This is a genomic window from Synechocystis sp. PCC 7339, from assembly GCF_019924095.1.
Classification (GTDB): domain Bacteria; phylum Cyanobacteriota; class Cyanobacteriia; order Cyanobacteriales; family Microcystaceae; genus Synechocystis.
Window position 1 is genome coordinate 2470849 of the sequence record NZ_CP063659.1, and the last position, 461373, is coordinate 2932221.

415 protein-coding genes, 9 tRNA genes, 3 rRNA genes, 5 pseudogenes and 2 riboswitches (2 of these 434 cut by a window edge) are annotated in these 461373 nt (G+C 47.5%); of the genes and pseudogenes, 229 read left to right on the forward strand and 203 right to left on the reverse strand.

The window, feature by feature from the left end; translation table 11 throughout:
• The 8 genes from IQE94_RS11735 to IQE94_RS11770 form a co-directional block, all read left to right on the forward strand.
• Positions 1-484, forward strand: partial view of a hypothetical protein gene (locus IQE94_RS11735; protein WP_223341999.1) — the 3' portion only. The gene continues 32 nt to the left of window position 1, outside the view; the window shows 484 of its 516 coding nt (coding positions 33-516); its start codon lies off the left edge, out of view; the stop codon is at positions 482-484.
• A 392-nt stretch (positions 485-876) separates the two neighbouring features.
• Positions 877-1035 (forward strand): hypothetical protein, encoded by a 159-nt coding sequence (locus IQE94_RS11740; protein ID WP_223342000.1) that lies wholly within the window; start codon positions 877-879, stop codon positions 1033-1035.
• Positions 1036-1040: 5 nt separating this feature from the next.
• Positions 1041-1181, forward strand: coding sequence for a hypothetical protein (locus tag IQE94_RS11745; protein ID WP_223342001.1), 141 nt, complete (start codon positions 1041-1043; stop codon positions 1179-1181).
• A gap of 182 nt (positions 1182-1363) precedes the next feature.
• Positions 1364-1501, forward strand: a complete 138-nt coding sequence (locus tag IQE94_RS11750; RefSeq protein ID WP_223342002.1) for a hypothetical protein — start codon at positions 1364-1366, stop codon at positions 1499-1501.
• A 44-nt stretch (positions 1502-1545) separates the two neighbouring features.
• The gene (locus tag IQE94_RS11755; protein WP_223342003.1) at positions 1546-3624 is read left to right on the forward strand and encodes a hypothetical protein; all 2079 of its coding nucleotides are present in this window, start codon (positions 1546-1548) and stop codon (positions 3622-3624) included.
• Between the two features lie 226 nt (positions 3625-3850).
• A complete protein-coding gene (locus tag IQE94_RS11760; protein WP_223342004.1) occupies positions 3851-4369 on the forward strand; it encodes a hypothetical protein in 519 nt (172 codons plus the stop codon).
• Entirely contained in the window at positions 4366-5355 is a 990-nt protein-coding gene (locus IQE94_RS11765) for a zonular occludens toxin domain-containing protein (protein ID WP_223342005.1), read from the forward strand. Before IQE94_RS11760 ends, IQE94_RS11765 begins: the two co-directional genes overlap by 4 nt.
• Before the next feature lie 464 nt (positions 5356-5819).
• Positions 5820-5999, forward strand: a complete 180-nt coding sequence (locus IQE94_RS11770) for a hypothetical protein (RefSeq protein WP_223342006.1) — start codon at positions 5820-5822, stop codon at positions 5997-5999.
• Between the two features lie 17 nt (positions 6000-6016).
• On the opposite strand, the gene IQE94_RS11775 is transcribed toward IQE94_RS11770, so the two are convergent.
• Positions 6017-6409 carry a hypothetical protein gene (locus tag IQE94_RS11775; RefSeq protein WP_223342007.1) on the reverse strand — a complete coding sequence of 131 codons (393 nt, stop codon included), beginning with the start codon at positions 6407-6409 and terminating at the stop codon, positions 6017-6019.
• A 7-nt stretch (positions 6410-6416) separates the two neighbouring features.
• Positions 6417-6572 (reverse strand): hypothetical protein, encoded by a 156-nt coding sequence (locus tag IQE94_RS11780; RefSeq protein WP_223342008.1) that lies wholly within the window; start codon positions 6570-6572, stop codon positions 6417-6419.
• An 817-nt stretch (positions 6573-7389) separates the two neighbouring features.
• Here IQE94_RS11780 and IQE94_RS11785 point away from each other — a divergent pair.
• Both IQE94_RS11785 and IQE94_RS11790 read left to right on the forward strand, forming a co-directional pair.
• Complete coding sequence (locus tag IQE94_RS11785; protein WP_223342009.1) at positions 7390-7713, forward strand: hypothetical protein; 324 nt, start codon at positions 7390-7392, stop codon at positions 7711-7713.
• 89 nt (positions 7714-7802) lie between these two features.
• Complete coding sequence (locus tag IQE94_RS11790) at positions 7803-8015, forward strand: hypothetical protein (protein ID WP_223342010.1); 213 nt, start codon at positions 7803-7805, stop codon at positions 8013-8015.
• A 520-nt stretch (positions 8016-8535) separates the two neighbouring features.
• On the opposite strand, the gene IQE94_RS11795 is transcribed toward IQE94_RS11790, so the two are convergent.
• Positions 8536-9750 carry a type II secretion system F family protein gene (locus tag IQE94_RS11795; protein WP_212718538.1) on the reverse strand — a complete coding sequence of 405 codons (1215 nt, stop codon included), beginning with the start codon at positions 9748-9750 and terminating at the stop codon, positions 8536-8538.
• Positions 9751-9866: 116 nt separating this feature from the next.
• Positions 9867-10976, reverse strand: coding sequence for a type IV pilus twitching motility protein PilT (locus IQE94_RS11800; protein WP_223342011.1), 1110 nt, complete (start codon positions 10974-10976; stop codon positions 9867-9869).
• Between the two features lie 376 nt (positions 10977-11352).
• Between IQE94_RS11800 and IQE94_RS11805 the strand changes: the two genes are divergently transcribed.
• From IQE94_RS11805 to IQE94_RS11820, 4 genes are all read left to right on the forward strand, one after another.
• The gene (locus tag IQE94_RS11805) at positions 11353-12756 is read left to right on the forward strand and encodes an efflux RND transporter periplasmic adaptor subunit (RefSeq protein ID WP_223342012.1); all 1404 of its coding nucleotides are present in this window, start codon (positions 11353-11355) and stop codon (positions 12754-12756) included.
• 131 nt (positions 12757-12887) lie between these two features.
• Positions 12888-16112, forward strand: coding sequence for an efflux RND transporter permease subunit (locus IQE94_RS11810; RefSeq protein ID WP_212718570.1), 3225 nt, complete (start codon positions 12888-12890; stop codon positions 16110-16112).
• A gap of 220 nt (positions 16113-16332) precedes the next feature.
• Positions 16333-16569, forward strand: a complete 237-nt coding sequence (locus tag IQE94_RS11815) for a hypothetical protein (RefSeq protein WP_212718572.1) — start codon at positions 16333-16335, stop codon at positions 16567-16569.
• Positions 16562-16975, forward strand: coding sequence for a type II toxin-antitoxin system VapC family toxin (locus IQE94_RS11820; protein ID WP_212718574.1), 414 nt, complete (start codon positions 16562-16564; stop codon positions 16973-16975). The genes IQE94_RS11815 and IQE94_RS11820 overlap by 8 nt, the downstream gene beginning before the upstream one ends.
• 197 nt (positions 16976-17172) lie before the next feature.
• Here IQE94_RS11820 and clpB read toward each other — a convergent pair whose 3' ends face one another.
• Positions 17173-19869, reverse strand: a complete 2697-nt coding sequence (clpB, locus tag IQE94_RS11825) for an ATP-dependent chaperone ClpB (protein WP_212718576.1) — start codon at positions 19867-19869, stop codon at positions 17173-17175.
• Between the two features lie 133 nt (positions 19870-20002).
• Between clpB and IQE94_RS11830 the strand changes: the two genes are divergently transcribed.
• The 4 genes from IQE94_RS11830 to IQE94_RS11845 all read left to right on the forward strand — a co-directional run bounded on the left by IQE94_RS11830 (position 20003) and on the right by IQE94_RS11845 (position 23256).
• Positions 20003-20185, forward strand: a complete 183-nt coding sequence (locus tag IQE94_RS11830) for a hypothetical protein (protein WP_212718578.1) — start codon at positions 20003-20005, stop codon at positions 20183-20185.
• Positions 20186-20798: 613 nt separating this feature from the next.
• Entirely contained in the window at positions 20799-21521 is a 723-nt protein-coding gene (gene pyrH / locus IQE94_RS11835; protein ID WP_194016874.1) for a UMP kinase, read from the forward strand.
• Entirely contained in the window at positions 21508-22056 is a 549-nt protein-coding gene (gene frr / locus IQE94_RS11840; protein WP_194016852.1) for a ribosome recycling factor, read from the forward strand. Before pyrH ends, frr begins: the two co-directional genes overlap by 14 nt.
• 81 nt (positions 22057-22137) lie before the next feature.
• Positions 22138-23256, forward strand: coding sequence for a branched-chain amino acid ABC transporter permease (locus IQE94_RS11845; RefSeq protein WP_212718582.1), 1119 nt, complete (start codon positions 22138-22140; stop codon positions 23254-23256).
• A 36-nt stretch (positions 23257-23292) separates the two neighbouring features.
• On the opposite strand, the gene IQE94_RS11850 is transcribed toward IQE94_RS11845, so the two are convergent.
• Positions 23293-24087: a DUF3153 domain-containing protein gene (locus tag IQE94_RS11850; protein ID WP_212718584.1), complete on the reverse strand. Its 795-nt coding sequence runs from the start codon at positions 24085-24087 to the stop codon at positions 23293-23295.
• Positions 24088-24184: 97 nt separating this feature from the next.
• On the opposite strand from IQE94_RS11850, the gene IQE94_RS11855 reads away from it, so the two are divergent.
• Together IQE94_RS11855 and IQE94_RS11860 are read left to right on the forward strand one after the other, a co-directional pair.
• Complete coding sequence (locus IQE94_RS11855) at positions 24185-25195, forward strand: trans-acting enoyl reductase family protein (RefSeq protein WP_223342013.1); 1011 nt, start codon at positions 24185-24187, stop codon at positions 25193-25195.
• A 21-nt stretch (positions 25196-25216) separates the two neighbouring features.
• Positions 25217-25420, forward strand: coding sequence for a hypothetical protein (locus tag IQE94_RS11860; protein ID WP_223342014.1), 204 nt, complete (start codon positions 25217-25219; stop codon positions 25418-25420).
• Positions 25421-25520: 100 nt separating this feature from the next.
• Here the strand turns inward: IQE94_RS11860 and IQE94_RS11865 are convergent, their stop codons facing one another.
• Positions 25521-28772 (reverse strand): glycoside hydrolase family 9 protein, encoded by a 3252-nt coding sequence (locus IQE94_RS11865; RefSeq protein ID WP_223342015.1) that lies wholly within the window; start codon positions 28770-28772, stop codon positions 25521-25523.
• 235 nt (positions 28773-29007) lie between these two features.
• Between IQE94_RS11865 and IQE94_RS11870 the strand changes: the two genes are divergently transcribed.
• Both IQE94_RS11870 and IQE94_RS11875 read left to right on the forward strand, forming a co-directional pair.
• The gene (locus IQE94_RS11870; RefSeq protein ID WP_223343225.1) at positions 29008-29847 is read left to right on the forward strand and encodes a tetratricopeptide repeat protein; all 840 of its coding nucleotides are present in this window, start codon (positions 29008-29010) and stop codon (positions 29845-29847) included.
• Positions 29848-29934: 87 nt separating this feature from the next.
• The gene (locus IQE94_RS11875; protein ID WP_212718591.1) at positions 29935-31275 is read left to right on the forward strand and encodes a TldD/PmbA family protein; all 1341 of its coding nucleotides are present in this window, start codon (positions 29935-29937) and stop codon (positions 31273-31275) included.
• Between the two features lies 1 nt (position 31276).
• Here the strand turns inward: IQE94_RS11875 and IQE94_RS18895 are convergent.
• A pseudogene (locus IQE94_RS18895) lies at positions 31277-31533 on the reverse strand (hypothetical protein); the annotation flags it as partial.
• A gap of 48 nt (positions 31534-31581) precedes the next feature.
• On the opposite strand from IQE94_RS18895, the gene IQE94_RS11885 reads away from it, so the two are divergent.
• The 5 genes from IQE94_RS11885 (at position 31582) to IQE94_RS11905 (ending at position 36532) form a co-directional block, all read left to right on the forward strand.
• Positions 31582-32154, forward strand: coding sequence for a Uma2 family endonuclease (locus IQE94_RS11885; protein WP_212718593.1), 573 nt, complete (start codon positions 31582-31584; stop codon positions 32152-32154).
• A 146-nt stretch (positions 32155-32300) separates the two neighbouring features.
• Positions 32301-32852, forward strand: coding sequence for a hypothetical protein (locus IQE94_RS11890; RefSeq protein WP_223342017.1), 552 nt, complete (start codon positions 32301-32303; stop codon positions 32850-32852).
• Positions 32842-35259, forward strand: a complete 2418-nt coding sequence (locus IQE94_RS11895) for an NACHT domain-containing NTPase (RefSeq protein WP_223342018.1) — start codon at positions 32842-32844, stop codon at positions 35257-35259. The genes IQE94_RS11890 and IQE94_RS11895 overlap by 11 nt, the downstream gene beginning before the upstream one ends.
• On the forward strand, positions 35256-36260 hold the full coding sequence (locus tag IQE94_RS11900) for a hypothetical protein (RefSeq protein ID WP_223342019.1): 1005 nt from the start codon (positions 35256-35258) through the stop codon (positions 36258-36260). The genes IQE94_RS11895 and IQE94_RS11900 overlap by 4 nt, the downstream gene beginning before the upstream one ends.
• 119 nt (positions 36261-36379) lie before the next feature.
• Positions 36380-36532 carry a hypothetical protein gene (locus IQE94_RS11905; RefSeq protein ID WP_223342020.1) on the forward strand — a complete coding sequence of 51 codons (153 nt, stop codon included), beginning with the start codon at positions 36380-36382 and terminating at the stop codon, positions 36530-36532.
• A 342-nt stretch (positions 36533-36874) separates the two neighbouring features.
• Here IQE94_RS11905 and IQE94_RS11910 read toward each other — a convergent pair whose 3' ends face one another.
• Genes IQE94_RS11910 through metH form a run of 3 tightly spaced genes read right to left on the reverse strand, consistent with a single transcriptional unit; the run spans position 36875 to position 40935 of the window.
• The gene (locus tag IQE94_RS11910; RefSeq protein WP_212718595.1) at positions 36875-37111 is read right to left on the reverse strand and encodes a type II toxin-antitoxin system HicB family antitoxin; all 237 of its coding nucleotides are present in this window, start codon (positions 37109-37111) and stop codon (positions 36875-36877) included.
• A complete protein-coding gene (locus IQE94_RS11915; RefSeq protein ID WP_212718597.1) occupies positions 37111-37320 on the reverse strand; it encodes a type II toxin-antitoxin system HicA family toxin in 210 nt (69 codons plus the stop codon). The genes IQE94_RS11910 and IQE94_RS11915 overlap by 1 nt, the downstream gene beginning before the upstream one ends.
• A 27-nt stretch (positions 37321-37347) precedes the next feature.
• Positions 37348-40935, reverse strand: coding sequence for a methionine synthase (metH, locus tag IQE94_RS11920; protein ID WP_212718605.1), 3588 nt, complete (start codon positions 40933-40935; stop codon positions 37348-37350).
• A gap of 208 nt (positions 40936-41143) precedes the next feature.
• Between metH and yidD the strand changes: the two genes are divergently transcribed.
• Positions 41144-41383, forward strand: coding sequence for a membrane protein insertion efficiency factor YidD (yidD, locus tag IQE94_RS11925; protein WP_212718607.1), 240 nt, complete (start codon positions 41144-41146; stop codon positions 41381-41383).
• A 147-nt stretch (positions 41384-41530) separates the two neighbouring features.
• Here yidD and IQE94_RS11930 read toward each other — a convergent pair whose 3' ends face one another.
• From IQE94_RS11930 to IQE94_RS11960, 7 genes are all read right to left on the reverse strand, one after another.
• A complete protein-coding gene (locus IQE94_RS11930) occupies positions 41531-42742 on the reverse strand; it encodes a GNAT family N-acetyltransferase (protein ID WP_212718609.1) in 1212 nt (403 codons plus the stop codon).
• Positions 42743-42813: 71 nt separating this feature from the next.
• On the reverse strand, positions 42814-43026 hold the full coding sequence (locus tag IQE94_RS11935) for a DUF2839 domain-containing protein (protein ID WP_010873662.1): 213 nt from the start codon (positions 43024-43026) through the stop codon (positions 42814-42816).
• A gap of 89 nt (positions 43027-43115) precedes the next feature.
• Positions 43116-44420, reverse strand: a complete 1305-nt coding sequence (locus IQE94_RS11940) for a HAMP domain-containing sensor histidine kinase (protein WP_223342021.1) — start codon at positions 44418-44420, stop codon at positions 43116-43118.
• Between the two features lie 197 nt (positions 44421-44617).
• Positions 44618-45664, reverse strand: a complete 1047-nt coding sequence (locus IQE94_RS11945; protein WP_212718611.1) for a hypothetical protein — start codon at positions 45662-45664, stop codon at positions 44618-44620.
• Positions 45665-45790: 126 nt separating this feature from the next.
• The gene (locus IQE94_RS11950) at positions 45791-46018 is read right to left on the reverse strand and encodes a ferredoxin-thioredoxin reductase variable chain (RefSeq protein WP_212721844.1); all 228 of its coding nucleotides are present in this window, start codon (positions 46016-46018) and stop codon (positions 45791-45793) included.
• Between the two features lie 170 nt (positions 46019-46188).
• A complete protein-coding gene (locus IQE94_RS11955; RefSeq protein ID WP_212718613.1) occupies positions 46189-46968 on the reverse strand; it encodes a peptidylprolyl isomerase in 780 nt (259 codons plus the stop codon).
• A 69-nt stretch (positions 46969-47037) separates the two neighbouring features.
• Entirely contained in the window at positions 47038-48669 is a 1632-nt protein-coding gene (locus IQE94_RS11960; protein ID WP_223342022.1) for an AAA family ATPase, read from the reverse strand.
• Positions 48670-48828: 159 nt separating this feature from the next.
• Here IQE94_RS11960 and gltX point away from each other — a divergent pair, with 159 nt between their 5' ends.
• Positions 48829-50280 carry a glutamate--tRNA ligase gene (gltX, locus tag IQE94_RS11965; RefSeq protein ID WP_212718617.1) on the forward strand — a complete coding sequence of 484 codons (1452 nt, stop codon included), beginning with the start codon at positions 48829-48831 and terminating at the stop codon, positions 50278-50280.
• Positions 50281-50400: 120 nt separating this feature from the next.
• On the opposite strand, the gene IQE94_RS11970 is transcribed toward gltX, so the two are convergent.
• Both IQE94_RS11970 and IQE94_RS11975 read right to left on the reverse strand, forming a co-directional pair.
• A complete protein-coding gene (locus tag IQE94_RS11970; protein WP_212718619.1) occupies positions 50401-50628 on the reverse strand; it encodes a hypothetical protein in 228 nt (75 codons plus the stop codon).
• A 103-nt stretch (positions 50629-50731) separates the two neighbouring features.
• On the reverse strand, positions 50732-51148 hold the full coding sequence (locus IQE94_RS11975; RefSeq protein WP_223342023.1) for a thioesterase family protein: 417 nt from the start codon (positions 51146-51148) through the stop codon (positions 50732-50734).
• 237 nt (positions 51149-51385) lie between these two features.
• On the opposite strand from IQE94_RS11975, the gene IQE94_RS11980 reads away from it, so the two are divergent.
• The 5 genes from IQE94_RS11980 (at position 51386) to IQE94_RS12000 (ending at position 56949) form a co-directional block, all read left to right on the forward strand.
• Positions 51386-52906 (forward strand): efflux RND transporter periplasmic adaptor subunit, encoded by a 1521-nt coding sequence (locus IQE94_RS11980; protein WP_212718623.1) that lies wholly within the window; start codon positions 51386-51388, stop codon positions 52904-52906.
• 378 nt (positions 52907-53284) lie between these two features.
• The gene (locus tag IQE94_RS11985; RefSeq protein WP_223342024.1) at positions 53285-55264 is read left to right on the forward strand and encodes an ABC transporter ATP-binding protein/permease; all 1980 of its coding nucleotides are present in this window, start codon (positions 53285-53287) and stop codon (positions 55262-55264) included.
• Positions 55265-55369: 105 nt separating this feature from the next.
• A complete protein-coding gene (locus tag IQE94_RS11990) occupies positions 55370-55546 on the forward strand; it encodes an NAD(P)H dehydrogenase subunit NdhS (RefSeq protein WP_212718639.1) in 177 nt (58 codons plus the stop codon).
• A 132-nt stretch (positions 55547-55678) separates the two neighbouring features.
• Positions 55679-56458, forward strand: coding sequence for a pentapeptide repeat-containing protein (locus IQE94_RS11995; RefSeq protein WP_212718641.1), 780 nt, complete (start codon positions 55679-55681; stop codon positions 56456-56458).
• Between the two features lie 197 nt (positions 56459-56655).
• Positions 56656-56949: a YggT family protein gene (locus IQE94_RS12000; protein WP_162329697.1), complete on the forward strand. Its 294-nt coding sequence runs from the start codon at positions 56656-56658 to the stop codon at positions 56947-56949.
• Positions 56950-57025: 76 nt separating this feature from the next.
• Here the strand turns inward: IQE94_RS12000 and IQE94_RS12005 are convergent, their stop codons facing one another.
• On the reverse strand, positions 57026-57931 hold the full coding sequence (locus IQE94_RS12005; protein ID WP_212718644.1) for a CoB--CoM heterodisulfide reductase iron-sulfur subunit B family protein: 906 nt from the start codon (positions 57929-57931) through the stop codon (positions 57026-57028).
• 135 nt (positions 57932-58066) lie between these two features.
• Positions 58067-58780: an FHA domain-containing protein gene (locus IQE94_RS12010; protein WP_212718646.1), complete on the reverse strand. Its 714-nt coding sequence runs from the start codon at positions 58778-58780 to the stop codon at positions 58067-58069.
• 170 nt (positions 58781-58950) lie between these two features.
• Here IQE94_RS12010 and sigC point away from each other — a divergent pair, with 170 nt between their 5' ends.
• On the forward strand, positions 58951-60165 hold the full coding sequence (gene sigC / locus IQE94_RS12015; RefSeq protein WP_223342025.1) for an RNA polymerase sigma factor SigC: 1215 nt from the start codon (positions 58951-58953) through the stop codon (positions 60163-60165).
• Between the two features lies 1 nt (position 60166).
• Here sigC and egtC read toward each other — a convergent pair whose 3' ends face one another.
• Complete coding sequence (gene egtC / locus IQE94_RS12020; RefSeq protein ID WP_223342026.1) at positions 60167-60997, reverse strand: ergothioneine biosynthesis protein EgtC; 831 nt, start codon at positions 60995-60997, stop codon at positions 60167-60169.
• 635 nt (positions 60998-61632) lie between these two features.
• Between egtC and IQE94_RS12025 the strand changes: the two genes are divergently transcribed.
• Positions 61633-62892 (forward strand): DUF4912 domain-containing protein, encoded by a 1260-nt coding sequence (locus IQE94_RS12025; protein WP_212718658.1) that lies wholly within the window; start codon positions 61633-61635, stop codon positions 62890-62892.
• 95 nt (positions 62893-62987) lie between these two features.
• Here IQE94_RS12025 and IQE94_RS12030 read toward each other — a convergent pair whose 3' ends face one another.
• The 7 genes from IQE94_RS12030 to IQE94_RS12060 form a co-directional block, all read right to left on the reverse strand.
• Complete coding sequence (locus tag IQE94_RS12030) at positions 62988-64655, reverse strand: phospholipase D-like domain-containing protein (protein ID WP_212718661.1); 1668 nt, start codon at positions 64653-64655, stop codon at positions 62988-62990.
• Positions 64643-65005, reverse strand: coding sequence for a hypothetical protein (locus IQE94_RS12035; protein ID WP_212718662.1), 363 nt, complete (start codon positions 65003-65005; stop codon positions 64643-64645). Before IQE94_RS12035 ends, IQE94_RS12030 begins: the two co-directional genes overlap by 13 nt.
• 57 nt (positions 65006-65062) lie before the next feature.
• Positions 65063-65614, reverse strand: a complete 552-nt coding sequence (locus tag IQE94_RS12040; RefSeq protein ID WP_212718664.1) for a PD40 domain-containing protein — start codon at positions 65612-65614, stop codon at positions 65063-65065.
• 55 nt (positions 65615-65669) lie between these two features.
• A complete protein-coding gene (gene rpiA / locus IQE94_RS12045; protein ID WP_212718666.1) occupies positions 65670-66377 on the reverse strand; it encodes a ribose-5-phosphate isomerase RpiA in 708 nt (235 codons plus the stop codon).
• A gap of 217 nt (positions 66378-66594) precedes the next feature.
• Complete coding sequence (locus IQE94_RS12050; protein WP_212718668.1) at positions 66595-67050, reverse strand: RNA-binding protein; 456 nt, start codon at positions 67048-67050, stop codon at positions 66595-66597.
• A 235-nt stretch (positions 67051-67285) separates the two neighbouring features.
• Positions 67286-67630 carry a rhodanese-like domain-containing protein gene (locus IQE94_RS12055; RefSeq protein WP_212718677.1) on the reverse strand — a complete coding sequence of 115 codons (345 nt, stop codon included), beginning with the start codon at positions 67628-67630 and terminating at the stop codon, positions 67286-67288.
• A 35-nt stretch (positions 67631-67665) separates the two neighbouring features.
• On the reverse strand, positions 67666-69273 hold the full coding sequence (locus tag IQE94_RS12060; protein WP_212718679.1) for a SpoIID/LytB domain-containing protein: 1608 nt from the start codon (positions 69271-69273) through the stop codon (positions 67666-67668).
• Between the two features lie 196 nt (positions 69274-69469).
• Here IQE94_RS12060 and IQE94_RS12065 point away from each other — a divergent pair, with 196 nt between their 5' ends.
• The gene (locus IQE94_RS12065; RefSeq protein ID WP_212718681.1) at positions 69470-71005 is read left to right on the forward strand and encodes a hypothetical protein; all 1536 of its coding nucleotides are present in this window, start codon (positions 69470-69472) and stop codon (positions 71003-71005) included.
• Positions 71006-71056: 51 nt separating this feature from the next.
• Positions 71057-71500, forward strand: a complete 444-nt coding sequence (locus tag IQE94_RS12070) for a YraN family protein (protein ID WP_223343226.1) — start codon at positions 71057-71059, stop codon at positions 71498-71500.
• A gap of 32 nt (positions 71501-71532) precedes the next feature.
• On the opposite strand, the gene IQE94_RS12075 is transcribed toward IQE94_RS12070, so the two are convergent.
• Together IQE94_RS12075 and folE are read right to left on the reverse strand one after the other, a co-directional pair.
• Positions 71533-72774: a competence/damage-inducible protein A gene (locus IQE94_RS12075; protein WP_223342027.1), complete on the reverse strand. Its 1242-nt coding sequence runs from the start codon at positions 72772-72774 to the stop codon at positions 71533-71535.
• 219 nt (positions 72775-72993) lie between these two features.
• Complete coding sequence (gene folE / locus IQE94_RS12080) at positions 72994-73698, reverse strand: GTP cyclohydrolase I FolE (protein WP_212718685.1); 705 nt, start codon at positions 73696-73698, stop codon at positions 72994-72996.
• A gap of 325 nt (positions 73699-74023) precedes the next feature.
• Between folE and pyrR the strand changes: the two genes are divergently transcribed.
• The 11 genes and pseudogenes from pyrR to rfbC all read left to right on the forward strand — a co-directional run bounded on the left by pyrR (position 74024) and on the right by rfbC (position 83290).
• Entirely contained in the window at positions 74024-74560 is a 537-nt protein-coding gene (pyrR, locus tag IQE94_RS12085; protein WP_194017966.1) for a bifunctional pyr operon transcriptional regulator/uracil phosphoribosyltransferase PyrR, read from the forward strand.
• A 12-nt stretch (positions 74561-74572) separates the two neighbouring features.
• A complete protein-coding gene (locus tag IQE94_RS12090) occupies positions 74573-75001 on the forward strand; it encodes a hypothetical protein (protein WP_212718687.1) in 429 nt (142 codons plus the stop codon).
• 118 nt (positions 75002-75119) lie between these two features.
• Positions 75120-78365: a carbamoyl-phosphate synthase large subunit gene (gene carB / locus IQE94_RS12095; RefSeq protein ID WP_223342028.1), complete on the forward strand. Its 3246-nt coding sequence runs from the start codon at positions 75120-75122 to the stop codon at positions 78363-78365.
• Between the two features lie 82 nt (positions 78366-78447).
• Complete coding sequence (locus IQE94_RS12100; protein ID WP_223342029.1) at positions 78448-78918, forward strand: DUF29 domain-containing protein; 471 nt, start codon at positions 78448-78450, stop codon at positions 78916-78918.
• A gap of 182 nt (positions 78919-79100) precedes the next feature.
• Positions 79101-79697 (forward strand): DUF3177 family protein, encoded by a 597-nt coding sequence (locus IQE94_RS12105; RefSeq protein WP_212718700.1) that lies wholly within the window; start codon positions 79101-79103, stop codon positions 79695-79697.
• Positions 79698-79818: 121 nt separating this feature from the next.
• A complete protein-coding gene (proA, locus tag IQE94_RS12110) occupies positions 79819-81120 on the forward strand; it encodes a glutamate-5-semialdehyde dehydrogenase (RefSeq protein WP_212718702.1) in 1302 nt (433 codons plus the stop codon).
• A gap of 126 nt (positions 81121-81246) precedes the next feature.
• Positions 81247-81948 (forward strand): urea ABC transporter ATP-binding subunit UrtE, encoded by a 702-nt coding sequence (urtE, locus tag IQE94_RS12115; protein ID WP_020862100.1) that lies wholly within the window; start codon positions 81247-81249, stop codon positions 81946-81948.
• 78 nt (positions 81949-82026) lie between these two features.
• The gene (locus IQE94_RS12120) at positions 82027-82218 is read left to right on the forward strand and encodes a hypothetical protein (protein WP_194019429.1); all 192 of its coding nucleotides are present in this window, start codon (positions 82027-82029) and stop codon (positions 82216-82218) included.
• Positions 82208-82528, forward strand: a complete 321-nt coding sequence (locus IQE94_RS18900; RefSeq protein WP_212718704.1) for a type II toxin-antitoxin system PemK/MazF family toxin — start codon at positions 82208-82210, stop codon at positions 82526-82528. Before IQE94_RS12120 ends, IQE94_RS18900 begins: the two co-directional genes overlap by 11 nt.
• Before the next feature lie 20 nt (positions 82529-82548).
• Positions 82549-82647: pseudogene (locus tag IQE94_RS12130) on the forward strand (ABC transporter ATP-binding protein); the annotation flags it as partial.
• A 76-nt stretch (positions 82648-82723) separates the two neighbouring features.
• The gene (rfbC, locus tag IQE94_RS12135) at positions 82724-83290 is read left to right on the forward strand and encodes a dTDP-4-dehydrorhamnose 3,5-epimerase (protein ID WP_212718705.1); all 567 of its coding nucleotides are present in this window, start codon (positions 82724-82726) and stop codon (positions 83288-83290) included.
• A gap of 50 nt (positions 83291-83340) precedes the next feature.
• On the opposite strand, the gene IQE94_RS12140 is transcribed toward rfbC, so the two are convergent.
• Positions 83341-85215, reverse strand: a complete 1875-nt coding sequence (locus IQE94_RS12140) for a hypothetical protein (protein WP_223342030.1) — start codon at positions 85213-85215, stop codon at positions 83341-83343.
• Between the two features lie 160 nt (positions 85216-85375).
• On the opposite strand from IQE94_RS12140, the gene pdhA reads away from it, so the two are divergent.
• Together pdhA and IQE94_RS12150 are read left to right on the forward strand one after the other, a co-directional pair.
• Entirely contained in the window at positions 85376-86404 is a 1029-nt protein-coding gene (pdhA, locus tag IQE94_RS12145) for a pyruvate dehydrogenase (acetyl-transferring) E1 component subunit alpha (RefSeq protein ID WP_212718709.1), read from the forward strand.
• Between the two features lie 122 nt (positions 86405-86526).
• A complete protein-coding gene (locus tag IQE94_RS12150; protein WP_223342031.1) occupies positions 86527-87924 on the forward strand; it encodes an MFS transporter in 1398 nt (465 codons plus the stop codon).
• Between the two features lie 5 nt (positions 87925-87929).
• Here IQE94_RS12150 and xth read toward each other — a convergent pair whose 3' ends face one another.
• The 4 genes from xth to IQE94_RS12170 all read right to left on the reverse strand — a co-directional run bounded on the left by xth (position 87930) and on the right by IQE94_RS12170 (position 89902).
• The gene (gene xth, locus IQE94_RS12155) at positions 87930-88727 is read right to left on the reverse strand and encodes an exodeoxyribonuclease III (protein ID WP_223342032.1); all 798 of its coding nucleotides are present in this window, start codon (positions 88725-88727) and stop codon (positions 87930-87932) included.
• On the reverse strand, positions 88702-89166 hold the full coding sequence (locus IQE94_RS12160; protein ID WP_223342033.1) for a DUF3750 domain-containing protein: 465 nt from the start codon (positions 89164-89166) through the stop codon (positions 88702-88704). Before IQE94_RS12160 ends, xth begins: the two co-directional genes overlap by 26 nt.
• Before the next feature lie 30 nt (positions 89167-89196).
• Positions 89197-89646: a nucleoside-diphosphate kinase gene (gene ndk, locus IQE94_RS12165; protein WP_212718730.1), complete on the reverse strand. Its 450-nt coding sequence runs from the start codon at positions 89644-89646 to the stop codon at positions 89197-89199.
• A 79-nt stretch (positions 89647-89725) separates the two neighbouring features.
• The gene (locus IQE94_RS12170; protein WP_212718738.1) at positions 89726-89902 is read right to left on the reverse strand and encodes a hypothetical protein; all 177 of its coding nucleotides are present in this window, start codon (positions 89900-89902) and stop codon (positions 89726-89728) included.
• On the opposite strand from IQE94_RS12170, the gene IQE94_RS12175 reads away from it, so the two are divergent.
• Positions 89870-89942, forward strand: a tRNA-Ala gene (locus IQE94_RS12175). The genes IQE94_RS12170 and IQE94_RS12175 overlap by 33 nt on opposite strands.
• A gap of 273 nt (positions 89943-90215) precedes the next feature.
• Here the strand turns inward: IQE94_RS12175 and IQE94_RS12180 are convergent.
• Positions 90216-91250, reverse strand: a complete 1035-nt coding sequence (locus tag IQE94_RS12180; RefSeq protein ID WP_223342034.1) for an aromatic ring-hydroxylating dioxygenase subunit alpha — start codon at positions 91248-91250, stop codon at positions 90216-90218.
• Positions 91251-91329: 79 nt separating this feature from the next.
• Here IQE94_RS12180 and mtnA point away from each other — a divergent pair, with 79 nt between their 5' ends.
• Positions 91330-92385: an S-methyl-5-thioribose-1-phosphate isomerase gene (mtnA, locus tag IQE94_RS12185; RefSeq protein ID WP_223342035.1), complete on the forward strand. Its 1056-nt coding sequence runs from the start codon at positions 91330-91332 to the stop codon at positions 92383-92385.
• Between the two features lie 87 nt (positions 92386-92472).
• On the opposite strand, the gene IQE94_RS12190 is transcribed toward mtnA, so the two are convergent.
• Positions 92473-93150, reverse strand: coding sequence for a 1-acyl-sn-glycerol-3-phosphate acyltransferase (locus tag IQE94_RS12190; protein ID WP_212718741.1), 678 nt, complete (start codon positions 93148-93150; stop codon positions 92473-92475).
• 292 nt (positions 93151-93442) lie between these two features.
• Here IQE94_RS12190 and IQE94_RS12195 point away from each other — a divergent pair, with 292 nt between their 5' ends.
• The 5 genes from IQE94_RS12195 (at position 93443) to IQE94_RS12215 (ending at position 100288) form a co-directional block, all read left to right on the forward strand.
• Positions 93443-95455, forward strand: coding sequence for a M48 family metallopeptidase (locus IQE94_RS12195; RefSeq protein ID WP_223342036.1), 2013 nt, complete (start codon positions 93443-93445; stop codon positions 95453-95455).
• Between the two features lie 91 nt (positions 95456-95546).
• Positions 95547-96995 carry a collagen-like protein gene (locus IQE94_RS12200; RefSeq protein ID WP_223342037.1) on the forward strand — a complete coding sequence of 483 codons (1449 nt, stop codon included), beginning with the start codon at positions 95547-95549 and terminating at the stop codon, positions 96993-96995.
• A gap of 426 nt (positions 96996-97421) precedes the next feature.
• The gene (locus IQE94_RS12205) at positions 97422-98738 is read left to right on the forward strand and encodes a hypothetical protein (protein ID WP_223342038.1); all 1317 of its coding nucleotides are present in this window, start codon (positions 97422-97424) and stop codon (positions 98736-98738) included.
• Positions 98716-99243 carry a hypothetical protein gene (locus IQE94_RS12210; protein ID WP_223342039.1) on the forward strand — a complete coding sequence of 176 codons (528 nt, stop codon included), beginning with the start codon at positions 98716-98718 and terminating at the stop codon, positions 99241-99243. Before IQE94_RS12205 ends, IQE94_RS12210 begins: the two co-directional genes overlap by 23 nt.
• Before the next feature lie 28 nt (positions 99244-99271).
• Positions 99272-100288: a glycoside hydrolase family 10 protein gene (locus IQE94_RS12215; protein ID WP_212718749.1), complete on the forward strand. Its 1017-nt coding sequence runs from the start codon at positions 99272-99274 to the stop codon at positions 100286-100288.
• 99 nt (positions 100289-100387) lie between these two features.
• Here IQE94_RS12215 and IQE94_RS12220 read toward each other — a convergent pair whose 3' ends face one another.
• On the reverse strand, positions 100388-100867 hold the full coding sequence (locus IQE94_RS12220) for a TspO/MBR family protein (RefSeq protein WP_212718756.1): 480 nt from the start codon (positions 100865-100867) through the stop codon (positions 100388-100390).
• A 121-nt stretch (positions 100868-100988) separates the two neighbouring features.
• Between IQE94_RS12220 and kaiC (IQE94_RS12225) the strand changes: the two genes are divergently transcribed.
• The 7 genes from kaiC (IQE94_RS12225) (at position 100989) to IQE94_RS12255 (ending at position 108374) form a co-directional block, all read left to right on the forward strand.
• Positions 100989-102506 (forward strand): circadian clock protein KaiC, encoded by a 1518-nt coding sequence (kaiC, locus tag IQE94_RS12225; protein ID WP_212718762.1) that lies wholly within the window; start codon positions 100989-100991, stop codon positions 102504-102506.
• Between the two features lie 38 nt (positions 102507-102544).
• Complete coding sequence (locus IQE94_RS12230) at positions 102545-102721, forward strand: PCP reductase family protein (RefSeq protein ID WP_223342040.1); 177 nt, start codon at positions 102545-102547, stop codon at positions 102719-102721.
• A gap of 48 nt (positions 102722-102769) precedes the next feature.
• The gene (locus tag IQE94_RS12235) at positions 102770-103765 is read left to right on the forward strand and encodes a glycosyltransferase family 2 protein (protein ID WP_223342041.1); all 996 of its coding nucleotides are present in this window, start codon (positions 102770-102772) and stop codon (positions 103763-103765) included.
• Between the two features lie 91 nt (positions 103766-103856).
• The gene (locus IQE94_RS12240) at positions 103857-105473 is read left to right on the forward strand and encodes an alpha/beta hydrolase (RefSeq protein WP_212718769.1); all 1617 of its coding nucleotides are present in this window, start codon (positions 103857-103859) and stop codon (positions 105471-105473) included.
• A gap of 93 nt (positions 105474-105566) precedes the next feature.
• Positions 105567-107165 (forward strand): 2,3-bisphosphoglycerate-independent phosphoglycerate mutase, encoded by a 1599-nt coding sequence (gpmI, locus tag IQE94_RS12245; protein ID WP_190596915.1) that lies wholly within the window; start codon positions 105567-105569, stop codon positions 107163-107165.
• 63 nt (positions 107166-107228) lie between these two features.
• Entirely contained in the window at positions 107229-107462 is a 234-nt protein-coding gene (secG, locus tag IQE94_RS12250) for a preprotein translocase subunit SecG (protein WP_010873234.1), read from the forward strand.
• Positions 107463-107588: 126 nt separating this feature from the next.
• Positions 107589-108374 (forward strand): matrixin family metalloprotease, encoded by a 786-nt coding sequence (locus tag IQE94_RS12255; RefSeq protein ID WP_223342042.1) that lies wholly within the window; start codon positions 107589-107591, stop codon positions 108372-108374.
• 160 nt (positions 108375-108534) lie between these two features.
• On the opposite strand, the gene IQE94_RS12260 is transcribed toward IQE94_RS12255, so the two are convergent.
• From IQE94_RS12260 to IQE94_RS12275, 4 genes and pseudogenes are all read right to left on the reverse strand, one after another.
• On the reverse strand, positions 108535-109845 hold the full coding sequence (locus IQE94_RS12260; RefSeq protein ID WP_223342043.1) for a dihydrolipoamide acetyltransferase family protein: 1311 nt from the start codon (positions 109843-109845) through the stop codon (positions 108535-108537).
• 359 nt (positions 109846-110204) lie between these two features.
• Positions 110205-110486: a HigA family addiction module antitoxin gene (locus IQE94_RS12265; protein WP_194019399.1), complete on the reverse strand. Its 282-nt coding sequence runs from the start codon at positions 110484-110486 to the stop codon at positions 110205-110207.
• 5 nt (positions 110487-110491) lie between these two features.
• Positions 110492-110785, reverse strand: a complete 294-nt coding sequence (locus IQE94_RS12270) for a type II toxin-antitoxin system RelE/ParE family toxin (protein ID WP_223342044.1) — start codon at positions 110783-110785, stop codon at positions 110492-110494.
• A gap of 161 nt (positions 110786-110946) precedes the next feature.
• Positions 110947-112608 (reverse strand): annotated as a pseudogene (locus IQE94_RS12275) (SUMF1/EgtB/PvdO family nonheme iron enzyme).
• Between the two features lie 181 nt (positions 112609-112789).
• On the opposite strand from IQE94_RS12275, the gene IQE94_RS12280 reads away from it, so the two are divergent.
• From IQE94_RS12280 to IQE94_RS18905, 7 genes are all read left to right on the forward strand, one after another.
• Positions 112790-113428: a DUF3318 domain-containing protein gene (locus tag IQE94_RS12280; protein ID WP_190596904.1), complete on the forward strand. Its 639-nt coding sequence runs from the start codon at positions 112790-112792 to the stop codon at positions 113426-113428.
• 297 nt (positions 113429-113725) lie between these two features.
• Positions 113726-116053, forward strand: a complete 2328-nt coding sequence (locus IQE94_RS12285) for a cation-translocating P-type ATPase (protein ID WP_212718776.1) — start codon at positions 113726-113728, stop codon at positions 116051-116053.
• Positions 116054-116115: 62 nt separating this feature from the next.
• A complete protein-coding gene (locus IQE94_RS12290) occupies positions 116116-116589 on the forward strand; it encodes an FHA domain-containing protein (RefSeq protein WP_194013812.1) in 474 nt (157 codons plus the stop codon).
• A 32-nt stretch (positions 116590-116621) separates the two neighbouring features.
• Positions 116622-117383, forward strand: coding sequence for a YebC/PmpR family DNA-binding transcriptional regulator (locus IQE94_RS12295; RefSeq protein ID WP_212718777.1), 762 nt, complete (start codon positions 116622-116624; stop codon positions 117381-117383).
• Positions 117384-117490: 107 nt separating this feature from the next.
• Positions 117491-118660: a glutamate--cysteine ligase gene (gshA, locus tag IQE94_RS12300; RefSeq protein ID WP_212718779.1), complete on the forward strand. Its 1170-nt coding sequence runs from the start codon at positions 117491-117493 to the stop codon at positions 118658-118660.
• A gap of 158 nt (positions 118661-118818) precedes the next feature.
• Positions 118819-119331 (forward strand): tRNA (uridine(34)/cytosine(34)/5-carboxymethylaminomethyluridine(34)-2'-O)-methyltransferase TrmL, encoded by a 513-nt coding sequence (trmL, locus tag IQE94_RS12305; RefSeq protein WP_212718780.1) that lies wholly within the window; start codon positions 118819-118821, stop codon positions 119329-119331.
• Positions 119332-119845: 514 nt separating this feature from the next.
• A complete protein-coding gene (locus IQE94_RS18905) occupies positions 119846-121993 on the forward strand; it encodes a peptidoglycan DD-metalloendopeptidase family protein (protein WP_223342045.1) in 2148 nt (715 codons plus the stop codon).
• 204 nt (positions 121994-122197) lie between these two features.
• On the opposite strand, the gene hpf is transcribed toward IQE94_RS18905, so the two are convergent.
• Positions 122198-122773 (reverse strand): ribosome hibernation-promoting factor, HPF/YfiA family, encoded by a 576-nt coding sequence (gene hpf / locus IQE94_RS12315; RefSeq protein ID WP_190596890.1) that lies wholly within the window; start codon positions 122771-122773, stop codon positions 122198-122200.
• 439 nt (positions 122774-123212) lie between these two features.
• On the opposite strand from hpf, the gene lipB reads away from it, so the two are divergent.
• On the forward strand, positions 123213-123896 hold the full coding sequence (gene lipB, locus IQE94_RS12320; RefSeq protein ID WP_223342046.1) for a lipoyl(octanoyl) transferase LipB: 684 nt from the start codon (positions 123213-123215) through the stop codon (positions 123894-123896).
• On the opposite strand, the gene IQE94_RS12325 is transcribed toward lipB, so the two are convergent.
• The 4 genes and pseudogenes from IQE94_RS12325 to IQE94_RS12340 form a co-directional block, all read right to left on the reverse strand.
• Positions 123877-124167 (reverse strand): hypothetical protein, encoded by a 291-nt coding sequence (locus IQE94_RS12325; protein ID WP_223342047.1) that lies wholly within the window; start codon positions 124165-124167, stop codon positions 123877-123879. The genes lipB and IQE94_RS12325 overlap by 20 nt on opposite strands.
• Before the next feature lie 183 nt (positions 124168-124350).
• A tRNA-Lys gene (locus tag IQE94_RS12330) sits at positions 124351-124422 on the reverse strand.
• A gap of 165 nt (positions 124423-124587) precedes the next feature.
• On the reverse strand, positions 124588-126021 hold the full coding sequence (gene glgA / locus IQE94_RS12335; RefSeq protein WP_223342048.1) for a glycogen synthase GlgA: 1434 nt from the start codon (positions 126019-126021) through the stop codon (positions 124588-124590).
• A 137-nt stretch (positions 126022-126158) separates the two neighbouring features.
• A pseudogene (locus tag IQE94_RS12340) lies at positions 126159-126625 on the reverse strand (DUF1830 domain-containing protein).
• Between the two features lie 176 nt (positions 126626-126801).
• Here IQE94_RS12340 and IQE94_RS12345 point away from each other — a divergent pair.
• Entirely contained in the window at positions 126802-128397 is a 1596-nt protein-coding gene (locus tag IQE94_RS12345) for a photosystem II high light acclimation radical SAM protein (RefSeq protein WP_223342049.1), read from the forward strand.
• A gap of 40 nt (positions 128398-128437) precedes the next feature.
• On the opposite strand, the gene IQE94_RS12350 is transcribed toward IQE94_RS12345, so the two are convergent.
• Positions 128438-129475 (reverse strand): RNA polymerase sigma factor, RpoD/SigA family, encoded by a 1038-nt coding sequence (locus IQE94_RS12350; RefSeq protein WP_370630475.1) that lies wholly within the window; start codon positions 129473-129475, stop codon positions 128438-128440.
• Between the two features lie 459 nt (positions 129476-129934).
• Here IQE94_RS12350 and era point away from each other — a divergent pair, with 459 nt between their 5' ends.
• From era to IQE94_RS12375, 5 genes are read left to right on the forward strand one after another with little or no spacing between them, the layout of a single operon-like run.
• Positions 129935-130873 (forward strand): GTPase Era, encoded by a 939-nt coding sequence (era, locus tag IQE94_RS12355; protein ID WP_190596878.1) that lies wholly within the window; start codon positions 129935-129937, stop codon positions 130871-130873.
• Positions 130874-130882: 9 nt separating this feature from the next.
• Positions 130883-134173 carry a hybrid sensor histidine kinase/response regulator gene (locus IQE94_RS12360; protein ID WP_223342050.1) on the forward strand — a complete coding sequence of 1097 codons (3291 nt, stop codon included), beginning with the start codon at positions 130883-130885 and terminating at the stop codon, positions 134171-134173.
• A complete protein-coding gene (locus tag IQE94_RS12365) occupies positions 134173-137286 on the forward strand; it encodes an alpha-mannosidase (RefSeq protein WP_223342051.1) in 3114 nt (1037 codons plus the stop codon). The genes IQE94_RS12360 and IQE94_RS12365 overlap by 1 nt, the downstream gene beginning before the upstream one ends.
• Positions 137279-138181 (forward strand): ABC transporter permease, encoded by a 903-nt coding sequence (locus tag IQE94_RS12370; RefSeq protein WP_223342052.1) that lies wholly within the window; start codon positions 137279-137281, stop codon positions 138179-138181. The genes IQE94_RS12365 and IQE94_RS12370 overlap by 8 nt, the downstream gene beginning before the upstream one ends.
• A 46-nt stretch (positions 138182-138227) precedes the next feature.
• The gene (locus IQE94_RS12375; protein ID WP_223342053.1) at positions 138228-138713 is read left to right on the forward strand and encodes an MEKHLA domain-containing protein; all 486 of its coding nucleotides are present in this window, start codon (positions 138228-138230) and stop codon (positions 138711-138713) included.
• 80 nt (positions 138714-138793) lie between these two features.
• Here the strand turns inward: IQE94_RS12375 and IQE94_RS12380 are convergent, their stop codons facing one another.
• On the reverse strand, positions 138794-139303 hold the full coding sequence (locus IQE94_RS12380; protein WP_223342054.1) for a pentapeptide repeat-containing protein: 510 nt from the start codon (positions 139301-139303) through the stop codon (positions 138794-138796).
• Positions 139304-139650: 347 nt separating this feature from the next.
• On the opposite strand from IQE94_RS12380, the gene IQE94_RS12385 reads away from it, so the two are divergent.
• Entirely contained in the window at positions 139651-140100 is a 450-nt protein-coding gene (locus IQE94_RS12385) for an NUDIX hydrolase (RefSeq protein WP_223342055.1), read from the forward strand.
• A 50-nt stretch (positions 140101-140150) separates the two neighbouring features.
• Here IQE94_RS12385 and panD read toward each other — a convergent pair whose 3' ends face one another.
• From panD to IQE94_RS12400, 3 genes are read right to left on the reverse strand one after another with little or no spacing between them, the layout of a single operon-like run.
• On the reverse strand, positions 140151-140588 hold the full coding sequence (gene panD, locus IQE94_RS12390) for an aspartate 1-decarboxylase (protein ID WP_194013787.1): 438 nt from the start codon (positions 140586-140588) through the stop codon (positions 140151-140153).
• A gap of 51 nt (positions 140589-140639) precedes the next feature.
• Positions 140640-141614: a malate dehydrogenase gene (gene mdh, locus IQE94_RS12395; protein ID WP_223342056.1), complete on the reverse strand. Its 975-nt coding sequence runs from the start codon at positions 141612-141614 to the stop codon at positions 140640-140642.
• 37 nt (positions 141615-141651) lie between these two features.
• On the reverse strand, positions 141652-141870 hold the full coding sequence (locus IQE94_RS12400) for an NAD(P)H-quinone oxidoreductase subunit O (protein WP_010873698.1): 219 nt from the start codon (positions 141868-141870) through the stop codon (positions 141652-141654).
• A 541-nt stretch (positions 141871-142411) separates the two neighbouring features.
• On the opposite strand from IQE94_RS12400, the gene IQE94_RS12405 reads away from it, so the two are divergent.
• The 5 genes from IQE94_RS12405 to IQE94_RS12425 all read left to right on the forward strand — a co-directional run bounded on the left by IQE94_RS12405 (position 142412) and on the right by IQE94_RS12425 (position 146207).
• Positions 142412-142639, forward strand: a complete 228-nt coding sequence (locus IQE94_RS12405) for a DUF2811 domain-containing protein (protein ID WP_223342057.1) — start codon at positions 142412-142414, stop codon at positions 142637-142639.
• Positions 142636-143220, forward strand: a complete 585-nt coding sequence (pth, locus tag IQE94_RS12410; protein WP_223342058.1) for an aminoacyl-tRNA hydrolase — start codon at positions 142636-142638, stop codon at positions 143218-143220. The genes IQE94_RS12405 and pth overlap by 4 nt, the downstream gene beginning before the upstream one ends.
• A gap of 65 nt (positions 143221-143285) precedes the next feature.
• Complete coding sequence (locus IQE94_RS12415) at positions 143286-143624, forward strand: 30S ribosomal protein PSRP-3 (protein ID WP_190599274.1); 339 nt, start codon at positions 143286-143288, stop codon at positions 143622-143624.
• A 275-nt stretch (positions 143625-143899) separates the two neighbouring features.
• The gene (locus IQE94_RS12420) at positions 143900-144682 is read left to right on the forward strand and encodes a Tic22 family protein (RefSeq protein ID WP_223342059.1); all 783 of its coding nucleotides are present in this window, start codon (positions 143900-143902) and stop codon (positions 144680-144682) included.
• A 166-nt stretch (positions 144683-144848) separates the two neighbouring features.
• Positions 144849-146207: an ABC transporter substrate-binding protein gene (locus tag IQE94_RS12425; RefSeq protein WP_223343227.1), complete on the forward strand. Its 1359-nt coding sequence runs from the start codon at positions 144849-144851 to the stop codon at positions 146205-146207.
• A 105-nt stretch (positions 146208-146312) separates the two neighbouring features.
• On the opposite strand, the gene IQE94_RS12430 is transcribed toward IQE94_RS12425, so the two are convergent.
• The 6 genes from IQE94_RS12430 to IQE94_RS12455 all read right to left on the reverse strand — a co-directional run bounded on the left by IQE94_RS12430 (position 146313) and on the right by IQE94_RS12455 (position 151060).
• Positions 146313-148208, reverse strand: coding sequence for a sodium:proton antiporter (locus tag IQE94_RS12430; RefSeq protein ID WP_212718804.1), 1896 nt, complete (start codon positions 148206-148208; stop codon positions 146313-146315).
• A gap of 223 nt (positions 148209-148431) precedes the next feature.
• A tRNA-Cys gene (locus IQE94_RS12435) sits at positions 148432-148502 on the reverse strand.
• A 34-nt stretch (positions 148503-148536) separates the two neighbouring features.
• Entirely contained in the window at positions 148537-149379 is an 843-nt protein-coding gene (gene map, locus IQE94_RS12440) for a type I methionyl aminopeptidase (protein WP_223342060.1), read from the reverse strand.
• Positions 149380-149399: 20 nt separating this feature from the next.
• Positions 149400-149756 (reverse strand): ferredoxin:thioredoxin reductase, encoded by a 357-nt coding sequence (locus IQE94_RS12445; RefSeq protein ID WP_010873706.1) that lies wholly within the window; start codon positions 149754-149756, stop codon positions 149400-149402.
• 69 nt (positions 149757-149825) lie between these two features.
• A complete protein-coding gene (locus tag IQE94_RS12450) occupies positions 149826-150722 on the reverse strand; it encodes an alpha/beta fold hydrolase (RefSeq protein ID WP_223342061.1) in 897 nt (298 codons plus the stop codon).
• Between the two features lie 56 nt (positions 150723-150778).
• Positions 150779-151060: a hypothetical protein gene (locus tag IQE94_RS12455; protein ID WP_223342062.1), complete on the reverse strand. Its 282-nt coding sequence runs from the start codon at positions 151058-151060 to the stop codon at positions 150779-150781.
• Between the two features lie 191 nt (positions 151061-151251).
• Here IQE94_RS12455 and IQE94_RS12460 point away from each other — a divergent pair, with 191 nt between their 5' ends.
• On the forward strand, positions 151252-152229 hold the full coding sequence (locus tag IQE94_RS12460; protein WP_212718810.1) for a vitamin K epoxide reductase family protein: 978 nt from the start codon (positions 151252-151254) through the stop codon (positions 152227-152229).
• 144 nt (positions 152230-152373) lie between these two features.
• Here IQE94_RS12460 and IQE94_RS12465 read toward each other — a convergent pair whose 3' ends face one another.
• Both IQE94_RS12465 and IQE94_RS12470 read right to left on the reverse strand, forming a co-directional pair.
• Positions 152374-154095 carry a diflavin flavoprotein gene (locus IQE94_RS12465; protein WP_212718812.1) on the reverse strand — a complete coding sequence of 574 codons (1722 nt, stop codon included), beginning with the start codon at positions 154093-154095 and terminating at the stop codon, positions 152374-152376.
• A 246-nt stretch (positions 154096-154341) separates the two neighbouring features.
• Positions 154342-155091 (reverse strand): PHP domain-containing protein, encoded by a 750-nt coding sequence (locus IQE94_RS12470; RefSeq protein ID WP_223342063.1) that lies wholly within the window; start codon positions 155089-155091, stop codon positions 154342-154344.
• A 276-nt stretch (positions 155092-155367) separates the two neighbouring features.
• Here IQE94_RS12470 and IQE94_RS12475 point away from each other — a divergent pair, with 276 nt between their 5' ends.
• Positions 155368-156849, forward strand: coding sequence for a DUF2779 domain-containing protein (locus IQE94_RS12475; protein WP_223342064.1), 1482 nt, complete (start codon positions 155368-155370; stop codon positions 156847-156849).
• 25 nt (positions 156850-156874) lie between these two features.
• Here the strand turns inward: IQE94_RS12475 and IQE94_RS12480 are convergent, their stop codons facing one another.
• The 5 genes from IQE94_RS12480 to IQE94_RS12500 form a co-directional block, all read right to left on the reverse strand.
• Positions 156875-157543 (reverse strand): hypothetical protein, encoded by a 669-nt coding sequence (locus tag IQE94_RS12480; RefSeq protein ID WP_223342065.1) that lies wholly within the window; start codon positions 157541-157543, stop codon positions 156875-156877.
• A 94-nt stretch (positions 157544-157637) separates the two neighbouring features.
• A complete protein-coding gene (locus tag IQE94_RS12485; protein WP_212718820.1) occupies positions 157638-157973 on the reverse strand; it encodes a translation initiation factor in 336 nt (111 codons plus the stop codon).
• Positions 157974-158165: 192 nt separating this feature from the next.
• A complete protein-coding gene (locus IQE94_RS12490) occupies positions 158166-158846 on the reverse strand; it encodes a phosphatase PAP2 family protein (protein ID WP_223342066.1) in 681 nt (226 codons plus the stop codon).
• Between the two features lie 60 nt (positions 158847-158906).
• The gene (holA, locus tag IQE94_RS12495; protein WP_212718822.1) at positions 158907-159908 is read right to left on the reverse strand and encodes a DNA polymerase III subunit delta; all 1002 of its coding nucleotides are present in this window, start codon (positions 159906-159908) and stop codon (positions 158907-158909) included.
• Positions 159909-159975: 67 nt separating this feature from the next.
• Positions 159976-160170 (reverse strand): hypothetical protein, encoded by a 195-nt coding sequence (locus IQE94_RS12500; protein WP_010873717.1) that lies wholly within the window; start codon positions 160168-160170, stop codon positions 159976-159978.
• 28 nt (positions 160171-160198) lie between these two features.
• Here IQE94_RS12500 and IQE94_RS12505 point away from each other — a divergent pair, with 28 nt between their 5' ends.
• Together IQE94_RS12505 and IQE94_RS12510 are read left to right on the forward strand one after the other, a co-directional pair.
• Entirely contained in the window at positions 160199-160525 is a 327-nt protein-coding gene (locus IQE94_RS12505; RefSeq protein ID WP_223342067.1) for a DUF6883 domain-containing protein, read from the forward strand.
• Between the two features lie 18 nt (positions 160526-160543).
• Entirely contained in the window at positions 160544-160789 is a 246-nt protein-coding gene (locus IQE94_RS12510) for a DUF4926 domain-containing protein (protein WP_212718828.1), read from the forward strand.
• 93 nt (positions 160790-160882) lie between these two features.
• Here the strand turns inward: IQE94_RS12510 and IQE94_RS12515 are convergent, their stop codons facing one another.
• The 5 genes from IQE94_RS12515 to IQE94_RS12535 form a co-directional block, all read right to left on the reverse strand.
• Entirely contained in the window at positions 160883-161329 is a 447-nt protein-coding gene (locus tag IQE94_RS12515) for a DUF2752 domain-containing protein (RefSeq protein WP_212718830.1), read from the reverse strand.
• A gap of 53 nt (positions 161330-161382) precedes the next feature.
• Positions 161383-161610: a CD225/dispanin family protein gene (locus IQE94_RS12520; protein ID WP_249213978.1), complete on the reverse strand. Its 228-nt coding sequence runs from the start codon at positions 161608-161610 to the stop codon at positions 161383-161385.
• A 149-nt stretch (positions 161611-161759) separates the two neighbouring features.
• Complete coding sequence (locus IQE94_RS12525) at positions 161760-162224, reverse strand: CYTH domain-containing protein (RefSeq protein ID WP_212718834.1); 465 nt, start codon at positions 162222-162224, stop codon at positions 161760-161762.
• Entirely contained in the window at positions 162208-165954 is a 3747-nt protein-coding gene (locus IQE94_RS12530) for a hydantoinase B/oxoprolinase family protein (RefSeq protein ID WP_223342068.1), read from the reverse strand. The genes IQE94_RS12525 and IQE94_RS12530 overlap by 17 nt, the downstream gene beginning before the upstream one ends.
• Positions 165955-166174: 220 nt before the next feature.
• The gene (locus tag IQE94_RS12535; RefSeq protein WP_038530201.1) at positions 166175-166339 is read right to left on the reverse strand and encodes a YqaE/Pmp3 family membrane protein; all 165 of its coding nucleotides are present in this window, start codon (positions 166337-166339) and stop codon (positions 166175-166177) included.
• Positions 166340-166531: 192 nt separating this feature from the next.
• On the opposite strand from IQE94_RS12535, the gene IQE94_RS12540 reads away from it, so the two are divergent.
• Positions 166532-166714 carry a hypothetical protein gene (locus IQE94_RS12540; RefSeq protein ID WP_223343263.1) on the forward strand — a complete coding sequence of 61 codons (183 nt, stop codon included), beginning with the start codon at positions 166532-166534 and terminating at the stop codon, positions 166712-166714.
• Between the two features lie 197 nt (positions 166715-166911).
• On the opposite strand, the gene IQE94_RS12545 is transcribed toward IQE94_RS12540, so the two are convergent.
• A complete protein-coding gene (locus IQE94_RS12545) occupies positions 166912-167562 on the reverse strand; it encodes a TetR/AcrR family transcriptional regulator (RefSeq protein ID WP_223342069.1) in 651 nt (216 codons plus the stop codon).
• 120 nt (positions 167563-167682) lie between these two features.
• On the opposite strand from IQE94_RS12545, the gene IQE94_RS12550 reads away from it, so the two are divergent.
• Genes IQE94_RS12550 through IQE94_RS12560 form a run of 3 tightly spaced genes read left to right on the forward strand, consistent with a single transcriptional unit; the run spans position 167683 to position 171050 of the window.
• Positions 167683-169125, forward strand: a complete 1443-nt coding sequence (locus tag IQE94_RS12550) for an HlyD family efflux transporter periplasmic adaptor subunit (protein ID WP_223342070.1) — start codon at positions 167683-167685, stop codon at positions 169123-169125.
• Positions 169126-169160: 35 nt separating this feature from the next.
• Complete coding sequence (gene devC, locus IQE94_RS12555; protein ID WP_212718858.1) at positions 169161-170348, forward strand: ABC transporter permease DevC; 1188 nt, start codon at positions 169161-169163, stop codon at positions 170346-170348.
• 6 nt (positions 170349-170354) lie between these two features.
• A complete protein-coding gene (locus tag IQE94_RS12560) occupies positions 170355-171050 on the forward strand; it encodes a DevA family ABC transporter ATP-binding protein (protein ID WP_223342071.1) in 696 nt (231 codons plus the stop codon).
• 74 nt (positions 171051-171124) lie between these two features.
• Here the strand turns inward: IQE94_RS12560 and IQE94_RS12565 are convergent, their stop codons facing one another.
• The 6 genes from IQE94_RS12565 to IQE94_RS12590 all read right to left on the reverse strand — a co-directional run bounded on the left by IQE94_RS12565 (position 171125) and on the right by IQE94_RS12590 (position 176797).
• Positions 171125-171466: a ribulose bisphosphate carboxylase small subunit gene (locus IQE94_RS12565; RefSeq protein ID WP_194013751.1), complete on the reverse strand. Its 342-nt coding sequence runs from the start codon at positions 171464-171466 to the stop codon at positions 171125-171127.
• A gap of 32 nt (positions 171467-171498) precedes the next feature.
• A complete protein-coding gene (locus tag IQE94_RS12570) occupies positions 171499-171909 on the reverse strand; it encodes a chaperonin family protein RbcX (RefSeq protein ID WP_223342072.1) in 411 nt (136 codons plus the stop codon).
• A 191-nt stretch (positions 171910-172100) separates the two neighbouring features.
• Positions 172101-173513: a form I ribulose bisphosphate carboxylase large subunit gene (locus IQE94_RS12575; protein WP_010873418.1), complete on the reverse strand. Its 1413-nt coding sequence runs from the start codon at positions 173511-173513 to the stop codon at positions 172101-172103.
• A 277-nt stretch (positions 173514-173790) separates the two neighbouring features.
• Complete coding sequence (gene ctpA, locus IQE94_RS12580; protein WP_212718862.1) at positions 173791-175074, reverse strand: carboxyl-terminal processing protease CtpA; 1284 nt, start codon at positions 175072-175074, stop codon at positions 173791-173793.
• A gap of 112 nt (positions 175075-175186) precedes the next feature.
• Positions 175187-175948: a nucleotidyltransferase family protein gene (locus IQE94_RS12585; RefSeq protein WP_212718865.1), complete on the reverse strand. Its 762-nt coding sequence runs from the start codon at positions 175946-175948 to the stop codon at positions 175187-175189.
• A 195-nt stretch (positions 175949-176143) separates the two neighbouring features.
• Positions 176144-176797 (reverse strand): L-threonylcarbamoyladenylate synthase, encoded by a 654-nt coding sequence (locus tag IQE94_RS12590; RefSeq protein WP_212718868.1) that lies wholly within the window; start codon positions 176795-176797, stop codon positions 176144-176146.
• Between the two features lie 400 nt (positions 176798-177197).
• Here IQE94_RS12590 and IQE94_RS12595 point away from each other — a divergent pair, with 400 nt between their 5' ends.
• The 7 genes from IQE94_RS12595 to sbcD all read left to right on the forward strand — a co-directional run bounded on the left by IQE94_RS12595 (position 177198) and on the right by sbcD (position 186889).
• A complete protein-coding gene (locus IQE94_RS12595; protein ID WP_212718871.1) occupies positions 177198-178349 on the forward strand; it encodes a murein transglycosylase A in 1152 nt (383 codons plus the stop codon).
• A 270-nt stretch (positions 178350-178619) separates the two neighbouring features.
• A complete protein-coding gene (gene hemL / locus IQE94_RS12600) occupies positions 178620-179921 on the forward strand; it encodes a glutamate-1-semialdehyde 2,1-aminomutase (RefSeq protein WP_223342073.1) in 1302 nt (433 codons plus the stop codon).
• 267 nt (positions 179922-180188) lie between these two features.
• A complete protein-coding gene (fba, locus tag IQE94_RS12605) occupies positions 180189-181268 on the forward strand; it encodes a class II fructose-bisphosphate aldolase (RefSeq protein ID WP_212718876.1) in 1080 nt (359 codons plus the stop codon).
• Positions 181269-181548: 280 nt separating this feature from the next.
• The gene (gene dxr / locus IQE94_RS12610; protein ID WP_370630542.1) at positions 181549-182724 is read left to right on the forward strand and encodes a 1-deoxy-D-xylulose-5-phosphate reductoisomerase; all 1176 of its coding nucleotides are present in this window, start codon (positions 181549-181551) and stop codon (positions 182722-182724) included.
• Positions 182725-182733: 9 nt separating this feature from the next.
• Positions 182734-182883, forward strand: a complete 150-nt coding sequence (locus tag IQE94_RS12615; RefSeq protein WP_212718880.1) for a hypothetical protein — start codon at positions 182734-182736, stop codon at positions 182881-182883.
• A 199-nt stretch (positions 182884-183082) separates the two neighbouring features.
• The gene (locus tag IQE94_RS12620; RefSeq protein ID WP_194017474.1) at positions 183083-185548 is read left to right on the forward strand and encodes an ATP-dependent Clp protease ATP-binding subunit; all 2466 of its coding nucleotides are present in this window, start codon (positions 183083-183085) and stop codon (positions 185546-185548) included.
• A gap of 90 nt (positions 185549-185638) precedes the next feature.
• Positions 185639-186889 (forward strand): exonuclease subunit SbcD, encoded by a 1251-nt coding sequence (sbcD, locus tag IQE94_RS12625; protein WP_212718883.1) that lies wholly within the window; start codon positions 185639-185641, stop codon positions 186887-186889.
• 82 nt (positions 186890-186971) lie between these two features.
• Here sbcD and IQE94_RS12630 read toward each other — a convergent pair whose 3' ends face one another.
• Entirely contained in the window at positions 186972-187454 is a 483-nt protein-coding gene (locus tag IQE94_RS12630; RefSeq protein WP_190596443.1) for a flavin reductase family protein, read from the reverse strand.
• Positions 187455-187640: 186 nt separating this feature from the next.
• On the opposite strand from IQE94_RS12630, the gene IQE94_RS12635 reads away from it, so the two are divergent.
• The 4 genes from IQE94_RS12635 to IQE94_RS12650 all read left to right on the forward strand — a co-directional run bounded on the left by IQE94_RS12635 (position 187641) and on the right by IQE94_RS12650 (position 191646).
• On the forward strand, positions 187641-188426 hold the full coding sequence (locus IQE94_RS12635) for a DUF1190 domain-containing protein (RefSeq protein WP_223342074.1): 786 nt from the start codon (positions 187641-187643) through the stop codon (positions 188424-188426).
• Positions 188426-189769: a glutathionylspermidine synthase family protein gene (locus tag IQE94_RS12640; protein WP_212718886.1), complete on the forward strand. Its 1344-nt coding sequence runs from the start codon at positions 188426-188428 to the stop codon at positions 189767-189769. Before IQE94_RS12635 ends, IQE94_RS12640 begins: the two co-directional genes overlap by 1 nt.
• 119 nt (positions 189770-189888) lie before the next feature.
• On the forward strand, positions 189889-190611 hold the full coding sequence (locus IQE94_RS12645) for a hypothetical protein (protein WP_223342075.1): 723 nt from the start codon (positions 189889-189891) through the stop codon (positions 190609-190611).
• Positions 190612-190743: 132 nt separating this feature from the next.
• Positions 190744-191646, forward strand: coding sequence for a GNAT family N-acetyltransferase (locus IQE94_RS12650; RefSeq protein WP_223342076.1), 903 nt, complete (start codon positions 190744-190746; stop codon positions 191644-191646).
• Here IQE94_RS12650 and IQE94_RS12655 read toward each other — a convergent pair.
• The 4 genes from IQE94_RS12655 to IQE94_RS12670 all read right to left on the reverse strand — a co-directional run bounded on the left by IQE94_RS12655 (position 191643) and on the right by IQE94_RS12670 (position 196673).
• Positions 191643-192743, reverse strand: a complete 1101-nt coding sequence (locus tag IQE94_RS12655) for a hypothetical protein (RefSeq protein WP_212718906.1) — start codon at positions 192741-192743, stop codon at positions 191643-191645. The two genes, IQE94_RS12650 and IQE94_RS12655, sit on opposite strands and share 4 nt — an antisense overlap.
• Positions 192744-192777: 34 nt before the next feature.
• Positions 192778-194061 (reverse strand): histidine--tRNA ligase, encoded by a 1284-nt coding sequence (hisS, locus tag IQE94_RS12660; protein WP_212718919.1) that lies wholly within the window; start codon positions 194059-194061, stop codon positions 192778-192780.
• Positions 194062-194148: 87 nt separating this feature from the next.
• Entirely contained in the window at positions 194149-194589 is a 441-nt protein-coding gene (locus IQE94_RS12665; RefSeq protein WP_212718921.1) for a DUF29 domain-containing protein, read from the reverse strand.
• Positions 194562-196673, reverse strand: a complete 2112-nt coding sequence (locus IQE94_RS12670; RefSeq protein ID WP_223342077.1) for a serine/threonine-protein kinase — start codon at positions 196671-196673, stop codon at positions 194562-194564. Before IQE94_RS12670 ends, IQE94_RS12665 begins: the two co-directional genes overlap by 28 nt.
• Positions 196674-196846: 173 nt before the next feature.
• Here IQE94_RS12670 and IQE94_RS12675 point away from each other — a divergent pair, with 173 nt between their 5' ends.
• Positions 196847-197860, forward strand: coding sequence for an ABC transporter permease (locus IQE94_RS12675; RefSeq protein ID WP_212718926.1), 1014 nt, complete (start codon positions 196847-196849; stop codon positions 197858-197860).
• A gap of 37 nt (positions 197861-197897) precedes the next feature.
• On the opposite strand, the gene IQE94_RS12680 is transcribed toward IQE94_RS12675, so the two are convergent.
• Together IQE94_RS12680 and IQE94_RS12685 are read right to left on the reverse strand one after the other, a co-directional pair.
• On the reverse strand, positions 197898-198488 hold the full coding sequence (locus tag IQE94_RS12680) for a DUF2808 domain-containing protein (RefSeq protein ID WP_212718929.1): 591 nt from the start codon (positions 198486-198488) through the stop codon (positions 197898-197900).
• A gap of 87 nt (positions 198489-198575) precedes the next feature.
• Positions 198576-199571: a saccharopine dehydrogenase-like oxidoreductase gene (locus IQE94_RS12685; protein WP_212718931.1), complete on the reverse strand. Its 996-nt coding sequence runs from the start codon at positions 199569-199571 to the stop codon at positions 198576-198578.
• Between the two features lie 424 nt (positions 199572-199995).
• On the opposite strand from IQE94_RS12685, the gene IQE94_RS12690 reads away from it, so the two are divergent.
• The 7 genes from IQE94_RS12690 to IQE94_RS12720 all read left to right on the forward strand — a co-directional run bounded on the left by IQE94_RS12690 (position 199996) and on the right by IQE94_RS12720 (position 207759).
• Positions 199996-201484, forward strand: a 16S ribosomal RNA gene (locus IQE94_RS12690).
• 142 nt (positions 201485-201626) lie between these two features.
• A tRNA-Ile gene (locus IQE94_RS12695) sits at positions 201627-201700 on the forward strand.
• 250 nt (positions 201701-201950) lie between these two features.
• Positions 201951-204832: ribosomal RNA gene (locus IQE94_RS12700) — 23S ribosomal RNA — on the forward strand.
• A gap of 70 nt (positions 204833-204902) precedes the next feature.
• A 5S ribosomal RNA gene (gene rrf, locus IQE94_RS12705) occupies positions 204903-205020 on the forward strand.
• The 16S, 23S and 5S rRNA genes sit together here with 1 tRNA gene alongside, the layout of an rRNA operon.
• Positions 205021-205212: 192 nt before the next feature.
• Positions 205213-205974: a hypothetical protein gene (locus IQE94_RS12710; protein ID WP_212721291.1), complete on the forward strand. Its 762-nt coding sequence runs from the start codon at positions 205213-205215 to the stop codon at positions 205972-205974.
• 69 nt (positions 205975-206043) lie between these two features.
• Positions 206044-206469, forward strand: coding sequence for a DUF427 domain-containing protein (locus IQE94_RS12715; RefSeq protein ID WP_370630543.1), 426 nt, complete (start codon positions 206044-206046; stop codon positions 206467-206469).
• A 93-nt stretch (positions 206470-206562) separates the two neighbouring features.
• On the forward strand, positions 206563-207759 hold the full coding sequence (locus IQE94_RS12720; RefSeq protein ID WP_212721286.1) for a GNAT family N-acetyltransferase: 1197 nt from the start codon (positions 206563-206565) through the stop codon (positions 207757-207759).
• Between the two features lie 190 nt (positions 207760-207949).
• Here IQE94_RS12720 and IQE94_RS12725 read toward each other — a convergent pair.
• Positions 207950-208033: transfer RNA gene (locus IQE94_RS12725), tRNA-Leu, on the reverse strand.
• Positions 208034-208179: 146 nt separating this feature from the next.
• On the opposite strand from IQE94_RS12725, the gene IQE94_RS12730 reads away from it, so the two are divergent.
• Positions 208180-209982, forward strand: coding sequence for an aspartate kinase (locus tag IQE94_RS12730; RefSeq protein ID WP_223342078.1), 1803 nt, complete (start codon positions 208180-208182; stop codon positions 209980-209982).
• An 8-nt stretch (positions 209983-209990) separates the two neighbouring features.
• On the opposite strand, the gene IQE94_RS12735 is transcribed toward IQE94_RS12730, so the two are convergent.
• Positions 209991-211640 carry a DUF262 domain-containing protein gene (locus IQE94_RS12735; protein ID WP_212721282.1) on the reverse strand — a complete coding sequence of 550 codons (1650 nt, stop codon included), beginning with the start codon at positions 211638-211640 and terminating at the stop codon, positions 209991-209993.
• Between the two features lie 286 nt (positions 211641-211926).
• On the opposite strand from IQE94_RS12735, the gene IQE94_RS12740 reads away from it, so the two are divergent.
• Complete coding sequence (locus tag IQE94_RS12740; protein WP_223342079.1) at positions 211927-214011, forward strand: M3 family metallopeptidase; 2085 nt, start codon at positions 211927-211929, stop codon at positions 214009-214011.
• Between the two features lie 131 nt (positions 214012-214142).
• Positions 214143-214946, forward strand: a complete 804-nt coding sequence (gene proC, locus IQE94_RS12745; protein ID WP_223342080.1) for a pyrroline-5-carboxylate reductase — start codon at positions 214143-214145, stop codon at positions 214944-214946.
• A gap of 14 nt (positions 214947-214960) precedes the next feature.
• On the opposite strand, the gene IQE94_RS12750 is transcribed toward proC, so the two are convergent.
• Positions 214961-216430: a glycoside hydrolase 100 family protein gene (locus IQE94_RS12750; protein WP_223342081.1), complete on the reverse strand. Its 1470-nt coding sequence runs from the start codon at positions 216428-216430 to the stop codon at positions 214961-214963.
• Positions 216431-216626: 196 nt separating this feature from the next.
• On the reverse strand, positions 216627-217298 hold the full coding sequence (locus IQE94_RS12755; protein ID WP_223342082.1) for a class I SAM-dependent methyltransferase: 672 nt from the start codon (positions 217296-217298) through the stop codon (positions 216627-216629).
• 135 nt (positions 217299-217433) lie between these two features.
• Here IQE94_RS12755 and speA point away from each other — a divergent pair, with 135 nt between their 5' ends.
• The gene (gene speA / locus IQE94_RS12760; RefSeq protein ID WP_212721272.1) at positions 217434-219503 is read left to right on the forward strand and encodes a biosynthetic arginine decarboxylase; all 2070 of its coding nucleotides are present in this window, start codon (positions 217434-217436) and stop codon (positions 219501-219503) included.
• A gap of 78 nt (positions 219504-219581) precedes the next feature.
• Here speA and IQE94_RS12765 read toward each other — a convergent pair whose 3' ends face one another.
• From IQE94_RS12765 to IQE94_RS12775, 3 genes are all read right to left on the reverse strand, one after another.
• On the reverse strand, positions 219582-220349 hold the full coding sequence (locus IQE94_RS12765; RefSeq protein WP_223342083.1) for a hypothetical protein: 768 nt from the start codon (positions 220347-220349) through the stop codon (positions 219582-219584).
• A gap of 78 nt (positions 220350-220427) precedes the next feature.
• A complete protein-coding gene (gene nadA, locus IQE94_RS12770; protein WP_212721268.1) occupies positions 220428-221384 on the reverse strand; it encodes a quinolinate synthase NadA in 957 nt (318 codons plus the stop codon).
• Between the two features lie 95 nt (positions 221385-221479).
• Complete coding sequence (locus IQE94_RS12775) at positions 221480-222226, reverse strand: cytochrome c biogenesis protein CcdA (protein WP_212721259.1); 747 nt, start codon at positions 222224-222226, stop codon at positions 221480-221482.
• Between the two features lie 280 nt (positions 222227-222506).
• On the opposite strand from IQE94_RS12775, the gene acnB reads away from it, so the two are divergent.
• From acnB to IQE94_RS12790, 3 genes are read left to right on the forward strand one after another with little or no spacing between them, the layout of a single operon-like run.
• Complete coding sequence (acnB, locus tag IQE94_RS12780) at positions 222507-225113, forward strand: bifunctional aconitate hydratase 2/2-methylisocitrate dehydratase (RefSeq protein WP_223342084.1); 2607 nt, start codon at positions 222507-222509, stop codon at positions 225111-225113.
• A gap of 59 nt (positions 225114-225172) precedes the next feature.
• A complete protein-coding gene (locus tag IQE94_RS12785) occupies positions 225173-225391 on the forward strand; it encodes a type II toxin-antitoxin system RelE/ParE family toxin (protein WP_212721255.1) in 219 nt (72 codons plus the stop codon).
• 37 nt (positions 225392-225428) lie between these two features.
• Positions 225429-225635: a hypothetical protein gene (locus IQE94_RS12790; protein ID WP_212721254.1), complete on the forward strand. Its 207-nt coding sequence runs from the start codon at positions 225429-225431 to the stop codon at positions 225633-225635.
• Positions 225636-225880: 245 nt separating this feature from the next.
• Here IQE94_RS12790 and IQE94_RS12795 read toward each other — a convergent pair whose 3' ends face one another.
• The 3 genes from IQE94_RS12795 to IQE94_RS12805 form a co-directional block, all read right to left on the reverse strand.
• The gene (locus IQE94_RS12795; RefSeq protein ID WP_223341980.1) at positions 225881-227191 is read right to left on the reverse strand and encodes an IS701 family transposase; all 1311 of its coding nucleotides are present in this window, start codon (positions 227189-227191) and stop codon (positions 225881-225883) included.
• 84 nt (positions 227192-227275) lie between these two features.
• On the reverse strand, positions 227276-227806 hold the full coding sequence (locus IQE94_RS12800; protein ID WP_223343228.1) for an IS630 family transposase: 531 nt from the start codon (positions 227804-227806) through the stop codon (positions 227276-227278).
• Entirely contained in the window at positions 227766-228146 is a 381-nt protein-coding gene (locus tag IQE94_RS12805) for an IS630 transposase-related protein (RefSeq protein ID WP_223342085.1), read from the reverse strand. The genes IQE94_RS12800 and IQE94_RS12805 overlap by 41 nt, the downstream gene beginning before the upstream one ends.
• Before the next feature lie 122 nt (positions 228147-228268).
• Here IQE94_RS12805 and IQE94_RS12810 point away from each other — a divergent pair, with 122 nt between their 5' ends.
• On the forward strand, positions 228269-229579 hold the full coding sequence (locus IQE94_RS12810) for an IS701 family transposase (RefSeq protein WP_223341782.1): 1311 nt from the start codon (positions 228269-228271) through the stop codon (positions 229577-229579).
• Here IQE94_RS12810 and IQE94_RS12815 read toward each other — a convergent pair.
• The 4 genes and pseudogenes from IQE94_RS12815 to IQE94_RS12830 all read right to left on the reverse strand — a co-directional run.
• Positions 229566-230672, reverse strand: a pseudogene (locus IQE94_RS12815) (IS256 family transposase); the annotation flags it as partial. The gene IQE94_RS12810 and the pseudogene IQE94_RS12815 sit on opposite strands and share 14 nt — an antisense overlap.
• Positions 230673-230997: 325 nt before the next feature.
• The gene (locus tag IQE94_RS12820) at positions 230998-232296 is read right to left on the reverse strand and encodes a cell wall metabolism sensor histidine kinase WalK (protein ID WP_223342086.1); all 1299 of its coding nucleotides are present in this window, start codon (positions 232294-232296) and stop codon (positions 230998-231000) included.
• Positions 232297-232416: 120 nt separating this feature from the next.
• Positions 232417-233397, reverse strand: coding sequence for an acetyl-CoA carboxylase, carboxyltransferase subunit beta (accD, locus tag IQE94_RS12825; protein WP_212721250.1), 981 nt, complete (start codon positions 233395-233397; stop codon positions 232417-232419).
• Positions 233398-233510: 113 nt separating this feature from the next.
• A complete protein-coding gene (locus tag IQE94_RS12830) occupies positions 233511-234956 on the reverse strand; it encodes a circularly permuted type 2 ATP-grasp protein (protein ID WP_212721248.1) in 1446 nt (481 codons plus the stop codon).
• 394 nt (positions 234957-235350) lie between these two features.
• Here IQE94_RS12830 and IQE94_RS12835 point away from each other — a divergent pair, with 394 nt between their 5' ends.
• From IQE94_RS12835 to gloA, 8 genes are all read left to right on the forward strand, one after another.
• The gene (locus IQE94_RS12835; RefSeq protein ID WP_212721246.1) at positions 235351-235731 is read left to right on the forward strand and encodes a hypothetical protein; all 381 of its coding nucleotides are present in this window, start codon (positions 235351-235353) and stop codon (positions 235729-235731) included.
• A gap of 84 nt (positions 235732-235815) precedes the next feature.
• Entirely contained in the window at positions 235816-237321 is a 1506-nt protein-coding gene (locus IQE94_RS12840) for an AAA family ATPase (protein WP_212721244.1), read from the forward strand.
• Between the two features lie 132 nt (positions 237322-237453).
• On the forward strand, positions 237454-237804 hold the full coding sequence (locus tag IQE94_RS12845; RefSeq protein WP_010873324.1) for a DUF1257 domain-containing protein: 351 nt from the start codon (positions 237454-237456) through the stop codon (positions 237802-237804).
• Positions 237805-237996: 192 nt separating this feature from the next.
• Positions 237997-239220: a hypothetical protein gene (locus tag IQE94_RS12850; RefSeq protein ID WP_212721242.1), complete on the forward strand. Its 1224-nt coding sequence runs from the start codon at positions 237997-237999 to the stop codon at positions 239218-239220.
• 42 nt (positions 239221-239262) lie between these two features.
• The gene (locus IQE94_RS12855; protein WP_212721240.1) at positions 239263-241377 is read left to right on the forward strand and encodes an acylase; all 2115 of its coding nucleotides are present in this window, start codon (positions 239263-239265) and stop codon (positions 241375-241377) included.
• Positions 241378-241398: 21 nt separating this feature from the next.
• Positions 241399-242037, forward strand: coding sequence for a dTMP kinase (gene tmk / locus IQE94_RS12860; RefSeq protein ID WP_212721238.1), 639 nt, complete (start codon positions 241399-241401; stop codon positions 242035-242037).
• The gene (locus tag IQE94_RS12865) at positions 242034-243410 is read left to right on the forward strand and encodes a CHAT domain-containing protein (protein WP_223342087.1); all 1377 of its coding nucleotides are present in this window, start codon (positions 242034-242036) and stop codon (positions 243408-243410) included. The genes tmk and IQE94_RS12865 overlap by 4 nt, the downstream gene beginning before the upstream one ends.
• Before the next feature lie 113 nt (positions 243411-243523).
• Entirely contained in the window at positions 243524-243919 is a 396-nt protein-coding gene (gene gloA / locus IQE94_RS12870) for a lactoylglutathione lyase (protein ID WP_212721235.1), read from the forward strand.
• 203 nt (positions 243920-244122) lie between these two features.
• Here gloA and IQE94_RS12875 read toward each other — a convergent pair whose 3' ends face one another.
• Positions 244123-244902, reverse strand: a complete 780-nt coding sequence (locus IQE94_RS12875; protein WP_223342088.1) for an SDR family oxidoreductase — start codon at positions 244900-244902, stop codon at positions 244123-244125.
• A 616-nt stretch (positions 244903-245518) separates the two neighbouring features.
• Between IQE94_RS12875 and rsmD the strand changes: the two genes are divergently transcribed.
• The gene (rsmD, locus tag IQE94_RS12880) at positions 245519-246079 is read left to right on the forward strand and encodes a 16S rRNA (guanine(966)-N(2))-methyltransferase RsmD (protein WP_212721231.1); all 561 of its coding nucleotides are present in this window, start codon (positions 245519-245521) and stop codon (positions 246077-246079) included.
• Positions 246080-246106: 27 nt separating this feature from the next.
• Positions 246107-247348: a glycosyltransferase family 1 protein gene (locus IQE94_RS12885; RefSeq protein ID WP_223342089.1), complete on the forward strand. Its 1242-nt coding sequence runs from the start codon at positions 246107-246109 to the stop codon at positions 247346-247348.
• Positions 247349-247437: 89 nt separating this feature from the next.
• On the opposite strand, the gene gnd is transcribed toward IQE94_RS12885, so the two are convergent.
• The gene (gnd, locus tag IQE94_RS12890) at positions 247438-248865 is read right to left on the reverse strand and encodes a decarboxylating NADP(+)-dependent phosphogluconate dehydrogenase (protein WP_370630476.1); all 1428 of its coding nucleotides are present in this window, start codon (positions 248863-248865) and stop codon (positions 247438-247440) included.
• Positions 248866-249113: 248 nt separating this feature from the next.
• On the opposite strand from gnd, the gene IQE94_RS12895 reads away from it, so the two are divergent.
• From IQE94_RS12895 to IQE94_RS12915, 5 genes are all read left to right on the forward strand, one after another.
• On the forward strand, positions 249114-250319 hold the full coding sequence (locus tag IQE94_RS12895; RefSeq protein WP_212721224.1) for an SGNH/GDSL hydrolase family protein: 1206 nt from the start codon (positions 249114-249116) through the stop codon (positions 250317-250319).
• Positions 250320-250411: 92 nt separating this feature from the next.
• On the forward strand, positions 250412-251548 hold the full coding sequence (locus tag IQE94_RS12900) for a cysteine desulfurase family protein (protein WP_212721218.1): 1137 nt from the start codon (positions 250412-250414) through the stop codon (positions 251546-251548).
• 48 nt (positions 251549-251596) lie between these two features.
• Positions 251597-252274 carry a ComF family protein gene (locus IQE94_RS12905; RefSeq protein WP_212721217.1) on the forward strand — a complete coding sequence of 226 codons (678 nt, stop codon included), beginning with the start codon at positions 251597-251599 and terminating at the stop codon, positions 252272-252274.
• 86 nt (positions 252275-252360) lie between these two features.
• Entirely contained in the window at positions 252361-252975 is a 615-nt protein-coding gene (locus tag IQE94_RS12910) for a L,D-transpeptidase (RefSeq protein WP_212721216.1), read from the forward strand.
• A 131-nt stretch (positions 252976-253106) separates the two neighbouring features.
• The gene (locus IQE94_RS12915; RefSeq protein ID WP_223342090.1) at positions 253107-253262 is read left to right on the forward strand and encodes a DUF433 domain-containing protein; all 156 of its coding nucleotides are present in this window, start codon (positions 253107-253109) and stop codon (positions 253260-253262) included.
• Positions 253263-253277: 15 nt separating this feature from the next.
• Here the strand turns inward: IQE94_RS12915 and IQE94_RS12920 are convergent, their stop codons facing one another.
• Together IQE94_RS12920 and IQE94_RS12925 are read right to left on the reverse strand one after the other, a co-directional pair.
• The gene (locus IQE94_RS12920) at positions 253278-253922 is read right to left on the reverse strand and encodes a Uma2 family endonuclease (RefSeq protein WP_212721215.1); all 645 of its coding nucleotides are present in this window, start codon (positions 253920-253922) and stop codon (positions 253278-253280) included.
• Between the two features lie 88 nt (positions 253923-254010).
• The gene (locus tag IQE94_RS12925) at positions 254011-254151 is read right to left on the reverse strand and encodes a hypothetical protein (RefSeq protein ID WP_223342091.1); all 141 of its coding nucleotides are present in this window, start codon (positions 254149-254151) and stop codon (positions 254011-254013) included.
• A 314-nt stretch (positions 254152-254465) separates the two neighbouring features.
• Here IQE94_RS12925 and bchB point away from each other — a divergent pair, with 314 nt between their 5' ends.
• Both bchB and IQE94_RS12935 read left to right on the forward strand, forming a co-directional pair.
• A complete protein-coding gene (gene bchB, locus IQE94_RS12930; protein ID WP_212721211.1) occupies positions 254466-255992 on the forward strand; it encodes a ferredoxin:protochlorophyllide reductase (ATP-dependent) subunit B in 1527 nt (508 codons plus the stop codon).
• Between the two features lie 198 nt (positions 255993-256190).
• Positions 256191-256871 carry a TrkA family potassium uptake protein gene (locus IQE94_RS12935; RefSeq protein WP_212721209.1) on the forward strand — a complete coding sequence of 227 codons (681 nt, stop codon included), beginning with the start codon at positions 256191-256193 and terminating at the stop codon, positions 256869-256871.
• Positions 256872-256882: 11 nt separating this feature from the next.
• On the opposite strand, the gene IQE94_RS12940 is transcribed toward IQE94_RS12935, so the two are convergent.
• Complete coding sequence (locus IQE94_RS12940) at positions 256883-258523, reverse strand: iron uptake porin (RefSeq protein ID WP_223343229.1); 1641 nt, start codon at positions 258521-258523, stop codon at positions 256883-256885.
• Between the two features lie 164 nt (positions 258524-258687).
• Positions 258688-260094: a sugar porter family MFS transporter gene (locus IQE94_RS12945; RefSeq protein ID WP_223342092.1), complete on the reverse strand. Its 1407-nt coding sequence runs from the start codon at positions 260092-260094 to the stop codon at positions 258688-258690.
• A 298-nt stretch (positions 260095-260392) separates the two neighbouring features.
• Between IQE94_RS12945 and IQE94_RS12950 the strand changes: the two genes are divergently transcribed.
• Complete coding sequence (locus IQE94_RS12950) at positions 260393-261526, forward strand: serine/threonine-protein kinase (RefSeq protein WP_212721205.1); 1134 nt, start codon at positions 260393-260395, stop codon at positions 261524-261526.
• 11 nt (positions 261527-261537) lie between these two features.
• On the forward strand, positions 261538-262281 hold the full coding sequence (locus IQE94_RS12955; protein ID WP_212721203.1) for an FHA domain-containing protein: 744 nt from the start codon (positions 261538-261540) through the stop codon (positions 262279-262281).
• Positions 262282-262397: 116 nt separating this feature from the next.
• Here IQE94_RS12955 and IQE94_RS12960 read toward each other — a convergent pair whose 3' ends face one another.
• Complete coding sequence (locus IQE94_RS12960; protein WP_223342093.1) at positions 262398-265556, reverse strand: DEAD/DEAH box helicase; 3159 nt, start codon at positions 265554-265556, stop codon at positions 262398-262400.
• Positions 265557-265940: 384 nt separating this feature from the next.
• Here IQE94_RS12960 and IQE94_RS12965 point away from each other — a divergent pair, with 384 nt between their 5' ends.
• Positions 265941-266174, forward strand: a complete 234-nt coding sequence (locus tag IQE94_RS12965) for a Uma2 family endonuclease (protein ID WP_212721199.1) — start codon at positions 265941-265943, stop codon at positions 266172-266174.
• 209 nt (positions 266175-266383) lie between these two features.
• On the opposite strand, the gene IQE94_RS12970 is transcribed toward IQE94_RS12965, so the two are convergent.
• Complete coding sequence (locus IQE94_RS12970; protein WP_212721197.1) at positions 266384-266629, reverse strand: UPF0175 family protein; 246 nt, start codon at positions 266627-266629, stop codon at positions 266384-266386.
• Between the two features lie 371 nt (positions 266630-267000).
• Here IQE94_RS12970 and secD point away from each other — a divergent pair, with 371 nt between their 5' ends.
• The 3 genes from secD (at position 267001) to lpxD (ending at position 270590) form a co-directional block, all read left to right on the forward strand.
• On the forward strand, positions 267001-268416 hold the full coding sequence (gene secD, locus IQE94_RS12980; RefSeq protein ID WP_212721195.1) for a protein translocase subunit SecD: 1416 nt from the start codon (positions 267001-267003) through the stop codon (positions 268414-268416).
• Between the two features lie 55 nt (positions 268417-268471).
• Complete coding sequence (gene secF / locus IQE94_RS12985; RefSeq protein ID WP_212721193.1) at positions 268472-269419, forward strand: protein translocase subunit SecF; 948 nt, start codon at positions 268472-268474, stop codon at positions 269417-269419.
• A 136-nt stretch (positions 269420-269555) separates the two neighbouring features.
• Positions 269556-270590: a UDP-3-O-(3-hydroxymyristoyl)glucosamine N-acyltransferase gene (gene lpxD, locus IQE94_RS12990; protein ID WP_212721191.1), complete on the forward strand. Its 1035-nt coding sequence runs from the start codon at positions 269556-269558 to the stop codon at positions 270588-270590.
• Positions 270591-270697: 107 nt separating this feature from the next.
• On the opposite strand, the gene rplT is transcribed toward lpxD, so the two are convergent.
• From rplT to IQE94_RS13010, 4 genes are all read right to left on the reverse strand, one after another.
• Positions 270698-271051, reverse strand: a complete 354-nt coding sequence (gene rplT / locus IQE94_RS12995; protein ID WP_010873349.1) for a 50S ribosomal protein L20 — start codon at positions 271049-271051, stop codon at positions 270698-270700.
• 140 nt (positions 271052-271191) lie between these two features.
• On the reverse strand, positions 271192-271395 hold the full coding sequence (gene rpmI / locus IQE94_RS13000) for a 50S ribosomal protein L35 (protein WP_028947991.1): 204 nt from the start codon (positions 271393-271395) through the stop codon (positions 271192-271194).
• Positions 271396-271465: 70 nt separating this feature from the next.
• Positions 271466-272197 (reverse strand): DNA repair protein RadC, encoded by a 732-nt coding sequence (gene radC / locus IQE94_RS13005; protein WP_212721189.1) that lies wholly within the window; start codon positions 272195-272197, stop codon positions 271466-271468.
• Positions 272187-272999, reverse strand: coding sequence for a rhodanese-related sulfurtransferase (locus tag IQE94_RS13010; protein WP_212721187.1), 813 nt, complete (start codon positions 272997-272999; stop codon positions 272187-272189). The genes radC and IQE94_RS13010 overlap by 11 nt, the downstream gene beginning before the upstream one ends.
• Positions 273000-273090: 91 nt before the next feature.
• Between IQE94_RS13010 and IQE94_RS13015 the strand changes: the two genes are divergently transcribed.
• Together IQE94_RS13015 and IQE94_RS13020 are read left to right on the forward strand one after the other, a co-directional pair.
• Positions 273091-273163, forward strand: a tRNA-Ala gene (locus IQE94_RS13015).
• 200 nt (positions 273164-273363) lie between these two features.
• Positions 273364-273690, forward strand: a complete 327-nt coding sequence (locus tag IQE94_RS13020) for a hypothetical protein (RefSeq protein WP_212721167.1) — start codon at positions 273364-273366, stop codon at positions 273688-273690.
• A 184-nt stretch (positions 273691-273874) separates the two neighbouring features.
• Here the strand turns inward: IQE94_RS13020 and uvrA are convergent, their stop codons facing one another.
• Positions 273875-276787 (reverse strand): excinuclease ABC subunit UvrA, encoded by a 2913-nt coding sequence (gene uvrA, locus IQE94_RS13025; protein WP_212721164.1) that lies wholly within the window; start codon positions 276785-276787, stop codon positions 273875-273877.
• Between the two features lie 333 nt (positions 276788-277120).
• Here uvrA and IQE94_RS13030 point away from each other — a divergent pair, with 333 nt between their 5' ends.
• The gene (locus IQE94_RS13030; protein WP_194016302.1) at positions 277121-277480 is read left to right on the forward strand and encodes a DUF4870 domain-containing protein; all 360 of its coding nucleotides are present in this window, start codon (positions 277121-277123) and stop codon (positions 277478-277480) included.
• Between the two features lie 253 nt (positions 277481-277733).
• On the opposite strand, the gene ureG is transcribed toward IQE94_RS13030, so the two are convergent.
• Positions 277734-278354, reverse strand: a complete 621-nt coding sequence (ureG, locus tag IQE94_RS13035) for an urease accessory protein UreG (RefSeq protein ID WP_212721162.1) — start codon at positions 278352-278354, stop codon at positions 277734-277736.
• Between the two features lie 293 nt (positions 278355-278647).
• Between ureG and rre8 the strand changes: the two genes are divergently transcribed.
• On the forward strand, positions 278648-280126 hold the full coding sequence (gene rre8 / locus IQE94_RS13040) for a high salinity-induced biofilm formation responseregulaton Rre8 (protein ID WP_212721161.1): 1479 nt from the start codon (positions 278648-278650) through the stop codon (positions 280124-280126).
• On the opposite strand, the gene IQE94_RS13045 is transcribed toward rre8, so the two are convergent.
• The gene (locus IQE94_RS13045) at positions 280077-281606 is read right to left on the reverse strand and encodes a hypothetical protein (protein ID WP_223342094.1); all 1530 of its coding nucleotides are present in this window, start codon (positions 281604-281606) and stop codon (positions 280077-280079) included. The genes rre8 and IQE94_RS13045 overlap by 50 nt on opposite strands.
• Before the next feature lie 11 nt (positions 281607-281617).
• Positions 281618-283456 carry an SLC13 family permease gene (locus IQE94_RS13050; protein WP_223342095.1) on the reverse strand — a complete coding sequence of 613 codons (1839 nt, stop codon included), beginning with the start codon at positions 283454-283456 and terminating at the stop codon, positions 281618-281620.
• Positions 283457-283531: 75 nt separating this feature from the next.
• Here IQE94_RS13050 and csaB point away from each other — a divergent pair, with 75 nt between their 5' ends.
• The 3 genes from csaB to IQE94_RS13065 all read left to right on the forward strand — a co-directional run bounded on the left by csaB (position 283532) and on the right by IQE94_RS13065 (position 286418).
• Positions 283532-284563, forward strand: a complete 1032-nt coding sequence (csaB, locus tag IQE94_RS13055; protein WP_212721155.1) for a polysaccharide pyruvyl transferase CsaB — start codon at positions 283532-283534, stop codon at positions 284561-284563.
• A 441-nt stretch (positions 284564-285004) separates the two neighbouring features.
• Positions 285005-285208, forward strand: coding sequence for a DUF2949 domain-containing protein (locus tag IQE94_RS13060; RefSeq protein ID WP_212721153.1), 204 nt, complete (start codon positions 285005-285007; stop codon positions 285206-285208).
• A 13-nt stretch (positions 285209-285221) separates the two neighbouring features.
• Positions 285222-286418, forward strand: coding sequence for a homocysteine biosynthesis protein (locus IQE94_RS13065; RefSeq protein ID WP_212721151.1), 1197 nt, complete (start codon positions 285222-285224; stop codon positions 286416-286418).
• Positions 286419-286475: 57 nt separating this feature from the next.
• Here IQE94_RS13065 and IQE94_RS13070 read toward each other — a convergent pair whose 3' ends face one another.
• Complete coding sequence (locus IQE94_RS13070; RefSeq protein ID WP_223342096.1) at positions 286476-287717, reverse strand: bifunctional oligoribonuclease/PAP phosphatase NrnA; 1242 nt, start codon at positions 287715-287717, stop codon at positions 286476-286478.
• 171 nt (positions 287718-287888) lie between these two features.
• Positions 287889-289265: a CHAT domain-containing protein gene (locus IQE94_RS13075; RefSeq protein ID WP_212721147.1), complete on the reverse strand. Its 1377-nt coding sequence runs from the start codon at positions 289263-289265 to the stop codon at positions 287889-287891.
• 178 nt (positions 289266-289443) lie between these two features.
• Here IQE94_RS13075 and IQE94_RS13080 point away from each other — a divergent pair, with 178 nt between their 5' ends.
• Positions 289444-291213, forward strand: a complete 1770-nt coding sequence (locus tag IQE94_RS13080) for a R3H domain-containing nucleic acid-binding protein (RefSeq protein WP_223342097.1) — start codon at positions 289444-289446, stop codon at positions 291211-291213.
• On the opposite strand, the gene IQE94_RS13085 is transcribed toward IQE94_RS13080, so the two are convergent.
• Together IQE94_RS13085 and btpA are read right to left on the reverse strand one after the other, a co-directional pair.
• Entirely contained in the window at positions 291193-292224 is a 1032-nt protein-coding gene (locus tag IQE94_RS13085; RefSeq protein ID WP_212721142.1) for a thiamine phosphate synthase, read from the reverse strand. The two genes, IQE94_RS13080 and IQE94_RS13085, sit on opposite strands and share 21 nt — an antisense overlap.
• A 116-nt stretch (positions 292225-292340) precedes the next feature.
• Positions 292341-293204, reverse strand: coding sequence for a photosystem I biogenesis protein BtpA (gene btpA, locus IQE94_RS13090; protein ID WP_212721140.1), 864 nt, complete (start codon positions 293202-293204; stop codon positions 292341-292343).
• A gap of 181 nt (positions 293205-293385) precedes the next feature.
• On the opposite strand from btpA, the gene IQE94_RS13095 reads away from it, so the two are divergent.
• From IQE94_RS13095 to IQE94_RS13125, 7 genes are all read left to right on the forward strand, one after another.
• Positions 293386-293459, forward strand: a tRNA-Arg gene (locus IQE94_RS13095).
• A gap of 50 nt (positions 293460-293509) precedes the next feature.
• Complete coding sequence (locus tag IQE94_RS13100; RefSeq protein ID WP_212721138.1) at positions 293510-294031, forward strand: hypothetical protein; 522 nt, start codon at positions 293510-293512, stop codon at positions 294029-294031.
• Positions 294032-294086: 55 nt separating this feature from the next.
• A complete protein-coding gene (locus IQE94_RS13105) occupies positions 294087-294974 on the forward strand; it encodes a hypothetical protein (protein WP_212721135.1) in 888 nt (295 codons plus the stop codon).
• Positions 294975-295013: 39 nt separating this feature from the next.
• On the forward strand, positions 295014-296156 hold the full coding sequence (locus IQE94_RS13110) for an FAD-dependent oxidoreductase (RefSeq protein ID WP_223342098.1): 1143 nt from the start codon (positions 295014-295016) through the stop codon (positions 296154-296156).
• Positions 296157-296321: 165 nt separating this feature from the next.
• On the forward strand, positions 296322-297242 hold the full coding sequence (locus tag IQE94_RS13115) for an RluA family pseudouridine synthase (RefSeq protein ID WP_212721133.1): 921 nt from the start codon (positions 296322-296324) through the stop codon (positions 297240-297242).
• 542 nt (positions 297243-297784) lie between these two features.
• Positions 297785-298693 (forward strand): bifunctional diguanylate cyclase/phosphodiesterase, encoded by a 909-nt coding sequence (locus IQE94_RS13120; protein WP_212721132.1) that lies wholly within the window; start codon positions 297785-297787, stop codon positions 298691-298693.
• 73 nt (positions 298694-298766) lie between these two features.
• Entirely contained in the window at positions 298767-299954 is a 1188-nt protein-coding gene (locus IQE94_RS13125; protein WP_212721131.1) for a response regulator, read from the forward strand.
• A gap of 23 nt (positions 299955-299977) precedes the next feature.
• On the opposite strand, the gene IQE94_RS13130 is transcribed toward IQE94_RS13125, so the two are convergent.
• Positions 299978-302053 (reverse strand): recombinase family protein, encoded by a 2076-nt coding sequence (locus IQE94_RS13130; protein ID WP_223342099.1) that lies wholly within the window; start codon positions 302051-302053, stop codon positions 299978-299980.
• A 181-nt stretch (positions 302054-302234) separates the two neighbouring features.
• On the opposite strand from IQE94_RS13130, the gene IQE94_RS13135 reads away from it, so the two are divergent.
• Positions 302235-303557, forward strand: coding sequence for a proton extrusion protein PcxA (locus IQE94_RS13135; protein WP_212721130.1), 1323 nt, complete (start codon positions 302235-302237; stop codon positions 303555-303557).
• 111 nt (positions 303558-303668) lie between these two features.
• Here the strand turns inward: IQE94_RS13135 and IQE94_RS13140 are convergent, their stop codons facing one another.
• On the reverse strand, positions 303669-304118 hold the full coding sequence (locus IQE94_RS13140; RefSeq protein ID WP_212721128.1) for a DUF4278 domain-containing protein: 450 nt from the start codon (positions 304116-304118) through the stop codon (positions 303669-303671).
• Between the two features lie 33 nt (positions 304119-304151).
• A riboswitch (Glutamine riboswitch) is annotated at positions 304152-304213 on the reverse strand.
• Between the two features lie 322 nt (positions 304214-304535).
• Between IQE94_RS13140 and IQE94_RS13145 the strand changes: the two genes are divergently transcribed.
• Positions 304536-305432 (forward strand): ParA family protein, encoded by an 897-nt coding sequence (locus IQE94_RS13145; RefSeq protein ID WP_212721126.1) that lies wholly within the window; start codon positions 304536-304538, stop codon positions 305430-305432.
• 105 nt (positions 305433-305537) lie between these two features.
• Here IQE94_RS13145 and IQE94_RS13150 read toward each other — a convergent pair whose 3' ends face one another.
• The 5 genes from IQE94_RS13150 to IQE94_RS13165 all read right to left on the reverse strand — a co-directional run bounded on the left by IQE94_RS13150 (position 305538) and on the right by IQE94_RS13165 (position 309824).
• Complete coding sequence (locus IQE94_RS13150; RefSeq protein ID WP_212721125.1) at positions 305538-307193, reverse strand: mechanosensitive ion channel; 1656 nt, start codon at positions 307191-307193, stop codon at positions 305538-305540.
• Positions 307194-307425: 232 nt separating this feature from the next.
• Entirely contained in the window at positions 307426-307854 is a 429-nt protein-coding gene (locus tag IQE94_RS13155) for an Hsp20/alpha crystallin family protein (RefSeq protein ID WP_212721123.1), read from the reverse strand.
• Positions 307855-308119: 265 nt separating this feature from the next.
• Positions 308120-309124 (reverse strand): c-type cytochrome biogenesis protein CcsB, encoded by a 1005-nt coding sequence (gene ccsB / locus IQE94_RS13160; protein ID WP_212721121.1) that lies wholly within the window; start codon positions 309122-309124, stop codon positions 308120-308122.
• Between the two features lie 46 nt (positions 309125-309170).
• Entirely contained in the window at positions 309171-309305 is a 135-nt protein-coding gene (locus IQE94_RS18670) for a hypothetical protein (RefSeq protein ID WP_255611293.1), read from the reverse strand.
• Positions 309306-309416: 111 nt separating this feature from the next.
• Positions 309417-309824 carry a winged helix-turn-helix transcriptional regulator gene (locus tag IQE94_RS13165; RefSeq protein WP_223342100.1) on the reverse strand — a complete coding sequence of 136 codons (408 nt, stop codon included), beginning with the start codon at positions 309822-309824 and terminating at the stop codon, positions 309417-309419.
• 255 nt (positions 309825-310079) lie between these two features.
• On the opposite strand from IQE94_RS13165, the gene lipA reads away from it, so the two are divergent.
• Entirely contained in the window at positions 310080-310949 is an 870-nt protein-coding gene (gene lipA / locus IQE94_RS13170; protein ID WP_212721117.1) for a lipoyl synthase, read from the forward strand.
• An 11-nt stretch (positions 310950-310960) separates the two neighbouring features.
• Here lipA and IQE94_RS13175 read toward each other — a convergent pair whose 3' ends face one another.
• The 3 genes from IQE94_RS13175 to IQE94_RS13185 all read right to left on the reverse strand — a co-directional run bounded on the left by IQE94_RS13175 (position 310961) and on the right by IQE94_RS13185 (position 312934).
• Positions 310961-311578 (reverse strand): acyl transferase, encoded by a 618-nt coding sequence (locus tag IQE94_RS13175; RefSeq protein WP_212721115.1) that lies wholly within the window; start codon positions 311576-311578, stop codon positions 310961-310963.
• Between the two features lie 231 nt (positions 311579-311809).
• Positions 311810-312550, reverse strand: coding sequence for a sterol desaturase family protein (locus tag IQE94_RS13180; RefSeq protein WP_212721114.1), 741 nt, complete (start codon positions 312548-312550; stop codon positions 311810-311812).
• A gap of 54 nt (positions 312551-312604) precedes the next feature.
• The gene (locus tag IQE94_RS13185) at positions 312605-312934 is read right to left on the reverse strand and encodes a DUF565 domain-containing protein (RefSeq protein WP_212721113.1); all 330 of its coding nucleotides are present in this window, start codon (positions 312932-312934) and stop codon (positions 312605-312607) included.
• Positions 312935-313008: 74 nt separating this feature from the next.
• Here IQE94_RS13185 and IQE94_RS13190 point away from each other — a divergent pair, with 74 nt between their 5' ends.
• From IQE94_RS13190 to IQE94_RS13205, 4 genes are all read left to right on the forward strand, one after another.
• Positions 313009-313857, forward strand: coding sequence for an NnrU family protein (locus IQE94_RS13190; protein ID WP_370630477.1), 849 nt, complete (start codon positions 313009-313011; stop codon positions 313855-313857).
• A 92-nt stretch (positions 313858-313949) separates the two neighbouring features.
• On the forward strand, positions 313950-314399 hold the full coding sequence (locus IQE94_RS13195) for a YlqD family protein (RefSeq protein ID WP_194017234.1): 450 nt from the start codon (positions 313950-313952) through the stop codon (positions 314397-314399).
• A gap of 161 nt (positions 314400-314560) precedes the next feature.
• Positions 314561-314656: a photosystem I reaction center subunit XII gene (gene psaM, locus IQE94_RS13200; protein WP_010871633.1), complete on the forward strand. Its 96-nt coding sequence runs from the start codon at positions 314561-314563 to the stop codon at positions 314654-314656.
• 140 nt (positions 314657-314796) lie between these two features.
• Complete coding sequence (locus IQE94_RS13205) at positions 314797-315174, forward strand: hypothetical protein (protein ID WP_212721111.1); 378 nt, start codon at positions 314797-314799, stop codon at positions 315172-315174.
• A gap of 11 nt (positions 315175-315185) precedes the next feature.
• Here IQE94_RS13205 and lpxC read toward each other — a convergent pair whose 3' ends face one another.
• The 4 genes from lpxC to IQE94_RS13225 form a co-directional block, all read right to left on the reverse strand.
• Positions 315186-316016 carry a UDP-3-O-acyl-N-acetylglucosamine deacetylase gene (gene lpxC / locus IQE94_RS13210; RefSeq protein ID WP_212721102.1) on the reverse strand — a complete coding sequence of 277 codons (831 nt, stop codon included), beginning with the start codon at positions 316014-316016 and terminating at the stop codon, positions 315186-315188.
• A gap of 397 nt (positions 316017-316413) precedes the next feature.
• Positions 316414-316647, reverse strand: coding sequence for a type II toxin-antitoxin system BrnA family antitoxin (brnA, locus tag IQE94_RS13215; protein ID WP_212721099.1), 234 nt, complete (start codon positions 316645-316647; stop codon positions 316414-316416).
• A complete protein-coding gene (locus IQE94_RS13220) occupies positions 316637-316906 on the reverse strand; it encodes a BrnT family toxin (protein ID WP_212721097.1) in 270 nt (89 codons plus the stop codon). The genes brnA and IQE94_RS13220 overlap by 11 nt, the downstream gene beginning before the upstream one ends.
• Before the next feature lie 147 nt (positions 316907-317053).
• On the reverse strand, positions 317054-317584 hold the full coding sequence (locus tag IQE94_RS13225; RefSeq protein ID WP_223342101.1) for an alpha/beta hydrolase: 531 nt from the start codon (positions 317582-317584) through the stop codon (positions 317054-317056).
• Between the two features lie 59 nt (positions 317585-317643).
• On the opposite strand from IQE94_RS13225, the gene IQE94_RS13230 reads away from it, so the two are divergent.
• The 4 genes from IQE94_RS13230 to IQE94_RS13245 all read left to right on the forward strand — a co-directional run bounded on the left by IQE94_RS13230 (position 317644) and on the right by IQE94_RS13245 (position 324123).
• On the forward strand, positions 317644-318972 hold the full coding sequence (locus IQE94_RS13230) for a hypothetical protein (RefSeq protein WP_223342102.1): 1329 nt from the start codon (positions 317644-317646) through the stop codon (positions 318970-318972).
• A gap of 154 nt (positions 318973-319126) precedes the next feature.
• Positions 319127-320977, forward strand: coding sequence for an ATP-dependent zinc metalloprotease FtsH3 (gene ftsH3 / locus IQE94_RS13235; protein WP_212721091.1), 1851 nt, complete (start codon positions 319127-319129; stop codon positions 320975-320977).
• A gap of 195 nt (positions 320978-321172) precedes the next feature.
• Positions 321173-321243 (forward strand) — tRNA-Gly (locus tag IQE94_RS13240).
• A 201-nt stretch (positions 321244-321444) separates the two neighbouring features.
• Positions 321445-324123, forward strand: coding sequence for a fimbria/pilus outer membrane usher protein (locus IQE94_RS13245; RefSeq protein WP_223342103.1), 2679 nt, complete (start codon positions 321445-321447; stop codon positions 324121-324123).
• Between the two features lie 60 nt (positions 324124-324183).
• Here the strand turns inward: IQE94_RS13245 and IQE94_RS13250 are convergent, their stop codons facing one another.
• The 6 genes from IQE94_RS13250 to IQE94_RS13275 all read right to left on the reverse strand — a co-directional run bounded on the left by IQE94_RS13250 (position 324184) and on the right by IQE94_RS13275 (position 330078).
• The gene (locus IQE94_RS13250) at positions 324184-324642 is read right to left on the reverse strand and encodes a hypothetical protein (protein WP_223342104.1); all 459 of its coding nucleotides are present in this window, start codon (positions 324640-324642) and stop codon (positions 324184-324186) included.
• 86 nt (positions 324643-324728) lie between these two features.
• The gene (locus IQE94_RS13255; protein WP_223342105.1) at positions 324729-325304 is read right to left on the reverse strand and encodes a Uma2 family endonuclease; all 576 of its coding nucleotides are present in this window, start codon (positions 325302-325304) and stop codon (positions 324729-324731) included.
• 41 nt (positions 325305-325345) lie between these two features.
• Positions 325346-326530 (reverse strand): aspartate aminotransferase, encoded by a 1185-nt coding sequence (locus IQE94_RS13260; RefSeq protein ID WP_223342106.1) that lies wholly within the window; start codon positions 326528-326530, stop codon positions 325346-325348.
• 103 nt (positions 326531-326633) lie between these two features.
• Entirely contained in the window at positions 326634-328679 is a 2046-nt protein-coding gene (locus IQE94_RS13265; RefSeq protein WP_212721077.1) for an AarF/ABC1/UbiB kinase family protein, read from the reverse strand.
• Between the two features lie 335 nt (positions 328680-329014).
• Positions 329015-329695: a hypothetical protein gene (locus tag IQE94_RS13270; RefSeq protein WP_190598244.1), complete on the reverse strand. Its 681-nt coding sequence runs from the start codon at positions 329693-329695 to the stop codon at positions 329015-329017.
• A complete protein-coding gene (locus IQE94_RS13275) occupies positions 329695-330078 on the reverse strand; it encodes a RusA family crossover junction endodeoxyribonuclease (RefSeq protein WP_223342107.1) in 384 nt (127 codons plus the stop codon). Before IQE94_RS13275 ends, IQE94_RS13270 begins: the two co-directional genes overlap by 1 nt.
• 149 nt (positions 330079-330227) lie before the next feature.
• Here IQE94_RS13275 and recG point away from each other — a divergent pair, with 149 nt between their 5' ends.
• On the forward strand, positions 330228-332726 hold the full coding sequence (recG, locus tag IQE94_RS13280; protein WP_223343230.1) for an ATP-dependent DNA helicase RecG: 2499 nt from the start codon (positions 330228-330230) through the stop codon (positions 332724-332726).
• 227 nt (positions 332727-332953) lie between these two features.
• Complete coding sequence (sppA, locus tag IQE94_RS13285) at positions 332954-333787, forward strand: signal peptide peptidase SppA (RefSeq protein WP_223342108.1); 834 nt, start codon at positions 332954-332956, stop codon at positions 333785-333787.
• 55 nt (positions 333788-333842) lie between these two features.
• Here the strand turns inward: sppA and IQE94_RS13290 are convergent, their stop codons facing one another.
• Positions 333843-336470, reverse strand: coding sequence for a transglycosylase domain-containing protein (locus IQE94_RS13290; RefSeq protein ID WP_223342109.1), 2628 nt, complete (start codon positions 336468-336470; stop codon positions 333843-333845).
• Positions 336471-336704: 234 nt separating this feature from the next.
• Positions 336705-336789, reverse strand: a tRNA-Ser gene (locus IQE94_RS13295).
• 225 nt (positions 336790-337014) lie between these two features.
• Here IQE94_RS13295 and guaA point away from each other — a divergent pair.
• Entirely contained in the window at positions 337015-338643 is a 1629-nt protein-coding gene (guaA, locus tag IQE94_RS13300) for a glutamine-hydrolyzing GMP synthase (protein ID WP_194020249.1), read from the forward strand.
• Positions 338644-338727: 84 nt separating this feature from the next.
• Positions 338728-339996 (forward strand): DNA cytosine methyltransferase, encoded by a 1269-nt coding sequence (locus tag IQE94_RS13305; protein WP_212721070.1) that lies wholly within the window; start codon positions 338728-338730, stop codon positions 339994-339996.
• Between the two features lie 126 nt (positions 339997-340122).
• Here the strand turns inward: IQE94_RS13305 and IQE94_RS13310 are convergent, their stop codons facing one another.
• Positions 340123-340872: a hypothetical protein gene (locus tag IQE94_RS13310; RefSeq protein ID WP_223342110.1), complete on the reverse strand. Its 750-nt coding sequence runs from the start codon at positions 340870-340872 to the stop codon at positions 340123-340125.
• A gap of 330 nt (positions 340873-341202) precedes the next feature.
• Here IQE94_RS13310 and IQE94_RS13315 point away from each other — a divergent pair, with 330 nt between their 5' ends.
• From IQE94_RS13315 to IQE94_RS13395, 17 genes are all read left to right on the forward strand, one after another.
• Complete coding sequence (locus tag IQE94_RS13315; RefSeq protein ID WP_223342111.1) at positions 341203-341925, forward strand: hypothetical protein; 723 nt, start codon at positions 341203-341205, stop codon at positions 341923-341925.
• Positions 341926-341927: 2 nt separating this feature from the next.
• The gene (locus tag IQE94_RS13320) at positions 341928-342749 is read left to right on the forward strand and encodes a hypothetical protein (RefSeq protein ID WP_223342112.1); all 822 of its coding nucleotides are present in this window, start codon (positions 341928-341930) and stop codon (positions 342747-342749) included.
• A gap of 5 nt (positions 342750-342754) precedes the next feature.
• Positions 342755-343642, forward strand: coding sequence for a hypothetical protein (locus tag IQE94_RS13325; RefSeq protein ID WP_223342113.1), 888 nt, complete (start codon positions 342755-342757; stop codon positions 343640-343642).
• Between the two features lie 37 nt (positions 343643-343679).
• Positions 343680-345887 carry a hypothetical protein gene (locus tag IQE94_RS13330; protein WP_223342114.1) on the forward strand — a complete coding sequence of 736 codons (2208 nt, stop codon included), beginning with the start codon at positions 343680-343682 and terminating at the stop codon, positions 345885-345887.
• A gap of 23 nt (positions 345888-345910) precedes the next feature.
• Entirely contained in the window at positions 345911-347395 is a 1485-nt protein-coding gene (locus tag IQE94_RS13335; RefSeq protein ID WP_223342115.1) for a hypothetical protein, read from the forward strand.
• Between the two features lie 62 nt (positions 347396-347457).
• Positions 347458-348672: an FHA domain-containing protein gene (locus IQE94_RS13340; protein WP_223342116.1), complete on the forward strand. Its 1215-nt coding sequence runs from the start codon at positions 347458-347460 to the stop codon at positions 348670-348672.
• On the forward strand, positions 348614-349900 hold the full coding sequence (locus IQE94_RS13345) for a vWA domain-containing protein (RefSeq protein WP_223342117.1): 1287 nt from the start codon (positions 348614-348616) through the stop codon (positions 349898-349900). Before IQE94_RS13340 ends, IQE94_RS13345 begins: the two co-directional genes overlap by 59 nt.
• Before the next feature lie 5 nt (positions 349901-349905).
• Complete coding sequence (locus tag IQE94_RS13350) at positions 349906-350613, forward strand: hypothetical protein (RefSeq protein ID WP_223342118.1); 708 nt, start codon at positions 349906-349908, stop codon at positions 350611-350613.
• Between the two features lie 54 nt (positions 350614-350667).
• Positions 350668-351384, forward strand: coding sequence for a hypothetical protein (locus tag IQE94_RS13355; RefSeq protein WP_223342119.1), 717 nt, complete (start codon positions 350668-350670; stop codon positions 351382-351384).
• 9 nt (positions 351385-351393) lie between these two features.
• Positions 351394-352203 (forward strand): ARC6/PARC6 family protein, encoded by an 810-nt coding sequence (locus IQE94_RS13360; RefSeq protein WP_223342120.1) that lies wholly within the window; start codon positions 351394-351396, stop codon positions 352201-352203.
• A gap of 1 nt (position 352204) precedes the next feature.
• Positions 352205-353164: a hypothetical protein gene (locus tag IQE94_RS13365; RefSeq protein ID WP_223342121.1), complete on the forward strand. Its 960-nt coding sequence runs from the start codon at positions 352205-352207 to the stop codon at positions 353162-353164.
• 35 nt (positions 353165-353199) lie between these two features.
• On the forward strand, positions 353200-354687 hold the full coding sequence (locus IQE94_RS13370) for a VWA domain-containing protein (protein WP_223342122.1): 1488 nt from the start codon (positions 353200-353202) through the stop codon (positions 354685-354687).
• A 3-nt stretch (positions 354688-354690) separates the two neighbouring features.
• Positions 354691-355083, forward strand: coding sequence for a hypothetical protein (locus tag IQE94_RS13375; protein ID WP_223342123.1), 393 nt, complete (start codon positions 354691-354693; stop codon positions 355081-355083).
• A 10-nt stretch (positions 355084-355093) separates the two neighbouring features.
• Entirely contained in the window at positions 355094-356473 is a 1380-nt protein-coding gene (locus tag IQE94_RS13380) for a VWA domain-containing protein (protein ID WP_223342124.1), read from the forward strand.
• A gap of 97 nt (positions 356474-356570) precedes the next feature.
• Complete coding sequence (locus IQE94_RS13385) at positions 356571-357209, forward strand: FHA domain-containing protein (protein ID WP_223342125.1); 639 nt, start codon at positions 356571-356573, stop codon at positions 357207-357209.
• A gap of 93 nt (positions 357210-357302) precedes the next feature.
• On the forward strand, positions 357303-359201 hold the full coding sequence (locus IQE94_RS13390; RefSeq protein WP_212721056.1) for a PP2C family serine/threonine-protein phosphatase: 1899 nt from the start codon (positions 357303-357305) through the stop codon (positions 359199-359201).
• An 8-nt stretch (positions 359202-359209) separates the two neighbouring features.
• Positions 359210-361318: a serine/threonine-protein kinase gene (locus tag IQE94_RS13395; RefSeq protein ID WP_223342126.1), complete on the forward strand. Its 2109-nt coding sequence runs from the start codon at positions 359210-359212 to the stop codon at positions 361316-361318.
• Between the two features lie 210 nt (positions 361319-361528).
• Here the strand turns inward: IQE94_RS13395 and IQE94_RS13400 are convergent, their stop codons facing one another.
• A complete protein-coding gene (locus IQE94_RS13400) occupies positions 361529-362503 on the reverse strand; it encodes an undecaprenyl-diphosphate phosphatase (protein WP_212721054.1) in 975 nt (324 codons plus the stop codon).
• A 115-nt stretch (positions 362504-362618) separates the two neighbouring features.
• On the opposite strand from IQE94_RS13400, the gene cobU reads away from it, so the two are divergent.
• From cobU to IQE94_RS13415, 3 genes are all read left to right on the forward strand, one after another.
• A complete protein-coding gene (gene cobU / locus IQE94_RS13405) occupies positions 362619-363176 on the forward strand; it encodes a bifunctional adenosylcobinamide kinase/adenosylcobinamide-phosphate guanylyltransferase (RefSeq protein WP_212721052.1) in 558 nt (185 codons plus the stop codon).
• 127 nt (positions 363177-363303) lie between these two features.
• Positions 363304-363726, forward strand: coding sequence for a hypothetical protein (locus IQE94_RS13410; RefSeq protein WP_212721051.1), 423 nt, complete (start codon positions 363304-363306; stop codon positions 363724-363726).
• Between the two features lie 239 nt (positions 363727-363965).
• Positions 363966-364157 carry a hypothetical protein gene (locus IQE94_RS13415; protein ID WP_010873442.1) on the forward strand — a complete coding sequence of 64 codons (192 nt, stop codon included), beginning with the start codon at positions 363966-363968 and terminating at the stop codon, positions 364155-364157.
• A gap of 269 nt (positions 364158-364426) precedes the next feature.
• On the opposite strand, the gene IQE94_RS13420 is transcribed toward IQE94_RS13415, so the two are convergent.
• From IQE94_RS13420 to IQE94_RS13430, 3 genes are all read right to left on the reverse strand, one after another.
• Positions 364427-365449 carry a long-chain acyl-[acyl-carrier-protein] reductase gene (locus IQE94_RS13420; protein ID WP_212721050.1) on the reverse strand — a complete coding sequence of 341 codons (1023 nt, stop codon included), beginning with the start codon at positions 365447-365449 and terminating at the stop codon, positions 364427-364429.
• A 220-nt stretch (positions 365450-365669) separates the two neighbouring features.
• Entirely contained in the window at positions 365670-366365 is a 696-nt protein-coding gene (locus tag IQE94_RS13425) for an aldehyde oxygenase (deformylating) (protein WP_194016501.1), read from the reverse strand.
• A gap of 262 nt (positions 366366-366627) precedes the next feature.
• The gene (locus IQE94_RS13430) at positions 366628-367725 is read right to left on the reverse strand and encodes a glucose-1-phosphate thymidylyltransferase (protein ID WP_223342127.1); all 1098 of its coding nucleotides are present in this window, start codon (positions 367723-367725) and stop codon (positions 366628-366630) included.
• A gap of 235 nt (positions 367726-367960) precedes the next feature.
• Between IQE94_RS13430 and glyS the strand changes: the two genes are divergently transcribed.
• Positions 367961-370129: a glycine--tRNA ligase subunit beta gene (gene glyS / locus IQE94_RS13435; RefSeq protein WP_223342128.1), complete on the forward strand. Its 2169-nt coding sequence runs from the start codon at positions 367961-367963 to the stop codon at positions 370127-370129.
• 443 nt (positions 370130-370572) lie between these two features.
• On the opposite strand, the gene IQE94_RS13440 is transcribed toward glyS, so the two are convergent.
• Positions 370573-371844: a lipid-A-disaccharide synthase-related protein gene (locus IQE94_RS13440; RefSeq protein WP_212721033.1), complete on the reverse strand. Its 1272-nt coding sequence runs from the start codon at positions 371842-371844 to the stop codon at positions 370573-370575.
• A 65-nt stretch (positions 371845-371909) separates the two neighbouring features.
• Here IQE94_RS13440 and IQE94_RS13445 point away from each other — a divergent pair, with 65 nt between their 5' ends.
• A complete protein-coding gene (locus tag IQE94_RS13445; protein ID WP_223342129.1) occupies positions 371910-372566 on the forward strand; it encodes a DedA family protein in 657 nt (218 codons plus the stop codon).
• A gap of 40 nt (positions 372567-372606) precedes the next feature.
• On the forward strand, positions 372607-372924 hold the full coding sequence (gene trxA, locus IQE94_RS13450; RefSeq protein WP_212721031.1) for a thioredoxin: 318 nt from the start codon (positions 372607-372609) through the stop codon (positions 372922-372924).
• Between the two features lie 56 nt (positions 372925-372980).
• On the opposite strand, the gene IQE94_RS13455 is transcribed toward trxA, so the two are convergent.
• The 4 genes from IQE94_RS13455 to IQE94_RS13470 form a co-directional block, all read right to left on the reverse strand.
• Entirely contained in the window at positions 372981-373892 is a 912-nt protein-coding gene (locus tag IQE94_RS13455; protein ID WP_212721030.1) for a 2OG-Fe(II) oxygenase, read from the reverse strand.
• A 190-nt stretch (positions 373893-374082) separates the two neighbouring features.
• On the reverse strand, positions 374083-375750 hold the full coding sequence (gene groL / locus IQE94_RS13460; RefSeq protein ID WP_212721029.1) for a chaperonin GroEL: 1668 nt from the start codon (positions 375748-375750) through the stop codon (positions 374083-374085).
• 139 nt (positions 375751-375889) lie between these two features.
• Positions 375890-376867 carry an ABC transporter ATP-binding protein gene (locus tag IQE94_RS13465; protein ID WP_212721027.1) on the reverse strand — a complete coding sequence of 326 codons (978 nt, stop codon included), beginning with the start codon at positions 376865-376867 and terminating at the stop codon, positions 375890-375892.
• Positions 376868-376906: 39 nt separating this feature from the next.
• Positions 376907-377788: a pentapeptide repeat-containing protein gene (locus IQE94_RS13470; protein ID WP_223342130.1), complete on the reverse strand. Its 882-nt coding sequence runs from the start codon at positions 377786-377788 to the stop codon at positions 376907-376909.
• 259 nt (positions 377789-378047) lie between these two features.
• Here IQE94_RS13470 and IQE94_RS13475 point away from each other — a divergent pair, with 259 nt between their 5' ends.
• Positions 378048-378770, forward strand: a complete 723-nt coding sequence (locus tag IQE94_RS13475) for an SIMPL domain-containing protein (RefSeq protein ID WP_223342131.1) — start codon at positions 378048-378050, stop codon at positions 378768-378770.
• A complete protein-coding gene (locus IQE94_RS13480; protein ID WP_223342132.1) occupies positions 378760-380502 on the forward strand; it encodes a bifunctional serine/threonine-protein kinase/formylglycine-generating enzyme family protein in 1743 nt (580 codons plus the stop codon). The genes IQE94_RS13475 and IQE94_RS13480 overlap by 11 nt, the downstream gene beginning before the upstream one ends.
• Positions 380503-380581: 79 nt before the next feature.
• Here IQE94_RS13480 and IQE94_RS13485 read toward each other — a convergent pair whose 3' ends face one another.
• The 6 genes from IQE94_RS13485 to IQE94_RS13510 all read right to left on the reverse strand — a co-directional run bounded on the left by IQE94_RS13485 (position 380582) and on the right by IQE94_RS13510 (position 386193).
• A complete protein-coding gene (locus IQE94_RS13485; RefSeq protein WP_212721010.1) occupies positions 380582-381235 on the reverse strand; it encodes a DUF4335 domain-containing protein in 654 nt (217 codons plus the stop codon).
• Positions 381232-381894, reverse strand: a complete 663-nt coding sequence (locus IQE94_RS13490) for a DUF3038 domain-containing protein (protein ID WP_223342133.1) — start codon at positions 381892-381894, stop codon at positions 381232-381234. The genes IQE94_RS13485 and IQE94_RS13490 overlap by 4 nt, the downstream gene beginning before the upstream one ends.
• Before the next feature lie 61 nt (positions 381895-381955).
• Positions 381956-383215 (reverse strand): DUF445 domain-containing protein, encoded by a 1260-nt coding sequence (locus tag IQE94_RS13495; protein ID WP_212722081.1) that lies wholly within the window; start codon positions 383213-383215, stop codon positions 381956-381958.
• Between the two features lie 154 nt (positions 383216-383369).
• Positions 383370-383870 (reverse strand): thioesterase family protein, encoded by a 501-nt coding sequence (locus IQE94_RS13500; RefSeq protein WP_212721009.1) that lies wholly within the window; start codon positions 383868-383870, stop codon positions 383370-383372.
• A gap of 39 nt (positions 383871-383909) precedes the next feature.
• A complete protein-coding gene (locus IQE94_RS13505; protein WP_212721006.1) occupies positions 383910-384881 on the reverse strand; it encodes an o-succinylbenzoate synthase in 972 nt (323 codons plus the stop codon).
• A 103-nt stretch (positions 384882-384984) separates the two neighbouring features.
• A complete protein-coding gene (locus IQE94_RS13510) occupies positions 384985-386193 on the reverse strand; it encodes a peptidylprolyl isomerase (protein ID WP_212721004.1) in 1209 nt (402 codons plus the stop codon).
• Between the two features lie 46 nt (positions 386194-386239).
• On the opposite strand from IQE94_RS13510, the gene efp reads away from it, so the two are divergent.
• From efp to IQE94_RS18675, 4 genes are all read left to right on the forward strand, one after another.
• Positions 386240-386803 (forward strand): elongation factor P, encoded by a 564-nt coding sequence (efp, locus tag IQE94_RS13515; protein ID WP_190598281.1) that lies wholly within the window; start codon positions 386240-386242, stop codon positions 386801-386803.
• A gap of 107 nt (positions 386804-386910) precedes the next feature.
• Complete coding sequence (gene accB / locus IQE94_RS13520) at positions 386911-387375, forward strand: acetyl-CoA carboxylase biotin carboxyl carrier protein (RefSeq protein WP_212721002.1); 465 nt, start codon at positions 386911-386913, stop codon at positions 387373-387375.
• Positions 387376-387481: 106 nt separating this feature from the next.
• A complete protein-coding gene (locus tag IQE94_RS13525; protein ID WP_212721000.1) occupies positions 387482-388375 on the forward strand; it encodes a BMC domain-containing protein in 894 nt (297 codons plus the stop codon).
• A 36-nt stretch (positions 388376-388411) separates the two neighbouring features.
• Entirely contained in the window at positions 388412-388537 is a 126-nt protein-coding gene (locus IQE94_RS18675; RefSeq protein WP_255611296.1) for a hypothetical protein, read from the forward strand.
• A 50-nt stretch (positions 388538-388587) separates the two neighbouring features.
• Here IQE94_RS18675 and IQE94_RS13530 read toward each other — a convergent pair whose 3' ends face one another.
• The 4 genes from IQE94_RS13530 to glcD form a co-directional block, all read right to left on the reverse strand.
• The gene (locus IQE94_RS13530) at positions 388588-389073 is read right to left on the reverse strand and encodes a PIN domain-containing protein (RefSeq protein ID WP_212720998.1); all 486 of its coding nucleotides are present in this window, start codon (positions 389071-389073) and stop codon (positions 388588-388590) included.
• Positions 389074-389082: 9 nt separating this feature from the next.
• Positions 389083-389868, reverse strand: a complete 786-nt coding sequence (locus IQE94_RS13535) for a hypothetical protein (protein WP_212720996.1) — start codon at positions 389866-389868, stop codon at positions 389083-389085.
• 566 nt (positions 389869-390434) lie between these two features.
• Positions 390435-390728, reverse strand: a complete 294-nt coding sequence (locus tag IQE94_RS13540; RefSeq protein WP_212720994.1) for a PQ-loop repeat-containing protein — start codon at positions 390726-390728, stop codon at positions 390435-390437.
• A 150-nt stretch (positions 390729-390878) separates the two neighbouring features.
• Positions 390879-392357, reverse strand: a complete 1479-nt coding sequence (glcD, locus tag IQE94_RS13545; RefSeq protein ID WP_223342135.1) for a glycolate oxidase subunit GlcD — start codon at positions 392355-392357, stop codon at positions 390879-390881.
• A 219-nt stretch (positions 392358-392576) separates the two neighbouring features.
• On the opposite strand from glcD, the gene IQE94_RS13550 reads away from it, so the two are divergent.
• Complete coding sequence (locus tag IQE94_RS13550) at positions 392577-392900, forward strand: DUF3082 domain-containing protein (RefSeq protein ID WP_212720991.1); 324 nt, start codon at positions 392577-392579, stop codon at positions 392898-392900.
• 84 nt (positions 392901-392984) lie between these two features.
• Here IQE94_RS13550 and IQE94_RS13555 read toward each other — a convergent pair whose 3' ends face one another.
• From IQE94_RS13555 to IQE94_RS13565, 3 genes are all read right to left on the reverse strand, one after another.
• Positions 392985-393209, reverse strand: a complete 225-nt coding sequence (locus IQE94_RS13555; RefSeq protein ID WP_194015322.1) for a riboflavin synthase subunit alpha — start codon at positions 393207-393209, stop codon at positions 392985-392987.
• Positions 393210-393751: 542 nt separating this feature from the next.
• Complete coding sequence (locus IQE94_RS13560) at positions 393752-394294, reverse strand: thioredoxin family protein (protein ID WP_212720989.1); 543 nt, start codon at positions 394292-394294, stop codon at positions 393752-393754.
• Between the two features lie 225 nt (positions 394295-394519).
• Positions 394520-394948 (reverse strand): M48 family metallopeptidase, encoded by a 429-nt coding sequence (locus IQE94_RS13565; protein WP_212720987.1) that lies wholly within the window; start codon positions 394946-394948, stop codon positions 394520-394522.
• Between the two features lie 236 nt (positions 394949-395184).
• On the opposite strand from IQE94_RS13565, the gene glpX reads away from it, so the two are divergent.
• Positions 395185-396222, forward strand: a complete 1038-nt coding sequence (glpX, locus tag IQE94_RS13570; protein ID WP_190598480.1) for a class II fructose-bisphosphatase — start codon at positions 395185-395187, stop codon at positions 396220-396222.
• A gap of 276 nt (positions 396223-396498) precedes the next feature.
• Positions 396499-396963: a GNAT family N-acetyltransferase gene (locus IQE94_RS13575; protein ID WP_212722080.1), complete on the forward strand. Its 465-nt coding sequence runs from the start codon at positions 396499-396501 to the stop codon at positions 396961-396963.
• Between the two features lie 116 nt (positions 396964-397079).
• Here IQE94_RS13575 and IQE94_RS13580 read toward each other — a convergent pair whose 3' ends face one another.
• From IQE94_RS13580 to IQE94_RS13605, 6 genes are all read right to left on the reverse strand, one after another.
• Positions 397080-397712, reverse strand: coding sequence for a Uma2 family endonuclease (locus tag IQE94_RS13580; protein ID WP_212720985.1), 633 nt, complete (start codon positions 397710-397712; stop codon positions 397080-397082).
• A 133-nt stretch (positions 397713-397845) separates the two neighbouring features.
• On the reverse strand, positions 397846-398166 hold the full coding sequence (locus IQE94_RS13585; protein WP_223342136.1) for a hypothetical protein: 321 nt from the start codon (positions 398164-398166) through the stop codon (positions 397846-397848).
• A gap of 66 nt (positions 398167-398232) precedes the next feature.
• The gene (locus IQE94_RS13590) at positions 398233-398946 is read right to left on the reverse strand and encodes a fimbria/pilus periplasmic chaperone (RefSeq protein ID WP_223342137.1); all 714 of its coding nucleotides are present in this window, start codon (positions 398944-398946) and stop codon (positions 398233-398235) included.
• Between the two features lie 171 nt (positions 398947-399117).
• Complete coding sequence (locus IQE94_RS13595) at positions 399118-399666, reverse strand: hypothetical protein (protein ID WP_223342138.1); 549 nt, start codon at positions 399664-399666, stop codon at positions 399118-399120.
• Between the two features lie 387 nt (positions 399667-400053).
• Positions 400054-400392, reverse strand: a complete 339-nt coding sequence (locus IQE94_RS13600) for a type II toxin-antitoxin system PemK/MazF family toxin (RefSeq protein WP_223342139.1) — start codon at positions 400390-400392, stop codon at positions 400054-400056.
• Complete coding sequence (locus IQE94_RS13605; protein ID WP_194015332.1) at positions 400392-400628, reverse strand: hypothetical protein; 237 nt, start codon at positions 400626-400628, stop codon at positions 400392-400394. The genes IQE94_RS13600 and IQE94_RS13605 overlap by 1 nt, the downstream gene beginning before the upstream one ends.
• A gap of 130 nt (positions 400629-400758) precedes the next feature.
• On the opposite strand from IQE94_RS13605, the gene IQE94_RS13610 reads away from it, so the two are divergent.
• Positions 400759-401445, forward strand: a complete 687-nt coding sequence (locus IQE94_RS13610) for a response regulator transcription factor (RefSeq protein ID WP_212720980.1) — start codon at positions 400759-400761, stop codon at positions 401443-401445.
• Positions 401446-401472: 27 nt separating this feature from the next.
• Here the strand turns inward: IQE94_RS13610 and IQE94_RS13615 are convergent, their stop codons facing one another.
• The 4 genes from IQE94_RS13615 to IQE94_RS13630 form a co-directional block, all read right to left on the reverse strand.
• Positions 401473-401718, reverse strand: coding sequence for a hypothetical protein (locus IQE94_RS13615; RefSeq protein ID WP_370630479.1), 246 nt, complete (start codon positions 401716-401718; stop codon positions 401473-401475).
• 30 nt (positions 401719-401748) lie between these two features.
• Positions 401749-402906 (reverse strand): DegT/DnrJ/EryC1/StrS aminotransferase family protein, encoded by a 1158-nt coding sequence (locus IQE94_RS13620; protein ID WP_223342140.1) that lies wholly within the window; start codon positions 402904-402906, stop codon positions 401749-401751.
• Between the two features lie 310 nt (positions 402907-403216).
• Positions 403217-404056 (reverse strand): diaminopimelate epimerase, encoded by an 840-nt coding sequence (gene dapF, locus IQE94_RS13625; protein WP_212720976.1) that lies wholly within the window; start codon positions 404054-404056, stop codon positions 403217-403219.
• A 117-nt stretch (positions 404057-404173) separates the two neighbouring features.
• A complete protein-coding gene (locus IQE94_RS13630; RefSeq protein ID WP_212720975.1) occupies positions 404174-406186 on the reverse strand; it encodes an NAD-binding protein in 2013 nt (670 codons plus the stop codon).
• A 177-nt stretch (positions 406187-406363) separates the two neighbouring features.
• Here IQE94_RS13630 and IQE94_RS13635 point away from each other — a divergent pair, with 177 nt between their 5' ends.
• Positions 406364-407173, forward strand: coding sequence for a glutathione S-transferase family protein (locus tag IQE94_RS13635; protein ID WP_212720974.1), 810 nt, complete (start codon positions 406364-406366; stop codon positions 407171-407173).
• A gap of 140 nt (positions 407174-407313) precedes the next feature.
• Here the strand turns inward: IQE94_RS13635 and IQE94_RS13640 are convergent, their stop codons facing one another.
• Positions 407314-409251, reverse strand: coding sequence for a ShlB/FhaC/HecB family hemolysin secretion/activation protein (locus IQE94_RS13640; protein WP_223342141.1), 1938 nt, complete (start codon positions 409249-409251; stop codon positions 407314-407316).
• Positions 409252-409748: 497 nt separating this feature from the next.
• Between IQE94_RS13640 and IQE94_RS13645 the strand changes: the two genes are divergently transcribed.
• The 4 genes from IQE94_RS13645 (at position 409749) to IQE94_RS13660 (ending at position 414370) form a co-directional block, all read left to right on the forward strand.
• Positions 409749-411371: a Ppx/GppA phosphatase family protein gene (locus tag IQE94_RS13645; protein ID WP_212720972.1), complete on the forward strand. Its 1623-nt coding sequence runs from the start codon at positions 409749-409751 to the stop codon at positions 411369-411371.
• Between the two features lie 47 nt (positions 411372-411418).
• Positions 411419-411877, forward strand: coding sequence for a Holliday junction resolvase RuvX (ruvX, locus tag IQE94_RS13650; protein WP_212720971.1), 459 nt, complete (start codon positions 411419-411421; stop codon positions 411875-411877).
• A 95-nt stretch (positions 411878-411972) separates the two neighbouring features.
• Entirely contained in the window at positions 411973-413616 is a 1644-nt protein-coding gene (locus IQE94_RS13655) for a sodium:proton antiporter (protein WP_212720968.1), read from the forward strand.
• A 19-nt stretch (positions 413617-413635) separates the two neighbouring features.
• Positions 413636-414370, forward strand: a complete 735-nt coding sequence (locus IQE94_RS13660) for a DUF190 domain-containing protein (RefSeq protein ID WP_212720965.1) — start codon at positions 413636-413638, stop codon at positions 414368-414370.
• Here IQE94_RS13660 and IQE94_RS13665 read toward each other — a convergent pair.
• From IQE94_RS13665 to IQE94_RS13695, 7 genes are all read right to left on the reverse strand, one after another.
• Positions 414367-414816, reverse strand: coding sequence for a DUF3172 domain-containing protein (locus IQE94_RS13665; protein ID WP_255611299.1), 450 nt, complete (start codon positions 414814-414816; stop codon positions 414367-414369). The two genes, IQE94_RS13660 and IQE94_RS13665, sit on opposite strands and share 4 nt — an antisense overlap.
• Before the next feature lie 311 nt (positions 414817-415127).
• On the reverse strand, positions 415128-415469 hold the full coding sequence (locus IQE94_RS13670) for a hypothetical protein (RefSeq protein ID WP_212720962.1): 342 nt from the start codon (positions 415467-415469) through the stop codon (positions 415128-415130).
• A 62-nt stretch (positions 415470-415531) separates the two neighbouring features.
• Entirely contained in the window at positions 415532-416131 is a 600-nt protein-coding gene (locus IQE94_RS13675; RefSeq protein WP_212720960.1) for a hypothetical protein, read from the reverse strand.
• 41 nt (positions 416132-416172) lie between these two features.
• Positions 416173-417000 (reverse strand): diguanylate cyclase, encoded by an 828-nt coding sequence (locus IQE94_RS13680; RefSeq protein WP_212720958.1) that lies wholly within the window; start codon positions 416998-417000, stop codon positions 416173-416175.
• Positions 417001-417201: 201 nt separating this feature from the next.
• Positions 417202-418269 (reverse strand): undecaprenyldiphospho-muramoylpentapeptide beta-N-acetylglucosaminyltransferase, encoded by a 1068-nt coding sequence (murG, locus tag IQE94_RS13685; RefSeq protein WP_223342142.1) that lies wholly within the window; start codon positions 418267-418269, stop codon positions 417202-417204.
• 184 nt (positions 418270-418453) lie between these two features.
• Positions 418454-418570 carry a photosystem I reaction center subunit VIII gene (locus IQE94_RS13690; RefSeq protein WP_028948017.1) on the reverse strand — a complete coding sequence of 39 codons (117 nt, stop codon included), beginning with the start codon at positions 418568-418570 and terminating at the stop codon, positions 418454-418456.
• A gap of 90 nt (positions 418571-418660) precedes the next feature.
• Positions 418661-419134 carry a photosystem I reaction center protein subunit XI gene (locus IQE94_RS13695; RefSeq protein ID WP_212720954.1) on the reverse strand — a complete coding sequence of 158 codons (474 nt, stop codon included), beginning with the start codon at positions 419132-419134 and terminating at the stop codon, positions 418661-418663.
• A 586-nt stretch (positions 419135-419720) separates the two neighbouring features.
• Here IQE94_RS13695 and IQE94_RS13700 point away from each other — a divergent pair.
• Positions 419721-421337, forward strand: coding sequence for an iron uptake porin (locus tag IQE94_RS13700; protein ID WP_223342143.1), 1617 nt, complete (start codon positions 419721-419723; stop codon positions 421335-421337).
• On the opposite strand, the gene IQE94_RS13705 is transcribed toward IQE94_RS13700, so the two are convergent.
• The 3 genes from IQE94_RS13705 to IQE94_RS13715 all read right to left on the reverse strand — a co-directional run bounded on the left by IQE94_RS13705 (position 421334) and on the right by IQE94_RS13715 (position 424282).
• Complete coding sequence (locus IQE94_RS13705; protein WP_212720950.1) at positions 421334-422548, reverse strand: M20 family metallopeptidase; 1215 nt, start codon at positions 422546-422548, stop codon at positions 421334-421336. The two genes, IQE94_RS13700 and IQE94_RS13705, sit on opposite strands and share 4 nt — an antisense overlap.
• Before the next feature lie 48 nt (positions 422549-422596).
• Positions 422597-423298 (reverse strand): diacylglycerol/polyprenol kinase family protein, encoded by a 702-nt coding sequence (locus IQE94_RS13710; protein WP_212720949.1) that lies wholly within the window; start codon positions 423296-423298, stop codon positions 422597-422599.
• A 321-nt stretch (positions 423299-423619) separates the two neighbouring features.
• A complete protein-coding gene (locus IQE94_RS13715) occupies positions 423620-424282 on the reverse strand; it encodes an ATP-binding cassette domain-containing protein (RefSeq protein ID WP_223342144.1) in 663 nt (220 codons plus the stop codon).
• Positions 424283-424453: 171 nt separating this feature from the next.
• Here IQE94_RS13715 and IQE94_RS13720 point away from each other — a divergent pair, with 171 nt between their 5' ends.
• Together IQE94_RS13720 and IQE94_RS13725 are read left to right on the forward strand one after the other, a co-directional pair.
• Positions 424454-424858: an IS630 transposase-related protein gene (locus IQE94_RS13720; protein WP_223341982.1), complete on the forward strand. Its 405-nt coding sequence runs from the start codon at positions 424454-424456 to the stop codon at positions 424856-424858.
• Positions 424859-424865: 7 nt separating this feature from the next.
• On the forward strand, positions 424866-425348 hold the full coding sequence (locus IQE94_RS13725) for an IS630 family transposase (protein ID WP_249214025.1): 483 nt from the start codon (positions 424866-424868) through the stop codon (positions 425346-425348).
• On the opposite strand, the gene IQE94_RS13730 is transcribed toward IQE94_RS13725, so the two are convergent.
• Positions 425290-426717, reverse strand: coding sequence for a peptidase domain-containing ABC transporter (locus tag IQE94_RS13730; RefSeq protein ID WP_223342145.1), 1428 nt, complete (start codon positions 426715-426717; stop codon positions 425290-425292). The two genes, IQE94_RS13725 and IQE94_RS13730, sit on opposite strands and share 59 nt — an antisense overlap.
• 247 nt (positions 426718-426964) lie before the next feature.
• Here IQE94_RS13730 and IQE94_RS13735 point away from each other — a divergent pair, with 247 nt between their 5' ends.
• The 5 genes from IQE94_RS13735 (at position 426965) to IQE94_RS13755 (ending at position 434977) form a co-directional block, all read left to right on the forward strand.
• Positions 426965-427135: a hypothetical protein gene (locus IQE94_RS13735; RefSeq protein WP_212720945.1), complete on the forward strand. Its 171-nt coding sequence runs from the start codon at positions 426965-426967 to the stop codon at positions 427133-427135.
• A 110-nt stretch (positions 427136-427245) separates the two neighbouring features.
• Positions 427246-427383 (forward strand): hypothetical protein, encoded by a 138-nt coding sequence (locus tag IQE94_RS13740; protein ID WP_194015369.1) that lies wholly within the window; start codon positions 427246-427248, stop codon positions 427381-427383.
• 230 nt (positions 427384-427613) lie between these two features.
• Positions 427614-428519, forward strand: a complete 906-nt coding sequence (locus tag IQE94_RS13745; RefSeq protein ID WP_223342146.1) for a GNAT family N-acetyltransferase — start codon at positions 427614-427616, stop codon at positions 428517-428519.
• An 87-nt stretch (positions 428520-428606) separates the two neighbouring features.
• On the forward strand, positions 428607-429263 hold the full coding sequence (locus IQE94_RS13750; RefSeq protein ID WP_212720944.1) for a hypothetical protein: 657 nt from the start codon (positions 428607-428609) through the stop codon (positions 429261-429263).
• Between the two features lie 389 nt (positions 429264-429652).
• Positions 429653-434977 carry a DUF4114 domain-containing protein gene (locus IQE94_RS13755; protein WP_223342147.1) on the forward strand — a complete coding sequence of 1775 codons (5325 nt, stop codon included), beginning with the start codon at positions 429653-429655 and terminating at the stop codon, positions 434975-434977.
• Positions 434978-435065: 88 nt separating this feature from the next.
• Here IQE94_RS13755 and kaiC (IQE94_RS13760) read toward each other — a convergent pair whose 3' ends face one another.
• From kaiC (IQE94_RS13760) to IQE94_RS13770, 3 genes are all read right to left on the reverse strand, one after another.
• Complete coding sequence (gene kaiC, locus IQE94_RS13760) at positions 435066-436625, reverse strand: circadian clock protein KaiC (RefSeq protein ID WP_194015373.1); 1560 nt, start codon at positions 436623-436625, stop codon at positions 435066-435068.
• Positions 436626-436801: 176 nt separating this feature from the next.
• Positions 436802-437125, reverse strand: coding sequence for a circadian clock protein KaiB (kaiB, locus tag IQE94_RS13765; protein ID WP_212720942.1), 324 nt, complete (start codon positions 437123-437125; stop codon positions 436802-436804).
• Positions 437126-437252: 127 nt separating this feature from the next.
• On the reverse strand, positions 437253-438152 hold the full coding sequence (locus tag IQE94_RS13770; RefSeq protein ID WP_212720941.1) for a circadian clock protein KaiA: 900 nt from the start codon (positions 438150-438152) through the stop codon (positions 437253-437255).
• Positions 438153-438541: 389 nt separating this feature from the next.
• Here IQE94_RS13770 and pgm point away from each other — a divergent pair, with 389 nt between their 5' ends.
• Both pgm and IQE94_RS13780 read left to right on the forward strand, forming a co-directional pair.
• Entirely contained in the window at positions 438542-440197 is a 1656-nt protein-coding gene (pgm, locus tag IQE94_RS13775; protein WP_223342148.1) for a phosphoglucomutase (alpha-D-glucose-1,6-bisphosphate-dependent), read from the forward strand.
• Between the two features lie 114 nt (positions 440198-440311).
• Positions 440312-442054, forward strand: a complete 1743-nt coding sequence (locus IQE94_RS13780) for a hypothetical protein (RefSeq protein WP_212720939.1) — start codon at positions 440312-440314, stop codon at positions 442052-442054.
• A gap of 173 nt (positions 442055-442227) precedes the next feature.
• On the opposite strand, the gene IQE94_RS18910 is transcribed toward IQE94_RS13780, so the two are convergent.
• The 4 genes from IQE94_RS18910 to IQE94_RS13800 all read right to left on the reverse strand — a co-directional run bounded on the left by IQE94_RS18910 (position 442228) and on the right by IQE94_RS13800 (position 443756).
• Positions 442228-442344: a type II toxin-antitoxin system HicA family toxin gene (locus tag IQE94_RS18910; protein WP_223342149.1), complete on the reverse strand. Its 117-nt coding sequence runs from the start codon at positions 442342-442344 to the stop codon at positions 442228-442230.
• Positions 442344-442553 (reverse strand): type II toxin-antitoxin system HicB family antitoxin, encoded by a 210-nt coding sequence (locus IQE94_RS13790; protein ID WP_212720938.1) that lies wholly within the window; start codon positions 442551-442553, stop codon positions 442344-442346. The genes IQE94_RS18910 and IQE94_RS13790 overlap by 1 nt, the downstream gene beginning before the upstream one ends.
• A 19-nt stretch (positions 442554-442572) precedes the next feature.
• The gene (locus tag IQE94_RS13795) at positions 442573-443130 is read right to left on the reverse strand and encodes an NYN domain-containing protein (RefSeq protein ID WP_010874237.1); all 558 of its coding nucleotides are present in this window, start codon (positions 443128-443130) and stop codon (positions 442573-442575) included.
• 362 nt (positions 443131-443492) lie between these two features.
• Positions 443493-443756 carry a DUF4327 family protein gene (locus IQE94_RS13800; RefSeq protein WP_194015381.1) on the reverse strand — a complete coding sequence of 88 codons (264 nt, stop codon included), beginning with the start codon at positions 443754-443756 and terminating at the stop codon, positions 443493-443495.
• A gap of 478 nt (positions 443757-444234) precedes the next feature.
• Here IQE94_RS13800 and accA point away from each other — a divergent pair, with 478 nt between their 5' ends.
• The 3 genes from accA (at position 444235) to IQE94_RS13815 (ending at position 446482) form a co-directional block, all read left to right on the forward strand.
• A complete protein-coding gene (gene accA / locus IQE94_RS13805; protein ID WP_212720936.1) occupies positions 444235-445215 on the forward strand; it encodes an acetyl-CoA carboxylase carboxyl transferase subunit alpha in 981 nt (326 codons plus the stop codon).
• Positions 445216-445228: 13 nt separating this feature from the next.
• Positions 445229-446080 (forward strand): DNA adenine methylase, encoded by an 852-nt coding sequence (locus IQE94_RS13810; RefSeq protein WP_223342150.1) that lies wholly within the window; start codon positions 445229-445231, stop codon positions 446078-446080.
• Between the two features lie 147 nt (positions 446081-446227).
• Positions 446228-446482, forward strand: coding sequence for a DUF6737 family protein (locus IQE94_RS13815; protein ID WP_212720931.1), 255 nt, complete (start codon positions 446228-446230; stop codon positions 446480-446482).
• Between the two features lie 6 nt (positions 446483-446488).
• On the opposite strand, the gene IQE94_RS13820 is transcribed toward IQE94_RS13815, so the two are convergent.
• Positions 446489-447838 carry an ArsB/NhaD family transporter gene (locus tag IQE94_RS13820; RefSeq protein WP_212720929.1) on the reverse strand — a complete coding sequence of 450 codons (1350 nt, stop codon included), beginning with the start codon at positions 447836-447838 and terminating at the stop codon, positions 446489-446491.
• A gap of 124 nt (positions 447839-447962) precedes the next feature.
• Here IQE94_RS13820 and IQE94_RS13825 point away from each other — a divergent pair, with 124 nt between their 5' ends.
• Together IQE94_RS13825 and IQE94_RS13830 are read left to right on the forward strand one after the other, a co-directional pair.
• Entirely contained in the window at positions 447963-448190 is a 228-nt protein-coding gene (locus IQE94_RS13825) for a hypothetical protein (protein WP_223342151.1), read from the forward strand.
• Positions 448162-448313, reverse strand: a riboswitch (cyclic di-AMP (ydaO/yuaA leader). Its footprint overlaps the gene before it by 29 nt.
• 88 nt (positions 448314-448401) lie before the next feature.
• Positions 448402-448977 (forward strand): carbonic anhydrase, encoded by a 576-nt coding sequence (locus IQE94_RS13830; RefSeq protein WP_223342152.1) that lies wholly within the window; start codon positions 448402-448404, stop codon positions 448975-448977.
• A 287-nt stretch (positions 448978-449264) separates the two neighbouring features.
• Here the strand turns inward: IQE94_RS13830 and eno are convergent, their stop codons facing one another.
• Both eno and IQE94_RS13840 read right to left on the reverse strand, forming a co-directional pair.
• Positions 449265-450563: a phosphopyruvate hydratase gene (gene eno, locus IQE94_RS13835; protein WP_212720926.1), complete on the reverse strand. Its 1299-nt coding sequence runs from the start codon at positions 450561-450563 to the stop codon at positions 449265-449267.
• A gap of 124 nt (positions 450564-450687) precedes the next feature.
• Positions 450688-451434 carry a tetratricopeptide repeat protein gene (locus tag IQE94_RS13840; protein WP_212720925.1) on the reverse strand — a complete coding sequence of 249 codons (747 nt, stop codon included), beginning with the start codon at positions 451432-451434 and terminating at the stop codon, positions 450688-450690.
• A 130-nt stretch (positions 451435-451564) separates the two neighbouring features.
• On the opposite strand from IQE94_RS13840, the gene IQE94_RS13845 reads away from it, so the two are divergent.
• Positions 451565-452014: a DUF4278 domain-containing protein gene (locus IQE94_RS13845; RefSeq protein WP_212720924.1), complete on the forward strand. Its 450-nt coding sequence runs from the start codon at positions 451565-451567 to the stop codon at positions 452012-452014.
• A gap of 114 nt (positions 452015-452128) precedes the next feature.
• Here the strand turns inward: IQE94_RS13845 and bchN are convergent, their stop codons facing one another.
• The 4 genes from bchN to IQE94_RS13865 form a co-directional block, all read right to left on the reverse strand.
• The gene (gene bchN / locus IQE94_RS13850; RefSeq protein ID WP_223342153.1) at positions 452129-453538 is read right to left on the reverse strand and encodes a ferredoxin:protochlorophyllide reductase (ATP-dependent) subunit N; all 1410 of its coding nucleotides are present in this window, start codon (positions 453536-453538) and stop codon (positions 452129-452131) included.
• 42 nt (positions 453539-453580) lie between these two features.
• Positions 453581-453850: an endonuclease domain-containing protein gene (locus IQE94_RS13855; RefSeq protein WP_304650932.1), complete on the reverse strand. Its 270-nt coding sequence runs from the start codon at positions 453848-453850 to the stop codon at positions 453581-453583.
• A 252-nt stretch (positions 453851-454102) separates the two neighbouring features.
• Positions 454103-454963: a ferredoxin:protochlorophyllide reductase (ATP-dependent) iron-sulfur ATP-binding protein gene (gene bchL, locus IQE94_RS13860; RefSeq protein WP_212722074.1), complete on the reverse strand. Its 861-nt coding sequence runs from the start codon at positions 454961-454963 to the stop codon at positions 454103-454105.
• Positions 454964-455503: 540 nt separating this feature from the next.
• Positions 455504-456199 (reverse strand): phosphate ABC transporter permease, encoded by a 696-nt coding sequence (locus tag IQE94_RS13865; RefSeq protein WP_194019190.1) that lies wholly within the window; start codon positions 456197-456199, stop codon positions 455504-455506.
• Positions 456200-456365: 166 nt separating this feature from the next.
• Between IQE94_RS13865 and IQE94_RS13870 the strand changes: the two genes are divergently transcribed.
• Positions 456366-457955, forward strand: a complete 1590-nt coding sequence (locus IQE94_RS13870; protein WP_194073021.1) for a glycoside hydrolase family 57 protein — start codon at positions 456366-456368, stop codon at positions 457953-457955.
• Between the two features lie 80 nt (positions 457956-458035).
• Positions 458036-459181 carry a family 10 glycosylhydrolase gene (locus IQE94_RS13875; protein ID WP_223342155.1) on the forward strand — a complete coding sequence of 382 codons (1146 nt, stop codon included), beginning with the start codon at positions 458036-458038 and terminating at the stop codon, positions 459179-459181.
• A 261-nt stretch (positions 459182-459442) separates the two neighbouring features.
• Here IQE94_RS13875 and IQE94_RS13880 read toward each other — a convergent pair whose 3' ends face one another.
• Entirely contained in the window at positions 459443-460534 is a 1092-nt protein-coding gene (locus IQE94_RS13880) for an ABC transporter ATP-binding protein (protein WP_212720911.1), read from the reverse strand.
• Positions 460535-460656: 122 nt separating this feature from the next.
• Positions 460657-461373, reverse strand: partial view of a glucosylglycerol 3-phosphatase gene (gene stpA, locus IQE94_RS13885; protein WP_212720909.1) — the 3' portion only. It continues 552 nt past the right edge of the window; the window shows 717 of its 1269 coding nt (coding positions 553-1269); the start codon falls outside the window, past its right edge; its stop codon occupies positions 460657-460659.

Below are 461373 nucleotides of genomic sequence, written 5' to 3' on the forward strand. Positions count from 1 at the left end.
CAAGGGTTATCAACCCATGAGAATTAATCTCAGAAATTCTGCTCTAAGAATTGAAGATTTTTCGGAAGCACCCGGAATTTATGAAATTGAGCGCCGACGCACTCCAAAGAAAAAGTTAGGCGAAAAAGGCTACAACCTAATCCCCATCAGAGCCAATTTGCTTAAGAAGATCAAGTTTCCCGAACGAGAGGAGATTCTTTTGATTGGAGCAAAGATGGTCAAAATGGAGCAATGGAAAGGGCTTGTTACCTATTTAATTGACCCCATGGGAGAGATGGAAGCTTTAAGCGAAAAGGGGAAAGCTTATGGCTATCTGGCAATTGAGGAAACTTTTGAACATTGGAATTTTAACAACCTCCAATTTATCCCCGGTTGGTATGAAGCAGAGTTTAAATCTGTCCGTGATACCAAGGGGCAAGAAATGGAACGCATTGCTGACATGAATCCCATTGAGCAATTAAACATGGCAGAGCTTGCCGCTTAACACCATGAGGAATCGCACACTATGGACAAGCTTAAGCTTATACACCGGGTCTCTAATCATTACCGGATGTTCCGATGCGTATTATCAGGATTGCACGAACTACATAGAAACAGTTTCAAACCTACAGCTAGCCATTGAAGCTACTTTATCAACTCCCTTTCTTTCAATGTATACCACTGCCTGGTTAGTGATTTTAGTTAGGAAATATGTATGGATATAAGCCAAATTTTTACGGGAATTTTGTTATTAGCTCAAGACCCTCCAATTGAACCAACTACCAGCACAATTGACACTCTATGTGTCGCTGAACATTGGAATCTAGCTACCAGTCTTTTTAAGGCTGTAGTAGTCCATGGGAGTCTAGCTTTTCTCACAGGAATTGTTTACAGATTATGAGCTATCAATTTTATTACGCTACCAATCTAAATTTACCTAGCAATTTTGGACAGGAAACCGCCGCTAAAATTCTCACTGAGGGAGCAAAGTACGCCACCGCCCTAATGGGAGTAATGGTCATTGTTTTCGTTGTTAAGTCTTTTACCAGAGGTTAACTATCATGATTTTAGCTAACTCTAACCTAGAACAAATAAACAGTACTTTACAGTCTGGTTATGAGTGGGGAACCAGCGCCGGTTTAGTTATTTTTGGCACCACCTTAGCCCTCACTGTAGCCGCTTACTTTTTCTATAAAATCTAGCCAATTAATAACAATCTAATATTAGCGGGAAGTTGGGAGGGTAAGTTTAGCCGAAAGCTAAGCTCTATTCTTTACCGGAGATTAAACCAATGCAATCTTTCAAACTTCACTTAACTGACACTGACAAACGCATTCTAATCGGTGCTGCTGCTATTGGCGCTTTAACCTTACCCGGAGCCGCTATGGCTAGCCCTGAAGATGTTGGTAACACTGTAACCGCCATTGGCACTGTTACTGGTGGTGTTGCCGCTATTGTTTTAACTGCTATGGGTTTTCGCATTGCTGTTAAGCAAGTCAACCGCATGACGACCAAAGGTTAATTGTCAATATTAGCTCAAGCAAATTACTACTAGGAGGGTAGCTTATGAAATCTGCTTTTTATAAGTTACCCATTATTTTTAATAAGTTTAAGAAGAATTTATACAAGAACAGACGCAAGCTAACCAACAGAATTGTTTCTTTCTCTATTCTGTTTCTAACGACTATTTCTATCTTTATTGGAGTTAGCAATAAACCTGCAGAAGCTTTTGTTACTTCACTTGACGCTTGTGCAGCTAATGCTGTATGTGCTCCAGGTATTGCTCCAGCTATTGCTCCTAGTGTAACCACGGCAGCAACTTCAAATGCAGGCTCCACTTTAGCTTTAATTGGGATGGGTGCTTCTGGTGGTTTAGTTGCTTATTCTCTACTAAAAAATGATGCCAATACTCTAATTGATTCTGTTCCTACTGGTAGGGTTAATGGCCGTCTTTATAACGTTAATTCTAGAATTACTAGTAGGATATGGCATAATTGGCAATTTTATTACATGTCTGGCCCTTTCGACGATTTCAAGCAACAGCAGTTGGTTGGGCCTATCTCCTATTCCGTTGGTTTTACTTCTGATAATCGCCGTGAAGGTTTATTCTTTACTCCTGGAAATCCTCACTATTGTAGTAATTATTTAAGATCCTCTCAGGATTGTCATTTAATTAGTTATCATGTATCCATTGTTCCTGCTGACGGCAAAAGTGAACTTGAAGACAAATTAGATGCTTATGAATCTGATCCAAATTTAATACCTGTTCTTAATGTAGTTGGAGTTTTACAAGAAGCACCTATTAATTTTGCTCCGGGTACACCATTACCTGTGCCAGGCATTTTTATCGACCCCGAAACTGGAGAGGTACGCATAATACCAGCAGGTGACCCTATGCCTAATCTAAATCCTGACCCACCACAAGAACCAGAGCCAGATCCATCACCAACTACAACCCCGGCTCCCAGTCCTTCTCCTTCAGAATCTCCAGATCCACCCATAGAACCAGAGCCAGATCCATCACCAACTACAACCCCGGCTCCCAGTCCTTCTCCTTCAGAATCTCCAGATCCACCCATAGAACCAAGCCCATCACCGTCACCGACTACAACCCCGGCTCCCAGTCCTTCTCCTTCAGAGTCGCCAGATCCAAATCCTGACCCTGAACCAGACCCATGGCCCTCTCCTGGTAATCCAGATCCTAATCCTTCTCCATCACCTAGTCCTTCTCCATCGGAATCTCCCAGCCCATCACCGTCACCGACTACAACCCCGGCTCCCAGTCCTTCTCCTTCAGAATCTCCAGATCCAAATCCTGACCCTGAACCAGACCCATGGCCCTCTCCTGGTAATCCAGATCCTAATCCTTCTCCATCACCTAGTCCTTCTCCATCGGAATCTCCCAGCCCATCACCGTCACCGACTACAACCCCGGCTCCCAGTCCTTCTCCTTCAGAATCTCCAGATCCACCCATAGAACCAAGCCCATCTCCATCACCGACTACACCCCCGGCTCCTAGTCCCAGCCCAGATCCACCCGACCAACCAGATCCACCCGACCAACCAGATCCACCCGACCAACCAGATCCACCTGACCAACCAGATCCGCCTGACCAACCAGATCCGCCTGACCAACCAGATCCACCTGACCAACCAGATCCGCCTGACCAACCAGATCCACCTGACCAACCAGATCCGCCTGACCAACCAGATCCACCTGACCAACCAGATCCACCTGACCAACCGGAGGAACCGGAAGAACCGGAAGAACCGGAGGAACCGGAAGAACCGGAAGAACCGGAAGAACCGGAGGAACCGGAGGAACCGGAAGAACCGGAGGAACCGGAAGAACCGGAGGAACCCCGAATCTCTTTCATCAGAATCTTTACTTTTCTACAAAAGTTTGACCCACCACCACCACCACAATTCGATGGACAATTTTTTGTTACCAATGCTCAAAACAGATTTAAAGATAAGTTTCCCTTTGATATGCTCGGAGGCCCATTACCCGAAGGTTTACCAGATTGCCCAACTTACACTTTTTTTGAACAAACCACAGAGCTATGTTTCCTAAGAGACGCTATTCTTTCCCTAAAAACTCCCCTCGAAATCGCCGTAGTAATCTACTTTTTCTTCAAGCTCTAGCAGTAGCAGCAACTATTGTTATCACCATCACTCCCCCATCATTAGCTCAGGAGGAAGAGACTTTAGACATACCCCAATTTGATTTCAGTGACCAACCATTTTTTCTAACTAATGCAATTGATGAGTTAAGCACGAAATTTCCCTTTGATATGCTCGGTTCTACCACTGGGGGAAGCTCTGGTGGTGATTGTCCCACCTATGAATTTTTTGGAGAGAATATACAGTTATGCATTCTAAGAGACATTATCATGGCGGTAAAAATTCCGGCACAAATCGCCGTGGCTCTCATGTTTTATCAAAGAATCTAATCATAATTTTTGTGATTATTTTCATCATTTTACTAATCACAGGAGTTGCCAGTGCTCAGGACGCACCACCCACACCAGATGCTAGTGCAGTCATTGAAAATGATGGGCAAGACATCAGTGTTAATGTCACTGTTAAGCCTTGGCCCCAAGCCCTACTAGAACTATTTGCCACTACCTACAGTTTTTTAGTGGCAGTCATCACTAATCCTTTCGGTGCTATCAATGCCGGAATTAATGCTGTAGTAGATGCCATGGCTAATGTTCTACCATCTACCCCTGAAAATCTTAAGTTAAGTAATATTGCTAGTGATTTAGGGGAAGCTGTACCCCTAGTGGGAACGGCAGTTATCAGAGCAATTTTAAACACTTTTATTGAGCTAGGAGGCTTAGCTTTAATAATCAAGATTTACAAGTTGATTCCCTTTAAAGCAACATGACGATCATTGGCATTTTTGGCGCTATTGGCTCTGGTAAGTCCCATAGTCAACTGAAGTATGGGCTAATGTATGCTGACAAGCGAGAAAAGCAAGTCGTTGCTAATTTTGCCTTAAATGTTAAAGAGGTATATCGGTATGCTTGTTTACCTGCTTATCTTGACGGTTTTTTAGGAAGCTTTAGGTATGAGTTACACAAATTAATTTATGTTCTATCAAGCAGTTTTAAGAAAGCAATCGGCAGAAAGCCTAAAAAGTTTACTTTTAAACCTATGCTTCCTTTTTTAAAAGAACAAATTGAAAAGGGTAGGGGAATTAGTTGGATTATCAACCCGGAAAATTTACAAGACTTAATGATTCCTGAAAGTGTTGTGTTATTAGATGAAGCTGGTATTTTTCTTAATGCCAGAGAGTTTGCCAAAACACCGAAGGAGTTATTATCTGACCTGGCCCAATCAAGGAAAGATGGGGTTGATTTAATTTACTGTGCTCAGTTTGACGAGCAAATAGACAAGCAGTTAAGATTATTAACCCAGTTTTTTTGGTATTGCTCTGGAATGACTTTTTGGAACAAGAAGATGAGAAGACCTGAGCTAAAGTTTAAGAATGTTCACATTTTCGATGCCGCTACTTTTAAGGAGTGGTATTACAACCCCAAAGCTAGAACCAATGGTATTAAGACTAGGTTTGCCTATGCCATTGATACTTTTTCAGGAGCTTTAAGCGGTGCTGATAAGCAGATTTTTAATTGTTTTAATTCTTTTAGCAGGTTAGATATTATTGATGGCAAAAATTTAAACATTATCAGCACCCTTGACCAGTGCTTATTGACAGAAAGACCGGACAACTGGCAAGAATTATCAAGGGCTTATTTTGAAACAGAACACCACAAGCAAGAAGAAAAGCTTAAGGAGGAAGCCAGAAAACCCCACCACCGTAATGGCAAAGGGAAAACCAAACCTATTGATTTATCGGAGTTATTAGGCTAATGATTTTTAATTGTCATAATTGCCAGCACCCAATCAACACTAAAACAGTTCAATGTTTTTATGAGGAAAGACTAGGATTTTATTGGAAGATTTTCCTTTGTCCCAACTGTGGCATTGAAAGATACAGAAGAATGCCTACAAGACCCCAATCCCTTACAGGTAAGGAGTCCAATCAGTTAAACATTTTTGAGGATTTTAATTATGAAAACTAAGTCTAGTTTCAGTTTCAAAACTCTTTATCTTTATGTTTTGACTTTCTTTTTAATTGTTTCATTTTTTATTAGTTGGAGGCTATACACTGAGTTAAATAATTTAAAGACGGTAATCAGTTTTACCCAAGATTACCAGGACAAGTACCTGTACGAGACTTTAAAGGCTAACAATTTAAAGGTTTTAACGATGGAGGAGGTTAAGGCTCCCCCCATTAGACCCCTTAACCCTATCAGAATTTTTGGTAAGTAATTATGAGCGTTAAACACAAGATTTTTACCATTGGCATCAGTTTAGTTATTATTTTTCTGTCTCTACGCTTTGGTGGTGGAAGGCTGTGGATCGGCGAACGACTCTGTTTAATGCCTAGGGTCTGTTTTTATCTTGGTACTCCTCTTAATTTTGGCCCAGAACGTCACAATCAGTCCCGATAACGAGAATACATTAAAACTTAGAAAGATGATTTTCGCTCTAGCTTGAACTCTATTAAAGCTTGTTTTAACTTAGTCAAAGGAAAAACGCCAGTGTCGTTATTTGACAAGGTTAATTTAATCAATTGATCAATTCCTTTGATTTTAGGAAAATAAGATTTAAGACAAAATCCAGAGCCAGAAGAATAACAACTAACTTGAATAAACTCACCATATTTTGCTTGTCTAAAAGCAGATAATTGTTCATAAAGATTAGTCAAGTATATCATTACCTCATTTTGAGAATTGATTGATAAAGAAATAAGATGAGGTCGTTGTTTATCAAAAGGAGCATAATTTTTAAGAACTAACTGATGAGTATCATAGATAATAGAACGAGTTGAAAAAACAAAGCGATCTCTTAGTTGAATCATAATGATATTACAAGTCTAAATTTAATTGATTTTCATTGTCAAAAAGAGATTTTCTATAATCTTTGATGATTTTTTCTATTTGTGGTTTTAAGGGCAGTGGAACCCTCATAAGAATTGTTTCATAAGGAGCACGACAACCACGACCACCTTTTGGTTTATACATACGTTGTTTAAATATTGAGTTTATAAAAAGGAATTATAAAGGAAAGAAAATAAAAGTCAAGAAAGATTTAGTTCCCGGCACTTTATAGAGGCGCTCCGCTTCTTTTTTTTCTGCCTCCCCACCCCCCTAACCCCCCGTGTGGGGGAACCGGAAAGCAAGAAGGCAAGACAGCTAAGGACGAGCAAAGCTCGATTTATTTCGATTTTTTTTGCCAGGACAGAATTTTAGCAGATTCGTCGAAAATTGGGGCAAGTTAGACGTTTAATGTTTGGCAAATTTAAACAAGTGAAATTTGCCTTTTTGAGGTTGTCTTTTTTATGTTGGCATTTTTCTTACGCCTAAACCTCATCAATTTTTGGCCCAGATAAGGATCGGAAAAATGCGTTAATTTTCTTTGGAACCCGCTTTTGTTTTTTTCTTGGGGCAAAAAAAATCTAGTGGGGGATTGCAGAGAGAGAAAGGAGAGGAGAGAAAGGGCTGTCTGTATGTACTGGTTTGCTAGCGATAATCTTTGCTGATCTTCTGGTTTACAGCTTGATTTATTGCACTCGAAGGATATCCAAATTGTTTTCTATTGTATCATTTTTAACCCGTATCAAGGGAGTTAATCTAAGGCTCTAACTTTTTCTAATTAAATAGGCTAGCTGAAATTTTTCTAAGTTCGTCCCTCACCAAGAAAAATAACCAGCGACCGTATTTAGTAAGAAAAAATAACTCGCCAAGATTAGCTAGACCCTTGACACTAGGACGCAACGAAGAAAGATATAAATTTTGGAAATGATAGGGAAAACGGGTAATTTGATTGAGGATTTTGATTATGTTAGATTTGTTTTTGTTTTGTTTGATTTTTGTGTTTTTTAGTTGGGGTATTTATGGAAAGAGTAAAAATAAGGTTGAAAGTGTGAATTATAATGTTTTAAGTGGAAATAGTGTTGGTTTTAGTGTAGTTGAAGAAGTTAAGAGCATTAAGTATTTTTTAGATGATGAGGATATGATTAAGATTTATAAGAAGAAATTAAGTAAGTTAGGGATAAGAGAATTATATAAATTAAGTAGTGGAAAAGTTAAGAATTATAAGAAGTTTAAAAAGGTTGAATTAATTAATAAATTGAGTAGTTTTTGGGAGGATTTAGATATTTAAAAATTGGTAAAATAAAAATAGGTAGTTTTTAGAGTTTAAATTCTAGAAACTACCTAAAAATTGTAATTTGATTTAATGGAGATTTTAGCATGGTTTACATGATTTTATCAAATGGTAAAAAGTTAGAGGTTAAATTGATTGGTAATTTAGTTTTTGTTAAAGATAGTTTAAGTAAATGGAAAAGGTTTCCATGGGATAAGGATGGTTATTGTAGGTGTGAGCTTTGGAGTTATAAAGGGAAGTTAAGTGATTTTGATAAAGGTTTGAGTATTAATGGTTATTATGTATTGTTTGATTTTTAGCGGAGGTTAAACTGGTGGGTCTGGTGGGTAGCCAGGCTCACTTATTTTTTTTGGCTACCCCAGAAAAATTGGAACAATCGAAGACAATCCGGATTAACCCCCCTCACCCCCCACCATTGGGGGGAGCCGGAAAAAGGCTATATCATGAGGGATTAGCTTTTCTTATTTGTTTAAAGTTATAGGTTTCCTTTAAGTTTAACCTTCTCTGCAAGTTTACCCAGGGGAAGCCTGCCCCCCAGGGCTTGATTTCGTCGCCCTTCTCTTGCGTCTCATCGCTAGTTCCTAAGTCTCTCCAGTAAGGCGTTTGCGGAAACTCCTCAGACTTCAGCCTTCATCATAGTTAGCAGTAAAGGGAATAAAAACCGCCGATGTCTTAAGGTAATGCTGGCGATCGACGGGGCGTTTCAAGTATCGCTCAAACTGGGTTGTCACCGGCAATCAGCAGAAGGCAGAGCGCTGATATTTTTTGAGTTACGCCCTGCTCTCTTTGCAACCACAGCGGTGACAATTCAATTACTAATTAACCCAACTGATCAAAGATGGCAAACATGGGTAGATACATGGAAAGCAAAATGGTACCGACCATACCGGCAATCAAGACCATCATGGCTGGCTCGATGATACTGGTCAGCGCTTTAACCGTTTGCTCTACCTCATCCTCATAGAAGTCCGCCACTTTCATCATCATGGCATCCAGTTCCCCTGTTTCTTCCCCGATACTAATCATTTGAATGGCCAAAGAGGGAAAGACTTTACTTTGTTGCAGAGCCAAACTCATCATCCCCCCCTGTTGGATTTCACTAATTGCTCCGGAGATCGCATCGGAAATTATTTTATTGGGCACAGTGTTACAAACAATTTCCAAAGATTGAATGATGGGAACCCCCGAACGGGTAAGAGTACCAAACACGCGGCAAAATCTAGCTACGGCGGTTTTTTCATTCAAGGGGCCAAACAGAGGCAGTTTCAACATCACCGCATCCACCTGGCGCCGCCCGGTATAGGTTCCGTAATATTTTTTGAACAGAAAAACAGCAACCACAATGACAATTACAGGAATAATGGCCATGGGACTTCTTAAAAAGTTACTTAGGCCAACCATAAATTCGGTTAAAGCAGGCAGTTCCCCCCCTAGGTCATCAAAAATTCCTGCAAAGACAGGGATGAGAAATATAGTCATACCCAGAAAAGCCACCACTGCCAGGAAGCCCACCGCCACCGGGTAAGCCATGGCGGACTTAATCTGGTTTTGCAAACGGGCCATGTCTTCCAGGAGTTTGGAAAGCCGATTGAGCACTTCATCCAAAACCCCCCCAGTTTCCCCTGCTTCCACCATGCTGACGTAGAGATCGTCAAAACAGTCGGGATACTTGGCCATGGCTTCGGAAAGGTTGGTCCCCTGTTGCACATCGCCACTAATACCAGTTAATGCCCGTTTCAGTTTGGGGTTAGGACATTGCTCCGACAGCACGCCCAAACAACGAACGATCGCCACGCCGGCATTGATCATGACGGAAAATTGACGGGAGAAAACCGCTTTGTCCTTAACGCTAACGTTGTTAAGTAAATTCTCGAGAAACTCGAGGTTGATTTCCCCGCCGGCTGGCTTAATAGTACCGATCGCCGCGTATTGTTGGCGGAGGATGGTGCGAGCCTGTTCCGGGCTCATGGCTTCCACCTTGGCTTTGGTGGTTTTGCCCTTACGATCTTTAACTTGAGCGACAAACGTGGCCATGGTTAATTATCTCCGTCACTGGATTTACTAGGCTTGGGTTGGGTGATTGATCAGATAATCAGTGGTGATCGAATATGAAAACTGATAAGCAGTTGCCAACAGGGTATTTAGGTTATTTAACGACGTTTGCCGGCGGGCTGGGGGGCCATGCCACCGATCAATCGCTGCAGTTCGTCGGGCTTACCACTCTTAGCCAAACCTTCTTCTAGGGAAATTACCCCCGATACCACCAATGTGGCCAGGCCTTGTTCCATGGTCTGCATGCCCAACTTGGCCCCGGTTTGAATGGCGGAATAAATCTGGGCCGCTTTTCCTTCGCGAATCAGGTTGGCGATCGCCGGGGTAATGACCATAATTTCCTGCACCAGGGCCCGGCCAAATTCCCCAGGTTTGGGGGCTTTTTTCTTAACCAAATTCTGGGCAAACACCGCCAATAGGGAGTTGGAGAGCATAGCGCGGATTTGGGCCTGCTGATTAGCAGGAAACACATCCAGCATCCGGTCAATGGTACTAGCGGCAGAATTGGTGTGCAAAGTACCAAACACTAAGTGCCCAGTTTCCGCCGCCGTGATAGCGAGGGCGATGGTTTCTAAATCCCGTAGTTCCCCCACCAGGACAATGTCTGGATCTTCCCGTAGGGCGGCCCGCAGAGCATTGCTAAAACTTTTGGTGTCTTCGCCCCGTTGCCGCTGGTGAAATAAGCTCCGGACATTGGGGAACACATACTCAATCGGGTCTTCGATGGTGAGAATATGTTCGGCCCTGGTGCGGTTAATTAAATCTAAAACTGCCGCTAGGGTGGTGGTTTTACCAGACCCTGTTTGTCCTGTGACCAGAATCAATCCCCTGGGACGTTCTGCCATTTCCCGCACAATGTTGGGGAGTCCCAATTGTTCAAAGTTGGGGATTTTGGAGGAGAGGGCCCGTAAACAGGCGGCATAACAACCCCGTTCTTTATAGACGTTAATGCGGAAACGAGCTAGCCCCTTCACCCCATAGGAACAGTCCAATTCCCAACTTTGTTCTAGTTCTTTCCGTTGGGAATTGTTGAGCATGCTAAAGATCAGCTTCTGGCTTTCTTGGGGAGTTAAAACTTCCTCGTTAATGGGTTCTAATTTGCCGCTTACTCGAAAATAAACTGGTGCCCCTGCTTGAATATGCATATCGGAGCCGCCCATTTCCACCAACTGCTCCATCAGATCTTCGATCATGTATTCCAATGCCATGACTTTAATGCTCCTATAAGTTCTTAACCCACAGCCAAAGCAAGCACAGGGGCTAACAAAAGTTTAATGCCACTTTCCTCTATTTGTCCGGCGATCGCCACAAATGGTCACAATTGCCCAATTTCTTTCGCTAGGATCTCGACTTGGCGCTTGCACAGGCAAAAACAAAGAGAAGTTAACTGGCACAGATGGAATCAGAATCGGCCACCTCCTGGGGGAGTTTTGTAAAGTTGTTTGTTACTTTGTTAAGGTAAAGCAACATTACTGGTTAGTCCTAGGTCCATGGGCCTTATTAAACCGATCTTTTCCCTGGGACCATGGTTCTTCCCTGACTTGGATCACTGGTTCAGTACTAATTTTTCCTCCCACCATTTCTATGAATAAGTACTTCTCCCATCAGTGTCTGCGGCGACAGTTATCCCTCCTAAGTCTATTGAGTTTTTCCCTTATGGGTTGCGGTAATCTCTGGGAGCAGAACGTCAAAGCCCAAACGGATAATAACGAATCAAACCAGCCGATCGCCGTGGATGTGGCCTTGGCTAAGCCCGGGGACCTGGGGGGAGAGTTGGAATATACGGGCACCACTGCCCCAGTGCGGGAGGTTTCCATCAAGTCCCAAATTGAAGGACGCTTGCAAAAGTTATTGGTGGATGTGGGCGATCGGGTGAAGGGCGAGGAAGTGCTAGCAGAAATTGAAGATGATTTACTGCTGGGGGCGGTAGACCAAGCCAAAGCGGAAAAAATGGCCCAACGCTCGGAGGTTTTGACCGCCCAAAGTCAGGTGGGTGACGCCAAAATTCGGGTGGAACAGGCCCGTCTCCAACTGCAACAGGCCCAGGCGGACATTACCAGGTTAGAAACGTCCCTCAATGCCCGCATTGAACAAGCCCGGCTGGAAGTGGATCAAACCCAGGCTGATGCTGCTCGCTTCCGTTTACTGGCCGAAGAGGGAGCTGGCGGTGTCCAACAGGCTGAACAGGCAGAAACCAGAGCCCGCCAAGCCAAGGAAATTTTACGCAACGAACAGGCCAGTGCCAGTCAACAATTGAGCCAAGCTAAAACAGCAGCCAAAACTGCGTCCCAAATACTCAATTCGGCGATCGCCCAGGTAGAGATTGAACAACAGAGGGTGGGGGCGGCCACGGCCCAGATGAATGCCCAACGGGCTTCCATTGACCAGGCGCAAACGAGGCAGGAATACGCCACCGTCAGGGCCCCATTTCCTGGTAGGGTATTGCGGCGATCGAGTGAATCGGGCAATTTAGTGCAACCGGGGACGGAAATTTTGCAACTGGGGGATTTTCGTCAGCTAGAAATTAACGTGCAGGTATCGGAATTGCAATTAGCCCAAATTGCGTTGCAACAACAAGTTAGTGTCAAGCTAGATGCCTTTCCTGGCGAGAGCTTTACCGGGGTGGTAACCCGTATTTCCCCCCAGGCCGATGTTAGTTCCCGCTTAGTGCCGGTGGAAGTAACCATGGATAATCCCGGCGAAAAAATTGGGGCCGGATTGTTAGCTCGGATCAGCTTTGGTGCTAGTAATGCCACCAATGTAGTGGTGCCGGAATCCGCCATTGTCGATGAAGATGCCATCTTTGTGGTGACCAAGGAGGGAGAAAAAGACGTACTGGAACGGCGATCGGTCACCCTCGGAGAAATTGCCAACGGCAAAGTGGAAGTTGTGGCAGGACTAGCTCCCCAGGAACGGTTTGTTGTCCGTAGTAGCAGACCTTTACAACCAGACAGTCCCATTCGTCTCAGCGTGCTATCAGAGAAATAGCCAGTTGCGAGGGGTTGGTCAATGGTTGTTTTATTTCGCCCCATTTATATTCCTTTCCTAAGCTTAACTGCCTAATCTTTCCCTAGCGCCAGCGACTGTTTCTACCCCCACTCCCCATCTTTTCCAAGCCCATGTCCTCCCCCAATTCTGCTTTTAGCCTGAGTGGCCTGGCCATCCGTCGGCACATTGCTACCCTCATGCTCACCCTGGCCATTATTGTGTTGGGGGTGTTTGCAGTTTTTTCCCTACCAGTAGATCTGTTACCTTCCATCACCTATCCCCGCATTGGGGTGCGACTAGATGCCCCAGGGGTTTCTCCGGAAGTGGCGGTGGATGAAATTACCCGACCTCTGGAAGCGGCCCTATCGGCCACGGAGGGAGTGGTTCAGGTTTATTCCCAGACCAGGGAGGGGCAGATCAGTCTCGATCTATTTTTCGAGCCCGGGGGAAATATTGACCAGGCATTGAATGATGCCACGGCGACTTTTAACCGAGCCCGCAATCAACTACCGGATAATTTAGAAACGCCCCGATTATTTAAGTTTGACCCTTCCCAATTGCCGGTGTACGAGTTTGCGGTGACTTCCCCAGAATTGTCGGGGCCGTCGTTGCGGGTATTTGCAGAGGAAGAGTTAGCCCGGGAACTGGGGGTAGTGTCGGGGGTGGCATCGGTGAATGTGTCGGGGGCGGCCCAAGAGGAGGTGCGGGTAAATATCGATTTACAACGGCTACAGCGGTCGGGGATGAGCTTAACCCAGGTTTTGGATGCTTTGCAAAGTCGCAATGTGGATATTTCTGGGGGCAGAATTGTCGGCACGGAGTCGGAACCCCTCACCCGTACGGTGGGAAGGTTTGCTTCAGCCCAGGAAATTGAGGATTTGGTAGTGGGGACGGTGCCGGGGCCGGACGGACAACCCGCCCAAAAAGTCTATTTACGGGATGTGGCTAATATTATTGATGGCACAGAAGAGGAACGAATTTTTGTCACCCTCAACGGTAGCCCCGCAGTGAAAGTGAGTGTGCAGAAACAACCAGAGGCTAACACCATTGAAGTGGTGGATGGAGTCAAAAAACGCTTGGATGAGTTACGCAGGGAGGGGATTATTCCCCAGGAGGCAGAACTTACCACTACCTTGGATGATTCGGTCTTTATTCGTAACTCGGTTAACAATGTCGTAGTGTCCGGGCTCATTGGCACTACCCTGGCGGCGATCGCCGTTTTACTCTTTCTGGGCTCTTTGCGGCAAACGCTAATCATTGTCTTGGCCATTCCCCTGGCCACCATGGCGGCCATTATTGTCATGAAGGCCTTTGGCCTATCTCTGAACGTTTTTAGTTTGGGGGGCTTGGCTCTGGGGGTAGGCATTGTGGTGGATAACTCCATTGTGATGTTGGAAACCATTGCCGAAGGGGCGGGCATGACCCCGGGCAAAGTTAATTCGGTACCCCTGACTAAAGGGGAAATGCGGCATCAGGCGATCGCCAGCAGTCAAACAGTGGAGTCAGCTTTGGTGGCTTCCACTAGCACTAACCTGGTGGCGGTGTTGCCATTTTTAATGATCGGTGGCTTCATTGCCCTGATTTTTAACGAATTAATTTTAACCATTAGTTTTGCGGTGGCGGCTTCCATCCTGGTGGCGGTAACCCTAGTGCCCATGGCCGCTTCCCGTTTACTGGCTATTCGACAACGGAGTGGTTTAGGTAATTGGTTTTTCTTTCGGGAATTTAATCGACGTTTTGCAGGAGCCACAGCGGCCTACGCCCGTTTCCTCTCCATTTTGATCCGCCATCGACTGGTGGCTGTAGCCTGCATTTTCATCGTTTTTGGGGGCAGCAGTATTTGGATGATCCAACAAATTCCCCAGGAAATTTTGCCCCGCATCAACACTGGGCAAGCCAACATGTTTGCCCAGTTTCCCCCCGGCACTCCTTTGGAAGACAACAAACGTCTGATGGCGATCGTGGATGACATTCTGATTAACCAACCGGAAACGGAATATGCCTTTACCACCGTGGGGGGCTTTCTCTTTGGTAGCAATGTCAATGCCAATGCCCTCCGTAGTTCCAGCACCATTACTCTTAAACCCAATACTGATGTGGAAGCTTTTACGGAGCGGGTTACGGCGGAACTAGAAGCATTGAACTTGGTGGATATTCGCCTGCGGGTAGCGCCGGGGCAGTTGCGAGGCTTAATTTTGAGTAATTCGCCCTTGCGTAATGTAGATGTGGATGTAATTCTGCAGGGCAATGATGCTGATGGGTTAGATCAGGCGGGGCGGGCCGTGTTGGCGGAATTGGGGGAAAAAGTGACATTGGCCCGCTTTCGTCCCGATGCAGATCCCCGACAACCGGAAGTACAAATTCTGCCGGATTGGGCTAGGGCAACGGAGCTAGGTTTAACCACCCAAGCCATCGGACAAACCATCCAAACTGCCTTAGATGGGGCGGTACCCACTCAGTTGCAACGGGAAAATCGCCTGGTGGACGTGCGGGTAAAATTGGACAATGACCTCCTCTCTGGCCCTGGAGACCTGGCCCAAATTCCCCTATTTATTGATGGCGATCGCCCAATTCGTTTGGGGGACGTGGCCCGTATTGACCAAGGCCGAGCACCGGGGGAAATTCAGCGCATTAACCAACGGCCGGTATTTTTAATTGCCGGAACCTTAGTGGAAGGGGCCCGCCTCAGTGAAGCCTTGGAACAGGTGGATCAAGTTTTATCTGCCATGGAGTTACCCCCTGGGGTTTCCCGACTCCCCAGTACGGCGGCCGCTAGCAATGAACAATTACAGTCTTCCCTGGTGGTTTTAGGGGGCTTGGCGGCGTTCCTCGTTTTTGTGGTCATGGCGGTGCAATACAATTCCCTCCTCGATCCCCTGGTGATTATGTTCACTCTCCCCTTAGCCTTGGCTGGGGGTATTTTGGGTTTATACGTCACCCAAACGGCGATCGGGGCCACGGTAATTGTGGGCACAGTTCTCCTAGTGGGTATTGTGGTCAACAACGCCATCATTATGGTGGAATTAGCCAATCAAATCTGGGTCCAGGAGGGCATCAGCCGGGAAGCCGCTATCTTGCGGGCAGCTCCCCAACGATTACGCCCCATTTTAATGACTACCATCACCACCGTGTTGGGAATGTTTCCCCTGGCTCTGGGCATTGGTCAAGGCTCGGAATTACTGCAACCCTTGGGCATTGTGGTTTTTTCTGGTCTCTCCCTAGCAACTTTGTTGACTCTATTTCTAATTCCTTGTTTATACGTGTTGCTACACCAATGGGAAGGGGTAGATTTAGAAAAAGTCAAAACAGATTTGGAGTCCCGCTTAACCGAGGAAGATATCCCTACCAAAATTTAATAATCCCTCAGCTTCACAAAGTCTCATGTACCAAAAATACTTTTGTCTAAAACTTGTTTTATTATGGTAGTCAGACTTGGTAGTCCTAAGTATTGTCTTCTAGTAAGTCGAAAATTGACCGAATTTTTTATGCAAGTTCAACAAATTCCTATTTACCAATTTCTTGAGAGCGCAGGCAAGAATTTCATTATTCCTGTGTATCAAAGAGACTATTAACATAATGAACACTATTACCCTAAAACTTTCTTCTGTACTTTATCAAACGTTACAAAATTTAGCAGTTCAAACAGGGCGATCGCCTGAGGAAATTGCCACAGAATTTTTAGAAAAAGACTTAGAAATTATTGATGATCCTGTGGATGAATTCATTGGAGCTTTTCAAAGTAATATTCCTGATTGGGGAGAAAATCACGATTATTATTTAAGCCAAGAATTACAAGAAAATCATCATGACTAAACTATTTGTAGATACATCAGGTTGGGCAAATCTGATTGATATTAGTCAGCCCTATCATAATCTTGCCGTTGAAATATATCATGAGCATCGTTCCCAGAAATATAAAATTATCACCACAAACTATATTATTTGTGAATTAGTTGCACTACTCTCTAGTCCTCTCCGTATTCCCAAAGCTAAAGTAATCGCCTTTATTCAGAGTCTTAAAAAATCACCCTTTATTCAAATTATTCATGTCGATCAAATAATTGACTCTTACGCCTGGGAATTATTAACTCAACGTGAAGATAAGAATTGGAGTTTAGTGGATTGTTCTAGCTTCATCATCATGAAACAAAATAAAATTAACGAAGCACTCACAAGTGATCATCATTTTGAACAAGCTGGGCTGATAAAATTGTTATGAAATCACAATTCTATGTTGGAAATAAACATTTATTATGATCCTATGGGCAATACCTTAACCTTTTGGTTTGGCGATCGCCGTTTAAACACTTAGAAGGAACCCTTTGAGCTATCATTGGACAAGTAAATTTAGATATTGAAAACTTCCTGACTACACTAATAGAAGAGCGATAGAGTAGACGATATAAAGAAGTGGGATTACGGAGAAAGAACCTCGACTTCCGCTACCGGGACAATTTCCTCTGGTTCTTGGCAAACTGCTTCCGGCTCCCTTTCTTTATCAAAAATCAATTGATTATCCACACAATCAATTAAAATTTTATCCCCAGCCACAAACACATTTTCCAAAATCTTGGTAGCAATGGGATTTTCCAACTGCCGTTGAATTGCCCGCTTTAGTGGCCTAGCTCCATAGGTGGGGTCGTAGCCGACATTAACAATATGATCAAGGGCTGCATCAGAGAGGAAAAGGGTGATTTTCTGCTCGTCCAATAGCCTTTCAATGCGTTTAATTTGCAGGACCACAATGCGCCGCAATTGCTCCCGTTTCAGGGTATGGAAAATGATTAGGTCATCGATGCGGTTAAGGAATTCCGGACGGAAATGTTTCCGTAGGGATTGGAGCACCTGTTTCTGCATTTTGTCGTAATCAGCATCGTCGGCGGAAAGGCTGAGAATATGGTCACTGCCGATATTACTGGTCATGACAATGATGGTGTTGCAAAAATCCACCACTCGTCCCTGGGAATCGGTGATGCGGCCATCGTCCAACACCTGCAAAAGAATGTTAAATACGTCTAAATGGGCCTTCTCCACTTCATCTAAAAGAACCACGGAATAGGGCCGTCGGCGCACTGCTTCCGATAACTGTCCCCCTTCCTCGTAGCCCACATAGCCTGGGGGAGCCCCAATGAGACGGGAAACAGCATGTTTTTCCATATATTCCGACATGTCGATGCGCACCATGGCTTCTTCACTGTCGAATAAAAAGCCAGCCAAGGCCCTGGCCAATTCTGTTTTCCCTACCCCGGTGGGCCCCATAAAGAGAAAAGAACCGATGGGACGACTGGGGTCCTTCATGCCGGCCCTCGCCCGTCGAATAGCCGCAGACACCGCTGCCACAGCTTCCGTTTGCCCAATCACCCTTTGATGTAAATGGCCTTCCAGTTGCAATAACTTTTGCCGTTCCGTTTCCATGAGCCGATTCATGGGAATGCCTGTCCAACCGGCAACAATTTCGGCAATGTCCGATTCCGTTACCTGCTCTCGCAAAAGGGTATTACCAGAGCCTTGAATTTCTAGTAATTTACTTTCCTTTTCTTCAATGTCATGTTGGAGGACTTCTAACTCTCCGTACTTAATTTTGGCGGCCTTTTCCCAATCAGTGGCCCGCTCAGCTTTTTCTACCTGGAGTCTTAGCTCTTGCTCCTTTTCTTTGAGGGTGTTAATTTCCTCCAGCATTTGCTTTTCAGAAAGCCATTGTCCTGATAGTTCCTGTTGCTGGCCCTCCAATTCAGTAATTTCCTGCTGAATTTTTTCTAGCCTTTCTTTGGAAGATTTGTCAGCTCCTAAACCAGGACGTTTTTCTTCCCCTTCCAGGGAAACTTTTTCCATTTGCAGTTGCATTAAGCGTCGGTCAATATCCTCCAATTCCACCGGCTTAGAGGTAATTTCCATTTTTAATCGGGCGGCCGCTTCGTCCACCAAATCGATCGCCTTGTCAGGCAAAAATCGGTCTTGGATATAGCGATGGGAAAGGGTGGCGGCGGCTACTAGGGCGGAGTCGGTGATTTTAACCCCATGGTGCACTTCATATTTTTCCTTTAGACCCCGCAGGATGGAAATGGTGTCGTCCACGCTGGGCTGCTTGACATAGACCTGTTGAAATCTTCTTTCTAAAGCAGGATCTTTTTCGATGTTTTTGCGGTATTCGTCCAACGTAGTGGCCCCGATGCACCGTAGTTCCCCCCGAGCCAACATGGGTTTAAGCAAATTCCCCGCATCCATGGAGCCAGAACCTTCCCGACCACCAGCCCCCACTACAGTGTGAACCTCGTCGATAAATAAAATAATTTGCCCATCGGAGTTGGTCACTTCTTTCATCACTGACCGCAGTCTTTCTTCAAACTCCCCCCGATATTTAGCTCCTGCAATTAAACTGCCCATGTCTAGGGAAATCAGTTGACGATTTTTTAGCGATTCCGGTACGTCGCCATTGATAATTCGTTGGGCCAAGCCTTCGGCGATCGCCGTTTTGCCCACCCCCGGTTCTCCAATTAACACGGGATTATTTTTGGAACGCCGGGACAGGACTTGAATTACTCGCCGGATTTCCTCATCCCGACCAATAACAGGATCTAATTTACCTTGGCGAGCCTGCTCCGTCAGATCTCGCCCGTATTTATCCAGCGCTTCATATTTTTCTTCCTGATTGGGCTCCGTCACCTTTTGGGAACCCCGGATCGCTTTGATGGCCAGTTCCAAATCCTGGGGGTCAAGGTTAAATGTACGCAGGGTTTTACGCCCCATCCGGTCATCCTCTGCAAAACCCATCAATAGATGTTCAACAGAAATGAATTTATCTTCCCAACTACTGCGGGCGGCATCGGCCCGGTCTAGCATCACATCTAAGCTACGTCCAAGGTAAAGCTGTTCTACATAAGCCTGTTTGGGTTGTCGATTGGTGAAAATTTCCAACTGTTGCCTCAGACCCTCGCCATCCACCCCGGCGCGCTGGAAAATCCTGGCGGCCAAGCCCTTGTCCTGCTCCAACAGTGCTAGCAGAATATGTTCCACTTCCAAATTTGTGTTTTTATAACGGCGGGCCACTTCTTGGGATTTAACAATGGCGTCCCAGGCTTGCTCAGTAAATTTGGTTGGATCAGTAGGTTGCATTCAGACTAGCTTGATGGATATGGGCAAAACTGCTCATCTATTGTAAGGGGGACTGAATCATTTTCCTAGTTGTCTGAGGTTTGCTTATTCAAGTAAAATTCAAAAAAAGTAGTCGTTTCACAAAAAAAGCACAATGAACTACGAAGTTATTGTCTTAGCTTGTCAGCAACTAAACTATAGAGATAAATTACGTCTTGCACAATTGTTAATACAGGCAGCAAGAAAAGAAGAAGAGAATTTTAATCCTCAAAGTCGAACCGACTCACAACCTATTAAATATAGTTCAAAAACAGAAGAAAAATTCCAAAAGAGATAGACACTATTAAATAGGCTATTGAAAGACTACGAAAATTAAAACCAACAAAAAAAGTTCATTAATTAATTCCATAAAATCTATGTTTCAATTCCAGGGTGGGATTTCTGACAGTGAAATCAATGAAATTATTATTGAGTTACAAAAAAGAAAATATATTAAACTTGAGCAAAATAATGTAATTTATCTATAATTTAACGAAAGTTTAGATAAAATCTATTAGTAGAAATCAGATCAACAAGAAGTTTTAGCGTCTATTATTCTGGAAGAAATTCAAGTAAATCAACAATGACATCAGTTTTTTTTAACACAAGCAATGAGAGATTTAGAAAATGATAACTTACCCGAATATACTGAAGCGGATCTAATTGAACAATAGCAATAGCAGGACAGATAGTATTATTCAAATTTCCTCAAACCGATCTTCCTGTAGAAAAGTCTCCCCGAAGGGATAACCATTGGTAGACACTCAAACCCCTTGCTGAGCGCCGAAGGGATACTGGACATCTGAAAAAATCGTTGCAGGTTCCCCTTGGGTGCTATGGTATGGGGGGAATTTTGCGTTTAAGCCCTCTTCTCTAGTTTTTTATATCAATGTATCAATGGTGATGGCGGCATGAGTTACCAGCGAGTTTTGTTGAAATTGAGCGGTGAAGCCCTTATGGGAGACCTGGGCTACGGCATTGATCCCGCTGTGGTGGGGACGATCGCCCAGGAAATCAAAGATGTTCTCCAGGCTGGGGTGCAGTTGGCCATTGTGGTAGGGGGAGGCAACATTTTCCGGGGAGTGAAGGCCTCTGCTGCCGGTATGGACCGGGCCACCGCCGACTACATCGGTATGATTGCCACGGTGATGAACGCCATGACCCTCCAAGACGCCCTTGAACAAATGGGCATTCCCACCAGGGTGCTAACGGCGATCGCCATGCAGGAGGTGGCGGAACCGTATATTCGCCGTCGGGCAATCCGTCATTTGGAAAAGGGTCGGGTAGTAATTTTTGGGGCTGGTTCCGGTAATCCTTTTTTCACCACCGACACCACCGCCGCTCTCCGGGCCGCTGAAATTGATGCGGAAGTAGTTTTCAAGGCTACTAAGGTGGACGGGGTCTACGACTCTGATCCTAAAACGAATCCCAAAGCTCGCCGTTTTACCACTTTGACCTATAGCCATGTGTTGGCGGAAGATCTCAAAGTCATGGACAGCACGGCGATCGCCTTATGCAAAGATAATAATATTCCCATTATGATCTTCGACCTAGGGGTTCCCGGTAACATTGTACGGGCCATCAAAGGCGAAGCAGTCGGTACGTTAGTTGGAGAAAATTGTGCAGTTAGCTGAACTCAAAGACCACATGCAAAAAAGTGTTGAAGCGACCCAGAGATCCTTCAATACCATCCGCACCGGCCGGGCCAATGCCTCCCTGCTAGACCGGATAAGTGTCGAATATTATGGAGCTGAAACTCCGTTAAAATCCCTGGCCACCATTGGCACCCCCGACGCCAGCACCATCGTGATTCAGCCCTTCGACATGGGCAGTATTGGCACCATCGAAAAGGCCATTTCCCTGTCTGACTTGGGACTAACTCCCAACAACGACGGTAAAGTAATTCGCTTGAATATTCCTCCTCTCACGGCGGAGCGCCGTAAAGAATTGGTCAAAGTGGCTGGTAAATTAGCCGAGGAAGGCAAAGTGGCCATCCGTAACATCCGCAGAGACGCAGTGGATGAAGTGAGAAAACAGGAAAAAAATTCGGACATTTCCGAAGATGAAGCCAGGGATTTGCAAGAAGAAATCCAAAAATTAACCGATCAATCCACCAAGCGCATTGATGAATTGTTGGCTGCCAAGGAAAAGGACATCACCACGGTGTAAACCCTTGCAGAACTAGCTCCCAACGGTGGTCAGAATAAACCCTAGGCACCTTAGCCGAAAATCATTGCTTTCTTCAATCCTATGAACTTTGGCTATCTGATTTTTTTGATCACCTCCGCCGCCACCTATGGCATTTTTGCCCTGGGTTTGAATTTGCAATGGGGCTTCGCTGGGCTAATTAATTTTGGCCATGTGGCTTTTATGACCCTGGGGGCCTATGCCACCACTTTGCTAAGTTTACGGGGTTGGCCCATTCCCCTGGCTGTGTTGGTGGGGATGGGATTAGCCATGGCGTTGGGTTTGCTCATTGGCACTTCTACTCTGCGACTAAGAGAAGATTATCTGGCGATCGTCACTATCGGCGTTTCCGAGTTAATTCGTTTAATAGCCAACAATGAAGAATGGTTAACCCAGGGGACTTTTGGGGTGCAAAGTTTTCCCTGGCCGATGGACTTTAACCCCACCCTATTGAGCCGGATTGTGTTTGTTATTTGGCTCACAATTCTGGCTATTTATGCAGAAAGTATTTTAATCAAAAGCCTCTTAAGACAGTGGAAAGAGGGTAAGAAAATTCAAGGCAAAAGTTATCAGCCCCGCAAGCTTTGGGCTTTGCTGGTTTGGGGAATTATCACCACAGTGCTGATTTTAACTGCCTATGTTCCCGGGGTGGTTTCCTTGTATAACTACTCTGGTAAAGCAGGATTAATGTTATTAGCTTTAACTTTGCTTGCTCTTACCTATGCCGGTTTGGAGTTTTGGGTTCATTCTCCCTGGGGTCGTATTCTCAAAGCGATTCGAGAAGACGAAGAAATTCCCCGGGCCCTGGGCAAAAATGTCTTTTGGTATAAGTTGCAAGCCTTCATGGCCGGCGGGGCGATCGCCGGTTTAGCAGGGGCATTATTTGCTTGGCAATTAACCAGTATTTACCCCGGTAATTTTGACACTTTACTGACTTTTAACGCTTGGATCATTGTGGTGTTGGGGGGAGCGGGCAGTAATGCAGGCACTGTGTTGGGTACGATCATTTTCTGGGCCTATGATTCCTTGACTAGGTTTTTGTTACCCCAAATCCCTTTCCTAGACCAGAGTCAGGCCGGAGCTTTGCGGGTAATGGTTATCGGGTTAATTTTAATGGTGTTAATGGTATGGCGACCCCAAGGTATTTTGGGTAAAAAAGAAGAGTTAACCCTAGGGCGCTAATGGTTAGCTGGCAATTTGTTACTGGAATTTGAGCCTTTACGCCCCCTCAAAGTTGCTATTAATCACTCCGGGCCAGCGGCCATATTTGAGGTAAAAACCCCCTAAACAAAGGACGACTATCAAAATGGTGCCGATCGCCAAATAACTAGGCACGAAAAAGCTCGTTTCAATAACGTTAATTTGTCCGGGTTTTAACTGCCATTGCCCAGGTACTTCTGTGCCCAGTTCTTCCCCCGGAGCATTGGAACTCTGGAGAGTTAGGGGAGTTTGTAAATTAAAATTCAGATCAATTAGGGAGCCGGGACTAAGGATAATGTTGCCTTGGTTGGATAAAACCCCCAGGGCCCGTAGGTCCACAGTCAACTTGAGGTGATTGCGATCCACCAATAGCCAATTGCTTTGTTCTAGTGCTAGTTCCGCTTTCAAATTAAGTAAATCTAACTGGTCTGGCTCTGGCAATCGCCGTCCTTTGGGGGGTTGGGGATTAAAAAAGCGATTGAACTTTTCCACCAACTCCTGGCCGCTACCAAAGGGAATGGTGACCACAAGGGTTTCCTCTGAAGGGCGATCGGTGTGGCCGTTTAAGTCCTTGGCCCGCTGGTCTAAACTTTTCAGCCACCGGTCAGCCTCTGCTTGGCTCAGGGTGGTTAGCTGTTCCCCCAGGGTAATATGTTGGACAATTTCCCCATAATGTTGCTCAGGAAAATGAATGCCCACATCATAATCGACACAGCCGGTCAGCAAACAGCAAATGCCCAAAAGCATGGGTAATAAGCGTTTAAACCATTTCTGGGGGCACATCATCCGGGAAGCCTCATGAGCAAATGACATCAAGGTAAATCTAAGACTCGACCGCCAGTATATCAATCTAGACCATCCCATAGTTAGTTTTTTGTACCATTCAACCTGTCAATCGCCGTTAAACTCTATGACAAAACCATTACCATATGACCTCATAATCTTGGGTGCGACGGGATTTGTCGGTGGGATTGTTTGTCGATATTTGCTATCCCACTGGGAAACTGCGGCAGGGAAAAACTGGGCGATCGCCGGCCGTTCCCAAACCAAACTTGATCGTTTGGTGCAGTTCCTTAGTCCTCAAGCTGCTCATTTGACCACCTTTGTGGTTGATGTTGAAGATGAAGCTGCCGTCACCGCTCTGTGTTCCCAAACCAAAGTTGTGGTTTCCACGGTGGGCCCCTATGCCCTTTATGGGGAAACCTTAGTCCGAGTTTGTGCTACCACCGGCACAGATTACTGCGATCTCACGGGGGAAGTCCAATGGGTGCAACAAATGATCCAAAAATATGAGGCGATCGCCCAGCAATCGGGGGCTCGCATTGTCCATTGTTGCGGTTTTGATTCTATTCCTTCTGACCTAGGGGTGTATTACTTACAACAACAAAGTCAACGGCGTTGGGGGGAACCCTGCATCCGGGTCAAAATGAGAGTTAAAACAGCCCAAGGTGGCATTTCCGGAGGCACGATCGCCAGTGGCATCAACCTAATCCAAGAGGCGATCGCCGATCCTTCCACCCGTCAGGCCCTCAGCAATCCCTATATCCTTTGTTTTAAACCTAATAACGGGTCTGACCATCCCCCTACCCTCATCCCTGTGCAAAATGATCCCCTCTTTCATGGGTGGATTACGCCCTTTGTGATGGCCGGCATTAACACCCCGATTGTCTTACGTTCCAATGCCCTCCAAAACCAGGCCTATGGTGAAGGATTCCATTATGACGAAGGGATCTTGACAGGGCAAGGCATAGCAGGTTGGCTAGCAGCCCAGGGAATGAAATGGACTTTGGACCTCATGGCCCTTGCTTTGGCGATCGCCCCTAGTCGGTGGTTATTAACCCAAGTTTTACCTAAACCAGGAGAAGGCCCCACCGAAGAAGATCAACAACAAGGCTTTTATGATTTACGTTTTTGGGGATAAACTGCCTCTGGCCATTCCCTCATGGTCAAAGTTACAGGTGATCAAGACCCCGGCTATGGTTCCACGGCAAAAATATTAGCCCAAGCTGCATTGTGTTTGGCCAAAGATAAACCCCAATCATCTCTCCAAGGCGGTTTTTGGACTCCTGCAGCTAGCTTTGGTCAGGATTTAATTCAGCGTTTAGTTGACCATGCTGGATTGACTTTTACTGTCACATCGCCGTAGGCTCCACCAGTGTTAAGACTCTCCATTCACTGATTGCCGGCAAAAATTAGGGAATGGTGGGGAGTTGCCGTTCTCCCCTTGGTATTCTGACCTTGTTTTTCTACATCCCCTGGGGTACTGAAATACCTGGCAAAGCATTTAACTGGGCCGCCGTGAGGGGATTACCGCCAAACTGTTCCACAGACCAAGCCAAGGCTCCAGTCAAGCCAGCATTGTAATCGATCGCCACTTCGTTGCTGATGTAGTCATCCCGGGAATCGTTGTAACTAAAATCATTGGCGGCAGTGGGGCCTCCCACAAGGGCACCAAACAAAATGTGTTCATTGGGCAAACCGTTACGAAAACCGTCCCAGCCTACTCCCGAAGCGGCCCGATGGTGGGGCTGTTGGGGGAAATCATTGCCGTAGCCCACCATATAGCTAGCATTACGGGGATTACTGCCCAAAATGTAATCCACTGTGTCCTGGGCCAACTGGGCATACTTCCCGGTGGGATCAGTTAGACCATCCGAGTACACCGCTGCTAACATTGCCGTGTTAGCGGCATAGCGCAAAGAACCCCATTGACTGATGAATCGTAGCCCACCGTCAGTGATTTGTACTCCATCGGTACCATTGACCCAGGCATCTAACCAGCGGGTCACATCTTGCTTGATGGCTTGATTGCCGGTGTCTTGGGCTAGGATTACCGCCGTGCCATAGGAAGCATCGTCCCAATTGTGAGTCCAGCCATTGCTCAGTCCACCGATGGAACTGTTGTAGATATTTAGGGCTTGATTGAGATAGGCAGAACCATCTCCCCCTGCACTACTAACCGCCCGGGATAACCAAGCCGCCCCATAGGCCAACTCATCTTCGTAGCCACTCCAGGAATTGTAATAGTTCCGCACTTCGGGAATGGAGTCAGAATATTTACCCCGATAGGTGTCGGCAAAACGATACAAAGATTGGGCATTGACCAACAATTCATCGGCATAGGCAAAATCCCCCGCTTCTCGGAACAGAATGGAAGCCGCCGCCAGGGCCGCCGCCGATCCCGCTGCTACATCGGAGCCCGGTTTATCGGGAGTGACGGCCATAGCTGGCCGGGCAATGGTTTGACTTTCCGGGGCACTCCACAGAGAATGATCCGCCGACACATTTCCCACCTGAGCCACAAAAAATACGGTTTCCCCATTGGCATTGGTAACGTGGGCTTTGAGCAAATAATCTGTGCCCCACCGTATGGTTGTCAGGAGGTCATCCATTTGACCGCTAGCTTGATAACCGTCGCTAAATTCCACACCGCCCCAGGCCAGGGTGGTCAAAGTAGAAGCGAGGGGTAAGCCAAATTTGCCGTGGTCCCCCGCATCGTGGTAGCCGCCGGTCAAATCCAGGCTCAAACTGGCCTGCAAATTACCGCTGTTTTGCCCACCAAAATAAATGCCATCCCGACCATCCCTCAAGCCAGAATCTCCGCGCCAGTCAATGCGTTTAGTGTTTTCATCCAAATCCCCGGAACGGTTGGCTTCGTAAAATAGGAATGATTTCTGTAGGGCTTCGCCGTAATTATGTTCCCCATTGGCGATCGCCGGAGGATCCACGGGATTAGGGTCAGGGTTAATCGGGTCAGTGGGGGGATTAGGATTAGTGGGGGTTTCCCCTCCATTACTACCGGAACCTGTGCCAGTTTGGCCGACAATACCACCACCGAGGAAAAGTAGATCAGCATTTAAACCGCCATCATTACCGATCACCGTTCCTTGGGTACCATTAAAGCCAACTTTGACCGCACCGCCAGGGGCAATGGAAGCAGCCCATTCACTGCCGGTAACAGTATAGCGAGTGACACCTCCCCCCAGATCTGTACCTTGAACCGTGGCCCCCCAGGGACTACCGGAAATTTTATGGACAGTGTCGAAGCTGAAACTCCAATTATTTAACTGACTCCCCGAAACATTAGTTACAGTTAATTCCGCTGTAAAGCCATTCCACCAACGATTGCCGGCCACCGTGACGGTAAAGGGATTATTGGGAAAAACGGGATCAGGGGGTGGGGGAGTAACTGGACCGGGATCAGTTACCGGAGGCTCGGTAGTGCCTCCCCCCATGCCATCGTCCGGGCCAGAACCGTTGTCCATACCGCCGCCGTAGTTATGATCATGGTGACTGTGGTCATCGCCACTGCCATGGCCTCCAGCCCCACCGCTAAATTCCCCACCACCAATGGGGGTTAAGCCATTACCAGGACGACTTTGATGACCGTCGGTAATTTGCCCCGCTGGCCCCTCGGGCGTAGCTAAACCAGTGCGGCTAACAATGGTAACTTGATCAACCGTGACCCCAAAAGCATCTTCTAGTCGGTCTTCCACCACCTGGTCATGGTGAAATTCCAAATTGGCGGGAATCAATTGACTACGGGTAATTCCCACCAGCAATAAAGTTTGCCCTGTGGGTTGGGTGGCAATTAACAAACCCTCCGCTGCATCGCTGACAGTCAATCTTTCCCTTGTGCCGTAGTAGAGAAAGCTCAGCTTCATGGTGGTAGGGTCAAAATTCTCAATGCGTTCCTGCACTCCATACTCATGGGAACGAACATAAACGGTGTTGCTATTCCTCGCTCCCAAACCCAATTCCCAGGAGATTACCCCGCCAATGTCCTGCCGTAAATGCTCGTTTTGCACAATGCCAAAATTTGCCGCCGTCAGATCGGTAAAACTGACTCCCCGAATAACCTGAAACTCGGGGGTCCAAGCCCAGGGATTGATAATAGCCACTTCCCCAGTACTGGTTTTACCAACGATGAGGTTATGCACCGACACATCGCCAAAATCCAACCTATCCAAAGCGGGATTGAAACCGATAATATCGGCGGCTGCAGGATTGATCGCAAAAACTCTGCCGGTATCAGTGTTGGGATTAGGGTCCACCACAGGATCGGTAGGGGTTACAGGATCAGGATCAACTACGGGATCAGGGATAGGATCTGGGTCGGGATGATGATGTTCCCCCCCATGGCCCCCAGTATTGGCATCAACATTGGTGAATAGCAGACTAGAAGTCAAAGAGCCACTGTTACCGATCGCCTTACCTTGGGCACCGTTAAAGCCAATGGTGACGGAACCACCGGGGGGAATACTCGACGCCCAGCCAGCCCCGGTGAGGGTATAGCGGGTAATGCCATTGCCCAAATCTACGCTAGTGAATGTAGCTCCCCAGGGATTACCGGAAATTTTGTGAACCGTGTCGAAGCTATAGGTCCAGCTATTGAGGGGAGTGCTGGAGGTATTGGTAATGGTGAAATCAGCGGTGAAACCATTCCACCAGAGGGAACCACCCACGGCTACGGTGATGGGGGATAGGGTACTGTTCATGGCGAGGAGCATTAAAGGGAACTTCTACAACCTAATCAAAAATTCCTGAAAACCTAAACCCTTCAGGTGGAGGGTTTTTCGCTACTTCGTACTAGGCTAACCGCCACCGGGGGATCGCCCATAGGTGAATCCCCTCAAGTTAATCCAGCCCTGGGGCGATGGTTTGAATATTTCCACGGAGAAAATCTAGAATAGCTACATCCGATTTCCCCAGAGTCCAAACCCCATTGTTGTGATGATTTCCCTTTTGCGAAAATATTTCCCTTTCCTTGTCTCCTTTTTATGGGCAATTTTACTGGTCGGTTTACTAATTCTCTGCCCTGCCCCGGTGTGGGCAACGGACAATGTCAGTCCCGTCACCGATGAAGAGTTACAGGTCGGGGATAGCCTCGCCGATCAAGCCTTTGCCGCCACGGAAATGGGGGATTTTGTTACCGCTGAAAAATATTGGACGGAATTGATTGAGAAGTTTCCCCAGAATCCGGCTGTGTGGAGTAATCGGGGGAACTCCCGAGTGAGCCAAAACAAATTGGACGAGGCGATCGCCGATTTTAACCGAGCCATTGAGTTAGCACCAGGGCAAGCGGACCCCTACCTCAACCGGGGTACTGCCTTGGAAGCGAAAGGGGAATTCAACGCGGCCATCGCTGACTATAACAGGGTTTTAGCTGTTAATCCGGAAGATGCCTTTGCCTACAACAATCGGGGCAATGCGGAAGGGGGTTTGGGCCATTGGACCGTTGCCCTAGAGGATTTTCAGCGAGCTACGGCGATCGCCCCTAATTTTGCCTTTGCCCAGGCCAATACTGCCCTAGCGTTGTACGAATTGGGACAAAAAACCGAAGCTATTCAAACCATGCGTCGTCTGGTGAAAAAATATCCCATGTTTGCGGATATGCGGGCCGCCCTCACCGCTGTGCTCTGGGTAGATGGCCAACAGGGGGAAGCGGAAAGTAATTGGGTGGCCGCTGTGGGGGTAGATAGTCGTTACCAGGATCTGGACTGGGTGAAACAAATTCGCCGCTGGCCTCCCAGCGTGATAAGTGCGTTGGATAAATTTTTGAGTCTTAGTTAAGGCATCCCCACCCACGAGGTAATTGATAGCTCCCGGCCCCGTCCATTCGTTAAATTGGAATTATTCAGTCCTACTAATCACAAGACTATGCTCGATATTCAGGCGATCGCCGACCATGCCCACCAGGGAGCCGCTGCACTGGGAATTAAACAATATGACATCTACGGTTCTTCCGTGGATGATGCCGGAGTGGAGGTTGATTCTGGAGAACCGAAGCAGGTGGAAGCGTCAAACCGGGCCAGTGTAATTGTACGAGTCTGGAACGAAAAGGGTTTGGTGGGGGTAACCAGCACCACGGATTTGGACCAAGCCGGCATTAGTTTAGCCCTGGAAACCGCCGCCGAAGCCAGTGCTTTTGGCATCACCGATAATATTCCCGACTTTAGTCCCGAAGCCCAAGTACCCATCGGTGGCGCAGAGAATGACGTGGCAGAACCGGCCCCCATGGGGGACTTAATTGCCACATTGGTCAAAGCAGAACAGGACTTGCTGTCCAGCCATCCCGCCATTACTGGAGTGCCCTATAACGGTTTATCGGAACAGACCACGGAGCGGTTTTATCTCAACAGTGCTGGAGCTAAACGCTATGAATGTCGTTCCTATGCTTCCATTTATCTTTACAGTCGGGCAGAACAGGAAGGCAAAAAGCCCCGCAGTGCCGGAGAAATGAAGATCAGCCGGGATTTAGCCAGCCTGGACATTGATGGTTGCTTGCAAACAGTCAAAGAAAAAACCCTCAGCCATCTTGATTACCGCCCTATCTCCACCGGTAAATATACTGTCGTCTTTTCCCCCCGAGCCTTTTTAAGCTTGCTCAGTGCTTTTTCTAATCTTTACAACGCCCAAAGCATCCTCGATAAACAGTCCTTAGCTACTAAGGAAACCCTCGGCACGGCGATCGCCAGTGAACTGCTTTGTGTCAGTGATGATGCTCTGCACCCAGGCAATATTTCGGCGGAACGCTTTGATGGTGAAGGTACCCCCACCCGGAGAGTGGACATTATCAAAAACGGCATTTTAACTGGCTTATTGCACAGTGCCGGCACTGCCAAACGTTTTAGTACCCAGCCCACCGGCCACGCCAACATCGGGGCTAAAATCACCGTCGGGGCCCACTTCTACCATGTGTACAGTGAGGAAGCTTCAGAAAAAAGCTATAGCTTGGACAAAGCAGAAAACGTAGTTTACATAGACAAACTTCAAGCCCTCCACGCCGGGGTCAATTCTCTCCAGGGTTCTTTTTCTCTACCCTTTGACGGCTGGTTAGTAAACAAAGGTGAAAAGCAAAGCATTGATGCGGCCACGGTGGCAGGGGACTTTTTGGAAGTTTTAAAAACTATTGTTTGCCTAGAACCGGAAGCGGAAGTTACCCCAGGGGGAGTCTGTCCTCGGGTTTGGGTGGAAGGATTGGCCATTACCGGAGAGTAGGTTAGGTACTGAAATATTTGGCACTGGGGTGGTAGGTGATGATCGCTGTGGTGGATTGCTCTGGGTAGAGATAATCGGTGTAATTATCGCCAGCAAATATTTCTCTCGCATATCCCGCTACTATTTCCCCTACTGTCACCGCTTGCATAGGAAAAATATCAGTAATGCCTGATTCCTTGGAGGCAAATAAGTCCGCAATACAAAGCCTTCGCCCTGATTTTGCCGAGGAAACTCGAATTTGGCGATCGCCATAAAATCACTAAATCGTTAAAATAAAAGCCTAATTATCTCTGAAAACGGTGGCATATGTTAGCGCTTCAGCCTCGCTTTAAAAGCTTTGCAGAGTATCTTGCTTACGAAGACGATACTGATCAACTCTATGAATTATTCAATGGGGAATTAATTGCTGTGCCAACAGAGTCAGGATTAAATTTTCAAATTGCCAATCGTTTATTTCTTGTTTTTGCCTTAATGTTGGGCACGGATCGGGTGCGGGGCAACGGTTTGGAATTAGAGGTTCACGGTGAGCCCAAAAACCGTTTTCCTGATTTGACGATTATTCGAGAGGAGCATATTGCCCAATTAGCTAAACGCAATACGATTCGGTTATCGATGTTGCCGCCCTTATTGGTGGTGGAAGTTGTCAGTCCGGGGGAATTGCAACGGGAGCGGGACTACATTGCCAAGCGTCAACAATATCAAGCCTGTGGCATTCCTGAATATTGGATTGTTGATCCTCAAACGCAATCAATTTTGGTTTTAGAATTGGCTTCAGAGAATTATCAGGAAGTCGGTAATTTTGAAGGCTCTATGGCAATTCAGTCCCCTACGTTTCCCCAGTTATCGTTAACTGTTAATGAAATTTTTAAGGATCTTTGAGATAACGGCAATACCCCTGTGACTCCCTACATTAACCAAATGGTGTTCTTGCCTTAATCCCTGATGCTAGGGGCACATAGATTATAATTAATAAAGTTTCAGAGAAATTTATCCTTAAGTTAAAAAGTTTTCCCGTTCGGCTGAGCATGTCGCAACAAAACTATAATTGGAAGCGGTTCTGGTGTCCTCGCTCAGGCAACATAAGTCTGAGGGATGGCGGTTACTTAGACGATCCAAATACAGAATGGGGCAAAGCATGTAACCCAGACTTAGTTAGTTTAGAGGAATTTACTGATGTCCCCTGCCTTATTTTATTAGGTGAACCTGGCATTGGAAAAACCAACGAACTGGAAAAGCTGAAAAAATATACCGAAAAAACAATCTGCGAATCTAACAAAGTCCTAATCTTGAATCTTCGATCCTTTACTAATTTAAGAGAGGATTTATTTAAGGATGAAACTTTTATTAATTGGTTAAAGGGCAGCCATCACCTCTATCTGTTTTTAGATAGTCTTGATGAGGGGCTTTTGAGCATCAAAAACCTGGCAATAGGATTGGTAGATGAATTTAAGAAACCTCAGTACCAAAGCCATATTAATCGTCTTCATCTCCGTTTAACTTGTCGAACTTTCGTGTTTCCAGCCATTTTAGAGGATGGTCTAAAGGCTTTTTGGGGAGAAGATAACTTTGCATTATGAACTAGCTCCACTTCGCCGTATAGACGTTATCAACGCTGTGGAAGCTGAAGGTTTTTCTTCCGATGACTTTCTGAAAGCAATTAACCAAAGGGATAGGGATATTGTACCCCTAGCGATTAAACCAATCTCTCTAAGATTTTTATTAAACACCTATCGCCGTCATAAATCTCAATTTCCTCTAGAACAGAAACGTTATGAATTTTATCTTGAGGGATGTAAGTGTCTTTGTGAAGAAGTAAGCAAATGTCGTCATGCCTTAAAGGAGACAGGCAATTTAGATATTGATCAACGTTTGATTATTGCAGCTCGAATTGCTGCTGTGACAATTTTTACCAACCAATTTGCTGTGTGGACTGGCGTTGGACAGGAACAAGTTCCTGCTGAAGATGTTCCTCTTCAAAAGTTGTGTTTCGGTTGTGAAGGATCAAATGGAAAAGAATTTGAGGTTACTCAAGAAGTAATTAAAGAAGTTTTAGATAATGGTTTATTTTCATCTCGTGGATCGGATCGAATGGGATGGGCACACCAAACCTATGCTGAGTTTTTGGCTGCTTGGTATTTGACACAAAAAAATATTGATTTATCAAAGATAAAGGCATTGTTTTACTCTTCTGCCGATTCCAATCCTAAGCTTATTCCACAACTTCATGAAACGGCAGCTTGGTTAGCTTCCATGAGAAATGATGTGTTTGAAGAGATAATTAGAACTGATCCTGACGTCCTTTTGCAAACCGATATACCCACCGATTCAGAGCTTCGAGCGTCAATTGTTGCTAGTTTATTAGCGCAATATGAGGAAGAAAAACTATTTGATCGAGGATTTCACAACGTTCGTAATTACGCAAAATTAAAACATTCTGAGCTAGCTGAGCAGTTGAAAGCTTATATTTGTGATTCCAGCAAGAAAGAGGACACACGAAGGATAGCAATTGATATTGCCATAGAATGTAATCTCTCTGAGCTTCAGGATGAATTAGCGGATCTGGCTCTTGATTTATCACAACCAATAAGTGCAAGAGTTAATGCCGCCCGTGCTATTAGTTCAATAGGTGACTTGTCTACAAAATTAAGGTTAAAGCCACTCGTACTCAATGCTCTACTAGAAGATGAGGAAGATGAACTAAAAGCCTATGCGTTGAAAGCACTCTGGCCAAGGCAACTAACAGCCGAAGAATTATTTCAGGCGCTCACTCCACCGAAAAGGATAAATTTGCTTGGAATGCATCGATATTTTCTTGAGTCTGAGTTAGTTCCACAACTTGATTCCGAAGATTTAGTTATTGCTCTCGACTGGCTGAAAACTCAAGGTGTGCGATGCTTTGGGCATCCATTTGAAGAACTAGGAGATGCAATTCTGTTAAAAGCATGGGAACACTTTGACATTCCTGGAGTACTGGAGGGTTTTACGCAAGTAGCATTATTACAATGGAAAGAGCATCAGAAAATCATTAGCCATTCTCCAAGTTTACAAGCTGAATTTCAAGAATCACTTTTGGGAAACAATCAAAAGCGTTATGCTCTTATTGAAAATTTGGTTGAAAAGATTGCGGAGAAAAATGAAGATAAAGATTTTTATTTTTTAACAAGCTCAATGACAGAGTCAATTGTAAGCTCAAATGATGTTAGTTGGATGTTAGAAAAACTCCAAGATTCTAACGATGAAACAAAACAAAGAATGTGGGCTAAACTAATTAAGATAATATTTGATCGCCGAAATACAGGGCAGATAATTGATGTTATTGAAGCTACTAAAAAGAATTCTATTCTCAGTACTGTTTTTTATTCTGACTTTGCTCCAATTGAGTTGGACTCAGAAGAAGCGACTCAATTACGTGATCATTATTTTAAAATGAGAAATTCCTGGAATAAGCCAAACTTGCTAGATCCTCCACCAAAAGAAAGAGTTATTGACTGTTTAGAGCAGTTAGAATCGGGAGATTTATCCGCATGGTGGCGACTAAATCGAGAAATGACTTTACTGCCACAAAGCAAACGTTATGGTCATAACTTAGAATTAGATCTGACTCAGCTTCCGGGATGGAAAGAAGCAGAGCAAGCAACAAAAAAAAGAATTATTCAGGGGGCAATTCAATATATTCAACAGCAAACAGATATAGATTATAGCTGGATAGGAACAAATACATATAATTTTTCCGAATTGTATGGTTGCAAGGCATTACAGTTAATCTTGACGGAAGCTCCAAGAATTTTAGACAATTTTTCAACGGATATATGGAAAAGATGGACACCCATAATCCTGTCAGTTCCTAATAGTTTCATTGACTCAAATCCAAGAGAAAATTGCCGAAAATTAGTCAGCCTCTCATATCACCATTCTCCAGATGAATTTTTGACAACGCTTTTAAAATTGATTGACAAAAAAATCAAGATAATAATATTTTTGTGATTGATCGCTTAGAGATGTGTTGGGATGAAAAATTAGAAAATAACTTGACAAAAAAAGTAAAAGATTCTCAATTAAAGCCTAACGTATTTAGAAAGCTATTAGAAAAACTTATTGAGCAAGGAGCTGTTCAAGCCAAAGATATCGCTTTATCCACAATACGAAATTATACTAATAGTGAACTTGATAGTGAACGACAAAAAGCATTGTTCGCCATTAAAGCACTTATCACTTATTCAGATCCAGATACCTGGAATGTAATCTGGGAAAAGATTACGGCAGATGAGCAGTTTGGACGCGAGGCATTTGAATTAGCCGCTTCTTATAATTTAAGTGGAATCAAGCTTGACTTAAATGAAAAGCAAATTGCAGACTTATATGTCTGGTTAGTCCATCAATATCCTTATGATGAAGATCTAGATCACCGTAATGAAACAATGGCTCATATAGTTAGCCCTAGAGATAATATCACATGGTTTCGAGATCAAACTCTATCACAATTAAGAGACAAAGAGACTATCGAAGCTTGTGCTGAAATTGAACGTCTTATCAAAGAGTTGCCCCATCTTCCTAGATTAAAAGAAACACTGATTTATGCACAACAAAATATGCGCCGTGAAACCTGGAAACCTTTTACACCAGAAGAATTTCTTCAATTTTTAATTATCCCAGAGCCCTCTAATTTAGATTTATCCAATCAACTTAGTACCATAGACAAGAGGACAGAAAAAATGCAAGATGACCCTAAGATTACTAACAACATTTCCAATTCAAATGTTATTTCAAATTCAACAATTAACGCTCCAGTCGGCACAAATAGTAATGTGACTTATTCTAGCGCAGAGAAACAAAAAAGATTTAATTGGGAGATTATGCTTGCTGTGATTGGAAGTATTGCCGCTTTTATTGCTATACCATTCTCTGGTGTATTTAATGATGAACTAAAGGAATGGTTAAACGGCTCTCCTTCACAAATTGAACAACAATCTGCGCCCAAAAATTAACAAATAGTTAATCTCTGAGGGAAAAGAGAATGCAAATTACGATCAATCTACCGCCAGACCTTGAATAAAATTTACTCCGTCAAGCAAAAACATCAAATGTCCCTTTACAAACCATCATTTTGCAAGCCTTACCCCAAATAATTGAAATACCTAACGTTCCCACTTCCCAATGGCCAGAAGTTATTCTGTCTTACGACGGTTTTCCCGATTTCCCTGAATTTGAGTCTTACCGAGATGAACTTCTCCCTCCCTGGGAACCGGAGTTATTCTAATGCGCTACTTGCTTAATACTTGTGTGATTAGTGACTTTATTAAGGGAGAACCGAGAACAACAATTAAACTAAAACAAATCCCACCCATTGAGATTACCATTTCAACAATATGGCTTAGCCCTAAATCCCCAACGTGCATTGAAAATTGAACAAGCAATTGCCAGCATTTTAACGTCTGTCAATATTTTACCTGTGAGCACAGCAGAGGCAGAACAAGCTGCTCAAAATTATTAAGCTTGAAAAATTAAATAGCATTGCTATATACCTGGGTATGAAAAGTTAATCATGTTTATAAAATTATTTACGTTCTTTAATCTATTTCTTAATTGTACTTGTCTTAACTTAAGTCGTAACTAATGGTTGTTGAAAAGATTGAGGAATAGGCAAAATATTCCCTTCCTCTAGCGTAGTTTTAATTAAAAAATCCAACAACTCCTTCCCTTGTTGGCAAGCCTCCTCATAGGTATCCCCATGGGTGTGACAAAAATCACCCCATTCAGGTAAACTGACTACAAAGCAGTTATCAAGATCTGACCATTGAATAATTAAAGAATAATGGTTTTGAACATTTTCCATCATCAATCTTCTCCTTTTTGTTTAACAATTTGAATAGCTTGTAAAACATCCTTTTCTTGATAAAACTTAGCATCACTGCCGTCTTTACCAGAAAGTGTAACTATTCCATCCAGTAGGGGATGATACCATTTTGTATGACTCCCCTTGCCAGATTTACAAGTAAAACCTGATTGAAAAAGCATCGTTTTTAATTCTCTAATTTTCTTGGGCACAATGTCAAATAAGAGAGTATGGGAATTTTAAGCGCTGAAATATTTAGCCGCAGGATGGTAGGCGATGATCGCCGTGGTCGATTGCTCCGGATAAACCTGTTCACTTTCATCCATATACAAGCCAATTCGTTCTGTTTGTAACAGTTCTAATTGGGTGTACTGATCTTGCATATTGGGGCAAGCGGGATAACCAAAACTGTAGCGAGAGCCTTGGTAACGTTGTTGAAGAATATCGCGGATATTATCAGGATCTAAATGACCAAAGCCCAACTCCTGTCGTACCCGTTGGTGGATCCATTCCGCTAAAGCTTCCGCCATTTGTACCGCCATACCATGGAAGTAGAGGTAGTCGGTGTAATTATCTCCGGCAAATAGTTCCCTCGCATATTCCGTTGCTATTTCCCCCACTGTCACCGCTTGTAAAGGAAATACATCCGTTAGTCCCGATTCCTTGCTGGCAAAAAAGTCCGCAATACAAAGTCGCCGCCCTGATTTTTGGCGGGGAAATTCAAACTCGGCGATCGCCGTTGCATCCGGGGGAATTTGGCCATTATTTTGGCTGACTAGTTCAGGATCGTAAATTAATAAGGTATTGCCCTGAGATTGACAGGGAAAATAACCATAAACCACGGTGGGATGGAGTAAATTTTCCGCCATGACTTTGGCTTTCCATTCCACCAAAATTGGGTGAACTTTCTCTGCTAAAAATTGATCGTACTCTTCCCTGGATTGCTCCCTGGGTTTGCGGAATTGCCACTGGCCGACGAATAAAGCTTGCAAGTCCAAGAGGAGAAATACTTCCTCTAGGGAAATATCACTGGGTTGTAAAATTTTGGTTCCCCAAAAGGGTGGCACTGGCCTTGCAATATTAGAGTCCACCGCCTCGGATCTGACTGTATCAATTACCTCTGGCTCCGTGGATTGTTCACTGGCATCAATTAACTTTTCTTCTTCAATGCCAAAGTTAGTTTTGGCATCATTATCTGCCATGGGGGCGTGGCCATTTTCTTCGGCATATTCGCCCAAAAATCCTTGGAAATCATCCCAGCTAGCAGCACTTTTAGCGGGCATAAGTTTATCCATGAAATGCAAATCAGCAAAGGCATCCTTACCGTAAATTACTTGGCCTTTGTAAGTGTTTTGACAATCTTGATGGACAAATTTAGGAGTTAACGCGGCTCCCCCTAAAATTACTGGCACCGTAATGCCTTCTTGATTGAAAACCTCTAAATTTTCCTTCATAAAGGCAGTGGATTTGACCAATAAACCACTCATGGCAATACAGTCAGGCTTATGTTCTTTGTAGGCTTCGATAATGTTTTCCACTGGCTGTTTAATGCCTAAATTGACCACCCGATAACCATTGTTGGAAAGAATAATGTCCACTAAGTTTTTGCCAATGTCGTGGACATCCCCCTTAACGGTGGCAATTAAAAAAGTACCCTTGGCATTGTCGGCCGAATCATCCTTATCCATATGGGGTTCTAAAAATGCTACCGCCGCTTTCATGGTTTGGGCCGATTGCAACACAAAAGGCAATTGCATTTGTCCGGAACCAAATAATTCCCCGACTATTTTCATCCCATCTAATAAATAGATGTTAATAATATCTAGGGGAGGGTAGAGTTTTAAGGCTTCATTTAAAGCATCTTCCAAGCCCAATCTTTCCCCATCAATAATGTGGCGCTTGAGTCGTTCCTCCACAGGTAAATTAGCATCACCGGACTTATCCCGTTTGGTGGTTTTGCCTTCAAATAAAGTGGTGAGTTTGGTTAACGGATCATAGGTACAGCGCTCCCCATCAAATTTCCGGCGATCATAGATTAAATCTAGGCACACTTGTTGTTGTTCTGGGTCGATTTTTGCCAGAGGTAAAATCTTATTGGCACTGACAATAGCTGCATCCATACCCACCTGCATACATTCGTGTAGAAAAATGGAATTGAGTACCTGGCGGGCGGCGGGATTCAAACCAAAGGAAACGTTAGAAACTCCCAATAAGATATGGCAACCGGGTAATTCTTCTCGAATGCGTTTAATGGCCTCCACCGTTGCTTTGCCGTTTTCTCTATCTTCTTCAATGCCTGTGGAAATGGGTAATGCCAGGGGATCAAAAAATATTTCCGTGGCTGGTAAACCAAAGGCGATCGCCGCTTCGTAGGCCCGTTTGGCAATTTCAAATTTCTTGTCGGCGGTACGACCCATACCATCTTCATCAATGGTACCAATGACAATACCCGCCCCATATTCTTTGGCAATTTCTAGCAGTTTATAAAACCGTTCTTCCCCGTCTTCGTAGTTGGTGGAATTGAGGATACATTTTCCCCCAGCAACCTTCAGCCCTGCTTCCATTTTTTGCCATTCGGTAGAGTCTAGCATCAACGGTAGGGTGACATTATTAACCAGCCGGGAAGCTAATTCTTTCATGTCATGCACCCCATCCCGGCCAACATAGTCCACATTGACATCAAGGATTTGGGCCCCTTCTTTTACCTGGGATTTAGCCAGGGAAACCAGGCTGTCCCAATCTTCCTCGTTGAGCAGATCCCGACATTTTTTGGAGCCACTGGCATTGAGGCGTTCGCCAATAATTAAAAAGGAATTTTCTTGGGCGTAGGTTTGGGTGGAATAGATGGAAGCGGCGCTGGGTTCGTACTGGGGTTGACGCTCTTTGGGATGCAAGTCCTTGGCAATGTCCGCCAAAGCCTTAATGTGATCGGGCCTAGTGCCGCAACACCCGCCGATGACCTGTACCCCCAAATCTTCGATGAAGTGCATCAGGGACATTTGAAGTTCCACCGGGGTGAGGCGATAAAAAGCTTGGCCGCCAACGTTTTCTGGCAAACCAGCATTGGGAATACAGGACACCACAAAGGGAGAATGTTCAGAAAGATATTTGACGTGCTCCTTCATCAAGTCCGGCCCGGTGGCACAGTTCAGCCCCAAAATATCGATGGGATAGGGTTCCAAAATGGCCAAGGCCGCCGCCATCTCTGTACCCACCAGCATGGTTCCCATGGTTTCCATGGTTACTGACACCATCAACGGCAGGCGATCGCCTTTTTCGGTAAAGACCTGTTCAATAGCGTTCAGGGCCGCCTTAATTTGCAACACATCCTGGCAGGTTTCAACTAGCAATAAATCCACCCCGCCGTCGTATAAACCCCGCACCTGAACCACATAGGCATCCTTGAGATTATCATAGTCCACATGCCCTAAGGTAGGCAGCTTAGTGCCTGGTCCCATGGAGCCGGCCACAAATCGAGGCTTTTCTGGGGTAGAAAATTCCGCCGCCACCGACTTGGCCAACTCCGCCGCCGTTTTATTTAAGTAATAACTTTGCTCTGCTAAATCGTACTCCGCCAACACCAAGGGCGTCCCCCCAAAGGTATCTGTTTCCACCACATCGGCCCCCGCTTCATAAAAAGCACGATGCACCGTGGCTACGGCCTCTGGCTTAGTATGGACTAAATATTCATTACAGCCTTCATATTCCGCCCCCCCAAAATCCGCCGCCGTTAGGTTCTGCACCTGCAGGTTTGTACCCATAGCCCCATCAAAGACTAATACCGGGCGATCGGGACTGTGGAGACGGTCTAAAAAAGCACTTTTCATAGGGAGGTCGGAGACCGGAAGCTAGATTGGATCAGGGTTATGGCATATTATATGAGGCTTGGCGCCCATCTAACAACGTGGAAATGTAGCCATGGCATTATGTTTGAGCAATAAATATAGATAAATTAGTTGTTAACAACGAAAATTTAAAGATTAATTCAAGTCCCAATTGAAAAGTTGTTATTCTGTGATCAATAGTTACTAATAAATGATGAAAAAGTTGCTTTTAACTCTGATCAAAATCTATCGAATTTTGATTTCACCATTGTTTCCGCCCAGTTGTCGTTTCCAGCCCACCTGCTCTCAGTATGCCCTAGATGCGATGGAAATCCACGGAGTCTGGCGGGGGAGTTATTTGGCTCTGAAAAGGATTTTACGCTGCCATCCCCTCCATCCGGGGGGTTATGATCCCGTCCCCAATCCAGACCAAGAGAAAGCTTCTTCTTAAGATAATGTTTAAACAATTAAATTGTTGGAATTTAGTCTTCTCAGCCCCCCTCGATTGGGAAAGATATTACACAAAGACTTCCCAATCTTAGTGAATTAAGTGGGCAAATTAGGATGTTACCAACAGGCTTTTAACTTTATCTGAAGTTTAAATGTGATGGCCATTTTCCGGTAAATCTTCATGCCCTAAATTAGCCTGTTTATCTTGATTATCTGGACGGTCCTTTTGGGATTTTAACGGCAGATTTAGTAGGGAAATACGACTGGGAATGGGGGTGCGGGGCAATGGTTGTAATCCCTGTAATACTTCGGAAAGTTGCAATCGCTCTGGCTTAGTTTCTTTGAGTTTGTGCCAGACGGAACGGGACATCAACAAACGATGTTGCTGACGCTGAGCCCCCAACTGTTCCAAATATTCCTCCCGTTCATGTTGATAATCCGCTGATTCTAACATTAGGGCCTGGGGGGGAAGACCTTGCACTAGTTGGGCCATTTTCACTAACAATTTGGGATAGAGCCAAGTGTAGGCAGGATGTACGGTTAATTCTGCTTGGTGGGCCTGTTGACCATCGGTGGACAGAGTAAGTTTGAAATAGGCGATCGCCGCTTTACGCTGGGGTTCAAAGACGTAGCCACTAACTTCTTCCTGGTGGGTGTACCAATTGTGCCAACGGTTTAATAAAGAACTCAGAAAGCGCCGTTTGAAATCCGCCACATGGCGGTCAAATACCTGACGCATCAAAGGAGGCATGGAAACACAATCAAGCTGACAGAGTAGGGCCGCATCAGCATTGCTGACAGGCAGTAAATTGGGTAAATCAGGATCGTTCTGGGCCAGATTGGTCAACAGTTCCGCCGACAAAGACCAATGGGTAATCTGGGCTAGGGGCTGAAAACCATTCTGCCGGTAAAGAGCAAGGATATTTTTATCGTTTACATCCACATCCAACACCCAGGTGCGAGCTTCCCAGACATTTTGAAAACAGTAGCGCAATAGCTGGGATCCCATACCTTTCGGGTCTGTTACCAATTCCGGTTGAATGGCCTGGGTTTGTACCGATAGTTGCTCTATTTTCCAAGTGGAGCGACTGGTGTTGAATGGGGCCACTTGCACAAAGCCACTGATGGTACCCTGGGGTTTCTGTTCCGCCACAAAGCAATGGAAAAGATGTTGCAACGGATTGGGAAAACAACCCAAGGCCCTGAGCATGCCGTACCAGAAAGGATTATGCGGTAATCTACTCGCTAAAGAACGTCCCGACGTTGCCCCCTGTTGGTCGGTCAGTTTATCTAAATTTTCCAGGTCCCGGAACTGAACTCCCCGAACCACCAACAAGTCAGTTTCATTAAGGGTAACCATAGGGCGGCAAAGAACGGCGTCCTCTCCATCTTAACTGCTTTTCCCGACGTTGGGACTCGGCGATCGCCGGTTTATTGGACGGTCCACCAGCCAAAAGTGGGGCCAATAAATCTGACTGTGACCCACAAGCCGGCCATCACACCAATGCCAATCCAGGCTCCTTTGGTAGTCCATTTATAGAAATCCTCGGCTTGTTTTTTGGTTAAAGGCAACCACTCGACAACCCGTTGATCCTGGCCATAGCGATCGCCAAGGGATTGTTTACGACGCTTTGATTCTCCCATGTTTGTTTTTATCCTAAGTTCAGTAAATTGTGATGATTTTAACAACAGAATTTTATCCATAAAACTGCCAATTTTCAATCACTCCATTGTCAAGTTTGGTGATTTTTGGCCGGTGTTTTCAGGGGCAGAATAGCTGAAAAACAGCTACCAACCCCAGGAGTTGAAGTTAATTGAATATCACCGCCATGGAGTTGGGCCAGGCGACGGGAGAGGGCCAGCCCTAGGCCCGTACCTTTTTCAGCAAAACTAAGGGGCCGGGAAATTTGCTTAAAAGGTTGAAACAAATCCCTCTGGTCTTCCGGGTTGATGCCAATGCCAGTGTCAATCACGGAAAAAATTAATGCTTCATCGGTGGCTTTTACCGCCAAGGTCACACTCCCTTGGGGAGTAAATTTTACTCCGTTGGAAAGGAGATTAATTAAGATTTGTTTCCAACGCCTTTGATCGACATAGCAAAAATCTACTCCATCATCAATGGTCAAATTTAGGGCTAATTGCTTTTCCTTAGCTTTAGTTTGCACCATGGAAATTACGGAAAGACATAGGTCTTCCACTGCAACCTGTTCATAAAATAATTCTTCGCAACGGGCATCAATTTTTGATAGATCGAGAAAATCATTCACCAGGGATAGTAAGTGTTCAGCGGAGTTTAAAGTGCCTTGCACATATTGGTGTTGTTTAAGGTTTAATTTGCCATAAAGTTCATCCCTTAGCATTCTAGCAAAACCAATGATGGCTGTGAGGGGAGTCCTAAATTCGTGGTGAATATGGCTCAAGTTAATCGTCATGGGGGTCTCATTGGAACTTCCTTGGGGAGCCAAAGTTTCAGATCTGCCATGGTATTGGTAGGCAAACACCGTACCCACTTCCTGCAGGAACAAATATTGCTCAAGACGCCATTGATCGTGGGGCCCAACTAAACAAATGCCACCAACATATTGATTGTGCTGAAAAATAGGTAAGAGGAAATAAGGCAAATCGTTATGGATGTTTCCCTGCCCTGCCCCAGAAGCAAAACTAGCTGGGTTAATTTCTTGCCAGTGTTGTTTTAAATCGGTTAATAAGCTCTTTCCCCGTTGTAACTCTTCTTGGCGATCGCCAATAAATTTGAAGCATTTTTCCGCCACAAACTGTGGGGCATGCTCAGTCTGGAGAACAATGGAGAGGGTCGGGATAAATTCTGCTTCGGCAGGGGTAGCCCTCAAGTACCAATAATAAATTGCTTGCACCGGAATAATGCTCACAATCAATCTAGCTATGGATTGCTCAAACCCATCTCCGGCCATTGGCAAACTTTTCCTGTTGGGGAAATTGGAACCCATAGTGACACTCAAAGCCGAAGAAATATTGACGCCATAGACAATAGACGGACTGAAAAATAGGATTGTATCCATATTAGCTAATTAACCCAAGTCCATTGTCTAATTTATCGGGGACTACATACCCAGGGTGAGATTGATCAACTTTTAAACCACTCACTATGGAAAAAACTTAGTTTCAGTGTGCCGAATAGAGAACTTGGGCAAGTCAACTAGAAACTTTAAAATTTTGTTCGTTAATTAGGAATAAAAGAGATAAAATTTCCTAAATTTTATAGAGGTACATTTTGTCCCAGGTCATAGTAATAAATTTGTTGAGTTTTATCTGTTAGAATATTCAAGTATTTTCGATAAATTTTTTCTCCCGCAATTAGTTCAGCAAATTCTGGTGGTTGTTTGTAGTCAGCTTCAGGATAAGCTTGTTGAATATTGATAATTGAGTAATAATGCTTTAACCATTGCCGCAGTACTTTAATTAATTGTTCAAATTTTAGGGCCGTATTGCCATGTTGATGGTTAAGAGCAATGAATTGTATCATTAAAGCAAAGGAACGACTATTATTTTTTTCCGCTGGTATCTGAATAATTTGACTAATTTTATCAAAAACGGCAATGTTTTTGTTGACCAGATGAGTTAAAATGGCAAGGTCATGAATATTGCGAATTTCAATATTACGAATTAAGTCTGAAATAGTCACTAACACAGAATAGTCAGACTGTTCAAAAGAATGAAATCTTCTCAGCAAGTTGAGTCCTAGGGGATTATCTGAGATTTGCTTTAGGTTATCAACGTAGTGGCTGAGAGCATCTTTCCCCTCCGGGGTTTTTGTTTGGTCAATAGCTTCAACTACAGTGGCTTCTAGCTGTTGTTTGAAAGTGTCGGCATCCTCAGATTCTTTAAGGATATGGGGCACCTGGTCATAAAATTCCTGTTGCTTATAACCCCGGTATCTAAGCTCAGTTTGATTGATAAACAAGAGTAAATCTTTGACATCAATAGCTAGCTCCAAGTATCGGTAACTTTGTTTAAGTCCCGCATATTCCCCCAGATCATTGTCCAACATATATTGAATTTTGATATAGGTGATGAATTCTTGGTCTAAAAACTGGGGACTGTCGATCGCCTCAGCCGTTTTAGCAAAAATATAGAGATCATTGGCATGTTTTCTGCGCTCAATTAAAGCTTCTTCCGGTACCATTGGTTTGGTCTGGATAATACCTTCGATTAGGCTTCCTTTCCCCAACACAGGACGATTCCACCAGGGCTGTTCCCTACCTGATTCTGGGGATGGATTACCTTCTTTCTCTGATTTAGCCATGGGCAAAGCTTCTGAAGAATCTCCAATGTTACTGAAAAGAGTCAAATCTCACTCAATCAACATTCTAATCAATTTGATTGAGTAAATAATTGAAAAAGCCACAGCACTCCATTGAAGAGAAGTAGATTAACCCTCAATAATGGTGACTTCATCAGGGCGGAAATGGGCTTTGAACCGTTTTTCAAATTTCACCAACACTGGCAAATTGGCACTAATGGGTCTGCCCTGCCATTCGGTCAATACGGCGGCCACTTCTCCTTCCATATCCTGCAAATCAAAGGCTATTTTTTTATGTTCTGGATGGTGGTAAACCACAACGGAGGAGGTGACTCGAACACGATCGCCGACATTCATAGGGCTTTTCTCTAGGGTTGGCTTGGTTGATTGACAGGGTCTACGGGCACAGAAGCCCAAAAAAGGCACTGTGGGCATAGAGTTTCCATTTTTGCATAGGTTAGCCCCCGCTAAGCAAGCATTCCCTTGGGGAAGGGCTGCCTAAGACAAGGGCAAAGGGCTAGGGCTGGTTATTCCTGAGTTACGACCAAATCAGTATCTATCTGCGATGCTTCAGGGGGAGAAGGGACAGCAAACTCGATTTTGGTTTGGATTTGTTGACTCAACCAGGTTTGGAAAAGATCGTTGCGCAACCGTTGCCGGATATTGTCATCCAGTTGACTAGAAATGTATTTTTCTAGCCTGAGCAGAATCCACCACTCTCCCACGGCGATCGGCAGACAGAGTTGTCCGGCGGGGGTACCTTTCAGTAGTTGTACTATTTGGGGATGGGGCACATTTAGCTCAACAGGGCCAATCAAGCCGCCATTTTGGGCCTCTGGCCCCTCGGAATACTGCCGAGCTAAGGAACTAAAATCCCCCTCTCCTTCCTGAATCCGAAAATATAGTTCTTGAATAATGCCGGAATCTCGACTACGGATCAGGGAATAGATGACCTGGTCTAATTTATCTTTGCTGTTGAGGAAATGCCCTTCCAGTTGGTCGTCCCAGGTTTGATGTTTAAATTTTTCCAAACGACCGGTGCGCAGAATTGACTTTTCCAGTTGCTCCAGGGTCATGCCGGATTGCTTTAACCAGGCCTGTCTTTGTTCTTCGTTGGTAATCTGGGTTTGTTGGTAAAAAAGCGCTAAATTCTGCTGTTCTTCTTCCGGGGTCAGTTGGATGTGGGCCACTGCCTGATCAAGTAAGATTTCCCGGGCTAAATGGGGCAATAGTTGATACTCCACCAGTAGGGAATACAATTCGTCCTCCCTTACCTGGCGATCGCCGACCGTCAACACCACCGACATAATTAGCCAACTCCTAACGCACAATATAGCTTCATTGCTCCATAACCGTAGCCCAAGCTGACCTAAACATCAATCAGACGGGGGGAGAAATATTCGTAAAAGTTCTTCGGGTAAATGGTTTTCTTCCACGCTAGAGGTATCGAAGTAAAAAATCCACGGTTCTTCCGATTCGGTGAAATCTTCCCAATCTAGGGCCTGGAGCAGTAACAACGTCTCAGTAGCATCGGAAATATCTCCCCGGCGAGACTGCAGACGTTTGGTTAAAACTTCTATGGGAGCATCGCAATTGATAATGGTTAAAGAAAGCTGTTCCCGTAACGCAAATTCGACAATTGGCGATCGCCATGATACCCGGTCAAATTTGGCATCGAGAATGATATTAAAACCGGAGTTGACCACTAGAGCAGCTAAATCAAGCAATTGGTGATAAACCTTTTCTGTCATAGCCTTGCTGTACAAATTGGCTTTCCCCGGCTTGTTTAAGTTTACTCCTCCCAAATGTTTACGTACCGCATCGGAGCGGATATGAACAGCGGGTAAAAGTTGACCAAGTTGCTGGGCAACGGTGCTTTTTCCTGACCCAGACAACCCAGCCATTAAAACTATTTCTCTCTTTATTTGTTGGCCCTGCTGACTATACTGCCACGCCAAGTGGTAATAATCTTTAGCCGTCCCTAAGGCTTGTTCCTTTTCTACCTTAGTTAAATTGGCATCATCTAATAGAAAAGAAGTTACCTTCGCCCGCACATAGGCCTGGCGGCAGAGATAAAATGGTAACACCTGTAAACCATGCCAATCCCCCGTTTGTTCAAGATAAGTATTGAGAAATAGATAACCCCAATCTGTTCGACCTTTTGCTTGCAAATCCATCACCGTAAAGGCAATGTCATACATCACGTCCACAAAACGAAATGGTTGGTTAAACTCAATACGATCAAATAATTGAATCTTTCCCCGCCACTGACATAAATTTCTCAAATGCAGATCACCATGGCATTCACGGATTCTGCCCATGGCCTGTCTCTCTCGAAAGATTTGCTCCTGGCTTTGGTAAAAATTCTCGCTAAATTGGCGAATTTGTTGATATTTATTGGGCTCCTGGGCAATGCCTAAATATTTTTCCGTCGCCGAGAAATTAGCTGATACAGACTGCCGAATTACCTCCGGATCGCCAAAACCAGTAATTTCAGCATTGGTTACCGTACCCTGGTGAAATTCCGCCACTCTTTTGGCCAGGGCAATAATGTCTTGGCTAGATAGCTTCCCCTGTTCAAACAAAGATAAAAGCAAACAGTCTTGGGGAAATTGAGCCATTTTTAGCAGATAATCCTTCGGCTGAGAGTTATTATTATCTCCAGTGGGCTCTTCTTTCTCCTGCCACTGCCATTGGTTATCTTTTAATTCAACTGCTAAAACTTCCTGGTAAATATCCGGTGCCACGGGGGAATTTAAACGCAACTCTTCTTCTAAAAAATGTTTGCGCTTCGCCGGAGTTGAATAATCTAAAAAGCCTAAATCAACCGGCTTTTTTAACTTGTAGGCATATTTCCCCGTCAAAAACACCACCGAACAATGGGTTTGTAGACACTGAATCGGTTTTTGAACGCGGTGGGGATAAAAATCAGTGCGCTGCAAAGCCTGCAACAAACTAAGAAAGGGGTCTTGGGAGGACGAATCCAGTGGCGCAGAAATGCTATTCATGGGTAACGGTAAGTTAACTCCCTCACCTCATATTACTCCCATCACCAAGGAAAATTGGCCATGGAGTTTAACTCCCGCCACCCTCCCACCATCAATGGGTGCAAAGCTTTGGGGTAGGATGAATAACCGCCCAGAAAATTATTGCAACGAGGAAAACCTGTGACTGTCCGTGTCCGCATTGCCCCCAGTCCCACCGGAAATCTCCACATTGGGACTGCCCGCACCGCCGTTTTTAATTGGTTGTTTGCCCGCCACACCGGAGGCACTTTTATTCTGCGGGTGGAGGACACGGATTTGGAGCGCTCCAAGCCGGAATACACGGAAAATATTCAGTCGGGACTGCAATGGTTGGGCCTGAATTGGGATGAGGGGCCTTTTTTCCAAACCCAACGGCTGGATCATTACCGCCAAGCGATCCAAAAGTTGTTGGACCAGGGCCTAGCCTACCGCTGTTACTGCACCAGTGAAGAATTGGAGCAAATGCGGGAAGCCCAAAAGGCCAATAACCAAGCTCCCCGTTACGATAATCGCCATCGTAATTTAAGCCCGGAACAGGAAGCGGCTTTTCTCGCGGAAGGTCGCCAGCCGGTGATTCGTTTTCGCATTGACGACGATCGCCAGATTATTTGGCAGGATCAAATCCGGGGACAGATGGTTTGGCAGGGCAGTGATCTGGGGGGAGATATGGTCATTGCCCGGACACCGGAAAAAGCTGAGGATGGCTTTGGCCAACCCCTGTATAACCTGGCCGTGGTGGTGGACGACATTGACATGGCCATTACCCACGTGATCCGGGGGGAAGACCACATTGCCAATACTGCTAAGCAAATTTTGCTTTACGAAGCCCTGGGCGCAACGGTGCCTACCTTTGCCCACACGCCGTTAATTTTGAACCAGGAAGGCAAAAAATTATCCAAACGAGATGGGGTAACTTCCATTGATGATTTTCGCTCCATGGGTTTTCTGCCCCAGGCGATCGCCAATTATATGTGCTTGCTGGGCTGGACTCCCCCGGATTCGACCCAGGAAATTTTTACTTTGGCAGAAGCGGCGGAGCAGTTCAGTTTGGAGCGGGTTAACAAGGCTGGGGCTAAGTTTGATTGGCAAAAATTGGATTGGATCAACAGCCAATATCTCCACGCTTTACCGGCGGCGGAATTAATGCCCCTATTGATTCCCTACTTAGAAGCCGGGGGTTATCAAGTTGATCTAGAAAAAGATCAAGCTTGGTTGGAAAGTTTGGCCAGCCTAATTGGCCCTAGTTTAACTAGGCTCACCGATGCGGCCACAGAAAGTCAGTTACTCTTTGGCGATCGCCTAGACCTCAAAGAAGATGGACAAAAACAATTGGCTGTGGAAGGGGCTAAAGCGGTGTTAGAAGCGGCGTTAACCTTTAGTCAGAATATGCCTGAGTTAACCTTGGATGAAGCCAAAGGGGAAATTAATCGTTTGACCAAAGAATTGGGTCTGAAAAAAGGCGTGGTGATGAAATCCCTCCGGGCTGGGCTGATGGGCACAGTGCAGGGGCCGGATCTATTGCAATCCTGGTTATTACTACACCAAAAGGGCTGGGCCACAACCCGTCTTAACCAGGCGATCGCCCAAGGATAAACCAGAGACCGGCTCCACTACGACAAACTAGGGCAGATCTCCCCGACGCGTTTCCCACACTTTAGTTTTGATTAGGGGGATCAAGAGGATAGGGGAAAAAGCGGCTAGTGTCGTGCCAATTCACCGCGAAGCTGGGGGAGGCAAATTAAAATTTGACCAATAGTCCTTCAGCCCCTGTGGTTGAGCATTGTTGCTTTTTTGAACGTCGCCACCGAAGAAATCATCTTTTTGTTCCTTTGTTTCCTCTTGCCTCTCCCGATCCTGGGTAGCAACGCGCCATTGTCCCGTATCAGGGTCCCGGTAGGCCGTGTAAGGGGAAGGTCGCAACGGTTGGGAGGATATTTTCACGGATACTGCTCAAAGCGTAGACGATCGCCAGATCGCCAGGCAAAGTCTCACCAAATTCAAGTCTAATGCTTCCATCTAGTTTGACAATGACCAAAGTCACCCCTCAATGGTGATCTACGTCACCGATCGCCCCTTGCCAAGCGGGAGGTAATGGCGCTTTTTTCCTAGCTGGCAAGGCAATGCAGACGTGGTGGGTTTGGGCCCGGGCCACCACTTGCAAAGATTCTGCCTGGCTGATCTGATAATCACAGCAAAAGCGATGGGCACTGGCCTGGGTAATGGTCAATTTCACCACCAGGCGATCGCCACAGTAGGCAGGGGAGACAAAATCAATGCTTGCACGAACCAGGGGTATGGCCAGATCCCCGGCACTAATCACTTTTTGTAAAGACAAATTTTCTGCCATGAGCCAGCTTTCATAGGCTTCGTGGCACATCTGCAAAAACTGATTGAAATAAACCACCCCGGCCCCATCAGTATTCCCTAGGTAAACCCGTCGTTCATAGGTAAATGTCGCCATAGTTTAGTCGATTTCTGTAGACTCTCACCCAATTCTGGAACTGCCTTCCCGAGTCCGTAGTCTAGTCCACCGGGGAGCTAGCAACAATTGCCAGAAATATTAAGAATTGTGAGCTCATCAATCCCTGAATTAGTGGATAGAATAACCTTAACTGACCGTTCTTACCGGCTTTTCTCGGCTAGTTCGTTTAACTAAGTGACTGTTCCCGTTGCGTTGTTTTTCGGCTTTTAAATTTCCATGGTTAAAAAACGCTCCCAGTTCCCCATGCTCAGCTCAATGGTGGCCCTTGCCCTGCTCAACACAGCCTGTGGAGGGGATAAGCCAGGGGCCAGTGCTCCCAAAGCCATTCCAGTGCAGTTGCAAACCCTAGAAACTAGCTCCGTGACTGACAGTAATGAATTTGTCGGTAACCTGGTGGCAACCAAATTTGTCGAGCTAGCACCCAAAATCGACGGACGTATTTTAAGGATTTATGCCCAGTGGGGGCAGCAGGTGAATGAAGGGGATCCCATTCTACTCCTGGAACCCACCCAGCAACAGGAAAATGTCAATGCTGCCGTGGGTAATCTCAACATCCAGCGGTCCAATTTTCAGGTCAGTGAAGCTAATCTTCGCACCTCCGAATCGGAAAGGGATGCAGCCCAGTCCTTTGTTACTACCCAAGAGGCTAATCTCGCCCGGGCGATCGCCGATTTAGCCAATTCCCAGGAGGTATTAAAAACCAGAGAAGCGGATTTAAAGCGAGCCCAAGCTAATCTGAATTTGGCCCAAATTAACTTTAAACGGTCTCAATTCCTGGTGGAAACGGGAGTACAACCCCAACAGGATTTGGACAATCGCACCACCCAACTGGAAGATGCCAAAGCTAACACCGAAGCGGCTCAAAAAACAGTCCAAGCGGCCAAAGCTACCGTTCAAGCTAACCAGTCCAGCGTCTCTGCCTCCAGATCCGCCGTGCAACAGGCCAAAGATAATTACCAAGCCGCCGTGCAAAGGGTGAACGCTTCCCGAGCTACTGTCAGCTCCCAAAAAGGCGCGATTGAACAGGCCCAGGGCCAACTTGGCGCTACCTCCCAGGAATTAATCTACAACAGAGTTTTGGCCCCGGTTAGTGGTGTTGTCGGTAACTTACCGTTGCAGATTGGCGATTTTGTCCGCACGGGGCAGAGCTTCACCACCATCACCAACAACACAGAATTTGAGCTGGACATCAACGTACCAGTGGAGCGATACAACGATCTACGCATCGGCCTGCCAGTGGAAATTGTCCGTAGTGATGGCCAAGCAGGGGAAGTGGGGCGCATCAGCTTTATTTCCCCCACCGCCAACCGCAGTGACCAGTCCATCCTCGCTAAGGTGATTTTCAAAAATGACGGGAGCCTCCGCAATAACCAGTACGTCCGGGTCAGAATTATTTGGGACCGCCAGCCTGGCTTTTTGATCCCCACCACAGCGGTTACTTCCATCGGTGCCCAGCAGTTTATTTTTGTTGCCCAACCGAAAAATGCCCAGGGTGACAGTAAAGAAGGCACCAGCAGCATGGAATTGGTAGCGAGACAAACCCCGGTGGTTTTAGGCGGTATCCAGGGGCAATCCTACCAAGTCATTTCTGGAGTTAAGGCCGGTGAACGGGTGGCGGTATCAAGAATTTTGGAATTGCGGGATGGCATGGCCATTGAGCCCGCTAGTGCGGCTACCCCTTCCAGTAACAGCGGCAGTGGTGCTGGGGCCGACAACAAACAGAAACAGCAATCCTAATCCTCTTCCTAGTGCTCCGTTGACATTGAATTTAAAGCTAAATTCCATCCTTCTCTGGTGATGATGCCTAGTAATTGACGAAAAATTGCTGGGAAGAGCCCTGTGGGGAACTGTAAGATAGTCAGTGGCCCTGAGTGGTTGCCATAGTTGATTTTTTGGATCTGAGAGCCTGTTTCAAAAGTTGAGTTTTAGCTGTTTAATCCCCAATCCCCCCTAGCCCCCTTTGGGAAGAGGGGAACTGTTACAAAAATCCTACTTTTAAGCCGGAGCTTTAGTGAGGAGATTCAGGGGGATAAATACCTAGCCTTACACTTTTCAAACACTTTCTAAGAAAAGTATCCATCAGCATCAAAATCTTTTGCTATTGACCAAATTTCCATGACCCAAGCCCAAGCCAAGCGTTTTCAGTTTGACCGCCAACTGTGGCACCGCTTTGTTGAAACAGCCCAGCCCTATTTTTATCCCGTCGGGCAAAAGCAAACTCGGATTTTTCTGATTCTGATCCTGGCCCTGATGGTGGTGGTGGTGGCCTTGACCCTATTTTTATCCATGGGGTTGACCCTCTGGGCCACGGCGATTTTTCCCGATTTTTTTGCTAAATCCGGTAAGGGCTTGGTGGATGGGGTGCAAAGTCTGATCAACTCCCCAGCTCCCTGGATTGGTTTAGGGGCCTTAGCCCTAGCGGGGGCAGTTTTTGCCAGCCAGAGACAAAAGCTACAACAACGATGGCTCCAGTGGCTATTGTTAGGCATACTGCTATCGTTACTATTTATTGTCAACGGCTTAAACGTTATTTTAAGTTTCGTTTTTCGCTTTATTGATACAGCTTTAAATGGCAAAGATGGGGAAGTATTTTGGCAATTTCTCTGGATCTATGGCATCGTTATTGTGGTGGCTATTCCCATCATTGTTGCCTATCGTTACCTACGACAAAAGTTGGGAGTACTCTGGCGGGAATGGCTCACAGAACATTTTCTGGGTCGTTACTTTAAGGGGCGCTCTTACTATCACTTAGATTCCAATTCTGCCTATACATTAATTGACAATCCAGACCAAAGGATAACCCAAGATATTCAATCTTTTACTGGGGTTACTCTAGACTTTTTACTGGATATTCTTGATTCCATTCTCACCCTAATTTCCTTCACTGCCATACTCTATAGCATTTCCCAAACCTTGATGTGGGGACTAATTGCCTATGCGACTTTCGGTACGGTGGCGGCGATCGCCATTGGTACCAGGTTAATTCGCATTAACTATGAACAATTGCGATTGGAAGCTAATTTTCGTTACGGTTTGGTTCGGGTGCGGGATAACGCCGAATCCATTGCTTTTTACCGGGGGGAAAGGCTAGAACGGAAACAAGTTACGGAGCGTTTGCTGGGGGCAATTAGAAATTTTAATCTCTTAATTATTTGGCAGGCCCTAATCAGCTTATTTCAACTGGGCTATAACTATTTCACCCGGTTAATTCCCTATATCATTATTGCTCCTCTTTACCTTGCGGGAGACTTGGATTTCGGGGCGATCGCCCAGGCTAGTTTGGCATTTGGCATGGTGCTTTCTGCCCTATCTTTAGTCACTAACCAGATTCAAAATATTACTGAATTTGCCGCCAGCATTAACCGTTTAGGGGAATTTTACGATGCCCTAAACGGCCCCGGCCATGACCGAGAAAGCTCCCCTAGTGCCATGGTTGACCACATTACCACCCACCTTGGCCCCACCGTCAGTCTGGATAACGTCACCCTTTCTCCCCCCCATTCCCCAAGGGTTTTGGTGCGTAATTTATCCCTGGCGGTAGCTCCGGGCAACCATTTGTTAATCATGGGTCCCAGCGGCAGTGGCAAAAGTTCTCTCCTCCGGGCGATCGCCGGTTTATGGGACAGCGGCCAAGGCACCATTGAGCGTCCTGAACTGGAAGACCTATTATTCTTACCCCAACGCCCCTATATGATTTTGGGCACCCTGCGGGAACAATTGATTTACCCTAGTTCCCAATCCATAGCGGATGATGATTTTCTCTTGAATACATTAAAAAGAGTCAATCTACCGGACTTAGCCGAGCGTTTTGGCGGTTTGAATAGCCTAGAAAATTGGTCTAGCGTCCTTTCCCTAGGGGAACAACAGCGCATTGCCCTAGCCCGAGTTTTCATCAACCAACCCCGCTACGCCATCCTCGATGAAGCCACCAGCGCCCTGGACGTGGATAACGAGTCAGATTTGTACCATGCTCTGACGGATTTGGGCACCACCTTCATCAGCGTGGGGCATCGGCCTACCCTGCGAAATTTTCACCGGCAATGTCTGGAAGTCCAGGCAGAAGGACAGTGGCAGTTAAGCTCCATCCAAAATTAAATTAACTAAATTAATGCTCAACTATCAAGTTTAACCATGGGCTTGGGGGCAAAAGAAAACCGCCTCCTTTGCTAGAATTGTCCAATCCAAAATCAGGTAGCCATTATGATTTTTCCCGGTGCAACGGTGCGGGTCACCAATGTTGATGATACTTACTATCGCTTTGAAGGCTTAGTCCAACGGGTCAGTGACGGTAAAGCGGCAGTTCTATTTGAAAATGGTAACTGGGACAAATTAGTGACTTTTCGGCTCTCGGAACTGGAGGCGATCAAACCCATCTAGGCATTTTGCTCCCTGCCCTGCCATAGCCCAACTCATCGGTGACCTAGCTGGGGGGATTGGGGGTGGGGACTATCCATATATTTGGCTAGAATGGAGAGCAATTTTGTAGTGAAGTCCCCTCGGCGTTAACCCATGAAGATTCGTCCCTTTCTTGTGGCCCTGGGCCTAACCACCTTTGCTGGCGCCGCCCACGGAGCTAACTTTGAAGATCTGACCCAATTACTGTCCACTAAAAAATGTCCTCTCTGTGATTTACGGGGAGCCGGCCTGGTGATGGTTAACCTTACCCGAGCGGATTTGACGGGGGCGGATTTGTCGGGGGCAAACCTATCGGGGGCCGATCTGACGGGAGCGAATCTTTCCGGCGCCAATTTAACTTCTGCCTCGTTGAACGGGGCCAACCTGTCTGGGGCCAATTTAAACGGAGCGATCACCGACGGCACAGATTTCCGTGAAGCTTATTTTGACCGGGCGACATTTATCAACACTAACCTGGAAACCGCCTATATGCAGGGAGCCCAAGCCGTTCCCAATACGGCCGGCACTCCTCAACTATTCTATGGCTGGGGCCTGTTGGAAACCAGTAAGGGAAACTATCAATCCGCCCTCAAACACTACGACCGAGCCTTGGCCCTGGATCCGGAATTTGCTCCGGGATATTTAGGGCGGGGTTTGACCCTACTGAAAATTGGCAATGAAGCTTCCGCCAAACAAAATGTGGAATATGCTCAGTTATTGTTTGAGGAAAACCAGGATGAGGTGGGGGTTAAAACTTCAGAGCAATTTTTAGAAGATTTGGCCAGTATGCAGGAAGCCCGGCGCAAGGGAGCGGGAAATCCCCAGTTGGATGCCATTGTGCGGGGGGTAGCTTCCATGGCGTTTAAGTATTTACTGCCCCTGGTGGGCCTCTAAGGAGACCAAACTGCAGTTGGCCACGATCGCCAACCCAGGCAGAAAAAACCAGAGCAGTAGTGGCCAATAGGCAGATTATAACCAAGGCTAGATCGTTGCTGCCCTAGATCACCATTTGAAGATTGATCGCCAATTTGCCTACAATCAGATCAGACCTTTTTGTCAAAATCTCGGCCTAGTTGTGGCACAGAACAAATATGAATTATGCGGCGATCGCCGGCCAGGGCTTAGGAATTCTGCTGGCACTGATGACGGTGTTATTTATTTTTCGGATTATTCTCACTTGGTATCCCCAGGTGGAACTGACTAAATGGCCCTGGAAACTCATCGCCCTACCGACGGAACCATTGCTAATTCCCCTGCGTAAATTAGTTCCCCCCATCGGTGGCGTTGACCTAGCCCCCATCCTTTGGGTCTTCATTTGTACTTTTCTAAGGGAAATTCTCATCGGACAACAGGGACTGATCACCATGGCCAGTCGGTTGCAGTAGAGCTGCAGTAAAACTTGAGTAAGACTGAGTTGCGCTCCATTGGCTCCAGGCAAATTTCTAGACCAATCTAGATCAACTAGGCCAGACCAAGCTTGGCTAACACTGGTGCAGTGGAAACCACATGGTGGTCAAGTCCTAGATCTTTGGGATTAATGCCAAGGGCCAAACCCACCAATTGGGGCAGATGTAACACTGGCAAATTTAATGCCTGCCCCAACACCTTACCAATTTCCGGTTGACGGGAATCCAATTGTAGATGGCATAGGGGACAGGGAGTAACCAAACAATCGGCCCCAGCGGCGATCGCCGTTTGTAAATGTCGACCAGCCAGTTGGAAAGATTGGGCCGTGGCATAACTGGAAATAGGCCAACCACAGCATTGGGTGCGACCTTCGTAGTAAATGGGATTAGCCCCTAGGGTAGCAAAGACTTTTTCCAGGGATTGGGGATCAAAAGGATTGGCTTCCGGTAAATTTTCCTGGGCCCGGAGCAGGTAACAGCCATAGAAAGAAGCACAGTTGAGGCCGGCTAAATTTTTCTTCACCCGCTGGGCCAGGGTTTCTAAGCCAAAATCTTGCACCAAAGCCCAGAGTAAATGGGTCACCCGACCGGAACCTCGATAGGGAGCACAGCTTTCTTTTTTTAAATAACCGTTGATTTGCTCCACATAAGCAGGATCATTTTTTTGAGCTTTTTTAAGCCGTTCGTCCACATGGGCAATTACCCCCTGACAGGTACTGCAATGGGTTAATAAAGGCAACTTCAACTGTTCCGCCAAGGCGATATTGCGAGCATTAACGCTATCTTCCAACAGTTGGGAATCTTCCTTAAAGGTGCCGGAACCACAACAGGAAGCTTTTTTTAGTTCCACTAATTTAATGCCCAAAGCTTTGCTCAGGGCGGTGGTGGCCAGGTGCAGTTCCCCACAGGCCCCCTGGGCAACGCAACCGGGAAAGTAGGCATATTCAAGGGCAGTAGTCATGGCGGCGACGGGAAGTGTTCTCTTCTAGGCAGTATATCGTGGGCTTTTGGTCTAGGAACAAAAACCAGCGGTGCCTATTGCTCCCCAACAATGCCCCTAATTCGCTCAATTTCTGGCCCGGTCGACTATCGTAATTCAGCTTTCCGTATCAATGTGGAGTAGATAACCTGCCCCCACCACCGTTTCTAACCATTGTTCGCCAGTAGAGGTTTGGCCAAAGATTTTACGAATTTCCATGGCCAAGCGATCCAGATCCTGTTCGTGGGAACCAAAATCATTCGGGCCCCAAATTGCTGTAATTATTTCCGCCCGGGGGCAAACGATGGCAGTGCCCTGGTTAGCTAAATTTTTACTGGCAATGTGGTGCAACATTTTTCGGACTTGAGGGCGCACATGAACTCTCTGGCGATCGCCATTTTGCACTTGGAAAAGAGTTTGTTGACTAGTGTTAAAAATCCAGGACTTAGAGGGGGAAACCTGAGAACGGAGCACCGCCACCCGCTTGGTTTGACTTGGATCAATAAACTGCAAACGCCAATGGTGAATCCAGATCACATCTTCCGATACCATGGGCAACATCCTTACCCGCTGATGGATCAACTGCAGCCGCTGGCCCTGTCTTTCCACCGTGGTGCCATTGGTGCTCTGGTCGATAATTTGCCACCCTTCCACTTCCCTGGCCAGGACACAGTGGTGAATGCGGGTAATGATGCCATCTTCCTCGGGCAAAACAATATCATTGCACTGAGGCAAACGACCAATGGTATAGCGGGTTTTGATGAGATTAAGCCGTTCCTCTTTGCCGTCGGGGGCTTGAATTTTCAGGTAGGGAATCAGGCCGTCGATCATAGCTTTTTGGAAAGGTTTACAATGGGGGAAACCCGAGATAGAACCAGATTGTCCAGGGAACCCCCAACTGCCATCGGACTAGTTTACTGTGCCGGTGCGGACGAAAAATTAAACAATTAAAGAATGTTACCCTTGACTTAACATCGAGCCCCAGTCACCCCCGGACCTCCATGACTAAACCGAGCAACGATGAGCCGCCACCGACTAATGTACGAAATTTGGAAGCTATGTCGCCACCGGAGGAGGAGGATTTAACGGCAGATTTGCCGGACTTGGCATACACTGCTGTTGCCCATCGTCAGCAATTTAGCACTGATTTAGTGCGCCTTTACCTCCAGGACATTGGACGCATTCCGCTGTTGAAGCGGGACGAAGAGGTGCAGGTGGCCCAGCAGGTGCAAAGCTATCTCCGTCTGGTGGAAATGCAAAATCAGGCCGCAGGATCTGAGCCGGTCATGGAGCAATATCAAACGGCGATCGCCATCCATGATCAATTGTTAGCCCAATTGGGGCATCGTCCTTCCTATGAGCGTTGGGCCAAAACCCTCGGGCAAACCGTAGCGGTTCTCAAGCAAACCCTCAAAACAGGCAAACAACGATGGGCTGAGTTAGCAGGGTTGACGGTGGAAGAATTGGACAAAGTTGAAAAGCAGGGCATTACGGCCAAAGCTCACATGATCAAAGCCAATCTAAGGCTAGTGGTTTCCGTTGCGAAGAAATATCAAAATCGGGGCTTGGAACTTTTAGACCTGATCCAAGAGGGCACCCTGGGGTTGGAGCGGGCGGTGGAAAAATTTGATCCCACCAAGGGTTACCGTTTTAGCACCTATTCCTACTGGTGGATTCGCCAGGGCATCACCAGGGCGATCGCCACCCAGAGTCGCATGATTCGTTTGCCAGTGCATATCACCGAGAAGTTAAACAAAATTAAACGGGCCCAAAGAAAAATTTCCCAAGAAAAGGGCCACACCCCCAAAATAGATGAAGTGGCGGAAGAATTGGGTATGACCCCGGAGCAGGTGCGGGAAGTACTGACCCAAGTGCCCCGTTCCGTCTCTTTGGAGCTAAAAGTTGGCCAGGATAAGGACACGGAGCTGATGGATTTACTCGAAACCGACACCCAGTCACCGGAGGACGAGTTGATGCGAGAAGCTCTCCAGAGTGACATGCAGGAAATTTTGCTAGATTTGACCCCTAGGGAACAGGAAGTGATTGCCCTACGTTTTGGTTTCCAAGACGGTGTGGCGCACTCCCTCTCGGAAATTGGCCGCATCTTGAATTTATCGAGGGAAAGAGTACGACAGATTGAAGCCAAAGCTCTGCAAAAGTTACGCCATCCCCGCCGGCGAGACCGCGTCCGGGACTATTACGAAAATTTGGGTTAGGTCATTGATCTGCTAAAACTTTAACGGCGATCGCCTCTGGACTGTTAATCGCCAAAATACTTTGGGGCGGACAGGCATGCCATTTGGGGTCAGTAAATAGGGGTTCCGAGGCAACAATTACTCCCCCCGGACAGCACTCACTATCAGCCAGCCAATATAAACTCGGTTCCGGTTGACGACTGGCATAACGACAGGCCACAATGCGCTGACCATCGGCCAGGAGAATATTAGCGGAAAAATAAGTGTTATGTTGTCGGGCCAACTCTGCCAACGTTAACAAACTTGCTTCTAGCGCCTCCCCCAAGCTAGTCTTTGCCTCATCGTTATCACCCAGGGAAGCCTGCCTTGACCGTCGGAGATTGTCCAAAATTAGGGCAAAAATATGTTCCGAGTCGGTGGTGCCATGGATGAACTGATAACTAGCATCGCTCAATAAATTGCGTAGGGGACGGTAGAGAGTAGTCCGGAAATTATTGATAAATCCATTGTGGACAAATAAAAGCCCCTCCTCCGTAAAGGGCTGACAATTAGTCAAATCCACTGCCAAAGGCGGCGTTGCACTGCGGACATAACTTACAAAACAACTGGACTGGATATACCGACTCAGGTGGGGAAGATTAATGTCACTCCAAATGGGCAGGACATTCTTGTAGAGATAGGGGCGGGGCTGATGCCCCTGGTCAAACCAACCCAATCCAAAACCATCGGCATTCAACAGCCCCGCTGTCATTTCCTGGGGTTGATAGCTCTGGACAATCAGGGAATGTTCCGGGCGATAAATCAGTTGCTCTGGTCGCAGTGGTTGACCCAGATACCCTAAAAGACGACACATAAAAAATTTTCGATAATCTTGGCAACCCGCTTCAATTCTCCCAACCGAAGGAAAACAAATCACAGTGGTCGCCCATCCTGGATCTTGATGGGGAGCATAGAACCAGCTCAAAAAGCCCTTGAGGGCAAAAAACGGCAAGAAAAAGCCCCTGGGCGTCTTTCCTTGTTTCGACTCCGGGGGCTTCAACTTACTCCTCACACACCTCTAGATAATAACCCCCTCACCCTCCACCCCCATGGGCACTGTGACAGTTAAAAGATTGTCATAATACCTTGGGTGATTGTCAGGAAAAATTGACTTTTTGTGATTTCGTCCCAGGATTGGTGGGGTCGAATCATACAAAACTTCACAGGATAAGTCAGAGTATGATGACACAGGATTTGTCATAATGCCTGGAAATCGTTAGTGGCAGTCGATTTTAAAGTCTTGATCCCCTTGACGTTCCGCCGCCACCCTATGTTACAAAAGGTGAAGCTTGTGATCCCCGTGGAAATTCCTCCGGCGATCGCCCTGATCAAAAATCAACAATGCTCCCCCGGTGTTCACCATTGGAAGTAACTAACCCTGTCCTCTTTCCACGGGCTGATTGTGGAAACCCATAGTATGGACTGTCCCATAAACCCAAAGTAATTGTTATGGCTAAAGAAGACCGACCCTCCCTCGAAGACATGACGCTGCGACAATTACGCCGAGTTGCCAGTGAATGCAATATTTCCCGGTACAGTCGGATGCGTAAATCCCAGCTCCTAGCAGAGGTGGAAAAGGCTCTCAACAAACCTGCCCCTGCACCATTTTCTGTCAAATCCGTTAACCGTCCCCAGGAGGAACAAGCTGTGGAAGCTTCTAAATTTGAACTTGGTCAAGATGATAAAATTGGTGCCCCCCTCACCGCCGTCGATGAAGTTTTGGGAGATTTGCCCGGTGGTTATGGTGAAAGCCGCATTACCCTCATGCCCAGGGATCCCCAGTGGGCCTACGCCTATTGGGATATTCCCAAAGAACATAAGGATTCTCTCCGTAGTCAAGGGGGACAACAGTTGGCCCTACGACTCTACGACGTGACCGACCTGGATTGGCAGACCGCAAGCCCCCACAGCGTCCAGGAATACCTCTGTGATGAATTGGCCCGAGAATGGTATTTGCCCATCCCTGTAAGTGATCGGGATTATGCCCTAGACATTGGTTACCGCACCTTTGATGGTCGCTGGCTCACCCTGGCCCGTTCCACCCCCATTCGCATTCCCCCCGTTTATCCCTCCGATTGGGTAGAAGATGTGTTTGTCACCGTCAACTGGGACGAAGACCTCCAAGGCAAAACCATTTACCAATTGGTGCCCCCCAGCAAGCGTTCTGTGGGAGTTTTCACCGCCGTCTATGACCAAGTGTTTGACATGGCCCAAGGCGCTGAAGCCCTACGTATGGCTGGCTCTCTCTACGGCTCCATGCAGCACATCCCCGGTTCCGTTACCCATGAACAAACCTTAAGCTCCTATGTGTTTCCCTCCGGAGTGGGACTGTGGGCAGCCCCCAATGTTTCTGGCTTAAATATGTCCGGCATTGGCATGGGTTATGGCCTTTCCAGTAGCGAATTTATGGCCTCGGAAGCCCCAATTCGTCCCCGACAATTCTGGTTAGTGGCCGATGCTGAGCTGATTGTTTACGGTGCCACGGAACCCGATGCTACGGTGACCATTGGTGGCCGTCCAATTAAACTCAATGAAGACGGTACCTTCCGTTTCCAAATGTCTTTCCAAGATAGCTTAATCGACTATCCCATCATGGCAGTGGCGGTGGATGGGGAACAAACCCGTAACGTACATATGAAGTTCACCCGGGAGACTCCTTCCCGTAACACCAACACGAAAGAAGAAGCCGTACCGGAATGGTTTAGCTAGACTTCCTTAATTTCCGTTCGTTTTTCGTTATTTGAATTATAAATTCCCCGGCCAAAGGATCTGAGTTATTGCCGTTTCCTTGGTCGGGAATTTTTTTACCAGGTAACTTTACCCCGCAAACCCTCAATCTTACTGGGCCCAATGCCCTTAACCCGGGCCAAGTCTTCTAGGGAAGTGAAAGCTTTTTGCTCTCTGGTGGCAATAATTTTTTCAGCGATGCTGGGACCAATGCCCGGTAAACTTTCCAATTCCGCTTGACTACCTCGGTTGAGGTTAACTAAGCGGTTAGGGGTGGCGGTAGCTAGGGGTTTGGGGCTTGGTTGGGGGTTGGCACATTCCTGCTCTTGGCGTTCGATGCGAGCTTGCACGGTGGGGGGTAAACCGTACTCTGTGATGGCATAGAGTCGGTCTAATTCCCGTTGGTAATGGGCCCCTATTTGGGCATTCTGTAAAACCAATACCGTTTCATCGTTGCTGTGGTTAGCGGCGGGGGACCAATTATGAGAACCGGTGATCACTGTGTAATCATCCACCAAGGCAAATTTATGGTGCAATTTATCCCCCCTTGGCAGGGCCGGTGTGCCGACAAATTCGGTTGGCAAAGCCCAGGGAAGATTACCAGGTTGTTCTAGGCAGTCTTCTAATAGTTTTACCCCCAATAGATCCAGCCCTTCACTGTAGTAACGAAAGGCAAATCCTCGATCGATTAAAGCTTTAACCTCCGTACCCGCTTGAAATCTTTGGTTGATTACATTGGATAATGCTTGTTCACTAAAAACAAACAATGCTAACTGGATTTTTTGCTGGGCCTGATTCAGGTATTGGGCAATTAAACCGTTACTTGTTTCTGTAAAAGGTATTGCTCGGCGATCGGGGGAAAATTTTACTGTTACCGTGGTCTCCCCTACTTTTAATGCTTTAGCTGGTCTGCTGGGCTTATTAATACCAAATAGACTGTCTTTTTTTGCTCCAGGGCCATCTCCCCAAAGTAGGTTAAATTCCTCTGTAAAAAGATGGGCTACAGCCGGGGATTGTATCACCAATAAGTTATTAGCATTGCCCCGGGTGAAGTGATCATCATAGTCGCCATACTGATCGCTGGGGGTGAAGTTGGCAGAGGTTACAATGACCGTTTTATTATCCAGCACCACAAATTTATGGTGCATCAAACCCGATCCTTTACTGCCATCTTCTGTGTCGTCAATGAGGGGAATTTTCTGGGTGCGGAGAATCTCAATGGCATCCCGTTCTGCACTTTCTGCAGGACTGATGCGACCATCCTGATTTTGGTCCAAATAGGCAAAGGGGGCACGGTAACGGTAAGGATCTTTTTCTGCTTCTACTGCTTCTTTAATGGTTTGGTTATAGATATTTTCTAGCACTAACCGGACTCTAACCCCGGCCCTTTGTTTCTCGACCAATGCCTGGGCAATACGGGGTAGGCGTAATTCTTGTACCGCTAGGTCGATGGTGGACTGGGCTTCATTAATTTGATCTAGGATTATTTGCTCAAAATTGTCCCCCTGCCGTTTAAAGTTGCGGTCAGGATCAATGAAATCTGCTCCTTTGGCATCGTTGAGATTGAAATAAATTTGGATATCTTCCTGCTGGGGCAGAGGATCTGGGCGGGCCAGCGATTGCCCTAACCCCGATGGATCAACTTTGCCAATGCCAATAATGGCGATCGCCACTAGTAGGGCTAGGGCACCCAAAATGACAATGGGGCTGAGGTTTTGTTTCCCGCCTCGGTTTAGTTTTCCCATGGTTCAATTTGGACGATCGCCAACTCGGTCTTACTTTTGCCACAGGGTTCGTTACTATCACAATCGTTAAAGGATGCCACTTGATAGGTTAATTTGACCGTTTTGCCAATTAGGACAGCCTGTTCACAAATTTCAAAGGTGGCGTATAGCCCCTGATACTGATTTCCTTGATTGTCCATCAAATCTACATAACAGGCTAAGTCTCCATTGACCAACTCCGTAATGGTGGCGACCGCGGGCAAATTCGCTTCCATTTGTTCGGCCTGCACTGGGGGCAGTTCTTTTACTGCAGTACAGGCAACAACACCGAAGAGGAGAGTCGGCCAGAAGGGAACGGAAATAGGTTTCATTGTTTTACTGTTTTCTCCATATTTTAATCTCCCCGGCCTGGAAACCCTACAAACTTGTTACGGGGTGGCGATAATTTGGCCCTGGGTATCCATTACCATAATGTCCCACTGGCCGTCCTGGGCCACTTCAAAGGCAATGCGATCGCCGTTGGCATTAATGACGGGATTCCTCGTGTCGGCGGCCAGATCGGCGGTTAAATTACGCTTTTGCTCCGTTTGGCGATCGTAGAGCACAATGTCAGTTTTTCCCTGGCGGCTGAGAGTAAAGACAATGTAGCGTCCGTCTTCGGTAATGCTGGGATGACTGGCCACCTGGTCTAGGGAATTGAGGCGGGGCAGGGTTTCCAGGCGGTTATTTTGGAGATTGTACAGATAAATTCCCTGGGTGCCGTTACGGTCGGAGGTAAAGACCAAAAAGGGATAACTCACCTGGGGAAAAATTTCCTCGGAAGCACTGTTAACGCCCCGGCCACTGCGGTCAAAGGAAAGGCTCAGGTAACGGGGATAGCCACAGCCTGCCAATAAAAACACCAAACCTACCCAAGTTAAAGAGAACCTGAGCAAGTTGGCCAATGTTTGGAGGTAAAGTCCGGGGGCAGGGGTATCCATATCCCTTTTATTTTTCCACCTCGACCCTAGTTAATACGATGCTGTTTAGGGGAAACTAAAATTCCCGCACCGTGGGTTGACCGTCAATAATTTCCCCTACTAAAATCACGTCCGCTACTCCCACAAACAAACCGTTTTCCAACACACCGGGGAGATTGTTAATGGTTTTTTCCAATTCCGCTGGGTCGGCAATGGCATCAAATTTAACGTCAATGACGAGGTTGCCTTGGTCCGTGACAACGGGGCCAGCTTTTTTAATCCCCATGCGTAGTTCTGGTTTACCACCCAATTTAGTCAAAGCCCGTATTACGGGGGTCAGGGCCATGGGAATCACTTCCACCGGCAGTAAAAAGGTGGAACCCAATTTGTCCACCAACTTGCCACTGTCCACCACTACTAGAAAAGTTTCCGCCAAGGCATCGACAATTTTTTCCCTCGTGTGGGCGGCCCCTCCCCCTTTAATTAAATTTTTCTGGGGGTCAACTTCATCCGCTCCATCAATGGCGATGTCAATGCGATCAACCACATCCAAAGTCGTCAGGGGAATGCCATATTTACGGGCCAATACTTCCGCTTGAAAGGAGGTGGGAATGCCCACTACATTTTCCAATTCTCCTTTTTTGAGGCGATCGCCAATGAACTCTAGGGCGTAGGCGGTGGTGGAACCGGTGCCCAAACCGACAATGGTGTTGGACTTAACCCGGTCAGCGGCGGCTTTCCCCACTGCTTGTTTCATCAAGTTGGCCGCATCTAGATCAGCCATAAAAATTTAACCTCCGTTGCTTTATATTTTAAATTTTTTAATTAATGAGTTAGTTAGCGTGAATTAGACAAAATCCTATCACTCCCAATTACCCAAGCTTTATCTAGGCTCTATGTTTTCTATAAAACCCCAATCAGGAAAAAAAGCCCGGCGATCGCCGAAATTTGTACACGGCAAAAATTATCAGAATAGTTCTGGCCAAGAAAAGACCGTGGGCCTACTGGGCCGCTGTCAATTTTTCCTTCAGTTGGGCCAACTGGTCTGCCCAGCGGGGGTCAGGCTGGAAGCCTTCAGAAGCGCTACTGGCATTGGCACTGGTGCCTGCCGCTTTTTTATTACCCCGTTTTTTATCGGTGCGGGGTTGCTTAGTTTTTTCTCCACTGGCCACCGGAATTTCACTGCCTCCTTCATCATCATCCTTGGAGCGGGGGTTAGCTTTTTCGATTTTTAAAGGGCTGTCCATAAAGGATTGGCCATTGTATTTCTCGATGAATTCATCCGCCGCTTCGTCAGTGGAAACCGTTACAAAAGCAAATCCCCGGCATTTACCCGTTTTACGGTCTTTGATAACTTTGGTGGAAACAACAGCATTGGCTTCTGCAAATACTTCCTGTAGTGCTTCCCGCTCAATGGATTCTTTGGGTAGGTTACCGACGTAGAGACGAATGGACATGATCTAAATACCTCCGGGGATATTTTCTGTAGGAGAAATTGCTTGGGCAAAGGGCCCTGTTGGATATTAAAAAAGTTGACTATTGACTAGCGGGCTAACAGTTAACCAAGTTGACGATAATACTAGACACCAGGCCATGGGGACAGTCCCGTCCGTCCCGGTTACTTTTCTTAATAATATCGGCTATTGTCCTCAAAACCAAACAGTTCGGTCCCCTGCAGTTATTCAATGGGAGTTAATAACGGGGAATGGTGGCATCAATCAAACGGGAATAAGCATCAATTCCCCCCACTACGTTTTTAACTTTACTAAAACCTTGATCCACTAACCAGTGGGCCATTTGGTCTGAACGGATGCCATGGTGACAAAGCACCACAGTTTCCCGGTCAGATTCGTATCGTTCTTGAATGTTATCAGACCAGTGGGCAAACTCGCTCAAAGGTAGGGTTTCAAAGCCTGGCAGGGTCGCAATTTCCACCTCATGGGGTTCCCGCACATCAATCAACTGGCGATCGCCATTGGGGTGAGCCAACATCAGGGCTAAATCCTGAACAGAAATTTCGATGGGCATGGAAGTCATAAGTAATGGGGGGAAATTAGTTGGGAAAAGAGGCATCAAGGGCGGGGAGTTTGCCCCAGAATTTGCTCATTGAGTTGTCTGATTTGAGTGCCAGGATAATAAAAAGCTAAGATTTGTTCCGCTGACCACCCCAATTGGGAGAGCTTATAGGAGCCAAATTGACTCATGCCGACCCCATGGCCAAAGCCTCCCCCAACGAAAAAGATGCTTTGGAGTCGCTGGTTGGCATCGTAGGTGGGTTCCAGGTAGAACAGGGTACTGCGGGGAGGCCCAAAAGCGCTACGGGCTTCGTTTTTAGCCAATTCCACCACACCCTTGTCCGTCAGCACCTCCAGCATTAAAATTCTCCCCGATGGCGATCGCCTGGTGACCTTCATATCGTAGATGGTGGTGAAGTCCGCCAAAGGATGGCGCCGGTTGGTCAGATATTTTTTCAGATCCTGATTCAACTCCGCCAATGTAGCTGGATAGCGCCAGCGCAAAAACTTCCGCCCCGTTTCGTTAAATCCTTCCTTGAGGTTGATAAATTTACGAAAAGTTGCTTCATCGGCCAAGCTTTGGCTAGACAAATTCCAAATGGGTTGAGCCGAGTCGATGACCGCTTGCAGATAGGGCCGTTCTTCCCCATTCCAGACATCGCTAAACTTGGCTGTCACCCCCCCAGCCGTAGAGGAGTAGAGGGCATCCACCAATTGATTGTTGTAGGTTAAAACTTGCCCCGCCGTTTCCCTAATCGCCTCATCGGCCCTGGGACTAGTGCCACTTAAGCCGTAGTAAACCTGGCAGTGGGTGGTGGCACACAACTCATAGTCATCGGCGGCAAAACGACGCCGGTTCTGCAGGGCATAGGTGCGGGCAATAATAGTTTGGGCTTTGGCCGCAGTGGGGGGAGCACCGGGGCCAATTTCATGGGGCACTACACCCCGCAGGTAGGTTTCCAGCGGTACATGGTTAACCAAGGTGTAATTTCCGTAGGAGTTGGGTTGGAGCTGCAACCAACCGCCATAGACAAATTTTTTCTCCCCTTCCGTAACTTGAATTTGATTTTTGGTCGCAGTGACGGTCACCCGGTCAGCGGGATAGCTTTGACCATTGATCACCACCATGGCCTGGGGCTTACTGTCCAATAGTACGCTTTCCAGGTAGGGCAATTGGTAACCCTGCTCTTTTAAATCCGCCAGCAACCAACGGCGCACCAGGGGACTGTCATATACGTCCCTTTTAGCCCACACCTGCCAACGCCCTGGCTGGGTAACTTCCACTGCAATACCTTGAGCTTGCCAACGGAGGGCATCGTCCTCCGCGGTTTCAAAGGTGGCATGGTCCCCCAGCACCAATACTTCCGCCAATTTCCTCGGCACGGCCCGGCGGCTAATGGCAATGGTGCCCTGTTTGCTCTGGAGGGTGACCTTTTCCCCCTGATTATTAACTGCAATAAAGGTTAAGTCATCGTTGCCCACCCCGCTTATGCTCAGTTGATCCCGGTCTTCGTCCCCAAAGCGTTGCACCACCCCCACCTGGAGCAGAACATCCTTGGCGAGGCTCGGTAAAGCTCCTCCAGCCACTAAGCCCAGGGCGATGACTAAGCCACCCACACGTTGGACAGCAACCTTCAGTAAGTTACGGGGGGGAGAAATAAACATAAACAATCAACGGCGATCGATATTGGCTAGGGGATCAAAGGCAATCTAGCATCCTAACCTATCATTTTTGCTCCGCTATCTGGGGGGCAGGGGGACAGTGGCTAAGGACTAACACCGATCGCCAAAGGGTTTGTGTTATTTTGAGGGAACTGTGTAAACGGCCTCCAGCACCGGCATTTTTCCTCACTTTGTCCTGATGGAGACTGGGACCGTCAAAGTTTTTCTAGATGGCGATCGATCTATGGCAATGGATTTACCCCTCAGGTTAAGCAATGCTCCCTCATTGGGCCAGGTTTTCACTCCGGTGAATGTGGCTATTTTGAGTTCCCTCGGTATCCATGGCTTCATTTTGGGCTTGGCTTTACCCCATTGGCAGTGGCAAGAATCCACCGGAGATAATCTGGCGGACCGCAATCCTGTGGGGGTAATCGAATTAACTCCGGCGGAACAAAGTCGTTTACCGGAAACAGATATTTTTGCCGGCAGTGCCCTGTTTCCCACTGCTCCCGGTGGTAGTGACCCCGGCACCATTCCTGCCGACCCCAATTTGTCCACTCCCCCCAGTGGCGACTATAACTATTCCTTACCTCCGGGACCGGGCATTATGCCACCGCCGCCGGCCATGCCCAATCTGCCGTCTTACCCTAATTTGCCCCCCCTGACCAGCTATGGCAATTTGAGTCGGTTGCCCATTACCAATCCCCCCATTCCTTCCCTACCCCAGTTACCTTCCACCAGGCAAATTCCCCGCCCCCCCGGCCTATTTGCTCCCACACCAGACCAGGGAATGAACCCCCTCGGCCCCAGCCGACCTGATTTTGGTACTTTGCCCCCCTCCCAGGGCACCGGTTTTATTACCAGGGCTCCCCAAGGCGTCAATCCTTCCCAGGAACCGGGTTTGATGGCGGAGGGAGAAGACACTTCACCGGAAAAACTACGGGAAAATACCTTGGTTTCCATTGCCCAGCAGGGCCAAGCTCTGAAGGCAAAGGACACCATCAACGGAGCTTATCCTCCGATCGCCTGTCGTAATCGCACGGAAGCAACGGTGGTCTATAACGTTTTTCCCGGTGGGCAAAAGGATCTGGTGGGCCGCTCCCGCTACCCCATTTTTAATCAACTGGCTCAACAAGCGATCGCCAACCGTAGTTATGGTGAACCTACCCAGGTGACGGTTTCCTTTAAGTATGACGCCGAGATCTGTGGGGGCATAGACCAATTCATTCCCTCCGGTGGAGAAACAAACAATCCATCTGTTCCTGCTCCGGCTGTCCCACCACCTTCTCAAGCTATGCCGGCCCCCACCGTTAGCCCAGCCCCTGGCATTGCCCCCTCTCCGGAACCACTACGGCCCCGACCAACGACGCCACCGGTTAGTCAGCCCCAAGCTACTCCAACACCGGCAGTGCGACCTTCCCCCATGCCCGATGCCCCAGCCCCCCGGCGACAACCTGCCACCCCAGCCCCCAGTGCGCCTCCGGCTAATGTGGCTCCGTCACCTATTCGTTCTGTTCCTGCCCCAGAACCTGCCCCTGCAGTTAGCCCTGCCCCCAGTTCCAGTCAACCTTCTTTGCCGAAAACGAAGGGAGAAATGTTGCTGCAACAAAATCAGGCTCCATCTATCGTGCCGCCCCAACCCAATGTTGATGCGGGGGAAACAGAAGTAGAAACCCAGAGCCAAGCTCCCAGCTCCAATAATGGTTTGCCGGGCCCCATCCAGTCGAAGAAGTAGATTTAATAAGCAAACCACCGAAGAAAGCAATCAAAATTGGCTAGGGCAGCGATGGTGGACTTAGGACAAGCAGGGGAAAGTTTGGTAGCAGCTTGGCTGGAACAACAGGGGGGAGAAACTCTACAGCAACGCTGGCGATCGCCGTGGGGAGAAATTGATCTGATTGCCCATTTTCCGGCAACGATGATGCTGGCTTTTGTAGAGGTGAAAACCCGTAGCGGTGGCAATTGGGATCAAGGCGGCTTACTGGTAGTTAACGCTCGCAAGCGGGAAAAGATATGGCAGACAGCGAACCATTTCCTTGCTACTCAGCCCCAGTGGTGTGATTTGAACTGTCGGTTTGATGTGGCGATCGTTTTTTGCCAGGGCCGATCAGGGGACGTGGGGTATGGCGACCTCGGTTTACCGGCCAATTTACAATTGGGTCAAAGCCTGCACTGGCAGGGTCACCGCCTTCGATTAGAGCAATATTTAACCAATGCTTTTGGATCTTAGCAAGAGACGAAGAAAATTAAAACTCAGCTACTCTACAAACGCCGTCTGAGATAATCCAAAGCCTGGCAAGCACTCAAGTGCCTGATCCATTCTCGACTCCGGCGATCGCCAAATCGCAATAAAACATGGCTAGTATGACCACTGGGATCCGCTAGGCCAACGTATACGGTGCCAACGGGTTTTTGCTCCGTCCCACCACCCGGGCCAGCAATGCCGGTAATGGCAACGCCCCAGTCCGTACCTAGTCTTTCTTTCACTCCCAGGGCCATGGCCTCCGCTGTAGCTTCACTAACAGCTCCGCAATGTTCGATAATTTCTGAATCTACCCCAAGCAGTTTAATTTTCACCTGGTTATCGTAGGCAATTACTCCGCCCCAAAAATAGTCGGAACTGCCTGGTTGATCGGTCAACAGAGCACCTAAGCTACCACCAGTACAGGATTCTGCCACCGCGACCGTTTCTCCCCGTTGCCGCAATAGAGTCCCCACCACCGACGCAATGGTATCTTCATCCTCACCGAAATAATCTAAACCGGCGATAGCCTTAATTTGATCCACCACCGGCTCGATAATTTCCCGGGCCAGGATTTCGGAGGACGCAGCACAGGAAACCCTTAAACGCACCTCTCCCTTCCCGGCGTAGGGGGCCACGGTGGGGTTAGTCAAATTGAAAAAATCCGTTACTTTCTCCGCCAAAGACGATTCCCCAATGCCCCGAAAGCGCAGCACCCGGCTGTAAATACTAGTTTGTCCCCAGCCTTGACTTCTGAGGTAGGGCACCGCCACCTCCTGCCACATCTGGTGCATTTCCGAGGGAACTCCAGGGAAAGTCAAAATTAACAAGTCCGGCTGGGGATGCCAAATCATGCCGGGGGCCGTTCCCGTTCCGTTGGCCAATACTTCTGCCCCCACCGGCAGCAGGGCCTGCTTGCGATTATTAGCCGCCATGGGTCGCCCCGTTTGGGCAAATTTTGCCTCAATGTCGGCGATGACAGTAGTGTTTTCCTGCAAAGGAGTCTGGAAAAAATCTGCGATGGTTTCTGTGGTCAGATCGTCCGGCGTCGGCCCCAAGCCCCCGGTAAAAATGAGAATTTGGGCCCGCCCCCGGGCAATGGCGATCGCCTGCTTGATGCGTTCTGGGTTATCCCCTACCACCGTTTGGAAATAATGGGCAATGCCAAGGCGGGCCAATTCCTGGGCCAGGTATTGACTGTTGCTATTGAGGATTTCCCCTAGCAATAATTCGGTGCCAACGCAGATAATTTCAGCCGCCATGGAATAAGCCTGTCAACAAGTTAACGTCAATGCCGCCTTGCCATGTCCAAAATATTTCTAGGGGATAGGTCAGATTGGATTAATTGGAGCAAATTTAAGTGTTTTCATTCAGCTAGGGAATGCTTCAGCAGTCTTAAATTTATATTCCAATATTCCATCCCCCCACTAAAAATCCAGCAACATCTAACCAAATTTAGTGGGGCTTGTCCCCTGGAAAAATTAATAGAAATTGGGTTGATGACGAATTAAATTTAAAAACTCTTCCCGGGTTTTTTGTTCATCTTGGAAAGAACCAATCATGGCACTGGTAACTGTCCAGGAACCTGGTTTCTGAACGCCGCGCATCACCATACACATGTGGGTTGCTTCCATCACCACCGCTACCCCCCGGGGATCGAGAATTTCCTGTACCGCTTCGGCGATCTGCCTGGTGAGACGCTCTTGCACCTGCAAACGACGGGAAAACATTTCTACAATACGAGCCAACTTACTGAGGCCTACTACTTTTTGATTGGGAATATAGGCCAGGTGAGCCTTACCCATAAAAGGTAACATGTGGTGTTCACACAAACTGAAAAAGTCAATGTCCCGCACCAAAACCATTTCATTATGGCCTTCGTCAAAAATGGCCCCATTAACTAATTTTTCTAAGGACTGATCATAGCCTTGGGTCAAAAACTGCATTGCTTCCGCCACTCGCTTGGGGGTTTTTAGCAAACCTTCCCGTTCCGGATCTTCCCCCACCGACTCCAACATGACGCGCACGGCATCCATCATTTTCTCTTTATTCAACTCAACATTTTCGGTGTGGTATTTCACCTCTTGCCCATTATGGGTATTACGGTCAGGTAAGGAGGAAACTTGATTCACTAATTTGCCGGTGTTCATGCCGTTATTGATGGAATGGGAAGAAGCGATGGTCACAATAAATTGGAGGTTATGGGTGTATTTGTTTAGCCCTAATGCCCCAAGCGCCTTGATTGTATCGAATGATGCAGTCTCTAAAATTGTATCCGTAAAAGACCTCCGCACCGTCGATGGGTCGTAATCAGAGCCGGACTAAGCAAGTCTCTGGAGACGGATCCCTGGGAGCAGTAGCAAAAAGATTAGGATTTCATTAAGAAATGTAACAATTAGTCTTTCAAATCATACCATGCTCCCACCGTCCGGGGGGTGAACATTGACGACTTTCCCCTGTTACAGTGTCAATGACAGGATGACTTTATTACATTGGTGTAGGTGATGGTCCATGGCGACACAGATCATTGAGATTCTTTCCCCAGAGGAAATCCGGCGGACCCTGACCCGTTTAGCTTCCCAAGTAATTGAGAAAAATAGTGACCTGTCGGAGTTAGTGTTATTGGGTATCTACACCAGGGGCGTTCCCCTCGCCTATCAGTTGGCCCAACAAATTGAAATGTTGGAGCAGGTTAAGGTACCCGTCGGGGCGATCGACGTCACCCTGTACCGGGACGACTTAAAACGTATTAAAACCCGTACTCCTGCCAAAACGAAAATTCCCCTCAGTTTGACGGGCAAAAGGGTGGTTTTGGTGGATGACGTGATTTATAAAGGTCGCACCATCCGAGCGGCCCTCAATGCAGTAACAGAGTACGGCCGTCCCCAGGTGATTCGTTTATTAACTTTGGTAGACCGGGGTCATCGGGAGTTGCCCATCCATCCTGATTTTGTAGGTAAAACTTTGCCTACAGCGGCGGAGGAACAGGTGAAAGTATATTTACAGGATCCCGACGGTCGGGACACAGTGGAATTGATTAAGGGTTAAGCGTGAGCAGTGATGGAAGCTTTTTGGGTGATTGGGCTGCGTTCCTGTTTGCGGCTTTTCGGTGCGTTTTGGATTTTTGGTGGTTTTTTGACCCTACAGGCGGCCAGGGAGTCTTTATCCCTAGATCGCGCCCTGGAGGCGATCGCCTTGGAGAAACAGGATCGGTTACTGAGTTATTTCCTATTTTTGGGCGGTCTGTTCACCCTGACTACGGGAATAGGGTTGGTCTTAGCCAGTCGCCTGGTTTTTATTCCTTTAACCCTATCCGTTATTTCCCAGTTGGTTTACTTTTGGTTGCAAAAACGTCGCTTTAGTCGGGCCAAAACTGAGGAAGAAAGGGAAGATGCCCAGGTACAGCCAACTACCATCAATGCTTTTAAGATTTCTTGTGTGGTGGCAATCGCCTGTGGCCTTGGTTGGGCAGTGGGGTCTCTTAAATAGAGTCAAGGCCGGGATTTTTGGTCAATAAACCTGGATATGCGAACGGGTGGCGATCGCCGATAAAGCCTATACAATGATTGGGATCGAACACCCCATCACGTCTCGGACAGTTTTACCTATGCCACGCCGCAACGACTTAAACAAAATTATGATTTTGGGAGCTGGGCCCATTGTTATTGGTCAAGCTTGCGAATTTGATTATTCGGGCACCCAGGCGTGCAAGGCATTAAAGGAAGAAGGCTACGAAGTGGTACTGGTGAACTCCAATCCCGCTTCGATTATGACCGATCCAGAGTTGGCGGATCGTACCTACATCGAGCCGCTGATCCCAGAAATTGTTGAAAAAATCATTGAAAAGGAACGACCGGATGCGGTTTTACCCACCATGGGGGGACAAACGGCATTAAACCTGGCGGTATCTTTAGCCAAATCCGGCGTATTGGAAAAGTATGGAGTGGAATTAATTGGGGCCAAACTGCCGGCGATCGAAATGGGGGAAGATCGAGAATTGTTTAAACAAGCCATGGCCCGCATTGGGGTTCCCGTTTGTCCGTCGGGCATCGCCAGCAGTCTTGAAGAGGCTCGGCAAGTGGCCCACGAAATTGGTTCCTATCCTCTGATTATTCGCCCGGCATTTACCTTGGCGGGAACTGGAGGGGGCATTGCCTATAACCAAGAAGAATATGAAGAAATGGTGCAGTATGGCTTAGACCAGTCCCCCATGTCCCAAATTTTGGTGGAAAAATCCCTATTGGGCTGGAAGGAATATGAGCTGGAAGTGATGCGGGATTTGGCGGACAACGTGGTTATCATCTGCTCCATTGAAAATTTTGACCCTATGGGGGTGCACACCGGCGACTCGATCACCGTCGCTCCGGCCCAGACCTTAACTGATAAGGAATATCAACGGTTGCGGGACTATTCCATTGCCATCATTCGAGAAATTGGCGTGGAAACGGGGGGATCTAATATTCAGTTTTCCGTTAACCCCGCCAATGGGGATGTGATTGTTATCGAAATGAATCCCCGGGTTTCCCGATCTTCCGCCCTGGCTTCCAAGGCCACGGGGTTTCCCATTGCCAAATTTGCGGCCAAGTTAGCGGTGGGCTACACCCTCAACGAGATTTCCAACGATATCACGAAGAAAACCCCCGCTTCCTTTGAGCCCACCATTGACTATGTAGTGACCAAAATTCCCCGGTTTGCCTTCGAAAAATTCCCCGGGGCAGAGCCGATTTTAAATACCCAAATGAAATCTGTTGGGGAAGCCATGGCGATCGGGCGCACGTTCCAAGAATCCTTTCAAAAAGCTCTCCGGTCTTTGGAAACCGGGCGGTTTGGTTTTGGTTGCGATCGCCACGAAACCTTGCCGACTTTGTCCCATTTGCGTTCCCAATTGCGGACTCCCAACCCGGAACGGGTATTTTCCCTGCACCATGCGTTTAATTTAGGCATGACAGTGGAGGAAATTCACGAGTTAACGGCGATCGATCCTTGGTTTTTGGACAAGTTGGAAGACTTGGTCAAAACCGAAAAATATATGAAACAACGGCATTTGAAGGATCTCACCGCTGAAGATCTGCTCTATATCAAGCAACAGGGTTTTGGCGATCGCCAGATAGCCTTTGCCACTAAAACCACGGAAGACGAGGTGCGAGCTTACCGCAAATCCCTCGGCATTACCCCCGTATATAAAGTGGTGGACACCTGTGCAGCGGAATTTGAAGCTTTCACCCCCTACTACTACTCCACCTACGAACCGGAGGAATGCGAAGTATTACCTTCCGAAAAACCCAAAGTAATGATCCTTGGTGGTGGCCCCAACCGCATTGGCCAAGGGATTGAATTTGACTACTGCTGTTGCCATGCCGCCTTTTCCCTCAGTGATGCGGGCTACGAAACCATCATGGTCAACTCCAACCCCGAAACCGTTTCCACCGACTACGACACGAGTGATCGCCTTTATTTTGAGCCGTTAACTAAAGAAGACGTTTTAAATATCATCGAAGCGGAAAATCCGGTGGGCATCATCATCCAATTCGGCGGTCAAACCCCCCTCAAACTGGCAGTCCCCCTACAGGAATATTTAAACAGTGCTGACTGTCCAGTGCAAACCAAAATCTGGGGCACTTCCCCCGACTCCATCGACACCGCCGAAGACCGGGAGCGGTTTGAAAAAATTCTCCACGAATTGGAAATTAGCCAACCCCCCAATGGCATTGCCAGGGATTACGAAGAGTCCAGGGTTGTCGCCAACCGCATCAGTTATCCCGTTGTGGTGCGCCCTTCCTATGTGCTGGGGGGACGAGCCATGGAAATCGTCTATTCGGATGAAGAGTTGGAACGGTACATGACCTTCGCAGTGCAAATTGAGCCGGACCACCCCATTTTAATTGACAAATTTCTAGAAAATGCCATCGAAGTGGATGTGGATTCCCTCACCGATAGCACCGGCAAAGTGGTCATCGGTAGCATTATGGAGCACATTGAAGAAGCGGGCATTCATTCTGGGGACTCCGCCTGTTCCATTCCCTACACCAGCCTTTCCGATGACGTACTAACCACCATCCGCCAATGGACCGAACAATTGGCCAGGGCTTTAAACGTGGTGGGTTTGATGAATATTCAATATGCTGTCCAAGGGGATCAGGTTTATATCCTCGAAGCTAACCCCCGGGCTTCCCGTACCGTTCCCTATGTGAGCAAGGCCACCGGCCGTCCTTTGGCAAAAATTGCTTCCCTGGTCATGTCTGGCAAAACCCTAGAAGAACTCGGGGTAACGGAGGAATTTATTCCCCAACACGTAGCAGTTAAGGAAGCAGTGCTCCCCTTCAGTAAGTTCCCTGGGGCAGATACCCTACTCGGCCCAGAAATGCGTTCCACCGGAGAAGTGATGGGCATTGACAGTGACTTTGGTAAGGCCTTTGCCAAAGCAGAATTAGGGGCAGGGGTAATTTTGGCCACCAGTGGCACGGTGTTTGTTTCCATGAGCGATCGCACCAAAGAGACCGCCGTACCTGTGGTTAAAGATTTGATCGAACTTGGCTTTAAAGTCGTAGCCACGGCCGGTACCCAAAAAGTTTTGCAACAGCATGGCATTGAAGGGGTGGAAGTGGTGCTCAAGCTCCATGAAGGTCGCCCCCACGTCATTGACTGGATTAAAAACGGCCAAATTCAATTTATTATCAACACCCCCAGCGGTGAGGAGTCCCAGTTGGATGGCCGCACCATTCGCCGGGCCGCTTTGGACTACAAGTTGCCCATCATTACTACCATTGCCGGCGGAAAAGCTACTGTGGCCGCCCTCCGCAGTTTGCAGGATCACCCCTTGGACGTGAAAGCATTGCAGGATTATCTCGGCTGATTTGTTAGGATCAAACGAGATAGAGTAAATCAATTAATCAGTTTGATTAGCTTATCTCTGAATACAGTAAAAAGGTAGAGCAATGTCTTTAACCGCCGTAGCTAAAAGCCTTTATGAAAAAGACTATCTCCTTTGGTTAGAAACGACCTTGGAGCAGCTTAAACTACGCCAAGTTGATCAAATAGACTGGGATAATTTAGTAGAGGAAATCGAAGGTTTGGGCATTCAGCTACGCCATGAAGTTGATAGCTATCTGCGGCAATTGCTGATTCATTTACTCCTCTATCGCTATTGGACAACAGAACGGGAAAACTCCGGTCGGGGCTGGCGTAGTGAAATCGGTAACTTCAGAGATGAATTGGAGACTCTGTTAGAGTCAAAAACTCTTTACAATTTTTTCCTTGCCCGCATTGATTTGATGTATGTCAAAGCGAGAAGACGTGCTATCGATAAAACAGGGTTAGCGGCGCAGACTTTTCCTGAAAATTGCCCGTTTTCAGTGACGGAATTATTGGATCCGGATTTTTATCCCGACGCTGAAAATACCAACTGAATAAACCATATCTAATGTCCTCCTCTGATTCTCCTCGGAATTACCGTCCAATGGGTGGTGAAATTTTTCCCAGATGGATTGATTGGGGATTAACGTCTGAAAATTTGGTAGCCTAGCAAAGCCGGGGGTTCACATTTTGGTGGGCATTGCCCCTTGGTCTTGTTAAATTTTTCGATGGTGTTATGGAAGTAGACGGCATTTGGTTGCGGTTAATCTGGTTGGACTATCGCTTAGCGGTCATTGTTTCTGTGTTTATCCCCTTGCTGCTGATCATTTGGTCGGCCTTTAAACGGGTAGATGCCATCAATCGCTTGCTAATCATCTATTGGCGGGTGGCCAGCCTGTTGGTGGTAACGGTCTATCTCCTGATTCCTGGCTGGTCATTAGCTTTCTTCACTGGTTTTGCCGCCCGTTGTCTAATTCCCATCAGTTTATGGTTTTGGGTGGACCTCAATGATGAAATCAAAGATTTACCCCCTTCCCCTTTGAAATTGGCCACCACCACTTGGCGCTGGGCCATCACTATTTTTTCCTGCTTTGCCATCTTGGTAAATATTCCTTTCCTTTCCTGTGGGCTGAATGGCATTGGCGGCGCAGAAAGTTTCTGCCAGGTTTGGCTCCAGCCTCCCCTACATTACAAGGCTTGGTTCCACGCCAATTCCAACACCGGATTTCTCGGATTTTTGGGTATTGTGGGCCTAGTGGCCTATGTGATGTATTTCCTCTCTTTCCTGATTTTTCGTTTGGGTCGTCAAGGGCGATCGGCTCTCGATCATTAAGGCCATTGCCCTAGTTAAAGTCGTGAATATTTTCCTCTGTGCCTTGCTGTTCGCTCCCCACGGTTGCCCCGTCCTGAAAAATAACTCAAGTAACTGCATCGTTAACGTCAACGTCTAACCCATGGTTGTTTCTCCTAGCGTTTCTGCCCTCCCCACCCTGGCCCACAATGCCCGCCAAGCGGCCCTCCATTTGGGCACCCTCAGCACCGCCGAACGGAATCAGGCGATCGCCGCCATAGCTGATGGTTTAACGGCCGCCATGCCGGAAATTTTAGCTGCCAACCAGGAAGATTGTGCCGCGGCAGAAGCCATGGGCATTGCTAAACCCCTGTATAACCGCTTGCTGTTGGGGGAAAGTAAGCTCAAAAGCACCATTGCCGGGGTTAAAGATGTGGAGCATTTACCCGATCCGTTGGGCCAAGTTACCCTCCATCGACAATTGGACGAGGGTTTGGTGTTAAAACGGGTTGGTTGTCCCCTGGGGGTGTTGGGGGTGATTTTTGAAGCGCGCCCGGAGGCCCTGATCCAAATTAGTAGTTTGGCCATTAAATCCGGCAACGCCGTCATTCTCAAAGGGGGTCGGGAAGCCACCCGTTCCTGCCAAGTTTTAACCGAAGTTATTCAAACCGCTTTGGCTAAGACTGCGGTCAAACCCGAGGCGGTTAATTTACTCACCACCAGGGAAGAAATTCGGGGATTGTTGGCCCTAAACCAGTATGTGGATTTGATTATTCCCCGAGGTTCCAACGAATTTGTCCAATATATTCAACAAAATACCCAGATTCCCGTGTTAGGCCACGCCGATGGCATTTGTCACCTTTATTTAGACGCCCAGGCTGATTTGACTAAGGCCATTGCTGTAACAGTGGATGCCAAAACCCAATACCCCGCCGCCTGCAATGCCATTGAAACCCTTTTGGTCCACCAGGCGATCGCCGCTGAATTCTTACCACCCTTGGCCCGGGCTCTGAGGGAAAAAGGAGTTAGTCTGCGGGGAGATGGTGAAACGAAGCAATTAATTGACTGTGAACCTGCCACCGAAGCAGATTGGAGCACCGAGTACAGTGATTTGATCCTCTCCATCAAAATTGTTGATTCCCTCGAAGCGGCGATCAATCACATTAACCAGTACGGTTCTAAGCACACCGATGGCATTATCAGCGAAGATTTGGCCGTGGCAGAACAGTTTTGTCAGCGGGTGGACTCCGCCGGAGTTTACCACAATTGCAGTACCCGTTTTGCCGATGGTTTCCGCTACGGATTTGGGGCGGAGGTTGGTATCAGTACTCAGAAAATGCCTCCCCGGGGCCCAGTCGGTTTGGAGGGTTTGGTCACCTACAAATATCAACTGTGGGGCCATGGTCAGATTGCCGCCACCTATACCGGCCAGGGGGCCAAAGCGTTTACTCACCTTGACCTTTAGCCGCATTCCATCGCTCCGGTTCCAGCCCATGGGAAGGGTATAATTAATAAAGGTTGACGGGAGGTTTGAACATTCTGGATAGCTATGTTATCCTTTCCCCCATTCTTGGCTAATTGGATCATCCCCATGCTACAAATTTCCGACCTGAATGTGTATTACGGAGAAAGTCATATTTTACGTAATGTGGACATGTCCATTGCGCCGGGGCAGATGGTATGTTTGATCGGACGCAACGGGGTTGGTAAAACTACTCTCCTCAAAACCATTATGGGACTGCTTTCCCCCCGCAGTGGTTATGTGGTTTATGGCGATCGCCAGTTGAATTCCGTGCCGACGGATAAACGGGCCCGTTTAGGCATTGGTTATGTGCCCCAGGGCCGGGAAATTATTCCCCGCTTGACAGTGCAGGAGAATTTGCTGCTGGGATTGGAAGCCTGTGCGGATAAAAGTCAACGACAAAAAGGCATTCCCGACGAAATTTTCGAGCTTTTTCCTGTGCTAAAAACCATGCTTTCCCGCTGGGGTGGGGACTTGAGTGGTGGTCAGCAACAACAATTGGCGATCGCCAGGGCCTTGATGGGTCAACCCAAACTATTGCTGTTGGATGAACCGACGGAGGGCATTCAACCATCCATCATTCTGGAAATTGAAGCGGCGGTGAAAAGGATTATTGCGGCCACAGGCATTTCCGTTCTTTTGGTGGAACAGCATTTACACTTTGTCCGCCAGGCTGATCGTTACTATGCCATGCAAAAGGGAGGCATTGTAGCTTCCGGGGAAACCCAAACCTTGAGTCAGGAGGTTATCCAAAAATTCTTGGCTGTTTGATTGTATTTTCCAACCTATTTTGGGGAGGAAAATGGCAGAGATCACTTTAATCCTGGTGCTAAGCTGATAAAGCAGTGAATGGTGCAGACAATTATGGATTCTCTAACAGAAATATTGGAAATTAAACTACAAAAATGGCAACCAGACATAGCCACCCAAGTTCGAGAGAAAATCAGAGAAATAATTGAACTAGCTGATCAAGATGCCCTAGATATTCTTCGCTCCCGAGCAATCGAACAAGAGGTATTAGATTTACTCGATGAGTCCTAAACCTGGTGACGTTTGGCTTGTTGACTTAGGCATAGCCGCAAAGACTCGTCCTGTTGTTGTGGTATCTCGTTATGACACAAATCCTCCACGAGCTTTAATTATCTATGTTCCACTAACCACCCAATATCGACACAGTCAGTATGAAGTTTCTTTACCAAAACTAAGCTTTCTGAAACAAGACTCCTTTGCGAACATTCAGGGCTTAGGATCTATTCCAAGGACAAGACTAGATCGGAAATTGGGTGAATTATCAAGTGAGACCTTACAAAAGATAAGACAAGCGATAATTTTTGCATTGGGTTTGCAGTAATAATCAAGGGCTTGATCAGCGCAGATCGTTACTATGCCATGCAAAAGGGAGGCATTGTGGCTTCCGGGGAAACCCAAACCCTCAGTCAGGAAGTTATTCAAAAATTCTTGGCAGTTTAATGTTTCCAGATTTTCCTCTACTGGCCGATTAATGGTATTTTTTCGGGTGTCGTAACCCTAAAGAGGAATTTGATCTGTGAACGTGATTCCCACGGCGATCGCCGATGTGTTGGTTTTGGAGCCCAAAGTCTTTGGCGATGAACGGGGTTTTTTCTTTGAGAGTTACAACGACAAAGTTTTTCAGCAGGCAGTGGGCATAGACCCCCATTTCGTCCAGGATAACCATTCCCTTTCCCGCCAGGGGGTATTACGGGGGCTACATTACCAAATCCAGCATCCCCAGGGAAAATTAGTACGGGCCGCCCGGGGAGAAATTTTCGACGTGGCAGTGGATCTGCGCCGTAATTCTCCCAGTTTTGGCCAGTGGGTGGGTTGCGTGCTTAATGACCAGAATAAAAGACAGCTATGGATTCCCGCCGGTTTTGCCCACGGTTTCGCTGTCCTTTCCTCAGAAGCAGAAGTGCTATACAAAGCCACAGATTACTATGCGCCGACCTATGATCGCACCCTACTGTGGAATGACCCGGCCATCGGCATTGACTGGCCCCTCACAACCCCGCCTCTGTTATCTCCCAAGGATCAACGGGGTCTTCCCTTCGCTGAAGCGGAGGTGTTTGATTTTTCAAGACCTCCTTTTTCTTGAGTTGCCCAAAAGTCTGCCGTAGGAGAATGAATGGTTCCTTGGCCGCAAGCTTAGGGAGAAGGGGGCAAAATGTCAGCTTTCCCCGTTCCCTGGCCGAATTTTTGCCGGAGCCATTGCCACACTTTTGCCAGTAATTGTTCCAACCCGTACACCAGACGGTCAAGCCATTCCAAGCACCAAACTAAAACGTGTCTGTCATAACCCAAACTCTGGGCCTGGGTTTCAATCCAATCAAAGGCAGTTTCCACTTCCTGGGGCGATCGCTGTTGTTTGGCCATTGGCCCGGTGGAGTGAAGAAATTGTCCTTTTGGTTTAATTTCCCCTTGGTCAGACAAAACTTTTTCATCTAAACCCCAATCCTCCTCCAGCCAGGGATCTTGCACCACCATTCCAGGGACGCCAGGAGAAACGGAATTTACCAAGGCAGATTTTTTCCGGCCAGGGTGTTTACTACGACGGTGGCTAGGAGCGTCGATCGCCGGGGAATGATTACCGGGCACCGACAAAGCAAAATTGTGGGGGTTTTCAATGCTTTCTTCTGTCCATTGCTCAACAGCATGGGCTCCGGTGGTTGCTCCATTGCCTTGGCCCAATAGGGGCGTAACCATGGCCGGCATGGGTAAATCAGCAAACAATTCTTCCCAAGCCAACCAAGAACTGGAATTTTCCCCCGGCAAAACAGGCTTATTTTCCCCTTCTCCTCCCAATGATTGGGCTGAACTACTGCCCTGGGGAGCAAAAAAGTAGGCGATCGCCGCTTGGAGAATAACCTTTAACTCAAAGGGGTCTGGGGCATTCGTGGGATGGCGATCGGGATTGAATAATTGCTCCAGAGTTTGTTGTACCCGCTGCTGTAAATCTTGCCCTAGATGTTGCACTGTGGGGGGTAACACTTCCACAATTTGCTGGGACAGTTGTTGCGATTTAACTACAGTGGCTTCAATGACTGGTTGTTGTCCTAAATTTTTGAGATGGCGATTTGTTTGCCCCAGCCAATGTTTAATGCCTGCTACATTAGCCTGGACGGTATTAGTTGCCACAATGGCCGTAGATGAAGGTAAAGCGGGGCTGGTTTGCCAACGGTAAATGCCCTGCCAGAGCCAATCCAGGGGGGCAAGTACCTTTCCACTCTGTTCCCCTGGACCATTGCTATCAGCGCCGGTAATTAGAGGAATACCCCGCCATTGTTTGGCCTGCAAAGCCCATTGCCGACGACGTTGATAATGCCATTGGGCCAACTCCCGCCGGATTTGTTGTTGCAATTGTTGTTGTTGCTCCGGGGAAAACACATCCAGAGTTAAATTTTCTTTGGTGGTCAGCACTAAACGGCGATCGCCACAACGGGAAGCTAAACCTTGAACGACAATGGCATTGTTGTCGGTTCGGAAAATGCTTTTTACCTGTTCGCCAAAGTTAGCCAGTGGGGACGGATTATTGCTGGGGGGTAAAGCCGGTTTTTTTTGCTCTCCAGGCAGAGTTAGGTCTTGGTTGTTAACCGAAACACCATCTTCCCCAAGGGATTGATTATTGATTAAAGCTGAAAAATCTTGGGATAAAACTAAACCCTGACTGGTTTGATTAACCCCGGCATGGTCAAACCAAGCTTGTAGGGAAGTAAGCACCGTTTCAATGGGTTGGTCAGCGGCGATCGCCAAATGTCCACCATCTTCCGAATTGACCTTGTCTCCACCTTGTCCGGGGGGTAAAGCCGGTGCGCCCTGGTTACCGTCTCCCCCTAACACGGGCCCTAACCACTTTTCTGGATGTAGTAGCCAGTAAAAGGGATAAATTAAAGCCTGTACACCCCATTCCGCCGCCACCCGCAGATGACGCACCGTTTCCCCCAGGCGATCGCGCAACCGTTGAGATTGGCGATTGAGATTGGTAAAAAGACGACTCTTGTAGGGGCCACGGGAACTAGACATGGGAACTACCGATTACCAATGGAATGCTCACAATGATCAAAGACCAAAGTGATCAGATTGTGTTCTATCCTACCCTGACTAGATGGGGCTGACCGACTTCGCTTAGAATCTACCATGGGGTGTAAACCTGCCCTCCATTCCACCTACTGCAAATTGTACTATGGTCTCAGAACGCATTTTGCCTGAATTGAACACCACAGAAATTTCCCTAGACCGAGAAACGGCCCTAGTCCTCTACGAAGATATGATCCTGGGTCGCTTCTTCGAGGATAAATGCGCTGAGATGTATTACCGGGGCAAAATGTTTGGTTTTGTCCACCTCTACAACGGCCAGGAAGCGGTGTCCTCCGGTGTCATCAAGGCCATGCGCCAGGATGAAGACTATGTTTGCAGTACCTACCGAGACCACGTCCATGCCCTCAGTGCAGGGGTGCCCGCCAAGGAAGTAATGGCGGAACTGTTCGGCAAGGAAACCGGTTGCAGTCGGGGAAGGGGGGGGTCCATGCACCTATTTTCCTCGGCCCATAATCTGTTGGGGGGATTTGCGTTTATTGGGGAAGGGATTCCCGTGGCCCTGGGGGCGGCGTTTCAAACCAAGTACCGCCGGGAAGTTTTAAAAGATGACAGCTACAACCAAGTTACGGCCTGTTTCTTTGGGGATGGCACCAGCAATAACGGTCAATTTTTTGAGTGCCTGAACATGGCCGCCCTGTGGAAATTACCCATTCTGTTTGTGGTGGAAAACAATAAATGGGCGATCGGCATGGCCCATGAGCGGGCTACCTCCCAACCGGAAATTTACAAAAAAGCCAGTGTGTTCAATATGGCTGGGGTGGAAGTGGATGGCATGGATGTGGTGGCAGTCCATAAAGTCGCAACGGAAGCGGTGGCTAGGGCTAGGGCCGGGGAAGGGCCGACGTTAATCGAAGCATTGACCTATCGTTTCCGGGGACACTCCTTAGCGGATCCCGATGAACTACGGTCGGCGGAAGAAAAACAATTTTGGGCCGCCCGGGACCCCATTAAAAAGTTTGCCGCCTTTATGACGGAACATGAGTTGGCCAGCAATGAAGAGTTGAAGGAAATTCAAAAACGAATTCAAGGGGTGATTGATGATGCGTTAACCTTTGCGGAGTCTAGCCCCGAACCCAACCCAGAAGATCTGAGGAAATATATTTTTGCCGATTAGTGTCCTGGGGAAGCGGCGCAATTACGTTCACCGTTTGGGAGAATGGAATGACCAGCCGTTGGAGCTTGCCGATAATCTTGCGGCCAACGAGTTGATTGAGTATTTTTCTCCCACCCCTGTGCATGGAATCCAAGTTGCTAAGTGCAAATCAAGGCTTTGGCCCGGTTTTAAGAAATTCCCGCTTTTTGTTTCTCTGGGTTGGCCAAATTTTTTCCCAGTTGGCCGATAAGTTTTATCTAGTTTTGATGATTGCCCTGATCGCCAACCATTATCAGGCGGAAAATCAGTCCATCAGCGGTTGGGTGTCGGCCATTATGATCGCCAATACCATTCCAGCGGTGCTATTTGGTTCCCTGGCCGGGGTTTACGTTGACCGTTGGCAAAAAAAACAGGTGTTGGTGATTAGCAATTTTTGCCGGGGTCTTTTAATTTTGCTGTTGCCTTTTCTCCTCTGGGTCGGCGATCGCCAGAATATTAACCTGCCGGTGGGATGGCTACCTAGTTTTCTGCGGCGTTGGCAAACGGAGGAACATCAATATTTTGCTCTGCCCTTGGGTTTTGCAATTTTGTTGGCAATTACCTTTGCCGTGTCCACCCTCACCCAGTTTTTTGCCCCAGCGGAGCAATCGGCCACCCCCTTGGTAGTACGACGGCGGAATCTATTGGCGGCTAATTCCCTCACGACCCTGACCATGATGGGGGTGCTGATCATTGGTTTTGCCATTGGGGAACCCCTGCTTACCTTAGCGGATAGTCTTTTTCCCCAGGCTGGAGATGTGGGGCCGGTGCTGGTGGTGGCGGGTTGTTACTTGGTGGCAGGCATTGTGTTGCTAATGCTGAAAACCGGGGAAAAGCAGGCCGATCCAGATTTGGTTCACCCCCATGTACTGAGTGATATTCAAGATGGCATCCGTTATCTCCAGGAAAATCATCGGGTACGCAACGCCCTGATTCAGTTGTTAATTTTATTTTCTATTTTTGCCGCCCTGTCTGTATTGGCTGTAAGTATGGCGGCCCATCTGCCGGGTTTGAAGGCTTCCCAATTCGGCTTTTTGCTGGCCTTTGGCGGTTTAGGCATGGCGATCGGAGCTTTGAGCATTGGCTACATAGGCCAACGGTTTTCTCCCACGGAATTAGCCCTTTGGGGGTCCCTGGGCATGGGGGTCTGTCTAGCAGGATTGGCCTTGTTTGACCATAGTTTAGTGCTGACTTTTGTCACTATCACCATCATGGGTTTTTTCGCTGCCATGGTGGGGGTACCGATGCAAACGTTGATGCAGGTGGAAACGGATCCGGAATTTCACGGCAAAGTATTTGGCTTGGAAAATAATGCCAATAATATCGCCCTATCCTTACCCCTAGCCCTGGCGGGGGTGGCAGAAAGTTTATTTGGTCTGACCCCGGTGTTGTTATTTTTAGCAGCGGCGGCGATCGCCGGGGGAGTTTTAAGTTGGTATATCAATGAAAATAGTCCCCCCGTGGCCTCCCGTAAAGCGAAAGGCTCTTCATCTTCCAGCTAGTTAAGTTAATCCTTGATGGTCACCACCACTGGGGCATGGTCACTGGGCTTTTCCCAGCCCCTGGGTTCCTGGTCAATCCAACACCGTTGGGCTTGGGCGTAAAGTTGTGGGGTTAGGTAATGGTGGTCAATGCGCCAACCCCGGTTGCGAGTAAACCCCCTGGTGCGATAATCCCACCAACTGTAATGGCCCGTTTCCTCGGTAAATTTGCGAAAAGCATCCTGCAAATCGGCGATCGCCAACACATCTTTTAAGGCCTGTCGTTCAACAGGGGTGGACATGATGTGATTTTCTCGTCCTTTAGGATCGTGAATGTCTCGATCCTCTAGGGCAATGTTGAAATCCCCACAGACTAAAAATTCCGGTGTATCGCTCTTGCTCAGGTTATGGAGATAGGTTTTCAGCGCTTCTAACCAACGCAGTTTATACGAATATTTTTCACTGTCCGGGGCAGAACCATTGGGTACATAGAGATTGACAATGGCAATATTGCGGTAAATGCCGCTGATGACCCGTTTTTGTTCATCTAAATCCCCCGTCCCTTCTGACCCCACTAGGGGAGCAAAGCCAATTTTCACATCCTGCAACGGTTCACGGCTGAAAATGGCCACGCCATTATAGGACTTCTGCCCAGAGATGGAGCAATGATAGCCCGCCGCTTCAAACGGTTGCCGGGGAAAATCTTCATCCACCACCTTAGTTTCCTGCAAGCAAAGCACATCAACGGTGTTTGTGCCCAACCAATCAAGGATATGTTGTTGGCGACTGCGAATAGAGTTAACGTTCCAACTGGCGATGTCCATGGGAAAACCGAGAAAAGATAGATTGGCCATAGCCCCGGCCTACCCCCCGCCAGCCTAGATCAAAATTAATTTCCGCTCTTTCTAGCACCCATTGGGCATAGGTGTTGCTATTGGGGCCAGGCCAGTAACGATAGTTGTAACAGTGGGGATAGAGTTGGGGGCTATTAAGAATAATTTCCCCCAGGCGATCGCCAAGGGCACCAGACCAGTGCTGGGTCAAAAAACTGGGGCCGTTACCCACCCCACCATAGGGAGTCAACAAATTTTGGTGGAGATGACCCCAACTTGGGGACTTCAACTCTCGCCGTTGCCACACTTCCCATCTTTGTAAATTTTCCAAACTTTGACCATGGCGATCGCCGACCACATACCAATAATGGACAGCCCAGCGACCAACGAAGGGAATTTTGGCCCACAACAGTTGCACTTCCATCGCCATGGCAGTTAAGCAAAAAGCTACGGGAATAATCTACTCATACAGCCAAGGGTTAAGGGTGGCATGCCATTCATTCACTTCTTCTTCCTTGAACCAGAGGGCAATTTCCCGTTGAGCAGTTTCAATGGCATCGGAACCATGGATAATGTTGCGGCCCACAGAGACTCCGTAATCTCCCCGGATAGTGCCAGGGGCGGCGGCGTGGGGATCCGTAGCGCCAATCATTTGCCGGGAAGTGGAAACCACAGAGTCACCTTCCCACACCATGGCCACCACAGGGGAAGAACAAATAAATTTCACTAAACCAGAAAAGAATGGTTTATCGTTGAGAGCTTCGTAATGTTTTTCTGCTAACTCCTGGGAAACAGTCATCACCTTCATGGCGACTAATTTGAAGCCTTTTTTCTCGAAACGGCCGACAATTTCCCCAATTAATTGCCGTTGTACCCCGTCGGGCTTGATCATGATAAATGTGCGTTCCATGGCAACCTCCTTTTGCTTTTTCTGTTAAAAAAACTTAACAATCACCCTGTATTTTACATGGTTTGGGCATCTGGATTATCTATGGTGACCAGTCCCAATCGGGAGGGCAAAAATGGCTCTGGCGATCGCCGTTGACCCTGACTGGGGAGAGGGGCGCAATAATAATCTTGGCAAAAAGCTTGACAATGGGCACCACTTTCAGCACAATGGAATACTGTGACTCGGGGCTATAGCTCAGTTGGTAGAGCACTTGCATGGCATGCAAGGGGTCAGCGGTTCGAGCCCGCTTAGCTCCATAAGGTTTTATATTCGTTCTTGTTTGTTGGGGTTCAGGGAATTTTCCCTAATTAGGCCAATTCTGCCAATACCCCATAGTTTCGGTTGTCCTCAAGAGACGCCCGTGCAGAAAATTATTAATGCCATCTTCTAGGGGAAATGCAAAAGATGTCAGTGGGAAATGCTGCTCCATGATTTTCTGCCCAACAAATGGTGGGAGCACTTCAATCAAAATTTAAATATTGTTTTAAATATAGTTAAATTAAAAGGGAAAATTTTATTAAAATGGCAAGCTATCCAGTTTTTCTTTGCCTTGACCAAGCTGAAGGCTCTAGATTGTTCACATAACTAATATAGTGGGCTAATGGTTTATCAACACTCAATAAAATATTTGGCTTAAAGTGAATGTTGTCATAAATCAAACCGTCTTCATGGCGCAGAAAATAGTAAGCTAATTTTGTACAGAGTAAGAGAAAGTGACTGACCAAATAACCCATAATGCCGGGACGTTTTGCAGTGACGTAAATGGGTTGAATTTTGATTTTACTCAACTCGGAATTGACACCATCAGCCTGTAAACTGGGCAGAGGCGTGTAAGCATAGATCATGTGTAGAGGAGGAAAAAAACGAACATTTTTCATAATGGTCAACAAACCGATGCAACCATTGTCATAACGCATGGAATATTCATAGTTTTCTCCCAAAAAATAGTGCATTAAGCTCTCCCTTAAGGTGGTATTTGGCACATCACCTTTCATAGTGAAATCAATCTGGGTTCCTGATTCATTTTGCCGCAAGGATAAATCCATTTTGATATCAAGATGATGGACTGTCTTCAGATGTTGGGCATCAATGCCATTCATCATGCAAATATGGTGGTGACACTTTCTTTCAAAGGCTTTATCTGCTTGGGTGATCAATTTTTTGCCCTGGAGTTCGTCAAATTCTGGTAAATCATTGGGGGCAATTTCTTCTGGAAAAACCCAAATAAAACCATATTTTTCGGCGGTGGCATAGGATGCTAACTTTGCTTTGGAGGGAATTGTTGGCTGGCAGGGAATATGACGACATTTGCCCGTTTCATCAAAAGCCCAACGATGAAAGTTACAGCGAATCCAGTTGCCTTCAACCCGTCCTAAACCTAGGTCTGTGCCAAGATGGGGACAGTAAGCGTGTAAAGCCCTTGTCTTTCCGTCTTCGCCCCGAAATACGACAATTTTTTGCCCACAAAGGGTTATGGATTTAGCTTGGCCCCGCCCCAATGTCTGACTAGGACAAATAATATACCAACCCTTGGCAACAATTTGCCAATTATTAAAGATGTCCATGGTTGAGCAAGATGAGAAGCTAAGATTGGCAAGGGAAACAATTTTCTATTTATCGCTCTGCTAAGAAGTTACTTTCAACATGACCCAATCTACTAATTTTGCCGATGTTTATCCAGTACAGTGGCGAGATGATCAAGTAATTTTGATTGACCAGACCTGTTTACCTTTGGAATACAAGGAAGTGGCGATCGCCGATTATGAGGCCATGGGCCATGCCATCAAATCTATGGTAGTGCGGGGGGCACCGGCCATTGGGGTAGCGGCGGCATATGGTATGTATTTGGGCGCTAGGAGAATTCAGACGACGGAATTAAGGGAATTTGTGGCGCAGTTGGAATTTGTGGCGGACCAGTTACGCCAAACCCGGCCCACAGCGGTAAATTTATTCTGGGCCATTGATCAAATGTTGAATGTGGCTTACCACAGTGGCGAAAATGTGGAGCAGGTCAAGGCCGATCTCCTCTCCCGGGCTCAGCAAATTCAACTCGATGACCTCCGTACTTGTCAGGCGATCGGGGCGGCAGGACTCGAGGTGCTACCAAGGGAACCCCAGCAGTTAACCATTCTCACCCATTGCAATGCTGGCGCTTTGGCCACCGCTGGTTACGGTACGGCGATCGGTGTTATCAGGGCCGCCTGGTCTGCGGGTCGATTAGCCAGGGTCTATGCCGATGAAACTAGACCTAGATTGCAGGGAGCGAAGTTAACAGTGTGGGAATGTGTGCAAGCGGGCATCCCCGTCACCCTCATCACCGATAATATGGCCGCCCATTGCATGCAACAACAACGCATTGACGCCGTAGTGGTAGGAGCTGATCGCATTGCCAGAAATGGTGACACGGCTAATAAAATTGGCACCTATGGTTTAGCCGTGTTGGCCAAAATGCATGCCATTCCTTTTTTCGTTGCCGCCCCATTATCCACTGTGGATTTTGCCTTGGATGATGGCAGTCAAATTCCCATCGAAGAACGGGACCCGGTGGAAATTTACCAACCAGGATCGACCCGCATTACCCCAGAGGGAGCGGAATTTTATAACCCCGCTTTTGATGTCACCCCCGCCACTTTAATCACCGCTATCATTACGGAACAGGGCTCCATTGCGCCAGAACAGTTGGCAGATCTACAAGCTTAATTTGGTAGTCTATTTCCCCATAAAAGTAACTTTTTCCACATTTTTGGCAATAGTTTTCCACAGAAAATCCCCCTCTGGATACCGTTACTAATTCCTCCCTAAATCCAGCATTTGGTGAATTTGTGCTTGGCAAGCTTTAGTCACAGCTTCCAATTCCGGTTTCTTATTCTTTACCGGCGGGGCGATCGCCTTCCCGATGCGAATGGTTAAGGGGACAGGATGGGGCCAGGGGGAACCAGACTGGAAAATTTGTTCTACCCCCCCCAAGCTAACTGGAATAATGGGTACTTGGGCCTTGCCCGCAATCATGGCGGCCCCCAATTTCGGTTGGTGAATGCGACCATCCTCTGTTCTGGTTCCCTCCAGAAATACCCCCACTAACCAACCATCCCCCAGGGCTGTCAAGGCGGCCCGCAACGCCCCTCGATCGCCACTGCCCCGTTTCACCGGATAAGCTCCATAGAGGCGAATGGCTGGGCCCAGCAGGGGCACATTAAATAATTCTTCCTTGGCCATAAAAGCCACCGGTCGGGCCATGGCACAGGACAAAAATGGTGGGTCAAAGTAACTAGCATGGTTGCTCACCACTAAAGCTGGGCCCTGGGTTGGCACCAATTCCTGGCCATACACCCGAGCCTGGAACAATCCATGGAGCAATGGCCGCACCACTCCCCACTTTAAACCCCGGTAGAGAGCTAAATTGAGTGAAGTTTCCCTCGGACGGGAGGCACTCAAACCACCACTATGATTAATCTCGGAATCCACTGAGCTTTCCCGGAAAATATTTGCCTCCACACTTTATCAAAACCATGGCCGGGAAATCTCCCCATCAACGGCTAGACTCTCTGTCTGTGCCAATAATGGGACAACCTGGGCAATAAAAACTATCGGCGGGGAACTGGACTAACGGGATATCCCCACCGCAAATCGCACAGATAATGGCAAGGAAAATTAAGCAAAACGCTCTTCCATAGCTCATATTGGGGGTGGGAGAATGGAATTTTTGCCTCCATACTGGTTCCGGCTCCTCTGTTCTCGTTTCCCCGCTTTTGCTTCCATGAATGCCCATGAAATTGCTGTGACCCTGCAAAAGGGACTTAAGGCCCTCCAAAATCAAGAATATCAGTCGGCGATTAAAGCTTTAGAAATGGTCTGTCGCCGGGTACCCAATCAGGAATCCCCCGAATTTCTCAAAGCTCAGATGGCTTTGGTGCGGGCCTACCGAGCATTGGGAAGATTTGATCAGTCTCGGGAACTATGTGAATACTTGACCCGGAATCCCAACCCAGAGGTAGAAAATTGGGCCAAGACAATGATGCTCATGCTCTTGAAACAGGAAAATGCTGATGAGGGAGCAGGGGAACAGGATGATGTGTTGTCCACTGATTTGAAAGCCGGTCGGGCGGAAAATAATCGTGTTAAGGTGGCCCTGCCTAGGGTGGCGGACAGTTTGCCTTTTATTTTTGGTGTGGGCCTGTTGATTCCCCTCTTAACCACTTCTGTACTGTTTACACCGCTGGCATGGTGGTTAGCCCAGGGACAGTGGCAAAAATTGCTGGCCATCAGTCTGGGGCTGGGGATTGTGGTTAATTTCCTCGCTTTGTTTTACAGCGTCCCCATGATTGACCTAATCAACCGGCGCATTTATGGCACTGAATGGGTCAACCTCGGCGCAGTGCAAAAATATAGCCCCGAAGCCGGGGAACTAATGTTGCGGGTGGCCCGAGCCAAGACTTTTCCCATTCCGAAGTTGGGGATTATTCCCGATAATCGTCCGGTTATGTTTGCCTATGGTGTGCGACAACAAAATAGTCGTATTGTGCTCAGTCAGGGGATTTTTCGCTATCTAAGCGCCGAAGAAATTGCCACCCTCCTGGGCCATGAGCTGGCCCACATTGTCCGTCAGGATTGTGTCTTATTGACCTGTATGAGTGGCTGGGGACAAATATTCTATTGGTTATATTGTGAGCTACAAATGCTTCGGAGTTCCTGGTCGGCGATCGCCAAGATATTGATCACCCCGTTGGTCTGGATTTGCTTAGTCCTGTTTCGCATTAACCAGAGCGCTAATCGTTACTTCGCCCGCACAAGGGAATATTACGCTGACCATTTTTCCGTCAACTACACCGGTAATCCCAATGCCTTGATCCGGGCCCTGGTGAAAATGACCAGGGCTTTGGTAAAGCAGGAGAGACAGGCGGAGAAACAAGCTTTGTTTCTAGAGGGAATGCGCAACTTTGCCAACTATGATGTTTACACAGCGGCAGCCTGTGAGCGGGGGGAAAGATTTGATCCGAAGATGGTAGGTAATTTACTCCTCTGGGACTGGGGCAGTCCTTGGCGGGGCATCATTACTTGGTGTAGCTCCCATCCCCTTTTGGGCAAGCGGCTCCAGGTGTTGAGCCATTATGCCGAACAGTTAGACCTGGACACGGAATATAACCTTGTAATCAGCCGTCGGCAAATCTCCCTCGAAGAAGCAAAAAAAAGAACTTTATTCTTTTACCTTGAGGTATTTATTTGGCTGTTGCCCCTCTGGTTTGCCCTGGGCTTAGGCTGGTGGATTCAGCAGGAAGATAGTGTTTTTGACCTATCTTTCCGTCAAGCCATACTGGTGGGACTAGGAGCGGGGATTCTGCTCCGTACCGCTTGGCAAAGTTTGGGGCCTAGAAAAGTAGCGGCCCCCACTGTATTGAGCGTGCTTAGCGACGCTAATTTGAGTCCTATCTGGGGCACTCAGGTTAATTGGCAGGGCAAACTCCGCTTGGTGCAAGCCAGTGTTTGGAGGGCACCCAAATTATATTTTCACGACCGCACCGGGGTAATTCCTGTGCGTTATCCCTTTTGGACCAGACTATTACCCCCCTTTCGTTCTCCTCAGGCCCGATTAGAGGCGATCGCCTTGGGAGCAGTGAAAGTCAGCGGTATGGTGGTGCGGGGTTTATCCCCCCAGTTGCAGTTTGCCACCATCACCAATGAGGAAGACCAAATGTTAATTGGCTATCCCCTTTTCCTCGCTTGGACAGGGGGATTGTTATTGGTCTTATTGGGGGTTTTGGTCCCGGGGTAACCCCAGATTGCCAAACCTCAGATGGTTTAGGGCGGAACCAACTCCCAACTTCCCCCAGTCAAGGGAATTAGTTTGGTTTCCGTTTAAACCTGTGCCACAATTTCCCATGGGTTTTTGCATTGCAAGGAGAATTAATTTGCGTTTTGCCTCCATTTTGGCCCTGGCTATTCCCCTTAATCTAGTTGCCACTAGCCTGACCGCCACCCCTTTAACCAATGGAGAATGCCTACTTCTAGCCCAAGCCAGCCAACGGAGAAATGTCGGTTCCGTCGGTGCACCGGGAGCTAGGGGCGTAGAGGGCCAGGATGGTGCCGACACTGATAACCTCACGGTTTTTAGTGATGGTTCTCCCATGACCCTTAATCTGGCCGGTAGGGATGGGGCCCCAGGTACTCCGGGCGCAGAAGGATCTCCGGCCAATTGTCCTGCTTTAGACACCAGTCAACGGCAAGATGTGCAAATGGCCAATGGCAGTGACGGTGGGGATGGAGGTAATGGGGGGAACGGTGGCAACGGCGGTTCTATCACCATTTACACCCGCAATCTCAACAGCCTCAACCAAATTTTTGTTGGGGCCGCCGGTGGTAAAGGGGGCCCTCCTGGTCTGGGGGGAACTGGGGGGCAGGCCTGTCAATGTAGCCAGCCCTATTGGACTGTGGAAAATTGTTCTGGACGTCCAGGGGACAGTGGTTACCGTTGTTCCACGGAAGAATTTCGTTGTTTTAATGGCCTAAATGGCCGGGATGGGCGATCGGGCATTGCTGGGCAGGACGGTTTAACTGGGCGGTTGACGGTGTTGAATCTAGACCGGCCCTTAGAAGAGGATCGACCCGGAACCACGGTGAGTTTAGACGTGTTAAAAAATCAGGGCTTTAATCTATCTAAAAATATTTGGGAAACCCGAACAGGGGCGGCCCAGTTATTGGCTCCAGGCTCCGTCATTGCCGACGAATATTTAATCCTATTAGACCGCCTAGAAAGGTCTTTTTTGGTGGTGTGGAATGCGCCCCAACCCTTTGAGCGTTTTGCTAACACCAATGTTAGTTTAACCCTAACGGGCGATAATCAAATTGCTCCGGAGTTACCGGGTAATCTCTGGCTAGAAGGGACCACCCAGCAGAGAAATAATGTCACAGAATTTGTGGTTTACAATGCCATGTGGGAAGGGGATGCCACTAGTTTAGGACGTTTAACCTTATCCGGTAGTGGCAGTAATTTACAGCTTTCTCTGGTAGATGAAGCCAATCAATCTAATTTAATGGCTACTAAGTTTAGGCTTAGGTATCGGGTGACCAATGAAGATCCTAGGTTTCGCCCCCCTTCCACCTATACTCTGCGCTATGAAGGTGAAATTGAAGATAGATTGGTCACAGTTAATGGTAATCAATTCACCATTGACATTGGTCAACTGCCAATTCCCCCTAAGGATTTAGAATCCGGCACAGGGGTAGAAATTGAGCTAGTAGCCGAAAGAACTTTTTCTGGTAATACTGCTGAACAGAAGCTGACTATTCGAGATTTAATTAGGAGTAGAAATTAAGAGAGTCTCACTAATTTCATCGACTGAAAATTGACTTAGAGCCTGTTTGTAAAGTCTGATTTCTCCCCCTAAATCTCCTCACTAAAGCTCCGGCAATCCTGGGGGACTCTGCCTGTATTTCCCCGTAAATTTGCGGGGTCGGGGGGGCTTTTCAAACACGTTCTTAGACCCAAGTTTCTTTGGTAAAGGCAATTTTCACCAAAGCGATATAACAAAACAACAAGGCGGTTCATGGTTGAGTTTAAATTTCTAGAGAGCTTTGCCAGGGGGTTTCCCTTTTTTTCCATGTGGACATCGAACTAATTAGGGCAAAAAGGGGACTGACATGGAAAATGTGACAGTTTTATATTTGCTCCATCGTCATTGAAATCACCGCGCCTTTTGAATCCTCCGAGATTTTATTAGTAATCTGCTGCAAGCTGAAATATGACCATCAATAGCAATGCTATCCTGATTTCTGACTTAGACCGTCAACAGGTGCGGGATTTAATCCAATGGCTAAAGACCAACCGTCCAGACCTGTGGGAACAGGCCCAGAAGCCAAATATTTCGACCGTTGCCGCCCCCCAAACCCGTTGGAATGTGGTTAAACATTGGGCCAAAGACCATCTTTTGGTTAATTCTGAGTCACTCCACGGTTCCTACCATGTTACCCATGATTTGGAACGCTCCGCCCGCAACACGGCCAACATGATGAGCATCAGCAATTGGATTGATGCGGTGGGAAATGGGCCCCTATTCTTTTTTGCTTTTAAGTCTTTGACTTTTGTACCGGCTTTGGGAATAACTTTGTTGCTATCGGGTCTGACCCTGTTGGCGGGCAATGCTTTATCCAGTGCGGTGGCCCAGGGGCGTCCTGGTCGCTGGTGGTGGGCCAGTTCCGCTCTGGTGGGCCTAATTGCGATCAACACACTACAAACTGTGGCAACGGGCATCGGAGTGGAAGTGATTAATAACGCTTCTGAGTTGGCCCAAATGGCGGCGGGTCAGGCCCTAGAAAAAGTTGTTCAGGCCAAGGAAGAAAATCTTCAGGTTCTACAAAATAGTACACCGGTAGATATTCAAAAATGTGAGCAGGAACGGCAGGCTCTGGACGCTATGCCCCGCAACACGGCGATCGCCGAAAAGTTATTTCAATCCCGCTATGTGCGGCTCTATGGCACCTTTGCCAGCCAATCTGAAGCGATTAATGTTCCTTTTGAAAAATTGCCCCTTTGTGTGAAGGCTAATCGGTTGGAGGCTGACCATCGGCAAAAACTAGACCAATTACAGGGAAAAGTCCAACAATTTAAGTTAGATCGCCAATTATTGGGCAATGATGTGGCTTTTTTAAAGCAGGTGGCACCAAACCAGTACCAAAAAACTTTTATTGAAAAACATCCCTTTTTCCTCTGGGGTGGTGATCCCATGGTGGAGGTGCGCTCCGGAATGGAATTGGTTACCTTGGCTACGGAAAGTTTCCTTGATAAACTCGCCAGCAGAGAGTGGCAACAACTGGGTTTAAATGGGTTTTTAGTTGGTTTGTCTGCTATTACTAGCTTTGCTTCCATTGTGATGGGGGTTAGCTTTGCTTTGTCCAGTGATACCCAAAAGTCCTACGACGATAGCCATCGGGAAAAGGTAAACCGTTTTTTTCAACAGGCCCGCATGACCCTGTCCACTATCCACGATGAACAACAGCAACAATTATTAAATTCGGAGCAATCCCTGGAGGTGGCCGATGAGCTTGGTCGAGATAACTGATTTTGATGAGGCCTTAGCCCTATTGGGTTTGTACGAGCAGGAGGTAATGAAAACCGGCGTTTTGGACTATCCTGCCCAGTGGCCTGAATTTTTGTCCTCCCCTGCTGACCCTCCCCCTGAAATACCTGAACCAATTGAGGAAAAAGTTGAACCTAGGGAGGAAATTCCCACGGAGGCGATCGCCAAATCTCCCCCGGCAGCCAAATCCTTACCTCCCTTGCCCCCTAGCGTTAGCGTGGACAATGTGGACAATCTGACCGTAATTGTCAATGAAGTCCCCGAAATCCCCCCTCAACCCGATGATGCGCCCGAAATGCTTCCCCCGGCCCCGGAACCGGCGGCAATGCTAGAGATGCCAGAGCTGACCTACGATGCCCGCAGGGAGGCATTGCTAGAGGAACAGGAAAAGGAACGGCGGCTATTTTATTTATTCGTGCAGGAATTGGAAGGTACAGGGGATTTACGCAAGTTACCCACGGTTTTACACTCCCCTTCTCGTTCTTAATTCACCTCCTCCAATGGCGATCGCCTAGATGAAAAAACTACTCAAATTTGCCAAGTGGCCGGCTCTGTTAGTGGGCATTATCCTCCTGTTGGGTGCTTGCCACCGGGCTCCGTCCCGTAATGCGAATTCCCCCAAACACATGCGGGGGGTCTGGCTTACCGATGTAGGCACCATGGCATTAACCTACACCACCCTATTGGATGAAACCCTGCACCATATCAGTAAATCAGGCTATGACCGGGTTTATTTCAGTGTTTATAGTTTGCGGGGCCAACTTTATGCCACCAAACAACGGGGAGAACTAATTCCCAAACTGCCATTGATTAACCCCATAGCGGCCATGGCCAGGGAATCCCGCCGCCAGGGGCTCAAACCCTATGCTTGGTTTGAATACGGCTTAATGTTGCCCCAATCCGATCCCGTTGCTAAAAATAATCCAGATTGGCTATTGACCATGGCCAACGGTGAGCAGGTAATTGAAAATCATGGCATTTCCATGGTCTGGTTAGACCCCGCCCACCCCGGAGTGCAAGCTTACATCCTCGGCCACATGGATGACATTCTCCAAGAGCAATCCCTTGCCGGCATCCAACTAGATGACCATTGGGCTGTGCCCCGGCAATTTGGCGATCGCCAGGGTGATTTAACCGCTCTCACCGCGAAAGTTTACGAACACATCAAAGCGAAAAATCCCGCCCTGCAACTGAGTCTTTCCCCTAATCCCTACCAATTTTCCCGCAACGAGTACAACCAAGATTGGCTCGGTTGGGTTAAACAAGGCATTATTGACGAAGTGGTGGTGCAGGTTTACCGCTCTACTCCAGCGGAAGTACAACAAACCGTTGCCAATTCTGGCATTCATACCGCTTCCCGTTACGTACCTGTGGGCATTGGTCTTTACACCGGGATCAAAGCCCAACCCTTTAATTTGCAACCCATCCAAAACCAAATCCAAGCGGTGGAAGAGCAAAATCTAGGTCATTCTCTTTTTGTCTGGGAATTTTTGGTATTGAGAGCGATTAACGCCCACCTCAATGTTCTATGAAAATTGTGAAAAACTTCCCTGGGGAAAGGGGCCATAGCTGATGTTAGACTCCACCCTTTTTCCCAAGCTTTCTGTCCTCAATTTTTTACCCCTTACTTCCTAAATTTCCCCTGGGTTGAGGGGAATCATGGCCCAGGTAACATAGGTGCCAATGGGACTCCAAAGTAAAAAAGGTACCAAAAAACCAAAAGCAGTGCTGGAAACTTGGCTAACGGCGATCGCCAGAGCCAGACCGACAAAGAAGCCCGTAGCACCGATAATACTGCCCACCCTTAAACTGCGGAGCTTGCACATCATGGGGGTATAGGCCATGACGGTCAATTCCAGCAAAAGATAACCCAACATCAATCCCCAGCGGTGTCTGGGGTCCACCGTTGCATTCCAGGCTAGGGTAGCGGAGATGGCTCCAGCAATGAAAATGGCAATCCAGATGAAGGGGATGGCCCACTCGAAGGTTAACCAAGGGGGGCGACGTAGGCGATTGAACCAGCGCAAATCCCTGGGGGATAAACGGTTACACACAAAGGCTAGGGCAAAAGCGATCAACCCAATCCACAGCCAAGCTGGAATCATAAACACTGTCCATTAACTTGTGCAAATTCTATCATTGCCCCTTGGCTGAGAGCGGTGGTATCGGTGGCATTGTTAACACTGGTATAATTCCCGTTGGTTCCGAATACGAATAGGTGGCGGTGAACGGATGTTAGAGCAAGAGACAGATGGCATTGAGAAGTTGGAAACAGGTATTCCAGGCTTTGATTTTCTGTCCGATGGTGGTCTCCCCCTTGGCCGCGCCACCCTAATTGCCGGGACAGCGGGGAGTTCCAAAACTATTTTTGCTTGCCAATTTTTGGTGGAAGGCATACACCGTGGGGAAAACGGTGTTTTTGTCACCTTCGAGGAACCCCCTAAAGCCCTACGGAAAAATATGCGGGGTTTTGGTTGGGACATTCAGCAATGGGAAAACGAAGGTAAATGGGTTTTTGTCGATGCTTCCCCCCAACCAGGCGATCGCCCCATCGTCAGTGGTGAGTACGACTTGGGGGCCTTGATTGCCCGCATTGAACACGCTGTCCGTAAATATAAAGCCAGCCGCATTTCCCTCGACTCGTTAGGGGCAATTTTTAGCCATCTCAGCGACAGTGCCCAGGTACGGAGTGACCTATTCCGCCTAGCTTCTGCCCTACGGGAGTTGGAAGTCACCGCCATTATGACCGCAGAACGGGTGGAGGAATACGGTGAAATTAGTCGCTATGGGGTGGAAGAGTTTGTGGCCGATAACGTGGTCATTGTTCGTAACGTTCTGGCCGATGAAAAACGCCGTCGCACCATTGAAATTCTCAAATACCGTGGCACCGACCACCAAAAGGGAGAATTTCCCTTCACCATCATCAATAAAAAGGGCATTGTTATCATTCCCCTGTCGGCAATCGAGCTGGAGCAAAAGTCTTCTGATATCCGCATCACCTCCGGCAGTGAAGAATTAGACCGCATGTGTGGCAGTGGTTTCTTCCGGGATTCCATTATTCTCGTTTCCGGCGCCACGGGCACAGGTAAAACCCTGATGGTGACTGAGTTTATGGACGGTGGGGTGGCTAATGGGGAACGTTGCTTAGTCTTTGCCTTTGAAGAAAGTCGCGAACAGTTAATTCGCAACGCCACTGGCTGGGGGGTAGATTTCAAACAAATGGAAAAGGAAGACAAACTAAAAGTGGTTTGTCGTTATCCAGAAACCACCAATTTGGAAAATCATCTGATCATGATGAAGGATATTATTCAAGAATTTAAGCCTAATCGGGTGGCGGTAGACAGTCTTTCCGCCCTGGAACGGGTTTCTACCCTGAAAAGTTTTCGTGAATTTATCATCGGCTTAACTTCCTTTATTAAACAGCAAGAAATTGGTGGTTTATTCACTTCCACTACCCCCAATTTATTAGGGGGAGCTTCCATTACCGATGCCCATATTTCCACCATTACCGATTCGATTATTCTTTTGCGTTACGTGGAAATGTATGGCGAAATGCGTCGAGGAATTACAGTGCTAAAAATGCGGGGTTCTATGCACGATAAAGATATCCGCGAATTTTCCATCGACCATAAGGGCATGCACATTGGCAAACCATTTCGCAATGTCACCGGTATTCTGGCCGGTACCCCCATGTATACTGCCCAGAGTGAGGTGGAAAGATTGAGCGGTTTATTCGATGAGAAAATATAGTTAATTCTCCCCCTTGCAAACCCGGAGGCAATCAATCCATGCAGTGGCAAGAATCCTTACCCTGGACTCCCGAAGCCCGGCAAAAGTTGAAGAATATTCCCTATTTTGCTCGGGTGCAGGCCCGTAAGCGGATCGAGCAGTTGGCCCGGCAGGCCGACCTAGATGAGGTCACCGTGGATTTGGTAGAACAAGCCCGTCTGGAGTTTGGCCAATGATTTGGTCTAACTTTTGGGGCTAAACCCACAGGTAAATCCTCTTTCACCATGGTTACAAATTCATCAGACCGGTCTGACATCAGGGTTGATAATGGCGATCACCAGGGGCCAATGTATTCTTTGATTGTGCCAATTTATAACGAAGAAGATAATATTCCTGTGTTATATGGTCGATTGAAGACCGTCATGGATCAATTGGGCAGTACGGAAATAGTACTGATTGACGATGGCAGTGGCGATCGTTCCCTAGAGATAATCCGGGCTTTGCATGGCCAGGATAAACGGGTCTGCTACCTGAGCTTTGCCCGTAACTTTGGTCATCAAGTGGCGGTGACGGCGGGGTTAAACTTTGCCCGGGGCCAGGCGGTGATTATTCTCGATGCAGATTTGCAAGATCCCCCCGAATTGGTGCCCCAATTGGTGGAACGGTGGCGAGAAGGCTACAGCGTGGTCTATGCCCAACGGGTCAAACGTCGCCAGGAAAGCTGGTTTAAGCGACTAACCGCCTATGGATTCTACCGGCTGTTGCAAAGGTTAGCAGACGTAAAAATTCCGGCCGACACAGGAGACTTTTGCCTAATAGACCGCCAAGTGGTGGATTTGCTCAACGCCATGCCGGAGAGAAATCGTTATATTCGGGGATTGAGGGCCTGGGTTGGCTTTCCCCAAACCGGGGTTAAATTTGAACGGGATCCCCGCCATGCAGGGGAAGTAAAATATACTTTTCGCAAATCCCTTCGTTTAGCTATCAATAGCCTGGTGTCCTTTTCTATTGTGCCCCTGCGTTTGGCCACCTACCTAGGACTTTTAGCCGCTCTTTTGGCCATGGCTATGATGGTATTAGTTTTATACTGGCGGCTGTTCCAAACCAATTCCCCTTTAGATGGATTTGCCACAGTAATCATTGCCAATCTGTTTTTTGGTGCGGTTCAGCTAATTTGCATTGGCATTTTAGGGGAATACATTGGTCGAATTTACGATGAAGTAAAAGGGCGGCCCCTATACACCTTGGCAGAGGTGGCCGGCTTTGAACAACTTCTTTAAAAAACAGTTTTGGATAACCTCAAAAAATATCCTCCCCAACTGATCTATCACTTTATTGCCAGATTAATTAACAATTTATTTTTCTGATGCCATGATTAACTTCAAACGCTTTTTAGGAATTGCCCTTACCTCCAGTTTTTTGATCCTAGCTGCACCAAGGGCAATCAGGGGGGCAGAAACCATTACCTTTTCGATTATGCCCCTGGGACAATTTGATATTTCTGTGCAAAGCCTGACAACTTTTGCCGAAACTGGCACCATCGACCCGGATTTCAAATTTTATACCCAACATCTCAAACCGGAAGAACTAGAAAAATTTCGTGGTTTATTAAACCATTCTTTTAAGCTCAATTCCATAGAAGCTTTTCGGTTTTTTAATACAACTTTTGGCAAGGAAATTGCCCAACAATTGAGCTATATTATTGCCGCCCCAACCAATGAAAGTCAACCCTTTTTAGAAGGGGCAATTATTACGGCGGCCCAAAATCCAGACGGTTTTAAAATTATTGATGTTATTAATGCCTATGGCGGCTCAGACTTGGTTTTAAACCTAGATACCTTTAAAAATACCATTGACCAAGCGGATAATTTGTACCAAGCCACTGATCGCATCTTTACCTGGTTGGGCAAACAGGACAGTCCCTCTCCCCCCGTGCCCCCAAACCTAAAACCCTTAGCCTTGGCTGAGCCTGGAACACAACAGTGGAAAACCAGTAATCTCACCATCTCCCGTCCCGACGGTCAACCAGTCAAAGTTTTTGTTTATCTACCCCAGGGCAACACTAAGCCTGCTCCCTTGGTGGTGATTGCCCCTGGCTTAAATTCTAATTTTCAGGCCTTTACTTACATTGCCGATCATTTGGCTTCCTATGGCTTTGCGATCGCCGGCATTGATTTTCCCGAAAGTGATGCAGCTCGGATGCAGGATTCCCTCCAGGGCTTAGATGCGTTTCCCAATCCCAACGCCTGGCTAGAACAACCCAAGGATGTCACCTTAGTGCTGGATACCCTGGCCCAAAAAGCGGCCACAGACCCCGCTTGGCAAGGCAAATTTGACATTAACAATGTGGGGATTTTGGGCCACTCCCTCGGTGGCTACACGGCGATCGCCAGTGGAGGAGCCAGTTTGGAATGGCCCGCATTGCTCCAAGAATGCGAAAAGTTAAACCAGCCCAACCAAATCAACCTCAACCCCGCCCTACTCTGGCAATGTCAGGGGGTAGATAGTGCCCCACCCCTCTCCGACCTCCAGGATAAACGGATTAAAGCTGTGCTGGCCATTAACCCCGTCACCAACCCCATTTTTGGCCCCGATGGCATGAAAAACCTGGCCGTACCCACCCTGATTGTGGCCGGTAGTGATGATATTTTTGCTCCACCAGTGCCGGAACAAATCATTCCCTTTTCCCTGATTGAGGACACGGATAAATATCTGCTCTTAGTGCAAAATGCAACCCATTTATCCTTCATTGCAGGCACTGACAATCTGCCGGAAAAAATTGTTGGCCCTGGCCAGGATTTAGCCTATACCTACCTAAAAAGTTTAGGATTAGCTTTCTTTGATCTTTATCTCCAGCAAAATAGTGATTCGGCAATGTATTTGACGGATGAAGCAGTGCAAAGAATGAGTCAAGCTCCCCTGCCCTTACAACTAGTACAAAGCCTAACGCCGGCCCAACTTGAGCAGGCCATGGATATTAACAACTAATGCTTGGCCTAGGGCGGTAGTTGCCCCGGATGTTTTTGATGGTATTATCAATGGCATCTTTTGCAGACTTTTAACTGTAGTGAGGCAATAACCATGGCAGAGGCACCGATCGCCCCGGTGGTTCTGGTCATCCTAGATGGCTGGGGCTATCGCCCAGATACCCGCGCAAATGCAATTGCCCAGGCTAACACCCCCATTATGGATAGTCTGATCACGGCTTACCCCAATACCCTGGTGAATACCTCCGGGAAAGATGTGGGTTTGCCCAAAGGTCAAATGGGTAACTCCGAAGTTGGTCACCTCAATTTAGGCGCTGGGCGGGTGGTGCCCCAGGAGTTGGTACGTATTAGTGACGCCATTGAAGACGGTAGTTTTTTTGAGAATGAAGCCTTGGTGAAAGTCTGCCAACGGGTGCGCGATCGCCGTGGCAAATTGCATTTAATCGGTCTTTGTTCCGACGGGGGAGTTCACTCCCACATTGACCATCTTTTAGGGCTAATTGACTTGACTAAACTCCAAGGCATTAGTCAACTTTGCATCCACGCCATTACCGATGGCCGGGATACCCCCACCAATGAAGGGGCCCATTTTGTCCAACAAATCCAAGCCCATCTCGACAAAATTGGTTTGGGGCGTATTGTCAGTGTCAGTGGCCGCTATTACGCCCTCGACCGCGACCGCCGTTGGGACCGGGTGGAAAAGGCCTATCGAGTCATGACAGAGGATGGGGTAGGGGATGGCCGTAGTGCTGCCCAGGTGGTGAAAGATTATTACGCCAACGACATTACCGATGAATTTATTCCCCCCACTAGAGTAGGCACCGGGGCGATCGCCTCTGGGGACGGGGTCATCTTCTACAACTTTCGTCCCGACCGGGCTAGACAACTTTGCTACGCTTTGGTTAACCCCAGCTTTGATGGTTTTCCCAGGGAAAGGATTCAGCCCCTAGATTTTGTCACCTTCACCCAGTACGATCCTGCCCTGCCAGTGGTTGTGGCCTTTGAGCCGCAAAATCTGAATAACATTTTGGGAGAGATTGTTGCCCGCCACGGAATGAAGCAGTTCCGCACGGCAGAAACGGAAAAATATCCCCATGTCACCTACTTTTTCAATGGCGGTTTGGAACAACCCTTTGCCGGGGAAGACCGGGAGCTAATTCAAAGCCCCATGGTATCCACCTACGACAAAGCGCCCCAAATGTCTGCCAAAGCCGTTACCGATACGGTTTGTCGAGCCATGGAAAAAGGCATTTACTCCCTGGTGGTGGTCAACTATGCCAATCCCGATATGGTGGGGCACACCGGTAAACTCAAAGAAGCGATTCAGGCGATCGAAACCGTCGACCTCAATGTGGGACGCCTCCTGGCCAGTGCCGCTAAAATGGGGGGCACCGTGTTAATCACCGCCGACCATGGCAATGCGGAATATATGAGCGATGAGTCGGGTAATCCCTGGACCGCCCACACCACCAACCCAGTGCCGTTTATTTTGGTGGAAGGGGAAGGACGCAAAATTCCTGGCCATGGTGGCGAAGTCAAGCTGCGGGAAGGGGGGAAGCTGGCGGACATTGCCCCCACGATTTTGGATATTTTGCAGTTGCCTGTTCCAGCAGAAATGACCGGTAAAACCCTAATTGATCAGCCCTTGGTGGAAATTAAGACCAATCGCACTCCGGTTAACCTCTCCCGTTAGGTAGGGTGGTTAAACGCGCTAAAATGGGAAGCCTGCACGATCGCCGAGGGGCGCTAGATTGTTATGACTTTAATTACTGTTCTAAGAATTATTTGGATGGCTTCCGCCGCCCTGTTGACCGTACTGGTGTTGCTCCACAGCCCTAAAGGGGATGGCATTGCTGGCATTGGTGGCCAAGCCCAATTGTTTACCAGTGCCAAAAGTGCAGAAAAAACCCTCAACCAAGTGACCTGGACCCTGAGCATTATTTTCATTGGGCTGACCATCATTTTGAGTGCTGGCTGGCTAGCCAATTAAGTTAGGGGATATGGGGGACGATTTGACTCTTCTCGATCGCCAAAACTTCTTTGATCTGGCCAGGCTTTGGGCGATGCTGCCTCCGGCGTTGGCGGTTGAGGGGTTTGCTCCACGGGGGTAAGAATTTTGAAAGAACGCATAAAACCCTGGGCACGGTTCCTGGCCCTATTGTTGTTGGCTTTACTACTGGTTAAGCTACCGGCGATCGCCAGCAATGGGGACAAGCCGACTTTACCAGCACTCCAAGTTCATCCCCTCCCCCCTGAATTGGTAGATTTGGGCATTAGCCTGGAGAATCGCAGTCTCCCTGGGGATGATGGCAGTGACTATTTTGCCCAAGTGCAATCTTCCCCCCTCGGGCATCTAGTCTGGTCTAGATTTCCTGTCACTGTAGCGGTGGATTATCCCCCCGCATTAACCCCCGGCAGTGCTGCCCAGAAACGTTACTACACCTGGCAACAGGCCATTAAAACGGCGATCGCCGACTGGCAGAGTTTTTTCCCCCTCACCATAGTTGAAAACACCACCGAGGCTGACATTGCCATTTTTTACCGAGAGCCGCCCCTGGCCCGTACAGTGGACCCGGAAACGGGCTTGGTTAGTTTTGGTCGAGCCCGCACCGCCCAGGCTAGCTATGAATTTTATTGGACTGACATATCTCCACCCCAACTGCGTCACCGCATGGCGATTGCCATCAAACCAGGCCTAGCCCCCCTTTCCCTCCAAGGTACCGCCCGCCACGAATTAGGTCACGCCCTGGGCATTTGGGGGCACAGTGACCGCGAAGAAGATGCTTTATACCCAGCCCAGACTGCCAATGTACCGGCGATTTCCCCTAGGGATCTAAGAACCCTATACCGGATTTATAAACAGCCGACCCGTCTGGGTTGGCCAGCACCGGTTACTGATTAGAAAACTTGAAAAAATTTTGATTCTTTTGTGAACTCGTTTGCCCAGTGCCATCTTGGACTTCAAACTTCCCCAGTAGCTGGCAAATGCGCCAAAAGACAGTCCCCCAAAACTGAACGAGTTGGGGGACTTCTCCAGCCAAACTGACCTAGTTGGCAAAGGATTACATAGTCAAAGACTGAGCATTCTCTTCAATAATGGCGGCCAAATCCTTGAGGAAGGCGGCGGCGTGGGCCCCATAGATGACCCGATGGTCACAGGTGACGTTAACTCCCATTTGCCGTTTGGTACCAATTAAACCTTCATCATTGGCCACCACCTGGGGGCGGGAAGCGCCCACGGCCAAAATTCCCCCCTGTCCCGGTGGCAGAATGGCGTCAAACCGGTCTACCCCAAACATACCAAGGTTAGAAATGGTGAAAGTACCACTGCTGTATTCTTCGGGTTGTAACTGCTTGGCCCGGGCCCGGTCCACCAATTCTTTCCAACGGCGGGAGAGGGAATAGATATCCACTTGGTCTGCGTTTTGCAACACCGGGGTAATTAAACCGCCATCCGGCATGGCCACCGCCAGGGCAATATTTATATCTTTATGGTAAGTAATACCTTGGTTTGTGTAGCTGGCATTGACAATGGGATGTTTTTTCAAAGCCAGGGCCACTGCTTTGGCCAACAGGGCGGTCATGGTCACCCCTTTGCCCTTGATTTGCTTATAAAGTTGGTCCAACCCATCGGTGGTAATGGTGTAGCCCACCCGGAACGTGGGAGCGGCCATGGCGGCCACCATATTTTGCACCAAAGCTTTTTGGAAAGTGGTCAGAGGCACTGTCTGACCGACGGGAACACTGGGGATAGTGGGGGTAGAGGTTGCCGCTGGAGCAGGGGCGGGAGATGCTTTCGGGGCAGGGACACTGGGGGAAGCGATGGGAGCACTGACGGGTTTACCGGCGGCACCTTCAATATCGGCGGCCACAATTCTGCCGTGGGGACCGGTGCCAGCCACGGTGGCCAGATCAACTTTTAATTCTTTGGCTAGTTTTTTTGCCCGGGGGGAAGCAACAATCCTGCCACTACCCTTGCCATTGCCATGGCCATTACTGCTGGGGGTAGGGGCTGTTTCTGTGGTAGTTGCAGTGGCGATCGCCGCTGGTTCCGGTTGTTGGGGGGCTGGAGCAGGGGGCGCACTGGAGGAACCACCAGAGCCTGCTTTAGCTTGGGCTTCGGCAATTTCTGCTTCCGTTTCCGCCACTAACCCTAGGGTTGCTCCCACGGGGGCTTCTTCCCCTGCGGGGACTAGAATAGCGGCCAGGTAACCTTCATTAAAGGACTCCACGTCCATATCGGCCTTGTCCGATTCCACCACCAAGACAGTTTCGCCTTTTTCCACTTTGTCGCCGGGGGACTTAGTCCAGGAAACAATTTTCCCCTCGGTCATGGTGGAACTCAGGGCCGGCATGAAAATGTCGTAGATCATGGTGGTTGTATCTCTTAAATCTCTTGGGGGATCCCTTGGTATGCAGGGAGTTAAAACCTGGGCAGACGGTTTAAATTCTATCAAATCATTGCACGAGAAAACCCTGACTAAAGCTCCGGTGTCATTTGGGACGGGGGTGGGTTGATCGCCTTAATTGCCTTTGAGGTGGTCAGGTGGTTATAGCAAAAAACCAAACTTAATGCTTTACCTAGCATCAGACCCCTGAGAGATTGAGGGCGATCGCCGTTCTTGAATATTTCACGCTGTGGCTAATGTAGCCTAATACAACTAAAGTACTGCAGTCAATCAAGAATAAATATTTCTGGCTCAGACTATCGCATCCTCCAACAACAAATTCTTCAAACTTTTATTGCTTGTTTGGTTTCTTGTGGTTTGTTTAAGGCTAAGTCATAATTAGTCTGTAAGTTCATCCAAAACTGTGGTGTAGTATCAAAAGCTTGAGCTAATAACCAGGCTATTTTGGGGGTAATTTCATTTTTTTCTTGAATAATTTCATTGATTTGTTTTACTGAAATATTCAAATAAGTGGCTAGGGTTTCTTGAGTGATGTTCATGGGTTCAAGAAATTCTTCTAAGAGAATGATTCCGGGATGGGTGGGGAGGCGATTGGTTGGGAGCATATTATTTAATCGTGATAATCAATAATTTGGACTTGACTGACATTACCATTTTGCCATTGAAAAATGATTCGCCATTGGTTGTTAATCCGAATACTATAAAATCCTTTTAAGTTTCCCTTGAGTGCTTCTAAACGATTGCCGGGGGGACTATTTAGTTCTTCCAACTTCTCAACAGCGTTTAAAATATCCAATTTATTCAAGGCTTTTTGTGTAATCTCAGATGGGATTCTTCTTGAATTTCGGCTATTGATACCGTTGAATAGGTCAGCAGTTGCTTGGTTGCCAAAGGACGTAATCAATTTTTGCTTTGAAGTTAGTTAACCGTGTGCATTTGACGTAAATATTATACACTTTGCGTTATAGGGCGCTGCCCTATCGCTAACACATTCCACTGGGCTGATTATTTCTAGTCACACAAAATAGACCGATGCAAGCGGGAAAACATTAATCAAACTCTGGCTCAATCCAGAACTAAACGAAAACCGCTGTTGCTGAACCTATTGTTTAGGCTGTTACCGAAGCGGAAGGAAGAAGAGCAGTTTATAGGATTGTCGATACAAGAACCACCTCGAAGTAGCTTAACTTTACTGCTAAATATTTTTTTGTCCTCATCTCCATTGATTAGTGCCTCTTGATCATTATTATGCCAATCATAATCGCACCATTCCCACACATTGCCGTGCATATCATACAATCCCCAGGGATTGGGTTTCTTTTGACCTACAGGATGGGTTATCCCTCCTGAATTGTTGCTATACCAAGCGTAATCCTCCAACTGTACTTCATCATCCCCAAAGGAATAGAGGGTTTGGGTTCCGGCTCGGCAGGCGTATTCCCATTCCGCTTCCGTGGGTAATCGATATTTTTTGCTAGTTAAACTTACTAAATCTTTACAAAAAGATTGGCCGTCGTTCCAACTGATCTGCTCAACTGGATTTTTAGGATTAGGCTTAAAAATACTACCACTAAAGTATGAAGAATTATTTCCCATTACTGCTTGCTACTGTTCTTGCGTAACCGGATATTTACCCAAATAAAATTCCCTCAAGGTGACTCGATGGATTGGTTTTTCATTATCCTTTTGATTCGAGCCCATCATAAAGCTGCCAGCAGGAATTTTTATCATTTCTAATTTCACTCCCCCAGGCAAAATGTCAATTAGAGTTTGTGTGTTTCCTGACTGCAGTTTGGTTTTGGGTATAGTCGGTATCTTGACGTTCGTCTGGGTGGAAACTTTTGGAGTTATAAAGCCCAGATCTTTTAGCGCATCGGCAGCACTTTGATAGCGTTTTTTCATTCCCAAAATCACCAGCTTTTCTAAAATATTGCATAACTCATTGCTCACTGAATTATTGACTAAATAATCCCGCCAGCACCATTCATGTTCTCCCTGGTCAAATAAGTCAAAGGGGGAAATTCCTGTCAATAAATGTAAGCAAGTGACACCTAAGCTGTACAAATCACTGGCATTGACCGCTTTCCCATTCATCTGCTCCGGGGCAACATATTCCGCCGAGCCAATTATGGTTCCCGTGACCGAGCGTTTTCCAGGCTCGACAGCCTTAGCTGCGCCAAAATCCACCAAAACTAATTTTTGATCCGACTGACGACGAATAATATTTTCCGGTTTAATGTCCCGGTGAATTACCTGATGACTATGAATAAAGTCCAACACTGGCAACAAGTCCATCAACAGTGCTCGAATTTTTTCCTCATTAAAAACCCCCTTACTTTCTAACTCCTGGGCTAAATTTTCTCCCTCGACATATTCTTGAACTAAATATTGACGCTGATCATCGGCAATGAAATAGGCCAGCAATTCTGGTATTTGCCCATGATTGCCCAAATCATCCAGGCGTTTTGCTTCTTCCTGGAATAACTCCGCCGCCTTGCCCAAAGATCCAGTTCCCTGCCCCTGGGGAAAAAATTGCTTAATCACACAACGGGGCTGGGATGGCTTATCCAAATCCACCGCCAAAAAAGTTTTACCAAATCCTCCCTGGCCAATCAGCTTTAAAGCCTGATAACGATCCTTGAGCCAAAGCTTTTGACCGCATTTTTGACAAAATCTATGGGTGACTGGGTTAACCGCTAGACAATCGGGGTTAAGACACTGGCTCATGGCTTTATCAATACAGACCTATGACTTACTATGATGCTCCAAATTCATCAACTCAACCCATGAAAAACGAAATTTATCGGGTTGCTGGCGATCGCCTTGGCGGTGGGCCAAAGGAAAATGTCAAAATGGGTTAGGATTATCCAGATCCACTGTTGATCAGTCAAGAAAATAGCAAACTGCCATGACCTCCTACTCCTCTGCAACGGCCCGCGCTGAAATGAGTGAACTACGGCGCTTGAAAAGTTTACTGCCGCCGGAACTCCAAAGTTGGGTAATGGTGGAAGGTAGCACCGAAGTTAACCCGCCCCTGATCCGTTCGGAGGAGTTGGGCCGGGATGAGATTGAAATTCAGGTGGATTTGGCCAAATGGGAAAACCTGGCCATTGACCAGCGGAATTTACTGTTTTGGCACGAAGTGGCCCGCGTCCAAAGCGATACCATTCCCCGGGAAGGTTGGGAAATGGCGGCCCTGGCCATTGGTTTAGGGGGGGCAGTCGGAGAACTGTGGGTGCAAGATGGATTGCTGTTGCTCCTGGCCTTGGGACTATGTGGCATTTCTGGCTATCGGCTCTGGCAAAAAAATAACGGCGACAAACGCATCAAAGAGGCGATCGAGGCGGACGAAAAGGCCATTACCCTTGCTACCCGTTTTGGTTACACCTTGCCCAATGCCTATAAAAGTCTTGGTAGTGCTTTCAAAACTTTAATTGAACAAACCCCGAACCGCCGCCAACGTAAACAGTATGAAACCCGTCTTCAGGCTTTGCGCCAAAGTGCGGCCAAAATGAAAGCTAAAACCCAAAAGGCTAAAGCTCTCTAAACATTGTTAGTTTGCATACTAATCAGGATTTAATTCCCCTGCCCTGGCGTAGGCTGACACTGCCATTGATTGAGTATCTGTTCATAACCGTTGTTCCTAAAGGGGTCTGTGAGCTGTTGAAGAGAGTTTGGTACATAACTTGCGACCATCCACATCCATTGATCAATTGAGGATATGGAAGCCCTTAACTTCAACAAGGAGCGGGAGTGCCGGGGCAGATAGCAAAATTGCTTGGTAAGGTGGAAAAAATTCCCCCATGATTGGGACTGATGCCCTGTTTACTTTATTACCTCTACCATGGTTCAACTTTCCCCGACCCCTGCATCAACCCTGACTGACAACGATGACAATGGGCAAAATCAGACCAGTAGTTTAACCCTCGATGTGGGGGGCATGAAGTGTGCGGGTTGCGTAGCGGCGGTGGAAAGGCAATTGGGTCAATTAGCCGGGGTGACAGACAGTTGCGTCAATTTAGTTACAGCAGTGGCGGTGGTACGCTATGCTCCGGAAAAAATTACTCCCCAGGCGATCGCCGAACATTTGAGTCAGCGGGGATTTGCCAGCCAAATTCGTCAGGGCCACGGGGGCATTGCTTTACCAAGGGCGGAAAACGGCAGTAAAGAAAACGTTAACTGGGGCTTGGCCATTGCCCTGGTGTTACTGCTCCTATCGGCACTGGGTCATCTGAGCCATTTCGGTGGCCCCATGATTCCCTTTTTCCATCACCCTGTATTCCACTGGGGTCTGGCTACTTTGGCGATCGCCATACCGGGGCGGGAAATTTTCTTCGATGGTTGGCGGGGTTTACGATTTGGCCATGCCAACATGAATACCTTGGTGGCCCTGGGTACTGGCAGTGCCTACCTCACCAGTTGCATTGCCTGGATTTGGCCCGGGTTGGGCTGGGAATGTTTTTTCGATGAGCCAGTGATGCTATTGGGGGTGCTACTGCTGGGCAGAACCCTAGAAAGTAAGGCCAGACAAAAAGCTAAATCTGCTTTGACGGAACTGTTAGCCCTGCAACCTTCCTTAGCCAGACTGGTGGGCAGGGGAGATACAAAAGGGGAAACTGGCATTGAAATTCCCGTGGAACAGGTGCGGGTGGGGGAATGGGTGCAGGTGTTACCAGGGGAGAAAATTCCGGTGGACGGCATTTTAGTGGCGGGAAAAACCCTGGTGGATGAGTCCCTCTTGACGGGGGAATCCCTGCCCGTGGAGAAAAAAATTGATGACGCGGTCATTGCCGGAGCTTGGAATCAGTCCGGGGCCATTACCATTGCGGCTACCCACATTGGGGCAGACACCACCTTGGCTCGCATTATCCAACTGGTGGAAACGGCCCAAACCCAAAAAGCCCCCATGCAACGGTTAGCGGATCAGGTGGCGGGCTGGTTTGCCTATGGCGTGATGGCGATCGCCTTGGGAACGTTGACCTTTTGGGCCACGGTGGGGCAATCATTTTTCCCCCAGATGGTTACGGACACAGGACTTTCTCCTCTTTTATTAGCCCTTAAACTAAGCGTTTCGGTGTTAGTCGTGGCCTGTCCCTGTGCCCTCGGCTTAGCCACCCCCACTGCAATTTTGGTGGGCACCAGTTTAGGGGCTGAACAGGGCATTCTGATCAAAGGGGGCAACATTTTAGAAATTCTCCAGCGCACTACGGTGATGGCCTTCGATAAAACGGGCACCCTCACCCAGGGCAATTTACAGCTAACGGATACGTTTCCGGTGATAGATATTCCAGCGGCCCAGTTATTGACCTTAGCGGCCTCGGTGGAGCAGGGAACCCGCCATCCCCTAGCCCAGGGATTAATCTCCAGTGCCCAAGATCTGGAACTTTTGCCAGTGGAGAATATTGAAACGGAAGCGGGGCAGGGGGTGCAAGGTTGGTACCAAGGCGATCGCCTATTGGTGGGGAATCAACAATGGCTCATGGAAAAGGGAGTAATGTGGCACTCCCAATGGCAAACAGAGGTGGACCAACTGCGTAACCAGGGAAAAACGGTTATTTTTGTGGCCCGCAATCAACAATTGCAAGGATTTTTAGCCCTGCAGGATACCCTCCGCCCGGAAGCTAAGGCCACCATTGCCCAACTGAAACATTGGGGTATTACTCCCCTATTGTTAACCGGTGACCATCCCACCATCGCCGAGGCGATCGCCATGGAGGTAGGTATTGCAGAATTCCAGGCCCAGATGACGCCCCAGGCCAAGGTGGCTAAAATTAAGGCAATGCAAGCGTTAAATCCTGCCTCGGTGGTGGCCATGGTGGGGGACGGCATCAATGACGCTCCAGCCCTAGCCCAGGCCAATGTGGGCATTTCCCTCTCCGGGGCAACGGCAGTGGCCATGGAAACGGCGGATGTGGTGTTAATGCGCTCCCAATTGTCCGATGTGCTCAAAGCCTTGACCCTGAGTCGTAGCACGGTGGCTAAAATCAAGCAGAATCTACTTTGGGCCCTAGGTTATAATCTGGTGGCTGTGCCCCTGGCCGCTGGGGCGTTTTTGCCTAGTTTTGCCATTGTACTGACTCCGGCGATCGCCGCCGCTATGATGGCCAGTAGTTCCATTGTGGTGGTGTTGAATGCCCTGAGCTTGCGGCACCAATTTTCCGCCGTAGACTAATCTCCGGGTTGGTAGTTTAGTTAGCCCGTCACCGTCCGCCTTTGTTCTTTTTTCCCCTGGCCATGTCTGATCCCTCGGCAAAACCCCTGCAAGAGCACGTCCTGATCATTTCAGATGACGGTGGCCATCGAGAAGTTTTACTCACTGAAACCTTCTACACCATTGGGCGATCGCCAAGGGCCGACATCCGCATCAAATCCCAATTTGTTTCCCGTATCCATGCGGTGCTGGTGCGTAAATCCTCCGACGATGTTCAGGCTGCTTATCGGATTATTGACGGCGACGAGGATGGACAGAGTAGTGTTAATGGTCTCATGATCAATGGGAAAAAAAGACAAGAACATACTATCCAGACCGGAGACGAAATTGTCATGGGTCCCCAGGTCTCTGTGCGCTACGAGTACCGCCGCCGGGATCAATTTGGGACCATTCCAGGCAACGAGCAATTTGATATTACCCTCATTGACCCTGGCATGATCGAAGATGAGGAGGAGATCCCCACCTCTGTTTCTTCCTCTCCCCCAGAAATGGAATAATTATGGGGGTGTTCGTTAGACGGTAAGGACCAATGGGCGGTCGTAAATGGCAAAGTATTAAACGGCAAAAGGCACGGGTGGATGCCCAAAAAGGTAAAACCACCACCCAATTATCCCGGGCCATTATTGTGGCCGCCCGTCAGGGCCTTCCCGATCCGGCGGGCAACTTTCAACTGCGGACAGCCATTGAAAAAGCCAGGGCCGCAGGGGTTCCCAATGACAGCATCGACCGGGCGATCGCCAAGGGGGCAGGGACTTATGAAGATGGGGAAAGTAACTACGAAGAAATGCGCTATGAAGGCTATGGCCCAGGGGGAGTAGCGGTGTTAATTGAAGCCCTCACCGATAATCGCAACCGCACAGCGGCGGATCTGCGGGCGGCATTTAGCAAAAAAGGAGGCAATTTAGGAGAAACCGGTTGTGTCAGTTGGATGTTTAGCCAAAAAGGAGCAATTCGCTTGGAGGGGGAACTGGAGGAGGAAAAATTGCTGGAAGCTTTGCTGGAGGGGGAGGGGGAAAGTTACGAATGGCTAGATGAGGAAGATGGTGGTGGTGTGGAAGTTTTCAGTGCAGTGAGTCAACTGGAAAGCCTCAACCAAGTGTTACAGAACCACGGCTTTGCCATTGCAGAATCGGAACTGCGTTGGTTGCCGGAAAACACCATGGAAATTGCTGACCCAGACCAAGCCAAGGCCCTCATGCAAATGATTGAGACGTTAGAATCCTTGGACGATGTGCAATCAGTCACCAGCAACTTTGAGTTAACGGAAGAGTTGTTAGCCCTGGCGGGGTAGGCGGTGAGATACTAGGGAAGCGGAGTGTTGATCCATTTTCAACGCCTTTCCGTATTTAATGTTTCCTGGTGGTCTTCCCCCCAACTAATTTTAAAGAGGCGAGTGCAGTGCAGTTGACTAAAGGGTTAGAAGTCGAAATCTATACCGGCAAGAAGACCGGGGAGATTGTGGGGCTTTCCGACCGCATTGTGCGGGATTTAAGTGGATTTGTGCGGGAGCCGGACAGCCGTAATGTGGAATACACTACGCCCCCTATAAATAGCTATGATCGCCTGTTGTGTGCCATCCTCCAGCCCCGTCGTCAATTGCGCCATTACCTTAGTCAACTGGGGCAAGACTACACGTTAATACCAGGCAGTTGCCTGGCCCTGGGAGGGACGGACACCTTTTACCGTTCTGACCCCCAAAATCCCTACCACACTTACATCGAACAAACCTACGGCACCCAGGTGGTCACCGCCAGCATTCACATTAATATAGGTATCCCTGATGTAGAGGAATTGATGCGGGCCTGTCGTTTGGTGCGGATGGAAGCACCCCTATATTTGGCCCTTAGTGCCTCTTCTCCTTTTTTAAATGGCCAGGTAACCGGCTACCATTCCAGTCGTTGGCAGATGTTCCCCAAAACTCCCCGGGAAGTGCCCCTCTTTACTAGCCATGCTCATTTTGTGCAATGGACTGAGGAGCAATTGACCCTGGGCACTATGCAAAATGTCCGTCATCTTTGGTCGGCGGTGCGGCCCAACGGCGATAATCGACCCCATAATCTGAACCGTTTGGAGTTACGGATCTGCGATTTGGTCACTAATCCCCTTTCTCTTTTGGCGATCGTGGCCCTACTGGAAGCCCGTTTACAACAAATGCTGGCCGACCCCACCCTGGACCCCCTCCAACAAAGTCAACTTACCCCCTCGGAATTGTTGGCCCTAGCGGATCAAAATGAAATCTCCGCCGCCGTTAGTAGCCTGGACAGCACCCTGCACCATTGGCGGGATGGTCGGGCGATCGCCGCCAAGGAATGGATTGAGGAGTTATACCAGTCCGTACAACCAGAAGCCAAATACCAAGGCTTTGCTTGCTTTTTGCCACCATTGCTGAAAATTCTGCGGGAAGGCAACACCGCCCAACAATGGTTGAGCCAATATGAGCAGGGTAAAAGTCCCCAAACCACTGTCCAGGAGGCGATTCTCCAAACGGAGACAGAGGAAGCCATGCTGGCCCAGGACCTCTGCCTACCTCTAACCAAAGCCCGGGATGAAACACTGAGTTTAGTCTGATGGCCTCAGTAGCTGATAAAAAATCATAAACTTTTGCTGAGGGGACAGTTTAATAACTGTTGTTTATCAATAGTTTGTGATCTCCGTTACTGACATGGGAAAATATTTTTGACCATTTTTCGGATAAATCCTGATTAAATCCTGTAAAAATAACCTTTATGGTGAAAATTGTCCTAGTTAATCCCCAAATTCCCCCTAATACTGGCAATATCGCCCGAACTTGTGCTGCCACTGGGACAGAATTGCATCTGGTCGGGCCCCTGGGTTTTGAACTGGGCGATCGCTATCTCAAACGGGCGGGATTAGACTATTGGCCCTATGTTGACCTCCATTATCACAATAGTTGCGAAGAATTTATTGCCCATTGGCGCACCCAGGGGGGCAACCTGCTCGGTTTTAGCGTCACCGGCACGGTTAATTTTTGGGACTACACTTACCAACCCACGGATTGGCTGATGATGGGCAGTGAAACAGATGGTTTACCCCAGATGATGCGGGATTTATCTACCCAGTTACTTTGCATTCCCATGCCCCACGGTAAGGTGAGAAGCTTGAATTTGGCCTCCAGCACCGCCATTGCCCTGTTTGAGGCCCGGCGACAGTTACGCAGTCTTGGGGAGGAGATTCTGCCACTGCAATGGGATGGGGCAAAAGTGACAAAATCGAACTAGTGAACTGATAAGGAATTGTGATGGCCGGAGCGAATTAGCCAAGGGCTCGATTCAATTAAAATTTCTGATTAAAAATAGACCTAGGACTAATGGTTCTCGGCGATCACCGGGGGATTTTTTCCGAGAAAAGTAGGCAAAGCAGCTAGGGAAAAAGCTTGGCAGGGCAAGGAAATTTGCCAGAAACAAAAAGCGGAGACCTACGTCTAGGGGGTCAGTTAACCACTGATCTGAATTCGTTACTATTTTTCACAACTCTGTAAAAACAGGAATTTCTACCAGCTTGTCGAATCATTGAAAGCAGGTTAATCTTTCTTAGCAGTCTTCATTCTTCATTAGGTATATTGGCTCAGTCAAATTCAGTAGTGGAATTTAATCTCCCATCAAACCTGAAATGGCTGTGGCGGTCTAACAATCTAGCTCTAGGTTTTAGGCTCATTCACACACAAGGAGGTTCTTCTTGAAAGACGTACTCAATCAACCGGCGACATTTTTTCCCTCGTGTTCATCCCCTTTGATGGAGACTAGTTCTTATAATGGAAGCACTAAACAGGAGGGTACTGTGCCCCTGGGCGAAGGATACCGTCGGGTTCGCCGCTCTGCTGCAATGGTGGGTTTAGCTGTTTCCATGGGAGCAACGGGAATGTTGTTTTCCCAAACCGCCACCGCCGCCACCAGTTCTGGCAACTCCCCCTTGGTTGCGGTGAGTAACTTGTCCCTAGACCAATCCCATGGCTCCCCCACTGAGCCCGTGCTGGCTTCCCCTTCCCTGAAGCACCAAGTCAAAGAAGGGGAGTCCCTTTGGCAAATTAGCCAAGCTTTTCAAGTGGACGCCAAAGCCATTGCCCTGGCCAATAGCATCAGCACTGATACGGCGTTGCAGGCAGGACAAGTACTCAGTATTCCCAGACCTAGTTCTTCAGTAAAAGCGGCCAACGACCAAGCTCCTGCTGCCACTATTCCGCCCCTAGCTCCCCTGGAGCAGACTGATTCCCTGGTTGTCTCTTCATCCTTAGCTCCCGGTCAGTCTTCTAGCACCGCTAATACCATTGCCGTTAAGCCTAAGGCCCAAACTTTAGTTGCCGATGTGAGTCGCCCGATGCAGGGCACCGTCGTTGAACCGTTGGAAGAAAAGTTAACTTCCCAAAGAATTAAAAGTACCGCTGAAGATGCAGGCATTAAGCTCGACACAAAAGCTTCCCTGCCCAGCCCCGTAGAAGTGGCCGCCGCCGCCCATGGCGATCGCCCCATTCCCATTGCCGTGGTAGCGCCGGAAGAGTTTACCGCCATTGAAGTTCAGCCTAGCTCCAGCCCGGCCAATCCCCAATCTATGCCCGTGCCTACTCTCCCCGCTGTGGCCCCAGCTCCCAGTAAAGCCCAACGGCAAGATGAATCCTTAGCCTCTGGGGAAGATATTTCCTTAGATAATTTGCGTCAGAATGGTATGGCCCAGCCGGCCCAACCAGTGCAAACGGCGTTAAACATTGACCAGCCCGTGGCGATCGCCGTTATTCCCCCCGACACAGCCCCGGCGATCATGGCCCAGCCTCCATTGCCCACGGCTCCGGTGGTGCTGGAAACCAGTCCGACCATGGCGGCATTGCCCTCTCCTTCCAGTGTTAGCCCTGATGTTGGCGATCAAATATCCTATCAAGTGAAGCCAGGGGACACCCTCAGTCAGATTGCCCATTCCCATGACATTCAGCCAGAAATAATCCAACAAGCAAATGGTCTGAGTAATCCTGACGAGATCAAAGCAGAGCAGATTTTGGTAATTCCCCCTCCCACCACCGTGGCGGCAGTTCCGGAATCCACTACCCCCAGCCTGCCTAGTTTTGTTTCCACCCAGCACCCAGCCCAGACAACGGTGGCCAGGGCCCAGAATGAGCCGGAGGCCCAGTACCAAACCCAACTAAAGGCAGAGGTAACCCAGCTCAATCAAACCCAACCGACCAGAACTCTCATGGTGCCCCAAAGGGCCGTGACCGTTGCCCGCCAAGTTAACAACGAAGCGGTTCCTGATTGGCAAGCCCGTTCCCCCCAAGTCCTACCTGCCAAGTTCAACCAGCCCCGGCAGGATTTAGCCCAATTGCAACGGCAATATTCTCCCCAGGGACAAAGGAGTCAGTTTTCTACTTCTGTCGGTCAGTCCCAAATTGTTGGTGCTGCCCCCAGTCCAGTGCAGAGTTACAACGACAGTATTCAGATTCCGGTTATCCAGGAAGTTAGCCCCGAATTGCCGGGTTTGAGTACTCCTGATTTTCCCCGCGGCCCAGCCCAGTTTAATGGCTACATCTGGCCTGCTAAGGGAGTCTTCACTTCTGGCTTTGGTCCCCGTTGGGGTCGCATGCACCGCGGCATTGACATTGCCGCCCCCATTGGCACCCCTATCATGGCAGCGGCCTCCGGAGAAGTGGTCTTTTCTGGTTGGAACTCCGGCGGTTTTGGTAATTTGGTTAAAATTCGCCATGGTGATGGCAGTGTTACCTACTATGCCCATAACAACCGTTTGTTGGTGCGTCGGGGAGAATACGTCGAACAAGGTCAACAAATTGCGGAAATGGGGAGTACCGGCCGCAGTACTGGTCCCCACCTCCACTTTGAAATTCGGGTAGGCGGAACTAATGCCGTCAATCCCGTGGCCTTGTTGCCCCGTAGTCGCTAGATTCTATTTCGTCGCCATACTGCTGGATCGTACCTCTTAAGTGTGTTTATTCCCCTGGGCCTGACGCTGTGAGTAACAGCTATAGGCTAGCCCAGGGGCTTTTATTTGAGGGGGCCATGGGATAAAGTTTTTGAGCAACAACAAAAAAGGACAGGTCTTTCGGACCCATCCCTGCTTTATTTGAGGTTAAGTTTCAGTCATTAACTAGTTGGCTTGGTGGGGCTGAATAACGCCATAGCCGCCATGGTTGCGGATGTAGATAACGTTAATTTCATCGGTGTCCTTATTGCGGAACATATAAAAGTCATGGTCCACCAACTGCAGCTGTTCCAGGGCTTCTTCAATGGCCATGGGGGGCATGGCAAAATATTTCATCCGCAATACTTCTGAAGGTAATTCGGGAGCCCGATCGCCAATTAGATTTGCTTCCACCGGCTTGTCTTCAACAATTTCGCTAGTTTTGACATTGCCATGTTGCTTATCTTGGATACGTTCTTTATATTTCCGCAATTGACGGGCAATTTTATCGGCCACCAAATCAATGCTGGCGTAAAGATTTTCACTGCCTTCCTGGGCTCGGATCACTGTACCGTTGGCATAGACCGTTACTTCCGCCTTATGTTTGTTAGTAATGCGGGCGTTGCGGGCCACGGAAAGATGAACATCAACTTTGGTAGTTAGATTTTGAAAATGTTTAACTGCTCTCTCGACTTTTTCTTCCACGTAATCATGAATCGCTTCAGTAACTGTGATATTATTGCCCTGAATTAACAGTTTCATACTGAATTCTCCCTTCGTAAAATTAATAAAAAATGAGCAATGGTTGGGTTTTTGTGGATCTACCTTGGGTTCTAAAAACCAGGTTAGATTAGGCAACTATTCCCAGAAACAGTGGGGTGGAATCATTACTTGAAACGCCTTGTCGCTAAGGATATTGAAAGTATGGATCATTGAAGAAAGCACCATAAATTTGGGCTTAGTGATGAATTATAACCCTGACATTGTTATTCTTTGGTTCACTTTTAACCATCCCTAGGGTAGAGGTAAAGTCTTCCAGAGAATTGTGGTGGTAAATAATCAACCCCTAAGACTATCTTCAGATTAGCACTATGTATTGAATAAGACTTAATCCGTTAGGTGATTTTGACTTTCCTTTGCATCTCTTTACGTTTCTTAATTTCTGGCAACTTTAGCTTAATTCTGTTTCCGTTGTAGCTCCATGGCCAATCCTTCCTGTCGTCTATTATCGTTGGGGCTGGTGCCCTACTGCCAAGCCTGGCACTATCAACGCCAATGGGTCAGGTCCAAACAAGGCGATCGCCAACGGGAGGACGGACTGATGCTGTTGGAGCATCCCCCGGTCTATACCCTGGGCACTGGTTCCCAAACCAAGTATCTGAAGTTCGACCCGGAACATCCCCCGGCGGAATTGTGGCGCACGGAACGGGGCGGGGAAGTAACCTATCATTGTCCCGGACAATTGGTGGGCTATCCCATCCTGGATTTAAATCATTTCCAGAAGGACTTGCACTGGTATTTGCGACAACTAGAAGAGGTGTTGATCGTCACCCTGGGCAAATTAGACCTACCGGGGGAGCGTATTCCTGGTTTAACGGGGGTTTGGTTAGGGGGCCATAAGGTGGCGGCGATCGCCATTAAGGTCAGTGGCTGGATCACTTGCCATGGTTTTGCCCTCAATATTTGTCCTGATCTGGCAGGATTTAGCCAGATTGTGCCCTGTGGCATTGGCGATCGGCCGGTGGGAAGTTTAAACCAGTTCCTACCTGGTCTCACCGTTGAGGAGATTCGCCCCCTGGTTATTCAAGCCTTTGCTGAAGTCTTTCCAGTGACCTGGATCACCACTGGGGGAGTGCCCCCCTGGCTCAGCGACGATGTTGCTTAGTTAACATAGGTAAGGGTTGGCGCTGGGTGCCACCACTAGGGGGTAAATAACGGCGAGGAGGCTGTTTAACGGCGATCGCCTTAGTTTTTTCCGACTGCCACCAACGCACTCCTACCCCCAGCAGGGCCACCATCAAGCCTAGGGAAAATAAACTCCACTTACCATCTACTCCACCCATAACCATATCCACCGCCGCCACAACTAGAATGAAGCTGGAAATCGGCTCACGGCGATAAAAGACTTTAACAAAACGGGGCCAGTAAAAATTCATTCCTAAATGGTTCCAAAACCCTCTGGGGGAAACTTAACTACAATATAGCCTTTATTTGCAATTTCTCTCGGCTGTGAACGGGAGGATTAAGCCAGCAGCAACCAAGGAGGAAAAGCATGGCAAAAGAAAAGTTCCAAGGGTGAGCGACCGAGACTGCCTTTAGGTAAGATGTTTGGAGAAATATGGGTCGCCTGGGATTCGAACCCAAGACCAATCGGTTAAAAGCCGAGTGCTCTACCGCTGAGCTAGCGACCCGTTGTGCCTTATTGGCACGATTTATAACGTTAACATAGCTTTTGTTTTATCACAAGCATTGGGCACGAAAAATTTTCAAATTTGCCTATGGAAGGAGAATCTGGGTCGGCAGTGGAGCGGGGTTCGGGTTTAAGGTTTTAGTTTTACTTCACTGCCGGGAGTTTGTTAGCGATAGGAAGCCGTTAACTTGGCAATTTTTTCCTCTTCTGTGGGACTCAACTCCTGGGGCTTGCCCAACACACCTTTATAGACCTTGATATATTCTCCGGCGGAACGGTACCAACTAAAATCTGCCTTCATGGCCCGTTGCTGTAATTTTTGCCAATCGGCCTTGAAGCGAAAACCTTCCCAGGCCCTCACCATGGCGGTAAAGCAGTCCAGGGGTTCATAGCGGTCAAAGCAATAGCCAGTGCCTGCTTCATTGATGGGATCATAGAAAGATACCGTATCCACCAATCCACCGGTACGCCGCACAATGGGGATACAGCCATAACGCATGGCCATTAGTTGACTCAAGCCACAAGGCTCAAAGCGAGAAGGCATTAAAAACACATCCGCTCCGGCATAGACTCGACGGGAAAGGGCATCGTTGTGGAGTAATTGCACCGCCATCCGTCCAGGAAATCGGGACGCCATCTGCCAAAGTTGGGTTTCGTAATGGCGATCGCCAGTGCCGAGGATAATTAACTGGGAATCGGTATAGGACATGAAGCGGTCAAGAATCTGAATCACCAGATCAATACCTTTCTGTTCCACCAAGCGCGCTACTATGCCTACCAGCATGGCATTACGGTTAATTTCTAACCCCGTCTCCTCCTGGATGGCAATTTTATTTTTTACCCGTTTATCTAAACTTTCCGCGTCAAAGGCGCTACTAATAAAGCGGTCTTCGGCTGGGTTATAAGTCTCCGTATCAATGCCGTTGAGAATGCCGACTAAATTACCACTGAGGTAGGACAATAACCCCTCTAGTTTTTCCCCATAGGCAGGGGTTTGAATCTGTTGGGCATAGGTGGGGGAAACCGTGGTCACCCGATTGGCAAACTGGATCGCCGCCGCCATTACATTATCTCCCTGCATATACCAGGGACACCAAGTCATACTTTCCAACAAAGCCCGCCAGGGCCCTTGGTAGGCAAGATTGTGGATGGTAAATACAGTGGCAATGTCTGGGGATTGGTGCATCCAAACAGGGATCATGCCGGTGTGCCAATCATGGCAGTGGATAATTTCTGGCTTCCAGTGGTTCCAGGCAAATTCCGCCGCTCCGTTGGAAAAAAAGGTAAAACGCCAAGCCTCATCTTCCCCCCCATAGATACGACGGGAATCGAACACAGGATGGCCAAACAAATAAAGGGGAATGTCGGTATCGGGGAGGTTAGCTTGGTAAACGGCAAACTGCTGGAACATGGCTTCCCCTTTCCAGACCGGCTCCAAGGGCACATCAATTTTGTCGCTAATGAAACCGTAGTAGGGCATGAAAACACGGACATCATGGCCCAACTGATGCAGAACTTTGGGCAGGGAACCCACCACGTCCCCCATACCACCTACCTTTGCTAGGGGGGAGACTTCCGCCGCCACAAATAAAATCTTCATACCGTCGTTAATTCCACTAATTGAGTTCGGGGCCTGGTTACCATGCTTTCCGCTCAATTATATGATGGTGCCGGTTCTCCATCGGGGAGTATGTCAGGTTAACGGCGACTTTTTTTCACTCTCTGGTTTGAGTTTTCCTAGGCTACTAAAGATTGGGAAGGGATTCCGGCAGAGTCGTTTTGGTCTTCTGGTTCTGGGGAAGCAAATCCTTCCGAGTCCAGTCCATCGGGGTTGATGCTGAGCTGTTCACAGGGAATGGTGTCGGAAATAATTGAGCTCGCCATCATGCCAGTGTGAATTTCCAACTGGGCACTCGGCACCGCCTCAAATACTAACCGTTGACCAGGGAACACAACTCTTTCAAAATACCAATTGGGGACATTGGTAATGCGAGCCACTTGAATTTGATTGGTGGCATTAACGTAGCAACAGAATAGGGCTGACGGCTGGTCGTTGGGGATGGGATCAAGAATTTGAGACATGGCAGGCATGGGATTTTATTAAAAAAAGGTCTTTTTACTATTCTGGACAAAGCTAACACCCGCTGATCCCGATTCGCTGTAAAGATAATTACAATCAAATTTTTTGACTCTGGCTTTGCCATGGGTTTAGGAAAATTTTTTCTGGGTATTTTATTTTGTCTTTGGCAATTACCCGGGGCTGGAACAGTTAAAATCTGGGCTCGGCAGCCCCAGCCAATCATTAAGATATATTACAATTGTGAGGAGGTGGGGCTAATCCCTCCCGTCGCTGATCTCACCCTACCAGTGTCCCAACGCCATGACTGATCGCTTTTTGTACGTTCGTCTTCCCTGTAACCCAATTTTCCCCATTGGGGTGGTTTATCTGGCGGACCATGTCCATAAATGCTTTCCGGCGATCGCCCAGCGAATTTTTGATTTAGGCACTATTCCTCCCCTAGATTTCAACCGCGCTTTGGATGAATGTATTGATGAATTCCAGCCGACAATTTTGGTTTTTTCCTGGCGGGATATTCAAATCTATGCCCCGGTGGGGGGAAGGGGCGGCAATCCTCTCCAGAATGCGTTTGAGTTTTACTACGGCAAAAATCCCCTGGTGAAACTGAGGGGAGCTCTGGGTGGTTTGAAAGTTACCAGCGTCTATTACGGCGAATTATGGCGCAATTTGGGCTTAATCAAGCGGGGATTGCGGAGGGCAAAGCTTTATTGCAGTGATCCCCAAATCATTGTCGGGGGCGGCGCCGTCAGTGTTTTTTATGAACAGCTAAAAACCAAGTTGCCAGCGGGCACCATTGTGTCAGTAGGGGAAGGGGAGACGTTACTGGAAAAATATTTGCGGGGGCAAGCCATTGAGGATGAACGATGTTACGTGGTGGGCCGCAGTCAGCCCCGGCCCCGGTTAATCCATGAACAGCCCTCCCCCATGGTCAAAACCGCCTGTAATTATGGCTACATCGAGTCCATTTGGCCGGCCTTCGACTATTACCTCCAGGAAGATGATTTTTACCTAGGGGTACAAACAAAGCGGGGTTGTCCCCACAATTGCTGTTACTGCGTTTACACCGTCGTAGAAGGGAAACAGGTCAGAATTAACCCCGCCGCTGAAGTGGTGCAGGAAATGCGACAGCTCTACGACCGGGGCATCCGCAATTTTTGGTTTACTGATGCCCAATTTATTCCAGCTAAAGTTTTCATCGATGACGTAGTGGAGCTGTTGGAGGCGATCGCCGCTTCGGGTATGGAGGATATTCACTGGGCGGCCTATATCCGGGCTGATAATTTAACCCCACGGTTATGTGAACTGATGGTGCAAACGGGGATGAATTACTTTGAAATTGGCATCACCAGCGGCTCCCAGGAATTGGTGCGGAAAATGCGCATGGGCTACAACCTCCGCACCGTGTTGCAGAACTGTCGAGATCTAAAGGGAGCGGGCTTTAACGATTTGGTTTCCGTCAATTATTCCTTCAACGTTATCGATGAAACCCTGGATACCATCCGTCAAACCATTGCCTACCACCGAGAATTGGAAGCTATTTTTGGTGCCGAAAAAGTGGAGCCGGCCATTTTCTTCATTGGGCTACAACCCCACACCCATTTAGAAACCTATGCCCTGGACAAAGAAATCCTTAAACCAGGCTATGACCCCATGAGCATGATGCCTTGGACGGCCAAAAAATTACTCTGGAATCCAGAACCCCTTGGCTCATTTTTTGGTGAAGTTTGCCTCCAGGCTTGGCAACAAAACCCCAATGATTTCGGTCGGGAAGTAATGGATATTCTGGAACAACGCCTGGGCAAAGCTGATCTGGAAACCGCCCTCAATGCTCCCCTGCCCAAGCAAAAAAATTTCCCCCCCACCATGGCAGAGGGAAAAAAACTCAGTCCTATTTAGCTTGGCCAGATGCTGGCCGAGTGGCACCGTAATTGGGCAACTAACTGGCGATAATATACTCTGCCATATTAGCCCGCCGACGCTTCAGTTGGGTAAGAGCTTGGTTTTCTAATTGGCGGACCCTTTCCCGGCTGATGTTGAGATGCTGGCCAATTTTGGCTAAAGACAGCTCCTGGCCATCGTTAAGACCAAAGCGCATGGTCAGCACCGCCTGTTGTTGGGGCGTTAATTCCGCCAGCAAATTTTGCAAGTCCTGGCGCATGGACTCCTGGGTGATGTAGGCATCGGGGGAAACTCCTTCGTCCTCCAGCAGTTCCGATAATTCCGTGTCCTGGTTATCTCCCACCCGCACATCGAGGGAAATGGGTTGGCGGGACAGGCTGAGGTACTCGCGAATTTGACTAGGATCAATTTCCAGGGCCTGGGCCACTTCGGCGGGGGTGGCACTGCGACCCAACTGTTGGGAGAGTTCCCGTTGGGTTTTTTTGATTTTGTTTAACTTTTCGGTGATGTGAATGGGCAAACGGATAGTCCGGCCCTGTTGGGCGATCGCCCGGGTGATGGCTTGGCGGATCCACCAGTAGGCGTAGGTGGAGAATTTATAGCCTTTGGTGGGGTCAAATTTTTCTACTCCCCTTTCTAAACCGAGGCTACCTTCTTGGATCAGATCCAAAAATTCCATATTCCGCTTCTGATATTTCTTGGCGATCGCCACTACCAAACGGAGGTTAGCTTCAATCATCTTGCGTTTGGCCCGTTCCCCTTGGCCCAGGTAACGCTGTAGTTTCGTCACCGACAAATCCGCCGCTTCAGCCCATTCCCCATCGGAGGGCTCTCGGCCTAGCTTGTCGGCCAGGGCTTTTCTCTGCTCCAGCAGAGCCATCATTTGTTGGACTTGTTTGCCGAGGATAATTTCTTGCTCATGGGTTAACAGGGGTACCCGACCAATTTCATGGAGATAGGACCTCACCATATCGGCGGTGAAAGTGGGGGTGGAGGTAGGGGAGGAGAGATTGGCGGTGGGCATTCGGAATGACTCCTTAATGAAGAGCAACAGAATAACTGTCACTGTTACCATCTTTCCCAAAAATGCCTTAGACTAAGTCATTGATGGTGGAGAATAGGGTAGGTAGTGCAGTCGTCAATTTTTTACACCGTGTCCTAGCGAGTGGGCCTCTAGACGCCGCAAATGGTGACAAGGTTCAGGGATAATCAATAATTTTTGTGATCTTAGTCTGGGGTATTGCCACCGAAACCAACATCACGCTCCTACAGCCGCATAGCTAAAAGATACCCAAAAAATCAATATCACCATGATGACGAATTATTAAGGGATTCCACAAGGGCTAGGATGAAGGATTACCGAATGGCACAGGGGGGTTAACCCAACATATTTTTTTGTCAAGCTGGCAAGCCGTTTTCTCTTGGGATGGTTTACTCCCTTGACTTTTCCCGTGGCTGATTAATTCAGTGGCATTTTTAAAGTTTTTCTTCCCGATCACCATAAACTGCGGAATTTTTAGGCTCAATTTTTTTGATGGATATCCCCAACACCACTGCAACTATTCCCCAGGCTCCTCCAGATTTTCGTTCCGGTTTTGTGGCTATTGTGGGCCGTCCCAATGTGGGCAAATCAACTTTGATGAACCAATTGGTGGGACAGAAAATTGCCATTACTTCTCCGGTGGCTCAAACCACCCGCAATCGACTTCAGGGCATTGTCACCACCCCTACCTGTCAGATGATTTTGCTCGATACCCCTGGTATTCACAAGCCCCACCATGAGTTGGGGAGAGTATTGGTGAAAAACGCCATCCAAGCTATCCATAGCGTTGATCTGATCGTTTTTTTGGTAGATAGCAGTGCAACTTTGGGTCGGGGAGACCAGTTTGTGGTGGATTTGCTCCAAAAAAGTGATGGGCCGGTGGTGGTGGGACTTAATAAACAGGATCAACAACCCCCAGACCAGCGCGAAGAACTTAACGCTAGCTATGAAACCCTGACAGAAGACCATGGCTGGCCCTGCTTTAAATTTTCCGCCTTGACGGGGGAAGGTTTAAGTGATTTTCAGAGTGCCCTGGAAACAAGACTGGAGCCTGGACCCTATTACTATCCGCCGGATTTGGTCACTGATCAGCCAGAACGCTTCATTATGGGCGAGTTAATTCGGGAACAGATTTTGCTGCTTACTCGCCAGGAAGTGCCCCATTCCGTGGCGATCGCCATTGAGAAGGTGGAGGAAACCCCCCAGCGTACCAATGTTTTTGCTGCCATTACAGTGGAAAGGGGCTCCCAAAAGGGCATTATCATTGGGCAAAAAGGTAGTATGCTCCAGGCGATCGGGAGTGCGGCCCGGCAACAAATTCAAAAATTAATTTCCGGGGACGTTTATTTAAAACTATTTGTCAAAGTTGAACCAAAATGGCGGCAGTCTCGCCAGCAGTTGTTAGAATTTGGATACCGTGTGGAAGAGTAGCAAGAAGCAATGACTAGCGATCCCAACCCAGCCCAGGCATTTGAAAATTGGTTTGAGGAAGAGGAGGGGGAAGATGCCTTTACTTCCCTCATTGGTGGTGACGAAGAAAATAATGGCATTGAGGAATTGGATTTTGGTGATCTGTTTGAAGGAGAACCCACCGTTATCCAGGAAGAAGGGTTTGGCCCATCGTCCCCAGGGAAGGAAGAGCCACCGGTTCGCATGACCCTAGATTTCAATTCCCCGGAAGCGGAACTAGACGCTCTCTTTACCGATGAAGATGCCCCCACAACGGTGATCGATCCTTTTGAAAGCTCCAGTTGGCTAGAAATTGACCAAATGATGGAAGCGGATCCCCTTGCTTCCATTCCCGAAACTACTGCCCCCGCCTATCAAACCAGTGGTAGACTCAATGACCATGACCTGGCGGAGTTGCAGGACTTATTAGGGGTAGGGGATGCTGAGCCCGCCATCACCAGCCCTGGTTTGCATACCTTTGCCGGTGCCGATCTGGCGCCCCCATCGACAGGCAAAGTAATGCTGTTTGCGGCGATCGATGATTTGGATGGACTGATTGATGCCCCTGTGCTGGACGAGAATTTTTCCTTCACCGAACTAGAAAGCCTCATCGATACCCCAGCGCAAAAATCCTTTGCCACCATCAGCCATCCTTTTCGCTTGCCCGTGGCTGTGGAAGAGGAAGATGAGGACGAATTCAAAGACTTGGAAGCCTTGCTAGAGCAAGCAGATAGCAATCTTGGGGGAGGCATAGCCAGTATGGGAGGGGCTCGATTGCCCGCCCGGCCCCGGCAAGTTAAATCCCGTAGTTTTGAGCAGACCATGCGGGTCCCCATTAAACAACTGGATAATCTCAGCAACTTAATTGGAGAACTAGTAGTCAAACGGAACCGCCTCGAACAGGATCAAGAACGTTTGCGGCAATTTTTGGATAATCTGCTTAACCAGGCCCAAAACCTCAGCGATGTGGGGGGGCGTATGCAGGACTTATACGAGAGAACTTTGTTGGAGGGAGCTCTATTAGCTAGCCGCAACACCAGCAACCGTTATCAATCCTCGAAAACGACCTACCCTGATGCCAGGGCCACGGCCTCCGGTTCTTCCACTATGAATGAACAGCCCTTGGATGCCTTGGAAATGGACCGTTTTACAGGCTTTCATCTACTTTCCCAGGAGATGATTGAACTGATTGTACGGGTGCGGGAGTCTGCGTCAGACATTCAGTACTTGGTGGACGAGACTGATCAAGTTGCCAGAACCCTGAGACAGGTAACCACCCAACTCCAAGAGGGGATGACCAAATCCCGCATGGTGCCCTTTACCCAAACTGCCGATCGCCTGCCGCGGGCCATTCGGGAAGTGTCCATGAAGCTCAATAAAAGGGTCAACCTGGAGGTGGAAGGGGGCGATGTGCTAATCGACAAAATGATTTTGGAGCACCTCTACAACCCCATGACCCACCTGGTTAACAATGCCATCACCCACGGCATTGAAACCCCAGCGCAACGGCAACAATTGGGCAAATCTGCCGAAGGACATCTCGCCGTGCGGGCCTTTCTTCAAGGAAACCAGACCCTGATTACTGTCTCCGATGATGGAGCTGGCATCAACACGGAAATGGTCAAACAAAAGGCGGTGGAAAAGGGTCTCATCACCCGGATGGAGGCCCAGAGTCTATCCCAATCGGAAGTGTATGACCTCTTGTTCCATGCCGGCTTTAGCACCAAGGATACGGCAGACGACTTTGCCGGTAGGGGGGTAGGTCTGGATGTGGTACGCACCAGTTTGATTGATATCCGGGGAGCCATTAACATTGACTCCACTGTGGGTAAGGGCACCACTTTTACCATCCGTTTGCCCCTCACCCTGAGCATTTGCAAAGCCCTCTGTTGTCTGAGCGATCGGGCTCGCATCGCCTTTCCCATGGACGGGGTGGAAGATACCAGGGACTATCTGCCCAAGGACATTGTCACCGATGAAGATGGTCAAAAGTGCGTCAGATACGGCAAGGAAGCCTTGCTTTTACCCCTCTATCCCCTCAAAGATCTGCTCAACTATAACCGTCAATTGAGCCGGGGGAGTGTTTATGGCGGCAAGCAAGAGGACGATGTGGTGCGGGTCATCATCGCCCGAGGCAGTTCTGGTAACCTCCTAGCCCTGCAGATAGACCAGATCCTAGGGGAAGAAGAAATTGTGATCAAACAGATTGAAGGACCCATTCCCAAACCCCCTGGTATTGCCGGGGCTACTGTGCGGGGGGATGGCAGTATCATGCCCATCGCCGATGTTTTAGAACTGATCGAAATTGCCCAGGGTCGTCTCCGCACCGACAGTAGTGGCGGACTATGGCGCAAAACCCTCACCCCCACAGCCAATGAAGTCCACATGGACCCCACCGTACTGATTGTGGACGACTCCATTACGGTGCGGGAACTGCTATCCCTCAGCTTCAAAAAAGCGGGTTTCCGGGTGGAGCAAGCTCGGGATGGTCAAGAAGCTTGGGAGCAGTTGAAGTCTGGGCTACCCTGTGATTTGGTCTTCTGTGACATTGAGATGCCGCGTAAGAATGGCTTGGAATTGTTGTCGGAATTGCAAGCAGACGAAGAACTTTCTTCCATTCCAGTGGCCTTGCTCACTTCTCGGGGAGCCGATCGCCATCGCAAAGTGGCGGCCAAGCTGGGGGCAACGGGTTATTTCACTAAGCCCTATACAGAAAAAGACATTTTGGATGCGGCTAACCGGATGTTGAGTGGAGAAGTATTACTCCCTGGCAGTACCCGCAAAACTAATTCCATTCTGTCCCGCTTCAAAAAAGCCCGGGGCAACTTTTCTGAGGAAGCTCCTACCATTGTGAAGAGTAACCCTGGCACCCTACGTTCAACGGTGTTAATTATCGATGACTCGGTAATGGTACGGGAAATGCTTTCCATGACCTTTAAAAAAGCCGATTACCACACAGAAACCGCCCGGGATGGCCAGGATGCTTGGGAAAAACTCAAGTCCGGCTTACCCTGTGATTTGATTCTCTGTGACATTGAAATGCCCCGCATGAACGGCCTGGAATTATTGGAGCGCATTCAAGAAGATCCCAACCTTTCCCGTATCCCAGTGGCCATGATTACCTCCCGGGGAGCACAAAAAATGCAGCGCATGGCGGCGGAGAAAGGTGCCAAGGGATACTTTGTGAAGCCATACATTGAGGAAACTTTATTGGAAGCCAGTCAAAGGTTGATAAGAGGAGAAGTGTTGCTGGATTTGGCCGCCCTAAGTGCAGAAGAGTAATGACAGAATCGTTGAATCCCTTACTGCCGGAAATTAGTATCGCCCTGGTGCTGGATCAACTAAGGCGTTTATGTCAGCAAAATTGTCAAAACCGTTGGTATTGCTTACCTGATGCGCCTTGGGAGATTGCTGATTGGCAAACTTATCCATTGGGTAAAGTTAACAAGAAGGGTTATTTAATTTGGGAAAAAGGCGAAAAAATCCAATGGTTTGCCCAAACTTTTACCGTGCCTAAAGCTTTGGCGAACTATCCTTTAGATGGTTTGACATTGCGTTTAGCTTTAACTTGGTGGGCCAAGGATGCTAAAATTTTTGTCAATGGTAATTTAGCTCAGGCTGGGGATTTATTTGACTCTAAAGCTAGAGTTTTGTTAACTGATAATGCCCAAATTGCCCAAGCGTTTACCGTGGCTTTAAAGTTAACTAGCCCGGGCCATGACATTGGTGGATTGATGCAGTCCCAATTAATTTTTGAGCGGGAATATCCTGACCCAGATCCGGGTTTTATTGCTGATGAAATTGAAGTTCTAAGCTTATATTTGGCTCAATTTAAATCAGGAAAACTGGCTCAATTAAGTCAGGCTTTAGAAGCAATTACTTGGAATAAAATTTCAGATCAAGAACAATTTGATCAATCATTACTGCAACTTCGTCAAGGATTACTGCCGTTAACTGAAGGATTGAAACAACAACAAATAAATTTACTAGGCCATGCCCATCTAGATATGGCTTGGTTATGGCCATTGGAGGAGACTTGGGAAGTAGGGGAAAGAACTTTTCAATCAGTCATTAATTTACAAACAGAGTTTGCTGATTTGGTATTTGGTCACACCAGTCCGGTTTTATACCAATGGATTGAAGAGCATCGACCGGCATTATTTGAGCAAATTCAAAAAGCTGTTCAACAAGGAAACTGGGAACTGTTGGGGGGAATGTGGGTTGAGCCGGAAGTAAATATTATTAGCGGTGAATCTCTAGCTCGCCAATTGCTTTATGGCCAAAGGTATTTTGAAGCAAAATTTGGTCAAATTAGCAAAGTTGCTTGGCTTCCCGATAGTTTTGGTTTTTGTGGTCAGTTACCCCAGATTTTTTGTCAAGGTGGGATAGATTATTTTGTCACGGGTAAACTCCACTGGAACGATACCAATAGTTTTCCCCATGGGGCTTTCCACTGGCGATCGCCGGATGGGACAGAAATTTTCACGGTGATGGCACCGCCCAACTTAGCCGGGGTGATGGACAATCAACCCTTATCCATGGCCAATTATGCTAACCGGTGGCAGAAGCAAACTGGACTGAAGGAATGTCTCTGGTTACCAGGGGTGGGAGACCATGGTGGTGGCCCGAGCCAGGATATGTGGCGCATGAAGCAACGGTGGCAAAATTCGGAATTTTTCCCAACCATTAACACCGGAACAGCGGAGAATTTTTTGGCTAGAATTAAGCAAAAACTACCACCGGAGCAATCTTTTCCTCTGTGGCAGAAGGAATTATATTTAGAACTGCATCGAGGTTGTTTCACTGTTCATGCTGACCAAAAATTTTATAATCGTCAATGTGAGCATTTACTATACGAAGCGGAACTTTGGAGTAGTTTTGCTAGCTGGCTAGGGGATTATGACTACCCACAAAACCGACTAGAGTCAGCTTGGAAGAAAGTTTTGCTCAATCAATTTCACGATATTTTACCAGGCACATCTATTCCTGAAGTTTTTGCAGTGGCTAATCAAGCTTGGCAAGAAGTTTACCAAACTACTAATGAGATCATTGATCAAGCCTTGGATTGCCTCAGTACCCAAATCAGCTATGCCGATAATCCAAGAAAAAAAGGGACTCCTTTATTAATTTTTAATCCTCTCCATTGGTCGCAAAATCAATTAGTGGAAATCCCAGTCCAACCAGGCAAGCAATATCAAGTTTATGATTGGCAAAATAAAAAATTAGTTGATACCCAATTAACAACGGCAGACACATTATTATTTATGGTCAATTCACCGCCTTTAACCTGTAGTGGTTACTGGTTGCAGTGTGAAGAAATTTCGTCAGATAGTCAACAACTACAAGTTTTTAGTCAAGAACCTATTCTGGATAATGGTTGGTTAAGAGTTGAAATTAGTCCGGAAAGTGGCGAAATAGTAAGCATCGATGATTTGATTAACCGCCGTCAAGTCTTAGCTGGCCATGGTAATCAGTTGCAATTTTTTCGAGACCAAGGGCAATATTGGGACGCTTGGAATATCGATCCTGATTATGAAAAATATCATCTCCATTCAGGAAAATTGATTAACTGGCAATGGCTAGAGCAAGGCCCCCTGCGTTGGCGTTTGCGGGTAGCCAAAAAATTTCAAAAATCTACCTTCACCCAAGATTACTGTCTAAGCCAAAATTCCCCTTTGCTGGAAATTAAAACTGAAGTGGATTGGCAAGAAACCCATGTGATGGTGAAAGCGGCTTTTCCTGTGGCTTTACAAAGTGAATTTTTTACTACGGAAGCTCCCTGTGCCGTGGTGGATCGCCCGATTAATCCCCAAACGGAGATGGAAAAAGCCCAATGGGAAGTGTCTCATCAACATTGGTTTTCCCTAAATGATACTGAGAAAAATTACGGAGTTAGTATCCTCAACAATTGTAAATATGGCTGTGACGTAAAAGATAATTTAATGCGCTTAACTCTTTTGCGTAGTAGTGTATGGCCCGATCCTAATGCTGACCAGGGTAAACATACATTTAGTTATTACTTTTATCCCCACCAAGGAGATTGGCGATCGGCAAAAACGGTAGCCATGGGTTATGGCATTCATCGTCCCTTGAGGCCTTATTTTCCTGAAAATTGTAATGCAACATCAAATCAAGTAAGACCATGGCTAGGTAAGTCTTGGCTGACCATTAGTAGTGAAAATCTTTGTTTAATGGCCCTAAAGCGACAGGAAGATAACCCAGAAAATTGGATAATGCGTTGCTATGAAACTATCGGGAAATCTGCCCAGTTGTTCGTAACCACAATTTGTGACTACCGTGTTCAAACCAAAGTAAATCTGTTGGAAGAACCCCAACCAGGAGACAATACGGTTAATCCTTGGCAAATTGTTAGTGTTTCTCTCGTCCATGACTAAGAATTTTCCCGTTTCCAAGCCATCGCCTGTCAGCGATCGCCAGACAAGCTTCAGGTTCAAAAAAATTATTTTGCAAAAGCCGTTAGCTTCCTTGAGCTTAATTGCCCTGATCATAATTGTTTTGGCGGTGGTTTTTGGTCCGATCTTTTATCGGGTTCCCATCGACCAAATTGATTTTACTCAAACAGCGGCCGCCCCTAGTTGGCAACATCCCCTGGGAACTAATGATTTGGGACAGGATCAATTGGCTCGCTTACTTATAGGTGGCCGGATTTCTCTGGCGGTGGGGCTGAGTGCCATGGCGGTTTCCCTCACTTTGGGCACCTTAATCGGGGCGATCGCCGGTTATTTTGGTGGTTGGTGGGACGTAATTTTAATGCGAATTACGGATCTATTTTTAGCTCTGCCCCAATTGCCTTTGGTGTTGTTGGTAGTTTATTTATTTCGGGAGCCGGTGACCAGGGCCACTTCCCCCGAAAAAGGCATTTTTATTTTGGTGGTTTTGCTCATTGGTTTGCTCAATTGGATGAGTGTGGCTCGGTTGGTACGGGGCAATATTTTACGCCTAAGGGAAATGGAATTTGTCAAAGCGGCGATCGCCATGGGAGCGGGCTCTAATCATATTATTTGGCGTCATCTACTCCCCAATGTCTTGAGTTTAATCATTGTGGCAGCTAGCTTAGCGGTGGGTAATGCCATTATTACCGAATCAACCCTGAGCTTTTTAGGCTTAGGTTTTCCCCCGGATGTACCCACCTGGGGCCAGATGCTTTACACTGCCAAGGATTATTTGGAAACGGCACCATTAATGGCAGTTTTTCCTGGCTTAGCTATTTTTATTACTGTTTTAAGTGTTAATTATTTAGGGGATGGCATTGGCATAAAAAATAGTTAATATGTAAATCCTATTTGTTAATTTTATTGAGCTAAAAATAAACTCCATGATCCGCCCAATCCCCGATGCCAGTAATCAGTTTTATCTGGACCATATTAATTTACTGCGTCAAAGCTATGAACGCTTAATTGGTAAAACCTTTGGCCCTAGCGATCTAACTGAAATGGCCCTAGCCCAGGCGATTTACGAAGCTCCCTACGTAGTAGTTTCCCATGGCACAGAGCCTGACCCTATTTTTAACTACGCCAATCTTGCCGCCCAGAAACTATTTGAATTTCCCTGGGTTGAATTTTGCCAATTACCTTCCCGTCAGTCTGCGGAAGTTCCTAACCAAATGGAACGACAAAAATTATTAGATGCCGTTAGTCGTCAGGGTTTTATGGAGAATTACCAAGGTATTCGTATTGCCAAGGGAGGACGTCGCTTTTGGATTAAAAATGTTACCGTCTGGAATCTTCACAATGCTGATGGCGTTTACCGTGGTCAGGGGGCAATTTATAGTTCCTGGGAGGATATTTTTGAAAAGATTTAAAATTTAGGATAGCCAGAATAAGTTACTAAAATTTCTCCAAAATTTTCAGCTTAAATTGACAAGTTTTAGGCATTTTTAAACTATCTGCAACCCAAACTGTCCCTGGTAGCTATCCCTGTCACTGGATTAACTCCCTCTGCCCGTTCACACATAAGCTTGACTTGGTAGGCATCAATCACCGCATCGCTGAAGTCCGCCCCGGTGATATCGGTATCATAAAAACGGGTACGGGTGGCGATTGCCTCGGTGAAAATGGTGTCCCGCAGATCAGCAAAATCTAGGGTAACCCGGTCCACTAGGGAACCACTCAGGTTAGCTCCCCGTAGATTGGCATGGAGAAAAACTGCATCGGTCAAAATGGAGAAGGTGAGATCACTGCCCTCAAAATTGCTTTCTCGCAAATCTGCCGCCGCAAATACTGCCTTATTCAAATCCTGATGGGAGAAATCTGAGCGGGCTAAATCTCCGTAGGTATAGTTAACTGTATTGGCTTGGGCCAGCACCGACGGGGCCCAGAGCAACACCAAGGCGATCGCCAGGACAAGAATTTGTAACCACCGCCGCCAACCAGAAAGAAGCAAAGAAAACATAGGGGCAAATTTGGGCAAATTTTGCAGTATCTTTATCTTTCCCCAGCCTAGCAAAACAATCCAGTGAGGCAAAGGCAATTTGGGGCAGCCAAGCTTTCTATTCCGAAGAATAGCGAGTCTTATATTCTGGCGATAGGCGGACTCCCCATCCCCAATTCCTGAGGACAAAACTAATGGTCACAAAAAATATTTTGTATGTGTCTAGCTTGGCTCTCGCTATCCGTCGCCATGTCAACAGTATCATCATAGAAGATTGCGCCCCAAGGGGCGGGGATTTCAGCCCATTGCCGTTAAAAATGACTTCTTAACCCCATTGAATTAATTTTCATCCATTAGCAGGCACAATTGTGACTCTTCGTAACCCCCTTCCCACAGTGGATTTGATTATCGAAATGATTGATCAACCTCGCCGACCCATTTTATTAATTGAGCGGCAAAATCAGCCCCACGGCTGGGCCTTGCCCGGAGGCTTTGTGGACTATGGGGAAACCCTAGAAGCGGCAGCTCTGCGGGAAGCTAAGGAAGAAATTTCCCTCGATGTGCAGCTAATTGAAATGTTTTACGCCTACTCCGACCCCCGCAGGGATCCCCGGCAACATACCCTGAGTGTGGTATTCCTGGCGGCGGCCACTGGTAGACCCCAAGCTGCGGACGATGCTAAAACCGTCGGCTTTTTTGATCTGTGGGAATTTCCCGATCCGGTTTGTTTTGACCACGGGCAAATTTTGCAGGATTATCGTCGCTACCGTTATTACCACCAACGCCCCGATCCCCACCGGCATTATTTGGGCGACTGAGGGCGCAAAGCATCGATTTTCTCCAGATTAGTGGGGTTGATCCGATCAATTTATTTGGGCACTGGTGCCGAACAATTGGTGTTGATAAATCGCACCCCCTGTTCTTGGGGAATTAGTTCTTGTAAATAAAAATCCACCGTTTCATTGCTTTCATCAGCCACCAACACCTTAGCTTGGTGTCCAGTCTGCAACACCTGATTACGCTCACATAGTTCGTAGGCAAAAATAATCAGGCGATCGCCTGGTTGACAAAGCAAGGCGGCTCCACCGTTGGGGCAAATTTCCTTGGAATGGGCTTGACCGGGTAGGACATAGGTGGAAAAGCGATTACCGTTGCTGAGATTGATAATATCCACCTCCTCTAAGGGCAACAATCCCACCCGCTCCAACATTACTGGGTCAATGGTGATACTGCCCACATAATTAACATTGGCCTCTGTCACACAGACCCGATGTAATTTTGCGTGCATTAGACGGATGCTCCCCATTAAGCCCTAACCTCGGTGAAAAAACGGTATTGGCACTGCCCGTTAATCGCGTTAATCGTCGCTAACCATGGCCAACGCCACATCAATATTACGGCGAACCGCTTCAGCGGAAAGATGGAGGGCATCTTTTTCCTCGGGGGTTAATTGCACTTCTAGGATATCTTCCACCCCTCGGCAGCCCAAACGACAGGGTACCCCCAGGAAAATATCCTTCAACCCATACATACCGTCAAGGTAGGTGGCGGCGGGGAGAATCCTGGACTGATTCCGCAAAATGGACTCCACCATCACCCCAGCGGAAGAGGCCGGGGCGTAATAGGCGGTACCCGTTTGTAGCAAGGCGGCAATTTCAGCTCCACCGTTACGGGTGCGCTCCACTAACTCCGCAATGGTTTGGGAAGGTATTAACTCCGTAATGGGAACCCCACTGACGGTGCAGTAGCGGGGCAAAGGCAACATCAAATCTCCGTGGCCCCCAAGTACTAGGGTGTTGATATCCGAGGGACAAGCCCCTAATTTCATGGCAATGAAGGCTTTGAGCCGGGCCGAATCCAATACCCCAGCCATGCCGATAACCCGTTGGGAAGGTAACCCGGTCACTTTCCAAGCCAAATAGGTCATCACGTCCAGGGGATTGGTGACCACAATCAGAATGGCATTGGGGGAATAACGCAATGTTTCCCGGGCGGCCTGGGCCACAATGTTGGCGTTTTTGCCCAACAAATCATCCCGACTCATGCCGGGCTTACGGGGCAAACCGGCGGTGATCACCACCACGTCGGAGCCAGCGGTGGCCTCGTAGTCGTTAGTGCCAACAATTTTGCTGTCGTATTCTTCCACACTCTGGGCGGACATCAAATCCAAGGCAATGCCCTGGGGTAATCCCGGCACAATGTCCAACAAAACTACGTTGGCAACGTTCTGTTGCACTAACCTCTGGGCCAGGGTCCGGCCGACATTACCGGCACCAACCACTGTCACTTGTAAGGACTGACAGGCGATCGGGGAATACTCCAAACTATTCATGGCACCCTCCGGGGTGTTGATGGTGGAGGAAAGCAACCTAGGCCAGGGCTTCGATTTGGTCTAAGCGCAGCCAGACGTTGGGAGTGGGGACATAAAATCGCACTAGGGCATATTCTTCATTTAAATCCAACACCTCCCCTTTGCTATGGAAAAGGTAGTCGGGTAAACGGCGATCGCTGGCTTGGGCTTCAAGGCTGTTTTCCAATTGGGCGCGGATAACCCGCACTAAACTGCCCTTTTTCATTTTAGCGGCCATGGTTTTGCCCTCGTTGGGAGACTGGGAAATTAATTCTAAATTGTTACATAACCCCAAAATTTTGTAATTCTTATTTTTGGCTATTTTCTCCCCAGGCCATTCCCCAGGTTTTCCCCAGCCATTCCCCTGGTTACCGGATTTTATCCCCAAGAGGTTAAGGTTTTTGAGCTGTTTCTTAACCCTGACTGGGCCGTGGGCACCCCAGGGGTGGGGGAATTTTTTCTGGTTTTCACACTAGGGATAGTAGGGAGATTTTTCTGGCGATCGCCTCCTGGGGAATCCCGTAAAAAATTAGAGAGAGTTGGTTAAACGGGTTTTATTGTTAAGTTGAGTTAAGTAAAAATGGCTGAAAAGCCTATAGTCTCGTTGACAAAAATGAAAAATGCTCCCTTGAGCAAAATTTTCCACCATTGACAGCCAGGGGAATTCCCCGATAAAACTATTGGGCACACAGCAGAAAAACTTTGGGTGTGGGGCCGTAATCTTCAGCCGGCCCAGTTATTCCCCAAAGCAGTTCCGCCCTTTGAAAGAGAGAAGAACCATGGATACCTCCGTTAGTGTTTTTGCTGAAATTCCCGAAGATCTGCACGAGTCCCTGACCACCTATCTAGATAAACATCCCCATTGGGACCTGGACCGGGTGTTTTCCGCTGCCCTATCCCTGTTCCTGTTGCAAAATGAGGCGGGCTACGGCACCAAACCCATGTCCACCAGCTACAAGGCTTGTGCCCGGGTTTATCTGGAAACCTTATTGCAAACTGCCGAATGATTCCCAAGTTAATCGTGGGTTTGGGTAACCCTGAGCCGAAATATGATCAAACTCGCCACAACATCGGTTTTGCCGTAGTGGATGCGTTGGCGATCGCCTGGCAGTGTTCTTGGTATGACCATAAGCGCTTCCAAGGTTGGTTTGGGGAAGGGCTAATGGCCGGGCAAAAAACCTGCTTGCTCAAACCCCGCACCTATATGAATCGTTCTGGCCAAGCTGCGCGGGCGGTGGTGGACTGGTACAAACTAGAGCCGCAGTCAGTGTTGGTGGTCTATGACGACATGGATTTACCCCTGGGCCGACTACGCCTGAGGCAAACAGGGTCCGCTGGAGGCCATAACGGCATGAAATCCCTGATTAGCCATTTGGGTACCCAGGACTTTCCCCGTCTACGGTTAGGCATTGGTAAAAGTGATGTCACCAAAGACACCATCGCCCATGTACTGGGTAAATTTACCCCCTCGGAATTGCCCATTGTGGAGAAAAGCTTAGACTTGGCCACGGAGGCGATCGCCCACAGTCTGCACCATGGCATTGCTAAAACCATGAGTTTATTTAATAACCGTAATGTCGCCCCCTAAGGGGTGGAGACAATGGGGTACAATAACAAATTGGCAAATTATTACATTTCTTGGGAATTTCGCTTGTGACTACAGCCGAAGCAGCATCTACCATACACACCAGTTTCATCCTCAAAGTCCTCTGGCTTGATCAAAACGTGGCGATCGCCGTGGATCAAATTGTGGGCAAAGGCACTAGTCCCCTCACTTCCTACTTCTTCTGGCCCCGGGCCGATGCTTGGCAACAACTCAAAGATGAACTCGAAGCCAAACATTGGATCGCCGAAGCGGACCGCATTAACGTGCTCAACCAAGCCACCGAGGTGATTAACTTCTGGCAGGACTTGAAAAATCAAAACAAACAGATTTCCATGGCTGAAGCCCAGGGCAAATTCCCCGAAGTGGTGTTCAGCGGCAGTAACTAAATCCCCCCAGGGTGAGGAAGAAAAAATATTTCTATATTCCGACTTCCAATGGCCGTGGCGGGGAAATTGTTGCCTTGGGGACAGTCAAAAAACAGCACTGTTCCCCCCCTGGCCGCCTCAAAAAATCAATATGCTACCGTAAGGTCGAGGGGAACTTCTCCATGGCCAGACTGTCATAGCCTCTGGTTTAGGAGGGCTGACCATGCCTCGGCTACCAACCTTTTCGGCGATCGCCATTTTCCGTGGCCCGCAGACATTTAAAAAACAAGATTTTCGTGAAGATTAAATCAATATTTTTATTGTCATTACTTTTTGAGGCGACAGCAACAATGAAATCCTTACTCCGCATCGGTGCAACCCTTGGTCTGATTGGCACCACCGCCGTTGGCACCTGGTTGGGTACCACTTTCCAGGCCCTGGCCCTGCCCACCGAAGAAGTGGTCAAAATTCTGCAAGGGGTACCGGTTTTTACCATTGTCGATGCCCAGGGAGCTCCCTTGGTGGCGGTGGGTGATGACAACGAAAAAGTCACCGGAGTTTTCATTAGTCAACAGGAAGCCAACGGCTTTTTACAGGAACTAAAAAAACAAAAACCCGACGTCGGTTCCCAGGTCAGTGTCCAGCCCGTTTCCCTGGGGGAAGTGGTGAAAATTGCCCAAACTAACGCCAACCAGCCAGAACCCTTGGGGTTTGCCTATGTGCCTATTCCCGCCCAGGTACAGGCAGCTCAGCAAATGCCTAATTCTGAATACCAAGGGGGAGTACCTTTATTTGTAGCCAGAGGCGGGGAAGACCAGGGTTACCTCACTATCCAACAGGAAAACGAGCAAATTATTCCTTTCTTCCTTGAAGCTAGTCAGATTCAGCAGATGGTGGAACGATTTAAGCAAGAGCAACCGGCCATGGCCAACAGCATTGTCATCGATGTCATTGCCATGGAGAACGTTATTTCTACTCTACAAAGTAGTAACGATGAAATGCTCAAGCAAATCCGCATTGTGCCCACCCAGGAAGCAATTCAATTTATTCGCTCCCTTTCTGCCCAACAGCCCCAGTAAGGCCTGGGGTTTAGAACTGGGGAATTGGCGAGAAACTTCTGGTTCCGCCGGATGGGGGGTAAAGGATAGAGATTAATCTTAGTTGCTCATCCATCCCCCTGGCAGTGCATTGATAGAATTACCAAACTGGGTTGCCGAAGAGACCATGGCTAACTATATTTAACCCATTAATAACCTTGTGGGAGATTTTTTCAGGATGCGTCTACTTTGGCCCCAGTCCCGTCGTCGGTTAACGGCGATCGCCTTAAATCTAGCCCTTGCTGGCACCACCGCCGGACTAATGTTTGCCTGTGCTGAGTCCGAGCCGGCTCCTGGGGATGGAGCTAACCAACCCAGCACCGGGGGAGAAGGAGGAGCGCTGAAGCTAGGGGCCCTACTACCGGCCACGGGGGATTTATCTTCCATTGGCCAGAATATGCCCCTGGCAGTGCAGTTGGCAGTGGACACCATCAACGCCTGTGGCGGAGTCAATGGCCAAGATGTAACGGTGATTATCGAGGATGACCAAACTGATCCCACCGCAGGGGTTTCTGCCATGACCAAATTGGCGGAAGCAGATCGGGTGGCTGGGGTAGTGGGTTCCTTTGCCAGCAGTGTTTCCAGTGCGGCGGTGCCCATTGCAGTGAGAAATAACATTATGATGATTTCTCCGGGTAGTACTAGTCCTGTATTTACTGACCAGGCTAAGAAGGGGGAATTTAAGGGCTTTTGGGCCCGCACGGCTCCCCCCGATACTTACCAAGCCCAGGCCCTAGCCGCCCTAGCCAAAAAGCAAGGTTTTACCGATACTGCCACTGTTGTTATCAATAATGACTACGGTGTGGGTTTTGAGCGGGTATTTGTGGAATCTTTCGCCGCCGACGGTGGCACAGTGACCAATAAGGATAACCCCGTGCGCTATGACCCCAAAGCGGCAACGTTGGATACGGAAGCCGGCCAAGCCTTTGCCAATAGTCCCGATGCGGTGGCCGCTGTCCTGTATGCTGATACCGGCAGTGTGTTGGTGCAATCCGCCTACCGTCAGGGTTTGATGGATGGAGTGACCCTATTGCTAACGGACGGGGTTTATTCCCCCGATTTTGTTGAAAAAGTTGGCAAGGATGCCAATGGCGTTTCCCTTTTATCCGGAGCCTTGGGCACAGTGCCCGGTGCCGATGGCAAAGCTCTGGAGGCCTTCACCGCCCAATGGAAAGATGCCACCGGCGGTAAGGATGTAACGGCCTTTGTACCCCATACCTACGATGCCACTGTTTTGATGATGCTGGCCGCAGAAGCCGCTAAATCCAACACAGGGACGGCGATTCAAAGCAAAATTCGAGAAGTGTCCAATGGCCCTGGGGAAGAGGTGACCGATGCCTGTGAGGCGATCGCCATGGTGCGGGAAGGCAAAGAAATTAACTACCAAGGGGCCAGCGGCAATGTGGACATCGACGAAAACGGCGACGTAGTCGGTAGTTATGATGTCTGGACGGTGAAAGGGGATGGCACCCTAGAGGTAATTGATAAAGTTACCCCCGGTTCCTAATGCTCCTCAGGAAATTGTTTTAGTCAACTTCTGAGAATTGATTACCAAAAAATGGTCCCCATTGGTTTATCCAGGGGGCTTTCTTAGTTTATCCCCCCCTAGTACCTAGTAGATGGGTACCTCTTCCACTTCCGCTAGGGGTTCTGGGGTCAATACATCCAGCGATCGACTGCCGGAAAGTTGTTTGAGCAGTTGGGAGCGGGGATCATGCAGTAGGTAGAAAACTTCGTCCCCAATTTGGGCATTTTCAGTGGTCTTCGCTAATTGCAAATTACCGTGCCGTTTTAGCATTAGGGGCAGTAATTCCCCAGAGCGGATTAGGGCTTGGGTATGGGCCTGTTGCAGGGCTAAACCAGCCTCCTTAAACAAAGTTTTGCCTAGTTTAATTTGCCCGTCTTTGAGGTACTGATTCCAGGTTTTGAAAGTTTTTTGCTCCATGAAAATTCTTACCCCTTTATTTTTTAGTAGGGGATTGTTTTCCGGTAAATTATCCGGGGCAATCACACACACCCGGGGAGGATTAAACTCGTTGATGGTGTTTTGGGCCAGTACTAAATTCACTTCCCCATTATTGGTCAGGGCTATAAAGGCACCCATTTCCTCAATACCTGCTTTTTCCAAGGCGTGGGAGTCCAACGCACTGGTTTGAATGGCCGTTAATCCTTCGGCGATCGCCGTGGCACAGGCTTCCGGGTCACTGTCAATCAATACCACCGATTCCCCTTGGGCTTCAAATAAACGGGCCACCAATCGCCCTAGGGGTGTGCAACCGATAATTACTGCGCCGGTGGTGTGGTTGTCGGTAATGCGTAGCAGTTTAGCCAAAGGCTTGGCTGTTAACCCCTGGATAAACACCGTCATCATAATGGTGAGAAACACAATTGATTTAATCGCATCTCCACCGTTAATGCCCCGTTCGGTTAACAGGAGGGAAAATAGGGAAGCAACGGAAGCGGAAACAATACCCCTGGGGGCGATCCAAGCCACAAAAAGTTTTTGTCGCCAGTTGAAAGTGCTCGTCCAAGTACAAATGGCAACGCTAAAGGGACGAATTACCAACATCAACACTGCCACAGTAATCACACTGCCCCAACCCAAAGCGCCAAAACTGCTCAGGGACAATTCCGCCGCCAGCAGAATAAATAGTACTGACACACAGAGCAAGGTTAATTTACCTTTGAATCGTCGCAACAGTCGGTTATCTGGCAGGGCAGAGGAGTTGAGATAAATACCCATGGCTACGGTGGCCATTAAGCCCGATTCACTGAGGGAGGCCTGGGCCGCGCCAAATACCCCCCACACTCCGGCTAGCACTACTAGATTACTGACATCTTCTGAGAGAAAGGTGGCCCGTTTGAGGAAATTACTTAATAACCAACCGCCCCCAACACCGATCGCCAGGCCGACCCCAAGGCGCAATATCAGGCCCATGGCAATTTCAATAATGTCGGTTTCGACGCTGACGTTGGTGTTAAAAATAGTTTCCAGTACTACCACCGCCAGGATGGCCCCCACTGGATCGATCAGTACCCCTTCCCCCTCCAGCAGGGTAGCCACAGACTTCTGCACTTGCACCTGCTTGATCAGGGGGCCTACCACCGTTGGCCCGGTTACCACCACTAAGGAACCGTATAAAAAGGCTAGATACCAGGGAAATTCTGCCAACCAATGGGCCGCTAAACCTCCCCCTATGAGAGTAATTAGGGTGCCGATGGTAACCAAATTACGCAGACTACCGGAAACCTGCCCCAATTCCCGCAAACCCAGATTTAATCCCCCTTCAAATAAAATAATCGCCACAGAAAGGGAGACAATTACCTCCAAACCGTCACCGAAGTTGGCCGGTTGAATCCAATGCAGACCGCTGTTACCTAGGCTGACCCCAAAAATGAGCAAAAAGACAATGCTCGGCAGTTTGAGGAATCCCGCCAACACTTGGGCCCCAATGCCAAACAGGACAGTGAGGATAATCTGGAGGGTAAGGGAAAATGATCCTTCCATAAGGCTCAAGGGAATTGGTTCTGCCCATAGGTTAACGGTAAATCATTGGCAGGGCTGTGGTTCTTTAAGCTAAAAGGCCGACTTCCTTCCAAGGTAAGGTAATCCGCCACCAACTTTGGAGCTTGCCTCGGGAGAATTGTTTACCAACCTAAAATTTATCGCCAATTCACTCAAATCTTGGGGCTTTACACAATTTGTCGGTTAAACAATCAGAAAAAATTAAAGGCGGCACCCAGATTCGAACTGGGGGTAAAGATTTTGCAGACCTCTGCCTTACCACTTGGCTATGCCGCCATGTCCGGCCAATAATTATAACAGAGTTGGCAACCTAGACCAAACGGCGATCGGTTAACAATTCATAGCCCGTGGCTGTTACCAATACGGTGTGTTCAAACTGGGCTGAAAGACCATTGTCCACTGTCACCACCGTCCATCGATCGCCGAGGGTGCGGGTAAAACGGGAACCAGCATTAACAATCGGCTCGATCGCCAGGGTCATGCCCGGTTTGAGTTTGACGTTGGGTAAATCCCGGCAACGGACATTAAACACATGGGGGTCTTCGTGGAGGGCCTGCCCCACCCCATGGCCGGTGAACTCCTCCACAATGCTGTAACCGCTGGGCTTGACATAGTCTTCGATGGCTCCGGCAATGTCCATCAGATAATTCCCCGGTTTCACTTGTTCGATGCCCGCATATAGGGCCCCCTCCGCCACTTCCATTAACCGCTGGGCCTGGGGAGAAACTTTGCCCACCGCAATGGTAATGCAGGAATCCCCGTGGTAGCCCTGGAAATAGGCTCCGGTGTCCACCTTTAGCAAATCACCGGCACGAATTTTTTTGCGACGGCGGGGAATGCCATGGACTACTTCATTATTCACACAGGCACAAATGGAGGCGGGAAAGCCGTGGTAACCCTTAAAACTGGGCGTAGCTCCCAGGGAACGAATCCGTTCTTCGGCTAATTGATCCAAATCCGCGGTGGTCATGCCCGGTTGCACCGTTGCGGCAATCTCTTTCAACACCTGGGCGGCGATCGCCCCGGCTTGGCGCATAATGGCAATTTCTGCGGGGGTTTTAATCTGTACCCCTCGGCGGGAACGTTTTTTGGCCTTGGGAGTGGGGGACGGTACTGGGGAGGGGGGCGCAAATAACTGGCTAAGTAAGTTCATAGATATAGATACCCAATAATCTAGGCCATGCTGGCCTTGACTTCCTCCAAGGTTTCCATGGGAATATCCTGGGCGTCCCCAGCAAAGTCATTGTCCGGGGTTAAAAACAACATGCAGTGACATTCTTTGCGCTCCCGCATGGGCACACAGGGGCAATTCCAAAAGGTATTTTTCACCTCCGCCTCCTTGTCTTCGTAGTGGCGACAGGGGCAGAGGGGAGAACCTAATTCTTCCTTATGGCGAGCTAAACCCTCGATAACAACGGCGGTGACGGAAAGATCACTACAGAAATAGGTATCCGTACGTTTAGCGTACTGCTCCGCAAAATTTTTCATTGCGGCCAGTGTTTTGTTGTTCTGGGTGTCACTGCTGGTCATAGATTTTCAAGGGAATTAGATGGTCGGCACAAATGCCAATTTTGCCGTCGGTGTATTTATCTTGACACACTATTGGAGCAGGGCCAAAAACCCACGGAGCACCCCAATTGTTACCCCAGGTAATTCTAAATGGGGCGTTAAACCCACGTCTTTAATTTCCACAAAAGCTTTAATGGCATTGGGATTTAAAGCCGCCAAACGCCGACCGATCGCCGGGGGCGTAAATTGGGCATATTCTCCCCAGAGGATGGCCGTAGCAATGGTTAAATCCGGCATAAATTGGGCCAGATCAAAGCACAAATCTCCTCGCACAAAGGACAGGGCCGCATATTCTGCCCTCGGTTGGGTGGCGGACTCTAGATAGGCATCGATAATTTCTGGGTAAATGCGCCGGGCCTGGGCAAATTGTCGTTGCTCTAAAAAATTAACAATGCCCGCTGTGTTGGCAATGCCGGTGGTGTAGATAAATCGATCAAGTACGGGGACACTGACCAGTTGGGCAAAAAAGTTACTCCGGTAATCTTCGCCAAAGTCCGATAGCCCCGTGGGGGTAGCCAGAATTAAACTGGCAAACAATTCTGGATATTGCACCGCTGTCCGCACGGCGATCGCCGCCACCAAGGAGGAAGCAATCACCACCGGGGGCTGGGCACAGGTTTGTTGCAAAAATTCTTGAATAATCTGGATGTAGTCCTGGGGAGTATAGTTTTTTACCGGATGGTCGGAACGACCCCAACCCAACAAATCCGGAGCTAACACTCGGTAATCAGCGGCAAAGGCAGGATAAACCTTTGACCATTCGTAGGCAGAAGAACCACCGCCAAAGCCGTGGAGAAAAACCAAAGTTTGGCGATCGCCAAGGGACTCCCCCGCTTTCACCCAGGGGGCCTCCGTTGCTTCGTAATAAACAATGGTTCCCAGGGAAGTAACTAGGGAGTTGCGGGTAAAGCCAAAGGGTTCAATCATACTTTTTCCTGATGGTTATGGCATAGAGCAAAGCTGCCGGCCTTCTTCAGTATGGTTTAGTTTTTTTGCCCATGGCGGGATTTAGGACCAGAAATCGAAGTGCTAGCCTTTCCCCCCCGACCCAATAATCTCTGCCCCCAGTGGGGATATAAACTCAGATAGATTAACAAATTGCCCCAAAATAGCGCCCCCAGCAGTAGGTAAGTTTTGAGCCAAAAATTACCCTGGAAATCCTCCATAATACCCACACTGGCCAGGCTAAACGCTAGGGTTAACACCACTAACAGTAACCGTTTGGAAATCCTCAATTGCTTTCTTCGAGATGGTTGCTTACCCACAGATTTTGCCCTTGATAGAATTTGCCACCGTTGAATTGGAACCGGGGGTTGCCCCTAGAATGGATAAAAGTGGTCGGGGAAGCCATGGCCGTTGGTGTTTGTAACCATGCCCCACCGGGGACTAGGGCGGTCAGCTTATCCCATGGCGGGTTTTTGCTAACCTGGTTGTAAATCAATTGCTCTTTTAATTTATGGTTCGTCGTCGTTCGGTGCCTTGGATTCATCGCTATTCCCGTTTCATTATGGGGGCGATCGCCGTCCTGGGGATCTTGATCACCTCCTACCTGGCCTATATTTCCTTCACCGGGGGAGAAGCCCTTTGTCCCGTTGACCAGGCCACCGGGAGTTCCAGTTGTGACCTAGTGCTGCAGAGTGTCTACGCCAAAGTGTTTGGCCTTCCCCTAAGCGTTTTTGGACTGGCGGCCTACATTGCCATGGCCATTGCGGCTCTGGTGCCTTTTTTAGTGAGCGAGGAGAGCAACAAAAAACGGCGCAACTCCTTGGAAGACCTCACCGGCAAATTCCTCCTGGTGGGGGGCACTTCCATGGCGGTGTTCAGTGGCTACTTAATGTACATTTCCTTTTTCCGGCTCCAAGAGGCTTGCTGGTACTGCCTAACTTCTGCTATTTGTTCTTTACTGTTGTTCATTTTGGCGATCGTTGGTCGGGAGTGGGAAGAAGTGAGTCAAGTATTTTTTACCACCGTCGTGGTGGCCATGGTAACTATTGTCGGCACCTTGGGTCTTTATGCCACCGCTGAAGGGCCTGGGGCCGGGGCCGATGGCACAATTCCCATTCCCGCTATTGTTGGTCAACCCAAACCTCCCAGTGGTTGGCCCGTCACTACCCAATCGGGGCCAGCGGAAATTGAATTGGCTGAATACCTCACCGCTCAAGGGGTGCTTAACTATGGAGCTTTCTGGTGTCCCCATTGCTACGACCAAAAACTGCTTTTCGGTAAAGAAGCATTTGAAAAAATTACCTACATCGAATGCGACCCGGCTGGGAAAAATCCCCAGACCCAAGTCTGTGTGGATGCAGGCATTCAATCCTTCCCCACCTGGGGTATTGACGGAGAACTCAACCCTGGGGTCAAAACCCTCCGGGAACTGGCCGAGCTCACCGGCTATGAAGGCAATATGGACTTTAAATATGGTCTGAGGAATTAGAGCTACCATAGCTTCACTCACTTGAGCTAAAGTGCCCCATGTTCTTCCAGTTGGTAACGCCATAATTTCTAAAAAAAACTCCCCCCAATCGGAGATGGCCTGGGGGGATTGTTCTTGACAGTTTTGCGCTTTGATTACATTCGATTAGTAGTAGTTACCCACTTTGCGGTGATGTACGGCGGTTAACCCTTCCGCTTTGGCCACTCGGCCATTGGTTACTTGACTGTAGACAATCCAGTGGTCACTACATTCCATGCGACTGGCCACCTCACACTCCAGGTAGGCCAACGCATCGGTCAAAATCGGAGAACCATTGGCGGCGGTTTGGATTTTGACACCGGCAAAACGATCTGCCCCAGGGGGAAAGCGCTTGAGGAAATGTTTCATCAAGGATTGATAATTACCTTCTTCCAAGATATTCAACACAAAGCGATCGCCAACCTGCATGAGGGATTCAATGGCCCGATCCTTAGCCACAGCGACGGTGAAACCAGGGGGACTAAAGCTGGCTTGGGAAACCCAGGACGCCAGCATGGCCCCTTTGACTTCCCCTTTTTGGGCGGTGATGATATAAAGCCCGCCGCTGATGCGACCGATCGCCTTTTCCAGATCGCTGTCGAGGGATTTGAGCTGTTTAATTTTGGCCGCTTGGATCAGATTTTGTCCCAAATCAGTGCCAGACTCATCACAAAGCTGATAGGTGCTTTCGCTGGGGGTATCTTTGACCTTGATAACCGTGAAAGCTTCCCGCAAACCCAGGTCTAAAAATTTGGTGCGGAGGGGATCAATGGGTTCGTCATCTCCACCATAGGATTCGTATAAGCCAAAGACTTGTTTCGGTTGCATGGCGGCCAACACCGCGCCGAAATTAGTGCTGAGGTCACCACTGGCCTTCAAAGGCGGCATCCCCAGAACCACCCCACTGGCATGGCCGACCAATTCTTGGATTTCCTGGGGATCTGCGGTGCTTAGGTCCACCATATCCACCCCCACCCCAGTTTTGGTAATGCCCTTGGCAATGGCCTGGGAAAGGCGATCGCCATAGCCGTAATCGGCCACATAGAAAACCACCACGGTTTTTTCCGCTTTGTTTTGGGATTCACTCCAATGGCGGTAGCGATGCAATAATTCAGCGACGTTGTAGCGCAGTAGGGGGCCGTGGCCGTTGGCAACGGTGCTAATGGTGCCCAGGTTATCCATGCGTTTCATGGCTGCCAGCACAGAACGGGAGTTGGGGCCCATCAAACAGTCGTAGTAAAACTGGTAATCCGGCTCAATTTTGCCCAAATCGGTGTCGAAAACCGCATCGGAGCAGTAATGCATGCCAAATACATCGCAGGTGAAGAGAATTTCCGTGGCGGGGTCATAGGTGAGCATGGTGTCCGGCCAGTGGAGATTAGGGGCGCTGACAAATTCCAAATTATGGCCCTGGCCCAAATCCAGGCGATCGCCACTTTTAACCTGGATGCGTTCAAAGGGTTGATGGACAAAGTTATTCAAAAATTGCAGAGCCACTTTGGTGGCCACCACCGTAATTTGGGGATTGAGTTGCAGAATATCCTTTATCAATCCACTGTGGTCCGGCTCCGTGTGGCTGACGATGAGGTAATCAATTTCCTTGGGATCAATTAGCCCCTGCAGTAAATCCAGGTATAGGCGGCGGAATTTTTCGTGGGAGCTATCCACCAGGGCCACCCGATCAGCTTGGATGAGATAGGAATTGTAAGTGGTGCCGTTTTGCAGGCCAAATTCGATGTCAAACCGATCTCGATCCCAGTCCAAGGAACGAATAGCAATAATATTTTTGGCAATCGCCTCGGTCTGGGTAGAAAGCCGCTTTTGGGTAGCTAGGGGGGTAGTGACCATGCCGTACTCCTAGGACTGGTAATGGAAAACTCTCTGTCCAGTGTATCCCAGGGGCCAGAGCGGGGGAAAGTTAACAAACATTGATATTTTTAAATCAAACCATCACAACCTGCACCATTGTGGTTTCATGACGAATACTCTTCCAATTCCCCAATGATGCTTGAAAATTAGCCCGTCCCCAAGTTTATTCTCTGGTTAATTGGGGGATCCCACGCTTTAGATGTCCCCGCGGAGGATGGAAGGAGGTTAGAGGCGATACATAATGCTTTCCCCATGGCTATCGGTGCCACAGGTGCGGAAAAGGTTATACAAATCCCCCAGGTAACAGACTTCTTCCATTTGGGGCACAGAACTCTGCCAAGGCTTGGGGTTGCCGTAGGCATAAAAAGCTTCCACCCCATCAATGCCATGGCGGGCCGCTGCTGGGATCAGTTGACTGGCCGGCTGACGGTACCTGGCCGGGTGGGCCAACACCACTAAACCACCGGCATCATGGAGAGCCTTGATTACTTTAGCCGCTTGGGCATAATATTTATCCGGGCGATCGCCAGTCAGGTAGGGGGTTAACACCGGTTGGGTCGGGTCAAAATCGTAGCCAAGGATGTGGACTTCGGTGCCATCTAAATTAGCGGTAATCTCAATGCCAGTCCACAGTTGGGGCCTGGGCCCTGGATAGTGGCAATGTTCGGTGAGCCAGCGTTGGGCCCGGTAATAGCCCGCCACACAGTGGTGGTCTGTGATGGCCAAGCCCCGCAATTCTTGGTGTATGGCCTGTTCGATCAAGCCCTCCGGGCTCATCTGGCCATCGGAACATCGGGTGTGGAGGTGAAAATTATAAAACCGTGGACAACTGGTGGGGGTCAAAGATTGCCAAACAGTTGTAAGTTGGCGCTCCATCTGTTGAGACTGCGGAGAAATAAGGTCGTTAACCATAAATAAATGCCATCCTGACAACGGGTTGGTGCTGGATATAGATACATCCCACCTTTTTCCCACAATAACAAAACTTTACATAATTGGCTTTTACTCCTCGTCCCGTCCCCCAAGTAAAAAGTTCCTCAACCAGAACCCTCCTAATTGCCCTTTTCAAAGACAGACTAAAAAAATCACAGAGCCCAGGCTAGGTTACATTAGGTTGAGACTGGAAATTATTTTCTTCCAAAGCTCGCCAGGGAATGGTTTAAGCATAACATCGGTAGAGTGAACCCCGTCCATTTTTCTCTCTGCTCAGAACCTGCGTTTTAAGGTTGGGTTTCTATGGAGTCGGCCACCATGTCTTTTCCCATCAGCAAGACCTACTTTTTGGCAGGGTTGCACTGTCCGAAACGTCTATGGTTGTCCATTTGTCGTCCAGAAGATGCTTCCCCCATGTCCTTGGCCGCCGAACAAAGAATTAAACAAGGTAAGGCGATCGGAGTGGCGGCCCGGGAATCTTTTAAAAATGGCATATTGGTGGATGGAAGTCTGAAGTACTGCCTAGAAAAAAGTTGGGAATTGACAGTGGTGGAGGCAAGGCAAGGGGGGGAGTGTTTATTTGAGCCGGCTTTTTTGTATGACGATATTTTGGTGCGCTGTGACGTATTGCGACGCTTACCTTCGGGCAATTGGGAAATTATTGAAGTAAAATCCGCCACCAAGCTCAAGGACGAACACATCGCCGATTTGACCTTGCAACATTACGTGTTGGAGGGGTTGGGGTTAACGGTGGAGAAAACGAGTCTCATGGTGGTAAATCCCATGGCGAGGAATTGGAGTGTGGTGCAGGAAAGGTTTTGTTATCAAGATGTGACGGCGGCAGTGGTGCGTTGGCGTCAGCAGTTGCCCCAAAAACTGGCAGAATTCCGCAAATTGTTGACGGAACCGACCGCCCCCCAGGTCCCCATTGGTAGCCATTGCGATCGTCCTTACCGTTGTCCGTTTAAGGATCATTGTTGGCAGAATGTGCCCCCGATTTCAATTTTCGACATCCCTCTGTTGAAACAAGATAAATTGCAAAGGTTGATGGAGTCTAACGTCTGGCACCTGGATGACATTCCGACGGACTTTCCTTTAACCCAAAGGCAAAAAGCATTCATTGACCGGATGACGGAAGCAAAACCCCAAATAGACCACGATTTGCTAAGGCGATTGTTGGGCCAGATCTCCCTCGATCAACCGTTGTATTTTTTTGATGTGGAAACCCACAGCAGTGCCATTCCTCGTTTTGCCGGTCTGCATCCCTACGAACGTTGCATTTTTCAGTACAGTTGTCATTGTCTCAATCTGGAAGGTTCCCTGGAGCACTTTGAATATTTACATACGGAAAATTCCGATCCCCGCCTCCCCCTGCTGATTTCCCTGATACACCACATTGGTGATCGGGGCTCCGTGGTGGTTTATAACCAATCCTTTGAAAAGGGCGTATTACAACAATTGGCGGCGGCCTACCCCAACTATGGGGCCAAAATTAATCAGATCATCGATCGCCTGTGGGATTTACAGGTGGTTTTTAAAAAAGCCTATTTCCATCCAGGTTTCCAGGGTTCCTATTCCCTCAAAAAAGTTCTGCCGGTAATGGTGCCCCAGCTTTGCCACGACAACTTGGCCATCAAGTCTGGCAATGAAGCTCCCCTGGTGTGGGAAGCCCTCCTGGAATGTTCTCTGCCGGAAAAAAGGGAAGAAATGGCCCAGCAACTGCGGGAGTATTGTGGCCTAGACACCCTTGGCATGGTAAGAATTTATCAGGTTCTACAACAGGAGTTGAGGGAGGAGTAGGAGGGATCAAAACGCCATGGATGGTCTAGTCGCTATCCGCATCCTCTTTGCCCTGGCTTGGGTGGTGGTCATCAAACAAGATCAGCGTTTCCGCCGCCTGCCGGGGAGAATCAGTGGTTTTCCTCGATGGGACTGGGATTATGGGGGGCATATTTTCCCCTTGTCCGGTCGGTAAACGTTCCTGGTGGTAAGTTTCCTTGGCTTGGGCCTCCATCAACTCAGGCGATCGCCGTCGGGGGATTTTTAATTGAGAAGCTGGAGGAATTTGTAATTGGGGAACGGGGAGAACCAAAGCCGCTGGGGGGTCATCTTCCTTAGTCGTACCGGCAATATTTTTCACAAAAAAGTTAATTGTTTCTTCCTTCAACCAGCCCTTGAGCACCGCCACTGAACCAAAGCGTACCCCCAACCGTTGTTGTTCGCGCAAAATACGTTCAATCTGGTCTTCATCCAGCAGATGGGCCATTTTCAGGTAGTAACCAATGGGGCCCTGCACCGGTTGCCCCACCATTGCGGGCCAGAGGTCAACGAAAAAATCCGCCGTTTCCTGGGAAATCCAGCCATGGTGAGAAAGAATTTCCCCCAACAACATCTCGAACTGCTTTTGTTCATACAAAGCCACCTCCAATTGCCCAGAGGTAATTAGTTTTGCTTCCTGGAGAATAATACCGATGGGCTTTTTGTTACTGACCATGGCGGATGGGGGAAGAGCATGTTTCAGAATCGGACAAGATAGACTCTGAATGAAAGAAAAAAGACTTAATTAGGCGTAATTGGGCTTTAATAATCTAACCACCGCTAATTTTAGCTTTGTATCCCTGCTTTAACAAATAAGCGAGAATTTTCTCCCGTTGATCACCCTGGATTTCCAAACAATCCTCTTTCAAGGTGCCCCCACTGCCACAAAAACTTTTCAGAGCCTTGAGCAGAGCTTGCCGCCCTGGGGTGGACAATTGCAAACCATGCACCACTGTTACCGTTTTTCCTTTTCGACCAGAGCGAGTTGCTTGGATCCGGACATTATGCTGTTGGGGAGGAAGGTCAATTTCTTCCTCCGATGTGGGATCTACCACCGGGCCAAATTCTTGGTAAACAATACGGGCTGGGGGTTTGGAGCTGGCCATAGGACTGGAAAAAAATACTGAGTAGCGCCAACGCTAATGAGCAGGAAGCAATTGGAAAATTAGCGTCTGATCGCCTGAATAAAATAGTACACTTACTAACCAGAGTACCAGATTCAACGCTGTCAGTGGGAGAGTTTGTTTGTAAAGTTTTGATCTATAGCATGTTGGCAAAACCGGTGGAGCGTTTTAGTTTTAATGAGATTGCAAATAAACATCGGGCTTTTCCCGCTTCAGCAAGAACAAGCTAATAGTTAACCAAATAAAGCCCACCCCATAGCCGGCGAGGATATCTGTTAACCAATGAACTCGGCAATACATACTGGCAATGCCGATGAAACTCACCCAAAGGGTTGCACCAAGATAAATGTGCCAACGGTATTGGGGAAAATGGGAAGCCAACAAAAAAGCCAGATAAAAATAAAACACCACCCCTCCCGCCGCGTGGCCACTGGGGAAACTGCGCCCATCCACATCTACCAAACGGGGTAAAGGGCGAGTCCGATTAAAAAAGGGCTTCAATACTTGGTCAATGACCAAAAGAATGCCCAGGGTGGCAAAAACTAGATATTTAATCTCCGACCAATAGCGTTTCCAAGCTAAAAAACCGAGGGTGAGGGCAATCATTGTAGCGGTTAGTTCCACCCCTGTTCCTTTGTAAACCTTGATCCAAAAAGGGGCCATCTTTTCGGGAATCACTTGACGGAGCCAGTCTAAAAAGGCAATGTCAAAGGCAATTTCCTTCAGTTCGTTTACTTCCTTAAAATTGTGACCCAGGGCAATTAATAACCCCATGATCGCCAAGCAGCAGAAAAAGGGAATTCGACCGACAATGGTTAACCAGGGAGGCAAAGGAGTATGGGCCGACGGCTTCATTGGGCAAGGTTTAAGAAATGACAATTTCCCAGCATAGGGCCATTTGTCGACAGACGGAGATCAATGACGACGGTGCATGGGCTGGAACAATGACGAGAGTTCCATCACCTTAGTTTGTAAGCTTGCATAGGGATCCGCTCCCCGCTTTAGTTGATACTCCAATTCCAGCAACAGAGGTAGGGTTTTGAGCAATTGCCCGCCGGTAATGCCACGTAGTTCCTTGCGTAAAAAATATAAACGTTTAGGATTACTTAGATCGGCCTGGGCGGCGATCGCCTTATCATCCTTTTCCCCTGCTTCCAAGGCGAGCTTAATCAATGTCCAAGTGCGGAACTGGCCGGTGAGGGTAGCCAAAATTTTTAAAGCCGGTTCGTTATGGGTGAGCAATAAATCCGCCGCCAATTGCAAGGCCTGAGCCGTTTCCCCATCCCGGATCGCCTGGGCTAATTGCAAGCTATTTTGAGTGCTGGTACTGACCAACTGCTCCACCTGGGACACCGTTAAAGAGCCAGGCTGGCTCTCGCTATAGAGTTTGAGCTTGCCCAACTCATTCCAAATCAGCCTAGTGTCATTACCCAACGCTTCTGCTAAAAAACCTTCCGTTTCCGCCGCCAAGGGCAGTTGCAGATCCTGGGCGATCGCCTGGATTTGATGGATGAGGGCGTCCACATTCCAGGGAGAAATGAGGGCAAATTCCCGGATAGTGGCATTACCCTCCAAATATTTAGTCGATTTCAGGCGGCGATCAAGCTTTTTACTCGAAGTGAACAGTAGATGGCAGTCGGTAGGGATGGCGGGCAAACTTCTTTGCAGCCTAGCCAGTAGAGCATCATCACAACTTTGTCCCAAGGTGGAATCCACCACCCACACTAGGCGATCCCCATTGCCAAAGGGAGGAGTCAGGGCTTGTTCCAGACCTCTTTGGGTAGCATCAGCCTGTTCCCCCGGAATTTTCTCAAAATTAAACGCCTCCCATTGGGGGTCTAAACAACGTTTTTGCAATTGCTTGACCGCTTGGTGCAGGGTAAATTGGTCTTCGCCCCAATAAAAATAAACGGGCATGGCAACATTGCGGAATTTTTATCTAACTCCCCCCAAGCTTTGGCCAGGGAGCTTTTCCAAAAAACTTTTAACGACCTTTGAGGGCCTTCTGAAAATTTTTGCGGTAGGAAGGATTGACCAGGAGTAAACCAGGCCAAAGCAAAGCCAGGGAGATGCGGGTTGCCAAGCTACGGTTAAAGTTAGTGTGGCGATAACCAGAAAGAAAACGCCAGACTCCACCGACGTAAACCACCAACAAAACAAACGAAACTAAATATCCCATAGTGCTTGAGGCGCCGAGAGTAGAAACAATGCCCAAGGGCAAATGCCGTCCTCATTCTAGCAAATTAACCACCAGGAACCGTCAGCCGACAAGGCGATCGCCGCTCTTGTCATCAGAGGAGATGATAGTTGCTGAGAGTAACTTCAAGAAGTTTGATGCCGAAGAATTACGTCAGATTCTACTGGCAGTAGTTCAAAGTAATGAAGTCAAACTGGGAAGAAAAGACGCATTTGGTCAGCGCTACACTTTGGATTTTGACATCGAATGGCAGAATAGAAGTGGAACGCTTCGTAGTGCCTGGATTATCGAGCACGGCTCAGAAGTGCCAAGATTGACGACTTGTTATCCGCTATAGTTCGGTGGAGATAGTCTAATGAATAGTACGGTAAATTTATTGGATGTGGTGGCTTTAACCGTTGATTTACCCCAGTACAATCTGTGGCGAGGGCAGGTGGGCACAGTAGTGGATATCCTAGCAAATGGCACAGCATTTGAAGTCGAATTTAGCGATCGCCATGGGCGGCCCTACGAGTCTTTAGGACTACGACCAGAGCAAGTAATCGTGTTACATTTTAAACCAAAATCCCTTGATAAAAAAGCGACGGTAGTTGCAACCTAACAAGACTGTTTTTAAAGATGGCATCAGTTTTACTCGTCACCGATGCCCATAAATTACTCTCTTTAAATATGTCTAAACGATTAGAGCTTTAGACTAGGGCGCTAACCAAGAAAAAGGAGCCAAGGGGATATTTCTGGCCACCCAGTAAGCTAAAATCGCTTGCAATATGAACCAGATTACCTTGGGGGGAATAAACCAAACCAATAAAGTCTGCCCAGTAATAGTTTTTAGGCCATAGGCAACGTAGGAGTAAACCATAAAAGGGAGGGAGATGATCATTAAAGGATTTAGTCCAAAAGCTCCCACTAAATTGCCATGTAGCAGTTGGTGCAACGCCCGTAAAGTGCCGCAACCGGGACAATAAAGCCCAGTTAAACTACGAAAGGGACTGGGGGGAAATAACTTTGATGAAGCGGGATCAAAGAGGAAAAGGAGAGTGCCAGCAACGACAATGGTGAGGGTTACCAAAGTGAATACTAAATATTCCTTGGCCTTAGGGGATAGTAATGGAGAGGGGAAGTGATGCTTCAAGCTAAACATAGTATTCGTTGATGAATAGTGGACAACAGCAAAATCAAAAAGCCTAACTTTAATTACTGACCAAAGATGGCGGCAAGCACAGCAAGAACGATATAGATAACTACAAAAATTATGCCGGCACCAAATGACCACCAACAAAACTTTTTCGCCTCATTGGAAGCCTTAACCGCCCCTTCATAGTCCCCGGAGGCTAAACGGGAGTTAACTTCCGATGCTTTGATAATGGCCACAATGCCCAAGGGCAGGCAACAAAATAGAGTTACTAGGATCGACTGCGCCAAGTAATTTGGTACATTTTGATTTGTCATATAACAAACTCATTTTTCATTAGACTGGAATATACCAGCCAGGATAGACAGAAATTAGCTTAATGGTTCATTTTGTTGCGTTTTCTTCATAATTTACCAAGATTGGTAGGCTATTTTTGATTTCACCAATTTTTGTAGGGATGCTTAGTTAAATTGACATTGTAATAGCGGGCATCGTCAGTTACTTCTTGGCCAATCCAGGGGGGTAAATTTATTTGTTCATCGGCGTGGGTTAATTCCACTTCCGCCAAAATTAGACCCTGGTTATCACCCAAAAATTCGTCCACTTCCCAAGTTTTTCCTTGATAATCGAGACAATAACGATATTTTTCAATCAGGGGCGGTGAGCAAAGCTCTGTCAAAATTTGATTGGCTTCCAGGGCCGGAATTTCATACTCAAATTCCAAGCGAGCCATGCCGGTATTTTTACCTTTAATGGTGAGATAGGCCCGATCGCCAATGGTACGGACTCGAACCGTGGTTAAATCTTTGGTGGCAATGTAACCCTGACGGTATAAATGACCCTGGGCCAGACTCCGCCAACGGTCATCTTTGACCAGAAATTTACGTTCAATCTCGACGGCCATAGCCTCCCCCTCCCGGTGTTTTAACGATTAGGCGATCGCCAGGGACCACATCCACCTGAGCACAACCATCTAACCGTAACTCATCCCCAGAATGACGCAGTAACCAATTTTCCCCCACCGCTCCCGGTTCTCCCCCTGCCAAACCAAAGGGAGCCACCCGCCGCCGATTGGCCAAAATGGCCACAGATAGAGACTGACGAAATTGAAACTGGCGCACGATGCCATTACCACCAGAAAATTTACCTGCACCACCACTGTGAGGCCGAATGGCAAATTGTTCCAGCAACACGGGGAAACGACTTTCCAAGATTTCCGGGTCGGTCAAGCGGGAATTGGTCATGTGGGTTTGCACTGCGTCACAACCGGCAAAACCAGGGCCAGCCCCACTGCCCCCAGCAATAGTTTCATAGTATTGATATTGTCCATCGCCGAAGGTGAGATTATTCATGGTGCCCTGGCTAGCGGCCAGACATCCTAGCGCTCCGTATAACGTGTCGGCGATCGCCTGGGATGTTTCCACATTACCGGCGACTACGGCCGCTGGGTATTGAGGATCGAGGAGGCAACTGGGGGGAATAATAATCTTTAACGGTTTGAGACAACCGGCATTGAGGGGAATCGGTTCCTGCACCAGGGTGCGAAAAACGTATAAAACCACTGCTTGTACCACCGCTTTGGGCGTATTGAAATTATGCTTACCCTGGGGAGAAGTGCCAGAAAAATCAATGGTGGCAGTACCTTGGGAAACGTTAACGGTGATAGCCACCGCAATGCGAATACCATTGTCCATTTCCGTCACAAATTGACCAGACTTTAACTTAGCGATCGCCTGGGTTACGGCTTGTTGGGCATTATTTTGCACATGGAGCATATATTGCTGCACGGTGTTTAAGCCATACTGGGCCACCATATTTTCTAAACCCATTATGCCCCGTTGATTGGCGGCAATTTGAGCAGAAAAGTCAGCTAAATTTTGCTCCACATTACGGGCAGGGTAGGGACTATTTAATAGATGCACTCGAATGGTTTCCGTTTGTAATCCCCCCGCTTTAACTAACAATTTATTATCAAATAAAATACCTTCTTGGTTAATATTTTGACTGTGGGGAGGCATGGAACCAGGGGTAATGCCGCCCAAATCCGCTTGGTGGCCACGGGAGGCAACATAAAACAAAATTTCTTTACCAGCGGAGTCAAATAGGGGCGTTATTACCGTCACATCCGGTAAGTGGGTGCCACCGTTATAGGGATCATTGGAGAGATACACATCCCCCGGTTGCAATTGCTGACGGCGATCGCGCAGAAGAGCTTTAACACTTTCTCCCATGGAACCCAAATGGACAGGAATATGGGGCGCATTGGCGATCAAATCCCCGTGGGAATCGAAAATAGCACAGGAGAAATCAAGCCGTTCTTTAATATTTACTGAGCTAGCGATATTTCGCAAAACAATGCCCATTTCTTCAGCAATAAATTGATAAAGATTTTTAAATATTTCCAGCCGCACTGGATCAACTTGAATATCATTGTTGAGAGCATTTAGATTAATTTTAAATTTATTTTTGTTATTAATTAAATCCTCCCCATCTTCTGTGTTGTTAACTCTTTTTTCTAATACCAAATGGCATGGCTGGGGTTCCCCTGGTTTTGCCGATCCCAACTGGGCTTGCCAACCCGGATCAATCACAATGGTGCCGGTGCCTTCCACAATCATTGCTGGCCCGGTAATTGCCTGATGGGGCCCTAATTGCTGACGTTGATACACAGGAATGGAATGCCATTGGCGATCACCATAGAAATCCACCATTTCCACAGCCTGGCCCGGCTTTGTTGCTAGAGTTAAACAGGGTTCCGGCGGTAAATCCAGCGGTTGAATATACTCTAAGCTAATGGAAGCAATGGTGAGGGGAGTGCCGGTTTGACTAAAACCATAACGTTGCTGATGCTGATGGGTAAATTGCTCCGTTAAACTGGCTAAATCTTGGCAAAAATCGAGACTTAAAGTGGTGTCAGTACCCTGGTATTTCAGATCAATTTGACGACGTATGGTGGGCGGATGATTAGAACTTTGTTCGTCATGATTGCTATTGTGGTCAGTGGTAAAAGTTCTAGTCAATTGTGTTTTTAGGGTTTGATAATGGGTGAGTAAGTTACTTAAATTTTCTGCCGTTAAAGGTTGCTCAATGGTCATGGCCCGCAGGGCTCTCTGTTCCGCCAAACCCATGCCATAGGCTGAAAGTACGCCACTGTAGGGATGGAGAAAAATTTTGCTAATGCCCAGGCGATCGCCTAACCGACAAACTAGTTGTCCCCCTGCTCCCCCAAAGCAACAAAGGGTGTAATTTTTTAAGTCATAGCCCCGTTGTAGGCTAATTTTTTTAATGGCATTGGCCATATTTTCCACGGCGATCGCCAGAAAACCATCTGCCACTTCTACCGGGGTAGGTTGAGTTGCGGTGGATTGGGCAATTTGAGTGGCTAAATCGGTGAATTTTTCTTGAACAATATCAATATCTAAGGGTTGATTTCCTTCTGGACCAAACACAGGGGGGAAATAGTTTTTTTGCAGTCTTCCCACCATCACATTGGCATCGGTCACTGTTAACGGCCCATCCCGACGGTAACAGGCGGGCCCAGGGTTCGCCCCCGCAGAATCCGGCCCCACTTGGTATCTTTGCCCGTCAAATTGCAAAATGGAACCGCCCCCCGCCGCCACGGTATGGATGGCTAAGCTTGGTACCCGCAAACGGACTCCGGCAATTTCCGTTTCCCATAATCGTTCATAGGTACCATTGAAGTGGGCGACATCGGTGGAAGTCCCCCCCATGTCAAAGGTAATAATATGGCTAAAGCCTGCTCGCTGTGAGGTTTTGACTGCGCCAACAATGCCCCCGGCCGGCCCGGAGAGGATGCTATCCCGCCCCTGGAAATGATTGCCATCCACCAACCCCCCATGGGACTGCATAAACTGTACTGTTATCCCCGGTAATTGTCCCTGCACTTGGTCAACGTAACGCCGGAGCAGAGGGGAAAGGTAGGCGTCAACTACGGTGGTATCCCCTCGATAAATGTATTTAATTAGGGGGCTAACTTCAGAAGAACGGGAAATTTGAGTAAAGCCAATATTTTGGGCAATTTCAGCAATGATTAATTCGTGGTCAGGATAGCGATAACTGTGCATTAAGGCGATCGCCACACTGCGAATTCCTTGGTCGTAAGCCTGTTGTAAGTCCCTATTAATTTGATACTGGTCTAGGGGGTGTAAAATTTCTCCTTGTGCATCAATTCTTTCCACCGCTTCAATGACTAGGCTATAGAGCCGACTAGGTTTTTTAATCTCCAGGGCAAAAATGTCCGGTCGATGCTGATAGGCGATCGCCAACCCGTCCCGGAATCCTTGGGTCATTACCAAAACGACAGGGTCCCCTTTGCGTTCCAGGAGAGCGTTAGTGGCCACCGTAGTGCCCATTTTTACCAAACTAACTTTTTCTGGAGTAATGAGTTCGATGGTTCCTAAACCCAAAATAGTGCGGATGCCATGAATGACTGCATCGCGATAAAGTTCAGGATTTTCTGATAATAATTTAAATAAAATTACTGTTTCTTTTGTGGGTAGGGCAAATACGCTAAATCGTCTATCTTTAACGCACTGCTGGGCTAATTTTTCATCTTTGGTGATGGCAACAATATCGGTAAATGTTCCGCCCCGGTCCACAAAAAATTTGGTCATGTTGAATTTGATTGGAGGGAAATAATCTGTGGTTAAACATGGCTGGCTAGATCCGGTTTGTAAAGCTTTAATCTGCCCTCTAGATTTTCCCAGTAAGGCTTCAGCAATACTAGGACTAGGGCTTTTTATCTAGTTTGCTTCCAACTTGAAGAGCAGGGGGGCATTCAAAACCACTTTTAGACCGGGGTGGATTGCCTAGCCATGTATTAGTTAGTGCAGACTAATTTTCCCGGGCAATGACCCAAATTGCATGGACAAGGCCAAGAATGTATAGCCCAAAAATGGTTAGTAGTAAGTTAATCCAAAAGTCTTTGCCAATACCCACCTGCAAGAAGACCCCCAGGGGTGGCAAAAGAATCGCGCAAATGATTTTAACAATGTCCATCAGTTCACTCCAATGTGTTTTGATAACCAGGATTGTTTGAGGGCCCAACAGCAAAGGCAGGCAGAAGTGTCCCATGGACTATGCTATCCCATCCCCCCATATTGACAAAGTTGGGTTTATAAATACTAGCAAAATTAAGGTAAATACCCCGGCGTTGCCCGATCAGATCCATTCCCATCCACGGCGATCGCCATGGCATTTAATCTGTGTTACACCACGGTTAATTTGCTCTGCACTGTCCTAAAGCCGGAATTGACCCAGAACTATACCGCATCAATTCTGGTTTATTTTGTTGTCAGTTGGATGGGGTTGAGTGAGCAACAATCCGGCGCCATTGCCCCCGCCGCTCAAGGTACAGCTTTAGAAAGTGTTTGAAAAGTACAAAGCTAGGTATTTATCCCCCTAAATCTCCTCACTAAAGCTCCGGCTTAAAAAGGGGGACTTTTGTGACATTTCCCCCCTTCCCAAGGGGGGCTAGGGGGGATTAAACAGCCAAAACTCAACTTTCCAAACAGACTCTTAGTGATTTTGTTTGTAAGGAAATAATATTTGATTGGACTCTCAGCCAGCGTTTAAACATTGGGCTTTTTTCCCGCCGCCATCATCAACGCCACCAATCCATCTGCGAGGCGATCGCTCTCCAGGGGCAAAATGTCTTCCCCTTGCATTAACTTTTGCACAATTAAGAAGTGAACCAAAGACCCCGCAAAAATCCGGGCGGCCACCATTGGATCAGGGAAATGGAGTTGGGGTTGGGAACCGAAATAGGTTGCTAAATTTTCTAACATTGGTTTTTGGATTTCCCGCACAAAGCTTTGGGCTAGGGTCGGAAACCGTTCGGATTCGCCAATGATCAAGCGAATCAGGGTTAATAAGGCCGGATTCTGGGCAAACCCGGTCAGGGCTTTATCGGCCAATTGACGCAAAAACATTTCCGGGGGCAAATCCACATCGGCGATCGCCGGTCGATGGGGAAACAGGGGATCACAACTTTGGCTTAGGTTCTGCACCAAGGCCATGAATAATCCTTCCTTATCCTGAAAATAACTGTAGAGGGTGGGCTTAGAGACCCCCGCCGCCTTGGCAATGCGATCCATACTGGCCGCCGCATACCCTTGGGTTGTGAAAATTTTTAAGGCACCGTCCAAAATTTGCTCGGCTTTGTCATTGCTGGGGCGTAGCGGTTTAATCGGGTCTAACTCGTTCACAGGTTTGGCTTGCATCGGATCTTCCTCAGCATAGCAAGGGGACTCTCCTTCCTCTAGTTTACTAAACGGTATAGTCAACTTTACTAAACGGTGTAGTAAAATAAAAATATAAAGCTTTCACCCCAGGGGAGCAAAATGGGATCAATTGCAACGGACTTTCAAACATCTTCTCCGGCTAAACCATTGGCTAAAAAGTCTCCTTTTGGCCGTTGGCAGATTGGTGTTGGGCTAATTGGGTTGACATTGTTCGGGGCGATCACCGCTCAGCAAGGATGGTTACCCTTCATATCGAAGACGGAACCCGTTGAGATGGAAGTTATTCCTTCCCCCTTGCCCACCGTCACTGCCCTAGGTCGTTTAGAACCCCAAGGGGAAATGATTTATCTCAGTGCCCCCACCGCCAGCCAGGAAACCCGATTGGAAAAATTGTTGGTCAAGGTCGGCGATCGGGTAGAAGCGGGTCAAACCATCGCCCTGTTGAGTGGTCGGGATCGGTGGCAGGCGGCATTAACCCAAGCCCAAGGGGATTTGCAAGTGGCGGAAGCTCGCTTGGCCCAAGTCAAAGCCGGGGCAAAAAATGAAGATATTACGGCTCAATCGGCCCAAATTGCCCAACGCCAAGCCCAATGGCAAGAAGATGTCAAAGCCAAAAATGCAGAGCTTAAACGTTTACAAGCCCAGTGGGACGGCGATCGACAAATCCAACAGGCAACCTTGAAACAACTGCAAGCGGATTGGCAGGGGCAAAGGACAGAAATTGAAGCCAAATTGCAACGACTGCAAGCGGAATTGGCCAACGCCAAAATGGAGTACCAACGTTATCAACAGCTTTATACTGCTGGGGCCATTTCCGAATCGGTGTTTGATGGCAAAGCCCTCGCGGTGGATAGTTTACAGCAACAGGTTAAGGAAAATCAGGCTAATTTAAACCGGGTTAACCGCACCTCCGTGGAAAAAATTAGCGCCGCTGAAACGGAATTAACCAGCCTTAATCAGACCTTTCCCCAACAAATTCAAGCCGTCCAAGCTGACCTTCGACGGTTGCAAAAAACCGGAGTTGCCTCGGTGCAGGAAGCGGAAGCCCAACGGGAAAGTTTAGCCAATGTGCGTCCGGTAGATGTCCAGGTGGCCGATGCTGAAGTGCAACGGGCTAAAGCGGCGGTGCAAAAAGCCCAAACGGATTTAGCCCAAACGGTGATTACTGCGCCAGAGGCAGGGGAAATTTTGGCAGTCTATACCCGTCCCGGTGAAAAAATTGCGGATCAGGGCATTGTCAGCCTAGGGCAAACCCAACAAATGATGGCGATCGCCGAAGTTTACCAGGGGGATATTGGCCGCATCCAGCTTGGGCAAATGGCAAAAATCACCTCCCCTATTTTGGATGAATCCTTACAAGGCAGGGTGCAACGCATTGATCCCCTCGTGCAACGCCAAACCATTGTTAACGAAGATCCCGCCGCCAATATTGACGCCAAAGTAATCGAAGTCCGCATTGAGCTTGATCCCGAAAGTTCTAACCGGGTGAAGAATTTAACTAACTTGCAAGTCACCGTCACCATCCAAACCCCGGTGCAATAAGGGCGCATTTTTGAACAATACCACCGGTTTATCCCATGTTTCGTTTTCGTCAACTGCTCCATACCCTCCGAGATCGCACTCCACTGGGTCTCTTACAACTCAACCATGACCGCCTCCGACTGCTAACGGCGATCGCCGGCATTACCTTTGCTGATGTGTTGATCTTTATGCAATTGGGCTTTGCTGATGCGTTGTATCGTACTAATACCCAATATCCCCGGACACTCCAAACGGATTTGGTAATGATTAGTAATCAAGCGGATAATTTCAACGAATTACAAACTTTTTCCCGTCGCCGTTTGTACCAAGCCCTCGATGTGCCGGGGGTGAAATCCGTGGATACGCTTTATGTTAGTTCCGTGCAATGGCGTAATCCCCAAACCAGGGAAAAGACTCCCATGTTAGTTATCGGTCAAGATCCCCATCGAGTTGCGCTGGATTTGCCGGTGGTTAATCAACAATTGGATCAATTAACGTTACCCAATACGGTGTTATTTGACCAAAAATCCCGAGGCCGCTACGACAAAATGGTGGAGCAGGTAGAACGGGGGGAACTGGTAACTACGGAAATTGGCACAAACACCGTCACCGTAACGGGATTATTTAGTGTGGGGGCATCCTTCGCTGATGATGGGGCCTTAATGACCAGTACAGAGACCTTTTTGAGGCTTTTTCCCAAACGTCAAGCCAACACTCCAAGCATGGGCTTAATCTATCTCCAACCCGATGCTGATCCCGAATCTGTGCGGGCAACCCTAGAGGCTTATCTCCCCGATGATGTGCAAGTGTTTACCAACCAGGGTTATGTGGATTTTGAAATTGCCTATATTCAAAGGCGATCGCCCATTGGCTTTGTGTTTGGTCTAGGCACGGTAATGGGTTTTATCGTCGGTACGGTGATTGTCTATCAAGTGCTTTCCACCGATGTCAACAGTCACCTAGCGGAATACGCCACTTTTCGGGCCATGGGTTACCGTCAACGTTATTTGTTGGGGGTCATTTTTGAAGAAGCGTTAATTTTGTCTGTCCTTGGCTTTATTCCTAGTTTGGCGATCGCCCTGGGGGCCTACCGACTGACGGCCTTTGCTACGGCGTTACCAATTTTTATGCCTGTGGGCCGGGCAGTTTTTGTTTTTGTTTTAACCCTGGCGATGTGTAGCTTCTCCGGTGTGATAGCCGCCCGTCGTCTCCAAGCCGCCGATCCCGCCGATATTTTTGCCTAAAATGCCATGAACAATCCTCCCATTATTGTTATTCGTCAACTGAACCACTATTTCGGCAGTGGCGATCTCCGTAAACAAGTGTTATTTGACATTGACCTAGATATTCACGCCGGGGAAATTGTGATCATGACCGGGCCATCGGGGTCAGGAAAAACCACCTTATTAACCCTAATTGGGGGACTGCGGGCGGCCCACAAAGGCAGTTTACAGGTATTAGGGCAAGAACTCTGTGACGCCAGCGAAATCATTTTGGTCAATAATCGGCGGCATAACGGCTATATTTTCCAAGCCCACAACCTCCACCACAGCTTAACTGCCCTAGAAAATGTGCAAATGGGGCTAGAAATCACCGGGAAAATTGCCAAGGCAGAACGCCATCACCGGGCCGCCCAGATGTTAGAACAAGTCGGTTTAGCGGATCATTTAAATTATTACCCCGCCAATTTATCTGGGGGACAAAAACAACGGGTGGCGATCGCCAGGGCCCTCATTAGCCATCCCAAAATGGTTTTAGCCGATGAACCCACGGCGGCATTGGACAAAAAATCCGGTCGGGATGTGGTGAATATTATGCAAAAACTCGCCAAAGAACAGGGCTATACAGTGCTATTAATTACCCACGACAACCGCATTTTAGACATTGCCGATCGGATTATTTACCTTGAAGATGGCCGTCTTTCTTTGCAACCTGCGGTTGTTTAAAGCAATAAAAAACCCGCCGAAGCGGGGAGAATATTGGATTTAGGTAAGCATTAAGCAATTAGCAAAGCCGTAACTTAGTAGCGACCTTGATTTTGGTTGGGTTTATGAACAATGAAGCTCACGGTTTGACATTGTTTAATATTGTCAAAGCCGATTACCCGAATGTAACAATTAGGGTTCTCAGAACGACATTCCCGCACTTCGGCTAGAACTTCATTGGCGGTGGCACCACCGAAGAGAGGTAATTTCCACATAGTCCAGAAGTGAGTATCGGGTTGGGGATCTTCCTCAAATTCCACACCGGGAATAAAGCCTTGGTCTAACAGAAACTCAACTTGCTTAGCAATTTGTTGATCCGTTAAAGGGGGAAGGTAGGAAAGGGTTTCGTAGCGGCGCTCTTTGGGTAAAGTTTTCATCGATTTAAAAGTTTTCCTTGCTGATGACTACGTTAGGACGGGGGAGAATCTTTACTGTCTGATTCCCCGTTGGAGGTTTCCGAAGGGAAATTATCGACTTCGGCTACAGTGCGGGTCAGGCGTTCAAGCAAATGACGGCGGTGAGCAATGTTGGACTCTGTTAAACTACTCCGGGTCATACCGGGCAAAAAATCTAACACCGATTCAGCAATGTCTTCCCTAACCGCCAGGATTCTGAGCACCAGTTCCTTATTTTCATCCAGGAGTTCCGTCAAAAACGTTTCTCCATTTTGAATATTGTGACTGGCTAAATATTGGTTTAACCAAATGGCCTGGGGAGGGTTGGTTTCCCCTAGTTCACTCTGGATCCTGAGGACGGCTTGGTAGGTGAGGTAACTTTGCAGTACTTTCACCGTTGCCTGAGCTATATGCTTAGTTTGCATGAACGCCTCCCATCAGTTTTCAGGTATCAGTTAAACAGTTATCAATGATTTTTCCTGTATCATCAGTACCAAGACCGCGATCACTAGCCATGAAGGCGATCGCCAAAATCGGCTTACTAACAATTAGGGAAAAGATTTGTGCTATTTAAACACAGGTGCCTGATAACTGTTCCCTGATCACTGAATGTTGATTAGAGGGTATCCATGGCCTCGAACTCGAACTTGATTTCTTTCCAGAGTTCACAAGCCGCGGCCAATTCGGGGGACCAACGACAGGCTTCGCGGATAACGTCATTACCTTCCCGGGCTAGGTTACGACCTTCGTTCCGAGCTTGAACACAGGCTTCCAGAGCTACCCGGTTGGCAGTTGCACCGGGGGCATTACCCCAGGGGTGACCCAAAGTACCACCACCAAACTGGAGGCAAGAGTCATCACCAAAGATTTCCACCAACGCGGGCATGTGCCATACGTGGATACCACCGGAAGCTACGGGCATGGTGCCAGGCATGGAAGCATAGTCTTGGGTGAAGAAAATACCCCGGGAACGGTCTTCCTCAACGTAATCTTCCCGCATGAGGTCAACGAAGCCCATGGTGATGCCCCGTTCGCCTTCCAACTTACCGACCACGGTACCGGAGTGGAGGTGGTCCCCACCGGACAGACGTAGACATTTGGCCAGAACCCGGAAGTGGATCCCGTGGTTTTTCTGACGATCAACTACGGCGTGCATTGCTCGGTGAATGTGGAGCAGAATGCCGTTGTCCCGACACCAGCGAGCCAGGGTGGTATTAGCGGTGAAACCACCAGTGAAGAAGTCATGCATGATGATGGGGGTGCCAATTTCTTTGGCAAACTCGGCCCGTTTCATCATTTCTTCGCAGGTGCCAGCGGTAACGTTCAGGTAGTGACCTTTCATTTCGTTGGTCTCAGCCTGGGCTTTTTCGATCGCCTCTTGAACGAAGAGGAAACGATCACGCCAACGCATGAAGGGCTGGGAGTTGATGTTTTCGTCGTCTTTGGTGAAGTCCAAACCACCCCGCAGACATTCGTAAACGGCCCGACCGTAGTTTTTGGCGGACAAACCAAGTTTGGGTTTGATGGTACAACCAAGGAGAGGACGACCGTATTTGTTTAATTTGTCCCGCTCAACGGTGATGCCGTGGGGGGGCCCTTGGAAGGTTTTAATTAAAGCAACGGGAAAACGAATATCTTCTAAACGGAGGGCCCGCAGGGCTTTAAAACCAAATACGTTACCGACCAAAGAGGTTAAAACGTTGGTGACGGAACCTTCTTCAAATAAATCTAGAGGATAGGCAATAAAAGCAAAATATTGGTTATCTTCGTTGGGAACGGCTTCCAGGTCATAGCAACGACCTTTGTAGCGATCCAAATCGGTTAGGTTGTCAGTCCAAACGGTGGTCCAGGTACCGGTGGAAGACTCAGCGGCCACCGCAGCAGCGGCTTCTTCAGCAGGTACACCCGGTTGAGGGGTCATACGGAAGCAGGCGAGCAGGTCGGTATCCTTGGGGGTGTAGTCGGGGGTATAGTAGGTCAGGCGATAATCTTGTACGCCCGCCTTGAACCCTGCTTTGGCTTGTACCATCTAGGTCAGTCCTCCATAAACATTGAATAGCCTAGCTTTCTCCCACGGGCGAAATTTGGCAAAATAAAGCCTACTGTCGCCCCAGAGACAGTCATTATTTACAGTTATTTGGTTGCAAGAAGAATCTGCGATAACCTAGCAACTATCTGTTTTCTGAAGGTCATCTTATCACGCAGGGGATGCCTTTACTTATGGCAATGCTCTCCATTGACTGTTTTTTAAATTACAATTTTTGGACTTTCTGATTAGAATTTCTGATGTTTTGTTCAAATGGTGATTAGTTGGGCTTGTGAGCCGTTGCCATGGCGGGGATTGAAGGGGACTTATTGGCGATTGCCGTTCCTCCGGTGAGTAAATCGAGGGCAGCTTGGTATTGCACATCGGCGGGGGAAGTAATTTCCGCAAAGCTAATTAAAGGCTGTTCCACCACTTCGTCGGGCATGATGCCCAATTTATGGATGTCGTGATGCTCAGGGGTTTCGTATTTGGCCACAGTGATAGCAATGCCGGCCCCGTCGGACAATTCAAACAAGGATTGAATTAACCCCTTGCCAAAGGTTTTTTCTCCCAGCAAAGTAGCTCGATGATTATCCTGCAAAGCACCGGCTAAAATTTCGCTGGCACTGGCAGTGCCTTGGTTAACCAACACCACCAAGGGGCGATCGGTTACCGCTTCTCCACTGGCGGTGAAGCTTTCCTGGGTGCCTTGGCGATTAACAGTGTAGACAATGGTGCTTTCCGGCAGCCACAACCGAGCAATGTCAATACCGGCCTGGAGTAAGCCACCGGGATTGTTGCGTAAATCGAGGATATAACCGTCGGCCCCTTGGTTTTCAAGGTGGTGGAGAGCATGGACTACTTCTCTATAGGCATTGGCACTAAACTGACTCAGGCGAATATAACCCACCGATTGACCGGGGCGGGAATCATCTAATCGGGCCACCACGGGACTAAGGGAAATTAATTGCCGAGTCAGGGTAAGTTTTTCGGGGACTTCGGTGCCCGCTGGGAGAATTTCTAGGGAAACCTTGGTGTTTTTGGGACCCCGCATTCTGGCCGCCGCTTCGTCTAAGCTCAGGGTTTGGGTATCCACGCCGTCGATCGCCAAAATTTGGTCATGGGGCTGCAGACCGGCCTCCTCTGCAGGGGAACCGGCCAGGGGAGCCATAATCTCTAACTGGTTAGTTTCCGGGTTGATGTTGATCTGTAGACCTACCCCCGATAGCTCACCGGTGGTGGTCACCTGGAGATTACCGTACTGTTCTGGACGCAGTAGGCGGGTGAAGGGCTCATCTAGGGTGGCGAGCATTTCTTCGATCGCCGTATAGGTTTCTTCCCGGTCCCGGAGGGGGCGTTTAACGTACTTTTCCCGCAACAGCCACCAATTTTGATGGTTAAAGGTTTCATCGAGATAGGCTTGATTCACCAGGCGCCAAGATTGTAGCAGTAGCTTTTGTTCCTCGGTGAAGGCCAGGGCCGGCGGTGTATTGCCCAGATAAATAACAGTCCCAATAACCAAAGAGAAAACCAAAGCCCATAACCGCCTTGTCTGTTTACCCATTCCGATGCCTGCCCCCGTAAACCAAAATTTACAAAACTTAGCTGAGTTCTCATTTTAGCTAATGTCAGCAGGAATGCTCCTTTCTAGCCTGGGGGGGAATTACGGTTTGGTGCTATTTCCCCTGATCGTCCATTTGGTCAAACATGCCGAGGGATTGGATAAATTTCCCCGCCTGGGCCAGGGTTGTTGGAGTGCCAATGTCTAAAAAGGGAGCTTCCACGGCATGGACTTTGATTTTGGCTCCCTGGGCCAACAATGTAGGGAAAACATCATACTCAAAACTTAAAGGGCGTTGAGGGGGAAACTTGGCCAAAAGGCGATCGCCAATTAGATAAACCCCACTATTAATTATCCCTGCTCCCCCCTGCTTTTCGGCAAACTGTTCCAACTCTCCTTGGTCATTGACTTTCAGGGAACCAAACCGGGATGCATCGGGCACATGAACGCCCAAAATTACCCCATCAACGCTGTCATCGGCCAATTCCGCTAACAGAACTCGATAATCCGTCACAATTAAGGAATCGCCATTGAGCACCAACCAAGCCGGTGCTGGTTCTTTGAAACCATGGTGACTAATCGCATTAACAAATCCCCCCGCCGTTCCCAACGGTTCCTCCTCCGCCACACAGGCGATCACCATGTTAGCAATGTCGGCATTTTGGGCATAGGCCGCCACCTTTTCCGCCAAATAACCCGTAGAAAGGAGCGATCGCCGAAAACCTTGCTGTTGCAGATAGCGCAATTGCCAATCTAAGAAAGGACGGTGGGCCACCGGGGCCAGGGGTTTAGGCAAATCTGGTAACTGTTGTTTAATGCGGGTGCCAAAGCCCCCAGCTAAAATGACCACGGTAACGTCTGCGGGGGAAAGGGCCATAGGATCAGAAAAGTTAAATTACTAGCACTGGAGGTAGAACCTAGGAAATAGGTTACCAATTGATGATCCCGTCCAAAGTATTAGCCCAAGTTAAATGACAGTAATTTTGGCAACATCGAGGTGAAAAAATCTGCCTTAGGGACAAAGCAGACGGTGGATAGGACATTGCTTCCAATTGTCCAGAACAGGAATGATTCATTTCATCAGATGGGAAGGCAAAATGATTTCCGGGACCAGGGGGCGCAGGTCGTCAAAGGAAATAGGACCAAAATTCATAATTGTAGGTAAGGGCAAAGTACAGTCGATCAATGTTCCCCGTCGGGCATAACGACATCGGCCACCATCGCCAATTAAAGGTACCCGACCTTCAAAATAACGGCTAGCTGCCGCGAAACTAGTTACGGGTTCTCCCCCTACTTTGGCCGTGGCACACACCAACGGAAAAGGCATCGCCCCCACCAAATCGAAAACAAAGGCATCGGGACAGGCGATAAAAAGATTGCGAAAGCCCTGGGTAATGCCTGGGTCTAAATGGGGCAAGGCTTCCACAATGAGGGTTATGGGTAAAGGAAAAAGACCCATCAATTTTTGGGCGGCGGGGGAAATTTTTGCCACATCCATGGCCCGATCGCCCCGGGTGAGAATGCCTAGAGGTTGGTCTTTGTCAAATTGCTTAAAGGCCCGCAACTGGGCCACTGCCCTAGGACTGGCACCATTGACTACTAGCACATAGGTAGTGGCTAAACCTAATAAGACCATTGCTTCCTGCTCCAAGACGGATTGAATTGCAGGAATTGCTCCGGAGTTTAGCTTGATGATTTTTGTTGCAGTTTTATCCAGTGTAACCATTGAGTTTTCCCTTGAAACTGCTTCCAGGTTAACAGAAATTTTCGGCTCACTCCATTGAGTCTCTAGGTATAAAAACGCTTCTAAATAGTTGAATTTTTACATAATCTAGTTAGGGAGCAGGAATTCATCGTCTTTTTAAAATAGTTTTGACTGCCATTATTTAAACTTATCATTCTTGATTTTAGAGTAGTTTGCCTCGGTGAAAATACTCAGGTATATTCATCGGGATGGCCCTATTTTTTCTTCTTAAAAGTCAACAAACACAAGTTCTTAATAATGCTATTAGCCTAGCCATGATAATGTGCTAGCCTGCGGTCTGGTAACTCCTCATGCCCCATTCCTGGCGGAGCGGGTAAACTTAACTTTCGTCAATGGTTAGGTAATTTTCAGAAAACAACAAATGATTAAACAATCTTTCCCGCTCTTGGCCTTGATGTTGTTTTTTGCTGTCCATGGCAGTGGTCTTGGGGCCCAGTCACAACCATTAACCCCAGTGACGGGGGCAAATTTAACGCCAACAGTGGGTTTTGATGAACAGTTGTGGGGTAACCATTGTTCGGCGGGGGATAAACAGTCCCTAGTGCGGGCCATTGACCATAGTTTGGCCTATTTGAAAACGGCCAGCGCCGCCCGAGCCTATCAGAATTACCCTGTACCGGGGGTGACCAGAGAACGAGTAACCCGTTCCCTGCAGAGATTTAAGATTTTGTTGCAACAGTCTCCCAGCCCGGAAGCTCTTCAGACGGCCGTGGCCAGGGAATTTCAGTTTTATCAGGCGATCGGTAACGATGGCCAGGGAACAGTGCATTTCACTGGTTATTTTGAGCCGGTCTATACTGCCAGTCGCCAACGTACTGCTGAGTATCGTTATCCCATCTATGGCCTACCCAATAATTTTTCCCGTTGGTCTAAGCCCCACCCCACCAGGGCTGATTTAGAAGGGTTGGACGGCTTAGGAAAATCGAGTCAGTTGCAAGGGCGGGAAATTGCCTGGTTTCGTAACCGTTTAGATGCCTATCTAATCCAGGTGCAAGGTTCCGCCAAAATCAACTGGGTGGGAGGCGGCCAAAGTTCGGTGGCCTTTGCTGGGGCGACGGATTATCCCTACGTAAGCTTGGGGAAGGAAACTATTCAGGAAGGCATTTTTCAACCGGGGGAAGTTACGTTGCCAAAGTTAATTGAGTATTTTGAACAGAATCCCGGTGAACTAAGCCGTTTCATTCCCCGCAATAACCGTTTGATCTTTTTTAAGGAAACCTCCGCCAGCACCCCCGCCAAGGGCAGTATCGGTGTGCCGGTCACCGCCGAGCGTTCCATTGCCACCGATAAATCCCTTATGCCTCCAGGGGCGATCGCCGTTTTAGCGGCCCCTATTCCCGATTGTCGGGGTCAAAAAGTCAACGTTAGTCGTTTTGTGGTGGACCAGGACACCGGCAGTGCCATCAAAGGCCCCGGTCGGGTCGATATTTTTATGGGCACTGGCCAAACCCCAGGCGATCGGGCCGGTTTAATGAGTGACGACGGGCAAATTTATTATCTACTCCTGCGCTAAAAATTTTCTCCTCTTTCCCGGGGAGCAAAATCTGAGAGTTTTCAACGTTTTCTCAGAACTGGGCGCTATTGGTCACAGGAATAGAGACTGGCTGCGATAGCTTCTTGGAACTGTCCTCAGGGACTTCGCTTTCCTAGCCAGGAGGTTAGAAATTTGTTTAACGGGGCACCAAAATTCTGTACAGTGGAATTGTCCCCGTCTGTGTTTTTAATGCGGGAACAGGTTCAATGAATTTACATAGCCAGTCTTTACACCCAAAGGAGACGCGAATTGGTTAACGCAACCCCTTTTATCACCACTAAGTCAGAGGAAATTTTTACCGCGGCTCAACATCTAATGCCTGGGGGGGTCAGTTCTCCGGTGAGGGCATTTAAGTCCGTCGGCGGTCAGCCCATTGTTTTTGACCGAGTAGAAGGGGCTCAGATTTGGGACTTAGATGGCAATCAATACATTGACTACGTAGGCACCTGGGGACCGGCCATTTGTGGTCACGCCCACCCTGATGTGATCAATGCCCTCAAACAAGCTTTGGATAAGGGCACTAGTTTTGGTGCTCCCTGTGCCCAGGAGAACGTCCTGGCGGAAATGGTCATTGATGCCGTGCCCAGCATTGAAATGGTGCGGTTTGTCAACTCCGGCACTGAAGCCTGTATGTCCGTGTTGCGTTTGATGCGGGCCTTCACTGGCCGGGAAAAGATTATTAAATTTGAGGGTTGTTACCACGGCCACGCCGACATGTTTTTGGTTAAGGCTGGTTCTGGGGTGGCCACCCTTGGTCTGCCGGATTCCCCTGGGGTGCCCAGCAATACCACTAAGGCAACTTTAACGGCTCCCTATAACGATTTGGAAGCGGTCAAAGCCTTGTTTGTGGAAAATCCCGACAGTATCGCTGGGGTTATTCTTGAGCCGGTGGTAGGCAATGCGGGCTTTATTCTCCCCGATGCAGGCTTCTTGGAAGGGTTGCGGGAATTGACCAAGGAGTATGGTGCTTTATTGGTCTTTGATGAAGTAATGACCGGCTTTCGGGTGTCCTATGGTGGTGCCCAGGCTCGATTTGGCGTTACCCCCGATTTAACCACCCTTGGTAAGGTGATTGGTGGCGGTTTGCCGGTGGGGGCCTACGGCGGTCGGGAAGACATTATGGCCATGGTGGCTCCAGCCGGGCCAATGTATCAAGCTGGGACTCTGTCCGGTAACCCTTTGGCCATGACCGCGGGTATTAAAACCCTGGAAATTTTGCAAAAGCCCGGCTCCTACGAATATCTGGATAAGATTACTAAACGATTAGTGGAAGGGTTATTAACTGCGGCCCAGGAGGCTGGCCATGAAGTTTGTGGCGGTTCCATCAGTGCCATGTTTGGGATTTTCTTTGCCCCCGGCCCTGTGCGGAATTATGAAGATGCCAAGCTAGCCGACACTGCCAAATTTGCTCGCTTCCACCGGGGGATGTTGGAACGGGGTATTTATCTTGCCCCTTCCCAGTACGAAGCTGGTTTCCCTTCCCTGGCCCACACCGAAGCCCAGATTGACCAGACCATTGCGGTGGCAAAGGAAGTGTTCCCTACCCTTTGAATTGTTTGATCCCCGATGGCGATCGCCGTGGGTCATATTGCTAAATACCTAAATTTTTCCCCATCCTAAACTTGGTTGTTAAGCCATAGACTAGGGTGGGGATGTTGGTATGGGCTGATTTCAATGCCTTAGCACAAATTTCCTGAGGCGGGGCAAAAAAGATCATTAAAAATTGTCAAGGGACAGAAACTAGCCTAAGATGAGACCCATATAAAGACTTGTCTTGCGACCCCAATACACATTAGGCAATAGAACTTAGGAGGATTTATGGCTCTCGTCCCAATGCGATTGCTGTTAGACCATGCAGCGGAAAATGGTTATGGCATTCCCGCTTTCAATGTCAACAACATGGAGCAGATCATTTCGATCATGCAGGCCGCTGATGAAACCAACAGCCCTGTAATTTTGCAAGCTTCCCGTGGCGCCCGTAGCTATGCCGGGGAAAATTTTCTGCGCCATTTAGTTTTGGGGGCGGTCGAAACCTATCCTCACATTCCCATTGCCATGCACCAAGACCATGGTAATAGCCCCGCTACCTGCTATTCCGCCATCCGTAATGGTTTCACCAGTGTGATGATGGATGGTTCTTTGGAAGCCGACGCCAAAACCCCCGCTAGCTTTGAGTACAACGTTAATGTAACCGCTGAAGTCGTTAAGGTAGCCCACTCCGTTGGGGCCAGTGTAGAAGGGGAATTGGGTTGCTTAGGTTCCTTGGAAACCGGTCAAGGGGAAGCGGAAGACGGCCACGGTTTTGAAGGGAAATTAGACCACTCCCAACTGTTGACTGATCCCGAGGAAGCGGTGGAATTCGTCAACAAAACCCAGGTGGATGCCCTCGCCGTGGCGATCGGTACCAGCCATGGTGCCTATAAATTTACCCGTAAGCCCACTGGGGAAGTTTTGGCCATTAGCCGCATTGAAGAAATTCACCGCCTGTTGCCCAACACCCACTTGGTAATGCATGGTTCTTCCTCCGTTCCCCAGGAATGGATTGACATGATTAACCAATACGGTGGTGCCATCCCCGAAACCTATGGTGTGCCCGTAGAAGAAATTCAAAAGGGTATTAAGAGCGGTGTTCGCAAAGTAAACATCGACACCGATAACCGCTTGGCCATCACCGCCGCTTTCCGGGAAGCCGCCGCCAAGGATCCCAAGAACTTTGATCCCCGTCACTTCCTCAAGCCTTCTATCAAGTATATGAAGCAGATTTGTGCCGACCGTTATCAACAGTTCTGGACTGCTGGTAATGCTTCTAAGATCAAGCAATTAACCTTGGATGACTACGCTGCTAAATATGCCAAAGGTGAGTTGACTACCACTTCCCGCACTTCTGTTGCTGTTTAGGGTTTACAGGACGCTGGCAAAGTCTTCGGGCCTGGCAATGTAGTCCAGATCCTGCCCTTTCCCCTCCTGGCTGGGGCTTAGCGAAATAAAGTTAGCAGGTATCAGCAGGACTAGAAAAATGGTTTCCCAATGTTAGCCATGGTGCGAATTGGGAATACTGATCCCTCTTAATAATTTTTGCTCCTCCTTGGTTTGACCTTGGGGGAGTTTTTTCTTCTCAGATGGGCGGCAACCCCGTAAGATTGGGAAGATTAGTTTTGATTAAGCAACGGCGGTAATGGTGAAACGCATTTCTATCCTTGGCTCTACGGGGTCCATTGGCACCCAAACTCTGGACATTGTTACCCATCACCCCGACGCTTTTCAGGTGGTAGGCTTAGCGGCCGGAGGCAATGTGGCACTCCTGGCCCAACAGGTGGCGGAGTTTCGCCCAGAAATAGTTGCTATTCGCCGGGAAGAAAAGTTAGCGGATCTAAAAACGGCGATCGCCAGTTTGACCAATTACGAGCCGGAATATGTGGTGGGGGAAGCGGGGGTAGTGGAAGTAGCCCGCTATGGCGATGCAGAAAGCGTGGTCACAGGCATTGTTGGTTGTGCGGGATTATTGCCTACCATGGCGGCCATTGAGGCAGGGAAAGATATTGCTTTAGCCAATAAAGAAACTTTGATTGCGGGGGCTCCAGTGGTATTGCCCCTGGTGGAAAAAATGGGGGTGAAACTATTACCAGCAGATTCCGAGCATTCGGCTATTTTTCAATGTTTGCAGGGGGTTCCGGAGGGCGGACTGAGGCGGATTATTCTCACCGCTTCCGGGGGCGCATTCCGGGACTTGCCGGTGGAGCGTTTACCCTTTGTGACCGTACAGGATGCCCTCAAACACCCGAATTGGGCCATGGGACAAAAAATCACCATTGATTCCGCTACTCTCATGAATAAGGGTTTGGAGGTGATTGAAGCCCATTATTTGTTTGGCTTGGATTACGACCACATTGATATTGTTATCCATCCCCAGAGCATCATCCATTCCTTAATTGAGGTGCAAGATACTTCTGTCTTGGCTCAGTTGGGTTGGCCCGATATGCGTCTACCTCTCCTCTACGCCCTATCCTGGCCAGAAAGGATTTACACTGACTGGGAGCAGTTAGATTTAGTAAAAGCTGGCAGTTTAAGTTTTCGGGAACCGGATCACGACAAATATCCCTGCATGATGTTAGCCTATGCGGCCGGCAGGGCCGGGGGCGCCATGCCAGCGGTGTTAAATGCGGCCAATGAACAAGCCGTAGCTTTATTTTTGCAAGAAAAAATCAGCTTTTTGGATATTCCTCGTCTGATTGAAAAGACCTGTGACCTCTACGTTGGTCAAAATACAGCTAGTCCTGATCTAGAAAAAATTTTGGCGGCAGATCAGTGGGCCCGGCGGACGGTGTTGGAAAGTAGCGCCTGTGTGGCCACTTAGCAATAAAGTGTGCTTGACTTCAACTTTGACTGGAATTATTTGCCCAACGATGGTGGGGGATTCTGGTCAGCTTTGATGGGCCATTGCAGCGATCGCCAGAATATTTTTCATCATTTAACTAGTCGAAACGGAGATCCCCCATTGCTCTATTACCTCTGATTCTGTTAATTGTCAGGGTCAAAAATAGAGAATCTGGGCATAGGATTACAAAGACTGAGGTAGGGAAAACCCCACAGACGCAATTCGCCATTCCACCGTTAAACCTACATCCACGGCTGTACCCAGGGCAACAGCACAATAAAAGCGCTATGTTAGAATCAGCAATACACAGGGCACGCTGAGGTGATGGATTCAGGTTATGTTTGAACGCTTTACGGAAAAAGCCATTAAAGTAATCATGCTTGCTCAGGAGGAAGCTCGTCGCCTCGGACATAACTTCGTTGGCACGGAACAAATTCTGCTCGGCTTGATTGGCGAAGGGACTGGCGTCGCCGCCAAGGTTCTCAAATCCATGGGGGTTAATCTCAAAGATGCCCGCATTGAAGTAGAAAAAATTATCGGGCGGGGATCAGGCTTTGTGGCTGTGGAAATCCCCTTTACTCCCCGGGCCAAGCGAGTGCTAGAACTTTCCCTAGAGGAAGCAAGGCAACTGGGCCACAATTATATCGGCACCGAACACTTGCTGTTGGGTCTGATTCGAGAAGGGGAAGGGGTAGCTGCTCGGGTCTTGGAAAACCTTGGGGTTGATCTATCCAAAGTCCGCACCCAGGTGATTCGTATGTTGGGAGAAACCGCCGAGGTGGCCGCTGGAGGGGGATCCTCTGGCCGCACCAAAACCCCAACTCTAGACGAGTTTGGCTCTAATCTCACCCAGATGGCCGGGGAGGGTAAGTTAGACCCCGTGGTGGGCCGCCAGAAAGAAATTGAGCGGGTAATTCAAATCCTAGGACGCCGCACCAAAAATAACCCTGTCCTGATTGGGGAGCCAGGGGTAGGTAAAACGGCGATCGCCGAAGGTCTAGCCCAGCGCATTGCCAACAAAGATATTCCCGACATCCTCGAAGAAAAACGGGTCGTCACCCTGGACATTGGTCTGTTGGTGGCGGGCACCAAATACCGGGGGGAATTCGAGGAACGGCTGAAAAAAATCATGGATGAAATCCGCCAGGCCGGTAACATCATCCTGGTGATTGATGAAGTTCATACCCTGATCGGAGCCGGGGCCGCCGAAGGGGCGATCGATGCCGCTAATATTCTCAAACCCGCCCTAGCCCGGGGAGAATTGCAATGTATTGGGGCCACCACTCTCGATGAGTACCGTAAGCATATTGAACGGGATGCCGCCCTGGAACGTCGTTTTCAGCCGGTGATGGTGGGGGAACCCTCCGTGGAAGAAACCATCGAGATTCTTTACGGTCTGCGGGAACGCTACGAGCAGCACCACAAACTGAAAATTTTAGACGAAGCCCTAGAAGCGGCCGCCAAACTTTCCGACCGCTACATCTCCGACCGCTTCCTGCCTGATAAGGCGATCGACCTCATTGACGAAGCTGGTTCCCGGGTGCGGTTGATTAATTCCCAATTGCCCCCTGCGGCAAAGGAATTGGATAAGGAATTGCGGCAAATTCTGAAAGAAAAAGATGATGCTGTCCGCAATCAGGACTTCGAGCAAGCTGGGGAACTCAAGGACCGGGAAGACGAAATTAAAAAACAAATCCGGGCGATCGCCTCTTCCAAAAAAGCGGAAGGGGATAACGGCGAACCGGAAGTAACTTCCGAAGAAATTGCCCACATTGTCGCCTCCTGGACAGGGGTGCCGGTGAACAAGCTAACGGAATCGGAGTCGGAAAAACTGTTGCACATGGAAGATACCCTCCATCAACGGTTAATTGGCCAAGAAGATGCGGTTAAAGCCGTTTCCCGCGCCATCCGTCGAGCTAGGGTCGGACTGAAAAATCCCAACCGTCCCATTGCGAGCTTCATCTTCTCCGGTCCCACTGGGGTTGGTAAAACGGAGCTGACCAAAGCCCTAGCGGCCTACTTCTTCGGTTCCGAAGAAGCCATGATCCGCTTGGATATGTCCGAATTTATGGAACGCCACACCGTTTCTAAATTGATTGGTTCTCCTCCGGGTTATGTGGGCTACAACGAAGGTGGTCAGTTAACGGAAGCGGTACGCCGTCGCCCCTACACGGTGGTGCTCTTCGACGAAATTGAAAAAGCCCACCCGGACATCTTCAATATGCTCCTGCAAATTTTGGAAGATGGTCGCCTTACCGATGCCAAAGGTCGCACAGTGGACTTCAAAAACACCCTGTTGATCATGACCTCCAACATTGGTTCCAAGGTGATTGAAAAAGGTGGCGGTGGTTTAGGCTTTGATTTTGCCGACGACCAAGCCGAGTCCCAATACAATCGCATTCGCTCCTTGGTGAATGAAGAGTTGAAAAACTACTTCCGTCCTGAGTTCCTGAATCGTTTGGATGAGATTATCGTCTTCCGTCAATTGAACAAGGACGAAGTCAAGGAAATTTCCGAAATCCTCCTGCGGGATGTGTTTGCCCGGTTGGTGGAAAAAGAAATTTCTTTGCAAGTCACCGACAAGTTCAAAGAACGCATTGTGGAAGAAGGGTTCAACCCTGCCTACGGTGCCCGTCCCCTGCGCCGGGCCATTATGCGCCTGCTGGAAGACGTGTTAGCGGAAGAAATTCTTTCGGGCCGCCTCAAGGAAGGTAGTCAAGCCCTGGTGGACATTGGCGAAGACAACCAAGTGGTGGTCATCCCCGGTGAAACAAGGGAATTGATTGCCCCCGGTGTGGAATAGTTAGCTCCCCTCAGTGGGCCACTACCATGGGATTTTAGGGAGGACAAAACGTCTTCCCTTTTTTGTTGGAGTTATTGGAAGATTATTGCCATGTTAAAAGTCCTGCATCTTTCTGACATTCATCTGGGCAGTGGTTTTTCCCATGGGCACATTAATCCGGCTACGGGGCTAAATACGAGGTTAGAAGATTTTATCCAGAGTTTACGGCTTTGCATTGACCGGGCAATTCAAGAGCCGGCGGATGTGGTGCTTTTTGGGGGGGATGCTTTTCCCGATGCCACCCCGCCCCCCTACGTCCAGGAAGCGTTTGCGGCTGAATTTCGCCGTTTGGCCGATGCCCATATTCCCACTGTCCTATTAGTGGGCAACCATGATCAGCATTCCCAGGGCAGTGGGGGAGCTAGTCTTTGCATCTATCGCACCCTGGCGGTACCCGGCTTCATCGTTGGCGATCGCCTGGCCACCCATTTAATTCCCACGGTGAATGGGGATTTGCAAATTGTTACCCTGCCTTGGTTGACCCGTTCGACTCTGTTAACCAGGCCGGAAACGGAGGGATTGTCCCTAGAAGCAATTAACTTGCTCTTGCTGAAAAAGTTACAACCCATTTTGGAAGGAGAAATCCGGAGCTTAGATCCCCAGCTACCCACAATTTTGTTGGCCCATTTAATGGCAGACCGGGCCACCTTTGGAGCGGAGAAAACCCTCTCCGTAGGTAAAGGTTTTACTATTCCCCTAGCCTTAATTAATCGGCCCGAATTTAATTACGTTGCTTTGGGCCATGTCCACAAACACCAAAATCTCAATCCCCACAACAATCCCCCCATTGTTTATCCCGGTAGCATTGAGCGGGTGGACTTTGGTGAAGAAAAGGAAGATAAAGGCTATATTTGGCTGGAAATTAGCAAGGGAAAAGTAAATTGGCAATTTTGTCCTCTGTCCGCCCGTCCCTTTAAAACCATTAAGGTCGATGTAACGGAGGCCGAAGATCCCCAGGCTGAATTATTAATGGCGATCGCCAAAACAACCATTGATGATGCGGTGGTACGGCTAATTTACCAAATTCGTTCTGAACAGCTAGAACAAATAGATAACCGCAAATTACAGGAGGCTTTGAAACCGAGCCATTCCTACACCATCCGCCCAGAATTGGTGAGTCAGTTGGCCAGGCCCCGATTGCCAGAATTGGGGGTTGGTTCCGCCCTTGATCCCCTCGCCGCCCTGCGCACCTATCTGGAAAACAAAAAAGACATTAAAGGACTAATGCCCGACCTAATGGAGGCGGCCGAGCATTTACTCAGTGCCAATGAAGAGCATTGGCTAGAGACAGTGGGAGACTGAGGGCATATTGGTTCAGCCTTAATAACTCCTGTTGATTCCTTTCAGCGACCAAGGAAAAACCTTGGCAAAATCCCTAACCTGATTAACCGCCGTAGTTCCAGCCGGTACTTTCCAGCAATAAAGGCTCTCCTTCGTTGAAAACTTGGGCGCCAATCACTTCACCGACAAAAACGGTGTGATCGCCGTGGGCCACAGAGCCTACCACCCGGCATTCCACATAGCCTAAGCAATCTTTGAGCACAGGGCAACCAGTTTCGGGGGCATCAAGCACATCAAAGTTTTCAAACTTGTCTCCGACCCGGCGTTGGGGCTTAAAAAATTGCGCCGCCACATCTTTTTGGTCCGCCGCCAGAAAGCTGAGGGCAAACTGACCACTTTCCTGCAACAGCCGATGGGAAATAGAGTCAGTGCGCACGCAGTTAACCACGAGGGGAGGCTCAAAGGAGCCCTGCATTACCCAACTAGCGGTGAAACCGTTAGCTTCGTCTCCAGATTTAACGCCACAGACGTAGAGTCCGTGGGGAATTTTACGCAGGAGAGTTTTCTTGGCTTGTTCGTCTAGCACGGTGTTTTCTCAAGATTGAATGACAATTTAGCAGTCCATATTTCCCTAGCTTAACAATCCCTGACGCCTAATCAACCCTATTCAGAACTCGTATTTGCCCCCAATGGGGCTGAAATTGGCTAATTTTCATGATTCTTTCGTAAATAATTTTTACCAATTAGTTTATCCCCGGAAAATCTCAATACAATGATTCCATCATTACTGCCCGACCCGGCGATCGCCATGGACCCCAATCATTTCTCCGGCAACATTTCTCGGCCCATTTACCGCAAACAGGTAAGGCAATATCTCGCCATGGTGGCGGTGTTGGCCATGGTTAGCACCAGTTGCAAAGGCAATAATCCCAAAACTAACCAGGGTAGTGGAGCCGGCAATAACGAGAAAATTGAAGCCCTTTATTACACCAGTGTGGCGGAATGTAAAACAGACACCACCAATCAGGCCCAGGAGTATCAGGTTTTGGTAGAGGCCCACAAAGCCGGCAAATTACCCAATGCCCCAAGTCCGCCCCCAATTCGCCCGGAGGAATGTGAGGCCCAAATGAAGGCGGCCCAGGCGGAACATCAACGCAATGCACCAGTCTATGGCAGTCGAGCCGATTGTCAAGCCGATGGGATAACTTGTGAACCAACCCCCAGTGGCTACCACACCAGTGGTTACCGTCCAGTCTTTGGGGGGGCCTATTTTTATCCCTACGGCAACAGTTACACCTACATTTATTCCGGCGGTGTGCAGCGACGGGTATTGCAACCGTCCATCGTTTATCGGGGGACGAATCCAGACCAGTTGATCACCCCCAATGGGGTCACTGTACCCCGCACCACCACAGGCAAAGTTTCCACCTCCAAGGCGGTCACTGCCCCCGCTCCCCCCCGACCTGCGGGTACCGCTGCCAAGGGCACCATTTCTGGGCGCAGTAGTAATAAGGGTTTCGGTTCCACCTTTAAGGGCACTGGCCGGGGAGGCAAATAATGCAACCGATCAAAATTAGTCGTCGTCCCCGCTGGCGTCAGCATATTCAGGACAATGCCTATCAAGCGGATGTGCTCAGTGATGCGGCCCAGCAATATTGGGTGGAAACCCTGTCCCAACCCTTTGCCATCCAATTCAGCCCCCAGGAAGAAACGGCGATCGCCATTGCGAGTGAAAAACTTTGGCAAATGTGTGTGGAATTTCTAGACTGGTTTTTTGATGAGGATGATGATTCCGCCGTTGATGAAAGGTTAGCCCAGTTAAAAATTCGCTCTGAATATTGGCCTGCTCTGAAAAAAAGTTGGCATCGCACCGATCCAGTGGAAGATTTGAGTTTAGCTACCCGTTTTGATCTAGTGGTCACCGAAGATGGTCAGATTAAATTAATTGAAATTAATGGGGAAACGCCACTATTGGGAGCGGAAACGGTTTACCAATGGAATTGGTTAGTGGACTACCAACGCAACCACAATCAAGGGGCCTATGCTTTACCGGCCAATGCTAGTCAGTTTAATGAATATTGGGAAAGAACGGCGGGGCAATGGCGCAGAATTTATGAAGAATATGATTTACTCCGCACAGGCATTTCCTTTCTGGTGGATGAACAACTAGAAGAAGATAGTGAAATGGCAATGCAATTAATCCAAATTCTGCACGATGAAGTGGATGAAAATGTTTACACCCAATTGGTTTATCTAAGGGGTTTAGAAAATGATCGGGGTCAATTAATCCAAAGGGGCTTGGGTTTAGATGAGGACGGTTATTTCATTGACCATGCTAATGAAAGAATTTCTATTTTATGGAAAATATATGATTGGTCGGATTTGCAAAATGATATGGCCAATGCTGGTTGCACTGAGGCGTTAGCCCAACGTTTAGCGGTGGGAGATACAAAAGTAATTGAACCTTTATGGAAACAAATTTTATCTAACAAAGGGGCCATGGCTTTAATTTGGCAAGAATTCAAACAGAGTGAGTATGCTGAATATCTCCTGCCCACTTATTTTGAGAGTGATATTTCCCTAGAAGCAACCCGTTTATTATTGGAGGGCTTACACGTTCGTAAACCTTTGTTGGGTATGGAAGGCATTGGTGTTTCCATTGAGTTGGGGGCTGGAGCAGTGGAAAAACGGCCTACCTATGGTTATGGTGAGGAGGGTTTTATTATCCAAGAATATATTGAACTGCCCCAGGCCTTTGACTACCATTACATGGTGGGGAGTTGGGTTATTGATGATACGGCGGCTGGCATTATTTTACGGGGAGATACTTCGCAAATTACAGGTCGTCATTGTTTGATTATTCCCCATATTGTGGCCGAAGACTTTTTATCGATTAGTTAAGCGATAGTTTCTAAAATATAAGGTGAGCAGTCATGGAAATTACTTGTTTAAAACACAGTCAGATCAATATTAATCACAAGAATTGTTTAAATAACTGGAATGTAGATAAATCGATCTCCATGGATTATCAACTCCCTGCTGAGATCTTGGACAATATAGTAACCAGTCTAAAAGATGATTTCTGTATTTTATTAAGTCGAGATGTTTATTCTGAAGGGGATGCTCAATTTTTATCTGATTATTTATTATCTCGTTCACAGGAATTATCCCCAGATTTTTTAGCTTTATTACCCCGATGGCTGGGAGATGAACAAAAACATTATCAAACTCTGCGGCGGGTTTACCGTTGTTTGTCCGGACTAGATTTTGTCACTATGGATGAAGATTTTCATCGACGATTGCCTAGTTTAGAACCCATTGCTTGGGTTTTACAAGACGAGTTTACCATTGTTAGCACCCTAGTGTTTGACGAATTGGGGTCTATGTTTTCTTACCGTCGGGATCTACGGGAATATTATCAACCTTTTGGTAAAGTATTTAGTCGTGTGGGACAACATTTAGTCCAGGATGAAGGTAGTCATTTTCGCCACTTTTTAAATATTCTCAAGCAGAACTATTCCCATCGCCTCAAAGAATTACCGGATTTTTTCCATAATTTAATCAAGCTGGAAAAATCCCTGGGGCGTTATTACCACACCTTTTTGCTAGACCATGCCCAGGAAATGCACCGTTTCCCGCCCTACTTTAGCGAAGTTATTGTCCAGTTAATTTTGGCTGAGCTAAACCTTAGCGATCGCCCTAGCACTGCTGTGATTAAATCCTTAACTCTTGTTTTGTCCTAATCTATCAGTTACTTAATTCCTCCCATGGAAGTTGGCGATCGCCTAAAAATCACAACTCACAATAATGGAGATCGCCCTGGCACCGATGTTATAAAATCTTTGACCGATTCCTCCTTTGTTTCGCCCTAATCTATGAGTTACCTAATTCGTCCCATGGAAATTGGCGATCGCCCGTTGGTAACCCGTTGGGCCCAGCAAGAAGGCTTTTGTCCAGGCATAGGGGATCTGGGAATTTTTTGCGACACTGATAACGGCGGCGTTTGGGTGGGGGAATGGGAAGGTACAGCAGTGGGTTGCATTGCGGGCATTCGCTATGACGAACACTATGGTTTTATTGGTTTATTTCTCGTCCAACCAGAGTATCGAGGGCGGGGTTTTGGGGTTGCTCTCTGGCAAACGGCGATCGCCCATTTAGAAAATGTCAGTTGTGTTGGTTTGGAAGCGGCCCTAGCAAGGGTGGAAGATTATCAAAAATGGGGTTTTCGCCCCGCCTACTACACCCGTCGTTATCGTTTGCCCCCCGCAGATCGCCAGTCCTGTGTACGGCCAAGTTTTGCTCCCGATTTGCCCCCCGGTTATCAACTGATGGCTAGGGATAAATTAACGGAAGCCAGAGTGCAAAACTATGATGCTCGCCACGAAGCTACCCCCCGTCCCCTGTTTTTACACGAATGGTTGGGACGGCCGGAGGGAAAGGTGATGGTTATTTTGGACGATCAGGGGGATTGTTGTGGTTACGGCCGCATTCGTCCCTGCCTATTGCCCAACGATGAAGATGGTTTTCCCCAGGGTTGGCGTTTGGGGCCCCTGATGGCGGACAGCACTGCTTTAGCTGGGGCTTTGCTAGATGTGTTACTTGGCGATCGCCAGGGGCCAGTTTTTATTGATGTGCCAGAAGTGAATCAAGATGCCATTTATCTGTTGGAAGAACGGGGCTTTGAACTGACTTTGTTAAATCTACGCATGTATAAGGGCAATCCCCCCCAACTTCCTTTGGAGGACATCTACGGCCTGGCCTGTTTGGAACTGGGCTAAGCGCTGGTTAACTTCGGGGGCAAAGGAGATTGGGAACGGCGGGGACGGTGGTGCAATAAGCTCAGCATTTTACTGGGATCGGGCAGATCCAAATGCACTGGCCGACGATTCTCGTCCACCATAACCGTAATGTCCACCTGGATCGGATTTTCCAGTTCTGGGTAGATTAGCTCGACGGAGTAACTCACAGACCGGAATGGGGTGAACTGGCCTGATTTTTCTGGATTAGATGTGGCATCTGTATTTAATGGAGCGGCCGCGACGGGCTCTAACAGCTGCTCGTTTTCATCTTCGATCGCCGGTATGGTAGCTATCGCCGGTTCTAGAATCTCCTCTTCTTCAGCAATTATCGGGTCAATCAACACTTCGACCGGTTTTATTTCTTCTTTCTCCTCAGAAGTTCCAAATTTTGGCACTTCCTCTACTCCGGCTCGAACGATCTCTTCTTGGGCGGCGATCGCCGGATTAGTAAGCACTTCTGGCTCCAGAACCTGCTCCTCGTTAGTTGCTTCTGTTCCCAACATCTCTAGGGGACTGCTGGACTCCGCCATCCTGTTTTCCGTCAGTTTCGCCCTGGTTTTTCTGCTCCACTGCAGTACCGGCACCGGCTCTGGATCAAGCTCTGGCACCACCATGGGACGTGGGGGATGGGGCACAATGGCGTTATTTTCCCCATCCGTTTGAGTGTTATCAATATGAACTTCCGACTCCGATTCCCCTGGTTCAGCACTCAATTTGGGTACTGTGACCGTGGCCATGGCGGGGGTAACCACTTGAAATTGAAAACGGATTTGCCAATTTTCCCCACAGAGTTGATCAAACAAATCGGGCTGGGCGCTGAGTTGCCAGGTTCCCGGTTGAACCGTGTGTAAATCTAACAGGGAGATTAGACCTTCTTGATTGGTGCGGCCTTGGAAATCATGGTTTTCCACTTTGCCGGTGGCGGAAAAAAACTTCCAGCGCCATTGCACATACTTTGCGGATATTGGCAGGCGGGCCGCTAGACGGTAATGGCCCACAGGCAGGGAACGGCAAGGGTCTAGAGGTTGCCAACTGGGGTTATCGTCGGTTTTAAACCAAATTGTCCATGGGGTCATGGCAGGTCACAGAAAAATTAGAGGTGAGGTAGGGTTATTTTTCCCTATGTCCCGCTAAACGTTGTTTGAGTTCCGCAATATCCCCCATTAAATCCTCTAATTGCAAGGTTTCCTGGGCTTTACTGGCCAGCCATTTAAGCTGAACTGTACCCGTTGCCATTTCCCCTTCCCCCAGCACTAAACAGGCGATCGCCCCGGATTTGTCGGCCCGTTTAAATTGTTTGGCAAAGGCACTGGCGCTCAGATCTAGGGCCACGGTAAGACCTTGATTCCGTAATTGCTGGGCCAAAATTAGGGCTTGGGGTTCCGCTTCTTCTCCTTTGGAAATGAGGTAAAAGTCCGGGCCAGAAACGGGGGGCGTGGCCATTTGTTGCAAAAGGATAATTAACCGCTCCAATCCCATGGCCCACCCAACGGCAGGGGTAACGGGGCCGCCCAATTCCGCCACTAAGCCGTCGTAACGACCGCCGCCGCAAACCGTGGCCTGCGCTCCCAAGTCGCTGGATTGAATTTCGAAGGCAGTGTGGGTGTAGTAATCCAAGCCCCGCACCAGGGTGGGGGTAAGTTGGTAGGCAATGCCCAAATCCGTCAGTAGTTGTTGCACTTGGTCAAAGTGGCGTTGGGAGTCTGGCCCTAGGTGCTCCAAAATGCTGGGGGCATCCTGAACAATTTCTTGGGTACGTTTAGCTTTACTATCCAAAATTCTGAGGGGATTGCGATCCAACCGGTCTTGGGAATCTGGGTCTAGCTCATTTTTAAAAGGAGTTAAGTAGGCGATCAAAGCTTCCCGGTATCTTTGGCGATCGCCGCCATTGCCAACGGAATTTAAGGCGAGGGAAAGGTTACTCAATCCAAGGGCTTTGAGAATGTCGGTGCCTAAGGCAATCACTTCCACGTCAGCCCTGGGATCGGCACTGCCCAATACTTCTACCCCCAATTGATGGAATTGTCTTTGCCGACCGGCCTGGGGTCTTTCGTAGCGGAACATAGGCCCGGTATACCACAATCGTTGTACTGCTCCAGCGGCCTGTAAGTTCTGTTCAATATAAGCCCGTACCACCCCCGCTGTGCCTTCGGGTCTTAGGGTAATAGGGCGATCGCCCCGGTCGGTAAAACTATACATTTCTTTGCCCACAACGTCGGTGGCTTCCCCAATGCCCCGCTCAAACAGAGTGGTCTGCTCAAAAATAGGGGTGCGAATTTCTTGGTATAAAGCCCGGTCTAAAATGCGTTTGGCGATCGCCTCTACCCATTGCCAATAGTTGGTTTCCGGGGGCACAATGTCACGGGTTCCACGAATGGCTTGGATAGCTCCCATAGTTCGGCTCAGTTCCTGTCAAACAAAATACGTTCCTAACCTTAGCGGATTCCGATGACCCATGGCCCCTTGGCGATCGGCAGGCAATTAATTAGACTCGGTTTCCGGTAGCCAATCTTCCAGCACTTGGTCAATGGCAAAAGGACACGATTCAGGAAAAGTATTCAGGGCTAACCCCGTTTGTCGGGAGGCTTCCCGCCGAGCCCTGGCATATTCCTTCTCCAGAATTTCTTCAGGATAGTTCCATAAGCTAGGGCTATCTTCAATTTTGCGACGGATTTGGGAGCGGCCATCATTAATAGAATCGAGCCAACTATCTGATCGCCGTTGGGGTTGATATTGCCATTTCAGTAGATGCACCATGATGCGCTCCATTTGGAAACCGATGGCACTGCGCTCACTTTTGCCCAAATCCTCTATCTCCTCAATTAGGTGGGGCAAGTCAATGGCTTCCCAATGTTTTTCCCGCAATAATTGGGCTGTTGCCTCGGCCCAAAGTACTAAATCATGTTCGTAGATAGTTGACATATCTTTGTGATGGCAATGGATACCGTAAATTTTACAAATCTTCTAGGAATTACAAGGATTTTTAATCCTTTTTTTGCACTTTTTATTGCCAATGAATTATCAACAAAAGCAAAAGTGTTAGTCGCAAACATAGCAAAACTAGAATCATTTATTCCAGATAGAATATTGACAGAACCAAAAATAATTACCGAGATAACTAAGCCGCCCCATCTTCTCGTGTAAATATAAGATGAGACAAAAGTCAGCAAAAAAGTCAAAAAGAAATTAGCTGAAATTGAGCGATTCGACAAATATTTATCTTGTACTTTAGCTGGAATAATACCAGGTTTTTGAACAGATTTATTTTGATTCTCATTGTTAACAACTGCTTCGGGATGTTTGACCAACTGCTGTGTAAAAAGAGGATCTAAGTCGGCAAGAATTAACTTCAATGGGGGCAAAGCATTACTTTCTAGATTTACGCACCATTGGTATTTTCTTGAATCATGCCTGTAGTAAGAGATTATGAAAGACAGACTGTTTAAGCTATCAATAGCGGCTAATAAAGATCCATACTCCTTCACTGTTTTCAAGTAATCACTGAGATTTGAGTAATATCGAGAAATTACTTCAGCTTCAGGCTTAGAAGCATAATGATCTTTATGATATTTTATAATTTTGCTTGTCATATCTTTTAGATAATCGCTGATTTTATTAACAGTTGCTTTATCTAAGTCTGTCAAATAAGCTAAATTGGAATATTTTTTTCTAACAGGACGTTCAACTAGTACTAGATTCGGTTTTGAATTAGATATAATCATCCTTAGTTTATCCAAAACATTTTTTTCTAGTCCATAACTCCATTGATATTTTCTACTACTGTGACGATATCTATCCGTCATTTTTTTTAATCTTTGAACACGATCAATTATTGATTGAATATCATCTCTTGACTTGATTTTTCGTAAAAAGTTCTCAATGTCATTGTAATATCTTGACAACACTTCAGCTTCCTCATAGGAAGCATTATGATCTGAATGATAACGTAAAATTTTATCGATCATGAGTTTAAAGTAATTTGCCACACTGTCGATCAGAGCCTGGTCTAGTTCCGACAAAAATCTTGATTGCTGACATTTAAATATAAATTTTTCTGAATCAAAATAAGTGTTATTTTGATTTCTTATAAATTGGCTATTGACATTTGGTTGTATTTTTGAGTCTTTTTGATAAAGATATAAGTGCTGAATAATATCATTAACTCCTTTGTATCTTTCTTTTATTTTAGTGCAAATCATCTTGTCTAGAATCTTGCCTAGTTTTTCATCAACAAGATTATCAACCAGGTAGTCCCTCCACACCCATTCATATTCATAACTGTTGAATAAATTGAGGGGCGAAATACTTGTCAGCAAATAAATACAAGTGACTCCAAGACTGTATAGATCGCTGGCTGTAACTGGTTTACCAACCAACTGTTCCGGCGCAACATATTCCACAGAACCAATTTGAGTACCTGTAACTCCTTGATTTTTTTCAGTAATTTTTTTAGCGGCACCAAAATCCACTATTACTAATTTCTGATCCTTTGTTCGACGAATAATATTGGCAGGTTTAATGTCACGGTGTATAACTGGTACCTGGTGGATAAAATTAAGTACTGGTAGTAAGTCTAGTAATAACTGCTCAATCTTATGCTGGTCAAACGGTCCAAACTGTTCTAACTCTTCCTCCAGATTTTGACCCTCAACATACTCTTGAACCAAATACTGCTGTCCATCAATAGTGAAATAAGCTAACAACGATGGAATTTGGTCATGGTGTCCCAACTCATCTAGCCGTTTCGCTTCTTCGGCAAATAACTGCTCTGCTTTGGCTAATCCTTCCGTACCTGACCCCTGGGGGCAAAATTGCTTAATTACACAGTAGGGTTTAGATGGTTTATCGTGGTCGATCGCCAAAAACGTTTTGCCAAAGCCACCCTGGCCGATCAGCTTAACCGCCTGATAACGTTCCTTAAGCCACAAAGGTTTGCCACAACGCTGACAAAATCTGTAATGGTCTGGATTGACCGCTAAGCATTGTGGATTCAGGCACTGGGTCATAATAGATCGACAACACTACTGTTCATTTTTAATGATAGTTGCCCAAGTTGAATTTGCCCTACATCAATTGAGTGTTTTTTCAATCATCGGCATCGAGAAAAGCCTTAAGGTATATTGACTAGATGTAATCTCCCCTATGGTAACTATCCCAGCAGTTCCTAATTCAGTAATCCATGCGTAATCCCCTCCGTTGGCTCCAAAATGACGACTTAGCCTATGTTGTCCAGCGGTTAATAGAAGGACTGATTACCTTACTACTGGCATCCCTATTAAGCTTTGCCATTATCCAGTTGGCCCCCGGCAGTTACCTCGATACCCTCCAGCAAAATCCAAAAATTTCCCCGGAAACCATCCAACAACTCAAGGTTCAGTTTGGCTTGGATCAACCCTGGTATGTGCAATATTGGCGCTGGCTGACCCAAGTGCTTACCCGTTTCAATTTTGGTGAAAGCTTTGTCTATAACCGTTCCGTTGCTTCTCTACTGATAGAACGGATTCCCGCCACCTTGCTACTGGCAATAACTTCTATCATTCTCACCTGGGCGATCGCCATTCCTTTGGGTATTGTGGGTGCTGTTCAGCAAAATACGTTGTTAGATCGAGGTTTGCGGGTAATCAGCTATATCGGCCAAGGATTTCCTAGCTTTATCACTGCCCTACTCCTATTATTTCTTGCCCAATCCGTATCGCCCCTGTTGCCAGTGGGAGACATGACCAGCATTGATTTTGCCGAATTTTCTTGGCCCCATAAGGTCTGGGATGTGGCTTGGCACATGATTTTACCTACTCTCGCTCTGAGTATCACCAGTTTTGCAGGATTACAAAGGTTGATGCGAGGCCAACTGCTGGACGTGTTACGCCAGGACTATATTCAAACTGCCAGGGCCAAAGGTTTGCCGGAAAATCGGGTCATTTACGTCCACGCCCTTCGTAATGCCATCAATCCCCTGATCACCATTCTGGGTTTTGAATTTGCCAGTTTGCTCAGTGGTGCTTTCATCGCGGAATTTTTCTTCAATTGGCCAGGCCTAGGTCGATTAATTCTCCAGGCGGTCACCGCCCAGGATCTTTATCTAGTAATGGGCAGTTTAATGATGGGGGCAACTCTTCTTATTCTTGGTAATCTTCTGGCCGATCTATTGCTGAAGTTCACCGATCCCCGCATTCAGTTGGCAGACCTAAAATAGAATTCACACCCATTTTGTGAATGGTTGACTGGCGATATTACCAAGTTCCACCTCGATAAAACTGAAAGCGGGCCACTCCCAAATCCATCGCTTGGGAATTTTCCCCCGGTGGTAAAGCAAAAACTCGAAATTGGTAAACTCCCGGCACATCAGGATTCTTCCAGGGCTTCAGACCAATGGTGACAATTTCTCCAGGGGGGATGGCTTGGGTAAACGTTACAGTGATTTTTCCCGTACTTCTGTCCCAGTCCACCGACTCAAGAGCCACCTGCGTCCCCCGATGGTGGCGATCGCCTAAGAAGGCAAAGCTTTGATCAGGGTAAAAATTAATCGGATCTGGGTTAGGTTGCTGTTGAAAAACAACCCTGTCGAGGGGTTCTCCGGCCTGCTCCGGCAGGGAAATGGTGAAATAATACTTCGCCGCCGGAATGGAAACCGCATTAAAAGTAGTGGCGCTATCCATCAACTGCGGAGGACTACTGAAAAACAGTACTCCCCCTGGCAATTCCCCCGCTCCCGCAACGCCCATCTGCGGTCCGCAACTCCCATAGGACTGAGTCAAAACCAGCCCAAGGGCGATCGCCAGGCCGAAGCCCTTTCTTAATCTGGTCGAAAGTACTTGTGTCATAAAGTTTTGGATCGGTTGAAGGAATTAGGGCTAAGGGATAAACGCACCTCACCAGCAAAAACGGGCCAGGGAGAAAGATAAGGGCATCTACCGCACAAACTTGGGCATCACATCAGCCGCCGTGAATAAACCCATTGAACCTTGACGGTGTAGGCCATAGCCCGCTTTTAAATAACCAAAAGCTGGGCCGCAAACATTGGCCGCCATGCTAGTTTCATCCCCCAGAGTAAAGGTATGGGTAGAAATTTTGCCCTCAAAAGTTCTGCCTGTAATTTTCACATGGGTACTCAATGGCTTCTTCGGATTACGGGTATCTACCACGCCTCCCACCGTCACTTGGTCTCGGTGACAGATGCCCGCCAATTCCAACATGATGTCGTCAGCATGTTCCATATCCTCCAACGCCAAAATGCCATCGGTTTGATCCAACAGAGCCGCCACTTCTTCATCAGTCATAGCCTGGGCCTTATCAACATTGTACCCAGGCATATGGGCAATATCCTCTCGAATGGTCGCCCGATAAGCCTCCCAATTAGCAATACCCACCCCAAACGTGATTTTTACCTGGTGAATTTCCTGGAAACTTTGGGCTGCCACCGCCGCCGCCGCCGTTAGTAAACCTGGGGTCGCTCCACAACCCGTCATATAAGTTATGCCTGCCTGGGCCAAATCATCCCGTAACCCTAATAACTGCTCCACTGCACTGGTGCGTTTTAGCGCATCTACCAATACTCCCTGCCAGCCAGAGATAATAAATTGCCTAGTCACATCTGCCATAAAAGTATTGGGCAAATTAGGCAACGCCAAGAAGTAACCATCCACCTCCCCCTCACCGATTAAGTCTTCAATACTCTGCTCACTCATTTGTCCCTTGTCGGTCTTACCCACGGAACCCTGCTGAGTATAGGCCTGCACCGCATTATCCACATCAATGCCACCAGCATTATATAGATACCCATGGCGATCGGCGATCGCCACCAACACCATTTCTCTTTTAGGGGCTAAAAGCCTAGCCGCCGCTTGCCCTAAACCTCCAAAACCAAGAATGCCAACCCTTAAAGGCGCAGAAGAAGAACTCCCCATTTATCCAACTCGCAATAATAACAACGCCCCCATTATCTGATGGAGAAGGTCATGGGAGAAAGAGAGTATGTTGCCTGAATCGGGTAAAAAGTGCCCTGGGAGGAAAAAAGCCACTACTGGAGAAGTTTTCTTGTAGTTGAAAGGCTTGTGGAGAGGGAGTTGTGAGGAGTTGGGAAAAAAGATTTGGAAAAAGTGTTGACTTTTCTTGTGGAGGTGAGTATATTGATAAATGCGCGGTTGAGAGCGAAAGCGACTCGAAAGCGCCCCGAACCTAGACAAAGAAATAGTTTGAGAGACAGAAACCAGACCCTTGTTAATTCAATTAACAAACCAAAGTCTGTTTCTACTTGACAAAGAGTGTAACTCAAGTCGGGTGAAATAGCAATAGAAAAGAGCCGAAACTTATAAATTGGTTATTTTTAACACAATGGAGAGTTTGATCCTGGCTCAGGATGAACGCTGGCGGTATGCCTAACACATGCAAGTCGAACGGGAATCTTCGGATTCTAGTGGCGGACGGGTGAGTAACACGTGAGAACCTACCTTCAGAATGGGGACAACAGTTGGAAACGACTGCTAATACCCAATGTGCCGAGAGGTGAAAGATTTATCGTCTGAAGATGGGCTCGCGTCTGATTAGCTAGATGGTGGGGTAAGAGCCTACCATGGCAACGATCAGTAGCTGGTCTGAGAGGATGAGCAGCCACACTGGGACTGAGACACGGCCCAGACTCCTACGGGAGGCAGCAGTGGGGAATTTTCCGCAATGGGCGAAAGCCTGACGGAGCAATACCGCGTGAGGGAGGAAGGTCCTTGGATTGTAAACCTCTTTTATCAGGGAAGAAGTTCTGACGGTACCTGATGAATAAGCATCGGCTAACTCCGTGCCAGCAGCCGCGGTAATACGGAGGATGCAAGCGTTATCCGGAATTATTGGGCGTAAAGCGTCCGTAGGTGGTTTTTCAAGTCTGCTGTTAAAGAATGGAGCTTAACTCCATAAGAGCGGTGGAAACTGAGAGACTAGAGTACAGTAGGGGTAGCAGGAATTCCCAGTGTAGCGGTGAAATGCGTAGATATTGGGAAGAACATCGGTGGCGAAAGCGTGCTACTGGGCTGAAACTGACACTGAGGGACGAAAGCTAGGGTAGCGAAAGGGATTAGATACCCCTGTAGTCCTAGCCGTAAACGATGGATACTAGGCGTGGCTTGTATCGACCCGAGCCGTGCCGAAGCTAACGCGTTAAGTATCCCGCCTGGGGAGTACGCACGCAAGTGTGAAACTCAAAGGAATTGACGGGGGCCCGCACAAGCGGTGGAGTATGTGGTTTAATTCGATGCAACGCGAAGAACCTTACCAAGGCTTGACATCCCTGGAATCCTGCGGAAACGTGGGAGTGCCTTAGGGAGCCAGGAGACAGGTGGTGCATGGCTGTCGTCAGCTCGTGTCGTGAGATGTTGGGTTAAGTCCCGCAACGAGCGCAACCCTCGTTTTTAGTTGCCATCATTAAGTTGGGCACTCTAGAGAGACTGCCGGTGACAAACCGGAGGAAGGTGGGGATGACGTCAAGTCATCATGCCCCTTACGCCTTGGGCTACACACGTACTACAATGGTCGGGACAACGGGCAGCGAGCTCGCGAGAGTAAGCGAATCCCATCAAACCCGGCCTCAGTTCAGATTGCAGGCTGCAACTCGCCTGCATGAAGGAGGAATCGCTAGTAATCGCAGGTCAGAATACTGCGGTGAATTCGTTCCCGGGCCTTGTACACACCGCCCGTCACACCATGGGAGCTGGTCACGCCCGAAGTCGTTACTCTAACCTTAGGGAGGAGGGCGCCGAAGGCAGGGCTAGTGACTGGGGTGAAGTCGTAACAAGGTAGCCGTACCGGAAGGTGTGGCTGGATCACCTCCTTTAAGGGAGACCTTTACCCCTTCATCTTGAAAGCAAAGTGCAAATAGAGAGAAGTTGGTCAACCAAAAGGTCGAGCAAGGGATTAGCCGAAAGGTTGAAGAGTGGAAGTCTTTCAAACTATTGCCTAGGCGAGGTAAAAGGCAAGGGCTATTAGCTCAGCTGGTTAGAGCGCACCCCTGATAAGGGTGAGGTCTCTGGTTCAAGTCCAGAATGGCCCACCTAACCAAAAACAAGCCAAAAAGAAGGATAAACCCTTCAGCATCCTGTCTGATGAGAGTCAGAGGGAATGCTGGATGTAAGTCCAGTAAGAACCTTGAAAACTGCATAAAGAAAAGAGAAAGCAGGGAAAATCTTGCTCTTCCTAACCATTTCTAGATTAACTACGATGCTTTTGGCTGAGTGGAAGATTGAAAAATGGTAAAGGTAAGAGAAAAGATAATCCTAGTTAGCAAAAGAAGATCTTAATAAGGTCAAGCTACAAAGGGCTAACGGTGGATACCTTGGCACACAGAGGCGAAGAAGGACGTGGTTACCGACGAAACGCTTCGGGGAGCTGGAAACAAGCATTGATCCGGAGGTGTCCGAATGGGGCAACCCAAGTGAACTACCCGCTGAATAAAATAGGCGGGAGAGAGCGAACCTAGTGAACTGAAACATCTTAGTAGCTAGAGGAAAAGAAAACAAAAGTGATTCTCTAAGTAGCGGCGAGCGAACGGGGAACAGCCTAAACCAATGTCTTCGGAGATTGGGGTCGTGGGACAGCAACGTGGACTGAGTAGATTAGACGAAGCAGCTGAAAACTGCACCAGAGGAGGTGAAAGTCCTGTAGTCGAAAATCGAAGCAGCCTAGCTGAATCCCGAGTAGGTCGGAGCTCGTGGAATTCCGATTGAATCCGCCAGGACCACCTGGTAAGGCTAAATACTACTGTGTGACCGATAGCGTAAAGTACCGCGAGGGAAAGGTGAAAAGAACCCCGTTGAGGGGAGTGAAATAGAACATGAAACCGTTAGCCTACAAGCAATGGGAGCTCGATTAAACGAGTGACCGTGTGCCTGTTGAAGAATGAGCCGGCGACTTACAGGTTGTGGCAGGTTAAGGTGTGTTGCACCGAAGCCAAAGTGAAAGCGAGCCTGAATAGGGCGTTAGTCACAATTTGTAGACCCGAACCCGGGTGATCTAACCATGGCCAGGATGAAGCTTAGGTAACACTAAGTGGAGGTCCGAACCGACTAATGTTGAAAAATTAGCGGATGAGCTGTGGTTAGGGGTGAAATGCCAATCGAACCCGGAGCTAGCTGGTTCTCCCCGAAATGTGTTTAGGCGCAGCGGTTGTAAAGTCAACTTGGGGGGTAAAGCACTGTTTCGCTGCGGGCGGCGAGAGCTGTACCAAAGTGAGGCAAACTCAGAATACCCAAGAAGAAACGACCAGTAAGACGGTGGGGGATAAGCTTCATCGTCGAAAGGGAAACAGCCCAGACCACCAGCTAAGGTCCCCAAATCATCACTAAGTGAGAAAGGAGGTGGGAGTGCATTGACAACCAGGAGGTTTGCCTAGAAGCAGCAATCCTTAAAAGAGTGCGTAATAGCTCACTGGTCAAGCGCTCCTGCGCCGAAAATGAACGGGGCTAAGTGATGTACCGAAGCTGTGGACTCAGATATGAGTGGTAGGGGAGCGTTCTGTATAGGGTGAAGCACTAGCGGCAAGCAGGTGTGGACAGTACAGAAGTGAGAATGTCGGCTTGAGTAGCGAAAATATGGGTGAGAATCCCATACCCCGAAATCCTAAGGGTTCCTCCGGAAGGCTCGTCCGCGGAGGGTTAGTCAGGACCTAAGGCGAGGCTGAGAAGCGTAGTCGATGGACAACCGGTCAATATTCCGGTACTGATTATAAATTGTGGCGGGGGACGGAGAAGGCTAGTGCAGCTGGAAGTTGGTTACCAGTCCAAGCATTCGAGGCGATGAGAGACGGAGAAAACGTCTTGAGCGGAGGTGTGATGGGGAGTCTCTACGGAGACGAAGTGCATGATGTCAAGCTTCCTAGAAAAGCCCGAACCACGTTAATTTATAGTCACCTGTACCCGAAACCGACACAGGTAGGAAGGTAGAGAATACTAAGGGGCGCGAGGTAACTCTCTCTAAGGAACTCGGCAAAATTACCCCGTAACTTCGGGAGAAGGGGTGCCTCCAGCAATGGAGGTCGCAGTGAATAGGCCCAGGCGACTGTTTACCAAAAACACAGGTCTCCGCAAAGTCGTAAGACGCAGTATGGGGGCTGACGCCTGCCCAGTGCCGGAAGGTTAAGGAAGTTGGTTAGGAGTAATCCGAAGCTAGCGACTGAAGCCCCGGTGAACGGCGGCCGTAACTATAACGGTCCTAAGGTAGCGAAATTCCTTGTCGGGTAAGTTCCGACCCGCACGAAAGGCGTAACGATCTGGGCACTGTCTCGGAGAGAGGCTCGGCGAAATAGGATTGTCTGTGAAGATACGGACTCCCTGCACCTGGACAGAAAGACCCTATGAAGCTTTACTGTAGCTTGGAATTGGGTTCGGGCTTTGCTTGCGCAGGATAGGTGGGAGACTATGAAGTTGCTCTTGTGGGAGTAATGGAGTCAACGGTGAGATACCACTCTGGTGAGGCTAGAATTCTAACTTGTTCCCGTTATCCGGGAGAAGGACAATTTCAGGTGGGCAGTTTGACTGGGGCGGTCGCCTCCTAAAAGGTAACGGAGGCGCGCAAAGGTTTCCTCAGGCTGGTTGGAAATCAGCCGAAGAGTGTAAAAGCAGAAGGAAGCTTGACTGTGAGACTGACAAGTCAAACAGGGACGAAAGTCGGCTTTAGTGATCCGACGGCACTGAGTGGAAGGGCCGTCGCTCAACGGATAAAAGTTACTCTAGGGATAACAGGCTGATCTCCGCCAAGAGTTCACATCGACGCGGAGGTTTGGCACCTCGATGTCGGCTCATCGCAACCTGGGGCGGTAGTACGTCCCAAGGGTTGGGCTGTTCGCCCATTAAAGCGGTACGTGAGCTGGGTTCAGAACGTCGTGAGACAGTTCGGTCCATATCCGGTGTAGGCGTAAGAGTATTGAGAGGAGACTTCCTTAGTACGAGAGGACCGGGAAGTACGCACCTCTGGTGTACCTGTTATCGTGCCAACGGTAAACGCAGGGTAGCCAAGTGCGGAGTGGATAACCGCTGAAAGCATCTAAGTGGGAAGCCCACCTCAAGATGAGTACTCTCATGGTGTTAAGCCAGTAAGGTCACGGGAAGACTACCCGTTGATAGGCTCTAGATGGAAGTTCAGTAATGGATGAAGTCGAGGAGTACTAATAGACCGAGGGCTTGACCTTTTTCTTCTTTCTCTTTCTTTTTTCTTGTGCAGTCTTCTGGGTCTCTTCTCAGCTAAACCCAACAATCTTTCTTGGTGTCTTTAGCGTCATGGAACCACTCCGATCCCATCCCGCACTCGGCTGTGAAATGTGATAGCGGCGACGATACTCTGGGGGTTGCCCCACGGCACAATAGTCCGATGCCAAGTTCCTCTTTCTTTGAACCCTTCAACTTAGTGTTGGGGGGTTTCGCTTTTAGTGCCAATGGAATGATAAACATGGATAGTTGGCAGAAGTAGGGTTTTCTTTCCTGTGCCATTGTTTGATAATGGTGTTATGAGATGGCTATATGGCTGACTTAGCGATTTTCGTTGATTTATCCCTAGATAGGTATAAAGGCTGTGGTAATTCCAACCCTTAAGGCACCCAATCGTAATGGACGAGCAAGCATTATTGTGAATGCCAAGGTGAAGCAGGAGGGTCGCTTAATTGCGGCTTCCCCTGTTACGGAAAGGATGGTCAATGCTTTAAAGGAGGCGATCGCCGGTTGTTCCCCGGAAACGATTATTGAGACAGTTGCGGTGGCTAGTTTATGGTCGGATCAGGCCCAGCAACAAACCCAAATGGGAGGACGAATTTACTGCCCTTTGACAATCCAGTTACCCCGTTGGCTAGATTTTCCAGGACAAAATATTTACCAGGCATGTCAGGAAATTAATGCCCGCCGTCAGTGGGTGAGCCAACAGCTTAATTTGCCTTTGTGTAGTGACGCTAATTGGTTGGGGGATCATTGGTTGCCGATTATTGTGGCGGTCAATGGTATACAATTCCTACCCCTAATCTATGAGGGGATGATGCCCAATGCCTATGAGATGGTGTCCTGGGATTTACCCCCCTACCAACGCTACCAACGTAGTTTAGAGAATTTGGCACAGGCTTTGATTAAGGAGTTGAAGGCTCCACCGGCAGTTTATTTGCTACAGTTCAGCCTTGCCCAGGGACTATTATTTGACCGACTTTGGCCATTTCCAGCAGCGCCGGCCATTGCCACCATTAACCACGGCCACGCCAATCTGTACACTTACCATTGGTGTTGTTTAAATAATTTGCCCCTACCGACTAGTTTGGGCGATCGCCAACCGCAACAATTACTGAGTCTTTGACCTATGCCCCAACCCACTACTCCTGAGCCGGGGCAAGAATCGGTCTAGGATTATCCCCGTCCTCCCAGAATTGAAGCTTCTGGCCAAAGGGCGGTGATTATATGTGACGGCATTACCATTGCCGATAGTTGCTCGACTCAACGGGTATTAGAGACTAGCCATCCACCGGTTTACTATTTTCCTCCCCAGGATGTCCGGATTGAATATCTGGAGCTTTCCACTAGACATTCCTATTGTGAATGGAAAGGGGAGGCCAGCTATTATCATCTCAATTTAGGCGATCGCCGGCGGGAGAACGTGGCTTGGTATTACCCCACTCCCAATACTAGATTTAGCGTGATCAAAGATTACATAGCCTTTTATCCCAGTAAAATGGATGCCTGCTATGTAGATGAAGAGTTAGTCACGGCCCAGCCGGGGGATTTCTACGGTGGCTGGATTACGTCAAAGATTGTCGGCCCCTTTAAGGGGGGCATTGGCACCTGGGGCTGGTAATTGGTATTGGTCAGATGTTAGAACTTTTAGTTGCGACGGGGGACAATATTCGTTAAATTACCGAAAACTGTCTGATTGCTGTTCTGATTAACCATGGCCAAGTCCCATCCTTCTGGTTTGACAGTGCGTTGGCACCATGCCTTGGCAGAAATTCCCCAGCCCCAGTGGGATCGATTGGCAGTGCCCCTACAAACCCCCTTTCTGGAATGGCATTGGCTCCATAACCTGGAAACTTCCGGCAGTGCTGTTCGTAATGCCGGTTGGCAACCTTGTCATCTGACTGTATGGCAGGGGGAAACCTTACTAGGAGCAGCGGCTTTATATCTCAAAGGCCATAGTTACGGCGAATTTGTTTTTGATCACCAATGGGCGGACTTGGCCCAACGACTAGGCATTGACTACTATCCAAAGTTGTTGGGTATGGCTCCCTTTACCCCTGCCGAAGGCTATCGTTTTTTAATTGACCCTGAAGCTAATGAATTTTTGATCACCCAAATTATGGTAGAAGCCATTGATCATTTTTGCCAAACAAATCAAATTTCCGGTTGTAATTTTTTGTTTGTCGATCGCCAATGGCAAAAGCAAATGGAAAATTTAGGCTTCACTGGTTGGTTGCACCATAGCTATATCTGGCAAAATCAAAATTTTCAAAGTTTTGACGATTATTTGCAAATTTTTAATGCCAATCAACGGCGCAATATTAAACGAGAACGTAAAGCGGTGCAAAAAGCCAGCTTACGAATTCAAGTTTTACAAGGAGATCAAATTCCCCATCATTTTTTCCCGGCAATTTATCGTTTTTATAGTAATACCTGTGACAAATTCTATTGGGGGAGCAAGTACCTAACCAAAAAATTCTTTCAGTCTTTGTACGAAGATTACCGTTCTAGGGTAGTTTTGGTGTTAGCCTTCCCGGAGCACGACGATCAACATCCTGTTGGTTTATCTTTTTGTTTACGCAAAGGCGATCGCCTCTATGGTCGCTACTGGGGAAGCCTGGCAGATTATGATTGCCTCCATTTTGAAGCTTGCTATTATCAACCCATTGAATGGGCCATTGGGGAAGGCATTCAACTATTCGATCCAGGGGCTGGGGGTCGCCACAAACGCCGTCGAGGTTTTCCCGCCACAGCTAACTACAGCTTGCATCGGTTTTACCACCCTAAAATGCAGCAAATTTTGCAGATCTACATTGACGAAATTAATGCTATGGAGCAAGCAGAAATTGATGCTATTAACCAGGATTTGCCCTTCAGTAGAAAAGAAATTAGCCTGGCATTAGAACAATAAAAGCTGACTCAATTATTCTGGTCACAATAATGACAAAATGGCTCTCTTCTATTGGGAGAGTATCATTTTTACCGAGTCTTCCGGAGTTCCAGCAACTCGAAAAGAAGACAAAGGCTGTGGCGAACCGAATTACCTTTGGAAAACTTGCCAAGTTGATAGCAAACCTTGATCAGCCCGAGTAGAGTTAGGATGCGGAACCCGGGACTTGAACCCGGAAGTCCTTACGAACACTAGAACCTGAATCTAGCGCGTCTACCAATTCCGCCAGTTCCGCTTGCGGTGGTTTTTCTTACCGAAAGAACATCATCCCCCAGGATTGACCGGAAGTCAACAGGCTTTTACCAAGAAATAATAGCGGCTTAATTTTTTTGATACCATGGGGAACTTCCGACTTTCCCCCGGCCCTATCCCGAAATCACCATGGCACTAATCGTTCAAAAATTTGGCGGCACCTCCGTTGGCACTGTGGAGCGTATTCAAGCGGTGGCCCAACGTATTAAGCGGACTGTACAGGGTGGAAACTCCCTAGTGGTGGTGGTGTCGGCCATGGGCAAAAGCACCGATGTGTTGGTGGATTTAGCCCAGCAAATTTCCCCCAACCCCTGTCGTCGGGAGATGGACATGTTACTCTCCACCGGGGAACAGGTTTCCATTGCCCTATTAAGCTTGGCTTTGCAGGAAATAGACCAACCCGCCATTTCCCTCACCGGAGCCCAGGTGGGCATCGTAACCGAAGCCGAACATAGCCGGGCCCGCATTCTGGAAATTCGTCCCGATCGCCTAGAGCGCCATCTACAGGAAGGAAAAGTGGTGGTAGTGGCTGGATTCCAGGGCATTAGCAGTGTGGAGCATTTGGAAATTACAACCCTAGGGCGGGGGGGGTCAGACACTTCTGCAGTGGCCCTGGCGGCGGCGTTGAAGGCGGATTTTTGCGAAATTTACACCGATGTCCCCGGTATTCTCACCACCGATCCCCGTCTGGTGCCCGAAGCTCAACTCATGGCGGAAATCACCTGTGATGAGATGTTGGAATTGGCCAGTTTGGGGGCCAAGGTACTCCATCCCCGGGCGGTGGAAATTGCCCGCAATTATGGCATTCCTTTGGTGGTGCGTTCTAGTTGGAGTGATGAACCGGGTACCAGGGTGGTGGCTCCCCCGGTGCAAAACCGTTCCCTGGTAGGGCTTGAAATTGCCAAAGCAGTGGATGGGGTGGAATACGACGCCGATCAAGCCAAAGTCGCTCTGTTGCGAGTGCCCGATCGCCCGGGGGTAGCGGCCCGATTATTCCGGGACATTTCCCAACAGCAGGTGGATATTGATTTGATCATTCAATCCATCCACGACGGCAACAGTAATGACATTGCCTTCACCGTTGTCAAAGACCTATTGGGCACCGCCGAGGCCATCACCAGCGCCATTGCTCCAGCTTTACGCAGTTACCCTGAAGCGGATCAAGAAGCGGAAATTATTGTCGAAAAAGGCATAGCCAAAATCGCCATTGCGGGAGCCGGTATGATTGGTCGCCCTGGCATTGCCGCCAAAATGTTTAAAACCCTAGCCGATGTGGGGGTCAACATTGAAATGATTTCCACTTCCGAAGTGAAAGTTAGTTGTGTCATTGATCAACGGGACGCAGACCGGGCGATCGCCGCTTTGTCCAACGCCTTTGGGGTAACCCTATCTCCTCCCAAGAACCAAACGGACACTTCCCATTTACCGGCGGTGCGGGGGGTAGCCCTGGACCAAGACCAAGCCCAAATTGCCATTCGCCACGTACCCGATCGCCCTGGCATGGCTGCCCAACTGTTCACCGCCCTAGCGGAAGCAAACATCAGTGTGGATATGATTATCCAATCCCAACGCTGTCGCATTAATGCGGGCACCCCCTGTCGAGACATTGCCTTTATGGTGGCAGAAGGGGACAGCCATCAGGCCGAAGCAATTTTGCAACCCTTGGTGAAGGATTGGTTAGATGCGGCCGTAGTGGTGAACAAAGCCATTGCCAAAGTCAGCATTGTCGGTTCCGGCATGATTGGTCATCCGGGGGTGGCGGCCCATTTCTTTGCTGCTCTAGCCAAGGAAAATATCAACATTGAAATGATTGCCACGTCGGAAATTAAAATTAGTTGTGTGGTGCCCCAGGATCGGGGAGTGGATGCCCTGAAAGCGGCCCACAGTGCCTTTAATCTGGCTGGCACGAAAACCGTCACTGTTCCGGCTTAAATCGCAAGTTACTTGATTTTCACGTCTTGGGTAAAACTAAATAGTGAAAAGAGTTGATTAAAGTTATCAATATTTTCCTTTCTTCCCCCAGATATATTGATGTAAAGCCTGTGCCGGTTAGAATCGTATAAGTCACCCATCTTTGCTATGCGTTTGCCGCTCCTGCCTGCTGGAATTCTTTCCAGTAATTCATCTGATGTTCCTATAAAGCTCAGCGACTTTAATCGCTCAATATGATGGGGGTCGTCAGAGCTCAGAATTTTTTCAGATATATGATCGATTAAAAATTGTATTGCTTCTTCAAGAGTTGAATATTCTAGCTCTTTTTGACCGAAACTTACTATAGCATCTGTTTTCATCGAATTTCTTGTTGAAGAACGACGAAGTTCTAATTTAGGAGAGTTACTCTTATGATAAATTTTTCCATCGCAGTAATCACATTCTTCAAAGCTTAAAATTTCTTCCCCTGATACCTTGCAGATGGGCGTTGAATTAAAGGCTTCCTTCTTTTCTAAAAACTCGGACAAATAAGAATCATAATTTTCGACTATTGATTTTAGTGTTTGTTTCCAAGGTGTTAAACGCCCATTTACTTTTGAATTAGTTGACCTTATGATAGAATCTGAAAAATCCCGATCAAAAGAACATAAATCTATAAAAGCGTCGTAAATAACTTCAGCTTTATCTAGTATTTCATTAATTTGATAATCAACAAAACCCAGCATTTGAACGTCAAACACTGCTGCGTTTAGCTGTTTGGAAAAAGAAGCATAATTTTTTGAAGGTTTGACGTTAAAGCTTTTGAATTGATTGCCATTAAAGCAAATTTTCACCATTTCAAGAAGTCTGATAAATAAACTCTCTAGTTCTTCCTGTGAAGAAACAGATGGGTCATTGTCAATCCGCTTCCTCATGTAATCATTTAAAATTTCACTTCTTGATTCTGGATACTGCTTAGTTTGCTGGTTATAGAAATCATATAAAGTAAATAAGCGCAAGATTAGTTCAACATCAAACATTCTGTTTTTATCTGGCTTTCCCTCTGGAGCAGGTTTCAACCTGGGAAATGCGTCTAGAAGTTCCCTATAAGTTCTGTTTTTATTTAAATCTTTCAGGAAATCATTAAATTCTCCATGAAACATACAATTTCTTAGCTCTTGGGAATTTAGAGATACTGATCCCATATTAAGTCGCCCGAAAACTTCAAATTGAATTTCGGGGTGTGTATTACTCTCTATAACTACATTAGTCAGCTCTCTTTCAAAAAACAAATTACTAATATTAGCTGGTAATGTCTGAAATTTAGCTTGATTTAGATGAGGCAAATTTTCAAGATCAGAAGGTTTGAGCTGTCCATTTATAAAATTACAAAGAGTCGTTATTCTTTGAACTCCGTCAATTATTTCATACACAACCATTTCCTTTTCTTCATCATATTTTTCTAGGAAAAAAAGTGGAGGAATTGGTATATCCATAAAAATAGATTCAATAAAACGATTTTGCTTATCTATTGGCCAAACAAAACTTCTTTGATAAGTAGGGATTATAATTTTTGCACTTTGAAAATCAGATATGACATCACCAATTTTTCTGGTTATTACTTTTTTACTTACTCTAACTTTTCTGAGTTGTTCTACAAAGTCTTGTCCTACTGGCATAGTTTTTACCCACAACTATACGAATTTTTATAGAAGTAATTCTAGCCCAGCCTCCAGTTATTTAAGTACGGTTAACCCTAAATATTGCAAAATATTTACATTTAAAGTTTTAATGTTCGTAACAGCTAACATTTTCATATTTTACTGACAGACAGACACACACTTCTGTTTGTCAAGTGCGGTTCCGCGCCCTGAAAATATTCCTGACGATTGTTAATCTAGGAGCATTACCCACCATTGGTTGTGGGGCTTTCCCTTCCGTCAAAATCTTCGACCATATTTCCCTATGACTACTGCCGCCGTTGCCAATCCTCTCCTTCAAGGCCGGGGTTTACCTGCCTTTGACAAAATTCAAGCCACTGACGTGGAGCCAGCGGTGACCACCCTGGTGCAGGAGCTAGAAGCTCAATTGACCGAGTTGGAACAGTCTGTGCAACCCACCTGGGAAGGATTGGTGGAACCACTAACGGCCCTGGAGGAAAAACTGAGTTGGACTTGGGGCACCATTTCCCATTTGATGGGGGTGAAAAATAGCCCCGAACTGCGCCATGGCTTTGAACAAGTGCAACCTTTGGTGGTGGGTTTCATTAGTCGTTTGGGGCAAAGTCGTCCCCTTTATGAAGCCTTTGTGGCCCTGCGAAATAGTGCCGAGTGGGACACATTGGAGCCGGCCCAGCAACGCATTGTGGAAAGCAATATCCGGGAAGCGGAATTAGGCGGTGTCGGCTTAACGGGGGAAAAACGGGAACGGTTCAATGCAATCCAGTTGGAATTGGCGGAACTGGCCACGAAATTTTCCAATAATGTGTTGGACGCCAGCCAAGCGTTTGAATTGAAATTAACGACTGAAGAGGAAATTGCCGGGTTACCCCCTAGTTTATTAGCCCTGGCGGCCCAAACGGCACAACAAAAGGGAGAAGAAAAGGCTACTCCAGAAGATGGGCCCTGGGTAATTACCTTGGACTATCCCAGTTATCTTCCCTTTATGAAATATAGTCAGCGGGCGGATCTCCGGGAAAAAGTTTATCGTGCCTTTATTCGTCGGGCGGCGGATGGACAGTGGGATAACCATCCCTTGATTGAAAAAATTTTGGCATTGCGACTGGAAAAAGCGCAGTTGTTGGATTTTGACACCTATGCGGAGTTGAGTTTGTCCCGCAAAATGGCCCCCGATGTGGCGGCGGTGGAAAAATTGTTGGAGGAGTTACGGCTCCCAAGTTACAAGGCGGCGGAAAAGGAATTTGCTGATTTGAAAAAATTTGCTGGGGTGGAAGAACTACACCATTGGGACATTGCCTACTGGTCGGAACGGCAACGAGAACAGGAATTTGATTTTGATGCGGAGGCTCTGCGGCCCTATTTTCCCCTGCCCCAAGTGTTGGAAGGTTTATTTTCTCTGGCAAAAAGGTTATTTGGGGTAACTATTCAACCCAGTGTAGATCCGGTTCCGGTCTGGCACCCCGATGTGCAATTTTTCCAAGTGCTAGATGAATCGGGTATGGCGATCGCCAATTTCTATTTGGATGCCTACAGTCGCCCAGCAGAAAAACGGGGCGGTGCGTGGATGGCGGATTGCTTAAACCGGGGTCAAGAGTTGATAGATGGTCAAAAATCCCTCCGTCTGCCGGTAGCCTACTTGATTTGTAACCAAACGCCGCCGGTGGGGGACAAACCCAGTTTGATGACCTTTTACGAAGTCACCACTTTGTTCCATGAGTTTGGCCATGGGTTGCAACATTTGCTGACTACGGTTAATTACAGCGGTGCGGCGGGCATTAATAACGTGGAATGGGATGCGGTGGAATTGCCCAGCCAATTTATGGAAAATTGGTGCTATGACCCCACCACCCTGTTTAGCTTGGCCAAACATTACCAAACCGGGGAAACTTTACCCCAGGCGGAATACGAAAAAATCCTTGCCACCCGCAACTTTATGACCGGTTCCGCTATGCTCCGGCAGATTAATTTCAGCCTGGTGGATTTGGAATTGCATCATCGCTATCGTCCCAATGGCCCGGAAACCATTGAGCAAATTGGCGATCGCCTGGCGAAAATTACTACCATTTTGCCTTCCCTGCCGGAAAATGCCTTTCTCTGCTCCTTTGGCCACATTTTTGCTGGGGGCTATGCCGCCGGTTACTACAGCTATAAATGGGCGGAAGTGCTCAGTGCCGATGCCTTTGCCGCCTTTGAAGAGGTGGGTTTGGACAATGAAACCGCTGTGCAAACCACGGGTAAGCGTTTTCGGGAAACGGTGTTGGCCTTGGGGGGAAGCTTAGCCCCCGCAGTGGTTTTTGAAAAATTCCGGGGGCGACAACCGCAAACTGCTCCCCTGTTGCGCCATAACGGTTTATTACCTAGTGCAACCTGATCAATTTCCCGATTAATGAATTGAGTAATGAACCTTACCAACTCCCTGTCTCCCCGACTTAGCCATAGGATCGGTGGGGTTGGGGGTTCAAGGTATAATTCTGAATACTATTGGGAACAGCCTAAATTACAGTGTCCATTCAACTCGGTATCATCGGCGGCGGGATAATGGCGGAGGCCATCCTGTGCCGCTTAATTGCAGAAAAAACCTACGCCCCGGAGGAAATAATTGTGGGGGAGCCCCACGGTGCCCGGCGGGATTATCTCCAAAAAACCTATCAAGTTAGAGTTTCCCCCGATAACCAAGAGGCGGCCAATGTTTCTGAAGTGCTGCTGTTGGCAGTCAAACCCCAGGTACTAGACCGGGTGCTGGCCAGCTTAGCGGGAGGAGCTAACCGTCCCTTAGTGATTTCCATTTTGGCCGGGGTTTCTCTGCAAAGAATTCAAAAAGGCTTTCCTGACCACGCCATTATCCGAGCCATGCCCAATACCCCCGCTACTGTTGGAGCCGGTATGACGGCGATCGCCGCTAATAAAATAGTGGAGCCGGATCAGTTAGCCAAGGCCAAAGCCATCTTTTCGGCGGTGGGCAATGTGGTGGAAGTGCCGGAAAATTTAATGGATGCGGTGACGGGGGTTTCCGGTTCGGGCCCAGCCTACGTCGCTTTGATGATCGAAGCCCTGGCGGACGGTGGCGTTTTGGCCGGATTACCCAGGGCGATCGCCCAAAAATTGGCCTTGCAAACGGTGTTGGGGACGGCCCAGTTAATCAAAGACACCGGGGAACACCCCGCCCAAATTAAGGATAAGGTCACCAGTCCGGGGGGCACCACTATTGCTGGAGTGGCAGTGCTGGAGAAAATGGGTTTCCGTTCTGCGGTCATCGAAGCTGTGCGGGCCGCCTTTCGCCGTTCCCAAGAATTGGGCAAAAAATAAATTAAGAAGGGATTTTAATGCAACGCTTGATGCAAACTTTTCAGACTAGGCAGGTCGAACATCAAAGCATCGTCAGGGTTAACTTCCGTAAAATGATGTACCAACAATAGACCCACAATAGTCCAGGTTTGGTAGGAACGGGATTGTTGCCCAACCCAAAAGCCCGTGGGGCCATCAAAATATTCGGCCCATTTATGTTTGGGTAAACGGCGCAAAAGCACTTCGTAGTTATTGCGGATGAGGTTACCCATTTCCGCATACTCCACTGTGCCGTAGTTGGAGTGACAGCTATGACGGAGCACTGCCACCACCAAAAACCAGAATAAACAGGGCCAATGGCCGGCATTGTGATAGCACCAGGGTAAATTTTTGCGGTCAAAGCCGGTTTTACTGCGCCAATCGTCATCTTTGAGGGGGGGATGGCAAATTCTCAGGGGCATTTGGGCACACAGTTCCCGCTGATTATTCAATACCAAACGGAAAAAGGAACGTTGCTGGGCCAAACTAGTGACATCAAAAATTGCCCCCAAGCAATTGCCCAGGGAGAAAAAGCGAAAATCGGGGCGGCCTGTGCGGATATTACCAATTAAATAACCCCCCCGATCGCCGAGCCAGTCCTGGAGCCAGTTGGGAATAGTTTCGGTGTGGACATTATGTTCGTTGCTGGCTTCTTCACCGTACTGTTCCGTGGGACGGCGACGCAGGGTTTGGACAATGTTGCAATTAATCCAGTAATGCTTGAGCAGATAGGTGCGGAGTTTTTTCAGCCAATCCACACTCAGGTCAAACTGATGACTCTGCTCCACAGTAAAGCTATCGAAGGGGTGGTCATTATGGCTCGAATAACCCTTCGCTTTCAGGTCAATTAATAGTAACCCCGCCGCACTTTTTAGGGCCCCGTAGAGCAGGGTTTGGATTTCTAGGGGCGCTCCCCACACATCCATGGGACGGTCAATCATAAAGGCCCCGTCCGGCACAAACAAAGTCGGCGCATCCCGAAACACTGGATGGAGAATGAGGTTTAAAAACTTTTGTAGCCCCAACTGCACATGGGTTTGCCTAGCCCAAGCTTCATTGCCGGTTCTTTGCACGTAGTAATAGGCCAAAATGGGCCACCAGAGGGACGCATCCACCGAACAAACCCGACCGATCGCCCGTTGGCCATAGTCCGCCTTGAGTTCATGGTTTTCTGTTTCCACAAAACTGGTGGGGAAAATGCCATAGGTGGGAAAGCCCTTACTCTGGAGGGTCAGGCAAATTTCCAAAAAGTTTTGGACAATTTCCGTTTCATTTTGCAGTAACAAAAAGATCATCACCGGCACATTGTCCCGAATGAAAACCTCCGTATAGTTCAAATCATGGTGATCCGATTGGGGAATAGCCGCCACGGTGCCCACATATTGCCCATTAATTTTGACCATAGCCTTTTCGTAGAGCAAACGGCGGGCCTGGTCTAGGATTTGTTGAGCCTGGGGGGATTTCATAGCGGAAGATTAGGATTAATCTATGGGGCAAATTTAATTTTGCTGAACTAGTCCAACGGTGTAAAGCATTTTGCTTCTTGGAAGCCTGGGGGCAAAGTCCTAGTTCGCATCCTCAATATTTCAACACTGACGGACTTTCATCCGGCTTGCTCCTAAACTTGGGGGATCAGGGAGCTTTTTGAACTTAACCCCGGATCTACAAATGGGCGATCGCCACGTTGCCAATGGAGCTATCAAAACTAACATTGAGCAATGCTTGCCAACGGGTTAGAATCTCCTGCTCCCCAGCTCGGTTAATGTCATCCAAAATGATAGTGCTGTGGGGAGCCAACTGACTTTGGAAGAAAGGCACTGCAGGAAAACGGGAATATTGAATGTCTTCTTGGTAGGCCGGCGGTCCGTCCACCAACAGACAATCAATGGTTTTGCTAGCGGGTAACTGGTGACGGATTTTCTGGCGATCGTACCACTCCCCATTGCCCAAGGCCAGTTCGCAGGGTTCCAAGGGGGCATGGATAAGCTGGACGTAGGTGGTCAACTCTTCCCTCGCCAATGCATCCTGCAAAAAATTTAACCAATCCAAATTATTTTCAATACAGTGGAGTCGGCCCTGCAAACCATTGCGACGAAATAAACGGGCAATGTACAACGTAGATACTCCACCACCGCATTCCACAATGGATAGGTGTTTGCGAATTAAAATCGTGTTGAGAATTTGTACCAATCCACTGGGGCGGAGGGCATAGCCACTCCAAGGCAAATAGTTGCCTGCCAACGGCATCAAGTACTGCATGGCCAAGCTATCTTCCCAAATTTCTTGCAATCTTTGGTGGTCTGTTTCTGGGGGCAGGAAAGAAGGGTTGGGCATACAAATTAATTACGACGGTCAGGTTAACATCCGTTTAAGCTATGGCAGAAGAAAGCCTTGCCGAAGCTATTCTATGCTAGATTCTGTCGGAGGAATGTAACAATCGAAAGCAGTTATTTTTTCTTGGGGCAAGCCATGGAAGGGCAGTCAATCGAACTAGAACTAAACGTCATGGCAATGCCGGAGTTAACCGACAGCACTCAGGCGGGGGAAACTGATGCGGCTCCCCAGGCGATCGCCGACCGTCGTTGGACCATTGACGACAGTGAAAACCTCTACCGCATTACCGGTTGGGGGGAGCCCTATTTTTCCATTAATGCGGCGGGCCATGTCACCGTGTCTCCCCAGGCTGACCATGGGGGGGCGTTGGATCTGTACGAACTGGTTAAGGGTTTGAGGCAAAGAAATATTGGTTTACCCTTACTGTTGCGCTTTTCCGATATTTTGGCCGACCGTATTAATCGCCTCAATGCGGCCTTTGCCCGGGGCATTGCCCGGTACCGCTACCCCAACACCTACCGGGGGGTTTATCCCATTAAATGCAACCAGCATCGCCATATTGTGGAATCCCTGGTGCGCTATGGCACTCCCTACAATTTTGGCTTGGAAGCCGGTTCTAAACCGGAATTGATGATTGCCCTGGCCATGCTCCAGCCCCAGGAAAATCCAGAGCCGGATCAGCAAAATCAGCCTTTACTAATTTGTAATGGTTACAAGGATCGAGAATATATTGAAACCGCATTGTTAGCCCGTCGTCTGGGCCATCGACCCATTATTGTGGTGGAGCAGGTGGCAGAAGTGGCTTTAGCCATAGAAATTTCCCGCAATCTGGGTATTAAACCAATTTTAGGGGTGAGGGCCAAGCTTAGTACCCAGGGCATGGGCCGTTGGGGCATTTCCACCGGCGATCGAGCTAAGTTTGGTTTGACCATCCCGGAGATGCTAACGGCGATCGGCCAACTGCGGCAGGCGGATATGCTAGATAGTCTGCAATTGCTCCATTTCCACATCGGTTCCCAGATTTCTTCCATTTCTGTGATTAAGGAAGCGATGACGGAAGCCAGCCAAATTTTTGTGCAGTTGGCCAAGCTGGGAGGCAATATGCGCTATCTCGATGTGGGGGGCGGCCTAGGGGTAGATTATGACGGCTCCAAAACCAATTTTTATGCTTCCAAAAATTACAACATCCAGAATTACGTTAACGATGTGATTTCAGCGGTGCAGGATGCCTGTGTGGCCGCTGAAGTTTCCTGTCCGGTGCTGATTAGTGAAAGTGGCCGGGCGATCGCCAGCCATCAGTCGGTGCTCATTTTCGACATTGTGGCCACTAACGATATTAATCCCCCTTTGCCCAAGGTGAAGGCCAAAGACCATGCCATTTTGCGTAATTTGATGGAAACCTGGGAAACCATTACGGTGGATAATTACCAAGAGGCGTACCATGACGTGGAACAGTTTAAAACGGAAGCCATTAGTTTATTTAACTTTGGTTATTTAGGGCTGAAAGAAAGGGCTAAGGCAGAGGAAATTTATTGGGCCTGTTGCCATAAAATCTTACAAATTTGTCGTCAGCAGGAATATGTCCCCGATGATTTAGAAAACTTAGAAGTTAACCTAGCTTCTATTTACTATGCCAATATGTCAGTGTTTCAATCGGCTCCAGATTCCTGGGCGATAGACCAACTTTTTCCCATCATGCCCATCCATCGTTTGGATGAAGAACCCACCCAGCGTGGCATTCTAGCGGATATTACCTGTGACAGCGACGGCAAAATTGACCGATTTATTGACCTGCGGGATGTTAAATCGGTGCTAGAACTTCATCCTTTACTGGAAGTAGCACAGGAAAATGCTCCCCCCAGGGTGGAGCCCTACTATTTAGGTATGTTTTTGGTGGGAGCCTACCAAGAAATCATGGGTAACTTACATAATTTATTTGGTGATATCAATGTGGTGCATATTCAAATGAATCCTAAAGGTTATCAAATTGAACATTTAGTACGGGGGGATACCATTGCCGAAGTATTGGGCTATGTGCAGTACGATCCCGAAGATTTGCTGGAGAATATGCGCCGCTACTGTGAGCAGGCCATGGAGGATAAACGTATGAGCCTGGAGGAATCCCAACTACTGCTGGAAAATTACGAGCGCAGTTTGTTGCAATACACCTACCTCAAGCCGACCTCAGGCATCCAAACCAGCTAAATAGACGGCGGCGGCAGAAAGCTTTACCAAAGTCCCAGCGTCTTGATCTAGAAGGGGGTTTTATTTTGCTCCTTCAACCTATTTGCGGAGGCGTTTATGGGGCAGAAACTGGTCGTCAAAATTTGGTCTGGCCTGACTAGGGGGCTGGGCGGTGGCCGAGTCGGCGATCGGGCGGGGCGCTTCCGGATTGGCCACTGGAATGGGGGTGGTGGTATTGCCACTAGAATTAGCAGGAGGCATGAGGTTAGCGGCCGTATCAGAAGAGGCTGGGGTTTCCGTGGTGGTTACTTCCTCCACTACTTCTTCGGTTACCTGGGTTGTTTCCGTTGTCCCACCCGGTTCCGCTTGTTCTGTGGTTGTTTCTTCAATAACGGCAAGGTTCGTAGTGCTTTCTGTTGGGGCGATTGCCGTGGGAGTTTCCTGGGCGGGGACACTGGTATCAGGGCCGTCATTGCTAGCGGTGGCTTGGGGATTCGGGGCGGTGGTTTCCACCAGATAAGATTCCCCCAGTTTTTCGGGGCCAATGAAAATGGGTTCAAAGGCTACTTCTCCCCGGATGCTCAGCACTGTGCCTTTGCGGGGTAACTGGCGATCGGTTTTGACCCACACCCTTCCAGTTTTATCTTGGATTTGGTAAGCGCCCCCTTCTAAAAATGGAGCCACATTGACCACAATGCCCTGGACATTAACTGTGCGCTGATTGGAAATTTCTTCTAGCTTGGCAATGTCCAAATATTCCTGAGCTAAGCCAAAGGGATTGAGGGGGCTACAACTCACCATCCAGCCGCTCAGGAACAGGGGAAAGAACAGTTTTCGGCCTACCCAGGATAACTTGGCAGTCATCATCGCCCTCACAATCAATAGCTTCTCGACCACCATACTAGCCTATCTGGTTGACCATCTCGGAGCCTGGTTATGCCACCATTAGGACATGGCCAGCATTCTCTGGATCGGTTTCAGGGCCGCCGCCATGGTGGCTTCCGGTAAGGTAATCTCCGGCGATCGCCGTTTCATAGCCCAGTAGAGTTTTTCTAGGGTATTCAAACGCATATAGGGACATTCGTTGCATTCGCAATTGCTGTTATTGGGCAGGGGAATGAATTGCTTAGAGGGGGAAAGCTTTTCCATTTGGTGAATAATGCCAGGCTCCGTACCGACAATAAATTCCTTACCTTGGGACTGGTGGGAATAATTGAGTAACGCAGTGGTGGAGCCAATAAAGTCCCCATGGCGCAAGATAGCTTCTTCGCATTCGGGATGGGCAATAATTTCTGCCTGGGGATATTTGGCTTTCAGCTCCAGCAAACGCCGTTCCGAAAAAGTTTCATGGACAATGCAACTACCCTGCCACAACACCATTTCTCGCCCGGTTTGCTCCATCACATAACGACCTAAATTGCGATCGGGGGCAAAAATTATTTTTTGATCCTGGGGTAATTGTTGAACAATTTTCACCGCATTGGAGCTGGTGCAGATAATGTCACTCAGGGCTTTAATTTCCGCTGTGCAATTGATATAGCTAATCACCAAATGGTCAGGGTGGCGTTGTTTAAACTCGGCAAATTCCTGGGGAGGGCAACTGTCCGCCAAGGAACAGCCCGCTTCTAAATCCGGCAAAAGTACCAACTTATGGGGATTGAGAATTTTGGCCGTTTCCGCCATGAAATGTACCCCAGCAAAAACAATCACATCGGCATCGGTGCTGGCCGCCTGTTGGGATAGCCCCAGGGAATCCCCCAAGTAATCAGCAATGTCTTGGATGGCCGCTTCTTGGTAGTAGTGGGCCAAAATTACCGCATTCAACTCTTTTTTCAACTGTTGAATAGCCCCCACGAGGTCACGGGGCTGGGTTTCTTGGGGTGGGGCAACGGCGGTAAACACTATTTTGGGACTCCTGGAATATTTATAGTTAAAACTACCATAAATATTTTAACACAGAAATTAACCTGGCATTGGTTAGGGTGCGGGGGAGGACTCTATGACAACCACTGTCCCAGGGGGAGACGGGAGAGGAGGGTAATGACCCCAAAACTGAGCAAAATTGTGCCACTAATGGGATTGAGCCAGCCAGACCATTGGCGCAGTTGCAACAACCGTTTTAAACTGCCAGCAAACAGGCCAACCAAAATGAGGGGGGTGACGTAACCGACGGTATAGGCCAACAAAAGACCACTGCCCAGTAATAGATCTTGGCGACTAGCCACCCAAGCTAGCAGGCTGGCCAACACGGGAGTACTACAGGGGGAGGCGATTAGCCCAAAGGTTAGCCCTGCCAATAGGGCCCTCAATGCCGGGGGAAAATCGTCTTTAATCCAATCCGTTGTCCCCAAACTAGGAAACCGCAGGGGTAATAGTTCCAACAGGTTTAATCCCATTAAAATGGCCACTACGCTCACCAAAATGGGTAACCCAAGGCCAATTTGTCCATAGATTTTACCCAAGGCCGCCGCCCCCAGCCCCAAGCTAGCCAAGGTAATGGCCAACCCCAGAGCAAACCAGAGGGATTGTTTGAATGATTGCAGGTGATCGCCGTCGGCGGTACCACCAATGTAGGCAATGGTTAAAGGTAAAAGGGAAAGTAAACAGGGGGTCAAACTAGTGACCAGTCCCGCTAGCAGGATGATAAGTAAACTAAGGGGAGTTAGTTGCCCCAGTTGTTCCACCACCAGGCGATCGGCCCATTGCTGGAGGAAATACAGTTGATTTTGCAGAGATTGCCACATTACACAATTGTCCAAAAAGCCAAAAATTAAGCTTGAAATTTGCTGGTTGCCATTTGGTTCCTGGTTTATTGGCGGAGTTTAACCAGAGAGAAGATTAAACCCAGGAAAAATTGGCACTTGTCCAACAATGCTAAGCAATTCCCCGCCATCTCGCCAAACATCATCGTCCTTCTGCCGCCATGCCCCAAACCGTTTGTCGGTAACTTATCCCGTTCCCCTGCATAAAATAGAATATTCACCGTCGACCATGAACTAATATTGCCGGAAAGAGAACCGTCCTATGTTGCAAGACTACCGTCGCCACGCTACCGATCGCCAAAAGTTAGGCATCCCCCCCCTGCCCCTCACCGCCGAGCAAACCACAGAACTCTGTGAACTGCTGAAAAATCCCCCCGAAGCGGAAAAAGAAGAATTGTTAATGTTACTCCAGGACCGGGTTCCCCCTGGGGTAGATGAGGCCGCCTACGTTAAAGCGGGATTCCTCACGGCGATCGCCAAAGGCGAAGTAACCTGTCCCTTGATTAGTAGCCAAGGGGCGGTGGACTTATTAGGAACCATGATCGGCGGGTATAACGTTCAATCCCTAATCGAACTGCTCAAATCGAAAGATACTAGTATAGCCAGTGCGGCCGCCACAGCCCTGAGCAAAACCCTGCTAGTCTTTGATGCGTTTAACGATGTGCTCCATTTGAGCGACACCAACGCCTACGCCAAACAGGTGATTGACGCTTGGGCCGAAGGGGCTTGGTTCATTAATAAACCAGAAGTTGCCGAAAGTATTACCGTTACTGTTTTTAAGGTTCCCGGTGAGACCAATACCGACGATCTTTCCCCCGCTCCCCACGCCACTACCCGCCCGGACATTCCCCTCCATGCCCTGGCCATGCTGGAATCAAAAATGCCCGACGGTCTGCAAACCATTGCCGAACTCAAGCAGAAGGGCCATCCTGTGGCCTATGTGGGCGACGTGGTGGGTACTGGCTCTTCCCGTAAATCCGCCATTAACTCGGTGCTCTGGCATATTGGCGACGACATTCCCTTTGTGCCCAATAAACGGGCCGGCGGCTATATTCTGGGAGGAAAAATTGCCCCCATCTTTTTCAACACTGCCGAAGATTCCGGTGCATTACCCATTGAGTGCGACGTTAACCTACTCAACACCGGGGATGTGATCACCATTTACCCCCAGGAAGGCAAAATCACCAACGAGGCTGGAGAAACCCTCAGTACTTTTCAACTCAAACCGGAAACCATCTTGGATGAAGTGCGGGCCGGTGGCCGTATTCCCCTCTTAATTGGTCGTGCTTTAACTGATAAAACCAGGGAAGCCCTAGGATTATCCCCCTCCACGCTCTTTGTGCGTCCCACTGCCCCTGCTGACACCGGCAAAGGGTTCACCCTCGCCCAAAAAATGGTGGGTAAGGCCTGCGGCGTAGACGGTATTCGTCCCGGCACTTCCTGTGAGCCGATTATGACCACCGTGGGTTCCCAAGACACCACTGGCCCCATGACCAGGGATGAGTTGAAGGAACTAGCTTGCCTTGGTTTTAATGCAGATTTGACTCTACAAACCTTCTGTCATACCGCCGCCTATCCTAAACCCGTGGATATTAAAACCCATAAAGATCTGCCAGACTTTTTCTCCACCAGGGGGGGCGTGGCCCTCAAACCAGGGGATGGCATTATTCACTCCTGGCTCAATCGTATGTTGCTGCCTGATACGGTGGGTACGGGCGGGGATTCCCATACCCGTTTTCCCTTGGGAATTTCCTTTCCTGCTGGCTCTGGTCTGGTGGCGTTTGCGGCAGCCTTGGGAGTAATGCCGTTGGATATGCCGGAATCGGTTTTGGTCAAATTCACGGGGGAACTACAACCGGGGGTCACCCTGCGGGACATTGTCAACGCCATTCCTTGGGTGGCTATGCAACAGGGCAAACTCACCGTGGGGAAAGGGGACAAAATCAATGTGTTTAACGGTCGGATCATGGAAATGGAAGGATTACCGGATCTGAAAGTTGAACAAGCGTTTGAGTTGACCGATGCCACCGCTGAGCGTTCCTGTTCCGGCTCCACCATTAAGCTGAGCGAAGAAACCGTAGCGGAATATCTGCGCTCCAATGTGGTGCTGATGAAAAATATGATTGCCCGGGGTTATCAGGATGCCCGTACCCTATTACGACGCATTGCCAAGATGGAGGAGTGGTTGGCTAATCCCAGCTTGATGTCCGCCGATGCCGATGCGGAATACGCCGATGTGATCGAAGTTAACCTCAATGAAATCAAGGAACCCATTGTGGCGGCCCCCAATGATCCCGATAACGTCAAGCTGATGTCGGAATGTTCTGGAGATGTCATCCATGAGGTGTTTATTGGTTCTTGTATGACTAATATTGGCCATTACCGTGCGGCGGCCAAAATCCTCGAAGGGGCCGGAACGGTGAAGGGGCGGCTTTGGATTTGTCCCCCCACCCGCATGGATGAGCAACAGTTGCGGGATGAGGGTATATACGGCATTTTTGCAGCGGCCGGAGCCAGGACAGAAATGCCCGGTTGTTCCCTTTGCATGGGTAACCAAGCCCGGGTGGAAGATGGAGTAACGGTCTTTTCCACCTCTACCCGTAATTTCAATAACCGCATGGGTAAAGGTGCCCAGGTTTATCTCGGTTCCGCTGAGTTGGCCGCCGTTTGTGCTCTCCTAGGTAAAATTCCCACAGTGGAAGAATACCTGGCGATCGTGGCGGAAAAAGTTGCCCCGTTTGAAGGTGAACTTTACCGTTACCTCAACTTCAATGAGATTGATAATTTTGAGGACTTTGGCCGGGTCATTCCCCTGGAGCAAATGCCCAAGATTGAAGATCTTTTGGGGATGCCAGTGGGCGCTAAGTAAACCGTAAAATTAGGGTGGGCCTTTTATGGCTCACCTTCTGAATTTATCTACCCTTAACAGTGAAATATAAGATTAGATTTAAGCCAAAAGCGATAAAAACTCTAAAAAAATTACAGCCCGCTGACAATCAAAGAATTTTGGCTAAAATTGAAGCGTTAACTGATAATCTTCAGGGAGATGTCAAAAAACTGACAAACTTTACGCCGGAATATCGTTTGCGGGTTGGCAATTGTCGCATCCTGTTTGAAATCGAAGAAGATGCAATTCTAATTTATTGAATTAAACACAGACAAAACGCTTATCAGTAGAAAATTTATGCTAGATTTACATCCTAATTTTATTGCTAAAAATGGAAAAAATGAGTTTGTTGTACTTCCCTATGAAGAGTTTACACAGATTCAATCGCTGTTGGAAGATTTGGAGGATTTAGAAGATTTAAGACAAGCCAAAAAGGAGCAGGAAGGCGAGTCGATCTATTCTTTAGAGGAAGTGAAAGCAATGCTTGATGATTCATCGCCATGAAACACCCCATCTTCATGGTCGCATTAAATGGGAAAGCGATTCGGCAAAATTATAGCTGATTAGGATAATTATGAGACGCTAAGCTAGAGAGTGATCTAAATTTTGCGTAAAGAGGAAAATTAAAGAGAAAAGCGTTCAGGAAAAAGAATAGCAAAATGGAAAGCAGCAGCTCGCCAATCTCGGATAAGGCGTTGCCATTTTTTAGTGAAGTTCCTCATGGCTAAATGTATCCCTCTTTCATCAATCTAGGCAGAAGAAGAATAGAATGTATTCCATGAATTTAGCAAATACTTTAATCGATCTAGCTTATCAACCTTGTTGTAAAGTTTAGTTAACTCATCCAAAACATGGGCAAATGGAAATACTTTTAACCACTTTTTGATAAGATTTATTGCATTAAATACAGAGATCACTAATCGTAGGTTGTTTAGCCATTTTTTCCACCCTTCTTCTTTATCCCATTTTTCATGCTTTTGATGATACTTTGACGTTGAATTTAGAGTCGGATTAAAATTCTCATCATAAAAACAAATCATACAATATGCACACATCACTAATTCCCACCATTTTTGAATTTGCTCATAATGAGTTACCCTAAAATCTGCCCATCCTAATTCACTTTTGCATTGCTTAAATCCATATTCTATCCATGACCTTACCCCATATATTCTGCCAACTTCTTTATATTTAATATCTGGTATTCGAGTCATTACAAACCATCCTGCTTTTTCCTCCTCTTTTTCTGTTTCTGTTTTAATTTCCCAATATCTTATTGCGCTTTTTTTGCCATAAACTATTTCTCTGATATACCTATCTTCCTGTTTTCCATCCCATCTTATATGTTCAAACCTCCTCCACTTATTTGCCCTTACTTTAGCTTCCTTTGGAAGCCAGACCCCATGATTGCTCCGGATTCCCACTGCATATTCTATTTTTAATTCCTCTACGGCACTGATAAAATTGCTATGGCTTTCTCCATATAAGCTATCTGACACTACTCTTTTTATTTTAAAACCACTTTCTTCTAGTTCTTTTATTATCTCTACTGCTAATTCCGGCTTTGTTTTATACTTATCTCCCTCTTTTAATCTTTCTTTTGGTTTAAATACTTTTGATTCTAGAGGAAACGTTACTCCATTGCAGTAACCATAGGCATTTACTGACACTATACCGCTTTCTATTTTTCCTAAATTTCCAATATATTGTCTTTTTACATAATCTGTTGTTTTCCCTTTTTTGGGGTCTCCTGTTTCATCTATTATTACTATTATTTCTCTTCCTTCTAAAACTTCTAAGATAATATTTAATCTTCTTTTTTCTAATTCTTTTAATTCCCAAGGAGAATCTGTCATGAAATGCAGTAATCCCTGTTCATTTTTCAATCCTAGTGATGATGCTATTGCAGGTAAACTCTTTCTTTTTATATCACTTAATATTCCCACAATGATATATTTAAATGACTCATAAGACCTCACTTCTGGAAATATATCTTTATACAGTTCACTATATGTGTCTACACACTGTACTGTCTTTTTCGCCTCTCTTGTCTTTGTCATTCTCCCTCCGCGCTTTTCAGCCTTTTATCTCCATTTTAATTCCCTCAGTCTGACGGAAGAGGGGTATAGCAAAGGACGAGATAGTTAGGACACTTCTCTCAACGCTATATCCAATGCAGAAATCAGCGATTCTCCATTACTAACAAGTTGGGAAACATAACGTTTTAGTCTCGCCCAGAACTTCTCAATTTTGTTCAAGTCTGGTGAATATGGTGGTAAAAATATAACCTCACACCCAGCTTTTGCTACCAATGCCTTTATTCTTTCTTTCGGATGAAAGCTTGCATTATCCATGATTAGTATCTGACCTGGTATTAACTCTGGTAATAACATTTCTTCTATCCACGTGCATACTACTTGAGCGTTACAGTATCCTTCAAATATCATTGGAGCTATTGTTGTTCCATTCCACCACCAACTTATTATGCTGACTCTCTTGGTTCTATGTCCTAATTTGCTTGCCTTTAATCTCTCTGATTTATGACAGTACCCATAGGGGTAGTCTAGAGTGTCATCTAGACCGGCTTGATCCATATAAATCAGTTTTTCTGCCGCATATTGCTTGATTTCATCTTCAAATGCCTTTCTCGCTTCCTCTTCTATTTCCCTGTAAATATAAGTTTTTTTTTCTAGTAAACCCTATTTTCTTTAGAGCCTTACTTATTCTTATTCTACTTACGGGCTCTGGCCATTTTTCTGCCATTTGTTTTTGCGTTAAATGACCGTTCTCCTCCGCAAATTCTCTGAATTTATCCAAATCATCTATTTTCGGTCGTGGACCACGCTCATAATCTCTCTTCGCGGCCACACTTCCTGTTTCTTTCTTCTTTTTTATCCATAGGTCTAAGGTGTTGCGACTAATGTTCAGTGTTCGGCAGACATGGCTTTTCTTCTCTCCTTTTTCTACTGCACTTACCGCTTTCTCTCTTAGATCTACACTGTAGGGGGCTGGCATCGCTTTTTTCCTAACTCTTTCCCTACATTATGTCCTAACTATCTCGTCCTTTGCTATACCCCTCTTCCGTCAGACTGAGGGAATTAAAATGGAGATAAAAGGCTGAAAAGCGCGGAGGGAGAATGACAAAGACAAGAGAGGCGAAAAAGACAGTACAGTGTGTAGACACATATAGTGAACTGTATAAAGATATATTTCCAGAAGTGAGGTCTTATGAGTCATTTAAATATATCATTGTGGGAATATTAAGTGATATAAAAAGAAAGAGTTTACCTGCAATAGCATCATCACTAGGATTGAAAAATGAACAGGGATTACTGCATTTCATGACAGATTCTCCTTGGGAATTAAAAGAATTAGAAAAAAGAAGATTAAATATTATCTTAGAAGTTTTAGAAGGAAGAGAAATAATAGTAATAATAGATGAAACAGGAGACCCCAAAAAAGGGAAAACAACAGATTATGTAAAAAGACAATATATTGGAAATTTAGGAAAAATAGAAAGCGGTATAGTGTCAGTAAATGCCTATGGTTACTGCAATGGAGTAACGTTTCCTCTAGAATCAAAAGTATTTAAACCAAAAGAAAGATTAAAAGAGGGAGATAAGTATAAAACAAAGCCGGAATTAGCAGTAGAGATAATAAAAGAACTAGAAGAAAGTGGTTTTAAAATAAAAAGAGTAGTGTCAGATAGCTTATATGGAGAAAGCCATAGCAATTTTATCAGTGCCGTAGAGGAATTAAAAATAGAATATGCAGTGGGAATCCGGAGCAATCATGGGGTCTGGCTTCCAAAGGAAGCTAAAGTAAGGGCAAATAAGTGGAGGAGGTTTGAACATATAAGATGGGATGGAAAACAGGAAGATAGGTATATCAGAGAAATAGTTTATGGCAAAAAAAACGCAATAAGATATTGGGAAATTAAAACAGAAACAGAAAAAGAGGAGGAAAAAGCAGGATGGTTTGTAATGACTCGAATACCAGATATTAAATATAAAGAAGTTGGCAGAATATATGGGGTAAGGTCATGGATAGAATATGGATTTAAGCAATGCAAAAGTGAATTAGGATGGGCAGATTTTAGGGTAACTCATTATGAGCAAATTCAAAAATGGTGGGAATTAGTGATGTGTGCATATTGTATGATTTGTTTTTATGATGAGAATTTTAATCCGACTCTAAATTCAACGTCAAAGTATCATCAAAAGCATGAAAAATGGGATAAAGAAGAAGGGTGGAAAAAATGGCTAAACAACCTACGATTAGTGATCTCTGTATTTAATGCAATAAATCTTATCAAAAAGTGGTTAAAAGTATTTCCATTTGCCCATGTTTTGGATGAGTTAACTAAACTTTACAACAAGGTTGATAAGCTAGATCGATTAAAGTATTTGCTAAATTCATGGAATACATTCTATTCTTCTTCTGCCTAGATTGATGAAAGAGGGATAATAGCGTAAAGACAGAATCTTCGTCGGGAAAAACGGCTTTGGTTTTAATTACTTTACGTAAAGAACGGTTCATGGACTCAATAGCATTGGTGGTATAGATTACCCGTCGAATTTCCATGGGATAGTCAAAAATGGGAATGACATGCTCCCAATGACGTAGCCAGATTTGAGTGATAGCGGGGTAAAGTTTATCCCATTTCTGGGAAAAAACATCCAGAGCCGCTTCAAATCTGTCGCCACTGCCTTGGGGTCTTTCCAGGGGACAGAGTTAAGGCAATTACGCATCAAATGGACAATACATAGTTGGTTGGACTTAGGTTTGGGGATAAACTGCCTCAATCGCCTCAGGGAAGCTCCTTAAGCCATCACAACAGGCAATTAGAATATCCTTTAGCTCCCGATTCTTGAGCTCTGTCAGGATTCGTAACCAAAATTTGGCTCCCTCGGCTTCTGCTTCCCCAGTCCATAGTCCTAGTAGCTGTTTGTCTCCCTCCCGGTCAATACCCAACGCTGCATACACTGCCCGTTTGCTCACTCGACCTGAGACTTTGATGTTTACATACAGTGCATCTAGGTAAACAATGGCATACACCTCCTCTAATGGACGAGATTGCCAGGCTTTAACTTCCTCCGTTACTGAATCTGTCACTTCGCTAATCAAGCTGGCTGACACCTTTGCCCCATACAATTCCTCCAGTTCGGCACTTATGTCCCGAGTACTCATGCCCCTGGCATACAACCCCAGAATTTTTTCGTCCGTTGATGTTCGGGTAGGCACTAACACTCGCTCAAAGCTACTCTCCCTGTTTCGAGGGATTGCTATTTCCATTTCACCCTGGTTTGATTGAACTGTTTTTTTTGAATAACCGTTCCGGCTATTGCCCTTTTCTTCTTCTTTCTGGTTATTCAGATGAGCATTCAGTTCCCCACTCAGGGCTCTCTATCAACCTTTTGATTAGTTGTTTTAGTAGTCTAGTCCTGACTCTCTCAAAATTTCTTCGGGGGTTTTATGCTCTTCTAGCAACTCATCTAGTAACACATCGACGCGATTCGGTTCTTGTTTTTTACGTACCATTGGGGTCTCCTTTTTTTGATTGGATTTTACTCCCCTTACACAAAATTTTGTTCAGTCCCGTCCGTAAAATTTGATCCATCCCCCGTCAGCAATCCAAACATTTGGGGCGACGCTCTTGAGCTGATACAGCGGTTCATAGCCCGTTGCTCTACTTTCAAGCATAGATAAATCCTAATCAATAACCTATTTTCTATCCAAGTTTAACTAATGCTCGCGTTAAATTAGGACAAACGAAAGATTTTTTAATCTGCTCTGACCGCAAAAAATCCTCCAATGCTTCTTCACTTTTATTTGGTTTTCTCCACCCAGGCAAATTTGAAAAAACTCAGACCTGGGAACTGTCATCCAGATTCGGCCGATGGAGTAATTCAATAGTGAACATTGCTCCGCCGGTTTCATAATTAGCCGCCGTTAAATTTCCCCCGTGGGCCAGCACAATCTCCTTGGCGATCGCCAAACCTAGTCCACTGCCATGGCGTTGACTTTCGGGGTGTAGGCGGGCTCGGGAACTGTCCCCCCGATAAAGTCGCTCAAAAATATAGGGCAAATCCCTCGGTTGAAAACCTAAACCTTGGTCCCGGATCGTCATGGTAATGCCTTGTTCCCCCAGGCCACCGTGGACAAAAATCACTCCATCCGGCGGACTATGTTTGAGAGTGTTATCCAAAATGTTCATCAAGACCTGCATGAGGCGATCGCCGTCCCCTTCTAGATTCAATTCCGGCGGCCCTTGGTAATCCAGGGTGATATTTTTCACTGCGGCGATCGGGGTTAACCGCTCCCAAGTCAAGGCAAGTAAACGGCGTAAATTGATTGGTTCCGGTTCCAGATAGAGGTTGGGATTAGCGGTAATTTGGGTTAAATGGAGCCAACTTTCTACCAAATTTTGCAAGCGATAAATTTCCTTCAGTAACCGTTCCGCCCAAGCCCCATCTTCGGCAGGTAACCGGGTTTGTAACCGTTCTGCAATTAAAGCCACCGCTGTTAACGGGGTTCTTAGCTCATGGGCCAGATCGGAAAAAGCTTGGTCTCTACCCTGGCGCAGGGCCGCTAAAGTTTGGCGATTTTCCACAAATACGGCCACTTTGCCTTCTTTGAGGGGAAATCCCGATCCCCTGAGAAAAATTGATTCTGGCGTTAGGGGACGGCCATTCTCCCGACTTTCCATGGCGGCGGTGAGGGGCGGAAAAAATGACCATTCCCGAGTTTGGCTTATCTGGGTTTGGCGGGTACGCTCAATTAATTGGTCTAATTTGTAGGAGCGAATAAACTCCAAAAAAAGTCTGCGTTCCCCCGGTTGCCAATAGCGAATGTGTAGCAAACTCTCAGCCGCAGGATTACACCATTCCAAGTTATTTTCCTGATCAATTAACAAATAACCGAGGGGAGAAAGGGACATAACTCCCCGCCAATGAGCAATGGTGTCTAAATATTCTGCACAAAGATCATTTAAATGGCTAATCTCTCGCCGCACCAAGGAAACAAGGGACAGGGAATGGGAAACTTCTTCGGTATCCGGTAGTCCGGTGAGTAATTTTTTAATTTTATTATTCAGCCGAAATCGTTCGATCGCCCCGATGCCAAAACCAATTGCCCCACCAATCGCCAACGTAATTATTTCCATGTTCTAGCAGTTGCCTAGTCCGGAGCATCATTTTGCCATCAAGTGTAGCTAATAGGAACCCATTGAATTCTAGTCCTTTTGCCAAATTGAATCACCGTCAGCAATGATGATTTAAAATTTTTAACTATCTTGATTGACGGAAATTTGATTATCCACCGCCAGGGCCGTATGGCTGAGCACCAACTCCGGGCTAACCTGTTTGGGGTCAGCATTGAGGGGGGGCAAAATCGGATAAAAGGGTTGATGGAGGCTAATCAACTGGGCCAAGGTTCTTTTCAGTTGGGGTCGGGGCACAATGGCATCGACAAAACCGTGGTGCATTAAATATTCAGAAGTCTGAAAATCGTCGGGTAATTTTTCTCGCAACGTTTGTTCAATGACCCGCCGCCCAGCAAAACCAATGGTGGCCTTGGGTTCTGCCAAAATCAAATCCCCCAGCATGGCGAAGCTCGCCGTCACTCCGCCGGTGGTGGGATGGGTGAGCACGGGGATGTAAAGTAACCTTTGCTCCCGATGTTTTTGCAGCGCGCCAGAAATCTTGGCCATTTGCATTAAGCTCAACATTCCTTCCTGCATTCTGGCTCCACCGGAGGCACAGATGATAATCACCGGTAGTCTTTCCAGGGTGGCATACTCAATCAGGCGGCAGAGTTTTTCCCCCACCACGGAGCCCATGCTACCACCCATAAAGCGGAAATCCATCACCCCCAGGGTGATCGGCAGACCATCGAGGCGACCATGGCCAGTTTGCACTGCATCCGTCAATGCCGTTGTTTTTTGGGTGTCGCGGATACGGTCTTTATAGGATTTGCGGTCTTTAAATTTGAGGGGATCAGTGGGTTGCAAATGTTCATTGATGGGTTGCCACGTCTTAGCATCAATTAACTGACGAATCCGTTCGTCACTGTCCACCCGGAGATGGTGTCCACATTCGGCACACACCAGCCAATTGCTCTGCAAATCTTTGGTATAGGTCAACACACCGCAGGCTGGACATTTAGTCCATAGCCCATCGGCCACCTCCCTTTCCTGGGGGGATTGGGGCTGGAGCATGGGGGGCTCAGCTTTTTCACGGTTGGCAAACCAATCAAATAGAGACATATTTGTTCGGGGACAGTGGCGATCGCAACGGTAATCCAAGACACATTTGCCATTCTACCAAGATCGTTGCCGGTGCTTTGGCGATCAACCGGTTGTCAGGACAGCAAAAGCCATTATTGCCCGGAACCTTGCAATACCCAGGTATCTTTACTGCCTCCCCCTTGGGAAGAGTTGACCACCAAAGATCCCTTCCGCAGAGCCACCCTAGTCAGGCCACCGGGATGGACGTAAATTTCATCTCCCCGATTCAGAATATAGGGACGGAGGTCCACATGGCGACCTTCCACTTGATCACCAATTAAAGTGGGCACCCGGGAGAGATTGAGCACCGGCTGGGCAATGTAGTTACGGGGATTATGGCGGATGCGTTCGGCAAACTGCGCCCTTTCCTCCGGGCTGGCACTAGGGCCCATCAACATTCCGTATCCCCCGGCTTCGTTAGCGGACTTGACCACCAATTCCTCCAGATGGTCCAGCACATAGTTTCTATCCTCTTCCCGCCAGCATAGATAGGTGGGCACATTGGCCAAAAGAGGTTCTTCCTTGAGGTAGTAATTGATCATCTCCGGCACATAGGCATAGATAACTTTATCGTCCGCTACCCCTGTACCGGGGGCATTGGCTAGGGCCACCCGCCCTTGGCGATACACTTCCATTAAGCCTGCTACCCCCAGGAGGGAATCGGGACGGAATACTTCTGGGTCAATGAAATCATCATCCAGGCGACGATAGACCACATCCACTCGCTGTAAGCCTTTAGTGGTACGCATTTGTAAATAGCCGTCGGCCACCACTAAATCCCGGCCTTCCACCAACTCTACCCCCATCTGTTGGGCGAGGAAGGAATGCTCAAAGTAAGCGGAATTGTTAATACCAGGGGTTAACACTACCACCACCGGGGCTGCCAAATGGGGCGGGGCCAGGTTAAGCAGAGTTTCCAATAATTGGCTGGGATAACTATCCACCGGTTGAATTGGAATGGTTTGGAACATGTCGGGGAAAGTACTTTTCATCACTCGCCGATTTTCCAAGACGTAGGAAATGCCGGAGGGCACCCGTAGATTGTCTTCCAGCACAAACCATTGACCTTTGCCATCTCGAACCAAATCAGTGCCGGTGATGTGACACCAAACTCCGGCGGGGGGCTTGATACCGATGCAGGGCTTCAGGAATCCACTGGCGGATTCAACAATGTCCAGGGGCATAATGCCATCTTTGACAATGTGTTGGGGGCCGTAAATATCGGTCAAAAAACAATTCAGGGCTTTGATGCGTTGTTTCAATCCTTTTTCGAGCGATCGCCATTCCGCTTCAGCAATAATGCGAGGAATAATGTCCACTGGAAAAATACGCTCTACCCCCTGGTCATCGTTATAAACCCGAAAAGTGACCCCCAGGTTAAAGAGGGCAATTTGAGCCGTTTCATGGTGTTGTCTGAGGATTTCCGGTGATAACTGCCCCATCCAATCAATGAGAGGAGCGGCTTGAGGTCGGGGTTGCCCCGGGGCGGAAAAAAGTTCGTCGTAGAAATTGCCTGGGTCGTAGCTCTGAAGTTGCATTGTTCCCCATTGATGGTGGTCTAGACTTGGGCCATGGTGCCATTGCTGATCAGTTTTTGGTGATGACAGGGGGGCAGTTTACGGGTCAAATAAGTAAAAATCTCCCCTCTCAGAGTCCGTTGACAAAGTTCTGATCTGCCCCTTAAATCCCCGCATTCTGGGGGACTTTGAAGTAATTTCTCCCTAAAAGTGAATGGCTAAGGGACTCTAAAACAGGTTCTTGGCCACGGTTCCATTATTCAGCTTGGAAGGAAACGGGGACAGCGATTGTAATTGAAGCGACAATTTCCTTGGCAATTTAGTTTTTGTAACGAAATATTACAAAAATGCAGGCATAGTGGCATAGTGGCTTGACAGGATAGTGGCGCGTGATTAAATTGGGGTACTATACCCGATGGGTAACCTAATCATTAGTGATATGCAGGACAAGCAAAAGGTCACACTTTATATGCCGCCGGGCATCCATCGGCAACTCCGAATTCGCTCAGCCATTGACGCTGAATCTATGTCGGCGATCGTAGAACGGGCCATTGATTTTTACCTCAAGCACCCGGACAAGGTCGAAGCCGAAGAAAAGTCAACCTATGGCAAAACCCATCAGGTGCATATCTGCCCCGAATGCGACGCCGCAATGGTGATGCGGGACGGCCAGATGATGTCCTTGAAGGATCAGCCCAGTGTCCTGAACGATAACGAAGAGTCATCCGTACCTCTGGTGGAGGATACTCCGGTGACTGCCGATGTCGATGGGGAAAAAATGTTGATTCCCTGCTAAGTTGACCAGTTTTTGGTTGGCCCTAGGCAAAATCATTCGCATCGATTTCCTGTTCATTCCTTCCCCCAATTTTTGGTCGAACCCATGCAAGAAGAGCTGAGTGTACTCCTGAAAGCTCAATACCCCCTGATTTATCTCGTTACTTCCGAGGAAGAGCGGGCTGAGCAAGCGGTGTACCGCATCGTTCAGGAGGTCACCCAGCATCAACGGCTATTTGTTTGGACTGTGACCCATGGCTTTCGGGAATACGGTGCTACCCAACAAAAAACCCACCACAATACCATCTCCCCCGAGGCGGCCATTGAGTGGGTGGTGCGCCAGGAACCGGGCATTTTCATTTTCAAAGACCTCCATCCTTTCATTTCTTCTCCGGCGGTGACCCGGTGGCTCCGGGAGGCGATCGCCAGCTTTAAGGGCACAGAAAAGGCGATCGTGCTCATGTCCCCCTACCAGGAAACCCCCATTGAACTGGAAAAGGACGTGGTGGTGTTGGACTTTGCCCTGCCCGATTTGGCTACCCTGGATGGGGTGCTGGGGCAACAGTTGGGTAAGTCTCGCCATGCCCTAGGGGAAGATTCCCGGGAAAAACTGCTGAAGGCGGCCCTGGGATTAACTAAGGATGAGGCGGAAAAGGTCTATCGCAAAGCCTACGTCAAAGCGGGACAGTTAACCGAAGGGGAGGTGGAAATTGTCCTCTCCGAGAAAAAACAGTTGATCCGTCGCAACGGCATCCTTGATTACATTGAGGAGGATGAAACCATCCGGGCCGTGGGGGGACTGGAGGAGCTGAAAAGATGGTTGACCCAGCGCTCCGACGCTTTTACCGAGCGGGCTCGGGAATACGGTTTGCCCCAACCCAAGGGCATGCTGATTCTAGGGGTTCCCGGTTGCGGTAAGTCTTTGATTGCCAAAACCACTTCCCGGCTCTGGGGTTTGCCCCTGCTGCGCTTGGATATGGGGCGGGTCTATGACGGTTCCATGGTGGGGCGATCGGAGGCTAATCTCCGCAATGCCTTGAAAACCGCCGAGTCCATTTCTCCAGCTATTTTGTTCATTGATGAATTGGACAAAGCATTTGCTGGGGGAGCCGGTTCCGGAGACTCTGATGGGGGAACCTCCAGTCGGATCTTCGGTAGTTTCCTCACCTGGATGCAGGAAAAGACCTCGCCGGTATTTGTAATGGCTACGGCCAACCGGGTCGATCGTCTCCCCGGAGAATTTCTCCGTAAGGGACGCTTTGACGAGATCTTTTTCGTTGATCTACCTTCTGCGGAAGAACGGGAAGCCATTTTCCGTATTCACCTCCATAAACGGCGTAAAGACACCTCCCGTTTTGACCTGGGGGAACTGGCCCGCACCTCCGACGGTTTTTCCGGAGCAGAAATTGAGCAGGCGATCGTAGCTGCCATGTACGAAGCCTTTGCCCAAGAAAGAGAATTTAACCAGCTCGACATTATTGCAGCGATCAAATCGACGTTGCCCCTGTCGCGCACCATGGTAGAGCAGGTCACCGCGCTTCGAGATTGGGCCCGACAAAGGGCCCGGCCTGCCTCCGCTTCCGTGGCTGAATATCAGCGACTGGAGTTCTAACAAGCTTTCTCCTGTTGTTGCAGGAGCAAAGACTAGCCCAAGGGTTAGTAGTTTAAGATAAGCCGTTTTTATGGCGGCATTTCCCACTTCTCAATTGTTGTTGTTGACTTTTTTCTCTGGAGGAAATCCACCATGTCTCATTTCAGCACTCTCCGTACTAAGATCACGAACGCTGAAGTTTTAACATCTTCCCTTAATGACCTCGGTATCACCACCAAAACCGAAGCTGATGTGCGGGGCTACAACGGCCAACGCATCCGGGCTGACATTGTGGCCGTTTTAGATGGTGATTACGATTTAGGTTGGTCCCGCAACAGTGATGGTTCCTTCGACTTGATCGCTGATCTTTGGGGTGTAGCCAAAAAACATAATCAAACTGAGTTGATCAATTCCATCAACCAAAAGTACGCCGTTAATCAAACCTTGGCTGAAGTAAAACAACGGGGCTTACAAAATGCCAATGTGAAGCTAGTCGTCCACTAAACTGCATTCCTTTGTTTCTGCTGTTTCTGCAAAACGATTAGGATTTTCGGTGCGTTCCCAAGCCTCTTTCGGTAGCTGTCTTGATTGCAGGACGGCTACTTTTTTCTGGCCATATTCCGTTAAGCTTGGGTATGGGCGGGTTCCATTGTCATAATTAATTAAGCCGGTTTTTTTTGGTTGTTTTTTGCTCCCATGTCTATTCCCCCCAGTGCTCTGGCTGATGTAGCCCACTATCTTGAAGAACAGGATGAGGGGCAAAGGATCAAGAAGTTATTGTTTTGTTTGTCGAAAAAATACTGGGAGAACGATCCCAATGTGCTCGACACTAATGGTTTAGATGCCCTACTGGCGGAGTTGGTAGTACAGAAGCCGACAATTGAACAGTTTACTTTCTCTCTTTATAAGCTAGTTAAAACCCTCAACCGTCCCAAGGTTTATGCGGCGGTGGCCAAAACCATACTGGATCAGTTGGGGCCAATTTATACAGCCTATGGGGAAACGGCCATTCCAGGGGATGCTAAGGGTGAAGAAGGGGCGATCGCCGCGGTGTCCTCTGCAAATCAATCCCCGACTCCGGTGCATCGGGTGGTGGATCCGCAATATCAGGCGACCCAGATAGCCCACATTCTGGCTCAGCACCGAGAACAGGTCCGCATTCAAAAGTTAGTTTTCGCCGTGGCCCGGGGTTACTGGGAAAACAATCTCCAGGCCATCGAGGAGGTGGGGTTAGCTAATTTATTGTTGGAGTTGCGGCAACGCTATCCCACCCCTAGCCAGTTAAAGGAAGGCTTTAGCCAAATTGTCAACAATATCAACAAATCCACTTTCTATTTGGCGATCGCCAAGTTGATTCTTGAGCAAATGCAGGTTCTTTATGATGGAGAATCCCACCAAGGTGACCACGCTTCCGTGCTAGAGAATGAGCCCCAAACCAATTTGACCATGGCCCCTTCCCCGGACGCATTAGCAAATAAGGCCCAAGCAACATCCATCGTCGATTTTAACGCTTTGCCCATACCGACTCCTCCCCCCCGGCCCCGCCAAAGTGAACCAATTCTGACGGTGTTGGGGGCTGTGGTGCCTTCTCCTCCGGGTACTCTCCTCCAAGCCCAAACTGAGAAGAAGGAATACGATCTGTTTGAGATCCGCTCGGAGATTATGCAATATACCAATCCCTTACGGGCAAAAGTTTTGCTGTTTTCGGTGCTGTTTCAAAGTTGGGACGAACATAGCCCAGACTGGAGTTTAGTACGCAGTTATGCTCTAGATGACCTGGTGGAGCAACTTATCCTGAGCCGTAGACGACCCAACGAGGTGGAAATTAAGCTCAATGCCCTGGCCAGCCAAATGTTTGACCAGGAGGAATATCAACAAACCGCCCAAACTCTGATCAAAATTATTAAACCCCTATTCTAGTTTCGTTTAAAATTGAACCGCCAACGGAGATTTTCAGGACGGATGCTGGTGCAAATAAGGGGTAAATTACGGCGGGGTTTAGGACTGGTGTTGCTATTTGTGCTGGCACTGGGGTTGGGCATTGGTAACCCTGTCTGGGCCAATAACAAAACAGAAATTTTTTGGGATAGCTGGGGAGTACCCCATATTTTTGCGGCCAATGAAACCAAGTTAATGGAAGGTTTCGGTTGGGCCCAGGCCCAGGGCCACGGGGATTTACTCCTGACCCTGTACGGGGAAGCGAGGGGTAAAGGGGCGGAATATTGGGGCATCGATTACCTAGATAATGATCAGTATGTGCACACGATGAATATCCCCCGACGATCGGCAGTGTGGTTAGATGCCCAAACCCCTGCCATGCGCCGTGACCTAGAAAGTTTTGCCCAGGGTATTAATAACTATTTCCAACAACACCCGGATTTTAGTCAGCCCAGTTTGCGCCGAGTACTGCCCATTACCGCCCAGGATGTGGTGGCCCATGTGCAGAGGTTATTGCTGTTTGAATTTGTGACTAGTCCCCAAGCCATTGCTAGCCTAGCGGGCCAAATACCCGCCAGTAATGTGCCCATTGCCTCCAATGCCTGGGCGATCGCCCCCAAACAAAGTGAATCAGGCCATGGCTTGTTACTGATTAATCCCCATTTACCTTGGGGGGGACGGTTCCGTCTCACGGAGGCCCAATTGGTGGCCCCTGGTCTGGATTTAACTGGGGCGGCCTTTGTGGGAACTCCTGTGCCGGCCATGGGTTTTAACAATAATCTGGGCTGGAGCTTGACGGTCAATTACCCCCATAACGTCGGCAAATATGCCCTCACTTTGACAGAAGGGGGCTATGAATGGGACGGGGAAGTTAAATCCTTTGATCGCCATAGTCACCAAATCAATATTCTCCAGGGCAATGGTAGTTACCAAACCCTGCAATGGGAAACCCTAGGCAGTGCGGCGGGTATGGTGGTGGCCCAACGGGGAGGTAAGGCTTACACTCTACAAATTCCTGGTTTGGATCGCAGTGGTGCCATCAGCCAATTTTTGCGCATGGGTAAAGCCCAAAACCTAGAGCAGTTTGAAGGGGCTTGGCAAGAGCAGCAAATTCCCATGTTCAATGTGCTCTACGGCGATCGCCAGGGTAATATTTTTTATCTTTACAATACATTGACCCCCATCAGGGAAGGCAGTTGGCAAGATTGGGACCGTCTGCAACCGATTAACAGCAGTACGGATTTAAACCCTGGTTACTACAGTTATGAACAATTGCCCAAGCTGACTAACCCCAAGAGTGGTTGGCTGCAAAACAGTAACGATCCCCCCTGGACCAGTACCTTTCCCCCGGAGTTAGATCCAGCGGATTATCCCCCTAATCTGGCCGCTCCGGACTTGAGTTTTGCCCCAGCTTTGTTGCGGACCCAACGCTCCATTAAACTACTAGAAAATACACCGCCCTTGACCTTTGAGCAATTTAAGCAAAAGGCCCTCAACAGTCAGATGGAATTGGGCGATCGCATTGTGCCTTTGTTGGTGTCGGCGGCCAAAGCCTTAGCTAATCCCATTGGCATTGAAGCGGCGGAGGTACTCCAGGCTTGGGACAAACAGGCCAAGCCAGACAGTCGGGGGGCGGTATTGTTTATGCTCTGGGCCCTGACCATTGGGGCCGATAAAGTACTGGGGGGAACTTGGGACCCAAGCGATCCCCTCCATACCCCCAGCGGTATGGCGGACATTAATAAATTTATGGCAGTGCTAGAAGGGGTGGCGGCCCAGGTGAAGTTTCTCTACGATGACTTGGCTATCAGTTGGGGAGAAGTGGTGCAAATGCAGGCAGGAAACTTTACCTCCCCGGCCAATGGGGCTCCCAGTAACCTAGGAAGTTTTCGGGTGTTGACCCTGGGCACCATTGCCAACCAACGATTCCAGGCCTTGGCCGGGGACAGTTACCTGAGCCTAGTGGAATTTGCCGATCGCCCTAGGGGCCAGAGCATTTTGGTCTATGGCAATGCTAGCCAGCCCGATTCCCCCCATAACGGCGACCAATTATCCCTGTATAGTCAGAATCAACTGCGCCCAGTCTGGCGATCGCCAAGGGAGATTAAAGCCCACTTGGAAAGAATGGAAACACTTTAGCAGGGAAGATTGGCAAAAGTTATGGCGGCATTATTTATTGTCCTAGAAGGCATTGACGGATCCGGGAAAACTACCCAAGGCGATCTCCTGTTGGCCCATTTCCAACGTCAAGGCATGGCGGCCGTGCTCAGCCCCGAACCCACCAACGGCCCTGTGGGTCGCTTAATTCGTCAAGCTTTACAGGGGGATCTGTTTACCTACAATGATGCCCAACAATTTGAAGCCCAAATGGGTTATTTATTCGCGGCTGATCGCCATTATCATCTCTACAATCCAGGGGATGGGGTAGAGTCCCAATTGGCCCGGCAATGCCATGTAATTACCACCCGTTACTACTTTTCTTCCCTCGCCTATAATTGTCACACAGAGTCAGATTGGGAATTTGTCCAACGCTTAAATCAATCCTTTCCCCACCCTGACTGTGTAATTTACCTAGACCTACCGGTGGATTTGGCCCTACAACGCCTTGGCAATCGCCTGCAACGGAGTGACCAAACTGCAAGGGAGTGCTATGAACAGAGGGAAAAGCTGACCAGTGTGCATCGTAATTACGGCAGAATTTTTGCCCATTACCCCGGTCAATGCTGTCGTCTGGATGCTAGCTTGTCGATGGAACAAATACACCAGGCTATTGTCACTAAAGTTGAGGAAATGTTGTGAATAAATCAAATAAATTCCCATTTCCCCTTGGCCAATGGGGACGTTTCGCCGCAGGAGTCTTCCTGGGACTATTTCTCCTGGTAGGATTCGCCCCTTGGGTAAAAGCCCAGGTAAATTTTTCGGCCCCGATTTTGGTTAGTTTGCAACCCAGTAACGCTCTAAACATCCAACAGGTCAATGAGCTAACTACCGATCTAGAAGGTAAATGGGCTGGTATTTACGAAGATTATTTTCGGGAAGATTTCTCGAGCCTGGGTTTAACCACGGAGGAAATTGGGCGAAAATTAGCTTCCCTACAGCAACAAACTGGACAAAAAGCGGCTATTTTTTGGATTAATCCCCAAGAAAAAGGGGTTTCCATTTGTTTATTAACTGGTGATCGCCCACCGGTGGGGGTGAAGGTGCTCAACACGGCAGAACAAAATCTGTTGGCCACCGTGCAAATGTTTTCTCTGCAAGTGAGTGATCCCCGCAACCAAGATTATCGGGTCACCGGCAAAAAGTTATATGACTGGTTGATTGCCCCTGTGGCGGATGAATTAAAAGCCAATGCCATTGACACCCTGATTTTTTGCGTCGGCCCCAAGCTCCGTTCCCTCCCCTTTGCCGCCCTCTACGATGGAGAACAGTTTTTAGCCGAAAAATATGCCATCACCCGCATTCCCGGCTTCAACCTCACGGAATGGAGCCCCACCGACCTCAGCCAGGCCAACATTCTTGCCATGGGATCTTCGGAATTTAGTGACGCGGAACCCCTACCGGGGGTGGCTTTGGAGATTGCGAACATCACCCCCCAACCCTGGCCTGGGGTTGCCATGCTAAACCAAAAATTCACCGTCAAAAATTTGCAAGCGGCCCGCCAAGAACAGCCCTTTGCCTTGGTCCATCTTGCCACCCACGCAGAATTTAATGCCGGTTCCCCCGCCGACTCCTACATTCAATTTGTGAACAGTCGTTTGAACCTCAAGGAGATTAGGAATTTGCAATGGCAGGATCCCCCCGTTGATCTTTTAGTGCTTAGCGCCTGCACCACGGCCCTGGGTAATACTCAAGCAGAATTGGGCTTTGTGGGCTTAGCTTTGCAATCGGGGGTCAAATCAGCCCTGGGGAGCTTATGGCGGGTGAGTGACCTGGGTACCATGGCGTTAATGAGTGAATTTTACTGGCAGTTGAAGGCCAATTCCTTCAAGGCCAAAGCCCTGCAAGAAGCCCAAATTAAGATGATTAACGGGGAAATTGCTCTCAATGGGGGAGAACTACAGGTTTCCCGGGGGGCAATCGCCGTGGAGGATGAATTATTAACGTTGAGAAATCCCGAACTCTCCCATCCCTACTATTGGGCCAGCTTTTCTCTGATTGGCAATCCCTTTTAGACATGGTGACAACGGTTCACCACCATTGAACACTGGAAAAATTAAGTCCAAGGGTGATCGCCAAGATTTTGTTAGGATCTGCCTGTTGGGCAAACTTAGCTTATCAAAAACCTATGTTCTTACTACACACCATGATTCGGGTGGGAGATTTAGACAAATCCCTCCAATTTTACTGTGACATTCTAGGGATGAATTTACTGCGCAAAAAAGACTACCCCAGTGGGGAATTTACCCTCGCCTTTGTGGGTTATGGCAAGGAATCGGATAATGCGGTGATTGAGTTGACCCATAACTGGGGCACCGATAAATACAATTTGGGTAATGGTTTTGGCCACATTGCCCTGGGGGTGGAAGACATCTATGGCACCTGCGACAAAATCAGAGCCAAGGGGGGTAAAGTAGTGCGGGAACCGGGGCCAATGAAGCACGGCACCACTGTCATTGCGTTTGTGGAAGATCCAGACGGCTACAAAATTGAATTGATCCAGACTTCCTCAAAGAAGGATTAGGTTCACACTGCTGGGTGGCCTATACCGATGGGCATTGGAGTTGGGCAATCTGTTTAATTAGACTGTCCGCTACTCAATTGCGAAGAAAAGTTTTGCCAGTCCCCCAAACCTAATGGAAATACAGTGAGTTGATGGGGGAGCATGGAGAACTTTTTAGAACGACCCTTAACGTTTGGGATAGAGGGCCTACTCGGAAAAGAGGATCAAACCGATTGGGGGGTAGCCAACAGCAGTACCCGCTCCAATAATTGGGGAGCAAAGCGTTGGCACCACACTGCCAGATGACTCTGCCAACCCACCAAGATTTCACTACGGTTTTGTTTTAAACCTTTAACAAGGGACTGGGCCACCCGGCCAGCGGTCATGGCTCTAACCCAGCGGAATTTTTGCAGACCCTTGGCCATATCCGTATCGGTGAGGGTGGGTAAAAGGGTAACCACCGCGATGTTATGGCGGGCCAGTTCCCCCCGCAGAGCTTGGCTAAAGCCCAGAATGGCAAACTTGGTGGCGGAATAGGTAGCCATGGTGGGGGCCGCCACTTTGCCCATCAAACTAGAAACATTGACAATGGTGCCTTCTTTTTGGGAGACCATGCGCCGGGCCACGCAACGGGTGACGCAATATAACCCCATCAAGTTAAGGGAAATTTCTTGGTAAACGTCCGGGAAGCGGCTATGGAGAAAGGGATTTTGATGGGCTACTCCGGCACAGTTCACCAGTAAATGAATGGGACCATGATCCCGCCAGGTTCTGGCGATCGCCGTGTTAACGGCCACGGGTTGGGTCAGGTCTAGAGGCAAGGCAATGGCCTCTAATCCGGGATGTCGTTGTTCGAGCTCACCAGCCAATGTTTGCAGACTGGTGTGGTTGCGGGCCACAAGGATAATTTTTTCTAGACCTTGTTTGGCTAATTCTTCGGCGATCGCCCGGCCGATGCCCCGGGAAGCTCCGGTCACTAAAGCGGTTTTGTTGAGTAAATTCATTGCTTACCTCCTATGGAATATGAGGCGTGTTCTCCCTGGGGATAGATACAGAACGAATACCGACAGGGAGAGATTTTTGGGTTGAGTACGGTATTGGGAAAATGGGTTCTCGCTAATCCCAAGGCGGAAAACTAACCTGCCATTCCAGGTGCTAGCGGGGAATGGGCCAAGGCAGTGCCAGGAACTAGGCCTACCTAGAAACTATGGCCATGGTTCAATCTAAACGCGATGGGAAAAATTAACGAGTTGGGCGGAGACAAACGGTGCTCCAGACAATGGTAGGCATGACTCTTGACCTAGTCCCGAACCATCGCCTCGGATAGTTCTTCAGTCTAGGGTGTGGTGGCTTGACTGGCACTGATGCATGGGGAGCATGGTAGACGCCTCCTAAAATTGTTTCAGCGCGGTTAAATGCACTCTCTGAAGCACACGTTAACAGATGAAACAAGAAACAGCAATAATTCTTAATATTTCAGGGACAGTTTGGCGATCGCCCCTAGTCAGAGGATTAGTTTCTGCCCCCTTTCCTTTCTTGCCCCGATGTGAGAATTTGAAGAATTCCTTCTGAGTTTGCCTGAGCAGTCAGCGGTAGGAGGATCAATTTTTATTTGGTGCTATGCGTATTTATGGCAATCGCCTCCTGAAAACCCTACCGGGGCAACAGACCAGACCCACCACAGGTAAAGTCCGGCTGGCATTGTTCAATATTTGGCGGGGAGAAATTCAGCACTGCCACTGGTTGGACATCTGTGCGGGCAATGGCACCCTGGGGGCGGAGGCCCTCTGTCGGGGCGCGGATAAAGTAGTGGCGATCGAGCAGTCCGCTAAAGTTTGCACCATCATCAAAGAAAATTGGCAAAAACTAGCCCAGCCTGAGCAACAATGGTCAGTTTTGCGGGGAGATGTGCTGAAATTGCTCCCAACCCTGGCAGGACAAACTTTTGACCGCATTTATCTTGATCCCCCCTATGCCAGTGGCCTGTACAACCCCGTTTTGACCCTAGTGGGGGAGTTGCAACTCCTCAGCTCCACTGGGGAAATAGCGGTGGAATATGACCGACGCCATTGGCAACCACCGGAGCAGATTGCTGGGTTGGAGTTGATGCGCCAGAAAAAATATGGTTTGAGTAATTTGGCCTTTTATTGGCGGGAGCAAGGGGAAGTTTTGCCGATATAGTATTGTAGGTTGGCCCGCCGCCGGATTGTGAAGTTTTGTTGTGAAGGGCGATCGCCGGATATGAACCGGACTTTAGATAGTGCTTCCCATTTTGTTGAATTTTGTCGACCTGATTTACCCCCCCATCTAGCTATGCGTGTTGCCCTGTTTACGGAAACGTTTTTGCCCAAAATTGATGGAATTGTCACCCGTTTGAAGCACACAGTGGAAAATCTCCAACGCCAAGGCCATCAGGTGTTGATCTTCTGTCCGGAGGGGGGACTCAAGGAATATAAGGGGGCAAAAATCCATGGAGTGAAGGGCATGCCTTTACCCCTTTACCCAGAATTGAAGCTAGCTTTTCCGTCGCCCCAAATTAAACAGGCCCTGCTGAAATTCAAACCGGACTTGATTCATGTGGTCAATCCGGCGGTATTAGGTTTGGGGGGTATCTATTACGCCAAAAATTTGCATATTCCCTTAGTAGCTTCTTACCACACCCATTTACCCCAATATTTGCAACATTACGGCCTGGGGGCCCTGGAAGGGGTGCTGTGGGAACTGTTAAAACTGGCCCACAACCAAGCGGAATTAAATCTTTGCACTTCCTCCGCCATGGTGCAGGAATTGGTCCACCACGGCATTGAACGGGTAGATCTATGGCAACGGGGAGTAGATACGGAACTGTTTCAGCCCCACCTGAAGTCGGCCCAAATGCGGCAAAAATTGTCCCAGGGTCACCCCGATGCCCCCCTATTTTTATATGTCGGCCGAGTTTCGGCAGAAAAACAGATCGATGAAATTAAGCCTGTGCTCGAAGCCATTCCCCAGGCCCGCTTGGCGATCGTCGGGGATGGGCCCCATCGGAAAAATTTAGAAGCCCACTTTGCTGGTACGAATACCTATTTTGCGGGCTATACGCAGGGACTAGAGTTGGCGGCGGCCTTTGCTTCCGCTGACGCGTTTATTTTTCCCTCCCGTACCGAAACCCTGGGCTTAGTGCTATTGGAGGCCATGGCGGCGGGCTGTCCCGTAGTGGCGGCGGCCTCTGGGGGGATTTTGGACATTGTCACCGATGGTGAAAACGGTTATCTCTTTGATCCCACTGTGGAAAGGGGAGTGGTGCAGGCTACCCAACGGTTAATGTCTGCCACTGGCGATCGAGAACTGTTACGACAAAATGCCCGGCAAGAAGCGGAACGATGGGGCTGGCCAGCGGCCACAAAGCAGTTAGTGGATTACTACCAACAAGTAGTCTATGGGGAAAATGATGCTCCCTTGGCGGCTTAGGGCAGAGCTTGAACCTCGGTAATTGCTGGAATTAGGTCATCAAAAATTTCCCCCCAGGGATGGGGGGTGACGAATAGGACAAACAGGAACTAATCAAGCCATTCCGTGTGGAAAAATTCTCCCCTGGGTTTATCAGTGCGTTCATAGGTGTGAGCCCCAAAGTAATCCCGTTGCGCTTGGGTTAGGTTTTGGGGAAGCACCGCCCGCCGGTAACTGTCAAAGTAATCCAACGAGGAACTAAACGCTGGCACTGCAATGCCCATGTCGTTGGCTAGGATTAATACCTCTCGCCATGGCCCCTGGCGGTCCAGAATACTTTGCTTGAATTCCGGAGCGAGGAGCAGATTAGGTAACTGAGGATTATCCTTAAAAGCCTTCTTGATCTTGTCCAAAAAGCCGGCTCGAATAATGCAACCCCCTTTCCAAATGCGGGCAATTTCCGGCAGGTTAACGTCATAGCCAAATTCCTGGGAAGCTTTGGCAATTAAGGCCATGCCCTGGGCATAGGAACACATTTTCGAGCAGTAGAGGGCATCCCGCACCTTGGGAATCCAGGCTTCCATGTCCCCACTAAAGCTTTTGCCCGGCCCCGACAGTTGGCTGGAAGCGGCTACCCGTTGTTCTTTGAGGGAAGACATTACCCTGGCATTAACGGCGGCGTAAATGGTGGGAATCGGCACCCCCAACTCTAGACCACTCATCACTGTCCAGCGCCCCGTCCCCTTTTGCCCAGCCGCATCAAGGATGTAATCAATTAAATGCCCCCCGGTTTCGGGATCCTTTTTGGCAAAAATGTCGGTGCTGATTTCAATTAGGAAGGAGTTTAACTCATCAGTCTGATTCCACTGGCCAAAAACTTCGTGGAGTTTTTCGTTACTCAAGCCCAAGCCGTTTTTCAAAATGTCGTAGGCTTCAGCAATTAGTTGCATATCGCCATACTCAATGCCGTTATGCACCATTTTGACGTAATGCCCCGCCCCTCCAGGGCCAATGAAAGTCACACAGGCAGGATTATCGGGATCTTCCACTTGAGCGGCAATTTTAGTCAGAATCGGCTCCAATTCCTTATAAGCGGTGGGGGTGCCCCCGGGCATCAAGCTGGGGCCTAGCAATGCGCCCTCTTCCCCTCCACTGACTCCCATGCCAACAAAGCCCAGGCCGGTGGCTTCCAGGTCTTTGGTGCGACGCTCCGTATCTTCATAGAGGGAATTACCGCCATCGATGATCATGTCCCCTGCTTCTAAAAGGGGTTTCAACTCATCGATCACTGCATCCACGGGCCCTCCAGCTTTAACCATTACGAGGATTTTGCGGGGACGTTCCAACAATTGGACAAATTCTTCTACGGTGTAGGCGGCTTTGATGTCTTTGTCCACAGCCCTTTCGGCCATGAATTTTTCGGTTTTGTTGGGGGAACGGTTATAGACGGCGATGGGAAAGCCTCGACTTTCCACGTTGAGGGCGAGATTTTCCCCCATTACTGCCAGTCCAATTACCCCAAAGGTTCGCTTAGTCATAATAGCTACGTTAGATTGCACAGTCGGGCAAGGTTAATTTCCTTAAGGGTACATCGCATTTTTTATTTGCTACCTCTGGGGAAAAATTTTTCGCAGGGAATAGACGAGACCATTAGTAAAAAAGAAAATTTTCCCATGGTTGCCAGGATTCACTGGGGATTTCCCAATGGTCGGATGGTGATTAGATATAGTTGGAGTCGATGTATATCCGTCAATAACTGAATTTTTCCGCAATCATTTTATTCTCCATGGCAAAATCTCCTCAAAATAAACAATGGCTAGCCAATACCTTACTGGTGCTGGGCAGTTTATGTTTTGCGGTGGTGGTGACGGAAGTGGCCCTGAGGCTGATGGGGATTAGTTATCCCAGCTTTTACCAAGTAGATCCCCAACGGGGTCATAGCTTAATTCCCAATTTCACCGCCCGTTGGACCCATGAAGGCAATGGTTTAGTGAGCATTAACGCCAACGGCCTGCGCGATCGCCATTACGAAAAGGAGAAATCGGCGGATACGTACCGCATTGTGGTGTTGGGGGATTCCTTTTCCGAAGCAATTCAAGTTAATGAAGATGAGACCTATTGGAGTGCCATAGAAAAAAATTTGGCCTCCTGTCCTGGCTTAATGGGCAAAACGGTGGAAGTGATTAATTTTGGCGTGGGGGACTACGGCACTGCCCAGGAATATTTAACCCTCCAGCACCATGCTATTGAATACCAACCGGATTTAGTGTTGCTACAAATCTTCACCGGCAATGACATTGTCAATAATTCTCGACAGTTAAGCCCTGGCGATCGCCTAGCGCCCTTTTGGGAAGAGGTGGAAGGTAAATGGCAAATGAAGTTCGATTTTAAGGAAACAAGTGCCTATCAACGGCGGGATAGTACTCCAAGAAGATTGCTGTACGGCTTGATCAACCGGGTGCGGCTGTTGCAGGTGCTCAACGAAGCCAAACGGCAATGGGTGACCCAACGGACTTTAACCACCCAGCAAGAGGCTAATACTGACATCATTCCCGCTCTGGATTTCGACGTTAATTTATATCGGGAACCCACTGATCCCGCCTGGAAGCAAGCCTGGGCCGCGACGGAGTCCCTAATAACGGCAATTAGTCAGCTAAGTAAGGAAGAAAAGGCTGATTTTCTAGCAGTGGTAATTAGTAACCCTCCCCAGGTGTACCCCGATCGCCAAGTGCGGGAGCAATTAAAACAGTTGGGGGCGCAGAATTTGTTCTACCCTGACCAGCGGTTGGCACAATTAGGGCAAAAGGAAAATTTTGCTGTGTTGACCCTGGCGAAAACCATGCAACAAAAAGCCGATGCGAAGCAGAGCTATTGGCACGGTTTTGATAACACCATTCCTGGGGTAGGCCATTGGAATGTTCAAGGCCATCAACTGGCCGGTCAGTTAATTGGCGATCGCCTTTGTCCAATGGTTACAGAGCCAAAAAAGTAAAACGTTATCCTTAAATTTAAGTCTCCCAAAAGTTGAACAAAATTAGCCAGCGATCTAGGAACTGCCGGGATCAATGAGCTGAGGAAAGCACCATGGAACGGCCCCTTTACTTCGACAACCACGCCACCACCGCCCTCGATCCTAGAGTACTAGAAGCCATGCTCCCTTACCTGAGAGAGCAGTATGGCAATGCGGGCAGTGCCCATTTTTACGGTTGGCAAGCCTCAGCGGCCATTAAACAAGCTAGGCAGGAAATTGCCGAGACCATGGGGGCCCAACCAGAAGAAATTATTTTCACCAGCGGTGCTACAGAAGCTAATAATTTGGCCATTCGGGGAGTGGCGGAAGCTTACTTTGCCCAAGGGAAACACCTGGTGACCGTAGCCACGGAACATCAAGCAGTGTTGGCTCCCTGTCTTTACCTGGAATCCCTGGGGTTTGAGGTGACCTATTTGCCCGTACAGCCCAATGGTTTACTGGATTTAACCGAGTTGGAAAGGGCTTTACGGCCCGATACCATTCTTGTTTCCGTGATGGCAGCCAACAATGAAATTGGCGTGGTGCAACCCCTGGAGAAAATTGGCAGGTTATGTTACCAAAAATCGATCATTTTCCATTGTGATGGGGCTCAAGCCCTGGGCAAAATTCCCCTGGATGTGGGGCAATTGAACATTGATCTATTGTCCTTCACTGGGCACAAAATCCATGGACCCAAGGGCGTTGGCGGACTATATCGGCGTCAAAATCCGGGGGTGAGGTTAGCGCCCCAACTGTTGGGGGGGGGACAGGAAGGGAATTTTCGTTCGGGAACTCTGCCGGTGCCGTTGATTGTCGGTTTAGCCAAAGCCTTGGCCATAGCAGGGGAAGACTTAGTTTCAGAAGGCGATCGCCAGCGGGCATTGCGGGATCAACTCTGGCAGGGTCTAGCAAAAATTACGGGGGTGGTGCTGAATGGGGACTATGAACAACGGTTACCGGGCAACCTCAATGTCAGTATTACCGGAGTCGATCCCAAGGCGTTGCTGACTGCATTGCAACCCCGCTTGGCCCTATCTTCTGGTTCCGCCTGTTCTTCCTACCGCACCGAAGCTTCCCATGTGTTGTATGCCCTGGGCCGGGATAAAACCAGTGCCCAGGCCAGTCTCCGTTTTGGTTTAAGCCGGTTCACCACCCAGACAGAAATTGACCAGGCGATCGCCATTGTGGCGGATACAGTATCTAGGTTATGAGCCGATACTTCTTCTAACTAGCGTTAAATTCCCGTAAGTTTGTCTTCCATGTGGCAATCAATTCGTTCCCTCTTGTTTCAAACTCCTTGTCCTCTTTGTCAAAAACCTAGTCAAGATAATTTTTGTCGGGATTGCACTGGACAAATTTTGAGCCACCGTTTTCCCTCTAACCTTCGGCAATGGCAAGGAAAATTTCCCCGCTTTGTTTGGGGCCAGTACGAAGGGCAACTGCGGCGAGTTTTAACGGTCATGAAGTTTGAGCAACAACCCGGCATTGGCCTCTGGTTGGGAGAGCAGTTGGCAGAACAATGGTTACAACAACCCCAAGCTAAACTTAAAATAACTCCCCAGGTGGTGCCTATTCCCCTTAGCAATCGCAAACAGGCTGAACGGGGATTTAACCAAGCGGAAAGAATTGCCGTCGGTTTTTGCCGCCTCACAGGTTATACCCTGCGCTCTCAGGCTTTACAACGGCCCAAGGATACCCAAGCGTTGTTTGGTCTTAGCCCCGGCGATCGCCAACGGGAATTGCAGTCTGCCCTCGCTACGGGGCCAGGGTTTAACACTCGCCAGCCTTGGTTAATTTTGGATGATATTATTACCACCGGCACCACCGCCCTAGAAGCCCGACGGGTCATGGAAGAAAAGGGAGCTAAAGTGTGGGGCATCGTGGCGATCGCCACACCGTCTTTTTCCCAGCCCATGGAACTTAGACAGCATCGATAATGATCCTCTAACATAGTATTTCTATTGGTCTGTATTCAATCTCGTATTGTTAAAACCCTATCGTTCCCTTTAATTTTGTCAATCCTATGCAGAAACAAGTCTCTCCCCTAGCCCGTGTCGCCCTTTGGTTGGGTGGTGTTAGTTTGACTGCAACTAGTCTGGTTATCCCCAGCACTGTCCAGGCCCAAAGTAGTCTCAATGGGGGTAGTGCCATTCCTCCCCTCAAACCGATTCCCGAATCCACCTACATTCCCCCAGCAGCTCCCGTCAGTACCCCCACCAATCCAGACAGCCAGGCCTTGGCTACCCATATTGTGTTGGTGTTAGGGGAACGAAAAGTTTACGCCTACCAAAATGACAAAATTTTGGCCAGTTACCCCGTGGCAGTGGGAAAAAAAGGCTGGGAAACGCCCCAAGGTAATTTCCAGGTAATTCAAATGGTGGAAAATCCGGTTTGGGAAAATCCCTGGAATGGCAAAAAGGTCGCCGCCAGCTTGGACGGCCCCATCGGTATCCGTTGGATCGGTTTTTGGAGTGATGGTAAAAATACCATTGGTTTCCATGGCACTCCGAAAAAACATGAGCATTTCCTGGGCACAGCGGCTTCCCATGGTTGCGTCAGAATGCGGAATCAAGATGTGGTGGCTTTGTTCGGCATGGTACAAAATGGCACTCCAGTGCGGGTGGTGCAGAAAAAATAGGTTAGTTGAACTGACTGCATCAAAACGGCGATCGTGTACAACCGTGGAGTTTATTTTTGGTCGGGAGTATGTTGCTTAACACTCCCGGCGATCGCCACTGAGGGTAATGGTGCAATACAGAGGAAATACTAATGGCGACAACCCTAATCAATCATATTGAGATCACCCCAGGAACCTGGGTCGAAAAACCCCGCATTGCTGGGCACCGGATCACAGTTCAAGACATCATGATCTGGCATGAACGCATGGGATTATCTCCCGACCAAATCGTCCATCATTATGGTTAACGGAAGTACGTCTCTTTAGATATATTCCTGTAACCACTGTCGAAACTCACGACGTAAAGCACTCATAGGAATCACCTGGCTTTTTTTTAAACAAAGGGAAATTCCTTCAATAATGGGAATAGAAGGAAAAGCTTTGCTCATAAAAGAGTTAATGTATTTTCCTTCTTCTAGTAAACTAATTTCCAATTTTCCATCTTCATATCGCCAAATTTCAGGAATGCCCAATGCCTCATAGGCACTGACCTGGGTAATAGAGGTGAAATCTACTTCGATCGCCAAATCGGGTACAGGATCAACCTCTAGATTCAGCCGTTGTTTGCCCACCACAGCTTGATAGTTGTCAATATAAAAACAATCATCAGGCTCAATGCCTGCTTGCATAGGTCTGCTTTTAAAAGTAGTGGAGCCAAGGGATTCCCATTCCAGGCCTAGTTCTTCTAGTAAAACCACAAGTAAATGAGAAATCAAAACTTTAGTGCGTTCATGGCCAGGTAAAGGCATCCGAAATTCTAAAACTCCCTTGTAATAAGCGATATGGGAATGACGATGTTCCCCCAAATCTTCCAAAATCGCCTCAAATTCCTGCCAGGAAATTTGATCTAGAATAATACGCTGACCCGGCTCAACTTTTATTTGGGCGATCGCAATTTTGACAGGCATAACCTCAAACTCCAACCTTTAATTGGTTTAATCATAAATCTAAAAAAACACCTAACAACAGCCTCCGTAGTGGCGATCGTCAGGGTGGCTAAATCATATCTGTGGCCGTGCCCCGTCTTACTAGGAATTTCATTGCTCCCTGTTGAAAATAGTCTGCTCCCCGCTGAAAGCTTTTAGTGGTAGAACAATTGACAATATGCTGTTCTAAGATTTGAGGTAAATCAGTCATTAAATTAGTTTGGTTGTTGTCTTAAAATTAACCATATCCGTACCGAGATTGTGCAAAATATACGATGCTGACTTTGGAGTATTGACCCCCAGAACCTAAGGTTATGGTCATAAATACTTATGGCGATCATGTCTAACCATTAAGAATTGTATGGAAAACCATAAAAAATAATTGAGCTAAATAAAGCTGAAACTCAATCATAATAAGCATTATAGAAAGCTAAAAGCCCACTCAAAATGTAAAGTTACTGCTCGACAAGGCCAGGGCTTTTACCGACAATTTGAGGGTGAATTACGCCCCCGGAGTCTGACCCTATGAAATTGGCCTATTGGATGTACGCTGGCCCGGCCCACATTGGCACCCTACGCATTGCCAGTTCCTTTAAAAACGTCCACGCCATTATGCACGCTCCGTTGGGGGATGATTATTTCAACGTCATGCGCTCCATGCTGGAACGGGAACAGAATTTTACCCCCGTCACCACCAGTGTGGTCGATCGCCAAGTATTATCCCGTGGCTCCCAAGAAAAAGTAGTGGATAACATTGTCCGCAAGGATGGGGAAGAAACGCCGGATTTGATTGTGCTGACCCCCACTTGCACTTCCAGTATTTTGCAGGAAGATTTAGAGAATTTTGTTGACCGGGCCCAGATGGATGCCGTCTGTGATGTTTTGCTAGCGGACGTGAACCATTACCGCTTTAACGAACTGCAGGCCGCCGATCGCACCCTTAAGCAGATTGTCGAGTTTTATCTGAAGAAAGCCCTTAAACAGGGCAATATTGCCACGGAAAAAACTGCCAAACCATCGGTGAATTTGATTGGTTTCACCACCCTGGGCTTCCATAACCAACATGATTGCACCGAATTAAAGCGTTTAATGGCAGATTTGGGCATTGAAGTGAACGTAGTTCTACCAGAAAAAGCCACCGTGGGCCAATTGGCCAAAATTCCCCAAGCCTGGTTTAATCTCTGTCCTTACCGAGAAATCGGCCTGATGACCGCGGCATATCTCCAGGAAGAATTTGCCATGCCCTATGTGGACATTACCCCCATGGGAGTGGTGGAAACAGCCCGCTGTATCCGCAAAATTCAAGAGGTACTCAATGGCCAGGGTTTCGATGTTAACTATGAAGATTTTATCCAGCAACAAACCCGTCACGTCTCCCAAGCGGCCTGGTTTTCCCGCTCCATTGACTGTCAAAATCTCACCGGCAAAAAAGCAGTGGTCTTTGGGGATAATACCCATGCGGCCGCTATGACCAAAATTTTGGCCCGGGAAATGGGCATCCACGTTGTCCTAGCAGGAACCTATTGCAAATATGATTCGGATTGGTTCAAGGCCGAGGTTTCCGAATACTGTGACGAAGTCTTGATCAGTGAAGACAACGGGGCGATCGCCGATGCCATTGCCCGCATTGAACCGGCGGCTATTTTTGGCACCCAGATGGAAAGGCACGTGGGTAAACGCCTGGATATTCCCTGTGGCGTCATTGCGGCCCCCATCCATATTCAGAATTTTCCCTTGGGCTATAAACCATTCTTGGGCTACGAAGGCACTAATCAAATCGCTGACTTGGTGTACAACTCTTTCACCCTGGGCATGGAAGACCATCTGTTGGAAATTTTCGGTGGTCATGACACCAAAGAAGTGATTACCAAAGGCATTTCCAGTGACTCCGACCTCGGTTGGCACAGCACCGCCCAAGCTGAGTTGAACAAGGTACCAGGATTTGTGCGGGGTAAGGTCAAACGCAATACGGAAAAATTTGCCCGGGAGCGGGGCTTGTCGGAAATTACCCTGGAGGTTATGTACGCAGCCAAAGAAGCAGTGGGAGCCTAGGCTTTGTTAGCAAGGGGTAAATTAATTTATCCTCTTCAGCTAACTTAGCCAAACTACGACAAGCGTGGAGCATTTTCACAAAGACTTTTCCCCATCATCGGCAGGTGGGGGGAGCTTTTCGAGCCAATGCCAAAAGCGACAGTCATCAATTTCACCTAACTTCCACTACAATCAAGCCTGTGGTGCAAAGGGTGAAAAATGTACGTTCTCATCGGTGGCATGGGGGGCATTGGCTCCAATCTGGCCAAAAATTTGCTCAAAATGGGCCACACGGTGGCGGCAGTGGACACCGATCCCCTGGCCTGTAAGTATGCCCGGGAAAAAATTGGCGTGATGGCGTTTGAAGGTAGTGCAGTCAATACCTCAGTTTTACTAGAAGCAGGGGTTCGTAAAGCGGGGGCTGTGATTGCGGCGCTCCAGGAAGATGCCCTAAATTTGGCTTTAGTCACCCTGTCCAAGCATTATGGGGTGCCTCAAATTGTCGTCCGCATGAGTGATGGGGATTTTGCTGAACCCTACCGTTTAGCCGGTGCGACCCACATTATCAGCACTACAGAATTAACCCTCAACCGGGTGATCAATGCCATTGAGTATCCCCAGGTGGATGCCATGATGCACTTTGAGCAGGGACAAATTGAGGTGCTAAAACTTTCCATTCCCCCCAATTGCAGCATTGTGGGCCGCAGTGTGGCGGCGATCGCCCAGGATCCCCGTTTTCCTTCCGGCACTCTGATTATTGGTTACCAGGCCAATGCTCATGAAGACTTAAAAATTCCCAACGGCAATACGTTACTCGAAGACGGTTCGACTATTTTGGCAGTGACCAAACCGGAGTTGGTGCGGCAGTTAATCGATTTTATGGGGCTGTGCCAGTCTTGATGGCTGGGGGATCAGAACAGAAAGCTAGTGCGTATATGCCCCACATATTGGGTGGCGTTATTGCTGTTAGCTTCAGGGTTTAGCACTACCCAAAATCCGGGGGTGATAGAAATATTGTCATTGATTTGAATGCGGTAAAACGTTTCCAAATGGTAGGGAGTGGTTTGTCCCACTGCTCCAGGTAAGTTACTAGCCGTGACTGTGGGAGGAATACCCAAGGCAATGCCCGGTAAATTCCCTTCTCCCCCCACATCGGGGAAACTAATGCCAAGCAAACCATACCAAATAGCGGAACGATTCCAGGACACTTCCCTCAACACCGTGCCTCCCACGCCATCGGCCAAGTTGCTCATTCCGCCGCCCTGGGCCTGGGCGTCCACATAACCGCCCCAGGCATGGAGCTGCACATGGGGAGTGATGCGATAATACCCTTGCAATGTGTAAAAATCCCCCGCCGTGGCGATCGCCTCTCCGAAGGGTTGAATAGCCAGGAAACTACCGGTGCCCGCCATTAAATTGGTCTCGCCAGCAGGAAAATAGGAACGGGAATAGGTAAAGCCAATACCTCCATCGGCGGTTTGGTAGGCTAATTGACCAAGGGCATGGTGGCCGCCATTGAACAAGCCATTACCACTGTCGGGATCATTGGGGTTAGTGGCTAAGTAACCCGCACTCAGTTGTAAAGTCGGGGTTATTTGCCAATTCAAGCCCGCCCCTCCCCCTCCCCGGCGGTAAATGGGGTCATACTCCCCAAAACGGGAAGGAATTCCCAGGGCATCATCGGCAATGGTGGGGGGCGTTAATGTATCCACCAAGTCTGTGTAGCCCACCCCAACGGAACCCAAGCGCAGGGTGAGATTATCCGTCAAAGGAGTACGGTACCAAAGATGGGTTACTTCCACATTATTGTTGGAATTATCGTCATAGTTAAAACGGGTCATATTGGTGCCAGTTTGTGCCACTCCATTGAAGAAATTGGAGAATTGCAAACGAGTTCTGAGCAAATCCTTACCTGTGAAACTGGTTTCTAGGTTAAAGCGCACCCGGTAGGCTAACTGCGGTTGAAATTCATTCCTATCTCCCCCTACCCGATCGCCAAAGACGTCGTCGAAGGACACAATGGTTTGGCCATAAAGCTTAGTGGTGGTGGAAAATTGATGGTTTTCTAAAAAAGCGGTGCGGGTGGCCAAATTGTCGACCCTAACTGCCAATTGTTTTAGCTCGGCTTGGAAATCCTGGGCTAATTTTTTTAGTAAGTCTAAATCCCCCTGAACCACGGAGACATTTGCCTGTAACAGTTGCTCAATGGTGTTTAAGCAAGCATTTAATGCCGCCGCAAATTCATAACGGCTGAGGGCACGGGCACGCAGTGTGCCTTCGGCATCACCTCGATAGGTGCGGTCTGGATAACCCACTATACAACCGTAACGTTCCACTAAACTTTGCAGAGCGGCAAAGGCCCAATCATTGGGTTGCACATCCCGTAATTCCGCCACTGAGGTAATTTGATTGACTTTGTTACCGGAATTTTCACCACCTAATTGGTAACGATTAACCGGGGCAAAGGGTTCATCTCCAGGAACAGCTTGGGCATGACTGGATAACGTCGCTGTTAGTCCACTGGCGATCGCCAAACCACAAATCAAACCCATGGATTTAGTCAATCTTGCTAATGACAATTCGGTACCCTCCCGGAAAATAAAGTCAGTGCTGGATGGTTAAATTAACTTAAAAAGAAATTAGAGCAGAATTAAATTTCAATAAAATTAAGTGGACTAAGCTAATGTCAATTAGTTTGCTCCAACAACAAAAACCATTACATTTGCTCAAGGGTTTTACCTTTAGTTTCCTTCACAAAAAACCAAATAAAGAAAATGGAAATAGCCGCTGAAGTGGCATATAAACCGTAGGCTGGGCCTAAACCCACCGTGTCCAGCAGAGGAGGAAAAGTAGTGGAAATAATAAAGTTCGCAATCCACTGTACCCCCGCCGCTACCGATAGGGCCGCCGCCCGAATTTTGTTATTAAACATTTCCCCCAATAACACCCAAACAATGGGGCCCCAGGAAAAGCCAAAACTGAAGACGTAAAAATTAGCTGTCACCAAGGCAATTACCCCAGCGGCTCCCGTCAGGGTAGGTTGGCCATTGACCACCGTTGCCTCCCCAAATACCACGGAAAGGATACCCAGGGTAATGGTCATACCAATGGAGCCCATGAGTAACAAAGGCTTACGGCCAAATTTATCCACAAAGGCGATCGCCACTAGGGTGGTGAGGATGTTGATAAAACCAGTGATCACGGTGATTAACAAAGACTTTTCTTCGGTAAAACCCACCGATCGCCAGAGCACACTGCTGTAATAAAAAATTACATTAATGCCAACAAACTGTTGTAATGCCGATAGCCCCATGCCAATCCAGACAATGGGCAATAATCCTCCCCGACGAGTGAGCAGATCACGAAAGCGGGGTTTGTGGTCTAGGCTGACCGTTTTCCGGATTTCTTCAATGCGACCGGCCACGTCTCCCCCCTCCACCTTGTGCAAAATGGCCGCCGCCTTTTCTTCTTGCCCTAGGGCCATTAAATACCGGGGCGATTCGGGAATCAGGAAAGCACAAATGCCGTAGAGCAAGGCGGGAATTAGTTCCGTCCAGAACATCCAGCGCCAGGCCGCCGCCCCGAATAGCCAGGAATTTTGGGCCGATCCCCCTGCCATCGAGGCAATAAACCAATTACTCAACAAGGCAATGAAAATACCGGAGACAATGGCCAACTGTTGCAAAGACCCTAAACGCCCCCGCAGATGGGCCGGCGACACTTCCGCAATGTAGGCCGGGGCAATCACACTAGCGGCCCCCACCCCAATACCTCCCAACACCCGCCAGAAAATAAAATCCCAAATGGTAAAAGGTAAACCTGATCCAATAGAACTGAGGGTGAATAGTACCGCCGCTAGAATCATGGTTTTGACCCGTCCATGGCGATCGGCGATCGGGCCCGCACCAAAGGCTCCCAATGCTGATCCCAATAGGGCCAGGGACACTGATAAACCCGTTAACAGACTGTCAGTCTGAAAATGTTTTTGTAGAGCCGCCACGGCGCCATTGATCACCGCTGTATCAAAGCCAAACAGAAACCCCCCCAGGGCCGCTACTCCCGAAATCAGGAGGACAAACTTAACATTAGCCGTAGATTGGGGAGGGGAAGAGGAGGGGTTCATGTTAAGCAGAAATTTCAGAAGTTGGCCTATGGCAAGTTGTGCTTGCCCAAGGACTAAATCCTACCAAGTAAAAAAACTTCGTCATGAATTCTTAACTAAATGTTGCAAATCCCCATGGCCGATATAAAAAATACGGGGCCATGGATTATCTCCTACAAACACAGGTGCAATCAGTGTTGGCATTAACAGAGTAATTTTCTTTACTAATCTTTATATCCTCATTTGGTTAGCGAACCTATGATGGTTTCCAGGAGGGCATGGTTTGTGTAATACCTTTGCTTGTTTCTGGTGAAAGCCTATGTTTTTGTCGTCCTGGAAGAGCTTGGAAGGAAAATATTTGGAAGGAAGCTATGTCCTCCAGTTTTTACTGGGAACTGGTGGTTTTGGCGCAGTATTTCTGGCGGAGTCCGTTGGGGAAATGGCGATCGCCAATGTAGCAATCAAGTTGGTGATCTGGGATGACCAGAGGGAACAACAGCAGATCCAAGAGTTGGAGTTGGCCACCACCCTCGAACATGAAAAGTTGATCCGATTTTACAGTTCCTTTCTGACCGAGATGGAGGGACATCGCTTTCTGGTGTTGGTGATGGAATTGGCAGAATATTCCCTGAGAAATCGTTTGGAGCAGTTGGCAGAGGGGGAATTGTTGCCAGAGTCAGAACGGGATCAGGTGATGGGGTCAGTGTTGGAAGCGCTCTGTTTTCTCCATGGGCAGGGCATTGTCCATCGGGATATTAAGCCAGACAACATACTCTGGGCGCAAGGCCATTGGAAGGTGGCGGATTTTGGTATTTCCCGTGTTCTGGGGGAAACGACTAGCACCAAAACCAGTGTCGATGGCATGAGTGTCTGTTATCGCTATATGCCCCCGGAGGCGGTACACGGAATTATTTCTCCCCATTGGGATATTTGGTCTTTGGGAATTCTAATGACTATCTTGCTGACAGGGAAGCACCCTTTTCCCCATACGGATGCGGTAGGTTTGTTGTGGAAAATCAGCCATGAGTTGCCGATATTTACGGACAAGATTGATCCTCTTTACGAAAAAATTATCTCAGGGTGTTTGGTTAAGGATCGCTACAAACGCTGGAATGCGAAAAAGTTATTTTCCTATTTCACAATTGCTAGGGGTACAAGAAATACCCAAGACGAGATAGAGCATTTTCTGAATGAAAGGTTGGAGGAGATTGAAGTTTTGAGAGAACATGATGATTATCAGGAAATTATTACTATTTGTGAAATTATCCTAGGACTTCAACTGGATCACTATGAAGCTTGGTATATCAAGGGAGAGGCCTATTCTTGTTTAGATCAGTATCGGCAAGCCTTAGATGCCTATGAGCACTCGATTAGCTGTAATCCTAATTATGCGATGGCGGTACACGCTAGGAATTACGTTAAACAAAAACTTGAAAATCTCACACTTTCTTAGACTTTTAGATTATGTATTCTTACTATCCAGAACTGAAAATTAAAGATCCTCAGGGCAATGTTAGTTATTTTAAGCTAAATAAGCGTTATCCAGAAACAAGATATTCTATTGGTAGATATGGAGATACTGTTGACAGGGATGGAAATGATATTGTCTTACCGGATAATGAAAAAAAGTTAATTACTCGCTGGGATCACTGTATTTTGAGCCGAGAATCTGGGGGATGGGTCATCAAAGACAATAGTACTTGGGGAACAAGCATAATCAGAAATGGCTACGAAATTGATTTGAAGGCTGTCAAAGACGGTAAGGAATATCTTTTGCATGAGGACGTTATCAAAATTCAGGACTGGCAGTTACAATTTCTGGATCTCGACCCAGATAAAACTAAAAAGCCTGTTCATAATATGATCGTCGGGCCTTGGGTTTTCAGTGTTAGTGAGCTTAGTCTTTATGAAATGGTTAATGGCCAGCGAATCAAGGTTAATTTAGCTCCCCAGGAAGAACGCCTACTATGTTTTATGGCAAAACGTAATTTGGAAAATAATAAACAACCTACTGTCTGCTTGTATGAAGAGCTAATAGAAGCCATGTTAGGTTATAAAGATGTTGAAATAGAAAAGCACAAACCACAAATTCATAACTTAATTAAAAATATAAGAAAAAGGATGAAAAAAATAGGAGAGGAGGACAAAGGTCAATGGCTCAGGACTGAATCAAAAATAGGTTATTCACTTAGGATTTACTGTGAATAACCTATAAAGGTTGCGGGATAAAAACGATAATCTGAGGTTTATCCTTGTTGTTTATCGTCAATAATAGCAACTAAGGCAACAGGAATTGGAACAAAGTAAGTATCATCTTCAACATCCTAATCCCATTCAGAACTGGGGGTTTTAAATGCTTTATTAACCCAATCAGAAATTAAGGTCGAAGCATGGCTGATTTCGTTAATAAGGCTGGTGTCTGGTTGAATGAATCCTGTGAGTGCTTGTTCTTCTAAAAAGCTAATCATCCTGTATATTTCGCTGGCTGATGCCCCAATTACGTTAGTTGAATACTGAAAATCACTTGGAAAATTGTAATAAGTTAAGTATTTAGCAACTTTTTGAGGATCAACATTTTCAAGCTCTCTGAGAGGATGAGTTGCAAACATTAAAAATTTAGTGTTTTCTAGTTCAGGAAATTGAGAGACAAAAGCTTGCTTTGAAATAGCAATAAAGTCAGAATTTTTTTGTCTTGCTAAAGTTTCACAAAGACTCCCAATATAGTCTTTTGAGCGATTTGATTGATAACGCCTCATCTCCATATTTTTTCCAGGAACATCCCAAGGATAAAGACCAGCTAAGCTATCAATTTCTTTTTCTTGACCAAAAAGACCAAATTCTTGATCAAAGATAATTCTTTTCGTATTTTTAGAGCTAGGTTTTTCACAGATAACTCTTTCCTTCATTCCACGAGTAGATGTAAAAGATAGTATTTTTGATTCTTCTTTCTCTGATGTGGTGCCAGAATTAGTAAAAATTGGACGTTCCCATTGTCTTGTTTCAAATTTCATTTGATGTTTATAAATATCAAATTTTAAGTAGTCTAGCTGTAACCAGTTTTGGAGGCGTTTTTTAAGCTCATCTCGTCCAATAACAAACTCAATATTTAATTGATGAGTGCTTAATTCACGAAATTGAGATTCCATTAGATCGTTGATTTCTCGAGCTTTTTTGATAATTTGATCAATAGCTCCCGTTTCAAAATCTTCATCATTGGAAATAGTGACTGCAATACCATAAATTTTCTCAAGCATTTTTGGATCAGTTATTCCTGCTTTCGATAAGCGACGTAATAAGGCACAGTCTCGTTTATAAGCTAAAGTTCCCTCCAGAATCAAGTAATAGGCTGTGACATCTGAAACTTGACCTAATCGTGCAACTCGTCCATTACGTTGCATAAGAACTGATGGATCCGGGCTTAAATCCCAATGGACAACTTTATTGGCTACTTGAAAATCTAACCCTTCATCTGCAGCAGATGTAGCAACAAGAATTCGATAATTTTTTTTCTTATCATAAAATTTCCTGATAGCTTCTCGTCGTTCATCTAAACTCATATTTCCTGTCAAAGAAACACTTTCTTTCTTGAAAGTTGCAGTAATAATTGCAGTGGTTTGTAAGACTTCTGTAAAAACCAGAAAACGAGAGTTAGGATAGGCCAAGAGCATCTGCTTTAACCAATCTAACTTAGCATTCTCAATTATGCCATTTGAACGTAAAAGTTTAAGTGCTAGATCTGCTAATATAACAATTTCTTCTGAATCAGCAACAAAAGGTTTTTCCTCATCTTTATTAAGCATTTCAATTTGAAATTGACGAACCTGCGGGACTTTGCCCTGTAAATTTGAGCGTTGAAATACAAAATTATTGTCTGAAGGAAACCGAACTTCTGACGCAAATTCATGATCTCGATTCTCATCAAAAGAAGCCATTTGACGAGAAATTTCCTTTATTAATTCTCTTAGTTTTTCTGTATCTTCCGATATATCACTGCGATATACTTCATCGTTATTCCATACTGAATGATGGCGAACACACCATCGAAAAATCCAACAAGCTCCAGCCAAAGAACTGCTTGTTAAGCACGTTTCTAAATGAGCGGAAGAAAAACCTCCAAAATTTTCATCATGAGTTTGATAAATTTCTTTGAGAGTTTTTTTGATTTTATTTAGGTCATCTAAATAATTCTGATCAACTTTTGCCAAACGTGGTAGATTTTTGTACTTGTCATTGTTGTTTGAGTTTTCTTCACTGACATAATAAATATCACTATTGTCCCCCTGTTCTTCTAATTGATTATCGACTATGATTTCGTGTGCTAAATCAGGTCTTTCTAAATGAGGTCTTAAAATGGTCAATTTGGGAAATAATTTTTTGTTCGACCAACTTAAAATTTCATCCTGTTGCCTCCAAAAAATGGAAACAGGAGAATCCTCTTTTTTAATTGCTTCTAATAACTCCTCTTTTCCAATATTGCCAGCAAACGCATTATCAATTGCAACTTGATGGGCTAAAAGACGAAGTAAATTGGTAAATTGTGATTCAGATCGAAAAGGAGTTGCACTCATTAAAATAACTAACTCAGGAGGTTCTGAATCTTCCCAATATTCACCATTGATAATTTGACGCACTGCCTTATAAGACTTGGTGGCAATTTGACGAGAAATATCTTTTGGATCTGTGCCAATCAAGTCAATTTTACTCCCACAATGATGGCATTCATCAATGATGACAATATTTGGTCTAACACGACTGGGAAGTTTCTTCTTATCTTTTTTATCAAGATATCGCCTTGCTGCATTAAGGCTTGCAACGCAAATACCATCACTAGGAATATAACCACCGTAGTTTTTAAAAGAATCAACAACTCGAATAATTTCTTTATCTTCAGGGCTTTTAATGACGCTACTAAGTTTTTCTTTCACATCTTCTGTTAATCCACCCGGAGCTAAATAAAGACAGCGAAAGTTATTGGGCTGAGCTATCAATCGATCTCTTAAAATCAATCCTACTTCAATTGTTTTTCCAAGACCAACTTCATCAGCAATCAAAACTCTTTTTATTCTTGATTCATTATTTTTAATATATTGTTGAAGTGCAAGTTGGTGAGGAAATGGATCTTTGTCGCTTGCTGTAATACGACCGGAATGAATATTTGCTAAAAGCTCTAATGCTCCAAGTCTCAGGACAGTTCTGATATGCGCATCACAGTCACTAAAGCTGTTAGCAATAGCAGATTCTGCAACTTGGTACGGTTTTCTTGCTTTGAGCCTTTCTAATAAATCTGGATATCGAGACAACAACTCGCTCGGCATTAAAGCGTTGAAGTCTATCACTCTTTTTTCTAGAACATTATCTTTTTTATGGTTAGTCTCTACAGTATATGCAAGATGGCTAAAAGCCTTATCTATTTTGCCTTTTACCCAAACAATATCCACAAGATTCTCGCCATTGGATGGCACTTGAAAAAGTTGATAGTTCATGTTGTTTTTCTAGGATGTGGAGATAGCAGAACGATGAAGCAATAATTGAAGGATAGATTTTCGCCAAAAAATAACTAACGCATCTTGGGTATCTGCTTCATAAATTTGCTTATAAAACTAGGTTAAACCAATAACTCTAAAAATTAGTTGGAAATACTATTCAAAAAACTATAAATTTCTATCGTCTTTTTTCAAGGATTGATTACGTCAAGCATTCGGGCTGATCTGTAGATTAGCAGGGAATACCAATCTCGGACAAATCAGCAAGGAAGCTGATCTAGCTTTTAGTTCAAACTTCGGTCAACCACAACATCCATCCACAAATAGGGTAGACTATCCAACAACCTATGGACGATAATCAGGATATTTAGCCCCCCTTTGACCATGTTTGCTCCCCCAAACCGTTATTTGACCCCCGAAGAATATCTGGCCCTGGAAGCTGATAGTCAAGTCAGACATGAATATATTGATGGTCAAGTCTATACCATGGCAAGGGGGAGCAAAGCCCACAATCTCATTAGCCTGAATATCGCCGTCGGGTTGCTTGCTCAACTAACAGCCCCCTGTCAAACATTCATGGTGGATATGAAAGTGATGTCTCAGTTCCCCAGTCAATGACCGCTCTATCAAGCGTTAGCTTATTGTTAACGGATCTGACCTTTAGCCATTCCTCTTTGATAGTAATTTTTAATTGATTACAACCTGGCAAATTTTCTTCAATCCTAAGTTCTGTAAAAACTGCTTCGGGAATATAAAGCTCATGAAATTGGTGTTTAACAAGATGAAGATGATCGATAATTGACAAATTGAGCAGAGGTGATGTATTACTAACGGCGAGCATAATCTAAATCTTCAGCTAATTCCATTTCAGTGTAATGGCGGGTAATCTTTCTCTCTCCCAATAAAGCCGAAAAATCACGGTATTCTATCTGGGCTAGTTCCCGAGCTTTACCAAAAGATAACAATTCTTGTTGATACAAACTGAGTGCTAGTTCTTTGAGCAGTTCCTTTTCAATGCGTTGTTCAGGAAGTCGAATAGATTGGAGAATTGACTCAGGAATTGAGATTTGCATTATCGTTACATTAAAATTAAATTTTAAAGTTTGCTATCATATTTCGATTTACTTAACAGAAATGGTAATGACCTCAATCTTGATTTTCCAGAATTTTTCTTCCATTATATTAGTTAAGGCCTTGACCCTGATCGCCATACCTATAGAAGATAATCGAAATATTTAGTGCCTCTTGGCCATGTATGCTCTCCCCAATCCTTATTTGACCCCAGAGGAATATCTGGCCCTGGAAGCCCGCAGTCAGGTCAAACATGAATATATTGACGGTCACGCCCGTTGATTTGTCCCCAGACTGCTAATGATTGGCGATCGCCGAGGGATTGACCCGTGGCACGATAGAATCGAACATTGTCCCCGATCAATTCCTTTCCATGCAAAGACTGCGTTGGCTACTGCTTTTAATTGTTGTCTTGGTCATTGGGGCCAGTTTTGTGCTGGCCAAGTTGCCCCTGCAACTAGGTTTAGACCTGCGGGGGGGAGCCCAGTTAACCATTGAAGTCCAACCCACCGAAGAAATTCCCCAAATTGACAACGATAGTTTGGTGGCGGTGAAAACAGTGATCGAAAACCGGGTTAATGCCCTGGGGGTATCGGAACCCTTGGTGCAAACTGCTGGGGAAGATAAAGTGGTGGTGCAACTGCCAGGGGTGACCGACCCGGGTCAGGCGGAAAGGATTTTGGGGGGGACCGCCCAGTTAGAATTTCAGCAGCAACGGCCCGGCACAGAGGGAGAATTTCAAGCGGAATACAGTATTAAACGTCAACTGGATGCGGAACTGGAGAACCTACGCCGCTCCGGTGCTTCCCCGGAAAATAGCGATCGCCTCCAGCAATTGTTGACAGAGCGGGAACAGTCCAACCAAGCTCTACTGGGGCTGTTTGAACCCATGGGACTAACGGGTAAAAACCTCACCGATGCCCGCCCTAGTCCAAACCAATCCGGCACTGCCTGGGAAGTATCCCTCCGCTTTGACGAAGAAGGGGGCAAGAAATTTGCTGAATTGACCCAAGCTGTGGCCGGTACAGGGCGGAGCTTAGGCGTGTTTTTAGATAATGACTTGATCAGTGCTCCGGTGGTGGGAGTGGAATTTGCTAATACAGGTATTACCGGAGGAGCGGCGGTAATTACGGGCAACTTCACCATCGACACAGCCAATGATCTGGCGGTGCAACTGCGGGGCGGCTCCCTACCGTTCCCGGTGGAAGTGGTGGAAAATCGCACCGTGGGGGCCACATTGGGGCAGGAAAGTATCCGACGTAGTTTGGTGGCGGGATTCGTTGGTTTAGCCCTGGTGTTGATTTTTATGGCGATTTATTATCGTTTGCCCGGTATTGTGGCGGATGTCTCCCTCGTTATCTACGCAGTTTTGACCCTAGCGGCCTTTGCCCTCGTGGGGGTAACTTTGACCTTGCCTGGTATTGCCGGTTTTATCCTCAGTATTGGCATGGCAGTGGATGCCAACGTCTTGATTTTTGAACGGACTAGGGAAGAATTGCGGGGGGGCAATACCCTCTATCGCTCGGTGGAATCGGGTTTTTTCCGAGCCTTTTCCAGTATTTTGGATAGTAATGTCACCACCCTGATTGCCTGTGCAGCCCTGTTTTGGTTTGGCTCTGGCTTGGTGAAAGGTTTTGCCCTGACCTTGGCGATCGGAGTCATGGTGAGTTTATTTACCGCCTTGACCTGTAGCCGTACTCTTTTACTTGTGATTGTACTCGGTCTGCCTAAAGTCCGTCAAAATCCCAAACTGTTTTGCCCTAATCTCTCGGTGCCAGCTAAATCATAAATTAACTGTTTAACCAAAAATTCTTTTTCATCCTCCCTGACCAATCTGAAAAACTATGAAATTAGACCTGTTCAAATGGGAAAAACCGGCTTGGATTGCTTCTGCCCTTTTGGTGTTGATCAGCATCATCGCCATGGGAATTTCCTGGGTACAATTCCAAGCTCCTTTTAAACCTGGTCTGGATTTTGTCGGGGGTACCCGTTTGCAACTACAACTGGAATGCGCCAGCAATGATAATTGTCCTGCGACGATCGATGTGGCAAAAGTTCAGGATATTCTCAATGGGGTGGGGCTGGGTAACAGTAGCGTGCAAGTGATTGAGGACTATACCCTTTCCATCCGTCAACAAACCCTGGATGTGGAACAGCGGGAAGCGGTGCAAAAAGCACTGAATGAAGGCATCGGCAAGTTTGACCCGGAAACTATCCAAATCGACACCGTTGGCCCCACAGTAGGTAAGGCTTTATTCCGTTCTGGAGTGTTAGCTCTGGTGATTTCCCTCCTGGGTATTATTGTTTATCTAACTATCCGTTTTCAGCTTGATTACGCTGTTTTTGCCATTGTTGCCCTGCTCTACGATGCTTTGATCACCATGGGGGCTTTTGCTATTTTTGGTCTACTGGGAGGGGTGGAAGTGGACAGTCTATTCCTGGTGGCCTTACTAACCATTATTGGTTTTTCCGTCAATGACACGGTGGTAATTTACGACCGGGTGCGGGAAACCCTAGAGCGCCATCCCGACTGGGATATCAATCATGTGGTGGATGATGCCGTTAATCAAACCTTGACCCGTTCCATTAACACTTCCTTGACCACTTCTTTGCCTCTGGTGGCGATCTTTCTTTTTGGGGGCGATAGTCTGAAATTCTTTGCTTTGGCTTTGATTATTGGCTTTGCTTCCGGTGTTTATTCTAGTATTTTCATGGCCACTACCCTCTGGGCCTGGTGGCGTAAACGAAGATCGCCAAGGAGTCCTAAGGGAGAAGTGGTGGCGGAGGTTTAACGGCGTTTTTTTGATTGGCAACGGAAACGAGACACAATGTTCTCTGCCACAGTTAGCACCGGTCACAGGTGGAGAGAAAGATCAAAGCCTTGTGGGAAAATGGTCACAGTTTAGCTTTTAGCTCCGCCAATCTCCCATGGAATTTAGCCAACTAGTAGAACGCTTACAGCCCCAGATCCAAACCCATAGCTTAGTAAAATTTGGCGATCGCAATCCGACCATTGGGGGTGTTGCGGCCTTAACAGAGGCATTGTCAGGGCAAATTAGTTACGTCGACAGCGCCAAGTATGCGCCCCAAATGCAGGCGACCCAGGCCAGTGCGCTCATTTTACCCCCGGACGAAAAACTGCAAGCAGAAGCAGATGCCCTAGGCATAGCCTGGTGCGCCACCGCCCAACCCCGATTATTATTTGCGGCGACGATCGCCGTTTTTTATCAGCCCTATCGTCCCCCTGCGGGTATCCATGGCACGGCAGTCATTGACCCTTCGGTGCAATGGGGGGAGGAGGTGAGCATTGGCCCCCATGTGGTGATTTATCCTAATGTGACCCTAGGCGATCGGGTTTGCATCCACGGCAATGTGGTCATTTACCCAGGCGTTACCATTGGCAACGACACCATCCTCCACGGTAACTGCACCATCCACGAACGCACTCAGATTGGCCGGGGTTGTGTAATCCACAGCGGAGCGGCGATCGGAGCAGAAGGTTTCGGCTTTGTGCCCACGGCGGAAGGTTGGTTCAAAATGGAACAATCCGGCCAGGTGATTTTGGAAGATGGGGTAGAAATTGGCTGTAATAGTGCGGTGGATCGTCCCGCAGTGGGGGAAACTCGCATCGGCAAAAATACCAAATTGGATAATATGGTGCATGTGGCCCATGGTTGTCGTATTGGCGAGGCCTGTGCCCTGGCCGGTCAAGTGGGCCTAGCCGGGGGAGTCACCATCGGTAACCGAGTTATCCTCGCCGGACAAGTGGGGGTAGCAGATAAATCTCAGATCGGCGACGGGGCGATCGCCTCTGCCCAAACCGGAATCCACGGCAAAGTGGGAGCTAAAGAAGTGGTTTGTGGTAGTCCCCACATGCCCCACAAGCTTTACCTGAAAGCATCTACCATCTACAAACGTTTGCCGGAAATGTACGACACCCTGAAAAAATTGAAAAAAGTTTAATATTGCCCAGCGAAAAACCCCACCCTAGATCACCGGGATGGGGAGTTTCTCTATTTAGGTTCAATATCCAAACCAGCCAGCCTTGCCCAAAGGAAAAATAACCCTTTTTACTTCGCGGTGGCGGCTACTTTCACCACTTCGCTAAAGGCGGCGGGGTCTAACACGGCCAACTGGGCCAACATTTTGCGGTTGATTTCAATGTTGGCTTTTTTCAACTGCCCGGTGAGTTTACTGTAGCTCATGCCTTCTTGGCGAGCAGCAGCGTTGATGCGGGTAATCCACAGACGGCGAAAATCCCGTTTACGTTTACGGCGATCGCGGTAGGCATTACGCAGGGCCTTCATCACCTGTTGGTTAGCGGTGCGGAAAAGTTTGGAGTGGGAACCCCGGAAACCTTTGGCTAACTTGAGAATTTTCTTGCGGCGTTTGCGGGCGACATTGCCCCGTTTAACTCTGGTCATAGTAATTTTAAAAGACTAAAGATAATTTCAGCCCTGCCCAGGAAACTGGTTTGGGGTTAGAACCTGACTGAGATTCTTTCCATCCCAACTTCCCCTGGTGCCTAGCTGAAAAGTGAGCAAAAATAGCGTTAACTACTCAGTTACATATAGGGAAGCATGAGCCGGACATTTTTTTCATCGGCTTCATGCACCAAAGCAAGGTTGGAAAGACGACGACGGGTCTGTTCAGAACTCTTATGTTCCAATAGGTGATTTTTAAACGCTTTGCGACGGATAATCTTCTTGCCACTGCCGGTTGGGCGAAATCGTTTGGCGGCGGCTTTACGAGTTTTAAGTTTGGGCATAATGTGGCTGGTAATTGAACACAGTCTTCCACTATACCACGGCTAACCCAGACCTTGGACTTTTTCTCCCCTAATCTCCCTGGGGAAAGCGTTCCCACAAATCTGTGCATTGCCGTAAACTCTGGTGCTTGCCGTGGCCCAAAATGAGATGATCCAATACCGGAATTTGCAAGTATTGGGCCCCCTGGAGCAGCAATTCTGTCAGCCGGATATCTTCTGGGCTCGGATCTAGCCCACCGGAGGGATGATTATGGGCCACAATCAGCCTAGTGGCACCCTGTTTAATCACCTCCCGAAAAATTTCCCTGGGGTGAACTAGGGTCTCCGTGGCGGTGCCAATGGTGATCACTTTGGTGGCTAGCAAGCGGTTTTTTACGTCCAGCATGACAATGGCAAAATGTTCCTGGGTCTGCCACATCAAATCCTGGCTCAAGGCGATCGCCGCCGCTTCGGGGCTATCAACCACCATTTTTTCCAGGGGACGACTTTGAAACACCCGTTTACCCAATTCCACCGCCGCTAAAATTGTGGTGGCCTTGGCGGGGCCAATGCCAGGAAAAGCAATTAATTCCTGGGGATGGATATTACGCAACACATCCATGGGATCCTGACGATTTTGTGCCAACTGTTGCAGGATATATTGCCCTAGCCCCACCGCCGACAGCTTACCTTTACCCTGACCCGTGGCTAATAGAATGGCAATCAATTCTGCATTGCCCAGATGCTTAGCCCCATATTTGAGCAATTTTTCCCTGGGGCGTTCATCCTCCGGCAGATCGGCAATTCTCAGGCTATAGCTCATTGCTTCCCGCCACCGTTAAACCGCACTGGGGACAATGAATATCGTCGGAGCTGAGGGGATATCCACAACCGTCACAGAGGGCATGGGAACCCACCGTTAAACCTTCTTGCACCGCCACCCGTTGGTCAAAGACAAAACATTCCCCCTGCCACAAACTCTCCGTCGGGGGTACAGTTTCCAGATAATGTAGGATGCCACCCTGGAGATGGTAGACCTCTGCAAATCCCTCTTCCAACAGGTAGGCACTGGCTTTTTCACAGCGGATTCCCCCAGTGCAAAACATCGCTACCTTTTTATTTTTTTGCTGATCCAGATTATTTTTCACATAGTCGGGGAACTGGCGAAATCTTTTCGTGCGGGGATTGACTGCCCCTTGGAAGGTGCCGATCGCCACTTCATAATCGTTGCGGGTATCAATTACCACCACATCAGGGTCTTGGAGCAGTTGATTCCATTGCTGGGGAGAAACATAAGTTCCCGCTTGTTTTTCTGGGGTGACTTGGGGAAGGCCAAGGCTGACTATTTCGGGCTTAACTTTTACCTTCATCCGTTGGAATGGTGTGGTTTCCGCCCAGGAATGACGTTGGGGCATATTGGTTATTCCCAAGGCCGCCGCTATGGTCTTGACCATTTCCTCGATGGCTTCTGACTCACCGGTGATCGTGGCGTTGACCCCTTCCTCCGCCAACAAAATGGTTCCCTTCAGCCCCAGGCGATCGCATAACCCCTGCCAACAGCTTTGCTTTTCCTGCAAATCATCGAGCCGGGTGAAGTGATAAAAAGTTGTTACCTGGTGAGCCATAGGAAAGCAGAAAAATCCTTGCTTGTTGTGAACTTCTATGGCTATAATAGCTGAGGTTTGTTACCAAACGACGTAGCATGCGCCAGTTCAAGGGGGTTTAGCTCAGTTGGTAGAGCGCCTGCTTTGCAAGCAGGATGTCAGCGGTTCGAGTCCGCTAATCTCCATACTTTCCACTGTACAGTGACTAACTCTTTGTCATCAGTGACAAATTGTTGTCATGATGCCAAATTAGGTGTCGTGATGACAGATTGTTGTCGTCGAAGCATTGGTGACAAATTGCTGTAGTTTAACTCGATTTTGCAAAGAAGGCGCTTCTTTCAACTCATCTTAGACTAGATATAACGGGAACAAGAACAACTGAGACATGATTGCTTCCAACCCTTTCCCTGTTGGAAAGCCGTTGAAACTTTCTAATGAAGCCATCGGTAAAATGTATTCAGAATATAAAAAGAACCCTGATAAATTTGAAGGCCTCGCCATAAAAATTAATAGTCTTCAAGATTTTGAATTGGCATACAGCATTGAATTAAGAAACTTCAACAGTGCAGGGGGTGTAGCGGCAAATCAAGGACTTCCGCTTAGCAAAATGGATCACCATACCTATGAAGTCTATGGCGAAAAGATTCAGGTAGCAAAAGAGCAGAGAGAAAAATGTAAGGAAGCTATAAAATTTCTTGTTTCTAGGCTATGAATTAATGTAATGAGGTAGTGCAATGTATCTGCTCCACCTTGTTATACCGAGTGATCAAGATACTGTCCTTAGATTGACTGGATTTATTAATTTCTTTTTCCCAAAACCCTAATTTACAGAAAATTCCGCAAGTCCTGATCATCGCTTTTTGCAATGCACAGGAGCGTAAAAGTACCCTCAAATTTTAGGACGGCAATACCTTAGCTAGATACTTTCCTGTGTAAGAACTAGGATGTTGGGCCACAGTTTCCGGTGTTCCCGTTACCATAATTTCTCCTCCCCGATCACCACCTTCGGGGCCCAGATCAATAATCCAATCACTGCAACGGATTACATCGAGGTTATGTTCAATGACTAAAACGGAATTGCCTTTATCTACCAAGCGTTGCAACACATTCAGTAAATGGTGCACGTCGTAAAAAGATAGTCCTGTGGTGGGTTCATCAATCAGATACAAAGTTTTGCCCGTGGCCCGGCGGGATAATTCCGAAGCTAGTTTGACCCGTTGGGCTTCCCCCCCGGATAGAGTGGGGGCCGGTTGACCTAGTTTGATATAGCCCAACCCCACATCCACCAAAGTTTGCAGACGATTCACCGCCCTAGGAATATTCTCAAACACTGTCAATGCTTCTTCGGTGGTCATAGCCAACACATCCGCAATGGAGTAACCCTTATATTTAACCTGCAACGTTTCTCGGTTATACCTGGCTCCTTTGCATACGTCACACTGCACATAAACATCGGGCAAAAAGTTCATTTCAATCACATTGACCCCTTGCCCGGCACAGGCTTCACAGCGGCCTCCTTTGACGTTAAAGGAAAATTGTCCTGGTTTATAGCCCCTAGCTTTAGCCTCAACGGTTTGGGTGAAAATTTCCCGAATTGGATCAAAAATGCCGGTATAGGTGGCGGGGTTAGAGCGAGGGGTGCGGCCAATGGGGGACTGGTCAATGACAATTACCTTATCGATCGCCTGGAGGCCGATGATTTCCCCCAGATTTTTGGGAAATGCCACTTGGCGGGAAAGGTGATGTTGCAGGGCCGGATGGAGCAGTTCATTTATCAGGGTGGATTTACCGGAACCGGATACCCCCGTAATGCATACCAATTTCCCCAGGGGAATGGTGACATCAATGCCCCGTAAGTTGTTATGGGTGCAGTTTTTCAGGATCAACTTAGCCCCATTGCCGTTTCTCCGTTCTTCTGGAGTGGCGATCGCCTCCCGCCCGGATAGGTAAGCCCCGGTGAGGGATCGCTTATTTTTTAATAGGGTCTGAAAATTTCCCTGGCAAACAATTTCGCCGCCGTGGATACCCGCTTTGGGGCCAATATCGACAATATGGTCAGCGTGGCGGATGGTATCTTCATCATGCTCCACCACAATCAGGGTATTACCCAAATCCCGCAGTCGTTCCAGTGTGGCCAGGAGGCGGTCATTATCCCGTTGATGGAGACCAATGCTGGGTTCGTCCAAAACGTATAAAACCCCAGTAAGGCCGGAACCAATTTGAGTGGCAAGGCGAATCCGTTGGGCTTCCCCCCCCGATAAAGTCATGGCGGCCCGATCCAGGGTCAGGTAGTCTAAACCGACATCCAGGAGAAAGGTTAAACGGGCCTTGATTTCCTTGAGAGCCAACTCCCCAATCATGGCTTGTCGGGGGGTCAACTCTAGGTTCTCAATCCGCTCTAGGGTCTGGCGGATGGGCACACTGGTTAAATCATTAATGTTGTACTGCCCTAGTTTTACTGCCAGTGCTTCTGGCTTTAATCTTTTGCCGTCGCAGGTGTGGCAGGGTTGATTAATAATATATTTTTCTAATTTTTGTTTAATAGCATCGGAGTTAGTTTCGTCATAGTTTTTTTGCAGGATATTCAATGCCCCGGCAAAACGACGATAATAGCCCTGTTTGTTGCGGTATCGAGATTCGCCCTCAAACCAAATTTCTTCTTCCGTACCGTATAAAACCACTTCCTTTTGCTCTTGGGTTAATTTTTTCCAAGGGGTTTGCAGTTCAAACCCAAAATGTTGTCCCAAACTGTATAGCAACGATAAGTAATAGGAATTATCCTTCTCTGACCAAGGGGCGATCGCCGCATAGACGGGTTTTTCTGGATCGGGAATGACCAAATCAGGGCAAAAGGAGCGCACAAAGCCAATACCATGGCAATCAGGACAAGCACCGTAGGGAGAATTAAAAGAAAATAAACGGGGGGAAAGCTCATCCATTACTGCCCCATGTTCCGGGCAAGCAAAGTTTTCTGAAAAGATTATTTCCTTGGGTAATTCTGTGTGGTAAACTTGACCATTTTCCGCCGCTTTTAATGTTTCTTTGTCATCTTTTTTACCCCCACTTAACGCAGCCAAGGCTGGCTTGTCTAAGATGTCAACAATGGCCGTGCCCTCTGCTTGCTTTAAACAAGTGCTGAGGGAGTCCACCAGTCTTTCCTGTAAACCATCCTTTTTGATCAGGCGATCAATGACTATTTCAATGGTATGGGCTTGGTTTTTTTTCAATTCAATATTGTCACTTAATTCTCGTACTTCTCCGTTAATTCTTACCCGCACAAAACCCTGGGAAACCAAACTGGAAAATAGTTGCACATGGGTGCCTTTTTTTCCTTTTACCACCGGAGCCAAAATTTGAAACTTAGTTTTTTCGGGCAACTCCATCACCCGATCACACATTTGGTCAATGGTTTGGGGGGCAATGTTCCGTTGGCAGTGGGGACAATGGGGACTACCGGCCCGGCCAAATAACAGACGGAGGTAGTCGTAAATTTCCGTCACCGTACCCACAGTAGAGCGGGGATTGTGGGAAGTGGATTTCTGATCAATGGAAATAGCTGGACTCAGCCCCTCAATGCTGTCCACGTCCGGTTTATCCAACTGTCCCAAAAACTGTCGTGCATAGGCACTCAGGGACTCCACATAGCGCCGTTGCCCCTCCGCAAAGATGGTATCAAACGCCAAAGAAGATTTCCCTGACCCCGATACCCCTGTAAACACAATCAGGCGATCGCGGGGCAGGTCTAGATCGACATTTTTTAGGTTATGTTGTCTAGCGCCTCGAATACGGATGCTGTTTTGGTCAGGCATAGGGGGGCAGCAAGGCTCTTAACTTTTCTTCACGATTTTAAACTGTCTTTGCTAATCTTGGTCGGCGAACCGATGGGAAGCAACAGACGCAACAAATCAATTGAACCAGTTTAAGGGGCTATTAAAATTCTATTGAAAATCTAAGAATGTGTTTGAAAAATTAGCAGAAATCGGGATCACGCTAAATTCTGCTACGGTTAGACGGAACTATTTCACTCATTGTTGTTACTGTGATGGTTTAGATGTGAAATTTGTCGTATTAACTTTTAGCACCAAAAAATCTCTGTATACTGGACTTAATCTTAGCCGACTATACGCAGTGGGGTACTAACCATGACCAATCAACCTAACCAAGTCGATCCAGAAAGCAGAAACTGGGCCATGATTGCTCATTTGAGCACTTTTGCGGGTTACCTTGTGCCCTTCGGTAACATCATTGCTCCGTTGGTGGTGTGGCTGATGAAAAAAGATGAGCTGGAGTTTGTCAATGATCAGGCTAAGGAAGCCTTAAATTTCCAGATTAGTATTTTGATTTATGTGATTGTTTCCGGTGTTTTAATACTATTATTAATTGGCATCCCTCTTTTGATTGCTGTTTTAGTTTTTGATCTAGTAGTAACAATTATGGCGGCAGTGAAAGCCAATGAAGGAATTCGGTATCGCTATCCTCTCAAGATTACATTTATTAAATAGGGATTTAGCGAGCTAATAAAACTATTTATTATTAATTGATTGCGACTATCCACATTCCTTATAAATTAATTTGAATTCGGCAAACAAAAATAGTATTTTACCCAGCAATCATTTCTTCGGCACCGAGATAATTCTGGTTAACAATTGGCTTGTCCAGTAGATTAAATAGTCGTTAATTATCGCTAATCTCCTTGGGTCAAAGAATAAGTTTGTGTGTGTGAGAATTTTTTAATTAAACTCAATTAAACTGTGATTAACTTACTAGAATCTTGCTAGGAAGATAATGTTCAATGAAATTTACCACAGTGCTTAGTCCTGTGGCTGTTTTTAAATTAGTAAACACAAAGGGCTTTTCCCCACGCATTTTTTTTGCATCCCGGTTCATCACCTGTAAATCTGCTCCCACCATGGGGGCTAAGTCTATTTTATTAATCACCAATAAATCTGATTTGGTAATGCCTGGGCCGCCCTTACGGGGAATTTTGTCCCCCGCCGCCACGTCGATCACATACAGGGTTAAATCTACCAATTCTGGGCTAAACGTAGCTGCTAAATTATCTCCCCCACTCTCCAAAAACACCATATCCAGGGGCATAAAACGGGCCTCTAAATCGGCGATCGCCGCTAAATTAAGGCTGGCATCTTCCCGAATGGCCGTGTGGGGACAACCCCCGGTTTCCACCCCAAGAATGCGATCGGGGGTGAGGGCCTCTGCCCGGACTAAAAATTGGGCATCTTCCTGGGTATAAATGTCGTTAGTGACCACAGCTAACTGGTATTTTTGCCTTAGGGCTTTGCAGAGAGCTTCCAAAAGGGCCGTTTTGCCAGAGCCCACAGGGCCAGCAATACCAATGCGGAGGGGAGTTTGAGCCATGGTACTAACAAAAAAAAGATCAAGGGCGATTTTCAGTGTAACGCCTAATTTATTTTTCCTTCCGTTGATTTACTGGGGCGGAACCAGTTTGGCCGGTGTTAGAATTTGTCCATCAGCAAAAGTTCTGCGGTTCTCTCCATGCTTGATCTAACGGGCTTTTATCCCCTGGGAAAATCCCGAAAATATTGAACTGCCTAAGCCCAGGCATCAGATAATGTCAGTGTACTTAGGAAGTCTCCTGCTCGCCGCCATTGCTTTAGTTAACGTCTACCTCAGAATATCTGCGAATTTTTGTGACTTTTTGCCAGCGAAGACTGCAAATTTTACTGATTGAAGATCAGCAATGCCAGGTGGAATTGCTCAGGATTTTACTGGAAAGTCAATCTTTTTTTGGGGTACAGATCCAGGTGGCCCGGACCCTGGCTCAGGGTATTAATCGGCTCCAGAGTGGTATTTTCGACACCGTTTTGCTGGACTTATTTTTACCGGACGGTCAGGGCATTCCCGCTTTAACCACCATACAAAAATTTGCTCCCCATATTCCCATTATTGTCCTGACGACGGCCACAGATTTAAATATGGGTTTAGTAGCACTACAAAAGGGGGCGGAAGATTATTTAGTTAAAGAATACCTGCGGGAAAGTCAGATTGCCAAAGCAATTGTCTATGGCTTGGAAAGAAAAAAAACTAAACGACAATTACAGACACAAATTGAGCGGGAACGATTAATGGGTCGTATTTTGGAAGAAATTCGGCAATCATTGGATTTATCAGTTATTTTGCAGACCACGGTGGATGAGGTGCGCAAATTTCTCCAGGCGGATCAGGTGGTTATTTACCGTTGCTATTCCCCCACTGCGAGCAGAATTCTCGTGGCGGCACCTAGTTCATCTCTCCTAACCAGTGGCGATCGCCGTCATAGCCCCCAGCGGGAGCCGGATTTCAATGGGGAACCCACGGAGCCGATTCCTTGCCGAGCCATTGACCCCCTCCGCCAACCTCCTATTGGACAAGTAAGCCTAGCACCAAGGGCTAAAGATGGAGCGCTCATAGTCCCCATCCGGCAAAAAAAGCCCCATCAAGAAGATCGCATCTGGGGGCAACTGGTTGTCCGGGTCGGAGTCCAACACCGGCCATGGTTACCCTGGGAAATAGAATTTTTGCGTCATCTCAGCAGCCAAGTGGCGATCGCCATTCAACAATCGGCCTTATTTGCCCAGGTGCATTACTTGGCTAACATGGATGGGCTGACCGGCATTGGCAACCGCCGTTATTTGGATCATTTTCTGGAACAACAATGGCAAAAATTAGCTAAAAGCCATCAATATCTCAGCCTAGTTTTGTGTGACATCGACTTTTTTAAACAATACAACGACACCTATGGCCATCTCCAGGGGGACGAATGCCTCAAACAAGTGGCTAAGTTGATCGAAAAAGTGATCAGGCGGGGTACCGATTTAGCGGCCCGTTATGGTGGGGAAGAATTTGCCCTGGTGTTACCCCAAACCAATCATCAGGGTTGCCAGGTCTTGGTGGCCCATCTACAAGCAATCTTTAAGCAGGCTCGAATCCCCCACCGTGGTTCCATCATTCAACCCCATCTCACCCTGAGCATTGGCAGCGCCACCATGGTGCCATCCCCAAATATGGTTCCCAAAGAATTAATTGACCGGGCAGATCGGGCCCTATTTAAAGCGAAAAAGGCCGGCCGTAACCGTCACTTTAGTTTTGCCGATCAATTTGGTAAAGATAATACTGCTCCTCTCGGATAAAACTATCGCGAAATTCGTCTAAGGCAATGATGATTAAGCCGGGTTGGGTTACTTCTAAGGGTGAGTTTAAAATCAGAATTACCGGTGGAGCGAGCTTCAGCCCCAATTGTTGATCAATTTGTTGCAAGATTTGCTTTTGATCCACTTCCTGTCTTTGGGCTGTAAAAATCACAAAACTGCCTAAAGCCTGACTTTCTGGATAATAAATCTTTCTATTGAGATGGGCCGCAATGGGGCTGACCATAAAATCGTTACTCCCCACTAGGGTTGCATCTGCTAGATTTTGATCTACCAAATAGTTTGCCACTGCTCGACTAGCCGAATAGGGTAAAAGTAAATCTCTGGTGTACCCCACTAAACCACCAATTAATTGACAAACTAAAATTAAGCTAAATAAATAAGGGACTAGTCTTTGACTCCATTGCTTCAGTTTCAACCAAAATTTTTCCCGCAGCAAGGGGGTAGGAGATAGGTAAAATTTTAACCAATAGCTAGCAATTAAAACCAAATAAAGGCTACCAAAATGTCTGGGGGCACCTAAAAATCTACCGTAGGTGAATAGTAAAATCCCCCCACTACCTAACAAATAAAAAAGTAAAATCAGCGGATAATCACTAAAATATAATGACCAAATCACCAAAAAAATCAGGGAAAAAAAACTGAAAAGCCCCAAGTCCAAAGGTCGACGATCGGAAGGGACTAAAATTGTGATGTAACCATTCCAAACTCGGCTCAAAGCCTGCCCCAAACGATACCAATCCCAGTGCAAAATCCATTGATCCGCCCCGCCATGGAGGGTGCTGTCCCCCGGTTGTACCATTACCATCACCGACAGGGCCACGGCCGCAGTGAAGAACAAAACACTTACTGCCCTGTCCCACCAAGGAGCCTGGAGCGTAACCCCCAACGGTTTTTGGCAAATCCATTCCATCCCCAAGGCGATCGCCAGGCAGACACTGATCATTAAGGCATAGGCGTTGCTGTTGGCCATGAAGGCTAAACAAAAAGCCAAGGGGAGATAGGTCTGTTGGCGGCGGGGAAACAGGGCACAAAAGGCGAACAATCCTAGTATGCCCAACGCATAGTTACGACTAATGAGGAGATATTCATAAAAAGGCAAATAACCGAGACAGAAGATTAACTTTTGCCAGCGGGGAAAGGGACTATAACGCAAAAAAATGGCGATCGCCGCCATGGCCAAGGCCAGATGAAATAATTGCATGGCCAGCAAGTTAGGGGTCAATTGGTTTAGTAACCAAAGCAACCCATACCAAAGCAGAGGATGGCCTTCGTAGCGCACATTACGCCAAAAATCAGCAAAAGCAACACTATCTCGACCAATTAACCAGCCATTAACTTCATCTCGCCAAGGAGCATGGTTTAAAGTTCCTATCAACCCCAGGCAAAAAATGCCCAACCAGAGCCACCATTCAAAGTGTGGCAGGCGATCGAGACGGCGGGCAAGGTTCAGTTTGGCCATGGAGAAGGGGTTTAATTTGCTTGCTGGACACCGTAAATCAGCATGACCAATAGGGGCGTAGCTAGGGTCAGAATAACGGTCAAAGGAGCACCAATGCGGGCAAAATCTGTGAAGCGATAGCCACCGGGGCCATAAACCATGGTGTTGGTTTGGTAGCCAATGGGAGACATAAAGCTATTGGAAGCGGCAAAGGTAACCACAAACATAAACGCCAAAGGGTTTAAGGCCAAACTTTGGGCCACCTGGAAAGCAATGGGGAGCATGAGTACCACGGTGGCATTATTGGACAAAATTTCCGTTAGCAGGGCCGTAGCTAGGTAAAACAAAAGTAGCAGAGCGTAGCCGGAAAGGTGGCCCCCTGTGTCGGCCAAAAAACTAGCGAACCAGGCGGTGGTGCCGGAATTTTCCATGGCGGTGCCCAAGGGAATTAACCCTGCTAAGAGAAAGATCACATCCCAACGAATGGCCCCGTAAATTTCCCCCGGCTTCAGGCAACCGCTAATCACCATGGCCATTACTCCAGCCCAACTGGTGACGCTAATGGGCAAAATATCTAACCCCGCTGTGATAATTACCAAAGCGACAATGGCGATCGCCGTTTTGGCCTTATCGAGACGGAGATTATCGAGGGGTTTTTCCTCCAACACTAATAGTTCCCTGGTGGTCTGCAAACCAAGGAAACTTTCCCTAGGGCCCTGGAGCAGTAATAAATCACCAAACTTTAGGCGCACTTTTCCTAAACGCTGGCGGATTAATTCTTCCCCCCGACGAATGGCAATGACCGTGGCGTTATAGCGTTGACGAAAACGCAAATCCTTCAGGGTAGAACCAATTAAACGGGAATTGGAAAGAATCAGTACCTCCGCCACCTTTTCTTCGGACGATTCCAACGGACCTCCACTAATCCCTTCCGCATCAACAAATTGCACATCAGCTAGAATTTCTACGCCCCGTTCATCTTTAATTCTGAGTAAATCTTCCCGTCCGGCCCGCACCAACAAAATATCCCCCATGGTCAATATCCGATCGGCCAAGGGTTGAGGAAAATGGGTGTCGTTGTGGATAATTTCCAGCACGTCAATGTCAAATTTGCGCTGAATTTCACTCTGTCGCAGGGTTTGGCCAATCAGGCTAGAACGGGGGGGAATAATAATTTCGCTGACGTAATCCTTAATTTGATACTCTGCGGCTACATTGCCATCGGATACACTCCGCCTCGCCGGTAACAGAACCGGGGCCGCCAGGACAACATAGGTGATGCCAACGCTAAAAGTAAGTAAACCCAGGGGCGTGAACTGGAAAATACTAAATTCTTGCCCGGTGAGTTTTTCCGCCAAGCCACTGGCCAAAATGCTAGTGGAGGTGCCCAGGAGGGTGATCATCCCGCCCAAAATGGTGGCATAGGACAGGGGAATTAATAGCTTGGAAACAGAAATCTGTCTTTGTCGGGCCCACTCTTCCACAATGGGCAAAAAAATGGCGACGATCGCCGTATTGTTGAGAAAGGCAGAACTAGGCCCCACAATCAGCCCCATCAGTAGCAGTTGCCGCCGTAAACTATTGCCCCCAAATTTGATTAAACTATCCCGAATAACCTGAATGATGCCGGTGCGGGTGATGCCGTAACTTAAAATGAACATGGCCATGATGGTGACGGTGGCGGAACTGCTAAACCCCGCTAAACCCTCCGTGGGGGTGACTAAACCCAACACCATTAAAATCACGGCCACCAGAATGGCGGTGGTGTCGATGGGTAACCACTCCAGCACAAACATCACCAACGCAAAAACAATAACTGCCAGAGTGAGGGGAATTTGATAGTCTGCCAGCCAGGTTTGCAAAAAGGCCATAGTTATTCCAAAAGATAATTAAACAAATTCTTCCCCATTGCTAGCGAGTCCACAAGAGGAAATAGTCCGATAACAATGCGTGTCATTCTGTGCGGTTACTACGGTCAAGATAATGCCGGGGATGAGGCCCTTTTGGTCTGTTTACTGCAAATGCTTCCTGCTACGGTAGAGCCAGTGGTGCTATCTGCCAATCCCCAGACCACTGAGGAGAGATACGGTGTTGAAACCCACTACAACCGAAATTGGAGTAAAATTTGGCAACTTTTGGGGCAATGTGACGGTTTTATCTGGGGGGGAGGCAGTTTAATGCAGGATGTGACCAGTGTGGTTAGTCCCCTCTATTACGGTGGTTTGATGGCGATCGCCCAGATGCGGGGGTTAAAAACCATTGCCTGGGCCCAGGGCATTGGCCCCCTGACACGGCTACCGCTGCGCTGGTTTACCCAACGGGTGCTCAGGGGGTGTAGCGGCATCAGCGTGCGGGATGAAGACTCCCTCCAATTGGTGGGGCAATGGGGATTGCAGGCCTATTTGGCCGCCGATCCTGTCTGGTCCCTGGCCGCCGACCCCATGGTGCCTCCCCCCAGCCCCTTGCCCATGGTGGCGGTGAATTTGCGGGCCCATCATCTATTGACCCTGGAACGTTTGGCGGTAATTACCCAAGCCCTCAAGGATTTTCAACAACAGACCCAAACCCATTTGCGGCTCATTCCCCTGCAAAAATCCCAGGATTTAGCCATTGCCGAGGCGATCGCCGTGGAACTACCGGGCAGTCATGAAATTCTTTACCGCCCAGATCCCCGGCAATGTAAAGGTTTATTCCGGGGGGCAGAATTCACCATTGGCATGCGACTCCACAGTTTAATCATGGCGGCGGCGGAAGGCAGTGCCTGTTTTGCCCTTAGTTACGATCCCAAGGTTAGTCGTCTCATGGCAGAGGTGAGGCTACCAGGTTGGGAGTTAGTCAATTTGCCCATGGATAGCCAGGAACTAAGCCGAGTTTGGCAAGAATGTTTTCAACGGCGGCAACCCTGGACAGGGGGAAATCCTTTGCAAAAATCTGCCCTCCAACATCAAGCTTTATTGCAGAAAATTTTTGTTGGCTAGCTTTTGGGGTGGGAGTGTGGTAAGAATAGTAGCCCGAGGGAAACGATTCCTTGTTTCGCCCACGTCATTGCCGAACCTTAAGCTTTATTTAACTATTGCTTCGGTTCCAAAGCCCGAATATGTCGCAAGATAGATTGCAAGCAGAGAAGACTGTCCTAGGCTAGTATCTAGCTCGTGGCCTGTCTAAATTTGTCTACAGGACTTTAGTTCTAGAATGGCTGCAAAGTTTTGGTTGTTTGGGCTATGTCCCATGGTTGTCCCCTGTCCAAAACCTTCAATATTTGGGTGTGTGGAATAAAAAGTGAGTCCTTCTATCCATTGTCATTCAGCGACGACGGAGACGGGAGGATTGTTGCAATGGCCGTAGCAAAAGTTTTGGCTGCATTCAGCTAGCTAACCCGAAATAGAGTCCAAATTTTATAAAATTTTTTTCCGTCCCCCATGAGTCAACCCAACTATTATCAAAGTCTTTTAAATTTTCTCCGCCAAGACCTTTCTCTACCGGCAGAATCCCTGGCAGTCGCCGAACGTACCGCCTGTAACGCCATCGACAACAGTAATAACCTACCCATTATTCTCTGGCAGTATGGGTTAATTAGTTTAGAAGAATTAGACCGGATTTTTGACTGGCTAGAAAAGTTTTAGTAGGGCCATCGCCATGCGGACGATCGCCGAAATTAACGATAAACTCAGCCGGGGACAAGCAACAGTTTGGACAGCGGAGCAGGTCAAAGCTCAAGTAGGGGAACTGGGAATTGCAAAGGTAGCAGCACAGGTGGATGTGGTCTGCACTGGAACTTTTGAGCCAATGGAATCCTCCGGGGCGGTGATTAACCTCGGACAAACGGATCCCCCCATTAAAATTCGTCAATGCTGGCTAGATGGCATTCCGGCCTATGCAGGCTTTGGAGCGGTGGACTTATATTTAGGCGCTACGGCGGCGGCGGACATTACCAACACTGGCGATAACCTCAACGAAGGGGACAGCCTGGCCGAAAGGGGCGGTGGTCATATTATTGAAGACTTAATTGCTGGTAAAAGTCTGCCTCTGCGGGCTGTGGGCCAGGGCACCGATTGTTATCCCCGCACTACCCTGGAGACGGTGATTAGCACCGACCGCATCAATCAGTTTTACCTCTACAACCCCCGCAATCTTTACCAAAATTTCATTGTGGGCGTGAATGGTGGCGATCGCCTACTTTATACCTACCTAGGCCCTCTGCAACCCCGCCTGGGCAATGCGGTGTACTCCAACCCCGGCGCCATTGGCCCCCTGTTTAACGACCCCCTCCTCCAGGCGATCGGCATTGGCACCAAAATCTTCCTGGGGGGAGGCGTGGGTTACATTGCCTGGGAAGGCACCCAGCATTTTCCTTTGCAAAAACGTCTGCCCAACCACACTCCCATCGGCCCAGCGGCCACCCTCGCCCTCATTGGCGATGCCAAACAAATGGATGCCTATTGGGTGAGGGGTTGTTACCTAAAAAACTATGGCCCCTCTTTAATGTTGGGAGTGGGGGTACCCATTCCAGTGTTGAATGAACAGGTAATTGAGCAATGTGCCGTCAAAGATGAAGACATTGTGGCTCCGGTAGTGGATTTTTCCATTCCCCGTCGGGTCAGACCTACCTTCGGTTTGGTCACCTACGGCCAGCTTAAAAGCGGCAAAATTATCATTGAAGGCAAAACGGTACGAGTGGCCCCTTTGGCCAGTATTGCGCGTTCCAGGGAAGTGGCGGAAACCCTCAAGGCTTGGCTAGAGGCCGGCACCTTTTCCCTCACGGAACCCGTGGCATCTCTACCCACTGATCGCATGTTTATGGCCCAAGACCCCATCGGTAATTTGTCGATTTAGGCTAGCCTGGTTTGATGAAACCCAATTTTCCCTGGGCTATAGAGATCCTAGCCGGCATTAAGAATGAACCACCCGATGGTCGGGGTTAATAAGGCGGAAAAACTTCTGCTTCAACTGGCGATCAAACACTTCCCATTTTAGTTTGGTGTATTCCGCTTGGTCATTACATCCCGTTAGGAAACCGACGGGAATTTCAAATCCTCCAGCCATGTCCCGGCCACCGCCGTAGTAGCGCCCAGCACCGTCCATTCCCAAGCTATCTTTCAAAAATTCATCGGGGTCTAGGGTTAGCTTATTGGTGCGGAGGGAACCAATGACCAACTCAATATCATTGGCCCGGTCATGGACAATGCCGTAAACCAAAGCGGTGTGTACGTTTTCTTCCGTGGCTAAAAAGTCCGCCGCCTGGGGAATGGCATCCCGTTCCTCGTAGCGGAGATAACCTACCCCGGCCAAGGAAAAGTTATTTTGTACGACTCGATTTTGTAAAGACCGCTCAATCACTTCCATCACCCGTTTGGAGCGGGCCGATTGCAACACGGCATTGAGTAACTGGGCGTCATAGATGCGACTGAGGTAGGCCGCCGCCATAAACTCCGCTTCCTGGGCCTGGAGCAGGTTAATGGTATCGGAACGCAGGCCGTGCATCAAAGCTGTGGCACATTTAACGTGGGTGGGGTTACTGCTGTTGAAATCCAACATGCCCCCCTGGAGATATTCCGTCAAAATGGTGGCGGTGGAACGACTGCCCGGACGAATATCCACAAAGGCATTTTCTGCTTCTACTTCCTCCTGCTGACTATGGTGGTCGATAATCACCACAACGGCAATATCGGCTTCCTGTACTAAAGGCATTAGTTGACTATTGGTGCCCTGGCTATCCACCAACACACAACCTTGGTAATCGGAGAGGTCAATATCCTTGAGCGTTTGTGGACCCCAGCGCTTAGCGGGCAGGCCGGTTAACTTCACTAAAGCAATATTTTCCTGGTGGGAAAGGGTGCCAGCATAGACAATTTCACACTGGATTTCGTACTGGGCTGCAATCAGTTGAAATGCCCAGGCACTGGAGAGAGCATCGGGGTCAGGAAAATCTTGAATTACCAAGATAAACCGCTGGCCTCGGTGTCCTTCCAGATGGTGCTGGAGTTTGATAATTTGGGCTGTGTTGGCGGCGGGAATACGGGGAGAAATGGAGTCGGCAATATTCCTCTGGGCACTGATTTGCTGAGGGGAGGGAACAATGCTGGATTCTGGAGCGGAAAGACCATTACTAGGCCGGGAGGAAACAGAAGCCATTGCCAAAAAGTGGGATAGAAGGGTGTGTTAAATAGATCATAACATTGAGTCTAAACGCACCCATCCATAGATGGAATTTGCCAAGCTCCCACCAGATTTTTTGCTTTCTCCTCCTGGGATAATGAGGGAGATTGGTAGGAAAAAATATGGATTATCAGTGCTTACCAATACCTACCAAGGACTACTAAGCATGGTGAAGGATGCCCAGTAGTAGGGCGCCGAAAAATTCGTTTGCCCCAAGTTGATTAAGGATGGTGGCAGGGCGATCGCCCCCCGGGAAATGCCCGCCTGTTCCAGTTCAGAGGTCAATTCCCCCCGGAGCATTTTCAGTTGGGCCTGGCGCAGGGCTTCGGCTTTGGTAGAGGTTTGGCCCAATTGCCGGTAGAACTCAGTCATCAGCACCAATGTTGCCCCGTCATCCACATTCCAGAAACTGGCTACGGCCGATTTAACCCCGGCTTTCAGGGCTAGGCCAGCAAAACCTAGTTCTGCCTCGTCATCCCCCAGGGCAGTTTGGCAAGCACTGAGTACCAGTAGTTCCACCGCCGGGGATTGCCAATTGATCTGATTAACTTTGTCTAAAGCTAATTTATCGTTCCAAAATTCGATGTAGGAGTTGGCTGGTTTCCCGGAACGAAAGGAAGAATGGGTAGCTAAATGGACAATGGTGGGACGTTTTTGTTCTAGCTCCTTCTGGAGGCGATCGACGGTGAAATCTTGGTTGAGGAAAGTTTCTGCCTGCCAACGGTCTGTCGCCGGACGATTGACTGCCATTTCCCAGACAATATTCTCCAATTCCACTGGCACTGCTGGCAAAGGACTTTGGTCGGCAAACTCCGATGCCCCCATGGCTAGAATATTGCCGGGGCGGAGTGGTTTGTAATCACTATCAATTAAGTTGAAAGCGGGAATGTTGGTTAGACTGTATTTTTCCAAGAGATATTCCTGGCCATCAAATAGGGCCGCCATGGGTAAACCCCGCACCCCATTGCCCAAGCAAAAGAGCAGGGTGTCAATGCCTTGGGCTTCCAGGGTTTCAGCATAGGGGGCAATAATCCACTGGTACAGTTGCTGGGCGGCCTCCCGGCGATTGACGGTTTGAGATAGTTGTAATTCCCGCTGAAAAGTGGACACCACCGGCCTTAACACTGCCTCCGGTACGTCGTGTAAATCCACCACAATGGGGTCTAAGTCGGGGGTAACTAATACTAAATGTAAAAATTCTTTTTCGGGAATGACCCATAACACAGCGGGTTTTTTGCCGGTTTCTGCGCTAATTTTTTGTAGAGTGAGGGCAATATCCTCTGGGGTTTGGGTCACTTCGGCTAGACTTTCCCCAAAATAGGTAGCGAATTCCTGTTCCCGAGCTTTTTCCATGGCGACAATTTTTTCGCTCAAGGTTTGGGCAAAGGCGGGGGCTACACCGAAACTGAGCAAGGTCAATCCCATGCCCACCACGACTAATTTTTTTAACAAAGACCTAGACAAACTCTGGTGATCGCCGGAGGATGATTGGCGGATAACTCTGCAGTGTATGGTAGTTGTCATTTATTAGTACCTTTGATATGAAGCAGTTCCCGGACGATACTTTGTTTGAGTGCCGCGAGAATAGCTGTATTTCAATGTTACCAATTGATTTTGGCAGAAATTAGGCCAGTTTTGGAGATTCCTTTGTTATCTTCATAGGTAATTAGAAAATTTTATAAACCCAGCCCTTACCACCATAATGTCGGAACTTAGCCTGGCCCATCAGGATTACCCCGTTGACGACCTCGAACAGCTATTAACCATTCTGCCCCGCTCTATTCAAGCCATCATCGCTGACCATCCCCAGCGACAACAGTTAGTGGAAGTGGTGATGGACCTAGGAAGATTACCAGAAGCCCGTTTCCCGGGTACTGCGGTCTACCTAGGGGATAGTCCGATCGCCAAGGAGGATTTGCAATATGCCATCGACCGGGTTGGGCTATTCAGTAGCGATAACCGGGCGGGTATTGAACGGACCCTGCACCGCATCAGCGCCATCCGTAACCGCACCAATGAAATTATCGGCTTGACCTGTCGGGTGGGTCGAGCGGTGTTTGGCACCATTAACCTCATCCAAGACCTGGTGGAAACTGGGGAATCACTACTCCTATTGGGGCGACCTGGAGTCGGAAAAACCACGGCCCTGCGCGAAATTGCCCGAGTGCTAGCGGACGATCTCCATAAACGGGTGGTGATCATCGACACCTCCAACGAAATTGCCGGGGACGGGGACATTCCCCATCCGGCGATCGGTAGGGCCCGGAGAATGCAGGTGGCCAGGCCGGAATTGCAACATCAGGTGATGATTGAGGCGGTGGAAAACCACATGCCAGAGGTGATTGTCATTGACGAAATTGGCACCGAATTGGAAGCTTTAGCCGCCCGCACCATTGCGGAACGAGGAGTACAATTGGTCGGTACAGCCCACGGTAACCGTCTGGAAAATTTAATCAAAAATCCTACCCTCTCAGACCTAGTGGGAGGTATTCAAGCAGTGACATTGGGGGATGACGAAGCCCGGCGGCGGGGTTCCCAAAAAACTGTGTTGGAAAGGAAGGCTCCCCCTACCTTTGCCATGGCGGTGGAAATGTTGGAGCGGCAAAAATGGACTATCCACAGCGATGTGGCCCTGACAATTGATAATCTTCTGCGGGGCCGCCCTCCGGTGGAACAGTTGCGGTACATGGACGAACAAGGAGAGCTACAAATCGAAACGGTGGAAACCCAATCCCAGGAAAGAACGCCCCAGCCGCCCCCCTATTTTTCTTTAGGGTTAGTGGACGATCGCCAGTTGCGGCCAAGACCCACAGGTTTACGTTCCACTGGGCGGATGAAACCCCAAGCCCCCCTCCATGCCAACGCCGACCAAGTGCGGGATTTTGAGCGCTTACTGGAACAGTCCTGGCAACAGTGGGAAGGGGATGATGAACCCAAAGTTAGGGTACCGGGGCCCAACGGTGAAGATTTGCCGGTTTATGTTTACCCCTACGGCGTCGGGCGATCGCAGTTAGACCAGGTGATTGAAATTTTGCAGCTACCAGTGGCCGTCACCAAGGATGTCCATCAGGCCGATGCAGTGTTGGCCCTGCGCTCCCACGTCAAAGGCAATCAAAAGTTACGCCAGATGGCCAAGGGCGTCCAAGTGCCTATCTATGGAGTTAAATCCAACACCATTCCCCAAATTAGCCGGGCTCTGAAACGGATTTTGGGCATGGACGAACCCCACAAAGCCGAGGCGGCCGATCTACGTTTATTTACCCGCAGTGGCAGTAACGATGAGCTAGAAGCCCTGGAGGAAGCCCGCCTAGCGGTGGAGCAAATTGTCATTCCCACAGGGCAACCGGTGGAACTGTTACCCCGATCGCCCCATGTGCGGAAAATGCAACATGAACTGGTGGAACATTACCGTTTGCAGTCTGATAGCTTTGGAGATGAGCCGAACCGTCGCCTAAGAATTTATCCCGCCTAGCTGGGTCAACAATTGGGCCGTGGCCTGGCTAGGCTCTGGGGCTTCCATAATGGCCCGGACGATCGCAATCTGAGTGGCACCGGCCTTCATCACCTCTGCGAGATTTGACCCATCGATTCCCCCAATGGCAAACCAGGGCACCGAGGAGTGGGCGGTCGCATACTGAACATACTCCAAACCAGCAGGTTTTTTTCCAGCTTTAGTGGGGGTGGCATACACAGGGCCTACACCGATATAGTCCGCTCCCTCGGTGATCGCCTTGGCCATTTCTTCCGGGTTGGTAGTGGAACGGCCAATGATTTTTTCGGGCCCCAGTAGTTGACGGGCCACCGCAATGGGTAAATCCTGCTGTCCCAAATGCACCCCATCGGCATTGACTGCTAGGGCTAAGTCCACTCGGTCATTGACCAAAAATAGAGCTCCGTACTGGGTGCATAATTGTCGCAAATCCTTAGCCCGTTGCCACCGGAACTGATCTTCCGTGTCCTTATCTCGATACTGGACTAACTTCAATCCTCCTTGCAGAGCCGCTTCCACTGTAGCTAGTAAATTTTCTTGCGGTGAAGTGACTAGATAAAGGGAACATTGCCTCAATCTTTGCACTAATTTAGCCCCCAACAACTCACTTTCCAGGGCATAAACCCGGTAGCGTAACTGTTTGCAACAGGCTCCCATGGCCAGGTCTCGCAGTTTGCCGTACTCCTCCAGCACCCTTAACGCCTCTTCCACCCGACAGAGGTTCGCTTGTAACAGGGCTCGTACATCTGTCCGCTGAGCTTCCTGGGCATGGGTCAATTGGGTGCCCACATCATTCGGCGTGTCCCTGGCCGCCCGCAAATCATCCTGGTGCCAGGGAGCCAAGGCTTGCCGCAGTTGTTTGCATTCCTCCGCCCAATGTTGATGGTTCAAACCAAAACGGCACCATTCCTCCACCGTCCGTAACCCTTCCCGGGCCCGGTTTAAATTGGCATCCAAAATTCTGGCGATCGCCGTAGGAGAAGATTCTTGCATCTGTTTAGCTCAGATAGGAAAAAACGGGTTTTTCGCCACATTTACTCCCCAAGTTGATGCTAGGGAAACTCATTTGGCTAAATCCAGCAAAATTTTGTAATTAAACGACAAAATCCTCAACAGACCACTGATTTTGTCCCCGTGGGAGCATCCACCCCGGTTGACTTAGTGGGCTTGGTCTTTAACCCCTCGGCCATGGCTTCAATGAAAGCCGAGACCCGGATGGGATCAATAGCGTCGTTAATATTGCCGTGGCGTTTGAGGGAACTGGCCACAATTACTCCGTTGGCCGCTTGGATTAACTGGCTAATATTATCCTCGTCGGCTCCACTGCCAATGAACACTGGAGTGCCCTTGGCGGCGTTGGTGGCTAGCTCCAAATCTTCTAGATTGGGGGGACTGCCCGTGGCCCAGCCAGACAGGATAATGCCATCGGCCAAACCCCGTTCAATGGTATCCGTTACGGCGGTGGTTAAATTGGGCGTACCCAAGGGTCGGGCATGCTTCACCAACACATCGGCGAGGATGGCCACGTCACTGCCCAATTCCCGCCGATAGCGCAACAGCTCGTGGGCATTGCCTTCAATCAAGCCCTGATCCGTGGCCATGACCCCCGTGAGCACATTAACCCGGATAAATTTTGCCCCCACACAACTGGCGATCGCCAACGCACTATGGGCATCGTTACGCAGAACGTTGATCCCCACCGGGGCCACCACCAAATTTTGCAGGCGATCGACAATTAAGGTCATGGCGCTGACCACTGCCGGATCAACCCTTTGTTTGGGGAAAGGGGCATCGAAAAAGTTTTCCACAATAATGCCATCCACCCCCCCAGCGGCAAGGGCCGTGGCTTCTTGTTCCGCCCGTTCAATGACGGCGGTGAGATTGCCTCCCCAACGGGCCGAAGTTGGCAATGGTAGGAGGTGTACAACGCCAATAACAGGATTATGGGTCTGAAAGGTTTGAAATAAATCCACTGAACTCGATCCTAAACGCCCCTGGGTGCCGGTCGGGCCCTCGTTGTCCAAGACAGGCGGGTTGTAAATTAAACAAAGCTAAGCCAATTAAGAATTGTACCCTACCAGGGAAATTGACCGGGGGCCGGTTTCACCGCTCAGGGTATGATTTAGGGGATATGGCAGAATAAATTGTTGATATGAGGTTGTAGCTCAGACGGATAGAGCAAGCGCCTCCTAAGCGCTGGGCCGCCGGTTCGACTCCGGCCAACCTCGCTCCCTATCTACCATTTTCCCCTTTGCTGTCGACGTTTATCCCCCCCACCATGAGAAAAAGACTCACCCGCTTCCTATCCCTGACCCTGGTGCTGGGCCTACTCTGGTTTGGCGCCGCCGGCTGCACCAGCCAACCCCCTTCCCAATTTGACCAGGCCCAACAGGAAAGCACCCAACGGGGCGCAGATGCCGTCACCAAGGAATCCACCAAGGGGGGAGAATTCAATGTCTTTTTCCCCCAGGCTGATGGGGAGTATGAACGGGTTTTTGCTCAGGAGAAGCAGGGCTTTGCGGAAATTAAACTCAAGCAAAATGGCCAGGATGTGGCGGTGATGTCCATCAATGACGTCAAAAATAATCCCAACGCAGCGGATAAATTTAAGGCCAGTACCCAAGCTATTGACGGTTTTCCTGTGGTGCAACAGGGTACCACTGGCACGGCTCTGTTGGTGGGCGATCGTTATCAGGTCAAGGTTTTATCCCGATCGCCGTCGTTTACGCTCCAGGACAGGGAAGCTTGGTTGGGCCGATTTGACCTTAAGGGGCTAGAAAATTTGAGTGCCAGAAATTAAAACTGTTTGTAAAACTGCCCGCCCATAGTAAAGCGATTAAATAGGAGTTTTTCCCGTGAGTAAACCGATTTTTAAATTAGTGGATGACCTTCCTACAGGCGGGTTGACGGTGACGTTGCTCAATTCTCTCGATTTTGTCGTGCCGGGGCAATGGGAAAATTTGGTCGGTTTTGAAAATACGATTAAAAAAGTGACCGGGGAGACCGATCCTGCCTTGGTGAAACAAATCGGCGATCGGGCAGTGTGGTTGTTTAACGATAAGTCCCAAGGTTATCAGAATGCCCTCTGGCTCTACCAAACCGTGGACTCCACCGACAGTGCTCTGGGAGCGGCGGCCCTGGCCAATAAGGTGGGGGAAAGTATTAATTTCCTCGGTTTTTTGAATAAAATTACCCCCAATCCTCAAAAAGCCCAGGCCATTGACCTGTCCATTAAATTGGTGGCGGAATTGGTGGCTTTCTGCCAAATTAATGGCATTCCCGGCAATAGCATTGGGGATTTTGTCCGTTCCCTGACGGACTACAGCGGCGAGTCCTTGATCCGCATGGCGGCCCTGATCAGTTTTGACGGCATCATTCCCTTTGGCCCTAGTTTTGTCCTGACCACCATGGACTTTTTGGAAAAATTAACCCCCAAGGAGTTGGAAGAAAACAAGACTTTCAACAGAATTAAGCCCCTTATCCCTGGCAATAGCACCAGCAGTCAACTGGATTTTATCGGTGAAAGTTTTGGTTCTGTGCAGGGCTGGATGACTAGCTTTGCGGGCGATCGCCAGATTACGAGGGAAAAACTGCTGGGCAAATTGCGGAATTTCATGGAGGTGACGGAGGACAAGATGGATTACCTGGCCGCCTTCATTGACATGTCCACCAATTACTACGAACATACGGGCATTCAAACCCTGGCCCATCGTTTGATTGAGCGGGCGGTGGCGGAAATTTAGTCCCCCTGATATCACTGCCGATCTAGTTGAGCAACAACAATGGCCAAAAAACTGCTGCTGGTGGGGGGAGGCCATAGCCATGCTTTGGTGCTCAAACATTGGCGTCGCCGTCCCCTGGCTGCTGTGGATCTAACGTTAATCAGCGATGTTAGCCAAACTCCCTATTCCGGTATGTTACCGGGGCATGTGGCGGGTTTTTATTCCCATGTCGAAAGTCATATTGATTTACCCAGACTGTGTGCTTCAGCAGGGGTTAACTTTGTGGAAGATAGGGTGATCGCCGTTGACCCGGAGCGCAATTTGTTGACCACTCAGCAAGGGAAACAATTAAGTTTTGATTGCCTTGCCCTGGACATTGGTAGTACTCCCTTCCTTGATAATATTGCCGGGGCGGAGTATGGCATTCCCGCTAAGCCAGTGCCCCAATTTTTGTCCGCTTGGCAAGCTCTGTTGCAGAACATTGACCAAAAACGACCGGAAAAATTCACCTTGGCGATCGCTGGGGGAGGGGCTGGGGGCGTGGAGTTGGCCTTTAATGTGCAAGCTCGTTTAGCGAAGCTTTTCCCGGCCATGGCTTTGGATGTGCAAATTTGGCAACGGGGCGCGACCCTTTTGCCCCACCACAGTGCCCAGGGCAGAAAACTGATTGACAGACTGTTAGCGAAGCAAAATATTACCGTGTTACTAAATTGCCCTGTCACCACCATTGAGCCCGAGTTTTTCCCCGCTGATAGTCCATTAACCTGTTACAAACTTTGGAGCGATGACCATTGGCGATCGGTCAATAGCGTGTTTTTAGTTACCCAAGCCAGCTCGGCCCCTTGGTTACCCCAATCCGGCTTAAGTCTAGATGGCCAGGGCTTCATCTCCGTCAAACCAACCTTACAGAACTATGCCCATCGGCATATTTTTGCAGCGGGGGATGTGGCGACTATGATCGACCATCCACGGCCTAAAGCGGGGGTGTTTGCGGTACGTCAGGGAAAACCATTGTTTGATAATTTGCAACGATTTTTCCTCGGCCAAACCCTTAAACCATTTATCCCCCAATCCCAATATTTGAGTTTGTTGGGTACTGGAGATGGCAAGGCGATCGCCCTTTGGGGGCCTTGGGCTAGTTGCGGCCACTGTTGGTGGCAGCTTAAGGATTACATTGACCGTCAATTTATGGAGCAGTTTTAAATCTGAGATAGGCAGTTGACAGAGTTAAATTTACCCGACAAATATCAATGATTGGCAAAACAATAATAGCTTTTATTCAATGTCTGTGGCGAGCCTTACCTGGACTCCCCTCAAAGACTTTTTTTGTAACACTATGCTTAAGGGGGAAAATTGAGGAGCAATTGATTGGGAAATAAGCTTAATCAAGGTTGGCTTTACACTGACCGGATCAACGCCAAAGTGGTGGGTCAAACAGTGTTGGATTTCTACAGTCAACGCTATGGCCATTCCGATCGCCAGGTTTGGCAAGAACGCATTGAACTGGGGCAAATTGAAGTAGATGGTAAAACCGTTAATCCCTCCTATCCTTTGCAAGCGGGGCAGACTCTCACTTATTGGCGATCGCCCTGGGCTGAGCCGGATGTGCCCCTAACTTTGCCAGTGTTGTACCAAGATGAAGACCTCTGGGCCATTGATAAGCCAGTGGGATTACCGGTTCTGCCGGGGGGAGATTTTGTTTACCACACAGTTCTGGAACAACTAAAAATTCAGTTTCCCCAGGAGTCCTTGTTTCCCCTGCATCGCCTGGGTACCGGCACTTCGGGGCTTTTGTTGCTTGGTCGTTCTGCCCTGGGCCGGCGGGAACTCAGTCGTCAATTTCGGGAAAATCTTTGCCGCAAAATTTACCGCACCCTCATTGGTCCCTGCCCCCTACCGGAACAATTTGATTGTCATCAGGCGATTGGTAAAATTCCCTACCCTCAACTGGGATACATCTACGCCGCCACTGCCTACGGAAAATCAGCCCACAGTTACGGCCGCATTTTAGCCCGCTCCCCCGAAAAAACCTGGTTGGAAGTGGCCATTACCACAGGCCGACCCCACCAAATTCGCATTCATCTGGCCAGCTTGGGCTACCCTTTGCTTGGCGATCGCCTCTACGGCCCCGGTGGTTTTCCCATCAATCCCCAAGCCAAAGCCCGACCAAGTGACGGCGGCTACACCCTCCACAGCTACCAACTGGGTTTTCTCCATCCCCGTACCCAAGAGAGCATAATCTTGACTGCTCCTTTGCCCCCTAATTTATGGATCAAAGGTGATAGTTGATACCGACCATATCTACCAGTCGTGAATAGAATAAACTCAATTCAACTCCATAAAACCATTATCCGAACAAATGGGATGGTTCAAGCCCACTCCAACTTTGACTTCAATGACCCCTGTCAGCGTTTTGCTATCAAAGTCAACCTTAAAATGCAAGTAACGCAACTTCAACAAATCTTTTGTGCATATTGTCCCACCATCAAAAGGTAAACGTGCTCAATGTTACGGATTATCAATCGCCAGGCTAGTTAATATCCACTCCAGTTAATTGAATTTATCCACAAAGCCTAGGTTCTAGCTGAGCAAAGGGATTGAATCCATTAGCTGATTGCCTCCCTCCTGAAACCCTGTTACAATTCTTAACAGTGGCTTAACAATCTCTTAATAATCTTGGTGTAAAGTCTTAAGAAAATCTTAAGATTTTTCCTTATTAATCCTATGTGTTGATTCTGCTTTGTCCCTGGCCCTAGGTAGGACTCAACAGAGAGTCCGCCAGTCGCCAAACTCCTCCCCCGGAGTCATCTCCATTGAATCCCGGAAAATCTATGTTTATATTTCCACGCCTTCCCCGGTCTTTGTCTGAGAATAATTTTTCTCAGCCTGAGATTACCACTCCAGCTTCCACAGAGGAGAGCAATGATTATTTTGAGCGCAAGCAATATATTAAACAGGCTCTAACTAAAGCAGTGACAGAGCGTGGTTTCAGCCTGGATTTTCAACCCCAATGGGATGGGCAGGGAATTAATTTGGTGGGGGTAGAGGCCCTGATCCGCTGGCAAGATCATAGGTTGGGTAGTGTTTCCCCGACAGAGTTCATTCCCATAGCGGAGGAAGTGGGACTGGTGACGGCCATTGGCGAATGGGTGTTGGGAGCGGCTTGTCGTCAATATAAAATGTGGCAGGCCCAGGGGGTGCCTCCCTTTTTGTTGGGGGTGAATTTATCCTTGCAACAGTTGCAGAAAGCTGACTTTGTCGAGACAGTCCAGCGGATTTTGGAGGAAACGGCCATGCCCCCAGCCCAACTGCAGTTGGAGGTGACCGAAGGATTAATTTTTAAAGATTTACAGCACACTATTGGGGTTCTTTGTGACTTGCAACGGTTGGGAGTGCGTTTGGCGATCGATGATTTTGGTACTGGTTACTCTTCCCTATCGGTGCTGAAGGAACTACCTGTCCACACCCTAAAAATTGACAAGTCTTTTTTAGCGGATCTAGAGATGCACCAAAAGGCGGAAGTTATCCTCGAAAGCATCATCAACCTTGGCCAACGTTTGCATTTGATTGTGGTGGCGGAAGGTGTGGAAACGGAAAGCCAACTCCATTTACTTCAATCTTTGCAGTGTGATGTGCTCCAGGGCTTTTTCTTTAGTTGTCCCCTCAATGAAGACAGAATGACTCACTATCTCCACCATTGTTCTCCTGCCAGAACTTCGACCAAAGCGATCGCCGCTTAGTAGGTTTTCAAAATTGCGGGCATCGGCTCCGTCGTTTATCTCTAGCTAAATCGATACTAACTTCAAAATTTTTATGACCGCTTTGACCCTGCCCTTTTTCGAGGATCGTGCCATGGCTAATCAATTGCCGCTTCCTAGGCTTCCAAAATCTCAAGATAATGAGATTAAACGGGCAATTCCTCGGGAACTGTTGGAGCAGTTAATGGCCGAGCAATTCACTGGTCAATTGGTTATCCGCAATCCCTTTGACGAATTTGTTGATTGGCAGATTTACTTGGGCAACGGCAAGATACATTTTGCCAACAGCGCGGTGGGTAATGGCAAGCGTCTGAATTATATGTTGGGTAAGTTGTTCCAGCAGGGTCATCTGCAATTACCGACCCAGTTGGACAGTGATTACAACTATATCTGTGAGCTATGGAAAAGAAAATATTTTTCCTTTCAGCAAACCCGGTCAGTGTTAACCCAGTTTACCCAAGAGGCTCTAGTCCAGGCCCTTTCCCTACCCAAAACCGAGTATCGCCTAGATCCTAACAACAAATTAAGACATCTTTTTTTGAACCTAAATCTGGAGCAGGCGGTGAGTCCCATCGAAAAAAAGGTGAGCTACTGGTGGGAGCTACGCTCAGAGATTAACTCTCCCTTTCAACGGCCTTTGGTGCAGGATGTCCGGAAGTTGCAGGGGATTTTGACCAGATCTAATTTCGAGACCACAGAAGAATTCTGGAAAATTTTTCAGCAGAGTTTGGAGGATTTACACTGCCTTTATGACATTGCCAGTGCCACCAAATTGAGCACTCTTCAATTGGCGATCGCCATGCGAAACTTAATCAAGACGGGTGACATCACCATGCTCCCATATCAGGAAATTGCCATTGATAATCGTCCTTTGGTGGTCAGTGTGGATGAAAATCAAACTCACCAACGAATTGTTGAATATACCTTAGAAAAAAGCGGTTATCGAGTTAACACTATCACTGATCCATTTAAGGCTTTGGCTTCCCTCCAAGGTCAAAATCCTCATTTAATTTTGATTAACGCTGACATGGAAAAAATGGATGGCTATCAGTTGGCTTCCCTTTGTCGTAAATCTCCCCAACTCAAGGGGGTACCAATTATGTTGATGGTGGAGAATGACAATTTAGTCCATAACATCAAGGCAAAAATGTCTGGCGTTAATGATAATCTGCAAAAGCCTTTTTTACCCCAGGATTTATTACTAAAGGTCAAAACTAATTTGCGGGCAGTGGCCATAGCATAAACAAATTTCAATTCTGCTCAAATCTATAGGTTGTGGGCCCGTTGGATAATATTTAAGAGCCTACCCACCTGTTCTGTGCCGCGCACACTAATTTCACTGTGACAGAGCACTAGTTTTTCCGTCACCCTGGCTAATAAATCCCGCACGATTCGCTCAAAGCGTTCCTGGTCCCACTGTAATTGTTCCGGTTCTGTCCAGGGCTTGGGTTCTCGATGGCGTATTAACAGTGGTGATCCAAACAACTGGGATGCTCCCCCCATTTCCCAGAGGCGATCGCCAGCATCAAGCCAGAAGTGCCAGCGGTGTTGGCTACGGAGGGAACGATATTGATAAATGGTCGCCAGGGTAATAGCCGGCGGTGGGGGTAGCCAGTCGGGAATATCCGGTCGGGGCTGAGCAGTAACCGTACCTTGACCGAGCAGTTGTAAAAATAGGGCCAGCTTTTCCTTGATCTGGGGTAGACTTTCCCCGTCACGGCAAGCATCGCTTTGGAGTTTGCCCTGCACCCGCCAAAAGTGCTGGAGAGTTTCCATCAGTTCCCGTAGGGAAGTTAATTCCCCATAGGTGAGTTGATGTTCTGGGGGAAGTTGTTCACGGATCGCTCTATCTAGCATGGTGACCGGCGACAAAGTTTCCTGAATTAGGGCTTGTTTTTGCTTGGTCAACCAATCCCGTAAAGCGCCATAGGCTTGGCTGGCTTGGTAGCCGAAACGATCCCAGCGGGGATATTGCTCTATGGGCATCAGGGCCGGAGTTTGGGGGTTAATGGCGTAGCAAGTGTCTGCCAATAGCCCTGCCCGCACAGGATCGATCGCCAGCTTGATGTGACCTCCAGAACGCCGTTCACTCAGCATCACCAACATTTCCGCCACCTGCTCCCGGCGGGCCCATTCCCCCAGGTCATACACCAGAGCCAACAAAGTTAATAAACTGCGAATTAAGGGGGCACTGGTGAGGGGGCGTTGCTCATTGAGGGCAATGATGTCGATGCCAGCTTTGTTAAAAATTTCTAAAAAACTGTAGCGGGCAATTTCGTCCAGACCGGGGGCGATGATGGCAATGTCTTGGGGCTTGATTTCTCCTTGGTGAATCGCTGCAATGATCTTATCCGCCGTTTGCCGTAGCAGTTGGGCCCGGGAAAAAGTTTGTAAAGCTTGCACCTGGGGAGGCAATATATCCGGTGATCGGGGGTCTTTGAGCAAGGTCAACACTTGGGCCGATAACTGGGGGGCAATGCCCGTTGGTCGTTCCAACCGTTCCACCTTAGCTCCCTGGGCAAGCATCGCCAACGCATTGGGATCGGCGTTTAATCCCAAGCGCACCTGACCATCTGGGTTAAAACTAAATACAGCCCAGGAACAATGGGGTCGCAACTGATTAAACAAATCCACGGCGATCGCCGGATAGTCGTCCACGTCATCAGCAAAAATTGCGTCGTAGCGTTGGCGTAAATACTGCTGGTATTGCGGCTTTTTCAGTAAATATTGCCCATAACAGTGAAAAATTAGCCCATAGGTTAAAAATCCTTTTTCCAAACACCATTGCTGCCAATGTTGCCAAAAGGCGATCGCCTCTTCTGCGGTAATTTCTCCTGGGGTTACCCGGATTTTCCCCGCTGTCAATCGTGTCAGCACCTGGCGATCGGACCAACCTGCCGCCCCCGCCAACTGGCCCAAATCCAGTAAATTACGGACTAACCTAGACCTCTGGGCCGCATTTAGGGAGTTATCTCGCCCTGGATATTGACTCTGCCATTGTTCCATCGCTAACCATTGTTCTGTTTCCGGTCGCAACTGGGCAGGAAAAAGTTGCTGGGTAATCCCTTCCTCTAGCAATAGCGGCCAAAATAAATGCACATCCTCCCTCATCATTCCCAGGGGAGTTTTGCCCATTACCGGTGCGTCGCCGCCGATTTCCCCCTCCAAACTGCGGCTTAAGCGTCGTCGGGTTTGGCCATTAGCCGCCAATACCAAAGCCAAAATCGGTTGATCCAGACCCCGGCGAAATTCTAAACCTCGCCACCACTGGCCATATAACTGGGTTAATCGATGGGTTTTACCGCTGAGCGATAGCCCTTCTAGCCAGATTATTTCTGCCAAATTTTTTACCCCTGATAGTTCCCGTTTGTTCTGCTAAGATTCCCTGTATTGCTCAATCCCAAAACCTTACGGGTCAAACCCTCGGCCACCGTAGTTTGGGAAGCTTGAACGAAAACAAAAACTTTATCAGACAACCTTATCAAACAACATCTTAGCTGTTTTTTTACCCAATCATCAGTCAATGGATTTAACAAATTGGTGGCAAGGGGCAACCCAGTGGTTTGGCAGATCTTCACAAAAATCTCTGGAGCAAGCCTTCCGGTCTGCGCTAAAAATAAAGGAAATTGAAGATCAATACTTCCAAGGCAAAAAAATAGGGCCAGAAAATTGCGATTACAGTGCCGACACCGTCACCTATTTTGCTAACCAGATCCAAAGGCATCTGAGGAAAATAGAGCAGGAAATTTACCACCTCAACAGTGATCAAGAATTTGTCAAAATTTTGAGCCTAGATCCGGCAGTTAAACAGGATCCACAAACGGAATATATTCTCGATCAACTGCAATTTGTTGATGACATATTGCAACGCTACGACGGTGAACTCCCTCTGGTTAACCCCCCCAAGAAACTTCCCAATGGTGGTGTGCTAGATTTACCCGCCATAGCTGCTAACAAACAACGGCAAGTCAACAAAAAACGTCGGGAAGGTTTTCAATATATTCGACAGGAAGATACCCAACAAAAGGTGGACACTGCTACCCAAAAATCGGGTGTTTTACCCCGTTCTTTTTTACGCACCATCGACCGTCTGAAGCAGGAAATGGATCCCCAGTCCAGTGATACAGAGCAAAAAGTGCTCAAACAGTATCGCAATTCCCGCTATAAAACTGCCCTTTCCATTAAATTTGTTTTGACCTTAATTATTGTGCCCCTTCTAGCCCACCAATTAACTAAAACATTTTTTCTTTTGCCTTCGGTGGAATCATTTTTTGAGCGCAATAACGAAATTGTGTTCATTAACCAGAGTATGGAAGCAGAAGCCTATCAAGAATTGAGTCATTTTGAAGAATCCCTCCGCTTTCGAGAACTATTGGGTTTTGGCGAAAAACTTTCCCCGGCAGAAAAAGAGGAAAAGCTAGCGGAAAAAGCCAAGGAAATTTCCGAAACCTATCGCCGCGTCAGTACCAATGCGATCGCCAATATTTTTGCTGATATTTTTTCCCTGGTGGCTTTTTCGCTTGTTTTGGTCAACAGTAAACGGGAAATCGAAGTTTTAAAAGAATTTATTGACGAAATTGTCTATGGCTTGAGCGACTCGGCTAAAGCATTTTTGATTATTCTTTTTACGGATATGTTTGTTGGTTTCCACTCTCCCCACGGTTGGGAAGTAATTTTAGCCAGTATCGCCCGTCATTTTGGCTTGCCGGAAAATCAAGATTTTAACTTTCTTTTCATTGCTACTTTTCCGGTAATTTTAGACACAGTCTTTAAATATTGGATCTTCCGTTATTTGAATGGTATTTCCCCTTCCGCCGTGGCTACTTACCGCAATATGAATGAGTAACTGGGCAAAACAATTCCCCCCAAGCGTAGTGCTCAAGGGGGAAATAGGATAATTGAGGCGACTAATTAGTAGGTAAGAATAACTAACTTAGGGCCGGAAAGTCAAATCAAACTAGCTCATGGCCACGCCTTGACTGGCATAGTCGGAACGAAAATTCGCCAAAACTTTACCTTGGATGCGGACAGCACTGTTAACAGCTTGGTTCGTATTCAAACCAATTTCCTCGGCTAAACGTACCAACAAAGATTGCTGGCGTTTTTTAATAGCCTGGGTTTTGCTGTGCAGACGGGCCCGGACCCGATCTTGGAAAGAAATTTGGCTGGGGGCCGCAGCGACTTCCACTTTTTTGCTGGCAGTGTACAGTTCGGGCTGTAAATCCCGAGCGGGGTTAAAGGAAACTCCCCGATAGGTTAAATTGACATTGGGCTGAATAACGTTTTTGGCAGTGGTGCGGCGGAAACGATAGTCCAAACCACGGTAACTGCCGACTAGACCCAAAACTTCGGTTTCCACTTTGGGGGGATTGTAGTCGTAACTGACTCCACGGTAACTTAATTGCATAGTGCGCTCCTAATTGTTGTTGAAGGTAGAGGAGGCGCGTTCCTTCAGGAATATATCCCTACTTCCGTCTTCTTCAAAAAGAGAAGATGAACGATTTACTTTCTGTATCCATTTTTACGTTTTTGCGAAATCATGTCAAGGTTTACCCTGTTAAGTGAGCATTTCTTAACATTTATTTAAGGGCTGTCCACAGCAGAACAAAGAGCCATTGGCGCAGATTTGGCCCAACTTCATCTTCCTTCTGACGGCTCGGTCTGGCATGGCTTTCCCCGATGGGATCGATGGAATCCATTGACTTTTTATTTGATTATTGAGCTGGAACCTAAGACCGGGAGTGCTCTGTCTGCTAGAAGGGTTACCTACCATAGTCCCCCTTGCCTGTAACATTGCCAAAGTTTTTCATTACTCCTATTGCCCATGGCCAAAATCATCAGCACCGTCAATATGAAGGGAGGAGTCGGCAAGACTACTTTGACCGTTAACTTAGCCACCTGTCTGGCCAAATATTTTCAAAAACGGGTTTTGGTGCTGGACTTGGATTCTCAAATTAGTGCCACCCTCAGTTTGATGGCGCCCCATGAGTTCGCCGGTATTCGCAAAAAAGGTAAAACCCTCAGTTATTTGTTGGGCAATGCCATCCAGCCCAATCCTTACAGTAAGTTGGACATTTTTGACATTATCTGCCCGGAAATCTGCGGCATTGAGGGTTTGGAATTGCTACCGGGAGACATTGAACTTTACGATGAATATCTGGTGTCAGAAAAGCTCCACCAAGCGGCGATCGCCACGGAAAATCCGAACTTTGAGACGGTGTGGAATAAGTTTGAGGGGACGTTGATCAAGGAAATGTTGGCGCCGGTGCTAGAAGAATACGATTTTGTCATCCTCGACTGTGCCCCTGGCTATAATCTGCTGACCCGCAGTGGCATTGCGGCCAGTGACTTTTATCTGTTGCCGGCCCGCCCGGAACCTTTATCGGTGGTGGGGATGCAGTTACTAGAAAGAAGAATTGAAAAACTGAAAGAAAGCCATAAAGCGTCCGATGATCCCCTGAACATCAACCTAATTGGAGTGGTATTCATCCTGTCCGGTGGCGGCTTGATGAGTCGTTACTATAACCAAGTAATGCGACGGGTGCAAACGGATTTTACCCCAGGACAACTTTTTCAGCAGTCTATCCCCATGGATGTCAATGTGGCCAAGGCCGTGGATAGTTTTATGCCGGTGGTTACGTCTATGCCCAATACGGCGGGCTCTAAAGCTTTTATTAAATTAACCCAGGAATTTTTGCAGAAAGTGGAAGCTTTTGGCTAAAAAAAAGTCCCCATTATTATCTAACAGGGACTAAATAAGCACTAACTTATTGATTTTTGCCAACCCCAGACTGCCCATAGCAATTTAGGGGCCAGTGGGCTTCGGCTACTTGTCTTCATCAAAGGAATCCAGCCATTGACGAAGTTTTTCCCCGGCAACTTCCCGACCCCCAAGCCCAAACGCTAAGGCGATCGCCACGGCAATACCACCAGTCAAAAGACCAAAGGCTAAATTAACAATATTGGGGGCAATGCCCATTTGTTGCAGAGCCATGGCCGAAACCAATACCAGAATGGAAATACGGGCGGTGTGGCCAAGTAAGCGGGATTGATGGGTGCCGGTGCTGGTAATTAACTTAAACGCCAAATTGGCCAGATAGAGACCAAAGGTGAAAATTACCAAGCCAATTAACACCTGGGCCGCCACCTGGAGAATGACCCCCATCACCGTGGTGAGGGCGGCAATTTGCAGAATATCCACCGCCGTTAGGGTCGCCACTAACATGATGCCCACTAGGACGATGATGCCCCCCAACTGGGAGGGAGTTTTCAATGCCACGCCAGTGGGAAGGTTTGCCTTAGGTTCCCCCTCCACTTCAACGGATTGGTCAACGGAATCCTGAGGACTATTGAGATTAAAGCCAAGCAGTTCAAAGAGATTGTCAAAACCAATGGAACTCAACAGGCTACTAACTAGGTTAGCAACGTACTGCCCCGCCACAAAGGCTAAAACCATGACCACACTGGCGGCAAAAAGTTTGGGTAACAAAGCCATTACCTGGTCAAGCATGGCGGTGGCTGGCTCAGAAATGGCGTTAATCTGTAATGCATCCAGGGCTGTGATGGCCACCGGAATCAAGATTAGTACATAAACAAAAACACCGAGAATATCGGCCAAATTTTGGCGACCTTCTCCCCCCCGCAGTCCGAAACGCTCTCCTAAACTATCAATGCCGATGCCATCGGCCAAATTAGTAACCACTTGACTGACAATTTTGGCCACCACCCAGCCCACGGTGCCGATAATGACTGCGCCGAGGACGTTGGGCAGTACCAGTAGGATTTGGTCTAACAATCCCTGCACTGGCTCTAAAGTTCCCTGTAATCCCAAGGTGTTGAGAATGGAAGGTAGGAACAATAGAAAAATAAACCAGTACAGGGCATTGCCGATGGTTTCCCCCAAGTTATTGGCGGCGTTGGTGGCTTTTTCTGAGTCATCGTCCTCGGATGTCAGGCCCAGTTTTTGGGATAAACCCGATTCTCCCAGGGCCTTGCTGGAAACAAGCTTAACCAAAGTGGCGATCGCCCAGGCCAAGGCACCTAAAATTAAAGCCCCAATAATTCTTGGGAAGAAAACAGTAATTTGTTCAAGCAGACCGTTCAAAGGTTCCGATACTGCTTCTAGATCCAGAGCATTAAAAAAAGCTACTAGGGTGAATAGGAGCACAATCCAAAAAGCAAAGTCTCCCAACCATCGCTCCACAGGGGGAGTTTTGGCTTCGTCGCTATCGAGAAATTTAGCGGCAAGGATATTGTCCAAATGGGTTTTTTGGAATGCTTTGGTGGTAATACTTCTGCAGATATTGGCCACCAACCAACCGACAATTAGGATTACCAGGGCTTTACCCAAGCCAATTAGGGATTCCGTTAGATTCTCTCCGGCTACACCGACAATATTTGCCGTATCACCGGCAATTTGACTCAGCAATGGTGCTGTCTTGGAGAGTATTGGAAGTTCCAGAAAAATTCCTGATCTAAACATTTTCTATTAAAAATTAAGGCTAACAAGTCCCTTGGATAATATCTAAATATTTAAAACAAGACAAATTTTAAGTTAAGAAAAATTAATTTTATCAATTCAATTAAATTAATCAATATACAGTAACTTTATTAATTGTGTTCTTATAAAGAAAGAAAAAAATCCCCCAATCCCTAGGGAAAGGAGGTTTTAGAAATCTCAGATAGTGATTGCCCCAGCCAGGGGAATGACACTATTAACACAATTGAACTTTCACTACTTTATTTTTTGCTTCTTCCACTTTGGGTAAAGTGAGAGTTAAGATGCCAGCATCATAGTTAGCTTTAACTTCTGAATTTTGGATGGCCCCGGGCACGGGAATGACCCGGTGAAAACTGCCATAGCGAAACTCGGTACGCCGCACACCATCTTTTTCAGTGCTGTGGGTATCTTGGCGATCGCCGCTGACGGTCACCGCATCCCTAGTGGCTTGGATGTCTAAATTATCGGGGCTAATGCCGGGCAATTCGAGCTTGAGCACATAGGCTTCTTCGGTTTCAGTTAATTCTGCTTTAGGGTTAAATCCTTGGCGCTCCGAGGGCACAAAAACCTCATCAAACAGTTGGTTCATTTGCTTTTGGAAGCTATCCATTTCCCGCAGGGGATTGTAAAGAATGAGAGACATAATGTTAACTCCTAGTGTATGGGAGGGGTTGATTAACCTTTGATGGTTCCATCTTAAAATTTCCCCTCCTAGGATAGATTCGGTTTCCAGGAAAGACATTGGGGGGATTGCCGAAATTCCACTTCTGACCGCAATTTTTATCAAAAAAAAGATGTGCTTGCACACATCCTTAGGTAAATATTTGAACAGCAGACAACACAGTAAGGAAAACAGGACTGGCATCGCCCTAAAGATTTTTGGATGGTAGGCCTAGATTGTAAAAGAATTACAAAAACCAACCGTAGGAATGGAGACCTTTACCCAATAAATTGACGCCCAGATAACAAATCCAGACCACCGTAAAACCGCTGGCGGCCAAAATAGCGGGTTTGCGGCCCTGCCAACCTTTGGTGATGCGGGCGTGGAGATAGGCGGCAAACACTAACCAGGTGATTAACGCCCAGGTTTCCTTGGGATCCCAACTCCAGTAGGAACCCCAAGCTTCGTTGGCCCAGACGGCTCCGGCAATAATGCCAATGGTGAGGAGGGGAAAGCCCAGGCCAATAATACGGTAACTAATATTGTCCAAGGTGTCTGCCAGGGTAAGCAGTTGGGGAGAAAGGGTGATGGTGGGGGGGGAGGTAGTTTTTTCCAGCACCGCCACATTGCCAGAGTTACCGTTTACCCCTTCTAGGGCGGGACTTAGACCACTCAAGGCATTGAGGTTATTGCCTTTCACCAATCCTTGCCGGAATCCCCCTGTACCAACGGAACTACCCCGGAGCTCCACCGCCTGACCCCTGGTGACAAACAAAAAGGCGATCGCCAATAGGGAGCCCACCATGAGGGTGGCATAGCTGACCATCATCACACTGACGTGCATCATCAGCCAGTTAGATTTCAGCGCCGGTACGAGGGGAGCAGACTGTTGCATGTCCACCGGCAAGGTTAAGGCGGCAAAAGCTACAATGCCCAAGGCGATCGGACTGGTGACCGCCCCGACAAAACGGCTCTGGCTCATGCGCTCAGCAATGAAATGGACCGCCGTAATGCCCCAGGCCAGGAAAAATAGAGATTCGTAAAGATTACTAATGGGAAAATAGCCCGCTTCTAGCCACCGAGCCCCCAACAGAGCCGTAATAGTCAAATTGGCGATCGCCATGGCCCCACTAGCCCCCTGCACTAACCATGGTTTGGGAAATACCACCGCCACCCAGTAGGCAAACATGGTCAGCAAAAGCACAAGGAAGGCAGTATTGTCTAAAAAATTTTCCAGGCTGACTAGATTCATGGCGATGCACTCTAAACAAGATTAAGCGAATGGGCTTTTTAATATCCTAGCGGCTGTTGAGTTCCCGGCAACGGCGATCGCCAGTCTGGTATTTGCTTGGGCCACCACCATCTAGGTTGGGTCTAACAAGGGTTTCCATCTCCCTAGCTCCTAGCAATGCCCAGAGGGGACAAAATTTCATCGTTTGGTCATGGTTGGAGTGGGAAAATTGACTTAACTAATGAGAGGAAGCAAGCAGAAATTCCAGTCATCATGCAGAGTTGGCCCAGGAGCGAAAACATTGCAGGGGGTGTTAGTTTGCCCCTTCGCCGGTCACAATGCTACATTCACAAGATTCCTGCTCTAGCCAGTCGGAGCCCAGTTTGTGCATAGCGATCAGCACTGGCTGAATTTCCCTACCCCTAGCAGTAAGAGAATACTCCACCCTGGGGGGGATTTCTGGATACACATCCCGATTGATAATGCCATGGGTTTCCAGTTGCCTGAGTCTTAGGGTCAGGGTTTTAGTACTGCAACCGGGTAAAGCATCCAACAACTGGCCCGTGCGTCGTTGTCCCTTGAACAGTTCCCGCAACACCAAAATCGACCATTTATTGTCCAGTAAATCCACCACATGCTGAATGGGGCAAATATGTCCGGTTTCAAAACAGGGATCAGCATTGGCTTGTGTCATGGCGGTATGGGAGAAAATCTTGTCCATCAACCATTCTAACTTTTAGGGTTGGCTTGCTTAGAGAACATCAGGAGATAAATTTCCCGGTAGACCCAGGTATTTTCAGGGTTTCGTGCCTTGACCATGAATAGAGAAATGGAACAAAGTTTTCAACCATCAATCCAGATTTCCCCGTTTGTCTGGGTCAGTGGAACAGGACTCTTCCCTTGTCCCCCAGGTGCAGAGAAAGGCCGTTAAGAATTTTTGGTACAATCGGATCTCCCATAGCAGGAGAGATTGGACGTGACCGTCAAACCGGATTGGCTCCGAGTCAAAGCGCCCCAATGGCAGAGGGTGGGCAGTGTTAAGGATATTCTACGGGATTTGCAATTAAACACCGTATGTGAAGAAGCTTCCTGTCCCAACATTGGCGAGTGTTTTCAGGCCGGGACGGCGACTTTTTTGATTATGGGTCCTGCTTGCACAAGGGCTTGTCCCTATTGTGATATTGATTTTGAGAAGCGTCCCCAGCCCCTGGACCCGACGGAACCGGAAAGATTAGCGGCTGCGGTGAAAAGACTAAATCTCAAGCATGTGGTGATTACTGCGGTTAATCGGGATGATTTACCCGATGGGGGAGCCTCCCAGTTTGTTCGTTGCATAGAAGCGACCCGCAAAATTTCTCCAGGCACCACCATTGAGGTTTTGATTCCAGATTTGTGCGGCAATTGGCAGGCCTTGGCAACATTGTTAGAAGCAGCTCCAGAGGTGTTAAATCACAATATGGAAACAGTGCCCCGACTTTATAAACGGGTGCGGCCCCAGGCAGATTATGGTCAATCCCTGGAGTTATTCAACCAAGCTAAGCAAATCTTGCCCAAGGTTTACACTAAATCCGGCATTATGGTGGGGCTGGGGGAAACAGACACCGAAGTACGACAGGTAATGGAAGAACTGCGAGGGGTAGACTGCGATATTTTAACTATTGGTCAGTATTTACAACCTAGCCAAAAACATTTGGGAGTTCAGGAATTTGTCACTCCGGATCAATTCGATGCTTGGCGAGTTTACGGTGAGTCCATTGGCTTTTTGCAGGTGGTGGCTTCCCCTTTGACTCGCAGTTCCTACCATGCAGAACAGGTGCAAACTTTGATGGCCCGTTTCCCCCGTTAGGCCGCCGTGATTTATTTTTTGGAGCCAATCTTTTGCCGTGGAAAAATCTTTTTGCCAAAGGGAATATAACTTCCATCGGCGATCACCACTCCAGGGCCAAGACCTACCCCCGCACTGATAAAAACATTGTTACCAATTGTGATCCGTTCAACATAAAGCAGGAGATTATGCCGTTTTGGCTTGATGGCGTGGCCCACGAAAGTAACTCGATGACCAAATATCACTCGGTCGCCAATGTGTAGCATTCCCCGGTCCAGGATTTGTATGCTGGGAGTCCAGAGTACGTTTTTCCCGATGATGGAACCCCATAACCGGAGCCAAAGAGAAAATAAACCTGGGACAAAGTGCAGTAATCTTTCGAGGGCCGGAAAGGTGTTATAAATCAGTTGGATTTGATAGGTTCCCCACCAAGGAACATAATTTCTTCCCACCAAATAACTAAGTCCCGGTTGTAGAGGATAAAAGAGTTGGTGAATTCGATAGGTTAGCAAGGGCAAACCGTAAATAATTAACACTAGCAATAGTAGCCACCACCAAGCCTGAGTCATGACCAAGAAAATGGCACAAGTAAAGGCTAAAGTAACTACTAAGCCTGGAAATAATGCCAGGAGTTTACTCAACAAAGTCATGGCAGTTTAAAATAAATTAAATTGGATGGCGACACTTCTGAGTTTTTGGGGGAGTGATCATAAAATTTTTCCTAGAGTAGCTAACATCCTTGATTTTTTGTTTCCAACAACCTAGTTTACAAAAAATTTTATCATTCCCAGTTTTTTAGTTTGAGAAACTTGAATTTTGATTATTAAGGATGTTTTTAGATATTATTTTTTTGTAGAATTGAATTATTTTTCACTCCATTTTCAAGCAAATGGCCAAAAAAGTTGTTGCCATAAAGCTAAGTGTAGTTTAATACCTATCTTAGGAAGTTGATCTATCTGGGAATGTGGCATATCTCCCAAATAAGTGCCGTGAATTTTATCCCAAAACTTTAAATTAGCGCCAAAATTCCCCTTACTAATTTGGTGATGATGTAGGCCGTGGTCTTGGGGCAAAATCAACCAATCATTTAAGTAATAGTGTAACAAAGAACCTTTATTTATATTCAGGGAACTGTGTCGCCATAAATCCAGCAAATAGGTGCAACTAATGGCCAAAATATATCCTCTAGCATCCTGCAACGAATAAATTATGAGGCTATTTAACCAAACGTAGGGCAAAAATAAACTAGACCAGAGGGTATTGCGGGCACAGCTAACCAAATCCATTTGACTAACGGTGTGGTGGACTTGGTGAATGGGAAATAATAATTTACTGTGCAAGGCTCGATGGCTCCAGTAATAAACGTAATCAATGGCCACAAAGCCTAGTAAAAATTGCCATGCGGGAAACAGGTTAAAACTATGTTGCCACTGGGGAATAATAAGGGAATAAAATTTTATTACCAGTAACAATTGCAGCAGGGGAATAATTGCCCCCTGCACGGCTAAACCTGTGCCATCCAATAACCAGTCTTGCCAAGGTTTATTAATTAAAAATTGTCTTTGTTGGGGTTGTCGTAAACTGAAGGCAAAAAATAACCAAAAGCTAATCAATGATATCATTTGCCAAACCTAAATTGAATCTTTAAATTAAGCATGATTCTGTTACGAATATCTTTAAGAACCCAATTTGAAAGCTTCCAAAAATAAACTGTAAGAAACTCCCATTTTAAAAATATTGAATACGTCTGCCCGTATTTCTCCCATCTTCACCCCCCGGCGATAGAACCAACGGTTAGTAAATTCACAAAAAAGCAGAATAAAGGCGGCGCAAACTACGTCCCATTGGGCATTCTGACCGGCGGTGGTCGCTACGGCAGTCCCAACAAAAAAGCCTAATAAAAAGGCTAATAAACTTAGGGAAATACGCCGCCAGGGATTCCTGAAAAATTGAGCAAGTTGTTGGCCACGAACTTCAACGATGGTATTTAATCGGGTGCGCTGCATGGCAAATTACCTAGGGGGCGGGACGGTACAGAAACAGCAATACTCAATTCTAAGCCGTCTTTGGGCATAGGGGTGTGGGAAAATGTATTGTTTGTCAACTGTCACCGTTGGCGATCGCCGTTTCGCTGTTGGCCATTGACCCCGTACACTTTTCCATGGTTTTTGCCCCCTTTCCTCCGTTGAATCCTTTGGCCTTGTTTGATATTTCCTCCCCCTGGCCCTGGTTAACCCCTAGTCATGGCATTATTGCTGCCTATCTTTTGCTGTTTGCAATAGCTCATAGTGGCTTAGCGGCCCTACGACCCTGGGGGGAAAGCAAAATTGGCGCTAGGGGCTATCGAGTTTTATTTGCCCTGGTGAGTATTCCCCTGGCCACGGGTTTGATTATTTACTTTTTCAACCACCGCTATGACGGCCTCCAACTCTGGCAAGTGCAGGGAGTCACGGGAGTTAAACCCCTGGTATGGATTTTGTCTGCCCTCTCCTTTTTCTTTCTTTTCCCGGCCACTTTTAACCTCTTGGAAATTGCCGCTATCCAAAAGCCGGAAATTCACCTCTATGAAACAGGCATTATTCGCATTTGTCGCCATCCCCAAATGGTCGGCCAGGTAATCTGGTGTCTGGCCCATACGCTCTGGTTAGGAACCACTTTTACTTTGGTCACTAGTGTGGGGCTAATTGCCCACCATTGCTTTGCAGTCTGGCATGGCGATCGCCGTTGGTACCAGAAATATGGCGAGGCTTTTTTGCAGGTCAAGCAAAGAACTTCCATTATTCCCTTTCAAGCGATTTGGGAGGGAAAGCAGACCCTGGTGTGGCAGGAATTTATTAAACCAGCCTATGTGGGGGTAATGTGCTTCATTGCCCTGCTGTGGTGGGGCCATCCTTGGTTGATGGTAATGACTTCTAGGGTCAATTGGTAGGGCTTCTAGCTTGGTTTAACCGCACTGGGAAGATATTCTGGGGATGCACTGCAATGTAACCCTTTCCCTAGTTTTAGGTTTAATTCAATTTTATGGACGATACTAACAACACATTACTGCTCAAGCGTCCCGTCACCCTCAAGGTAATTGTTACCCCCCGCTGGAAAGAGGAAATGCAACAACAACTCCAAGCCCAGGTGGGTCAGATGGATAATCAGGTGCAACAACTTGATGCCCAAAGTCAACGGGCGATCGCCGAAATCAAAAAACAAAGCTTGGTGCCCCTGCCTGCCAATGTCAGCCAGCAAATTGAAAATATTCAAATGCAGGTCAATCAACAAAAGAGCGAAATCCTTGAGCAGAAAAACCAAGCCTTGCAACAAATGCAACAGGTGCAGTTATTAGAACTCAACCAGGAAGTGATCCAGGGGCAGATGGAGAGCTTTTTCCGCCTCCAAAAAGGGGATAACCTGGTGCAAAAAATGGGGGTGGAGTTGGTGCTCCGGGATGGCGTGGTGGAGGAAATCCGGGGAGAACTCTAGCCTAAAACTAGGTTATTCAGTTGGCCACCCTGGGGATAGGATTTGGGCAAATATCGAGTTTTCTAAAGACTTGTAACAACTTGTTTCCCAAAACTGCCCCCATATTGCAAAGTGTTGTTAATGTTTCTCACGATCTGTTTTTATCTAGGAGTTAACTATCCATGGCATTATCTGACACCCAAATTTTGGCAGCCTTAGTGGTTGCTCTCCTGCCTGCTTTCCTCGCTTTCCGTCTCTCCACGGAACTTTATAAGTAGACCAACGTCGGCCGTATAATCCGATCCTTAGGGCGTGATTTCGTTGCGCCCTATTGATTTTTAGGGGAAATGCTGGCATCTTTAGAGTCCGGTGTGAGTTGTCAGACCTCTTGCTATCTCCGGCTCAAAAATTACCCGCCATGACTGCCCAAACGTTCAAATCCAGTAATCCCCGCCGTCCCCGTTCCAGAAGTCGTAAGCGCCCCGAACAAAAGTTTCAACCTGAACATAAGTGGCTAGTGTGGGAAATTCTTTTCAAGCTGGGCCTCAATGGTGTTTTTGTGGTGGTTTCCATTATGGCGATCGCCAGACTTTTGCCCCATCAACAAACCCAACAGAATAAACTCAACGAAATTCAAATGCAGGTAAAGGAAACGGAAGCCAGGGTTAAGCAACTCCGCAGTGACTTCCACCGTAGTTTTGACCCCAGCCAGAGCCGCAAAATTATGGAGGAATTAAGCCCCCGTCACAATCCCCAGCAACGCAAAATTATTTTGACAGAACCGAAAGCGCCCTAAATCGACCGTTTTTAACTGTAGGTGTCGGCAATTTTCTGCGCCAACTGGGTATGGAGTTTATGGCTAGCTTTATAGGCGACAAAATGGGCTTGGGGAATCTTTTCCAATAGACTTAAATCTCCCAGCAAATCCAAGAGCTTATGGCGCACCGGCTCATCGGGGAAGCGCAACGGGGGATTGAGCCATTTCTCTTTATCGCACACCAAAGCATTTTCCAAACTGCCCCCCTTAATTAGTCCGGCCTGGCGCAACTTTTCAATCTGATCCGCAAAGCCAAAAGTTCTGGCTGGGGCGATCGCCGTGGCAAATTTTTCCTGGGCCGGTTCCCAAGTGTACCACTGTTTACCAATGGGTAGATAGGGATAATCTACTCCGTAGCTGAAGCGGGTAGTTGCACAGGGAAAGGCCGCCACAAACGCATCCTCAAGTTGACAGGTCAAAGGGGTTGTAATCACAATGGGCTGCTCTTGCTTTTTCTTTGATTGGGGCCTGGTCCCCACCCTGGCGATCGCCGCTAACCAACTAAGGGCAGAACCATCCAGCAGAGGCACTTCCGGGCCGTTAACTTCAATGCGTAAATCACTAATGTCCAAGGCCACCAAGGTCGCAAGTAAATGTTCTACTGTCCTGATCGTTGCCCCGGGTTCCCCTAGCTCCGTTGAAAGCATGGCTTCCCGCACCCAGGTCAAATCCGCTGGAATAATGGGCTTTTTGGGCAAATCCACCCGCTGGAAATAACGACCCTTTCCCGCCGCCACTGGGCAAAGGGTAACGGTGGTTTCCACTCCAGAGTGCAGTCCAACTCCCTGGACAGTCAGAGGTGCTTTGATAGTGTGTCCCATGGCATTGCTCAAGATGGTTGATGGGGATACTATAGCTAGATTTAGACCACTTCAGTAAATTTAAACGATTTAAAAGCAAAAATACTAAACTAGCTGAGCTCACCGGCATTGCTATTGAGTAAGGACAGCCAATTGTGGCATTTTTGCTTGGTTGAATTAATATCTGGGAAAAGAAACTTTGTTTGCTCCATGCCACCTCAGAGGAAAATGTCTCCCTAGAGTGTTTGAACTGCATTAAAAAATCCTGGCAATATGGCGGAGTTTAAATTCGAATTCCTCTCAGAGTTGAGCCCCGGGAAGCTGTTTAAGTACGTTTGCAAGATGTTCTTAACACCAATAAAAATTTTCATCCAATATCCCAACAACCTACATTTACACAAAACCTTAGATTGCTTACTTAAAATGAGGCTGACAATTTCTCTTCAATCCATTTTTTTAGCATTATATTCAATGGGAGGTTGATCCGTTGACTCTCTGCCTTTAATGCGAGAATAGTGGACGGCGGCAATGTCAGTGCAACAATTTCTTCTTCGTCTTCGTTATCATTCCCCCTTTGAATTCGGGATAAATCCAAGTATTCAAGAATTGATTCTCCTGCGTCAAACTTACGATCAAAATTCTCAGCCTTCATAGAGCTTTACCTCCTCTTTTCTGGAACAACTAACTGAAATAATCCGAATTCTTTCACTACGATAAGTAATCACCACTGACCAGTGCTTATCCTCGATTATACCAACTACAACAAAGCGAGGCTCATCATTGGTACGGGCTGAAATCTGAATTCTTTGATTGTCTGACCACAAAAATTGAGCTTCAGTAAAGCTTATTCCATGCTTGATCTTATTAGATTGGCTTTTTCGAGGATCAAATTCAGATCGTGGCCCACTCATTTGCCTAAATCATTAACAAATAAGACATTAAGTCATAAAAATACACTAGCCCTGGCCAAGTTAGGCAGAAAATAAGAAAAATTAAACCAAAGCAGAGGTATCTACAGGTATTAGAGATTTGAGGAAATGGTAAAAGTCAGAGTTCGATTAAAAAGGCAAACGACCCAACATGGCTGTCAACCCTTCCACCTGCTGGTACAGTTCCATTAGACGATCGCCGTTGACATGGAGTTCTGGGGTGGGATAATTTTCCAGCACTTCGATGAGCCGTACCTGATTATCTTTCTCTGCAGAAGTAATAATGGCTCCCCGCAGGGCTTCTTTATTGTCCCGCTTGGAAGGGGTGTGGATTACCTGACCGACCTGATTGAGCACATATTCTCCGGCAAAACTGTTAAGTACTCGGGAGAGGGTAACCGGATCTGCCTGAAACGGTTGATTGAGCCAACCCCGCAATTCTTCAGGATCCTTATTGGCCATTTTTAAATAGGCTTTGAGGGAGGAAGACACCTTTCCAGTGCGACTCAATTCCCCCAACTCTTCAATGGAGACCGATTCTCGGAAAACGCTATAGGTTAGCACCACCCGTTCCGCTGCGGCTAGGGGGAGAGCTCCAGCGCCGCATACCAAGCTAGCAAATATTAAGCCTAAACAAAAGTGAGGAAAACGCACATTCATAACCACTAAACCCACATATCGACAAAAAATCTTCTCTCTATACTAGAAGAATAATTTTAATGATTGTCACGTCCGAGGGCAGTGGAATGAGTGTCGCCTTTAATCCCCAAATTATGACCGCCGTGGAGCAGTTGGACTATGTGGTCACGGTGGGGGACGTGGCCAGCCAAGCGGGCCTAGAAATTAACCAAACCCAACAGGGGTTACTGACCTTGGCGTCGGAGGTGGAGGGCCATCTCCAAGTGGCGGAATCCGGCGAGATTGTGTTTGCTTTCCCCAAGCAATTCCGCAATATTCTCCGCAATAAATATTGGCGCTTGCGGTTTCAGAGTTGGCTCCAGAGCATTTGGCAGGTCTTGTTTTACCTGATCCGTATTTCCTTTGGTATTATCCTTATTCTTTCGATTCTGTTGATGTTGGTGGCCATTATTGCCATTGTCATTGCTGTCAATTCCAAATCTGATAATGATAACGATGGGGGCTTTAACTTTTCTGGGGGAAGCAATCGCAGTGGCGGTGGTGGTGGTGGAATATTTTTCTGGCCGGGGGATATTTTTTGGTTGCTCAGTCCCGATGGTGGGCGGCAAAAACGGGACAAGAAAAAGTCTGATAAAAATAAAAACGAGCTTAACTTCCTCGAAGCAATTTTTTCGTTTCTATTTGGGGATGGCGACCCCAATGAAGATTTGGAGGAAAAACGTTGGCAAACCCTGGGTAGTTTAATTCGCAATAACGGTGGGGCGATCGCCGCCGAACAGGCCGCCCCCTATTTGGATAATGTGACCAAGTTCAACCGGGAAAATGAGGACTACATGATTCCTGTCTTGGCCCGCTTTAATGGCTACCCCCAGGTTTCCCACAACGGTGAGCTAATTTACACTTTCCCCGATCTGCAAATCAGTGTCCAGGAGCGCCAATCCACCACCCTAGCTTCCTACCTGCGGGAAAAACCCTGGAAATTTAGTCAGGCTTCTGCGGGACAAAAAATAGCGGCGATCGCCTTAGGGGGAGTCAACCTAGTTTTGGCCTTGAGTTTGGGGGTCATGCTAAAAACCTACGGGGCTGAGCTTGATTTGGGAGAACTCGTTTATTTTATCCAGAGCATCTACGGCCTCCTGGTGGCCTATGCGGTGGGCTTCCTAGCCATTCCCTTGGTGAGGTACTTCTGGTTACAACAACGTAATCAAAAACTGGAACATCGCAACGGCGATCGGCAACAGCGGGCCAAACTTCTACAACCGCCCTCCCCCCCCCTCAAAGCTAAACTAGAATTTGCCCAAGATTGGGCCACCAGCACCGTCATCACCCAGGCGGACATCACCTACCGCACCGACCAGGATTCCCTGGAGCAGGAGTTTAAACGCTTTACCCCAACCCAGGGGGACTGACAGTAACATAGCCCGTACCCCTAGCATTTTTTCGGTACAGTGGCCAATTGTTTCTGAGAAGCGTTAACATAAGTTAACAACTGTTTATTCTCCACCACATCCATTGCTAGCTGGTGGAATATGATAACTACACTCACTATTGGAGAGTTCTAGCGTGAGCAAAAATAATAAAAAATGGCGTAACGCGGGCCTATATGCCTTGCTGTTGATTGTCGTTTTAGCGTTGGCATCGGCCTTTTTCGACCGTCCGACCCAAACTAGAGAAACCCTCAGCTACAGCGATTTCGTCAATCGGGTAGAAGCTAATCAGATCGAACGGGTTAACCTCAGCGCCGACCGGACCCAAGCCCAAGTGCCCAACCCCAGCGGTGGCCCTCCCTACTTGGTTAATCTGCCCAACGATCCAGACTTGATCAATATCCTCACCCAACACAACGTGGATATTGCCGTCCAGCCCCAGAGCGACGAAGGCTTCTGGTTCCGCATCGCCAGCACCCTATTTTTGCCCATCTTGCTCCTGGTGGGGATTTTCTTCCTCTTTCGCCGGGCCCAGAGTGGCCCTGGTTCCCAAGCCATGAACTTTGGTAAATCCAAAGCACGGGTGCAAATGGAACCCCAAACCCAAGTTACCTTCGGGGACGTGGCCGGCATTGAGCAAGCCAAACTAGAACTCACCGAAGTGGTGGACTTCCTGAAAAACGCCGACCGCTTTACCGAATTGGGAGCCAAGATTCCCAAAGGTGTGCTCCTGGTGGGCCCTCCCGGTACCGGTAAAACCCTTTTAGCCAAAGCCGTTGCGGGGGAAGCTGGAGTACCGTTCTTTTCCATCTCCGGCTCAGAATTTGTGGAAATGTTTGTCGGTGTGGGAGCCTCCCGGGTACGGGATTTATTTGAGCAAGCCAAAGCCAATGCTCCCTGTATTGTCTTCATCGATGAGATTGATGCCGTTGGTCGTCAACGGGGCGCGGGCCTCGGTGGTGGTAACGATGAGCGGGAACAGACTCTCAACCAGTTACTAACGGAAATGGACGGCTTTGAAGGCAACACTGGCATTATCATTGTCGCTGCCACTAACCGCCCCGACGTACTGGACTCCGCTTTGATGCGTCCCGGTCGTTTCGATCGTCAAGTGGTGGTAGACCGTCCTGACTATGCTGGCCGTCGAGAAATCCTCAATGTCCATGCCCGGGGCAAAACCCTTTCCCAAGATGTAGATTTGGATAAAATTGCCCGCCGTACCCCTGGTTTCACCGGTGCGGACCTTTCCAACTTGTTGAACGAAGCCGCTATTTTAGCCGCCCGTCGCAACTTGACCGAAATTTCCATGGACGAAGTCAACGATGCCATTGACCGGGTGTTGGCTGGTCCTGAGAAGAAAAATCGGGTAATGAGCGAAAAACGCAAAACCTTGGTGGCTTACCACGAAGCTGGCCACGCTTTGGTGGGAGCTTTGATGCCGGATTACGATCCAGTGCAAAAAATTAGCATCATTCCCCGGGGCCGGGCTGGTGGTTTAACCTGGTTCACCCCCAGTGAAGACCGCATGGAATCCGGTTTATACTCCCGCTCCTATCTGCAAAATCAGATGGCCGTTGCCCTGGGAGGCCGCATTGCCGAAGAAATTATTTTCGGCGAAGAAGAAGTCACCACCGGTGCTTCCAATGACCTCCAACAAGTTGCCCGCGTCGCCCGCCAGATGGTAACCCGTTTCGGCATGAGCGATCGCCTGGGCCCGGTAGCTTTGGGTCGTCAGGGTGGTGGGGTGTTCCTTGGTCGGGATATTGCCTCTGACCGGGACTTTTCCGATGAAACTGCCGCGGCGATCGATGAGGAAGTAAGTCAATTAGTAGACCAAGCCTATCAACGGGCCAAGCAGGTCTTGCTAGAGAACCGGGGTATTTTGGATCAACTGGCGGAAATGCTAGTCGAAAAAGAAACCGTCGATTCTGAAGAGTTGCAAACTCTCCTAGCCAGCAACAACGCCAAACTAGCTTTGCTCGTTTAGTGATTAAACTCCTCCAGCGAAACACTCAAGCTTAGGCGACCATATAGCCCCCTTTCTGAGCAATAGAGAGGGGGTTTTTGTTGAGGACTAAAATAACTCTAAACTTTCTCCCGCAGGCGGTGGAGGAAATTTCAAAATAGAAGACAACCATCTAGGCGGGGGCTCCCTAATGTTTTAAGATGGTGGAAGTCTTGCGCGGGTATAGTTTAGTGGTAAAACGAAAGCCTCCCATGCTTTAGTTGGGGGTTCGATTCCCCCTACCCGCTTTGTTTCTTGACAAAATTTTAATCGAAGCCCAAGATTTTTTCGGCAGGGTTATTCCCAAGCGGCTCTGGATTTGACGTGGTGCTTAGCCCACCACTTTGCTTTAAAAGGTGACTGGGGCAGTATTCCCCTCACATTTTGGCGATCGCCGTCCAGGGAAAACTTGCTTGGTAGACTTTGCTGACAGGCCCTAATCTAGGTCAATGGTGTTTCGATTCTACTCGACAGTACTAGCAATTATTTGGAGCAACGGCCTGATCGCTGTCTTCGGGCTAGTCCTAGCTCAGTCAGCCAGGGCAGAAACTTTTAGTGCCGATTTTCCCCCTCCCGATTCTGCTTTGGATTTATTGCTAGGACAGGGAACTCCCATAATGGAAACAGCCCCTCCAGGGCAGGGACCAACGGAGGAAGATAACCAGACCGTCACACCTTCTGAGCCTACACCAGCCAATCTGGGCAATGAAGATGATTTATTTGAACGGGTATTTGGTCGCCCCCGCCCCACTGGAGTGCAAAGACTAGTAGCACCATTTTTCATCAATGACCTGCAACAAGGGCAAATTGTGGTGTTTGTTTCCCTGGGAGGGAGCAGTAGCTTACAAATCACGGCTTCTACTTTGTTATCCAAAATGGAAGAGTATGCCAGACCTGATATACAAATAAGGTTGGCTGATTTGGTGGACAACAGTGGCAATTTAACCCTAGCGGCCCTGCAAAGTGTTGGTCTCGACGCCACTTTTAATGACCAGTTGCTAGAACTGAGGATTATTATTCCCCCCAATCTCCGTAAAACTATTGTTTATGGCTCCGGTAATTTACAACTTCCCCCAGGGGCCGCCACAGCCCTACGTCCCAGTAACTTCAGTGGTTTTGTCAACTTAATTGGGACCCAACCCTATGCCTGGGATGGCACCGGTGATTTGGGCCGCCAAGCCCTGAATTTGGGCGTAGAAGGGGCCCTTAATTATCAAGGCTGGGTTCTCGAAGGTAGTGCTAGTTTTGCTGAGCAGAGCAATAATCCCTGGACTCGCTCCGATATTCGTTTGGTGAAGGATGATCCGGATAATGCGGTCCGCTATGTTTTGGGTGATCTGTTTAGCACTGCCCGCAGTTATCAGTCCTTTGTGCCCATGGTGGGGTTTGCGATGTTTCGCAACTTCTCCCTCCAGCCCTATTTGACCACTAGGCCCACAGGGCAGTTTGAATTTTTGCTAGAAAGTCCAGCCAGGGTGGAAATTTTTGTCAATGGGCTCTTGCGACAAACTTTGCAATTACCGGCGGGGCCCCAGGATATTCGTAATTTTGGACTAAATACGGGTCTGAACAATGTGACGGTGAAAATAACCGACAGTGCGGGGCGGGTTGAGGAACTGTCTTTTTCGGCTCCCCTGGCGACGGATCTGTTGGAGGTGGGCTTGAATCAATTTGGCTTGGGGGTAGGGTTCCCAGCCTACACCACCAATGGAGTGCGTAGCTATGACACTTCCCGGCCCATTATTGGCGGCTTTTACCGGCAGGGTATTACTTCTACCCTAACTATGGGAGGTTATCTACAGGCGGCAGGTTCCCAACAGGTGATTGGCATCGAAGGCACTCTGGCCACTTCCGTGGGCAACTTTGGTTGGGATGCGGCCCTGGAGAATGATGGCAACGGTTTAGACCATGCGTTCCGACTACGGTATCAATTTTTGGCCCTGGGGGGGAACCAGGCCCGATTACCTAATTTTGGTTTGGAAGTGGAATATTTGGGTCCCTATTTTCAGCGTTTTGGCAGTTTTCCCATCGGTTTTACCCCGGACCCATTGGACTTTTTCGGCACTGCCACCAATGATATTTCCTGGTCTTTTGGAGCCAACTACAGTCAAACTTTAATCGATGGTTTGGGCATTAACCTCGGTTTGGGTTATCAGCTTGGTAGTTTCGGCCAGCCCAATGCCTACCGAGCGGCGATCGGTTTCACTACTAATTTGGGGAGGGGTTTACAAGTTAATTTGACCCTGAATAATCGCTTAGACCAGTCGGGACAAACAGAAACTCAGGTATTATTCAACTTTTTGCAAACCTCCCAGTTCCAATCCCTCACGGCCCGTAGTAACCTAAGCAGTCAACGGGAACAGGCCAGCACCCTGACTTGGACATCCCGTAGTCCCGCCCAATATAACAGCGTTAACACCACCGTTAATTTGAGCAACAATCCCAATCCGGGCTATTTTGGTACCGGCCTAGGGCTGACTTACCGGGGCTTTGTGGGGGATATTAACCTCAACCATGACTATGACCAGTCCAGTCATCGTACTAACTTAAATTTTGGTACGGCTTTGGTTTATGCTGATGGCCGCTTTGGCTGGAGCCGACCGGTGCGGGATAGTTTCGTCATTTTTAGCCGTAACCCCAATTTTGCCGATCAGCTAGTATTAATCAATCCTGGCTTATACGGTCCTGTGGCGGAAGCTAATTATGTCGGGCCCGGGGTAGTGCCGGATCTAAGCTCCTATACTTTAACCACAATGCGGGTGGACGCTCCTAATATGCCCCTTGGCTATGACTTGGGCAATGCCGTCTTTAATTTGTTGCCTAGCTATAAAAGTGGCACTTTAATCACAGTGGGTACGGAATCCACCGTGTTTTTGCGGGGGACTTTGGTGGATAAAGCGGGGGAACCCATTGCGCTTCAAGTGGGGCAAGTCAGGTCTTTATCCGATCCCAGTTGGTCGCCCTTGGAGTTGTTCACTAACCGGGCGGGACGATTTGCGCTGACAGGGCTGGGGCCAGGGGAGTATGAATTGCAATTGTTCAGTGATCCTCCCCGGACCATTCGCTTTGAGATTCCGGCCGATAAAACTGGTATTTATGACATGGGTACTGTGACTGTAGGAGATTAATACAATTTACGGTGTCTTGACTCCCATTATGGTCTCTCGTATTACCTCTTGATATTTGTCTTAAAAACCAGCTCTAATGTCCATTGCACCATTGTTATGGTCAATTTTAAACTCATTACCATATTCATCCAGATGAAAAAGATCCAGACTGGCGTCCGGTTGACCCTTTAGAAAATAATCGTTAGCTCCGGCTCCACCGATATCAAGCCAACCTTTAATGGTTTTACTAATGGGATCAAATCGGAATTGGAGGAAGTTATTACCCTTGGCCTGACCATTGCCGACGTTATCATAACTTGCTAATACTTGACCTTGATCATTAAGAATTTGCACTGTTAGTTCAGTTAAGTTTTGGAGTGTTTGCAATCCGGTTACCTGCACAATTTTTGTTGACTTGTCAGTAAATTCATCTGGGTAAGTCACATGGGCTCGAACTTGGTAACCCCCATCTCCCTGCCATAACAAATTTGCTTCTCCGGCGATCGCCTGGGCGGAAAAGCCCACGAGAGATATAAGCACAAAAATGGTAATTAAAAATGATTTAATCAATCGATGCAACATTGACAGCACTATTATTGCTTTAAAACTTAGGCAGTTAAGCCATGCTAAATTTTTAACCAATCAAACACCTCGGCGGCGGTAATGGACCAATTTTCAAGCTCAGCAAAAACGGTTAGGGATTCTTGAATTTCAGTTTCAGCTAAATACACCTGGGGTAGGCTGGCCGTGAAAACCGTAATGGATTTAGCCATAGGATCCACTAACCATGCCAATTCTGTGCCGGCTTTGAGAGAAAAAATAATTTTTTCCATCACCAGGGTGACTGACTGGTCCGGGGAAAGAATTTCTATAAGCCAATCCGGGGCACGATCAAATCGGTCGGATATCTCACCATCACTGTCTAAAGGTAGGTTTTGCCAACGGATTACTGCAATGTCTGGCACAATGGAGCGATCGCCAAAGGTACAACGAAGTTCCGGCAGAGCATAGGCAATTTTTTCGGGCTTCACTTGGGCATTGATAGCAACTGCTAACTCAAACTGGATTGTGCTGTGTTTACCTTTAGGCATAGGTTTCTGGGTAACAATGCCCCGGCAATATTCCTGGGCCGGTTTGGTTTCCGGCAGGGCCAAGAAGGATTCCAGGGAAAGGGTTGGTACTTTGGTGGCGGCTAAAACCATCTACTTTGCTCCCCAGGGGATTTGACCGTTAACTAATTGACTCAACTATAACGAATACCCGCCTGTTCAATGCGTTGTAAAGCTTCCCCGAGGCGATCGCTGTCGGCAATTAAACTTAGGCGGACGTAGCCTTCTCCCCCTTCTCCAAAGGCATTACCGGGGGTCATCACCACGCCGGTTTTTTCCAACACAGTAAGGGCAAAATCAGTGGAACTCATGCCCACCGGACAGGGAACCCAAAGATACATGGTGGCTTGGGAGGGAGTGATAGCCCAACCCAATTTACTTAAACCACTAATAACAAAATCCCGCCGTTCTTGGTAACGTTTTCTAACCACTTCAATATAACTTTCGGGTAAACTCAGGGCTGTTTCTGCCGCTTTTTGTACGACTCGGAAAATACCATAATCTAGGTTGGTTTTTAAGGTTCTCAAACCTTGGATAATTTCCTGGTTGCCCACCACAAAACCTACCCGCCAACCAGCCATATTATAGGTTTTAGAAAGGGTATGAAATTCCACACTAAAATCCTTGGCGCCGGGAATTTCTAGCAAGCTGGTGGGCTGATAACCGTCGAAGGCCAATTCCGCATAGCAGAGGTCATGGACCAGCATAATTTCGTAATGGCGGGCCCAGTCGGTCACCGCTTCGTAAAATTCCCTAGGAGCCGTGGCGGTGGTGGGATTGTTGGGATAGTTAAAGTAAAGAATTTTGGACTGGCGGGCGATCGCCTCAGGAATTTGGTCCAGTTGAATTAACCAGTTATCCTTTGCCGATAACATAATGGGATAAATTTTCGCCCCGGCAATCAAAGGCCCCCGGAAATGGGCGGGGTAGGAAGGAGTGGGCACTAGGACCAGGTCTCCTGGATTAACATAGGCCAAAGCTAAATGACCCAGGCCCTCTTTGGAGCCGATCAACGGTAACGCCTCGGAATCGGGGTCTAAATCCACTCCATATTGGCGGGCGTACCAGCGGGTAATGCTCTGACGAAAACTTTGGGTGCCTTCAAAGGGCGGATAACCGTGGGACTCAGCGTTTTCCAGCTCGGCGATCGCCGCTTCGATGATTGGTTGGGGGGCTTTGCCGTCGGGGTTGCCCATGCCCAAGTCAATTAAGTCCAGGCCTTGTTCCCTGGCCTTAGCTTTTAACTCATCTAGACGGGCAAAAACGTAGGGGGGTAAGGCTTGTAGGCGATCGGCGCGACTAATCCAATTCAGACTCATTACCAAGGCAATTTGGGGACGTAACCTCCCATTGTCGCATCGACCGGCACTGGTCTGATATCGACTCAGCAAAATTTTGGTTGGAATCGATGGCAACCATCACCTAGGCCGCATTGCGGATTTTGATGGCTGGGTTGGGCTGACTTTCCAAGGCCAGGGCCCATTGCCTGATTACCCTGGCGATCGCCCTTTGCAGTAATCCTTCCGCCACCTGTTGTCCCATCTGACGGGAAGTGGGGTTAACAATAATTTGACTCAACACCGGCACAAACTTGAGGGGGTCAAAACCCGGGGTATCTTTCAGGATTTGCCAAAGATTTTGCAGATGTTGCCATGTTTCCTCCTGTTGAGCGATGGCGGGCTGAGGTGCAACTTTTATCGTCTTGGTCTGATGGGTCTTGCCGTTGCCATTACCTAGGTCGCCCAGGAAACCAATTCTTTCCTGAATATTGTGGCTGACCTGTTGCCAAGTATTGCGCCCCAGTTGATCAATCCCATTCACTAATTCCGCCACTAGGCGATCGCGAATGAATTGCCCCCGGTCTGAAAGTAAAAATTCTGTTGCTTCATTAAGCACATAATCAAAATCAAATCCAGGGGAATTTTTGGCATTACGCAATAGATTCTCCAAACGGTTCCAGCGGAAACTGCCTTCTTTAAACAGTAATTCCTTCAGGGAAGTGCGTAGTTCTTCCGATTGATCCGTTAACAGTCTTTTAGCAATATAGGGATAGGCTTTACTCAACACCTTGAAGTTGGGATCAATGCCAATGGCAATGCCTTCTAGGGTGACCATGGAACGAATAATCAGGGCGTAATAGGCTGGTACCCGAAAAGGAAATTCATACATCATGGCCGACATTTGATCGGTGATGCTCTTAAAGTTTAACTCCGCCACACTGGCCCCCAATGCATTACCAAATACCTGGCTCAGGGCGGGAATAATTGGCTTCAAATCCGTATCCGGTTTGAGGAAGTCTAGTTTGACATAATCTTTCGCCAAAGAGTCAAAATCTCGATTGACCAAATGGACCACAGCTTCGATCAAACCATAGCGCTGGTAAGGCTGGATAGTACTCATCATGCCGAAGTCCAGGTAGGCTAAACGTCCATCGGCCATGGCCAGTAAATTACCGGGGTGGGGATCGGCGTGGAAAAAACCATGTTCCAACAATTGCCGCAGGGAACACTGGACTCCCACTTCCACTAAATGGGTTGCGTCAATGCCCTGGGCTTGGATAGCTTTAATATTGGTTAACTTAATTCCTTCCACCCACTCCATGGTCAAAACCCGCCGCCCGGTGTACTGCCAATAAATACTAGGCACATAAATTTCTGGCAAACCACCGTACAGTTGGGCGAATCTCTCTCCGTTAACCGCCTCTTGGAAGTAATTCATTTCCTCGAATACCCGGCTGGCCAATTCATCGGTAATAGCCACCAAATCAGAGCGTAATCTCTTCACTGATCGCCGGGCCCAGAGGGAGAGGGAACGCATGATGTAAATATCCAGGGTAATGCGCTTAACTAAATCTGGTCTTTGTACTTTTACTGCTACGTCTTCTCCAGTTTTTAACTTACCCTTATACACTTGCCCCAAAGAGGCAGCGGCAATGGGCTCCGGGGACAATTCTGCATAAATTTCCCCAGCGCGTGCCCCCAATTCTTCTTCAATAAAGCGATAGGCAACTTCGTTGGGAAAGGAAGGTAATTGATCCTGTAACGTTGTCAACTCATCCAAAAAAACTGGTGGTACTAAATCAGGCCTGGTGGAAAGGGCTTGACCAACTTTGATATAGGTGGGGCCCAGGTTAGTTAATAATTCCCGCAGTTGAATAGCCTTAGCTCTGGAAACAGTGGGGTCTTTGCCCCTCAATTTTTCCCACCAAATGCCCAGGACAAACTGGAGGAGGGGAAACAAAATATTAATTAAACGACCCAACACCTGCAACGGCCGCTTACGATAAAATTCCATGATCAAATCTGGGTTATATTCCCAACTTTCCGGGAACATATCACTAACGGGTCCCAAATCTTCCAGATGACTTTTAGGTAAACGGGGAGGACGAATTTCTTCCACCACTGCGTCGATCACCACTACATCGCGATCTTGTTCGGCGGTGGCAACGGGCGTGGGGACTGGAGGCATATTGATAGTTTTAATAATTACTTAATTTTGCTTGCTGGTTCCCATCGGGGCCAACAGCGGCACAGTTTGAGGAGGAGTCCTGGGATAAATGGCTAAATGTTGCCAATGCTAGGCTTCCAGTGGCATTCTAACGACAATGGGTCGGCCCTGGCTACCTGGGTTAGGATGGGGAAAACCGTCTTTGGCTAATCTTGAGTTTAGCTTGGCCGCAATTCTCTCTCCGGTTATGTCAACTCAGCCAACTCTTTGTTGAGTCTTTTCGTACTAAACATATTTGAGGTGGTGTTTTGGTATCGGCTAACCCAATCGCTGCCCCTACTGATAGCATGAATTTACTAGCAACCCTTGACATCAACATCCAAGGTTTTTAGTAGTTCTTCCGTTGCATTGATTATCTGATATGCAAATTCTGATGCACTTTGGGACGTTTTGAAACCATGGGCAATTTTATTGCGTAGTGAAAGCGCATCCATGAGTAACTGATACTCAGGACGGGAAATAACTCCCTTCGTTACTAATTGTTTGACTAGATAAAGTGGATCAAGCCCTTGTAAACTAATCTCTTCGTGCTCTGCAATAAGCCTTAAGGTTGCCTCAACAAGAGACCAGGAATAGAGAATAGCTGATTCCGGATGTTGTATTACAAGTTGTCTCGCCACTTGTAGTTTTGTTTTTATTTCAGGTGCTTGAAGGGAGTTTTCAGTTTGTGGAGAATACACATAATCCTCTGGATTAGTCATCACTAACTCAAGTCGCCAACCAGAATGCTGCTCCACAGATTGAGCTAGATTCTGCAAGTATTGTCTAGAGGAAGAATTAAGTGAACTACGAGACTTAACCTCAATGATCACAGCTTCATCTCCCTTCCGTACAATCATATCAGGGCGATAATTCCTAAGAAAATGAGGTAGATCTTCCGAATTGGGATGAAAAAAAATCTCGTATCCCTTGTTACGATATTCTTCCGCTAGTTGCAGTAATCGCTCTCTTTCTAGGTTTGCAGTTGGGATTGTCATTAGATAACTACCTCTTGATCAGGAGCCTCACTTACGACAATATGCAAAAATTCGTTTCCACGGGAAAATCCTTCTGCTAGAGTCGGTGTCATGTTTTCTACTCTAAAGTTACCTAACAAATTCCGCTTACTGACAAGAACGTCAGTAACTTGATCATCGTCAATGTAAGCTAATCCAATTATGGCATCCTGAATTGGCTTGACAATATTGTCCACATCTATAGCAACAGAATCATAAAAATAGGTTATTTTCAGCATGATTGGGCCAATGGCTGCTTTTTGCTCTGGTGGCCAGTATTTCTCCGCTTCTTCCCGCACCATTATTTTCCACGCCCTGAGACGTTCACGTCTACGAGCTTGTTGTGATACAGGAGGTCCATTCACTATGAACTCAAATCTCTCCAAGGTGCTATTAGTCAGAGGCAAAGTTCTGAGTTATTCTACACGATTATTATCGGTATTTTAAAACAGATGGAAAGTCTGCAACTCACAGGTTTCAGGTTGAGTTAGAAACTATACTGTACGGTGAAAGAATTAAACAAAGCAACTTAGTTGAGGTATCTGTGTCCGTTGATTGGCCTCGTTTACAGAAGGCTTTGACCGTAGAAGTGGAGCGGGGCTTTCAGAATTTGCAGGGTAAACAGCACCGCTTTGGAGACTTCCTTTGTTTGAGTTTTGGCAGTCCTCCCCCCCCTGGTACTCCCCCGGTTGATCGCCAAAAGTGGCGAGAGTTTGCCCAAAGGTTTGCCCAGTACGATCAACTGGAGCAGGCGGAAAGAAAAAGTTTAGTGGCCAGTACCCGTCGTTTTTTACATCAATTGCGCCGCAGTTTGGAATCTCCCTGTGTCGATGCGGTCGGGAAAACGGCTCCCCCAGCCCTGGTCAATCGTCCCCGGGTTTCTGAGTCCCGTCGCTCTCAATCAAGTCGGGTTGAACTCCACACCCCCTTAGCAACCGTACTTTCCCAGAGCCAACATCAAACTAAATTGCTCAACAGCCTGGGTTTGGCCACGGCCGAAGATTTGCTGTTCTATTTCCCCAGGGATTATTTGGACTATGCCCAACAGGTAACCATTGCTGAATTAACAGCGGGGGAAACGGTAACCATTGTGGGGCGGGTGGTAAATTGCACTTGTTTTACCAGTCCCAAAAATCAGAATTTAACTATTCTGCAAATCCAGTTGCGGGATCAGACGGGGCGCATCAAACTATCCCGTTTCTACGCTGGCAGACGTTTTGCCCATCGAGCTTGGCAGGAAACCCTTAAAAAACTTTACCCCCCCCATGCCGTCGTGGCCGCTTCCGGTTTGGTCAAAGCCAATAAATTTGGTCTGACCCTGGATAATCCGGAAATTGAGGTGCTCGATCGCCATAGTCCTAGCATTGACTCTTTTAAAGTGGGTCGGGTGTTACCCGTTTATCCCCTCACCGAAGGTCTAACAGCGGATTTTTTACGGAAATTGGTTTTAGCTTGTCAACCGGCGATCGCCCAATTGTCCGATCCTTTACCGAGGGAAATTCGAGCAAAGTATGAATTAATTGATTTAAAAACTGCCATTGCCCAAATCCATTTTCCTGACAATGGGGAACAGCTAAGTTTAGCAAGAAGGCGATTAGTGTTTGATGAATTTTTTTATTTACAATTAGGATTTTTGCAAAGACGTTACGAACAAAAACAACAACAACAGAGCGCTATTTTTACGCCCAGCGGTGAATTGTTAGAAAAATTTAGTGATTTGCTACCCTTCCGTTTAACCCAAGCCCAACAGCGGGTAGTCAATGAAATTCTAGAGGATTTAAGTCAATCTAGCCCCATGAATCGCCTCGTCCAGGGAGATGTGGGATCGGGGAAAACTGTGGTGGGGGTCTTCGCAATTTTAGCCGCTCTCCAAGGGGGTTACCAAGCGGCCCTGATGGCACCCACGGAAGTCTTGGCGGAACAACATTATCAAAAGTTGGTGGGTTGGTTTAATTTGCTCCATTTGCCGGTGGAATTGTTAACTGGATCCACTAAAACTGCCAAAAGAAGGGAAATCCACGGCCATTTAGCCACGGGTCAATTACCCTTACTAGTGGGAACCCATGCTCTCATTCAAGAGCCGGTTAATTTCCAGCGCCTAGGTTTAGTGGTCATTGATGAACAACACCGTTTTGGAGTGCAGCAACGGGCCAAATTGTTAGCCAAAGGCAATGCTCCCCACGTACTGAGCATGACCGCCACCCCCATTCCCCGCACCCTTGCTTTAACGCTCCATGGAGATTTGGAAGTGAGCCAAATTGATGAATTGCCCCCCGGCCGTCAGCCCATTCGCACCAATGTGATCACCACCAAGGAACGGCCCCAAATGTACGAACTGATTCGACGGGAAGTGGCCCAGGGTCGTCAGGTTTATATTATTTTTCCGGCAATCGAACAATCGGAAAAGTTAGATATCAAAGCAGCGGTGGAAGAGCATAAACATTTAAGTGAAAAAATTTTTCCTAACTTTAACATCGGTCTTTTGCACGGTCGATTAAAAAGCACAGAAAAAGAAGCAGTATTACAAGCTTTTCGAGAAAAAGTGACGGAAATTATTGTTTCCACCACAGTGATTGAAGTAGGGGTGGATGTGCCCAATGCCACCGTCATGGTAATTGAGAATGCTGAACGTTTTGGCCTTTCCCAACTGCACCAATTACGGGGTCGGGTAGGGAGGGGAAGCCACCAGTCCCATTGTTTATTGGTGACCAATAGCAAAAGTCCCGATGCCCGGCAAAGATTAGGGGTAATGGAACAGTCCCAAGATGGATTTTTCATTGCAGAAATGGATTTACGTCTGCGAGGGCCGGGGGAATTTTTGGGCACCAAGCAGTCAGGATTACCGGATTTTGCCCTAGCAAGTTTGGTGGAAGACCAGGATGTTTTATTGATGGCCAGAGAAGCGGCAGAACAACTAATTGTCGAAGATCCATCCTTAGCTCAATATCCCAATTTAAAAACTAAATTAGCTCAGAGGTATGAAAAGTTATTGAGGGGAGAAATATTAACCTAAGAGCGTGTTTAAAGGCCCTCCTGACCCCACAAATTTGGAGGGGAAACTAAGTGGAAATCCCCCAATATTGACGGAGCTTTAATGAGAATATTTAAGGAACTGGATAAAATTTTACAAACAAATTCTAACCAGAAATACATCGGTGGTTTCCATTGTCCTAGTCTTTCTTTGTTAGAATGGTTCCCCATTGATTAACTGTTTTGTAATCCCTTTTGCTATTAAAATCTATGATTTGGCCCTTCAAAACCAGTACCCGTAAAAAAATTGCTCGCATTGAAGTAACCGGGGCGATCGCCGGTGGAACCCGCAAAGCAGTGTTGAAGGCTCTCAAGACGGTGGAAGAAAAAAAATATCCTGCCCTATTAGTCCGCATCGACTCCCCTGGGGGCACAATAGTGGATTCCCAGGAAATTTACACCAAATTAAAGCAATTAAGTGAAAAAATCAAAGTTGTTGCCAGTTTTGGTAACATTTCCGCTTCTGGGGGTGTATATATCGCCATGGGTTGTCCTCACATCATGGCCAACGCTGGCACCATCACCGGCAGTATTGGCGTAATTTTAAGGGGCAATAACCTGGAGAGATTGCTAGAGAAAGTGGGGGTTTCTTTTAAGGTGATTAAGTCAGGGCCCTATAAAGATATTTTGTCCTTTGACCGGGAATTACTGCCGGAGGAACAGTCTATTTTGCAGGCTTTGATTGATGACAGCTACGGGCAATTTGTTTCCACGGTGGCGGCGGGGCGCAATTTGGCAGTGGAAAAAGTCAAAGAATTTGCCGACGGACGAATTTTTACCGGGCAACAGGCCTTGGAATTGGGTTTAGTTGATTGCCTGGGCACAGAGGAGGAGGCCAGGCAATGGGCGGCTACTTTGGCGGGCTTGGATCCAGACAAAGCAGAACTGGATACCATTGAAGACCCCAAACCTTTCCTCAAAAGACTCACCAGTGGCGACAGCCAACTACAGATCATGGCCGATAACCTTGGTTTAACGGAAACCTTGAAATGGTGTGAATTTGAGGTATCCACTAGCGGCCAACCCCTCTGGCTTTACCGATGAATGAAGCGGATTTCCCGACCAAATGATGCCGGATTCATAGACCACAATGGCCCAGTTACTCCGATTTGCGGGCTGAAGGAGGAGCCGGTAATCCACTATCGGCAGGAGACGCAGCAGCGGGGGCAGAAACCGGTGCCGGGGTACTGACTGTCCTGGGGGGAGCGGAGGACGCAGAAGCTGGAGCGTTAGTCCTAGCGGTTTGGGTATTGCTGGGGCGGGCTGTGTTGGTCTGGGTACGGCGACGACGGGGCCGATCCGTGGTGGTTTGGCCGTCCGTTTCCGTTGAGCTAGGGGGGGCAAGAACTTTCACCCGGCGCTTAATCGGCTCAGCTTTGATGCTGGGTTTGCGCTGGTCCGGATTTTTCGGCATGGCAGGAAAGGATTCAGCAGGAATTCCCTTGGTGACATCCCGCATAAACTGTCCCCAAACCATGGCCGCGGTGGTGCTGGCCCCATTGGTGGGGCGACTATTATCGTTACCCAACCATACCCCCGTCACCAGTTGGGGAATGTAACCAATAAACCACAGATCCTTAGCCTCGTCCGATGTCCCCGTTTTACCTGCCACCTGGCGATCGCCTAGTCCGGCTGGACGACCGGTGCCGGAGGTGACCACACTGCGCATCATGGAAGTCATAATGGCATTGCTGTCGGGGTCGAGGGCTTTGGTTTGTTTGTGCCCGGCTTTGTAAATTACCTCCCCTTTGGTGTTGACCACATTTTGAATTGCGTAGGGTTGCACATGGATACCCTTATTGGCAAAGGTTCCGTAGGCACTGGTCATCTCCAACGGCGTCATTTCCCAAGCTCCCAGGGCAAGGGAATAGGTGGGTTCTAGTTTGGAAGTAATGCCCATTTGCCTGGCTAGGTTAATGACCGGATTCCAACCCACATCCAGCAGTAAACGCACCGCCACTACGTTCACGGAACTGGTGAGGGCATCCCGCAAAGACATGTTGCCACCGCTGTAACTATCACCGTAGTTAGCTGGTTGGTAACCGCCAATATCAATGGGCACGTTGGGATAGCTTTTGTTGGGGGAAATACCCGAGGCGATCGCCGCTCCGTAGAGAATGGGCTTAAAAGTAGAACCTGGTTGCCGTTTGGCCTGGGTCACCCGGTTAAATTGACTGCCTTGGTAATCCTTGCCCCCCACCATTATCTTGATGGCTCCGGTGCGGGGATCCATGGCGACCATCGCCCCTTCGGAAAACCTTTGCCAGCGGCCATATTTTTTCACTGCATTGGTGAGGATGGTTTGGGCTTCCTCTTGCCATTGGCTATTGAGGGTGGTGTTCACCGTTAATCCCCCCTGCTGGAGTGCCTCCTCCGGTAATTTAGCCCGCAACTCATCCAAAATATAGTCGGTGAAAAATTCCGCTTCCCGGTTAAACCGTTTCAAAGGACTAGGATTTATTTTCAAGGGCTCGGCGATCGCCGCCTGGGCCTCTGCAGGGGTAATAAAGCCCACTTCCGCCATGCGATTTAGCACTTCATTTCGGCGACGGGTAGCCAACTCCAAATTTTGTCGGGGAGAATAAACACTGGGGGCCGGCACCACCCCTGCCAAGGTGGCCGCTTCCCCTAGGGTCAACTCCTCCGGGGTCTTACTGAAATAAGCATAGGCCGCATCCGCCACCCCGTAGGCTCCAGAGCCTAGATAAATTAAATTTAGATAGCGTTCCAAAATTTGATCCTTGGGCAGGGCGGTCTCAATTTTTTGGGCCAGTCGCACTTCCTTCAACTTCCTGGCTAGGGTACGATCTTGGTTCAAAAATACTAATCGAGCCAACTGTTGGGTAATGGTACTGCCCCCCTGTACCACTTCCCCGGATTGAACATTGGACAGGGATGCTCGGATAATGCCCTGGGGGTCAATGCCCCGGTGTTCCCGAAATCGACTATCTTCACTGGCGATGAATGCCTGCTCAATGAGGGCAGGGATTTTACCCATGGTCACCGTATCGTGGCTAACATTGCCAATTTCCTGGAGAGTGGCACCATTGGCCGATTTGATAGTCATGGTGCCCGGAGGAGCATAGGTCACCACATCGGCGATCGCCACTTGGGTCATGGTCTCCAACTGGTAAAAGCCCCAGGCCAAGGCAGAGGTACCGACCCCGGCCCCCAAGCCAAAACCAAACACAAACCAAAATCGGGGTTGTTGGGTAAACCGGGACACCGATCGCCCCAGGGTTTTCAGACCAGTAGTTAGGGCCAGGGGCGCTTTGGAAGAAGCCCTATTTTCTTTACTCCTTCTTCTTCGGCGCCGCCGCCGGTTGCTCCGGTCCAAAGAGGATGAAGGGGGGGCATCTGCCGATGGGGAAACACTGGGAGGCACCACCGCAACATGGCTATTGCCGGTGCCTTGACTGGATTCAACGGCTGTAATTTCTTCCGGGGTTGAGGCCCCATTCCGAACATTTTGAATATTGATGGCAGTCACCATTTCCCTGCCATGGCCCGGGTCTAGTTCTGGCTTTGCTAAGTTAGCCGCTGGCCCAGATAAGTCCTCCGATAACTCGGCGATCAGTTCCCCCTGGGGAGAAGAATCTGGCCCATTGGGAAATTCCCCTGCCTTAGCTGCAGACTTGCCCTCTTCCTCCACTTCCAATGTGTTAGCTAACTGGTGGAGAAAGTCGACAGTGGAACGCTTAAGCTTGCGGGAAAAGGATTTAAACACGGTAATTGCTGGGCACGGGGAGACCGAATCTGGTTAAAAAAGACAAACTTAACAGCGGAATAGTTTCGCCGACAAGCCCTTTCCTAATGTATCTCTCACCATTATGTCAAGAAAAATTTAGGTAAATTTCAGTAATGGCCAATCTCAGGGTCAGACTAGGGGCTGGGAAACAGTTTTGTCCAACTCTGACCAGCCCTCAAATCAACTGTTAGTTTTGCCGGTTTAGTCCTGATACGGAGAGGGGGGGATTCGAACCCCCGTTGAGTTGCCCCAAAACAGATTTCGAGTCTGCCGCATTCAACCGCTCTGCCACCTCTCCAGGGAATTTTTGAGAAGAACTTCTGCAATTTTCCGCCCCCATCTTAGCGCAGATTTGCGGTGGGTTATTCTGGGCTTCAGGTATTGGGGTAGAATACTGAGATTGTTGACGACCATGGCCTTGCCGTCAGTTAGACCCGGAAACAACACCACGAATCTAGTCTTTCTGAGGTTTGCCTGGGGATTCGCCCTCACCTCCAGTATAAATTCCTGACTGCCGATCGCCGTGACTACCCAAATCCCCATTCCCCCTGTTATAAGCGACCATCCTCTGCTGGACCGCGTTTCCGATCGCCTCAAGGGGCAGATCATCATCATTTTAGACTTTGGTTCCCAATATTCGGAACTAATTGCCCGACGCATCCGGGAAACCGAGGTTTACTCGGAAGTTTTGTCCTATCGCACCACAGCGGCGCAGTTGCGGGAAATTAAACCCAAGGGCATCATCCTTTCCGGTGGTCCCAATTCCGTCTATGACCAGGGGGCTCCCGAGTGTGACCCAGAAATTTTTCAGTTGGGCGTTCCCGTGTTGGGGGTCTGCTACGGCATGCAACTGATGGTCAAACAACTAGGCGGCCGGGTGGAACGGGCCAAGCGGGGGGAGTATGGCAAGGCGAGTTTGCACATTGATGACCCCACCGACCTGCTTACCAATGTAGAAAACGGTAGTACTATGTGGATGAGCCATGGGGATTCCTGTGTGGATCTACCCTTGGGCTTTGAGGTATTGGCCCACACCGATAACACTCCCTGTGCGGCGATCGCCGATCACCAAAGGGCCCTATTTGGGGTGCAATTCCATCCCGAAGTTGTCCATTCCGTAGGGGGCATTGCCCTGATCCGCAACTTTGTTTATCACATTTGCCACTGCGACCCCACCTGGACAACCGACGCTTTCATCGAAGAATCCATTCGGGAAGTGCGGAACCAAGTAGGCGATCGCCGAGTATTGTTGGCCCTATCCGGTGGGGTGGATTCCTCAACCTTGGCCTTTCTGCTCCATCGGGCGATCGGCGACAACCTCACCTGTATGTTCATTGACCAGGGCTTCATGCGTAAAGGGGAACCGGAACGGTTGGTGGAACTGTTTGATCATCAGTTTCATATTCCTGTCCAATACGTCAATGCCCGGGATCGTTTCCTCAAGCAGTTGGAAGGAGTAACCGATCCGGAGGAAAAACGTCGTCTGATTGGCCACGAATTCATTCAGGTGTTTGAAGAAGAATCCCAACGCCTTGGCCCCTTCGATTACCTGGCCCAGGGGACCCTCTACCCCGACGTGATTGAGTCCGCCGACAGCAATGTTGACCCCAAAACCGGCGAACGGGTGGCAGTAAAAATCAAAAGTCACCATAACGTCGGTGGTCTACCGAAAAATCTCCGCTTTAAGCTAGTGGAACCCCTCCGCAAACTTTTTAAAGATGAAGTCCGTAAACTAGGTCGCTCCATTGGCCTGCCAGAAGAAATTGTCCGCCGCCATCCCTTCCCAGGCCCGGGCCTAGCCATTCGTATTATTGGGGAAGTTACCTCAGAAAGGTTAAACATTCTCCGGGATGCGGATTTCATTGTGCGGGACGAAATTTCTAAACGGGGCATTTACCACGACTATTGGCAGGCCTTTGCCGTACTGCTGCCCATCCGTAGCGTGGGCGTAATGGGGGACAAACGCACCTATGCCCACCCCGTTGTGTTGCGCTTCATCACCAGTGAAGACGGCATGACCGCTGATTGGGCTAGGGTCCCCTACGATATTCTCGAAGCCATTTCCAATCGCATTGTCAACGAAGTTAAGGGCGTTAACCGGGTGGTTTATGACATCACTTCCAAGCCTCCTGGCACCATTGAGTGGGAATGATGAGAACAATGGGGAAGACATAAATAAATTCCCCACTTCCAGGCAACAAAACTAGATTTAACCGTTAATAAAAAACAAGAAAACATGGGCAGACCCATTGCCATCGACTTGTTTGCGGGCTGTGGTGGCATGTCCTTGGGTTTAGAAGCCGCAGGGTTTGACATTGCCGCCGCAGTGGAAGTTGACGCCGTACATTGCCTGGTTCATCATCACAATTTTCCCTATGGGGCCACCATTTGTCGGGATATTGCCCAGGTTTCGGCCCAAGAGATTCTCCAACAGCTAAAAAGTAAGGGTTATGGGGATGAAGTAGATCTAATTGCTGGAGGGCCCCCCTGCCAGGGTTTTTCCTTGATGGGCAAAAGACAGTTGGATGACCCCCGTAACTCGTTGGTGTTTGAATATGTGCGAATAATTCGGGCTCTCAAACCCAAATATTTTTTATTTGAAAATGTTCCAGGCATGCAATCTGGAAAACATAAAAAATTTTTAGAAGAGTTAGTTAGGGAATTTGAAGCCATTGGTTATCACATCGAAAAACCAATTTTAGTGCTAGATGCATCCCTTTATGGCGCTCCTCAAAAACGAAAAAGATTAATCATTATTGGCTCTAGAAAAGATGTCGCTCCTGCCACCTATCCATTACCTTCCCATCTCGATCTTGACAAAGTAGAACAATATGAAACTACTCAAAAATCATCCTCTACTATAAACTATCAACCCCTATTTACCTGTGGGGGAGCCATTGATGATTTAACTCCCCATGTTCCTTATTTAACTGGAGAAGATAGGGGTATTCCAGCAGATCTATTAGATCATTCAGCTAGGAGAAAAAGCTATACTATCCATCCCAATGGGGCATTTTTGCTCTGTCATAAACGTAAGGTTGATAGTGTAGTTTATGGTCATATTGGTTCCCAGCATACTGAAAAATCAATCAAAAGATTTGCTGACACCCTTCCTGGAACAGTGGAAAAAACTAGCCGATTTTTACGCCTATCAAAAACTGGTTTATGCAATACGCTGAGGGCTGGCACGGCCAGTGATAAAGGTGCTTACACTGCTCCTAGGCCAATACACTACGCCTTACCTCGATGTATTACTGTCAGAGAAGCGGCGAGACTCCATACCTATCCGGATTGGTTTCAGTTTCACAACACCATCTGGCATGGCTTTCGGGAAATTGGCAATTCTGTTGTACCTTTACTGGCCAAGGCTTTAGGGGAACAGGTTATGGATGCATTGAATTTTTCCATTAAAGATTTGCCAGTTTATGAACTGGAGCCCCAAGACCGCAAATTATTAGGCTACAATTTGCCCCAGGCTAGTCGATATTTGTCGGCAGAAAATTGAGTCCTATTGTTAAGAATTAAACTAGGATGAGTTTTGCACTAATTTCAACTATATAAAAGTGAATTTCTGGGATATCAATTTATTTTTATCTGTCACTTAAATATAAACTATCGTTAATCTTTTAGTTTATAAAGTAGCTATTACTGAAATATTCTCATCTGCGCCACTTTTTTTCAGGACGATGGTTGAACTTCCTCCAATAATATTTCCTGTTCCAAGCTGACAGTCTTGGGATACATTACGCCGATCGCCTTTAATCAATAGTTCTGCTATGCCATCTTGGTCAAAGTCCGATAATAGTATGGCTGAAAGTGTAAATGTATCGTTAATCACGCCACAATCTGCCGCAGTTGCACTCAGAATAAGCTCGACTGATTGATTATCCACAGCAATTTTCTGAAACTCCAGCTCTTCGAGAAGTTTGTCTTTTGTGAGTTGGCTAGGTTTTCTTGTTTCATTTTCCCAGGATTCCTCGCTATAAATTCCGCCTCTCATGGGAATAATTTGAGCCGGAAGTTGCTTCCACCAATGGGGAGAGTCTAATTGAAAATACTGCTGATCGAAGGAGTGGGCTTTTTTCATTAGGTCTATTTGGGCGCAGACATCAACATAATTTATCTCAACTGCTATTTCATATGTGGTGGCACCGTAACACCCTTGACTCCGGAGCTGTTGAAATTTTGAGCAATTATTAAATTGAATCTTTTCGTTAGGGCTGTTTTTACAAAAAAGCTGTCCTCCTTCTGATTCTCTCTCGTTAAGTTGTTGTTGATATTCTTCTACTGGGATTAAGTCAAGGGAAAACGTCTCAGCTTGAGTTGATTTAGAGCAACCGATTAAAAGACATGCCGTCAAAAGTAACTTAGTTTTATTCATTGTAGACATACTCAATTAGTCTATGTGAGTGAGTTTTCCTAATTTACGCAATGCTTACAATTGATTTTTTGCTATGGTAGCTTGCGATTGCAATCAAGAACTGAGTTATTAAGAGATTTTACAATTTATTCATTATCTTAGACAAAGAGTATTAATTTTGTTAGTCTTCCCTGTTAGGGGGGTTGCTTTGCTGAGTCCTGACTAGCCTGACTTGAAGGATAAATATAGTATTTTCATGTTTAAGCCAGGTAAGTCACAATTTCTTAACTTTATTTACTTTGTTTAAGGAGACTAAAGCAACTGAGTATTATTTACATCGGCGATCGCAATGTGGGCAAGACCCATTTGGCACTAGAGTTGGCGAATCCAAAGTCCAACTACGTTAGAGTAACTGGACAAGATTATGAGTTTCTTAAAGCTCTTTTATATTCTGAAGATGCCGGAAAGACTCTAGCAACAGGGGCCGATGTCGCTGTCCATGACCGCAGTTTCGACATTCAGGTTAAGCTTCCCTCTGGCCCAAAATCTATTCCTTTGCAATGGCTAGACACTCCGGGGGAAGTGTGGCGGAACTCCTGGCAAAAAGATAAATCCGGCGAGTGGCAGAGATTTTTGGACGAAATTAGACAAAGTCAGGGCATTTTGTTGATTATTCCGCCTTATCGAGAGTTAATTCGTTCTGAAGCTAACCCACAGGAGTTTATGACCAAACAGCAATGGCTCAACCGCTTTGATCAATGGGTAGAGTTTTTCAGCACTGATTGCAGAAAAGTTCGCCATCTATTACTCTGTCTGAATAAAGCTGATTTGTTCTGTAATGCGGAAAAGGAGGGCCGGCAACTACGGTATGAACCCCGAGGGGCGGTGATGAACTGGCAACAGCGAGATAACTATGTGCGCCAGCGCTTTTTTCACTCGGCAGAAAAGCAAATTCAGCAGATTAGTAATAGTTTGTCTGAAGGGTCGGTGCGGTGTTTCCTCACTACTATCCATAATCGAAGTTTATTAGAACTGCCCTGGATTTACTTAGGAACTTTTTTAGCAAGTAATTAGTTATGGGAAACATCTGCATTATTGGGCCAAGAATGTCAGGAAAAACGACTTATTTGGCGGCATTATCATATCTTCCTGAATTAGAGATACGAACAAGAAGGCGAAGTATTTTTAAAATTATGCCTTTAGGAGAGGATGGCAAAAAGCTTGCCGAAAATGCAGAAGATATATTGACAGCCGGACTGATGTTTAGGCCAACAGCGGAAGGAATATACGAAAGTTCGACAGTAGATGACCTACCATTTTATTCTTTCAAAATAGAAGCTAAGCACCACAGATTTCAAAAAGCAAAGGAAATTTATTTAAATGTCAAAGATTATCCTGGAGAGGTATTTGAGCATATTATTAATCCCAATATGGAAAATACAATATTTAAGGAATTTATTGAAGAATGCTTGGCAAAAGATATTGTTGGATGTCTAATTTTATGTACAGGCTTAGAGAAAGGAGCAGATAAATTTTATCGCTCGGTAATGACTCGTTTTTTAGAATTAATGGATGTTCATGAAAGAACTAATAATTTACGTCTTGCTGTTACTATTAGCAAATGCGAACGAGGAGAAATTTGGCCAGGTCGTATTGATCCAGAAACAGATTTTTTTAAGGTGTATTTACCCCGTACTCATAACTTACTTAGGGAAAGACTTAATTCTAAAAATCTCAGATTTTATGCTACTTCTGCCTTTGGAGTTTTAAAGCACAATGATCCTCGCCCTAATCGACAGATGGTTTCAGAAAATAGGGAAGGTTCTATATTGCGGCAAGCTGAAACTTGGCGGCCCTATAACTTGATTGAACCACTTTATTGGTTAAGCCAAGGGTGAAAACTATGTTGAATTGGTTAAAGCAAAATCTGAAACCTGGCACTATTCCATTAGTAGATCAAAATGCCACTATCAGAGTAATTGGTGATCGTCGCTCGGGGAAAACCACTTATATGGCCTCTTTAGCGTATTGGCCTAATGCTGACTCTAATAGTTTAGTGCAGATGGTAAGTCCCATTGGGGAAGGGGGAGATGAACTAGTTGCTAAGGCTCAAAATATTTTGGAACAGGGATTGCAACTAGAACCAACATTACCAGGACAAACAGCAGAAGACGTAAAAGATTACGCAATTTCGATTAATTTGAAGCAAAAATTTTTTAAGGAAAATATAAAACTAAATATCAATTGCAAAGACTATGCTGGAGAGTTTTTTGCGGATTTAGTTCATCAACCAAACAATCCCAGATTACAAAACTACTTAGAAGATTGCCTAGAAGGAACGGGCATTTTACTTTTGCTGGACGGCACAACTTACCGCAAAGATATCGAATATTCCCAAGGACTAGAAAAATTTTTAGTAGCATTAGATCGTGTTAATTTGCATAATAAAAAAAGACGAATAGCCTTGGTGCTCGGAAAATGTGAACAACCCGAGCTATGGGTTAATCGCCATCAAGCAAAGGATTTAACAATCATGAAATTCACTAAGGTGCAAAGAGTATTAAATGACTGGGCAGAAATGGGAGCAGGTGAAGTTGATTACTTTGCTACTTCTGCATTTGGAATGCTTGGAAATCGCTATCCTGAACCCAATGCCCTTAGAATATCTCGTGATATTGGCGGTACTATGTCGGTTCTTAAAGATCCAAAAAGGTGGCGACCTTTTGGGCTTGTTTTACCTATTTATTGGCTTTGTACGGGACAAAGACATAAGCAATTGGAGATTGATTAAATTGTTTAGCATTTACTATTTTTACTCTTAAAAAGTCATGAAAATCATAATCAATGAATTTAGTACTGGCATTAAAGTCATTGGGAGTGCTCATAAATGGCATTCTCAAGGTTTTACGGAAAATTATCTCAACAAAACTGTTGATAAAGTACCACCTGTAATAGAATTAGCTATTGCAAATAAGCTTCTTTCAGTTGCCGAAGGAGGTGCGCTTGAAAAACCATCTTTAATTGCAAGAGAAATTCAAGATGATCAAGGAGAGTGGTCTGTTGTAGCTGTAGTTACAAGAGCTTTAGACGAAGGAAACCGACCTTTACCCACATATCGTTATTTTTTTTCTTCTGGTCTAGGCAAAATCTCATTTATCTTGAGATGGTGGAGTCAATTGAGACCTATTTTTAATCCTTATGATGTTAAGTATCCTGGTGATGAAATTGAATGCGAAGTAGAAAATATAGAAATACCCACAACTAACTTTGAAGATTTATTAAATAACAATAATTATCCTATTATTTTTCATTCTAATAAAAAAGTAAGTGAATTAATCATTAATGCAGTTGCAGAGAGGATTGCAAAAAAAAATGATCAATTAGTTGCTTGGGCTTATAATGTGACTGCTTTAGAAACAATTAATAGCTTTCAGGTAATTTTTCCTTCTAGTGAAAAGTCTGAAGAAGTTTTACAGAAATTTTTGTCCCGGAGATCTAGTATAAACAATGTAGTCCAGGATGAATCGGCAATTAAAAAAGCAATTAGTTTACTAAGTCAAAATAAGATCAAACCTGAACACTTAAAGACTATAGAAAATGCCTTGGGAAATCCAGCTATTGATGATAAGTATTGTCGGTCAATGTTTGATAGTCAAGGGGCATCAGAGGCTATAAAGCAAGGTAATTACGGCCATTCAATGATCCGTTTATTAACTTTACAAGCAATGATGCTACCAGAAACTTTATTATCTTTTTTGAACTGGCTGGCTAAAAGAGGTAAGCAAAAGGAGCAATACGATATATCCAATGACTTCCAAGCTAAAGTTTTAGGGCATGGATTAAAGCTCTACCCCAAAATAGAAGACAAAATTTATAGGGGAACTCAAATTATCATATTAACGGTTAAAGATAATGATGAGCTTATAGAAACTGCAGCTAGGTTATTAACCTTTAATCATGGAGTATGGTGTCATGTTTATAGAAGTAATTTTCAAGATGAATTTGAATCAGTTATCAAAGGAAAGCTCAGATGGGATCATCAATGGACTAGAATTGCTTCAGATATAAGGGGTAAACCTGGAATTGATAAAGACTATTTAAGAATAGCTAAATTATTTGTTGAAATAAAAGACCCAGTTCCTGCTGCGCTTTTTTATTATTTAGGATGTGGGTTAATTCCAAGATGGTTATTCAATGATTTGGCTCATTTTCGAACTAATCAGCACTATATCAAAATTTACGGTTTCTCTATACAAAGAGAAATTAGCTCATTAGAATATGTTTGGCTAAGCTTAATAAAATTAGGAAAAACTATTATGCCAGTTTATTTATTTACTCCGCTTTTAATTATTGCGATTTTAGGTTCTGCTTTTATTACTTATTTTGGGGCAAGCCGTTGGTTTAAACCAAAGCCTTATGTTTCATCTTTAGAAATTATCACTTGGGAAATTATGAAACAGGAGCCAATAAAAAAATCAGAAAAAATTAAGCAGATAAAAGGCGAGCAGGAAAAGCTAAAAGCCGTTAATAAAGCACTAGCATTAGTTCTTGCTTCTGGGTTTGAATATGATTCCGAGAGCAAAAAACTAGATCAACTAAGTTGCAAGGTGGCAGAACAGATTAATCCAAATGAAGATTGTGTAGATATTGGGAATAATTCAGCTATATCGGAAACGAAAAATCTTCCTCCAATCACTCCTCAAGATATCAATTTAAACAACCAAAAGTCTTTTAATACAATAGTTCAAGAAATTAAAAATAGACTTAAAGTAGACTCTCAAAACGGTGGCGAAAATACAATCAAAAATCAAATCTTGGAAATTTTTAAACAGTATGATAACACTATTCCGGCCTTTGATTATTTATCTACGATTAATCCAGGTGAAGATGTTATTAAAAAATATCAAATCTCTAAAGGACTAGGTCGTGATGGAAAAATAGATCAGGATGGACAAACATTTAACGCTTTAAAATGTGATGTTGCTAAAAAGCTAACTGAATATCTTACTTCACCTATTTCTGGCTGTTCTAATTAAGTCTCAACTGCATTTGTCTGATTATGTCAATTAAACAATTATTTCCAGAAATAAAAAATGCAATCAAAGTTTTGATTCGGCGTGGGGCGGATAAAGACAATTTGCAGATTATTAACGATGCACTTTCTGATCCAGAGTTTGACAATTATTTTTGGGAGAATTTATTTGATAGTCAAGGAGCAAAAGATGCCATTGAGCAAAAATTTTACAGTACTGAAATGATTAGACTATTAACTTTGAGAAGTACTATTTTGCCGGAAACTTTAGGTGAGTTTATCCTGTGGCTAACTGACCGAAAAAAACAGTCTGATCACTTTCAGATTGCTGAACAATTCCAAAGCCAGATATTAGCAGAAGACGTTGTCAAATATTCCAATTTATGTACAAAAAATTATCAAGGAGTTCAGATAATCATCCCCCAAGTTAAAGATAATGTTGCCCTGATTGATGGCTTAGTTTGGCTTTTTTCGTTTAAAAATGGATTATGGCATCATTCCTATCGTTACCTATCTCAAACTAATTTTGAAAAAATCATAACTGGCGAATTAATTGTGGATGATATTTGGACTGGAATTAGTGATGACTTTAACAATGAAAATGTTGGAGATGCTAGCTATTTAAATATTTCTCAATTATTTGAAAAGATAAACAATTATAAGTTAGCATCATTTTTTTATTATCTAGCTGTTGGCTCAGTACCTGAAAGGTTATCTGAAAAATTAACAGGCTATAAGCCTAATAATGATTGGATTATAATTTATGGACACAAAATAAAAAAAGAATCTGATTTTATAAAATGTGGATTGACTCATCCAGAAGCTTCATTTTTGCTTTTCATGACAATCTTAATTTCTGTTTTTGTCACTCGTTTTAGTTCTGATCGTTGGTTTAAAACAAAAGCTTACAATTCTTCTTTAGAAATTATTACAAGCCAAGTAATGGGGCAGGAAATAATAAAAAATTTAAAAGAAAAGCCAGATCGAAAAAAAATTAATCAAGCAGTGGCAACGGTTCTAATGGAAGGGCTTAAAGAAAATCCACATGCAACGCCAATTCAGCAATTAAGTTGTCAAGTAGCAAAAGAAATTGATTCCAACAATAAGTGTGTTACCATTTCACCGGCGACAAGTACTAGTCAGCAAAGTCCACTTGCTCCTGTTTCACCTCTTGCTAATGACATTGACACAACAAACAAAACTGCTTTAGGACAAATAGTCAGTCAACTTAAGGAAATGATTCCTCCTGAGTCTCAAAGAAGTGGTGAACAAGCAATTAAAGAGACCATTCTTGAAATAATCAGAGAAAAAGATTCTAACATTACTAACTTTGATTATATTTACTCAATTAGCCAAGGTAAAGAAGCTATAAAAAAATATCAAACATCTAAAAAGTTGAATGTTAATGGAGTAATGAGTCCAGGTGGACAGACTGCTACTAGATTAAAATGTGACGCTGTTCAAAAATTGGGGAGTCAATATTTTCCAGATTCCGTTTCGGATTGCAATTAAATTATGTTAATTTTTAGCCTTATAAAATTTTGACTTGTTAAGATGACAAAACCTAAAACAATATGAGAATTTATCTTTATCTAATCGCCGGTTTAACCTCTGCCCTGCTGGGTTGGAACTTGGGTCAATTTCTTCTTACCGACCTGGGATTTCTCAGTAGTTTTCCAGAAATAGTCCTCTTTCCCTGCATGGCGATCGCCTTAGCATCAGGGATGGTACTTAATGAAATTTTTGTTAGCAGTCCAACCCGTCCTAAATTATGCTTGCGGAAAGCCATTATTCCGATTCTAATTGCTCTGGGCTTAGGTTTAGGCTTTGGCTTAGTAGGGGGACTAATTTCGCAAATAGTGCTCTTTCCCTTCATTCCTATTCCCCGTTGGTTAGTGCGAATTTTGAGCTGGCTTTTAATCGGCATTGCTGTGGGTATGGCCGAGGGCTTAACCTGGCGTTGGAAAAGTGTAGAAGCCGGGAATAAGCATAGATTTCGCCGTAGATTTAGGGCCAGTGTGATGGGAGGCGCAACAGCTAGCCTAATAGCGGCTCTACTGTTTGAATTAATTCGGAATACCCCCAACTTACCCAGTGGCTTTCGGTTAGTAGAAGATCCCCTCGGTTTTGCCATTTTAGGACTTTTGCTTGGCTTAACCTTTGCCATTACTGGATCCCCCAGTTATCTTGTCGCTCTGCGGGCTGGGGCTGGCTTTGAATATACCGGCAGAGAATTTGCCTATGCTCAATCAGTGTTAACTATCGAAGAAGAAATTACCCAGGCTAATTCAGGTATCGAGCCAGAGCAGGAGTTAGATGGGGAAGAGGAAGAACTAGCAGCAGGTTTAATCAAGCAAAAAGTGAAACAATTACCTGCCCGGAGAACATCAACACGGCCGAAAAAACCAAAAATTCAAAACTCTAGCCTTAAATTTTTACCAGAAATCGAAGGAGAAGAGGAGGATGTTATCGAAGAAGGCTTATCAATTCAGCTTCCAGCTAAGGCAACGCTGACCATTGGCTCTGATCCTGACAGTGATATTTACATTCCTGATATTTTCCCCCATGTTGCTGATTTAGTGATGGAAAATCGTCAAGCTTTGCTAAAACCAAAACTTCAATCCATCGATGGCATTACTATCAATGGCTCCAGAATTCATTCTGCAAAAAGTATTTCCCTCAAACACAACTATCTGCTCACTTTTTTTTCTATCAATGAGGACGGCATCAATGAAGACAAGTATTACCGCTTTGTGTACTACAATCGTTTCCTCGATCCCCAAGCTTAGTCTATCTAGCTTGATTGTTTTAGCTTTTCCCGGCATTTGTCTAGCCCAGGTGAAAAATGTCGAAATCACCCAGACAGAAACTTCTAACACCAACGAAAAAGTCACTGTGCGGGTCAAAGCCACCCAAGACGGCGATCGCCCGGCCTTGGACTTAACGGAAGATAATTTCCGCCTCACCGTTGATGGTGAACCCCTGGAATTTAACCCCAACGACTGGAAATCACCGGAAGAGTCAATTCCCCCTCCAGCTTGGATTGTGGTGCTATTAGACATGAGCGGTAGTATGAATGCCTTAGATAGCACCGGGGTCAGTCGCTTACAAGGGGCAATTGAAGCTGTGCGGGAATTCAATAACCAAGCCGCCAAACGAGGAGGCAATACCCAAGTGGCGATCGTGCCTTTTGGGGAACCCGGCGCTAATTGCCAAGGCTACCCCATGAATGACACTACCATTGACAGCTTTTTCCCTGCCGGAGACTTCAAGCTGGATAACTATCTCGATTTTTTAGCCAATTCTTCTCCCTGTGCTTCCACCAATCTCTATGAGCCGTTAGGTCAAACCATTCGGTTTTTAACTAATAGTGAAGATCCTCGCTTTGCTGTTCCAGAAAATACCAACGATCCCCAACCCCGCCTGGCAGTAATTTTGCTCTCCGATGGTTATCACAATGCCCCTAACGAACAGGCTGATTTTGATCGCTTACTTAAACAACTGCAGAGGGCCGATGGAGTTACAGTCCATACCCTAGGTTACGGCCTAACTGCGACCCAACTGGGACAAAAATATAAATTGGGGCGTCCCGCCACTAAAGGGGACATTAATGCGGGCAAAGTTCCCGAAGATGAGTTTGTTGATGAAAAACGGCTCCAGGAAATTGCTAAATCCACCGGCGGCATCTCCGAATTCTCCGGCAGAGCAGATGACATTGCCAACAGCCTTAATTTATTTCTCAATTCTTTGTTGGGGGAATACGAAATTTCCTATGAACAGCCCGATGCAGAACGGGGTTCCCGTCATACTGTGCAGGTGGAAGTGGTGGATAGCCCCAATGCTAAGCCAGTTTTGTCCCAGACCAAGGAATACATCATGCCAGCCTTTGGTCGTAGTGTTCCCCTAGCTATCCGTGTATGGATGGTGGTGATTACGCTCATCATTCTCGGCTTGGGGGGCATTCTACCTTTCTATTTTTGGGGACAACACCTCAAACAAGAAGCCATGGATGGTTGATCCCTATGCTCAATTTCAAACGCTTTTATTCACTACTATTCCTTGCCTTGGGCATATTGACAGGCTGTGTCCCCATGGAAAATAGCGAACAAAATTCCGCTCTAACTCAATGCCCCCCGAATCCGACCATTGCCCTACTTGCTGAAAACATAGAACTTGTCGATCCCTTGGGGGAATCAGTTGAACGGCAAGACTCCATTCACCAAACGGCGATCGGCTATCAGTTTACGGGGAAAGAGGGGGATGAACTCGACTATGCCATTGACCCAGGGCTATGTCTGTGGATTTTTGCCCCCAATAATCAACTGGTAACTACCACTACCCTGCCTATGGACGGAAATTACGTAATCCAGATTCAGCCCAAGCTCAAAAAAGAAGATTTTAATCTGTCATTCCGTCTCCAGCGCCCGAATTATTTTGCGTCCCAGTCCTTTCCCCAGACCACCTGTGGTGACCAAAAACCCCAAGCTTCCGATGTAGACTCAGTGCAATTTTATCCAGTTAATATTTCTTATAGTCCATCTTCCTTACAATTTGCTATCACTAACTATTGTGGGGACGCTTACCAAAAGACAGAACCTGACACCGGGCGAAAGTTAGTCCAAATTTCCTCTTTTCTTTCCCAGGAGAAGGCCCAAGAGTTTGCTGATTTTGTCAATGAGCGCATGAACGGTACTGTTGTGGGGGAACCAACCACTATTTATCTGAGGTAGTCAATGTATTTTTATGCATGGAAAAATACCAAAACACTAAAATTTTATTTGCCGATGGTCGCTACCCTTGTGTCTAGTTGCCAGGCTCCAGATTCCGCCAAAGAGCAACAAGTAAAGCAATGTCCCCAACAACCTCCACTAATGTTGACTAATGACGGAGTCAAAGAAGTAGACCTAGCCGCAAAACCAATGGTTGAGTCTGGTGACATTGGCCCCGAAACTACTATCGGCTATTTTTTTGCAGGTAAACAAGGACAAAAACTTCTATATCAAACTGATCAAGATCTCTGTATCTGGTTTTATGGTCCTGATAACAAATTAATCAATGATTCAAACATAGATAAAAATGGCAATTATATTCTGCAAATTAGTTCTCGTCAGGGCAGACAAAATTTCCAATTAGAATTGAGTCTTGATTCGAGTCAAATTCGCTCTAGTCCCGAGAATTTTATTAGCCAATATTACCAAGAAATTAATGACACAAGATATAGCTCTGCCTGGGAATTATTAAGTGATGAATTCAGAAAAATTAGTAGCAAAGATTCCTCTACTGCGTATCAAGATTATCAAAATTGGTGGAATAAAGTTAAGGTAGTGCAACTGTTAGAAGTCAGAGAAATACGGCAAAATGAAGATTCGGCTTTGGTAAAAGTAAGAATCCGTTATCTCATGAATGATGGACGCTTAATTGATGATAAAAAATCTTTTATTTATTTGCTCTGGAATAAAGATATTAACAGTTGGCAGATTCATCGTAAATCATCATCCTGAGGTATGACAATGCCATCAAAAATTTTTCGAATTTTATTATTATTCATCCCTCTACTAAGTGCATGCCAAGAATATGGCTCAAGCAACCAGGCGATCGCCAACGATAGCTGTAGCACCACTCCCCAAGGAGAACTAACTAGTGCAATGGTAGAGCAAATAACTCCAGGGCCAGCAGAAGAAACATTTACTGTTGATATTGATAAAGGAGAAAACCTTGGTTTTATTTTCTCGGGCAGGCAAGCCCAACAGGTCAAACTTAACCATTCTGATAGTCTCTGTGTCTGGCTTCTAACTCCAAATAATCAGGTAATAGATGGGATTTCTTTGCCAATGGATGGTAATTATATTGTGCAAGTAATGGCCAAAAATGCCAGTGATGCCCAAGAAGTAACTATCAGCTTGCAAGATACCCAAGCTAGTTTTAATCAACAACAAGCCCTTGCGCTTATCGAAAGTTGGTATGCCACCAAACCAACAATTTTTGCTTCTCCTTTTGATCAAGATATAGTTGCCCAATTAGCTACTGGAGAATTGTATAACAGAGTTTTAGTGAATAATAATGGCGGTTCTGCCGGTTGGTTAAAAGATAATGGCTGTTATTATGTCTATGACTATTCAAGAGTTAATGGCGTCAACTCTTTTTCCAATACGGAGGAAAAGCCCATACTCAACGCCAGTGTTTCCGAAAGATTAAAAATTCAAGGTTCTAGTGAGGCCTGTGGTGCCGGTGGATTCAGAGCCTATACCAAAGATGTAACTTACTGGTTTGAACAAGATAATGGTGTTTGGAAAATTTATAACTACGAGGTAGGTAATTAAAATGCAACAATTTTTTGAACAAATTAGACAACTGAATAACAAACCATTAATGTTTGGTATTTATGGCGCCTTAGGTTGCTTAATCGTGAACTTGCTATTGGCAGAACCCCTAAATTTCTTTGTCTATAGTTCTGTTCGAGAAAATGTAGTTAGCAACACTGAATCAATATTGAGTGCTTTTGTTTACATGATGGCTTTTACTGGTGTTTGGATGGGAATAATATCCGTAGGTATATCAATAGGAATAATGATTGGTCAAAATCATTATTTACATCGTCGCTTAATGTCAAAATCTGAAGTTATATTGGCAATATTGGGCGGGTTTATCTCCGGTCTTATATCTGGTGCCATTGCTCAAGCTATTTACTCAGTAATAAGTTCAATAACAGAATCAATTATTTTCGTAGAAATTAGTAGGATATTTGCCTGGGGAATTCTGGGAATAATGATTGGTGTAGGCATGTCATTTATTGTTCCTAATCTGAAAATGACTAAAGGAATTTTAGGGGGGGGATTAGGTGGAATAATTGGCTGTATTGGTTTCATTGTCAGTTCTTTCTTCTTTGCGGATAGTTTGGGTCGCTTGATCGGAATGACAATTCTTGGATTTTTCCTAGGCTTAATGATTGCTTTAATTGAGCAAATTAGTCGTCAGGCCTCTGTGCTGGTGCATTGGGGACCAAAGGAAAAAACTGTTCTTTCCCTTGGGGAAAAGGCTGTAATTCTTGGCAGTTCCCCCGATGCTCACATTTACCTACGCAAAGACCACGGTTATCCCCCTATAACAGGAAAAATTTATCAACAAGAGGAAAAAATTTATCTAGAATTTGACCTCGCCTATGCCAAGCAAAAATCGATGAAAAAATTTAAACAGGAACTTAAGAATGGGGACATTAGAAGATTCGATAAACTTTCTTTTGAAATTCGACTTAGCAATCCTAACTTACAAAAATCAACTTAAATTGTGATTATTTTTGCTTCAAAGCTTCATAATAAATGAAAATCTTAAACAAACTCAGACAAATTAATAACAAACCTTTACTATTTGCTATCTATGGCGCACTGGGATGCTTACTAGCAGCCCTATTATTGGGAGAGCCTTTTTTCGCCCTCTTTCCCCCGGCCTCTCCCCCAGCTCAAGCACTGGTTCTTTTAATTGATACTTCTGGCAGTATGGGTGGGGATAAGCTGTCCGAAGTTAAAAATGCGGCGATCGCCTTTGTGGAAAGACAAGATTTAACTCGGGATGAGATTGCGGTCATTGGCTTTAGTAGCGATATTCAACTTGGCAGTACCCTTACCAATAACCGTGAAGCTTTGCAATATGCCATTGATAATCTTAATGATGGAGGTGGCACTCTTATGGACCAGGGTATTAACGCTGCTGTCGAACAGCTAGAAAACAGTCTTTCAACTAAGAAAAATATTCTTTTATTTACGGACGGTCAACCTGGCTATGCAGGGGCAGATGTCAATGAAGAAATAGAGAAAACTTTAATGGCAGGCAACAATGCCAGAGATGAACAAATTAAAATTTTGGCCATTGCCACCGGCGATGCGGATATATATTTTCTGCAAGATCTAACCCAAGATCCAGATTTAGTTTTCTTTGTAGATTCTGGTGGCTTTAATGAAGCCTTTAAAAACGCCCAAACAGCTATTAATAGCCTTATTAGTTCCAGTGGAGAAGCTGGAGATTATAATTCCCTGTTTAAATCCTTGGTAATTATTGGTGTTTGGACCGGCTTTATTGGAATTGGAGTATGCTTAGCGTTAATTATCGGGCAAAATCACTATTGTCACCGACGTTTAATCTCGCAAAAAGAACTTTGGTTGGGTGTTGGAGGAGGCTTTATCGCAGGCCTTGTTGCGGGAATATTAACTCAACTAGCATTTGCCCTAGTTAGTCAATTTCCTGCCCTAATTACCATTAGTCGACTGCTTGCTTGGACTATCTTGGGCGTAATAATTGGAGCTGGGACTTCCCTAGTTATTCCAAACCTAAAGCCGATCAGGGGAATTTTAGGGGGTGGTCTAGGCGGATTTATTGGTTGCCTAGGATTTATTACTGTTCTTTATTTAGTTTCTTTAGGGACCCCTAGTCGTTTATTAGGAATGACAATTCTTGGATTTTTCCTAGGCTTAATGATTGCTTTAATTGAGCAAATTAGTCGCCAGGCCTCTGTGCTGGTGCATTGGGGACCAAAGGAAAAAACTGTTCTTTCCCTTGGGGAAAAAGCTGTAATTCTTGGTAGTTCCCCCGATGCTCATATTTACCTACGCAAAGACCACGGTTATCCCCCCGTAACAGGAAAAATTTATCAACAAGGGGACAAAATTTATCTAGAATTTGACCCTGCCTATGCCGAGCAAAAGTCGATGAAAAAGTTTAAACAGGAGCTGAAAAGTGGGGACATGAGAAAATTTGATCAACTCTCCTTTGAAGTTCAACTCATTAATTCTAACTTGCAAAAGGTAACCTAGATTATGGTCAAATATGCTCTCACCGTTGAGCCCACCAATAATCTGTATAGAGAATCTTTACGGTATGCCTTAGATTTAACTCCTCACCAAGAAAATAATCCTGCAACAATTTTTGACACTGAGATCAAAAAAAGTATGCTAAAATCACTTAAGAGCAGTGGTACTTATAAGATTCTTCCACTACAACTGGAGCAAATTATCCAGCGTTGGCAAGATGACATAGGCCAGGGTTACAGGGAAACTACCATCAAACTCAAGCTCTCCCTCTTGATTGACGCTCAAATTAATCAAGTCGTTGAATCCGGTTACCAGCTTGTTCCAGATCTGATAGAGCCAGATCTATCCTCCGTTGAACCCAAGGGTGGAGCTTTTCCGCCTTTGAATTTCCCCCTATAAGCGAGGCATCATGTTGAACTTTACTCTGACTCTGAACCGGGAGTTTTTGGAAGCAGACAAAGACCATCAAAAATTGTTTGCCATGCTCAAGGTTCGCCCCACCAAAGAAGCGGCGGAAACATCACCTCCCGTCAATTATGTATGTCTAATTGATACTAGTGGTTCCATGTATGAAGTAGTGGGAGGAAATGTTCAGGAAACAGGCCGCACTTTTAATGTTGATGGTTGTGACTACCGGGAAGTCAGCGGCGGCGTGACCAAAATGGATTTAGTGATTGAGTCTCTCCAAAAGTTAATACAGTCCCAACAATTCAAAGCAGAGGATCGTTTAGCTATTATTCGTTTTGATGATGAGGCGTCTACTCTGATGGAACTTGCCCCCGTTGGCGATCGCCAGAGAATGGAAGATGCCATTCAACAACTGCGCCTTTATTCTGGGGGCACCCGTCTTGGTCTGGGTATGCGCCACGTCCTTGATTTGCTCTCGTCCCAATCGATGGCAGTCAATCGAGTACTACTTTTTACCGATGGTCAAACTTTCGATGAGGATTTGTGCCGGGACTTTGTTAAAGATTTCAGTGGCAATAACATTTCCATTTCTGCCCTGGGAGTAGGGGAATATGAAGAGAACTTATTGGTGTATCTGAGCGATAACACGGCAGGAAAGTTGCGCCATGTGGTGGCCGAATCTGCCTCCGGTACCCAAGTGGCGATCGCCGATTTACCAAAGGAGATTTTGGGAGATTTCAGGGATGCCCAAAGAGAAGTGGTGACCAACATGGCCTTATCCGTCGCAACGGTACAGGGAGTCAAACTGACGCGATTAGCCAAGGTTTATCCCACCGTGGTAGAGAATCCCATGGTCCAAGAACCCTATCTCATCGGTAATATTATGGCTGGGGATGAAACGGTGTTCATTTTAGAATTTGATGTGGCAAGTAGGAGTGCTTCGCGGGTACGTATTGCCCAATTGGGTTTCACCTACGATGTCCCCGGGAAAAAACAACGTAAGGAAGTAGCACCCCAGAATATTGTGGCCCAGTTTGTTAATGGGACAGTAACTCCCCAAATGGATGCGGAAGTGATGGCCTATGTGCAACAACTCAATGTGGCCGGCCTGGTTAAACAGTCCATGGATGTGGTAGATAGCGATCCTATCAGGGCAGAAAAATTGCTAGAAACTGCCACTCGCATGACCAGAAAGTGGGGCAATGATTCTCTGACGGAATCCCTGAGTCAGGCCCAGGATGAACTGCGTAAAACCCGTAAACTATCCCCCGAATTTCGTAAAACGGTCAAGATTGGATCTAAAGGTAAAACTGTTCGTATCAATGACAATTTAGGGGAAGAATTGTCCCAGGATGCTATCCGTCAACTAACGGGAACTTAGTTTCTCCATCGAGTTTTTACGCCTGACGGGACAGATTCTTCAGCTACTCCAGCCATTTTTTCACATTCCTTTACTTACCTTTACTTAAACACAATTTATGTCTATTACCTGCGAAGCCTGTGGCTATACCAATCCTGCCGATGTCGAATTTTGTGCCGCCTGTGGCTCGGAACTAAGCCAAGTCGCCCCTCTACCACCTTCCCCTCCGGTGACAGAACCAGAAACACTTATTCCAGAGCCTTTACCGATCGCCGCGGATCTGGAACTTAATTTTGACGCCCCTTTGGCTCCTCCTCCCCCCCCTATCACCGAGTCGGAAGTGACTAACGTCCCTATCCCCCTGAAATCTTCAACCTCTTCCCCTACGCCAGACGATCGCCTGGGGACAGCAGACCTAGGCATGGCCAAATTGATTGCCCGATTACCCAATGCCCCCATTGCCGAGTTTTTATTGGATAGCACCAGTTGTCTAATTGGCCGCTTTGACCCGGACAGTGGCCCAGTGGAAGTAGATTTGGATGGTTTCCCTGGGGATGACACCATTTCCCGCAACCATGCTGAAATTTACCAAGAATCAGGCAGTTGGAAAATTAAGGATCTCGGTTCCACTAATGGAGTGTTTATCAAAAGAGCCGGAGAAAATCGTTACGGAGCTCGCATAACAACCCCTCAACCACTATGGTCAGGAGATGAAGTGGCGATCGCCAAAATTCGGTTTCTTTTTCAGATGGATTGACAACAATAAGGTTCACTAAATCAAACAAGGGAATAACTAACTTATTCTCTCCTTTTGTTCCCTAGTTAATTTAGGATTGACAAGGCTTAATTTATGCAAAGCAATAACTTGTGGCAACAGCAAATAATTACAGTCGGAGATATTGATGTCAAGATCGAGGCTTTTTGGGGTAACTTTAACAATGTTGAATACTATCAAGCTCGATTAATTAACGAAATAAACGAAGAAAAAATAGGATTACTGCGAATTGGTAGTGTCTATGGAGAGTTGTCGAAAGAACAGGAATTGAGAAAAATTTTGGGCCCACAAAAATTTCTCGCTCCTTTGCTAGGAATGTCAATAAAATCTTACCCTGGAAATGAACCTGAAATAAAAAGCGAAAATAGAGAAATAGAGGAACTACAATCCCCAGTTGGAGTTCAAGATACTGTTGTCACAAAAAATCCAGAAAATTCAGTTTCCCTGGAAGAAATTGTTGATGAATTTGTCGATATACCTAAAGAATCGGAAGAGGCATTAACCGAGTTATACCTAGCAGATGACCCACAATCAGAAATTGCTATCACCGAAAACCAGGGTCAGGTGAAAGAAATAAAAATTGAAACTGAAACTAACTACTTAGAAGAAGAAATTTATCCAGAACAGCCCTTGGGTATTGGTTCAGAAACCGAGTTATTACTAGTGTTAACTACACTGCCAAACGAAGAAAAAACATTAAAACATTGGTTGAAACAACTGCATACCCCTACAGAAGCCCTTGTGGTAGCGGGTCAAATTTGTCAGTTATTTTGCCTGTTGGCCCGCCATAACTGGTGTGTGTTGGCGATCGCCCCCCGATTTATGCAAATGGGCACACCCCTCACCGTCTTTGATTTGACAGCTATACATAGGCTTGATCAACCCCTAGAGATTGGTTTACAGGGAACCTATTTTCCACCCGAATTAATTACGGGTGGAACATTACACCCCCATACCAGCACCTATATTGTCGGTGTAATCCTTCTACAAGCTCTTTTTCCTGAAGTAGCGGCTAATTTTTTAGCCCGGGATTTTACTTCTTTGGGCCAGTATGACGAGCTGTCTTTGCCCCTCCAGCCCAAACTACGCCAATTACTAACCATTGCCCTAGCCCCCAGTCCCGAAGAACGCTTCAGCGTTGAGCAATTTTTGGAGTTGTTGATTGAAACTCGCACTCTTCTCGCGAAACCTCATCTTACTTGGCAGATTGCAAGTTATTCCACGGTAGGACTCTCTCTCCATCGTCTCCACAATGAGGATAATTTTGGTATTAGGCAATCTGTTACAGGTCAATCACAAGTTCTCTTAGCGGCGATCGCCGATGGTATGGGAGGCATGGCCCAGGGAGAAGTGGCCAGTCAATTAGCTATTGATGCGTTAATCAATGCCAGTCTGCCAAAAAAAATTAACATTGCCCTCGAAAGACAAAACTGGTTAGGAGAAGTGGTTAACCAGGCCAATCGGCATATCACCGCCGAAGTTAGGAATGGAGGCACCACCTTGAGTACTGTGTTGGCTGTTAATCAGCAATTGCACATTGCCCACGTTGGGGACAGTCGCATTTATCTCATTCGCCGGGGATTTATATGTCAACTGTCCGAAGATCACTCTCTGGTGGCCATGTTGCTCAACAGTGGGCAGATCAGCTATCAAGAAAGCCTGGAGCATCCTGACCGCAACGTTTTGACTAAATCCCTCGGGGGGCAACCCCAACTTAACTCTGGTCATCTGCAAACCCTGAGTCATTTTGGCCAGGATAATTATTTGACCCTAGAAGATGGCGATGTACTTTTGCTTTGTTCCGATGGGGTTTGGGACTTAGTTTCCGGGGATGAAATGGCGACCATCTTTACCAAGGCTGAAAATTTACAGATGTCAGTGAATCAGACCATTGATCAAGTGCTGAAACGGGGCGCTAACGATAACGCTACCCTAGTGGCACTACAACTAACCATGGAGCTTCCCCACCTGTAGCTATTCCCATGACCATTCTTTGCCCTGCCTGTTTAATCGAAAACTTCCCTGGCGCTCTTACTTGTAGCGTCTGTGGTTATAGTTTGGCTGATGAAAATGGAGATAGTACGGTTTTTGAATTTCCCATGGCTCTGCGGCCCCAGACAATGCTGAAACAGGGACAGTATCGAATTGAAAATCCTTTGGGACAGGGAGGATTTGGCATTGCCTACAAAGCTGTTAAAGTTGCTACCGGGGAAACTGTAGCAATTAAGGAATTTTTACCAGAACGTTCTGTCCGTCAAGGGAATCAAATAATTTGGTCTAATGCTGTTTCCCCCCAGGATCGTCAGGAATATATCCGGGAATTTCTGCAGGAAGGGGAAAGCATTGCCCGCTGTTCGCCCCATCCGCACATTGTCAAACCTTATGAGTGGTTCGAAGAAAATAATACTGGTTATATAATTCTGGAATTTGTGCCGGGTAAAACCCTGGATAAAATTCTCAAACAAGAAAAAAAACTATCGGAATCTAGAGTCAAAAAATATTTTCTTAAAGTTGCCGCTGCTCTCCAAGTTGCCCATGGTAAAAATCTACTACATCGGGATATTAAACCAGACAATATTATTATTAACCTTCAAGATGAACCTGTTTTAATTGATTTTGGTAACACCAGGGAATACATCGCCCATAAAACTCAGAATATGTCGGCGATCGCTGCTGTTGGCTATGCCCCTCCCGAACAATTTGTTGCCTACGCAAGACGTTCCCCCAGCATGGATTTTTACTCTGTCTGTGCCAGCATGTACGAGTTGTTGACGGGACAGCTACCGACTTCAGCAATTGAGAGAATACAAAAAGATGAATTAGTACCTCCCCGCAGTTTAAATCCCAGTATTAGTCCCCAAATGGAATCTATACTCCTAACAGGACTAAAAATGAAGGCGGAAGAACGGTTTCAAACTGCCGATGAATTAATTGATGCTCTGGAAGGCAATTTTATAACTCCTAGTTTAAAAAAAGCCCGACAGTTGGTCAATGAACGTAATTTTCCTGGAGCAATTAGTGCTTATCATAAACACCTACAAACCAACGTTGATGATTCAGTTGCAATGGCAGAACTGGCGGCAATATTAGTTTACTTTAACCAAGAGCAGGCGGAAACTGTGGCCTTTCAAGCTTTGCAATTAGATGGAAACAATAGTCTTTGTTTAGGAATTTTAGGCTTAATTAACTGTCGGCGGGGCCATTGGCAAAGTGCGTTCAATTATCTTAAACAAGCTACTCAAATTAGTCCCCGGGAAGGGTGGTTACAGGCCAACTTAGCCTGGGCTGCTGGCAAGCTGGGGCAGTGGTCTTTGGCCAGTCAAGCCATTGAAAAGGCGATGGCCCTGGAAAAAACTCCCTTTATTTTGTCCATAGGAGCTTGGATTGCCTTTGCACAAAAACAATGGAAAAATACTATTCGTTTTGCTCGACCGGCAATTTTTCAAGCTAAACAACAACATTACAGCCCCGAAACCTATAGCTGGCTTTATCCCCATCTGGCGATCGCTTTACAAAAATCTGTACTAACTGCCCATGCCCTCGATGTGGAAAGGTGTTTGGAAGAGTACGCCCAAGATGAACCTAATAGTGTTCATGGAATGGCATTACTAGCCTGGCACAAAGCAAAACAGCAACAATGGCAATTAGCATTGGATTATTTTCAACAAGCTAACCGAAGTAATGACAAATTATCTTGGGCGCTGCTCAATGAAGCAATTTTGCTGGAAAAAATCAATAAAATAACTGAAGCGATCCAAGTCTATCAAAACTATTTGAATTTACTCCCTCAGAATTACTTTGTCTATTTTCGCTGCGGTACTTTGTTAGGCAGAAAAAAACAATTTAGTGAAGCCAAGGAATATTTGACATCTGCTCTTGATTTAAACCCCAATCAACCCGAAGTGTACCACAATTTAGGCTGGGTGTTGCTATCCATGGGGATAGAACAAGGCATAATTGATCATAGTCATGAAATTATTCAATATTACCGCCAAGCAGTAGAACTTTACCGACAATCCAACTCCTCTGGCAACATTAATCTGGCTCAGCAAATTCAACAAGCGTTTGCTAAAGCTCATATCAGGCTTTAGAACGTGTTTGGAAAGTTTTATTGCGCCCCCTAAATTTCTTCACTAAAGCTCCGGCAATACTGGAGGACTTTCACTCAGTTTCCTCCCAAATTTGGAGGGCAAGGGGGCTTTTAAAACAGGCCATTAGGTGTTTGTTTGAAAAGCGGGTAGATATGCCAGAAAAAATCCTAAAGAACTAGTCTCTTATTAAGATAATCTTGTATTTTAAGTTCAAATTTTTATTGCCAAAGTCAACAGAATAATTATCCCGAAAATTAGACGGTACCAAACAAAAATCCAGGTGCTGCGTTTTTGCAAAAATTTGATTAGCCAGGCGATCGCCAGGTAGGAAAAAATAGCAGAGGAGATGGTACCAACAATAAGGGGCAAAATGGCATCGTTGCCCAAATGTTGGTCCATTACCCCTTTCAGTTCCACCAGACCAGCAATGGTAATGGCCGGAATGCCCAACAAAAACGAAAACCTGGCAGCGGCGGCCCGTTCCAAGTTAATAAATAAACCCGCCGTTAAGGTAGATCCAGAGCGGGATACCCCAGGAATCAGAGCCAAAGCCTGGGCTATGCCAATAATCACCCCATCCTGCCAACGTAACTTTTCAAAAGGACGGCGGTGAGTTCCCAACTTTTCTGCCAGGGCCAGCAACAATGCCATGACAATGGAGGCAATAGCAATGGTGGGCAAACTACGAAAAGGGGAATTGTCCAGGTCAGGGACCAGCACTTTCATTAGCAGTCCAAAGAAGACAATGGGAATGGTGCCCAAACCGATGCCTAAGCCTAATTTAAATTCGAGGGAATCATATTGGCGGGTTTGCACTGCCTTGATAATGCCCTTGGTGATGGCGGTCAAATCCCCCCAAAAGTACCAAAGTACTGCCGCAATGCTACCCAACTGGATAATGGCAGTGAAGGCCACTCCAGGATCTCCCCAACCCAAGGCCACGGGCACCGCCTTTAGGTGTGCCGTACTACTAATGGGGAGAAATTCCGTTGCCCCCTGGATAAATCCCAATATAAAGGCCTGGAAAAGATTAATTGATGCAGTTGCGGTCATTGTCCCTGTTTCCGCTCCCTCACTGGGCAGTACCGTTTGGGCCAATACGATGCCCCAGGCTTGGTGATAAATAATGGCGATCGCCACACTGAGACTGAAAGCACTGAGAAAATTTAATTGGCGAGGGGACATTCACTGAGGGTGATAATCGGGACTCAAAGATCCTAGCCTATAGTGGCAGAGCAATTTCTTGAAACGTTTTTTAAACTGTCTCCTAAAATTGTGATCGCCCCACCGTCGCATCTTCATGGCCCTTCCTATCCTCGTCACCGGCCCCAGCCGTTCAGGTAAAAGTGAATGGGCCGAACATCTTGCCGGCCAAAACCATCCATCAGTTATCTACATTGCCACTGGGAAGGAAAATGCCGCCGACCTAGACTGGCAAAACCGTATTCAACAACATCGCGATCGCCGTCCGCTCCAATGGCAAACGGTCTGTGTTGATCAGCATTTGACCGATACTTTAGCAACCCTACCGCCGGGAAGTTGTGCCCTAGTGGACTCCTTGGGGGGCTGGGTAGCCAATACCCTGGAGTTGTCCCCGGACCAATGGCGGACCAAGCAGAGAGACTTCATTACTTTTGTGGCAGATTTGCAAAATGTCCCCATCACCATTATTTTCGTTGCCGAAGAAACGGGGTGGGGGGTGATTCCGGCCTACGCCCTGGGACGTATTTTTCGAGACCGTTTGGGGGCTTTAACTCGCCAATTGGGAGGATTGTGTGGTCAAGTTTATCTAGTGACTGGTGGTTATGCGGTAGATCTACGCCAATGGGGAAAACCCTTGCCTCCATCGAGGGACTGATTATGAAAAATGAAGCAATCGTTAAGTTGTTGTGAACAAATGCCAGTCCCCACTCAGAAATCGTTAACATGGAGGCCAGGCGCACAGCAGGAGGGAACTTCTGGGTTTTTCAGGAGTATTATTCGCCATGGCAGATGCCATTGAAGTTAAAAACTATTTAGGCCAGTGGTTTCAACTTGGCCGGGGAGTAATCTTTCCCAAAAGTGACGCGGTGGTTTTGCCTAGCCCGATTTTTGCTGGACAAAGATTTTCCCGAGCCTTTGAAGACTGTTGGCAACTCATCCTTAGTAGCCGGGAGGATTGTTACCTAGAAGGGACGGAACAAACTCTACAAAGCTTGCTCAGCGGCGATTGGGAAATTATCAGTTGTGCCCGTTGTGCCTTGCCCGTGCCCCTATCTCGCAGCCAAATTCCCAGTTGCCTTTGTCCTTGTGCTGAGGTGGAATCCTGGCCGAATTTGGAGTTGCCATTGCCCCGTCTACCCGCCAATCAAGTTTGTACTCTAAGAAAAGTTCAGGAGCGGCTGATTCTGCAGGAAGAGGCAGACTGACCAGCCAGTGCTTTTGTTGTCCGATCGCCCTTGGGTAGACTAGGGATCACTAGCTAGGGCGGAAATTTTCGGCATCGATATCGATAATAGATAGAAGTGAATAGGTGTCAGAAAAGCACGGAGAACATCTGCCGGGACACCGCCCCAAAACCGTAGAAAAGGTTAAATTAACGGATTTTTGATTGCCAGCGCTGGCTAATAGATTAGAATGTAACGTAAAGGTTTACATTTTGTTACATATGTTGGTGCCCATTCTCATTTTTGATGTGGCTTTGGTGGCTTGGTCGCTCCACCTCATGCAACAGGCGATCGAAGAGCAGGAATTTTCTTTGATGCTGGCTGGAACTCTGGTAGCAGCAGCAGCGGCAGCCACTTTGGTGGTGTATTTTCTCATGGGCCACTGCCTATCCCAACTGAGTCAGACCCTTTGACCAGCGGCGGTGAGCCTTGATAGTTAGTTGTTGTTTGTTGTAATTAGTCCTTGATTCAAACGTATACTTAACCCAGCAGTGCTAAGAACGAATCCTCTCAATTCACCCGTTTAATAAATGCCTAGGACAGAAGGGAGATTTTACAGCAGTAATCATATCCGATAAGAAGCACTAGGGACATGTCGTATTAGGCTCTTGAAGAGATTGGACGGAAATTAAGCACTGCTTCAGACCTTGTTAACCGTTGACCAACTCCACAAACCCCAGAGTTAAAGAGCGACCAAAGGGCAAAAGCCATGCTTGACGGAAGCTTCCCCGATCGCCTCCATTTTATTAACGGAAATTTGGTTGCGGCCCCAAGAAAAATTAGTGCGCCAGCCCTCAAACTCCAACAAAATTGCCTCCGCAAAACAGGCGAACATTTGCCGGGAAGGAATATCCATATCCACAATTTTCATAATCTCCCAGGTGATATCCAAGGAATGCTCCACAATGCCCCCCTTGAGAATATGCACCCCATCCGCCTTCACCCGCGTATCTAAATTTTTGGGATAGCCCCCATCTACAATCAAACAGGGCTTTTTCAACATTTCTCCGGCAATTTCCACTCCCTTGGGCATACTCGCCACCCAAACAATAACGTCTGCCTGAGGCAGGGCCGTTTCCAAATCCATAATTTTGCCCCGACCCAATTCCTCTTGGAGGTTTTCCAGTCTCTGGCGGTTACGGGCAATTAACAATAATTCCTTAACTTGGTGTTTGCTATCCAACCAACGGCATACCGCGCTACCAATGTCCCCCGTTGCACCACAAACCGCCACTGTGGACTGACTTAGATCAATACCCAGTTGCTTTGCCCCAGCTTCCACCTGACGGCAAATTACATAGGCGGTGTGGGTATTCCCAGTGGTGAACCGCTGAAAGTCCAGTTCCACATTGCGGACTTGATTATTTTGCTTGAGGTTAAATTCTTCAAATACAATCGAAGAAAAACCTCCCAGGGCCGTAATATCCAAACCAACTTTCTGGGCCAGGGCCATGGCATTGAGAATTTTCCGAATGGCCGCCTTAATGCGCCGTTGGGTCAACATTTCTGGCAAAAAGCAGGACTCTACATATTTGCCTTCAATTACCTGCCCCGTTACACTTTTCACCTGAAAGTTATCAACTACTTGGGGGGGAGCAGAACACCAAAAATCTAAGCCTTGGTTGGCGTACTCAGGATAGCCTAAATCTTCGGCAACCGCTTGGGCGTGTTCTAAACTCGTGAGATGACCAATAAGACCAAACATTGATAATAGTCAGAATAAATAGGGGAAGGTATCGCTTTCCGCTCAGTTAACGACTCCGATCGCCATAAAGCTTTACACAGTATGGCACAATTTGACAAACTTCCCTTTGCCATGGGCCAGCTTCCTAAAAGTACCCGAAAATAGGGCAAAAACCCACAGATCCGAAGAAGTTCGAGATTTGTGGGCTTAATGAAATAGTTTGAGATATTGCCGACCTAGACTAGACTCCGGCTAAACCGTAGGAGGACATGCGCATAATTTCCCTGGTGCTAAAGCCAATGTTACTGAGGGCTTCACCGTAGCTGATCATAAAATCTTCTACCAGGGCTTCCTTCTCCATGCCCAACACCTTCGCATCCCCCTGCACTTGGTTGAGCATTTTCCACACTAGGGGTAGGTTTTCCTTGTTGGCCTGTTCCAGTTCCTCTTTAGCGGTGGCAAAGTTGGCTTTTAACCACTCTTCGCCATAGTTGAGGTGGGTGTATTCGTCCTTGACCACGCCTTCGGTGATTTTCCGGGCAAAGTCGTCCGCCACAGGAATGTAAATGTTGTAGGCGGCGATCGCAAAAGCTTCGATAATTAAAGCTTGAATCAATAAACAGGTAACAACTTTCCCTTCCCCAAAAGCTTTTTGGAAATTGCCGTGCAGACCAGCAAAAAATTCCTGGGCATAGGGCATATCAGGGCTAACTTTGAGGTTGTTGCCACAGGCTTGGAAACCTTTCTTGTGGCGGTTTTCCATTTTGGCTAAGCGGACTAACTCTTCCTTGTCCTCCGGTAAGAGTTCCGCCATCTGGAGATAGTTGCTGTAGGCTTCCTGTTCGCCTTCAATGACAATGGCGTTGATGCGGCTGTAGGCGTCTTTGTAGATTGCGCTGGAATAGTCAAATTCGGTGCGGACAGCAAGCTCGGGCATAGGGGCGTTGGACTCCTGTGGATGGACGGTAAACGGTAAAAAGATCGATGGGGATCTAAGATCTAAGGTAAAGAAAGGTTAAGAAATTAACCTCCGGTTGTCTTCATAATACACACTCTAGATTAATGCAAATCCCGGGGGATGGTGGCGCCATAACCATAGGAAACACCTATCCGGTTGATTTAGTAATCTACATGGCCAGATCCGCCACGATTTGAGTTGGCACCATTCTAGCAAAACTAGTCTAGGTTGCTGGGGAGTTTTAGTCTTGGGGGTAGGAAGATGATCCAATCAGTTCCACTTGAGAATCATTCCCAATCAGGAAACGTAAAGCCTGGGGACGGCGGGGAGCGGGGAAAATTTTGGCGTTTTTGCCGATGACACTGTCGACAATTCTTTGTTCGATGGCCACAATGCTGGCTCCCTGGAGCACGACACTGTGTTCGAGATCTGCATCCCTGATTTTAACTCCGTCGGCAATACTGCTGTAGGGACCGATAAAGCAGTTTTCCAAATGACAGTTTGAGCCGATCGCCACGGGGCCACGGATGACGCTGTTGATAATTTGGCTGTGGGGGCCAATGGTTACCCGACCGGAGATTTTACTTTGCTCATCCACAGTGCTCTGGATATCTTTCTCCACTAGGCTATCGAGGATAATTTGATTGGCGGCCAGCAGATCGTCCTTTTTGCCGGTGTCTAGCCACCATCCCTCTAACTCCAGAGATTCCACCCCATAACCATGGCTGATCAGATATTGGATCGCATCGGTGATTTCTAGTTCTCCCCGGGCAGAGGGCTCAATATTGGCGATCGCCTGGTGGATGGTGGGGGCAAAAAAGTAAAGTCCCACTAGGGCCAGGTTGGAAGGGGGATGCTCCGGTTTTTCCACCAGGGCTAGCACTTTGCCTTGGTCATCAACGGTGGCCACCCCAAAGGCAGTGGGATTGGGAACTTTTCGCAGTAAAATCAAGGAATCGAGAGATTTTGCTTGGAAATGGTCGAGGAATTGCTCTAAATCATCTTGAATTAGGTTATCTCCTAAATACATCACAAAAGGAGATGTTTGGAGAAAATCCGCCGCCGTTTTCACCGCATGGGCCAGCCCCAAGGGTTCTGATTGCAAAATGTAAGTAATCTGGGCGCCAAAATTTTCCCCGTTGCCGGTGACCATTTTAATTTCCTCCCCCGTTTCTGGGCTAATAATAATGCCGATGTCGGTAATGCCAGCCTTGGCGATCGCCTCAATGCCATACCAGAGGATTGGTTTGTTAGCCACGGGCACCAACTGCTTGGCTCCGGTGTAGGTGAGGGGGCGCAACCGGGTTCCTTTGCCGCCGGAGAGAATGAGGGCTTTCATAAAAACTTTGGTATTAAGGTTATATTTTCGGTCTAGGTTTCAGTGGGCAGTAAGCAGTAATCGGTCAACACTGACCATTAAAACCTAGTCCAGAAATGATGGCGCCAGCACCTGCCCGTAAATGGGCTGATTTTGTGCCATTGCTAAAAATCCCTATGCCCCACCTCAACTTGCCTGATATGGTTATTGGTGGTGGCTTTTGCCTTCCCTAACCGACCCATTGCTCCCTTGCCCTATGCCCCTGCAAACCTTTCTATTTGAAATTGGAACTGAAGAGTTACCCGCCGATTTTGTTCGTAGTGCGATCGTCCAGTGGCAAGGGTTAATTCCCCCAGGTTTGGCGGCGGAGTTTTTAGAACCGGAGTCGGTGGAAATTTACGGCACGCCCCGGCGCTTAACGGTGTTGATTAAAGGTTTACCGGAATGTCAGCCCGATCGCCTAGAGGAAATTAAGGGGCCACCGGCCAGTGCCGCTTTCAAGGACGGCCAACCCACCCCAGCCGCGTTGGGCTTTGCCAAAAAACAAGGGGTCAGCCCAGAGGATTTTGAAATCCGCTCCACCCCCAAAGGAGATTTTATTTTTGTCAATAAGCAACTGCGGGGCCAAGCGAGCCAGGATTTGTTACCCAAGCTAGCCCTAGGTTGGCTCAAGGCTTTGGATGGTCGACGGTTTATGCGTTGGGGAGATGGAGATTGGCGCTTCCCCCGTCCCATTCGTTGGTTGGTTTGTTTGTTGGATGACCAGGTTTTACCTCTACATATTGACAATGGCTCTACTACCTTAGTCGCTGATCGCCTTTCCCGGGGACATCGAATTTTGCACCCAGCACCAGTTAGCCTAGCCCACGGAGAAGATTATTTGGCTCAGTTAAAACAGGCTGGGGTCGTGGTGGATCCCAAGGAGCGCCGGGCCATAATTGAGCAACAAATTACCACCCAGGCGGCCACCCCAGAAGGCAAAGCGATTATTTATGACGATTTGCTCGATGAAGTGGAACAGTTGGTGGAATATCCCACCGCAGTGTTAGGGCAGTTTGATCAAGAATTTCTCAGCTTACCCAGGGAAGTGATTACCACCGTCATGGTCACCCATCAACGCTACTTTCCCGTGGTGGACAAAGATGGCCAGCTATTACCCCATTTCATCACCATTGCCAACGGCGATCCCAGCAAAGGGGAGATTATTGCGGCGGGCAATGGCCGAGTCATTCGGGCCCGCTTAGCCGATGCCAAATTTTTCTATCAGGCTGACTGTGACGATAGCCTCGACAGCTATTTGCCCCAACTAGAAACGGTTACCTTCCAAGAAGAGTTGGGCACCATGCGGGATAAGGTGGACCGCATTATGGAAATGGCCGCGGCGATCGCCGATCAGTTGGGGGTAACGGAGCAACAGCGGGGGGAAATTGACAGCACTGCCATGCTTTGTAAAGCAGATCTGGTAACCCAAATGGTGTACGAATTTCCTGAACTGCAAGGCATTATGGGGGAAAAATACGCCCTCGTTAGCGGTGAATCGGCGGTGGTAGCCCAGGGCATTGTGGAGCATTACCTCCCCCGGCACCAGGATGATGATTTACCCCAAGGCTTACCCGGTCAAGTGGTGGGCATGGCCGATCGCCTCGATACTCTAGTGAGTATTTTTGGTTTGGGTTTACTTCCCACTGGCTCTTCCGATCCCTTTGCCCTGCGGCGGGCAGCCAATGCGGTGATTAACGTAGCCTGGACGGCGGGTCTAGAAGTCAATTCACTGGAACTATTGAACCAGGGTTGCCAGGATTTTGTCACCTCCCACCCCGACAAAACTTCCCCCCTCCCAGCGTTAAAGGCATTTTTTCTGCAAAGACTACAAACCTTACTTCAGGATGAACAGGGCATTGATTATGACCTAGTCAACGCTGTGTTGGGCAGTGGGGAAACAAACTGTGACGATGCCGAAAGTACGATGCCTGACCGCCTGTTGGCGGATTTACAGGATGTCAGGGAAAGGGCTCAATATCTGCAAGAATTGCGGGACAACGGTCATTTAGACGCCATTTATCCCACCGTGAACCGTTCCGCCAAGCTAGCTAGTAAGGGCACCTTGCCAACAACTCAACTGGACCCCCGTCCTGTGGTCCAAGCTCCCCAACTGGTCCAGGATTCGGAAAAAGCAGTTTACCAAGCATTGTTGGCCATTTATCCCAAAGCGGTAGAAGTGCAAGAAAGCCGTGACTACGAAACTTTGGTAAACGCTCTACATGAGTTGGCCCCCACCGTGGCGGACTTTTTCGACGGACCGGATAGTGTGTTGGTAATGGCGGAAAATGACGAATTACGGCAAAATCGCCTTAACTTACTCGGTCTAATTCGTAATTATGCCCTAATCCTGGGAGATTTCGGGGCGATCGTCAAAGGAGCGTAATTCAAACTGTTAAAACTGTTCAAACCATTGCCTAATTAATTGCTTTAGTTAGGTATTTTTAACCTGAGTTCGAGAAGAAAGAAAAGCGGAAAAAAAGGCTGAAGGCTAAGCTCAAAGTGTTGAAATTTAAGCCCTCCAGCCATGCCGATAAAGAATGGGCTTGATTATTTTTCTCAGAGAGTTTGGCATAGTAGATGATATTTACTTGTTTAGGGGGATTTACTTTATCACCTTTTTTTACTTGCCATTCAGAGCTAATTTCTAAAGAAAATCTTAAGAGTGCTCAAACCCTTATCTAGTAAGTGTTTGGATTATTTGGAACTCTTGTCATAGCAAACACTGAAAGCCTTGTCATTGCTTGATCTCAGCAGACTTATAAAATCAGCTCTCAACACCATTTAAAATTTTGTAAGTAAATTCACAAGAAATTTTCCCGCAAAGAACTAACCCCATTGTTGGTGGAGGACTTCTGCAATACGGCGGGCGGCTCCAGCTTCCCCCAATCGTTCCCGGCCATTACGGGCGATCGCCTCTAGTTGATTCTGATTATGTAGTACTTTTTTTAGAGCTATGCCAGTTTGTTCCGGGGCATCTAAGAGGATTAAGGACTCCCCCAGGAGCCAGGTTTGACGACGGGCAAAATAAGGATTGTATTGGGGGCCAGCACCAGGAAAACTAATCACCGGTTTACCAAGACCGACAAATTGTTCCGTGGCGGTACCAGCCATGGCGATCGCCGCTTGGGCATTGTGCAGACAATCGGCAAACTGTTGTTGGCTAAAAACCAAATGGGCTTGGTTTTTTTGGAAAACGGGTCCCTCGATCAGGCAAGAAATTTTGTTGGTCAAAAGTTCCACGTTATTTTCCTCCAATCGTTGCCAACCCTGGGTTTCCACTTCAGCCATCAACGGTGCTAAGGGGAGGGAAGGGGCGATCGCCGCCAGGAAGGTTACAGAAACATCGGAAAAATGGGTTAACACGCTAGTTAAACTTCGCCCAATGAGGGCCCAATTCCGTTCCATTTCTGGCGATCGGGAACCGGGTAAAAGGGTAATGCTCAAACTCTGCCCTGGCTGTAACGGTTGGGGTTGGTAATCCTGCGAGTTTAAACCGTCCATCATCGGATTGCCCACGGGGTAACTAATCACGCCTTGGCTTAATAAACTTGCATGGGTGAGGCGATCGCGGGGAAAGACCGCTGTGCAATTTTTCCTCATCATTAACCACTGCTCCCAAGGGTAGTAGGTGGAACCAAGCCATTTTTCCCAAGCTTGGGTACTGGGTAACCATTCCCCAACGGGGGAGCGGAGATAATATTCCGACTTAGCTGTGCCCACAAAGGCGTAATCACCTCGGCCCAACCAAGCTAGGGCCAGGGGCACGATGTCCCCCACTGCTACAACTTTGCCCCCTTGCGCTGTCCATTGTTTCAAACTTCCCAACTGGGCTTTAGTGAGCCCCCATAGACCACCCTGAACATCCCGCCATAATTCCCTGGCATCCATGTTGTTAAAGCCACCGGAGGGCATGGTTTTCACCGGGCCAATTAGAGGAATATTTAAGCGTCGATAACTACTGCCTTTCCCTACCAAGGGTAATCCCACTAATATTTTCTCAGGCTTCATCCCCGCCAGAGCACTCCAAGCCTGGCCAATGCTAACGGCGATCGCATCTTCTCCGTGGCCATTGCTGAGCAGTAAAATCTTCGGCAGCATCCAAGACTCCCATCCGCTACACTAAAAATAAGCAGATTATTAAGAATTATTAAATAAGCATCACCATGGGTTGGGAATTTTTTTCGCTAGAGACATTGCAGGAATTGGCCCGTCAATATGGTTACGGAGCCGTATTCTTTGGCATTGCCTTGGAAAATGCGGGCATTCCCATCCCTGGAGAAACCATAACCCTGTTGGGGGGCTTTTTGGCCGGCAGCGGGGATTTAAGTTACGGCGGTGTTTTAATCGCTGCGATCGCCGGGGCTGTGTTGGGGGATAGTTGTGGTTACTGGGTGGGACGCTGGGGCGGTTGGCCCCTACTGACCAGGGCGGCCAAGCTGTTTAACATTCCCCAGGAAAAGCTTGATCAAGCCCGCCATAAATTTAGCCAAAATGGGGCGGCGGCGGTATTTTTGGGGCGTTTTGTCACCCTACTACGAATTTTTGCGGGGCCCATGGCCGGCATTGTCCGTATGCCCTACGGCAAATTTTTGCTCTATAACATCGGCGGTGCTTCCGTTTGGGCCACCATCACTGTCAGTTTGGCCTACTTTTTGGGAAGGGTGGTCACCATTGAGCAAATTATTGCCTGGACTACCCAATTTAGTTGGTTTGCCCTAGCTGCCGTGGTGGGAATGGTAGGCCTCTACTTTGTCTTTCACTTTCTGCAAAAGCGTTTTGATCAAACCATCGATTCGGCCATAGGCGATCGCCCCCAATAATTGCTAGAACTGGATTAATACCTTTGCGAGGGAAAATACTATGGCTGTCAAAAAACAGTTTGCCAATTTTGCCGACATGCTGGCCGGTTCCCCCAAGCCGGTGTTGGTGGACTTTTATGCTACCTGGTGCGGCCCCTGTCAAATGATGGCCCCCATTCTCGAGCAAGTGGGCAGTCATCTCCGCCAGCAACTCCAAGTGGTGAAAATTGACACCGACAGATATCCGGCGATCGCCACCCAGTACCAAATCCAGTCTTTACCAACCTTGGTGTTATTCAAACAGGGGCAACCGGTGCATCGCATTGAAGGCGTACAACAGGCCGCCCAGTTGATCCAACAGTTGCAGGTTTTTGTTTAACTTTTACAAGGTGAAATTACTCTTCTTCACCTGAGCAGGGAGGAATCGTTCACATATCATTCAGCCGTTCGGCGAATCCAACCGTTGACCGTAAACCGACTGTGGGCAAATTCCCTGGAAGGACAAATCACAGGCATTACTTCATGGCGACAACGGCTATTAAAAAAGATAATGGAATTATTGGTGGGGGTAATAGTTTGAAAATTTGGATGGGTGATAATGGTGTTACTTTTAAACTCCGTATCGTAAAGTTTTAACTCCCCTCCAGAAAAAGCCTTTGGTTCTTGGTAAAAATAATAGACATAGGTGATTTGTCGAGTGGCTGTTTTTTCACTACCGGCATCGTTATGAATTCTGTAATAGCAACCATCATTATGGGCTGTCAGTTGCACTTCAATTTCTGCAATTTCGAAGGGAGAAAAATTTAATTGACCCAGTAATCCCGGTAACCTTTGCTTGATCCGTTCTCGTATCAGGGCTGACAATGCAGGGATTTTTTTAGAAAAAAGCACATAGGATTGGCGATATTGATTTGCCTTAGTTGTAGTGTTTGACTCCATATATTGCCGTCGTCTATTGATTGCTTCTGTGATAAACTTTTCATTTTCTTCTGGGCATAAAAAGCCTTTAACTTCTACATAGTTAGCAGGCAAAAATATCGATTCTGTCTGTTGGGTTGCCGTTGGTTCCGGTAAATTGGGGTTGATTTGAGAATATTCTGGCTGTAATTGCTTAATTTCCCGCTGAGCACTGACTATTAATTTATCCGCTGAATGACCATTAAACTCGGTAAAAACCTCTGCTATTTCAAGAATTTTTAAGGCCACCGTTGCCCTTTCTTGAGGCGGCAGTTGGTCATCATCAAGAATTGCTTCTAAAGTGTCAAGAGATTGAGTTAACAGCTTTTTCACCCTAGCTGATAGGGCAAATTTATCTTCACTTACTCTTATTTTTTCTTCTCTGTCCATTATTGAACCCCCTGAATTATTTAAGATCAATGGTACTTTTACCGGACAATTTATGGTTGAACAATTTTAGCTGTTTTGCAGGTAACAAAAATCCCCCTCCCAGTTAGCTAGGGAAGGGGGACAACAGGCAACAAAGCCTTCAGATTAGCCGCGATGGACTAGTAATCCGAGCATGGCAAGGATGGGGCAATTACATCATACCCATACCACCCATGCCGCCCATACCTCCCATACCGCCCATGCCACCCATGTCGGGCATAGCAGGGGCCGCCGGTTCAGGTTTTTCCACTACCAGAGCTTCGGTGGTTAGCACCATACCAGCGATAGAAGCGGCATTTTGCAGGGCAGAACGCACCACTTTGGCGGGGTCGATGATACCAGCAGCAATTAGGTCTTCAATTTTGCCAGTGATGACGTTATAACCTTGGTTGCCAGTGGCTTCCTTGACTTTTTCGACAATGACGGAACCTTCTACCCCGGCATTCCTGCCCAACTGGTGTAGGGGGGCTTCCAGGGCTTTGGCAATGATGTCGGCCGCCACCCGTTCTTCATCGTTGCTAAGTTGGGCTTTAAATGCTTCAATTTTGCCGGCTAAACGGATTAGGGTGGTGCCACCACCAGGAACAATACCTTCTTCCACCGCAGCTTTGGTGGCGTTAAGGGCATCTTCAATGCGGAGTTTGCGGTCTTTGAGTTCCGTTTCTGTGGCGGCGCCGACTTTGATCACGGCCACACCACCGGCTAGTTTGGCGATGCGCTCTTGGATTTTTTCTTTGTCGTAGTCGGAATCGGAAGCGGCATATTCTTTGCGGAGTTGCTCGATCCGTTCTTTAACTCCGGCAGAGGCCCGTTTGTCTGCCCCGGCAACGAGGATGGTGTTGTCTTTTTCCAAAGTGGCTTTAACCGCTTGACCCAATTGATCCAAGCTGACGCTGTCAAGACTCAAACCAATATCTTCAGAAATTACACTACCACCGGTGAGGATGGCGATGTCCTGCAACACGGCTTTACGCCGATCGCCAAAGGCGGGCGCTTTAATGGCAGCAACATTGAGCACCCCCCGGGCTTTGTTGACCACTAGGGTGGCGAGGGCTTCCCCTTCGATATCTTCAGCAATAATCAGCAGAGGACGACCGGCCCGGGCAACGCTTTCCAGCACGGGCACCAAGTCGGCAATGGCGCTGATTTTTTTGTCAGTGATTAAAATCAGAGGATTATCAAACTCCACCAATTGGCGATCGCTATCGGTGATGAAGTAGGGGGAAATGTAACCCCGGTCGATCTGCATCCCTTCCACCACTTCCAATTCGGTATTGAGGGATTTGGACTCTTCCACGGTGATGACGCCGTCTTTGGTGACTTTGTCCATGGCATCGGCAATCATGGCCCCGACTTCGGAATCGTTACCGGAGGATACGGTGGCCACCTGGGCGATCGCCGAACCTTCCACTGGTTTAGCCAAAGCCTGAATTTCTTGGACGAGGAAAGTGGTAACTTTTTCGATGCCCCGACGCAGAGCTACAGGGTTAGCGCCAGCGGCCACATTGCGCAGACCTTCCCGCACTAAAGCTTGAGCAATAATAGTGGCGGTGGTGGTGCCATCCCCAGCAATTTCCTTGGTTTTGGAAGCAACTTCCTGGATTAGCTTAGCTCCAGCATTTTCTTCCGGGTTAGACAGTTCAATTTCTTTGGCGACGGTGATGCCATCGTTGACAATCTGGGGAGCACCGTACTGCTTTTCTAATAAAACGTTACGACCTTTGGGGCCGAGGGTAATCCGCACTGCATCGGCCAGGGCATTAATCCCTGCTTCCAGGGAGCGTCTGGATTCATCCTTAAAGGAAATAAGCTTAGACATAGACTAAAAAGTTACAAATAACGTCAAAGGTAGCGGACAAGTCCATAAAGCACTCTAGCACTCTTGGCAGTGGAGTGCTAAGCCAAACAAGGTTCGGTTTTCCGTTCTTTGGGACGCTTAAGATACTGAATTTTTTTGCTTACTGACTGGTGGTGATGCCCCGTTCCCGCAGTTGCCGGATGAAATAATCTTCCAGGGAAGGCCTGGCCAAATTGAGGCTGATTAAACTGGCCCCAAGACTAGGTAGAGCATCCACTAGCGTTTGGGGATCTCCCTGGTAATCACCATGCCAGACATCCTGTTCCTGACTGAGGTTACCTAAATATTTGCTTAATTCCTCTGCTTGTCCCCCTCGTAAGACCACTTGGTAGCCTTCATCGGTGCCCAACACTTCCGCTAAAGAACCGCTACAGAGCAATTCCCCCCGGGCCAAAATGGCAATGCGGTCACAAATTTGCTCCACATCCGCCAAAATGTGGGAGTTGAAAAAGATGGTTTTGCCCTGTTCTTTCAGAGAGAGAATAATCTCCCGCACTTGGTAACGTCCCAGGGGGTCTAAACCAGACATAGGTTCATCCAGGAATACCACCTCTGGATCATTAATCAGGGCCTGGGCCATGCCCACCCGTTGCAACATGCCTTTGGAATATTGCCGCAATTGCTTCTTTTTGGCGGTTTTTTGGGCCAGCCCCACCAGGTCGCACATGGCCATAATGCGTCGTTGCCGTTCCCGTTTGCCAATCTGAAACAGACTGCCGATGTAATCTAAAAATTCCCAGGCGGTTAAAAAATCATAAAAATAGGCATTTTCCGGTAGGTAGCCCACCCGTTGTTTGGTCTGGCGATCGCCGATGGGTTTACCCAGGAGGGTACCCCGGCCGCCGCTGGCGCGAATTACCCCCAAAAGAATTTTTAACAGGGTAGTTTTACCTGCTCCGTTGGGGCCCAGTAGGCCAAAGGTTTCCCCCGGTTGCACCGCAATGGACAAAGGTTTAAGGGACTCCACCTTCTGATTCATCCAAAAGCCGGTACGGTAGGTCTTGCTAATCTCCCAAGTTTCCACCACATGGCCCTGGATTGGTTCCTTTGCCTCGGCGATCAGAGTTGACGCGACCATTAACTTTTTTCCTCCCTGAAAAAGTCCTGCCCAGAAGAGCTAACCACTAATACTAAAAACACATCGATCAGTTTCGATCATGGTGGAAAAGGTCTTAAAAATGACCGCGCAGGATTTGACATACTGCTGAGCCCATTGTTGGGCCAACTCAATTTGAACTGGGGTCAACTGCTCCTGCTTTGGCCCTTGATAGTTAAGTTTAACGGCCTTTTTATCCACCTCAAACTGGGCAAACCATTCTTCCTTGGGCTGGGCCGATTGTAGATAACGACTAGCCATGGTATTGCCTAAGTAATGATTACCTAAACTACCCAAATATTCAAAAGTTAGTAACAAATCTTCCACCGTTAAGCCAGTGGGGAGGGAAGCTTGGCTAGACTGTTTCTCTTTGACTGGGGTTTGAGTCTTAGTTTGAGGGCTAGGAGTACTATCCCCCATCACCTTGATCAGACCGAAATTTTCTGGCTTAAAACCGGCATCGAATTGGGTTTGTTGATTATATTTAGCATTGGCTAACTTTGCCCCAGTTAAGTCCGCCCCTGTCAGCAGGGCCCCATGCAAACGGGCTTCTGCAAGATTAGCCCTGGTCAACAACGCTCCGGCACAAAGGGCATTTTCCAAGTGGGCTTCCTGGAGGTTAACTTTGAGCAAAAAAGTTTTTAGTAGGGATGCTTGCCCTAGATCCGCCCTAGACAAATTAGCGCCCGACAGATCTGCGTTGTTAAAATAGCAACCCTGCAATTTACAGCCCTGCAAATCTGCTCCCCGCAGGTTGGCCTCGCTGAAGTCTGAGCCACTAAAATCTGCTCCAGCTAGGGTGAAGCCGTGGAGGTCAATGTGCCGCAGGGCTAAGTTGGGAAAATAGCGCTCCCCTGCCTGGTATTGACTAAGAATCGCCTGGGCTTGATTACTGTCTACCATCGAAAATTTTTCCGCTGCCGAGACTGTCGGTCAATTAAGATTAACCCTATCTAGTGCAAACCATAACATTCAGTGAGTAACTTGTTGTTAACTCTTTATTGTGCCCTGTCAACAGGGGGCAAGGGTTTGCGTCCGCACTCCGGCACATCCTCCCAACGCGGTGGTTTTTGTCCTGCTTGAGCTATCTGCCAGGGAGCTAGAACTTTGCCCTTAAGTATCGCCAAGAGTGCAACCAAAAATTTTTTCTAGGAGGCCAACCATGGGCATATTTAGATTTTCTCGATTTTCCGCATCGGTGCTGTTATTATCCGGTACGCTTCTCACTGCCTTGCCCCCTTCTCCCCTGTGGGCCAACGAAATGCAACAACTACTCACTGTCACTGGCCAAGCTTCGGAGTCTGTTCCCACCACCCTAACTGAAGCCCAGCTAACGGTGGAAGTCCAAGCCGATACTGCTAACCAAGTCCGTTCGGCGATCGCCGAACGGAGTAACCGTCTGGTGACATATCTACGTAGTCAACGGGTGGACAAATTACAAACCCAGGGGCTCCAACTCCAACCCAACTATGTTTATCGCAACAATGAAAGAAGTTTGGAAGGCTACATTGGCAGCAATACCGTCAGTTTTCAGTACCCAAGCGACCAAGTGGGAAAAATCCTTGATGAAGCTGTGCAAGCCGGGGCCAGTCGCATCGATGGCATTCGCTTTATCGCTACCCCTGAAACCCTCAAAGTAGCAGAACAAAAGGCCCTAGTTGCCGCCACCGCCGATGCCCAGGCCCAAGCTCGGGTGGTGCTGTCCAGTTTAAATTTAACTCCCCAAAACATCGTCCGCATTGTTATTAATCCCAGCCCCGGCCAACCCACGCCTATTTTTCGGGGGGCCCTGGCCGCTTCTCCGGTAGCGGAATCTGCGCCCACCCCCATTATTAGCGGTGACCAAACAGTACAGGCCACAGTGACCCTGGAAATTGCCTATTGAATTTTCCCCTTGCTTTTCCCCCAAGTACACCATTGACGGCGAGGAATTCATGGTCAATACCAATCCCCTAATTTTCAGAATGATGGCAGGCCAACGCATTGGGCAGTACCATCTAGAAAAACTTTTGGGAGCTGGGGGCTTTGGGGCCGTTTTCCTCGCTAGCGAGGTGGTAATGGAACGGGCTTTAAGACAGGTCGCCATCAAAATCATTCCCAACGCTGACGAAGCCAAATTGGAGGAATTGATCGCCGCCGCTAATTTAAGCCACGGCAATCTGATCAAAACCTATGCCGCCGGGGAGGGGGAACTCAATGGGACAAAAATTTTCTACCTAGCCATGGAATTGGCCGCAGAAAGCCTAGAACATCACCTACAGCAGCGCCAACTTAGTCCGACTGAGATTAGGAATTTATTTACGGCGATCGCCAGGGGATTGGCTTACCTCCACGGTAAAAACCAAGTACACCGGGATCTCAAGCCCGCCAACATTCTCCGAGTGGGAGAGCAGTGGAAACTGTCGGATTTTGGTTTGATTAAACATCTAGACGAGCATAGTTATGCTCAAACAATTAATCCCCTGGGCACCATCCCCTATATGCCGCCAGAGGCTTTTGATGGCATTGTTTCCCCCGCTTGGGATGTGTGGTCCTTGGGGATCATGGTGGTGCAAATTACCGCCCAAAGGTTACCCTACCAGTTCGACAACCAAACCCAACTACTCAAACGGGTGATGGAGGGAGATATTGACCTGCCTCCTTTGCCCCCGCCCTGGGGGGAATTAGCCCTTGCTTGTTTGGCCAAAGACCGCAGGCAACGTTGGGCGATCGCCGATGTACTGCAATTTCTTACCCAGCCAACGCCCCGGTTTCCCGAAGAAGTTACAGAAGGTGGGGCTATAGGGGAAGACTCTAAGTATCCTAACCGCCGTAAAGTTCTAATTTTGTGCGGATTAATGGCCGTGGGTGCCAGCGGGGGCACCATCTTTTTTAGCCGTAGCCAAACCAAAACCCTGGCGGAATATCAGGAAACTTTACCAAACGATGTTGCACTGACCATGGTTACCCTGGCGGGGGGGGAATTTATGATGGGGTCAACGACCAGTGATAAAGATGCCCAAGAGTGGGAAACCCCCCAGCATTTGGTACAAATTGCCCCCTTTGCCATGGGCAAATACCCCATTACCAGACAACAGTGGCAAGCCATTATGCAGGTGGGGGCCAATTCTAAATACTTTCAAGATTTTCCCCATCACCCCATGGAATGGGTCAGTTGGTACCAAGCCGAAGAATTTTGCCAAAGGTTAAGCCAAATCAGCGGCAAAATTTATAAATTACCCAGCGAGGCCCAATGGGAATATGCTTGCCGAGCGGGAAGTAAAACCCGGTTTTATTTTGGCGATAATGCCAAAGAGTTAAATAAATACGGTTGGTATAAGGGCAATTCCAACGGTTGGGGCCAAATGGTGGGGCGCAAACAACCCAATGGCTGGGGACTCTATGACATAAGCGGCAATGTGTGGGAATGGTGCGAGGACACCTGGCACGAAAATTATCAGGGGTCTCCAGGGAACAGTGGTGCTTGGGTAACAGAGCCCGATGGATCTCCAAGGGTATTGCGGGGGGGCTCATGGAAAGTGGCCGCGCCCCTCTGTCGTTCCGCCAGCCGTATCCGTCTTTACCCGGATAAAAACGAGAATGATTGCGGTTTGCGAGTGGTTTGTTTAAGTGTTTGACATACTCCCAACACAACTCCCCTGGCAACAATTGCTTTCTATTGTTAAAGGTGTTAAGGATGTCTGGGCAGCTTAGTTTCTAGGGAGTGGGGCCATCGGTGGGATTGCCATTGTCGGGCTGAGTCAAATCGGGAGTATTGTCGGGGTTGACTTCCGGTTCCCTAATTTCAGGGATGGGTAGCCAGTAGATCACCAGGGCAAAAACTGCTAAGCCCAAGGCCCCCAAACTAGCCGGAATAGCCCGTTGCACAAAGGGTTCGTCCGGTTGGCGGTGGCGACGAGACAGGGGTTCTAAGGTCAGGGAAAAGTCTGGTAAAGTGTGCCGATCGCCAATAAATTGATCCACCGCTTCCACCAGATCAAAGAGTTCCACTGTGCTTAAGTCAACGGCGATCGCCTCAGAGGATTCATCAGCCGGAGGATGCCACAACAAACGGTGCAGGGCCTGATCTGGCAGGGGAGTTAACTCAGCCCATTCACCATTTTCCCCCTTGGTTTCTGTGGGATGGGGAATACCACTCAGACAACCCTGGGCGTAACTGTTGACCGCTTTGGCCAAGGCCTCGAGAAAAGCCCGGCCCCCTTCCAAACTTTGGTTGGTGCCGAGGAACTGACAACGGGCATTGAGAATAATCTGCAAATCTTCGTTGCTAGAACTGGGATCAGTACCGCTGGCCATGCCCTCCAGGGTGAGGGTGCAGTTGGGTAGGCGATAGGGTCGTTGAATATTCAAGCCACTTCTCCGTCAAACAAGCTGATCCATAAACGTTCCATGCCGATGGTACCAGTGCAAAACAGCAATTGGTTGAGCAAACCCAGGGCAAAATCGTCCATGGCGGATTCAGAAGCCAACAACACCGATACTTTAGCCCGACGCGGATTCATCCGGCTACTGAAATGGGAACGGAATTGGTCTAGGTAATCCGACAGTAAAAAATTAGTACCCACCGGCAACTGTTTAGCCCGCATTTGTCGTTCCGCAATGAGCAATTGCCGCATAGTCACATTCAACGGCTTGGCCTGGTAATGGGCGATCGCCGTCAGGGCTTTAGCTTGGTCTAGGGTGAGCAGAGTGCGGTTGTAGGAACGTCGCCAGGGATTAGTACAACGTAACCGCCACAACGCCAGGGCATGGGGCACAATGGACTGTAGCCCCAAATCTTCTGCACTGGCCAGCATTTTCGACGCTGAGCCAACATCCAAAGCTTCGATCGCCAGTAATAGCAAATCAAGGCGTTGCTGCAACTGACTGGCACACCGCTGATTAGACAGGGGAAAATCCGGCAAAGTTTTTAGCACAGCGGCCTGTTCTTCAACAACAACGGCGGCATCAGACATGGGCAAAGTTAACAGGCTGAGTTGGGCAAAGGAACAGAGCAGCCCAAAGGCCACCCAGAAAATAGTCTAAATTTTGACACTGCAGACCATGGTATCGCATCGGGTCAGACTCCCATCAAAAACCACGGCTGACGAAGAAAAAGCCACTCTGCAAAGCACCAATGATTAACCCCAGTACTCCCCCCAGATTAACAATGGCCTGAAGCTCACTACGGACAATGGCCTGGACAGCGGTTTCCAACTCGGCGGCGGGGGTTTCATTAATACGATTGATAATCACCTGGTCAATGGCCAAGATGGGGATAATTTGCTTCACAATTTTTTCTAAATCATCTTCCAAATACCGTTCCAAAATTGACGCCAACTCCTCACTTACCAAGCCCAGGGAGCCCGTCACCGCCGTGGAAGATTGGAGCCGATTGACAATAAGCACCGCCACATTATCCCAATCCACCGATTTACCAAAATCCTTCAGAAAAGGTTCCCCCCGCTCCCGAATATAGGTCCGCACCACTTCCCCTGTGGTTCGCCGCAATTGTCGCACCGTCGAAACGGGTAAATTTTCCAAGGATAATTGCTGGAGCCAGTCCTTGAGGCGATTCCGAATTTCTAGGGAGAGCAATAACTCCTTCAGACGCAAGTTGGCCGTTTCCTTTTCCTCCAGGCAAAAAGCCCGCAAACGGGTGAGGGAATTACGCACCCCAAATAAATTAGCCACAACCCAATAGGTGCCACTGGTTTTTTCGCGAAAACCCTCATCAATTACCTGGATATTGCGATCGCTCAAAAAATCCACCAACGCCAAACGAATCGTATCCGGAGGTAATACTGTGCCTAGTAACCAATCGGCGAACTGACGAGATTGCAATTCCGAGAGTCGAAATTCCAGCAGAATTTGGTCAAAAATACGGTTAATCTGATCCGATAGAAAATTATCCTGCCGAGCCAAGGCCTTCAATAAGCGGGGCAAAGATTCACTAAATAAATCCTGCAAAATATTGGCGAGAATTTGGGCGGTTTTTTGTTGCTTATCTTCCCGAATTTGTTTCAGGGCCAATTGCAACAGCCATCCCAATGCCCCCTCTACCCGTTCCCGTTGCAGCAGTTTTCGGGCCAGCCGTTGTAATTCCTCCGGGGTCAGCAAAGAACCCATAATGGTGTCGGAAACCCTCTTGGCCAGTCGTTCCTGGTTGCGGGGAATTAATCCAGGGGTGAAAGGCAGTCGATAGGGCCCGAGAAAAAAGGGTTTGTAGGGACGAAATAGCATTTTGATGGCTAAATCGTTGGTGAAATAGCCAATAATTCCCCCCGCAATGGGAGGTAACGCTAGGGTGAGGAGTAGGGAGTAATTAATCATCATCAATGGCAAAGCAATGCAGTCCCCGGCCCGGACTGATCAGTATTCAGAGAACCATAACCTTGTCCAGACCGGCGCGAAGAGGCAGAAGAATCAAGATTGCTGGTCACTGTAAACACAAATTTTGCCCCTCCTTCCCAAAATAATGAATGCCGCCATTGAAGATTGAAGATCACTGTCTCAGCTTTAATAAATTTTCCTGCACCACTGGCGGTAAACGGCGCATAATTTTTCCCTTGGCTGGGTCGATCGCCACTAGGGTAATTTTGCCAGTCACACAGAGTTCCCCGGTTTCTAGGCAAATAATTTGATTCTGCCATTCCAGCCGTACTTTCTGGATTTCTTGCATTTGCACCTTAATCACTGCCGTTTGTCCTAGGCGGATGGCGCGGTGGTAGCGGAGGGCCAGACTCACCACGGGCAAATCACAGCCCAGTTTGACCAAGTCGGCAAAATCCACCCCAATGGACCGCAAACATTCCACTCGGGCGGTTTCCAACCAAGTCAGGTAGGTGCCATGCCAAACAACGCCGCCATAATCGGTGTGGTGGGGTTGCACCCGAACCATAATCTCAAACCACTTTTCGGTCACAGCTTCCAGTTCCGGCCGGGAAACTAAGCTATTACGTCCTTGGGAGCTTGGGGGCAATTGGGGCTTTGGGGAATCACTCACAGTCAATCTCAAGGGGGCATTAAACAAAGCTGATCCCCATCATACCGAGTCCGGGGTAGCCTCTGTTATTGGTTCCTTTGGGGGAGCAAAGCCAACGGCATGGTCTGGTAAGTTCCACTTTTGGGCCAGGGCTAACACTTGACCCCTGGCGATCGCCGTTTCAAACACGGAGGAGAAAATGGCGGGTATGGGATGGGTTTTTAACCAATTGTTCAGTAACCGAGGATCTCCCATGATGGCGGCTTTGAGGATGTAAAGCCCCGGCCAACCTTTATCGTAGAGTTGCTGTAGTTGGGCTAAACTACATACCGTTTCGTCTAGGGCGATGGGGATAGCAAAATCCCGTTGCAATCGAAACATTTCATCAATTTGCTTAGGAGGTAGGGGTTGCTCCAGGTATTGAACTTTGAGCAGGGAATTTCCCCTTTGGCGATCAAGCAGGGTTAGCCATTGTCGGGCAAGGGCGGGGGTTAAACCACCGTTGGCATCGAGGCGTAAATTTATTTGTCCGGGTAATTGCTCCAATGTTGCTAGCAGTTGTAAATACAAATCCCGTTCTTTGGGGAAATCATCTACTGCAATTTTCCACTTGACGGTATTGGCAGTTAATTTCTGCCCTGAATTGAGGTAATCCAGTGCTCTTTTTCCCGTTGGCAATAACTGACAATAATTAATATTTTGTGGATCGGTTTCAATCAAATTTTCAGAGCTTAATTCTAACTCCGTTGAGCCAAAGGCAAACCCACAACAGGGTAGGCGACCGCCAATTTTCTTAATTTGTTCTGGGGTAATCCGACCGTTCAAACTACTGCAAAAGTCTGTGGCGCTGGCTAAGTCTTCCGTACCAAACCAAGGTAGGGGAGCAATTTCTCCTCGGCCAGTCTTGCCCTCTTGGTTTCTCAACTCCACAATCAAACCCTGTCGCCGTTGCCAATGGCCATGGGCTGTCACCACTGGGTTAGGCAGGGGAAAATTGTAGGAATAAAACTTGACTTGATAGGATTCCCCCATGGAGCAGACTGGGTTCAAGGGCTCTATTAATCTGAAAAAATAAAGAAAAGAGAGGTATTTTTACCTCCCTTAATCAAGTTTTTGACAATGGTTCACTTGTTTATTAACTATTACCGTTGATTAAATTGTCGGCACCGTCAACCACCTTGGCCGAGACAATTTTGTCCCCTTCGCTTAACTGTTCCAAGGTTTCTTTGCCATCCACTACGTAACCAAAAACGGAATAGCGGCCATCCATCAAATTAAACCCCGGCGGAGTTAGTTCCGTATCAAACTTAAAGAAGAAAAATTGGGAAGAACCACCGTTGGGTTCCATTTCCGGCCGGGCTAAGGCGATCGCCCCGTAGGCATTGAAAGGCAAAGCCAGTTCCGGTAAATACATACCGGCATCTTCTAGGGTCATGCCATAGATGGGCCCTTCTTCCCCTTTAACTAAAATTTCTAGGGGAATGGCGCGATATTGTTTAGTTTGGGGATCAATAAAACCCGCTTCTGGCCCTGGGGGATCCCCTGCCTGGGTCACAAAGAAATCTTCTGAACGGATGAAAGGTAAACCGTCATAGAATTTGCGTTGCACCAAATCCACAAAGTTACCGGCGTTAATGGGGGCGCTATAGCCATCCACCTCAATGGTCAGCGGGCCTTTATTGGTAGTCATTTCCACCGTGGCCCGGCCCTTCAGTTGGGGCAGATTGGCAAATTCTTCGGGAATGGCAAAGGGGAAATCCGTCACCATCAGAGCTTCCAAATCCCCGATCGCCGTTAGGGTCGATTGACGTAGGCCAATCACCTGTTCCTTATCCTTATCTTCCACCGCTGCGGCCAAATCAGTTAAATCAGTTTTGATGATGCCCAATAAGCTTTCCGCCTCCGATTGGCGATCGGCAGGCACCCCAGCGAGAATTTTATCTTCCTTCAGGGTGATGGTCAGATTAGCCGCCCGCACATCTTTTTTAATCGCCGGCCAACGCTTCGCCCGGATGTGGTTAGAAATATCCTCCAAACTATCCTGCAAACGCCGCACCTCTGGATTATCGATGGGCAGAGCGTAGCGCAAGATGGCATTGGGATCGGTAATGGCATTGCCCTGGGCCAAAGCACCCAACAGCATCGGCTGGTCCAAAGGCAAGCTCCAGCCCGGCATAGTCCAAGTCAAGGATAGTAAGGTGAAGATCAAGTACATCAAGCCCAACCGTAGGCCCTGTCGGGTAATTATCCCCAGGGGAATTTTAATAATTTGCATCATAATGATTGTGGTTTGTTCTCCAGCATAGGGGGCAACAGCAAAATTTTCCCACTTCAACGCCCCCATCCCCTAGTAGAATGTTGGGTGAACTTTTGAGTCTTTCTTGGCTTCCATGATATCCAGTAACGATTTTCGCACAGGTACAAGTATTGTGATGGACGGCGCAGTCTGGAAGGTGGTGGAATTCCTCCACGTTAAACCAGGCAAGGGTTCCGCCTTTGTCCGGACCAAGCTCAAAAGTGTTCAAACTGGCAATGTAGTGGAAAAAACTTTCCGGGCGGGAGAAACGGTGCCCCAGGCCAACATCGAAAAATCCGTCATGCAACACACCTATAAAGATGGCGATCAATATGTCTTTATGGATATGGAAACCTTTGAAGAGGTGAGCATTGCCCCAGACACCCTGGGAGACAAGGCCAAATTCATCAAAGAAGAGATGGAAGTTAGTGTGGTCACCTGGGATGGCACTATCCTCGACGTGGAATTACCCACCAGCGTGGTGCTGGAAATTGTTGAAACTGATCCCGGTGTGAAGGGGGATACGGCCACCGGCGGTACCAAGCCGGCTATTTTGGAAACCGGTGCCCAAGTGATGGTACCCCTATTCATTGCCCAGGGAGAAAAGATTAAGGTTGACACCAGAGATGGTTCCTACCTAGGACGGGACAATGCCTAAGCTGTGGTTAACTTGATCAATTGGGTAGATGGATTTTAACCCGTGGGCCCATTGGTCAGCTCAAGCTTTACTAATCGTATTTTGTTGTATTGGGGGGTGGGTAATTCGTGGCTATTAACTTTACGGAACTGCGGGAATTGTTGGGGGTAATTTCCCAAAGTAACATCACCGAGTTCAGCCTAAAAAGCGGCGATTTTGAGGTGTCAGTCCGTAAGGATGTTATGTCCGGCGGCGTTTCCGTTCCCCCCCAGGCCATTGCCCCCCCGTCTTCTCCTGTGGCTTCTACCCCGGTTACTTCCCCGGAAGTTCCGGCCCCGTCCCCGGCGGATCAAAAATGGACGGCGATCGTTTCCCCCATGGTGGGCACTTTTTACCGAGCCCCAGCCCCGGACGAGCCTCCTTTTGTGGAAGTGGGAGATGCAGTCAGCAAAGGCCAGGGGGTCTGCATTATTGAAGCAATGAAGTTAATGAATGAAATTGAAGCGGAAGTGGCGGGGCAGGTAATGGAAATTGTGGTGGAAAATGGGGAGCCGGTGGAATACGGCCAAACCCTCATGTGGATTAGGCCCTAACGTTGTTGGCTAGTTTGTCCGGGGCGTTGGAGGCTGTTTGGGTGCTTCCAACCCAGTGAGTTATCATAGAAGGCGATCGCCACAGCGGCCCTGATCCTCTCCGGTTGTGCCGACTTTCTTAACAATGACCAGCGTCCCTATTGCCCGTTCCCCTCGCCCCAGTTATCAGCAAATAAATCAGCATCAGCCCAGTGATAGTGCCCTAGGGTTAGTCTCCACCAGGAGTTTTCCGGCGATCGTGGGGACAGCGGACATGATGCTGAAATCTTCCCAAGTGACCTTGGTGGGCTACGAAAAGATTGGTAGTGGCTACTGTACTGCAGTGGTGCGAGGCAAGGTGGCCGATGTGCGTCTGGCTGTGGAAGAAGGGGCCAGAACAGCAGAACAGTTTGGTCAGCTAGTATCAAAATTGGTCATTCCCCGGCCCATGCCCAACCTCCAGGCGGTGTTCCCCATCGGTAGTCATCTAGTGGAAATTGCCCAACAGCAACGGGGTTACAGTCGTTTGAGCAATCGCTCCATTGGCCTTTTGGAAACTAGGGGTTTTCCTGCCATGGTGGGGGCCGCCGATGCCATGCTCAAATCCGCCGATGTACAGCTAGCTTCCTACGAAATCATTGGGGATGGCCTTTGTACTGCCATTGTCCGGGGAACGGTGGCCAATGTGGCCATGGCGATCGAAGTGGGTATGCAGGAAGCGGAACGCATTGGGGAACTCCATGCAGTAATGATTATTCCTCGACTTTTGGAAGATTTAGAACATACTTTGCCCGTAGCCACCTATTGGCTAGACGAAAACGAACCCCTACCAATGTTACTGCCCAATCAAGTGCGGGAAAAACAACGGCAATTGGTGGCCTTGCCGGAATTAGAAAAGGCCGTAGTACCCCAACGTCAGGCGGAACCATTACCTATACAAGAAAAAATAGAAGCCCCTCTGATTTTAGAAAAAGAGGCGGAAAAGCCCATAGTGGAAGTGCTAAGTCCAGAAATTGATTAGTTGATTATTCTTCTAAGGGAAATCGAAAACAGAGCCATGCAACCCCTATTTACCATCGGTCATTCTAACCATAGTCAGGAAAAATTCATTGAACTGCTAGAGTGCCATGGCATTACGGCCCTAGCAGTGAAGTGGCCCAACGTTTGGGATTCACCTCAATAAAAATGCTGTGGGGTACCCTACGGAGCGTTAGAGGGCTATCGGAAGCCGGCTTAGGTATTTTGGGCATCAAGGAGATTTCCCTGAAGGGATATGCTAGGCATTCTGCGAACCTCTATGATTTCCTTGCCCAACTTGTGTATGTCATCGTCTTCCGAGTAGATGCAGGATGCTTTCTGGGCTAGGGCAACAGCTAAGATCATCATGTCAATTTTCATCTTTTCCCGCTGGATGCCTAATTCTTCCCTCAGTCCCCACTTATTGATATGGATTTTGCCGTATTCAATACTCGCTGGAACGTCAAATGGTACTATTCTGGTCCTTCGAGAAATCTCTTCCATAACCCTTGGGTTGTCTTTAGGATTGCATCCCATCAGTAACTCGGCAAAAACAGGAGCAGGTATGATGACATGATCGCGGTCAGCTTCTAACTGATTTAGTAGGGCTTCTGCTTTGGGAATGTTTTCTCGGCGGTCGGGGGTAGATCGCTTTTGGATGCCCCACACAACAATGTTAGTATCAAGACAAATAACACTCATTTCAGTTCATTAATCTCCATTTTCGCTTTCAGCAAAGTAGGAGACTGGGTCATCGATGTGGGAGAAAGCATCGCTGATACTCTGTTTAAGATGATTAAAGGTCTCTGTTATTGGGGAGTCTTGGTAGTCGGTGAACTCGATGATTTGAAAAGACTGTATTTCCATGTCATTCATTCTCCATTCGACGTTCCCCCTGATGCCAACAATCTCATACAATCTTTGCCCAGCTTGACGGACGATCGCTTTTTTAGCATCACAGTAGAGTATTCTACCGGACATTATTTTGATCGCAACTTTGGGTTCACTGCCGCCGACTCGAATGATTTCTCCGTAGAGTGTGGTTTCCCCTTGCATTGTAATAGATGCAGGAATTTCTAATGTTTGATTGATTGAGGTTAGATATTTACGACTTCCATTGACGGCATAAAATTCCGTATTGAATCCTCCTTTCTTAGAGAGTTGACGAATTTTGGCAATGCTTTCAACGGTTTTTGAGGGAAGAATTTCGAGCTTGCGGGTCTCTATGCAATGGGAAACGGCTTCAAAGGCGGGAACCGTAATTTCGGGTAGACTAGGCTGATACTCCAAGATATAACCATCACCTTTAACGTTTTTCAGACCGATAATGATGTCATTGGCATGGATCTCGGAATGCTTATCATGAACGTAAGTGCTGATTATTTCTTCTGTCGCTGTAATTAATTCGCCAATATCCTTCGACCTGACTTTGCCGGGGGATATCCCTGCTCCAGTCAAGCTTGTTTCAATCGTGGTGTCTCCATAGCTTTGGGTCATTGTAGGTTGGCACGGAGTTGATTGCATGGCCTCTACAGTGAGAATAACAAGTAATCGACTCTGTGGATAGATGGAAGAGGGTCAGCTTATTTGCTTTTTTTGACACTGCGCTATGGGATCATTCTGTCTTCCCTTTCTTGCTCCGGAGTTGACGGGGCTTTTTCTTGGTGTTAGTTGCCAGTGGTAGCGATTAATTGCCGGCGTGATTGAGTTATACCCGGAATTAGAATTAATATTAAAGGAAATGAGGCGCTTGGGATGGACTGAGAAACAAGGGAGGGGTTATTTGCAGGAAAATTTTGGCAAGCGTTCCAGACATGAATTGTCATTGGAGGAATGTGGACAGTTTTTATTTTATCTGCAAAACTTACTATGATTATTTGTTTTTTTAGTAAATTTTTCTTGAATTATTGTTTGCTCGATTATTGAGAAAATTATTTCGTTGAGTGTTGGCAACTTCTCCACAACGGCGGGTTTCCTACCCCTCCACATTTTTAAGTGGATTTCTTGGTCGTAGGCGATCGCCAGATGTATGGGTTGATTTTTTACCAAAAAATTTCCTAAATTCAAATAACAGGAAACACCTTATAATAAATCATCACAAAAATAGTCAAGATATTGATGGCATAGTTAAACAAAAGGGGCCACATATTAGCATCAGTCCTTGCCTGCTCGTAAAGGACAAAAACTAGAGTGAGCACTTCCCCTAAAAACCATGAGCCTAAAAATAGGGGAGAAAGGCCGTTAGCATTGCCATTCAGCCAACATTCGTAGGCTTGGGGGATGCCACAAACCGCAAGCATAAAGGCGCCTATCCATCCGATGGCCCTGAGATTCTGATTTGTTGGTTCCTGTTGCATCAATGTTGGTTTAACGATGTGGGGCAATTACTTTAAAATATCTAAAGCTAATTTGTCCTAAAAGAAAATTATTTTTTCATTCAAGCATTACTCAACCTTACTAAGCTGTTTTGGAGCTAGAACAGATTGTCTTCATTGTTTATTTTGAGCTTAATAAATTTCCCCCATTTTTTCGTCCTGTCCTAAATTAAATCTTTGGGCATTGGCCACTTCACCACAACGGCGGGGAGTGGGAAAAAGCTTGCCGGGATTGGCCAAATTATCAGGGTTAAAACAGTGCCTTACCCATTGCATAGTTTCCAAATCTACTTCATTGAACATATTGGGCATAAAGCAATTCTTATCCATGCCAATGCCGTGTTCTCCTGATAAACTTCCCCCCAATTCGACGCAACGCTTAAGAATTTCTCCTCCCAATTCTTCTACTTTTTCCCAGGCTCCCGGCACTTTTTGATCGTACAAAATTAGGGGGTGTAAATTGCCATCGCCGGCATGGAAAACGTTAGCAATGGGGAAACCATATTTTTGACTCAACGCATTAATGTCCGCCAAAATTTGTACCAATTGAGTACGGGGTACCACACCATCCTGGACAAAGTAACTGGGGCTTAATTTACCGGCCGCCGCAAAGGCCGCTTTTCTACCTTTCCACATCTTCAAGCGGGTTTCTTGGTCGTAGGCGATCGCCGTGTTGCGGGCTCCATTATTACGGCAAATTTCCTCTACTTTGGCTTGGTTTAATTCCACTTCAATGGGCAGACCGTCCAGTTCCACTAAAAGAATGGCCGCCGCATCCCTGGGGTAACAATTGGTGGCAACTACGTCTTCCACGGCGTTGATGCTGAAATTGTCCATAATTTCCATGCCCGCCGGGACAATACCCGCTGCAATGATATCGGCTACAGATTGAGCCGTGGCTTCGAGGGAAAGAAAATCCGCTAATACAACACAGATAGATTCTGGGGTTTTAAGAATTTTTAGGGTGATTTCCGTGGCAATGCCTAGGGTTCCTTCCGACCCGATAAATAAGCCAGTTAGATCATAGCCAGGCATTTCTGTAATTTGTCCCCCCACTTCCACAATGGAACCGTCGGGAATGACCAGCTTTAACCCCAGCACATGGTTGGTGGTGGTGCCGTACTTCAAACAATGGACGCCGCCGGAGTTCTCGGCAATGTTACCGCCGATGGAGCAAACAATCTGACTAGAAGGATCGGGAGCATAGTAAAAACCTGCGCCACTAACGGTTTGGGTGACCCAGTTGTTTACCACCCCGGGTTGGACAACAATGGTCTGGTTGTCGTAATCCACTGCCAAAATTTTTTGCATGCGAGTGGTGACAATTAACAGACTATCTACCCCCGGTAAGGCTCCCCCCGACAACCCTGTGCCAGCCCCCCTAGCGATCCAAGGAATTTGGCGATCGTGGCAGAGTTTAACTATTGCGGCCACCTGCTCCGTTGTGCGGGGTAAAACCACCAGGGCCGGCCGTTGTCGATAGCCTGTTAAACCGTCGCATTCATAAGTGAAGAGCTCATCTTTGCGTTTAATTACCCCATCTTGACCCAATATTTTTTCAAGCTGGGGGATAAGGTCAACGGTGGAATTCACTGGGGAAGATACAGTCATGGGGTTGGTCAAAATTCAGGGAAATCAAACAATTCCAGGCTTGGAACTGCTAGATGGATCGTGGTATTATTCTACCGCTTACGGATAATACAGCGCTTTGGTGCTGGGCACTCTGGAGAAGTGGGCGGAGTGATTTACTTAGTACATTTATGAATGATTCTTGATGATTAATAATTTTTCCCCTATCTTTTCTGCAATGACACTTTTGAGCGTTTGCCCATGACTGAACCTGCCCCCAAACTAGCCAAAACGGAGCCAGTACCTCCCACTCCCCTGCGCTGTTTAGTTGGGTCAGGCATTTCCGCTTCCCTGGCCTGGGGGTTGTATTTGCTGACTTCGGCGATCGCCGTTAGTTTTGCCAGTAAGCCGGTGTTATCCGACAAGGCCATTGTCCAGCGCATTGCTTCAGCAGTGAGAACTTTGGTGCTGGGCTTAGCTTCCATGGGCACCTTTATCTTTGCCTTTGTGGCGATCGGCCTAATTTTGTTGATGATCCAATTAATTGTGCAAAAACGACCCTCCGGTAATGATGGAGGGAGCTAACAGATTGAAGATGTTAGTAAGAGTACGACTTTTAACTAAGCGTCTGGAAAATTGAAAAATCTGGTCAATATATCGTCGATTAACCTATTCCATGGGAGCGTTTTGACTTAAACGATAAAATCGCTCCACACCGAAGGGAACTGCGGCCAAGGTCAGCTTTAAGGCCCAGGGAGCAAAAAACAGGGTGACTAAAATGGATAACACTGCCACACATCCTAACGAGGCCCTGATTACGTCTTCCTGCACAGTGAAGCAAAGGATGGCAGAAAAAGAGGCTAAGGCCAAAGACAGGATGGAAAGTACCAACATAAAGCAGTAAATTTTGGGATGCAGAGGGGGTTCGATCAAGCCAAAAGCTAAGTCAGGCGATCGGATGTGGGCTAGGCAAATAAACCTTGGGGGCGGCAGACAGTTCCATGGAGAAATATCAATCCTTCACCGCTGTATTTGAATATACCATAAACTTTTGTTAACGCGCAGATAGGGCCCAGCCCATTGCTTGCTGATTTGGAGGATTGCCCATATTTTGACGGGAAAAAAATTTAAACAATAGGCGATTGTGTCGGGTTGAAATTCCTATGACCTGTTGAAACGGTTTGCGTTCTGCACTTCCAGGTTCTCTCAGGATAATCCTGAGCCTTGAAGAGGTCGGCGAGCTTAATTGGAAAAAATAGGCAAAAAAATAAGGAAGTCCGCAAGGAGTCTTGCCATGTTTCGACCCTCCGGCTGCTTCCTTATTAATCTTACTCCTCACACACAAATAGATACTAGCCGATCGCCCAAGGACTGGATAGCCGAATCTGTAGCAGTTTAATGATTGGCATAGTTTCTAGTTATGGTCACTTGGTCTGCTAACTGGGGCGGGGGTTGCCGTGAGTACGGGGAGAGGTGGGGTCAGCTTCAATGGTTCGGTTTTCCACCACCGAAGTTTGGCCTGTCACATTGGCGTAGGGGATCGGTTCGTGGGCTAACAGGGCGGTGATGTTTTGCTCCAACACTCCCAAAGGTTGTTCTCCAATGCTCTCGGCGATCGCCGTGCCGGTGTCATCCAGGTAAACAAAATGGGGAATACCATCCACCCGATAGCGCAACACTTCCGGCAACCATTTATTGTTGTCCACATTGAGCATGGCAAAGTTGACCGACCCGCCATAGTTTTTCTTTAACTCCGCTAAATCCGGGGCCATGGCTTGGCAGCTAGTACACCAATTGGCATAGAATTCTACCAAGGTGGGGCGACCATTCTCCAAAGCGGTGGCCAGGGGGATGGCCCGCTGAGCTTGGGCTTCCAGGGAAGTACCCTGGCTTTGGGTTTGGAAACCGAGATAAAGGGCCGCACTCAGGGCAATCGCCACCACGGCTAATAAGGCGTTACGAATTTTGGCCGGGGTCATAGGCTGGGGATATTTGAACAAGGTTGGGGATTCTCTTCAAGGTAACAAACCAACACCAGGGACTGACTGGCTTACTTAAATTTTGCCTAAGAACGTGTTTAGAAAGTTTTATTCCGTCCCCTAAATCTCCTCACTCAATGGGGGACTTTCACTCAGTTTCCCCCAAATTTGGGGGGCCAGGGGGGCTTTTAAAACAGGTTCTAAAGTCAAAACCAATTGGTCAAACTACTCCGTCAGCCATTTTTTAATCCGTTCAATGTCGCGCCAATCGGGCTTGCGCTGGAGACCGTCATCCAAGCTTTCCATCACCCCAGCGGCAATTTCCTGATCAAAGGACATCATTTGGGCTGCCAACTCCACCTGTTCCCGCACACCGGTCTTTTTATTAGCCAGCATGGCCAAGGCATAGTTAACTCTGGCCTGGGGGTGGTAGCCGTCGATTTTTACCGACCGCTGGGCCGCCTTGAAAGCCAAAGTTGGTTTGTCGTCCAGGAGATACAACCAAGCAAGGCAAGCCCACACCGTGGCATTTTTCGGGGAGCTATCGGCAATTTCCTTAAATACCGGAATCAGGGTTTCGGGGCCTTCCCCCCCGTTATATCTGGCGATCGCCTGGTTGAAGGCATCTTCTGGGGAGATTACGGACTCAGTCATGGTCACAATTAGCTAAATTTGGCAGTGGAATGGTTCAAGGCAGTCAAAAAGCAGGCAGACAATCCGCCCAACTCTTAATCTTAAGGGATCTTTTGGTCCCGCCGTGGTCAGGGCCAAAGCAGATTTCCCCTCCTCGGCAATGCTGTACGCTGATCCCCCCCTCTGATAGACTTTTGACTATTAACACTTAATCACAAGCTAGGGAAACCTAATCAGCAGTTGGGAGGATTCAATTCGTGGACAGCACCCTCGGTTTAGAAATTATTGAAGTCGTAGAACAAGCGGCGATCGCCTCGGCAAAATGGATGGGTAAAGGTGAAAAAAACACCGCCGACCAAGTGGCTGTAGAAGCCATGCGGGAACGGATGAATAGAATCCACATGCGGGGCCGCATCGTCATTGGCGAGGGGGAAAGGGATGACGCACCCATGCTCTACATCGGTGAAGAAGTGGGCATTTGCACCAGGGAAGATGCCAAATCCTTCTGCAATCCCGACGAATTGGTAGAAATTGATATTGCCGTTGACCCCTGTGAAGGTACCAACCTAGTGGCCTATGGTCAAAACGGTTCCATGGCGGTGTTGGCCATTTCTGAAAAAGGTGGTTTGTTTGCCGCTCCCGATTTCTATATGAAAAAACTGGCGGCCCCCCCAGCGGCCAAAGGTCATGTGGACATCGACAAATCCGCCACCGAAAACCTGAAAATCCTTTCCGACTGCCTCAACCGTAGCATTGAGGAATTAGTGGTGGTGGTCATGGACCGTCCTCGCCATAAAGAGTTGATCCAAGAAATCCGCAATGCCGGCGCTCGGGTACGCCTCATCAGTGATGGAGACGTTTCTGCTGCCATTTCCTGTGCTTTTTCCGGCACCAACATCCACGCTCTGATGGGTATCGGTGCTGCGCCTGAAGGTGTAATTTCCGCCGCCGCGATGCGTTGCCTTGGTGGCCACTTCCAAGGACAGTTAATTTACGATCCTGAAGTGGTTAAAACTGGCCTAATTGGTGAAAGTCGGGAAGGTAACCTAGAGCGGCTCGCTTCCATGGGCATTAAAAATCCTGATCAGGTTTACAACTGCGAAGAATTGGCCTGTGGCGAAACGGTTTTATTTGCCGCCTGTGGCATCACCCCCGGCACTTTGATGGAAGGGGTACGCTTCTTCCATGGTGGGGTACGCACCCAAAGCTTGGTCATTTCTAGTCAGTCCAGCACGGCCCGCTTTGTGGACACCGTTCATATGAAGGAAAGTCCCAAAGTAATCCAACTGCATTAACTTTTTCTCAGTAACTATCCCCGGAAGGTCAAACTCTGGGGAAATACATCGCCGTTTTCCTTGTCCCCTGAAGCACAGATTTTGGGGGACTTGCGTTTTTGTTGGCTCACAGTAACTGAGGTTTGATTGCCCGTCACTCATCATCCATATCACTGGTATCGGGTAGGCGCTGATCATTTGTGGCACTAGCTAAAACACTGAAGTTGAGATTCTCCCCTGGCTAAAAACAATAGGTTTGGGTTAATAATTGCCAATATGGAAAAAAAGGCGATCGCCGTGGAAATTAATTGGTCTTGGCAACGGTTTAACGATATTTCTGGGGAAGCAATGCACGAAATGCTCGCCCTACGGCAAAATGTGTTTATGGTAGAGCAGGGATGTTTATATTTGGACGCTGATGGGTTGGATAAACAATCATGGCACCTGTTTGGTCGCACCAATGATCAACAATTAGTGGCCTACGCACGACTGAATTTTCCCCATACCAGATACCCGGAACCATCTTTCGGTCGAGTTCTCACGAGTAAAGCAATCAGGGGAATGGGTACTGGCAGGAAAATTGTCGCAGCCTGCATCCAGAAAAGCTTGCAGGAATATCCAAACTTAGATGTGTGGATTTCAGCTCAGACTTACCTTACCAAGTTTTATGCAGAATTTGGTTTTGCAGAGGTTGGTGATCCCTATGATGACCACGGCATAGAACATATCAGTATGATTTTTCGTGTTCCGCCCAACAGGTGACCAATAGGACAATGCCTTTTGTTTACAATTGCCGCTTATTACTCTGGAAAAAGACTTCCGAAGGAGAGGCGTAATCACTGCTCATTGCAACTTTTGTCTTCAGGTATTGTGAGAAATCAATTGCCCCGGATCTTCTGGCGAAAAGCTAACACCGCATCGAAGGGTTCTTTCCAAGCAATATAACTAGCGAATAAGGTTAAATCTAGCCCCGGCAATAATTCGCTTTGATTAACTTTCTCGTAGTTTTTTTTGTTTAAGTAGTAAACGTCTAGCTGATTGTTTTGCCAAAACCAAACTTCTGGAACGCCCAAAGCCTGATAGATTTCCAGAGAGTCAATGCTGCCACTGGTTAGCACAATTTCAATGGCTAAATCAGGAATATTTTTTCGGCTCTTGAAACAGTAGGACTTATCTAGCTCGATGCCCCATTGGGTCAATGCAGACCGAAAAGTGGTTGAGCCGAGGGAATAAAAGCGAATGGATTTTTCTTGCAAATAAGCTTCTAATAAAATGCCGATTTTTTCTTTATAAAATTCGTGACGATAACTAGGGGACATAACTTGTAGCGTTTGCCGGGAGTATTTCAAAATAAATGTGGAATTATCTCCTAATAAGGTTAGTAGCCCCTGATAATCCTGCCAACTAACATCAGAAATAATAAAAATTTGCTCCCTTGTTGCTAGGGGAGATGGAATGCTGTCCAATAGTTGCTGGTAATCAGTTAAACCATGATCAATTAAGGCTATCATTGCCTTTCCTTTGTCAAATTAAGTTTTATTCTTAATACCAATTCGTTAAATTCCAGCGACGGACCAAGATATATCCCCCCTAGCCCCCCTTGAGAAGGGGGGCTAGGGGGGATTAGGAGTCGTATCTATCATTTTAAGATTTGGTATAACCTCCAACTATAGGTTTCAACTCCATACATTGAGTGTTCAAAAAGGCTTCCGAAGGAGGGGCGCAATCAATGCCTTTCCCCCGGAAGGTGATCGCTGGAGGCGAAATTTGGTCAACCTTTGGCCCTGGAGCGGTGGGGGCCCTCGGTTCACGCATGGTTTGGGCATAGCCTTCGGTGGCGTTGGGTTTGAGCACCAAATTTTTTGCCGGCTTGGGGATAACCACGGTGGTATTAACCGCTTCAGCCATCGCCAAGCTAGGACTCAACGTAATTGCCAGACTAAGGGAAAAAATAAATAAGCGCATGGGAATACCTCCGAGCCGAAGCTAGGGATGTCCCATACGCAGTCTCTCCCGGCGATCGGCTAGCAGTTAATTTGTGGTAAAGGTGGCAGTAACAGGGCCAACGGGTAATTCTTTGGGCCAGGGCAGAACAAAGCGGCGCTTATTGCCAGCTAGCATATTCTCGCCAATGACTCCTTTCAGTTGTTCATCTCCACTGAGGGTGATGGTTTTTCCCTCCGCAATAAGATTAACCTTCAACCCTCTGAGCAATTGGTGGGCTGTACCCTGATTTTCAAAATTTAGTACCAACTTCTGGGAACCATCTTCTGAAGTCAAAGGCTGGGCATTTTCTAGGACTACTTTGGGAGAAGCATTGGGAGGGGTAACATAGATCGTACCCACATACTTAAAAAGGACTTTGATATCGACAACTCTTGTGTCGGTAGGCTCGTCAATTTTTGGCTCTAGGGCATCAATGGGAACCTGTTCGGCCACAATGCGATAGGGAAGTTCCTCAGCAGGAGTTGGATCTCCTACCCACACTACCCTCACAGCCTGAACTTGGTTGGGCATAAGAATAATCTGGGGAGGATAAACCACAAAATCTTCCTCTTCCGGAGGCATTTCCTCGATCCCATCGATGGACATTTGGCGGCCCACAACACTTACTTGCACTGCTACAGGCTGGGTTCCCGTGCTACGAAGCAGAAAAGAACGACTTGCTCCACCGCCAGCTGGAGTAAATTGCATTTCCATGGGGGAAAGTTGGAAAGAGGGGGAAGCTTCTGTTACCTTTGGCATCGCCAAGTTAAAAGTTATACTTCCAACTAAACCACAAAGAAAGGCCACAAACGTGGATCCAGAACATCGATGAAAAGCCGTCATTTTAACCCTCCGTTGATAATAGTAAGCGCCCGGTCAAACTTCAGCTTAAACTTGATTTGATGCGAGCGCCAACTATCTTTAACTTACTTATTTGTTGGTCAGTGTAAAAGTAAGAGTATCGCTGTATACACCATGGGCTTTTCCATCAACATTAGATTGTAGAACCGAGATAGCAACATCACGATCACAACCAGTTGAAGAGGCGCAAGCACTAATCAATGCTGTAGGACTTTCGGCAGTTCCTTCTCCCGAAGTAAGTGTGACAGAGGCGGTGGAGCCAGTTGGTCCGTAGTAGAGGGTGTAGGGCATTTGCAGATAAGCAGCAATTCCATCACCTGTTGTTAGGATACCTTGGTTATCTGACGTAACTGCTACGGTGAAGCCAGCTGCATCGTTGGATTTGACATTAACATTACCAACAACAGTTTCAGAAAGTGCCGTGTACAGAGTCAATTCTTCAGGGCTGCCAACAGTTTTAGTTGCAGTCCAAGTTAAGATTTCAACTTCAGGAACTTGAACGCCAATGTCATCACCTTCAGAATTGGTAGGATTAGCAAAAGTGGCGGGGCTTAACATTACAGCGGAACCAATAACCAAACCAGAAGCTAGAAGAACTTGATTGAATTTAGTGAACATAATTTGTCGCCTCCTTCCCGTGACCTTGGTCTTGGGAAATGAATGTTGTTTTTTTCTTTACTCCTTTATTGTATGGAAATGGCAATTTGTACGTATTGGCACTAACACTGGACTTTCACTAAATTTGGATTTTTTACTGCTCCGTAGAAATACGATTTTTTGTAACAAAATCTACATAAACAAAGAAAAGTATTGTTCCTAGTCACTCATTGGTTGTGACTCAGATCACATACCCCCTATAATCTGGATCATTCTGTCTTTTTTCTGTAAAACAATAGCTTTTTCATCAATTCGAAATAGTTTCTTGATGGAGTGATTGTGAAGATATATTAACCAAGCCCCCGCCCTGGATCTAAAAAATATCTAAAAAATGTGGTCATCATCGGGTTAGAGAAACAACACCATCCGCAGACCCTCATCCACCTGCTCTTGTAGATATTTGGGTAAGGAACCGACAAGTTCTGTGAGGAAGGATTTATCCACCGTTAAAATCTGAGACACATTGACAACGGACTGCCTGGGTAAGCCCGACGCTTCCGGGGGCAAAACGACATTCCCCGGTGCTTCTGCTAACCGAATATTAGAAGTAATGACAACTACAATGACCGTGTTAATTAGGCTTTGGGTGAAAATATCATCTTGAACGATTAGCACAGGACGACGGTAGCCCGGTTCAGAGCCGACGGGATTAGGCAGATCCGCCCACCAAATTTCGCCCCTATACATTACCAGTCCTCGGAGGGCAGAGACAAAAATTGCATCCCGGCCATGATTGGATCTAGAGCAGAAGACTCTTCAGCGTAAACCTGGTTCAACCTCTGCAAAATTTGATCATTTTTATACTTGTCTAAGTGGGCCCTAATGGCATTTGTGTAAAGCTCACTGCGGGACAAACCTAATTGTCGAGCTAAGGCTTCCGCCTCTTGAAAAACCGAATCTGGAAGGGAAATTGCTGTTTTCATACTAATCTAGCAGAGTGTCCTACGCCTTTGGTTATACTATGGTTATACCCTATTTTTCTACAATTTATGGCCAGCAGAGCAGAAAATTGGCAACATACAAATTAAACGCCCCGCTGTTACCTAACCATCCATGGAATTTGACCCCGATTCCCTCGTTTTTAATGCCAGGTATGATCTGTTTCAGCTTTTGGTGAATCACTTTAACGTCATCGCCTGCCTGTATCCCCGCCTGTTCGCCGTCTCCATTGCCCGCATTTCCGCTCAGCGGCAAAAGAAAAAGAAAGTCAAAATTTTCACCCTACAAAGCGAAGCCCTAGCCTACTTTGAACAGCAACCAGATCCGGTGGTGGTGATCATTTGCCAGCGGTTAGAAGACGGTTCCGGTTTAGACCTGTTGCAACAACTCAAAGCCCACCCCCGATCGCCGCAGTGTTTATTGTTGCTGTTGAATGACCATGCGGCCATTGTGGAAGAAGCCCAGCAGTTGGGGGCCGATGGGATCTTTTTGGAGTCTAGTTTGGGTAATGGGGAAATTAACTTGGCTGTGGAATGCCTACTCCAGGGCAAAACCTACATTGATAGTCGCCTCCAGGCGATCGCCGATTATCGCAAAGCCCAGAAAGATGAATTGACCAAGCGGGAAGTGACGATTTTACGGTTAGTGGCCGAAGGTAAAACCAACAGCGAAATTGGCCAGGAATTACATTTAGCCAGCTCCACAGTGCGGGAATATGTGCAGACCATTATGCGTAAGCTCAACGCCAGGGACAGAACCTCAGCGGCGATCGCCGGGTTGCGGGAAGGCTACTTAAATTAGGCTGTTTTGATGGAAAGGGTTTGGGCTCTACCAATCCAGCACCGGCTTTTCTGCCCCCTGTTCCCGTTTTCTTTTGGCATCCTCCTCGAACCAAGCAATGATAATTTCTGGAGTCAGATCGGCGATCGCCAATTGTTCTTCCGCCGCAATGGTTTGCAAAAGCCGCAGGGAAGAAATAGTGAGACGGGTGAGGAACTTTTCCGACTGACTGAGCAGGGCCCCATCAACGGCGTGGGACTCGGCGGGGGTGAGAAATTGTTGTCCGGCTTCCATGGGGATAGGCAATTGGTGGTTGCAGAAAGTTTACAGACTGGGCAAAATTTGGATGATTTTTTCGGCCACTGTTTGCACCGTTTCGGTTTCCATTTCCGGCCAGATGGGCAAACTTAATACCTCCGTGGCTAGGCGATCGCTGATGGGGTTGGGGGCATACTGACCCCGGTACACCGGCAACTGATCCTGGGGCACAGGGTAATAGATCATGGTGCTAATACCTATACCTTGCATTGCCTTAGCTAGGGCATCCCTTTTGCCGTTCAAAATCCGCAGGGTGTATTGGTGAAAGACATGGCCAGCGGTGATGGTGGGGGTAGTAATGCCTTCCACCCCTTGGAACAGATCATTATAGGTCTGGGCCACCCGACGACGGCCCATGCTCCATTCCTTTAAATGGGATAGTTTGACGTTTAAAATAGCGGCTTGCAACGCATCCAAACGGGAGTTATAGCCCAGCATTTCGTTTTGGTAGCGTTGTCTGGAACCGTGCACCCTCAAACAGCGGGCCAAATCGGCGATCGCCTGGTCGTTAGTGGTGATCAAACCACCGTCACCGTAGGCCCCCAGATTTTTGGTTGGGAAAAAGGAAAAGGCACCCACATTCCCCATGGCTCCGGTGTATTGACCCATTAGGGCCTGTTTAACTTGGTCATCACAGTCCTGGTCACAACCTAGGCAATCACCGGCATAGACAGCCCCAAAGGATTGGGCACAATCTTCGATAATTTTTAGACCATGGTCATGGGCAAGGGCTTTAATTTGAGCCATGGCAGCCGGTTGACCGAATAAATGCACTGGCATAATTGCCTTAGTGCGGGGCGTAATGGCCGCCTTGATTTTGTCGGGATCAAGATTAAAATCGGCGATCGTCACATCGACAAAAACCGGTTTAGCCCCCACATTACTGATGGATTCCGCCGTAGCAAAAAAGGAAAAAGGGGTAGTAATTACCTCGTCCCCCGGGCCAATGCCCAACGCCCTGAGGCCAATCATCAGAGCATCGGTGCCAGAATTAACCCCAATGGCATACTTTACCCTCAGGTAATCAGCGGCGGCTTGCTCAAAATCTGCAACCGTTTTGCCCAAAATGAATTGTCCCGATTCCAAGACACCATTCACCGCTTGTTGAATTTCGGCTTTGATCCTTTGATATTGGGGCTTAAGGTCAAGGATGGGGATGTTCATCGAGCTGCTTAACTGAATATGTTGTGGAAAAATAGCGGCGTTGGGCTGAAAAGATGTCCATCAAATTCTAGGGCATGGCCGTCCCCAAGTTGAACAGATTAACCGCCCATCATCAATGTACTGGCCAGAAATTGCTTCTCCCACTCAATGCTTTTCACAAGAAAGAACAAAAGTTTTATTTTTTAAGACTTGAGATTCCGTTGGTAAAGTTGTAGTTTGTTCCCTAAATCGACCGCAATTTCGAGGGATTTTTTTGTAGTTTCTCCCAACTTCAGTCGTCAGGGTGTTTTTAGAACCCATTTTCAAACATTCAAATTTCCGCCTGGCCGCTGAAGACCCTCTGGGCTGGCCCCGTCATATAGAGCCGATTGTCCTGGGCAGACCATTCAATCTCCAAATTGCCGCCTGGTAATTCCACCGTGCAACGCCGAGCGCCCCTGCTGGTTAACACCGCCGCCACCACCGTGGCACAGGCCCCCGTCCCACAGGCCAAGGTAATGCCCGCTCCCCTTTCCCAGACTCGCATTTTCAGGCGATCGCCCGCCAAAACTTTGATAAACTCCGTATTGGTACGTTGGGGAAATTGGGAATGGTGCTCAAACAGGGGGCCAATCTCCGTTAAGTTAAGACTGTCCACATCGTCTACAAAAGTCAAACAATGGGGATTACCCATGCTCACACAGGTCACAGCCCAGGTTTGCCCGGCCACTACCAAAGGCAGATCCACAACCTTTTCCCCCGGTGCCGCTAGGGTGGTGGGAATAAGCTCCGCTAACAATTGGGGTTCCCCCATGTCCACTTTCACCTGGCCATCGGCCAACAGTTGGGGGGTGATTACCCCGGCCAGGGTATGGATGCGATAGGTTTTTTCCCCTACCCCTTCTAAATCTGCCAAAAACTTAGCCAAACAACGGATGCCATTGCCACACATTTCCGGTTCCGAACCGTCGGAGTTAAAAATCCGCATGGTGTAATCCGTTCCCTCTTGCCCCGGCAAAGCAAAAATTACCCCGTCCGCTCCGATGCCAAAATGGCGATCGCACAACAGTTGGGCTTGGTCTGGGGTTAAGCAGGGAGCCGCACTCTGACGGTTATCCACCAAAATAAAATCGTTGCCGAGACCGTGGTATTTACTAAAGCTAAGGTCCATGGGATCAGATTAGAAGGAAACAACGTAAGGCGATCGCCGTTGGGCATGACAAAGAAACCTATTGCCATTAGTATTCTACGGCAATTTTGTCAGGGAAAGGAATGAAAGTCTTACCGACTAAGAAATTGGCGAAAAATTTTGTTCAACAACGCTTTTAATTTGATTTTGCTGAAGCATTTTTTTAAGCTTCATTGCTTGATGATAGTACATTTTAAATGGCAAAGTCGCTGGCAAATTATTCATTGTTTCCGTCGCCGTTTTCAAAGGACAACCTGCAATGCGAGCAATGGCAGTAATGCCATCAAAAATTGACATTTTAGAACTAGCTTTGATGATTTTAAGATTCCATTGTTTTGGTTTTAAATCCCCTGTTTCAATAGCCTTTAATCCTGCTATCGTTGCCAAGACAATCAGCAAATTACCCGGAATTAGACGTCGGTCTTCCGAGGGCAAGAAAATTGGTTCATCCTCGGATTTTTCCTGATAAATTATCGGGACAACTCCATAGCCATAAGCCACCTCCGCAATTAATAAACCCTGGAGTGTATCTTGTTCTTCAATGTAATATTGGGTGACCAAAACTGTCTGTTCTTGCCAACAGGATAAACCAAGGATATTTTCTCCAAAAGCTGCTCCAGTGAACACTTCTGCTGCTGCTACATAGGGGTCAATAATAATTGCTGCTGGTAATAATCGTCCTAAATTTTTCGTCAATGTATCACCATTAGTGCGAATTACTAATTGACAACGGGGATTGATTTTTCGAGTTAGCAATGCCGTTTCAATATTAACAATGTCATCATCAGTAACAACAATGACACTGCTGGCGGTTTCTAGATTAGCTAATTGTAGGCTATCAACTAAGTTATGACCATAAATTAAGGGAATATCTAAAAAATCTGACTGGCTAGCAATGGTATTAAAAGTTATACCTAACACATTGATTTTCAATTCCAGCAATTTATTAGCAATTTCTTGTCCAAGTTTACCTAGTCCAATAATCACCACATGATCTGCTTTTGGAATAGGGGGACGTTTATTGTAAAACTGAAATTTAGACGACAACAGGGCTTGGGTTAATAGGGCATATAGAACCCCGACAAAGGCGGTACCGGTAACGGTCAGAGCTAGACTGAATAACTGTAACCATTCTGGCAAAGCTGATATAGGTTCAAAGGAGTCGAACAAGTCAGAGTAACCTCCTAGTAGTAAAATAGCAGTTACATAAAAGGAAGAAAGTAAGGTGGTACCGGGATAGAAAAAACTGAACAATATCGTCCCTATAATTAAAAGTAAAAACACTATCAAGCCATAGATAATAGCAACTTTCGCTACCTGTTGCTTAAGGCTTAAGCTCCAAAAATTTTTGATCCAGCTACTAATTTTAATTTGAATTAGGCTTCGAAAATATGAAAAATTTAAGTTGTTATTTTTTCTATTTAAATTAAAATTATATCCTTTATTTAAAAAATAATTCTCTTCTGTTTCCACATAAATAATCGTATCCTGGGCTTGAATTTTTGCTTCTGGATGCCAGCGATGAAAATCAATTGATCGAGGCGGTAAATCTCCCTGGTGATTATGGCTTAAAATACGACGATGACGATTGTTAATTTCATCCAAAAAGTTATAGCTTAGCCAATGATGATAATCGGGAACTTGCAAACGATTAATTCTAATTTTTAGTCCTCCTAGATTCAGTAGACTAATAGTTTCTTTACCCAGGGCGGAAAGAGCATAAGCATTGGCTGGTAAATGTTTGGGTTCATAGGCTACAAAATTTCCTAGCTCGTTGCTCAACAAAGAATTGAGATTATCTCTTACACTTCTAACTACTAAACGAGTTTGGGGATTTAAGGCACGGATAGTTATGGCTGTTTCGATATTGATCTTTTCGATGGTGGTGACAATTAAAGCGGCCCGAATGTGGTCGATAGGCAACTGAAGTAAAATACTAGATTGACTGCAATCGCCAATAATTAGTTGGTCTAAATAATTATCTAAGTTTTTAATTTCCCACTGGGACGGTAGCTGTTTTTCAATAGCAATTACTTTAACGCCAAAATTTTTCAAAGCGACAACGCAGTGCTGCCCCAGATATCCCAGCCCACAAACCAAAAAATAGTCCATAAAAGTCTTACCTGTGATCAAGAAATAGAGGCGACAACTATTAGTAATTTTGGGGTTTATCCTATGCTTAGTGGACGACGCAGACTGCCTTACTCCGACGGGGTGAGAAAGTCGTGTTATGTTGGACTTAAAACGAAATTTGTCTTCGATTGTACACCCACCATAAAAATCCTCACTATGCTTGAGCTTCATCAGTTTGAACTGTCCCAATATTCGGAAAAAGTCCGCCTCATTCTCGACTTTAAGGGCTTGGATTATCGGACAGTGGAAGTGGTGCCGGGGGTTGGTCAGTTGGATCTGCTCCGTCTTTCTGGACAAACCAAGGTGCCAGTGCTCAAGGATGGGGACATTGTCATTGCCGATTCGACGGAAATTGCCCTCTACCTAGACCGTAAATATCCCGAAAATCCCCTCCTGCCCCACGATCCGGTGCAACGGGGACAATGCCTGCTGATGGAAGAATGGGCCGACGAATCCATCGGGCTGAAAGGTCGGGTAGCCATGGTGGGGGCGTTGAATCAAAATCCTGGTTTGCGGACTTCTATTCTGCCCAAACAAACCCCCAGCATTTTTAAAAATTTAGTCAGTGCAGTGCCCCCGGCCATGTTGGACTTGCTCGGTAGTGGTGTTGGTTTTGGTGGTGATGCGGTTAAGGAAGCCATGCGGGGCCTCCATCAGGATTTGGAAGCTTTAACGTTAATTTTGCAACATCAACCCTATTTAATTGGAGATCGCCCGACTTTGGCGGATTTAACGGTGGCGGCGTTGAGTATGGTGATCAAAATCCCCGGTGGTGACTATTTAAACATTGCCCAGGAGTTGAAGGGTAAAGGCATTCCTGGTTTGGCGGATAACAGTGCCTACAGTACGTTTTTTGAATGGCGCGATCGCCTCTATCGGGAATATCGCCGCAGTCATCGCCCAGGTAATAGCCAGAATAACAACGGCGGTGGCAGTGGCTCCCCCACCACTATCAATATTGAGTAGGTGGTTTTGAACAACTGATGGCCTCGGAGCATATTCGGACGATCTGGTTAAGTTAACCCGCTAAAACACTGGCAATGGTGGGCAATTCTCGATAATGGGAAAAACCAGGGCGTTCCTCAAACTCTCAAACCACCCCTCAGTTACTTACCAAAAGGAGGACGGTAATTAAGCTGGAAATACAGCCCATCATTTTGCCAATTGCCGGTCAGGTTATCCAACTTGATCACGGGGATGCCATAGTCAAACCGGAAGTTTAGACCGGTCATGCCCAAAATATCCCGCCAAATGATCCCCAGTCCGGGCCCCACCAGCACAGAATTGGGGGGTAACTGGGTGGGGTTGCCGGCACTGTTCCACACTGCCCCAAAGTCCACAAAAGGGGCCAGTTCAAACACTGACTTATTGTCCCCATCCCGGGCCAAGGTGATGCGATTTTCCACCGAGAGACGAACGCCATTGTCAGCGGAGCGGGCATTTTGGCGATAGCCCCGCAGGGACTGGCCGCCCCCAATGATGAACAGATAATCCGGTAATAAACTATCGGGGGTGAGCTGGAGGTCTGCTTGGACAATGAGCAGATTATTGTCGTCCAGTCTTTGTAGCCGTTGAGCCTGCCCCAGCCAACTGAAAAATTCCCCACTGGGTAAGGGGCTGGGATTGGTGGTGGCATCGAATAGCCCTGTACCGAGGTTCATTTGAGAACGGAAAAACCATAACCCTGTTTGGTCCCGCAGGGTATAGTCCTGGCCAAATTGGAACACACTGGTGCGGCTGAAGTTGGTTAAATCGGGACGATTTAGTCCCAGGGTACGACCATCCTGGTAACGGAACCCAAAACTAAGGGCAAATTCATCCGTCAAAGAAGTCCAGAGGGGTTGGCGGTAACTAATTTCGTACAGGGGGTTACTGCCGGTGATATTAAAAACGTCGAAGGGGGACTGGGTGATTCTGGTCCAGGTGGGCACAAAGCGCAACTGTAGAGTACCGTCGGTCGGGTTGAGGGGCACCCGGTAATTAAAATCCAGGATGTCCAAACCCCCAGTGGTGGAAACGTAATAGCTCCCCGACAGGTGATCGCCAAGGCCGGTGAGATTTTTATAGTCCAAGTTAATACCGATCCGCTCACTGCCCAAACTAATGGGGGAATAGTTATCAAAGCTGAGGTTGGCACTAAAGGGAAAGGCTTCTTCCACCGTGACAGATAAATTGCTCAGACCTACCTTCCCCGTGGGCAAAAGACTGGCCTGTACTTTCTCCAACATGGGGTTAATTTGCAACAGCCGCAGACGTTCCTCTAACTGACCCACGTTGACGGGGCTATGGACTCCTTGGGCGACCCGGTCACAGATATAGGCTGGGCGCAAACGTCCCCGACCCCGCACTTGGACCGATTCCACTTGGCCTTCCACCACCTGGATTGGCTGTTCTAACCCCTCCCCATTGGGGATTGGTTCCATGGGTTTGGCGATCGCCTGGGAAGTGATGTAACCCTGATTGATGTATAGCTGGGTAATAGCTGCTACTAAGCCTTGATATAAAACTTCAAATTCCGCCCCTGTCAAGTCTGTGGCAATGGTGAGGGGGGCGGAGGTGCTGGGGGAATCCGTTTGCCAGGGTTGGAGGGCTGGTAAAGTTAACAACTCCTGGGGCGAAAATACCGTCATGCCCAGTAAATTTACCTCCAGGGGAGTGCCATCCACAGACACTCGCAACAGTGGTATGGGCGCGACGTCACCAGAGGGAGAAGGACTAAACCCACAAGTATCCACCGCTTCCTCGGGGCTGAGGGGAGAGGATTCTGGCCCTAGTTCCAATGGGGGAGGGGAGGGGGGAATCTCAACATCGTCTTCCGACGGCAATGGTTGTAGGGGAGGGGTGGGAACTTGTCCCTGACTGAGAAAAAATTCTGTTACTCGGATCGCCCCTGTATCTAGTGTTAAATTTTTCTTTTTCCCTTCTTGTTCAATTACTACTGGGGCGCCAGAAGGACTTAAACCTGCGGCCAAAGCCTGACCCCCCAGTCCCAAGGGCAGGGAAAAACACAATGCCAATGACAGGGCGTAACGATAACTCAACATGGCCCTGGGAATCTCCAGTGGTTAACGGGTCAGAATGAATGGGGATGAACTAGCTAGTGAGAGTGGGGAGGAGATATTGACGTCCCTGGCTTTGATATCAGACCGAAATGGGGACTGCACAGTTTTTAAAACAGACTCTAACAGGATTATCCGCTTTTGTCAGCCCTGGAAGATAGTTCGTAACATTTTGATTTTCCAATTCTTCATCACTCCAACTGCACCAGTTACTACTGCATCTAAACGGGACGGCAAAATCTTTGCAGAATCGGCATTACAGAAATTTCATCGATATTACCGGTATTGAACTAATGCAGAGTTGGCCGTATTTTGCCCTGCCACAATTTTTTTAAAATTTTTCTCTTTGCTGGTGCTTTGCGAGGAGTTGATAACAATGGACAATGGGAAAGTTAAGTTGGGGGCGGTTAATTGGCCCTAGGCTGGTTGGTAAAGTTTTGACCCTAACTCCCCCATTCCTGTCCCCTTGAGAGTGTTCACCCATGGCTCCTTCCCCTGCCCAGATTATTGACCCCTGTATGTTAGCGGCGATCGACATTGGTACCAACTCCATTCACATGGTCATTGTCCGCATTGACCCAGTGCTGGCCACCTTTACCATTGTGGCTCGGGAAAAAGATACTGTCCGCCTGGGCGATCGGGATCCCCAATCCAACAACCTCACCCCAGCGGCCATGAATCGGGCGATCGCCGCTTTGAAGCGCTGTGTGGAATTGGCCAAGGGCTTGGAGGTGGAAAACATCATCGCCGTAGCCACCAGTGCCACCAGGGAAGCGAAAAATGGCCAGGACTTTCTCACCCGGGTGCAAACGGAAGTTGGACTAACGGTGGATTTAATTTCTGGCCCGGAGGAAGCCCGGCGTATCTACCTGGGGGTATTTTCTTGCATGGACTTCCACGAAGTCCCCCATGTGATGATCGACATCGGCGGCGGGTCCACAGAACTAATTTTGGCCGATCGCCGGGACGCGCGCTTTTTAAGCAGTACCAAAGTGGGGGCAGTGCGCCTCACCCAGGATTTTGTCCACACTGATCCCATTGATGCAACGGAATTGGCCGTATTGCGGGCCTATGTGCGGGGCATGTTGGAACGCCCAGTGGATGAAATCAAACAACGCCTTGATGGCGAGGAAAAAGCCCAACTGGTGGGCACCTCCGGCACCATTGAAACCCTGGCCACCATGACCGCTCTGCAAAAACAAAAAGAAGCCCCTAATCCCATCCAGGGCTATAACATTAGCCAAAAGGATGTGGAGGAATGGGTCAAAAAATTAGCCAGTCTTAATTGCCAAGAGCGATTTCAAATTGCTGGCCTGTCCGATCGCCGGGCGGAAATTATTTTGCCGGGGGCGGTGATATTGCTCGAAGCCATGACCATGCTGGAATTGGACAGCATCACCATCTGTGAGCGGGCCTTGCGGGAAGGCATGATTGTCGATTGGATGCTCACCCATCGCATTATCCAAAACCGGATGCGCTTCCAGGGAGAAATTCGCCAACGGGGAGTGCTGAAAATTGCCCGTAAATATCAGGTAGACCTGGGCTTTGGGGAAAGGGTAGCCCAATTTGCCACCAGTTTCTTTGACCAGTTACAGGGCGTTTTACACGACTGGGGAGAAACAGAACGGGAATGGCTCTGGGCCGCCGCTATTTTGCACAATTGTGGTACTTATGTCAGCCACTCCGCCCACCATAAACATTCCTATTATTTAATTCGCAATGCCGAACTGTTGGGATATACAGAAATTGAACTGGAATTAATTGCCAACATTGCCCGCTACCATCGCCGCAGTAAACCGAAAAAACGTCACGAAGATTACATCAAACTATCCGAATCCCATCGCCTAGCAGTGCGACAACTAAGTGCCTTGCTCCGGCTGGCCGTGGCCCTGGATCGTCGCCAAGTGGGAGCCATTGAAAGTTTTGACTGTCAGTACGACCAGGAAAATCGGCAATTACATCTACATATCACCCCTAAAGATCCCGACGATGATTGTGCCTTAGAACTATGGAATTTAGATTATAAAAAAGTCATCTTTGAAGAGGAATTTAATACGAAAGTGGTGGCGACTTTAGCCATTTTATTGCAGTCAAATAAAGGTTAGGGAATAAATTTAATTTAACTTATGATGGCGGTTTTTCATGGTTAATTATGAGTGAAAAAGTAGCGGCGTTGGGCTTGGATGTGGGGCGAAAACGCATTGGAGTGGCGGGGTGTGACGGCACTGGTTTGATCGCCACTGGTCTTACCACCATTGTGCGCAGTTCCTATGATCAAGACATGGCCCAAATTAAACAATTAGTTGAAGCCAGGCAAGTTAATTTATTAGTGGTGGGATTACCCTACACCATGGCTGGGGAGATTGGCGCTCAGGCGAAACAGGTGCAAAAATTTGCTCGGCGGCTGGCGGAAAAACTTGGTCTAGCGCTGGAATATATGGATGAACGCCTCAGTTCTGTGGAAGCAGAAAATCAGTTAAAAGCGCAGAAAAAATTTTCCAGTTATAACAAGGGCTTAATTGATCAACAGGCGGCGGAAATTATTCTGCAACAATGGTTAGATTTACGGCGTTCTCGCTTACAAGGGGAGGATAATCATCTCCATCGGTAAATTTTAATCAATTAGATTGTTTCGTACATTTACTAACTCTTATTAATAATTCCCTGGGAAATTTAACTTAACCGTTTCTGCTTCAAAAATAACCAATGTTATCTAGTATTATCGCTATTCTTCTGCTGGGGTTTTTCGGGGGGCAACTAGCTCGAAGACTCAAGTTACCAGCCTTGGTGGGGATGGTGCTAGTGGGCATTGTCCTCGGCCCCCAAGTAGGCGATCGCCTGAGTCCGGCCATGTTGGCCTTGGCGGATGATCTACGCACCATAGCAGTGATGGTGATTTTAATGAAAGCGGGGTTGGGGCTAGACCGGGAAAAACTCAAGCAACAGGGTTCCGTCGCCCTCCGCTTAGGATTTTTACCCGCCAGTCTAGAGGCGATCGCCGTGGCACTGATGGCCATGGTCCTATTTCAATTTGACTTTGGCACTGGGTTATTGCTGGGGTGCATTATTGGGGCGGAATCCCCGGCGGTGATTGTCCCCGGTATGTTGCGCCTCAAAAGTTTGGGCTGGGGAGTGAAAAAAGGTATTCCCGACGCAATTCTGACCGGCAGTGCGTTGTCCGATGTCTTGCTTTTATTAGTTTTCAGTTTACTGTTAGCTTTTTTAACCCAGGGGAGAGCCGAAGCATTTACGGTGGGGAATATTAGCCTCAGTGCCCTACAGTTGTTACCTTTACAGATTGTTTTACAAATTGGTTTGGGGATTGTCTGCGGCGGGGCCATGGCCAAAATTTTGGTATCTCTGTTGGCCAGACAAAACTGGACGCAAACGGCGGTACAGGATGGTTTAGTGGCCGCATCCCTAGCTTTATTTTTAGTAGTATCTTCCACCCGGTTGCCCGTTTTCTCTGGCTATTTAGCCGTTATGACCACGGGCTTTTTTCTCATTGAACTAGATGCGCCCTTAGCTCGGAGATTAAGGAGTGGCTTTGACGGGCTATGGACAATCGCCGAAATCTTTTTATTTGTGCTGTTGGGGGCGAGTATTCAACTGTCGGTGCTAGAAAGTAGTTTCTGGCCAGGGCTGCTCCTGTTAATGGTGGGCACTTTGCTAGGAAGGGGACTGGGTTGGTATCTTTCCACCTTGGGGAGTAATTGGAATACCCGCGAAAAATTATTCCTGCTGCCAGGGAATTCCGCTAAAGCCACAGTGCAGGCGGCCCTGGGGGCGGTACCCTTAGTCCAAGGCATTGCCGGAGGAGAAATCATTCTGGCCATGGCGGCCCTTTCCATTCTGGTGACTGCCCCCCTGGGAGCCTGGGCCATTCCCACCTTTGCCCCCAAATTGTTACAGAAAGGGGCCGTGGACCCGACTAAAGTGAGCGTTAATGAATCCCTTACCATCCTGGCCGCAGTGGATACCTCGGCAATCGCCAAACAAGTTTTAACCAAGGTGGCCGAATTAGCGAGGCGAAATGATGCCAGGATTGTAGTTCTCCATGTAATCCAGTTGGCAGATCCACCGGGGGTGGAAAACCTAAGGGAGCAAACAAAGCAAATTTTGGCTGATATTCGCCATCAATTCATCGTCACCGAGGGAGTCGTACCGGAGCAAATTCTCCGCATTGCCCAGGAACAGGGGGCCGGGGAAATTATCCTTGGTAAGCGGGGACACAGTGTTTTGGATGACCTACTGCTGGGTTCCGTTTCCCAATACCTGTTAGCAACCAGTGTCCTACCGGTTATGGTGGTGGAGTCGGAGGATCGGGTTAGCCTATCCCGGCCCCATTGAGTTAGGCAAGTTATAGTTCATGTACTACGCTGAGCAATTGACCATTTACGTCACCGAAGGCGATCGCCAGGGGGGGAAACTTCTTTACCAGGCATTAATTGAGGAAGCCCGGCAGCTTGGTGTAGCGGGGACAACTGTAATGCGTACCGCCATCGGATACGGTCCCCAAAGTCCACAGATTGCCGTCGATTGGACCATCGAATTGGCCCCCCAAATGATTATGATTTTGACCGTCATTGATCAACCAGCGGCGATCGCCCAATATATTCCCAAACTGCAAGCTTTAATAAAAAAAGGTTTAGTCACCAAGGAATTGGTCAGGGTGGTACACCACGCCCCTGTGGAAAAGAATGAAAACCGAGAAACCTTTGCCCCTGTGCCTGAGCAATTTGCCATGGATAACTTGAATGATTCCAACAATGCCGATCACGCCGCAGACTATGAAAAATTAACCATCTATGTAGGGGAAGCGGACCAATGGCAGGGAAAGCCGGTGCATCTAGCCCTGATCCAAGAAGCTCGACGTTTGGGCATAGTGGGGGCCACAGCGGTGCGGGGGGCCACTGGCTACGGCAAAAATAACGAGGAGCGGGTGATGTTACTGGGCATCATCGAACTGTCTTCGGATTTGCCCATAGTGCTCACCTTCATCGATCGCCGGGGGAAAATTGACCAGCTTTTCCCCATAGTCCAGCAAGTGGTGCAGGGGGGCATTGTCCTGCGAGATCAGGTTGAAGTGGTGGTCCACACCTAGAACTTATCGGTGGTCGGCCTGGGCCCCACAGCCCCTGGTTGGTTGGTAAACAAATTACCCGCCGCTTCATTTTGGTAAATACAGTCAATGCGGGGATTACCTTCCAAAGGCCCGGTGAAACCAAAGGTATTCATGCGATTTTTACAATCATTGACCTGGCGGTTGTCCACCAATTTTTCCCGCTCCAAAATGCTCCAGTTATTGCGGCGCAACACACAGCCCGGTTGCATCACTGGTTGAGTCACAAACACATTAAAGGGATTCAGGGTCACAAACACCCGCATATCGGTGACGATGGCGCTGGAGCCAAACTGCACACACACTTCAGCATTGGGAGCACTGCGGTCAATGACTTCCCTGGAGGCCACATTTTCTGGGCTAAAGCTAGCGGTGGAACTAAAACCAATGCCCACCCCAATACCCAAAACAAAAATACCAGCCAACAAGGCGATCGTGCCGTAGTTAATGTTCCCTAAGCTGAACTTGCCAGGGTTTTTTCCTGGTGGGGGGCCATAATCCCGGTCATAGCTGGGACGGGGGGGGGAGTATAACGAGGTGGGGGTCTACGGGCCATAGGGAAAAGTTGAGAGGGGGAGTTTCCTAGTCTAGCTCTGGGAGAACTATTTCAGCCAAGCAGGATTCAGGGTGAGCTTTGGGGGGAATATGAAGGGAAAGTATTGTCCGGTGGCTTGCCATTACCAACACCAGTTGATGGGCAGAGAGAATAATATCCTATCCACGTTTCCCGCCCAGAATTTTAGATGAATTCCAAAGTTAAACCAGGCATCAAACGTTGCAGATTTCTTAGGGATTTGGTTTGCCAGAGGATATTTTTAGAACCCCTAAAGGCCAGACTGGCGCCTTCTTTGCCCCGCACCTTCATCACAAACATTGAGAGCATACTGATGCCAGAACTATTGAGAAATTCTAACCCCTCCAGGTTAATGATCAGCTCACTACAATCCGCCAAAATCTCCAGCATGGTGTTCATAATTGGCTGATATTCCTTCATGCCTTCTAGCCGCAAAAAGCCTCGAAAATAAAGAGTCTTGTTGGCTTCTTCAAAGTAAATTCGATAGTCGTCGGTGGTTATTTCCATATGGATAGGTTGCAATAAAATTAGGAATTCGGGGGGAGTGGTTTTTTCTTAGCTATCACTGCTCAAATTTCGACGCTCAAGTGGGTCATTACCGTCACTTTGATCAAATCCTCGGAGCCGGGGAGCGGGGAAAATTGCCAACCAAACTGGGCTTGGTAATCATTAATCATGGTCAATAAGCCAATTTGGGATGCTTCGCAGTTTTCCAGGGCCGATTTTTCCAGCCGCTCCATATACAAATCCATGGGATCCCTCTCCCCCAACACTTTGATGAAGTCCTCATACTCAGTGATGGTTGGCAGGGGGCCAATATTGCTAGTTTCAAAAATTAATTTGTGGTCGTAGAGATGGAGGGTGATGGTGATGGGGCAATCATGGTCGGTGGTGCTATATTTAACGGCGTTTTCCAATAACTCGTTGGCGATGTAGCTGACGGATCCTTTGATGGTGTCCCGCTGACTGAGGCCGTCGTCCGCTTCATTACCGGGAAAAAAGGTGGCAAAGTAGTCCCCCAGGAAGTCCGCTGACAGCCCATAATTGCGCCAACGTTGTAGACGATTGGCCCGGTCGGGGGAAAAGTTGAGGGTGAGAAATTCGTCGCTGGGGGGAATAGGGTCAAGAAAACTTCCCCATTGTCTGACATTGGTCTGGTCAGTGCTCATGGTTGTGCCTATGGGACTGGCTCACTGGGTTTATAGAAAAATCAATGGCCGACAATACAATTGCGGCCCTGGCGTTTTGCCTTGTAAAGATTTTCGTCCGCTTGGGCAATTAGGTCTAGGGGGGATTGCCCTGGCTGGGGATACAGGCGACCGATGCCAAAGGACATGGTGACGAATTCGCTGGTGGGGGAATGGTGGTGGGGAATCTCTAGCATGGCCAGGGATGATTGCATCCGTTTGGCAATCTGTTGGGCGGCTTCACCGGTCACCTGGGGCAAAATTACGGCAAATTCTTCGCCACCGTAGCGGGCAAAAAGATCGAAAGGGTTGCGGAGGGTGGAACTGAGGGTTTTGGCAATGCGCCGTAAACAGTCATCCCCACTGAGGTGACCATAGAGGTCGTTGAATTGTTTGAAATGATCGATGTCACAAAAAACTAAGGCGATCGCCCCTTGGTCATCCATGGCCCGTTCCCATTGTTGGGCAAGATGGAGGTCAAAGTGACGGCGGTTGGATACCTGGGTGAGGCTATCGAGGTTGAGGAGTTCTGCCGTTTCCCCTAGCTTTTGTCGCCATTGGGCGTCCACCACGTCCCCATGTTGCATGATGGTTTCCACAATAATCTCTAGGTCTTCCTTTTCCCTGGAAATTAAGCTGAGGATATTTTGTAACTTCGCTTCTGCCCGCTGTCGTTCCACAATTTCACTTCTGAGCTTGACATTGGTTTCATTCAGCAATGACTCGATCATGTCCCCATGTTCGGCGATCGTGGTCAAGGCAATATGAAGGTCATCGTTTTCCCGTTGCAACCGATTAATTTCTTGCTGAAGTTGAGCTAGAGTGGCCGCAGTTAATTCTGTCGTAGTCATAGTGGGGAGCGAGGACGGAGATAGGATCCAGAAATTTTTGAGTGGGTTTATTTACCTACCTAGGTTATTCAATGTAACTCACTTAGTTAAGAATGACTGCTTACCAGGGACTCTTTTCTGCCAGATATTCTAAATATTTTTGTTAGGTAACCCTCTGTTCACATAAACCCGGTAACTACGTCTCAGCAGGCTTCGTCGATATCAGCGGGATTTTTCCACCGATGCCCGGACGATCGCCGCTAACTGTTCTGCACTATCGAGGTCAGCCAATGGATCAGCAGCTTTGGCCATGGTAGCCAACTTTTCTGGATTCTGGAGGAGTTCGAGCCCGGCTTGCTCCAACTGTGCCGCTGTGAGGGATTTTTGGGCAAACATTAGGGCCGCCCCCGCATCAACAAATACCTGGGCGTTGTACATCTGATGATTTTCCGCCGCAAAGGGATAGGGAATTAAAATTGAGGGGGTCTGCGTGACAGCCAGTTCGGTTAGGGTGCCAGCTCCGGCTCTGCTAATGGCTAGGTCTGCCCTCTGCAAAAGCGCCGCCATGTTATCAAAAAATTCTAGGGAGAGATAATGGTCATGGCTAAAGGTGACTGCCTCCGGATCGTTCTTGCCGGTTAAATGGACAATAAATGCCCCCGCATTAACCCAAGCCGGCACACAACTACGGACTTTTTGGTTTACTGTCACTGCCCCCTGGGAACCGCCTGCTACCACAATTAAACGTCTGCCCGCAGGGATGGACAGGTCTAAGGGCTGGGGTTGGCAAAACTGCTCTCGCACAGGGGTACTGATCCACACCGTTGTACAGTTGGGCAAATATTTGGCTGTGCCCCGAAAACCAATCGCCACTTTATTGCACCAACGACCCAACCAAGTGGTTACTTTGCCAGGAATGAAGTTAGATTCATGAAAAATTACTGGAATGCCGCATAATTTGGCTGCCACAATGGCCGGCGCTGCAATATAACCACCCGTAGTCGCCACAGCATTAATTTGCTTACTTTTGATCAATTTTCTGACTGTAAATACCGACCGCAACAGGTTCCAGCCAATTTTGACTGTTTTTAAGCTGGGCCGCCCCTGGAAACCTTCCACCGGGATAGTTTCGAGGGGATATTGTCGGGGCACCAATGTATTCTCCAGGCGATCGGGCACCCCCAACCAGGTAATTTCATAGTCCGGTAACTTTTGAGCCATGGCCAGAGCCGGAAAAAGATGCCCCCCCGTGCCACTGGCGGCAATTAGTAAACGAATCGGTTCAGTCATCTTGCCAAAATATCCATTAAAAACTACACAAGCCTTTGATAAGCCCACAAAAAAAATACCCCACCCGCTGGCGGAGTAACAAATTAAAATGTCCAATCCCCCGCATAACGGAGAAATCCTGACCCACCCGAAGATGGTTAGACATTTTTGATCAAAAGACTGTTAGTCTTCAAACCTTCCCAGCCTAACCTTCACTTTCAATGTGAATGAAAAGCAACCCCATGGTCACAGCAGGGAATAACCAACCCACCATAGGAATCAAAATCCAAGGCAGGTAAGATGCAGCGTAGGAACCGTCCATTAGTTAATACTCCTTATTAATTGGATGATTGTAAGCTCGGACCGTTGTGGCAACGGCAAAGTCGAAACAGTTTAAAGGTTATAAGGTTATTTAGTTAAATAGACCCCGGAAAATCCCATCCACAACGCTGAGGTTTTCCAGCAGGAAGTAAGCCACAAAGGCACCTCCCATACCACCTACAAAAAAGCCAGCGGCAAATTGGCTCCAACCATCGGCTGTTTGCAGAGTGTCGCCGGTACCCTGGTCCCCTTGGAAAGTAACTAAACCATAGCTACTAAGGGCAGCGGTGGCCACCAGGATCAAAGCCAAAGCTCCGATCAGACCACCAATGTACTGGTACTCAGAATCCCGCAGGGGGCCGAGCAGGGTCCAGGGGCCAATCAGAAAGTAGCCGTGGGCCATACCCACTTCCAAACCTCTGAGGATGGGGGAAAGACCCTTGCGGTAGGCGGGTAAGTTACCGATAAAAGTGCGGGTAAAAGCGGAGTCGGAAATGGGGGTGGAAAGGTGCCCCACAAAAGGATCGCCGTTATAGGCTTGTACAACTTGGTTAGATTCAGCCATTGGTATTGAATTCTCCTGTTAAAGAATTTCGTCAGGGACGTGACAAAACTTTAGTCCCCATTTTACGCACGGGGGGACGTTTTGCGAGGAAAATGGCCTTTAGCTTTAAAAAAATTCATTAAGTTTTATTGGCATCCCACGACAAGGGCTGTTTTGTTGGGATTCTCGACTCAGGGGACTTCTTTATATCTGATTTGCCAATTAGTTGGCTCTGTCTTTTTTAATAAGCTTCTTCAATCTTTGTCAGTTTGCTTTTGGCGATTTGGAGAAAATGGGCGAGCCAAATCATGGCTTTGTCTAAGGAGATTAACAAAGGAAAAAAGCTGTCTGAGCCGTTATCCCTCCATTTATTCGTGCAGGTGAAAAAATCACTAGGACTTAGCCAATAAAGATTCCAGTCCGATGGGCTTGGTGGAAATGCTCACCATAAATGGCGGAAAATATTATACTGTGATAATGATTATCATTGTTAAAGCTAGCCTGGGGCAATTTTTGGGTATGGGGAGGAAGGGCATTGCTTTCGCTCTGACTTCTTGCCTATATTCTCAATAATTTGTCGGCTATTCCTTGGAGTGTGAGGACTCGTATGTTAAAAAAACTGTCACTAGTGTGGGGTTTAGGTGCCCTGATGGCGATCGCCGGGGGAGAGGGAGAAGCTTTAGCCGAACCAGTCGACAAGATGGAGCGTTGGGAGTTCGGTCAATCCTTGGAAGATATGAATCCAATGGGACAAATCACTTCCGTCTCGGAGCTCAGAGATGTGCAGCCCACCGCCTGGGCCTACGAAGCATTGAAAACTTTAGTGGAGCGCTATGGTTGCATCGTTGGTTACCCTGACCGGACTTTTCGCGGCGATCGGGCCCTATCCCGTTGGGAGTTTGCTGCGGGGCTAAATGCCTGCATCAACGTGATGGAGCGGTTAATCCAGGAAAACGTAGCGGTTTTACGGGAAGACGTTGATAAGCTGAAACGCTTAGCTCAAGAATTTCAGGGAGAATTAGCGGCCCTGGGAACCCGCATCGATAATCTGGAAGTCCGCACAGCTTACTTAGAAGATCATCAATTTTCCACCACCACCAAATTAAGTGGGCAGGTGGTAACCGCCCTGAGCGGCATTGTCAGCGGCGACAAAAATAATGGCACTGAATCGATCACCAGAAATACCACCTTGGGTTACCGCACCCGCCTGGAGCTCAATACAAGCTTTCGGGGAGATGACGATCTGTTCATTCGTCTATCCAGTGGCAATTTAGAAGACTATGGCCCCATCGCCGGTACTTTTCAGCCAGTGTTAGGGGCAACGGAACCGGAAGATGGCAACCTCAGCAACAGTGTTTTGTACTATACTTTTCCTGCCACGGAAAATATTCGTCTGTGGGCCATGGGAGCCGGGGGGGCTTTCGACGATTTCACCAATACCATTAACGTGTTGGACGGGGATGGAGCCTTTGGAGCGTTGACGGCCTTTGGTACCCGTAGCCCTATCTATTTTCTAGGGGAAGGCACCGGGGCGGCCCTCCAGGGCACCTGGGATAAATTACAATTCAGCCTTGGTTACCTGGCCCCCGCTGGTAATGATCCTTCCCAGGGAGAAGGACTATTCAACGGTAGTTTTGGCACGATCGCCCAGTTAAACTACGACTTCAGTGACAATCTGACCCTAGCTTTAACCTATGGCTATGGCTACAATACCCTGGACACCAGCACTGGTAGCCAGCGCTCTAACTTCCGCTACTTCACCGAAACCACCTTTGGCGAAGCAGCCAAAACTTCCCACAACGCCTATGGAGCCGCTTTTTCTTGGCAATTAAGTGACCATTTTGTCCTGGGAGGCTGGGGAGGCCTTACCAAAGCCCGCACCCTCAACTCCATTGATCTGGTAGATGCCAGCATTGGTAGGGGCAGTTTAGACATTTGGAATTGGGCAGTGACTTTGGCTTTCCCCGACATTATCAAGGAAGGTAACATGGCAGGGATTATTGTGGGCATGCAACCCTGGGTGAGCAGTAGTTCCATCGTCTTTCCCGATGACGTTACCAGCACCGACATTGACAGTTCCCTCCACCTAGAAGGGTTTTTCCAGTGGGCCGTGAATGACAATCTTTCCATTACCCCGGGCATTGTAGTGGTGCCCAATGCTGATTACAACAACGCCAATGGCACCCTGGTGATGGGGGTGATTCGTACCACTTTCAGCTTCTAGGCATTGCAAAACCGTTCCACACAACGGACAAATAACTCTACCCCCACTGGCAATACTGCCTCATCAAAATTGAAGCGGGGATGGTGGTGGGGATAGTCCAAACCAAGGTCGCTATTGGCAGACCCTAAAAGGAAGTAACAACCTGGCACTGCCTGGAGGAAAAATGACATATCTTCCCCTGCTAGGGTTTGATAATCCGGTTGTAGATGGTCATCGGTGAGTAACACATCCGCCGCCGCCGATCGCACTAAATCCGCCAAACGGCGATCGTTGACCACGGGGGGATAGATATTTTCGTAGGTGAATTGGTAGTTAGCCCCGTGACTCTGGCAAATGCCCTTGATAATTTCTTCGATGCGTCGGGCAAAATAGCCCGCAAAACTGGGGTCAAAGTAGCGCACTGTACCCCGGAAATAGGCACTGTCGGGGATGACGTTAAAGGCCGTACCGGATTGCAACTGCCCCACGGTGACCACGGCGGACTGGAGGGGATTTAAATTACGGGCCACAATGCCTTGCAAGGCCATGACAATCTGTGCACTAATCACCAGGGTATCAACAGTTTGGTGGGGCATGGCTCCGTGGCCCCCCTGACCGAACAGTTGACATTCAAAATGTTCCACCGCTGCCATCACTGGCCCTGGTTTGATGCCCACCGTGCCCACGGGCAAATCGTTCCACAGATGTAGGCCCACAATGGCATCCACGGCTGGATTTTCCAACACCCCCGCCTCAATCATGGGTTTGGCACCGCCGGGGCCTTCCTCCGCTGGCTGAAATAAGAATTTTACCTGCCCCCGAAAGCTATCCCGATGTTCCGCCAAATATTGCGCTGTCCCCAAGGCGATCGCCGTGTGACCGTCGTGGCCGCAGGCGTGCATTTTGCCTGGGTGGAGGGAACGGTAATCCACTTCATTTTCTTCTGTCACCGGCAGAGCATCCATATCGGCCCGGATGGCCAACACGGGCCCTGGTTTACCACTGTCAACCACTGCCATAATGCCGGTTTTGGCAATGCCTGGAGTGTGGGGAATCCCTAGCTTAGTAAGAGTTTCGGCAATGCGGGCCGCCGTTAACTGCTCTTGAAAGCCCAATTCTGGGTATTGATGCAATTGCCGTCGCCATTGGATCAATTGACCGTGTAGCGCTTGGATGGACAAACGGACATTAGTGCTGGGTAAATTAACCGGCTGGGGAAGGGCAATAACCATGGTGAAAAAGCAAGGTGGTGTTTGTATTTTAACCATTCACCCCAGGCATTATCCCAGCCAGAGATAACTACCGCCAAAGGCGATCAAAGCACTGCCCATGGGAACAGTTAGGTTATCAATGCCCCAACGGGAAAAGCTCTCCAGCCCCGCACTGGCGATCGCCACCATCCCGGCAACAACGAAGCAACTAGCTGTGAAGCCAAAGGTGTAACCCAGGAGTGCAACTGTGACCAAAAAACTAGCCAACACCATGACGAGAGTGCCTTCCCAACTTTTGCGGAAACCAAAGACTTCGTAGCGGTGACGTCCCCATTTTTGTCCCACCAGGGCCGCCATTCCATCGCCCCAGGCCATGACTAAAATGCCGATCGCCGCAAACACCGGCAGCCCCACAGAGAAAAATCCCCCCACCAATAGGCCAATGCTCAGGGCGTAAAACAAAGTGCCGTAACTATGACGGCCAACACTTTCCAAGCTGGGTAAAATTGGTAAACGATAGGACAGCAATGCAATGCCAGCGGCAAAAACACCGGCGATCGCCCCCACCCAACCGGGAATGTCTAACCACCAGGCAATTAATACCACCTGCCCTGCGCCGATGTGGACAATTTTGCGGGTTACCTCCGCTGGACTGGGGGAAAGACGGTTAAGCAGTTCCGCCGTTAACACCACAGCCCCTAGATAAGTTGCCGCTAGCCCCACCGCCATCCAGAGGGACAAATCCATAGGACTATTTTGCTCGATGCCCATTAGGAAAGAAAACCACGGTTATAGCCTCAGTGCCAGTACCTTAGCTTGTTGACAATCCCACTAATCATACCTTCAAAAATATAATTGATCGGCGATCGACGCCTCCTCATTAGTCTCCAGTCGGAGAGTATTGAGAGATTTATCAGGTAATTCGCTGCAACACCATGGGCTAGTGCATTTTTATGCTTAATTTTGACTTTGGCGTCACTCTTTAATGTCCACCTACCTTAAGGAAATATTGTCTATTTTCTCGATTTTAATGCTCTTCTGATCATAAATAAATTCTTCTTAAACAGGATGTAAACGCATTATAAACTCGGTTTAAGGAGATAAAAAATCAGAGGCATTTCCAAATTCAGAACGAAAATTTTCTATTGTATTGCTAAATTTTACTTTTCCTGATTGCAAAAAAATAATCCAATCTGCACAATTGATAACCTTAGGGCGATGGCTAATTAGAATCGTAGTTTTTCCTTGACGTTTGGTAAGCAAACTAGTTAGTACTTCAGCTTCGGTCATAGGATCGAGATTGGCTGTCGACTCATCCAAAATCAGAATGGGGGGATCGTTTACAATTGCCCTGGCGATCGCCAAGCGTTGTTTTTGTCCCCCGGAAATATTTGCCGCCACTGCACCGAGGATCGTTTCATATTGTTCGGGAAATTGACTAATAAATTCATGGGCTTGGGCAATTTTACAGGCTGATATCACTTGCTCTAGAGTGATGTCGGGGGAACTCAATCGAAAATTGTCAGTAATGGAACGATGGAAGAAAAAGGCATCCTGGGAAACCAGCACAACCTGTTTTCGTAAGCAAATCAAAGAAAAATTCCCGAAGCTATGGTTCCCAATATTAATTTCTCCAGCTTGCACTGAATAAAGACCAGTCAAGATTTTTGCTAAGGTACTTTTTCCACAGCCTGATTTTCCGATAAAGCCGACAACTTTACCGCCGGGGATGGTAACGGACAGGTCTTCTATCAACTTGATTCGACCGGGATAGTAAAAGCTAATATTTTGACAATCAATGTCGTCCTGGGGATAAATTTCAATGGAGTCCTTGAGATCATCCCCTTGATTTTCTGGTTCATACTCAAATAATTCCGCCAGGAGTCTAGTAATATAGCAAAGATTGCTAAGATTAGGACATAATGTATGGAAAGAGTTAGGAAAAAAGCGATGCCAGCCCCCTACAGTGTAGATCTAAGAGAGAAAGCGGTAAGTGCAGTAGAAAAAGGAGAGAAGAAAAGCCATGTCTGCCGAACACTGAACATTAGTCGCAACACCTTAGACCTATGGATAAAAAAGAAGAAAGAAACAGGAAGTGTAGCCGCGAAGAGAGATTATGAGCGTGGTCCACGACCGAAAATAGATGATTTGGATAAATTCAGAGAATTTGCGGAGGAGAACGGTCATTTAACGCAAAAACAAATGGCAGAAAAATGGCCAGAGCCTGTAAGTAGAATAAGAATAAGTAAGGCTCTAAAGAAAATAGGGTTTACTAGAAAAAAAAACTTATATTTACAGGGAAATAGAAGAGGAAGAGAGAAAGGCATTTGAAGATGAAATCAAGCAATATGCGGCAGAAAAACTGATTTATATGGATCAAGCCGGTCTAGATGACACTCTAGACTACCCCTATGGGTACTGTCATAAATCAGAGAGATTAAAGGCGAGCAAATTAGGACATAGAACCAAGAGAGTCAGCATAATAAGTTGTTGGTGGAATGGAACAACAATAGCTCCAATGATATTTGAAGGATACTGTAACGCTCAAGTAGTATGCACGTGGATAGAAGAAATGTTATTACCAGAGTTAATACCAGGTCAGATACTAATCATGGATAATGCAAGCTTTCATCCGAAAGAAAGAATAAAGGCATTGGTAGCAAAAGCTGGGTGTGAGGTTATATTTTTACCACCATATTCACCAGACTTGAACAAAATTGAGAAGTTCTGGGCGAGACTAAAACGTTATGTTTCCCAACTTGTTAGTAATGGAGAATCGCTGATTTCTGCATTGGATATAGCGTTGAGAGAACTGTCCTAACTATCTCGTCCTTTGCTATAGCTTTAACTTGGGTAAAGTCAATGAAAAATTGTACTAAAGTTGTAATCAATGATAAAAAACTTTGTTGCAGACCGTAAATGGCAATAAGTTGACCAATACTAAGTTGATTACCAAAAACCAAAACACTGCCATACCAAAGCATAATGACTGTGCCCACCCCCGCCATCAATTGGGAAAAGGTATTATTGATAATGCGAATTTGAGCCGTGCGGTAATTGAGCTTAAATTCCCGTTGTAAGCGATGTTGAATTTCCAGCCATAATTGGGGAGAAGCAGTCGTTGTTTTGGTTGTCAAAGCTCCATTAAATGATTCAGCTAGGAGTCCAGCATTTTCCCCCGCCATGGTAATAGAACGGTAGGTCGTCTGGCGAACAATGGGCTGAAAAGCAATGGTTGATAAGGTCATAATGACCCCGATCGCCGCTACGATTACCGCTAACTGCCAACTATAAAAGACGATAAAACCAAGGGCCACAAGACCGATAAAGGCTTTAATGGGCAGATCTATAACTAACTGAGAAACTAATAAATTAATGCGTTGAATATCGGAAAGACGACGAATTGCCGTACCACTGCGTCGGGCTTCATGGTAGGTAATGGGCAAATTCAAGATTTGTAAGCCAAATTCTAGTTTGAGACCTTTTTGTAATTCTTCTGCAAACGATGCAACGAGATTCGATTGTAAAAATGAACAAATAGCATTAACCACCGCAATCACAATAACGCCAAGGGCAACCCAGGTTAATCTTTGACTATCTGATTTAGTCAGAACACTATCTGTTAAAAATTTAAGTAATAAGGGTGTGGATAGGGAAAAAATACCAACAGCTAAATTTAGTGGCAATAATTTGCTGAAAATTTCTCGATATTCCCACAGTCGCTTTAAGAGATTATCGACGGGATGAACCGGCTCTTCATCAAATTGAGAGATAAATCCTTTGGGATCTGGCTCTAATAGGAGCATCATGCCCCCCTGCCAACCCTTAATTACCTCTTGGCGGTCTAGATAGCGCACTCCGATCGCCGGATCTGAAATGACGTATTTATCTTTTTCCTGCCCGTACAAAACAACAAAATGATAGCCTTTCCAAAAAATAATCGCCGGTAAAGTCCATTCATCAAGCTCATCAAGGATTTCGGGTTCTGCTTGGATGGCTGAGGTAATAAATCCAAGTTCCTGGGCCCCATATTTAAGCCCAAGTAAGGTGGTTCCCCCTTGCCGAGTCCCCACCAGCGATCTAATTTTATTGATTCTGATGTTACGTCCGTAATGTTTTGCAATGATGGCCAAACTTGCCGCCGCGCAGTCCTCGCCACTTTGTTGCTGAATCCACTGATATTTAGCCATGCAAGTAACACGATTTTCTTGATGAGTACATTTTGCTTGAGTGAAATTACTTATAATTCATTCCATTTCAAATTACAAATTCAATGTAGTAGTTAATACAATTATGTTTTTTCGTTACCGCATTCTATCAATATCTAAGTAAACAGAAAATAACAAAAACTTAATCTAAATTTAATCTCTTGTTAAATCACTCCTGTTAGCCTTCAGGTATCGGTTCACTCCTAAATACCATCTGAGGCTCAATTCCATGTTTAAAGTTGAAAAGTCTGTACAACGTCAAGAAACAAAATTTCAGTCCAGCGCCACTAAATACCGCGAACTTTCTGACGCTCAGTTGGAAGTTGTTTGTGGTGGCGTGAATATAGATTGTAATTTTCATAACGTTCAATCTCCTGAATCTGCGGTTAAAAACGCTTAGGCAGGCATTTTTTGTAAATTTTTGCGATAAAGCTGACTCTATTTGTCTGTTTTACATTTTCGTCAAGTGAAATTCTGGTTGCTAGTTAAACATTTTTGAGGAATACTCCCATGTCTAAAATTGAAAAGTCTGTACAACGTCAAGAAACAAAATCCCAGTCCACCGCTCCCAAGTACCGCGAACTTTCTGACTCAGAGTTAGAAGTTGTTTGTGGTGGTAGTGTGCTTTTCAACCCAATTAAATATTAATTTTTGAATTGGTCTTTATAATGTCTCTAAATAAACTATAAACGTAGTATTTTGCTTGCGTATTGGTTTAATTTTAGGGTCTATGTATGAAGTTTTTATTGCCATTTTGAATCCCCCGCTTTTTTTGGGGGATTTGAATTCTTTGGCTTTATATTTAGGGATTGGTAAGTTTTTGAATACTTTTCTGACCCTGTAGCGATCATCACTAAATTTCTTTGAGCTAATCTTCCATGTATGAACCTGTTCAACTTGACAGTGTCTCGGTCATACGCTTTAAAGAATTAACCTACCCAGCCTATCAATCTCATCTCTTACACATCTCTGAGGATAACTCTTGGATTGCTTTCGGTCTAGAAATTGGGAGTAATCCTGTTGGTCTCATTCTGGCTAAAGATGCTATTTACGAGGAAAAAAAAGTTGCCGAGATTTGTTCGCTATTTGTCATTCCCGAATATCGTCAACGGGGAATCGGTACTGCGCTACTGCAATCGTTGGAAAATGAACTAATACATCGTAGTTGTGAAAAAGTGTCCTTGGGTTATCTCGATAATCCCAATCAGGTATTTATCGAACAAATGCTTGCGAGTTGTCATTGGGAAAAGTCGACAAAAACAGCGTTGATTTGCTATGGAAATACAAAAAAAATTCAGAATGCAAGTCTTTTGAGAAATTTTGAAAAACTATCTGCTAAATTTCCTGTTGAATTTTCACTTTTCCCTTGGTCTAACCTCACTGAAGTAGACGTAGAAGCAATTAAAGCCAAAATAGATACTGATCCACTCATTAAAAAGTTTAATCCTTTTATTGAAAGTAAAAAATTAGAATCTCTCAACAGCTTGGGACTACGTTATAAAAATGAAATTATTGGTTGGATCATTACCCACCGCATTGCCCCTGATACCATTCGCTACACTCAGATGTTTGTTGATCCAGCTTTTCAACCCCTGAGTCGAAGCTTGATTATGCTTGCCACAGCTATCAACATTCAAGTTGGGGCAATACCTGAAATTCCTAAGGCAACATTTCGTGTAGATGTTGATAACACTCCCATGATCAACTTTGTTCAGCGTCGTCTTGCTCCTCATCTCGACGATCTTAAGTATGCGTGGCGAGCTTCCAAAGCTTTGATAGCATAAATTTTGGGGAAATCAGTTAAAATACCAGGTATTAATTGATTTTTCAGATTATCCAAAAACATTTTTCAATCACAAATATCTATAAAAATGATCAGAACTAAATTAGTTGAACTTTCCACCATTGAAGCTGTAGCCTATCGGCAAAAACTCAGAGATCCAAGTAAGTCTGGCGTTGTGATCCTGCGTTATGATACCGACCAACCGGGATTAGCTACCATTAATAAAGCTTCTGGGGAACCAGACCTTGCGGCCAACATTCCAGCTGAATTATTTCCCGTGGATGCTTTTCGAGAAGCATTGGAACTAACTTCCGGGTTGCCCTATTCTAAGCGAGGTAAAGTTAGGCTAACGATGACGACTACAACTTCAGTTCCAACAAATACCCCCGATGCCGCTGAGGACGATGCCCCCGAAGATCTAGAAACAGTTTGTAGTCAAGAATATGAAGCTATTCTCGCCGCTTACACTAATAAAAAAGGCGAACTTTCCTACGATTTGCTCAACAAGGATTTTATTCAATTTGCCAATTCCAGTAAAATTGTTTCTAATATGGTGGCGGAAAAAGCATCGGAAGAAGATATTCGCAATCATATTGTCAAAGTTAAATTAGAGTCCCTTACCAATAATCGAGAGTTAAGTATGGGACAAACCAAATTGATTGTAAAGATGTTAGATGCGGTCAGTCCCAAGGGAGTTTTTCGTGAGTTGAACGCTGAAATTCGCAGAATGCTTGCCCGACGATAAAGCTTTTTTAATAAAGTTCAATTTTAGGACTGGGAGGCAACATGCCTCCTTCGATATTAGTTAGTAAATTCATAGCCCTAGGCAATTAGACGAACTGAAGTCACCTTAGAACAGGTTATTTGGGGCGCCCTCAAAAATCATAAACATTGCCAATGATACTAAAAGAATATTAAGCGAATATTAAGACAACATTAAGTCGGATAAAAATTAAATAATTTTGACTCAAGGAGAGGTTTATGATATTTTTTTAAGTGTGTTTTTATATGAATCCTATAAGATATTCATCTAGCGATAGTTAGGGCAAGACTCTTAAATTCTAAATTCACGAAACTTAAACTAACAGCCTAATTTTTGGCAAGTAAAAGTAAAAGCAAATAATCTTTTTTGTCATGACTAACAAATTTAGATTTACTGGTAATTTCCTCGGGCAAAAAACCGCCTTCCTGGAAGATGGGACACAGGCGACTAAAACGACCTATGATGATGCCAGGCTTTTTTGGGGCGATACTCCCTTAATTTCAGTAGGCACCGGTGCCAGTGACGGCTTTATTGAAGTTTTAGAGTACGAAAAAGATGGAAGAAAGATTCAAAATATAGCCGCTCTAGGGACAATTCTCAACATTCATAATAGAAGTACAGGATTTAAGCTTTTTCGGGGAGCCATTGCTTTTGATGACGTATTAAATCCAAAGAAAAATAAGTTGGAAGGTAAGGTAAAGCGTAGTGAGCGTGTTGAGGGCGGCTATGACCCGGTGCAGGACATCATTGGTCTCAATTACCAAAATATTACCATTTTTGGTGGTGAAAATAATGCAGGTGCTGTTTCCTATCGGGCGATTCCAGATATTTTTCCCGGTATCAATATCCCAACTTTTGGTTCCTTCTTTGATTTGACGTTTCCTGGAGGCACCCCAGAGGTTAGTGGCGGACGTATTCAATTACCGGATTTGAATTTAGGCAATGTTTTCAACTGGTACTATCAGTATAAAAAAAAGGGGGAATTTAATATTCCAACGTTTGAACCCAAGGAGCCGCCACCAGGTTTTGATCCCCAAAAACCCGATCCCAAAAAACCACTTAAAATTGGCTCGATTACCGGCGTTGCACTAGAAATTAATAGTGTTGACAGATATGTTCAAATTCAAGGAAAATCAGATATTAACTTATTCAGTTTAGGAACGGTAGGGGTAGATATTGCCGGTCAAAGATTTATCCGTATTTATGACAAGTATCCTGTGGTTGATATTGCGTTTCTCGCATCACTGCAATTCTTCGATATGGGTGCTGTTAGAATTAATCTTCTAACTGTTGAAATGGATACTGTCAAATTAGAAGGAAAGATAGCTGGAGAAGTTCTAGTCCGTCCTTGGAACAGTTTAAAATTAGGAGGAAACTTTGGGTTCCGCTTTCTTCGCAATGAGGCCGGTGTGATTAGCGGTTCGCAGATTAGCTCCTTTGGACTCTATGCGGACAATCTCAACATATTGATGTCCACTCCTGAATCCCAAATTTACCTCCAGCGTATCGGAGCTAACTTTGAAAATATTCCACCTCTCCTCCCTGGGCAAAGTTTTAACCTCAATGGGCAAATTGGGGTGTCCCTGGGGCCATCCTTTGAAGTCGATTTTCCGGATTGGTTGGGAGGGAGCAAAAAAGGTCAGGGTATTAGTGCCCTGAGGATTAATGGTGGGGTAACGGTAAAAATTCCGGTGGGCATTGATATTGCCGCTTCGTTGAGTATTTTGGGATTCACCATTGGTCAAAATCGGACTTTTCTAAACATTGATTCCGCCGTTCGAGGTCACGGGGTGGTGCTTCAATCCCAAACTCGTATGGCTCTGCCATTTGATGTAGTAGTACTAAATGGATTATTCAATATAGACGCGAGGCTTAATTTTCAACTCCGGGCAACGGCATCCAGCAAATATCCAGGTTTTATTCCTTTCGTAGGTGGACAAGACATTGCTGACGCGACGGCGATGCTGAAGTATGCCGCTCCCTACCACCCAACGGCTCAATTCCGTCCTGAATATGGTTTTGTTGCGTCTTGGATTACTTGGCCGCAGTTCGCTCCTCCTTTTTTCGGCGATCGAGTGGGGAGCAGAATTACTTTTGGCGGCAATGTTGATGTCATTATTGGCAAGGATATTGATGGTTTTGGCGGTTTGGGAGCGGTCGATTCTTTTGAAGAATTTAGTCAACTAGCAACATCGGAGACGGCCTTAGCGGATTACGAACAACAACATTCTAGTGATGTACTACCGACCCGATCTTTTGACGTTAGTCAGGGACGAAAATGGTCAGCGGTAAGCATCCGTTGGCTGTCAAAAAATATGATCGAAAATCCATCATCACTATTTGAACTGGTGGCCCCCGACGGCACCGTCTACACCTCCAAGGATTTTATTGGGGGTGACAAAGTAATGTTGGTAGAGGAACTTAGTAGTGACCAAGGGATTTCCTTGGGTATTGTTGCACCGCAGGCGGGAATTTGGACAGTGCGGCAAGTTCAGCCGGTGGATCTTGGGCCGATTCAAATCAAAATGTTTGAAAATTCCATTGCCCCCGTTGCGGAAATTGAGGAAATTATTCCGGATGCCAACGGTCAGTGGGTGGATATTGTTTTCTCCGTGGCCGATGCTGATTCCGATAGCGTCAAAGTTGATCTCTATATGGATACCGATGGTAAGGGGGAAAATGGCACCCTCCTCGCCACTATCGACCATGACCCTAGCACCGGCAATGGAACCTATCGTTGGTTTTTAAACAATGTTCCCCAGGGCGACTACCACTTCTTTGTGACGGCGGATGATGTGGAGAATGTACCCACTGTCCGTTATTTTGTCGGTGGGCCCAATCTGGCAGCAAACACTGGTTCATTTACGGATAGTAACCGTCCCATCGGTGGTTTGATGTTGGGTCGGGGTAATGATTTACTCGTTGTTGAGGATCTAAGCGCCAACTGGATTGGGGACGGTAAGTTTTCGGTAACCTGGAGCGACACCGTTAAGCCCCAGTACTATAATGTGCGTTGGTCTGACAATCCTGCGGGAGTTCTTGACAATCCCCTTGACCCGGTCTTTAGCGGTATTCAACCTACTTCCGGGTTAGTAACTATTTATAAAGAGGAAGACGGACGTTTCTATCATAGACTCATTGTTGATGGCCTGACCGAAGGAGAATTGTATCGCTTTCAAATTCAATCCGTTGATGACAGCAATCGCCTAGGGGCGGTAGGGAAAACATCCCTGGCGGTGGCAGGTAATTATGATGCGGCGATCGCCTTGGGGGATAGTGATGAGTGGGACTACATTGCGGTGGTGGGAGAAGCCTATACCCGTGAAGTTAGCAAGGCTGAAAATGAAACCGTAACTCCCCTAATTCTGCCGGAAGGGGCCAGCTATGACCCAGTGACCAATCAACTTATTTGGCAGCCGACGGTTGACCAGCTAGGAGAACATTGGCTGCAATTTAAAGTTGAAAATCAATTTGGGGATGTTCATTTAGAAACCCAACGGGTACAGGTACTTGAATATTCCCTTGAACAGCTTCAAGTGATTAATTTACCGGAAGACTTCGATATATTTGAGTACCAAAAAAATAATCCCATTAACCTCAATTCCCTGATTATTAGCCCTGGAAGCGGTGACAGCTTTGGAGATGACGACCTGCTTATCAGTGCCAACCCTAAACTTATCACCATGGAGGGGGGCAATAATACCTTTGTTGTAGGTTCCTACACAAAAGTTTTAGGCCGAGCAGGAAACGACCTTTTGCAAGCTTCCCCTAACAATAGTTTCGGCGGAGTCTATTTAGATGGAGGAGAAGGCAATGACACAATCAGCGGCGGCGAGGGAGATGACACCCTCTTGGGCGGCCTCGGAGATGACATTATCTACTGGAGTTTGGGAAATGATTTTATTGATGGTGGCGGAGGTACCGACACTTTAGCGAGCATTCAATTGCTCAATCTGGCAGAAAGCGAGACGATCAACATTAAAAGCATTGAAATATTTCAACTTGCCGATGCAGGGGAAATTGTCCTTGATCAAGCCGCTATCCTGGCGATCGCTCCCGATGAAAATATACTTCGCATCGAAGGTGACAACGGAACTATCTATCTCGATGATGACTGGCAACAACAAGGACAAAGGAAAGATGAAGACGGCAATTTTATCCTTTATACCGCCGGGGATGCCACCGTTGCCATAGAAGATTCCCATGACATTGTCTTCCTAACCGGAGAAGTCGGCACTTCCTTGGGACAATTTAATCTGGATGAATTCGGAGATATATTGAAGAATGTTTCCACTTTCACTCCCAGCACACTTCCCGGTTGGGAATATAGCATTGCCCCTGAAGGTTTTAAGCTAAGTCTAGCCGTTGAACCAGGGGATAGCAGCACGATCGCCATTGATCTATTACCGGAGCACCAGGGAATAAATACTTTTTTAAGACAAGATCCCGTCACTGGTATTTGGACTGAATTCCTATTTGACGGTAAAGTCGGCGCTGAATTAATCGACAGCAATAATGACGGTAAATTTGACCGGGTTCTTCTGCACCTCGAAGACGGAGCACCATCGGATCTAGATGGCCTGGCCGATGGCAAAGTGGAATTGTCCGGGCTTTTGGCGAAAACAACACCGGGATTGGCAACCCCACTAAGTGGTTCAGGGTTTTTAAATGGATTTGGCCAACCAATACCATTGACGGTGCGGGCTGTGTCCTTGCCCACAAATGGCAATTTCGAGTTCGGCTTCATTAAAACTGATTACGATGATTTCCGGGGGCTGGTCGGTGCCTATGATCCCACCGATGAAGGCTGGTCGGCCTTTGTCGCCCTCGAAAGCCAAGCCGGTGTTTTTCGCAACGGTGAACGGAGTCTATTTAACCCCGTTGTGGAAGCAGATCCGGCGGATAGTTTGGCCTTAAACCGAACCCTGGCTCAACAAGTTATTACTTCCGGTAATTCCCTGGCTCCCACCGAGCATAAAGCCGTCGGCACATTTTCCCAGGTCACCATTGAGGATGCCTATAGTTTGACCCCCTATATCCTTGACTTAAACAGTAACGAAATGTTTTCCGTTGAGGATAATAATTTGTTGGTAATCCAGGATAGTCGAGGCTTTACCCAGATTTCAGCGGATACCCCCAACGGTAAATATGCCGTCGAAGTTTTTACCCTCCCCCTCGTTGTCCCTGGTTTGCCAGGGGAGGCGATCGCCACGAATATTCAAATTCATCGGGCTGGCGCTTTTGAAAATACCCTCGGTTTATATAAACTTGCCAATGCCAATGGGGGTATTGATTACAATAACGATGGCAACATAGACTTTTTGCCAGGGCAAGCAGGCTACGCAGAAGCAGCGGTTCGTATGGCCCAGGGTCGGGATCCCCTGACTGGAGGCATCACCTTTAGTGCCCCAGACAATTTTTCCCAAAAAATGGAGACCACTCAGCTAACAGCGGGGGCCAATTACGGCTTGTTCATCATCTCCAATGGAACCACTGAGCAATTTTTACTGGAAAACCCCGGTAACCGACCCGGTGGTGTTAACGCCTTCTTTATGTATGAACAAGCTAATCCCGACAACGAAAATCATTTCATGCGCCTGGGTCAATCCCTTTACGGCGTAGAAGATATGTTTGGCGGTGGCGATCGAGACTTCAACGATCTACTAGTCAGTCTGGATTTTGGTGGCAATATTTAGTTTTTAGTTTGCATAGACCTCCCCTGAATCATTGCTCATCTTACATTTCCAAACGGGAATCGGATGGGAAGACTTCCCCTTTTTAACCCTACTCAACGGTCTTATCCTTAACACCCCGAACAATGCGGGAAAGCTCGGATTTTTCATCCACACTGATGCGGGTGGGGGAACCACTAATAATTCGTTCATAATTGCGGAAGGAATCCCGAATGTCAGGGCCGTCATGGCTAATGCTATATTCACGAATACCCTTATCATGCCAGGAACCCCGCATTTTAAATACATTCAATGCCCGGGACATTTCCCCCCGGATCTCCACATACTGCAACATCAAAATGGTGTCCGTAATGGTGGAAATATGGGATTCCGTAATCGAATGGGCACCCATAAATTGGTCCGTAGTATTAGTAAAGAAACCAGTAATTTCTTCCTGTTTGGCGTAGCCCGTTACCCCAATTACAAATTGACGGAAAGCATTATTCGTCACTCCCCGGGCCAGGGCAGAGAGGGAATCGATGGCAATGCGGGAGGGTTTAAATTCGGATATTTCTGACTTAATCATTTGCAAATGATCTTCTAAACCCGCCGATTCCGGATAGGTGCAAAGCAGTTTTAACAAACCTTTATGTTCCATTTCTTCAAAATCAATGCCCCAGGAAGAAGCATTACGGGAAAGTTGGGCCCGGGATTCTTCATAAGCAAATAAAATGGCCCTTTCTCCTTGGCGACAACCTTCCTGTAAAAATTTGCTCACTAACAGGGTTTTGCCGGTGCCGGTAGCCCCCGTAGCCAAAATAATTGAATCTTTGAAAAACCCGCCGCCACACATTTCGTCCAAGGTTTTTACCCCCGAAGAAATTCGGGCATTGGAAGACCTCTGGGTGAGGCGCATGGCCCCCAGGGGAAAAATATTAATGCCGTCGTGGGTAATGGTGAAGGGGTATTCCCCTTTCATGTGGGTGGTGCCTCGCAGTTTGAGGATTTCCACGGTGCGCCGTCGCCGTTCCCCTTCCAAAACGTTACGCAAAACCACCACGTTATCGGAGACAAATTCTTCGACGCCAAAGCGGGCAATGGGGCCATATTCCTCCACCCGTTCCGTAGTCATGATCGACGTTACTTGTAATTGTTTCAGCCGAGCCACCAAACGAAAAATTTCCCGCCGCACCACCGAAGCTGCGTCATATTGTTGAAATACCGCTGTGACGGAATCAATGGAAACTAACTTGGCTTTATATTTCCGCACGGCATACTGAATTCTCTCAATGAGGGCCGACAGGTCAAAGGTGCCCACTACTTCCTGTCCCTCTGGATCCGGGGAAGCATCGAGAATAAACAATTTGCCATCGTCAATTAATTGCTGTAAATCCCAACCAAAGCTATAGGCATTTTCAATAATATCACTGGGGGATTCTTCAAAGGTAATAAATAGCCCTGGATAATCGAAGTGTTGGATCCCCTGATAAAGAAATTGCACTGCCAGCAGGGTTTTACCGGTACCGGAGGTGCCACTTACCAGGGTAGTACGACCAATGGGCAAACCGCCATGGGTAATTTCGTCAAAGCCCTCAATCACAGTGCGAATTTTTTGTACTCCCTTCCTTGGCACATCGGGGCGGTTGCGTTCGTTAACAATCGGTAAGTTCATTAGCTAAATTTAAATTTTTAAAGAAGTTAGTAAAATTAAAACTAAGTAACAGTTTGGCTAAAACTAATTGAATCTGCTTAAACTGAGCAGTGCGATTGAGGTCTTAGTCTTCTATAGGTTCAATAGATTCAACAATTTTTGCTGGTGTTGGGAAGATGACCCTGTTCCCAAGTTTTTTATTGGTCTTGGTCTTCTGCTTCCCGTTCCCGAATTTCGTCATAGAGCAAATCTAGACCAATTAACACTTTTTCTCTGTCGGAAAGATCACCGATAATTTTCCTGACGGGGGGCGGCAGGATTTTAGCCAAGGTGGGGGTAGCAAGAATTTTATCTTCTTCGGCCAACTGGGGATTTTTTAACACGTCGATCACTTTGAGGGCATAAACTCCCTGGAATTCTTGCTCAAGGATATTTTTCAGCATTTTAAGGGCCCGCACAGAATTGGGGGTATTGCCAGCTACGTAGAGTTTGAGAACGTAAGTTTTTTTAAAAGGGCTCATTTTACGGGTTTACTAGGACGAGGGGGAAAACCAACCAAGAAACAACTCAGAAAATAGATAACCAAAGAATCGAGGTAGTTTCAACAGCCAAAAGTTGAACTGATGATTAAACCGCAGCATTCGGTTATTAATCCGTTTGATAATATACATCAAAGGGAATGTCCTCCCGTGGTATGGAACGACGATACATTTCCCCCAGATGGGCGAGGATATCGATCAGCACTAAACGATAGTCTAGGAGAACTTCTTCACTCCGTCCTTCTAGCTTGAGGTGCTGGGAAAATTCGTCCATTAACTCCATGTGAATTTCGAGGATTTGGGAAATGGCCAGGTCGGCAAAAAAAGCCTGGTTGACAAATTGATCTAATAGGTCGTTAACTGTGCCCTCATCGCTGAAGTAACTGAGGGTAATCTCCCGATATTGGGAACTCAAATCTTCTAGGTATTCCTGTTTTTCCTGGGGGGAAAAGTTGCGATAAAAGTGACTGGGCTTGCGTTTATAGTACACTCCTAGGTAACCAAGTCTTTCTTTGAGTTTGTCGGCCAGCCTTCTTTGCTGTAGCAGTAAAAAGCTTTGGGATGATTCATCGACAATGGGGGCAGGAATAATTTCTCTTTGGTTAGGGAGGGTGCAGAGGGGCCCAAGGTGCAAATAATGGGCGATCGCCCGGTCTACGACGGTGGGCAGTTCAGACCATTGGGATTCGGGCAGATGAATTTCGGCGTTGTGATAGACAATGGTCGGATGTTCGTTGGTGGTTTTTGCTAGGGCGGAAGGACTAGGTTCGAGCAAAATAATTGGCAATAAACGCCCCTGTTCATAGAGACGATTCAGCACTGGTAAGGAATTAACTTCGTAGTAGACCAACAAACAATCAATCCGTTCAGGTTTGTCTTCTAGAAAGGCACAAAAGTCATCTAAAGCTTGAAAACTCGACAGATGATGACGATCGGCCTGGAGAATAGACCTGAGTCTATGGGCAACGTGTTCGGGGGCAAAAAGACAGAGGGATAGGGGAGACTGCACAGGGGATCAATAATCAGTCGAAGGTTAATCAAACAAGAGCTCAGATTAGTTTTATCACCACGGAAGGTGCAAGTTAAGGAAATATTAATACTATTAATTGGAAAATTGTGTTAAGCAACTACCCCCTGAACGTTAACACAATCTGAGTGCTCCTTGGCCGGATAGCTTAAGACCTGTTTACAAAGCTTGAATTTGTGTCTCTAATCTTGTCGCTGGGCATTATTAACTCAAGGTAAATTTGGCAACTTTTTCCCCATGGCTAGGGGTCGGGGGAATTTTTTTACCATTTGTTTGTCAATGGATAGCCCTTGGCTAGTTAACCTTTTTTGGCTAGGATTTGGGTGTCTGAGCCCCCGATCGCCGCCCTCCATTTTTTACAATTCCCATATATGGCAAGCAGAATTCATCCCCTCGCCGGACAGCATCCCCCCGCCGACAGCCTTTTGGATGTGGACAAACTTTTAGATGACTACTACCGTCAACAGCCGGATCCGGACAATCCCGCCCAGCTAGTGAGCTTTGGCACCTCTGGCCATCGGGGTTCTGCCCTCAACGCTACCTTTAACGAAGCCCATATTTTGGCGGTGACCCAGGCGGTGGTGGACTATCGCCAAGCCCAGGGCATCACCGGGCCTCTTTACATGGGGATGGATAGCCATGCTCTCTCGGAACCGGCCCAGAAAACTGCGTTGGAAGTATTGGCTGCTAACCAGGTGGAAACCTTTTTAACCACCGCCACCGACCTGACCCGCTTCACCCCTACCCCAGCGGTGTCCTACGCCATTTTGACCTACAACCAGGGGCGCAAAGAGGGTTTGGCCGACGGTATTATTATTACCCCTTCCCACAACCCCCCCAGCGATGGCGGTTTTAAATATAATCCCCCTTCCGGCGGCCCAGCAGAACCGGAAGCAACCCAATGGATTCAGAACCGAGCCAATGAGTTGCTCAAAACCGGCAATCGAGCAGTTCAACGATGGGACTATGACCGGGCGTTGAAGGCCCCCACCACCCATGCCCATGATTTTGTTACCCCCTATGTGGAAGGTTTGGCGGACATTATTGACCTGGACGCAATTCGCTCAGCAGGTTTGTGCTTAGGAGTTGATCCCTTAGGGGGAGCTAATGTGGGCTATTGGGAACCCATTGCCGCTAAATATAATTTGAATATCAATCTGGTTAATCCCGGGGTAGACCCGACGTTTAAATTTATGACCCTGGATTGGGACGGCAAGATCCGCATGGATTGTTCTTCTCCCTACGCCATGGCCAGTTTGGTGAAAATCAAGGATCACTACGATATTGCTTTTGGTAATGACACCGACGGCGATCGCCATGGCATTGTCACCCCCAGCGTGGGTTTGATGAACCCCAATCATTTTCTTTCCGTGGCCATTTGGTATTTGTTTAGTCAGCGGCAACAGTGGTCAGGACTGTCGGCGATCGGTAAAACCTTGGTGAGCAGCAGCATGATTGACCGGGTGGGGCAATTAATTAACCGTTCCGTCTATGAAGTGCCCGTGGGCTTTAAATGGTTTGTTAATGGTTTGCTAGACGGCTCCTTTGGCTTTGGGGGTGAAGAAAGTGCAGGGGCTTCCTTCCTGAAGAAAAATGGCACCGTTTGGACCACCGATAAGGACGGCACCATTATGGATCTGTTGGCTGCGGAAATTACGGCTAAAACTGGCAAAGACCCTGGGCTCCATTACCAGGATTTGACGGCTCAGTTGGGCAATCCGATCTACCAACGCATCGACGCTCCGGCCAGCCCAGCCCAGAAGGATCGACTGAAAAAACTTGCCCCCGATGACGTTACCGCCACCACATTGGCCGGGGATGCCATCACAGCCAAGTTAACTAAAGCTCCCGGCAACCAAGCGGCGATCGGTGGGTTGAAAGTCACCACGGCGGAAGGTTGGTTTGCCGCTCGGCCTTCCGGCACGGAAAATGTCTACAAAATCTATGCCGAAAGTTTCAAGGATGAAGCCCATCTCCAGGCTATTTTCACGGAGGCAGAAGCCATTGTTAGCTCAGCTTTGGGTTAATCAACCCAGTCAATGTTCTGTCTAAAACTCCTCCTTCCCCCTGGCAACCTAACCGCTGGGGGGATTGTCTGTCTGTTGGGAAAAACCCCGTCTTTACCCTTGTTTTAATTGCCTATGCCCCGCTCTTTTTGGTTACTTCTGCTCTGGACGGCGATCGCCGCTGGGCTACGCAGTTGGAATTTGGACAGTAAACCCCCCTGGACTGATGAATTTGCCACCTTAGTATTTAGCCTAGGCAATTCCTTTACCGATATACCCCTGGGCCAGGTGTTAACCGTTGCCGACCTATTAACCATTTTGCAACCCCTACCCCAGCCAGAGCCCAATACCGTGGCGGCGAGTTTATTAAATGGTGATAACCATCCCCCCTTCTATTTCGTCCTGGCCCACCTTTGGTATCGATTATTTCCCCCCCATGGCAATTATTTATCCCTGGCGATCGGGCGATCGTTGCCGGTTGTTTTTGGTACCTTGGCCGTACCTTTAGGCTATGGCTGTGCTAAGTGGATTTGGGGTAAAGATGAGGAAAAGTTGGCCCAATTTACTGCCCTGCTCATGGCCGTTTCCCCCTACGGAATTTTCATTAGCCAGGAAGCAAGACACTACACTTTTGCCATTATTTGGGGACTAATTTCCATTGCCTGTTGCTTAAAAAGCTTAAGCTATTTATTGAAAAATCAACGTTTATCTTTTTCCTTAACTATTATCTGGATATTAGCCAATGCTATAGGCATTTCAGCCCACTTTTTTGCTGTTTTACCAATAGTGGCCCAGGCTCTAGCCCTAGCACTGTGGCTGGGAGTATGGCATCGCCAGGGAAAAATTAACTTTCTATTAGCTTTAAAATCCCTTTTACCCGTCATACTGGGCACCGCTGCCGCCGGTCTCAGTTGGATAGTGATTATTAGCCAAAAGCAATTCGGCCATGGCATGACGGAATGGATTCAATTCACCGATATGTCCTGGGTTGATACCCTCCTCGGCCCTCCAGCCCAATTAGCTGCCGCTGGCATCACCATGTTTTGTCTATGGCCGGTGGAATCGGAAAATTTGTGGCTTGTGGTGTTATCAGGTCTGGGGATGTTGGCCTACTTTATCTGGTTAACCCCGGTGGTATGGCAGGGTCTGGGGCACGGCATAAAAACGCAAAAAGATCCAAGGGTTTTAGTTTTGGTTACCACTTTTATTGTTTTGGTAATTATTTATTTGACCATCAGTTACGGAGCTGGTTTAGATATCACCAGGGGCGCAAGGTACAGCTTTAATTTTTGGAGTTTACTGATGTTAATGACTGCTGTGGGCCTTGGGAAAAATCCCCAAGTAAATTACCCCCGCAGTCGTGATTTAGTCCCATCACTTGATCAATGGCGACAATTAAATTGGTGGCAAAAAAGTCGCCGGAACATCTATTTACCGATGATAATTTTGATCATTGGTATTTTAAGCGCTGTCACTGTTACCCATAACTTGGCTTACCGGAAATATTACCGACCCGACAAATTTTTAACTCTCTTAGCAGAAAATCCTGTCGGCGAAACCCGTTGGATTGTCACCACCCATAAAAGCCTGGTGCAGGTAGGGGAACTGTTGGGCATCGCCTGGGAAGCTCAACGGCATTTTCCTGAGTTAGTACCCCAGTTAAGATTCGTTTTTTTACCCCAGGAAAAATTACAGGATCCTGTCGCCACAGAACAGTTACAGGATTTATTAAAACAGGCTGAACAACCAGTAGATTTATGGCTAGTTAATTACTTTGCTCCCCTAGATTTTCCCGATTGTCAAATAGATCAAAGTCCGAAAGAAAATATCTTTGGCTATCCCTATCAACGCTTTGATTGTCCTATTAATCGTAAGTAACATCGGGTTAAGCGAGCTAGTTAGAATAGCTCTCTTCTTGTCATATTTTCTGGATTTAGAAATTAATCTAATAAGCGAATTAACTCTTCCTTGGTTATTTCAGCATCTCTGATAATTTTCAACAATAAACCTTTTCCAATAGTTTTGTCGCCATGGATAGGAATGGTCACTACTCAATTATCTTGATCTTTTAGACGAAGGTGACTCCCTTTTTGTCTAATAAATTTAAAACCAAGTTTTTGAAGTACGACTATGAGCTGAGTACTTGTTACAGTAGGAAGCTTTGCCATCAGACCACCACTTTTTGGATGCCGATAAACTCAGAAATAGATTCCAATTCAATCTCTTCAAGACATAATTCGATGACTTCACGAATATTTTGCATCAACTCATCAATGGTCTCCCCCTGACTGTAGCAAGCTTTAAGTTGTGGGACTTCACCTATGTAAATACCATCTTCATCCCTTTCAATAAGAACATAAAATTCTTGCTTGTTCATTTTTTTCTTGTATATTTTACTAAGCAGTTTGTTCAGTGCTATAAAAATCCTGTTTTTCAATGGCTGGTCTGATGTCATTGAGATCAATATAACGATCGGTGGCATTTCGTAATTCCCTGGCAATCATGCCTTCGGTGGAAACTACGGTGATGTGGGTACTTTTTGATCTTAATAGCTCGATCGCCCGTTCAAAATCTCCGTCGCCACTGAATAAAACAACCCGATCATATTGATCAACGGTGTTAAACATATCTACGACAATTTCAATGTCTAAATTAGCTTTTTGGGAGTATTTACCGGAAATGTCGTCGTAATATTCCTTAAGAATTTTAGTTCTGACGGTGTACCCTAAACTAATTAGGGCATCCCGAAAACCCCTTTGGTCTTGGGTATCTTTCAGACCAGTGTACCAAAAAGCGTTGACGAGTTTTACAGATGGATCTTCAGTGAAAAAAGATAATACTCTTCTCGGGTCAAAAAACCAGCCATTTTTCTGCTGTGCATAAAACATATTATTCCCATCCACAAAGATAGACAAACGATCCCTGCGGAAAGGAATACCACTATGAATTGACATATATAGTTAAATCGTAAAAATAAAAATAACTAGCGATAATGCTAAGAAATAGAATAGAAGTTAGAAATAAAAATAATAGCTGAGGTTAGTTTAGCGCAATTGTTAACCCCTAGGGAATTGGCGCAGCCATTAATGCCACCCCAGAATACTTGATTTGGCGGAAAAATGGACAAATTGGCCCATCTCGGACCAAAAGAGGCGATCGCCCTGGGATGGTGACATTGCTGGAGGCTGGAGGATAGTTCCCATCGGCACATTGCCTTGCCTATAACCCGACCTTCGGGAGCCTAACTCAGGTAGCCCAAAGCCTAAAGACTTGCAGGAGGGCTTTTCAAAACCTTTTTAGGAAAGATCCCTTCTCCTTAGGCACAACCGTAACCGTCTGTATCTTGGAAATCCCAAGCTTCGCAATTCATCAGGTCAATGATGTGGTCCCGCAAAAGGTAATCGTGCATTTCCAATTCCCTTTCCACTGCTAACCATTGCCGAGCTGGGATGAATTGGCAAAGAGTATAGATAGGCTGCTGGCGATCGAGGCGGTTTTGGCGCACCAGTTCACTGGCAGTGGAGCGAATAACTTCGAGGGAAAAAACTGTGTCTTGATGGAGCGGCGAGGAAATAACCATAGTGGGTCAACCGGAAATGGACAATGTACAAAAAGCCAATATCTACGGAACTGAGAGCAACATAAGGGCAGACTAGGGGCTGGACAAAGCCCAAAATGGTAGTAATTTTGACAGCAGGTGCGAAAACCTTTAATAATTTACGAGCAAAATCTGGCCAAGGGAAGGAGAAAAAACCGTATAACCGTAACAAAAAATACAATCTTCCCTATTTTACGAATGGCGGATAGGCAATGTCACGCTTTTGGCCTTAATCTTTTGTTTATCTTTAGCTTTGGTTTTTGCCGGAGTTGGTTCCTTCTTTTTCGTGGTACTGATAAGGTATCAAGCTAGGACCAGTCAGCCTTTTTTGCTTATGGTGGTAACAGTCGGCCTGGGCGTTTGCCTCCGGCCGGTTGGGTCAACGACGGCATTAAAGTCACGGCTTTTTGATACGCTGGAAAAATCCATCACCCTTAGCCCGGCTAATCCATCCCTAGTTATGAGTAAAAGTGAGCGTCGTGTTTTTCTGCTGGATTTTGAGAAGCCCCTCTATGAGCTAGAGGAAAAAATTAATCAAATCCGGGAACTAGCCCAAGAAAAAAATGTGGACGTGTCCGAACAGCTCAGCCAACTAGAAAATCGGGCTGAACAGTTGCGCCAGGAAATTTTTAGCAATCTCAATCCTTCCCAGCGGTTGCAGTTGGCCCGCCATCCCCGCCGTCCTAGCACGTTGGACTATATCCAAGCCATTGCGGATGATTGGTTTGAAATGCATGGCGATCGGGGGGGGTACGATGATCCGGCTTTGGTGGGGGGAGTAGCCCGGTTGGGGACTCGGCCTGTGGTGATTATGGGCCATCAAAAGGGCAGAGATACCAAGGATAATGTGGCCCGTAATTTTGGCATGGCGGCCCCCAATGGGTACCGTAAGGCACTGCGGCTGATGGAACACGCTGACCGTTTTGGTATGCCCATTATTACTTTTATTGATACCCCTGGAGCTTGGGCTGGCATTGACGCGGAAAAGTTGGGGCAAGGGGAGGCGATCGCCGTTAATTTACGGGAAATGTTCCGCCTAGATGTGCCCATTCTCTGTACCGTGATCGGGGAGGGGGGATCCGGCGGTGCGTTGGGGATTGGCGTTGGCGATCGGGTACTGATGCTGGAAAATGCAGTTTACACGGTGGCTACTCCAGAGGCCTGTGCTGCCATTCTCTGGAAGGATGCGAAAAAATCGGATAAAGCGGCGATCGCCCTAAAAATTACCGCTGAAGATTTAGCCAAGTTACAAATTATTGATGGCATCATTCCCGAACCGAAGGGGGCCGCCCACGCCGATCCATTGGGAGCCGCCGCCAAGTTGAAGGAAGCTTTATTGTTCCATCTCAACACCTTGGCCCAATTGACTGCCCAAGAACGGAAACAGTTACGGTACGACAAATTCCGGCACCTAGGTCAATTTTTGGAAACAGCAGTATAGAGCGAATTAAATCATGAAGGAGGCGGGGGCGAAACCAAAAAAATCTGCCGATCAAGGGGACAAAATCAAGAGTCCCCTCCGTTATCCAGGGGGCAAATCCAAAGCACTGAAGCAGATTTTGCCCCATATTCCCCCTCAGATCAAAGAGTATCGGGAGCCCTTTATTGGTGGGGGATCGGTATTTTTAGCTATTAAACAAATTTTTGGCGATAACATTAATAAATATTGGATTAATGACTTAAATTTTGACTTATATTGTTTTTGGCAAGGGGCTCAGGATGGCATTACCGAGCTCACGGATGCAGTTAGAGAAGTCAAAAATCAACAAACCGATGGTAGAAAGCTGTTTGCTCGATTAACTGAAGATGGGCTGGAATTGGACAAATTTGGGCGGGCAGTGCGTTTTTTTGTGCTGAATCGTATCACCTTCTCCGGCACAGTGGAATCCGGTGGCTATTCCCAACAGGCGTTTGAGAAACGTTTCACCGATTCTTCCATTGTCAGATTGAGAGATTTAGGCACAATGCTCACAAATGTGGCCATTACCAATCTGGATTATCAGCAATTAATTAATTCGCCGGGGGAAGAAGTATTTATTTTTCTCGATCCGCCCTACCTGAGCGCAACTAAATCGAAACTCTATGGCAAAAAAGGAGATTTACATACCTCTTTTGATCATCAAAGATTTGCTGAAACAATGAAAAGCTGTCCCCATAAATGGTTAATTACCTACGATGATTCTGAGGAAATTAGAAAATTATTTAGTTTTGCTCAAATCATTGAATGGGATTTACAATATGGAATGAACAATTACAAACAAGAAAAAGCTTCCATAGGGAAAGAATTAATGATTAAAAATTATTAGGCTCCGTCGTCAAAATTTCAGTCGGCCTCCTAAATAGACTTAATCAAACAACTGCAATAGTGGGGGGCTTATATCTAGTTTCCCCCTCAACTGGCTGCCAGTAATGAATTACAAACCTATGCTTGGGCTGTTAAGCCGCAAAACATTATGAATAATCCTGAAAATTACGACGTTTGGTCAGAAAAGCCCCGTTGGTGTCAGCCTTGGACAATTTTACTCACTGGGTCAGTGATTATTACCACCAGTTGGTTACTGTTCCATCAATGGTGGTTGTCTTTACCTGTGGCCGGCGTCATTGCTCTCTGGTGGTGGTACTTTCTCCTCGCCTATCCCCGTTTAGTGCGTCAGGCGATCGCCATGGAGCAAAGTCAGCCATCCACCTCCCAAGCAAATTCCGATTAAGCTTGGTTAACCCTGTCGGGTGAGCATCAACCAAGCCACAAATAAAGCCGCCACCACCAACTGCACCGCCATCACCGGCAAACCATAGTGTAAAAAACGGCGAAAGGAAATCGGTCGCCCATGTTGTTCAGAAATGCCTGCCGCCACAATATTGGAGGAAGCCCCCACCAAAGTGCCATTGCCTCCTAGGGTAGCGCCAAACATCATGGCGTAAAACAAAGGCAATACTTCCACCGGTAATTGTCCAGCAAAGTCCGGGGTCAATATTTCCGGGCCGGCAAAACCAATATTAACCACATATTGTTTGAGCAGGGGAACCATGGCCACTACCAAGGGAATATTGGGCACCACACTGGATAACAATCCCACTGTAAATACTAAAACGATCGCCCCAAAAGCAATATTTTGCCCCACTACCACCGCTAAAATTTGGGCAAGGGAGGCGGTTACTCCGGTTTTTTCCAAAGAGCCAATAATCACAAAAATAGACATGAAAAATATCAGGGTGCTCCAATCCACGTCCCGTAAAATATTATGTACAGTGTCAATTTTGCTTTGGTGGGCAAGAAGTAAGGCGAGGCAGGCCCCCATTAGGGCCACCGAAGCGGGGGGAATGGGAACAGGTAAGTTTTCACCAATAACGAAAAAAATCAGCACCAAGGCAATAATAATTCCCCCGGCCATCAAGATTTTGGGATGATTAATTTGGGGATGGGGAAGATCTTCTAAATGGGTAAACCGACTGTGCCAAATCTTACGAAATAGTATAGGGGCGATCGCCAAAATACTAATAATGGCCAGAACTCCCATAAAACTCAGTTTGAATAGGTACTCATTAAAACTGATATTAATGGCATCCCCAACGATAAAAGTAGCAGGATCTCCCACCAGCGTTAACAGTCCAGCACTGTTGGCCACAAAGACCATTAAAATTAGCAATGGGACAAAATCCACGCCAATTTCCTGGGCCAAGGGAGGAATTAGGGGAGCCAAAAGCATCACTGTGGTGGCATTGGGTAACACGGCACAGATGGGAGTTGTGATGGCAATTACCCCCAGCACTAGGAGTTTGCCACTACCTTTGGCTAGCAATACCATTTGGGTGGCTAAATACTGAAAAATGTTGGTGGGTTCAAAGGATCTTACTAACACCATCACCCCAAAAAATAATGCCAGGGTGGCATAACTTTGACTAATGTAATCAATGCCCTCCTTGAGGGTAATCACATGGGTGAAAACTAGAATTAACGCCCCCAAAAAAGCGGCGATGGTTAGGTGAATTTTCTCCGACATAATCAGGAGAATAACCCCGATAAAAACCCCAAGGGAAAGCAAAGCAGGTATATTGGCCGCCATAAAACCTCCGGACGATTATAGTAAGCCGTAATCAGTCGAAAATAACCTAAGCAGACAGAAAATGAGCCAAAAAGCACATTACCATCACCCCTTTGGAGGAGGGGAACAAAGGAATGGCCAAGCCATGGCAGGATGGATCAAAACCAAAACAAGGTTAGGGGCAGAAATTTTCCCAACCTTTAATCCCATAGACGAACAAAAACTAATGACAAAACTCTTGCATCATCAATCTCAACTTTATTTAGAACAGGATGAAATAACAGTTGCGTCCCTGGCTGAGTTTCTCAATAAAGTCAAAACATCGGTGAACAATGATGATTTATTAGTCCTCCCTCAATGCCTACGGGGTTAGCTGACGGGCTAGAAATGAGAGTTTTTCCTTCCTAATATTTTTAGGAATAAGCCCCTAGGTTGGTTCCCCCGCTTTCCGTTCCCTCCACGCCACAGTTAAGAAAATCTAGGGCGTATTCAGGGAATAAAAATTAGGCTGACTTGATACTGTTATCTATTGACGTTTGATTCTAGCACAAGCGCCAATCATCTCCCCTATAGTGCCTGTAGCTATGGCTAAACCAGCTAATTTGCCTGATTTTTACCCCTGTGGCTGTTGCCCACCAACCCATGCCTTCTCCCGTCGCCATTTTCTCCGGGGTCTGGTGGCCACCGGTTTGCTGGCTGGCTTACCTTCCATGGACGGCCCCGCTGACCTGGGGAATCCATCTCAAGCCAAAGCGTTGGTGCTCAGTTGCATTGATTTCCGTTTCCTTGAATATCAGCATTCTTTCCTGGGTCAACAGGGTTTGAGCCAAGCCTATGATTGGGTGGCCTTAGCTGGGGCTTCCCTGGCCCTGACTGGTTTTCCCCACTCCGCCGAGGCAGAAACTTTTTGGGATCAACTAGCCCTTTCCAAACAGTTGCATAACATTGGTAGGGTGATTATTTTTGATCACCAAAATTGTGGAGCCTACGCTCAGGTTCACCCTTTACCCTTTGGCGATCGCCAGGCGGAGGAAAATTTCCATGCCAGTTATTTACACCAAGCTGGGGCACAAATTCAGGAACGCTACCCCGATTTAATCGTGGAATTGTACTTTGTTGAGCTTACGGGACAAGTTAATGCAATTGCCTCTTTGGGTTAGGTTGGGTTAGACAAAAAAATCCCCACAGTCCACCAGTAAGGCAACCATGGGAAAAATTAAGCCTTGAATAGAAAAACTGAGGAAGTTTAGACAATTACAAACAACAATCCAATCTGAAGAACCAGTTTGCAAAGTTTTAGTTTGTCCCTGAGCTGACTCCCTAAGACCCTGTTTTAAAGCCCCCCTGCCCCCCCAAATTTCGGGGGAAACTGAGTGAAATTCCCCCGGTATTGCCGAAGCTTTAGTGAGGAGATTTAGGGGGTGGAATAAAACTTTTTAAACACGTTCTAAGAATGTTTGGGCCCCAGGCCAATTTTAGGAGCATAAACGGCCCGATCGCCAAGTTCGTCTTCAATGCGGAGTAAACGGTTATATTTAGCAACCCGCTCAGAACGACAAAGGGAACCGGTTTTAATTTGTCCCACCCTGGTGGCCACAGCCAAGTCGGCGATCGTGGTGTCTTCCGTTTCCCCAGAACGGTGGGAGATAACGGAACGGTAACTATGGCGGGTAGCCAGGGAAATGGTTTCTAAGGTTTCACTCAAGGTGCCAATCTGATTGAGTTTGATCAAAATAGCGTTGGCAACTCCCAAATCAATGGATTTTTGTAGACGTACAGGGTTGGTCACCATCAGGTCATCCCCCACCAATTGGGTTTTGGTGCCCAGGGAAGCGGTTAAGCTCTTCCAACTTGCCCAATCGTCTTCGTGCAAACCGTCTTCAATGGAGACAATGGGATATTGGCTCACTAGCTTAGCTTGATAGTCGATGAATTCCTGGGGAGAATGGGAACCACCATCGTATTCATACTGGCCATTTTTGAAAAATTCACTGGCGGCAATGTCCATGGCTAAGGCAATTTGACTGCCGGGTTTGTAGCCAGCTTGTTCGATCGCCTCGATGAGAATATCCAACGCTTGCTGGTTAGATTTCAGGTTAGGAGCATAGCCCCCTTCGTCCCCTACTCCACCGGAGAGCAGTTTCCGTTCCTTCAACACTTTGCCCAACACGGCGAACACTTCTGCCCCCCAGCGCAGAGCTTCTTTGAAAGTTTCTGCCCCCACCGGCATGATCATAAATTCCTGAAAATCAACGTTATTGTCGGCATGGGCCCCACCATTAATCACGTTCATCATCGGTACAGGCAGTACGTTAGCCAGGGGGCCTCCCAGGTAGCGGTAAAGGGGAATGGCTAGTTCAGCGGCGGCGGCCTTAGCAGTGGCTAAGGAAACCCCCAAAATGGCATTGGCCCCCAATTCTTTTTTATTGTCTGTTCCATCCCGGTCAATCATGGCCTGATCCACCGCCATTTGATCGAAGGCATCCAGGCCTTCCACCACCGGGGCAATTTTTTCCGTCACGTTCCGGACTGCTTTTTCCACCCCTTTCCCGTCATAGCGCTTGGGGTCTCCGTCCCGCAATTCATGGGCTTCAAAACTGCCTGTGGAAGCACCACTGGGCACCTGGGCAATGCCGTGGGCCCCACTTTCCAGCCGGACTTCCGCTTCAATGGTGGGGCGACCCCTGGAGTCTAAAATTTCCCGGGCGGCGATTTCTTCAATGGTGGCGGGGACTTTACTTAACATCGGTGTGTAATGCTCCAAACACAGTTGACAGCCATAATTATAGGGGTATCCCCTTCCCCTCTCCGGTATTTCTGCCCTGGATGCTCGAGGAAAGTTGTGGCTCTGTGACCTACGCTGGCAAAAGTTATAGTCCCAACTCACCCATTTGATCCAAGGCTTCCAGGTAACCAAGGCGATCGCCACGGTTGAGGTAAGCCTGGGCAGAAAACAGCAGATCTTGACGAGAACTGTCTAGTTGTCCGGCTTGGAAGTGAGCTAAACCCCGGTTGTAAATGGCGTTGATGTAGTCCGGTCTGAGCACCAGCACCCGATTATAGTCGGCGATCGCCTGGGGGTATTGTCCCAGTTGGAAATAACTATTGGCCCGGTTGTAGTAGGCTTTATGGCGGTTGGGATCGTAGGTGATGGCCTGGGTAAAATCCTCAATGGCCGCATAGTGGTCCTGCTGTTGGCTGTAGAGGTTGCCTCGGTTGATATAGGGGGGAATGTAATAACGATCTAGGGCAATGCTGCGGCCATAGTCGGCGATCGCCTGGTCCACATTGCCTAGTCTCTCCCAAGCCAGGCCACGATTGTAGTGGGTTTCCGGTGAGTCTGGACTCAGCCTGAGCACGGCGGAAAATAACTCCACTGCTTCAGCGTAATTGCCCCCTTCCCCAGCTTTGACCCCCCGGGCAAAAATGGCCTCCGGTGTCATAGCCGATTCCAACACCACCACTTCCTGGGTTACTCCGGTCTGGGCTAGCATCCCATTCATACCCAAGGCGATCGTCAGGGCCAAAGGAATATTGACCCATACGGTAGCCGAGGACGACAGAAAACTTCTTCCACTTAAACTCGGGCAAAAGTAATTGCTTAAATCAGCTTTCATTTGGGGCTAGCAAGATTAAGATTATGCTAAAGGGTATTACAACATACACAGCCGGTAAATGAACAACGGGAAAATAGACCGGGAACTGTGCCGAAGATATCAAAGATAGCAAAAGTGATCAAGCAAAGCTATGGAATTTACTTTTTTAGTGCCACTAAGTATTGGCTTAATGGTTGGGTATAAAGCCTGGGGCTCTCGCCATGATATTGCCCATCTGGCAGTGATTTTTGCCGTTGTTAACCTACTGGCAAGCTTATTCTTAGCCCCCTGGGAAGTCAAAGTTATTTTGCTAATAATAACGGCCCTCGTGGTTGGCCCTTTATGGCAGAGCTTTGACAGTAAAAATAATCTTCAAAATATCCCAACTAGCGATAATAAAGAGACAGAGCTTCACTACCGTGGCATCAGCTACGAATCGCCCAAATCAACAGTTCCCATCGAGAAAACCCAGAAAATTAGTAAATGTTACCGGGGAATTGACTATGAATCTTCTGGAACATGTACTCCCCAAAATAATGAAGTAAAGGGACAAGTAATTAAATATCGCGGCGTTGATATAAAAGCGAAAAAACAAGACTAATCAGATTTTTGATCCAATAACTAAAATCGCAAAAAAACAGATCCATTGCCCCAGGCGATCGCCGTTCAGGGTGGATCTGTCCTTAAAATGGTCCAAAGAAAAGCTGATCAGAATCTAAACTTGAGCAGGCACATCTTTGGCAATCAACTTATCCCAGCCCAATTCCCCTAGTTGGGAGTTACGACGCAATGGACGGGTAGCCAATTCCAAAATATCCCGAGCATTGGTAAAACCATGGATTTGGGCAAAGGTAAATTCCACTGACCATTTGGTGTTAATTCCCTGGGCTTCTAAGGGATTAGCATGGGCCATGCCGGTGATGACTAAATCCGGTTGCAGAGCTTTAATCCGCTGAATTTGATTGTAGTTATCCGGTTTTTCCACAATATTTGGCAAGGGAACCCCCATGTCAGCACAGGTTTTTTCCAGTAGAGCTAATTCCGCCGCTTGGTAACGTTTATCCATATAGGGAATGCCAATTTCGGGGCAAGTCATGCCACAACGAATCAAGAAACGAGCCAGGGAAACTTCCAACAGATTGTCCCCCATAAAGAATACTGATTTACCCCGAATTAACTTAATGTAATCCTCCAAACCTTCCCAGATCTGAGCTTCCCGTTCGTCTAACCTTTGGGGCTCAATGCCTAGGACAGAGCAAATTTTTTCAATCCAAGCCCTGGTGCCGTCGGGGCCAATGGGAAATGCCGCACCAATTAATTTACATTTACGGCGACGCATCAAAGTGGTGGCGGTACGACTGAGGAAAGGGTTAACTCCAGCCACATAGTAACCTTCGTCAATAATTGGCAATTCCGTATAACGTTTGGCGGGTAACCAACCGGACACTTTTACTCCTTGCTTTTTCAACTCTAAAGTTAAGTTTGTCACCACTGGATCGGGCAAGGAACCAAATAAAACCAACGGCTGATGATCCACATACTCCGATTCAACTTTTTCCGCATCAGCTTTGCGACCAAAGGTTAACAATTTTTGAATGGCATTGCGTTCTTCCTTGTCCTCCCCTTGCACCTGGGCAGAAGTGGGACATTTATGGGCCATGGAAGCCAGCACCGTATCTTCCCCTTGGGTGAAAGCGTAATCCAAGCCATTGGCCCGGGCCGTAACGATGGGAATGCCAATTTCTGCTTCTAATTGGGGCGCTAAACCTTCGAGATCCATTTTGATAATTTCGGTGGTGCAAGTGCCAATCCAGACAATCACACTGGGATTCCGATCTCGCTTAATTTGCAAACAAAGTCGCTTCAGTTCTTCATAGTCTTTTAACTGGGCAGAAATATCCCCTTCTTCCAGCTCTGCCATGGCATAGCGGGGTTCGGCGAAAATCATTACCCCCATGGCATTTTGTAGAAAATATCCACAGGTTTTAGTACCGATTACAAGGAAAAAGCTATCTTCAATTTTTTGGTAAAGCCAAGACACGCAACTAATGGGACAAAAGGTGTGGTAATTGCCGGTTTCACAGTCAAAATTCAAAGCGGAAGGGGCTTGCTGGGCAACGGTCATAATTAGGTTCTCCTAGGATAGTTTGGATTTTATTTTGCCCCCCTAAACCCCCAATAATGGGGGAAATAGAGTTTGTGTTGTCTGAGTAATTTTTTCTAAAGGACTGGCCAAATCATCAATGACTTGATTGTTGGTAAATCGCAAAACATAACAACCAAATTCTTTGAGTTTTTCATATCGATATTGATCATATTCTTGTTGGTTATCATGAATGCTTCCATCAACCTCTATTATTAATTTGAGTTGCGGGCAATAAAAGTCAACAATGAAATTACCAATAGGATGATGGCGACGAAACTTAAAGCCCAAAATTTGGTGATTTCGTCATGAATACCACAAAATTTTCTCAGCTTATGTTGCTTCCTTTCTCAAAGTACGAACTGCTTGCTCAATTTCTTTAGTTGTTCCACGAATTCTATGGGAATCTTTCATCAAAAATGAATTCAAGCTTGTCTAAAATACTTTGGGCAACTTTTTGAAAATTTAGAGTTACCAAGTCCCCCAATTTTGGGGGATTTAGGAGGCTTAGATATGAATCGACGGATTGGATTTAGGAGGCTAGACTTAAACCATCATTAGATCCAATTCTTTGGTTTGGCTAGTGGGCTGGGTGGGATTGAGGTAGAAATCAGACAGTAAGCTGAATAGATCCCGATCCTGGGCATCCTTGGGTACTACCCCTTCCGGTTGGGACAAAATTTGATCAGCAATGTTCAGATAATAATCACAAACATATTCTAAGGAAGGGTCGGATTCAGCCATTTCAAACAGGGTTTTGCCTTTTACCCGAGAAACTCGAATATCTTCAATCAGGGGCAAAATTTCCAATACTGGCATGGGCACTGCTTCGATGTATTTATCAATCAAGTCCCGTTTGGAGGTGCGATTGCCAATTAGTCCGGCCAGGCGGAGGCTATGGGTACGAGCTTTTTCTCGTACAGAAGCAGCGATCCGGTTGGCAGCAAACAGGGCATCAAAACCATTATCCGTAACAATCAAACAATAATCAGCATAGTTCAACGGGGCGGCGAAACCACCGCAAACTACGTCCCCCAGCACGTCAAATAAAATAACGTCGTATTCATCAAAGGCATTGAGTTCTTTGAGTAGTTTTACCGTTTCCCCCACCACGTAACCGCCACAACCAGCTCCAGCGGGGGGGCCACCGGCTTCGACGCAATCCACCCCGGCATAACCCTTATAAATCACATCCTCGGGCCAGATGTCTTCGTAGTGGAAATCTTTTTCTTGCAGGGTATCGATGATTGTGGGAATGAGAAAACCGGTCAGGGTAAAGGTGCTGTCATGTTTAGGATCACAGCCAATTTGGAGAACTTTTTTGCCTCGTTTTGCCAATGCCGTGGAGATGTTGCAACTGGTGGTGGATTTACCAATGCCGCCTTTGCCATATACCGCAAGTGTCAGTGTCAAGGGAGTTGCTCCTAAAGAAGTGCTCTGGGGGAATGCTCAGGGTTATTTGTTCACCGCTGGGCTGATCGCATTATTAGCGAGGTTTGGGGTCTTGGGGAAATAGCCTGGGGTATTAATGTGGCTTAAATAGTATTTTGAAGTTTTAAATTCCTTTTCATTGCCTTTAAAACTTATTCAAGCTATTAAAACTCTCAAAAAAAGATTTTGTGTTTTTGATTTTATTAAAGCGAGACAAAAATAAAATAATTTGCCTGGGTATAGTTACCCATGGCGATCGCCAAAGATGGGACCAATACAAAAACGAGATTTGTACTAAAAAGAATTGGGTTTTAAAAGCTTGCTGGCAAAGCCATACAGCAATTAGCAGACAAAAATAGAGAGCCAGTGAACTAATTGAATCCCGCCTGATCCCCGTGGTCAGCACCGGAGTTTCAATCGTAGAAACAGTCCATTGACCAGAAAAGAACAATGAAAGATAAATAAATGTGAATTTTTGCTCAACAGCCGGAAACTAGCCCAATTGCGTAACCAAACTTAACGAAATTGGCCAGAAGCACCCAAGGATGGAGACCGACGACGACGGGGAGATGAAGAGCCGAACTGATTGCTAATATCGCGAAAAATATCCCGACGAACCACTGGATAGTCCCCCACCCAGAGGTCTAACTGGGGTAAATAGAGGTCACTTAATTTGCCAACCCTCTCCAACTCAGCATTTTTAGAGAACAACAACATTTCCGCCACCATGCCCGGCCGAATCGCTTTGTACGTTTTCTGTACGGGAGCCTGTACCACCGCCGAAAATCCCTGGCGATCGCCGACCTCCAGGTTAATGCGCCGCTCAATATTTTCCACCAGCACCAACTGCCCAAACTGATCCGCCTGCTGGGTCTGACTAATTAATTCTTCGGTGATGAAAATGTCCAGCACTTCCCCCCGCCAAAAACCCACATAGGGAAAACGACGGTATTGATTATTCCTCACACTGGCCACATAAACTGGACACCAAAGCCAATACATGCCGCCGATAATGAAACAGACCAATTCCACTCCCTGGGCTCCGTGGCCAAAAATTAAGCCCACAATCCAAATAGAAACCACAATTAAGAGGGAGATCAGTAATCTGGCTAAAAGGTTATAGACCTTACCCCAGGCATAGGAATACTGGGCACCAGTAGCAATAACAGGTACCACTTGGTCAAAAGTTTCTTTAGTAAGGGGAATGAGCATGGTAGGGGAAGCAATGGGCTATGGGGTGTATTATATCGAGCTTGGCTAAATGATCCCCCCCGATCCCCGCCATCTGAGGCAAAGTTTTCCCGGGCCATATTTTGATAAGATTGGCTACAAGTTAGCCGCTAACTTTGTACTATCCCGCATCAGGTGCGTAACTCCTATGGCTCTTGGCTATGTTGCCCTTGTCCTCCACGCCCATCTTCCCTTCGTTCGGCACCCAGAAAGCGATTATGTTTTGGAGGAGGAATGGTTATACGAAGCCATCACAGAGACCTATATTCCCCTTATCCATGTATTTGAAGGTTTGAAGCGGGATGGGGTAGATTTTAAAATTACCATGAGCATGACGCCGCCGTTGGTTTCTATGCTCCGGGATCCCCTGTTGCAAAGGCGTTATGAAGCCCATTTATCCTTGTTGCAGGAATTATTAGAAAAAGAAATTGTTCGTAATGAACATAACGGCCATCTACAGTATTTAGCTAATTTCTACGCCCAGGAATTTGCCACCATTCGGGAAACCTGGGAGCGTTACGACGGGGATTTAGTTACAGCTTTTAAACAGTTTCAAGACAGCAATAATCTGGAAATTATTACTTGTGGTGCCACCCATGGATACTTTCCTTTGATGAAAATGTATCCCCAGGCAGTGTGGTCCCAAATTAAGGTGGCTTGTGAGCATTATGAAGAAAACTTTGGGCGATCGCCAAAGGGCATTTGGTTGCCGGAGTGTGCCTATTACGAAGGGGTGGAAAGAATGCTGGCCGATGCGGGTCTGCGGTATTTTCTGGTAGATGGCCATGGCATTTTATACGCCCGTCCCCGACCCCGGTTTGGCACCTATGCCCCCATCTTTACTGAAACAGGGGTGGCCGCCTTTGGCCGGGACCATGAATCTTCCCAACAGGTGTGGTCTTCCCAGGTGGGTTATCCAGGGGATCCGGTTTATCGGGAATTTTATAAAGATTTGGGCTGGGAAGCGGAGTATGAGTACATCAAGCCCTACATCATGCCCAACGGTCAGCGGAAAAATATTGGCATCAAATATCACAAAATCACCAGTCGGGATGGGGGACTGTCGGAAAAGGCTTGGTACGATCCCTACTGGGCCAAAGAAAAGGCCGCTGAACACGCTGCTAACTTTATGTACAACCGCCAGCAACAGGTAGGCCACCTAGCGGGTATTATGGGACGTCCTCCCCTGGTCGTGTCCCCCTACGATGCGGAACTGTTTGGCCATTGGTGGTACGAAGGCCCGTGGTTTATTGACTATCTATTCCGCAAATCCTGGTTTGATCAAGACACGTTTGAGATGACCCATTTGGCGGACTATCTGCGGGGGAATCCCAACCAACAGGTTTGTCGTCCTTCCCAATCCAGTTGGGGTTATAAAGGTTTCCATGAATATTGGCTTAATGAAACCAATGCTTGGATTTATCCCCATCTACATAAAGCCGCCGAGCGTATGATTGACTTGAGTTATCGAGAGGCGGTGGATGAGCTGGAAGAACGGGCTTTAAACCAAGCGGCGCGGGAATTGTTGCTGGCCCAATCCTCCGACTGGGCGTTTATTATGCGGACGGGAACCATGGTGCCCTATGCGGTACGCCGTACCCGTTCCCATCTGTTGCGCTTTGATAAATTGTTTGATGATATTCGAGCTGGCAAGGTGGATGCGGGTTGGCTAGAAAAGGTAGAAGTTATGGACAATATTTTTCCTAGCATCAACTATCGAGTTTATCGACCGATTTAAACTTAAATTATGTAATGTTTAAGTTTTGTTTTCGAAAATTCTTGCGGGGTTTAGGATTATTCTTACTGACAGTTAGCCTCATGGTTGGCACAGTTTTGCTGTGGGAAAATTCCCTGGCTTCCCCCACTAAAGTTCGGGGAGTTTGGTTGACCAATGTCGATAGCAATGTGCTTTATGATTCCGCTCAATTAAAAACGGCGATCGCCGACTTGAAAAGGACTAACTTCAACACCCTTTACCCGACGGTGTGGAACGATGGCCATACCCTCTATCCCAGTGTGGTGGCCCAACAATGGTTAGGGCAAAACCAAGATCCCAAACTAGGCGATCGGGACATGTTGGCGGAGGTAATTAGCTTAGGCAAAGAAAAATCTTTGCGGGTTATTCCCTGGTTTGAATTTGGCTTTATGGCCCCGGCGGAGAGTGAGTGGATCAAAAACCATCCCCATTGGTTGACCGCCAATGCTCAGGGGGAAACTATTTGGCTCGAAGGGGGCGTTATCCCTCGGGTGTGGTTAAATCCTCTCCATCCCGAAGTACAACAGCTAATTACTACTTTATTGGTGGATTTGGTCCGTCGGTACGATGTCGATGGTATTCAATTGGACGATCATTTTGGTTATCCCTACAATTTTGGTTATGACCCCATCACTGTTGAGTTATACCGCCAAGAGACAGGCAATGAACCGCCCCCGGACCCTGAGTTAAACCTAAATCAAAACTGCGTTAGCTCCGACCCTGTTTGGCAGCAATGGACCGATTGGCGATCGACGAAGATTAGTCGTTATGTACGAAATTTAGTACCCATTTTGAAAGCGGTAAAATCGGATTTGACCATTTCCATTTCCCCCAATCCCCAAACCTTCTCTAAAAATTGCTTTTTATTAGATTGGCAAACTTGGCATCAAGCCGGGGTGGTGGATGAGTTGGTTTTACAGATTTACCGAGAAAAACAAGCCGCTTTTACCGGGGAATTACAACAATCTTCAGTGCAACAAACTAAAGTGGAAATCCCCGTAGTGGTGGGCATTTTGAGTGGCTTAAAAAATCGTCCTATTCCTCCCCAGAGAATTCAACAGCAAGCCCAATGGGTTGATGATCAAGATTTTGCCGGCACCTCTTTCTTTTTCTATGAAAGTTTATGGAATCTAGAAGCAGAAACCAGTACTAACTCCTTTGGTTTACGGCAACAGTGGCAAAGATTATATCGACAACTCAACCGTTAAATTTATGGCTTATTGGGTAACAACTGGGAAGGTTTAGAAAAGTAGTTACAGCAAACTCTGAATCAACTTGATACACACATGACAGTAGTAACGATTATTTTGTAAGGGTTTTGCTGTGCTGCTCAGATACCGTAACCGCTGTAACCCTTTGAAAAAATGTTTGAAAATCTCTCCTGATTGCCCAAGCTTGGGGATAAATCAAATACAAATCCTCCAGCCCCAGGTAATTTAGGAGAAAAACTAAAGCTTCGCCAACAATTTCTAAGTAATAGCCGTTTCCATTTCCCGATCAAAGTAGTAGAAGCGGTGAGCATCAACCACAAACTTAACTGAGTCTTTTTGTTTAATCTCTACCCTGGGATCAATGCGAGCCACAAATTCTGTGCCGGCGGCGGTTTGGGCATAAACAATCAATTCATTACCCATCATTTCCACTAGGTTAATGGTGGCGGGTAATTCCATGGGCTCAATTTCTAGCGGTAAGTACTGGGGATGATAAATATTTTCAGGGCGAATACCGAGGGTAATGGCACGATCGCCGTTTTTGGCCACGGTTTCTGGTAATGGTAGGGCCACACCATCCAAATTGAGTTTTTCTTCCTCTGCTTGACTTGATCTTTCCACCTGAAAAAAGTTCATGGCGGGGCTGCCAATGAAACCGGCCACAAATAGGTTAGCGGGCTGATTGTATAAATTAGCGGGACTATCCACCTGTTGCAAAATACCATCCTTCATCACGGCAATACGATCGCCCATGGTCATGGCTTCCACCTGGTCGTGGGTAACGTAAATGAAGGTAGTGGCCAGATCGCTGTGGAGTTTGCTGATTTCCTTGCGGGCCTGCACCCGGAGCATGGCATCTAAGTTGGAAAGGGGTTCATCCATTAAAAACACGGAGGGTTTACGCACAATGGCCCTGCCCACTGCCACTCGCTGCCGTTGCCCTCCAGATAATTCTTTGGGCTTGCGGTGCAGTAATTTTTCAATGCCTAACAATTCAGCGGCGCTGTGAACCCGTTGCTTAATTTCGTCTTTGGACTTGCCTTGTAAATCGAGACTAAAGGCCATATTGTCATAGACGCTCATGTGGGGATAGAGAGCATAGGACTGGAACACCATGGCAATGTCTCGATCCTTGGGAGATAGTTCATTCACCCGGCGATCGCCAATGCAGATTTGTCCTTGACTAACGGTTTCCAGCCCGGCCAAAAGTCTTAGAGAAGTGGTTTTGCCACAACCGGACGGCCCCACAAACACTAAAAACTCCCCGTCCTCAATTTCCAAATTCAAATTATTAACGGCAACATAATCACCAAACTGTTTAGTTACCTGTTCAAAACTGACACTAGCCATAGGCAAAAGTTACGATACAACAAAAAAATCAAACGGTTCAAACTAACTGGTGCGACTCCGTCCATAATTCCCTGGAAAGGAAGAACCTAGGGCAATTACAGAGGACGGCTCAACCACTGCAACTACTGGGAAAAATGGGTTCGTCGGCGCTGGGCCGCCTGTTTAAACGCCGCGACATACTGGTCATGGCCACCGGGAAAAGCCACATTAATCTTCAATGGATCTTCCCTGTCCCGCATATCCCCAGGGCCGGCCACCACTTGGGTTTGCCCTGCCACGGTTTCTAATTGCAGAGGTTGACGGTTTTTTACCTCCCCCTGGGAACTGTCCACATACACCACTAAGTTACCCTGATTTCCCAAATCTCCCAAGTCTTGGATTAGTTGCAAAAATTGGCGATCGCTCCCGCCGCGTCGAATTTCACCGGTAGTTTCATCCACCTGGCTAGTGATCGTATCCCCAACCCCAATGATCAAGGGCATCAAGTCCAGATCAAATTTCGTTTTCACCAAATGCAACAAATCCTGGTGGGATGGGGGGGCTTGGCGAGCACTAAAACTTTCCCCCAAAGGATATTGCCCCGTCCGACTGTGGTAGTAACGGTTCAGCAAGGCCAAAACCCCTGCTTCTTTGACCCCCCCCTGCAACATAAACTGAAAGTCGGTGGTGCCGGAATTCCCAGCCTTGGCCCAACGAATAATTTCCTTACCCTGTTCATCCCGGCCCAAATTAGGAGCATAGTGGACGAAAAAACTGTTACCCAAATCCTGACCCGCTGCATCTGCCATTAGTTGGTCCAATAATTGGGCCATGGTTTCCTGCAAATCCCGGTAAATTTG

Coding starts and splice junctions, on each gene's coding strand:
- IQE94_RS11740 (WP_223342000.1), top strand. CDS start 877: ATGAGCTATCAATTTTATTACGCTACCAATCTAAATTTACCTAGCAAT.
- IQE94_RS11745 (WP_223342001.1), top strand. CDS start 1,041: ATGATTTTAGCTAACTCTAACCTAGAACAAATAAACAGTACTTTACAG.
- IQE94_RS11750 (WP_223342002.1), top strand. CDS start 1,364: ATGGCTAGCCCTGAAGATGTTGGTAACACTGTAACCGCCATTGGCACT.
- IQE94_RS11755 (WP_223342003.1), top strand. CDS start 1,546: ATGAAATCTGCTTTTTATAAGTTACCCATTATTTTTAATAAGTTTAAG.
- IQE94_RS11760 (WP_223342004.1), top strand. CDS start 3,851: ATGCATTCTAAGAGACATTATCATGGCGGTAAAAATTCCGGCACAAAT.
- IQE94_RS11765 (WP_223342005.1), top strand. CDS start 4,366: ATGACGATCATTGGCATTTTTGGCGCTATTGGCTCTGGTAAGTCCCAT.
- IQE94_RS11770 (WP_223342006.1), top strand. CDS start 5,820: ATGAGCGTTAAACACAAGATTTTTACCATTGGCATCAGTTTAGTTATT.
- IQE94_RS11775 (WP_223342007.1), bottom strand. CDS start 6,409: ATGATTCAACTAAGAGATCGCTTTGTTTTTTCAACTCGTTCTATTATC.
- IQE94_RS11780 (WP_223342008.1), bottom strand. CDS start 6,572: ATGTATAAACCAAAAGGTGGTCGTGGTTGTCGTGCTCCTTATGAAACA.
- IQE94_RS11785 (WP_223342009.1), top strand. CDS start 7,390: ATGTTAGATTTGTTTTTGTTTTGTTTGATTTTTGTGTTTTTTAGTTGG.
- IQE94_RS11790 (WP_223342010.1), top strand. CDS start 7,803: ATGGTTTACATGATTTTATCAAATGGTAAAAAGTTAGAGGTTAAATTG.
- IQE94_RS11795 (WP_212718538.1), bottom strand. CDS start 9,750: ATGGCCACGTTTGTCGCTCAAGTTAAAGATCGTAAGGGCAAAACCACC.
- IQE94_RS11800 (WP_223342011.1), bottom strand. CDS start 10,976: ATGGCATTGGAATACATGATCGAAGATCTGATGGAGCAGTTGGTGGAA.
- IQE94_RS11805 (WP_223342012.1), top strand. CDS start 11,353: ATGAATAAGTACTTCTCCCATCAGTGTCTGCGGCGACAGTTATCCCTC.
- IQE94_RS11810 (WP_212718570.1), top strand. CDS start 12,888: ATGTCCTCCCCCAATTCTGCTTTTAGCCTGAGTGGCCTGGCCATCCGT.
- IQE94_RS11815 (WP_212718572.1), top strand. CDS start 16,333: ATGAACACTATTACCCTAAAACTTTCTTCTGTACTTTATCAAACGTTA.
- IQE94_RS11820 (WP_212718574.1), top strand. CDS start 16,562: ATGACTAAACTATTTGTAGATACATCAGGTTGGGCAAATCTGATTGAT.
- clpB (WP_212718576.1), bottom strand. CDS start 19,869: ATGCAACCTACTGATCCAACCAAATTTACTGAGCAAGCCTGGGACGCC.
- IQE94_RS11830 (WP_212718578.1), top strand. CDS start 20,003: ATGAACTACGAAGTTATTGTCTTAGCTTGTCAGCAACTAAACTATAGA.
- pyrH (WP_194016874.1), top strand. CDS start 20,799: ATGAGTTACCAGCGAGTTTTGTTGAAATTGAGCGGTGAAGCCCTTATG.
- IQE94_RS11845 (WP_212718582.1), top strand. CDS start 22,138: ATGAACTTTGGCTATCTGATTTTTTTGATCACCTCCGCCGCCACCTAT.
- IQE94_RS11850 (WP_212718584.1), bottom strand. CDS start 24,087: ATGTCATTTGCTCATGAGGCTTCCCGGATGATGTGCCCCCAGAAATGG.
- IQE94_RS11855 (WP_223342013.1), top strand. CDS start 24,185: ATGACAAAACCATTACCATATGACCTCATAATCTTGGGTGCGACGGGA.
- IQE94_RS11860 (WP_223342014.1), top strand. CDS start 25,217: ATGGTCAAAGTTACAGGTGATCAAGACCCCGGCTATGGTTCCACGGCA.
- IQE94_RS11865 (WP_223342015.1), bottom strand. CDS start 28,772: ATGAACAGTACCCTATCCCCCATCACCGTAGCCGTGGGTGGTTCCCTC.
- IQE94_RS11870 (WP_223343225.1), top strand. CDS start 29,008: ATGATTTCCCTTTTGCGAAAATATTTCCCTTTCCTTGTCTCCTTTTTA.
- IQE94_RS11875 (WP_212718591.1), top strand. CDS start 29,935: ATGCTCGATATTCAGGCGATCGCCGACCATGCCCACCAGGGAGCCGCT.
- IQE94_RS11885 (WP_212718593.1), top strand. CDS start 31,582: ATGTTAGCGCTTCAGCCTCGCTTTAAAAGCTTTGCAGAGTATCTTGCT.
- IQE94_RS11890 (WP_223342017.1), top strand. CDS start 32,301: ATGTCGCAACAAAACTATAATTGGAAGCGGTTCTGGTGTCCTCGCTCA.
- IQE94_RS11910 (WP_212718595.1), bottom strand. CDS start 37,111: ATGATGGAAAATGTTCAAAACCATTATTCTTTAATTATTCAATGGTCA.
- metH (WP_212718605.1), bottom strand. CDS start 40,935: ATGAAAAGTGCTTTTTTAGACCGTCTCCACAGTCCCGATCGCCCGGTA.
- yidD (WP_212718607.1), top strand. CDS start 41,144: ATGATGAAAAAGTTGCTTTTAACTCTGATCAAAATCTATCGAATTTTG.
- IQE94_RS11930 (WP_212718609.1), bottom strand. CDS start 42,742: ATGGTTACCCTTAATGAAACTGACTTGTTGGTGGTTCGGGGAGTTCAG.
- IQE94_RS11935 (WP_010873662.1), bottom strand. CDS start 43,026: ATGGGAGAATCAAAGCGTCGTAAACAATCCCTTGGCGATCGCTATGGC.
- IQE94_RS11940 (WP_223342021.1), bottom strand. CDS start 44,420: ATGGATACAATCCTATTTTTCAGTCCGTCTATTGTCTATGGCGTCAAT.
- IQE94_RS11945 (WP_212718611.1), bottom strand. CDS start 45,664: ATGGCTAAATCAGAGAAAGAAGGTAATCCATCCCCAGAATCAGGTAGG.
- IQE94_RS11950 (WP_212721844.1), bottom strand. CDS start 46,018: ATGAATGTCGGCGATCGTGTTCGAGTCACCTCCTCCGTTGTGGTTTAC.
- IQE94_RS11955 (WP_212718613.1), bottom strand. CDS start 46,968: ATGTCGGTGGTGTTGACGGTCGGCGATCGCCAGGTAAGGGAGGACGAA.
- IQE94_RS11960 (WP_223342022.1), bottom strand. CDS start 48,669: ATGAATAGCATTTCTGCGCCACTGGATTCGTCCTCCCAAGACCCCTTT.
- IQE94_RS11975 (WP_223342023.1), bottom strand. CDS start 51,148: ATGGCGACATTTACCTATGAACGACGGGTTTACCTAGGGAATACTGAT.
- IQE94_RS11980 (WP_212718623.1), top strand. CDS start 51,386: ATGGTTAAAAAACGCTCCCAGTTCCCCATGCTCAGCTCAATGGTGGCC.
- IQE94_RS11985 (WP_223342024.1), top strand. CDS start 53,285: ATGACCCAAGCCCAAGCCAAGCGTTTTCAGTTTGACCGCCAACTGTGG.
- IQE94_RS11990 (WP_212718639.1), top strand. CDS start 55,370: ATGATTTTTCCCGGTGCAACGGTGCGGGTCACCAATGTTGATGATACT.
- IQE94_RS11995 (WP_212718641.1), top strand. CDS start 55,679: ATGAAGATTCGTCCCTTTCTTGTGGCCCTGGGCCTAACCACCTTTGCT.
- IQE94_RS12000 (WP_162329697.1), top strand. CDS start 56,656: ATGAATTATGCGGCGATCGCCGGCCAGGGCTTAGGAATTCTGCTGGCA.
- IQE94_RS12005 (WP_212718644.1), bottom strand. CDS start 57,931: ATGACTACTGCCCTTGAATATGCCTACTTTCCCGGTTGCGTTGCCCAG.
- IQE94_RS12010 (WP_212718646.1), bottom strand. CDS start 58,780: ATGATCGACGGCCTGATTCCCTACCTGAAAATTCAAGCCCCCGACGGC.
- sigC (WP_223342025.1), top strand. CDS start 58,951: ATGACTAAACCGAGCAACGATGAGCCGCCACCGACTAATGTACGAAAT.
- egtC (WP_223342026.1), bottom strand. CDS start 60,997: ATGTGTCGTCTTTTAGGGTATCTGGGTCAACCACTGCGACCAGAGCAA.
- IQE94_RS12025 (WP_212718658.1), top strand. CDS start 61,633: ATGGCTAAAGAAGACCGACCCTCCCTCGAAGACATGACGCTGCGACAA.
- IQE94_RS12030 (WP_212718661.1), bottom strand. CDS start 64,655: ATGGGAAAACTAAACCGAGGCGGGAAACAAAACCTCAGCCCCATTGTC.
- IQE94_RS12035 (WP_212718662.1), bottom strand. CDS start 65,005: ATGAAACCTATTTCCGTTCCCTTCTGGCCGACTCTCCTCTTCGGTGTT.
- IQE94_RS12040 (WP_212718664.1), bottom strand. CDS start 65,614: ATGGATACCCCTGCCCCCGGACTTTACCTCCAAACATTGGCCAACTTG.
- rpiA (WP_212718666.1), bottom strand. CDS start 66,377: ATGGCTGATCTAGATGCGGCCAACTTGATGAAACAAGCAGTGGGGAAA.
- IQE94_RS12050 (WP_212718668.1), bottom strand. CDS start 67,050: ATGTCCATTCGTCTCTACGTCGGTAACCTACCCAAAGAATCCATTGAG.
- IQE94_RS12055 (WP_212718677.1), bottom strand. CDS start 67,630: ATGACTTCCATGCCCATCGAAATTTCTGTTCAGGATTTAGCCCTGATG.
- IQE94_RS12060 (WP_212718679.1), bottom strand. CDS start 69,273: ATGTTTATTTCTCCCCCCCGTAACTTACTGAAGGTTGCTGTCCAACGT.
- IQE94_RS12065 (WP_212718681.1), top strand. CDS start 69,470: ATGGAGACTGGGACCGTCAAAGTTTTTCTAGATGGCGATCGATCTATG.
- IQE94_RS12070 (WP_223343226.1), top strand. CDS start 71,057: ATGGTGGACTTAGGACAAGCAGGGGAAAGTTTGGTAGCAGCTTGGCTG.
- IQE94_RS12075 (WP_223342027.1), bottom strand. CDS start 72,774: ATGGCGGCTGAAATTATCTGCGTTGGCACCGAATTATTGCTAGGGGAA.
- pyrR (WP_194017966.1), top strand. CDS start 74,024: ATGGCGACACAGATCATTGAGATTCTTTCCCCAGAGGAAATCCGGCGG.
- IQE94_RS12090 (WP_212718687.1), top strand. CDS start 74,573: ATGGAAGCTTTTTGGGTGATTGGGCTGCGTTCCTGTTTGCGGCTTTTC.
- carB (WP_223342028.1), top strand. CDS start 75,120: ATGCCACGCCGCAACGACTTAAACAAAATTATGATTTTGGGAGCTGGG.
- IQE94_RS12100 (WP_223342029.1), top strand. CDS start 78,448: ATGTCTTTAACCGCCGTAGCTAAAAGCCTTTATGAAAAAGACTATCTC.
- IQE94_RS12105 (WP_212718700.1), top strand. CDS start 79,101: ATGGAAGTAGACGGCATTTGGTTGCGGTTAATCTGGTTGGACTATCGC.
- proA (WP_212718702.1), top strand. CDS start 79,819: ATGGTTGTTTCTCCTAGCGTTTCTGCCCTCCCCACCCTGGCCCACAAT.
- urtE (WP_020862100.1), top strand. CDS start 81,247: ATGCTACAAATTTCCGACCTGAATGTGTATTACGGAGAAAGTCATATT.
- IQE94_RS12120 (WP_194019429.1), top strand. CDS start 82,027: ATGGTGCAGACAATTATGGATTCTCTAACAGAAATATTGGAAATTAAA.
- IQE94_RS18900 (WP_212718704.1), top strand. CDS start 82,208: ATGAGTCCTAAACCTGGTGACGTTTGGCTTGTTGACTTAGGCATAGCC.
- IQE94_RS12140 (WP_223342030.1), bottom strand. CDS start 85,215: ATGTCTAGTTCCCGTGGCCCCTACAAGAGTCGTCTTTTTACCAATCTC.
- pdhA (WP_212718709.1), top strand. CDS start 85,376: ATGGTCTCAGAACGCATTTTGCCTGAATTGAACACCACAGAAATTTCC.
- IQE94_RS12150 (WP_223342031.1), top strand. CDS start 86,527: ATGGAATCCAAGTTGCTAAGTGCAAATCAAGGCTTTGGCCCGGTTTTA.
- xth (WP_223342032.1), bottom strand. CDS start 88,727: ATGGACATCGCCAGTTGGAACGTTAACTCTATTCGCAGTCGCCAACAA.
- IQE94_RS12160 (WP_223342033.1), bottom strand. CDS start 89,166: ATGGCGATGGAAGTGCAACTGTTGTGGGCCAAAATTCCCTTCGTTGGT.
- ndk (WP_212718730.1), bottom strand. CDS start 89,646: ATGGAACGCACATTTATCATGATCAAGCCCGACGGGGTACAACGGCAA.
- IQE94_RS12170 (WP_212718738.1), bottom strand. CDS start 89,902: ATGCAAGTGCTCTACCAACTGAGCTATAGCCCCGAGTCACAGTATTCC.
- IQE94_RS12180 (WP_223342034.1), bottom strand. CDS start 91,250: ATGGACATCTTTAATAATTGGCAAATTGTTGCCAAGGGTTGGTATATT.
- mtnA (WP_223342035.1), top strand. CDS start 91,330: ATGACCCAATCTACTAATTTTGCCGATGTTTATCCAGTACAGTGGCGA.
- IQE94_RS12195 (WP_223342036.1), top strand. CDS start 93,443: ATGAATGCCCATGAAATTGCTGTGACCCTGCAAAAGGGACTTAAGGCC.
- IQE94_RS12205 (WP_223342038.1), top strand. CDS start 97,422: ATGACCATCAATAGCAATGCTATCCTGATTTCTGACTTAGACCGTCAA.
- IQE94_RS12210 (WP_223342039.1), top strand. CDS start 98,716: ATGAGCTTGGTCGAGATAACTGATTTTGATGAGGCCTTAGCCCTATTG.
- IQE94_RS12215 (WP_212718749.1), top strand. CDS start 99,272: ATGAAAAAACTACTCAAATTTGCCAAGTGGCCGGCTCTGTTAGTGGGC.
- kaiC (WP_212718762.1), top strand. CDS start 100,989: ATGTTAGAGCAAGAGACAGATGGCATTGAGAAGTTGGAAACAGGTATT.
- IQE94_RS12230 (WP_223342040.1), top strand. CDS start 102,545: ATGCAGTGGCAAGAATCCTTACCCTGGACTCCCGAAGCCCGGCAAAAG.
- IQE94_RS12235 (WP_223342041.1), top strand. CDS start 102,770: ATGGTTACAAATTCATCAGACCGGTCTGACATCAGGGTTGATAATGGC.
- IQE94_RS12240 (WP_212718769.1), top strand. CDS start 103,857: ATGATTAACTTCAAACGCTTTTTAGGAATTGCCCTTACCTCCAGTTTT.
- gpmI (WP_190596915.1), top strand. CDS start 105,567: ATGGCAGAGGCACCGATCGCCCCGGTGGTTCTGGTCATCCTAGATGGC.
- secG (WP_010873234.1), top strand. CDS start 107,229: ATGACTTTAATTACTGTTCTAAGAATTATTTGGATGGCTTCCGCCGCC.
- IQE94_RS12260 (WP_223342043.1), bottom strand. CDS start 109,845: ATGATCTACGACATTTTCATGCCGGCCCTGAGTTCCACCATGACCGAG.
- IQE94_RS12265 (WP_194019399.1), bottom strand. CDS start 110,486: ATGCTCCCAACCAATCGCCTCCCCACCCATCCCGGAATCATTCTCTTA.
- IQE94_RS12280 (WP_190596904.1), top strand. CDS start 112,790: ATGACCTCCTACTCCTCTGCAACGGCCCGCGCTGAAATGAGTGAACTA.
- IQE94_RS12285 (WP_212718776.1), top strand. CDS start 113,726: ATGGTTCAACTTTCCCCGACCCCTGCATCAACCCTGACTGACAACGAT.
- IQE94_RS12290 (WP_194013812.1), top strand. CDS start 116,116: ATGTCTGATCCCTCGGCAAAACCCCTGCAAGAGCACGTCCTGATCATT.
- IQE94_RS12295 (WP_212718777.1), top strand. CDS start 116,622: ATGGGCGGTCGTAAATGGCAAAGTATTAAACGGCAAAAGGCACGGGTG.
- trmL (WP_212718780.1), top strand. CDS start 118,819: ATGGTGAAAATTGTCCTAGTTAATCCCCAAATTCCCCCTAATACTGGC.
- IQE94_RS18905 (WP_223342045.1), top strand. CDS start 119,846: ATGGAGACTAGTTCTTATAATGGAAGCACTAAACAGGAGGGTACTGTG.
- hpf (WP_190596890.1), bottom strand. CDS start 122,773: ATGAAACTGTTAATTCAGGGCAATAATATCACAGTTACTGAAGCGATT.
- lipB (WP_223342046.1), top strand. CDS start 123,213: ATGGCCAATCCTTCCTGTCGTCTATTATCGTTGGGGCTGGTGCCCTAC.
- IQE94_RS12325 (WP_223342047.1), bottom strand. CDS start 124,167: ATGAATTTTTACTGGCCCCGTTTTGTTAAAGTCTTTTATCGCCGTGAG.
- glgA (WP_223342048.1), bottom strand. CDS start 126,021: ATGAAGATTTTATTTGTGGCGGCGGAAGTCTCCCCCCTAGCAAAGGTA.
- IQE94_RS12345 (WP_223342049.1), top strand. CDS start 126,802: ATGACTGATCGCTTTTTGTACGTTCGTCTTCCCTGTAACCCAATTTTC.
- IQE94_RS12350 (WP_370630475.1), bottom strand. CDS start 129,475: ATGGTAACAGTGACAGTTATTCTGTTGCTCTTCATTAAGGAGTCATTC.
- era (WP_190596878.1), top strand. CDS start 129,935: ATGGATATCCCCAACACCACTGCAACTATTCCCCAGGCTCCTCCAGAT.
- IQE94_RS12360 (WP_223342050.1), top strand. CDS start 130,883: ATGACTAGCGATCCCAACCCAGCCCAGGCATTTGAAAATTGGTTTGAG.
- IQE94_RS12365 (WP_223342051.1), top strand. CDS start 134,173: ATGACAGAATCGTTGAATCCCTTACTGCCGGAAATTAGTATCGCCCTG.
- IQE94_RS12370 (WP_223342052.1), top strand. CDS start 137,279: ATGACTAAGAATTTTCCCGTTTCCAAGCCATCGCCTGTCAGCGATCGC.
- IQE94_RS12375 (WP_223342053.1), top strand. CDS start 138,228: ATGATCCGCCCAATCCCCGATGCCAGTAATCAGTTTTATCTGGACCAT.
- IQE94_RS12380 (WP_223342054.1), bottom strand. CDS start 139,303: ATGTTTTCTTTGCTTCTTTCTGGTTGGCGGCGGTGGTTACAAATTCTT.
- panD (WP_194013787.1), bottom strand. CDS start 140,588: ATGGGGAGCATCCGTCTAATGCACGCAAAATTACATCGGGTCTGTGTG.
- mdh (WP_223342056.1), bottom strand. CDS start 141,614: ATGAATAGTTTGGAGTATTCCCCGATCGCCTGTCAGTCCTTACAAGTG.
- IQE94_RS12400 (WP_010873698.1), bottom strand. CDS start 141,870: ATGGCCGCTAAAATGAAAAAGGGCAGTTTAGTGCGGGTTATCCGCGCC.
- IQE94_RS12405 (WP_223342057.1), top strand. CDS start 142,412: ATGGATACCTCCGTTAGTGTTTTTGCTGAAATTCCCGAAGATCTGCAC.
- pth (WP_223342058.1), top strand. CDS start 142,636: ATGATTCCCAAGTTAATCGTGGGTTTGGGTAACCCTGAGCCGAAATAT.
- IQE94_RS12430 (WP_212718804.1), bottom strand. CDS start 148,208: ATGGAAGGATCATTTTCCCTTACCCTCCAGATTATCCTCACTGTCCTG.
- map (WP_223342060.1), bottom strand. CDS start 149,379: ATGAACTTACTTAGCCAGTTATTTGCGCCCCCCTCCCCAGTACCGTCC.
- IQE94_RS12445 (WP_010873706.1), bottom strand. CDS start 149,756: ATGACCAGCAGTGACACCCAGAACAACAAAACACTGGCCGCAATGAAA.
- IQE94_RS12450 (WP_223342061.1), bottom strand. CDS start 150,722: ATGATTGAACCCTTTGGCTTTACCCGCAACTCCCTAGTTACTTCCCTG.
- IQE94_RS12460 (WP_212718810.1), top strand. CDS start 151,252: ATGGTTCGTCGTCGTTCGGTGCCTTGGATTCATCGCTATTCCCGTTTC.
- IQE94_RS12465 (WP_212718812.1), bottom strand. CDS start 154,095: ATGGTCACTACCCCCCTAGCTACCCAAAAGCGGCTTTCTACCCAGACC.
- IQE94_RS12475 (WP_223342064.1), top strand. CDS start 155,368: ATGTCTTTTCCCATCAGCAAGACCTACTTTTTGGCAGGGTTGCACTGT.
- IQE94_RS12480 (WP_223342065.1), bottom strand. CDS start 157,543: ATGGTCAGTAACAAAAAGCCCATCGGTATTATTCTCCAGGAAGCAAAA.
- IQE94_RS12485 (WP_212718820.1), bottom strand. CDS start 157,973: ATGGCCAGCTCCAAACCCCCAGCCCGTATTGTTTACCAAGAATTTGGC.
- IQE94_RS12490 (WP_223342066.1), bottom strand. CDS start 158,846: ATGAAGCCGTCGGCCCATACTCCTTTGCCTCCCTGGTTAACCATTGTC.
- holA (WP_212718822.1), bottom strand. CDS start 159,908: ATGCCCGTTTATTTTTATTGGGGCGAAGACCAATTTACCCTGCACCAA.
- IQE94_RS12500 (WP_010873717.1), bottom strand. CDS start 160,170: ATGGGATATTTAGTTTCGTTTGTTTTGTTGGTGGTTTACGTCGGTGGA.
- IQE94_RS12505 (WP_223342067.1), top strand. CDS start 160,199: ATGCCCAAGGGCAAATGCCGTCCTCATTCTAGCAAATTAACCACCAGG.
- IQE94_RS12510 (WP_212718828.1), top strand. CDS start 160,544: ATGAATAGTACGGTAAATTTATTGGATGTGGTGGCTTTAACCGTTGAT.
- IQE94_RS12515 (WP_212718830.1), bottom strand. CDS start 161,329: ATGTTTAGCTTGAAGCATCACTTCCCCTCTCCATTACTATCCCCTAAG.
- IQE94_RS12525 (WP_212718834.1), bottom strand. CDS start 162,224: ATGGCCGTCGAGATTGAACGTAAATTTCTGGTCAAAGATGACCGTTGG.
- IQE94_RS12530 (WP_223342068.1), bottom strand. CDS start 165,954: ATGACCAAATTTTTTGTGGACCGGGGCGGAACATTTACCGATATTGTT.
- IQE94_RS12535 (WP_038530201.1), bottom strand. CDS start 166,339: ATGGACATTGTTAAAATCATTTGCGCGATTCTTTTGCCACCCCTGGGG.
- IQE94_RS12540 (WP_223343263.1), top strand. CDS start 166,532: ATGGCATTTAATCTGTGTTACACCACGGTTAATTTGCTCTGCACTGTC.
- IQE94_RS12545 (WP_223342069.1), bottom strand. CDS start 167,562: ATGCAAGCCAAACCTGTGAACGAGTTAGACCCGATTAAACCGCTACGC.
- IQE94_RS12550 (WP_223342070.1), top strand. CDS start 167,683: ATGGGATCAATTGCAACGGACTTTCAAACATCTTCTCCGGCTAAACCA.
- devC (WP_212718858.1), top strand. CDS start 169,161: ATGTTTCGTTTTCGTCAACTGCTCCATACCCTCCGAGATCGCACTCCA.
- IQE94_RS12560 (WP_223342071.1), top strand. CDS start 170,355: ATGAACAATCCTCCCATTATTGTTATTCGTCAACTGAACCACTATTTC.
- IQE94_RS12565 (WP_194013751.1), bottom strand. CDS start 171,466: ATGAAAACTTTACCCAAAGAGCGCCGCTACGAAACCCTTTCCTACCTT.
- IQE94_RS12570 (WP_223342072.1), bottom strand. CDS start 171,909: ATGCAAACTAAGCATATAGCTCAGGCAACGGTGAAAGTACTGCAAAGT.
- IQE94_RS12575 (WP_010873418.1), bottom strand. CDS start 173,513: ATGGTACAAGCCAAAGCAGGGTTCAAGGCGGGCGTACAAGATTATCGC.
- ctpA (WP_212718862.1), bottom strand. CDS start 175,074: ATGGGTAAACAGACAAGGCGGTTATGGGCTTTGGTTTTCTCTTTGGTT.
- IQE94_RS12585 (WP_212718865.1), bottom strand. CDS start 175,948: ATGGCCCTTTCCCCCGCAGACGTTACCGTGGTCATTTTAGCTGGGGGC.
- IQE94_RS12590 (WP_212718868.1), bottom strand. CDS start 176,797: ATGGTTACACTGGATAAAACTGCAACAAAAATCATCAAGCTAAACTCC.
- IQE94_RS12595 (WP_212718871.1), top strand. CDS start 177,198: ATGATTAAACAATCTTTCCCGCTCTTGGCCTTGATGTTGTTTTTTGCT.
- fba (WP_212718876.1), top strand. CDS start 180,189: ATGGCTCTCGTCCCAATGCGATTGCTGTTAGACCATGCAGCGGAAAAT.
- IQE94_RS12620 (WP_194017474.1), top strand. CDS start 183,083: ATGTTTGAACGCTTTACGGAAAAAGCCATTAAAGTAATCATGCTTGCT.
- sbcD (WP_212718883.1), top strand. CDS start 185,639: ATGTTAAAAGTCCTGCATCTTTCTGACATTCATCTGGGCAGTGGTTTT.
- IQE94_RS12635 (WP_223342074.1), top strand. CDS start 187,641: ATGATTCCATCATTACTGCCCGACCCGGCGATCGCCATGGACCCCAAT.
- IQE94_RS12640 (WP_212718886.1), top strand. CDS start 188,426: ATGCAACCGATCAAAATTAGTCGTCGTCCCCGCTGGCGTCAGCATATT.
- IQE94_RS12645 (WP_223342075.1), top strand. CDS start 189,889: ATGGATTATCAACTCCCTGCTGAGATCTTGGACAATATAGTAACCAGT.
- IQE94_RS12650 (WP_223342076.1), top strand. CDS start 190,744: ATGAGTTACCTAATTCGTCCCATGGAAATTGGCGATCGCCCGTTGGTA.
- IQE94_RS12655 (WP_212718906.1), bottom strand. CDS start 192,743: ATGACCCCATGGACAATTTGGTTTAAAACCGACGATAACCCCAGTTGG.
- hisS (WP_212718919.1), bottom strand. CDS start 194,061: ATGGGAGCTATCCAAGCCATTCGTGGAACCCGTGACATTGTGCCCCCG.
- IQE94_RS12665 (WP_212718921.1), bottom strand. CDS start 194,589: ATGTCAACTATCTACGAACATGATTTAGTACTTTGGGCCGAGGCAACA.
- IQE94_RS12670 (WP_223342077.1), bottom strand. CDS start 196,673: ATGACCCAGTGCCTGAATCCACAATGCTTAGCGGTCAATCCAGACCAT.
- IQE94_RS12675 (WP_212718926.1), top strand. CDS start 196,847: ATGCGTAATCCCCTCCGTTGGCTCCAAAATGACGACTTAGCCTATGTT.
- IQE94_RS12680 (WP_212718929.1), bottom strand. CDS start 198,488: ATGACACAAGTACTTTCGACCAGATTAAGAAAGGGCTTCGGCCTGGCG.
- IQE94_RS12685 (WP_212718931.1), bottom strand. CDS start 199,571: ATGGGGAGTTCTTCTTCTGCGCCTTTAAGGGTTGGCATTCTTGGTTTT.
- IQE94_RS12720 (WP_212721286.1), top strand. CDS start 206,563: ATGGCCAAGTCCCATCCTTCTGGTTTGACAGTGCGTTGGCACCATGCC.
- IQE94_RS12730 (WP_223342078.1), top strand. CDS start 208,180: ATGGCACTAATCGTTCAAAAATTTGGCGGCACCTCCGTTGGCACTGTG.
- IQE94_RS12735 (WP_212721282.1), bottom strand. CDS start 211,640: ATGCCAGTAGGACAAGACTTTGTAGAACAACTCAGAAAAGTTAGAGTA.
- IQE94_RS12740 (WP_223342079.1), top strand. CDS start 211,927: ATGACTACTGCCGCCGTTGCCAATCCTCTCCTTCAAGGCCGGGGTTTA.
- IQE94_RS12750 (WP_223342081.1), bottom strand. CDS start 216,430: ATGAAATCCCCCCAGGCTCAACAAATCCTAGACCAGGCCCGCCGTTTG.
- IQE94_RS12755 (WP_223342082.1), bottom strand. CDS start 217,298: ATGCCCAACCCTTCTTTCCTGCCCCCAGAAACAGACCACCAAAGATTG.
- speA (WP_212721272.1), top strand. CDS start 217,434: ATGGAAGGGCAGTCAATCGAACTAGAACTAAACGTCATGGCAATGCCG.
- IQE94_RS12765 (WP_223342083.1), bottom strand. CDS start 220,349: ATGATGACTGCCAAGTTATCCTGGGTAGGCCGAAAACTGTTCTTTCCC.
- IQE94_RS12775 (WP_212721259.1), bottom strand. CDS start 222,226: ATGTGGCAATCTCTGCAAAATCAACTGTATTTCCTCCAGCAATGGGCC.
- acnB (WP_223342084.1), top strand. CDS start 222,507: ATGTTGCAAGACTACCGTCGCCACGCTACCGATCGCCAAAAGTTAGGC.
- IQE94_RS12790 (WP_212721254.1), top strand. CDS start 225,429: ATGCTAGATTTACATCCTAATTTTATTGCTAAAAATGGAAAAAATGAG.
- IQE94_RS12795 (WP_223341980.1), bottom strand. CDS start 227,191: ATGACAAAGACAAGAGAGGCGAAAAAGACAGTACAGTGTGTAGACACA.
- IQE94_RS12805 (WP_223342085.1), bottom strand. CDS start 228,146: ATGCCAGCCCCCTACAGTGTAGATCTAAGAGAGAAAGCGGTAAGTGCA.
- IQE94_RS12810 (WP_223341782.1), top strand. CDS start 228,269: ATGACAAAGACAAGAGAGGCGAAAAAGACAGTACAGTGTGTAGACACA.
- IQE94_RS12820 (WP_223342086.1), bottom strand. CDS start 232,296: ATGGAAATAATTACGTTGGCGATTGGTGGGGCAATTGGTTTTGGCATC.
- accD (WP_212721250.1), bottom strand. CDS start 233,397: ATGTCTCTATTTGATTGGTTTGCCAACCGTGAAAAAGCTGAGCCCCCC.
- IQE94_RS12830 (WP_212721248.1), bottom strand. CDS start 234,956: ATGCAACTTCAGAGCTACGACCCAGGCAATTTCTACGACGAACTTTTT.
- IQE94_RS12835 (WP_212721246.1), top strand. CDS start 235,351: ATGGGTAACCTAATCATTAGTGATATGCAGGACAAGCAAAAGGTCACA.
- IQE94_RS12840 (WP_212721244.1), top strand. CDS start 235,816: ATGCAAGAAGAGCTGAGTGTACTCCTGAAAGCTCAATACCCCCTGATT.
- IQE94_RS12845 (WP_010873324.1), top strand. CDS start 237,454: ATGTCTCATTTCAGCACTCTCCGTACTAAGATCACGAACGCTGAAGTT.
- IQE94_RS12850 (WP_212721242.1), top strand. CDS start 237,997: ATGTCTATTCCCCCCAGTGCTCTGGCTGATGTAGCCCACTATCTTGAA.
- IQE94_RS12855 (WP_212721240.1), top strand. CDS start 239,263: ATGCTGGTGCAAATAAGGGGTAAATTACGGCGGGGTTTAGGACTGGTG.
- tmk (WP_212721238.1), top strand. CDS start 241,399: ATGGCGGCATTATTTATTGTCCTAGAAGGCATTGACGGATCCGGGAAA.
- gloA (WP_212721235.1), top strand. CDS start 243,524: ATGTTCTTACTACACACCATGATTCGGGTGGGAGATTTAGACAAATCC.
- IQE94_RS12875 (WP_223342088.1), bottom strand. CDS start 244,902: ATGAATTTACTCAACAAAACCGCTTTAGTGACCGGAGCTTCCCGGGGC.
- rsmD (WP_212721231.1), top strand. CDS start 245,519: ATGCGTATTTATGGCAATCGCCTCCTGAAAACCCTACCGGGGCAACAG.
- gnd (WP_370630476.1), bottom strand. CDS start 248,865: ATGACTAAGCGAACCTTTGGGGTAATTGGACTGGCAGTAATGGGGGAA.
- IQE94_RS12895 (WP_212721224.1), top strand. CDS start 249,114: ATGGCAAAATCTCCTCAAAATAAACAATGGCTAGCCAATACCTTACTG.
- IQE94_RS12900 (WP_212721218.1), top strand. CDS start 250,412: ATGGAACGGCCCCTTTACTTCGACAACCACGCCACCACCGCCCTCGAT.
- IQE94_RS12905 (WP_212721217.1), top strand. CDS start 251,597: ATGTGGCAATCAATTCGTTCCCTCTTGTTTCAAACTCCTTGTCCTCTT.
- IQE94_RS12910 (WP_212721216.1), top strand. CDS start 252,361: ATGCAGAAACAAGTCTCTCCCCTAGCCCGTGTCGCCCTTTGGTTGGGT.
- IQE94_RS12915 (WP_223342090.1), top strand. CDS start 253,107: ATGGCGACAACCCTAATCAATCATATTGAGATCACCCCAGGAACCTGG.
- IQE94_RS12920 (WP_212721215.1), bottom strand. CDS start 253,922: ATGCCTGTCAAAATTGCGATCGCCCAAATAAAAGTTGAGCCGGGTCAG.
- IQE94_RS12925 (WP_223342091.1), bottom strand. CDS start 254,151: ATGACTGATTTACCTCAAATCTTAGAACAGCATATTGTCAATTGTTCT.
- bchB (WP_212721211.1), top strand. CDS start 254,466: ATGAAATTGGCCTATTGGATGTACGCTGGCCCGGCCCACATTGGCACC.
- IQE94_RS12935 (WP_212721209.1), top strand. CDS start 256,191: ATGTACGTTCTCATCGGTGGCATGGGGGGCATTGGCTCCAATCTGGCC.
- IQE94_RS12940 (WP_223343229.1), bottom strand. CDS start 258,523: ATGGGTTTGATTTGTGGTTTGGCGATCGCCAGTGGACTAACAGCGACG.
- IQE94_RS12945 (WP_223342092.1), bottom strand. CDS start 260,094: ATGAACCCCTCCTCTTCCCCTCCCCAATCTACGGCTAATGTTAAGTTT.
- IQE94_RS12950 (WP_212721205.1), top strand. CDS start 260,393: ATGTTTTTGTCGTCCTGGAAGAGCTTGGAAGGAAAATATTTGGAAGGA.
- IQE94_RS12955 (WP_212721203.1), top strand. CDS start 261,538: ATGTATTCTTACTATCCAGAACTGAAAATTAAAGATCCTCAGGGCAAT.
- IQE94_RS12960 (WP_223342093.1), bottom strand. CDS start 265,556: ATGAACTATCAACTTTTTCAAGTGCCATCCAATGGCGAGAATCTTGTG.
- IQE94_RS12965 (WP_212721199.1), top strand. CDS start 265,941: ATGTTTGCTCCCCCAAACCGTTATTTGACCCCCGAAGAATATCTGGCC.
- IQE94_RS12970 (WP_212721197.1), bottom strand. CDS start 266,629: ATGCAAATCTCAATTCCTGAGTCAATTCTCCAATCTATTCGACTTCCT.
- secD (WP_212721195.1), top strand. CDS start 267,001: ATGCAAAGACTGCGTTGGCTACTGCTTTTAATTGTTGTCTTGGTCATT.
- secF (WP_212721193.1), top strand. CDS start 268,472: ATGAAATTAGACCTGTTCAAATGGGAAAAACCGGCTTGGATTGCTTCT.
- lpxD (WP_212721191.1), top strand. CDS start 269,556: ATGGAATTTAGCCAACTAGTAGAACGCTTACAGCCCCAGATCCAAACC.
- rplT (WP_010873349.1), bottom strand. CDS start 271,051: ATGACCAGAGTTAAACGGGGCAATGTCGCCCGCAAACGCCGCAAGAAA.
- rpmI (WP_028947991.1), bottom strand. CDS start 271,395: ATGCCCAAACTTAAAACTCGTAAAGCCGCCGCCAAACGATTTCGCCCA.
- radC (WP_212721189.1), bottom strand. CDS start 272,197: ATGAGCTATAGCCTGAGAATTGCCGATCTGCCGGAGGATGAACGCCCC.
- IQE94_RS13010 (WP_212721187.1), bottom strand. CDS start 272,999: ATGGCTCACCAGGTAACAACTTTTTATCACTTCACCCGGCTCGATGAT.
- IQE94_RS13020 (WP_212721167.1), top strand. CDS start 273,364: ATGATTGCTTCCAACCCTTTCCCTGTTGGAAAGCCGTTGAAACTTTCT.
- uvrA (WP_212721164.1), bottom strand. CDS start 276,787: ATGCCTGACCAAAACAGCATCCGTATTCGAGGCGCTAGACAACATAAC.
- IQE94_RS13030 (WP_194016302.1), top strand. CDS start 277,121: ATGACCAATCAACCTAACCAAGTCGATCCAGAAAGCAGAAACTGGGCC.
- ureG (WP_212721162.1), bottom strand. CDS start 278,354: ATGGCTCAAACTCCCCTCCGCATTGGTATTGCTGGCCCTGTGGGCTCT.
- IQE94_RS13045 (WP_223342094.1), bottom strand. CDS start 281,606: ATGGCCAAACTGAACCTTGCCCGCCGTCTCGATCGCCTGCCACACTTT.
- IQE94_RS13050 (WP_223342095.1), bottom strand. CDS start 283,456: ATGGCCTTTTTGCAAACCTGGCTGGCAGACTATCAAATTCCCCTCACT.
- csaB (WP_212721155.1), top strand. CDS start 283,532: ATGCGTGTCATTCTGTGCGGTTACTACGGTCAAGATAATGCCGGGGAT.
- IQE94_RS13060 (WP_212721153.1), top strand. CDS start 285,005: ATGAGTCAACCCAACTATTATCAAAGTCTTTTAAATTTTCTCCGCCAA.
- IQE94_RS13065 (WP_212721151.1), top strand. CDS start 285,222: ATGCGGACGATCGCCGAAATTAACGATAAACTCAGCCGGGGACAAGCA.
- IQE94_RS13070 (WP_223342096.1), bottom strand. CDS start 287,717: ATGGCTTCTGTTTCCTCCCGGCCTAGTAATGGTCTTTCCGCTCCAGAA.
- IQE94_RS13075 (WP_212721147.1), bottom strand. CDS start 289,265: ATGACAACTACCATACACTGCAGAGTTATCCGCCAATCATCCTCCGGC.
- IQE94_RS13080 (WP_223342097.1), top strand. CDS start 289,444: ATGTCGGAACTTAGCCTGGCCCATCAGGATTACCCCGTTGACGACCTC.
- IQE94_RS13085 (WP_212721142.1), bottom strand. CDS start 292,224: ATGCAAGAATCTTCTCCTACGGCGATCGCCAGAATTTTGGATGCCAAT.
- IQE94_RS13100 (WP_212721138.1), top strand. CDS start 293,510: ATGAGAAAAAGACTCACCCGCTTCCTATCCCTGACCCTGGTGCTGGGC.
- IQE94_RS13110 (WP_223342098.1), top strand. CDS start 295,014: ATGGCCAAAAAACTGCTGCTGGTGGGGGGAGGCCATAGCCATGCTTTG.
- IQE94_RS13120 (WP_212721132.1), top strand. CDS start 297,785: ATGTTTATATTTCCACGCCTTCCCCGGTCTTTGTCTGAGAATAATTTT.
- IQE94_RS13125 (WP_212721131.1), top strand. CDS start 298,767: ATGACCGCTTTGACCCTGCCCTTTTTCGAGGATCGTGCCATGGCTAAT.
- IQE94_RS13135 (WP_212721130.1), top strand. CDS start 302,235: ATGGATTTAACAAATTGGTGGCAAGGGGCAACCCAGTGGTTTGGCAGA.
- IQE94_RS13140 (WP_212721128.1), bottom strand. CDS start 304,118: ATGCAATTAAGTTACCGTGGAGTCAGTTACGACTACAATCCCCCCAAA.
- IQE94_RS13145 (WP_212721126.1), top strand. CDS start 304,536: ATGGCCAAAATCATCAGCACCGTCAATATGAAGGGAGGAGTCGGCAAG.
- IQE94_RS13150 (WP_212721125.1), bottom strand. CDS start 307,193: ATGTTTAGATCAGGAATTTTTCTGGAACTTCCAATACTCTCCAAGACA.
- IQE94_RS13155 (WP_212721123.1), bottom strand. CDS start 307,854: ATGTCTCTCATTCTTTACAATCCCCTGCGGGAAATGGATAGCTTCCAA.
- ccsB (WP_212721121.1), bottom strand. CDS start 309,124: ATGAATCTAGTCAGCCTGGAAAATTTTTTAGACAATACTGCCTTCCTT.
- IQE94_RS18670 (WP_255611293.1), bottom strand. CDS start 309,305: ATGAAATTTTGTCCCCTCTGGGCATTGCTAGGAGCTAGGGAGATGGAA.
- IQE94_RS13165 (WP_223342100.1), bottom strand. CDS start 309,824: ATGGACAAGATTTTCTCCCATACCGCCATGACACAAGCCAATGCTGAT.
- IQE94_RS13175 (WP_212721115.1), bottom strand. CDS start 311,578: ATGACTTTGTTGAGTAAACTCCTGGCATTATTTCCAGGCTTAGTAGTT.
- IQE94_RS13180 (WP_212721114.1), bottom strand. CDS start 312,550: ATGATATCATTGATTAGCTTTTGGTTATTTTTTGCCTTCAGTTTACGA.
- IQE94_RS13185 (WP_212721113.1), bottom strand. CDS start 312,934: ATGCAGCGCACCCGATTAAATACCATCGTTGAAGTTCGTGGCCAACAA.
- IQE94_RS13195 (WP_194017234.1), top strand. CDS start 313,950: ATGGACGATACTAACAACACATTACTGCTCAAGCGTCCCGTCACCCTC.
- psaM (WP_010871633.1), top strand. CDS start 314,561: ATGGCATTATCTGACACCCAAATTTTGGCAGCCTTAGTGGTTGCTCTC.
- IQE94_RS13205 (WP_212721111.1), top strand. CDS start 314,797: ATGACTGCCCAAACGTTCAAATCCAGTAATCCCCGCCGTCCCCGTTCC.
- lpxC (WP_212721102.1), bottom strand. CDS start 316,016: ATGGGACACACTATCAAAGCACCTCTGACTGTCCAGGGAGTTGGACTG.
- brnA (WP_212721099.1), bottom strand. CDS start 316,647: ATGAAGGCTGAGAATTTTGATCGTAAGTTTGACGCAGGAGAATCAATT.
- IQE94_RS13220 (WP_212721097.1), bottom strand. CDS start 316,906: ATGAGTGGGCCACGATCTGAATTTGATCCTCGAAAAAGCCAATCTAAT.
- IQE94_RS13225 (WP_223342101.1), bottom strand. CDS start 317,584: ATGAATGTGCGTTTTCCTCACTTTTGTTTAGGCTTAATATTTGCTAGC.
- IQE94_RS13230 (WP_223342102.1), top strand. CDS start 317,644: ATGATTGTCACGTCCGAGGGCAGTGGAATGAGTGTCGCCTTTAATCCC.
- IQE94_RS13245 (WP_223342103.1), top strand. CDS start 321,445: ATGGTGTTTCGATTCTACTCGACAGTACTAGCAATTATTTGGAGCAAC.
- IQE94_RS13255 (WP_223342105.1), bottom strand. CDS start 325,304: ATGGTTTTAGCCGCCACCAAAGTACCAACCCTTTCCCTGGAATCCTTC.
- IQE94_RS13260 (WP_223342106.1), bottom strand. CDS start 326,530: ATGAGTCTGAATTGGATTAGTCGCGCCGATCGCCTACAAGCCTTACCC.
- IQE94_RS13265 (WP_212721077.1), bottom strand. CDS start 328,679: ATGCCTCCAGTCCCCACGCCCGTTGCCACCGCCGAACAAGATCGCGAT.
- IQE94_RS13270 (WP_190598244.1), bottom strand. CDS start 329,695: ATGACAATCCCAACTGCAAACCTAGAAAGAGAGCGATTACTGCAACTA.
- sppA (WP_223342108.1), top strand. CDS start 332,954: ATGATTTGGCCCTTCAAAACCAGTACCCGTAAAAAAATTGCTCGCATT.
- IQE94_RS13305 (WP_212721070.1), top strand. CDS start 338,728: ATGGGCAGACCCATTGCCATCGACTTGTTTGCGGGCTGTGGTGGCATG.
- IQE94_RS13310 (WP_223342110.1), bottom strand. CDS start 340,872: ATGAATAAAACTAAGTTACTTTTGACGGCATGTCTTTTAATCGGTTGC.
- IQE94_RS13320 (WP_223342112.1), top strand. CDS start 341,928: ATGGGAAACATCTGCATTATTGGGCCAAGAATGTCAGGAAAAACGACT.
- IQE94_RS13325 (WP_223342113.1), top strand. CDS start 342,755: ATGTTGAATTGGTTAAAGCAAAATCTGAAACCTGGCACTATTCCATTA.
- IQE94_RS13330 (WP_223342114.1), top strand. CDS start 343,680: ATGAAAATCATAATCAATGAATTTAGTACTGGCATTAAAGTCATTGGG.
- IQE94_RS13335 (WP_223342115.1), top strand. CDS start 345,911: ATGTCAATTAAACAATTATTTCCAGAAATAAAAAATGCAATCAAAGTT.
- IQE94_RS13340 (WP_223342116.1), top strand. CDS start 347,458: ATGAGAATTTATCTTTATCTAATCGCCGGTTTAACCTCTGCCCTGCTG.
- IQE94_RS13345 (WP_223342117.1), top strand. CDS start 348,614: ATGAAGACAAGTATTACCGCTTTGTGTACTACAATCGTTTCCTCGATC.
- IQE94_RS13350 (WP_223342118.1), top strand. CDS start 349,906: ATGCTCAATTTCAAACGCTTTTATTCACTACTATTCCTTGCCTTGGGC.
- IQE94_RS13355 (WP_223342119.1), top strand. CDS start 350,668: ATGGTCGCTACCCTTGTGTCTAGTTGCCAGGCTCCAGATTCCGCCAAA.
- IQE94_RS13360 (WP_223342120.1), top strand. CDS start 351,394: ATGCCATCAAAAATTTTTCGAATTTTATTATTATTCATCCCTCTACTA.
- IQE94_RS13365 (WP_223342121.1), top strand. CDS start 352,205: ATGCAACAATTTTTTGAACAAATTAGACAACTGAATAACAAACCATTA.
- IQE94_RS13370 (WP_223342122.1), top strand. CDS start 353,200: ATGAAAATCTTAAACAAACTCAGACAAATTAATAACAAACCTTTACTA.
- IQE94_RS13375 (WP_223342123.1), top strand. CDS start 354,691: ATGGTCAAATATGCTCTCACCGTTGAGCCCACCAATAATCTGTATAGA.
- IQE94_RS13380 (WP_223342124.1), top strand. CDS start 355,094: ATGTTGAACTTTACTCTGACTCTGAACCGGGAGTTTTTGGAAGCAGAC.
- IQE94_RS13385 (WP_223342125.1), top strand. CDS start 356,571: ATGTCTATTACCTGCGAAGCCTGTGGCTATACCAATCCTGCCGATGTC.
- IQE94_RS13390 (WP_212721056.1), top strand. CDS start 357,303: ATGCAAAGCAATAACTTGTGGCAACAGCAAATAATTACAGTCGGAGAT.
- IQE94_RS13395 (WP_223342126.1), top strand. CDS start 359,210: ATGACCATTCTTTGCCCTGCCTGTTTAATCGAAAACTTCCCTGGCGCT.
- IQE94_RS13400 (WP_212721054.1), bottom strand. CDS start 362,503: ATGTCCCCTCGCCAATTAAATTTTCTCAGTGCTTTCAGTCTCAGTGTG.
- cobU (WP_212721052.1), top strand. CDS start 362,619: ATGGCCCTTCCTATCCTCGTCACCGGCCCCAGCCGTTCAGGTAAAAGT.
- IQE94_RS13410 (WP_212721051.1), top strand. CDS start 363,304: ATGGCAGATGCCATTGAAGTTAAAAACTATTTAGGCCAGTGGTTTCAA.
- IQE94_RS13415 (WP_010873442.1), top strand. CDS start 363,966: ATGTTGGTGCCCATTCTCATTTTTGATGTGGCTTTGGTGGCTTGGTCG.
- IQE94_RS13420 (WP_212721050.1), bottom strand. CDS start 365,449: ATGTTTGGTCTTATTGGTCATCTCACGAGTTTAGAACACGCCCAAGCG.
- IQE94_RS13425 (WP_194016501.1), bottom strand. CDS start 366,365: ATGCCCGAGCTTGCTGTCCGCACCGAATTTGACTATTCCAGCGCAATC.
- IQE94_RS13430 (WP_223342127.1), bottom strand. CDS start 367,725: ATGAAAGCCCTCATTCTCTCCGGCGGCAAAGGAACCCGGTTGCGCCCC.
- glyS (WP_223342128.1), top strand. CDS start 367,961: ATGCCCCTGCAAACCTTTCTATTTGAAATTGGAACTGAAGAGTTACCC.
- IQE94_RS13440 (WP_212721033.1), bottom strand. CDS start 371,844: ATGCTGCCGAAGATTTTACTGCTCAGCAATGGCCACGGAGAAGATGCG.
- IQE94_RS13445 (WP_223342129.1), top strand. CDS start 371,910: ATGGGTTGGGAATTTTTTTCGCTAGAGACATTGCAGGAATTGGCCCGT.
- trxA (WP_212721031.1), top strand. CDS start 372,607: ATGGCTGTCAAAAAACAGTTTGCCAATTTTGCCGACATGCTGGCCGGT.
- IQE94_RS13455 (WP_212721030.1), bottom strand. CDS start 373,892: ATGGACAGAGAAGAAAAAATAAGAGTAAGTGAAGATAAATTTGCCCTA.
- groL (WP_212721029.1), bottom strand. CDS start 375,750: ATGTCTAAGCTTATTTCCTTTAAGGATGAATCCAGACGCTCCCTGGAA.
- IQE94_RS13465 (WP_212721027.1), bottom strand. CDS start 376,867: ATGGTCGCGTCAACTCTGATCGCCGAGGCAAAGGAACCAATCCAGGGC.
- IQE94_RS13470 (WP_223342130.1), bottom strand. CDS start 377,788: ATGGTAGACAGTAATCAAGCCCAGGCGATTCTTAGTCAATACCAGGCA.
- IQE94_RS13475 (WP_223342131.1), top strand. CDS start 378,048: ATGGGCATATTTAGATTTTCTCGATTTTCCGCATCGGTGCTGTTATTA.
- IQE94_RS13505 (WP_212721006.1), bottom strand. CDS start 384,881: ATGGGGGAATCCTATCAAGTCAAGTTTTATTCCTACAATTTTCCCCTG.
- IQE94_RS13510 (WP_212721004.1), bottom strand. CDS start 386,193: ATGGGGGCGTTGAAGTGGGAAAATTTTGCTGTTGCCCCCTATGCTGGA.
- efp (WP_190598281.1), top strand. CDS start 386,240: ATGATATCCAGTAACGATTTTCGCACAGGTACAAGTATTGTGATGGAC.
- IQE94_RS18675 (WP_255611296.1), top strand. CDS start 388,412: ATGCAACCCCTATTTACCATCGGTCATTCTAACCATAGTCAGGAAAAA.
- IQE94_RS13530 (WP_212720998.1), bottom strand. CDS start 389,073: ATGAGTGTTATTTGTCTTGATACTAACATTGTTGTGTGGGGCATCCAA.
- IQE94_RS13535 (WP_212720996.1), bottom strand. CDS start 389,868: ATGACCCAAAGCTATGGAGACACCACGATTGAAACAAGCTTGACTGGA.
- IQE94_RS13540 (WP_212720994.1), bottom strand. CDS start 390,728: ATGCAACAGGAACCAACAAATCAGAATCTCAGGGCCATCGGATGGATA.
- glcD (WP_223342135.1), bottom strand. CDS start 392,357: ATGACTGTATCTTCCCCAGTGAATTCCACCGTTGACCTTATCCCCCAG.
- IQE94_RS13550 (WP_212720991.1), top strand. CDS start 392,577: ATGACTGAACCTGCCCCCAAACTAGCCAAAACGGAGCCAGTACCTCCC.
- IQE94_RS13555 (WP_194015322.1), bottom strand. CDS start 393,209: ATGTTGGTACTTTCCATCCTGTCTTTGGCCTTAGCCTCTTTTTCTGCC.
- IQE94_RS13560 (WP_212720989.1), bottom strand. CDS start 394,294: ATGACCCCGGCCAAAATTCGTAACGCCTTATTAGCCGTGGTGGCGATT.
- IQE94_RS13565 (WP_212720987.1), bottom strand. CDS start 394,948: ATGACTGAGTCCGTAATCTCCCCAGAAGATGCCTTCAACCAGGCGATC.
- IQE94_RS13580 (WP_212720985.1), bottom strand. CDS start 397,712: ATGATAGCCTTAATTGATCATGGTTTAACTGATTACCAGCAACTATTG.
- IQE94_RS13585 (WP_223342136.1), bottom strand. CDS start 398,166: ATGCGCTTATTTATTTTTTCCCTTAGTCTGGCAATTACGTTGAGTCCT.
- IQE94_RS13590 (WP_223342137.1), bottom strand. CDS start 398,946: ATGCCAAAGGTAACAGAAGCTTCCCCCTCTTTCCAACTTTCCCCCATG.
- IQE94_RS13595 (WP_223342138.1), bottom strand. CDS start 399,666: ATGTTCACTAAATTCAATCAAGTTCTTCTAGCTTCTGGTTTGGTTATT.
- IQE94_RS13600 (WP_223342139.1), bottom strand. CDS start 400,392: ATGTATAGGGGCGAAATTTGGTGGGCGGATCTGCCTAATCCCGTCGGC.
- IQE94_RS13605 (WP_194015332.1), bottom strand. CDS start 400,628: ATGAAAACAGCAATTTCCCTTCCAGATTCGGTTTTTCAAGAGGCGGAA.
- IQE94_RS13610 (WP_212720980.1), top strand. CDS start 400,759: ATGGAATTTGACCCCGATTCCCTCGTTTTTAATGCCAGGTATGATCTG.
- IQE94_RS13615 (WP_370630479.1), bottom strand. CDS start 401,718: ATGGAAGCCGGACAACAATTTCTCACCCCCGCCGAGTCCCACGCCGTT.
- IQE94_RS13620 (WP_223342140.1), bottom strand. CDS start 402,906: ATGAACATCCCCATCCTTGACCTTAAGCCCCAATATCAAAGGATCAAA.
- dapF (WP_212720976.1), bottom strand. CDS start 404,056: ATGGACCTTAGCTTTAGTAAATACCACGGTCTCGGCAACGATTTTATT.
- IQE94_RS13630 (WP_212720975.1), bottom strand. CDS start 406,186: ATGGACTATTTTTTGGTTTGTGGGCTGGGATATCTGGGGCAGCACTGC.
- IQE94_RS13635 (WP_212720974.1), top strand. CDS start 406,364: ATGCTTGAGCTTCATCAGTTTGAACTGTCCCAATATTCGGAAAAAGTC.
- IQE94_RS13640 (WP_223342141.1), bottom strand. CDS start 409,251: ATGTTGAGTTATCGTTACGCCCTGTCATTGGCATTGTGTTTTTCCCTG.
- IQE94_RS13645 (WP_212720972.1), top strand. CDS start 409,749: ATGGCTCCTTCCCCTGCCCAGATTATTGACCCCTGTATGTTAGCGGCG.
- ruvX (WP_212720971.1), top strand. CDS start 411,419: ATGAGTGAAAAAGTAGCGGCGTTGGGCTTGGATGTGGGGCGAAAACGC.
- IQE94_RS13655 (WP_212720968.1), top strand. CDS start 411,973: ATGTTATCTAGTATTATCGCTATTCTTCTGCTGGGGTTTTTCGGGGGG.
- IQE94_RS13660 (WP_212720965.1), top strand. CDS start 413,636: ATGTACTACGCTGAGCAATTGACCATTTACGTCACCGAAGGCGATCGC.
- IQE94_RS13670 (WP_212720962.1), bottom strand. CDS start 415,469: ATGGAAATAACCACCGACGACTATCGAATTTACTTTGAAGAAGCCAAC.
- IQE94_RS13675 (WP_212720960.1), bottom strand. CDS start 416,131: ATGAGCACTGACCAGACCAATGTCAGACAATGGGGAAGTTTTCTTGAC.
- IQE94_RS13680 (WP_212720958.1), bottom strand. CDS start 417,000: ATGACTACGACAGAATTAACTGCGGCCACTCTAGCTCAACTTCAGCAA.
- murG (WP_223342142.1), bottom strand. CDS start 418,269: ATGACTGAACCGATTCGTTTACTAATTGCCGCCAGTGGCACGGGGGGG.
- IQE94_RS13690 (WP_028948017.1), bottom strand. CDS start 418,570: ATGGACGGTTCCTACGCTGCATCTTACCTGCCTTGGATTTTGATTCCT.
- IQE94_RS13695 (WP_212720954.1), bottom strand. CDS start 419,134: ATGGCTGAATCTAACCAAGTTGTACAAGCCTATAACGGCGATCCTTTT.
- IQE94_RS13700 (WP_223342143.1), top strand. CDS start 419,721: ATGTTAAAAAAACTGTCACTAGTGTGGGGTTTAGGTGCCCTGATGGCG.
- IQE94_RS13705 (WP_212720950.1), bottom strand. CDS start 422,548: ATGGTTATTGCCCTTCCCCAGCCGGTTAATTTACCCAGCACTAATGTC.
- IQE94_RS13710 (WP_212720949.1), bottom strand. CDS start 423,298: ATGGGCATCGAGCAAAATAGTCCTATGGATTTGTCCCTCTGGATGGCG.
- IQE94_RS13720 (WP_223341982.1), top strand. CDS start 424,454: ATGGAAAGAGTTAGGAAAAAAGCGATGCCAGCCCCCTACAGTGTAGAT.
- IQE94_RS13730 (WP_223342145.1), bottom strand. CDS start 426,717: ATGGCTAAATATCAGTGGATTCAGCAACAAAGTGGCGAGGACTGCGCG.
- IQE94_RS13735 (WP_212720945.1), top strand. CDS start 426,965: ATGTTTAAAGTTGAAAAGTCTGTACAACGTCAAGAAACAAAATTTCAG.
- IQE94_RS13740 (WP_194015369.1), top strand. CDS start 427,246: ATGTCTAAAATTGAAAAGTCTGTACAACGTCAAGAAACAAAATCCCAG.
- IQE94_RS13745 (WP_223342146.1), top strand. CDS start 427,614: ATGTATGAACCTGTTCAACTTGACAGTGTCTCGGTCATACGCTTTAAA.
- IQE94_RS13750 (WP_212720944.1), top strand. CDS start 428,607: ATGATCAGAACTAAATTAGTTGAACTTTCCACCATTGAAGCTGTAGCC.
- IQE94_RS13755 (WP_223342147.1), top strand. CDS start 429,653: ATGACTAACAAATTTAGATTTACTGGTAATTTCCTCGGGCAAAAAACC.
- kaiC (WP_194015373.1), bottom strand. CDS start 436,625: ATGAACTTACCGATTGTTAACGAACGCAACCGCCCCGATGTGCCAAGG.
- kaiB (WP_212720942.1), bottom strand. CDS start 437,125: ATGAGCCCTTTTAAAAAAACTTACGTTCTCAAACTCTACGTAGCTGGC.
- pgm (WP_223342148.1), top strand. CDS start 438,542: ATGGCAAGCAGAATTCATCCCCTCGCCGGACAGCATCCCCCCGCCGAC.
- IQE94_RS13780 (WP_212720939.1), top strand. CDS start 440,312: ATGCCCCGCTCTTTTTGGTTACTTCTGCTCTGGACGGCGATCGCCGCT.
- IQE94_RS18910 (WP_223342149.1), bottom strand. CDS start 442,344: ATGGCAAAGCTTCCTACTGTAACAAGTACTCAGCTCATAGTCGTACTT.
- IQE94_RS13790 (WP_212720938.1), bottom strand. CDS start 442,553: ATGAACAAGCAAGAATTTTATGTTCTTATTGAAAGGGATGAAGATGGT.
- IQE94_RS13795 (WP_010874237.1), bottom strand. CDS start 443,130: ATGTCAATTCATAGTGGTATTCCTTTCCGCAGGGATCGTTTGTCTATC.
- IQE94_RS13800 (WP_194015381.1), bottom strand. CDS start 443,756: ATGGTTATTTCCTCGCCGCTCCATCAAGACACAGTTTTTTCCCTCGAA.
- accA (WP_212720936.1), top strand. CDS start 444,235: ATGAGTAAAAGTGAGCGTCGTGTTTTTCTGCTGGATTTTGAGAAGCCC.
- IQE94_RS13810 (WP_223342150.1), top strand. CDS start 445,229: ATGAAGGAGGCGGGGGCGAAACCAAAAAAATCTGCCGATCAAGGGGAC.
- IQE94_RS13815 (WP_212720931.1), top strand. CDS start 446,228: ATGAATAATCCTGAAAATTACGACGTTTGGTCAGAAAAGCCCCGTTGG.
- IQE94_RS13820 (WP_212720929.1), bottom strand. CDS start 447,838: ATGGCGGCCAATATACCTGCTTTGCTTTCCCTTGGGGTTTTTATCGGG.
- IQE94_RS13825 (WP_223342151.1), top strand. CDS start 447,963: ATGGCAGGATGGATCAAAACCAAAACAAGGTTAGGGGCAGAAATTTTC.
- IQE94_RS13830 (WP_223342152.1), top strand. CDS start 448,402: ATGGCTAAACCAGCTAATTTGCCTGATTTTTACCCCTGTGGCTGTTGC.
- eno (WP_212720926.1), bottom strand. CDS start 450,563: ATGTTAAGTAAAGTCCCCGCCACCATTGAAGAAATCGCCGCCCGGGAA.
- IQE94_RS13840 (WP_212720925.1), bottom strand. CDS start 451,434: ATGAAAGCTGATTTAAGCAATTACTTTTGCCCGAGTTTAAGTGGAAGA.
- IQE94_RS13845 (WP_212720924.1), top strand. CDS start 451,565: ATGGAATTTACTTTTTTAGTGCCACTAAGTATTGGCTTAATGGTTGGG.
- bchN (WP_223342153.1), bottom strand. CDS start 453,538: ATGACCGTTGCCCAGCAAGCCCCTTCCGCTTTGAATTTTGACTGTGAA.
- IQE94_RS13865 (WP_194019190.1), bottom strand. CDS start 456,199: ATGCTCATTCCCCTTACTAAAGAAACTTTTGACCAAGTGGTACCTGTT.
- IQE94_RS13870 (WP_194073021.1), top strand. CDS start 456,366: ATGGCTCTTGGCTATGTTGCCCTTGTCCTCCACGCCCATCTTCCCTTC.
- IQE94_RS13875 (WP_223342155.1), top strand. CDS start 458,036: ATGGTTGGCACAGTTTTGCTGTGGGAAAATTCCCTGGCTTCCCCCACT.
- IQE94_RS13880 (WP_212720911.1), bottom strand. CDS start 460,534: ATGGCTAGTGTCAGTTTTGAACAGGTAACTAAACAGTTTGGTGATTAT.